The sequence below is a fragment of the Vibrio sp. E150_011 genome (assembly GCF_053544015.1).
Window position 1 is genome coordinate 345,805 of record NZ_JBHFOL010000001.1, and the last position, 431,101, is coordinate 776,905.

Here is a 431,101-nt window from a genome sequence, read left to right on the forward strand (position 1 = left end):
TGGGTTTTCGTTTATCTTAACGGCCATTGCGTTTGGTATTCTCGCGTTTGCCGTTAAGAATGTGGGAGACAGTGTCATCATTCGTCCTGAAGTGTTCTTGGTTATTCATTTCTTCCAAGCGTTTGCAGAGGTCATTGTTGGCTCATTAGTGGTGGCATTCATTTTATCGGTGGCACCAAAGCACATCGAAAACTTCTCAGTGAGCTTGTTTTCGGTCGCTATTGCCTTGTCTGGTATCGTAGGCGCGGTTTTCTCTACCTCGATTGCGGCAGAAAAAGGACAAGAAATCACACAAGAATTTGTGCAGAAAGTATATGGTGACTACTTCTCTATGTTGACAATCCTTGCGGTTGTCATGGTTGGCATCGCATTTGTTGCTTCTGCTGCCATTCGCAAGATGCTTGCTGCCGCAAACCAGCAACAAGCTAAAAATGACATTGAACTAACCAACGCCGAAGGCTAGCGTTGATTCTTGAACCCCACTTGAAGTGGGGTTCTTTGTATCGTCCGTAACATCATTTGAGCCATGCTAAGGCTAACCATCGCAATAAAACTACCCGCAACAAATACGATAGCGCTCATCGCATACACAATCGAACCACACGCAAAAATGATAGACATAAGGTTGTGAAATATCGCGTAGAGACTATGCTTACTGGCTTTTACGGAGCTCATCGTCGCACCTCATCACCGCAACCGCAGAATTTTGTGGCGTATGTACCGTTGGATTTAAAAGTAATGCCATTGTAAATGGGTGATCTGGCTCGATTAAAAGTATCGCCCGGCGACAGCGACGTAACATTGCTATCTTGGGGAAAAAAATCCGCCCTTCCATGAGGGAAGCCACGGTGAACGTAATACATATTGGTTCCTGTCAACTAACTATTATTTAAGAGGTATTGATATTAACGCATTAGCAATCAAGAATTATCATAGAGCACTATGCGTTGGATAAAAATTAAATAAACCATTTTTTTCATATAGTTGCAGGCTATTCTTATAAAAAAATTATCATTACGTTTCGTCGCGATGGCCACCTGACCTCATCCATCGCCAAAGAATATCGTATCAAATTAGCTTGCGTTACCTTTCTCTGGCGTTGACCAACCCAGAAACAACAACCGCCATGTAAAATACCCCTGTAATCGCTTGAAGATAAACGACGACCTCCGCCAAAGGGCTGTTTGGACTGTAATCTCCATAACCCAAAGTGGTTAGCGTGACAAAACTAAAATAGGTCATCTCAGAGAAGTTATTGCCCCAAGAACTAGCCGGTTCTACGCCCAAAATAGCGTTGGGGTTGACTTCGAGTATGAGTAGGTAGAGTGCAGCCCAGCCCAGACCCATGACCAGAAAAAGTGCGATAGAACCGATGAGCTTATTGTTGTCGATACGATCCGAAAGTAAAATATGATGGGCAGTAGAATGGAAGACGCCATAAAAAAATGCCAACATAAGAATTAGCATAGAGGTATTCGCGAGCTCTGATCCTGAAAACGTGTGAATGATAATTACCCCAGTCATCAATACACTGATTGTGACAAGGTAAATGTACCACTTCTGACTAAACTTCATACTCATTAAGCAAATCACGAAACTATTTAGCAGCACAGGCTTCAATAGAAACTCTAACTCTGCTCCTGCGATTTCCTTCACAACCGCCCCTATCACCAAAATGAGAATAAGTGAAAGCGTAAAGTAAATAAAATTGTTTTGATCACTGATTCTCACCACTTGATTCACCCTCTACAATGTTGGATCTAACACTCTGTTTATTCGTCATAATTGCAATGTTGTTGTCTATTTTCTTAGGCAACGACTAATCTTATATTTAGATGACTATAAGATTAGTCTAATTATGATGGGAAAGACCTCGCAATGCAGAAGATAGCCATTATCGTTATATCTTTGATTCTTATCGGGTGCTCGAGTAGCCCCCATACAGAATCACTACGAGTAGATGAATCTAATTATTTAAAAGCGCAAATCGGTCCCCTTGAACACGTCGTCGATTTGGAAAACGAGCCTTATCGCTTTTGGGGTGACGAAGTCCCCTCAAATCTAAAAACGTTCCCCAAACAAGGGATTGATCAGAAAACGATCGAAACGTTGAAAAACTCACCGAGCACTCCCAAGGTAATAGGGAGCCAATTTAATGTTCTCGTTCTCTCTGGAGGGGGTCCCCGAGGTGCCTTTGGCGCAGGCGTGATAAATGGTTTGCGTGATCAAGGTGAGTTACCTGAATTCTCTCTAATAACAGGCGTCAGTGCGGGTGCGCTGATTGCGCCGTTCGTGTATGTCGGTGGAGACAAATATCACGAATTAAGAGACGTCATGCTCGGCCTTGACGACAGTATGATGCTGGGAGGCACAAGTATCCTTCAAGTACTATTTGGTGATGCTTTTTCTGAAGGAAACAGTTTCTACCAAATGGTTCAAAAAACCTATGATGATGATTTTATAGACCAAATAGCCAAGCAACACATGACCGGAAAAAGGATGCTGATCGGCACTACTCACTTTGATTCAGGTAGACAGATGATATGGAACATAGGTCGTATAGCTAACAGTGATTTGCCGAACAAAAATGAGCTCATCCGTCAAATATTCGCTGCCAGCTCTTCGATACCCGGTGTTTTCCCGCCTCAATTTGTCCCTGTTACCGTAAACGGGAAAGCACTTGAAGAAATGCACGTCGATGGGGGGTTGTCCAGTCAGCTATTCTTTGACCCAGTGGGCTTTGACTTCACAAAATTGGTCCACGCGTTAGGGTATGACGAACCGCCACAGGTCTATATTATTCGAAATGGACGTTTAAAAGCAGAGTTTGAGTTTGTTTCCGATGATACCGTCAGCTTAGCCACCAGAAGTATTGATAATCTAGTGTTAGAACAAACTCGCGGAGATATCTTTAGAGAGATGTATGTGACAAAAAAAATTGGGGCAACATTATTCCTGACCTATGTTAATGATGACTTTACGGTTAAGCCTCAAGCCAGTAAGTTCTTTGATCCTGAGTATTTGAAAGCACTTTACCATTATGGTTACGAAAAGGCACAAAGCGAAAAAACCTGGGTAAGTGAGCTCCCATTATTGAGGTCACCGAGACCCGCAGAAACAACGCCTTGATATCAAAATAGACGTTACATTAAATGACTAACGCCACTCTCTTATTGGTATGAGAGTGGCGTCATTGTCTGGTTACACGCTTATGGTTGACAACGCTAGAGTGCCATTCCATAAAATCACGAATCCCTTTGCACAAAACCAAATATATTTAATCCTATCGCTATCCTAAAAAACTGGTAAGCAATAACAATTACAAGCAGTTACTTTGCTTATGTTTTATTGTGATTACGTTTATGCAATTCAGTATGCGCTGTCTTATGGTGGTGATGTGATGGCTTATGCGTGTTATGACCGCCGTGTAAGTGTCGATGTTCTTCACTGTCTTTCATTTGAAACTCTAGGTGGTCCTTGTTATGTTTATGCTCGTGTTCATCCCCGTATTCACGAACCATTTTTTCATGAGTTGCCATTTTAGTATGTTGTTTTGACATGATTAAATCTCTCTAATTGTATTCTATTATTTATATTCAACGACACGTGCAACGTAATCAGTCAGCTCAATATCACCGATACCGTGTTGAGATAACGACACTGAGAAGAAAGCCGGTTCATCTGCATTAATTTTTTCTTCAACCTGTTTAATCAATCCATCAAAGTTCGCGGTGCTGTTAACCGTGAATTCCTTCACTACTTCTAGACCGTTTGCCTTAGCTTCGTCTTTTGTAATGTAAGTATTATTAAAGCTAGCTGATAAGGTCTCAATACGATCCGTCACATTGAAGTTTTCATTGGAATCAGTCGTAATATAAGTATCGTCCGAAAGGTTAACCTCTTGCATGTCATTCATCGCTTGTTCCATTTTTTGATCGTTGTGGTCAACCGATGACATGTGTTGTAAAGATTCAGCATAAACGCCTGATGAAAAAACAAATAATACTGGTAGTAGATATTTAAACATAATTTTTCTCTTTTATTCATAAAATGCGATGGAGCTAATGTCTCATACACGGTTGGGTTAATAAATTGAACAAATCTAAAATGACTATTAACTAATCTTTAATGATGCCACTTAAAAGTAATGTCTTAGTGCTAGCGTAAACGCAATATCTGTTGAATTATCCATGTTAAATAGGTTCTCAGTTCCTGATAGTTCAAGGACAGTATCTGAGAAATAATAACGATACCCCAACGTCGCTTCATTGACGTTTTCTGAGAAAGCCGTTTGATTTAATGTTCCTTGATAAACATGGTACTCCGCCAATATTTCGTGATTTGACAAAAATCGATATCCGTATCCAACTGCGCCCTCTACAGTGAACTTTTTAAAATATAAGTCTTCATCTATATTTTTACTGGCATGATGCACCACACCTAGTGTTGAGTGGAACGAATGCCCCCCTTTAGCATAAGACCAGTTTACTTGTAAATTTTGGTCAAAACCTGCAGATGAAAATTCATAATCACTTTGGTTGTTATAGTACAGCGACGCACCGACTGACAAGGCTTGGTACTTTGTCTCATAGAGTGAATATTGCGCATATAAAGACAACGCACTTTCTAACGAATCACCTTCAAAATCATTGTTGTGGACATCATAGGTATTACTATCGATGTTAAAACTATCGTTCTCGACATCATCTCGACCGTCCAATTTGAGTCCTGCCGCATTGTGGAACGACTTAACCAAACCATCAAGGTGGTTGTTTTTGGCCCATGCGTACTGATACTTCAGTTCTAGGTTCCATTTCTCAGCAGGAGACCATTGAATACCTGTTGTCATCTTATTTTGATAGTAATCTAGGTTAAAATCATCCCCAGTCACCCACACACTGCCAATGTTATAACTGGCGAACACTTCTGTTTCATCATTTGAAAAGCCACTTCTCAATTGGGTTGATAAACCTAAAGACTGAATTGGGGCCTGTGCATCACCTCTTAGTGGCGAAGACTTAATGTCACTTCCATGAGCAAGGCTTACGCCCAGACACATCCATATTGCTAGACTTATAGCAACGTTTTTCATGTTTTTTCCTCTGATATACGGTATCGAAAATAATATTTAGACTCAGTATTTAGGCAGTGTGTCTACCTGATAACGCTATATTTATGTTTGTCGTATCTACTGAATCAACTTGGGACCTAGTTTAGGGGGAACAAGAAATAAAGTAATTCGCCGAGTATAAAAAAAACATAAAAAACCCATAGGAATAAAAATTAAACCACTGTTTTTAATGCGTTATTTTTCATTTATCGTCATGTTAGAAAGAAGTAGCTTGAGTTTTAACACCCAAAACTACCCGCCTTTCATCTATATTGGCTGCCTTCGTAATAAAAAAGCCCGTCAACTTATAGAGCTTCTAATCTAAAAACTTAAAACAGCAACTCGAGATAAAAGCACATTGCTCATTTCCATAAACCATCGCCATCAATCCTTGGCTCTAGCGTTTATTTAACTCCCTATAGAGCTCGTTAAACTGCTTACATAATGTAAACCATTTATAGTCTTCATCGGCTACGGTGTTAAATTTATCACTCATCATATTTTTCAATTCGGCATTGCTAATGAAACTAGAAAAGTCATTATCTATAGAAGTAATCAATAACGCCTGTTCATCTGCCGTCACACTTTCAGTATCTAAAATTTTCAATAGTGCTTTCACATAAAGTAGCTTCTTGATTGTCTTACTATCCGAATCTTCAATAAGATACGAATATGCCGTCAAAATTAGATTATTTACATTAAATGTACTTAGTACCGTTGTATCTTTTGTTCTGAGTTTTTTCGTCAATAAGCGTAATCGATCTCTAATAACGACAGCCGTTTTTCTTGGCGGTACTATTTCATATACCGCCCAAAGAACGATTAATGCAGTCATATTCGCCACAACCGTATTTAAAAACTGCTCGAAATCATACGTTGGTGCACTTGTAGTAGGCACTAGATTTGTCCAAGAAAACAACGACACCATACACACTATTTTAAATATGGATTTACTTTGCCAGAACCAGTAGGCCATCAAATACACACCGATGAAACTCGCAACAAAAACAAGTAAGGGAGAACCAATTGGCATCACTCCAAAAGTAACAATGAAACCAAACGTACCTGCAATAAACTGTGCATAAAAATTAGCGTTCATTGCGCGTTCCGCTCCTGGGTTCGCTGCGTATGCAGAGATCATCATGCCCGCCATGATCATTGCGGTCATGCCGCTTTCCCATTGCAGCTCGATCCATACAAATGACAATGTGAATAACGCCAATGATGCTCGGACCATGTTATTTATTACTACATAGCCATCAGTGAAATTTCCAATCTCATCAACATGAAGGTTAGAACCGTATTCAAATACACTGTGATGTTGATCAAACTCGGCTAAACGCTGAGAGAATAATCTGACCTGTTCCGTAAACAAGGTAATGAGCTGGGGCTGCTTTAAATTCCATTGACTTATCAGCGCATCATCAATCTTTGTTTCAAAAGAATCTGTCTCTAAAATGCTCCATAGTGTTGGTGTCACACCGATGGCATTACCCAACTTCTTTAACTCAATCGCTTGAATGCCAATATTGATGCAATCATAGAATGTCGCTCGACTCTGTAGCTTCTCTTGCTTTGCTTGATCACTCCCATAAATTTCATCATCGACCACCAGCCATTTCTTACCAACGAAGCTTAAGAACGCAGACGTTATCTTTGTTGTCGCTGCTGACTCCGATTGGAAAACATTACGCAAGAATGATGTTGTGTATTGCTTGACCGAAAATAGCTCTGTTTTATTATCAGAGTAAGGGATCACCATACTAGCGATCATCGACATTAAAATACCGAACGTGATTCCAAGACATCGAACCTGAACAAGATCAAATAAGTTTGTCATGTCCGCTTCAGCGGCAACAGGAAAGCCAACCAGCGATAGCGTAATCCCAACGACCGCGAACATGTAAGAAACTCGACGATGAAAATACGAGGCGATGCCTAAGCTAACAACAATTCCAACGATTAAGAATGAGTTGTATAACCAAGAATCTATCAAAGTCACACTAGCAATAAAGAGGACATAAATCCCGCCAACTAACGTCCCTAAAACCCTAGCTGCTGATTTTTTTACGCTTGCCCCGCGACTGCCGGTTATTTGTATGATGGCAGCAGTGGCCATCGCAGTACCTGTTGTGTCCGAGTCCATCAATAGCGATAAGCCCCAGGCCATAAACACTGCAAAACAGAAACGAAAGGCAAACATCATTGAATCGACGTTTGACCACTGTCGTGCCCAATTCATCAACATTATCTAATATCCACTGAAACTGTCGTACCCGCAATGAGTCTTTCATTCTCAACAACGTGTTTCGGAATGCTAATACGCACTGGGACACGCTGTGCTAGCCTTACCCAGGGTACGGTCGGATTTACATTAGTAATCAAACCTGAATTATCAGCACTTTGGTCGATAATGGCTCGTCCAACGCTTTCAATTTTCCCTTCAAACGAATGATCAGATGAGAATGGTTGAACAACCGCCGTTGCGCCTTCTTTCAATCCTTTAATTTTTGTTTCGGTAAAGTATGCCAAAATGTAATAGGTATCGCTTTCAACCAACGCAACAAACGGTTCTCCCGTATTAATAAAGTTACCCTCTCGTTGATTAAGGTTTGTCACATAACCATCTTGTGGCGCTACGATTTGAGTACGGCTTAAATCTAATTCAGCTTTCGCTAACCCACTTTTTGCCTGGTCATACTCTGCTTTGTCTACAGCAACTTGAAGCCTTTCCGAGATAACCTGTTCTTCAGCAATCAGTTTTCGTTTCAGTAGTTTTGAATCTCTGCGGTAAACATTTTTAGACTTTTCCAGTTCAGCTTTTGCTTTCAACATTGCAAATTTTGCTTGTGTAACACTATTGGTATAATCAGCATCATCAATACTAAACAACAACTCACCCGCTTTTACATATTGATTATCGCTCACCCAAATTGACACAATTTCACCTGATACTTGAGGTGATATCTCGGCAATCTCAACGTGTACTTTTGCATCTCTTGTCCATAATGACTCCGTATACGCAGACCAAGACGAGTAACAAGTCACTCCGGCAGCCGCAACTAATGCCACTGGTAATAAAATTCTAAACGCTTTCACTTAACCCACCTTTATCATTAAAAGTTGCCCAGTAATAATAATCACTAAACATAGTTCACTTAAAGATGGATTAAATATTTTACCTTTTCTAAGCAAACCACCCACCGTATATTTGATCACAAACAATATTGCTAAAGCAACTATAACAAGCACCATAAAACCAGGTATGTATATATAGTCAAAGAGAATATGGTCACTCATCATGCTACCTTTCATTATTCATTGTCGTATTAACTTAAATTCAATATTAAGGCAGTAGTACTACCTGATAGCAACATTATTTATTTCGTCGCACTTACTGAATCAACTTGGGAGCTAGTTTAGGTTGATTAAGAAATAAAGTAATTTATAGCGCATAAAAAAAACATAAAAACCCTATAGCAAATAAAATTAAACAATTGTTTTTTAAGTATTATTTTTCATTTATCGTCATATTACAAAGAAAAAACTAGCGTTTAACAACCAAAAACTCACTTATCATTCTGGCTACTTCCTTCTTCCTTAGTAATGAAAGCCCCCCCTTTTTCCATCTAACCTCCAATTTAAACAAGTTGATAGTATAAATCGAGATAGAAACTTACCGTTTACTGTCGGTAACTAATCATCATTAGTTATCATACACAAAAAATAATGCACTTATTTATCACCATTATTCGGGTTTTATCTATTCATTAGAAGTTAATTATTCAACGATTATTATATGGTTATGGTTTTATTTTCAACATACGTAATAATTCATCTCGACTTCTACGACACAGTTCTAGAAAACAGACAGAACTTACTTGTTATAATATATAGACCGGAGAAACACACTAATGACTAAAAACAACACGTTTTCAATCGATGATGTATTTGCTGACAAATTACTAGATTCCTCTTTAGATCAATATAAGTTTCCTAGTGATGAATCAAACCCAGAGGCCGCTTATCAACTTGTTCATGATGAACTCATTCTAGACGGCAATTCTAGACAGAACCTAGCAACTTTTTGCCAAACCTGGGTAGATGACAATATTCATAAAATTATGGATGAATGCATCGATAAAAACATGATTGATAAAGACGAGTACCCGCAAACGGCTGAAATCGAGAATCGCTGTGTACATATGCTAGCGGATCTTTGGAACTCTCCGGATCCAGAAAACACAATGGGTTGCTCAACCACAGGTTCAAGTGAAGCAGCAATGCTTGGTGGTATGGCGATGAAATGGCGCTGGCGCGAAAAACGTCGCCAAGAAGGCAAGCCAACCGACAAACCAAACTTAATCTGTGGCCCTGTACAAGTTTGCTGGCACAAATTCGCAAAATACTGGGACATTGAACTACGCGAAATTCCTATGGAAGGTGACCGTTTGTTGATGAACGCTGAAGAAGTACTTGCGCGCTGTGACGAAAATACGATTGGCGTAGTGCCAACACTCGGTGTCACGTTTACTTGTCAGTACGAACCGGTTCAAGAAATCGCAGATGCTTTAGATCAACTACAAGAAGACACGGGTCTCGATATTCCAATTCACGTTGACGGTGCGAGCGGCGCATTCATTGCCCCATTCTGTGACCCTGAGCTTGAATGGGATTTCCGTATTCCACGAGTGAAATCAATCAATGCCTCTGGTCATAAATATGGTCTAGCACCACTGGGTGTGGGCTGGGTAGTCTTCCGCGAAGCGTCTGATCTCCCAGAAGATCTTATTTTTAGAGTGAACTACTTAGGTGGTGATATGCCTACCTTTGCGCTTAACTTCTCTCGCCCTGGCGGTCAGATTGTTGCGCAATACTACAATTTTTTACGTTTAGGCAAAGACGGTTACAAGCGCATTCATGATGCTTGTTACCACTCAGCACAATACCTATCAGACGAAGTCGCTAAGCTCGGTTTATTTGACATTATCTATGATGGCCGTGGTGGTATTCCAGCAATGAGTTTTAGCTTGAAAAAAGATGCTGACGCAAACTTTAACCTATTCGACTTAAGCGATTCTATTCGTGCTCGTGGTTGGCAGATTGCCGCCTACTCTATGCCATCTAATCGTGAAGATCTCGTGATCATGCGCATTCTAATCCGTCACGGTGTCAGCCGTGACATGGTTGACCTGCTCGTTAAAGACCTGAAACGAACTATCGAAAAATTCGACAAGTTCCCGGTAGTTAACTCTGTCGATGAGGAATCAGCAAGCTCTTTCAACCACTCATAAGTGATAAACGCGATGAGGCTTGCTTAGGCCGCCTCATCGTATTGACAAAAACAGAATAAAACCTATTGAGCGTGTCGGGACCGTTGTCAGGTTATCACTTACCTGACAACGGGTACCCATGATTCGCCGTCCAACATTCAATTAATCAGAGATAACATTGGCACTTACTATGACGCTATATCCTACTAAATTCATTAAGCACCTCTTTCTAAGCTTGCTAGCCATCTTCATGCTAGCAGGTAACCTTACCATTGATGCTAACCAAGGCTTACCCGAGATTGGTATGTTCAGCCCTGCGCAAGCGCAAGAGCAGGCTACGGACCCTTCGACTTCGATTACCCAACAAAAAGCATCAACCGCCGACGTACACGCGACAGCTGACGCAACCACTGAGCCGATGTGGATTGTACAAGTACTGCAAGCACATCCAACACTTGCCATCTTTCTCACTCTGGGGATCGGCTATTGGATTGGCGCAATCAAGTTTGGGCATTTCAGCCTAGGTGCCGTTACGGGGACATTAATTGTTGGTGTACTGATTGGTCAACTTGATATCACAATTTCTTCCCAAGTTAAGTCCATATTCTTTACCATGTTCCTATTTGCCGTAGGCTATGGCGTCGGTCCTCAGTTTGTTCGTGGCGTGGCCAAAAACGGGGCACCTCAAGCTATTTTCGCCGTCGTCATTTGTGCATTATGTTTTGCAGTAACGTATGCAGGCGCAAAACTCGCGGGGTTCGATGTCGGCCTGGCCGCTGGTATGTGGGCGGGTGCTCAAACGATTTCAGCGTCGATTGGTCTTGCAACTGACGCGATCAACTCTTCAGGCCTGAGCAATGCTAAAGAAATGCTTGACCAAATTCCGGTGGCGTACGCAATCTGCTACTTATTCGGTACCATCGGTACTGGCATGATCTTGGCTTACCTCGGTCCTTGGTTAATTGGTACCGATCTTAAGCAGGCTTGTAAAGATTACGAAAAAGAAATGTCAGAAGGCACGCCAGAACAAGGTATTCAACACATCTGGCACCGCACAGAGTCTCGTACTTATATCGCGTCACACGAGCTTGATGGTATTGCAATTGGTGATTTTGAAACGGCACATCAAAAAGAGCGTTTGTTTATTGAGAAACTAAAACGAGCAGGACAATTGATTGATTTCGATGCGAAGACTCAGCTAAAAAGCGATGATCTTATGGCGATATCAGGACACGTTGATGCGTTAATCCACGCCGAACAATATCTGACTGAAGTCAGTGACGCAGAAATTGAGAACCTTCCACTAGAAACGGTTGATCTAGTGGTAACCAACAAAAAGTTTGCTAACCGTACCTTAGTCGACCTAGCTGGAGAAGATTACACTCGCGGTGTATTCTTGAATAAAATCACTCGTGGCGCAGCAAGCCAAGAAGTACCGTTGCTTGCGCAAACTGATATCCATAGAGGCGATGTTCTTAGTATTACCGGTACAAAAACTCACACAAGTCGTCTAGAGAAAGAAGTAGGACATGTCGATAGAACCACCACAGAAACCGACATGGTTTGGGTTGGCTTGTTCATCGTTATCTTTGGCTTAATTGGCGCATTAACCGTAAATATCTCAGGCGCACCTGTGACACTCTCTGTCTCTGGTGGCGTACTGATTGGTGGTCTCGTGCTTGGTTGGTTACGTTCTGTTCACCCAACGTTTGCTCGATTACCTGAACCAACACAATGGTTTATGAACTCTGTCGGCCTAAATATCTTTATTGCTATTGTTGGAATTTCAGCGGGCCCTGGCTTTATCTCAGGACTGAAAAGCGCAGGTCCAGAATTATTCTTGCTTGGTGCAGCGGCTACGGCAATTCCTATGTTGCTTGCACCATTAATCGGTAAATACATCTTTAAGTTCCACCCTGCTCTTAATCTAGGTGTGTGTGGCGGAGCTCGAACCAGTACCGCGTCAGTTGCCATGGTCGCTGACAAAGCCGACAGCAATATCCCAATGCTTGGATACACCGTTCCATACGCGGTATCTAACACGTTGTTAACGCTCATCGGTATGATTATGGTGCTGGTTTACTAATCATCACCATCACCATTTTTTATTCAAAAGTCTCTTACCTCGGTAAGAGACTTTTTCGTTTTTGACGCTTCCCCCTCTCCCCAAACGTATTACTCCCGGCACAAAAATAGCCGTTATTCCCTTAAAGCCGAATTTGACCAAGCACTCTGTGGATTGATGTAACGTGGCTCATCGGCAGCTTTCAATTAACTGCATACCTGCTGCGCTCCATATTTTCACGATATATGAAACCTCCTTTCTTCAGGGGGTATTTAAATAGGTCCATGCGGTATGAAAGTCTATGGCTATCGCTATCGATGTGGCGAAACACTCATAGCAAGTATATGAACGAACGTGTCGTCAACTTACTCACAACCATGCGCCTCTGAGAGCCTAACAGAAGTAGATTCAAGCTGTTACTGCTGGCTAAACAAGCGTCTTGTAAAGTGATGATGAATATAAGGAGTACGTCTCATTATTTCGAATGGTTCTATCAAGCATGAATCCAAGACATTGGCCTCGTTGCGCCCAAAAAGTCACTCTATTTCTGCCCATCAAAAAATGATGTAAGGCTGTCGCAGTAGCGTGACAACAACCCAACGTCCATTCTGTTGTCGTAAAACAAGCAAAACCAAACGTTTCAACTATTGATTGGATAAGACAACATCCAGCCAACGATATGACGACCACCAGCAATATCATTCACTTGATCATCGCAGGGTTTGATATTGATACCTTCGACTTTTTTACAACGTATACTAGGTGTGTAAATACAATAAAAGACAGGGTTCTCTAGTCAACAAGAGACGGAAAGTACACGCGCTTCCTGGTTATTTTTCATCTCACGCAAAGGGATAATGATCTCCCTAAATTCATAGCCTACAGGGCGACGAATTTTCCGACGTTAAGAAAATCTCACGCCATTGTGTCTTAAAGATAGTTAAAGCACGCTGAATCCCGGTGCTTTGATACTGTCTTATTTTTATAATCGATTGTATTAACGTAATGAAGCTGCCTGGAAGGTGGATAATGCGGACGTTGAGGCTTTAGATCAAAAAGCAAAGCGGGAAGATTTCATTTTTTCCATAGGTTAGACGGCCATTAAGCCCCATTCAAAAAACTAGGATTGCCACAAAAATATACTGACGTTTTACTCATGTTTCGACAATGGCACTAACGGCGATGCCATCGTTGTTACGCTATGTCAGGTATTGAAGAAGATACGTATTCGCATATGAAATGATAGCACTTTATGATCGCCACTTATAAAAACGCCCCCTTACAGACTCACTGTAAGGGGGCGTTTATGACCAAATATTTCGATGTAATTAAAGTATGTCCGTTAGCAAGATACCAACACCAATGCGTTTTGTGTTGTAATTGTAATCAATCAAACTTTCACCATAGCCTTGATAGTACTGAACGTAACCTCGAACTCGACCAAATAGTGGGAAGCTCATCCCCGCTTCTACTCCACCATACCCTGTACTAAAGTTATACCGTGCGACACCGGTAAACTCTACGCTTTCATATTTATATGCCGACGTCAGTTCAAAGTGCCCCATATAATCTTCGATATCTGGATTATCATCATCATTGTCTGGGATACGATACCAAGGTTCGACGTACAGCATAAAATCATCTTCAGCGTAGCCAATTCCTGTATAAACACGGTTCCAGCTACGGCTTAAATCTTGCGTACGTCCATTTGATTCATGTTCAAAGCCTACACGGGAGAACCAAGTACCATTGGTACTTTCAATCGGTAAAGGGGTTTCGTAAAAAATTTCTGGTCGATAGTTCGTTTCACGAAACGGTGCCGATATCTCCGAAGAGTATGCCTGCCAAAATGATTTTACCGTAAAACCAAAGTAGACGCGGTCCTGGTCATTAAAAACACCATCTTCGATCAATGGAATTTTAAAGCTAAGTTGAAACTTAATTTCTTCATTTTTCAAATCATCGGCTTTACCATCAAAGATGTCCGATGAATAAGGCGCCGTGTTAACCTGGCTCATTTCTGTCATAGGTAAAATATAGTTTTGTCTGTAAGGCGTGATAACAAAAGGGTTGTTTTCACTGCTCTCTTCCAACAAACGCCTCGACGGTACAACATGAGAGCTTTCAGATTGACATTGCGCTTTAATTTCTTCTAAATCATCCTGCTCAACACTCATATGAACTTTTTGCAGTATGCAATTATCCATTTCCGTCGTGTAATAATTATCGCTTCCTGCAGCGAAAGCCGAGGTTGGAAGTGATGCTAGCATCACTAACCATAGTGTTGAGTGTTGAGTAGATAATTTCATGAGACCGCCTTACATATACAACGTGTGCAAAATGAAGCTGACACCTTGCTCGGTGATCTTATTCACGTCTGACTCAAGGATTTTACCGGTAATCATTGAATCTTCATTTTCTAGAACGCCATTGTTATTGACAACAAATACTCGCCTTGCAAGAAGGTGCCCATCCGATTTATCTTTAACATCAATATCAACAACTATTCTTACTGAACGGTCACGAGTCCCTGCTGCATATTTAGCTAGACTGATCACGCCACCAATTGGAATGATTTCTCTGAATTTAACATCTTCACCAATGTCTTCAATTTCAATAATATTAACGTCTACCGTCGCTTGGTGGTCGGCCGTTTTGTCATTTGGAAACAACTTTTCTGATTTAGCCGACAGCGATGACTTGATATTTTCCTCAAACGAATCCAAATCAACAACTTTGATCTTGTTTTTAATACCATTACTTAGATTTACATTCACGTCTTCGACTATAATGTTCTGATATTGCGTATTGCCTAGTTCCGCCGAACGCCAAAACAACCCTTTCTCGTCTTTACTGTAATCCATTTCTTTATATGTATAACCACCATGTAAAGATGTCATCTCCTGTTCTTTAGGCAGTGAGCTCGCACAACCAGATAAGACTGATATGATTGTTAGCATTAGTATTTTGGTTTTCATTCTATGTTCTCTCTCAAGTATTAATAATAGACAGTGTTTTTGAAGGAGTGAATTATGCACAACATTTTAATAATGAAAATAACTTAAAAAACATACTTAGCTAAAATAATAATCCACAATAGAAACATTATAGGAGCAGATATTAAATGTCTTATCAATTAAAAATCAAGCTATTGATATAAAAGCAATAATTCCGACACAACACAAGCAAACACCATAAGAATAAACAATATTAAATATAAAAAAAACACTAACACCATTAATATTTGCGATTAAATTTAATATCAATACCACTATCAAATAAAAATAAAACGCCAATTTAAATAAGTATTATACACTCATTATTTATATAACATCCAATCATGTAAAATAACCACGAGTAGGCATTACATCATACGCCACTTAGAATTTAAAAAATTAACCAAGCCTTAATAAGGCTCACTATAAAAAGGTATTTACCAATGTTAAAATATGTACTCCCTTTCTGTCTTCTTGCAACAACCTCTGTTATGGCAAACACTAATAGCCAAGAAGAAAACCAAACAAAAATAGATAATGCAATGGCAGCACTGCAAACAAAAACACTTAGAGATGTTGATTTTACTTATATTTCTGTTAATGAAGATAGCATCATAGCAACTTACCATGATTACTTATCTCTTCATTTTCGCGAATCGTACATTACAGAGTCAACAGCCAATAAATTGGATCTAACACCAGGTTTTACTTTCAATGCTTATGATTTTAACTCAGTTGATGATTTGGAGAAAAAAATAGCTTCTCGTATTAACAAAGATAAACCAAAATATTTTAGTGTTGACTTCTATCAATATGCTTTAAATCAATCTGAACGTATGGGATATACAGCAAAAGTAACCTTTTATTAATTTATCACATTTAAAAAGCCCAGCTTAACTTTAAGCTGGGCTTTTTTTTGCTTACTAATGAGCGTCACTCCTCATCTGTTATATCCCTCGCCTATGGCTAACTTCTCTTGCTCGATGATTGCGATTTTCTCAAGCTATTTCACTGCTCCTTCTACACCGTATGAATAAAAAAAGAAACTGTACCCCGTAACCCCAACACGTTTTTGTTTCACTAGGCACTCGTTCACAATGGATCCTACTTCCTTTCCAGGACCATTCAACCAATATCAAAGTACCGTGAACACGTCGACTCAGCTTATTCTTATAGCGGGCTTTACAACGTTACCTCTTTAAACACAGCATTGCTCAATCGCTAGTCATCAGCATGTGGAAGCACCTTTTGGAAACATAATGAATATGACTTCATTATGTTTCCGTTTGATCATTGAACAGCCTATCAACATAAATACCCATAACTACCCAGGGAAACGGCGATAGAAGTAAGGTAAAAAACTCAAGGTGGCAATAAGTAACCCGTTGATTAAATAAGATAAAAACAAGACTCACCTGCTAAAATAATCTATTAGAAGAAAGATAAAGGAGAGACTTAAAAGACTAATGAATGCTTCGTTCTCAGCAATCATCGAGTAATCATCTTTGTTGAGGCGGATATGGCTGACGTTCTCAGAACATACTTAACAGGAATTGAGCATTGATAAGCGGAAGTGATCATAGATAGATAATAGACGGGAATGAAAATAGATAGTTGATAAACGGCAGTAATAGCCGTAAATATCTCAATGGTGCTTTCAGAAGTGCTGCATGTCATCGAAAAACGGAAAGAAAGATAGGGAGGCCATGGTCATGAATAGCCGTGACAAAAAAAGCACCCTCCTTGGTGCTTTGTATTGAGTTACTTTGGTGTGGTTTTTTGCTCCATTACCCTTCAGTTTTTCCACTGTGATCATCGGCAAGGAACGTGTATACCGTCGGTACAACAAACAAGGTAAACAATGTGCCTATCGTCATGCCAACTGTAATCACAAGACCAATTGAGAAACGACTTTCTGCACCAGCGCCAGCCGCGGTTAGCAGTGGTACGACGCCTATTACCATCGCCGCCGTTGTCATTAACACAGGACGAAGACGCTCTGCTGCTGCTTTTTTCACTGCTGCAACCTTATCGCCATTAAACTCAGCTTGTAATTGGTTGGCGAAGTCACAAATCAATATACCGTGTTTACTAATGAGACCAATCAAGGTTACCAGCCCTACTTCAGTGTATATATTTAAGGTATCAAGTCCTAAATAAAGCGGAATCATCGCACCAAAGATAGAAAGTGGCACACTGGTTAACACAATCAACGGATCTTTAAAGCTTTCAAACTGAGCAGCTAGTACTAAGTAAATAATGACTAAAGCCAGCATGAAGGTTGCAACAAGTGATGACCCTTCTTGCACGAACTGACGTAGCTGTCCTGATGAATCGGTAGAATAAGAACTTGGTAAGATCTCTTTAGCCCCTTGCTGCATCACTTTATACGCTTCGCCAATACTCACACCTGGCATCATCTTCGCTTCTATCATTGCACTATTCAGTTGTTGGAACTGGTCAACCGCTGAAGGCTGTACGCTTTGCTTAATATCAATCAATGACGATAAAGCAACCATGGTGCCGTTGTTTGAACGTACATAGTACTGGTCAATATCATTCCAAGAACTACGATCACCGCGTTCAACTTGTGTAATTACTTGATAGCTGCGTTCATCTAGAGCGAAATAGTTGACGAAACCTTCACTCACATAACGTGTCAGCACATTACCTATCTCTTGGGCATTGACGTCCATTAACGCGGCTTTATCACGGTTAATAGTAAGTTCTACCTGTGGTTTCGTAAATTCTAAGTCATTCTGAACGTAGATAAATTTGCCACTATTTACTGCATATTCTTTTAACTTTTCTGCGTACTGATATAACTCTTGGTACGTACCAGTTGGTGTTTTCAATAGCATCTGGAAAGGCAATCCTTGTGAGGTACCAGGCAGATCGGGAGGTGAGATGGTAAACACCTGTAACCCCGGAAAATCAACCGTATCTTTTTGGAAACGCGTCATGATGTCTTTAGCAGAAGCATCACGTGAGCCCCAGTCTTTTAACACGCCTAAACCAAAGAACTTAGAGTCTTTTTGGTAACCATTAACCATTAACGACATTTCTGTTTCTGGATATTGACGAATCGTTTCGTCAAGCGGTTGAGTAAATTGTGCTAAGTAATCCGTATTCGCTTGCGATGGACCTTGCCCCATAACAAGTACAACGCCTTGGTCTTCTTGTGGCGCGAGTTCACTCGATGTATGCGTGAACATAAAGACTAGCGATACTAAGAATGTCAGCACTAAAGGCCAAACTAACAAACGATTTTTAAGTACAACAGTAAGGATATTCTCATAATGACGTGTCAGACCAGCAATCACACCATTAATTTTCTTAACCATTTTTCCGTCAAGGGTTTTTTGGCTAAGTAATTTAGACGTCATCATTGGCGTCAGAGTCAATGCGATAAAGCCTGAAATCAGTACTGAGCCAGCCAACGTGAAGGCAAATTCAGTAAATAATTTACCGGTTAACCCACCCATGAAACCAATAGGCGCATATACTGCAGCAAGAGTAAGCGTCATCGATACGACTGGGCCTGCGATCTCTTTAGCACTTTTTAAAGCCGCTTCCATTGGCGTTGTACCATCTTCCAAATGACGGAACGTATTTTCTACAACAACAATCGCATCATCGACCACAAGTGAAATCGCGAGTACCATCGCTAACAACGTCAACAAGTTGATACTAAACCCAAGCGTCATCATCAAAAATAATGAGCCAATCAATGACAACGGAATCGTCACAAGCGGAATGATCATTGCTCGCATTGAGCCCAAGAATGCAAAGATAACGATGACAACAATCAACGCTGCTTCTATAAGGGTTTTCGTCACTTCATCAATTGAGCTATTAATAAATTTCGTTGAATCATAAACAACCTGTGCGTGCATACCTGGTGGAAGACTGTCTGTAATTCCAGGAAGAACGTCATACAAGCCGGTCACTACGGTCAAAGGGTTCGACGTTGATGTATTACTAATTGCCGTAGTGATAGAACCAGTGCCATTAAACAAAACTTGTGAATTATAAGTGTTAGCACCTAGCTCAACTCTTGCTACATCTTCGATATGAATGAGTTGCCCATTCGCCGATTTAACAACAATCTGTTTAAATTCTTCAATTGAAGAAGCATCTGTATGTGCATTAATATCAATTTCGATGAAATCTGTTTTCAGCTTACCTGCAGCACTAACAGAGTTACTTGCTTTAATCGCATTTTGAACATCACTTGCCGTTACACCTAGCGCCGCCATTTTAGTTGGATTCAACCAGATACGCATTGCAAAGTCACTTTGTCCCAGCAAATCAACCTTAGCAACACCGTCTACGGTAGAGAACGTCGGTTTTACTACTCGGCTGACATAATCTGAGATCTGCTGAGGTTCCAACGAGTCACTAGAGAAAGCGACATACAGTATTGGAGATTGAGACGTCGATTTCAGAATACTTGGGTCTTGTGTACCTGCCGGAAGACGATACTTAACCTGTTGAACCAGCGACAAGATCTCGGTCAATGCTTTATCTGTCGGATAATCCAGCTTTAGGTTTACCGTAATAAGAGATTTACCGAGACTACTTTCCGATGTCATGTAATCAATGCCTTCAGCTTGCGCCACCTGCGCCTGAAGCGGTTGTGTAACATAACCTTGTACACTGGTTGAACTGGCACCTGGATACGTCGTCGTAATCGTGATAACGCCAGTTTCAATCACAGGATATTGACGTACTTGCAATGCTGAAAAGGCTTTAAGACCAAGTACTAATAGCACTAAGCTCAACACGGTCGCTAAAACAGGACGTTTTATAAATATATCGGTAAAACTCATAATATTGCCTACCTATTACTTGCTAACTGCTGGGAAAGAAACAGCGTCATTAATCTTCACTAATGTGCCTTTTTTCAACTGCTGCTGGTTCGATGTCACGACAACTTCGCCTTGTTCAAGCCCTGAAAGAATGCCGACTTGGTTATCCCTTTGTGGACCAATTTTTACGAGTTTTTGGTCAACTACTTGTTGGCCTTTCTCGGTTTTTACAACAAAAACGGTGTCACCATACAAGGAATAAGCGATCGCCACTTTTGGCACGGGTACGACAGCCGTCTCGTTACTTAACGTTATTTCTGCGTTGATATACATGCCACTCACAAGTTGGTTACCATTGCCTTCCACTTTTGCTCTTACACTAACGTTGTGCGACTGACTATCTGATGACGGCTGGATAGCAGTCACCACCGCAGTAAATGTTTGGTTTGGGTATGCATCATTATGAAACGCGACTTGTTGACCAACCGCGATTTGTGGCTGAACGTCTTCCGATACGGACAAGTCAATGTAGTTGTCATTAATACTTTCTAATTCAACAATAAGTGAACCAGGGTTAATGAAATCACCTAAATCGACAGTTCGAATACCTAATGCGCCAGAGAATGGTGCTTTAATGCTCATAAAGTTGATTTGAGATTTAATGTAAGCAAGGTTCGCTGATTCTGCATCATATTGAGCTTGAGCCTTATCCACTGAACTTTTTGCCGTACTATTAGTTTTTAACAATTTTGCTTGACGGGCTAACTCGATTTTTGCCAATTTTTTCTTAGCCAGCTGGCTACTATATTTAGCTTGTAGAAGTGAATCATCTAATTCAACAATTACTTCGCCTTTATTGACTTTCTGACCAGAAACAAAATTAACTGCTTTAACTTGCCCTGATATTTGGCTAGTAACTGCGGTTGATTGCTTAGACGTTACATGCCCTACTGATTTAACTGTTTGAACCCAGCTATCGCTTTTTGTAGTAATCGTAGTAATAGCAACAGGTGGCTTTTTATATTCACCTATTTTCTTCTCAACCATATGGTTCTTGAAGCTATTAAATCCAAAAACGAATAGTAGTATTAACAACACTATTGCTGTAACTATTGATATTGCTTTCTTAGACATGACCTTCTCTTAATGTTGGACGTTGCGAATGACACATAATCTAAACGTTTTCTAAGATTTAATTATCATCGTTGCATAATCAATAAATAACTTGAGATAATTAAAATATAAACATTAAAAAACAACAAGTTAGAAAAATATAAATCAAATATAAACAATAAAAAAATGATGCCAATTTCATGTTTTACATTCTGAATAGACGTAAAGTAATGACCATCAATCAGAAGAACAACAGGTCAATATATGCAACATACAAAACATACGACATCACAAAAAATGGCACGCATTTACGGAGAAGATATCGAACACAAACATAATAAAGATCACTTAGAGTATGAAGATAAAGTTAAATCTCATCCTCACCAGAAGCATGGTGGAAAAAATGAAGGTCACAAACATTTAATTAACCATCACTCAGATGGTCATCATGACAAACACCACCAAGACAAAAAGAACAGTCATAATAAATCGTCTCGATTACATCATAAAACAAGTAATCAATAAATTTATATATCGAACACAGTAAATATCGCCTTAATCATTTAATTAAACATAAAAATTGGAAATAAAAATGAACCGTACTGAAGAAAAGAAACTAGAGACACTGAGCCCTTTTGAAGTTAAAAACACGCTCATTGAACTTGCTCAAAATAATAATAGCAACGCTATGATTAATGCGGGGCGTGGTAATCCAAACTGGATTGCCACCGTACCACGTGAAGCATTCTTCCAGCTGGGTATGTTCGCATTACAAGAGTCAAAGGCAACGTTTTCAAAGTACCCAGGTTTTGGTGGCATGAGCGACAAAAACTATATCTCAACTCGTTTCCTAAGTTTTTGTGAAGACAATGAACAAAATGAAGGTGTTCGATTTCTACTTAATGCATTCAGCTATTTAACGACTGAGCAAGGGCTTGATGCTGATGAACTAATCTATGAATGGGTTGAAGGTATTCTAGGTGACAACTATCCAGTTCCTGACCGTATGCTAAAACACTCAGAGTTCATTGCAAAAAAATTCATTGAACAAGAAATGGGACATCAAGCTCATTTGCCAGAGTCTAACTTCGACTTATTTGCTGTTGAAGGCGGAACGGCGGCAATGGTTTACATCTTCAACACGCTAAAAACAAACCGACTGCTTAACAAAGGTGACAACATCGCCATTGGCGCGCCAGTGTTTACACCTTATTTAGAAATGCCTGAACTAGAAGACTATAGCCTAAACAAAGTCGAGATTATGGCGACCGAAGAGTCATTCTGGCAGATTCCAGACAGCGAGTTAGAGAAGCTACGCGATCCTCAAATCAAAGCTTTTTTCTTAGTCAACCCAAGTAATCCTGCATCGGTTAAGCTAAGCGATGAAACGCTACAAAAGATTGCTGACATTGCAAATGAAAGACCGGACCTCATCATTCTAACCGATGATGTATATGGCACGTTTACCGATAACTTTACGTCACTTGCCATGCTAGCACCGAAAAATACGATTCTCGTGTATTCGTATTCTAAGTATTTTGGTGCTACAGGTTGGCGACTTGGTGTCATTGCTATCGATAAAGACAGCCATCTGGATAAAATGATTGCCGATTTACCTGAAGATACACGCAACGATCTTACCAAACGTTACGGTGGAATCAGCTTAGATCCAGCGAACATCAAGTTTATCGACCGCCTTGTCGCCGATAGCCGAGCGGTTGCTTTGAACCATACTGCTGGGCTTTCAACACCACAGCAAATTCAAATGTCACTATTTTCATTGTTGGCATTGCTGAAAGGCGGTAAAGAATACCAACAAAATGCTAAAAAGATTGTACGTGAGCGCTATCGTACCTTAATGGAAAACAGCCCCACTGAGCCTACGATCACCGAAGACAACACCAATGGCGCTTTTTACTATGTTGAAATCAACATCCAAGACATGGCGACATCCGTATACGGCGAGAACTTTTTCGATTGGATGGAAGAGAAATACGAACCGTTAGATTTCCTGGTACGTTTGGCTCAAGATAACAGCATCGTAGTCATGCCTGGAGGCGGTTTTGATGCTCCTGATTGGTCACTTCGTGTGTCACTAGCGAACTTGCCGGATTCAGACTATGCCATCATATCGGACTCCATCAACGCAATGTTAAAGCGCTATTACGACCTTTATAAAAGCTGCTAATTCGTCATAACATGACTTAAGCCTCGATATGTAAAATATCGAGGCTTTTCTTTTTGTATTTTTGATAATCCTATCCGATACTTCTTTATTAGATACAGTAAGTTATGAATGGCCTATGAAAAATCAAAAAATCAAGTACCAAATGGATGAGTGGGTTTTTGTTCCTTACGAAGACAAATTCATTTTACATGGCGAAGATATCATTATTGATAATCGGCTATCTAAGCTCTTTCACTTTTTATGTGATAACCCAGAGACCGTCTTCTCCCGTGATGAACTGATTAATGAGGTTTGGAATGGCTCCATCCTCACAGACCAAGTCATCACTCAAGCCATCTTTGAATTAAGAAAAATCCTTAAACAGCATGGTAATCATCCCTATGGTTATATAGTGACGGTTCCCAAACGAGGCTATAAACTCGACGCGAAAGTACAGCAAATCGTCGAAGCCTTGTCCTCTACGCTAGAGGTCATATCGGATGAATCTCGCACTGTCATAGAGGACGAGGAATTACCGAGTTCTGCTATTACTGACCCAACTAAAGCGTTACACAATACCTCAGCAGCCGTCAGTACAGCACCAATAGAGCACACTACACCGATTACGGATCCCTCGCCCACAAGCGATGAACCGAGTTTAACAAAAGACCAAGATGTTTCTAAATCGCCATCAATACAAAAAGTAGCCAAAAAAACTGGCGACCCCGTTCACCGCAGCGCTGAATCTAAAACTGCAGATAAAACAAGGTTCAAAAAGCGTTGGTTTGTTGTTCCAGCTTTGATTGTTTTAGGTATATCGGTTGCTTATAGCTATATGCATGTTAGCAGCAACCAAGAAAAAATGAAGGTTGCCGAAGCCGAAGTTACCCAGAGTTATATCTCATTAGAACCGCGTTATATTCATGTCGTCATGGACTCAAATGTTCTCAATGACGACCTAAAGGTCGGCTTTACTAAAAAGCTATTAGAGTATTTAAAAACCTATAAAGATTTCCGTCTGATCTATGATGGACCTGCAGCTTCTGTTGCCGCAAATGAGCTTAGATTCAACACTCACACTAAAGACGGTCAAGATTACCTAGAAATTGAATATGTGAACCGTATTTCAGGGCACAAGCATCTCGATAGAAATTACCGATTGACACCTTCATCCTTAAAACCGGCAATGAAAAAGTCACTCGATGATTTATTGGACTCCTTTAATATCGAAATTGACAAGGCACTGATCGCTAATCTAGTGGATGAATTACCTGAAAGCAATGTATCCACTGCGGCGGCATTAACATCACTAGGCGCCTCTTACCACAATTATACCCACATAAAAGCACTTAATCAGATAAACAAGGCGCAAGAAGAATCGCCCAACAATCCTTACGTAGTCGCGACCAACTACATATTTCAAGTCTCGCATATGTACCTAAATCCAACACAAAATACGACTGAAGATATGTCACAGCTGAATCTAAGCACATTAGCTAAGTTTGACGAGTTTTCTTCAATGGGGAAAGTGACACCTAGGATATTAGAAGCGAAGGCCATGATGGCTCTGTCTAACGACAAGCCACTTGAAGCCAAATCCTTATTGCAATCCATACCTCATGAAAGGCGATCGATTTTTTTCTATGTTCTCAATGCAAAAGCGTCGGAATTGATTGGAAATCGTGATGCAGCCGAAGAATTCTACTATCACGCAGTGTTGGAGACTTCCGATATTCAAATACTGAATTTATCCGAGGTACTCTTTTTTAACAGCGATCTTTCTGATATCAAAGAAAAGTTAAGAACGAACTACTCAAATTAACACTATACAAAAAGAGCGTGGTTTATTGTCTAAACCACGCTCTTTTTATTAGGTATTTTAGTTACCAACGATAAGTCAGCATTGCCATAACACTCTTTCTTCCTTGCCCTAGACTTGCTTCTGCCGCTACTCCATAGTGCCGCGCAAGATTCCAATTCAAACCAAGAACGCCTGACCAGTCATTTTCATTATGCTGATCGATACTATAGCCAAGTCCTTCAATACCCAGAGCATTCGTTTCACTCGTCGTGCCATTGGTATGCAAATAAGACACGCCGATATATGGGCTAATGAGCCCCCAATTTTCAATATGATAAGAACGTCCAATCCTAGGGCTAACCGCTAATGTTTGACTGGAAGTACGTCCGTCGTCTGTGTGAGACCAAGTATAACTGACAGGAACAACCGCAAAGTATTCACCAAATCCAGCGACAAGGTTAGTACTCAGTCCGTAATTCCACCCCTGATATTCAGGAGAAAAAGACAACGTTGGTATCTGGCCTAAGGTCTCTGAAAGCCTATCACCACACATATCATTAAATCGATTACACGTTACGTTAGAACCTGCTAAATGGTCTGAGACACCGCCAGGAAAAACGGAGCCTGGTATGTTTACATTTAAATCCGTGTTTCCTTGAAATCGACCTACATGAGCGCCAACTTGCATGAATGGAAACAACCAAGCGCCAGCCCTAAGCTGCAGCGTGGCCGTTTTAACATCGGGGTTACCAAAGTCTATCTGACCGAGATTGACACTGTCTCCAAGTGATTTGTCTCCAACCTTCACATCAAGATTGTTAAACCCAATCGTTTGTTGAGTGTAGGTCGGAATAATTGAAAACGAAAAAGGCAGCGGTAAATCAAAGCCTAGATCAATGGCATTTTGTGCATAAAAAGGTAACGCATGTTGCCATTTTTTATCCAGTTTTTGATTGTTAGAGAGTTCTTTCGTTGCTATTACATCCCCCGTCTTAGTGGCATTTCTTGCTTCTCGTCTCGCTTCCTTAAGTTCAAGTTTGGCTTCTGAATAGCTATCCTCTTTAACTTTGTCTGCATTCTCCGCAATAACACTTGAGGAGATTAAGCATAGAAGCAAAGACGGTACCATTAATTTTTTCATTATATTTACTCTGATATATTTACTCTGATATAGTTACGTAACGTGTTTTTTATATAAAGAAGTCCAAATAATTAAACTAGAAGTCTACGGATTAAATTAATTCAGAATTGTATAACCTCTTTCTGTCATACAGTTTCTCATTACCAATTCTTTTTGGTTTTGATAGTTGTTCTGTACTTGCTGCTTTTCTGATGAATGTCCAAATACACCGGTAACCAAACCAATACCTGCGCCTATTTCTGCTCCTTTTGTTCCTGATCCGCCACCAATAGCCGCAGCGCCTGCACCTAACGCCGCTGTTCTTCCTACATGTTTGAATGTCGTTCTTCCAGCACCTTCTATATTCTGCTCTTGAACCTGATCACTAAGTTGCTCACATTGATACATGTCTGCGCTATACTTCTCTTGATCTATACCTTTCGTATCAATAATTAAGTTTTGTGCAAAAACTTGTGAAGACGCAGTAATACTAATTAATAACGCTAGTGTTAGTTTTTTCATGATTATTCTTACCTTTGTTTAAGTTGGAGTAACTGTAACCAAAGATGAAACTAGTTAAATAATCACGAAATAAAAGTTAAATAATAGATAAGTTCACACCTAAAACGAATCTAATGAACCGATAAAACCCATCATAATGACAGTATAAAAAAAAGATAAATCAAAACCTAACCAATTGATATTAATCAATAAAATTTATAGTATCAGATTCTAATGCATTCATTATTTTTCTCACTTTTATTTGTCTTAGAATTTTCACCACCTAATACATACCGAAATTAATTTGGAGACAAAGTGTCAGCATCAGCCTTAACAAACAATAATAAAGACAACCTATCATTCTACCTTGTTAAAATAGGCAAGTACCCAATACTTACAGAATCAAAAGAGAAAGAGTTAGCCTACAAAGCATTTCATAATAATGACGCTAATGCCGTAAATGAATTAGCATTGCCTCACTTACGATTCGTTGCACATATTGCAAAAAACTTTTCTGGGTATGGTATGCAGATGCTCGATATTATTCAAGCAGGTAACATCGGTCTAATAAAAGCTATAAAGCGATTTAATCCATCTCGTGGTATTAGATTAGTTTCATTTGCTATCCATTGGATAAAATCAGAGATACATGAATTTGTTATTAGAAATTGGAGTTTAGTTAAAATTGCCACTACTAAAGAGCAAAGAAAGTTATTTTTCAATTTAAGAAAACACAAAACCGACTCTAGTTGGGTCAGTGAAGAACAAGCTAATTATATTGCAAAAAAGCTCAATGTTAGTGTTAAAGATGTATTTATTATGGACGGACGATTATCTGGAAAAGATAAACAGCTTGATGGTTATCAATATGGTGAAGATCATGACAATTCAAGTTATATAGAAGATAACGATGTTCACGAGCTTGACGATGATATCTCAACTCGTCATGAAAATGATAATTGGAGAAATCATGTTTCCTCTGAACTACGTACCGCCCTTTCAAAGCTAGATGATAGAAGCCGTGATGTTGTATTCCACCGCTGGCTAACCAGTGAAAAAGTAACGCTGTCAGATCTTGCAACTAAACACAATTTATCTGCCGAGCGTGTTCGTCAACTTGAAGTAGCGGCGTTAGCAAAACTGAAGAACATGCTGGGTCATATTCCAATGGCGGCTGCAGCGTAATTAATATCGTGTAAAGCGATGACATTTTAACACTAAACGTATAACCAACACGGTATTTATATGAAGCATATCTTAACATTCGCCCCACTACTTTTAACGGCAATAAGCTACACTGCCGATGCAGACTCGCTCACTGAGATCTACGATTTAGCTAAAACCAATGATCCTATGCTTCTCAAAGCGGCTGCGCAAAAAGAGAGCGCATTTGAAGCAATCAATTCGAGTAGAAGCTTGTTATTACCGCAAATTGATTTAACCGCAGGTTACGCGTATCAAGACAGTGATCGACACACTATGGATGGCAGTTCATCCAACGTAAGTCTCGGATTATCTCAATCCATCTACGATCGTAGTAGCTGGATCGCATTAACGATATCGGAAAAAAATGCCCGCGCGTCTGATGCTCGCTATGCTGCTATTCAGCAAGCGACCATCTATAAAGTAACCAAAGCATACTTTGACGTGCTGAAAGCTGAAGATAACCTGATGTTTGTACAAGCAGAAAAAGAGGCCGTCGCAAAGCAATTAGCACAGACCGAACAACGCTTTAGTGTTGGCGTCGCGCCTATAACCGACGTCCATGATGCAAGAGCTCAGTTTGATAGTGTTATCGCCCAAGAAATCCAAGCCAAGAACTCCGTTGAGAACGAGTACGAAGAACTACGAGCCATCACAGGACATCCGGCCTCTCATCTCTCAACACTCGACACAGAGCGTTTCTCTACCGCATTACCCGTCACAACGGCTGACGAACTCGTCTATAAAGCCTCAAATGACAATCTTAGACTTCTCGCGAGTCGGATCGAAAAAGATATTGCAAAGGAACAAATATCGTTGGCGCAATCCGGTCACTTACCGACCATCGCCTTGACAACAGACTACCGTTATTCGAAAAACTACAATGAACCAAGTAACCCCATCACTGGCGCAGCGCTCGATAACGACCAAAATCAATTCAATCTTGGCGTATCCATTGACTTACCGGTTTACTCTGGCGGCAGAGTCACGTCCGAAGCCAAGCAAGCTGAATATCAATACGTAGCCGCGAGTCAAGATTTAGAATCAAACTTTCGCGATGTTCAAAAAGAGGTTCGAGCGCTCAACAACAATATTCGTTCATCAATAGGCTCCATTACGGCTTATACACAATCTGTCGTCTCTGCAAAATCAGCGCTTACCGCGACTCAAGAAGGGTTCAATGTAGGTACTCGAACCATTGTTGATGTATTAGAAAGTACGCAAAACGTGTACCAAGCCAATAGAAACCTCGCCGACGCTCGCTATCAATACATATTATCACAAGTTAAATTAAAACAAGCAGTTGGAAGCCTAAATGAACAGGACGTTTTGGATATAAGCGCAGGTTTAACAAGTAAGAAATAAGGGATAAGAAAATAATTATCCCCACATTGCAGTTGTAACTGACTTAGGGAATCAAACCTCCCTATCATCTAACTAATGCGCTCAATTAAATCAAATTTCGTTACGAGTACCTATGTATATCACGACACAAAACATCCCGACTTCGTTAGAAAGTAAGTCGATTATCCAGGCAGAAAATGCACAACTAAATCGTCACTATCCCGACATATTATCATCAAAATGTCACGTGGCTTTTCACACAGGGTTCGAGGATTTCGAAGTCGAGTTAACAGTACATCTTGATAATCAGTCGATATTTATCATTCGTACTGACCGCGACGCGAATGCTGCTATCGAAGAAGCCTTTCAAGCACTCAAACATAAACTCACTCAATATGGCAATAGACAAAAAGCAAAACGGTACCTAATGAAGAATTTTCGGGCGTTATTTCAGAGAGTTGGGTTGGCATAGGTGCCGTCACCGATGAAGAGTACGCGATATTGGTGACGAAAAGGAGCGTCATTTTATCCTTATTTTTTGGCTAGACGTTTCCAAACAGAACGCTTGTCACAACCTATTGGCTTGATATAAGACTCAAGGTCATTGGCGCTAAGTAAATAGCGCCTCTGGTTTTTGTGGCTGACTAAACACATACCCTTGCCCATATTCACAACCGCGCTGATTTAAATAATCAGCTTGTTGCCAGCTTTCTACGCCCTCGGCCACCACTTTTAATGATAATGCCTGCCCCATCGCAATGATGGCGTTCACGATCGCGTTGCTGTCTCCATTTTCAGGGACATCTTTAACAAAAGATTGGTCAATCTTGAGTTTATTTATAGGCAATCCTTTCAAATAGGATAATGAGGAATACCCTGTACCAAAATCATCCAATGAAATCTCTATGCCCAGTAAACTCAACTGCTCTAGAGCGGCAATGGCTTTTTCAGGGTCAAACAACAAAAAACTCTCGGTTATTTCAATATCTAATCGCTCAGGAGGAAATCCCGTCTCTTTTAAGATCTGTTTAAGTACTGAAAAGAAGCTTAAATTCTGCAACTGTAGCGCTGATACATTAACCGCTATTCGACCAAACTCTTTACCTTCTGCTAGCCAGCGAGTGCCTTGTATACAAGATTCACGTAATACCCAAGTGCCAATCTTTTGGATTAATCCCGTTTTTTCGGCGATGGGAATAAAGTTCAATGGTGATATCAAGCCAAGCTCGGGATGCTGCCAGCGTAATAACGCTTCGACACCGACGACTGAATGATCAACCAATGAGTATTGAGGTTGATAAGCCAAATAAAATTGGTTTTTTTCTAATGCGTCGTGTAAAGCAGACTGGATCCGAACATGCAATACAGAGCGGTAAGTCAGATCAGGAGAATAAAATGCGTATCCATTGCGGCCATTCTTCTTAGCCAAGTACATCGCTGTATCTGCATTTTTTAATAAGACCTCACTGCTGGTGCCATCCTTAGGATACAACGCAACGCCAATACTGGCCGATACCCGCAATGAATCCTCGGCTTCTAACATAAATGGCGGATTGAAAACGCCCATAATGCTATCAATATTGTCCAGCAACTCGTCTTCAGATTCAAAGTCAGACAGAACTATAACGAACTCATCCCCTCCTATTCGACCAATATGGGCTTTAAGCTCAAGCACCTGACTAAGTCTATCGGCGACTTGCTCTAACAGCCGGTCACCATACAAATGCCCTTTGCTGTCGTTAATATGCTTAAAATGGTCCAGATCTAGGAACAAGGTTGCAAATTGCTTTTGATGCTTACGACCCAACTCTATATGTTGCACCAACAAACTTCCAATATGCGAGCGATTGGGAAGATTTGTTAACGGATCATAAAATGCCATTTTTCGTAGGTTTTCTTCATCCGCTTTTTGAGCGGATATATCCTCAAAAACGCAAATGTGATGCATTAAGGCATTTTCTTCATCCGTAATCGTATTGATTGTTGTCATCTGTGGATAAAGAGAGCCATCCTTTTTACGATTGATAATCTCGCCTTTCCACTGTCCCGAAGAAACAAGATTACGCCACATGTTTTGATAAAAAGTAAGATTATGATGCCCAGACTGAAGGAAACGTGGGTTTTTACCGAGAACGTCGGATAATGTATAGCCAGTAATCCGAACAAACGCGCTATTCACATCGAGAATATTGCCAGTACTGTCCGTAATCATCATGCCCTCTTGGAAATTATCAAAAATTTCCCCACTCACAGACAACCAGGTCTCAACGACTTTTCGACGTGTTACGTTGCGAGTCATCCCCAACACACCAACCAGTTCACCTGAATCGTTTCGGATTGGAGACTTGATCGTTTCTAGCCAGATCTTCTCTTGGTTCTCGTCTAGGACGGGGCACTCTTCAATCACAACTTGTTCGTTTTTATCAATAACGGTTTGGTCCGCAGCGGTATACATTTGCGCACGTTTCTCATCAAACAGCTCTAAATCGGTTTTACCATAGACATGCGCCTTGGTGTAATTCCATGCTGTCATTACGCTGTCATTAATCATGACATAGTGGCCATCGACATTCTTAATCCAAGTGTGATCGTCTAACGCATCAATAAACTCTTGTAAGGTCGGGACCCGTGCAGGTTCGATTGCAACCTTGTCTTTATTTGTCGCTAAAGCCCAATCAGGTTTCGGCCGCTGCGCACTTCCTAGCTGCATACAGACATCAAAGCTAATTCGCCCTGCCGTTGATTCTATAGAACGTAAATCATCCTCTCGAAATATTGATCGGGAGGACATAACAAGGACTGCAAACAAATTCTGATCCTCGCCCCAAATGGGCGCAAAACAAAAGAATGTTTGTTCAGCTGCAACAGACACGGCATTAAGATGAGGGAAGGCAAATGATGACATTACTTCTGGCAAAGCAACGTCAAACGATTCATTTTGAACAAATGACTTAAATTCACATAAGCATTTATTAGAGGGCTCTACCCGTTTAAGCAACCCGTTTGATTGAGTCACTTGGCTGAGTGATTCGATGGAGGATTGCCACTTGGCGTTAAGTTCTAAGGAAGGCGCACTGCTGTAAGTCATGATAAACCACGAAACGGGCCCTAAGTCTGCCCTTTAATAATTGAGGATCCGGGCTATCGTACCGAATCCTCAATCATTTCCAAAGCAATGCGAACAATTTATTGGGCAAATTGTCGCATACGTGCTCTTTACGCCGTTAATCAACAAACCAAACCATGGTACGCAACTTGTTTTGACACCTGCTTAACTAGTTGACGTTAACGTTCTGGTCACGCTCATCATACATATCTGGTGTCGTGTGTAACCCCCCCGTATAACCCGCTTTCTCTAAGGTCTCACGCACTTGCTTGACCTGTTCGGCAGTAACGGCTGACTCGCGCGCTCCCAAATGTAAGCGAACAAATGAGATGAGTTCTGATAACGCTGTATCCGATAACACATCATCAAAGCTCACCATTGGCATAAAGTTTCTTTCTTCATCTAAATAGGTTGGCTGCAGTCCTCTTAAGGTTACCGCGATTGTATTGAATGGATCACTATGCATAATAATGCCGTTATTTAGCAATGTAGGTGCTATAGGATCGCGTCCCTTACCATCCTCGCCATGGCAAGCGCCACAGGTTTGATTGTAAGTAGCGTAAATCTCATCAGCGTACGCGGCTTCCGTAAAACCAGTAGGCTTCAAGGTAACCGACCCACTTTCGATGACATTATTTTTGTCTCCCATCAACAAATAATAAGACATTGAATCGATGTCTTCTCGCGTCATCAGACTCAAGCTATTTTTCACAACGTCAGCCATCCCAGCGAAAGCAGAGCCCTTATCAGAATGTCCTGTATGTAAAAAATCAGATAGTGTTGATTCATCCCAACCATCAACAAACAATTCATTAGCACTGATGTTGGGGGCATTCCAGCCATCAATTAGGTTACCTTGAAAAATCCTATCCGTATCAAGTGCCTGTGCGATATTTCTCGGCGTGTGACATTCAGAACAATGTCCCAATCCTGCCACCCAGTACTTTCCCTTTTTCCATTTATCAATATCGTCGATGTTGCTTTCGAGCTCAGCAGGAGGTGTGTAATCCAACTCGGCTGTGTCCATAAAGACTATGTTCCAACCCAATAATCCCAGTCGAATGTTCGAAGGGAACATCATCTGGTTTTGATCGTTTTGCCTCGAAACCGCATCGATTGATTGCATGTACTCCCATAAATCATGCATGTCTTGATCATTAACATACTGATAAGAAGTATATGGCATAGCCGGATACAAATAACCGTGTTGTCCTTTACCATCCACTAGCGCCGCTTCAAAATCTTCAAATGAATAGAGACCAATCCCTTCCGTTGTATGTGGGGTAATGTTCGTTGAATAAATTGTACCAAATGGGGTAACAAATGGCAGGCCACCAGCAAAGGGTTCTCCCCCTTCTGCGCTGTGACAGGCGACACAATCACCTGCGTGGGCAAGGTATTCGCCTCGCTCCACTGACTCAGGATCCAAACTCGCTAGTTTCGCGTCTTCGTCCAATCTGGACTTAGTCATGTAGGCCCCGAGTGCCAAAATTTCATTCGATGTAAGCTGTTGTCCAAACGCCGGCATCACGTTATTAAGTCCGTTTCTAATCGTGTGCTGAATCTCCCCTATGCTGCCTCCATGAAGCCAAATACTATCGGAAAGATCAGGGACGCCAAGCTGTGCATTGGCAACGGAACCGTCACCATGACACGATGAACAGTATTGAATAAACAGTTCTTTGCCTAATGTCACTTTTACTGCAGGAACGTCTGTATGCCTTTGATTCAATGACGCCAAGTAATAAGACATTTTGGCAATATCATCGGGTTTGATTGCATCGACCCAACCCGGCATCGCCCCGTTTCGTCCTTGTGTAATAGAATGAATAATGGCTTCATCATCGCCGCCATATAACCATTCATTGTCAATCAAGTTAGGGAAGTGCTTCGCCCCTTGCGCATTGTTGCGGTGGCAGGCTGCACAATGCGTTTGGAATAAAATTCGCCCCGAATCAACCACCACATCGTTTAGTGCTAATTCCGTTAATTTTTTCTCCGGTATTTGCGCCATTTGTTCATCAAGATTGGTGCTCACACTACTGAGTTTGTCATCGCTTTGTTTCCAATCGACGAGTCCTTGCCAGTTCCCCATGCCTGGGTACAGGATTAGGTACCCAACAGAAATTGAAAACGCGATAAAGTAAGACACAAACAGAATCTTAGGCGGAGGGGCGTCATTTTCATCAATACCATCAAAGGTACCTATGGTTTTATTTTCATTCGCACTGTGGTTATTTCGCCAATATTTGATCACGACCACAACCATCAGCACGAAGAATACACAGGTTCCTATGACGGCCCAAAGATTCCAAAATACACTCATTTCATTGCTGTCCATCACAACGCCCCCTCTGAGGTATCAACGCCTAGGCTTTGCAGATAGTGAATCAATGCTTCGCCCTTCGTTTTGCCACGAACTTGCAATCGAGCATCGGCAATATCATCATCAGTATAAGGAACGCCCAGCGTGCGAAGCGTTTCCATCTTCCCAGTAATATCATCACCAGACAATTTCTGTTCAAACAGCCATGGATATGACGGCATGATAGAGGTAGGAACCACTTGACGAGGATTGATCAAATGAATGGTGTGCCATTGGTCAGAATATTTGCGACCCATATTGGTTAAATCTGGTCCAGTACGCTTCGAACCCCAAAGATTCGGGAACTCGTAGATATCATCAGATTCTTTGTTAGCGCGACCATTTCGCTTGGTTTCAGGATCAAGAGGACGAACCATTTGCGTGTGGCAAACATGACAACCTTCGCTAATGTAAATATCTCGCCCCGCTACTTGAATCGCCGTTAATGGTAATGCCATGCTACCTTTTGCAATCTCCGGTCCTCTCACAATATTTGGTACAACCCAAACGAGCAGCGAGAAAGAGGCCACCACAACAGTGGTTACAATGAGAATGCCAACAGACTTAGTAAAATCAGCCGTCATCTTATGCCTCCTTTGCTACAGGCACCGCTGCAGAGCGGACTGTTTTATATAAGTTAAATGCCATCAACAATAAGCCGAGTACAAACAAGGCCCCACCGAAGAAGCGTAAGAATAACCATGGTGCTTTGAAGTCCATAGCCTCAACAAAGCTGTACAATAACGCGCCATTCTCGCTTTGTGCTAGCCACATGTAGCCTTCTCCAATTCCAGCTACCCACAATGCAATGGCATAAATCGCCACCCCTGCATGTGCGAGCCAGAAATGCCATTTGATCAAACGCCTCGACCACAATGCTTCTTTCCCCCACAGTCTTGGTATGAAGTAATAGAAAACAGCGATGCCCGACATTCCAACCCAACCTAATGCGCCAGAATGAACATGCCCAATGATCCATTCCGTATTATGAGCGACCATATTGAACCAACGAATGGCGAGCAACGGCCCTTCAAATGTCGCTAAACAGTAGTAAAGAATGGCAGAAAAGAAGAAAAGCATGATGTAGTCAGTTTTGAGCTTTTCCTTATTTTGTAGCAATGTCATGGCGCTGTTGAATGCCCCCCCCCAAGAAGGCAGCCATAAAATCAATGACATGACGATACCAATATTTTGAACCCAGATGGGTACGGAAGAATAGATAAGATGATGTGTCCCAGCCCAGGTGTAGAAACCTACTAATCCCCAGAAGTGGATGATAGACAGTCGATAAGAATAAATAGGTCTTTCTGATATTTTCGGTATGAAATAGTAGTTCATACCAATCACGCCCGCCGTCAGCAAGAACCCAACGGCGTTGTGGCCCCACCACCATTGAACAATGGCATCTTGAGCACCCGCAAACACCGAATAAGACTTCATAAATGAAGCGGGCATAGCCAGGTTATTAACAACAAAAATCATCGCTACGACAATAATGAAGGCAGCAAAAAACCAGTTTGCTACGAAGATGTGTTGCACTTTTCTTTGCCCGATTGTGCCAAAAAATAACACCGCGTACAGCACCCAAACCAACACTATCAATAAATCAATTGGCCACTCTAATTCAGCGTATTCTTTTGAAGTGGTGTAACCCATCGGCAGCGTCAACACCGCCAACAACAGAACTAACTGCCAGCCCCAAAATACCATCCAAGCCAAACTTTTATTGTATAGACCACATTGCCCAGTTCGTTGGGCGATATAGAGTGAGGTACCCATAAGAATATTGACGACAAAACCATAAATCACACCTGAAGTGTGCAATGGGCGCAAGCGGCCAAACTGAATGTATTCAGAGTCGAAATTCAACACCGGCCAGTATAATTGAGCAGCAAGCACTACCCCAATAAACATGCCAACAATTGCCCATACCACAGAGGCAACAACAAAATATTTGACGACTTTTACGTTAAACTGCGTTGACGCATCTTCCATGTCAGAGCTCCCTGTAAACACTGTTCTTATTTAACTGTGTCGGCCTTGCTATTAGTAGACTCGTGTACTTTAGAACCGAGCATGGAGTAGTAATAGGCAATATCTGAAATATCGCTGTCCGACAGTGCATCGGCTTGTTGCTGCATTAAAACCGCAAGGCCAGCAGAGCGCTCTCTGGATTGATAACTTTTCAAAGAGGTGATGAGGTAAGCCATTTTCTGACCTCTCAGATTTGGGTAGGATTCGATACTGGAAATACCGCCTTCACCATGGCACGTCATGCATACTTTGGCTTTTTGTTCACCAAGATCAAATTTTTCGTCGGCAAAAACGTAGGGCGAAATAAAAAAAGTAACTAAAATAGATATTCGGGTTAAACGATGAAGCGTGCTTCTTACCATGACACAATTCCTTATATGGCACGTTGTGTTACTTGCGCTACCACGCGTAATTTTCCTTTGATCGAGTCGTGTAAAATTAAACATAATTAAAATCAAAGTGTTGCTATCATCAGTGCAGTAAAAACTGCACGCTTCGACTCATCCTAAGCCTGTTGTACGTATGAATACTTAGAATAGAACAATAGAGAGTACTGTTTAAAAACATAGAAGCGAGAAGAGGGATTGGCAAATCAATCTAGGTCAAAGGCGCAGATAATATATAAATGAGTCAAACAACGTGCTTATTCAAAGTCGGTTTTCACCAGCCATTTCAGTTTCCAGCGTTATTTGCGCTTTATTTTCGAACTTAGCATGACATTTCACCGTCAATTAAGGTATAACGATGCGATGAAAATACCTAAACGAATACAGCCTCTGGTTGACGATGGTCTCGTCGACGAGGTGAAGAGCCAGTTAATGAGTGGCAAAGAAGCATCGGTGTACATTGTGCGGTGTGGCGACACGATCCGCTGCGCTAAAGTGTATAAAGAAGCTAGCCAGCGAAGCTTTAAGAAGGCCTCCGCCTACAGAGAAGGCCGCAAGGTCCGTAACAGTCGGCGCGCACGTGCGATGGAAAAAGGCTCTGGGTTTGGACGCGAGCAGCAAGAAAAAGTTTGGCAAAGTGCCGAAGTTGATGCGTTGTACAAGCTTGCTGAAGCAGGCGTACGTGTACCCGTTCCTTACGGTTGTTTTGACGGCGTGTTATTGATGGAATTGGTCACCGATGACGAGGGTTACGTTGCCCCACGACTCAACGATGTTGTGATGCCCGCTGAGCAAGCCATTGAAGACCATGATGTTATGATGAATTATGTGGTTAAAATGCTGTGTGTCGGCCTTATCCACGGTGATTTGTCAGAGTTCAACGTTTTGGTCGATGAATATGGTCCCGTTATAATTGATTTACCTCAGGCTGTCGACGCGTCTGCGAATAACAATGCAGAATGGATGTTGACGCGTGATGTCAACAACATCCGCGACTATTACAGCCAATTTGCCCCAGAATTAAGCACGACTGAATATGCCAAAGAAATGTGGGCATTGTACGAAAAAGGCGAACTGACACCAGAAACGGAATTAACCGGAAAAGTTCAAGAGAATAATGTTGAAGCAGATCTTGCCGCGATCATGCAGGAAATTGATGCTGCTCGCAGTGAAGAAAACTTCAGACAAGAGCGCTTAAAAGAAGCAAAAGACGGCGTAGACGAGAGTAAGTTCAACTGGGCGGATAATTAACCCGTCACCGGTCTACTAGACGGATCATTCTTTAAGTAAGCCTTGCCTTACCTCATTGATAAATAAAATAATAAAAATCGACTAACTGTAATCAGCGAGTCGATTTTTTACGTTCAAACATACTCAAGCGATGCTATTTAGATCAAATACTAATAAACGTCAACGCCACCTAGTTTCAAAACCATCCAGCTTCAAGACCAATATGCTTCAAGGATAGTAGGCTTCAAGGCTATGTCGTCTCAAAGCGACTTGATGTCGATTGCTAAGCCGGCACGGCGCCGTATGCGAGCCGCTATTCCTGGCTTTCTGCCTCGGTAAACCGCTGCGAAAATTCGCTATAGCGGTTTCTGTTGAGTCCTTTATCACTGTAGCCTGTACGTGATTGAGAACGATACTGCAGCGTATTGCTTTCAGTATCAAAATAGAGTTCAAGGTCGTCGTGAAATTTCATAGTAGGGGTGGTAAAAATCACGTGCATATAGTCACCTGAATCGACCACAACCTCATTGTTACCCATTTTATCCAATACCATTGCGACACTATTTTTTGCATGACTCTTATCTGAAAAAATAAGGGGCTCAACTTTTTTTTCTACATCACTGGTTTGAGTCGAGACCGCATTAGGCGTCGTTGGCATAGGTGCAAACTGTCCATCATTAACCCCTAAGTAAGACGGCGTTGTATTATTTTTGTAAACCATATAGGCAATCAGCGCCACAAGTGCAGTAAGAATTACTTTAGCTATCATCGATCAATCCTTTGTTAATGAGATGGTTAGAGTACAGTGCCCTGTCCTTCAATGATAATCAACCTCAATAGTATGAAATATTATCAGCCTAAAAGCACTGCTTCCCCTACCGTGAAAAACACACATGTCCTGCGGTCAATGATAAATTAAGGGAGTCAATACTTACACGCTAGGCTTATAAGCAGTGCAGTACAACGTAATCACGTATTTATATCGGCAGGCAAAAAAGCAGGCTATTACGCATGCACACTAATAACGCGCACTAATATGGTGGAGGCCATCATTTGCCAAAAGTAGATGCTTACATTCAGGTTCTGGGTGAAAATCAATAATGCCCTCTCGACCAACTTCCATGTTGCAATAATCGATCAAGATATCTTTTAGCTTCACACGGCCCCGTTGTATGCGACTTTTCGTTGCAGATAAGGATAGCTCGAGCTGGTCGGCAACTTGCTGCTGAGAAAGTCCTTCAAGCTCAGATAACACCATTGGTATGCGATATTTTTCTGGCAAGCACTCAAGTATTGGACGCAAACACTGGCCGACTTCCTGGAGGTTAGTTTGTACAACAGTGAGTTCTTCCTCCGCATGTTCATCATTCAGTTCATCATGTATTTGCTGGGACCGATAGAAGTCCATGATCGCGTTGTGAGTAATACGAAACAACCAGCTTTTCAAATGATCTTGGGACTTAAGTTGATGTTGTTTTTGGCTGGCTTTAAGGTAAACATCTTGCAAGATATCATCGGCGACATCGGGGCTTTTCATCTGCTTTACAATATAGCCTCGTAGTTGATCATGATGCTCCAACCATTGCGTTAACATATCTTATTGCCCGCTTATTTAATCATTCAAAAATTATATTTCTATAATACCAGAATTGTAATTGACTACCATCATCACTCGATGAATGTAACGCCTAACCCGCTAGAATATTGGTCAGGCGTTAAGCATGTTTTATTTAGTGTTCGTTTTCAAACTGCCCACCCTTTTCTAACCATTGTGCAAAACCGCCAGCCAGATTCATCACAGGGCTGAGTCCCATCTCTTGCGCCAACCGCGCGGCATAAAGAGAGCGTAGCCCATGAGCACAATAAAATACGTAGGTTTTATCTTGATTAAAAACCTCGTTGTGTGCACGGCATGCAGGGTCAATCAAAAACTCCAACATTCCTCGAGGACAAGTAAATGCCCCAGGAATCAAGCCTAACTTTTTTCTCTCCAAGGCTTCTCGTACATCAACGAAGACATAACGCTCGTCGTTAAATAGGGTTTTAGCGTCATCAATCGACAGATCAATGACAGAGCGTCGTGCTTCTTCGGTGAGCGAGGCGATCCCCCTGGTAATACTCTGTGCCATTGGTGTTCTACTCTTCAGTTTTTAACGTCGGTGATAATTGTGTTGTCGCACCGGGCCCAAGGCGATTGATGGCGGACTCTAAAAGCGCTAGAGACGCTTGAATTTGATCTAAGGGAGAAGCAAAATTCATCCGATAGAAGTTCTCATCAGGCTCACCAAACCAAGCCCCCGGAGTAAGGGCTAGCTTTGCTTCCTTCGTCAATAATGCCTTTAGTGATTGTGAGTCTAATCGTAAATCAGAAAAATCAAACCAGATCTGGTTGGTTCCCTCAGGCACAAACACCTTGACGAGGGGCAGCTGGTTAGACATAAAGGATACAATCCAATTGCGAGTATTTTGCGTATAGACCAAAAACGCATCAAACCAAGCCTTACCATGCTGGTAAGCCGCAACCGTTGCATACGTGGTAAAGACATTACCGTGATCAAGAGACATAGAGGCTACGGTTGCTTTAATCTTATCTCGCAGCAACTCATTGTCGCTGTATATGTAACCGTTTGATAAGCTATTTAAGCCAAAGTTTTTCGCTGGTGAACCAATGATGGTTAAACTCTTGTCATAGCCTAATGTTGTCATGCTGGTAAACGTTGCTCCATCAAACACGATGTCCCCGTGCACCTCGTCGCTAATAATAATAACCTGATATTTTTTCGCGATTGAGGTCAAGCGCACTAACTCGTCTTTTGTCCATACACGACCGACTGGATTATGAGGATTGCAAAGCAGTACCATTTTCACTTTTCCGCTTTGCAATTTCGTTTCGAAGTCCTCAAAATCAATCACATAACGACCATCTTCCACCTTCAATGTGTTATTCACTGCTTGGCGACCAGCAGACTCTATGAGTCGACGAAACTGATGATAAACCGGAGTTTGGATTAGCACCCCGTCACCTTCGTTAGTGAAATCACGGATCAATAATGCGATTGCACTCAGCACACCTGGAACTTGGACAAAATGGTCGGAGTTAAGCGTGATGCCATGACGATCTTTATTCCATGCAGAAATCGCTTGGAATACCGTTTTAGAGTCAAATTCATACGAGTAGGTTTCACGACTTACCAATTGTTGCATCGCTTGTGTTATAGGCGGTGCAATCGGAAAATCCATATCGGCAATCCAATAAGGCACAACCTCTTGACTGCCATAAATTTGACTAAGCATGTTTTCATCATGCTTGATAAATTTATCGGCAATATCAGTGCGGCTCGGCGTGACGTTGAACGCCGTCAATGAATCTGGTAAAGCGTTAGGTTTTGAGTAAGGCAAGGGGTTTCTCCAGTCTAAGTCGTTTTATACTAATAAGACGAAATAAAGAGAAAAAAGACGCAAAACGATCGTATGTAATTAAGGGAAATATAGAGACATGATTTAACTTATTGATATTAAACCAATGAGAATGAACAATAAGAGACTCGTAGGCTAAGTGAAGATGAGCATCGAGCCGTCATCGTCATAAGAAGTGATGTCATCAATATCTTGACCACATCACTGCAGACTCATTTTACGACTTTAGAGATATAGGGAACATTTCTCAGCTTGTCGTTCCAAGGAAGACCGTAACCAACCAAAAGGTCATCGTTTGTCATTTCGTAAGCAAAATACTGAGTGGCATCAATAAAGACTCGACTCGGCTTAACAAACAGTGTGGCAATTGACAGCGACTTAACCTCATAATTATCCGCTAAGTGCTGAATCAGCCGCTTCATTGTACCGCCAGATTCAATCGCATCATCAACCACAATGACATGTCGATCTGTCAGATCAATATTATTGTGATAAACGATATCCGATGTGTTGTTTCTGTCTCCAGGCGTATGAGGACATGAGATATAATCAAGACTAACCTCAAACGTTAGTTTTCTGACCAAGTCGGCAGTATAAATAATCCCACCAGGCACAACGCTAATGACAACAGCATTAGTAAATTGTTTGTTTAGCTTTGTGGCTACAATCTCAACGCCCTCCTCGATTTGTTGAGTGCTTAGGACAAGCTCACCTAAGTGCGGGTGATCCCATTGGTCTTGTTGTTTCTCTAGTTGTGATTTATTCAATTTATTTATCCACCTTTCTATTCTTAATCTAGTCTTATGCGGTGACGGTCACCAATTCAGGATTTGTCGTTCTCGCTACCATTCCGACGACGTCGTTGATGAACACCGCTCTTGGCAATGACTTCTCTTCACTAATCGCTCACTCATCACAAACATTGTGATGCTCAACGCCAATAAAATACCCGGAAAATACGTAAACGAGAATGTCGCGACGACAGCACCAATAACTGGCGGTACAACGGTGGTGCCAACGTACGCTGTTGCCATCGTTAAGCTAATAATGGCTTGTGAGGCGCGTTTACCAAATCGTTTTGGCGTCAGATGTATGGTGTTTGGGTAGATAGGAGCACAGCCAACGCCAATAACGATTAAACTCATTGGCGTCATCACGTCTGGAATCGGAACGATAAGTCCTACTACCCCAACCATTATCATTATTAAGCCACCACGAATCAGCGACTCTTCTTTAACATGGTCTGCGAGCATGCCACACACAAAGCGCCCCGCGGTAATCCCTAAGTAATACATTGCCGTCCAAAATGCGGCGTCCGCTGGAGACATTCCTTTATCAATGGCTAGGTAACTGGCCGCCCACAATCCCGTCCCCGCTTCTAAGGCGCAATAACAAAAAAACAGCAACAATTGAAGCTTGACGCCATCAATATTCACGGCTTGACGGTTAGTTATCAGCGAATGGTCGTCCAAACTTTCACTCGACTCTGCTCGATTCAGCTGCGTCATACTCATGGCTTTTTTCCACAAGGGTAGCGTCGAGAACAAAACAATCACTAGCACAAATTGAATCATAGCAATGGTGGTATAACCTTCGCGCCACCCATTATTCAAACTCAAGTATGTGGCCATAATAAGCGGACCAGCCGTCGCCCCTACACCCCAAAAAGAATGAAGATAATTCATGTGCTTAGATTTGTAGTGCAAGGCGACAAAGTTATTTAACGCTGCATCCACCGCGCCCGCTCCAATACCTAATGGCACCGCCAATATCACTAACGCGAGGGCATGATGAACAAACGTAAAGCCAAGCAAGGCACAAGCCGTCATCAACACGCTGAATGCCACGACTTTACCAGTACCAAAACGATGAATAAGCCGGGTTGCCATCAAGCTCGAACACACAGTGCCGGCGCTGATGATGAGGGAGATAATGCCCGCAAATTCCAAGGTTGAATTGAGGTCCTGACTCATCACTGGCCATGATGAGCCTAAAACAGCATCGGGAAGACCGAGACTAATAAACGCTAAATAAATAATCGCAAGAAGAAGCAACATAGAGTTTTCACTAAACAGAACAAGTCACACAAAAATCAATATTTGATAAAATACTCTCAAATATTGGTTAACTCTATACTTATGCTACTATAAATTATAATTATCCTACCAAATTCATCATCATGCAGATCTATAATATTGAAACAAATAAAGAAGGTCGAGAGTTAACGATTCATGGCTCCGATGACTTTCCTTGCGCTTTCTACGACGAACGTTTCTCTGAGTTTATCAATGGTGAAGTCCCATGGCACTGGCATGATGAAATTGAGGTTGTGTTAGTATTAGAAGGAAGTACCACTCTCGAATATATTGGCGCCAGCACCATTGTCAATACAGGTGAGATGGTGCTGATTAATGCGGGGATGTTACATAAATTGACTAACCACGGTGACACAGATTGCCACATTCTAAATGTCCTGTTTAAGCCACAAATATTGGGCGGTGTGGATTTTGGTCGCGTGTATAAGAAGTACGTCTACCCCGTTATCAACAACCCTGAATTTTTTTGCTATGTATTCGACGACAGCCACCATTGGCACTCCAAAATTATCCAGGAAATGCGGCAGGCATTCCAAGCCTGGCAACAAAACATTATGGGTTATGAAATCATAATGACCGCCGCACTCATGAAGACTTGGCAACAGCTTTGTCATCATGAACCTACCATTTTGTCTAAACACGGCGTATCGTCAATTGGTGAACAACGTATTCACTCTTTACTGAGTTATATTCACTGCAATTACGATGGCAACCTGTCGGTAGGTAGCATCAGTAAAGCGGCCGCCATTAGTGAAAGTGAATGTTATAGGCTATTCAAGAAAACGCTTAAGTGTACCCCCAATCAATATTTACTCCACTACCGACTGCGGAAGGCAACCACCCTGCTACTGAATAGCACTCAATCGATTACCGATATTTCAAACCAATGCGGTTTTAACTGCTCAGCTTATTTTGCTAAACAATTCCGCTTGGCTTATAACAAAACACCAAAACAATTTAGGAAAGAAGAAAATCAATTAACTTCAATTATTTCATGCAAACATAATTTTTTGTAACCACTACGTGAGCTACCTTCCTAGAACAATGAAGCCATACGACACGTTTCAACTGTGATATTCCTCTATTACCCGCGATTGAACTATCGACCACTAACGTTTTTATCGGGTGCGTATCTACTGATAACGTCAGAAATAAGTAGGGCGTACTCTTAGTATGATGAACAACATTTAGCCAGAAGATGGCTCCAAGTTCATCAATACTATTTGATAAATAAAATCTGATAATTAATTGAAATGGACTAATCTCTAATTATGGATGTCGCATTGACGCTACGACCAACGTAAAAACATTACGATTCATAATTAGGGATATTTATGGTGCAAGAAACTAGGGTAATTAAGGCCTTTATGTTTGCGGCTTTATTTTGGGGCATTGCTGCAATGCTCATCGGTGTTTCTCTCGCAGCGCAGCTTTACTGGCCTCAGCTCAACTTTAGTTCTGAATTTATTCAGTTTGGGCGTCTAAGACCGCTACATACTAACGGCGTCATTTTCGGGCTCATCTGCAATATCTTAATGGGTGTATCTCTCTATGTCGTTTGCACCACATCTGAAACAAAACTAGTCTCAAAAAAACTCGCTTGGATTCTATTTTATGGTTGGCAGGTTTTATTAGTTTTAGGTTATATCACGCTTCCTTTAGGGTTTACGTCAACAAAAGAGTATGCCGAGCTAGAGTGGCCACTCGATATCTTAATGGCCGCAATGTGGCTGCTATACGCTTATATATTTTTTGCCACCTTAGCAACCAAAAAAACCAAACACATTTTTGTCTCTAATTGGTTTTTCGGCTCAGTAATTATTATTATTACCATGATCTTCGTGGTCAACAACGCCGTACTGCCCGTCACTCTAACAAAATCATACTCCATTTTTTCCGGCGCAAGTGACGCACTGGTTCAATGGTGGTGGGGACATAACGCTGTTGGTTTCTTATTAACCGCTTCGATCATTGGTATTAATTACTACATCATTCCCAAAGTCACTGGACAGCCCATATACTCCTACCGTCTTTCAATGATTAATTTCTGGGGGCTGATTGGGTTCTATACGTGGGCAGGAACTCACCACATGGTTTATTCCTCTATTCCCGATTGGATTCAAAATATTGGAATCGTGATGTCCTTGTTACTTTGGTTACCTTCTTGGGCTGGTGCGTACAATATGTACCGGACGATAACAGCCGATAAAATACGTCTAAAAGAAAATTATATCCTTTGGTTTTTCCTATCGTCGATCATCTACTACGCGCTATCAACCGCAGAAGGACCGCTACTGGCAATTCGCTGGTTTAACATGATTGCTCACAATACTAACTGGATCATCGGCCACGTTCACTCCGGTGCACTGGGTTGGGTTGGCATGAGCTGTATTGGCGTCTTCTATTACTTCATACCAAAGCTGTTTGGAAAATCTGAGCTCTGGTCAATGAAATTGGTCAAAATGCATTTCTATTTCGCCAGTATTGGGATACTTCTCTACATTGTCGCACTATGGATTGCAGGTATTGCTCAGGGCGTAATGTGGCAGGCTCAGGAAGACACTGGAGCTCTCACCTATAGCTTTGTAGATACGCTTAGATTTATCTCACCTTATATGTTTATTCGCTTTCTAGGGGGGGCGTTCTATGTCTCTGGCATGTTCATTATGGCCTACAACCTCTACAAAACCGTAACCGCCTATTCTGTCTCAACTAAAACAGTGGAGGGATAAACGATGAGTTTTAATATGACTAAATCTGTCGTCGCTTTTATTGTTATTTCCTTTGGTGTTGCTGCGTTCTCTTTCGTTGTCTAGGTCTTGCCCGGTTTTTTTATAACGCCCGATTTAGCAAAGATCACCGATGCCAAACCATACTCCCCTCTCCAGCTAGAGGGACGTGATGTCTATATGTCTCAAGGGTGTCATGTTTGCCATACTCAAATGGTCAGAAACCTAGAAGCTGAGCGTTTGCGTTACGGACGAGCGAACAAAATGGAAGATGACATTTACGAGCATACTTTCCTATGGGGCTCCTCTCGTATCGGTCCCGACCTAACGAATATCGGTTTGAAATACACAGAAGATTGGCAGATCCAACATTTAAAAGATCCACAAAGTTTAGTTCCTGAATCAATTATGCCGCCATTTATCTGGCTATTTGATCAACCTGTAGACAGCTCCATTACCGCTAAAAAGATGCAAGCATTGCGTGAGCTGGGTGTGCCATATAGTGATGAAGAGATAGCCAATGCCGAGCAAGCCGTGAATGGTAAAACTAAGGGCGATGCACTGGTCGCCTATTTAATGAGTTTGGGTGTTGATACACATAAGAATAAGAAGGACTTACAATGAGTAACTTCTGGTTAGGTTGGGCAAGCTTTTTTACTATTCTATTCCTTCTTATCATGATTGCTGTCGTGGTGTCTCCCTATCGACGAAATAAACAGGCAGACAAAAACAAAACCCTAATGACTTTTGACGGTGTTAAAGAAAACGATGCGCCTATCCCTGGTATCGTATTTTTTGGCTACCTCACTTTTTTTATCGGGGCATTTGTTTATTTACTACTATTCCCTGGTATTGCATCTTGGAAAGGCGTACTCAACTGGACTGGTGAAAACGATTCCGTCAATGGTCATATCAAAAACCCTGATCACGAGATTGCTCAACTACTGGCAACACCCACGAACACCCCTCTGACGGTACTTGCAAAAAATAGAGATCTTACTAATGCGGGTGAATCACTATTTAAAGATAACTGTGCAGCCTGTCATACTGAATCCGCAGAAGGGCAATATAACTATCCTAACTTGATCGATGAGGATTGGCTGTATGGCGGGAATGACCAACACATTATCAGCTCAATTACTCATGGTCGCCACGGAATGATGCCCGCTTGGTCGCCCCAGCTTACCGACCCTCAGATATCCGAACTCACCGACTATGTAATGAATATCAATAATGCAAAAGAGCCCAATGCTCTATTCGTTGATAATTGTAGCGCTTGTCATGGTCCGGACGGTAAAGGGAATCAAGCGATAGGCGCTGCGAACTTGACCGATGATGTCTGGCTACATGGTGGGACAAAAGAAGAGATACATCATTCTATTGCTACCGGCTTCAACAATCAGATGCCTGCTTTTGATGCCCGTTTTAGCGATAATCAAATCTTACTCGTTGGCGCTTACCTGCGAAGCATTCAAACGGATTACAAGGTTGAACCGTCAGCGCCATTAAGCCAAACAACAGATACAAGCAGTCTTAGCAAGATACCAGCGGCTGCAGAAAGTTGTATTGCCTGTCACGGTAAGAATGGAGAGGGCCAAGGGGACGTTGCACCTAAGCTCGCAGGGCTCTCAGCACACTACATTCAAAACCAACTGCATAATTTTCAAAGTGGCCTAAGACAAAATGCCACGATGAAATCTATGGTTGTCAGGTTAGATAAAAAGTCCATTGAAGACGTATCGCAATACTATGCCAAACAAACATCACCTCTTAGCAAAATCTCTCCACGAGGAGCTCAGGTTATCTACGACGATCCTGCTGCCCGTCTTGTCAATCAAGGCGACTGGCAACGACAAATCCCTTCATGTGTTACCTGCCATGGTACCGACACTCTAGGGGTGGATAACTTTCCACGCCTCGCTGGACAAAACGCAGCATACCTAGAGAATCAATTACTTGACTGGCAACAAAATAAACGTACTGGTGACCACGACAATATGATGAAAAATATTGCTGTCAAACTCTCCAGCGACGAGATAAAAGCCGTTGCTAATTACCTTTCAAAAATGAAATAGGAGCTAAAAATGAAGCCGATACTGACATTATTTACGCTGCTGTTTCCATTACTAACTTACGCGGATCACTCTGATTTAATAGAAAAACAACCCGATCTGCCGTCGGTGGCTAAGGTCGAAGGGAGTGAGAACCACGTACCTTATGAGTTATCAACAATCCCTGACACACCTTTCGGTGAAAAGGTTAAACGGGGATATCAATTTATGACGAACTCGCAAAGGATGCGTGACAAATATGTTTTCAATGAACAGAACTGCACTAACTGCCACTTGTCATCAGGTCGATTGCCCAATGCCGCACCAATGGGCGCTTCCTTTTTTGCTTACCCTGCTTACCGTTCAAAAAACAAGCATGTAAACTCTTATCAAGAACGAGTCCAAGGTTGCTTTATTTATTCAATGAATGGCGTCATGCCAGCGACTGATAGCGATGTACTTGTCGACTTTTCCGCGTACGCCTATTGGCTGGGCGTTACAACGCTATACAACATGAATGGATTAAAAGGGCTGCCCGTGCCAGAGGTTTCTGATAAGCAGCTCCTAACAGGCGGAAAAGTCGATGATTTCCCGTTTCATCCGGAATTGCAAAAAGCACTAGATAAAGCAGGCAGTACCGTAGATACGAGGGCTAAAATGCCTGGTCGTGGTTTTCCTCAATTGGCAAAGCCAGAGCTAACACCCGACTATAAACGTGGCGAACTGGTATTTCAGAAGCATTGTGCCGCTTGCCATGGTGCAGATGGACAAGGTAAAGAAGTCGCCGGTATAAAATCGTTACCGCCACTTTGGGGAGACAATAGCTATAATTGGGGTGCAGGCATGCACAAATTCTCCACGTCTGCCGCGTTTATCTATGAAAATATGCCCCTGGGGAAAAGTATACAGCTCACGACACAACAAGCTTGGGATGTTGCAATTTTTATGAACTCTCACGAAAGACCACAAGACCCTAGATATAAGAACTCAACGGCTGAAACTAAGAAAACGTATCACAGTAAAAATAGTGCCTATGGAGAGACCATCAACGGTGTCACGCTAGGCAGTTCTCCACTTGAAGAACACCATGCGACCAACAAACACTAATGCTCGATTTTTCCTAGATCTTCACCACCATCAAGCTAAAAATAATGCCAGTGGCTCATCAGTCACTGGCATTATTTTCTATTTCGACAGGGGTTTACTGCTCTGAGATGTCTTATTCTGAATCGAGTTAAAAAGAGACCTTTTTCTAGACTCCTCTACCAACTCGCCGCGTTAGAAAGCCCATAAGATTAATCGTATTTACTGGCTTATTGCAGACAAGATAGCCACCTATTCGTGACTATTCAAAAAGATAACACCTGATCAAGCTACGCAATTAAAATCTCTTGCAGTTGCTGCAGTGAACTGACTTCATAATGTGGCTCGATACCATGAGGTTTTTCTTGCCCTTTGGTATTCAACCAACACGTCTCAATGCCAAAGTTTAACCCACCTAAGACATCTGAGTGCGGGTTATCCCCGACCATTAACACGCGTGTTTTACATGGGTTACCCATGAGCGTCATTGCGTGAGAAAAAATGCCTAAATCAGGTTTAGCGATGCCTACTTCTTCTGAAATAACAACGTGTTCGAAATAGTGGGTCATATCCATGCGCGCTAAGCGAATTGCTTGTAACTCGGTAAACCCATTGGTAACAATGCCCAGTTTTGCATGACCAGACAACGCATCCATTAGCTCACGAGCGCCGGGTAATAGCGTGCAAATATCCACCATCGCCTCTAAAAACGCACTGTTTAATGCCAAGGGCGTGGTATCAAGTTTTGCAGCCCAGCCTTCAAAGCGAATGTGCTTTAGTTGGTCGGCCGTAATTTTCCCATCTTGATAATCAACCCAAAGAGGCTGATTAATGAGTTGATAGTCCGCATAGTCATCACGAGTGAAATCAACGCCCATCCTTTCAAACATAAGCTGCATCCCAGAGAAGGAATCAAAGTTGAAAATGGTTTCGTCAGCGTCAAAAAGAATCCAGTCGTATTTCATTAATCGAGTTCCTTGAGTAATAACCAGAGCAATAAGTAGCAAGGATTTTGCTACACGCTCAGGATTTGTCAACCAGCTAGAACAATTCTCAGTCAAAAACGAAGAGAACTAAGAGAACGGATTTACGGCGAGCGGCAAACTACAACCTAGAACCTGACCCTCGTTCAAGGATTAAAATCAGCTTACATCGGCATCATATTATAAGCATCACTCACGCAATAACTTAGCTAAAACTTTGTCTTAAATAGGTCATTCTCTGCGGACCTTACCTATTCCTTAATGACAAATTGTCGAACGCAAGTTATCATCGCAAAATAATACCAATGATAATAATTTTCATTACTCATTTTACAACTATTCTATCACTAGCAGTACCTTTAATGACTATCTCCCATAAAGACTATTACAAAATTGCACTTCCCTTTGTTATTTCAACAGTGACACAACCGTTACTCGGCGCTGTTGACACCGCTGTGATTGGACAACTCGGTATGGCTGAGCTTATTGGTGGCGTGGCCATCGGTACCGTCGTCATGAATACCATATATTGGCTGTTTGGATTCTTTCGCGTCAGTACCACTGGACAAAGCGCTATGGCTTTGGGGAATGGTGATCGAAGACTATTAGCAACCAGCTTAATGCGTCCATTTATTCTGTCTGCCATCATCGGATTATGCTTTATTGTACTACAACCGCTAATTTGGCACGCTGCTCTGTGGGCCGTAGAACCTGAAGCTGTGGTTGCGGAACAAGCGTATGTGTATTTCAGTATTTTAATTTTTGGTGCGCCCTTCGTCTTACTCAATTACACCATTATTGGCTGGTTGATGGGACAAGCGAAAGCAAAAGAAACCTTGTATACCCAAGTTTTTGGTAACGTGCTAAATATCATCCTCAACCTTCTTTTTGTACTTTCTTTCGACCTAGGGGTTGCTGGTGTTGCCTACGCGAGCTTGATTGCTCAAATCACGACCTTCGTCATCGGGATTACCTTAGTGATGAGAGTCAATACGATACCCATGGCTGAATTAGTAAAATCAACGAAGATGACAAAGCAAGACTTTGCCACCATTGTCTCTTCAAATTCCGATTTATTACTACGGACCGTATGTATATTGATTTTCTTTAATATGATGGCAAGGATGGGTTCTCAGTTGGGTACAGATGTACTCGCAACCAACGCTATTCTTATGCAGCTGACCTTTATCATCAGCTATATGTTTGATGGCATTGCTAATGCCTCCAGCGTATTTGCAGGTAAGGCAGTTGGCCAAAAAAGTCCCGCTATGCTCGAGCAAGTGCTCAAGCTCAATACGCAATGGACGGCTGGCTTTATTGTGGTTCTCACCGCAATAACATTCCTATTTCAAACGCGGTTTGTTTATCTCTTTACTGATTTATCTAACATCATTCATCTTTATCAGGAAATGACACCTTGGTTAATTTTATTCCCGCTTGCCGCTGGGTTCGGTTTAACCGTGTATGGTATTTTCACGGGTACGGGTACGACAAAACCAGTAAGAGACTCCAGTGTTCTAGCCTTGTGCCTGTTCCTTATCGTACAAACTATTGCTGTGGATGAATGGGGAAATCATGGATTATGGTTTGCTTTTACCTTGTTCTACTGCGGTCGTATTGCCTTCCTCTATCCTTTTATCAATCAGATAAGAAAAAAGTGTGTCGCATAGCGCTCAGCATATGAGTATTTGGGGTACTGACTAAAATAGTGCCTAAGTACGCAGTGACCAAAATACTCATTTTCATAAATAAAGCGCTGAAGAATAGCGCTTTATTTGCCTTTGCGTCGCCCATTTTGTTATTTCGATAAAGCTCAATCACTTATAGCTAAAGACTTTTCAACGCTAAAATGAAATGATATAATTTGTTACGTTATAACATTCCACATTTGAGTAATTTCAGTGACATCTCCACTTCTTTCAGTCAAACAACTTTCCATAGAAAACTCGGAGAGAGTACTATTCCAAGATGTTCACTTCGATGTGTACCCTGGAGAGATGCTAGCCGTAATGGGCCCTTCAGGCATTGGTAAGTCGATGTTAACTAAAGCGATCGCTGGCTTTACACCCGACTCTCTTTTAGTGTCTGGAGACATTAAACTGGCTGATAGCAATGTCTGTAACCTGCCTTTACTCAAACGGACAGCAAACCAAAGACCCGCTTTTATTTTCCAGGATGCACTGCAGGCGCTGAATCCCCTGGTTTCTGTACAGAGCCAATTGTGCCTCGCGTTAACCTCATGTCGCACCAAACCAACGGAAAAAAACAAGAGTACTATTCGCCAATTGTTGACTCAGTTGGGGTTCCATCAACCCGAGCAAATCCTCTCCTTATTCCCTAGCCAACTGTCTGGTGGTCAGCGACAACGCATTTGTATTGCCATGGGATTATTGAGTGATGCAAAAGTCGTGATTGCTGATGAACCTACCAGTGCATTAGACCCGGTGACAGAGCAGGAAATATTGCTGCTCATCCATCAAAACGTAAAACACCATAATATGGCTGGAGTTTTGATTACTCACGATCTTCACAGCGCGTTGCAATGTGATAAGTTGCTCGTGCTCGACGAGGGACGAGCGATTGCTTATGGGCAACCAAAAGAAGTAATACAGAGCAGTACCCATGAGTTTTGTCGTTCATTACAGGCACTGATTCAATGAGGGTATTAGCTCAAACGAATACAATAGGCAACATTAACAACAAGTTTGCCTGCGTGCGATTTGACAACGTCAGTGTCCATCACTATTCAATCCCGAGCTGGCTAGGTGGGACACCTTTTCAAGCGCTCAACAACATTTCGTTGGTTATTGATAATCAGAACCTCGCTATTGTTGGGCCCTCTGGTGCCGGAAAATCGACGCTCATTGAGTTGCTTTTTGGCTTGAAAGCGCCTTCGAAAGGACGAGTGGAAGTGTCTGGAATCTCGCTGCCGATTCGCTCTCAACATGACCGCATCAGAGTCTGCCGCGACATACAAATGATGCCTCAAGAACCACACACGAGCTTAAACCCGTACTATACGGTGAGTCAGATTTTAACCGAACCACTCGTGAACTTGAATATTGTCGGCGACCATCGAGCACTGGCTCAGCAAGCATTAGATGATGTGGGTTTATCCACCCAGATACTGGCACTTAAGCCAAACCAATTATCCACAGGTCAGGCTCAGCGGGTGGCATTGGCTCGAGCACTGATCGTAGAACCGTCAATATTGGTTGCCGATGAACCAACTAGCAGCCTTGACCCCGTTAATCGACAACGAGTGCTTGACCTACTCAATTCACTCAAGAAAAAACGAAAACTGATCTTGATTTTGGTGACGCATGACCTTCAGGCAGCACACGCCTTGTGTGATGAATTGCTTGTGCTTGACCATGGTAACGTTGTTGAACATGGTGACTGTAACCACATCATGAATCATCCCAACCATTCCGTTACGCGATCACTCATTGCGGCACAAACCGCACTGACGACCAACCGCTTACACAACATATAATCTTAGAGAAGAATAAAATGCGTTTTAACTCCATTAAACTGGCTTGTGCGTTGGCCTTTGCCCTACCACTCACCGGTTGTTTTGATTCAAAAACAGAAACAAACGAACCGATTGCCAAATCTGAACTTCGAGTGGCAATGATGCAACCTCCACGGACTAGGCTATCTCCCCTATCCGATGATGCTTTCAAACTCTCACGTTGGAGCACTGCTGAAACCTTAGTCAACTTATCTCCGACGTCAGAAGCGGAACCGATGCTTGCCACTGAATGGCAACAAATCGATCCACTCACTTGGCAGTTCACGATTCGCCAAGGTGTGACATTCCATGATGGCTCCAGTCTTGATGCAAATGCAGTGGTCAACTCGCTGCAAAAGGCATTATTGGCAGCGCCGAAGCCACGAATTCTAGATGGTATTAACCTTGAAGTAACCGCGCTAGATCCAAGCCATGTTGAGATTAAAACCAGCTTCAACGATCCACTACTCCCAAGCCGATTATCGAGCCCACAGCTCGCTATCCTAGCAAACCGTGCATATCAGGAAGATGGGCGTGTCACACCCATGGGTATGGGAACCGGTCCATTTGAAATTATTGAAATTAATGGGACAACCAGTGCTAAGCTAACGCGCTTCGATAACTACTGGGGCGAGAAAGCAAATATCGAGTCTGTCATTGCAGAATACGTTCCTAATGGATTTGCGCGCGCGGCTGCACTTCGCACAGGGACAGCCGATGTCGTCGAAGCCGTACCGGTTTCTCAAATCGCAACGATTGATGCCACGTTACTGCATGAAGTAGCAATGCCACGTACCAACACGCTGTATTTAAATAACCAATCGGGTGTCTTCAGCCAATTGAAAATGCGTCAAGTTGCAACTTCAGCCATAGACCGAGAGCAGATTATTCGTACCGTTTACGAAAATCACGCCGATATGGCCGAGGGGTTACTGGGGCCTGCGCTGGCATGGGCTGCACCTGTGCGTTCTGAGGTTAAATCAGAGATCGCAACGATCAATAACGATAATAACAAAGCGAACGGTGAAAAAATTGTAATTGGCACCTTCACCGACCGAGCTGAATTGCCAGAGGTGGCTGCACTGTTACAGCAACAACTTGAAGCGGCTGGATTCAACGTCGAGCTCGATATTCGAGAGTACGCTCAGATTGAAAACGATGCCCTAGCGGGCAAATTTGATGCCTTTATCCTCTCCCGGGCGACGGTTCTCGATTCTGGTGATCCTGTTGCTTATATGATGAGTGATTTTGGCTGTAAAGGGTCGTTCAACTTAGGGCAGTTTTGCTCCGAAGACGTAGATAACGCGTTAACCTACGCTGACTTACAACCCTTAGGGCCAAAACGTCAACAAGCGATTATTGCCGCGGAACAAAAGATTCTTAATCACTATGCAGCAATCCCTCTGCTTCATGAGCGCGTGATTCAAGGTGAAAGTGCAAGAGTCACCAACGTCATTCGAGACCCAAGTGAACGTCGCCTTATCGATGCAACAACGAAGGTAGACTAACTCGATGTTGTCTGTTGATCCCCCCGAACGAATTGTCACGGCCATAATGCCTTGGCTATCGAGAATTGCCGCACTGATTGTCGTCGTAATTCTCGTTGGCCTAATGCCAGATATTGCCGGCATTGACCCAAGCCAATCCATTCTTAGAGCGCGTTCTGGTCAGCAACATATGCTCACACCAGAAGCTTTGGCTTCAATACGAATGGATCTACAACTCGACCGCTCTGCCACCGAACGACTTATGGACTGGTTACACGGTATGTTACAGGGCGATCTAGGTCGTTCGTGGATCGATGGTGCTCCCGTTATTGAAGGTATTCAACAGACACTCTCCACCTCTTTGCTATTAATGTCGATAGCATTGGGTTTAACTTTTCTGTTGTGCCTTATCGGTTTACTACAGACGTTACATCGTTGGAAACATGGCCAGTTGGCACAAACGCACAACAGCTTAAGTACCGCTCTGATCTCTCTTCCAGAATATGTCGTGGCATCCATTTTGATTCTCATTTTTTCAATTTGGTTAGGGTGGCTCCCCCCTTATGGGTGGCAAGGATGGCAAGATGTATGGCTGCCAAGTTTGGCGCTAGCGCTCCCTGCAAGCGGTTTATTTAGTCGCTTGCTGCGCGATAGCTTACAACGTGTGCTCAACGAACCTTGGGTTGTCACTTGGTTAAGTGCCAATGTCAGCGCCAATCAGATCCTTCGATTCGCAATCAAGCGAGCGATAAGCAGTTTAATTCCACAGATTGCTATGATCATGATTGGTTTAACCGGAGGAGCGGTCGCGGTTGAACAGATTTTCTCCATTCCAGGTATCGGTAGGCTCATCCTTGGCGCAGCAAAAGCGCAGGACTTACCCATGCTGCAAGGGGGTCTACTGATTTTATTGCTGATCTCTATTTCTATTAGCAGTATTAGCCTATTCGTTCAGAAGTGGTTACTTGGGCACAGTTTGAAAAGTGGCAAATTGATTAGCAGTCATTCATCGCTGACGTTCACATCAAGCACACGAAAACGCATGGTGGCTATCTCAATATTCACATTGTTATTGGTCATCATCATCTGGTCTGCCGTTCGTGACCCCTATACCAGCCAATTTGTTAGACTCGCCTCGCCAAGCTTTGACGCGCCGCTCGGGGCTGATGGGATTGGTCGGGACTTATTGGCACGCATTGGTGCGGGAATGTTATCGACATTCCAAGCTGGAATTATCGCGACAATGTTAAGCTTGCTGACTGGACTTATTCTTGGCTTCAACACTCGCTTTAGCCAAGGGCTGATCGAGGTCACCAAAGGTATTCCCTATATCATCGCCGGCTTGCTAGTCGCGGGGCTCACCAGCATGAGTCCGAATAGTGCGATGATTGCGATCGTATTCGTCTCTTGGGCCCCACTTGCTGCGCATTGCTCAAGCCTTATTGTAGAAGCAAAAGCTCAACCATATACACACTTAGCCCCTATCTGGGGAACCAGCCGGTTAAGGCTCCTCAGATACTACCTATTACCATACGTATTACCGCCGTTATTAAAACACGCACTGATGCGACTGCCAGTGATCACTCTCAGCCTGACCTCACTTAGCTTTATTGGATTAGGTGCCAAACCACCGTCTCCAGAGTGGGGGTTAATGATCGCTGAAAACCTACCCTATATTGAAAGAGCCCCTCTCGCGGTTATGGGACCGATTTTGGGTCTCGTGTTAATGGGAGTAGCCATTAATTTATTGTTTGATGATTAAAGTCGATGATTGGAATGCATGCTATTTAACGAGGTGCATGAATGTCGCTCACTAATCACTAATCACTAATCACTAATCACTAATCACTAAATGAAAGACCATACCGCCGTAGTCTATGCATAAAACGCATAGACTACTTCACATAATATCATTTGAGTCCCTCTCAACCTCTCATTACACTGCGCGCTCTTTTTTATCATCATTGAAATTTACTATTGAGCGCTATGTTTTCACAATCCGTTTTGGCTCAGCTGCTAAGGATGGTCGTATTACTGACTATTACCTTAGTTACCGTACATCATTCCCCTGCATTATTGGAGCTTCTTGCTAAGCAAGCCATTAACTCCGGCTGCCATCAGCAAAATCCAACGGGTGAACCTCATCATTCACACCAATCAACCCACCACCATCATTAGAGCCTAATTGTTATGAGTATTTTTCGATTTCCTATTTTAGTTTGGCTTGGGATTGGCATTTTAATTACTAGCCTAGGTATCCGTCAGTCATTTGGTATTTTTATGATGCCCATTTCTGACCACTTCCAAACTGGACGTGAATTCTTTAGCTTTGCTATTGCGTTGCAAAACCTAATGTTTGGTGTGTTTCAGCCTTTTGTTGGCATGGCTGCCGATAAGTGGGGTTCGAAGCGCATTATCTTAATGGGGGCTGTCGCGTACGCTGCCGGCTTATATCTGACGTCCGTTGCCACCATTCCTTCGCAACTCTACTTTTCGTTAGGCGCGTTAGTCGGACTTGGGTTAAGCGCCACCAGCTACGTTATTGTACTTGGTGCAGTAGCGAAGGTCGTGCCTGCACAGCATGCTGCCAAAGCCTTCGGGCTCACAACAGCAGCCGGTTCATTTGGTATGTTTGCCATGATCCCCGGTGCACAAATGATGCTAGAAACCATCGGCTGGCAAGGTGCTCTGCAAGTTTTTGCTATGCTTTGTGCTCTAATGATTGCGTTTGCTTTGTTTATGAAATCCAATAAATCGAGCCATGTTGTCTCGGCAAATCAAGCTGAAGAGCCAGAGCAAACACTCAAGCAAGCATTAAGCGAAGCGTTTGCCAACAAGAGCTATTGGTTAATTCATGCTGGCTTTTTTGTGTGCGGCTTCCACGTGATGTTTATTGCCACGCATCTTCCAAGCTATCTGGCTGATAAAAATTTACCCGCGAGTAGCGCAGCGTTAGCGCTCGCTTACGTCGGTATTTTTAATATCTTTGGTTCTTATTTTTGGGGTGTGATGGGGGATCGTTTCAGTAAGCGACATGTCATGTCAGCACTGTATTTGGTTCGCACTGTCGTTATTGCATGCTTTGTAACACTACCCGTGACTGAAAGTACCGCGGCTATTTTTGGTGGGGCCATTGGTTTTTGTTGGTTAGGAACCGTGCCACTCACATCCGGTCTTGTTCGTCAGATCTTTGGCGCACGTTACCTCTCTACTTTATATGGGCTTGTATTTTTCACTCATCAAGTTGGCAGCTTTCTCGGCGCATGGGCCGGAGGGCGTATCTACGACTATTACGGATCGTATGAACCCATTTGGTGGTCGACTGTGGTATTGGCTTTTATAGCCGCGCTCATTCATTTCCCAATTAATGATAAACCGCTCAGAGCACCGACTGCCCTTGCCGTCACCTAGGTATTCCTTCGCTCTGCCTTCAAAAAAGGTGGGGCGAACTTTACTCACTCGGCTGCTGCCAATGAATATGTTAATTAACGATTCAAAACCAATTAAGTCCTGACGCCAATCACCATTCAAACCATCAAGTGAATAGCCGTTCTCGTCTCCTCAACCTGTCGTGTCGAGTTGTGAATATAACCATTCGGAGAACACCCTAAACTTAGCTCGATGCTGCATCCCTTGTGGGCAAACTAGGTCATACCCTTTCCCCGACTCCACTCGGTCAAAGGGCGCAATCAATTTACCCTGTTCTATTAGTGGCCTAACAAACTCGTAGCGCCCTAACGCCACTCCCATTGAACAGCACGCCGCATCAATCGCAAGTCGGTTATCGCTATATAAGTCATAAGCCCGCATGCAATCAATAGCCAAATGACTTTTCTGCAACCAATAAACCCAAGCGCCATTATCACCACTATGAATAAAACGAACGTCTTCGAGCCGCTCTACTACACCAACAAGCCCTAATTCACGAGCGTAACTCGGCGAACACACTGGTGTGCGAACCCCATCAAGAAAACGTTCACTATGATGATTTGGGTATTGTCCTTCACTATAAAATATTGCCACATCATAAGGATCGAATTGAAACTCTGCCTGATTTTGCTTTGTTTGCAATTTGATACTCAACTGAGGATACAGATCTCGAAACGAATGGAGCCGAGGCATAAGCCACGCTGAAGCAAAATAGGGGGATGTGGCAATGTAAATTTCTCCGGTTAGTTCTCCATGTTGAATATCACTCAGCTCATTAAAAATCAGCTCGAACGACGTGTTCAGCATCGCTAATACTCGCTCTCCTTCTGGCGTGAGGGTCAACTTGCGTGTTTGACGCACAAATAGCGAAAAGTTGAGCTGCTTTTCTAACTTTTTTATTCGGTGGCTAATTCCACCCTGCGTGAGAAATAGCTCATCGGCGGCACGCGTAAAACTGAGATGCTTAGCCGCAATACTGAAAGTATGCAGTAATGATAGCTGCTGCTGACGATTTGAAATTGACATTACACATTAACTCCAGTAATCCATTGGGTGTAGTTATGAGTTTGTAGAGTATATTCGATTGCATTTAGATTAAAGCAAGTAATCCAACCCGTCTAGTGAGCACCAGAGCAAAACAAATTCTAAAAAGTGATAGGCGGGAAAAGCCGAACACATCCAACAGTGTTCACCTTTTTCATGTGTTAAAAAAACACACAGGTAGATAAATACAATGAAGCTTATTCTCAATGCCGACGATTTTGGTTTAACGGAAACCGTCAACAACGCCATCGTTGATTGTTTTAGGTCTGGGATCGTCAGATCTACTACGATCATGATGAATCAACCCGGTACGCAACATGCCGTGGATTTATATCATCAGGGGTTGATTCGCGAAGTGGGGTTACATTTCACTGTTACAGCAGGAAAACCAATTTTAGACGCGAAACAGGTATCAACATTGGTTGATGAGCAAGGGGATTTCCTAGAACGGCGTGAGTTATATCGTAAGACCGACATCTGCTCAGAACAAGTCTACAAAGAGATTCAAGCGCAATACCAAGCAGCACTCAATGCGGGTTTGGCTATCAACCACCTCGATACTCATCACTTCGGCGGTATCTTTCCTCGCTTAAAAGCAGCGTTTACGCGCTTTGCAAACGACGTTAATTTGCCGGTAAGACGTACTGACAGCATCATTGCGGGACAAGACGTATTGAAGGTCACTACAACCGATGCGTTTGATGTTGGTTTTTATAACGATGGAGCAAACCTTGAACACCTCAAAGCAATGCTTATCAGCTATCAACATAAAGTGCCTAACGGTATTGTGGAGTTCATGTGCCATCCAGCAAAGGAAGTCACAACTGAACTCAAGCGGCTGTCCGGTTACACGGATAAACGCGTTGCCGAATTCAACATCTTGACTTCTATCGAATTAAACGATTGGCTAGCCGCTAACAATATCGAATGTATTGGGTTTGATATGCTGTCTTCCCGTTAAGCAGATTCAACTAAAGCAAGTCGTATCCGCTCAGTAATAGCAATAAACTCTTTTGTCATAACAATAAGCTCTTTTGTAACAGCAATAAGCCTCTCATGAAAAGGGGCATATTACGCTTTAGTATTTAACCTAATAGTTCTAAACAAAAGCATGCCCGTGCCCTTTGCCGTTATAGAGGTCACCGCCACCATACAATAATTGAGTTCTTTGCCCCCATGCTATCGGGTAACCATTTAACAGACCAATATGAGCATCTTCCCTATCCAGCATGGTTTGGCTTTGTAAACGTGCAGAATAATCATTCTGAGCATAACCCAAGCACGCCCCTACTATAGAGGCACTTCAATACCCTACACCCACTTTTTGCCAGTGCCTTGTCGTCTGATCTTTGTCTTCTGCTAGATATATCAAAGCGATCAGTAAACCTGCCGATCAACCCCAATTGACCCACTGCATTCATACAGACAAAAAAAAGCCCCTCATCAAGAGGGGCAAAAGTTCCATCGCTTATAGTTATAGTGATTATATTTACCAGTTTTCTGTCCTAGCTGCTCTGCACATCTCGAGCAAAACTAAGTAAAGCTCAACTCCATACTTAGCCAAAGTCACCGTTTACGTAACCTTGAGTACGATCGTCGCTTGGATTCGAGAAAATCACCTTAGTGTCGTTGTGCTCAACCAGCTCACCCATCAAGAAAAACGCCGTGCGATCTGAGATACGACGAGCTTGTTGCATGGAGTGCGTCACGATAACAATGGTGTAATCTTTTTTAAGTTCTTCCATTAATTCTTCGATTTTGTGTGTCGCGATTGGATCCAGTGCCGATGTAGGTTCATCCATCAAGATGACATCCGGCTCCATCGCAATGGTGCGTGCGATACACAAACGTTGTTGTTGGCCACCAGAAAGACCAAAGGCGTGAGATTTAAGACGATCTTTTACTTCATCCCAAAGCGCTGCGCTACGTAAAGAACGTTCAACAACCATGTCGATGTGCTTCTTGTCTTTAATACCTTGTGCGCGTAGGCCAAATGCCACATTTTCGTAAATGCTCATTGGGAACGGGTTTGGCTTTTGAAATACCATCCCTACTCGAATACGCAGGTCAGAGACATCGATGTTGCCATAAATGTCTGTGCCATCCATCTCAAGTAAGCCGTTTATTTTTACGCCTTCAATCAGGTCGTTCATGCGGTTTAGACAACGCAGCAGTGTTGATTTACCACAACCCGATGGGCCAATTAACGCCGTGACTTGACGAGTTGGGATTGGCAGGTTGATCGATTTAAGCGCTTGGTTCTCACCATAAAATAGGTTTAGGTTTTCAATATTAAATTTGTTCATTATCTATAATCTCTAAATTCTTAATGTCGTTTACTTGCAGCGTACGCTCTTTGTATTCTGGCGACGCTGCGATACGTAGCCACTCATCGCTCACGAGAGTGTATTAGTAAGTCGCCGTATTAAAACGACTGGCAATAATCTTAGTCACCATGTTGATCAACAACACCAATACGATGAGAACTGTCGCCGTACCGTACGCTTGGTTCCATTCTTCAATGGTAAACAGCTCGGTCGTTAGTTTGTATAAGTGAACCGTTAAGGTACGTCCCGAATCCAACAGCGAGTCAGGGATACGTGCCACCATACCTGCTGTTAAGAATACCGGCGCCGATTCGCCAATGACACGACCAATACTAAGAATGACCGACGTTAAGATACCTGGCATTGCACTTGGTAAAATCAAGCGCCAGATAGTATAGATTTTTGAAGCGCCCAAACCATAAGAACCCTCACGGTAAGTTTGAGGTACCGACATCAATGCTTCTTCTGTGGTACGAATAATAACTGGCAGAATCAAGATACTCAGCGTTAGTGCACCTGAAAGAATCGAGAACCCAAGACCTAATATAGCAACGAAGAAGGTCATACCGAACAAACCGAAGATAATCGATGGAATACCCGCCAATGATTCGGTACAGAAACGGATAACCTTAACGAGTTTGCTGCCTACCTGTGCGTATTCCGTCAAGTAGATGGCCGTCATGATCCCCAGTGGTGCCGCCACAGAAATAGAGGCGATAACCATGTAGATCGTCGAGATGATCATCGGGAAAATACCGTGTTCATCACCAGTACGAGTGTAATCGTCGGTAATAAAGCTCCAGCTCACATGTTGAAGACCATTAGATAAAATGTACCAAATAATCCAAAACAAAAATCCAACAGTCAGGGCTGCAGACGCCCAAACAAATACACTCAGCAACGTATCTTTATTTTTACGTGCTTGTTTTAGTTTTACAGTATCCATAATCGTTACTTCGCTTTTTCACGGTTCAAGTAGAGTAGTGCAGCATTGAGCATCATAATGAAGACCAATAACACCACGCCTGTAGCGTACAATGCGTTTGCGTGAATGCCACTTGCATAGGACATTTCAATCGCGATGTTCGCTGTTAGCGTACGAGCAGAATCTAAAATACCTTCCGGCATCGCTGGCGCGTTACCCATAACCATGATGATAGCCATGGTCTCACCGAGTGCACGACCAATACCAAGAATGACACCGGTCATAATGCCTGAACGCGCGGCAGGTAGAAGTAACTTAAAGATCGTAAAAATTTTCGAAGCGCCTAATGCCAACGAGCCTTCTTTATAAGCACGCGGTACGGCACGAATCGATGTTTCAGAAACCGTGATAACCGTAGGCAAAATCATGATACCCAAAACAATGATACCCGCCAGAATAGTGTTGCCTGCCGGTACCTCGAAGATTTGTTGGATAAGAGGAACGATGATCACTAATCCAAAAAATCCGTAGACCACTGACGGAATACCCGCAAGTAGCTCAACGGCTGGACGAATAATATTGGCGACACGCTTAGGGGCAATCTCTGCAATGAAGATGGCAGTTAACACACCAATCGGTACACCAACCACTACCGCACCAAGGGTTGATACGACAGAAGCAACAATCATGGTTGCAACACCGTATAGTGCAGGTGGTAGCCAGTTTTGGCCTAGAACAATTCCAGAAACACCCACTGCTTGAAATGCAGGGATACTTTCTCGAACAATAAAATATGCGATAACGGCAAGAGAAAGGATGCCGATGACTGCACTCGATAAAAATAAGCCGTGGAAAATACGTTCTTTCCAATCAACTTTCTTTTTGGCCTTCAGGCTACGAGATGCAGCTTGAGCCGCTTGGTCGCTCATAAGCTTCTCACTATTTGTTGCGATGGTCATAATTAAACTTCTATTTGTCGATAATTCGAAAGATAGAGAAAAGGCCCAGCCCCAAAATGTGGGCTGAGCAATATTTATTCTTTACTTACAGATTAGTTTACTGAGATGTAACCTTTCTGTTCAACAAGTGCTTGTGCGTCGTCAGCAAGCATCCAGTCTAGGAACTTTTGAGTTTCAGCAGAAGGTTGACCTTCTTTGTAAAGTACAAGGAAAGGACGAGCTACTTTATAAGAGCCATTTTTCACATTGTCTACAGATGCAGGAGTACCATCAATTTCTAGCGCGTGTACCGATTGGTCAACCGTACCTAGAGAGATGTAGCCAATTGCGTATGGGTTGCTTGCTACCATTGTTTTTAGTGCGCCGTTACCATTAGCAACTTGAGCACGTTGAGAGATAGCTGTTACTTTCATACCACTGATAGTTTGTTTAAGGCTCATGATATCTTCAAATGCACCACGAGTACCTGACGCTGTATCACGAGTGATAGCAACGATTGGCTTGTCAGCACCGCCAACATCTTTCCAGTTTGTTACGTCACCTTTATAGATAGCCGTTACTTGCTCAGCTGTTAGGCCTTTAAGGTCATTAGCTGGGTTAACCACTACCGCGATGCCGTCACGAGCAACAACTTCTTCAACTAGCGTTGACTCTTTTTCTTCTGCTTTAAGGTCGCGAGAAGACATGCCTAGGTCAGCTGAACCGTTTTTCGCTGCTTTAACGCCTGCTGAAGAACCAGGTCCTTGGACTTCGATGAAAACGTTTGAATGTTGCTTCATGTATGTTTCTGAGAAAACTTCCATCAGTGGCGTTACGCTGCTAGAACCTACCGCAGAGATAGTTTCTTTAGCTGAAGCTGGAGTCACTGCGAGTGCGCCTAGTAGTGCGATAGCACCGATAACTGTCTTTTTCATCACAATTTCCTTTAATGGCTTGATTGCCTGTTTCATTTGAACGAGGTCAAGATTAGAGGCTAAATATGACAGTTGTGTTTCACTAAGTTGAAAGGTGTATGACAGCGACATTTTTTTTACGCTCGTCAAGAAACAACCATATCCATTAAATTCATATAGTTAGTTGATTTATTGATGTTTCTATCGTCAAAATCGCCCGTAATTATCCTATGACAGTGTCATATTTCTTTTGTGACACCCTACCTGATTGCTCGTTTTTTCATCATTCATACCATTGCGAGACCATTTCATCGTATGCAATATGCTTTACCTTTACCTTTACCTTTACCTTTACCTTTACCTTTACCTTTACCTTTACCTTTACCTTTACCTTTACCTTTAGAGCAATCTCGGATTTACAACAGAGCCGAACTTTGACGGAAATCAATAATCGCTGCAATTTATTCTGTTGGCGGCTTTTGAATAGACCTGAATAAAATTCCCACTTATTTGTCGGAAAGGACAGGATACATTTGCAACCAGACAGGTGAGTACTTGCCACATGAATATTGATGCAAAAATAATTGACTCCTATTCCTACAAATTTTCATTCATATTTTTGGTCGATAAGTATCTACTGCATTATGTGAACAAGGACTGAGTTAATTTTATTGACTACTCATAGAATAACCCTATAAACATTTCTTACTTAAGTAAGACTGCTTTCTATAAATTATATTATTGGTTTCAACGTGGTAATTGAATTAACTTAATATATTCGACTGGTATTCAACTTGGTGGTCATCAAGTTGAATAAGGAGAAAGCTATGACTACACAAACAATGCCCGACAAGTCAAAAAAACAAGGGTTCTTTTCTAATTTTAAATTTCCATCTGCCTATACGATTCTTTTTATTTTAATTGCACTTGTTGCAATGATGACTTGGATTATTCCAGCTGGGCAATACGACCGAGTAATGAATGATGACTTAGGTCGTGAAGTGCCTGTAACCGGTACATACCAATCGGTAGAAAGTAACCCTCAAGGTGTGGTAGACGTTTTACTCGCCCCTATTGATGGCTTCTACGACCACAATACCTATGAAGCTGCTGCCATTGATGTCTCACTATTTATATTAGTTATTGGTGGATTCCTTGGCCTAGTGACCAAAACAGGTGCTATTGATGCGGGTATCGAACGCGTCACTGCAAGGCTTCACGGCCGCGAAGAGTTAATGATACCGATACTTATGGCATTATTTGCCGCCGGCGGTACCGTATATGGCATGGCCGAAGAGTCTCTTCCTTTCTATACGCTACTGGTCCCGGTCATGATGGCAGCTCGCTTTGACCCACTCGTCGCAGCGGCAACGGTATTACTCGGAGCAGGCATCGGTGTATTAGGATCGACCATTAACCCATTCGCCACGGTTATCGCTGCAAACGCGTCTGGTATTCCGTTTACCGACGGCATTATGCTGCGCGTATTCATGCTTGTTGCTGGTTGGGGCATTTGTGTGGCTTATGTGATGCGCTATGCTCGCATGGTAAAAAAAGACCAAACCAAATCCATTGTTTATGATAAATACGAAGAAAACAAAGCACATTTCCTAGGCAATCAAAATGGTGAAAAACTCGAATTCACCATGACGCGTAAAGTCATTTTAGCCATATTTGGCGGTTCATTTGCCGTGATGATCTACGGAGTATCCGTTGCAGGCTGGTGGATGGCAGAGATTTCCGCCATGTTCTTAGCTGCCACTATTCTTGTAGGGCTTGTGGCAAGAATGAGCGAGGAAGACTTCACGAACAGCTTCATTGATGGCGCACGAGATTTACTTGGCGTAGCACTTATCATAGGTATTGCGCGTGGTATCGTCGTCGTGATGGACCGAGGTATGATCACTGATACCATTCTAAACTCTGCGGAGCATATGGTGACAGGCCTGTCTTCCGTTGTTTTCATTAATGTGATGTTCTTTTTGGAAATATTGCTGTCATTCTTAGTCCCTTCTACCTCTGGTTTAGCCGTACTCACCATGCCAATTATGGCACCACTTGCCGACTTTGCTGGCGTAGGACGTGAGCTTGTCATCACTGCGTACCAATCTGCATCCGGGTTAGTGAACCTCATTACACCAACATCCGCGGTGGTGATGGGAGGCCTTGCTATAGCCAAAGTACCTTATGTTCGATGGGTAAAATGGGTCGCACCACTATTAGGTATCTTGACCGTATTCTGTGTTGTTGTACTCAGCGTAGGCGCACTGATCGCTTAAGCATATAAAGAAAATCGCGAGATATAATCGTTAACACCAAGAGCATCGCTTACGAGCGGTGCTCTCTTTTAAGTAATAACGCCCCCTTAAAACCTTCCCTGGTGTGAGCCTGACACATTCAAATCCGTATTGGATACTTCCAACCATTCATGAACCACAGCCCGATCTAAAGCTCACTCTCATGTCTTGTGTTTCCTTCTGTTATTACTCTTCGCTGATTGGTTACGGTGATCGGCTGCGGTGAATGCACGATGCTATCGGATGAATGCTATCAACTCAGCACCCACTAACCTTGTCGCTTCATCCCTCAGGCCATTAATAATGAAGTTTTGGCTTATCTCCATCTGACCCAAACGTGCTCATTTCTCACTCTCACTCTCACTCTCACTAAGAGGTACCATTTTGGGCAAAATTTAGGCGGAACATCGTTAGGAATTAGCGGTTCTGATTCAATCCATGCTCTTTCGCATTATCTCGCCTTGCTTCCACACTTCAAAACCACCCTAATAAAGCCATTGTTATTTAGATAGATTACTTTATATATTGGTAGTTAATTAGATTTAATAATGCTAGAGTATATTTTACTCAGCGATTAGACTGTAATAACTGTGATGGTGATAACAAGTTTGTGATACTAATTTGTTATCACATGATTAATTTCCCTTCAAAACGGTATAGATAGCATCACTGAGTGCATAATTACTCTATTCGTTAATAATCCACGCCTTTGACTCTTGCATTAAATTCTCTACACCACCAGATAAACCAACTCTCCACTAATTAATAGTGAATAATATTCCTACTTATTAGCCAATAAATTTTGGCAAGCATTAAATCGTCATGAATACCTATTGTTAATTACTCCTCGCCATCAACCACAAACGAATAAAATATATTTGTGAGCCTCATCAAATAAATACCCGCGGTGAAGAGTAATATTAATTTCACCACGAGAAAGCTAATAATAAAACCATACCCTAATAATGATGACTCTGTGAGATTCGAGTCGATCATATAAGAAGAGAGATAACATCATGAATACACTTTATGTCGGTTCAGAAGTTGGTCAACTACGTCGCGTTCTTATCCATCGCCCAAGACGCGCTCTTACTCACTTAACGCCTTCGAATTGTCACGACCTATTATTTGACGATGTATTGTCTGTCGAACGAGCGGGTGAAGAGCATGATGTGTTTGCCCAGACATTACGAGATCAAGGTGTTGAGGTTCTATTGCTAACTAACTTATTGGCAGAAACCTTATCCGTTCCAGAGGCGAAAGAATGGCTGCTGAATACGCAAATCTCAAACTATCGATACGGCCCAACATTTGCTAATGATGTTCGCTGCTACCTTGGTGACATACCAAACCTAGAGCTGGCAAAAATACTCACAGGTGGTCTGTCATTTGGTGAAATGCAAATGCAATCCTCTTCAATATTGCAGTCCATGCACAAACCTACTGATTTTATTATCGATCCATTGCCTAATCATTTATTCACTCGCGATACTTCTTGCTGGGTTTACGGTGGGGTTTCAATCAACCCAATGGCTAAAGTAGCCCGTCAGAGAGAAACAAACCATGTAAGAGCCATTTACCGTTGGCACCCTACCTTTGCCGGTCAAGATTTTGTGAAATACTTCGGGGATGAAGAGAAGTCATACGACCGCTCTACCATTGAAGGTGGTGATGTTCTCGTCATCGGAAAAGGGGCGGTATTAATCGGTATGTCTGAAAGAACCACACCGCAAGGGGTTGAGCAACTTGCATCGGGATTATTCAAACATGGTCAAGCGAAACAAATCATCGCCCTTGAACTACCAAAAGATCGGTCATGCATGCATTTAGATACGGTGATGACTCATATGCGTGAAGATACGTTCTCCGTTTATCCAAATGTGATTCCTGACGATGTGAAATGTTGGAGCCTAACCGGCGACGAATCTGGCTTTGTCAAAGCGAAGCAGCAAGACTCGTATATCCATACGATAGAGAAAGCCTTACACGTAGACAAACTCAACCTGATCACGACAGGTGGTGACAACTTCGAAGCAGAGCGCGAACAATGGAATGACGCAAACAACGTATTGACCGTTAAGCCAGGTGTCGTCATCGGTTACGAACGTAACACTTATACCAATGAAAAATATGACAAAGCCGGCATTACTGTCTTACCTATTCCAGGCGACGAGTTAGGACGTGGACGTGGCGGTGCTCGCTGCATGAGTTGCCCGATAGAGCGAGATGGCATCTAACTCAGCCGTTGATTGATGGCCACCATAATTGATAAGCACACCGGCATTTATAGTGGCGACATCAGTCACCGACTCGCATTAATATTGAACGGGCAAAGCACCGCTTTGCCCCTGTAATAGGAAAACAAATCATGACAAAACAAACCATCGTCGTTGCTCTTGGTGGAAATGCATTGCTTCGCCGAGGCGAGCCTTTAGAAGCCGATGTTCAACGTCATAATATTGAAATCGCAGTGGCGACTATTTCTAAAATTGCTCAAGAATATAATGTTGTCTTAGTCCATGGTAACGGTCCACAAGTCGGTTTATTAGCGCTGCAGGGGCTGGAGTACAAAAAAGTTAACCCCTATCCACTTGACGTTTTAGGCAGTGAAACACAAGGCATGATCGGCTACATGCTGATGCAAGAATTCAAAAATCAAATGCCATCCGTCAATGTGACTTGTATGTTGACACAAATGACCGTTGATCCTAACGATCCGGCATTTGCTAATCCAACCAAACCCATCGGGCCGATTTACAGTAAAGAAGAAGCCTGCGAATTAGCAGAGAAGTTTCATTGGACGGTCAAACCTGATGGCGATTTTTATCGACGTGTTGTTCCTAGTCCTCAACCAACGGGCATCATCGAACACGACGCAATTACCAAACTTGTTGATGAAGGTCATTTGGTCATTTGTACTGGCGGCGGCGGTATTCCGGTCAAAAAAGAAAACGGCAAACTAATCGGCGTTGAAGCAGTGATTGATAAAGACATGTCTGCGGCGTATCTAGCAAAACAGCTCAATGCCGATGCCTTACTTATTCTTACCGATGCCGACGCCGTGTATCTAGATTGGGGAAAACCCACTCAACATGCCCTGCGCTCAACAACCATTAGTGAACTGGCTAAACACCAATTTGACGAAGGTTCTATGGGTCCAAAAATCGACGCTTCTTGTGAATTCATTAAACAAGGTGGGAAAGTGGTCGGCATTGGGTCTCTTGAGCAAGGTATTAAGATACTGGAAGGGACCGCTGGCACCAATATCGTCAAAGGCTAAATACGTATATTCGCAAAAAAATACTCGATAGCGTTCAACTTACTCAATGCGTAACTGAACTCGATCAACACATAGATATTATCGGTCGCCTGCCATCACGACTTCGCTTGATTCGGTCATTGGCATCGCGACAACTCAAAAAGGAAATCATCATGGCTTTTAATCTTCGTAATCGTAACTTCCTTAAACTATTAGACTTTACTCCACGTGAAATTCAGCATTTTCTTGATCTTTCCGCCGAGCTCAAAAAAGCCAAATACAATGGCTACGAACAGCCTCGCCTCAAAGGGAAAAACATCGCGCTTATCTTTGAGAAAAGCTCAACTCGCACCCGCTGTGCCTTTGAGGTTGCCGCCTTTGATCAAGGAGCGCGAGTGTCTTACTTAGGCCCATCAGGCTCTCAGATTGGCCACAAAGAGTCCATGAAAGATACCGCCCGTGTATTGGGAAGAATGTACGATGGCATCGAATATCGTGGTTTCGGGCAAGACATCGTCGAAGATCTTGGTGCCTACGCGGGTGTGCCAGTCTGGAATGGACTCACTGACGAATTCCACCCAACGCAAATTCTGGCCGATTTCTTGACCATGATGGAACACGGCCGCGGTAAGCAATTGCATGAAATCAAATTTGCATACCTAGGTGATGCACGCAATAACATGGGCAACTCACTGATGGTTGGTGCAGCGAAAATGGGCATGGACATTCGCTTGGTCGCACCTAAACAATTCTGGCCAGAAGAGACGCTGGTTGCACAATGCCAGGACATCGCAACGAAAACCGGCGCAAAAATCACCCTAACAGATGATGTCAACGAAGGTGTTCAAGGCTGCGACTTCCTTTACACCGACGTCTGGGTATCAATGGGAGAAGCAAAAGAAGCATGGGCAGAGCGCATCAATTTAATGCTTCCTTATCAGGTCAACATGGCAATGCTTAAAGCAACTGGCAACCCACATGTGAAATTTATGCATTGCCTACCTGCTTTCCATGGTGAAGATACGGCAGTAGGGAAATCGCTTGCTGAGGAATACCCAATCCTTGCTCAAGGCTGCGAAGTGACCGACGAGGTGGTGGAATCTGAGCATTCCATTGTCTTTGATGAAGCTGAAAACCGAATGCACACCATCAAAGCAGTCATGGTGGCAACATTAGGTGACTAACCTAAACAGCAACTGACGCCGTTGTCACAAAAGTACCGAGCCTTATTGATACTAGTTTATGAATAAGGCTCGCATAATATTTCAATAATAACCCTGAACATTGAGATTATTATTTAAGCTACAAAAGGTATCACTGGCGTTAATTCCTTCTCCAATTAATCTTACAACAATGGATAATTATCCATTTTCTGGATAGTTTTTCAGAACTATTGATTGGAGATAAATTAGCATTATAATTTGTCTCCAATGACTAAGGAGAAAACATGGCTTACCCGTTCAACATCCAACACCACTCTCGATTAATTAATCAAATAGGCCGTTGTTTTTCTTTTTATTACCGCCCTTAAGCCTCCTATTTTATGGAGGCTTTTTTGTATCTAACGAGTAACGAGTGTTTGGCTCGTTGTTTTTGGGTGTAACTCGTCACTTATACAAAACAAACTATTTCTACTTATCGATTACTTGCACTTAACTGACCACTAGAGAGCATCGCATTATGTCGCATTCACTGTTCAACAAGCACATCATTTCTATCCCTGAGCTGAGCCGCACTGAGCTAGAACTCATCGTCAACACGGCGACTCGATTAAAAGCAGAACCTAACCCTGAGTTATTGAAAAACAAAGTGGTCGCGAGTTGCTTTTTCGAACCGTCGACTCGTACTCGCTTATCTTTTGAAACGGCAGTGCAGCGACTTGGCGGCACCGTTATTGGTTTCGATAATGGTGGCAATACCTCACTCGCAAAAAAAGGGGAAACACTGGCAGATTCAGTCCAGGTCATTGCGTCGTACGTGGACGCCTTTGTTATGCGTCACCCTCAAGAAGGCGCAGCCCGTTTGGCGTCAGAGTTTTCGAATAATACCCCTGTCATCAATGGCGGTGACGGTGCGAACCAGCATCCAACACAAACCTTGTTGGATCTTTTTTCTATCTATGAAACACAGGGCACACTCGATAACCTCAATGTCGCCTTTGTCGGCGATCTCAAATACGGCCGAACGGTTCATTCATTGACGCAAGCCCTTGCTAAATTTAACAATATTCGTTTTTTCTTCATTGCACCCGACGCCCTCTCAATGCCCGATTATATTTGCGAAGAGCTATCGAGCGCCGACATCGCCTACAGCCTTCATGCCAGTATTGACGAGGTTGTCCCAGAGCTTGATGTGCTCTATATGACTCGAGTACAAAAAGAGCGCTTTGATGAATCTGAATACGCACACATTAAATCGGCCTTTGTTCTTAATGCCGATATGTTGACACAAGCACGCCCGAACCTGCGAGTCCTTCACCCTCTCCCTCGAGTAGACGAGATCACTACCGACGTCGACAAAACGCCTCATGCTTACTACTTTGAGCAAGCTGAAAATGGCGTTTATGCACGTGAAGCCTTGCTTGCACTCGTGCTCTCTGAGTCGGTTTAACATCGCCTGTTTAAGGTCAATATTGATAACAATTTAAGAGGAAGGCAACATGAACAAGCAAACCAAACTTCAAGTAGAAGCGATTAAAAATGGTTCCGTCATCGATCATATCCCAGCCAATATCGGTATAAAAATTCTAAAGCTATTCAAAATGCATAAGAGCGAACAGCGTGTCACGATCGGGTTAAACCTCCCCTCCTCTGCACTCGGCGCAAAAGATATCATCAAAATAGAAAACATTTACCTCACCGAAGACCAAGCCAATCAGCTCGCGCTTTATGCACCGCAGGCAACCGTTAATCAGATTGAAGAGTACAAAGTGATCAATAAATTATCACTTGAATTGCCAAAATCAATTATTTCTATCTTCCAATGCCCTAATAGTAACTGCATATCGCATGGCGAGCCTGTAGAGAGTAATTTCCACGTTATTAATAAGAAAAGTAGTATCCAGTTAAAATGCCATTATTGTGCAAAAGTATTCTCACGAAATATCGTAACTGAAATTAAATAATAGGCGACACGTTATAAACAAAGAATATCACGACAGAAATATTTGGATATTTATTCTTCTCACTGAATAAATATCCATTCACTACTGACTAAAATAGAATATCAATAGTGTTAACTCACCGTCACTTATTAATAACCATTAAGTGGTAGAATATGGCTCTATTCTCACTCCAAGGGTTCGGAGTGTGTCGCGACAAGGAAGGTATCGTTCATTCCATCATGAAAGGAGTAGTCATGAACGAGACTCTTGAATTATCAATCATCGAAGCCGATGACAAAACACTCACAGCAGCATGCAAGAAACTGCTCCAGCAACAGAGCTTTACGACACAAAACAAATTGCGAGAAGCCTTAGTCAATATCGGATTTTCGGGAATAAGCCAATCTACGGTGTCTCGATTACTGTCGCAGCTTGGTGTTATCAAGGTGCAAAATGCTTGTGGGAAGAAAGCGTACTGTTTGACGGTAGAAAATGCACCAGTGCGGGTTGAGTCATCGATCTCTTCTCAAATTGAATTTATAACGCATAACCAAGCTGTTGTTGTCGTCAAAACTCACCCTGGAAGCGCACAACTTATCGCACGGCTCGTGGATATTGATCCACACAGTGAGATATTAGGTACGGTAGGAGGGAATGATACGGTGTTGGTTATCCCTAAAAGCATCGCTGAAATCGACAAATGCGAGCGCATCGTTCGAATTCGATTAGGGGTACTCTAAATCGACATAAAAAAAAGCCTCTAACGAGGCTTTTTTTTATTATTCGGTTTCAGCGGTTGGCTTAGGCTTTTTCTTCGGGATAAAGACCGTATCACCCACTGCGACATTCTGGTAGAACGCCTTATCACGCTTAACTGGCTTCTTAGTGCCCGTTTGTTTCTTCTTCTTCTGAGCAGGTTTTGCTGCGGTATTCTTAGCAAACGCAGGCTTACGAGGTTTCAAGCCTTTAAATTTGCCTTTAAGGCCATCTAACTCAGAGAAAGTAATATCTTGTTGTAGGAACGACTCAACGCGCTTTAGGCTGTCCCAGTCTTTTGGACCGACAAGCGAAATAGCGTCACCTTTGTTGCCCGCACGACCGGTACGTCCGACACGGTGAACATATTCTTCAGTATGCTTTGGCATATCAAAGTTAATCACGTGCGTGACCGTATTGATATCAATACCACGAGATGCGACATCGGTCGTCACGAGGATCTTAAAGACATGACGTTCAAACTGACTCATGATGTTATTACGCTGGGTTTGATTCAAACTGCCACTCAGCGCCACTACTTTTAATTTTTTCTCATTAAGCCAAGCGGCTAAACGCTCGGTATCAGCACGCGTCGCCGTGAAGATCATGACTTGTGTGTAATCGGCTTCTTGCAATACACGCTCAAGAATCGCTTCTTTATGATCTAAGTGATCGCACAAGTAGAATTTTTGAGTAATGTCTTTATGCTCTTCATTCGATACGCCAACAGAAATGCGTTTCGGCTCATTGAGCAATTCATTCGCTACGTCATTCATTTCAGTGTGATCAAGTGTCGCCGAAAACATGAGAGTCTGACGACGACGGTGTTTCGCTGCACGATGAATTCGCATCAATTCAGGAGCAAAACCCAGATCTAACATACGGTCAGCTTCATCCAAAATAAGCGTTTCTAGGCCATCAAGGAACAAAGAGCGATGCTCTAAGTGATCCGCTAGACGTCCTGGCGTTGCCACGATGAACTTAGGGTAGCGGCTGAGTGCTTTTACTTGATCGTTAAAGTTCTCACCACCTAGGATAAGCGTCGCATCGTACGTCAAACCACCAAGCATTGCTCTAAGCTCACTATAGACTTGCTTCGCCAACTCACGCGTTGGCGCCAAAATGACGGCACGTGGGTCTTTAGCAGAGAAAGATTTACTTTTTAGTGATTTGTGAAGCATAGGCAGTACAAATGCCAGAGTCTTACCTGAACCCGTTTTCGAAGAGGCAATCAGATCCTTACCCGCAATGGCGACTGGGATCGCTTGCTTCTGGATATCTGTCGCTTTTTTGAAGTCGTAGTGCTTCAAATTCTTCAATAAACGGTTATCAAGACCAAGATCTTTAAATTGCAATGGTTGTACTCCTAACGAGGTGGAACGAACTAAAAAATAAGGGGCGCATAATACATGATATTTGTCATCGTCACCAGCATAGTGCATAGCAACTAAAAAACCTAAATTTCGACGGATGTTGTAGTCTAATTCTTATGCAAAGATGCGAACATAAGCTTTTTTTTCAGAAAAGCTAATGAAACAATAAGTTAACGCGACACCTGTTATATATCGTGATTTAGATCACATTAACACGGTGCTAATTAATCTCATAATTAAGACAGCCAAAATTTAACGATAAAATCGCGTAATTTTTTGGTTTTTCTGACTTTTAAATAGTTTGCGTTCTTAAAATAAGGCACTAAACTGAAAATTAGCCTTATTGCCTAGATGTAGCAGGGCTGTTTGAAATAATAATATCCTCAAGGAGCTTTATAATGAATAAAATGATAATTGCAGCAACAGCAGCGTCGGTTCTACTACTAGCAGGTTGTGCATCTGGTCCAGATGAAGCAGAAATGGCTAAAATGGATGATCTAAACAACCAAGTAAGCCAACTAAGCACTGATGTACAAGCGCTTAAAGACGAAGTACAAATGGGTAACAAAAACGCAATGGCTGCACAAGAAGAAGCAGCACGCGCGAATGAGCGTATTGATAACATCGCTCAGTCTTACACTAAGTAAGCAGCACAAGATAAATGAAAAAACACCCGCTAAGCGGGTGTTTTTTTATGGATGCTGATACGCGTTATTCTAGCGTTTCCATCGGCGGTATTACTTCTACAGGTACACCGTTTTGTGCTAACACAACGGCCTTAGCCACTCGGTCAGAGACACCATACTCTTCGATCCACCATTCAAGCTCCTGCGGTATCGTCATCGCCTTTTTTGTGCCATCACTGCGAGTTAACGGCTCGTGAGCCTCAATGAATACACTTCTGTCAGGCTCCAACGCGACTTTAATCGGCTCGTCAATCACGCGCACTTGTAACCCAACCTTGGCCTGATGAAACAACCAATCGATATCTTTAGGGTCCATGCGAATACAGCCTGCGCTCACCCGTAAGCCAATACCAAAGTCTTTGTTGGTACCATGGATAAGATACGTCCCGGTACCATAAGCTAAACGCATCGCATAGTCCCCCAGCGGGTTTTCAGGACCTGCAGGTACGACTTTAGGTAACTCGACACCTTTTTCTAAATAATCTTTCCTGATTGAATTTGGCGGCGTCCAAGTTGGATTCTCTCTAAGCTGACTGATCTTGGTCGTCATTTCTGGTGTATCTTGTCCAATACGCCCGATACCAACCGGAAAAATATGCACAATATTCTTCTCAGGTTCAAAGTAATACAACCTTAACTCTGCAAGGTTAATGACGATGCCTTTGTGCTCAACCTGAGGCAATATGGTTTGACTTGGAATGGTCAACACATAGTCTTGTGGCGGCAAAAACGGGTCGACCCCCTTGTTGGCTGCCATTAAAGACAAAAAACCGACATCGTAGTGCTTCGCGATGTCTGACATTGTCTCACCTTCAACGACACTATGATAATTGATGGTCCCGACAAGGTTACTACCATCTTCCGGTAGCTCATATGTCGCCGCATTTACCCACTGCGAGAAGCCTAGGCAAGCCGCTAAAATCGTCCTACGATACATCAATGTTGATCCTTTGCTTCTTTATATACGCTTAAGGTTATCTCTCTTTGTGTCTTGTGATCAACTATAGGTTCCGGATAATCTAAACTTTGAAACGATGCCCACTTCCAAGGTTGATGGATATAACGATTGGGCACGTCCGATAATTCAGGGATCCATTGACGAACAAATTCACCATGGGCATCAAAGCGCTCTCCTTGACTAATCGGGTTGAAAATTCGGAAATAGGGCTGACCATCGCACCCTGTTGACGCGCACCATTGCCAACCGCCATTGTTGGAAGCCAAATCGCCATCAATAAGCTTTGACATAAAGTAAGCCTCTCCTTGGCGCCAGTCGATGTGAAGATCTTTCACTAAAAAACTGGCGACAACCATTCGCAATCGATTATGCATCCAGCCCGTGGCATTGAGCTGTCGCATCGCAGCGTCAACAATCGGGTAACCGGTTTGGCCAGTCGACCAGCAAGAGAAGTAATCCTGACTTCCTTGCCAAACGAGGTTTTTTTCCCAGGGCAGATACCCCTCGTGCCGACTGAGCTTGGGCTCAAAGTGGAGTAAATGTTGATAAAACTCTCGCCAGATAAGCTCACTTAGCCAGATCTCAGCCCCCGCGGAAAGCGCCTCGCCTTTCGCATCGTAATAAAGACGTGCGACACACTGTCTAACGGATAAAGCCCCAATCGCGAGATAAGGACTCAACTGACTGGTCCCGTCTATTGAAGGAAAATCCCTGTCGTTATGATAGTCAGCGACCCTATCGTGGCAATATTCTCTTAGTCTTTGAATGATGTCATCCGTCTCTATAGGCCAATCCTGGCTGCTGACACGTGGGTAACTAAACGGACGAGTTGGTGCAAACTGATGTGGCAACGGGATATCGACAGCCACTGATATCGCCGGTTTTTGAATTAGAGGTAGCGTAAACTGCGATTTCCAAGCGTTTTTAAATGGGGTAAACACTTTGAAGTTCTTCCCCTGTTTATTTAAAACCGTACCTGGACGCAAAACACATTTGTCATCAAATGTTATTAATTTTTTACTTATGCTTTTTAAACGAGCGGCCAAATCTAAGGTTCTTTGTATCTCGTTGACTTCATGATCTAAATTCATGAATACACTGTCGATATCCAACTCTTTGACCGTATTGATTATCCAATCATTGGCAGTATCGAAATCTTCGCACTCGTGATAAAGCAGAGGAATATTCAAAGCGTCGAGCTCCCTGCTCAACACCGTTAAGCGGCGATACACTAGATCGGCTTGAATGGGCGCGAGATCATGTTGCTGCCACTGTTGAGGCGTCGCAATATACAAACCGACAACCGGGGTTTCCCCATCGATGGCGTTGATAAGTGCCGTGTTATCTACGGTTCTCAGATCACGATTAAACAGCACGAGTTTCTTCATCTTAGTTTCTCTTAATTTGGCTTAAAGGTGATCAGATTAAAAGGTCAATGACTGGCGACACATGGATCTGGGTATCGCGATATTCACGTTGTTCTCGTATCACGGCCAGATGCTTTTCCGACAACGATTTCTCAGCAAACACGTGAACGTGCTGGAAGTTCATCATTATCTCGTCATTGAATAAAGCAGCGATCTCATCCACGCCATCTAAAAATGTCACCGCAATACCCTGTTCAACTAAATTGGCGTAATAAAACCATGCAAACACATTCCCAACGCTGTCCATGTTGATGAGCAAGCATTTGCTTGTTAACGATTTCTTCGATTCAGCTTGAATCATCAACATTAATCGGTTTATCAACGTTGTCCGAAATAGAGCAAGCTGCAAAGAACGCAGCCCTGCTTTAACAAAATCGATCGCGGACAGTACGGGCAACACAAATTGTGTTTCTACAACCGCTAACGGGTATTCTTTCAAAACATAACTAATGATTCGGTCTGTTTTACTGCCATCTAAAAGACTCAACGCTTCGAGTACATGCTCCACTTCGTCAAGTTGAACCGATGTGGTTTGCTCCGTCAGTAACGTATTGGAATCGATCAGTGATTTCACCTTGCCAATGGAAACCCCTTTCGCCAACCAACCTTGTACGCATTTTATCTTTTCGATATCACTTTGCGTGTAGAGTCGGTGACCTTTATCCGTACGCTCTGGCTGGATTAAGTTGTAACGCCTTTGCCAAGCTCTTAGCGTCACTGGTTTTATGCCAGTAATATCAGCCACTTCCCGAATCGCATAGCATGTTTCTTTAGAGGCCATAACGTAACCGCATTTCTTCTGGGTGCGGCTGTAGAAAGCGCTGTTGCGCTAGGTAATCATCTGGGTAGGCCCTGAGGTAATGCTTGATCAATGTGAGCGGCGAAAGTAACGGTAAGACACCAGTGCGATAGTCATCAATCACTTGTGATAGCTCACGCTTCTCATCTGCGTTCAAAGACCGTTTAAAATACCCTTGAATATGCATCAGCACATTGGTCACATTCTTTCTACTTGCCCTGTGTTTCAAGCCGTCCATCAACCCCTGACGGTATTGCTGATAAAAATCACTGGGCTCAAGTTCATTTTGGTGCGCGACTAAACGCCCTAATGATTTATAGGCACTCGGGTTATGCGCCATAAGTGTTAACTTGTAACGAGAATGGAAATCAACAATTTTCCCTGGTGTGGGTGCGCCCTGCATGGATTGATAAAAATCATTTAATCCAAAGACGCGAGAAATAAAGTTCTCCTTCAACACCGGATCATTGAGTCTTCCATCTTCCTCAACAGGTAACCAAGGCATTTTCTTCATCAAGTGCTCTGTGTATAGACCCACGCCATTTGTTTTGGCGTGACCGACGGTATACACCTTTACCCTTTCCATGCCACAACTTGGAGATTTAGCGCAAACGATGTAGCCACACATTTCAGTGTCTTCTAACTCTGCCACCTTTTGATGAGTATAAGTCAGCATTCCGTCGGTATAGTCTTTCGTAGCGTCCTTAGTTTCAACCAAGCTGATGCGCTCTTCATTAGACATAAGACGTATGGTTGGCCTTGGTACAGGTAACCCCATCCCAACTTCTGGACACACCGATACAAATGAAAAATAGTCCCTTAGTTCCTTATTCACATAGGTACTTTGTTTATGCCCCGAATCGTATCGTACTTTTTCTCCCAATAAACAAGAACTGATACCCAGCGTGATTGGTTGCTCATCCATTTGCGGTTCCTCGTTGTACAAAAAATGGTTATGTATAAGGAATAGCACAACCTGATAAGTGATACAAAAAAATAATCTGTACAATATTACGAGCGACTCAGCCACAAGTTCACTCTTCAGAAAAATTATTGATGTGTGCAAACCATTCTGCAGTAAATCGATTGCTTAATAACTTTCAACACATTTAGTTATCATTGTGTGGCTATCTGGTATTTTCACGAAAAAATGTGATTTAAATCGCATGTAAGCCTTTAAAAGGCGGGTAGTATTCGTTTTAACAAAGAACGAAGCGTTCAACAGAATTAGTTAAAATATTAGGAGCAATACGATGGCTACCCCTCATATCAACGCAAACCCGGGTGATTTTGCTGAAACAGTCCTGATGCCAGGTGATCCACTTCGCGCTCAATATATCGCTGATACGTTTTTAGACAACGTAGAAAAAGTGTGCGATGTTCGTAACATGTTCGGTTACACCGGTACCTACAAAGGACAACGCGTTTCTGTGATGGGTCACGGTATGGGTATTCCGTCTTGCTGCATCTACGTCCATGAACTTATCAAAGATTTTGGCGTTAAAAATGTAATTCGAGTAGGGAGTTGTGGTGCAGTACGCGATGACGTCAACTTAATGGACGTCGTTATCGGTATGGGAGCTTCTACAGACTCTAAGGTTAACCGTATCCGTTTTAACGATCATGACTTCGCTGCGATTGCTGATTTTGGTTTATTAGAAGAAGCCGTCAAGCAAGCTCGCGGACAAAATGTTCCGGTTAAAGTCGGTAATATTTTCTCAGCAGACCTTTTCTATACGCCAGAAGCCGATATTTTCGACAAGATGAAACATCTAGGTATTTTGGGGGTTGATATGGAAGCGGCCGGTATCTACGGCGTAGCGGCTGATTTAGGCGCGAAAGCGTTGACGATTCTGACCGTGTCAGATCACATCATCCGTGGCGAGAAACTGAGCTCAGAAGACCGTCAAAAATCGTTCAACGATATGATGACTGTCGCGCTAGAAACCGCGATCAATATTTAAGTTTACGAAGCCAGTTCAATGCCTGAAGTTGAACTGGCTTTTTAACAAACCATAGGGGGTGAACGTGTCAGAAGGCAAGTTGCCGCAGGCCGCAAATGGGTTACAGCTCAATTTTTGTAAAACATTGGCGTGTGATAATTTTGGACAAAGTGATGCAAGTTTGTATATTTTGCAGCACAGTAATCCCAAGCGACCTGCGATGGTGTGCCGTGAATGTGGTGCGTTTCCCCCCCTACTTAACAACCAAGAGGTCCTCTCCGAGCTAAAGCGATTGCAATTGGCTCATGATGATGGACTCCCTTGCTGCAAGGATGCGCAATGTGAGCACTTTGGCATGTCCGTTTATACCCATAAGGAGCGTTATCATGCCTTTGGGTTTAGTGGCGATCGTCAGCGTTATCGATGTAAGCAATGCCAAGGCACATTTGTCGATAAATGGTCGGGCACGAATAAAAAGACCTTGATACAAGAAGCATTACTCGCACTTTTATTTACTGGTTATTCCGTCAGAGAGATTTGCCGAAAGCTCGACATTAACCCCAAAACGTTTTACGACAATATCGACCAAATTGCGAGTCGATGTCGTAGGAAACTTGCCAACATTGATGCTCGCTGGCTGAACCATGCCAGTCATTATGAGCTTGCCTCAAACTATCAAAGTCTCCAAAAGAGCAGTAACAACGGGGTATTTTGGTTTGTCACTTGTGAAGCCAATTCGGGCTATGTGCTATGCCAACACACCAATTACACCGCGCAAACCAAATCCAGTAGTAATCTTGATCATGATGCTTATCAGCCGAATTCACAGTTCTTGCCGAGTAGCTATCAGGCTGAAAATTATTCGGAGAACAAAAGCTTTACTGGGAATGACACAACAAAAGAACACAGCGGTTTCAGCCTCAAAGAGCGAATCGATATTAATTATCAAAATATTCTCGCCAGAAGTAATGTCGAAGACCCCCTTGGTAATTTCTCTACCTTTAACTATCCAAATACTGGGACATTAATTCGAGCGCCGTACACCTCTTACGCACATTATCTACTCATCTCTGAGATGATTGGTGACCAAAAGCCACTCACTATTTATATGCCCCAAGATCCCCTTTTGCGCTCGGCAGCCCTAACCGTCTACCTTGAACGTATCCATCAAAACAATATCGACCTAATGTATGTGTTGCAAGACCCTCACTGGGACAACAGCGGTCAATCAAAAACGACGGATATAGCACTAATGGGTTGGTGGCGGGACCGATGGACCATTGCTCATCAAGACAATGGAGCCAGCAAGGGACTCTGTTACCTATCGGGGAATGATTCTTTCGCTAGTAACGCCGACGTTTTCAGTCATGATAGCCATAACGATAGCTGGTTAAAGACGGCATCTATTCAAAGTGCATTATTTTATCAAAATCGATTCCAATTACTGTTTGAAAGCTTTATTAACGAGCCAAGGCGAAAATTACGCCCCAACGGCATTATGCCTTTACTCGACATATTCCGAGCTTGGCATAACCTATGTTATCAAGATAAACAGGGGCTCACCGCGGCTCAACGATTAAACATTTGCCAAACCCCAATGACGCTAAAACAGCTACTTGAGTAATAATAAAATTCTGACGTCATCGACTATAGAAAAAATAAAGAAATCCCTAATAGGGCGAATAACGTACCTATCACACTTCGGCGGCTAACCCGCTCTCCCCTTACTGCATAAATAATAAGTATAAATAGTGGACTGGTTGCGATAAGTGTCTGCGCCACTGCTGGGTTGGCGTGTTTTAACGCAATTTGCTGCAACCACAATGCCAGAAATGTTCCGACAAATATTGCCCCAAGCAGCCACGTCCATTGTCGTCGAGACATCGTTTTGCTGCAGGCTAGGATACTAGAAAAAGGTTTTTTCTCTATAAAAGGGATAAATATCACAACAGCCAGCACCCCAATAGTCAGTCGAATAAACGCCCCAAGCAGTGGGGGTAAATCACCTTGTACTAACGCGTAATGGGAAATCACGACCCCAGATGCTTGGCATATACTTGCCACCAGCCCAAAACCAATACCCGCCATATCATTTGCACGGTCTGCCTGAGTGGGTTGAAATACGACGAAAGCAACAGCAACGGTTGTAATCACTACCCCAAGCCAACTTTGTAGTTGCAATGTCACTCCTAAAAAAAGCAGCATTAGCACACCAGAAAGTGGCGGTGCAAGTGACTCTAATAATAAGGTTTTATTCGCGCCAATCCGTTTTAACGCCGCAAAATACGCACTGTCGCCAATCGCAATACCAACGACACCAGAAATCCCCAGCACCCATAAATATTGAGGCTCGATACTCAATGTTGGTGCAGGCATAAGTGGCAAGACCATTGCCATCATTAGCGACGCGATCACACCTTTGATAATATTTAGCTGCAAAGCAGAAAAGTGGTGACTGAACTGACTATAAATCCACGTCGCCAATGCCCAGACTATTGCGGCTCCAATCGCCGATAACTCCCCCACAAACATTAACTACATCCTTAATTTATTATCACAAACCTATTGATTAACTTACTCATATAACAAATACTTAACCTAACACTGTGCGCCATTCTGGCTAACATCACCTTCAAACAAGGATGAATTATGTTTCTTGATTACTTTGCATTAGGGCTACTGGTTTTTGTAGCACTTGTGATCTTTTACGGAATAATTGTTATTCACGACATCCCTTATGAAATATCAAAAGAGCGAGATCATCCACATCAGGATGCCATACATGTCGCGGGTTGGGTAAGTTTATTCACACTTCATACCATTTGGCCATTTTTATGGATTTGGGCAACATTGTGGCGCAAAGAACGCGGCTGGGGCTTTCATAAGCTCGAAGAAGAGCAGCATGACCTTCATCACCGTTTAGAAAAGCTGGTCGATCAAGTAACGAATATGGAACAAGAAATTAAGTACCTTAAGGGTAAACAAGTCGTGCAACACGCTCAATCTGTGGAAGAGGAGAAGTAATTCATGGATTTATTACTCATATTAACGTACGCCGCACTATGTATTGCCGTATTCAAAATCTTTAAGATTCCATTGAATAAATGGACCGTCCCTACTGCCGTGCTCGGCGGTGTCGTCCTTATTGGTACACTCATTTTATTAATGAACTATAACCACCCTTTTACTCAAGTCGGTGGTCAGTTCTATAGCACAACACCCATTGTTTCTAGCGTTCGAGGTAAGGTCGTTGAAGTCGATGTGGTAGCAAATCAGCAGATGAAAAAGGGAGACGTCATGTTTAAAATTGACTCAATTCCTTACGAAGCTGCGGTGATTAAAGCGAAAGCAGCACTGGCTGACGCGAACCAAGACGTTCTGCAGCTAGAAAGTAATTACAAAGCGGCGCAATCCGATACCATCAAAGCAGTCGCAGAACGCGATAAAGCTCTACGTGAATTTGAACGTTATCAAACGGGCTTTAAGAAAGGTGCCTTTACCGAGCAACAAGTGGATACTCGTCGTCAAACTTACAAAGCAAACCAAGCCTCACTTGAGGCATTTGAGGCCAAAGAAGAAAGCGCAAGACTCGCCTTTGAATCGCAAATTTTTGGAGAGAACACCACCGTAGCTCAGCTAAAAGCAGACCTTATTCAAGCCGAGTTTAACCTTCGCGAGACCGTGGTACTTGCTCCCACTGACGGCTATGTCACTCAGTTGGCATTAAGACCCGGAATGATGGCGGTACCATTACCACTCGTGCCTTTAATGACGTTTGTCCATACCGAAGAGAATTTTTTCGTTGGCGCCTTTAGACAAAATTCACTGCAAAGGCTTAAGCCAGGTTTTGAAGCCGAATTTTTGTTCAGAGCATTACCAGGTAAAGTGTTTAAAGGTAAAATAGTCGAGGTACTCCCAACCATCGCGGAAGGACAAATCAGTGCCAGTGGTACATTAAGAAATTCGCAGACCTTCAACACATCTGGTCGAGCGATGGTCAAAGTGGTCATCGATGATGATATGAGCCAATATATTCTGCCTACTGGTGCCAACGCTGAGATTGCGATTTATTCAGATAGCTTCAAACATGTATCTATCATGCGTAAAGTGCTGATCAGAATGAAGAGTTGGCAAAACTATCTTTATTTAGATCACTAACACATAACCATCTCTCACTCAGTAAGCAAAATGGCAACCTTTCGGGTTGCCATTTTTAATCATTTGGTTGGACTTGCATGTGCAATATCGGCAACGTACCCCTCACACCTTTTAAAACTCCCTCCTAAAGTCAAAGTCAAAGTCAAAGTCAAATAAATATGACAACGATCCTATTGTATTCAATTTTTATAAAAAGGCTTTTTAAAAATAGTGAACAGTGTTAAGTTACATGAATATAACAATCGTAAGCAAAGGAATATCAATGGATAAATCCACACAACCTGAAGCGGTATCTTCAGTGTTAAAAGTGTTCAATATATTAGAGTCTCTCGGTGACCAAAAAGAGATTGGTGTATCTGATTTATCTCAGCGATTGATGATGTCTAAAGCCACAACTTATCGTTTTTTGCAGACCATGAAAGGCTTAGGTTATGTCTCACAACAAGGCGAAGCTGATAGGTATTCATTAACATTAAAAATGTTTGAATTAGGGTCTAAGTCTCTGGAGTGGGTTGATTTAGTTGAACTTGCAGAAAAGGAAATGCGAGTCATTTCTGAAGAAACTAACGAGACAATCCACCTTGGCGCTTTAGATCATGGCTCCATCATTTACATCCATAAAATTGATTCCAGCCATGCGCTACGAATGCATTCAAGAGTCGGTCGCCGTAACCCTTTACACACTACGGCAATCGGGAAAGTCCTGCTTGCTGAACGTGATAACGAATCCATACGTGATGCCCTTGCCGATGTAGAGTTTGTTAAAAGTACGCCCAATACGTTAGAAAATATTGAGCAGTTGATCGATGAGCTAGCGCTTGTTAAACAACAGCACTTTGGCGAAGACAATGAAGAGCAAGAACCAGGGCTTCGCTGCATCGCCGCACCTGTGTATGACCGATTTGGTACCGTGGTGGCTGGGGTGTCAATCTCCTTCCCCACGATTCGCTTCGACGAAGATAAGAAAGAACGTTATGTGCACTTATTGCACGTAGCAGGAAAAAACATCTCCGAACACCTCGGTTTCAAAAATTACCCAATGACACTTTAATCGACACCTATGAACTTTAACCGACACCTGATAACGGTAGCCTTGGTTAGAGCTTGAAGATAAAGACATAGTCGCCAAGTTACGCCATCTTCGCTGATGGATAACCTCAGTAAAAGCAGCCGAATTTCTATGGTTTCTTTTACTGAGGGCTGCTTATCAATGACCAATAGTGCACGAATTTATTGGTACAGCCTGTTAGCTAGACATAAAAAAAGAGACACCATTTATCAATGGTATCTCTCTAGCGGGCTCAAATAAGTGTTAAAAACTAGTCGAGAATTGCACGCACGAAGGCTTCAATATCTTTATCTTGGCAATGTTCAAAAAAGCACTGCTGGAATCGCGCGCCACTCACTGCCGTTTTAACAAGTTCAGGATCAATCGCTTTCAATGTATCCAAATAGTTTTCTTTGATAACCGCAGCTTTAACATCGTTCAATAGGCTTGCATTTCGCTGTTGTGGTTCCGCACGTTCAAGTGGGTAACCCATACCACGCTCACCGGTTGTGAAGGCTTTTTCAAAGATATAGCGAACGTTAAGCTCCGCGCCCCAACCGTAACCTTTAGCAAAAGCTAAAGCCAACGCGTTGCCATTATTGATTTGATTGAATAGGAAAGCGTCAGAAGGATCTAAACAGTACCCGCATACAACGCCAGGATGGATATTTAGCGACATCATCGCGCCTTGACCAGTTCCACAACCCGTCACGACAAAATCGACGGCTTTAGAATTGATCAAAACACTCGCCATAATGCCTAAATGAATATACGTTAAGTGGTGGTCATTCTCATCACACATACCCACATTAAAGACCTGATCATCTTGCGTACGCGCAACACTCTCGAGTTCATTAAGAACAACGGCATTCTTACCTGCTTGGCTGTTTTCCATCATTAGCGCGATTTTCATTGGTTTCTCCAAAATTGTCTTGCCACAGAAATTAGTAGTATCACTGAAAGATTAATAAACGTTCTAAAGCTATAAGAAGATGAAAGCCATAGACGTTATAAAAATGGTAAAAGCTATCAGAGGATTAACTAGCGAGCTAGCCATCCTCCATCAACCGCTATGGTATAGCCGTTGACATAATCGGATGCTTTAGAAGCAAGAAAAACACATGGGCCTGCGATGTCTTCTGGCGTTCCCCACCGTTCGGCTGGTATACGAGCAAGAATATCCTGATTTCGTTTTTCATCAGCTTGCAAAGCAGCGGTGTTGTTCGTCGCCATATACCCAGGGGCGATAGCATTAACGTTAATACCGTGCTTTGCCCATTCATTGGCCATCAAACGCGTAATCCCCGTCACGCCACTTTTCGATGCCGTATAAGAAGGCACACGAATACCGCCCTGAAAGGACAACATAGAAGCGATATTAATGATCTTGCCACCTTCTCCTTGGCTTATAAACTGCTTAGCCACGGCTTGAGAAAGAAAGAACACGGTCTTGACGTTTACATCCATAACGTCATCCCAATCTTGTTCAGTAAAATCGAGGGCGTCGTTGCGACGAATAATGCCAGCATTGTTGACTAGAATATCGATACGACCGAACCGATTCACGGCTTGCTCCACGATAGAGGACAACTCATCATTCTTCATGAGATTCGCACGAACATCGAGATAATACTGTCCGGTCGCTTCCACTTTTTCTTGAGTTTCAGCAGCATCACTCCGATTAACGCCAACAACATGACAGCCTGCGCTGGCAAGCGCGACGGCCATTCCTTGTCCGAGCCCTGTATTGCAACCCGTCACAATGGCAACCTTGCCCTTTAAACTAAATGAATCGAGAATCATATTGTCGGTCTTCCACACATCGATAAAGTATTAATGTATTACTATTTAAGTTATTCATAGCACCTTAACGTGACAATGAGAGAAAATCAATTAAGTGAAATGATGTTTTAAAATTATTTTGACCAAGTTCAAAGATAAATGCGGCCCTTTGAATCCTAATCACTAGTTCAGTCATCTCAACAGGCTATGTTTTACCATCTACCGTTGGGTGATAACGTGTCGATAAACACGTCTATAAGCGGGTTACTCGGACAAGCTGGTTACTGAGCGAACAAGCGTGGCAGGAAAACAGTAGCGAACTGGTTTAATTCATCTTTATAAAAAAAATGGCAACCACTGGCTGCCATTGACATATTCATTTTTCAAACCGAGTATCTTAACTCCATTTCAACATTCGTACTTCATTTCCCTCTGTCGGGTTTCGTGGAATGTTCAATGACAACACGAGCGATACCAACGCCATCGCGGCGCCAATATAGAAAACACTGGAGGGAGAAACCAACCAAATCACACCAAACGTGACGGGGATAACCACCGCTGCAATATGATTGATCGTAAATGACACGCCAGCCGTCGAAGCCATATCAGCAGGGTCAGCAATTTTTTGGAAATACGTTTTGATTGCCAGCGCCAACGCAAAAAATAGATGGTCGACAACATACAATGCCGCGGCCCATTCTGCAGTTTGTACCAAGCCATAACCCACAAAGACAAAGATCAAGCCAACGTATTCGAACATGAGAGCCTTACGCTCACCAACAATGCCAATAAATCGACCTATTTTTTTAGCAAACAAGAAGTTAAACAGATAGTTAATGAGAAATAGTAACGTGATATCAGCGACACTGTAACCAAACTTTTCAACCATCAAAAAGCCCGCGAATACCGTAAAAATCTGGCGTCGTGCACCACTCATAAAGGTCAATGCGTAATAAAGCCAATATCGTTTACGCAACACCAATTTTTTGTTTTGCTGGGTTTCGGTTTTAAATTGTGGAAATGCAAAGGCGATGACAAGGACCAACACAAAGCCTATACCACCAGAAATTCCGTACACCCAAATATAATCAAGTTTAAATATCTCCAGCATGACCCACAATGAAGCGTAAGTTAGGAGTGACGCGAGCGCACCTATCGAGATAAGCTTACCCAGCATTTCAGGCGCTTCTTCTTTGCTTAACCATTGCAGCGATAACGACTGTTTTAACGTCTCAAAATAATGAAATCCCGTCGACATAATGAATGTGGTAATGAGCAATCCTGCCACCGACGGAAACAAGCCAGTAATCGCCGTGCCTAATGTCAGCATAAGCAAAGACAACACCATAAACTTCTGTTCACGGATAAACAGCAACACAAAGACGACAGTAAACGCGAGAAAGCCAGGGATCTCTCGCACGCTTTGCAACAGCCCGATATCCGCACCATCAAAATTGGCTTTTTCTATCACAAAGTTATTAAGTAACGCCATCCAGCTAGAGAATGCGATAGGAACAATAATAGAAATGATAATGAGGAAATTTTGAGGCGTTCGCCAATCATTTTCTTTATGGCTAGATAACATGATTTTTTTCCTGAAGTGCTGATACTATTGGTCTGAGGTGTTAACTATCTAGGGTGCTATAGGACTAAGGTGCTATAGATCTAAGATACTATTATTTTAAATTGGCTCGTTTTGTTATGGTGATTTTTGTTACGAGCCTGTGTGGAGTCTAATACGTTGCAAAATATAAATACAATAAAACTCGCGACTTTTAACCTGTGTAATTTCGCAGAACCGCCCTTTGCGTATTATGAAATGGATAATATTTACACAACGCAACATTGGGCTCAAAAAACAAAGTGGCTGAAAAAAACGCTCAGCTTACTCAATGCAGACATCATCGCATTTCAGGAAGTGTTTTCAACCGACGCTTTGCGAGCGCTAATGAATGAACTTGGCTATCAGTATTTTTACTTCAACCAGGATAGTCACCTTGAGGCGGGTTATATCTATTCTGAACCTTCCGTTGCTTTCGCTTCTCGCCTACCATTAACACCACAACCCAACCCATGTTTCGCCGAAGGTTGGCCTGGAGAGTTCAGCCGCCCTCCATTGCATGTCACACTTAGTATCAACGAAAAACAAAAAATTGATCTGTATAACGTGCACTTAAAATCCCAACGACCAGCATCATCTATCCTAGATCCGATGCTTGAATCACCAGTGGAACAATGGCTCAATGAACTGCATGCCTCAACCGCATCAACCCAATTACGACAAATGGAAGTGCTTAGCCTCCACAACACGATTGTCACACACAAACAAGCCACCAAGAATCCCGCGATACTACTTGGGGATTTTAACAACAACCTTGATGCCGCCGAATTCCATCCCCTTCACTCACAAAGTTTAAGACGCCAGCCGCAATCGGCCAATGCCATATTGCCTTATACGCTGCTAGACAGCTGGACGTTATTTCAACAGCGACAAACCCAACCCGCTAACGTATCGCCTGTTACCCACTATTATGGATCTCAAGGCAATAGACTCGACCACATCTTATTGTCTCCTGAGTTTGACATCAGCTATACACATGCGCAGTTTGAGCTTCTCGACTATCACGTAGAGAACAAGCACATTATTGACCCACGATTTGGTGTAGACGACATCAGTTCTGATCATGCCGTTGTCTCCGTCACCATCAAACTGCGGAACTAAACGCGAATGCCAACCCTGACACGACGATAATCCCCCGAATATTCAGCAAGGTAACACTTGCATCATCGCTTTAATTCAATTAGTTATAGAGGCATAACTTCCAGATTTAGGACGCGAGCATGAACATACTTATCCGGCCATCAGAACAAGCAGATGCAGAAGGCTTGACTCAGTTGTACTCTCAACCGAAAGCACAACGCGAGACCCTTCAGCTGCCCTTCCCATCTCTCTCATTGTGGGAAGAGCGCCTGGCAAACATACCGGTTGGAACATACAGTTTTGTTGCGGAATTAGATGGGAAAATTGTCGGTAATATTGGCCTTCAACACTCTCAGCGACCTCGCACTGCACACTGCGCCAGTTTTGGCATCGGAGTCCATGACGATTTTCACGGCATGGGCATCGGCAGTCGCTTGCTCGAAACCGTGTTAGAGCTCACCGATAACTGGCTAAATGTTCAGCGTGTCCAAATCGAAGTGAATGCCGATAACAAGGCTGCCATCGCCCTCTATACCAAATATGGGTTTGAGATCGAGGGCGAAGCACTCTGCTCGGTGCTTCGCGATGGTGAGTTCATTTCGACCTATTACATGGCACGGCTAAAGGACCAGCTTTGACCGTTAATGTACAGCTGTCGGGGGGACAATATAGCTTGATCGGAAATGTGCCTTTTCAACCCATCCCTATTATGCCGCCATCCTCGTGCCGACGAGGATCGCCAAAAGCGTGTGACTCTCTTAAATAGAAATGAATGACAGCAGAATAGGCTCACAACGCGCTTATGAAGATCCCCCTTTTTCAAGGGGATGACGGTTAGTTTTTATTTGTGGGAGCAGTAGCATGCCAGACGTCATTGTGCGCTAACGAAGACTGAGCTTATTCGATTCTGGACAAACGCCACCCTTTATCAGCAACCAGAACATCCAACAATTCGTCATTCCGTTGAAGAAAGCAATCTACCGACAACGCTTACTGAACAACAACATTATCATATGTTGGCTAGCTTAGTTTTGCCCCTTTATGCGTTTGAGTGTAGTCTCATTCTCTGTTCGTGTAACACATTTTGGTTAACTAAAACTAATAGCACTATACCGATGTTAGTATGGCAAGCAGTGGCGGATAGTTGGAATAATGGATCCTATATTGTTCGCTAACACTTCATTGAAACAAGGGAAATTATGTCTTACGATAAACTATTTAAAATGCCGAAACCAGTAAGTATTACAGGACGTTCGTCGAGCATAACTAATTCTTTTATTAACGGGATTATTCCAACAGTAAAACCCTCTGCAACTGAAGTACAAGAAGCGTTAGCGACACTGGGAATGACAGATAAAACAATCTGTTGCTCGTATTGCGGAGATAAATTCACTGAGTGGGATCACTTGAGACCATTAGTAATGGACAAAAAGCCTACGGGTTATATTTCTGAGATTCACAATTTAGTTCCAGCTTGCGGAAAATGTAATCAATCAAAGGGAAATAAATCTTGGGATACATGGATGCTTAGCGATGCGCCTTTGTCCCCAAAAACTCGTGATGTTATCGACATATCGGAAAGAATGTCAGCTTTGGCTCGTTATGAAAGTTGGCATGAACCAACAAACATGGATTTTGAAGAAATTGTTGGAACTGATATTTGGAATAAACACTGGGATAATTGGGCGAAAGTTCAGAGAATCATGAAAGAATCTCAAGTGTTAGCGTCTGAGATAAACGAAAAAGTAGCAGATGCATACAATGCGTCATAATTGGGCTGGTTTACTGGTTTACTGGTTTTGCCTCATTGTGAGTTTCGACAGGTAGATCACTAATGTAACCCAAAAGATAATTGACTTGGTTTTTCTCAAGCATGTAACCTGTCTGTGCACTTGTAAAATTAAGCACTTAGGAGTGGTCATGACAGCGCATAAAGGAATCTTTGAACTGACTTCTACCAAGATGATTTCATGGCTTTTCGGGGTGGTAATCTTCTTAGCTACTATTTTGATTTCAGTTTCAGCTATTTCTAATTACTCGCTTTGTCTAACTCCTGATGGGTTCGAGAATTTTATTCAACTCTACAATGTACCAATTAAGTTAGCAGCAGCTTATGGAGCTATTCTGGGCTTAATCTCATTAAATCACAGGTCAATACAAACAAAAGAGCAACTTGATAGAACAAGTACACAGATAGAGCTGATTCAAGCTCAGAACCTTTTTACAAATTACTATAAACATCGAGAAGAATTCGTGAAGTACAGTGACAAAATCGCTGGAGCCTTAGAGTGCAAACCTATCGATACAGCAGCATTCGTACATAACAATTTATTCCCCAATGCTAAAGATGGTGATTATGCTCCTTATGACATTGCTAACACTGATCTTTTCGACCGTTTAGCTAAGATAATAAAAGAGTGTCAAACCTGTATTGATGAAGGGAAGTTCAATATAGTGAATGACTCTTTGTTCCAACTTTCACTAAGTAGAAGTTTTAACGACCTTGAAATACTCACTGGTACAAGAAGAAGTAAAAACTGGAAGTTTAACGACACAATCTCTTCATTCAATTTCGAAAACAGCGTTCACTCGATGGCATCTATTTTCTTCTTACTACTAAGTGACTATTGGGTAATGACAAGGTTCGAAAAGGACATTCAAACTAACGAGACACGTGAGGTAGTGTGGGCTTTGGGTGACTTTAAAGATAACTTCGAGTGTAATGATGATTCAGATGTTAGTACGCAAATAAAGCCTTATCTAGAAAATATAACAAGAGCTATTTCCAGACTAAAAACTTAGCCTAAGACCTCAATGCAGAGATAAGTCCTGCCGTGGGTGTGCAAGCTTTGCAATACTCTAAATAATTCGTAGAAAACTAATTTAGCAAAATCACTAACTCATATATGTCCAGAAATGTGCCCGTTCGGTTTTCATGAACGCAGAATAGGTTCTGGCATGTTACTGCACCCACAAATAAAACTAACCGTCATCCCCTTGAATAAGGGGATCTCATTCAGCGCGTAGCGAACTCGATGTACTTAACTTAATCGAATTTTTCAATTGTCTACGCGCTTTGTGAGATCCTCACTTTCGTGAGGATGACGAATGTTGTTAGTTGGAGGAAAAAGGGAACTAAATTGTTTATGTCCAAAAACGTGCCAGTTCGGTTTTCATCAGCGCAGAATAAATTCCGGCATATGACTACCTTCACAAATAAAAACTAACCGTCATCCCCTTGAAAAAGGGGATCTTCATCAGCGCGTTGTGAACCTATTCTGGTGTCATTCATTTCGATCTAAGTAAGTCACACGCTGATGAAGATCCTCGTCTGCACGTGGATGACGGCCTAAGGTACTTGCGGGTAAGTAACGGTGGCTTCTGGAGACAATGCGACCGCTAGAGACGTTATGCTTGCCTCTTATGGCATCATTGTCTAAACGTATTATTCATGCCGTGATTAACAACCTCCTAGCAAAACACTGCACCTTATCTTCGCTTCAATTTTTGGATAAGCTTCACAACACAATACTCACCTTGTGGCATATTTGTATAATTCACATACCCTCTCGCCAGTAGAAAGCAAAACCATCGTATAAATTTATTAGTATCTAGATTTTCAATTAGTTGCTATACCGTTAAAAGAACACAATCAACATAGATTGAACTCGATAACAAGTAAGGACAGGTGATGAAAAATAATACAACGAGAGCGCTAATCGGCTTAGGTGCCATGGTCATCGCACATGCATCATTCGCCTCCGATTGGGGGTATCACGGAGATCATGGGGTTGAGTCATGGGGAGCGCTCAGCGCAACATGTTCGGAAGGGAAAAATCAAAGCCCAATCGACATCAATGACACCGTCTTGGTCGATGCGCAATTACCAAATCTCGCGATCAAGTATTCAGGGCATGTGTCTGAGGTCATCAACAATGGCCACACCATCCAAGCTAACGTGACAGGTGACAACACGCTACAAATAGATGGTGACACGTTTACCCTTAAACAATTTCACTTCCATACCCCGTCCGAAAACACATTGAATGGTAAAACCTCTCCGTTGGAAGCACACTTTGTTCATGCTAATAGTCACGACGAATTAGCCGTCATCAGTGTTTTTTATCAAGCTGGCCTCAGAGAGGAAAGCGCGTTGCAACACGTATTATCAGACCTTCCTAGTAACGGTGAAGCGGTTCAACCAGATACACAAATTTCACTGAATTCACTGTTGCCGCGCCTTCGTTCGTACTACCGGTTTAGTGGTTCTCTAACAACACCTCCCTGCAGCGAAGGTGTTCGATGGTTTGTTCTAAAAGATAAACAAACCGTCGGTCAGCAAGAACTTGAGGTTTTGCAAGGTGCGATGGGCAATAACGCTCGACCAACCCAACCTGCTCATGCGCGCAAAGTACTTCAATAACGCGATACCACGTTCTTCAACAAAACGATGCCGCGCTATTCACTAAATTTACACATGGTTCATCAACCCCGATGATGAGCCATGTTACAGAGAATAACGAGGCTCTGCCGCGACTTTGCAACCAGCACGTGGTTACCGATGAAGACTCTAGCGCCGATAAAGTCTTTCAATTCAATGCGTTCCGCCCGTGATATAAACTCATCCGCTAACCCTTATTATTTTCTAAATTCTCACTAAAAGCCATCACAATACCCTTACTTTATTTGAGGTGTATTCCAAAAACGTTATTTGTATGATATTTGTTCAAGGCGTTTTGAAGCAATTCAAAGTTTACCGTACGAATAACGTGTAATCTATTCGTTAACAAGAATGAAATTATGTTACGACATTGATAATCAAGCCATGATCGACCTTATAGAGTATTTATCAGTACGACTGGCTTTAACGTTAAGGAAGACAAGAATGACACGCGAAGGGAAAGGGTGAGCCATGAGGCAATGTGAGATTAATGTGTACGATATGCGAGATGAGCGGCAAGCGATAGTACTGAATATTCGCTTTTCTGATACGACTAAAGCAGACTTTTTGTGGAGTAATATGCCTACCTCAAACAGCCATCATTACATCTCCCATTTGGTGGTATCTGGGAACGTAGTCGCAAAGAAATACATTACTGAGGACGATTTAAGTGAAATGAATCGCACAACCCATTGTCAAACCGCGATGACGTCCTAAGTAGCAATGCTAATTGCGTCCCTACTTAGGACTGTATCTTCATGGCGTTAATGCACGACATAACTTATGTATTGCACGAATTAGGTATTGTACGACTTATGTAAAAGGCGAGTAATGCACTATACGAGTACAGTCACTAGGCTTTCTTTTACCCCTTCAACAACGTCTTTCGCTATCAGAAGCTTACCTTTTTCATTGTCGCTGGCTGCCGACGTTACCATTAAGTCTTTCATCGTTTCACCACCAAAACCTACCATTGTTGGATTCTCTGATGGCACGCTAACGACCTGTTTAACCTCACCCTCTGGTGAAATTTGAACGACCGATTGACCCGCGTACATAGCGACCCAGTAGTTACCACTAACATCGACACTCGCGCCATCAGGACGGCCTTCATAACCGTCAAGATCACAATGCAATGCTTGCTCACCGTATTCGCCTGTTTCCGGATTGTAACGGTGTTTGTAAACCTTGCTGGAACCCGTATCAGCCCAATATAACCACTGACCATCCGGCGAGAACGCAAGACCATTACAGGTCCATGCAAACATCGGTAACGCTTCAATGGTGCCATCTAAATTTAGCTGATGAAATTGACCTTGATCGCCGACTTTGGCTCCGTTACGCGTACCCGCAACAAAGCGACCACCGGGTGCACCGCGACCATCGTTGTATCGCATACGTGGGAATTCAGACACCAATGGCGCTAACGATTTTTTTTCACTGCCCCAAGCTTCAACGAGGTACATCCCCGACTTTAAGGCAACAGTGAAGCCTTGCTCTCCATGCAATGCAAAACAACCTATCGGTTCTTCGAACTCTAGCTTTTCATTTTGACCATCTTTGTTTCGCCATAACTCACCATCGCAGATATTCACCCACATCCAAGAGTGAGTACGCCAGTCCCAACGAGGGCACTCGGCAAGATCAAAATCTAGGTCTACAAATTTTTCGAATTGAATACTTGGTTGCACGCCAGTGTCCTTTGTTTTGATGTTTATTTAAAGATTCAACGAATGTTGTACGAATCATTTTTATCTGCTCTTTTTAACAAAAAGTCTCGAACTGAGCTAGCGTCATTTGAACTATTCGATAAAAACTCTTCAATTCCATCGCATGGCACCCAATAATATCTCGTCTTAATTATTGCTGCAGAGAATCACATTACGTCACGCTATCGTTTATTCGTTTAAACGGCGTCATCGCATGCGCTAGGTTATCAGGATGGAGGTAGGTGGTATTAGATGGTAACGCAAACTTGGCACCATGCTCGAGAATAACGGTGTTGATATCCATTAACAGCTTCTGTTGAATATTGAGGAATGTTTCCCGATCAGATGTATCAATATGCGCGAAGACTTCGATATCCATACTGTAGTCGCTAAACGCTGAAAAATGAACACGTAAAGGTGTGCTCAGCACGGAGTCATTTCCCGCCAAACACTCTTTTATTCCTCTCGTGATCTGCACCATATCTTCCATTGGTGTCTCATATCGTAAGCCTAGTGTCACTAAAAATGGATACCTATCGCGGCGGCTAAAGTTGATGATCTCCATTTTAGCCAAGTCCCCATTTGCCATGGTAATTTGAGTGCGATCCTTCGCTCTGATACGTGTCGATCGCACCCCAATCTGCTCAACAACCCCAGAAACCTTGCCTACCGCGCAAAAATCGCCAACAGACAAGGAGCGGTCCATAAATAAAATGACACCCCCAATCAGATTTTCCATGGTGGGACGAATCGCTAACGCAATCGCCATCCCTCCAAGGCTCAAGCCTGTCACAATGCCATAAACAGGGACACCTAAACGATGTAATCCAAACCCCAACACCGCTACTGCACACAAACTACCAATTATTGTTCCAGAGATTTGCGCCAAGCTTCTTCGTAACCCATTATGACTTTTATCCCGTCCAATCAACCATTGGCATATCGAGGCACCAAGCATGTAAGCAACTTGTGCAACTAACGGCCAAAGTAGTAATTCACCCGTGATATTAAGCAAACTCATCACACTACCAGTAAGATTTAGCTGATCATCAGCAAGCCAGATATAAGTAAATAATCCCGCTGCCATCAATACAGGTTTGACGATCGCCCGTCTTAGTCGCCGGTACACAAGAAACGCGTATCCGGCGAGCAATATCGTCAACACAGTAATGGCTAACCACTGCCATAGCGCTTGATCACCAAATTCAGACATGAATACCTTAGGTAACCCCTCAATATGATGAAACCATGCTGGCGGTATCAACCGACCCGCGCTAAGTGAATAATACTCATAATAATCTAATGCCGTTGCATCGTTAGCTGGAAGGTGCTTCACAAGTGAATAATAATCAAACAAACGATCAACCGTCACTTTGGAAAATAAAAACTGTCCCGTCTCTGAACGAACAATCTCAATACTTGAGTTAGGAATACGCCAGCTAGTCAAGTTGTGGTCGTCTGGTATCGCGTCGACGTCAAACGGAGGAAGACGGTCTAATACCTCTTTAAGTAACATCACTGATTCAATACCAATTCTTTGATGATAAGAAGCTGGAATATCCGATAAATCAAAGGCTTGAGTGGCTTTATTAAACAATCCATAAACTCGCTGCTTTTCTTCAGTCGTGACCCCTGTCTCATCCGCAAGTGCATGACTCAACGCAGAATTAGCCTGAGCGACAATGGTTGTAAAACTCTCGTATGTCGCCCGAGGGGAGTGAGTGTCAGGTGGCGATAGTGGAAATGAATCTAACGCCTTCGCTTGAAACGTGGAAAGCGCAATAATAAATAGAAACAACCATCGGCATTGCTTCATCTGAGAACCCTTCGTTATCTATATTTCAGTCAAACTAGTAGAAATTCCTCATATTTCTGTTTATTTTCCTCGTTCAACACTCACTGCCAGTGAAACTAAGTAGGGGTTTGCGACCCCGTCAGCTTCACACATCAAATGCACAGCACCTAGCTAGAATGCGATCGCTTTCTAGCTTTAGCTTTCTAACGTTAGGCGTTATATAGTGACGCCAGACCTTTATTACTTGCGAGCATTACTTTATGTCTATCAAAACATTGAACTCAACCATTGTTTATCAAAACTCGTGGATGACGGTAAGAGAAGATCAAATCGAACGAGAAAGTGGCGCCACCGGCATTTATGGGGTCGTTGATAAACCTGACTGCGCTGTCATTATTGCCATCGACGGCGCTCGAATCCACTTGGTCCAGCAATACCGCTATTCCGTAGGTTGTCGTTACTGGGAACTGCCGCAAGGTGCTTGGGAATCCAACCCTGAAGCCGACCCATTAGAACTGGCAAAAGGAGAGCTGCAAGAAGAAACGGGATTGATCGCTGGTAATATGACTTATGTGGGTCAACAGCTTATTGCTTATGGTTTTCTCAATCAAACCTGTCATATCTACCTTGCCACGGAGCTTAGCCAATCCGCTCGTAACCTTGATGTCGAAGAAGAAGACTTAATCACCAAATCCTTTTCCATTGAGGAATTTGAAACAATGATCATCGAGGGTGAGATTCAGGATATTGTGACAACAGGGGCTTGGGGATTAGCAAAACTGAAGGGCTTAATACACCACGTTACAAATAAGTAGATCAAAGCCATCCACAAGACCAAAGACTCATGAATCAATCATGCAATAAAATGAATTTTTATTCAGTTAATGTGATATATATCGAATTGTTGTTCTTTTTTTTACCCGTTGCCCAATAATGAACGACACTTATCCTCAACACCGCTCACCGCTAAACAGGTGACTTTATTAAGGATATTCCGAACATGGATCAGTTAACGCTTCAAGAACACCTTATCGATACGCTAAAACTATTAGAAAAATATCGACATCGCATCTGTCGAACCGAAGATGCTTACGACTTAGAGGTCAGCGTACGAAAGCTCACTGACCAGCTAATGAGTTTACAACAGTTGAAGACCCCTAAAGGCTCAAACTCAGACTTAACAAGCGCGCTTGATCGATTAAATAAAATCAAAGGTCATGCCAATGAATCATTAGACTTGGGGTTTGAACTTGAGGGTGCGACACGACTGGTTCATCACTCTAACCTAGCCTATTTAGCTCTAACCAAGGTCACACTAGGTGAAATCAGCCTTCGTTAACCATTTATTTTGTAATAACAAACTATCGTGGACTAACTCGCGGCTGCGGACTAACTCTCTAGTAAGGAATAACGATCTATTGCGGTCTAATAATCCAGTTTATTAAGGCTTAAATTTACAATGTAAAACCTTTACGCTCTGTGCTTTTGATAAACAAATGTTTATCAAAAGCCATTTTTATTTAGCAACCGTCGCAATCCTTTTTTCTTGGGTGATAATCCATCAAGTTACCATTCGCGTCGAATGACAACTGACAGCACTGTTCTAAGACGTTACGCAGGTCAACGCGTCCTCTTTGAATTCGGGATTTTAGTGTCGAGTAACTGATCCCCATCTCTTTTGCCATCTCTTTTTGAGATTTCCCTTCCAAGTCAACCGATGTCAATAAGGCTGCGGAAGTACTCGGCAAGGAGCGGATCAATGGTTCCATGCATTGCGCCAACTGCTCTTTTGCACTTTCTTCATCTTGATCAAACCATAACGTCTCCCCTTCCAAGATTGCGCTTCGACCATTGCGTCGATACAAATCAATCACAGAGCGATTTGCTATCTGAAATAGCCATGCTTTAATGCTTTCGGGGTTTTCGAGCTTATCAAGATTTTGGTGCGTCTTTATTAATACCTCTTGCAGTACATCATCAACATCATCAGGGTCTGATAACTTACTCAGCAAGAATCGCTGTAAACCGGCCTGATACTCGGCCCATATCTTTTCAATCATGATTATCACTCAACTAGAATCAGTTAGTTTATTCCTAAACCTTGAGAGCGCGCTCTACGCACACCATCGATCGCCAAAATCACCAATGCGGCCATTACTAATAAGTAGGTAGGTAAATCGGCCGTGGCCACTCGCTCGCCCAACATCAGCCCGACCAAAAACACGAGCGCGGGCTCTACGTAACCTAATAATCCGAAGACAGACATAGACAATGATTGCGAGGCATACAAAAACAACAGCATGGGTACAGAGCCTGTTATTGCTAAGCCAATGTAATAACCTATTATCGATAAGTCTAGCTCACGGAGCGCCTCGAAAGGCTGCAAGTAAAACATAGCACCGATAGCAAACGGCAACAAAAAGACATTATCAAGCGTGAATCCTACGTCACTTTGGATATTCAGTGTGCGTCTATGAACAAAGTAGACTGGGTACCCCAATGCGATCAATAAAACAATCCACGACAATCCATCAGCCATTGCATATGCATACGCGACACCCGCTGTTGCCACTAGGCATGCGAGCGTTTGCAGAGGTGACAATTGGTCGCCATAAACAAATCGCCCTACTAGGACCAAAACTAAAGGTAGAGAAAAATACCCAAGAGCAACCGAGAGTGTCTCTCCATTCAGTGGCGCCCAAACAAAAATCCAATATTGAGGCCCCACCAGCAGCGCTGACAGTAGATAACGATGCCATCGATGAGCCTGTTTAAATGCTTGCCAAAACAATCGAATCCTACCACTCATCATTAAGACAAGTATCATCAGAAGAGCACTCCAGATGACTCGTTGAATCGCAATCCAATGCCCCTCGCCACCGGTTATCGACCAATTATCCAATTGAGGTTGAAACTGAACGTAAACAGGCATCAAAGCAAATAAGCAGGAAGCAAAAACAGAAGCAACAACGCCTTTTGTCGATTCAGACAGGCTTAAAAAACGGGTTATCATCGCAGTACTTACTATAAGATGTTAAGAACTTCGGACATTAACGTATTTCATACTGCTTGGACATGGTTTTACCCACATTTTTTGATTTTTTCCTCTTTAATTCTGGCGCTTTCGCCACTAAATAAACAGAAGCAGAGGCGAGGCAGAATCCAAGAAGACCAAATTGGTCGAAAGACTCTCCGAACAGAAGCCACGCCTGCAGTGCTGCAACCGGTGGAACTAGGTAAAATACAGAAGCGACTTTGGAGGATTCTCCATGCTCCACCATATACAACAGCAACAGTACAGCGATGCCCGACAGCACGACCACTAACCACACCATGGTCAAGGAAAATTCCCACGTCCAATCCACCTGCCTCGTTTCTGTCATCAAAGCAACAGGAATGAAAAGAGTCGCCGCAGCCACGTATTGCGCCATCGCACCGCCAAGTAAATCGACGCCCCGACAAAATCGTTTTTGGTACAACGTACCTAAGGTAATACCGAAAAGCGCGGCAAACACAAAAATAAACGCCGCCAGCTTTTCACTCCCCTCTTGCCAATGGATATTACCGACCAGTACACAGCCAATACCAATAAAACCAATGATCAAGCCCAGCCATTGTGAACTTTTCAATACTTGTTGTGAAAAAATCGTCACCAATAGCGCCGTCAATAATGGTTGAGTTCCAACCAATAGTGCACTTAATCCCGCAGGCATACCGTATTGAATGGCTTCATACGTACCACCAAGATAGAGCCCATGAATCAATATCCCTACGACGCAAGAGTGGAGTAACGCCTTGCCCGTTGGTATCGACCGTTTCAGGACGAACATCAGTATTAAAAATAACACGACGTTCCCCAACATACGGATCGTCAATAGCGTTGCTGGCTCGGCATAAACCAAGCCAATTTTTGCGCCAACAAAACCCGATGCCCAGAGAAGAACAAATATAAAAGGAATGCATCGTTTCAACATGATATTACCTAGCCAATCTTTCCATGATGATGCTAAATTATCAGGGTACAAAAATTACCGAAAGATACAGATTATTGTTATTTAATGGGTACAGATAACCTGAGCTTTAAAACGATCAACGGAGTGAGCATGCCGGCCATCAATACTAAAAAAATATCTCGATTTAGAGCCGTTGAGGAATACATTGAAAAATTGGTACAAAACGGTGCGTTAAGCTCAGGTGATAAACTCCCTTCTATTCGAGCAACCAGTATCAAGTTAGGGGTGGCTAAGAATACGGTCATCCGGGCGTATCAAGAGCTAGAAGCCACAGGAAGAGTGGCGGCGCAGGATCGTTCTGGTTTTATCGTGCAACCTGCTTTTATTCGTCACTGCACTCCATTAGTCACGCCAATGCCCACCGAGACTGTTCCAACGACGGTGGACCTCCTTTCAATGACAAAAGAGATTCTCGGTCAAGCTAGAGAATCTCTATCAATGCCCGCTGGCTCTGCGCATCCCAACATTGAAGGACCAGCGATCAGCAGTTTATACGCCGAAATCGGACGCCACAGCCGTGCCCAATCGCATATACCGAGCCATTATCAACTGCCTCCAGGCAACAAGAAACTTCTCAAGCAGATTGCTAACATTTCCATCGACCAAGGCATCGATCCGAGCGGCGAATCCATCTTCGTCACCAATGGCTCCCAGCAAGCTATCAGCCAAGCACTGCGCGCAGTCACTGTGCCTGGCGACACGGTTGCGGTCGAGTCACCGTGTTATTTTGGTATCTTATTGATGTTGGAGTCTTTGGGGTTAAAAGCCTTAGAAATCCCAAGTTCAGTGGAATCGGGCATGCACATTCCGTCATTGCAGTCCGCACTACAGCAATGGCCTGTCGCCGCGATTGTCGTTACCCCAAATTTCACCAATCCAACCGGTGCATTTATGCCATTGGAGGCCCGTCAACAATTGCTTCAAAGCAGTGAGAATATACCTATCATAGAAGATGACGTGTTTGGCGCATTATGCCATGACAACTCGGTCCCTTCGCTTAAACAATTGGATACCCAACACCGCGTGATTTATTGCACGTCGCTATCAAAAACGCTCGATTCCCGTATCCGAATCGGTTGGCTCATCGCTGGGCAATACAGCCAACAGATTGAACGCTCACTCATTAGTGACAATATGGGGAGTCAAAATCTCATTCAGTCTGCTGTCGGTGAGTTCCTATCTACTGGAAAATACAAGCAACACGTCAGACGAATGAACCGCCATTATCAAGATAATCTAACAAAATTCATTGCCCTACTCCGAGAACAACTAAACAACCACTTTAATGGTGAATATTCAATTGCGACCCCATCAGGTTCATTTTTGTGCTGGTTGACACTGCCCTCTCATTTAGATTGTGACCGTATTTATCAGCAATGTTTGGCGCAAGGCATATCCGTTTTACCAGGCAGCTTATTTGGTTCGAAAGGACAATTTAATCACTGCTTACGTTTTAGCGTGGCGAATTTTAACGACAATAACGCATGGAAAACAGGGATCACAACATTGGTAGAAATCATTGAGTGTTGCCGAAAATCACCAGATGATTAAACCTACCTAATATCAAGTTAGAAGCCATTCACTATTCGAATACCCAATAGTTGAACATTAATACTATTTAGCAATAATAGACCCAACACTGACTTTTGGACGAGAAGTCACGGTTTATAATGCTTAATAAGTGCAAGGAGTGCTGTCCCTCTTCAACTATAGAAATCGCTATCAATGAAAATTTCAAATACTTTATCGGTCACTTCGTTATTGGTCGTCTCCGCTTGTACGACCTCAATCACAAACGCAAGCATGATGGATTCGTTTATTGACCCAGAGGACGGACGCCTTGACGCTAGCCAATTCATTCTCGATAACGCCGCCGGTTTCCTACCAGTGCCACTCACGATTACCGACCCTGCGGTAGGGTTTGGTGGCGGGGCTGCATTGTTATTTTTCCATGAATCAGAAGAGCGCAAAGAGAAACGTCTATCAGGGGAACATGTGGGTGATATCCCAGCGAGTGTTTCCGGTGTCATGGCCTTAGGTACCACTAACGGCACCAATATGTACGGCGGGTTTCATTCTGGCAATTGGCTCAACGATAAAGTGAGATATCTCGGTGGTTTATTTGGCGCAAAGTTCAACCTAAAGTATTACGCCCCAGAAATGGCACCGATGGATCTGAGTATCCAAGGCACCTATTTCTTCCAAGATCTTGATGTCCGATTGGGTGACACTGACTTCTTTGTTGGTGGTAGCTATAGCTATATGTCTTCTGATATTACCTTGGCGAACAACAGTGATCTCTCCGACAGCAGTACAGACGGACGACTCGGATGGCGAATCTCTTATGACAGCCGCAATAACCAGTTTGCGCCTCGTGAGGGTACCAAGGCTCAGTTTCAGGTTGATCATCACCGCAAAGCATTTGGCGGAAGTTCGAATTACGAGAAATATCATGCTTACGTGCACAACTACCGTCGACTATCTCAGAAATGGGGGCTAGGTTTAAGAGCAGATGCTAAGTCTGTTTCCGAAGGACTGGGCGTTCCGGAGTCTATTTACGCTAAACCGTTTGTGGACATGCGTGGTATCGCAGCGATGCGCTATCAAGCCGACAACACGGCATTAGGCGAGGTTGAACTGAGTTACGATGTTGATGAACGATGGACGGTTTTGGCATTCGCTGGTGCCGGTACCGCCTTTGACCATGATCAGAGTATCCGTGATGCTAAGGTACACTATACTCGTGGCGGCGGATTCCGTTACTTGCTTGCCCGACAACTGGGTTTACGCATGGGTATTGATGTTGCTAAAGGCCCAGAAGAGTGGACCACGTACATCCAATTTGGCGGCGCTTGGTAGAGTGCATCGTGCCCTAGACTGAGCCACAGTGCTAGGGCACAGCCATTCAACGCTTATCGTATTCTTCATTCCTATTTTTGGTTACTGCAGGTCTACTCATCCAGTATACCGACACAATCACGAGCACCATGCCGACGCCATGGAAAATTGTAAATTGCTCGCCAAGAACCATCACCGCTGCGACAGCGGTAATAACGGGTCCAATATTAGCCGTGAGACTGAATTCGGTTGCACTCAATCTCGCCATTGCCCCTGCCATTAGGTAAGACGGAATCACGGTGCAGAACAAGCCTAAGGCGATACCTAAAGCCACCAGCTCAGGACTCCATTGCGTGGTATCCGCTTGAGATAATTGCAAGTGAATCAATATGGCCACTCCTGCACTACCCATCCCGATACTAGTAAAAGCGTTGCTTCCTAATGTCGTAATCACCGGCTTGCTCAAAATTAGATAACAAGCAAACGTTATTGCCGAGCACACCGCGAGTGCACTGCCTACCCATACCTCATTACCGAATGAAGATACATCATGAGCCACAATTAACACGATTCCGCTGTATCCAATCACGACGGCGGTGACGATATTTTTAGACGGTTTTTTCTTTAAAAACACCCAAGAGATAAGCACCACAAAGCTTGGAAATAAAAACAATAGCAAACGCTCTAACTGAGCGGAGATAGTGTTCAACGCTTCAATATCCAGATAACTGGCACAATAGTATCCCAACACACCTAAGGCAGCGGCTTTCCAACCTTCTTTTTTCACTCGCGCTCTTTGATCATTCGAGCGACACAATAAAATCAATATCAACAGATAAAACGGCAAGGAACTAATGGCACGTAACGACATGATAGAAGTCGTATCGCCGCCATATTGAAAGGCAATTTTAATGAGGATTGGTTTAAGCGAAAATAATGTCGCACCCAGCAGCGCAAGAAAAATTCCAGTTAATATACGAGATCTGGATTTAGCCGGAACCATGGCCTTAGAGCGGCTGATCGCACCTGAACTAGTATGTGCAGTTGAGTTGATGCCAGTGCTTGAGCGATGGCTACCGTCAATCGGCTTGCTGGTTATCGTCATTCTCGTCTCCCTTTTACTTTTATTGGGCTACGAGAAATTAATAAGGTTGGCTTGCCTCACTACGTTACTCGTAGCCAGGCACAGTGTTACCTACCGGGCTACAGGTATAAGCAGAATGAGCCAGAGGTAAGTCACACGAATTATCATTTGATTCTCCATAAATGAACATTACCTACACTACGGGCAAAAGCGGGATTATGCAACGGTGTTTATTTCCGATTGTCCCATGCCTAATCCAATATTACGCCTCACTATCCTTGTCGTTCTCCGTTGCCCTGCAATTTTCTATCAACCCTCTTAGGTAGTTGCATAACCATTGAATCGCATGATCATTGATACTGGCCTTGTTCCACACCAAACTGTATCCCAACTTTCCATACTCAAACGGCGCAGGTTTCACGACCAGTCCTTTGGCTTGCATCGCAACATCTGCCCATCGCTTAGAGCAAGTAAATAGCAGCTCCGATTGTCGACACAAAATCGCCGCAGACCCAAAATCTGGTAGCATCACTTTCACATCACGAGCGCGGTGCGTTTGACGAAGCGCTTGCTCAAAATAAGGGCGATTCAGCTCAGAGTCGGTAATGCCAACATGTTGGCTATTCAAGTAGGCTTCAATTGTCAACGGCTGATCAGCCAAAGGATGGTCTGGGGACATTAGACAAACAAAGTCATCTTCAAGGATGGGTTCCCACACCAAATCCTTCATATTCGTTGGGGGCTGACTCACATCATGAGGCAGAATAATAAAATCTACTTGCCCACTCATTAATGCATCAAAGCCATATTTGGCTTTGGTTAAAATATTCAGCTTGGCGTTAGGGATGCAGTCATTCGTCAAGTGAGCGAGGGGCTGGGCAAACAGCTCAAAGGTACTTTCACGCATTGACAACGAAAAACGCCCTTCAAACCGTTGCGGCTCGAAATTCGTTTTATTCAGCAAACCGTTCATACTGGCCAACATTGAATGCACCAATGGGGCAATCTTTAATGCGTACCTGGTCGGGGTAAGCTGAGTGCCATCGCGATAGAACAGCTCATCACTCAAAATCTCGCGCAATTGAGCAATGGTTTTGCTCACGCTTGATGGAGTTACCAATAAAACATCGGCAGATTTCGTCACACTGTTGGTATCTAACATCACGTGCAGCGCTGTCAAATGTTTAAAGCTAATTCGAGAGAGTCTTTCAAAATCCATGTTCTAGCCTGCCAAATTTTCAGTCAATCGATCACAAAGCCGTTTAAGCTCGAGAGCATCATCCAAGGATAATTTAGCTTTGCACCCAATAGCCGAAGGCACAGCTAAGGCTTGATCTTTGAGGGCCCAGCCTTGATCGGTAAGGGAGATAAGTCTCGCACGCTCATCGATTTCACTTCGTTTACGCAATATTAAACCCTTGTGCTCTAAACGTTTCAGCAACGGGGTCAACGTACCAGAGTCGATTCGCAAGTCCTGACTGATATTTTTGACATTCATCGGCGATTTTTTCCACAACACCAACATCGACATGTACTGTAAATACGTCAAGTCCAACGCATCAAGTATCGGGCGATAGGCTCTGATTAATGCATTGCTCGCACTGTAAAGAGCAAAGCATACCTGCTTGTCTAGATCCAAATTATCTGGGTTATTGTTATCCATTATCGTGAGCCAATGAAAATTAAGTTGTGCACAATATACTTGCATTCATATTGATTTGGCAATATAGTTTGTGCACAACCTAGTTGATGACAATCCAAATAAGAACAGCGACACTTGATACGACGTCACTAGATTCAAAATAAAAATTCAATCGAACTCCGATAAGAACAAAGGGAAACATCTTTATGAGCGCTTTATATACGACTTCTGCAACCGCACTAGCAGGCCGAAACGGACAAGTAAAAACGGACGATGGCATGCTGGATCTCGCTTTGTCTTACCCAAAACAATTAGGCGGAACGGGTGAAGCAACTAACCCAGAACAGCTATTTGCCGCAGGTTATTCCGCTTGTTTTTCAAATGCTATTTTGCACATTGCTCAACAGCAAAAAATCGCATTGCATGAAGCTCCAACTAAAGCGACCGTCGCACTGAAAGCAAACGACCAAGGCGGGTTTGTATTAGATGTGGCACTGGAAGTGACATTGGATATGGAAACATCGGCTGCTGTAGAGTTAGTACGAGTTGCCCATCAAGTTTGCCCATACTCCAACGCGTTACGCGGTAATGTCGATGTAAAAGTGACCGCTAACGAGCAGTTACTATAGGTTACTTATCGACGAACAAAGCAACGCAATATAGCTAGACCACTACTCTCTATAAAAAAGCGCATCCACTCAATTGGATGCGCTTATTGCTTGTAGGTGTCGCTATATATTTTCAACTGCGAGAGACATACCAACGGTTAACCGTATTAACGTTCTCTAGCGGTATCGCGATTTATTTCGGCATTAAAACAGTATCAATAACATGAATAACGCCGTTACTGGCTTCAACATCTGTTGCCACAACCTGCGCGTTATTGACCATGACTTTCCCGTCTACCACGCTTATCGCTACCGCTTCTCCTTGTACGGTGTCTGCACTCGTCAGCGCTACCACATCTGATGCCATGACTTTACCAGGGACAACATGATAGGTGAGAATCGCGACAAGCTTGTCTTTGTTTTCCGGCTTGAGCAGCATATCAATAGTGCCGTCAGGGAGTTTGGCAAACGCGGCATCCGTAGGAGCAAAGACCGTGAAAGGCCCCTTTCCTTTCAGCGTTTCCACCAGACCCGCCGCTTTAACTGCCGCCACCAAGGTAGTAAATGAGCCATTTTCTGCCGCCACATCAACGATGTCTTTCTTCATCCCGTGATGGTTTGCATGCGCCCCACTCATAAATGCAAAAGAGGCCATCATTAGAGTAAAAAGTGCTGTCATTCGCTTAAACATGTTGTCTTCCTTTTCTATCGTGTTGTTGAGTTTTCATTGCATGCTTACGCGAGATAAAAACAAGTCGATCAGAGTCGTTGATAATTTATCCTCACCGTCGGGATGACTAATTACCCCAAACTCACTCAGTACAACACACTACAGGCATTTCACAGGACAAAACGTTGCATTCGAATTGTTGACGAGTAACCACAACATCAGTAACCGTTATCCTGATACACCTTTCTTCTTAAGCGGTTGCACTTTATTTACTGTCAAAAATTAGCAGACAAATACACGCTATAACGTTACCAACCAATAAGAATTTCGTCACATTAGCGATCTTGATCAAGAAAAAACACAAAATTCACTGAAAAGTAATAGCCGACTCGAAAAACTTATTTTATAATGCGAATTAATGTTTCAGCACACACAAAATTTTCTATTAGGGGAAGACCATGAGACTTATTCCATTACAAAAAGCAGATCAAGTAGGTAAATGGGCAGCACGTCATATCGCTGAGCGCATTAACGCTTTCAAACCAACAGCAGACAAGCCATTTGTTCTTGGTTTACCTACTGGTGGCACGCCTCTATCAACTTATAAAGCATTGATTGCGCTTTATAATGCTGGCGAAGTGAGCTTCAAACACGTTGTGACCTTCAACATGGATGAGTACGTAGGAATCGATCCTAATCACCCAGAGTCATACCGTTCTTTCATGTACAACAACTTCTTCAACCACGTTGATGTACAAGAAGAAAACATTAACCTTCTTAACGGTCAAGCTGACGATATCGATGCGCACTGTGCGGCTTACGAAGAAAAAATGCGTTCATATGGTAAAATCAACCTATTCATGGGTGGCGTTGGCATCGATGGGCATATCGCGTTCAATGAACCAGGTTCTTCACTTGCTTCACGTACTCGTATCAAAACACTGACTGAAGATACTCGTATCGCAAACTCTCGTTTCTTCGACAACGATATCAGCCAGGTACCTAAGTACGCATTGACAATCGGCGTAGCGACTCTGCTTGATGCCGAAGAAGTGATGATCCTAACGCTTGGTCATAACAAAGCGGTTGCTCTGCAAATGGCAGTTGAAGGCTCTGTAAACCACATGTGGACAGTAACGGCACTTCAAATGCACCGTAAAGCCATCATCGTTGCAGATGAAGCGGCGCAACAAGAATTGAAAGTGAAGACAGTGAAATACTTCAACGAACTTGAAGTAGAAAACATCAAAGGTCTTTAATCACTTTTTGATACGGAGCTGAGGAACTTTTCCATCACTCCGTGTCTAAAAAAGTGCCACGTATTTAAAGGCGTGGTATGCGATGGAAACGCTCTGTATTCCAAAGCTCCGTAAATGTCGGGCTTACATGCCAAGCTAAGCCCGACACTCTTCCCGCTGTTACCCCCTCAACGACATAACCTCTTTTACTACTTTATCGACACTGAATCATCATGTTAACGCGAGTCATCGCAAACAAACTTTCACAGCGCTTGAAAACCGCGCGCCAGATTGCGAAACTTAACGTATCAACCTATTCCAATTGCCGACCATGACCCCAAAACAATTACTCAAATCCCTATTTGGTTATGATGATTTTCGTCATCAACAAGAAGCGATCATCGATGCATTAGTCTCAGGGCAAGATGTCATGACACTGATGCCAACCGGTGGCGGTAAATCGCTGTGTTATCAAATTCCGGCTATCCTTCGTGACGGTGTGGGGGTCGTCGTATCTCCGCTGATCGCACTGATGCAAGATCAAGTCGAGGCACTGCATCAGATTGGTGTGAAGGCAGCATACTTAAATTCATCCCTTAGCCCCTACGATCAACAAGCGGTTGAACAACAGGTGCGGATGGGTGAGATACAAATTTTATACGTCGCGCCAGAAAGATTACTTTTAGAGCGAACACTATCGCTTTTAGAACAAACTCATATTTCGTTGTTTGCCATCGATGAGGCGCACTGTGTCAGTCAATGGGGGCATGATTTCAGACCCGAGTATCAAAAGCTTAGTGTTCTAAAGGCACGTTTCCCAGCGGTTCCGCGAATCGCACTCACGGCAACAGCAGACCACCGCACTCGTGACGAGATCATTGAGCAGCTTGCCCTGCAAGATGCCCGCCTATTTGTACACAGTTTCGATAGACCAAACATCCAATACCAAGTCTCTGATTTGAGTAATGCCAAGCAAGAACTGTGGTCTTTAATTGAAACACATCATGCTAATGATGCTGGGGTCATCTATTGCCTCTCACGTAAAAAAGTGGAGGAAACAGCAAAATGGTTGAGTGATTTAGGCAAACAAGCGCTGCCTTATCACGCCGGCATGTCTAATGAACAACGAGCGCTTAATCAGCAACGCTTTTTGCGGGAAGATGGCATTATTATTGTCGCCACCATCGCATTCGGCATGGGGATAGATAAACCTGACGTTCGTTTTGTTGCTCACTTAAGCCTACCCAAAAGTATTGAAGCTTATTATCAAGAAACTGGACGTGCTGGGCGTGATGGTCTGCCAGCCAATGCCTGGATGGCGTTTGGTATGCAAGATATGGTGTTACAGCGCCAAATGGTACAAAACTCTGACGCATCAGAACAATTTAAATTTACCTCTATCCAAAAGCTCAACTCACTACTGGGCTACTGTGATCTCGCCACTTGTCGTCGACAATCCCTACTCGCCTATTTTGGCGAAACCCTAGAAGAGCCTTGTGGAAATTGTGACAACTGCCTGTCGCCACCAGACACTTGGGATGGCTTACAGGCAACACAAAAGGCGCTTTCTACAGTATTTAGAACCGAGCAACGCTTTGGCGCAAGTTATCTTATCAATATTCTTCTGGGCAAAAGTGATCAAAGAATTGAACAAAATCAACACAACACCTTGTCAACATTTGGTATTGGCACAGAGCTAAATGCGAAGCAATGGCAAGGTGTCTTTAGGCAGCTACTCGCGATGAATTTACTTGAGGTGCACGGTCAGCATGGCAGCCTACGGTTAACCGAAACCTGCCGTCCTTTTCTAAAAGGCCAGCAACCCATTCAGCTAAGAACGCTGCGAAGCGCATCTGCAAGTAAAAAGACGGCAAAAAAACACACGCGTTCAGGTTTATCACTTGCTGACACTAAGCAATTTAACGCCCTAAAAGAGGTGCGAGCAATGCTGGCATCCGAGCAACAAATCCCTGCGTATATGATTTGTCACGATGCGACATTAGAAGCCTTAGCGACGGAACGCCCTCTCGCATTGAGTGAGCTCACTCATATTTCAGGTTTTGGCGAGACAAAAATCAACAAGTACGGTCAACAGTTTATCTCTGTTATCACGCCTAAAACTGATGATGAGCCAGCACTTAGCGACACTGAGTTAGTGACATTAACAATGCTCAAGGAAGGCTCAAGTGCTGACGACATTGCTCAAACGCGTAATATTAAAATTGCGACGGTACTCGCCCATTTGGCCGTCGCGATTGAAACAGGTGCATGTAAACTCGAGCAGGTTATCGAATTACCCGATTCAGAGATGAACGCCATCAAAGAGCAAGCAATCACACTCAACACGCTTACAGAAAGAAAACTGAAGCCGCTCCATGAGCACTTCGAACAAAAGTATGACTACGCGGTATTAAAATGTGTATTAGCCCAAATGATTGCTGAATCACCAACGGCAAAGCCAGTCACGACGAATTAATAGTAACTGCGAAATAATCCATAGCAGTGAAATATCTTAACGCAGTGAAAGAACCTAGCGTGGCAAAATAAAGAGTACGCACCTATCAATACTAAGGCCGGTCACGCGGCCTTAGTATTGCGAAAGCCACTCAACAACACTTCCCCTGCATTATCGTCTAAGAAAACCCGCTTCCTTTCTCTATCTAGTCCACCTTTGGTGATAAACTTTGGAAAACTTTAGAGGATTTGTTTGTGTGGGCTGATAACTTACGTGTGTTTTCTGTATTCGCTGTTGTTTTATTGCACGTCGCTTCAGGCTTTGTCAGTGATATAGACATCATGAACCCGCTATATGGAAGCGGCAGTTGGTGGGCTGGCAACCTTTACGCGTCAATCACTATGTGGTGCATTCCCTTATTTGTGATGATTAGCGGATATTTTTTACTCAATAAAACTGAATCCAATGTCGTTTTTTTCAAAAAAAGAATCCGTAAAATTCTCATTCCGCTCGTGTTTTGGTCTTTATTTTATTCTCTTTGGGTACTAATAAAGTTCTACATGCGAGGCGATATGTCCATCGCGTATTTTACCGTTGCAAAAGGGTGGGCGCTCGGAGAGCCGTATTACCATCTTTGGTATCTTTTCATGATTCCATTCTTGTACCTGGTAACGCCACTCCTAAGAGTGATTATAAATTCGATCACAAGAAAAGAGTTCTTTCTTTTTATCAGCGTCAGCTTTGCTTTAGCCATGCTGTCTTCGCTTGCAAACATTGTTCTATTGTATTTTGATTTGAGTGCCAAAGTGAGCCTTTTCACCAATGACTTCTTAAATTACATAGGCTACTTTTGCTTAGGTGGATACATCGCAAAATATGACGTAAAGCCTAATAAAAATAGATGCTTAGCAATTTTTATTGCTGGCTTATTTTTAACGGCACTTGGTAGCTACTTTGTCACACATCTTTATTTCTATTCATATTTGAGTATCAATGTCGTTGCGGTATCTATTGCGTGTTTCTTCTTAGTTAAAGAGCATTTCAACTATGACCTGAAATTGAGTCAACTCACTCAATTGAGCTTTGGCATCTATCTGATTCATCCACTGTTTATTAAACTAATATCTTCTCAAGGCGAGGGATGGCTACTCGACAAAATGGACGTATCTGTTTACATACCTTTAGTGGCACTGTTGGCTTTTTTTCTCTCGTATCTATGCGCATTTCTGTTCAGTAAAGTCCGTTATTTGCGTCGGTGCATCTAGGCTCGGTCACAAGTAGACTACACCAAAAAAGCCGGTGGTCTGACAATCTCGTTCCTTATTCTCTAAGACGTTTAAAGCTGCATACTCTATGGTCATCTTGTTTAACCTGACACTCATTAATCAGCTTTTCTTTCAATTCAAAACGCGCACGGCGCAAGCGAGCCTTGGCAGCAGGAAGACTCAAACCATTCTTTTCAGCATATTCTCTTTGCGTGAGGCCATTTAAGTCACACGCCTCAATAATGTGTCTATCTGGTGGTGTTAGCTCAGGCAGAAGGCGCGGTAGGCAAGTTTGCAGCTGAGTCATGACAGGTAACACCGTATCGGGAGCCGCAAGATCCCCAATATCTTCATTATTAATTTTACGACGAAAACGATCAATAAGGTGATTTTTGGTTACCCTAAACAACCACGATTGACTGTCTTCCAGAGTACAAAAACGCTCACTATTGGACATTGCCTTTAAGAAAACATCTTGCATGATGTCTTCAGTATCATACTGACTTTGAGTCTGTTTCATTAACCAGCCATAAAGCATTGGCTCTGTTTCTTGCCATGCCTTCATTAAACATTTCATCGGCCCCCCCCCTTAGTAAGACACCGCCCTACCATTTAGCTAGGCAGTACGATGCTTACTCTGAATAAATAAATCAGCATTAATAACCATTGCGATTAGATTGTTTTAAGCCAGTATTTCTCGCACTTTTTCAACACTAGGCACTGAACCCGTATGCCTTACGACACCATCGATACCAATCCCAGGTGTACTCACAATACCGGCCTCCATAATCGCCTGTAAACTCGTCACTTTTTGCACGTCAACCTGCTGACCAAGATCATTAGCGACTTGCGCAATACGCTGCGCGGTTATTGTGCAATTTTTACAACCAGAACCATAAACTTGTACAATTTTCATTATAACCTCCGTTAAACTCATTTAGTAATAGGCATTGAACAGCCATCCTGTGATAGAAATAGCGATAAACAGGTACCCCACGATCACCACGAGTAATCGATATTGCATGACCTGCTTTAGCATAATAAATTCAGGCACACTTACGGCTACGGCCCCCATACAAAAAGCCAATGTGGTACCCAGCGGCATGCCTTTATCAATCAATGACGCCATAATAGGAACAACGCCCGATGCGTTGGTGTAGATAGGAATGGCACTTAATGTCGCTAGGGGCACTGTCCACCATTGACCATTGGCGAGGTTTTGTTCAAACCATTGCGCGGGCACAAATCCATGTATAAATGCACCTAAACCAACGCCAATAATCACCCACTTCCAGATACGCTTCACAATGCTGCTCGTTTCATTTACTGCAAAGTCGTGGCGAGTCTTATAAGTCATCACTGCGACGTCAAGCTCAGGCGATGTGGTCTCTCCCGGATGCTCATCTTGTTGATACGCTTTCGCCAGAAACGGTTGTAGCCATCGATGGGCTCGACACATATCCAACACGTAACCCGCCAACACCCCTAATACCATACCGATCGCGACGTACATTAGCGTAAATTTAATGCCGAGGATGCTGCCAAGCATGATAACGACGACTTCATTGATAAGCGGTGACGTAATAAGAAACGCAATAGTGACACCAATCGGGATACGCGCTGAAACAAACCCCATAAACAGAGGAATGGAGCTACAAGAACAAAATGGGGTGACGGCGCCAAAAAACGAACCAAGTAAATACCCAACACCACGATGCTGCCCTTTTAAATAGTCACGTACTTTTTCTACACTTAGACTCGCACGTAGATAGGAGATGACATAGATAAGGCATACCAAAAGCACCAGTATTTTGCTGGTATCTTCAATAAAAAAATGGACTCCGGCCCAGAGAGGGACATCAGGTTTTAGTCCGAAAAGAGTGTACGTAAACCAATCCGCTAATTTGGTGAACACTTCAAACATCGTTTTGCCTTCAAAATAGTCATCACTACAGACAACACGTTTGAATCTCCCAAAGGATACATTATTTCTAAGTTTTTCTTGGTGGGTTACGATCAGGGATATTACGACAGGAGATCGGTCGATTTATCGGGAGAAGGAAACATAGAATGTAGAACCGTCAGAATATGACAAGACCAATCACCGTATTTACAATCATCCTCACTTAGCAAACTATCATTGCCTTTGAAAAAACATTGCCGTATAGTCGCCACGTCAATAATGTAAGAGGATGTTAACAACCGTGTCAATTACGCCGCCTTAACCGCTCCATCCCCCATAGCTCTCATTGCTAATCTAAGCACAATACTAATCTCTAGTATCTTGCTCACTCTTTGCGCTTGTTAATTATTTGCCTTTTTTAGGCTACTTTTCCGCGCCAAAATTTTATCAAAAGAAGCACAAGATGCACTCCAGATCTTCCTCTGGTGCGTTTTCCTGTGCAAAAATTGAGAATTCAATGTTAAAAAACTTCAAACTTGATTGGATGTCTAACGTCCGTGGCGACTTACTCGCAGGCATCGTTGTTGCCCTAGCGTTAATCCCAGAAGCCATCGCTTTTTCCATTATTGCTGGTGTTGACCCTAAAATTGGGCTTTATGCTTCCTTTAGTATTTCCGTTGTTATCGCCTTTACTGGCGCGCGCTCTGGAATGATATCCGCAGCGACAGGGGCAATGGCCCTATTAATGGTGACGCTAGTCAAAGAACATGGCCTAGAGTACTTGCTTGCTGTCACTGTATTGACTGGCGTGCTGCAGATCGTGGCGGGTTACTTAAAACTCGGTAGCTTAATGCGCTTCGTCTCCCGCTCCGTGGTCACCGGTTTCGTGAATGCCTTGGCCATTTTGATTTTCATGGCTCAATTACCTGAGCTAACTCACGTCACCTGGCATGTCTACGCGATGACGACCGCAGGTCTTGGTATTATTTACCTTTTCCCTTACGTGCCTATCATTGGCAAAGTCATTCCATCCCCGTTAATCTGTATTATCACTTTAACGGTGGTCACCATCGCTTTTGGTATTGATGTACGTACTGTCGGTGACATGGGCAACTTACCTGACACCTTGCCTATCTTCCTTTGGCCAGATGTCCCTCTAAATCTAGAAACATTATTGATTATCTTCCCATATGCGATCGCACTTTCTGTGGTCGGTTTGTTGGAATCAATGATGACTGCCACTATTGTCGATGATCTCACTGATACGAGCAGCGACAAGAACCAAGAATGTAAAGGCCAAGGCATTGCTAATATTTTTACTGGTTTCCTAGGCGGGATGGCCGGATGTGCCATGATTGGTCAATCCATGATCAACATAAAATCAGGAGGACGCGGACGGTTATCGACCCTATCAGCCGGTGTATTTTTATTAATCATGGTCGTTTTCCTCGGCCCATGGCTAAAACAAATCCCAATGGCAGCGCTTGTCGCCGTCATGATCATGGTCGCTATTGGCACCTTCTCATGGCGCTCAGTTACCGATCTAAAAAAACACCCTCTATCAACCAATATTGTTATGTTGTCGACAGTTTGTATTGTCGTTGCAACACATAATCTAGCCATTGGTGTTCTTGTCGGCGTATTACTCGCATCCTTGTTTTTTGCCAATAAAATCAGCCGAATGATGGTAATAAAAAATCATAAGACTGAAGATACAGTTCGAGAATATAAGGTTATTGGGCAAATATTTTTTGCTTCTTCCGATAAGTTTATTGAGTCCTTTGACTTTAAGGAAGTGATACAAACCGTCACCATCGATCTATCAGCCGCTCACTTTTGGGATGTCACCTCAGTATCGGCATTAGATAAGGTTGTCGTGAAGTTTCGCCGTGAAGGAACTCACGTCAATCTCATTGGTATGAATCAAGCCACCACGACTATCGTCGACAAATTTGGTGTGCACGATAAACCAGAAGAAGTTGAAAAATTACTGGCTGGACATTAGAGGAGACAAAAATGAAAAACGTAATTGCTTGTATTAATGGAATTAGTCCTACTCTCTCGACCTGCAAAGCCAGCGCTTGGGTCGCGAAAACCATTGATGCACCACTAATTCTGTTTAACGCCATTGATAAAACGACACGCCCCGTTCCCAGCGAACTATCGGGGCAAATAGGCTTAGGCAGCCAAGAGGAACTGCTCGCAGAACTGGCGGAACTTGACGAAGCTCGCAGCAAGATAATGCTTAGACATAGCAATAAATTACTTGAAGATGCGACAGCATGGGCGTCCAATGAAGGTGTGGTTAATGTCAGTAAACTACAACGTCACGGCAGTCTCTTAGACAATCTCTTGGATCTAGAAGACGAGCTTCGAGTCCTTGTCATTGCTAAATCTGAGCAAGAGAATGAGAATGTTAGCGCCATCGGCTCTCAGCTCGAAAGCGTGATTCGCTCAATCAAAGCTCATATCTTAGTGGTCAGCAACAAATTTCAACGTCCAGATTCGTACCTTATTGCTTTTGACGGCAGTCCAATTAGTGAAAAGATCATTGCAAAAGCCATCAGTACACCCTTGCTCAAAGGGCTAGATTGTCATTTAGTCATGGTTGATGATTCAGGCAAAAAAAGCGCGGCGTTTGAACAAGCGCTCAGCGAACTGCAACGAGTCGGGATTAACGTACAAGAAGCGATACTCGAAGGCCCCATAGACCAAGCACTCCTCGATTATCAGCAACAACACCAGGTCGGTATGATGGTGATGGGTGCTTACGGGCACACTAAACTCAGGCAGTTTTTTGTTGGGAGCAATACAACGCAAGTACTGGCAAACAGTCGGGTGCCTTTGCTGTTAATTCGTTAGTTCATCGATGAGTTCAAGGGTTGGTTATGATGACGGTGATAGTTTTATGCTTCCCCGTCAGCATAACAACAACAGTTCGGTGACAAATACACAGACTCTTATCAATATAAACAAGCTAATCGAATATACCGCTATCTATGAGCTATATGTATAAACAGCTAACACCACCAAAGATGAAAACTTAGTTTGTAACTTTGACGCGACGTATACCCCTTTAGTCGAGTTCTCCCCATTACGGGAAATCGCTATGATCTCAGCGTTACTATCAAGTACCCAAATCCTAAAAAACAACCAGAAACTCAGCCCTCTGGTTTTGATTACTATCTTTGTATTTCGCAGCGCTCTCCCGCTGCGTTTTTTTTATCACTCTTGTCGATCACTAGATACTGTTCTGTTCTCGTTACCCTCTAGGTATGCACTCTTCTTACATCGTACTACTCATTTAGGTAACACGGAGAATCTTAAACGACTCACAACCATTAAAATTCGCAAACTGTTGCAGCTCTGCTTCTAATGCCGACATGAATTTATCCATTTTTCGTAATTTAGCTTCAACGAATAAATGACGAACTTCTAGCGTCATCGTGGTTCGATTGGCCTTACAATCCATCCTCGCCACCAGCTCACCATTCCACAACACGGGTAAACAAAAATAACCAAACTGTCTTTTTGCTTCTGGCACATAGCACTCGAGTAGATAATCAAAATCAAACAACGCTTTCGTTCGCTTTCGTTGAATTAATGCATTATCAAATGGCGACAGTATCGCCGCTTTCGAGCGTGAAAGTGGGTATTTTAGCCGCTCTAACGCCTCAGGAAACATCACGTACTGATCACCTTTGATGTTTACGCTGACCAACCTTCTGTCTTCAAGCATCTCGTTGATGACCACATTTACGACTGGCTTTATTCCTTTCAACAGGTATGTCATTTCCGATAACCGCCCAATGCCATTCGCCGTTAGGTATTGGGTGAGTAAGAACTGGGCATACTCTCGGTCAGTCGGTACTCGAGTATCAATAGCTGAAGGAAGCACGCGCTCGGTAAGGTCATACACCTTATGAAAATTACGGCGCTCCGTAATCATTAAATCCCCCTGCATAAACAAGCATTCCAGTGCCCGCTTTGCCGGTTTAGTGCCCCAGCCTTTATTTTTATAACCACTGCCTTCAAAATCTTTTGCTAGCAATGGCCCCTCAGTTTTGATTCTGCTGTGAACTTGATCCATTAACGCTACGTCACTTTGGTACCAATGACGTTGACTGCCATTCTTAAATGCCCGCTTACGAAATAGAGTGAATCGATAATCTTTCATTGGTAAGTATGCGGCCGCATGAGCCCAATACTCGAAGATTTTTCGCTCGTGGGTAAGCTGGTCTAGATGAGTAGGTTGATAGCCTCTATTTCGGGACCACAACGTATGATGGTGCGCACGTTGTACTACAGAGATCGTATCGATCTGAATATACCCGAGCTGCTCGATCACCGTCAGTGTGGCTTCACTTGCTTTGTTTTCTTTACGTGCTTTACTTCGCTGCGATTTTGCTGGTAATAACTGGGACAGGAGTACGAGTTTTTTTGCCTCTGACGGTGACAGTGTTTGTAAATTGGTCAATTGAGCTCCTCATACTGCTTTAGCTGGCGATGCATTACTCTTCGGCTAAACATCGCCCAGTCGTTAAGAAATGGACCCAATCATCTCTGTGTCGAGCACTGGCTGCTTTTGCCGCCTCACCAACATCATAGGGTACTTTATAAAATTCGGGCTGCCACGAGCCATCAAAGCTTTGAGCCACTACTGTATATGACGCCATCGCAGAATACGTTTCCATTCGATGTGGCAAAGGCGCATCGTCTTCATAAGCTGGCAGGCCCACACTTCCTGGATTAATAACCATCTGCCCTGTTGAAAGTTGTACACTCCGAGGTATATGAGTATGACCGCACAACACAATAGGTGCGCTCACATGACCTAATAATTCAATAATATTTTTATCTTCTCTAACCTTGGCACACCCAGAACTGACCTCTTCAAGAAGATAGACCAAATCATCAGAAGGGGTACCATGGCAAGCATAAATATCATCATTAATGTGGCAGTCGAAAGGAAGTTGGCGCATCCACTCTAAGGGCTCTTCCCCCAGTTCTTGCAAAATAAACTGCATGGTTGGGTTGGACTCTATTTCAGCGTGAGTAGCTTGGTAGATTTGTCTATCTTGATTACCGCAGATCGTGACGGCATTCAACGATTGCAAAAAGTCATAGGTGGCTCTTGGCGCGATGGGACCATATAGAATATCCCCCAAGTTGATAAAATCGCTCACGCCTTTTGATTTAGCATGAGCGACTACCGCCTTAAGAGCGTGTACATTACTATGGATATCCGACATGACGGCGATTTTTTTCAACACGTGATCCTTGTGTTATTAAACAATGGTTAATAGACAATGTTAAAGGCAAGAGTTGTCGTTCGCTTAGCCTTCATCTGAATGACTAAATAGACGGCTCACTTTATGCCCACACGCAAAACTGACCACCGCAATGGTCACAAATGTCATCGCAGCATAAGCATATCCAACAAACGTTGAGACACCAAATCCCCACACAAAACTAAACACAAGTCCATGAAAAGCTTCAGGGATCCACTGATAGATAGAGAACTTCGAACCTTCTACAATAAATAAGACACTCAAAAATAAAGCAATCAAGGCAAAAAGCGCACCAACAATATTATGACGATTCATAGTCACATGACACCCATTAAAATCTATGTTTAGGCACACAGTCTACTCTCACAAAACCTATTGCTCAAAAACAACTTAACACGCGCAATAAATATTCTAGCAACGGCTTTGCCGTCAATCTGAACATCAATTGATGACAAAATACAATTAGCGCCATTAATCTCTTGGTTTGCACTCGTGAACCTGAGACAATCCCACTTGGAATTCCAATATCAACGGTTCATTATGAAACTTTTAGTTCGCAACCTCGCGCGCACAACCACTGAACATGAAATCCGTGTTCTATTTTCAGCTCATGGCTCGGTCGGTGAATGTACACTCGTACTTGACCAAGAAACGGGCCAATCGAAGGGCTTTGCATTTGTTGACATGCCGAATGACGACGAGGCGAAAGTAGCCATTTCTACTTTGAACCTGACTGACGTTGCTAAGAGCAAGATTCGAGTTAAGCGCGCTGAAGGTTAATTTTCACGCACGGTAAGCAAGTCTCGAAATACGCACCTCAAAGCACGTTAAAAAAGCCAGTCATTCACATGAACTGGCTTTTTTAATCGCCCATGGCCATTAAAATGAGGCATTTATGACGACAGTGTTTTCGTCATAAAGTAGCGCTCGCTAGTGGATATAGGGTGTTGACGTAAGGTCATTTCTACCTGATACCCATGACGCTCATAAAACGGCCTTGCTTGAAAACTAAATGTATCGAGAAGACTGGAGTGACAGTTATGCTCTAATGCAAACTGCTCAGCTTGGCGAAGTAACTCGCTACCAATACCCTGTCCTTTAGATTGGCTATCTACCCACAGGAACTTAATACTCAGCCACTGCCCTAAGATCTCGCCAGTGAGTCCACCTGACTTTGTGCCGTCAGCGTAATAAGTGAAGCAAGCAAAATCGGTAAAAAACACCTCTCCTAGCTTTGATAAATTGTGTTGTATCACCCCGTCACGGATATCTTCCACATCTTGCGCGGATGGGTTAGTCGTGATCGTAATATCCATAAGTATTCCTTCTGCAACCAACTTAGCTGCCGCTTTAAAAACGTGAATCTCACTATACTGCACGTTTTTCTATGAACAAACTCAGGCACTATTATTTCAGAGAATTGTTTGGCGACCTATTCGGTGTTCGAAAGTGATATGCGATAAAAGATTCGTTAAAAACATACATCCTCTACCATGGCTGCAAACCAAGCTGCAAACAAAGCTCGTAATTAATGATTTACTTATTTTTTATCTGCACACACTAGGATTTGCTTCGTCTTAGCATCCATCAAGCAATCGGTTGAGTTGCCAGACTTATCTGTCCGTTGAATTTCTACCATGGCGCCTGCACTTGTTACTAAGTGACGTGCCTCCAGAGGGGTATCTTTATGCTTAATGCTCGATGTTTTTAGAGTAGAAAGGGGCTTATTCACAGGCGAACTTGCTGCATACACGTCAATAAATGGTGTACTCACTATCAATACCGTCAGCATCCACACACTGTACTTTGATCGCCGACGCACGAATAAGCCGTTTTTCATGACGTGATAGCAGAAGGCGTTACCTAATGATATAAGTAAATAACATCTCGATAAGTGAGATACTCGCAATAGAGGGGCTGGGCTGTGCGGAGCCCGATAACGTTCAAAGGTGTCAGACATAATTTCGCTCTGGGTTGCCGTTTGAAGTCCTTTAATCGTTTGTCTCCGTGACCAAACAGACCGTAACATTCTCTACCAATAAAGCAAAAACACGAACTATCGATAAATAGCATACGTTCCCGTCATAAAGGCTTGACGATTTATTCAGAAACCCTACGGTGGACACCTTTGTGCTAACTAAAAAGACGGTCAACATTGGATTGATTTTGGTAATCAGCACACTCCATTATGATTCTCACAGGCAGCACGGTATTCATCAAAATTCCACATGCGATATTTAACTGACACTGCGTCTTAAGGTGTTGAAAAAACTATCCTTATACAGGCTCAAACAAACGTCGTGATGATGGTAGAAGCTCATCAACCTTTATTCGCTCAGCATCGATAAGTAGGTAGCCTTTACCTCCAGCCGCATTTTCTATACGTGTGATAACGACTTGCCCTTTAAACCCAATACTCACCAAGCGAGCAATAAGTTGCTCAGGGGCTTGTTCAAATACCACACTCAGAAAAGGTAAGTGCTCATCAGACACGGTCCCTGTCTGATTAAAAATATCCATCGCCTTCGCTAGGTGTTCACTATCAGTAAATTCGATAATTTCGACAATCTGTTCAAACAACATTCGCTTTCAATTCCATTTTATTCAAATAGTTACGTTATAGTCATAGATGGTAACCCATTATGCACATAAGGTTAAATGCATTACGGAAATATACTCGAGCGACACTTACAAACCCTACGCTCGTTATAAAACACTCCGCCTCACAACACCTTCACTCTACTACCACCATTATCAATATTTTCTAAAAACTGATTCATTAATAGTGATTATTATCAATTTTTTGTCCTTTGCTACACTGCGCTGGTCAACTCAACATCTAGCTTAGGAACACTTATGCATTACGAAGGTAAAATTTATCGTCCTTGGATCGAAGCAGAGAGTATTCTCATCCAAACCACACTCGGATGTAGCAATAACCAATGCACCTTCTGCACGATGTTTGACGATAAAAGGTTTAAAGTTCGCGATATTAAGGACATTTTTCTTGATATTGAAGAAGCCAGAACCCTCTACCCATACGTTGAATCCATCTTTCTGATCGACGGGAACGTCATGGCGATCAGAACCGAAATGCTGATTGCTATCCTTGATAAGATCAAAACAACGTTTCCAGAGATTAAAAACATTTCGTTATATTCAGGATTTAACGACTTTCGCCGCAAAAGTTTATCGGAATTAAAAGAAATTCATTCTGCTGGCATAACAATGGCTTACTCAGGGCTCGAATCTGGAGACCCAACCGTATTGAAGCGCATCAAAAAGAAGATGACGCGTGAACATGCAATTGAAGGTATGGCGCTGGCCAGAGACGCTAACATCAAAGTACTTGCTTCATTTATCTTTGGATTAGGCGGTAAAGAACGCTCAGTAGAACACGCTGTAAATACGACAAGCTTGCTGAATATTATGCAGCCAGATGCCATCGCTCCCATGGCCTTAGCCATACAACCTGGATCTGAGCTTGAAAGAGAAGTCGCGCGTGGTGAGTTTACTTTACCGACGCCTTTACAAATTCTAGAAGAAGAAAAATATCTACTAGAAAACATGAATGGGTTTGATTGTTATTATTGGGGTGACCACGGCAACAATATCTCCCCCATGCGTGGCATGTTGCCGGCGGCACGTGATACCTTTCTAGGTCGCATCAATCAGAATATTGCGATGAATCCTATCACCAAAGAAAATGTCATTCAGACCTTTGCCTGGTAGCGGATGGTCACATTAGCAGTCCACCTGCCAGATAACCGATACCACTCATAATCGATATCATTAGCCTATCGATTATGAGTAACAATAAAAGCCCCGAGCAAATCAATGAGCGGGGCTAGATTTTTCTTTTATTTCTTACCGTTAGTGCTTAGTTGCTCAACCGCACTTTCCACATCACTATTTATACCAATAACCAGACAAATCGGCATTTGAGGGCGTTATATACAAGACATCCCCTTGTTGATTTAATGTATGACCTTCCACCATACTCATTGTCGCTTTAGCAAAGCACGCGCCAGCTTGAAATTGGATCTCGGTTCCACTCATTACACTGGCTTCTTGCGTGCAGTGGCCTAATTCCAAATGAATAACTTCTGCATTACGGCTCAGTGTCATCACTGAGCCTAAACGGTTCTCAAAATGGCCATCCAAATCAGCGATGGGCAGTACATTGGGGTCCAACGCACGCCCCGTAAACACTGAGAGTAAGGCAAATTGTTTTCTAATTTTAAATGACATAGTACTCCTTCACTACGCCACCTAAAATAATCGTTAAATATGACAGAAACATGAACTTCTGTAAGCAATTATGACACTTCGAAGCGCCCTACAAGCTGGTCGAGTCTTGAGATCGCATTTTGCATTAATGCGGTACGGCGTGCCAATTGTTGTGATTGTCCTTGAAGTGAGTCTGTCGAGTGAGCGGCTTTTTCAGCGGTTGTCGCATTGCTCGCACTCATGCTGGCCAGATCAGTAATCACTTCAAAGAGTGAGTTCACAGAGCTCTGAAGGTGATCATTTTTTGGGGAAGCGTCAACAATTTGGGAGCGACTCTCTACATTCGATATGCCTTGTCGCATCGTTCCTACGGCTTTTTCTGACTGCTGACGTAACTTATCCATCAACTGCCCAATATCTTGTGCCGCATGGGCGGTTCTGTTCGCTAACACTCGAACCTCATCCGCCACAACAGAAAACCCTCGACCATGCTCTCCCGCTCGCGCTGCTTCAATCGCCGCATTTAACGCCAGTAAATTGGTTTGTGCCGTAATATCCGTAATAAGGGTGACGATATCGCCAATCTTTTCCATTTCAGTATTCACATCGTTCACACTAATCGCCGACGATTGGACTATCGATTTAATGGACTCGGCGTTGTCTCTGGCTTTCTCATATTCATTTTGCGCATGTTCAACCGAGTCTTGCATCAGACCGTGCATTTCGTGCGCATTATCATTAGCAGATTGTATTTCATGCCCTTGCTTACCCGATAAATCGAGTAGTTGAGCAATAGAATGTGCCGTTTCATCACTTGAATTCGACAATCGCTGACTGCAACGAAACATCGACTCGGAGACCTTATTCACCTCGCGACTGGCATAAACGAGCTCCGATACCACGGTCTCAAGGTTATCAATGAAACTGTTGGTCCAACGCCCTAGATCTCCGGTCTCATCCGATTTAAATTTTGTCGCATCAAGCCGCTGCGTTAAGTTACCATCCCCTTCCGCCAATACCTTCATCACACCGGTCATCTGCTCTAAGCTTCTTGCCAATGGTTTGGCGGTCAACTGTTGAAACAATACTGTCATCAACATTGCAAACACCAAAGAAACACCAGCACTCAGTGCTGCAGACCAAGACAAGAAGTGTTGAAGTATTAAAGGCAGCGAAGTGATAAGAAGTGCAGACATAAAGAACCGAGACGTTAATCGTCTGGAAAGCGAACGATGTCGATGCACTTCTTCTAAATCAGACTCACACATCATTCCCCACCTATCGGGAGAGCCCGCTAGCGTAAACGTCACGCCTTTTCCTATCACCGGGATATGTCGGTAATCGGAATACCCCGGATACGCCACATACACATTACTACCATGCCGAATCGTTTCTCTCACTCCAGGATGAAGCTGGTTGGTTGCGGGGTCATTAAACATAACTTCGAATTCAGTATGGTGCTTGATTTTCACCGTGCCCCATTCCGTCGAAATGCCTTGTTTCAGGTTCTCTCCGTGGGAAAAGGTATTATCTTCAAATCGTGAACGAGAAAGTGCCGTACCCTGAGGAATAGAGGCATCGAATTTGGCATCAACCATAAAAAGATAATTATCACCCGATTCACTGTAAATATGCCCAGCTTCACGTTGGATTATGTCGCCAAGCACATCGTTCGGTACTCGGCCACATAATATACGTTGTTCACCATCATTGGTCAGTAAAGGCTGGTAGAACATGAGCGTAACCGCATCATGAAACTTAGACGATGAGGGACCTATTTTCAGTGTTAAGGCGTCCACATATGGACCATGTAAAAAGTTTTTTTGTCGACCTAATTCCAGCGCTTTTCTTTCGGTAACGCGGGTATTTATATGTGCTCGATACGTTGAGTGACTAACACTATCTGCCGCATCAACAATAAAAAGCTCGGAAAAGTCTCGACCACGTTCCAGCAATAACCCCAACGCTTCTGAATATTCATTGTCTGGTTTGGAAGACAGATAAAAAGCCGCATCCTCTAGAAAACGCCATTGATTCTTCGCCCACGTAGTAAGAAGCTTTACCCGCGTCTCGGCAATACTTTCAAACGTCTTTTCTAATTCAACAATTCGATTCCGGTTCGCAAAACACGATGCCTTCATTGCTATTTTTCCGGCTTGTCCAAACCACGGCAACCAATGCTTTTCTGAATGAGTCAGATCCATCTCAAATCCTTTTGATTCTATTTTATTGATTACATAGCAATTTTTATACCTGTTCATAAAAATAGAGAATAACTAGAAAAGAGAGGTGGTCTAAGTCATTAACGGCATAACGACGGTTACACGGAGGAAAATTGCACCAAAGTAGTTCATATAGGGCACCATTCTGTCATTGTCGATGATACCACTCGTTATGGCATATACTTACTTATCTATAAGAAGAATGGAGTTCTTTGATTTTCTCAAATAAAGAGCCAAGGCTATTTTTGATAATATAAGACATTGTGGTTTCTTCTATGTCTCACTTCTCGTAACAACCAACTAGCTACCATGTAAAAAACCCACATCTATTAATCTTAATTAATTAGAAGACTCGGCAACAAAACAAAGGAAATCGCAATAAGCAATATATTATTTTAATTATTTTTCACTCACGAGATATACGACACAAAATCGCACAAAACCGTATAAAATCATGCATATGACACGCATCAATCATAGATATTTAATATGTAGTTATTTATAGTTTTGCCGCAAGTCTGGCTTATATAAACACTTGCTTACAATTATAATTAATGAAAAACAGGATGTTAAACATGACCAATATCTGGTTGTCTAAAAAAACATTGCTGGCAACAGCAATTTCTACAGTGGTACTAAGTGGATGTGGTGGGGATTCTTCCGAGACTTCATCATTGCCTAACAGTGGTTCGTTTACCGTCACCGCAATTGACGGTTATTTACAAAATGCGATTGTCAGTGTGGACACTAATAATAATGGTATTTGTGATTTAGTACTGATAAATCAAACTGACTTAAACGGTCAATTAAACATAGACAGCAAATACCAAGAAAATCAAATTTGTGTCAGCGCTGTGATGAACCAGACTATTGATTCATCTCGTGGCCCTGTTGCTAAGGCATTTGATTTAAAGGCTCCGCAAGGTTCGACTGTAATTACGCCTTTAACTGACCTCGTGGTTCAAAAAGTACAAGCGGGTACACCCCTTGACGAGGCAAAACTGCAAGTTGTCGCAAGCCTCACGGATGCAGGCTTGGTTGTTTCAGCTGAAGATGTCTTCGGTGACTATGTGAAACAAAGTAACAAACACCTTGAAGTTATCGGCGAAACTCTCGTTGATCACGCGCAAGGTGATAATGGCTTAGATATAGCGAAAGAAGTCGCTGGTTCCATCAAAGATAAAACATCCGATGAGCTTACTGATTACCAACCGAATATCGATTCTGACGGTCAAGGTAGCATTATTGTTACCCCGAACCATCGACCAAATAACCTTAAAGAACAATCGAATGTGGCTATTGAACTCGGTCAAATGACCAATTCAATTGATCTCACGACTTGGTTCAATGATAAAGATGGCGATCAAATTACCTATAGTATTCAATCCAATGATCAGGGCCCTGTATTAAGCATCATCGGAGATGGTAGTAGTATCATATCCACGGAAGCGACGGTCGCCGGTACCTTTACGTACTATGTATTTGCAACAGATGTTAATGGCGCTAAATCGCGCCCAGCTAAACTAATAGTAACAGTGACGTCTCCTGATCTTCCACCAACAGTAAACGATGATGCTCAATTGGCATTGCAGAAGGTATTCGATACTAATGAATTGATGCAGGGTATTGAATTTGATACGAGCTACACCGTTGACACCTTATTTAACGATGATGGCGAAAGTGACGTTACCCTATCAGCAAGAACCAATGCACCAGGGCTTATTGTCACCGCTCATCCCGGAGAGCAACGAATTACGCTGGCTGGGACACCAAGTAAAGCAGGCGCATACACCGTATCAATATCTGCAAAAGATGCCATAAACGCCGATATAGCAGAAGCAGTGTTCAATATCATCGTCGCCGAATCTAATATTGAAGTCCCCCATATATTAGAAGGACAAGTACTATACAAAATTGAAACTGATGAGTTCTATAAAGAGGTTTACTGTCAATCCATTAAACTAGAAGACGGTAAAATATGGTTTATTGACGACAGTGAAGCCACTCAACCTATCGACCCATTAAGCGCCTGTGCCGAACCTAGCATTGAAATTGGTCAATACACGACCGATGGTGAGACAATTTCCGGCACTTATATTAACGATGACAGCGCCACCTCAACACTAAGCATCAAAGCCGATCTAGTCGATGAGCAATCGGACGATAGTTCGTTATCATCCCGTTATGTTGTCAGTGTCAGCGATACTTCTGCTACCATTACCGAGCGTTCAAATGATATCTGGTATACGTCTAAATCAGACGCAGAGAAACACTTGGACTCAAAAGGCAATAATCAAGATTTCGTTTATTACTACCCAATGAAGAATGGTGGGTACAACATTGGGAAGGTGGGGATAGAGCTACAATCTGATGATGCTGACTTATATTTCGAAAGTGGTACCGTTAATTGGACGTGTAATGACGTATTAAGCACCTTTAAAACCTTTGCTTTATACAATGGCAATAAAGAGTTAGTTGCCAAATCAACGGAATGCTACGACATCAACTCAACACCATACCCAACAGAAAAAGCGGGCGATCTAGGTATTGATTTTGATTTTAACACCCCCCTCAACAAGGATGAACGTTACACTATTGCGGCGGTCCGTACAGACAGCACCTCAACGATTAGCTTCGGGGCTTCAATGCTATACACTGACAATTCCCTCAGTGCATGTTCGACAGGCGATAGCGGTTGGAATGACAATTTAGACCAGCCTGAATCCCTCCATACAGAAAACAGTTACATAAATGCTCTCGAAAGCTGTGGGCAAAGCGCTAATAGTTTAAGTATTGCTGATTTGTTCTCGGAGCAAAACCGCACCGTTAAGCTGCGTCGTATCGACCAAAACCCTAAAGAAACGGAATATATGCAGCTGTACCAAGAAGCCTATCAAGGTGACAATATGTACCTAGCGCTAGATGATGGAACCATTCGTACAAGTTGGTCACATAATGCCTCTTACGGTACGCTAGAATACTCGGTAGTCGAAGATACATTTAAGTTTGACGAAAGGTTAGCGATTACTGCCTATGACCCAGTTACAGGACTTGTTGCACTTAAAGGCTTCACTAAAATGACCGACTGGGACGACCTTGGCTTAGGTACGAAAGCTCAAGGTTACGGTAGTGTGTTCTCTGGTGTTTATGAAGTGACATTTAACAACCATTAAACCGGTTATTGGTTAATTAGTTAATTAGTTAATTACGGCAGAAAAGAATATTGTTCCTCTGTTCTGCCGTATTTCCCCGCCAAACATTATCGACGGTAGCTACAACAAAAAGTACTCACACAGTCTCTCTTCAATCCCAAAGAAACCAACCACGATGACAAAAAGGATCGCCAGTACCGAGACTAGAGTGTAAAGAACCTTATCATTGGGAACGCTATTAAGGGCTCGATATGTCAACCACGTCATGTTAGTCACTTCATTTGAAATTCATCGTGACCAAATAATACCAGCGGTATATGACAATGTGGTTGATGGTTACTGTTGATGTTTATTTTTGGAAAGCAGCTATCATTACGTGGCATTTCTTTCTGCCACCAACTGTGAGGTGGCTCTCATCCAAATCAAGCAACCTAGATTTCATCCGTCCAATCCAAAGGAATCCAAGCCATGCTCAATCTATTCAGTCATCATTCTTAATCGAGCTTGATTAACTCTTTCCCGAGTTGTTGTGTTTGCTTTAAGTGCTGCTGCAATAACATAAAACATTGGTCTCTGAACCATCGATGCTCAGGGTCGCTTTGATATTTGCTGTGCCAGAGTAAATAGTAGTGATGTTTTGGTTGCGGTAATGGCAACGGTTTAACGACGATGGAATGAGATTGAGCAAGCGAGCCCGCAATATGAAGTGGCGCAGTAACAAAGGCTTGTGATTGCACCACCAATTCACACGCTGATAAGAACGATGGTGTTTTGGCGAGCACGCGTCGCTCTTGCTCATGCAGATCAAACTGCTCACTCACGTATTGCCTCATTTCTTTCATCCCATGAACCAATACATGCTTTGCCAAAAAGTAGATGTCTTGTGTGAGATCAGCATGAGCCAACGGGTGGTCCTTCGACATGATGACCACATAATCATCCTCAATCAATTTCTTACCATGCACGTTATCAGGAAACTGATCGAGCGTGGTCGCCAATATATCAACGTCACCTTCATGCAACATGGTCAGATTTTGAGTTTGCCATAACTCACTATGAAAACTCGCTTCAGGGGCACTATCCATGATCGTACTGCAGATAAGGGGGACAATCGATTCAGAGAAAAATCCCGTGTAAGCCAGCGAAAACCTTCGTGAGCAATCACTTGGGACAAACTCAGAAGGATGATAAAGATCATCAATACTATTAAGCAGCATTGGCAGTTGCTCGAGTAATCGCTCACCTTTGGCACTAATAACAAACTGCTTACCTTCACGAATCAATATCGGGTCGTTAAAAGCCGTACGAATCTGAGATAACGTTCGGCTCATTGCCGATTGTGTCACGTTTAATCGGCTTGCCGCCAACGTGAGGCTTCGCGTTTCCAGTAAGACCAATAAAGGCCGCAACAACTTATAGTTATTCATTATCTCTCCCGCGTGGCAGACTCGCGCCTTACAATGACTTTAACATCCATACATCACAGCCATTGTGGAGCGTGCCTTCTAACGGTTGGGGTAAATGTTCAAAACCCAAATTCTCATACAGTCGAACGGCAGACGTCATGTTTGATAAGGTATCTAAATAGCAACGCTTAAAACCCGCCTGTTGTGCATACTCTAAACACGCATTCGCTAAACGTTTTCCTAATCCTAAACCGCGGGTTTCTTTTAACAAGAACAACTTCTTTAACTCACATGTATTATCATCGACGCCAAATGGAGCAAGGCCGCATCCCCCCACCACTTTTCCGTCCAACAATGCGACCAAATACAGGCTGCGATTGTGCTGAGTGTAATGTTGACTCATACATTCAACCTCGGGGTCAGAGGGACCAAATCCTTCCCCTACCGCGCCATATTCCAATCCAACCGATTTAATCACATCACATAACTTCGCGTCATATTGCGCTTCTACTTTCACAATGCTCATCTTCATCTTGCGTCTCCTTTAAGTGCCTCATCTATCTTACTTATGAAAAATAGCCTAGCGATGAAGGGCAACCTTAACCACAAGCGCGAACGGTCAACGACATCGACGACTCTTGGTTCTTCATTGTGTTTATTTACGTATTCTTCATCGCGTTGGAGACACTATAACGTCCTCAAGCGTTGATTAAAAATCACGTTAAGTGATAGCTTGCATGATTTTTTATCATTTTGGTTTGGATGTTGTCATGTTTAGCCACTGCCATGCTTAGGGTGCTCCTCTTCAGGTTGGTAGTTCAGATATTGTACGCACAAATCATAAAATGCTTGAGCTTGAGGAGAAATCGTCCGGTCAGCCAAACGAAAAATGCCAATTTGACGCTTAAGCGGCGGGTCAATCAATGGAATCCAGATCAATCGAGTTTCGTTGGTGGGAAAGGCCAATTTCGGTAACGTTGTGACCCCAATCCCCAACTCTAAGACAGAAAACAAAGAGGTGATATTTTCAACGGAATACAGCGCTTGTTCACTCAGCGCTCTTGCAGGCGTGGCATCTAACAACGTACACGTCCCATTGCGGATGAAAGGTTGTTCTAGCAGTGTCTGCCATTCAATACCCTCTGGGTTAGCGGCGAGAGGATTGTCTTTTAGACAGACGACCCCTATTTGGTCTGAAATCAAAGGGGTAAAATCAATCGACTCTTGCTCTAGATTCGAAGCGTTGCCAAGGGCGAGATCGACTTCACCGGATAATAATCTCGCCTCCACGCCCGCCGCGTTATCATCAATTAAACTGACTTCGACGTGAGGATACTGCTCGCAAAATGCCCCCAGCACACTAGGGATTAACTTAGCAGCCACCGATGGGACGCTGGCAATTCTTACTCTTCCTTGCTGACCAGCGGCGGCGGCGCGGAGATCATTGTCCAACGCACTATAGACATTAAGAAATTTACGTATCTTAGGTAAGCAGATTTCACCGAATGGCGTTAGGGTCGATTTATTACCGGATTCAAACAAAGGCTGCCCTAAAATTTTCTCCAATTCTTTAACCGATGTCGACAGCCCAGCTTGCGAACGATTCGCTCGATGAGAAGCGGCTCTAAACCCGCCTTCTTCGACCACCATCACAAAATGACTCAATTGTTGGAGCTTAATACGCATGGGGTCAGTTCCTCATCAGCCCTTTATTCACCTTGCTCAGCGCATGGTGATAAGTTTTTATTATCAAATGCACGATATTTACCGTTAGATTTATCATATATCAAAGGGCAGTATTTAACCATCTTGAAACATAGCCGTTACAAAGTAGGATTTATACGTGGACATTCAAACAAAGAAACAGCCTGTAAAAACTGCACTTTTTGCCTCGAAAGCCCCCCTAGAATGGGCAGTAGTCAACAACGGCACTCTCTATACTGCTCAGATCCCAATTGATGCAACAGGCGCGGTTGTCGAAGGTGGTATCGAAGCACAAACTCGCCAAACCTTTGCCAATCTCGCACATACTTTAGAGTGCGCAGGCGAATCCTTAGATTCTGTTTTGCAGGTACTTATTTATGTTACTGACCGCGACTACCTAAAAACGGTTAATGCTGTCTATGCAGAGCAATTTACCGCGCCATACCCGAACCGAGCCGCCATTGTTGTGGCTGGGCTAGCACGAGAAGAAATGCTGGTTGAGTTTGTGGTTTACGCCGCTGTCTCTGAAGGCTAGCACTCGAGCCCTTTATGGTTCGAATTCTTTTAAGACACTATTTATAAGGTAAGTCGCACTCCACTCTTGATGTTTATGGCGGCTTTTCTTCATTACTTTCAACATTAACGATCGTTGCCAGACTCATAGGCAACCAACTCGTGATAAGGACTCAATGATGACTCAACATACACTTCCTACAGAAAACGCGCTCTACATTGCCGGAGAATGGCAGTCAGGGATCAGCACCGTCGCCAATATTAACCCATCGGATATTACTGAAAACTTGGGGCAGTTTGCTCAAGCCAGCGAAGCACAGGTTGAGCAAGCCATTTCTGCGGCAAAACAAGCGCAACCAGAATGGGAAAAAACACCTATTGAACGTAAGCAAGCCGTATTGCAAGCGATTGGCGACGAGTTAATTGCTCGTTGCGATGAGCTCGGTACGCTACTTTCAAAAGAAGAAGGTAAGCCCTTCATGGAAGGTCGTGGCGAGATCTATCGTGCGGGCCAATTCTTTCAATATTTTGCAGCCGAAGTGCTCAGACAAATTGGCGACAGCGCCGATTCAGTCCGCCCGGGCGTTTCTGTCGAAGTCACGCGTGAAGCCGTCGGCGTTATCGCAATTATTTCACCTTGGAACTTCCCTACTGCGACGGCGGCTTGGAAGATTGCACCAGCCCTTGCCTTTGGTAACAGTATCATTTGGAAACCAGCGAACCTCACCCCTGCGAGCGCAGTAGCGTTGACAGAGATCATCCACCGCCAAGGTATCCCTGCGGGCACCTTTAACCTGGTTTTGGGCAATGGCTCTCAAGTCGGTAATACCCTCATTAACTCACCACATATCAACGGCGTGAGTTTCACTGGCTCAGTCGATACCGGTCGCAAGGTAGCGGCGGCTACCGCGCCAAACTTTGTCCGTTGTCAACTAGAGATGGGCAGTAAGAATGCACTCGTCATTGCTGACGATGCCGATATTCAGATTGCAGTAGAAGCCACCATCGCAGGGTCATTCTCTGGTGCAGGTCAAAAATGTACGGCCTCATCACGCTTAGTGGTCATGGATGGTATCCACGACGCCTATGTCGAAGCGCTCATTAAACGAATGGGCGAACTCAAAGTCGGCCACGCCCTTCAAGAAGGCATATTCATGGGACCCGTCGTAGACGGCAACCAATTAGACGCTAACTTCTCTTGGATTGACAAAGCACGTGACTGCGGCGCTGAACTGGCCTTTGGCGGGGAGCGTTTAAATCTAGAACATGAAGGGCACTACATGTCTCCCACCTTGTTCTTAAACACTAAAAATAGCTGGGAAGTCAACCAAGAAGAGGTCTTCGCCCCAATGGCAAGTGTGATAAGAGTAGCCGATCTCGATGAAGCCATTGCGACGACAAATGATACTCGCTTCGGCCTTACTGGCGGCATTATTACACAAAGCCTACGCAGCAGTGCATTGTTCAAGCAACAAGCTCAAACCGGCTGTGTCATGGTGAACTTGCCAACCGCAGGTACCGATTATCACGTCCCATTTGGTGGTCGAAAAGAATCCAGTTTTGGGCCGCGTGAACAAGGCCAATACGCCAAAGAGTTCTATACCGTCGTCAAAACCGCCTATCAACGCCCTTACTAAGAACCGATATACAGAGCCTTGTTAGGCAAGGCTCTTAACGCTCAGTAATAAAAACTTGCGCTAAGAAACTATTAGAAAAACGAGCGCTAAGAAAAAACCACGACAAAAAATCGACGATGAATCAGTGAGAGTGAGGAATGGCTATGTACCAACAAAGGATTGTTATTGATGGATTGCAGTACTGCAATTGGGATCGTGAGTATTTTCAAACGCTGCAAAGCAGTGGTATCACAGCGGTTCACGCCACCATGGTCTATCACGAAAATGCCCGTGAAACATTGACTCGCTTTGCTGAATGGAATTTACGATTTGAGCAAAATGCGGATCTCATCATGCCCGTGCATTCGATGGCCGATATTGAGTTGGCAAAAGCACAAGGAAAAGTGGGCATCTTCTTCGGTGCACAAAATTGCTCCCCAATTGAAGATGAAATCGGCCTAATCGAAGTCATGCGTCAGCAAGGCTTACTTATTATGCAGCTGACTTACAACAACCAAAGCCTATTGGCGACGGGCTGCTATGAGAGTCACGACAGTGGTGTGACACGCTTTGGTAAACAAGCTATCGAAGAAATGAATCGTGTCGGCATGATCGTTGATATGTCGCATAGCGCCGAGCGTTCAACACTAGAAGCCATTGACCTCTCTTCTCGACCAATTTGTATTAGCCATGCTAACCCAACTTTTGCTTTCGATGCGCTTCGCAACAAATCCAACGATGTCATCAAAGCACTCACCGCTCGTGGCGGTTTGATTGGGTTCAGTTTATACCCTTTTCATCTGCCTAATGGCAGCCAATGTTCACTGGATGATTTCTGCCACATGGTGGCCTCTACGGCCGACATGGTCGGAATCGAGCATCTAGGAATAGGCAGTGACCTGTGCTTAAACCAACCCCAAGAAGTCTTAGAGTGGATGCGAAACGGGCGTTGGTCCAAAGCCATGGACTATGGCGAAGGGTCTGCGAGTAACTCAGGATGGCCTGACGCCCTGCCTTGGTTTTGTGGCAGCGCAGGCATGGAAAACATTTACAACGGATTAATACGCCATGGATTCAATGAGTCTGAGGCAGGAAAAATACTGGGTGAGAATTGGTTCAACTTCTTACAACAAGGATTAGAGCCTATTTCGTAAAGCCGTAGCCCAAACATGGAACAGCCCGCTCAATACAAAAACAATAGAGCTGGTGTTAAATACAACTCTTGTCGTGAGCCATTTCGGTCATAACAAAGAAACCTCTGGAGTCAGAGTATGTCAAATCTAACCAACAACGTGAAAGCTTCAACGATCAAAGCTTCAAAGTTGCAGCCCGCAGAAATGTCTTCTGCCAGTGCGTCAGGCGGTCCATCAAAGACCGATAGCAGCATAGGAAGCACATACGAAAACCTCGGGTTAAGCAATCCAGCGTTTTGGTACAGCGGTGGATTCATCGGGCTATTTGTCGCACTGGCCTTGTACGATGCAGAGCTGCTATCGACAATGGTTAACACCGGATTCTCGTGGTCCGTTAATGTCTTTGGCCCTTACTGGCAACTCTTGCTACTTCTGACTTTTCTTATTGGTCTTGCGCTTGCCGCAGGGCGAACAGGCAAAGTCATTCTTGGCGGGGTCACCACACCTGAGATGGACACCTTTCGCTGGGTCGCCATCATATTCTGTACCTTACTCGCCGGGGGCGGCGTATTTTGGGCGGCGGCAGAACCTATCGCCCACTATGTCAGCCCTCCTCCTTTATATGGCGCGCAAGAAAGTACTTACCAAGGTGCGGTGAATGCACTATCGCAGTCCTTTATGCACTGGGGATTCTTAGCTTGGGCAATCGTGGGTAGCTTAACCTCAATTGTTGTGATGCACCTTCATTACGATAAAGGTTTGCCTCTTAAGCCTCGCATTCTGTTGTATCCAGTTTTAGGTGAGCGCGCGCTAAAGGGCCACACCGGTGCGCTGATTGATGCCTGTTGCATCATCGCAGTCGCGGCAGGAACGATTGGTCCCATCGGTTTCTTAGGCTTGCAGATCAGTTACGCACTCAATGCTTTGTTTGATATCCCCGACGGCTTCACTACCCAGCTCATTATTGTTAGTTTTGCCATTGTTTTGTACACCTTGTCAGCGTTAAGTGGTCTGAATCGCGGCATGCAGATGCTCAGTCGCTATAACGTGATTCTCGCCGTTGCCCTGATGATCTACATTCTGATTTTCGGACCTACGGATTTCATCATTAACGGTTACATTCAAGGTGTGGGCAGCATGCTCGACAACTTCTTACCAATGGCAACCTATCGTGGTGATGAAGGATGGCTAAGTTGGTGGACCGTGTTCTTCTGGGGTTGGTTCCTAGGGTATGGCCCTATGATGGCGATCTTCATTGCACGTATCTCTCGAGGTCGAAGCATTCGCCAGCTAGTCTCTATCATCAGTATCGTCGCACCGCTTGTCACCTGTTTTTGGTTCACCATCGTAGGTGGCTCTGGATTGGCATTTGAGATTGCCGCCCCAGGTAGCGTCAGTAAAGCGTTTGAAGGATTCAACTTACCTGGGGCGCTCCTTGCCATGACGCAGCAGCTGCCGTTTCCGATGCTGACATCTATCTTATTTTTGATTCTCACTACGATCTTTATTGTGACGACCGGTGACTCGATGACCTACACCATCAGCGTGGTGATCAGTGGTGAAACCGAACCTAATGCCGTCATACGAACATTTTGGGGTGTGATGATGGGGGTGACAGCGTTAATTCTGATTTCCCTTGGTTCCGGCGGCATCTCCGCGTTGCAATCATTCATTGTTATCACAGCGGTCCCCGTTTCATTAATTCTGTTGCCGTCCCTATGGAATGCGCCACAGATTGCGATGAAGCTCGCCAAGGAACAAGGCTTGTAACACCAGCACGCAAAAAAGCAAACCGTCAAACAAATGAATATACATTTGAGACGCGAAACATGCGCTTGAAACACGCACTTGAAACATAGGTAGGGCGAGGTCACTCGCCCTAACACGAACATCAACCAATACTATAATTAAAATGGTGGTGAGCAAAATGGATGCACATCCTTCAACTTACACGACTACCCTACACACCGCTCGCTCGGCTAACATCGTCATGGCGCCAGAAAGATTGGGTGCAATGCACCAAAATCGAATCAGCTTCGTTCGCACTATGATTCGAAAAATGGCTCAGCAACAATGGAAAGTATCCAAACACGATTGGCAACTTTCGCCTCAAGGCTTTGGTCACGTCATCTATAAACTGACAACGCCTAATCATTGCTATCACTTGGTCGTTTTTTGCGATGAGATTGCCGATGAAGATCGCAACGATCGCGTCATTGCCGAACGCTGGGATGTGACTTTTGCACTTATTTCAGGTGACGTTGACGTTCACTTACTTGAGCAGCTTCGCGCAAATGTCCCTTTACAAGAAGCCGGTCGAAATCCCAACAACGTTCTGGTATTGGCTCGTGCTAACAAAAGTGTTCGCGTGTTCGATCACATCGTGAGTCATTTGGCTCAAGGGAATCAGCCTTGCCCGCAAGAATTAGCAGAAGTAGGTTATATTCTTAGGACTACCGCAGTATATGGCAACGGTAAATTTGGTATTGCCGATTTTAAATTGCTTGAACAAAACGCGGATTTTAGTCAATCGTTCAGTGCTCAAATGTGTGCGGTGTACCTGCTTCGTGAATTTAGTTTGGACTGGGTTAATTACCTCGCTAACCAGCTGGGTGGACCCCGATCTGCTACCTTGCATCGAGAGCTGCAACGCTACCTAGGCGTCGGTAATGCAACAGGTCTCGGGATGGCCCCCTACTTGATAAACCACCCAACCATTGTTGACCGTTGGATGACCACTCGTGAACAGGCCTTGGCTGAGGTTTTACAAAGCCTAACCAGTAAAGAAAAGCTAGCTAGGTTACAACCGCTAATAGCCAAAGCAACATTGCACCTACAGCAAGTAGTGACCATCAATGACACACAGCGCCAATACAATAGTGAAGCTATTGAACACCTCAAACAATTTGATCGTCACCTCAATACGTGGGTTGACCATCAAACGACATGGGCACAGCTGCTCAAACAGGCACCGCAAATAGCACTAGAGGCGGAAGAAGTGGTTTTGTCATGTTTGATGGAGATATACCCTGATCTTGTCGATGTCTATCAAGATAAAATGAATAGCGACGAAACCTTGTTTCTGCCAAGCGGAAAAAAGATACAGGATCTATTAGCGGTACTCAATACCTCCTATCAATGGGCCATTAACGTTGATTTCAGTCAGCCAGAAAATCAATACTGGTTTTGGTATCGTTCACAAGACAAAGAAGAGCCAAGGTTAGGCATTCGTGGCGTAGAAAATGGGGAAGAGAAGGAGCTCCCTCTCGATATTGCCCGTCAGGTTAATCGCCTTTATCACGCCTTATGTGACCATCAACCAGACCTGTCCTTAGCGGAGTTTCTGGTGCTTCACCCCCAACACAGAGCCATTGCACGACGCGTTTGGACATTGGGTCATAAACAGATGGGTGATATTCAAATGAATGTCTTACATCGAGATGCACTTCCCATGCACCTGCTACGCTGCAAGCTTGCCGTGTTTGGTGCAACTAAATTTGATCCTCGCTCAGACCGCTGGGTGCGCGTGACCTTTTTCCAAGGCGCGCCATTGCTCGACGAAATTCACAATCAAACGTATCAAGATGACTGGATATTCCCGTTACTGCCAAGCCATGAGCAACTGCAAAACAACGGATCGATACAAGGAGGAAATGCGCTATGATCGTCTCTCACAATGAACTTGTCGCCGCCGTCAACAAGGCGTTTCTCGGTATGCGCCGCTCATGTGGAGAGGCTGACGTCATCGCTAACATGGTCGCAGATTTACAAATGGTGGGATTACATGGTGTCCGCCACTTCAATAATGCGAGCGCCTATATTGATCATGACCAAGATTGCCCCGCGGATATCACGCAGACCGCACAAGGGCTCATCACCGCAGACTTGCACCGCTGCAGCGTAGCCTGCCACCTTCCCGTCATCATAGACTACGCGATTGAGAAAATGATTGGCTCGAAAACGATGAAAATAGAGCTAACGCACTGCCACAACCGCTGGCTGGCCTACAGCGAACTAGTCAAACTAGCCGCAAAAGGGATCGCGTGTTCGGCCAAGTGGACCAATGGCAGCAGTCCTAAACATACCATGTACATCCTCAATCGAGGGTGTGTTGCCCCAGAATTGTTTTTATCCGATGTATTAGCCACCGATCTGCTCGATTGTCACAGCATGACCATCGAATTATCAGTGCAAGATTTTGATGTGCAGGCGTTATCAGACGGGTACAGCGTTCATATCGACGCCAACGAACTGTCTCAAGCGCAACACAATGCCTGGCACAACGGCATAACGGTAGACGATCAGGAGTGGCTGCAGTTAAAACAAACGGCCACGGCAATATTGGTGGAAAACAGTGAGCAATCGATAAAGGGCGCGGGTGAAGTCGCGTGATCTTAATAGTTCACAAGGTTACACATTTCGAACTTTCTAAACAGAAGCCTTAATCTTATGGCTTATGGCTTATGGCTTATGGCTTAGCTTTAAGCATTCCCCAGTTATATTACCCGTCAAAAACACGTAATTAACTGGGGACATAGCTATATAGACAAAGATTACCTAGTCACTTGCAAAGCCAAACGCATCTAACTCACTTTTTGTTAAGTAATGCATCCCATTTGGCGGCGCTGCCTCTAGTGTAAAAAAGTAAAACCCTGCAGGGTCAGGTAATCCCATCTCTTTGTAATAAGTAATATATGGCGTATGTTCTCGATCCGTTTTAGATAGCTCACCACCTGACACACCCTCATCATCGGCCCATGAATGCACACCAATTTTAGCACCTACCTCGATGCGTCGCTTAACCCCAGATAAGAATAAATCCGTCCCACCCGATGCGATGTGACCATTGGAGCCAATGGACGTATTTAAACCGAGCTTGCGTATCAAATACGCGAGCTTTAAATTGGTTTCATCATCAATGGAACCTGGTAAATCGACGAAATCTAGAGTGTTAATCTGTTGGTTATATTTAATAAACTGCTCAAAGGCACCTAATGAACCATCACAAATTACGCCATTAAGCTGTGCGACATCACCATAAGCAGAAAAGGTTAGCGGTCGGTCACCCTCTAAGGACTCCGAGCAGACTGAGACCACATTGTTATGACGATTCGCTTGATAGGATTCGAACACTTTATTGCAATCACTGTCAGTCATCAGTAGTGAGCACTGGACCAAAGCATCATTGTCATCATCACTAATGAATAATGTCTTGTCCTTGTAGACATATTCCACCCCTTCATATTCAAAATGCTTATCAGCGGCACACGCGGTAACAACACTCGAAAGTACTGCAACCAGTAGTATTTTTTTCATTTGAAACCCTTTCTTCCTTTCATCTGCCATGACAAAAAACCCATACACACGATTTTATGACTGTCCCTAGTAAAGCGTTGTATTCATCGCTTCAAGAACCGTTTATATCGAGAAATACATTATCAAGGTAATAGAGCTACATCTGTAAGGGTTTGTCTTTATTATTTATTCTTAAGTACGGATAAGATCATTAGCCAGAATGGCACAGTCCATTATTATGATTCACGCTATATAGGTTATAGGTTATAGGTTATAGGCAATTCAAAGCACTCATTTAAGTATTAAAATTTGTCACAGGATGGCAACCGAAAAACGAGGTGGCGACAGGCGTAATAAATATAGGTATTGCTAGGGGATTGTTGGCGCTAACGACCGGTGGTTACTTGCTTGATTCCTTGATTAATTACCAACCCTAGAGGCTTACCAAGGCTGGTATTCATCGATATTTTTACGAACATGAACCACAACAACCAGTAGGTGTATCATGCTTAATTTTTTTCTCTATACTGTTGTTTTCTTTTGATTCTTCACTCGATTTAACTTGCTTAGGTTCAGTCGATTTCGTTTCTTTATTTTGAAAATTTTTTTTAATTGATAGCGTCATGTTTCATTCCAAATTGGTATTGATAATGGGCTCACAATACCAGAGTAAAATAGTCAAGTATTGATCTTGCACATGTTTTCCGTGCTATTTCTTTTCTCTTATGAGCTCCCTACTCACGAACTGTCTACAGATTCAAACGTTTACTCATGTAAGCGTTTGAATCTAATGATGGTTTCAATAAATCGCTCTTCTTTCCTTTTTCTGACCTCCTCCTATTTGCGTTTCCCAATGCTTGTCAGCCGGCAAGCCTTGAATAGAAATCAGCGATGAGTATACGTCGCTCATCCCCCTATTCACTGGGCGTTATTTCTAAGCATTATTGATTAATAGTGGTGCAACGTAATAACAAGGCGAAAAGAATATCGCTTTATATCCTCTCACACACGAACACCCTCATTTTCAATTTCTTTTTAACGCCATCACTCACCACACGTTTACTCTTGCACACATGCAATTATGAAGTGGAATTCAAGATATTTATCGAAAACAAGGTCATGAATATACTCTCCCTCATCAACACGGCACTGCGCCCAACTTTAATTTAAAAGAGAGAAACACAATTGAGCATTCTGTGGCTTGATGAGAATAACCTCGTTGAACGCTACGTTGTCGATTATCCGCCATGACCAAACCAGCGAGTCAGGTTCGGTGTTCACTCGAATTACACCTTATGTACAATTGTCTGAAACACCAGCTTATTGTCAAACCGGTCCATCAGTCATGGGCGCCCATGACCCAATCATGACAACATGGAGCGAAGAGCCTACAGGAAACGGCGCAATCACTCACCGTCCATCAGAAGTGGTTAACCGAGGCTTGTTTGGTTTCATCCCTGGTTATGGTCACGAAGACATCATGCTACGCTAAGCAAACCGCCTTCATCGCTCAGTAAACCATCTTTATCGCTCAACAAATTACGTTCAGCATTTAGACAGGTGAGTTTCGTTCCTCACAATACAAAACGAAACCATCATGAGTAACCCAAAAGGCGAGATAAAAATAGAAGCTTATTTTTATCTCGCCTCGATACTATTCGACTATTTGGTTAAGTATACGGGAAAACGTTAGGCATAAACTCACTGAAATACTAATAAGGTCTGAAATTAACTTCATCTAGTAAACTCTTACTATTCTACATCCTTGACTTAACCACATCGTCACCAGCCTAAAAGATCAATTGGTATTTTTACAATCGCTTTCTTTACTTGCATCGGCTGCTCACTTGCACATAATGGACGATGGACTTGGTTAGGGTAAAACAAAGCAAAATCCCCATTTTGTAACGATACAAATTGTTCTTGTTCGACCGTATCAAAAAACATCACATCACTTTCCAACTCCATAATACCTTTATATTTAGTCTCTAAATGGTTGCTAAACCCAATTATTTCATTGCCTTCCAAAACAATCTGTATATCAGCGTAGCATTTATGAATCTCTGCTTTGCGCGCACTTTTTTCCTGTGTTTCAGCTTCTGCCAAGACAACAAACACGCCTTCTGTTCCTAATTCATACCTGCCTAAAGGATTGTGCTTAGAGACTTCTATTGCGCTTGTTATCAAAGTTTTAATCTCAGGTTTGACATACGGAAGTAGGTCAAGATTGTTTACATTACCGAATAACATATTTTATCTCGAATAAAAATAGGGGTTCGAAAGAACCCCTCTATTTGACTGACTCTTATAATTTAATGACTCTAAAAGTTTTGATGGAAAGCAACATTATTCTTCAAGTTAATAATTTGCTTCAACACTACATCTTCTGGTGCATCACGTTTATATTTTGTTGAATCTTTTGTATCCATGAACAGGCTAAACACCTCATAACCATGATTTTTAGCTGCTTGGTAAAAATACTCCAAATCACTATTCTTGGAAAAAGAGTTAGTAACGGCAATATTATCGACATTATCTCTCATCAGCTGTAACACTGATTCCCTACAATATTCATCAGCATGAATCTTTAACTTTTCATCATATTTATTTTTGCCATAGCTCGCATAGTAATCCCAGCACGAAACGACGTTATTACTAATCGTGTTGGCAAATTCCGTTTTACCAGTACCGAATGGGCCACGAACAATATATAAAAATTTCATTGATTATTACTCCGGAAAATTATCTTACGCTACTACAGGCTCTTTTTCTTGTTCTGCTATTTTTTTTGGTGAACTAAGAGTAAACATCGCTAATACCGTCGCTGCGGCTGCAAATACTCCAAAATAGATATAACTCATTGGGAAACCATATGTATCATACATTGTGCCCATTACTGGTGCCGCAATCGCTGTCATTAAGTTATTAATAACTTGAAATCCGAACATGTAAGTAAAAGAGTTGACTTTTTTATCAAACTGTTCAGCAATATAAGCAAAAACAGACACAATAAGTAATGGGTTAACGATACCAAATAATAGTTTAGCTATCACAGCAAGGTATAGATTCTTTTCGCCAAGACCAGCAAAACCTATCATCAACAAGAACGATGTGATACCAACAGCAGTAAGAAGCAAGCTTCCTTTCGCTCCAATCTTCTTAATAATGAATGGCACGCTAGCACTGACAGCGAACAAGAAAATAGCGGTAATCCCGTCCATATTTGAACTGAACGTAATACCTTCTTCTTGCGTTGGAAAGAAGCTAATAAAATAGCGAGTAAACTGTGTCATCGACGTCCAAAAAACAACCGAAATGGTGCCAGCGTAAGTCATAAACGCCCACATCTTCTTATTTTTCAGTAATTTAATGACATCTTCTTTTCTGATTTTTTCAGCTGACAATACTTCATTATCCACTTCATCCAAGTGACTGACTCGCAATGAGAAAGCAAAGAACAACATAAGCAATGCGGCAATACTGCACGCAACAAAGATAAGATCTGGATTAATGTTATAAAGATAACCAGCAAGAATAGCGGATGCACCCCAAGCTGCAATACCAAAACCATTCACTAAGCCAAAGTCATTATTATGGCAACGGGCAAATCGGTCTGAATAAGAAGCTATGACACCACTACCTGCTTGGAATAACATGCCTAAATAGATTGAACCCACAATGATCCCTGGCACAAACGTGGCTTCATTACTTAATAGTGGCCCGTAAACATAGATATAGAACGGACCAATCAACACACTTAGAACAGCAATAAAATAAAGTAAGTGTTTCTTAAGACCTAATTTATCCATGATGTAACCCATGGCAGGCTTAAATAAAACCGCAATACCGGTTTGCAACCCAAACAGCACACCAATTTGCGAGCCATCAATGCCAACGCTATCGTTCAGCCACACTGCAAATAGTGAACCTGAGCTCAAAGACCAAAAAAAGTTATAAAAAAAGTACATAAGGCAGACTTTGCCCATAGCCACTCTATTCGAATCGGTTTTCATATTTACTCCGTTATATACCTAAACAGTCATTACTTTGACATGCCTAAAAATTTCTAATAGTGATATTACAGCGTGATAGATGAGCAGACAGTGACAGGTGTAACACTTTGCAATATTGGATGACATTTATATCAAATCTGGTCAACCAAAGACAAGAATATAAGAATTCTATTTATAAAAAAAGATGTAGAACCAAGGAAAGTAAAGGATGGAGGCAATTGCAATAGGGTATTAACCAATATATTAAGACAGAGTAAATAAGTGCCAATAGATATAATTAGTTTCAAACAAAAAAAGGCGAGCAATGATCATCAAAGCTCGCCTTGTCGCAAATAATAACGAATTCTAGCTAGTCAGAAACTCGTATACCCCCCCTGCGACAGGAATTCCTTTCTCTAAGCAATCTGATTTGTAATCCATTTGAGGATCATTTGGCGCAAGCACTTTGTCCACACCTGGCGCAGGTGTTACTTCTCTTAGTTCACATACCATTGTCGCCATAGAGCGAGCAAACAACGGTGTACCCAACCTTTCAGGGTTTATTACAATTACCAGACTTGCTAACTCGCGCATTTTGTCGTAATCGCTGTACATTCCAATGATGTTGTTACCGTAATTGGCTCCCATCAAAATTCCAGTCAGCGCATCGATCGCCAATGCAATACCGGAACCCTTATGACCACCAAAAGGCAGTAAATTCTCCACTTTATGTGGATCGGTCGTTTCGTTGCCATCGGCATCGATGGCAACGCCTAGCGGAATTTGATCGCCCGTTTCTTTTGCATGTAGCAACTTACCAAACGCTGTCGCACTGGTCGCCATATCGATAATCATTGGATGGCTTCCCTCGACAGGAAACCCAAACGCGATTGGGTTTGTTCCCAAGAACCGTCCGACTCCACCATGGGGAGCCATGCAAGCATCGGTTTGAGTCATACCTATGCCGATCATCCCAGATTCAGTTGCCATGTTCATAAAATAAGAAAGTGCACCACAGTGAGACGCTTTCTTAATACTGACAAATCCAAGTCCAGTATCACTTGCCATTTCAATAGCATGTTTCGTTGCCGCGACAAGAGCAGGATGCCCCAAACCATCATCAGCATCTAATATTCCAACAGAAGGTGATATGGGCTCGAAACGATGTTCAGTAGCAGCATTAAGGCCGCCAGCCAACACTCGCTGACAGTAATGTTCGACTCGCATAACACCGTGAGAATGAACACCCGTTAGGTCAGCGTATATCAATACATCAGCCACACACTCCGCATCGAGTACTGAAAACCCTGCTTCGACAAGCTTTTGAGTCGCCATGTTTCTCAGCACTTCTTCCTTCACCCTAACTGTTGTCATATATGCCTCTTAAAACCGTGTATTAAATCGTGTTATTCACTAACAAGCCGTGTTTATCATCATATCAACAGTGCAAATGACACCATGGTTAACCAATGAGCGTTATTTATAATTGATAGTTTGATGAATTTCAGTGATCACAATCACATGGCTCACCAAATCACTATAATTGGACAACCAGTTGATCGATTTTTGTTCGTGATATGTCTGTTATTGTACTTATTTGCGCTCTTATTATTGTAATTGAAGTGGCTTATAATCATTATGCATGCCGAAAAATCAGGCTAACAACAACCAACATACCAATAAAGGCGGACTATCGTGACGATTATTGTCCGTTAGTGAAAATTACGTGCGCCTTGTCACGCTACTTGTCTCTCTTACTTACTACATATTGCACCAAACTTAAAATTGGTTTACCTTTGCCGCAGATTCAATATTATTCTCAGAGGTAGATATGGACAATTCAGGGAAAAAACTCAGCCTCGCTAGTCGTCGCGCGATCGAGTTGGGTTATGATAAAAAAGGCCCGGAGTGGATGGTTGAGTTCGATGTCATCGATCTCAAAGGCGATTTCGAGTTCGAAGACGGTGTCATTAGAAGAGATCCAACAGCGGTCATTCAAGTCGACAATACCTACCATTGTTGGTACACGAAAGGGGAAGGTGAAACACTCGGGTTTACCGGGGATATCAACGCTAAAGTGTTCCCCTGGGATCTTACCGAGGTATGGCATGCCAGCTCAGAAGATGGCATCACCTGGAAGGAAGAAGGACCCGCGATTCAAGCCGGCTCACCCGGCGAATATGATGATCGTGCCGTCTTTACACCGGAAGTCCTTGCCCATGAAGGCCGGTACTACCTTGTTTACCAAACGGTTAGATCGCCTTACACCAACCGCCAATATGAAGAAATCGCAATGGCATGGGCAGACAGCCCATTTGGACCTTGGACCAAAACCGAGGCACCTATTTTAAGCCCTTCGAAAGACGGCGAGTGGAGTGGTGAAGAAGACAATCGATTTATCGTGAAATCAAAAGGCAGCTTTGATAGCCATAAGGTCCACGATCCATGTTTAATGTTCTTCGACAATAAGTTCTACCTTTACTACAAGGGTGAAACAATGGGCGAAGAAATGAACATGGGGGGTCGTGAGATCAAGCATGGTGTAGCCATTGCTGACCATATCTTAGGTCCATACATCAAATCTGAGTACAATCCGATATCCAATAGTGGTCATGAAGTGGCGGTGTGGCACTACAACGGAGGTATCGCATCTTTAATCACAACAGATGGCCCTGAAAAGAATACCATTCAATGGGCAAAAGATGGCATAAACTTCGAAATCATGTCCTATATAAAAGGGGCACCCGAAGCATTGGGTATCTTCCGCTCTGAAGAGTCAGGCTCGACGCTCGAACCGGGTTTAGAGTGGGGACTGTGCCATAAGTATGACCCATCTTGGAACTGGAACTTCATCTGTCGATACCGTATCAAGCGACAAGTACTGGACATCGGCACCTTCCAAAACAGCAACTAATTGGACGTGAACTCACCACGTATCATCTCTGCACGTTAGAGATGATACGTCGCCCTATTTTAATCAACACAAAGTCTCATCACGTAAACGGTTAGTTTAACGAGAATAACGATACGACATAAGGCTTTTAGAATGCCAAGAAATGACGTTTTATTTAATGATAAATGGCAGTTCCTATTGAAGGACACGCCCGATTTCTTTGCAGATGATTGGCAACCCATACAGCTCCCTCACGATTGGAGTATTACCTTTCCTTTTTCACCAGACTTAGAAGGTGCCACGGCTTATCTTCCCGGCGGCATTGGTTGGTATAAAAAACAATTTTCGAACCCAACAATTCATCTGCACCAAAAAGCTTTTCTGATGTTTGATGGTATCTATAACCATTCACAAATATGGTTAAACGGTACTCACCTCCATACTCAGCGCTACGGATACGCTCCATTTATCATCGACATCACCCGACATCTTGAAAAAGACAACGAGTTGTTAATCAAGGTCGACCGAACACGACACGTCGATAGCCGTTGGTATACCGGTTCCGGGATTTACCGTGACGTACACCTTGTCATAACCGATCAGTCTCACGTCGGTTTATGGCAAAACAAACTTAGTACACCCAACGTACAACCCAACCACGCAGAGATTCATCAAGATATCACCCTCGATTTTTCTACACGGCATCAATCAAAAGCCATGACGTTGGTTTCTAAAGTGCTCGCGTCAAACAAAGGGCCGTCTATCTCAACCTCTCGACATGATGCTAAAATCGACAGCAAAAACGAAAAATTCCACCTAGTTTTACCCATTAACAACCCAAGGCTTTGGGACACAGAAGACCCGTTTTATTATACGGTCGTGACCGAACTCTTCATTGACGGTACCTTAGTTGATATTACCGAAGAGCGCTGCGGCATCAAAAGCATCCACTTTGATGCCGATAGCGGCTTTTCTCTCAATCATCGACCAATGAAAATCCAAGGTGTTTGTCTACATCACGATGGGGGCATTGTCGGAGCCGCGGTGCCTAGGGAAGTGTGGCACAGAAGGTTAACCACCCTAAAGTGTGGTGGTGTTAACGCCATTAGGATTGCTCACAATCCAGCTTCAACAGTTCTTTTGGATCTCTGTGACGAACTTGGAATTTTGGTACAAGATGAATTTTTCGACGAATGGGATTACCCCAAAGACAAACGTCAAAATATGGGCGAACAGCACGCGGATTTTGTTTCTCGAGGTTCTTACGAGTATTTTCAAGAAGATGCTGAAAAAGACCTTCGGAATACATTACTTTGCCATCATAATCACCCATCGATATTTATGTGGAGCATTGGCAACGAAATAGAATGGACGTATCCAAGAAATGTCCAAGCCACGGGTTTTTTTGATGCGAAATGGGATGGTAATTATTTTTGGAACCTTCCCCCAAACTCCCCATCTAAAATTGCACAACAACTGAAAACGCTACCAAAACCTCAGTATGATATTGGTGAAACCGCTCAAAAACTTGCTCAATGGGTAAAAGCGCTTGACCCACATCGCCCAGTAACAGCCAACTGCATCTTGCCGTCAGCCAGCTATCTTTCTGGTTATGCTGATGCACTTGATGTGATTGGATACAGTTATCGACGCATCATTTATGATTATGGTCATGAACATTACCCTCACCTTCCCATTATCGGTAATGAAAATCTACCACAATGGCACGAATGGAAAGCCGTCATTGAACGTCCGTTTATCTCCGGGGTTTTTCTGTGGACAGGCATCAATTACCTGGGAGAATCACACAACCAGTGGCCAACAAAAACAACCAACAGCGGATTACTCGATACAGCGGGTTTTAAAAAACCGAATTACTTCTTATTCCAGTCTCTGTGGACAGAAACCCCAATAACAAAAATCTATACCTATCGTGCTAAAGGCAATCACTTAAGTATCGACAAAACAAATTACTTAGCCTTTGAAGATGATCCCCGAGCATGGGAGCAACGCTTATGGTCTTGGCACGACGTCGAGCATCATTGGAATTACGAAGAAGACGAATGGGTCATTGTTGAGGTTATTTCTAATTGTCCTAGTGTGGAGCTTTGGATTAACGACATCTCGTATGGTGTTCGTTATTTAAAAGACCAGAATGATCGATTAATGCGCTGGGCGGTGCCTTTTTCCACTGGATTAATTGAAGCGAGAGGTCAAAGAAATAATCACGGTGAATGCAATGATGTCATTGCAACAGCGCAACAAGCGCATGCATTAATAATTTCACAAGACCTGACTTCCGACTGCGCTAATGTGAAACATTTTGTCGTGTCAATAGTCGACGAAAATAATGCACCTATCACACACCAAGATACAAGTTTTACACTTGACCAGATGATAAACCTAGATTGGTTAGGCAGTGACAACGGTAATGTGGCTCATTCTGCTAGTTTTAGCCAGAAACAATGTCGTACCTATCAAGGGAAAAGTTTGTTGATGGTGCGGGTTAAAAACCCAAACGCGAATTACTCACTATCCATTCGACATCCACATCTTGGGCGTTTTACTTATCATTGTTAACACATCAACAAAAGCCACTCATTAAATGGTATGCGGAAAAGTTGACACCTCACATGCTTAAACATCAATACTCATCCACCAACTTTTCCGTACCTCATCAACACTCTGAATTCATGCACAATTATTAATGCACGTACGGCTGCCGTCCGTCGATATCACAGCCGTATTGGCTGAAAATGGTTCTCCTGTTTTAGTGACAGTTGAATAAATCGGATTGACTTGTCTACATCACCATTGGTATTGGCGCATCAATATCAAGACATAAAGCGTTATTAATCAACAACTTGATATATTCCTTTTTTGAACAATACTCTTACTACAATAAAAATGTTTCGCAGTGGCCTTAAAGACTCAGATAAATTGTTGATCAACATAACCTGAATTTTTCGTGGTTCACCCACGAACCTTTTGGGCAATGGGTCAAAAATAGAAAAGGAGTGACACAATGAGACTAGCATGGATACTTGCTATTTTGATTCTAAGCGGATGTTCAACGTCTCCCGATATGGCAGCTAATGGGGATACGTGGAAACAGTATGGATACGATCAATCTATTGTCGGACTCTATCCGATTCCCAATGAACAAATCGAGGCGTTGTCAAACGCAAACCGAGAAGCTTATAAAGAAGGCTACAATTTAGGACGCACAGACTACTGCAACTACGCCCCTGTGATAAGAAGAAAATATATGGATGACAGTTACGGGAGGATCTGCTCAAAGTATCAAAAGCTATGATGAATACAACTAAACAGGTGTCATTCGTAATAAGTAACAACTAACCTTAGATAGCGGTTGCTTATACACCACCAACTAATGATTGTTAGCTGGTACCTATTTATTAGTCCTGATCTAACACGAGTTAATGCTCAGAAACCATAAAAAAAACCACCCTATGAGACTATCAAATCAAAGGGCGGTTTTTATCTAATATGTTTACTCTGTCTAGCTTGTTAAGAACGCATACACGCCTTTCGCTACAGGAATACCTTCCACTTCACATTTTGCTTTATATGCCACTTGTGGATCGTTAGGAGCCAATACTTTCTCAGTGCCAGGAACTGGCGCTACTGAACGTAATTCTGACACCATCGCCGCCATCGTCACGGCAAATAAAGCATTGCCTAATTTTTCAGGGTTAATCACAATAACCAAACTCGCCAATTTACGCATCTTGTCGTAATCACCATACATACGAACAACGTGGTTGCTGAAGTTTCCACCCATCAATACACCAGTCAACGCGTCAATTGCTAACGCAATACCAGAGCCTTTGTGACCACCGAACGTCAATAAGTTCTCAACCTTATGAGGATCGGTCGTGATGTTACCCTCAACATCGATTGCCAAGCCTTCATCAATTGACTGGTTGGTCTCTTTAGCATGCAGTAATTTACCAAACGCTGTTGCACTGGTCGCCATGTCTACGATCATCGGTGTACCACCTTCAACAGGAAAACCGAACGCAATCGGGTTAGTCCCTAAAAAGCGTTCAGCACCACCATGAGGTGCAACACAGGTGTCCGTTTGCGTCATTGCGATCGCAATCATTCCTTGACTCGTTGCTTGCTCCATAAAGTAAGAAAGTGCACCACAGTGTGACGTGTTTTTCACGCTTACAAAACCAAGGCCGGTTTCTTTCGCAAGTTCAATACCGTGATTCGTTGCGGCAATCAGCCCCGAATGACCCATACCGTCATCTGAATCTAAAATTGCTACAGATGGTGATACCTGTTCGATGGTAAAGTTCGCGTTAGGATTTAGACCACCAGCCTCAAGTCGTTGACAATAATGCTCGACACGCATCACACCATGCGAATGAACACCGGTAATATCAGCATGGACCAACACATCGGTTACTTCTTTTGCTGTTTTATCATCCAATCCTGCGCCTAGTAGTTTATTAAGAGCAAGCGATTTGAGTTCTTCTGAATTTACATTAACCGTTGACATACCACTTCCTCTTAAAAATTGATCACACCTTTGACTAACTCTTTATTTTCTACGACATCCTGTTTGTAACTATTGCCAAAGGTGTAGAAGTCATAATCTTGGTTTTTCATAATATCTTGAGAAATCGCACCCGAAGCCATTAATTCAATGACACGCTCAAAATCGATACGAGTTGCATTTCGGCTACTCAATAGTGTGGTTTCTTTTTTGTGGAATGTTGGATCATCTAAAACCAAGTCACCGATATAAAGGCCGATGAAAACAATTTTTCCGCCATGACGAATCAAATCAACACTGCGAGACATAGAACCTTTATTACCAGTCGCATCCATCAATACACACGCAAGTTCTCCGCCAAACGCTTTCTTTAGATTACTAACGTAATCATCAAGCAATGGGTTTAGAGCTTGAACACCGAGCTTTGTAGCAACTTGTTCACGTCGTCCCGCATCAACATCAACCACGACCACGTTAGCCCCTTCCGCTTTTGCAATCGCGGCTGCCGCCAAACCAATTGGACCAGCGCCAACGACGACAACATTATTGCGAGCGTTGATATCTGCACGACGTACCGCATGGGCACTGATCGCAAAACACTCAACAAGGGCACCTTCGGAGTTACTGACATTCTCTGGTAACTCAACTAAGTTATCTTCATAAACTGCCAAGTATTCAGAAAAACCACCGTCGCGATGAACGCCGTAAAGTGACACGTTCTCACAGCAATTTGTTTTATTCTCATGACATGCAGAGCACGTTCCACAAGGAACACAAGGGATCACTGAATATCGCTTACCTGTCATAGCAGACTGACAGGCTTCACCTGTTTTTTCAGCGGTTCCACAAATTTCATGCCCCAATACTCGTGGGTATGAGAAAAAAGGCTGTCTACCCGCATAAGCATGGATATCCGTTCCACAAATACCGACAGAATTAATTTTAAGCAGTACTTGGTTATCTAGAATTGATGGAATATCACGTTCAATATATTCAATGCTGTTTGGCTCATGGCAAATGAGTGTTTTCATAGTTGGTTTCCTTAATTCTTGGCAATAGAATCAATGACGGCACTGATTCCTTTAGATTCGATAGACGTAAACGCCGCAATCACTTGATTGTAAAATTCTGGGTTATCTAACTTATGTGTACCGAAGATTTTTTCAATTGAAAGCAATGCATTAGCCTTTTCTACAGAAGTGACATCGGCTAAAGCGATCTCTTTATAGATGGGCTCAAGTGGGTCAAAAATTGTGTCACCGTTGGCCACTTGGTTGAGGGTGTAATGCATCCACCCAGCGATAGCAACCGGTAAACAAACACTCTCGACACCGCGACGCTGCAGTGTCATAAATGGGTCAATTGAGCGCTGAGGTAGCTTTTGAGAACCATCCATCGCGATTTGACCCGTTTTGTGTTTTATATTGGTATTACTAAAACGATGAATCAGAAGGTTCGCGTAATTTTCAAGGTTGACTTCAAGCCCTTCCTGTAGCGATTTAGCTTGCTCTTGAGTCATCAAACGAAGCGTCGCTTTTTTCAACGCCACATCTTGCATACATTGATAAATATACTCATGTCCAACTAAGCTACCGTTATAGGCAAGGAATGAGTGGCTGCCGTTTAGCATTCGAAGCTTCATCTCTTCATAAGGCAAAACATCACCAACAAACATGGCACCAGCAAGGTCCCAGTCAGGACGACCAGCGACAAAGTTATCTTCAACGACCCACTGCCTGAAATCTTCACACACAATGCCACATGGATCTCTATAACCGGTTTCCTGTTCAATGACATCAAATTGATCTTCAGTCATCGCTGGCACAATTCGGTCAACCATTGTGCTAGGGAAAGTCACATGCTCTTCGATCCAGTGAGCGAGCAAAGGATCCAGAGCTTTTGCAAACGACAGCACCGCATCTTTTGTCAGTAAGCCATTCTCTGGAATGTTGTCACACGACAGCACACTGAATGGTGTTAATCCGAGGTTACGACGCTGACGTAATGCTTCGGTAATACAACCAATTGCAGATATCGGTGAGCGTGGATTGGCTAAGTCATGCTGAATCAATTCGTTGCTCAAATCCAAGCGGCCAGATTGAGGATCGGTGCAGTACCCTTTTTCTGTTATCGTCAAAGACACGATTTTGATCTGAGCTTCAGTCATTTTTGCTATCGCTCGTTCAATACCATCAACAGGAGTATGAATTGACTCCGAGATCGTTCTAATCAACCGGCTATGGGTATCGCTTGCAGACTTCTCAATAACCGTAAACTGCCCATTTTGCTGTTGAAGATTGCGAATTAGGTCCTCTGGACCAAATAGGTTAATTTCACAAATCCCCCACAACTTACCTGTTGCCTGGTTTGTAAGGTCGTTATAAACCGCCTGATGACCTCGATGGAATGCTCCAAAACCAAGGTGCACAATATCCGTGTGTAGTGCTGCTCTATCATAATCTGTTTGTGACGAGTATTTAGCGTCCAAAATTCTGTCTGTTGATGTCATATTCCAAGCCCGATTGATTGACCATTATATTGAAAATCGGCTTAATCCTGCCGTGTTGAGCCAATTATAGACACAAACACAAAACCAATACAAGACATTGGATAACCAATTTAGCCAGCAACAAGTGATTAGGTTAACAGTTTTAAGTTATAAAACAGTAGAAATAAACAACCAAAGCCTTATAAAACAAAGCCAAAAGCTAATTGACATACAAATAACAAAAGTGTGATCTTTGACTTTAAAACACCTCATCAATTGGTTGACCACAAAAGCATCGACCTTTAATATACATGCAAGTTCAACCAATTTTAGTGGATATGGGTATTTTACCTTTTATCTTCAACCTAAAATCAATTTACGAGTATTAAAATGCAAGATATTAGTCCAAAATATCCAGAAATCTTAAGCTTTGGTGAACCAATGTTTGAGTTTAGCCAACTAAAAGACGCGAAGAGCGGAGAAGGTGATTTTTTAAGTGGCTTTGGTGGTGATGCCTCTAATTTCGCCATTGCGGCCGCAAGGCAAGGTGCAAACGTCGGAATGTTGACTCATCTCGGGGATGATGAGTTTGGCAAACGTTTTTTAGATTTGTGGGAGCAGGAACAAGTCTGCTACAGCCAAGTTAAATCTAACGCCGATGCTCATACCGGCGTCTACTTTATTACCCATGATAAAAATGGGCATCACTTCTCTTTTATGAGAAAAAACTCTGCCGCTTCACTAATTACACCAGCACGTTTACCAATTGATGCAATTCGTCATGCAAAGTTACTGCACACAACAGCCATCACTCAAGCAATCAGTGCGACTAGCTGTGATGCGGTATTTCATGCTATCGACACTGCTAATGCTAATGATACGTTAGTGTCTTTTGACACCAACTTGCGTCTAAAGCTTTGGTCTCTAAAACGAGCGAAAGCCATTATTGAAGAAACGATTTCAAACGTCGATATCTGCTTTCCCAGCGTAGACGAAGCTCAACTGCTTACGGGGCTAGAGCAACCCAACGACATCATAGACCACTACCTTAAGCTTGGCGCTAAAGTCGTAGTACTTAAGCAAGGTGGTGACGGCGCCACCGTTGCAAATGAACATACTCGCCATCATATCAAGCCACATAAAGTAATACCGGTCGACGCGACTGCAGCCGGCGACTCTTTTGCCGGTTCATTTTGCACCCACTACGTTAACGGACTTAGTCTAAAAGATTGCCTAGCTCACGCGAATGCCACTGCCTCAATTACCATCACTGGTTATGGCGCAGTTGCTCCACTACCAACCCTTGCGCAAGTAAAATCTCGCATGGTAGGCAATTAATCTTAAGGAATTATTATGTCACTATTGAATAATCAATTAGCGCTTTATAAAGTCATTCCCGTTATCGCTATTGATCGTGCAGAAGATATTTTGCCTCTGGGTGAACAGCTTGTCGCTAATGGCTTACCTGTTGCAGAAATTACCTTCCGATCAGATGCTGCAGAAGAGGCTGTCCGACTACTTCGCCATGCTTACCCAGACATGTTGATTGGTGCAGGCACCATCCTGAACGAAAATCAAATAATTGCGGCAAAAAAAGCAGGCGCTGATTTTATCGTTTCACCAGGATTGAATCCAAATACGGTCAATGCTTGTTTAAGACACGATATAGATATCATTCCTGGAGTGAACAACCCATCTTTGGTTGAACAAGCAATAGAGTTAGGCGTCACAACCTTGAAGTTTTTTCCAGCAGAAGCATCCGGTGGATTGAACATGCTCAAATCTTTACTTGGTCCTTATCAACAGATTAAAGTGATGCCTACGGGGGGTATTAACCCAAATAATGTTCATGATTACCTTGCGTTGCCAGCCGTACTTGCTTGCGGTGGTACTTGGATGGTTGACAAAAAACTGATTAACGAAGGCAACTGGGCTGAAATTGGCCGATTGATTCGCGAAGTTGTTAAGTCTGTCGCTTAGGCGAAAATATGAGATTGAGATCATTATGAATACCACAATTAAGAATATTGAAACAAAGTTATTTAAGATCCCTTTAGCAGAGATTCTCTCTGATGCCAAACATGGCGATCATGACCACTTTGAATTGATCACGACGACCGTGACACTTGAAGATGGTAGTCAGGGGACCGGTTACACCTATACTGGGGGCAAAGGTGGATTCTCTATCAAAGCCATGTTGGAACACGATATCCAACCCGCAATATTAGGTAAAGACGCATCAAAAATTGATGAAATCTACGATTTTATGGAATGGCACATTCACTATGTGGGTCGCGGTGGTATCTCAAGTTTTGCGATGTCATGTGTGGATATTGCCCTTTGGGATTTGAAAGGTAAACGTGAAAACCAACCTCTTTGGAAAATGGCTGGCGGCAAAAATAATACTTGCTTAGCTTATTGTGGTGGTATCGATCTTCAGTTCCCACTAGAAAAACTGCTAAACAATATTAAAGGCTACCTTGAAAATGGCTTTAACGCCGTCAAGATAAAGATTGGCCGTGAGAACATGCAAGAAGATATCGACCGTATCAAGGCCGTTCGTGAATTTATCGGCCCAGACGTGACATTCATGATTGACGCCAATTATTCGTTATCCGTAGAGCAAGCGATAAAGCTATCTAAAGCCGTTGAGCAATACGACATCACGTGGTTCGAAGAACCGACCATTCCTGATAACTATCTTGGTTATGCAGAAATTGCTAATAACACATCCATTCCACTCGCTATGGGTGAAAACCTTCACACCATTCATGAGTTCGGTTATGCAATGGATCAAGCGCAACTTGGTTTTGTTCAACCTGATGCGTCTAATTGTGGCGGAATCACGGGTTGGCTTCAAGCTGCTAATTTGGCGACAAAACATGGTATTCCAGTATGTACTCATGGCATGCAAGAGCTTCACGTCAGCTTAGTCTCAGCCTTTGATAGCGGATGGTTAGAAGTACACAGTTTCCCTATTGATGAATATACCAAACGTCCACTAGTCGTTGACAACCACCGCGCTGTTGCATCTGATGCTCCAGGTATCGGTGTCGAGTTCGACTGGGAAAAGTTTGCGCAATATCAAGTTTAATTCCTTTTAGAGTATAGGTTGTTCACTAGCCTTTAGAGCCTTTGCCCCTCACTCTATCGAGGGGCTTTTTTATCAATAACATTATTTCTTCGTAACGTTATTTCTTCGGTTTCCCTTTTTAGCTGACATACACCCTGCCTGAAATGACATCAACAAATTAAACCTTAAACGCACCAAATTCCGTTCTCATATTGCTACGTATTACACGATATCGTGAAGTGCAGCAGATTCCATTGATGACAGGTTGTGGGCCAATCCGTGAAGCGATGAAGAAACGAAAAAAGTGGCGCGAAGCGCCACTTAATGAAAGGAACATGATCAATCCACAATATTACACATTAAAGCGACCAATATTACTGGTTAGGTTGTGGTTCACACCTTGAAGCTCTACCACTTTGATGTTTACATCTGCCGCACTGCCCGACAAAGACGAAGACAATTGATTCAAATCGTCAATATTGATTGCAATAGTTTTCGTCACTTCGCTTTGTTGCTTGGTCGCTACCGCCACTTCGGAGTTCATGCTATTGATTGCCTCGATGTCCGCCGATATTTTCTGTAAATTCGTTGACAACGTCATCGCCGCAGCCGTCACCTCGTGTGATGATACTAGGCTGACACTCATGGATTCCGCCGCACGCTTGGCGTTAGACTGCAAGCTCGATACGATGGTTTCGATCTCTGTGGTTGAGTTCTGGGTTTTCTGCGCCAATGCTCTCACTTCGTCGGCCACGACCGCAAAACCACGCCCTTGGTCGCCCGCTCTCGCAGCTTCAATCGCCGCGTTCAACGCTAATAAGTTGGTTTGCTCTGCAATACTTAAGATTACTTCGACCACCGAGCCAATATCAGACGAAGACTGAATCAAAGCATCAATTCGTTGTGACGTTTCACTGATCTGGTCTGAAAGGCTTGTCGCGAGTGTTCCGTTCTGATCCACTAAGCGCCCGCCCTCTTCAACACAGTCAATAGCCTCTTGTGTCTTCGCTAGGGTCGCTTCAGCGTTACGATACACATCTTCTGCCGTGACACTCACTTCTTCAAGTGATGTCGCCGCCGTCTGCATTGATGTTTGCTGTGCTTGAGCGTCATCTTGTGACTGCTTGGCCACAGCTGTCAGCGAGTTCGAAATATTACCAATATGCATGCTAATGTTCGCCACTCCCCCTATCATATCCATCAGATTGTCCATCAGGTGGTTGAAGTTTTTTGTCAATCGACCAATTTCATTATCACTCTTAATAGCAATACGCTGCGACAAGTCAGCATCCCCAGTCGATAGACGATAGAGTGACGTCGTGACATCGTCGATCGGTCGAATGATCAGGGAACGCATGAAAAAATACACGCTGATAATGACCAACACAAGCACCAACACAATACCAAACATCATCAAGAACATTTCATTTTTCATGTTGGTACCAATAACGGCTGGATCAAACTGAAAAGTAATGGTCCCAATTGTCGTATCACCACGAACAACCGCATGTTCAGTATAGGCGAGGCTATTTAGTGGTGTTCCGGAGTTTGCTATCGCTTTGCCTCTTTGATCTACCACCACCACAGAACGTAAAATTTCGGAATTAATCAATGCCTCTGTAATGGTTTGAGCTTGTTCAAAATCATATGCAAAAATCGCTTCTACCAATGCAGCATCAGCTAAACCAATGGTTGATTCTAGATCCTGAGCGTACGCTGTCTCTAGCCGGTCTTTCACTGTAAAATAACTGGCACCGCCACCAATTAATATCCCAATCAAGCCAACCACAATAAGGAAAATTGAGAGCGTTTTACTTAAACTATTATTCATTTTCTCGACCTTACTTTAATGGTTAATATCTAGCCAGAGTTCTTTTCTATTAATAGGCGCATCTTTCGGTAAGTATGGGTTATCTATATTAATTACTGTACGCTCTGTGATACCACTAGATTTAAACGTATTTTTAATTAACTCTGAATTATAAAAAACCTCATCAAAGCTTCCGTCTTTTATTGCTATTTCCAATCCATCATTAAGTTTATTATATAGTTCGTCATTCTGTTTAGATACATAAAAGTACATCGCAGATGGGTAAACCAGAAGAATATTCTTTTCAACTGTTAGCTCTAGTTCATACTGGTCACGAACAACACCATGTGATTCATGAACACCAAGAGGCAGGTAATCAAAGCGAGCTCCTTCAACCATATGGAAAAGACTTTCCGCCTTAACTGGTTTAATAACCTCTATATTTGCATCCTCAAGAATCTTAGTATCTGACCAGAATCGTCCTAACCCAGCTTTCATTCTTCTTAAGTCATTTAAGTTATTCACATCTGAAAATTTATACTGACTATTTTTTTCAATCACAAAGGTTCGATACCCTGCAAGGCCCTTAAAGATAGGTATTTTAATGGCTTGCAACTGATTTTGTAAATCTTGAGAAGCACCGGCCCATATTAAGTCGATATTTCCATTACGCACCTCTTCGACCAGTCTTGCATCCGATAAATATTCCGTTGCATGGCTAATATTTTGTGATGCAGAGTTTTTTTGTAATGCGAGTTCGACTAGCTCCAAAATAAGAGTATCTCTCCCAGGAAAGACCATCGGTGTTTTTATTTCCGCATATAAATTGAATGGGAATAAAATAATGATTAGCACTATCACTAATCTATTTTTATAGTAATTTACGTTCATGTAACGCACCGCTTATTTTTATTACTTCTGAAAAAATGCGATTTAAGATGCCAATGCTAGATTGACTTGTGAACTATCGTGCGAAGGGGAGACAGTCGAATGACTGTCTCCGTATTACTTATTTTCTGCGGCGCAATAATGCTAGAGCAGACACAATCAGTAAACCAAAGCTACCAAAGCTTCCTCCTTCACCGATAATCTCTGGGTAATCAGGATCAGGATTGCCTGGATTCGGTGGTATTGTCCCGTCTTCAAGTTCAGCGACACGAATATTATCAAAGTAAATTGACACCTCACTTGCCGGAGCATCAGTCAACATTAATTGGATACCACCAACAGCGGCCTTAGTAAAATCAGGCCCTGCCGAATCGCTATTCAAATCAATATCGATGGTTTGAATATCTGTGCCAGTAGCGAGCGTACCATAGCCATAAAGGTTATAGCTTTCTGTCCAGTCGGTGTCTTTTGAAATCAATTTAACGGTAACATTAAGCGCTTGATCAGACGTATTAATCGCATCGACTTTAAAAGTATCTTGGTCACTCCAACTCCAATCCCCCCAAAGCGTTGTGCCTTGTAACGCATCATCAAAAACTATGTGCCAAGACTGGCCATCTCCATCCGTTGAATAATCACCAGAAACTAGGTTACTCGGAGACGGCGCACCACTATCTACGATGTCGCCAATCGTGTATTCGGCAAAAGATTCAACGACGACTTCTTCAGGTGCCGGTTCAACAGGCTCGTCTTTACCGTCATCAACTCGAATATTGTCAAAATAAACATCAACAGTACTTCCTGGGTCCGTACCTAACATAACTTGGATGCCACCAACGCCAGTTTTAGAGAAATTCTCCCCTGCAGTCGCTGAATTAAGATCGATCTCGACAGTTTGCGCTTGATCACTCGACGCTAACGTTGCCCCCCCATATAAGTTATAGCTATCAGTCCAATCCGTATTCATCGCAATCAGCTTGATCGTGACCTGTTGCTCTGAACCTGTATCGTTTAGGACGTCGATTTTAAACGTTTCTTCGTTACTCCAATCCCATTCACCCCAAATGGTGTTACCTTGATACGATGAAGTGAAACTAATTTGCCATGAACGGTCATCGCCATCGCTTGAATAGCTATCAGACACAATATTAGTAACGACTGAATCACTGTCGACGGTAGCACCGACTACCATGTTTTCACCTGAAAATGATTCCACGATTGTTTCAGCAGCAAACGCACTGCTCGATAGCCCAATTAGAGAAGCTAGCAGACTAACCTTAAATATGTTCATTGTTATCATCCTTTATAAAAAGGGTCGATGACTTATCCACCACCGACCTAATTGCACGTTACTTCCCGAATCTCTTGTTATAAAGATCCGCATTGAACTGCTTCGCTGCGTCGATAAGCTCAACATAGGGCTCATCGGCAATCGTCACAAAACCAACGTTGTAATTTTCGCCATCCCAAGCCCGACCGCTTGCTGGGGAGTCTAAGTACTGGAACCAATGTGCACCAACAAAATACGGGTCATTTACTATGCTATCCATGTACTTAGTGTACATTTCAGCCCGCTCTTTTTGATTAGAAACCGACACGATGCCACCGTGGAACAAACCAGTATCAGTTGCACCAAAGTGGAACTCACCAATCACACTTGGTTTGTCTAACTCTGGAAGCAATTTTTTCCAGTGTGCTTTTTTGCCGTCATTTAAATCATTGGCGTACAAGTTATAACTCATCACATCCACGTACTTTGCAGCACCACGAGCTATCTCTGGCGTCACGCCCCAATCAGCAAAGCGAGCGCCGAGGTAGAGGTGATTAGGTAATACACGCTTGACTTCACTACGAACGACCGAAAAGTATTGCTCAGATAACATTTGCAGCATGTCTGAATAATCAGCTTTCATTCCTGCAGTCAACGCTGAACGATGGTCAAAAGACTGGTCAAAGGCATCCCAAGAGGCAACATTACTACCCCATGCTGAATTGAGCTTTGCGATGGTTTTGTACTTTGCTTTTAAATGATCTGCGAATGCTTTTTTCGCTGGACTTTCTTTTGTATCGTAAGCCAACGCATTAACAATCAAACCGTAATGGTTTGCTTCGTTCATGACATTACCCCAGCTAATTTCGTTATCAACAAAGACACCGACTAGCCATTGATCATCATTTTTTACTCGAGAGGCGACCTCATTAGCCATGTCTCGGGCACTATTTTTAAACTCAGGGTCAAATGGGTCATGAATCGGTCCCCAGTAATCGTTACCTGTACTGATTCGTTTATGGTCGCCAAAGATCCAACCGTGCGCTTCATACGCCACTCGCTCTGACCCAAAGTACATTGGGTCAATCCAGTTGCCCAATGTGGTGAAGCCCCAATCGACCATGCGATCAAGCGTTACATCTTTCCAGATCTTCATCGCTTGTTCCTGGTCGGTATCATACTTACGCATCAAGTTCGCACGATAGAAGCTGAACACTTCCCCTTTTTTTAGAGCGCCAGAGTGTACATATCCCGCATAATCATAGTTAACAGCAAGTGGATCGTTATCCTCTGGTAACCATTCAAACATCGAGTTTCTTAGCTCAGAAGTCACTTCACGACCTTCTTTCGTTTTGATGTCTGCGTAGTCGACACCAGTAATGGTCACCGTGTCATCCATTCGAACGTTATCAAGTCCGGTCATGAAGAACATACAGCCCTCCGGATCAACCATCGTCCATTTCCCATCCACTTTTTCAGTACGGAAAAATCCTGTTGCTTCCAAGCGAGGACCATCTTTCCAGCCACCAAATTTACAGCGATCAGCCATTGGTTCAACGTTACCCAGTTGGGCTAGAGCTTCTTGACCAGCCTTTTTTAGTTCTTCATCTGAGTGGATTTTTTCTTCCCAATCATCGCCGGTAAACTGACCGTACTGGTCAACAATATTTGTATAGCGCGACGTATCCGCATCTAGATTTGGCACCAATCGAATTGAATCGACAACGATTTTCGCATCCTTTGTGGGGTTTTGAAGGTACAGCTGAACATTATCGATATTAGATACGTCTAGACCTGTTTCTCCCCACCCGTAACTGATGGCTTGTGCATCATAAGATAGCTTTGGTGGTTCACTTCGCATACCAGAAACCATACTGCCTTCTAGTTCTCGAAGCGTCATATAATACGTCGATTTCTTACCCGGTAGGACCGTCATATAGCTTGACATACTGTCAGTTACACCATCTGCTGTACCACCCCAGTTTGCGTTTTCCGCCTGGTCGACACGCACAAACATTTGAACCGGCTCATCTGTTGGGTTTTCAATATCAAATGCTAGATTGAAATCACCTTTATCAGACCAATCCCAAGGCGTTGCTGGCATAAATGTAACATTTGGATAGGCGTTGCTGGCGGAGAATTTGACCTCGAGCCCCTTACCGTCTGCCGTATCAATAATACGAGTCTGAGTCGCACTACTGCGCTCTGCGCTGACAAATGTCTCTTCACCGTCTTCAAAACTAGTAATCGCCGCGACCGTTGGTACAGGACCTGCTTCCACCACTTTTTCTTCAGCTGCAACAAAATCACCGGTTGCATTCACTAGCTCAAGATTATCCAAAATAATACTCTGAGCATCAGCTGGACCTTGCACAAAAACTTGAAGTTCAGCGAGCTTTCTTAGATTGAGGTTATCACCATTCCAATATCCCTCTAGCTTACGGACGCCACCGTTAAACAGCATTTCAATCGTTCGAGTTTCACCCGGGGCGATATTAACCGCATAATTCAGCTGATTCGTTTCAGCCCCCATTTGACCGACATTATCAACCAGCTTAAAAATCACATTAGCTGGAGTATCTAGCGGATTCGTAACATCTACTTTTAAACTGCCTTTTGAATTCCAGTTCCACTCACCAGATGAAGGGAAAAACTTAACATTGGGCCAGTATTTATACTTGTTCGCATCCGATACCGCATCAAAGTCAATGTGTAACGCCTTGCTGCCAGCCGTCACGCCGGCTTCGTTGGAAACGTTCGTTTTTGCATGTTCTGCTTTAACAGAATTGAAGAAACTATCCGACTCAAAATCAGGGAAGGCAGCTACGACTGCTGCACTATTGTCACCGTTGCTGACATCAGACGTTGGCGTTGACTTACAACCGTATCCAGCAATTAAAACCGTTGATAGCAACACCGCTATTTTCGTTTTATTTGTATTCATCGTTAAAATCCTAAAAAGAAAGAGGTGATGGCAACCTAAAACGGTTGCCACTCAGGAGAATTACCACCAGGTTTCAAACATCAGACCAAAAGTTGTCGCATTCTTCTTACCTAATTCGGTAATGTACGGGTTGTAACCAGCTTGCCAGTCGCTGTAACCATTGTCATAGCTTTGAAATGCCAAAGTATTTGTATCAAGCTGACCGTAAGTTACAAATAAACGAATTGTTGGACGGTCCCAGTAACCGCTGCCTAAATGAATATCCTGGGCGAGCGTCACTTTTGCAGAAGAGTTGCTACCATCCGTACCGCTAAGGCTGCCCAATGAATTCACTTCAAAGTCCATTTGGTCGTAAGCCATTTCTAGTTTGGTAGAAAACTTGTTATTCCATTTGTAAGTACCTCGAACCACGGCTTGATTCCACGTAGTTTTGTCGTAAGGTAGATCCCAGTTAATCGCAAGATCTTGGACATCATCCCCATAAGACGCCGTCTCATGAGAAACCAAGTACTCTAAACGAATCGAATCAGTAATCTCTTGCATACCATCAAAGAAGCCACCCACTTGGTAACTAGGTCGATGTAGCCAAGATTGCGTCATTGAAGTACTTGTTTTGCTACTGTAACGAACAAGAAGTCGATTAAAATCAGCCCACTCTCCTTGTTTAACCGAGAAACCCACTTGGTATGAATCAGGATTATCTTCACGCGCTGAGCGAGAATACTCTCCACCTGAAATATGAGACTTCATATCAGAATCAGAACCAAAGTAGCGGCCGTAGTTCACAAACACATCACTTTTCACGTTGTCAGTAATTGGCATACTGTGCAATTTCGCATGAAATGAAACGTTTCCACCGCTGTAACCTTGGACTGAATCAGACTTACATTGACCTGCCGTGTCTTTTTCACAAAACTCGTGTGTGGTGCCACCGAAGCCATCTTTTACAGCCCCGAGGTCCAACATACCGAAACCGACATCATAGTTGTCGACACCACCTCCGATGCCATCTTGGTTAACATGTTGGTATGTGTTCAGTGACGCTTCGTAACGTCCATAGTAACGTTTACCCATCCAAACCGCGGCATTAGGGTTAGAGTCAAAAATACCTGTACCATGGACCCACCACTCATCAAGATATACATAATTTGATGGCGGCTTTGAAGGGTCATTGTAATCACTTGCACCGGTAAACAAATTGACATGTGTGACCCAATTCATGTCGTTTTGGCTCACCCCATAATCTAGATGAAGCTCAGCTTGACTGCCTTGATTGCCCAGTTTGCCTGTCGGTTTATATGGATTACCCGCAGTTTGGATAATATTGACGCCATTATGTGCACGCTCTGCCTCTTTACTAACAAGTTGATCTTCTGTCACACCTACAACGGCTCGGCCGTAGCCTGAAAATTTAAAACCATCTAAATGAGTGGCATCAGCCGCCACTGCAGGTGCACAAACACTACTTACCGCCGCAGCAACAAGAGAAAGTGAAAGAAATTTCCTTTTCATTTTTATTTACCCGTGAAGTCGTTAATTAATCGGTTTACTTTTAAAGAAACTAATAAAATTTATGGTTAAACAGCCCCCGACTCTGCTTAACCAATACTCAATTCATGTTGATGAGTTTAAATATTGGTAACCCAATTTAACGTGATAGAAGTAGCATTTCGCTTTTAGAGTTTATTTTTGATGTGAAAATTTGATCACAAACGTCTTTTTGTCACTCTAACTTGCACAAAATGCACCACAAGTCACAAAACTATCAATAAAAATAAATGTGCGAAATTGTGTAATTAACTGAAATAAAAAGAATTTAATAATAATTTCATTACAAAACACGAACAATAGCCACATTAGTTCCAGCTACACTCAAAAGGTGTAACAAAACATGTAACTCAATAGACCAAAAAGAAATAGTCTACCGGATGGATGGTAAATGAATGGATAATTGAACAAAGAGACAAACTAGAGACAAAAAAAGCCAGCCATTGATTAAACAACGGTACTGGCTTTACACGGTTGATTTTTAAAATATTAGTTAAAGTTTACATAAAACGTTTTCTTCTCCAAATATTGTTCAAAACCATATTTACCATCCTCACCACCAGTACCGCTTAATTTGTACCCATTGTGGAAGCCTTGGTGTTGCTCACCATGACCACGGTTGATATAAATCTCACCAGATTCTAACTCAGACAACAACTGGTTGACATATTTCATGTTATTTGTACAAATCATCGCGGCAAGACCATAATCACTGTCGTTCGCGTAACCAATAACTTCTTCGAACGTGTCAAATTGAATAACCGGCAAGATTGGACCAAACGCTTCTTCATGCACAATCGTCATCGCTTGCGTCACATCGGTAAGTACTGTTGGCTGGAACCAAAAACCTTTTTCAAAGTCGGTACCTTGAACTCTGTGTCCTCCGAACGCTAGCGTGGCGCCCTCAGCGATTGCTTGCGTAACGAGTTCTTCCATGTGCGCTAATTCGCGCGCATTTACTTTAGGCCCCATATCACTCAACGGGTCCATTGGATCACCAACTTTTATTGCCGCCACTTTTTCCATAAATATACGCATGAACTCATCATAAACCCCACTATGTACGTACATACGCTCATTACAGGTACATACTTGTCCACAGTTATCAAAACGTGAATGCAACGCAGCAGCAGCAGCTTGTTCAAGATCAGCGTCTTCCATTACGATAAAAGGAGCTTTCCCCCCAAGTTCGAGCTGAACATGTGCCATATTATTCGCAGACGCTTTAATAATGGATTGTCCAGCAGGAGTGCTGCCTGTCATCGAGACCATATTGGTTAGTCGATGTCCAACAAGGGCATTGCCTAACGTTCTTCCCCCCCCTGTCACAATGTTGAGTACTCCAGCGGGAATGCCAGCTTGCTCTGCCAGGTAACCCAACTCGAGTGTCGCCAATGGCGTTTCAGACGTTGGCTTAACCACTATCGTATTACCTGCGATAAGTGCAGGCCCAATTTTCCGCCCAGCCAATGCCAGCGGAAAGTTCCAAGCCGTAATCGCAACGACCACACCACGAGGCACCTTGTGGATCATAATTTGTTCATTTTCATTGTCGGATTGGACAATATCCCCGTCCATTTGTCTGGCCCAGTCACAAGCGTACTCGATAAAGGTACTGGTAACTTCAACCTCTCCCAATGCTACACGATGGAGCTTTCCTTGTTCTTTAACTAAAAGCTCAGCTAAGTTTTCTTTGTTCTCTCTAATCAATTGAGCAAACTTGCGCATGGTGTCAGCTCTTTGTTTAGCGGGAATCTTTGCCCATGACTTCTGCGCTTGTTTCGCCACCTCGAGTATACGATCCGCATCGCTCTCATCCGCATTTTGGATTTCAGCTATCACAGCTTCCGTCGACGGATTAATCACTTGCTCAACCTGGTTATTTTTTGCACTAACCCACTCACCACCCACATACATTTGATAACGCTTCATCGCAATCTCACTTTTTAATTAAATACAAAAAATTGGTTGAACAAAAGATAACAGTCTAAATGCCAACTCTAAATAACCTACGTCACATTCCCAAGAAACAATCGATAAAACCACAACATCTTAACGAAATAGATGTTAAAAAACAAAATAGGTTGATCTATTTCAACTATTGGAAAATTTAAATACACATTTGGCAAACCAAAAGATCGTGATCACAGACCAGTTTAAAAAAAAGAATTACTTTACGCAGCGAAACCTCTTTGACAATTAAAGGAAAACAAATGTCATTAACCAAAATAGGCTATAGCTTCTTAGCATTGGCTATAGCAACCGCTGTAGGGTGCAAAAGTAGCTCAAACGACAGTGAAGTCCCGCCCGGGGGCCAAAATCCTTCCGTTTCATTGCCCGCCACAACTGAAGTAGGCAAAGATATTAACGTCGCTCTCGACATCACATCGCCTGACTCACTTCAAGCATTTGATTTAAATGTGACGATAGATTCAGCCTACGCCTCTATCTCCGTGCTTCAAGGCAGCCACATTCTTTTAGATCAGGTTGATATCCCAAGCTCTGGCGAGCACTCTTTACGCTTGATTACTCAACTCAATGATGTAGCGACTCAAAATGATGATGGTACAGTATTTACAATAGCCGTCAGAACAGGGGCTGTGAGAGTCAACTCAATGACAGCTTCTCCACTTGGCGACGTGACTCTGCCTCAATTTACAGACGCATCAGAAGAGGTGGGATTAGAAACAGAAGTCACGTACAAATATGGCGGACCGTCAATTGGGGATATTGCCGGCAACGGATTCTATGATGCTATTCTCAACAACCATAACTACATCGCACCACAAGTGGTGACTAACTTTTCTGGAGCCACTGTCGATGTAGACCCTATTTTCCCATACGCCCAAGACTACCACGGTACTGCGTTGGGGGATTTCACGAACGACGGTAATCTTGACTTAATGCTGGCAATGGGGGGAGCAAACGGCACGAGCCCTTCTTCTTACATTCTATTTAAAAATGAAGGCGGCAAGTTTGTTGAGGTAGAAAATAATGGCGGTATTAACACCCCCGCACGTGGGCGCTCACCGCGCTGGGTCGATCTCAATAACAACGGTCTATTAGATCTCGTTCTGGTTAATGCTACAACCCCAAATTACGATGGCCCTGTTCAACTGTTCTATCGCAATAATGGCGATGGGACTTTCGAACAAGTTCGCATTCCAAGCATCGAGATGACACAGTCTGAACGAGTGCTCGTTCTTGATTTTGACAACGACGGCAAACAAGACCTGTTACTGTTTTCACCGCTATCATTGTGGAAGAATAATGGTGATTTCACATTCACTAACGTTTCCAGCGAGCGATTACCAGAAAGTGCTCAAAACCTGTTTCAAATTCAGGCTGCCGCAGAGGTCGATTTAAATAACGATGGATTATTTGATATCTACTTATCCCGTGGCCTCCCTGAATATCAAATGTCTCGTAAATCTTATGATTTCAACCCGACAACGACAAAGTTCGACGTGCGTGATGACGGGGAAAAAGGAACAACACTGATTGATATTACAACAGATGACGGCGCAACACTGACGCTCAAGGATCTCGACCTGGTTTATCGTCAGTATGATGATGGTTATCCCATTTACCTCGGTGACTCGAAAGAGAAAAAGTGGGTTTTCGCCACAGGCTTCCAGGATAGTCAACTTCACCCAGACATGAAAGACGCTCCTCATCATCTCGATATAAAGCCTGAAGATGCCAACGGTTTCCCGGATGTCCGCGACCAAAATGGTATTTATATCGGGCACACAGGTAACGGAAAATGGAAAGCCGAATGGGTACGAAATCAAGATGTTTATTGGAACGTCTCGTTCTCGCTTGAAAATGTCACCGGCATTGAGACAGAATGGCAGCCGACCAATCGTAACGTTAGCGACGTACTACTTATTAACCAAGGCGATAAATTTGTCGACGCATCGCAAGAGTGGAATGTACCGATTGGCGGTAATCACTGGGGAGTCACTTTCGGAGACTTCAACAATAGTGGCTGGAATGATATTTTCATTCACCGCTACGGTTTCTTAAAAGAGCGCATTTCTGACTTACTGCTGGTCAACAATGGTAAAGGACAGTTTGAAACCACGACCATTCACGGCGCGCATGATGTTAATGATCCTGGTCATGGTGATATGGGACAAGCATTTGATTTTAATCGTAACGGTCAAATCGATTTGCTTAATGGTAGTAATGAAGAAGGCAAATGGTACTTGTACAAAAACACTACCGCCAATGAAGGTAACTACCTTAATGTTGACGTCGGTTACAGTCCATTTGCAAATATTGACCCGTTAGGTGCTCGTATTGTCTTAGAAACTGCATCTGGCACCACACCGTCTCATCGAGTGGGCTCTCGTGGTGAAGCCTTTTCTCAAGGTGTAATGAACCTAACGCATTTTGGCCTAGGCATTAGCGAACAAGTGGATAAAGCCACTATTATTTGGCGAAATGGTGAAACGGTAACCTTTATTGACCCAACCCTAAATGACACACTGGAATCCGATAACGGTATTGCCCCAGTGCCAACAGCCATTTCACTAGAGCGCACGGAGAAAAAATTACGCGTTGATGAAGTGTATTCTTTGGAGCCTGAATTCACACCGTTGAACGCAGAGTCAGCAGTGACGTATTCCAGTAGCAATAGCGTTGTTGCTAGTGTTGACAACAACGGAATCATTACCGCACATGCAAATGGAGATGCAACGATTACGGTAACTTCGTCAACGGCAGAAGGAGTAAGTGAGAGCATTCTTATTTTGGTTGGTGCATTTGATCCTGTTTACGTCACGGATATCACGCTAGAACATGACGGCAGTCAACTGTATGTTGGTCAAAGCATCCAACTGAACACGACACTAGAGTCTAGCGACGCAACAGAAAAGCCTGATGACGAATCTGTAACTTGGACCACGTCTAACTCCGCAGTCGCTACGGTTTCAGAACTAGGCGAAGTATCAGGAACAGGCACAGGTAGCGTGACAGTTACTGCGACAGCAAATGGCAGTGAAACTCCAAACACCATTCAAGATTCTGTGACTATGGATGTTGAAGACTATGTCGCGATTGCCATTAAATTGGACAACGATTGGAAATACAAAACTCGCGCCAACCCAATCAACAAACCAATGGAAGTGACATTTGACTATAACGCTGGCTCTAATAATGTCACACCCGACGGTGTGAAAATTTATCTACGCCGTCTTCAGCAACCAAGCTGGGCTCTTATTACCGACTACGCAGGCAAAGGAACAGGCGTGCAATACGATATCGTGCCAGACACCATTGGAGGGGAAAAAGGCACTGTAACCTACTCACTGGATCTACCGTCTTATCAACTTGATGGGCTAGTCCCAACTAAAGATCTGCCTACTAATGAGTTCTACTACTTATTTTTAGAGTTTAGTAATGATCAAGGAGAGAGGAAGGATTGGGGAACTCAGCCAGTCTGTATTACCTCAGCTGGTGATGAAAACCCTTGCTAAAGAACCGTCAAACTAATAACACTACGCCCCTCATTTGAGGGGCTTTTTTATGTATTCATTTTCTTTATCGAATTGGTGACAGAATATCCCTTAGCACCACTGTAAACTTATAAAAAATCGCCTTTCATAACCATCAAACGAAAAAAAACCCGCTATCAGCGGGTCTTTGTAACATCGATTAGCCTCAGCTGTTTTCAATGTCCAAATCGAGAGCAAAGAAAAGATCATCAAGCTCTTCATCAACGCCTTCTGATGAAGCAATTTTTAAGAGCTCAACCTTACTGTTCTCAATATGCTGCCAGACTGCTTGCTTCGCTTCTTCTGCCGAACGCTTTTGCAGCGCCATCAGGATACGCTTATGATCGTTGATCCACTGCGTCTGCAGTCGCTCTTCATGTAAATATTTATGGTTCAGCTCTCGCCATAATGGGTTTTTAATACGAACTGTATTCCACATTTCGGCGGCTTGGCGAATAAGTACGCGGTTTTGTGTCGACTCTGAAATCAAGTGGTGAAACTGTTCATCAAGCTGTTCAAACTTTTCACTGTTCCCGTTGATTTCACTTTCTTGCTGATTAAGTACTTTTTTTAGCTCTCTCAATTCATTGAATTTTATCTGCGTTGCTGCAAAACCAGCTATGCTACTTTCAATAATCTGCCTTGCTTGTAGGAGCTCGAACGGACCAATATCGCTCTTCGGAATAAAGGCACTATTAGAAGCTTTATCAGGAGAATCAATAAAATAGATACCAGCCCCTTGCCGAACAATCACTAAGCCTTTCAACTCAAGCATGATAATCGCTTCGCGGATAGTCGCTCTACTTGTTTCAAAGCGATCACTTAATTCACGTTCGGAGGGCAAACGCTCACCAGCCTTGAAAACTCCAGAGTGAAGCAATTCTTCAATTTGCAGCCCGATATCATAGTACCGTCTTTTAGTATTACTTGATTCAATCATTATTTTTCCGGGGTTGTCAGGTTGATTCGGTCAACCTATTTTAAGTTAATGTAACCAATTTTACCACTAGTTGCACACGTTTGTATTATGCCACTGTCACGAATCTACTGATAGTGTCATTTACCCCCTGTATTGATATAATATTTGTGATAAGTGCCCAACAAAACATCACTCCTTCATAAACAATCGAAAAATACGTTAACCAAATCACATATACGTTAACCAATAAAATCATTTGGTTTTCCACTATGTAGATTTAAGTTATATTAATCATATATTATTTGAATTCGCCTAGGGTCCTTATGTCTACTTTATACAGCAATCTATACATCGATGGTCAGTGGTTACAGGCCTCTGACTCAGAAACCATTCAGGTCATTAACCCAAGTAACGAAGACATCGTGGGTTACGCACCAAAAGCAACGCGAGAAGATGCGCAGAAAGCGCTGATATCTAGTGAGAGAGCTTCTAAAGCTTGGGCGAAACTTCCTGCTCAAACACGTGCACAATATGTCTCTAAATTGGCAGATAAGTTAGAACAAAACTCAGAATCATTTGCCATTTTGTTAACCACAGAGCAAGGCAAAACGTTGTCTGATGCTCGCGGCGAAGTTGCAGGTTCTGTCGGCTTTCTTCGCTATGCGGCAGAATCAGCTCGACGTATCGAAGGTGAAATATTTACCAGCGAAAATCAAGACGAACAAATTTGGATTCAGCGTGTACCATTTGGGGTGACCGTAGGATTACTCGCGTGGAACTACCCACTCGCTCTCGCCGCAAGAAAGCTTGGTAATGCGCTTGTCACTGGCAATACCATGGTTGTAATGCCCCCAGCAGATACACCCCTTGCAGTATTGGAGTTTTCTAAGCTCATCGCAGAATGTGATTTTCCAAAAGGTGTCGTCAATATTATTTCTGGTGAAGGTGGCATCGTCGGTGACGAGTTGGTTCGCAATCCGATCACCAAACTGGTCACATTAACAGGTAGTTCTGAAGTAGGTTCCATTCTATATCGTTCTGCATCAGAAAACATTACAGCCCTTAATCTGGAACTCGGTGGCAAAGCACCCTTCATTGTCCTCGACGACGTTGATGTTGATCATGTCGTTGAAATTGCCGTTAAGTCCGGATTTGGTAACTGTGGGCAAATTTGTACATCAAACGAGCGAATGTATATCCATGAGGCTATTTACGATGAGTTTATGGCTAAATTCATTGCTAAAACCAAAGAACTCATCGTGGGTAATCCCCTCGAAAGCACAACCGATATAGGTCCCAAAGTCAACTCAAGAGAAATCGAAAACCTCACTCGCATGGTCAAGCGCGCTCAAGAACAAGGTGCTGTAATCGAGTTAGGCGGCGGTAAACCAGAAGGTTCCGAATTCGATAAAGGTTTCTGGTTCGCACCCACTATTATTACGAATGTAACTAATGATATGGATATCATGAAACAAGAGACTTTTGGTCCAATCGTATCTGCTATGCCCGTGAGTAGTTTCGAGCAAGCTTTAGAGTATGCGAATGATATCGACCTCGGTCTTTCAGGTTATGTTTACACGAACGATATGCGTAAAATCATGCAGGCAGTGCATGAACTTGAAGTGGGTGAAATCTATGTTAATCGTCCTAACGGCGAGCTGTTTAATGGATTCCACACAGGTTTCAAACGCTCTGGTATTGGTGGAGAGGATGGTAAGCACGGTCTAGAAGGGTATCTGCAAAAGAAAACCGTGTATGTCAATTATCAATAATTTGATAAATGGTAATTAAGATAAACCGTAGAAAAAGCATCGCTATAGCGATGCTTTTTCTACTTAAGGCCTGATGCAAATACCACCGTCTTGACCCGCAAACAGTCCAAATAGATACGGGCTGCTGCTCAATGACCAGTACACTCATTATTTTCGTTGCGCTATTCGCTTAGGATGATGTTGCTAACCCACTTCTATTCATTCCGACTAAAAGTAAATTGAGATTATGCGTGGGGTCCTGCGATTCTTAGGTAGGTACTCGTTAATCCAACGCAACGGCTCCTAGCGGCCGTACTCGCATCCCTTCCGTTGTTGTCTGTATTTTGCACTATCCCAGCCAATCGTATTAGATATGACCACCAGTGTCGTGAAATGAGCGCATTCTTTAACTAAGAAAACAGCCGCAATGGTGTTTTTTTGGTCAAACTTGAATTGGTTGATAAAAACATATAAAAATACATAATTGATCGACCAATTGTGATCAATTTAGCAGATTTTGGATTACCTTTGCCTCACTATTGGTTTAACTTTCTTTAGTGGGTAATACGCAATGAACCAACATACTAAAAATGCCATTCGATACGCGATGATTGTCGCTCTGGGTGGGTTTGTCTTCGGCCTTGATGCCGCGATCATATCGGGAACCATTCGCTATATTAGTATGGAGTTTGGGTTGTCAAATTTACAGGTTGGTACGGTGGTAAGTGCACCGAGCCTTGGCGCAATCATCGCCTTATGTTTTGCCGGCAAAATAGCCGACACTTGGGGAAGAAAAAACACCCTTATCCTGATAGCAGGACTCTATATTTTTTCCGCAATAGGTTCCGCATTATCAACGAGTTATGAGATGCTTGTCGCCGCTCGTTTTATTGGTGGTCTTGCCTTCAGTTCTCTATCTTTGGCCTCCATGTACATTGGTGAAGTCGCCCCTTCTCGATTACGAGGTAAATTGGTGTCATGTAACCAATTCAATATCGTCATTGGTTTATCCATGGCTTATTTTATTAACTACTACCTTGTCATCAATCTTAATGAGAACATCTACTTACTTTCATCAGAGGGTATTTGGAGAACCATGCTAGCGTCAGAACTGGTTCCTGCAATCCTATGGTTTGGGTTATTGTTTACCGTCCCAGAATCACCTCGTTGGTTAATCACCAGAGGTAAAGTTAAGGAAGCAAAAGAGGTACTGAGCAAGCAGTATGCACCTGAAGAATTAATGGATACAGTAAAAGAGGTCAACGCTACGATGCAAGAAGATAAGCAGCCAGCCTTTAGTCATCAACTTAAAAATCTCATTACATCGAAGTATCGCACCGCATTGGTGATTGGCGTGACGATCGCTATCGTTCAAGGCATCACAGGCATGAATGCCATCCTATTCTATGCACCGACAGTTTTCGAACAGGTAGGATTTGGTGGTAACGCGGCATTCCAACAAGCGATATATATTGGTTTAACGAGCGTCATTTTTACCATCTTTGCGATTATGTTCATAGACAAATTGGGACGCCGTCCACTATTACTTATCGGCCTGACTTGCGCTGTTCTTAGCCATCTTACATGCTGGTATGGCTTTAACAGTGCCAAGTTTGAGCTCACAGATACCAACATTGAACAACTGTCTGAAACCATCGACGTTGCGCCACTTGAGTCATTCAAAGGATTAGTTTTTAATAGTGATGTCGAATTTAAAGATGCTTTGTCAACGGTCTACTCTCCAATTGAATTGGTGAAATATGAAGCGAGTATTATTGAGAAAGCGATCATCGTTAATTCCTATTTAGTCTTATTTGGCATTCTTGGTTTTATTGCCGCGTTTCATATCTCAATTGGTCCAATTATGTGGGTGCTCTTTTCTGAGATATTCCCTAATTCGGTTCGCAGCGCTGCCATACCGATCTCAGCCATCGTCACTAGTATTGCTAGTTACTTGATTCAGCAGTTCTTCCCTTGGCAACTGGCTAATTTAGGGGCTGCTAACACATTCTTAATGTACGCCATATTTAGCGGTATCGGTTTAGCACTGATCACCAAGCTATTGCCAGAAACAAAGGACAAATCCATTGAACAAATTGAAGTTCTATTGTCAGCCAATTCAAATCCCAAAAGAGCATATAAAGAAAATCTAACATCCTAGAGTATTAAGGCTGTTCCAATTGGTTCAGCCGTTACTTTATCTGCACAAATCACCAAGTAGGTCACAATAATGGCGAGAATAGCATTTCATATTGGGTTGCCAGTTGAATACAATTGGTTGATCACAAAACTCATTGGTTGAAATGTGTAAGCTTATCCAAAGTATAAAGACATACATTAAAGGGATTGGAAACAATGAAACGTACTTTTTTACTAACAGTAATTACGACTGCGCTTGTCGGTTGTGGCGGAGGCTCAAGCGATGGTCCGACAAATCCAGGTGGGCAAAATGGTGTCGCACCTCCTCAGTCTGGACCTGATAGCTCAACGATAGTAACGGATGTTTCTAGACTCGGTTATGCTTCTGTTAGCCAAGAACCATCTGACGTCCATAATCTAGCGGTGCCTGCAGATGCAGGCATCAACCAGACATGGCAAGAGCAGACGGATATGTCCGATGATTTCCAGTACCAATTTGATGCCACATCAGAGCGAAAAGATTTCGGAGATGGCCGTTGGTACAATTTTTATCATTCTAGCTGGGACGGTCCAGGCTCAACCTATTGGCAGCACGATCACGTTACGGTAAAAAATGGTAAAGCCGAGTTTCACGTATCTCGAAGCGACAGAACAGATAAACAAGATAAACCGGGTGTGAACGCGGCGTGTATTTCGTCAAACCAACAAGTTCAATTTCCCGTTTTTGTAGAAGCGAGTGTCAGTATGTCCGATATTTCTCTGGCTGCTGCAGTGTGGTTATTAAGCCCAGATGATACCCAAGAAATCGATATTCTTGAATCGTATGCAGGCGGCGGAAACGGGAATACCTACTTTTCGAAATTTATTCATCTAAGCCATCACTCTTTCATTCGAGAGCCTTTCACTGATTATCAACCTCGCGATAAAAATAGCTGGTGGCAAGGTTCAAACGACGACCATCATATGGGAGGGCATGAGACTTGGGGAGAATATACTTGGAACAATGGTAACCGCCAATACGTACAAATCGGCGTGAATTGGATCAACCCTTATCATTTCGAGTACTACATTAATGGTGAATTGGTTCGAGTGCTTTATAACAATGCATTTGCCACTAAGATGTACTCCGGTAGCGCGTCAACATGGTATTACAGTTATCCAAAAGTCGATAGTAACAACGACCTAATGAGTGACAATACAGGTTACCAAGCGGTCGAAATTTATGAACAAAATAGTGATGATTTTAATTTCAGCTACCTTAAAAAAGCCAGCGAGCGTTCTCCAGCATCTGTTATTGACCCTTATGACTATCAAAATGGAAAAGGGTTCTTCAAACCAATGGATATCATCATAAACAATGAATTCCAAAGTTGGTGGGAGCATGATCCAACAGATGCTGAACTGGCAGATAATTCAGGTAAGAATGTCATGCTTGTCGATTGGGTACGTGTCTTCAAACCCGTTGCGCAATAACACCCAAATTCTCTACATTGCCAAAGCTTAGTTAACTCATTAGCAAGCTTTGGCATTTTTTTATGATTGATACTAGGGATTCAATTTCAATGAAAAAAAACACCCTCATTATTACGTCGATCGCAATAGGTTTAGCCGGTTGTGCATCAACAAGCACCAAACCTACATTAACGGGTTATGAGCGCGTCATTTCAGCCCAACCCGGCCCAGACAGTACAACCGAACTAACGGCCGCGTCGAAAGGCGGCTACAAGGCAATCGGGCTCGACCCAACTGCAGTTGATTACTTGTTACTTGATGTTCCTGCATCAGCGGGAGAGCAACAACAATGGCAAGCACAAACTCATATCTCAGATGACTTCAAGTACACATTTGAACCTACGACTGAGCGCGCTGATTTTGGCGAAGGTAAATGGTACAACTTTTATCATAATGCGTGGGACGGCCCTGGCGCCACCTACTGGAAACACGATCACATTGGTGTCCAAGACGGCAATCTAGAATTCTACCTATCACGGAATCCGAGCACGGAAAAACAAGGAAAGCCAGGAGTCAATGCTGGTTGTATCACCTCTAATACTCAGGTCGAGTATCCTGTCTTTGTTGAAGCCAGTGTGAGTCTTGCTGATATTTCACTCGCAACGGCAGTATGGTTACTCAGCCCTGATGACACGCAAGAGATTGATATTCTCGAAGCGTATCCCGGCAAAGACAACAATAATGGCCATTTCTCGCAGTATATTCATCTTAGCCACCACTCATTCATCCGTGACCCATTTACAGATTATCAACCTCGAGACACAAACAGTTGGTGGCTTGGCGATCGTGAAGGGCACGCAAGTTGGGGGGATTACACTTGGAACAATGGCGATCGCCAATACATTCAAATTGGTGTGAACTGGGTTAACCCTTTCCACTTTGAATATTATATTAATGGCGAACTCGTTCGTGTTGTCTACAACAATGCCTTTGCTACAAAAATGTTCAATCGTGGCGAGTGGACGTGGACTTACAGCTACCCGAAAGTTAACGGCAACAAGAAACTATCTGACGATGGTAAAGGCTATCAAGCAGTTGATATTTATAAAAAAGAGCAAGGCGAGTTTAACTTTTCTTATTTAAAGCAAGCAAGTGAACGCTCACCAACATCTGTTATTGATCCCTACAATTATCAAGATGGTAAAGGGTTCAATAAGCCAATGGATATCATTATTAATAATGAGCTGCAAAGTTGGTGGACGTCAAACCCGACTGACAAAGAGCTGGCTGACACTTCTGGCCGCAACACCATGTTAGTCGACTGGATACGCGTTTTTAAACCCGTCAAAAAATAGTCACAACGTACTATCTGCAGGTTCCTGATTAGTGACCTGCAGATAAGAGCGACGAAATGCAATCGGCGTCACTCCTGATTTTGATAACTTAAACTGTCGATGAAAGAACGACATATTCTGATAACCACACTGATCAGCAATTTGTTCTACCGTTAGACGAGTCGATATCAATAGGCTGCACGCCTGACTTATCCGATATTCATTGAGAAATTGAGTAAACGTTTTTTCAAAGGTTCGCGTAAAGAACTTACTAAAAGAAACGGGCGTCATATTGGTCAATGTTGCCATATTCTGTGCCGTTATTTTTTGTGCGTAATGTTGGCTGACATAATCCAAAATGGCAATGATTCGTTTGTCCGCAGCCATGGAGGGTGTCATCATCATGCCTTCCCCTAATGGCATGATGTCTGTTTGCATACTTAGATCATGTAATAAATCAATGAACCCTAACATACGTTTGAATGGACTTTTTAATTGCAAACCAATCATACGCTCACCAAAGACGTCAGAATGGCGAAACGATAACCCAGCTTTACACCCTTCAAACATAGACTTGATACTTGTGAATTCTGGCTTTTCGAGCCAATTATCACCAAGAAAACGATTATCCCACTGAACAAATATCGACTTTACACCACTCTTTGTACCAATATTACTCTTCCAGCAGTGAGGAACGTTTGGCGCAACCAGCGCCAGTTCGTTGGCAACGAAATGACGAATGGTGTTACCTGTGTATGCCGACCCCGTCCCCTCAATAATATAATTAAGCTCCCACTGTGGATGGTAATGCCAAGGAAAGGTAAAGCTCGTCTTTTCGTAACGATTAAAATACAAAAACTGCTGTTCAGTGTTCGGCACATGTTCAAGTATCGGTCTCATTATAATCCTTGGAAATATGGTCAGGTTCTTATTTTCCAACTAAAATCTTGCTAAAACAATACAGCGTACAAAATAGTACATACACTACGCCATGTTGCGCATAATTTAAGCGACAACCCCTAAAACGGTCTCCACTCTCGTTTATAATACTTGGTTTAAGCTGTAAAAAGACCAACATGTGTAACAAATAGGTAAGAGTAATAAATAAAGCCCGACCTTGAAATCAAGGTCGGGCTTTTCGCCTAACACTTCTGATAGTTTAAGACGATGTCTGTATCAACAGGCTTTGTGATTCACAATTATCATGTTTATTCCGCCACAAAGTTAAGCGGATAAATCTCATGGTTATGCATAGTGCCATCACTCGCGGTAAATGTCGCTCGAAGCGAGTAAAAGTGTCCTTCTAGCAACTCATTGGTCGGAACAACACCCTCAAGAGGAATAGTAAAACTGGCGTTCCCAGACTCGGTATCAATCGCCTCGGCTTCCACTAAGACAATGTCACGTTGAGGTAACCATTTACGTTGGAAATGACGCAGCCAAATTCGCAGCCCTCCTTCATCAGCCGAAATAACTTTATTGTCAGTGCCCGCATGGTAATTAACCTTAACCGTCATATTTTCCTTAATCACAATAGGCTGCCGAGCGTATGCGTCACTGCTTATAATACTCACAAAGCCCTCTATATTTGGCTCAACTGTCAGTTTTATCACACTGCCAATGGTGTCACTCACCTTAGATTGTACGGTAATGGTAACGTCACCCGCGCTGAGGGCATTGACGAGGCCATCATCCGTCACTGTCGCAATCGCTTCATCACTACTCGACCAATTCAATGTCCCATCATCAGGCTGAGTCGGATGAATCGCAACGTCAAGCATCATGGTTTCCCCAGCGACCATCGATGCTTGGTCTGTTGATAGCTCCACTAATTGTAGTGGGTTAGGGTACCAATCCACTAATTCAAACGTGCGCTTAGCACTGAGTTCCGCCACCTTACTTGAGGCTGAGACCGTCGCAGATTGACCAACTTGCCCAACGGCAGAGACCACACCCGCCTGATTGACAACCAGGACATCATTATTACTGCTTGACCATACTACAGATGCATCAGACTTTGACGGCAACGAACTTAATCCAAGCGCAATTTCTGTGTTCTCACGAATGTGTTCAAACTCGGATTCAATCACTAGTGACTCAGGATCTAATTTGTCGGTGTAGTACTGTTGATTCACCGCTTTGTTACGAAACGCTACAGACTCGCCGTTTCTCCAAGTCACCACAATAGACTCAATTTCTTCAGCATCACCGACCCCAAAATGCACGATATTCAACAAACTTTGAGAGAAAATTTCGCCGGCAGACCCAACTCGCTTGCGCCACTCTCCATCAGCGGTTTTCACAGTGACCGTCGCAGCAATGGGATCAATGTTATCTTTTGGTGAGTAGCCAACTCTAACCGAAGCATAATTGCCAATGCCTTCTGTTTGGTTACTGTAGAGATACCACTCACCAAACTCGCTGCCACTTAAAATGTCAGTTCGACCATTCATATCAAAGTCAAATGCTTGTCCCATATCGCCATAACCAGGACCGCCAACATCAGACGCACCATGCATAGTGACGGCTTCAAATCGACCATTATTGTTGAGCAACATTAGGTCTGAAATACGATGGTTAACATTACCCCAACGATAAACGAGAAGGTCTTGTTGGCCGTTGTTATTAAAATCACCTGTGGTCACTCCTTGCGCATTGCCACCACGAGGGATCTGCCATTCTTCCGACACATCAACGAATTTATCGCCATCATTTCTAATCAAAAAATCTCTACGATTTCGATTTTCTGGCGTAAAATCTAAATTGTAAGATGTGACTCCTGTAAGATTAAATTTGTACGCCCAAAATATGTCCCCTTTGCGAACTAGCGCTGCTTTCCATTGCCCGTTTCCTATATGTCCGAAATAGACGCCACTCTTATTTATGTCATCAGGCCAGCCCTGTGCATCGTCGGCAGAAAATTCAAACTCGCCACCTGAAGGGACTGCCGTCGCGTTTTTATCTTTACCTAAGAATATCGGATAGTCTTTATGACGAAACCCATTTTGTCCTAGGAAATAATAGTTATCCAATTTTAATGTTCCATCAGCGGTAAATTGCCACTGCTCTTTTCCAAAATACGGGCGTGGTTTAATGGAGAACTGTTTAGTTTCTGGATCAAAATCAACCGAAGGCGATTCTCCTCGACCATGCTCAAACTCATTACCGCGGGCAAAATACAAATCTGTTCTACCGTTGTTATCAATGTCTAAATCAACCACCGCTGAAATTTGTTTCGCATCGCGAAGGGCTTTAGGAAACTGAGAGGTAATATTCGTAAAAGTAAAATCCCCATTTCCTAACCACACTGACATGGTATCCCGGTGACCATAGAGAATGATGTCATCAATACCGTCGTTATTTAAGTCCGTAATCAATGCGCGCTCTGGCGTTTCATTTTCAATACCTTCAACCGAACGCAGTTTAAACTTACCATCTCCCATATTTTCATAAAAATGATGTTGTGGTGTTTCTTTGTACAACCCTCTCTCATTAATCATGACAAAGTCTAGCTTGCCGTCTTTGTTAAAGTCTCCCCACTTAGAGCCTCGGCCTCGAGCACCACGTTCAATACCGACATCACCCGTGTAAAGCACAAATTCACCATTATTATTATGATAAAAGTTATTTCTCGATGGGTTTCTACCGTTACCGCCACCTTGTGCCAAAATTAGATCTAAATCACCATCATTATCGTAATCTGCGAATGACGTTCCGTGTAAATCATGCATATACCAACGAGAAAGATCCGTATGATGTTTTGTTACAGTTCCATCACCATTGTTCCAATACAGTTTGCTGCTTTCTTCATTATGATTATTAACGACAAAGTCGTAGTAACCATTATTATTAATATCTGCAACGGACGGCCCTCCATATTTAAGCGAATTAACTTTATCAAGCCCAGCCTTCACTGATATATCCTCATAACGAGGAATAATTAAATCATCAACTTTTTCTAGAGTTAAATTATGAACCACCAATGATGATGTTAACGATTTTACGGTTAACGCTACTCGATCTAAATCAGAAAACTTCACTAATGCAGATAGCGTTTGTTTGCCTTTTGATGGCACATTCATATTATCAACAATCAAATAACCATTAGCGTAAACGCTGACGGTTGCATAATCTCCTAGATTATCCAGTTCTAATACAAGGCGTTTAACGGTACTATCTATCGTTTCTTTAAATACAACCGGAACCGCTGGTTTAACGACAACTGGTGTACTGCTTGCTAACGATGTTGTAGACAATGTGCAAAAACAACCAATTAAAGATAACGCTAGTAAATCCTTTTTGTATCCTTTCATCGTTCTTCCCTAATGCTAATAATTATTTCACATCATTTACCCTATATGTCATAAAATACAGGCTATGAATTTACATTGATACTTCTGGCCAAAATACAATTATCATTAATGATTATAAACAGCGTCACGGTGAACATCGTGAACAACAAAAAATACAATCAACTCAAGTATTTGGTAATTAACGTGAGTGATTGATATATCTTTTATAACCGGAAAATAATTAATAATAAAATCATACTGCTAACGTTAAAAAACATATAAGACGCATACTATCAGCCAATCAATATAAAACTTATCACGGAGATATAGTGAGTTATATAATACGATAATAAACTAAACATCAATCATCATTGCCAAGTCACGTATTATTGACAACGTAATACCACCAAAATAATCATTGACTAACTGTACGTTTCACTCAATATCTTATCTAATTTTGACCGCTGTTTAGTTGTACCATTAATCGTCGCCAAACCTTCAGATTTCACCCACTGCCAACTAAATCGTCCCTGCGCTAACCCCCATAATATGTCCATTTCTGTGATTAACATCGGCAATGTACGCTCCGGGTTGTATTCAATAATTGTAGACGTACTCGTCACATCAATGGTCGACATGTGACCGTCGATAGGCTGTCGAAAATGAAAAATGGCTGGTTCGGCGGACTTTTTATGTAATGAGTTCAAAAACAAGTACATGGCCATACTGTCATTACTTGGTTCTTCAATCTTTCCTTGAGTGCGTCCGACTTTAATATAATGGCCAACGGTATAAGACAATTCTTCAGTGAGGTTGTCAGTGGCAAGATCATGAAATGCACAGGCAAACAATGACGGTGAAAGCATTGTATTGATTAATAAAAAAACGACAATTTTTCTATAAAATGCCATGGGCTCTCTCCGAGTTAAGGGCTGATAAATGAATATCAGCCCTTGTGATTACCTGAAACAATCTTTATTTTTGATAACGACGCTTATACATCTGGCTATGCAGTCTTTGGGCAGCTTCAACCATTGGCTCATAAGGAACATCCGCAGTAGACACGAAACCAACGTTGTAGTTCTCGCCGTCAAACGAACGGCCCGCAATAGGAGAGTCGATATATTGGAACCAATGTGCCCCAACGAAATATGGATTATCGATAACGGTATGCATATAACTCTCATACATCTCGCTACGTTCTTGTTGGTTTGCCGCGCAGACTAACCCCGGATGATAAAAACCGACATCTTTTGAGCCGATATGATATTCACCAATGATGCTTGGCATATCAATCTCTGGCAAGAATTTCCATGGTTCAGGATGCAGTCCTTCTTTGTAATAGTTATAACTAATAACGTCACAATGTTTCGCTGCTGCACGCACCACGTCTGGTGTCATTCCCCAGTCTGCGAATCGCACACCAAGATACAAATGATTTGGCAATTGTGCTTTTAATTCTTCATTTACAACGCGGAAATACTCGGAAGCAAACACTTCAAGCAACATACCGTAGTCTTCTAGTTGCGCTTCGTTATGCTCTAGCCCTTTAACGCCTGATCCCAGCGTGTCCCATGAAGCAATACTGGTGCCCCAACGGGCATTTAATTCGTCTATCGTGGTGTATTTTGCTCTCAGTGTGTCAACAAATACTAACTTGGTTGGGCAGTCCGCCATATCACGGCCTAAGGTATGAATTGCAATACCGTGGTGACCCTCGATGGTACCCATTCGGCCCCAACTTTTTTCATTGTCTATAAAGATGCCAACACACCATGGCGTCTCTTTGATCTCTTCACGTACTTGCGTCACTGTAGCGCGAGCACGCTCTCTAAAGACCGGATCAAATGGATCAGGCAGTGCGGCCCAGAAGTCATCACCGCTACTTACGGTTTTAAAGTCACCAATAATCCAACCATTCGCAAAAAAGGGTATTTTCTCGTTGCTGTAGAACTCTGGATTAGTCCAGTTGCCCAGAGACGTAAAGCCCCAGTTCAACATTCGATCGAGCGTGACTTCACGCCATTTCTCTAAATAGTCTAGACCATACTTACGCTGTAAGTTTGCCGCATAAAAGCTGAACGTTTCGCCACGTTCGACAGGCCCTTCAAACAACTCACGCATGTAAGCATAATGTTCACCAAGTGGTTCTTCATAACTTGGCAACCATTGAAATATGTCACGCCTTGCTTTGTTGGCAACATGCGCACTTTCTTTAGCGGCAAATGGTACGGTGACTTTCTCTTTCGAATCTTCTGGTGTGACATCATCGGAGGTACGAGATTCCACTTTATTATGGTCGTAATCAACACCTGTAATAGTGTAAGCATTAGCTAAGCGAATGATATCAATGCCCGTTGCGAAATAGGGGTAACCTTCCGGATCAACGAGCGACCATTTACCATCTATTTTCTCAGTTCTAAAAAATCCGGTCGCTTCCTGACGTTTACCACCGATGTATCCACCGAATTTACCTCTATCCGGCATCGCGCCTTCTTTAAGCTGTTGCAATTCACGACTCGTACGCGCAAGTAAATCTTCATCAGACGTTACTTTTTCAGAATAAGACGCATCACGGTTTTGACCATATTGGTCTATCACACCTTCTAAAAAGGTTGGGTTTGGCTCTGGGTTTAACATCAAGCGAAAATTGTCGAAGACTAGATCGTGATCAATCAAAGTGCCATGGATGCTCAGTTCAATTTTTACGATGCTCGTCAAATCCACATTCATTAATCCCCACATCCATGTGGCGTAAGTAAACGGAGTATCAAACGATGCCGGATTAGAACGTAAGCCAGAATCAAAGTTAGTTTTTCCTCTTAGAAACTCCCCTTTTAATTCAACTAAGTAGGTATCATTTGTTTGAGATGGAATTGTGGCACAACGGCTATGCATCTGCCCTTTATGATCAAACAAATTGATAAAAAGCTGTGTTGAACGTTGACCGATATTGGTAGCATCAAAAGCAAAACTAAACGCTGGCAACAAACTCCAGTCCCACACTTCGCCGTCGCTTGGCTCAAGGACAATCGACGTATAAAAGTTCTCTTTACTGTGGGTATGAATTTTTAACGCATAGTTTCCAGCAGTAATGCCTTCACCGCTTGATACAATATGCGCCTCAATGTTTTCAAACGAAAATTGGCTTGGAATATTTGCTTCAGTGAAGTCAAATAGCGAAATTGACGTATCATGTTCAGAAAACGTCACGGCGTCCTTTGCTAATACTGACATATTGATAATTACCTCAAAACTGGCAGCACCAAAACAAGCACACTGCACTCAATAAATTTGTCAACCAATCTAACCTAACATAACAAACCAATCCTTGATCCGCATCGCAAAAGCCATTTAATTTCTAAATAATCAAAACAACTGAGCCTACGCATGGTATCAACGCGACCAAAATGTAATGAAAAAACACGTAAACATGGCGTTTTTTTGGACTAGATCAAATATCCACCTCAAACTTTACTGCTTTCAGTCGTGGCAGTCACAATTCAACGAGCAAAAAAGGTTTACCTGTAGATCTTTTGGTTGAACTTTAATTCAATGTCAGAAGACCAATATTGAATATTCAATAACATACTGGACCAAGGAGTCCCTCTTGAAACTTCAAAGATCTGCTCTATCTATTTTGATTGCTAGTACACTAGTTGGCGGCTTAGTTCATACGCCCCATGTGGAAGCACAAGCAACCCAGACCATCCAAAACACCTTAAACACGGCGGAAGAACTTGATCTTACGTCCAACGAAATCATGGCAAAGATGCAACCAAGCCATGTCACCTTTGGAAAAAAAGAAAACACTCTCACTGTTGAGTTTGATGCCATAAGCGAAAGCGAAGCCAATTCAAAATGGCCAGGACTAAAGGTTTTCGCTCCAAATGAGACCTGGGACTGGAACACACAAGGCGGGTTCTCAATGGAGGTAGAAAACCCAACCGATACCCCTTTGCACTTCGAAATAAAACTTGCCGACACCGTGGGTATCATGGGCGCGGCCGATCATCAACTTGACCTTGCTGTCGATTTAAAACCCAATGAGAAGCGTACCGTCGAGTTTTATTTCAGTGGTTCAGCCATGAAGATGCCTGGTTATCGAGGGGGAGAAGAGCTCAACTTACGTCAATTGTATGAGATGACCCTCTACACAGTGGGACCTGCGGAAAAACAAACGTTGCTAATTCACAACGTCGATTTTCTTGAAGGAACCGGGGATTTGGTACAATCAGAAGTTCGAGAAACAAAAGTGATCGATGCACCCATTGATATTATCGCACCAGTCATTTCATTCAGTGATACTAATCTAGACATGATCGAGCGTCATACAGGCTCTGACATTCGTATTGTAGATCACAATGGCAAGCAATCACTGGAAATTCATTATGGTACGGATGAAGATTACCCAACCGTCAAGATAGCTCAAGATAAACCCTGGGACTGGAGTCAATACGAAGACATCACTCTAGGCTTCGATCTCAAATATACCGGTGATACCCCCATCCAGCTCTATGTGCGGGTGGATGATGAAGTCGATGTCAAGCTGGGTGGTAAAGCAGACGGCGTCAAACACAGTCGTACAGGGTACGTACAACTATCACCCAATGATGAAGGGACATATTATTTTACCCTGAAAAATTTAGACCAAACGTTTGATGCGGGTATGAGAGGGTTGCCTCCAAGAAAAGCGTATCAGGCACAGCAAATGGGGTTTGGGTGGGGTGTGGATGAGTTAGACACCAGTAACATTGTCAGTATTCAACTGTTTCAAATGAACCCACAAAACGAAGCAACGCTAGAAATATCGGCGGTGTCTTTACTGCCTAATCTCGCCGCTGACTCCACTCGTTTTGAAAACCTGATTGACCAATATGGCCAATACAAAGAAGAAAATTGGCATGAAAAAGTCACCGATGACAAGCAACTTGCACAACAAGCAAAGAAAGACATCAACCTCGTAAAAAGTGCCAGCTTAATGCCAGACAGATCAAAATTTGGCGGTTGGAAGGAAGGTCCAAAACTCAATGCGACGGGTTACTTTCGCACTGAAAAAGTGAAAGGTAAATGGGCACTTGTTGATCCTGAAGGCTACCTTTATTTTGCAACAGGTCTCGACAACATTAGGTTAGATGATACGTATACGACAACGGGCGTTGGCTTTACCAAAATTGACAAACCAGATACGGCTAACTACCGGCCAAGTGAGATTTCTGGTGTTCCGTATCTAGACCAAAAAGGTGAGAAGACTGAGCTTTCTGATTTGCGACGCAATATGTTCAGTTGGCTACCCGACTACAATGATTCCTTAGCCCAGTCTTATCAATACAGCAAAATGATCCATGATGGCCCTCTTGATCACGGCGAAGTTTTCTCATTCTACGGTGCAAACTTACAACGTAAATTCGCCCCTGAATCCTTTAATGAAGCACTGGCGAGTTGGCGAGAGGTTGTATTATCTCGAATGATGGATTGGGGCTTTACTTCATTAGGAAACTGGTCTGATACCGGATACTACAGCAATACGAAAGTCCCCTACACTGCCCATGGTTGGATCGTAGGCAATCACCAAACAATAAAAACGGGTAACGACTACTGGGGGGCCATGCACGACCCATTTGATCCAGAGTTTAGAAACTCAGTAAAAACAATGGCGAAAGGTGTGGCTCAAGATGTCGTTGATTCCCCTTGGTGTATTGGTATTTTTGTTGATAATGAGCTCACATGGGGCAACATGCAACTTGATGCTAATCACTACTCTCTTGCCATCGGAGCCTTGCGTTTAGACGCAAAAAATAGCTTCGCAAAATCCGCCTATGTCGACGCGTTGAAAAGTGAATATGGTGACATTAGTGCTCTCAATACTGCGTGGGGTGAGCAACTCGCATCATGGGATGAACTCTCAGACGGGTACCAATTCTCTGGTGAATACACGGATGCGCTCAAAGCTGATTTTTCCATGTTCTTAACGTTACACGCCAACGAGTTCTTCAAGATTGTTAGTGAAGAAGTAAAGCAAGAATTACCCAATCATCTTTACCTTGGCTCTCGCTTTGCGGATTGGGGCGTAACACCAGAAGCAACAAAAGCAGCAGCACCGTATGTAGATGTAATGTCTTATAACCTATATGCCTATGATCTTCAGTCAAAAGGAGACTGGAGTCGACTAGAAGAACTGGATAAACCAAGCTTTATTGGTGAATTTGCCTTTGGAGCGATGGATAGTGGCATGTTCCATCCAGGACCAATCAGTGGCGAATCCCAAAAATGGCGCGGTGATATGTTCAAGCATTACATGCAAAGTGTTGTCGATAACCCCTATTTTGTTGGAGCGCACTGGTTCCAATACTTGGACTCCCCTGTCACTGGACGTGCTTGGGATGGCGAAAACTACAATAACGGTTTTGTGACGGTCACTGATACGCCATACCAAGACTTGGTTGACGCCGCTAAAGTGTTTCATGCTTCGCTGTATGAAAGTCGTTATGGAGACTTAAAATAGAAAAATAGTTCTGACGTTAACCTTTATAACAACAGCAATATGTTCCACTGCTGTTAACTAAAACATGGCTGCGGTTAGGGTGAATAACAAACTTAACCGCACGCTTGTGCATTATATAAGCCGTGCATATCCCCCCCCCTCCTTTTTGGGCGGCTTCGTGACATTTTATGGTGTCCAATTCAACAAGCCCTACTGATTTTTTCGGCAATTCAAAATACCCATTCTTAAAATAACGGCCCCAATCAATTCATTTGAATTGATACAAAGTTTCGCCCCACATTAACTGCATCGTTGATATAAACCTCTCATCATGTAAATGAGCTTTATGGATAAAAGAAGAATGTGCAAATCAAAAACGGGACTTGTAGCGATTTAAAAACCATGATCAAGTTCTAAATTTCCGAAATCAAAACCAATAAAACACCATAACGGGAAAAATAGTACACACCAAATCAAATTGAGTATTTAGCCCATCACATAAATAACTCGTAGTCTGATACCAATAACAAACACTCTTATTAATGGAGCAATCAAATGACATTTGATGTTTTGGTTTCAGGTTTAAATGTTATCGACCTGCTTGTGACACTGCCTGAGCAGTATACCCAAGGAAACAAGCACGAAGTCGACAACATCATAATTCAAGGGGGAGCACCTGCTGGCAACGGTGCATGTGGTATGGCTACTTTAGGGCTAAGTACTGCCTTTTTAGGTTACCTTGGCGAAAATGCACAAAGTAACATTGCTCGTAATGAACTAAAGCGATGCGGCGTTGATACCAGCTTGATGCTGTCTGAACCATCAATGGTACCCGCGACAGCGCTAGTTCAAGTCGATGCCAAATCTGGTGAAAGAACGGTTTTCTATACCACAAATGGATACCGTGCTCTTAGTAAAGCAGATATCGACCCTTTATGGCTTGATAACACAAAGCTGTTGTATGTCGATGGTTATGACGTCGATGGCAACATCGCCTTGTTGGAGTTAGCTAAACTTAAAGGTATTCCCTCTGTTATCGATATGGAAGCAGGTAACCTTACCCAGCTAAAAACGATGCTCAAGCTTGGCAGCCACGTCATTCTGCCACTGGAAGCTGCTCAGTTCATATCCAAAGAACAAGACCCAGAAAACTGCCTACGAACCCTGAGTAAACTCACCGATGCACTTCTAATAGTCACTGATGGCGCTAATGGTAGCTGGGGTCTACAACAGGGCGAAATCCACTACCAACCATGTTTTGAGGTGGCCGTGGTTGATACCACTGGTTGCGGTGACGCCTATCATGCCGCTTATGCGTACAGCCTACTTCAAGGCGACGCCTTACCGGAAAGAATGATCTTCGCTTCAGCATTTGCCGCTATCGTCGCGACCTATTTTGGTGGAAGAACCTATTTCCCATCCCCTTCAGACGTTAAATCGTTTATCAAAAACTATTAATCACAGGTGAACTCCATGACCATTAATTTTCCGCTCCGTTCTGGAATACTTGAACAAGAAATGAAATCACTTATTACCCCTAAAGCGACCTGCAGCGATATACCTGTTGGGTTTATCGGTATTGGTTTCGAGCTACATTTTGACTGGGCGAAAGCCAAAGAATCTTATAAACAAGCAGTATCGGACGTTACTGGCGTCTTTTCGCAGCATAACTCAATGCTTGCAGAAGAGGAGCCAATTCAAACTAAAGAGCAGATGTTAGCTCTGTTAGAAAATTATTACGCTCGAGGCATGAAGGCGCTTATCGTCTATCAAGCATCATACATACAAGGTGACTTGGCTTTGGCATTGGCACTCTGGCTTGCTGATCACAATGTACCGATCTTGAGTTGGTCCCATACAGAAACAACTGGTGGAAGTCTAACCGCTAACCGTTTATGCGGACAAAATTTTTTACTTAATAACCTCTCGTCAATGCAAATTCCATATTCATGGATATTTGAAGAGCCTGGTGCTGAAAGTTTAAACGAATCACTAGGCCGCTTTATTCGTACCACGTCAGCAAAAGCTCGCCTTAAACATGCCAAATTATTGATGGTAGGCGGGATGAGGGTGCCCGGTTTCTATGACTGTGAACTCAACGAAATGTCGATTGCCAAGCACTTTGGTTTATCGATAGAACGAATCGACATGCACACCATTTGGCTCCATGGAGAGGCCAAATATAGTGATGACGTATTGATCCCATTAGTCGATCAGCTAGTAAGCTCGCAAGTCGTTGCAAAGTGCGATGTAAAGCGCGATGAGATGAAAAAGTCAATTAGGCTCGCCCTGGCTATCGCTGACTATGCGAACAAAGAAGGCTACATTGGTGTGGCATTGAAAAACTGGCCGGAACTCTTTGATAATTATGGCATATCTGGCGATGGTGCCGGCTCTTTGGTGCAAGACCTTGGCATCCCAGTAGCGGATGAATCGGACATGGGCGCGTTGCTTACCATGACGGTTTTAAATGAAATCACTATGGGCCAAGGACTACCGACATTAATGGATTTCTCCTTCGTTAATCATGCTGAGAATAAAATTGGTATGTGGCACTGCGGTGGTACATCAACCAAATTGATGCGTGAAGGTTGTCAGCTTGAAATACGTAACCACAGCATATTGGATAATTACGATCCAGAAACATCTTACGGAATGCTGTTCGAATTCCTACAAGAAACAGGGCCTGTCACCATTGCCAAATATCAATATCCTCATGCATCAACCATTTTCTCATTTGAGGGAAACCTTGTCGATTCACCAATGCGCTATAGAGGCTGTTACGGCGAAATCACTCCAACAGAACTTAACTCTAAATCTGTAGCAAGTTCCATCATGAACCACGGTATGGACCATCACTGGATTGTCGCTCGTGGACACCTACTTGAAGACCTCAGAGAGTTCAATTACTGGACTGGCATCAGTGAGTTAGAACCAACAGCGGCAACAACGACAGGCCGAGGTCTGCCAAAGAAACTTGATTATTAATTGCACCAACTAAATTGGAAATGAATTATGTCTACAAACTTAACAGCGCTACTCAACCAATACCGTAAAGAAGCACGATGCCTTGCTGGGTTTAATATCAATGATATCTATGACCTTCATGCCGTTGCACTAGCTGCAAACGAACTCAATCTGCCATTTATGGCGATGACGTACCCTCCTGTTGCAGAGCTAAATGGCACTTACTTGTGCCGTAAAATGGTGGATGGCTTTGAACGAATTGCTAATCAAAAAATCTACTTACATTTAGACCATAGTACTTCTGTTGATCTATGTAAGCGCGCTATTGATGATGGCTACGATTCGGTAATGATCGATGGCTCTCATAGTGATCTTAGAACCAATATCAAAATGACAAGAGAAGTCGTAGATTACGCTCGTAGCGCGGGAGTGTCCGTTGAAGCTGAGATTGGGAAAATCATGGGCCGAGATGTAGTCATTAAGAGTGAGGATGACTACCTCGCTTCCGTCGCTGATGTGGTTGCTCTGTGCGAAGAAGCGGGACCGGATAGCGTTGCAATTGGTATCGGTACCGCTCATGGCTTTACGCCCACCACGCCAAAAATCCATTTTGACCGCTTACAACAGATCGCTAATGCCGTATCTAATCCACTGGTATTACATGGTGGGACAGGTATCGCCGATGAAGATATTCAAAGAGCGATTACCATGGGTATTGCCAAGATTAACATCGGCACGATTGTCCACACCACTTATATGCGAGAAGCCCATGCAAAGATTTCTCAAGATGTCGCTTCCGCTTACCCACCAGCGATCATGAAAGAGGTTATCCCTCACGTTCAAGCTGTCGTTTTAGATCGTCTTAAAGCCGTCAACTCCATCGTATAAAAGCGATTGATTCAGTCCAACAAAACTGTCGATGTCACACAGTTTTGACAACGCGCTTCAATTTCTAAATTCAACCCGCACCACGCAGTGATGTATTGGTGCGGGAAACCTCAATTTTATGATGAATCAAGGAAAAAATTACTATGCACATTCCAAATAAAGCTAAGGTTGCTGTCCTAAAGGACATTAAAACTATCCAATTTATGGAATACCCACTTCCAAGTATTAAAGATGATGAAATTCTAATTCGAATAGAAGGGTGTGGTGTTTGTGGTACCGATGTTCATGAATATCGCAATGACCCATTTGGCATTATGCCTATCGTCCTTGGCCATGAAGGAACCGGCGAAATCGTTCAAATAGGTAGCAAAATCACTAAAGATACAGTAGGTAACGTTGTCGGACTCGGTTCGAAAATTATTACAAGTATCATTCCATGTGGTGAGTGTGAGCCTTGCGTTAGCACACCTGGCCGAACCAATCTCTGCGAAAATATGGGTTGTTATGGGCTTATGGGTGATCAGCCTGAAAACCGATTTAATGGTTGGTTTGGGGAGTATCTCGTACTTAAGTCAGGTTCGACTTTCTTTAACGTGTCAGATTTTGACCTAAAAGAACGTATCCTAATAGAACCTGTTGCTGTAGCGGTTCATGCCGTTGAACGCGCCAAAACAACGCAATTAATTAACTTTGCTTCTACGGTACTTATTCAAGGTGCTGGTCCTATCGGACTCTCCGTGATCGCAGTACTAAAAACTCTCGGAGTGCAAAATATAATTGCGATCGATGGTCAAGAATCCCGCCTGAAATTAGCCAAAGAGTTAGGGGCAACTGAGACGATTAACTTTATGGACTATGACGGTACAGAGGGCATTGTTGAAAAAGTTAAATCACTGACTAATGGTCGTGGAGCAAAATTTGCGTTCCAATGTACCGGTGTTCCTTCAGCTGCCTCTACTGTTCTTAAATTAATTGAACGCGGGGGCGGCCTATGTGAAGTGGGTTTCTTTGTTGATAACGGCGAAACAACCATGAATCCGCACCTGGACATCTGTAACAAAGAGATCACCCTAGTGGGCTCTTGGGCTTATAGTCCCGAAGATTATCCGAACGCAATAGAGTGCATGAAAGGCATCAAGCGTATTGGGCTCCCAATTAAGAAACTTGTCACACACGAATACCCACTATCTGAACTCACAGAAGCAATCGAAACCAATATTCGTATGGAAGGCATCAAGGTGATCACAGTTAACTAAGTGAACAACAAATACCCCCCCAGCTTTTGAGAAAAGAATCAAGCTGCTAGAAATTTAAAAATAATATAGAGAGCTCATTATGATAGTTCCAATTACCTTTGTCCTACTGACCTCCATGGTTGCCATTGGCTCATGGTTAAAAGTTAAAAAAAACACAGAAAAAGAAGATGCGAATTCTTACTTTTTGGCGGGAAGAGGCTTGAGTGGCATAATCATCGCGTCTTCACTTATCTTAACCAATCTTTCTACCGAACAACTAATAGGGCTTAATGCCCAAAGCTATACAGCAAACATGACGCCGATGGCATGGGAAGTCTGTGCTGCTTTAACGCTAGTCTTAGTTGCGCTCTACTTGTTACCTCGATATCTAAGTGGCGGGTTCAGCACCATTCCTGACTTTATCGAAGATCGATATGGGAAAAGTACGATGTACTTATGTACTTTCCTATTCTTGTTTGGCTATATTTTCAATCTGTTACCTCCAATTCTATACACGGGCTCTGTTGCTTTAAGTGGTATTTTTAATGTACCTGAAGTACTCGAAATTTCATATTGGGGTAGTTTATGGGTAATGGTTTTTGCACTAGGCTTTATTGGGGTTTCCTATGCTGTATTTGGTGGCCTAAAAGCGATTACGTATGCCGATACATTTAACGGAGTTGGGCTACTTATTGGTGGTGTAATTCTTATTCCTTTCTTCGGTTTAGCCGCGCTTGGCCACGGGAGCGCCTTGGATGGATTCCAAGTATTGATGACAGAGCACCCAGAAAAACTTAATGCGATTGGTGGAGATGATGACCCAGTACCTATCTCAACCTTTTTTACGGGTATGCTTATCCTCAACCTTTTTTATTGGGGAACAAATCAATCGATCATTCAACGTGCACTAGGGGCAAGAAATTTAGCAGAAGGTCAAAAAGGCGTTCTTTGGGCTGGACTTGTTAAACTTGCAGGCCCATTTTATTTACTACTGCCGGGTGTTATTGCCTTTGCCTTATTTGGTGATTCATTGCAATCTGGAGAAGCTGCATATCCTGCACTGGTTCGCGAAGTACTACCCGCACCAATGCTTGGGTTCTTTGCAGCAGTATTGTTTGGCGCGGTGCTGAGCTCGTTCAATAATGTGCTTCACAGTACTTCTACCTTGTTTACTTTAAACGTCTATAAGCCACTGATTAACCCTGAGGCGAGTGATACAAAATTAGTTAAGGTAGGTCGTAGGTTCAGTGGGATCATAGGCTTCGGCTCAATTTTTGTTGCCCCATTTATCTATTATGCCCCACAAGGTTTCTTCCAATACTTTCAGACAATTAACAGTTTTTATATGGCACCAATGTGTACCATTATTGTTGTCGGTTTTATTACACGAAGAGTCCCAACAATGGCTGCAAATATCGGAGTTGCGTTCTTTATGATCAGCTATATTCTATCGATGTTTGTGTTTAAATTTGATATCCATTTTCTACATTTGACTGGTGTGCTATTTGTCGCGACAGCTATTCTGATGCTGATTATTGGGGCTCTCTTTCCTAGTGCATCTGAATATCAACCAAAACTGGCGAATGTCGTTCAATTAGAGCATTGGAAGTTTGCAAAACCGATGGCCGCAATTATCTGTGTTGGTGTAGTTATTTTGTACGTCGTCTTTTCACCGCTAGGGATTGCTAAGTAATCCACTGAGCTAACCGTAGAATGAAAAATTGGCATATTCCGATTATTAATGGATATGCCAATTTCAACTTAGATCAGAATGTATCCAGAACATAGACTCAATCACATTCGATAATGCCACTTTAAGCAAGTCGATCCCCCGCTCAGCGTAGCAACAAATTAAACTTCAGCGCGGTCTTCACCGATTTTATGCAAACTAAACTATATTGACAGTCGAACACTATTTCCCATATTGGTTAAAATCAAGGTAGATAGCGCCTTAAGATTTAGCTCTTGAGGCAGGCTTAATTCAAAATTATCAAGTCATCTTCACATCGATAACCACGTGCACAATCACTTATATTACCTTACAATCGCACATCATCACTTACCAAAATAAGCAATAATAAGCGAATGACACAAGACGAACGATTGTTAGAAATTCAAGTATTGCTAGAGAAAAAACGAAAGATCACATTAAATGATCTGTGCCAGCACTTTGAAATTTCAAGAGATTCAGCAAGGCGTGACCTCGTCAAATTAACCCAGTCACCTGGTATTCAAAGGATTCGCGGCGGTGCAATTTCTGCACCAGTCACCCCTCATGCCACCGCTTACCTACAAAAAACCATGAGCCAAGAAAAACGGGATATTGGCCAAGCGGCCGCCAATTTTGTTGATCCTAACGATTTCATTTTAATGGACACAGGCACCACATTATCGGCGATGGCAAGTTACCTACGTGCGCCACTCACCGTGGTCACTAATTCCGTCGATGGTTTGTCAGCGCTGACCAAAGATTCAGACGCCAACATCGGCGTCCACGTATTAGGCGGTGAGTTTAATCCTTTTCATCGAGCAATATTGGGAACGTATGCTATTCAACAGCTTACAAAATATAGAATTAATAAAGCATTTATTGGTGTGTGTGCATTATCGGTACATGGCGTATCGACAACCAGTGATTTGGAAGCCTCGATGAAGCAAGCCATGATCGCTCAAGCGGAGATGACCATACTCGTCTGCGACAGTAACAAGTTTGACCAGCAACACTTTTTTCATGTGTGTGGCTTTGAACAGGTTGATGTCATCATTTGTGATAAAACACCACCTGCCGCCATTGCCAATATCATGTCTGCCAATGATATTGAACTGATCCTCACCACGCCTTCAATCAAGAGCCAGCGAGCATAACCATGACCCCAATTAAAACGGCCATCATTGGCTACGGATTTTCAGCAAAAACGTTTCATATTCCTTTTATTGCTAGCATGCCAGAATTTGAGCTGAGTGCGATCAGCTCCAGCCAAACCGACTCAGTCAACAAGGATTGGCCCGATGTCGCTCACTATCAAAATGCTGATGAGCTTCTGACCCAATCAGATGCTGAACTGGTCATTATTACTGCGCCCAATGATGTGCATTTTAATTTAGCAAAAAAAACATTAGAGAACGGCAAACACGTCATCTTGGAAAAGCCATTTGTCACTCAGGTATCAGACGGTGAAGCATTAATTGAGTTGGCGGTAAAGCAGCAACGTGTCCTAAGTGTCTACCACAACCGTCGCTGGGACGGCGATTTCCTCACGGTTAAAAAACTAATCGAAGAGCAGCGCCTCGGTGACGTTAAGTATATAGAATCACACTTTGACCGTTTTCGTCCTGAGGTCCGACAGCGCTGGCGCGAACAAACCACAAATGGTGGCGGTATTCTCTTCGATCTCGGCTCTCACCTTATTGACCAAGCGTTGGTTCTGTTCGGCCTACCGGATGCAGTAACCGCTCAATGCTTAATGTTGCGTGAAGGCTCATCCAACGTCGACTACTTTAACGTTGTCTTACATTACCCAAACCACATTACGAGCTTACATGGTGATCTTTTTAGTGCCGGACCCAACCCAAGATTTAGTGTAAAAGGAACACAAGGAAGCTATGAAAAAACGGGGTTAGACCCTCAAGAAGCACGTTTGATCGCCGGAGTTTCGCCGCTCAACGAAAATTGGACAGAAGAAGACCCTGAACATTACGGGCATTTGTATCGTGACGATTCTGTCGAAGTCATCACTACCGAACCGGGCCACTATCAAGGGTATTTTGCTGAAATAGCAAACGCTATTCGGAACGGTTCATGCCCACCCGTCAGTGCCAAAGATGCACTTTGGAACATCAAGCTCATTGAGTTGGCGATGGAAAGTAGCCGCCTAGGTAAAACCCTGCCGTTAGACAAAACATCTTTATTAGATGTATTAGACAAATAGACGTTAACGCGGAAATCTAGTGCTCGTTAAATCGTACTAACGATACAAGTTATCGGCCTTAGCTGATTCAACGTGCGCCTTAACGGTGTTTTTCGATCCAATACCTTGGGTCACAAGCACGCTGGTAGCATTCATCCATGCCGTGACACGTTTCTTTTCAGGCTGTTAGCGTCTTTCCTGTACAAATTTCATTCGATCATTCAAAATTAGTCACGACCAACGCCGATTATTCCTCTATAATCAGCGACCGTATTTTTGGTCAGCCGCTGTTTTCTCTTTCTCAAATGAAAGCCATATAAAACCGCCATCTGCTTGTAGGAACAAAGAATGTCATTTTTATCACAAGGTTTTTCACCGGATATTGTGCGCGCACTAACTGAGTGTGGTTACGAAAAACTCACGCCCGTTCAACAACAAGCTATCCCACACGCTCGTCGTGGTCAGGATATCCTTGCACACGCACAAACTGGTACCGGTAAAACCGCTGCATTTTCTTTGCCTATCATTCAGCAGATCGTTGAGCAGCCGAAGCCACGTGGCCGTGCAAAAGTACGTGCGTTAATTCTAGCGCCAACACGTGAGCTTGTTGACCAGATCGCAGCGAACATCGAGAGCTACACAAAATACGTCGACATCTCGGTTGCCGCTGTGTTTGGTGGCGCGAAAATGTCCTCTCAAGAGCGCAAGCTTAGTGCTGGTGTTGATATTCTTGTTGCAACACCAGGCCGCCTAATTGAACACCTTGAGCTAGGCAACGTCAGTTTCGCCCACTTAGAATTTTTAGTCTTTGATGAAGCCGACCGTATGCTGGATATGGGTTTTATCAGTGCGATTCGTACCATCATGAATGGGGTAAGCCGCCATCCGCAAACAATGCTGTTTTCTGCGACCTCATCACCACAAATGAACGCATTAGCACAAGACCTTTTAAAGAAACCGAAACGCATCATCGTGAGTGCTGAAAACTCAACAGCCGACACCGTCGCGCATGTTGTTTATCCAGTAGATGAAACTCGCAAGCGCGAGTTATTGTCCGAGCTCATCGGTAGAAAGAACTGGCAACAAGTGCTGGTTTTTGTGAACTACAAAGAAACCGCTAATGAAGTGGTTAAAGAGCTAAAACTGGATGGCATTAACGCCGTGCTCTGTCATGGTGATAAAGCACAAAGTGCCCGCCGCCGTGCATTAGACGAGTTCAAAACAGGTAAAGCACGCGTAATGGTTGCAACCGAAGTGGCCGCACGTGGATTAGACATTCAAGGTCTACCTCACGTTGTTAACTACGACATGCCTTTCCTAGCTGAAGATTACGTGCATCGTATTGGTCGTACCGGCCGAGCAGGACAACAAGGTCACGCTGTTTCTTTTGTAAGCCGCGAAGAAGAACTAACGCTAGTACAAATTGAAAAGCTGATTCAACAAAGAATCAAGCGTATTCAACTTGCTGGTTATGAACCGGCTAGCCGCGATGCATTGCTAGACAAAATGCACAACAAACCAGCTTATAAAGACCGTCAAAGCCGCAGCAACAACTCAGATGAACAAAGCTCTGCAGAGCGCCGCCTGCGTTTCGCACGTGCAATAAAGAACAAATCAAATAAAACAACGCGTCTTAAATAACTGAAATTATTAATATTGAGTAGCTTAGTCTTGAGTTAATGACTAAGCTATTTGGTATTGAGAATTTCGATTTATATGGCTAAAGATGTTCAGATACCCATTTCAGAGTCAAACTAAGCTACCACTAAAAAATCGGTGATTATATTCTGATGCCAAATAAAATTAACATCAGCCAGACCAATAATCTTATTCCCTTTATTGCTTATTTTGAACAGCATGGCATTGCGTGGCGTGATATCGCAAGTCAACACCACATTCCTCAAGATCTTACGAGTAAATCCGCTTGGGTTCCGACACAACATGCCATGAACTTTCTGATGGCCATGGTCGCATCCACCCAAAAGAAAATTGGCTTGGAAGTTGGCCGTTTAATCTCTATTCAACAAATTTCACCCGAACTTGACCGTTCGCTCTCAAATTATGACGATTTAGCCAGTGCCATTCATCATATAATAGAGGTCATGCCCGAGTTCAGTAGCCATATTGTCCTTTGGGTTGAATGTATTAATGGGCAGTGGTTTCTTTGCCATCGCGGCGCATACCGGCCAACAATGCCCGGCTACGATCAAGCAGAATGGTTTCGCAGTTTTGCTTTACTATCATTTTGCCGTAAATTTAATGGTGCCAGTTGGAAGCCGAATCAAGTGCTCATGAGCTCTCCTGCTCATTTAAACAAAAACCTTCCCAAGAGTTTCGCCCCTGTTAAATTTAGTTTTGGTGAGCCTTATGGTGCCCTGTCAATCGACTTACCTGCCGACTTTATCCCCTTCAATACCCTGTCTACAGGTAAAAATTGGTTAAATAACATCAAAAATCTCATCGATACCTACGCGACGCTTCCTTGGTTCAATATCACTTGGTTTGTCAAACAGATAGACATGTCAGCTCGTTCGTTTCAACGACGATTAACAGAGAACAATACCAGCTTTAGAGCGCTCAGGGACCAGTCTCGCTGCAAAGCAGCCAAATCAATGCTTAACGAGGAGGGGTTGTCACCTAGCGAAACAGCATGGCGTTGTGGATATAATGACCCTTCTAACTTTAATCGTGCTTTTATTGGCTGGACTGGTCAAACACCTGCTAGGTATCAAGCGCTAAACTCCAAATAATTAAGCCATTCTTCTCGTCAGGTATCGTAAACATCCCACGAATCACTCAGTCTAAAAACAGTAGAGAGTGTCAACTCTCTACTTAAAATGACACAAACAGGCCTATTAACTAAATGGTGTGCCTAGCCTGCTCTCAACTACGTGACGTTTTAGATTCATGGTTTGTCCGACGGATCGGTTGCCCCGCCATTGAGTTGAGATCCATTTCTTCATTTTCAATGATCAGTTGACCGTTCACAACAACATGTTTCATACCTGTCGACAATTTAGCCGGTTGAGTGAAGGTCGACTGGTCTTTAAATTCTTGGAAATCAAACACCACGATATCTGCATCTTTACCTACCTGAATCCGGCCTTTGTTACGCATTTGAGGGACAGCATCTTCAATAATTCTACACGCGTTCAGGCTCGTTCGTTCCATAGCATCAAGTAAGGTAATAGCCTTGTAGTCTTTAACGTATTGCTGAACAAAGCGTCCAAAACATCCGACTGACCGCGGGTGAGCAAATGCATCGTTTGGCAATGGCCAAATATCCCCCTCAATGAGTTGCCCTGTGCTGTCCATCCAAGGCATGGCGTCTGAAGCAATCGCGGCACCGGGAAATAAGACCGAGCGCTTCATTTTACGTAAGTCTTCTTTGTTGTCGTCTGGTTTTAAAAAGTGAATCACAACCACTGCGCCTGGATCATTTTTTTGTAGGTCGTCGATTTTTGTCTGCGTTAACGGTTGTCCATTCAGTTCCATATAACTGGCATCGGGCACACCAAATCGACTCTTCCATGTATCCCCGCGAAACATTTCAGCCCCGACGGCACTTGATCCAGCGCCATAAGGGTATGCCTCTGTCGTAATAGCTAAGCCATTATCAATTGCAGATTGAACCAAATCCGCGCAATCATCAATATCTTGAACCGACGTGCTATTTAAATGACAGATATGCATATGCGCGCCCGTACTAGCAGATAGACTGATCAGTTCCTGATAGGCCTCAAAACTGGACTTTGGTTCAACACTATTTACATAACGGACATGGGTATAAGTAGGAACCTCGTATTGCTTCGCAAGCTTAGCCACTTCGTAATATTCTTTATGACCATAACCAGGCGCATAACCCGCATTGACACCAATACCAAGACCACCTTCTTGCAGTCCTTGTTCAACATGTGCAAGGATCTGCTTGAGTTCATCATCTGTCGCTAGGGAGTTTTGCCAGTTCTTTTTAGCAAATGCTTTTTGAAACCAAGTGATCGTCGCGTCAGGTGCTGGCATGTCTTGTTCTTTCGCCATCACCCTTGCGTAAGTCCAGGCCGCCGATGCTCCGTAGTTAATCGGTCTGCCTTCTTGTGCCGTCATTTCGTAAAAACGACCAATGGGAAGAAGCCCAGACTCCATTTCTAATGCTGTCGTCACTCCGTCAAAGGCCTGAGCACGAGCAGCCGGGAGCTGTTGGCCATGTGCATGTAAATCAATAAACCCAGGAGCGACGACTAAACCTCCCGCATCAATCACTTTATTTCCATTGAGCTTGCTCTTGGAAATAGCCGCTATTCGGTGGCCCTTTACACCGATGCTACGTACGGCATCTAACCCAGTTTCAGGGTCTAATACTCGGCCATTTTCGATAACAAGATCAAATGGACCTTGTTCATTTGGTAGCAGTTGGGGCTGTTCTATCAATTGATTACCATCAGCGTATACAACAGATGCGAACGGAATCGCCGCCGCGCCGACAGCCAAGGTCTTCAATGTTCTTCGTTTGTTGTGATCGAGCTCGGTATCTAACATGGATTCATTTCTTAGTTTCGACATTGTCATTGGCCTTCTATTTGTCTTTGGTCGTAACGAACACTCATAAATAAGTTCGCATGCATTCCAGCAGCATCAAACCACCAACGACTCTAGCTTTCTTTGCATTTCATCCATATCTAGCCCCCCTTTAGGGCCGATAAACACCAACCGAGTTACCTTGCTTTCTTGCTCTAACCAAGGATCTCCTACGGTAACTGTTGCGCGTTGCCCCGTGCACTGGAAGATACAGCGATGGTCAGGTCGGTCGGCTAAATTCAATATGCCCTTCATCCTATAGGCATCAATCGAGAACCGTTGCAGTACCGGATACAGTGTTTGTAAAGACAAAGGAAGCTCAGTTTCGAAGCTGAATGTTTCAAAATTGTGCTTGATATGCTGACAGTCAGACCCACACTTTTCATGATGGTGGTCATCCTCCACTGTCATTGGAGATAGGTCTCTTCCCCTGTCAGGAACCTCAAATAAAATCGGCAAATCAACCTGACCAAATTCGATGTCAATCAACTTGGCAAACGGCGCTTGGGAGCGACACCAATCTTTAACTTTTTCTAGCTGTGAGTCATCCACGAGATCCACTTTGTTCACTAAAACAATATCAGCCACTTGAATTTGCTGTTCGGCAAGCGAAGCCATCGATCCTTCTAGTGCCAATACATTTTCAGCATCGATTGTAGTGATGATGGCATTAAGTGGTGAATGTTGCTGGAGTTCAGGATCCTCGAATTGATGAGCGACCTCTTTCGGCTCAGCAATCCCTGACGTTTCAACAATAATATGATCCGGTCGTTGCTCTAACGCGAGCAACCTCATGACAGAAACCACTAACCCCTCAGCAAGATTGCAACAGATACAGCCGTTCTCCAGTGCAATTATGTTGTCATCTTCTGATTTAACAAGCTCTGCATCAACATTAATCGAACCGAAATCGTTAACGATAACCGCGAGGCGCATACCATTAGCATTGGTCAATATATGATTCAGTAGCGTGGTTTTACCCGCTCCTAAAAAGCCAGCAAGGAGGGTCACTGGAATGGGTTTCTTCGTCATGCGTCGTCTCATATGTTATGTGTTCATGAGGCTTACTATAAGAGTTACAAACACCTTATCCTAGGTCATATTGCGCCATTCGACTTTCAGAATTTCATGGCTATATCATCCCTATCATCACGTCGGCGGGTGGGGCTTAGTGGCGTAAAATGACCTTGATGAATTTCACGATTTTGTCTAATTTCGGACACCAATATTCGATTATGTAATAGGCAAAAGTGATGAAAGAAAACGCTGATCTTGAACAAACACAACCGGCTCTCACTAACGAGTCCAGACGCCACATGCTCAAGCAATTAGCAGTAGGTGCCGCAACGTTACCATTTACGTCTGTGCTACATGCTGAGGCTGCCGATTTTTCTAATCAACCAATTACCATATTGCCCAATGAAAATGGTCCTTTTGACCTGGTCATCGAAAATGGTCGCGTGCTTGATCCAGAAACACGCTTAGATGCGATTCGTCATATTGGCATCACGGGCAACCGCATCGCTGCGATCTCTACAGAGCCCTTACAAGGAACGAGCATTATTGATGCACAGGGGTTAGTCGTTGCCCCTGGTTTTATTGATATGCACGCCCACGGACAACAACTGCCCGCGGCACGTGCTCAGGCTTATGATGGAGTAACAACTGCACTAGAAATGGAATCGGGCTTACTGCCAATCGGCAAGTTTTATGACAATGTCGCCCAAGAAGGTCGTCCTATTAACTATGGGGCTTCTGTTGCGTGGACTTACGCTCGTGTCACAGCTAAAGAGCAGGATATGCCTCCTTTTGACGGCACTATCGCATGGTTCCAAAAAGCGTTTTCGAAAAGTAATTGGCAAAATTCGCTTGCCACATCGCAGGAGCTCGATCAGATCCTAACGCTTGTTGAACAAGGGCTGAAAGAAGGAGGGCTGGGGATTGGAGTCAACGCAGGTTATGCACCAGGCTATGGCCACAAAGAATATTATGAGTTAGCAAAACTAGCCAAACGTTATGATGTCCCAACGTTTACGCATGTTCGCTATTTGAACAACTCAGAACCAAAATCAAGCTTTGAAGCTTATCAAGAGCTCATCAGCTTAGCGGCAACAACCGGCGCGCATATGCACATCTGTCATCTAAATAGTACCTCTGTTGGCGACATTGAAGATTGTGCCGACCTCATTCAATCATCGATTGATCGTGGTATACACGTCACCACAGAGGCTTACCCATACGGGGCCGGCTCTTCGGTGGTCGGCGCTGAAGTGTTTCGAGGTGATGACTGGTTAGAACGCTGGGGAGTCCCAAGTGCAAGCTACATGGAAATGAATGGTAAAACGCTAACACAAGACAAAATCACTGATCTTCAAAACAGCGCTCCAGGATCTATTGTCGTCATGCACTTCCTGAAACCTGATGAGAACCCAGACGACCGTAAAAAAATGGACCGTTCTGTATTATTTCCTGGTGCAGCAATCGCTTCCGACGCCATGCCTTGGGCTGACGATCAAGGCAAAGTTATTGAGGGTCACGTATGGCCTCTTCCGGACAATGCTTTTGCCCACCCAAGATCAACGGGTTGCTTCGCTCGCTTCGTCAGTAAATATGTTAATGATTATCAAGCTATTTCACTTATCGAAGCCATGGAAAAAACGAGCTTAAATGCTTGTAGAATTCTAGAAAATTCCATTCCTCAGATGAAAAATAAAGGCCGCGTACAAGTAGGGAAAGATGCTGATTTAGTCATTTTTGATTCTACAGCGTTGCGTGATACGGCGACCTACACCAAGCCAACATCCCTTTCCACCGGCATGGAGTATGTCCTTGTAAACGGCAAACCTATTATCGAGAAAGGTGAAATGCGGTTAGATGTGATGGCGGGTCGACCAATTAGACGAGAGGCCTCTCTGTCACTAATCGATAAAAACGATTAAGCACCAATGTTAGCGACGGTTATGAGAAGGCTAATCAACACTCATAACGTGTCGCGCATTACAGAGCTCAATACTGGCTCTAACACCATTTTAATTCGAGATATTCCATTCATTGGTAATGAGATAAAACTTAACGTTCCGTTTTCAAACAAGTGATTCCATAATGGCAACAACCAATACTCACGACGTCATTCAACCAATCCTAGAATTCGCTGATCACCTGCATCAATCAGGGTGCGCCCCCTATTCAGTGTCAAAATACACCGAGCAATACGCATTAAAGCATGGGGTTGAGGCTACAATTGATGTCACTCCAAGTAAGATTATGGCTATCATTGAGAAGCCGAATCAGAGCGTCGTTATACAGAACAAGACCCCGCCCTCTGTTAACCTAAGACAATTGGTAAGTACATTACGTTCGCTAAAGAACCACTCGCCAATAACGGTGGTGGGTCGTTACTCTTTTTACACTCTTGGCATTGCCAACATCTTACTTCCACCCTGTTATTTAATGCTCGTTGGGAGTACCTATTGTGCGGTGTTATTGTCGGTATTTTTAGGACTAATAGCTTGGGTGATACAATGCCAATTGAGTCATAAAAGCGCTATATTGACCGAGTTCATTGTCGCCCTCATCGCAAGTATTGTTGTCGGTATTGCGTCTGGCTACGCGCCTGATTTACCCGTTTTGGCGCTTTGTATATCATCTGTGGTGCTATTTATCCCTGGTCTCACTATTACCAATGCGCTCGCAAGCTTTTCTGTTAACGATTACCGTTCGGGCATTGAACTTCTTGCACAAAGTGGGTTTGTCATCATGAAGCTTTTTATTGGTATTGTTTTGGGACTTACGATCTCTAGATTGTTTATTTCAACGCCTAATGTCACCAATTATATCAACGAGATCCCTCCAATTACGCAGTTCGTTGCTCTGGTTGGTATTTCTACTGGTATTGGCGTGATTTTTAACGCTGATGCAAAGGATATTGCGATAAGCTTACCTGCAGCAATCATTGGAATGTGGGGACCTCATTGGATTACCCCTGACTGGATCGTTGGAACTTGGATAAGCTCGATGCTCATTACTCTTTACGGGCTACTCGTCGGGAAAATGAGAGGGACTCCGCCCATTGTCTATATTGTTCAAGGCATCATAATTCTAGTGCCTGGCAGCCGAATTATGGTCGGCGCCAGTGAGTCGTTCTTTGAAACATCGGTGCTAGCGACACCCAATATCGGGCTTTCCGCGCTATTGATGTTTTGTTCTATTATGGCGGGTCAGTTGGTTATTTACTCTTTTATGAGTAAATCCTTTTTCCTCAACGTTGATTAGCTACCCTTGATATCGCGCTGGTTATAAATAAGCTAATTACACCCTTTTCAGCAAGCGTGCATATGTAACGCATTGGCACTAATAATAAACGCAATCACCTTATTCCTGTGATCAGGAGGTGATTGCAAATCATGCTAAAGAGTGAATTCTTTAAGTGTACTCAATATGGTGTTCAATGTAGTCTTCATCACTGAACCACGTAACCGTCCCAACATACTGACTCTCAGAAAGCCGAGTATCGATCAATGCGGCATACCGAGCCGTCATCTTAATCCACCCATCTTGATTTTCTAACCCATCGAGCAGTTCATCGGCAAATTGTTGTGCTTGCGCGTCTAATTGCAAACTCATGTAGTGCATTTTTTAATACCTATTTAATGGCATACGTCATCGCAGCTCCAATAAGGCGATGTCGAATGTTGCCAGGCTTGTCGAAGTGACGACAACTAAACGCGCATTATGAGGGGAAAATGTCGAAATGGTTAGTCATTTCATCACTGAATCAGGTTGTTTATTCATTTCTGGTTCGTTGTTGTCTGTAGCGCTGTTCTTCATGCCTATGTTCGCCGACGAACGATTCTCTTTGCCTAGCTATTCGCTTCACCTAACCATGCCACCAGCAATGACAAGCCGCTCGATTGGCGATTTTTAGGCTGAATAAGATGATAACCACTGCCAGAAAATACGGTTTCTTCGCTCACTCTTACCACTCGAGCAAGCTCGAGATCCTGAGCGGCGAGTGTAACGTCCCCAATCGCGATACCAAACCCCTGCAGCGCGGCGTTCATCGCTTGATCAAGTGTAGCAAAATGTTGATTTGACGAATTACTAAGCTGCCTTTTTTGTATATGGCTAAGCCACAACTTCCAATCACTTTGCTCAGTGTTGGCATGAAGCCAGGTATAATGGTGCAGCTTATCCGGCATAATCACATTGCTACTGTTCTCTATTTTGTCTTCTTGCCTAATTTTATCCGCTCGACAAATCGGTGCCAGCTGTTCTTCAAACAATAACTGGCTCATTAACGTCGTTTGTTTGGGGGATTTTCCGTAGGCGATCACAGCGTCAAATGAGTCAAAGTCTGGCTCAAAGACATGTTTAATCGTTGAGGTAAGCTCAACGTCTATATCAGGGTACGCTTGTTGAAAAGTCATGAGCCGTGGTAACAACCACGACGTAATACAACTTGGTGCATTCAACCGAACCTTAGATGGCGAGTCAGATACCTGCGCCAACGCAGATTGCAAATGATGAATAGCGTCTTCTATCAACGGCACGAGTCGCTGACCTTTTGGCGTCAGGCTCAGACCTCTTGCGTGCCGAAAAAACAGTTCACTACCAATATGCGTCTCCAGCGACTGAATCTGCCGACTGATCGCCCCTTGCGTCAAATTCAACTCGTTGGCGGCATGCGTGAAGTTAAGGTGTGTTGCCGTCGCTAGAAAAGACTGCAATGTTTTGGTTGATGGTAGTGGTTTCTTCATACTCGCCTGACACCTTAGACATGAATTATTATCATGACTAGTATGTGTTTATTTCGATTCTTATTTCAACTACATTTTGGTTAACTAATAGACACTAAGGGATATTTACGAATAATCATTCTAAATAATGACCAAAAAATAAATTATTACCCATTATAAATGATTGAATATTTAAAAAAAGGAAAGGACATTGACCGATCTCGTAGCAAGCCTAGTACCTGAGGCGGTAAAAAAACTGATACCATACCAGTCAGCAAGACGCATTGGTGGCAATGGTCGAATCTGGTTAAATGCCAATGAATTGGAGCACTCTCTGCATACTGAACAGCCTAATGAAAGCTACAACCGCTACCCTGATTTTTTGCCTCAAGATATCGCCAGCGCTTATCAAGGCTACGCTAATACTCAAGCTGCGACACTGGCCGTACGCGGCGCAGATGAAGCCATTGATTTATTGATTCGTACATTTTGCCAACCGGGACATGATCAGATTTTAATCTGCTCACCGACCTATGCCATGTATGAATTTTGTGCTGATGCGCTCGCCATCAAAACACTTGATGTACCATTACTTCCTGATTTTAATCTCGATGTTGACAAGATTATCCGCCAGTCACAACACACCAATATTGTGTTTTTATGCTCTCCCAACAACCCAACCGGTAACCTTATCCCAAAAGAGGACATCGTTGCGGTACTGGAGGGGACTCAACAATCGTCATTAGTCGTTGTCGACGAGGCTTATATAGAATTTGAGCTTCAATCTTCTATTGTTGACTTAATCGAATCGTACCCACACCTTGTGGTTATTCGAACCTTATCAAAGGCCTTTGGTTTGGCAGCCGTGCGCTGTGGGTTTATCTTAGCCAGTGACGCAGTCATGACATACGTCGCCAAATTGATTCCCCCTTACCCAATGCCAGACTGTTCAGCCAGCATCGTGCTCGATGCGCTATCACCTAAGGGGCTCAAGACCGTATCGGACGCAACGCAATCACTCATTGAAACTCGTGAATGGTTTCGCCATGCCTTATTGTCATTTGACTTCATCGAACAAATTTTTCCATCCGCGACCAACTTTGTGTTGCTAAAGGTAGAAGAAAACATCGACTTATTTGCCGTTCTTTTAGAAAACGGCATCGTGACAAGAAACCAAAGCCACGAACCCGCTTTATCACAGTGTGTACGAATTACGATCGGCAGCAAAGAAAGCATGATCGAAGTTATTGAAACACTCACTCATTATTCTAAAAGCCGCACAGTACAGGCTCAATAAAAGGACGTTACCATGAAAAAAATCGCACTAAGTTTTGCCTGCATTACCGCTCTCTTATGCACGGCGGTACAAGCTAAGGAAATCAGACTCGCGTCAGATTTTACTTACCCTCCATTCAACTATAAGAACAATGAAGGGACACCTGTTGGTTTTGATATTGAAATTGCAGACGCGCTATGCGAGGAAGCAAAACTCGACTGTACGTGGGTTTCTCAAAGCTGGGACGCGCTCATTCCTAGTCTATTAGCTCGAAAATCAGACGTCATCATGGCCTCAATGAGAATCACTGAAGAGCGAAAGAGCAAAGTACTTTTTACCAATAAGTACTACCAAACACCCGCCCGCTTTGTGGCAGCAAAGAGCGCTGATTTCACCATAGATAAAGCTGGTTTAACCGGTAAGACGATTGGGGTTCAGCAAGGGACAATTCATGATCGCTACGTCACCGACCACTTTGCCGACGTCGCTGATATTAAACGATATTCAGGACAAGATGAGGTGTACCTAGACCTTCAAAATGGGCGTCTTGACACCACATTTGGCAACTCCGATCAACTCGCTTTGGCATTGCTAGAAAAACCGGAAGGTGCATCATTTGAATTCAAAGGCAAAGCCGTCACCGACAAGGCCTACATTGGAGAAGGCACGGCGCTAGCACTCCGATTACAAGACAAAGCGCTTGCTGAGAAATTTAACCAAGCGATTGATACCATTCGTGCCAACGGTACCTACGATAAAATCGCAGCCAAGTACTTCACATTTGATATATACGGTGCTGAGTTATAACGCACGCCACCTATTTAACAGGAAAGTGGAGAGCATGATGCTCTCCACTTTTTATCCAACTATGTCACTGGACTGGCTTAACAAACAAAACCTCTTAAATACCATCGGCAGGAAATTGTACCCCCGTTTGTCGCCTCACTTCTGTTAGCACCTCTGCGGTGATGAGCGACCTTTCGATTGCCGACTTATCCGCGTTCCCTTCTGTTACTTGTTGATGGAAGTGAAGCGCTTCATAGACCATTGTATTCTCATGCTGATCTAACGTTAGGTCTTGGCTGGACCCATCGTTTAATGCCAAAGTGACGGCTTTTCCTTCGGGGAAGTTTTCCAATATCAGGCTTCCCGCCGCTCCTTGAATCTCGCTAGGCAGCTTGGAGTTTGAGGTTTTCGAATGCTGTACAGTCGCGATAAAATCGCCATAATCTAAGCTCACGTGACCGGCACCATCGACGCCCGAGTCAAGCAGTACTGCACGCGCCGACACATGGCGAGGTCGTCCAAACAGGCTCACCATCGCGGCAATGCAATAATACCCAATATCCATGATTGAACCATTTGAGAATGCAGGGTTAAACGTATTCGGTTGTTCCCCATCTAAATAGCGTTGATACCGTGAGGAATATTGGCAATAGTTGAAAAAGGCATGCGTCATTGGCCCTACCCACCCCAAAGCATTGCGAACCACCGCGAAGTTGGGAAGATATTCAGTCTTAAAGGCTTCAAACAAAATCACATTATTTTCTTCGGCGAGACGATATAGCTCTCGTACTTCTTGCACGTTTGACGCCAGTGGTTTCTCACATATAACGTGCTTACCACTTTTCAGCATCATTTTTGATTGCTCAAAATGCAGAGAGTTAGGACTGGCAATATATACCGCATCAATACGCTCGTCTCGAGCTAAATTATTTAAATTATCGTAAGCATGAGGAGCAAGATACTTATCGGCCAGCAGCTGTGCCTTTTCTATATCTCGAGAATACACCCCTACTAATTGGTACACGCCCGATGCTAACGCGGCCTCGACAAAACACTCCGTGATCCAGTTTGACCCTATTGTGGCTAAATTCAACACGCTATCGACTCCTAATCTCGTAAACGATTGATGTTTTTTAATGCCTACTGTACCGCGAGTGCGTGGTTTTAACTGAGGGTGACGTCAACTTCGCCATAACTTTTCGTACGATCAACTAATGATAATTAGCCTATTAACCAAAATCATTACGCTATGGTTGTAATCTCAATTAAGAACGGTAAGGATCATAATACTCAGTAGGTAAACCTCGTTTTTCAACAAAAGGATATTGGTCATGGCCTTATTAATCATTGGATTAATCCTGTTCCTTGGAATCCACTCCATTTCAATCTTTGCACAAGACTCGCGTGATCGGCTTGCCGCCAAAAACACGCTAATGTGGAAAGGCTTCTATTCAATCGTATCCATTGTCGGTATTATCTTAATCGCCAAAGGATATGCGGCCCTTCGTTTTGACCCTGTGATTTTATACTCTTCCCCTTATGGGCTGCGTCATATTACCTACTTGGGAATGCTATTTGCTATGGTGCTATTTGTTGCCCCTTACTTCCCTGGAAGAATTGGTCGCATTACCAAGCATCCTCAGCTTCTTGCCGTAAAAATTTGGGCTATCTGTCACCTGCTTGTGAACGGAACGCTCGCCGATGTCATTCTCTTCAGTTCTTTTTTGATCTGGGCAGTACTTGATATCATCTCAATGAAGAAAAGAGAAAAGAGGGCGATTCCAAGCTTACCGGAGTCTGGATTTAACGATGTCATTGCGATCATTATTGGTATCGCGCTTACTGTCAGCTTTGTGATGTTTTTACATGGGAAATTGATTGGTATGCCGTTGATCGGCTAGCGGGTTTTATCTAAAAATATCGCTTTTATTACTGTTAAAATGAGAGCCAAAGTGACATGTTGGCTCTCATTAGGCAATGACGACTCACAAAGAATCCCGCTTAAAACGGTTACTTATCTTTTACTGCAGCCTTCACTGTACTCTTCAGGTTTTGCATAAACGTCTTAAAGTGCGGCATAAAGTCAGCGAACAAAGGATGCTTGCGATTCATCATCATTACCGGCCCTAATAGGCGTAATGCGACACCCATTTTGGTGGCGGTGGCGTCATCAAGTCCACTACCCTGCTTTAGTTTATCAACCACATTAAATACGTCTTCTCTATCTTCAAATTCAAACTGCAGTGTTTTTCCAACCTCTTGATCGGCAGTCACTTCTTCAATAGTTACGCGGTAGCATGTCTCTTTTTTTGTTTTAATCATCATATTCATTACCTTCTGTTTCTTACATTATTTATACATACTCGTTATTTGGAGGCTAGCCACGCGCTAGCTCTTCAAAAATCGTTCAAGTTTCGGCTTCACCGTGATTGATATCACCGTCATTAGTACCAGTGCGACAGGCAATGCTGCCACTAATCCATTAAACCAAGCCGATAAAAACGCCGAGGGATCTGAAAAACCAATATTGTTAAGTGCGGTGGTAAATGCCATTAAGGATTCCATGACAACCGCCATGCTCATACCAATAGCAAGATTCCTCTTTTTCTCATTAGAATCCGGCATTAGGCGCTCGAATAGCTTAGTCATGACCCCCATAAGGAACATTCCGGCCGGCATTACCGTTACTGCAACGGTAAGAAATGAGCGAAGCCAATCGGAAACGAAAGCATCCGAGTAACCGACGTTGACGTAGGTCATGACTCCTGTCAGTGACCCTCCCATCAACATCATCATCCCTATTACCACAACAACCTTATAACCGAGCGGCGTTTTCGCTGGGCTCAACATTGAAATATCTGAGTGAACAACTGTATTCGTATTCATTATTTCCCTCCAAGGGATGAACAATAAGGTTGATAAAGGCAACCATATTGCAAATGGTTGATACTGTCAACCATATTATTATCAATAGCACATCACTTTAATCAAAGAGGGATTGAGTACGGTTGCGAGTAAAAGAAGAGAAACTGAGCACAAAGGCAGATACAAGACAGGAGGAAGTCACCGCCCACGCGATTCGTTCAAATAGAAATTGGAGGGTTTGCGAAGGCAATTTGGCCAGTCAAGAGCAGCGAATCACTCAAAACTGGCCTAGGAAATCAATGTTCGATGAAGCTACCGCGCGATGGGATAATCGGTATAACCGATATCGTTACCACCAAACAACGTCGCGCCATCTAATTGAGCGAGCTCATTTTTATTTTTCAGGCGCAACACTAAATCTGGGTTAGCGACGAATGGGCGACCAAACGCCACCAAATCGGCATACCCTTTATTTAATACGTCTTCCGCACTTGAGGTGGTGTAACCCCCAGCAACAATAATCGCATTGCTAAACCGTTCACGTAGTTCAACTCGAAATTGCTCAGGGATAACGGGTGCATCATCCCAATCGGCTTCCGACAAATGCAGATAGGCAATATCTCGGTTTTGCAGCTGTGTTGAAGCCTCAAGAATTGTCGGGACAATATCAGGGCAATCCATATCTTTGAATGTAATGAATGGCGCAAGACGAACACCAACCTTGTCGGCACCAATGGCATCAATAACAGCATCAACAACTTCAATAAGAAACCTTACGCGATTCATACGAGAACCACCGTAGTTGTCGGTTCGCTTGTTAGAATTGGTTCGCAAAAATTGGTCGATTAAATAACCATTGCCACCGTGTATTTCCACTCCATCAAAACCCGCTTCAACCGCTCTTTTTGCCGCATTAGCAAAATCACCAATCACGCGATCAATATCAGCCTGCGTCATCTCTCGCGGTGACACACAATCCACCATATCGCCGTTGCCGTGCTCGTCAGAAATCCAAACTTGGGTATCCACAGGCGCAAGCGCTGAAGGCGCAATAGGCAACTGGCCTTTTTGGAAAACCGGATGAGACACTCGGCCCACATGCCAGAGCTGACAAAACATAGCCGCCCCCGCGTCATGGACCGATTTCGTCACCATTTGCCAACCTTTAACCTGTTGATCCGTATAAACACCAGGCGTAAATGAATAGCCCTGCGAATCATCTGAAATCTGAGTTGCTTCAGAGATAATAAGACCAGCCGAGGCTCGTTGTGTGTAATAAGTGGCCATCATTTCGTTTGGAATATTACCGGGTTGACTAGATCGAGCGCGAGTCATTGGTGCCATAACAACACGGTTGTTTAGGTCTAACGTTTTTAATTCTGTTTTTTCAAATAATTTACTCATCATAATCCTCGAACGGCACATAGTTCATCGATGTTTTAAGCCACGTTTTAATCACACTGATGGCTAGAGGGTTCAGTATATTTGTTTTGTTTCAATTGATAATGACTTAAAAACAAAATTGATTATTCAGTAATTCTGAATAATCAAAGCACCACCGACGTTAAGATTATCAAGCCAATAGAATCGCTAACCATTCTGGAAGAACCGCCATTTCCATCAACCCCTCAATTTTTATGAAAACAAATTTAATAAGACATAATAAGGTGTGATGAGTTAACAAATATTCAACATTTGTATTATTTGAATGCAAATATGTGACATAAGCAACCTCACTATCAAAATGACATATGCTACGCTAATTTTAGTATTTATCTGAACCCTATGATACGTACGATAGAAAAATTCATATTTGCTAGTAAGTTACATTCAAGTTTTACCAGGAAATTATTATTTTATTCTGGGTTTGTGTAGTTAAAATGTAATCGATTAGCTTTGAAACGCCAATGTCTATAACAAAAACCAGGAAGGTTTTGTATGATTTTTAAGCTGCATAAATTAACGCCATCACTGCTACTTACTGCTTTAGTATCCACAGGATCCACCGCCGCTCCTTTGCTCATCGAAAGCGCTTCTGATTGGGGCGGCGCTCATAATAGTTATCCGGCATCGAACGCGATCGATGGCAGCACTGATTGGTCGTCACGATGGGCGGCAGAAGGTGTCGTCAACCTCGTGTTGGATCTGGGATCGGTGCAAAAAGTAGAAGATCTCGATATCGCATGGGGCAAGGGTGACACCCAGTCTTATCGATTCGAAATCCGAACACTTGCAGACGAGAGTTCAAGCACTTGGGACAAAGTTTTTTCGGGTAGTAGCAGTGGTACTTCAACTTACTACGAAAACTACGATATTACGGATATTTCTGCCCGCTGGGTTCGTATTAAAATATTCGAGAACACCGCAGGTAGCACTTGGACCAATATTAAAGAAGTGGCAATATTTGGTAACTCGAGCTCAGAGAATACCAACCTAGACCCTAACGTCGCACCTTCTGAAAATTTTGACCTGCTTGACTGGTATTTAAGCATCCCTATCGATGAGGGTGACGGCTACGCGACATCCGTAAAAGAAAATGCGCTCGATGACCGCTATGAAGATGAGTTCTTTTATACTGGTAGCGATGGCGGCATGGTGTTTTATACCCCAGTGAAAGGCGTGACGACATCAAGTGGTACTAAATACGTCCGTACGGAGTTGCGCGAGATGCTTCGCCGTGGTGACACATCAAAATCAACGTCAGGCAAAGAAAACAATTGGGCATTTTCATCTATCCCAACAAGTGACCAAAATGGATGGGGAGGCATTGATGGCCAAATGAATGCCACACTTGCCATCAACCATGTGACAACAACGTCATCAAATGAAGAGCAGGTCGGTCGTATTGTGGTGGGACAAATCCACGCAGAGAAAAACGAACCTATCCGCTTGTATTATCACAAGCTTCCGGGTAACTCCAACGGAGCCGTCTATTTTGCTCATGAGACTTCTAAGGCAAGTGGCGGGGATGAAACTTGGTACAACCTACTCGGTAATATGGTCGATAGCAGTGGTAATTTAGATAGCACCTCTAACCCAAGTTCAGGGATTGCATTGGATGAAACGTTCAGTTATTCCATTACGGTTGAGGGCGATAAGTTGATTGTGGTATTGAGTAAAAACGGCGCTGAAATCGCGGCAAAAGAAGTTAACATGGCTAACAGTGGTTATGACGACGCTGACAACTACATGTACTTTAAAGCCGGTATTTATCTACAAGATAATTCAAGTAGCGATGACGATTATGCCAAGGTGACATTTTATAAACTAGACAACAGTCACGACTAACCGCCTTCTCTAATTCAAAGCCTAGCTATGAAGTGACCCCGTAAAGTTGGACATTTCTGCTAAGCGGCTTTTAAGGCCTGAGTTCGATATTCTATCGGAGTCAGGCCTTTTAGTTTCACTTTTATACGTTTGGTATTGTAGTACTCGATGTACTCTTTGATTTGCTCTATCACAGCATCGGCATCTTCAAAGCTTTGGTTGTGATACATCTCGGTTTTGAGTAAAGCAAAAAAGTTTTCAGCAACAGCATTATCCAAGCAGCTACCTTTTCTCAACATACTTTGCGTTAACCCACTCTCCGCTACCTTTTTTGATAGTGTCGATAGCGATATTGTTTTATGCATAGATGATAGGAAAATTCATTGTTAGAATTATTTTTCACACATTAACGTTCGGTCGTTCTTGATGCTTCATGCTGCTCAACAATGAACGCGATTTCTTCATCATTTAAACAAGATTTACTGACATATTGACGCTGTTTTCCAATATGAAGAATAAACCCTAAATCGCTTTGTTGAAGTTGGTCGATTTCACTCCACGCGATGCTTCGAGTATTTTTACCGCTCTTATAACTCACACCCTTAGAATCAGCCTGAAATACCACCTTACCACCAGAGCTCATACTAAGTGTTTGTCGCCATAACCACCAAGTTCTTTTAAAATAAACACTGAGCGCCTCAATAACACTCAAAACAATAAAAAACCACCCAACGTAACCGCTGGGTAATAACTCAAATGTTAACAAAACTACGCCAAATAGAAGAAAAAGCATGCCTTTTACATAAGCTTTTGGAAATTTAACTGGACGGCTAGTTTGATCATAACACTCGGCAAAAAAGGCTTTGTCGAGGGTGTATTCTGTGGTGAAACCATAATCTTTAGACATAGGTGGCTACTTTAAGGTTTGCTGTGAATGGGTATCCCATGTTGCGATGTCGCAACTCGAGTATTGTAACGCTTCTCAGGACTTTCTTTAACTATTGTGCCCACTCTTGATAAATCAAGAACACTGACAAGATTGACTATCATCATAGCCAATCTGCTATCTAAATGGGTAGCAAATGATGTATATAAATGTAAGCTGAACCCAAAAAATATCAGGCGCACTACCGTGCCATTGACTATTAATAACACGCTGCTGAAGATCCCCTTTTCAAGGGGATGACGGTTATTTTTGTTTGTCATACGAAGTAACACGCCAAAGTCCGCTGTGTGCATACAAGTCCGATTTTTAACAACTCTTAGCTAGTCAACTAACTCGAAGATGAGGAATGTCGGATTTAAGTCATGCTTCTTACCGCCTGACCTGCAAAAATAGAGACACATTCTTGCTTTATATTGTTCAGCAAGAAGATAATTAACTATGCCACTACAAACTAACCTAATAACCACCTGTCCTTAATTGAACATCCACTTTATTCAGGAGTTAGAATCATCATGTGGAAAAAAAGCTTAGCCTTGGTCATCTCATCCATGCTCTACAGCGGGGCATTTGCACAGAGCTTCGAAGCCATTACTCTTGGAAGTAAAGGAGGTATCCAAGATGGTAACCTCACATCTTTCATGTTCAAAAGTGAACATGACAGCAATTACGTTTTGCTAGATGCAGGCACTATTGTCAACGGCCTCATTGTAGCGAATGAGAAAGGAACGTTTGATAATATCGTTGTTCCTGAGAAGTCACCTTACACCAAGGTAGGATACTTACTACGTGAAAAGGTGAAAGGATATTTTGTGAGTCACGCTCACTTGGACCATGTAGCGGGCTTAATTATCTCATCACCTGATGATTCAAATAAACCAATTTATGGGCTTGAAGCAACAAACCAAGCCTTGATGGACAATTACTTTAATTGGTCAGCATGGCCAAACTTTGGTAATGATGGTAGAGGCTACAAACTCAACAAATACAGCTACATCAACCTACCTGAACAACAATGGCTCCCCGTTGCCGATACGTCATTGCAAGTTAAAGCACTTCCATTAAAACATTCTGGCGGACGCTCCACCGCTTTCTTGTTGAAAAATCCACAAGGCGAAGCATTTATCTACTTTGGTGACACTGGACCTGACTTAGTTGAGAAAGGATCCGCCTTAGATAATGTTTGGCAGACAATCGCCCCATACGTAAAAGAAGGTAAATTGAAAGGCATGGTAATCGAAGTGTCGTTTACTAACAGCACTCCTGACAAATCACTATTTGGCCACTTAACTCCAAACTGGCTAATGAAAGAACTTAGCAGACTAGAAGACCTCAGTGGAGAGGGTAGCCTTGAGGGGCTCAATATTGTAGTTAGCCATATAAAATACAGCTTAAGAAAAGGTGAAGACCCAAAAACAATCATCCAAACTCAGTTGGATGAAGTTAACAACTTAGGCGTAAATTTCATCTTCCCTACACAAGGTGAAAAAATGCGCTTTTAGTTGAAAACAGCCTTAACAATGAAGGCTACAACTAATTATTCAGAATAAATTCAGTTTGGCTCTCTGGAATATTCCAAAGAGCCGTTTCGTGGCCCGAAAAGTTTTCGAGAATTTCTGAATTAGCTCGAGTTATCTACGCCAAACCTTTGGACCGGGACCTCTTAGCCCGTCACTCTTTAACTCGTCCCAATTAGGGCGTCATCCTTGTGCAGCCAAGGATCGTTCAACGCGTGTAACTCACTTAAATAGAAATGAATGGCACTAGAACAGGTTCACAACGCGCTGATGAAGATCCCCTTTTTCAAGGGGATGACGGTTAGGTTTTATTTGTGGGAGTAGTAAAATGACAGAGTCCATTCTTTACTGATGTCTTTACTAAGCTGGCACGTTTTAAGACAAAAGCTTGTTGGTTATTCCAAACCCTTCTCTCACAATATATTCGTCATCCTCACAAAAGTGAGGATCTCCTACCACGTGTAGATAACTGAAAACCTTCGACTAAGTCACGTATCTTAACTTTGCAACGCGCTGAATGAGATTCCCTTTTCCAAGGGAATGACGGTCTAATTGGGATGATTTGAAGAGCGATAACCGAAGAGCTTTGGTCCAAAAAAGTGTTTCAGTGTACGGAGAATGGCTGTACTCACCACGCAATTTTGTAACGGGGTGAGTAGATTCCTGCCTGCGCAGGAATGATGAATTGCAATGAACACCTATTGGTCGCCATAAATCACAAAGCTCAGAACGGAGTATTTTAAAAAAAACACGCTCAATTATTTACAGGGTCCTGAGTACACGTGAAAACATATAACCCATCAAGCCCTTCATAAAGACCTGGGTTTTTAAATTTTTGTTTTATTACCCTCGAAACCTCACTAACAGCTATCTGGCAACGAACTGCTGAAGAAGACGTCACGATATTAAGGTCTCCGTCTACACCCTGAACCAGATCCACAAAAACGTTTACATTTATAGCACCATGATTCTCTATGTGATCTTGCAGCTGCCCAAGTGACGGCCTTACATCAACTTTACTCACTTTCGTAGCAGTTACAGTATGTAAAGAAAAAAGATACTGCCCACTGACAGACTCACCTGGCCTAAGTTGATACGGCGAAACTTCAACTACCTGCTGCCCAGATTCACCCGAACTCCTAATAATCTTATCGTTCCACTCGTATCGATATTTGGTTCCATTGAGTACGATATCTAACCAAATTTGCGCAACATGTACAGTATTAATTTCTGATGCATTATGCGTCAACACCACGACTGATAGAGACCTTATCTTATGACTCCTATCCGGTTTTGTACCGACCAATGAAGCTCCCATGTCATCCCGCGTTGTTGTATTACCGCCAACTAGCGTATAAACCGACACCCTATCTGGTAACATCATTACCCTAAGCGTCTCACCCTCACCAATAGACCGTATGTAAGGCACCATCGGAAGCAAAAGAGACACTAATGAGATACAAAGAGCCAACAAGGCAATTGGCTCTAACTCTTTCTTAATCTTAAAACCAAAGATCTCCATCACATTCTCAGTCATTCAAACAATTACACTCCGGCAAAAGTGACAAAGAAGTGCATTTGGGCGGCAAGTTGTCACACTCAGGGAGTGACGTAAGCTTTCTACCAGTTCCGTCCCCTCCTCTTTTGACCCCATCTCCACCACCAGTAACCACTATTATTGGCGTTATACCCGTACGCTCGTTTTCACCTGGGCTAACGTGACCATTCAAAACCGAATCTGAAAATGTCCCATTTGAGAGATCGAATGATCGTAAGTAGTCGACAGATGGGGAGAACTCGTGTACCCCATCAATTCGAAGTTCACCATAACCACTCGATACAAAACTAGCAAACCCACCACGGGACTGATTGCGTGAGCGCCCGTACTCCATCAACGGAGACACTCCCTCAAACTCAACAGCAATTGACCCTCCATCAAAGCCCCGAGGCATCATCGCCACTTCTTCACTCGCAGCCGCAACACCAACACCAACCACCATAAACAAAACTAACCCTAACCACCTCCCTAACATTCTGCTCACCTTGTGTTGTTCGGAATATGAAACTAAACATAGTAGACGGACGGTTGTTTTAAAAGCACACCAATAAGGACGACGACAATGAAACGGATAGTCATTTGCTCTGATGGGACATGGAACAAACCTGAGCGAGAACTCAAGAAAGACACACCTCCCAACGTACTCAAATTAGCGAGAGCGGTAAGGCCGATGGATGATAACGGAATCGTACAAACCGTGTTTTATGATTGGGGCGTCGGCTCTTACTACGATCCTGTCGGGGGTGGCGTCACCGGCTCTGGACTGCTGAAGAACATTGAAGATTGCTATCGATTTATCGTCCACAACTACGAACCGGGTGACCAACTGTTTTTCTTTGGCTTTAGTCGCGGCGCTTACACCGTGCGTGCCCTGTCTGGACTTATCAATAATTGTGGTATTCTCAAAAAACAGTACGCCAACCTTATTATTCAGGCCATTAAGCACTACAAAAACACCACAGCTCGCTTTAAACCTTCCAGCCCACTTTCACAGCAATTTAGGCGCGACCACGCTCACGACTCAAGAGAAGTTGCCTTTATTGGTGTTTGGGACACGGTTGGGGCGATGGGCATTCCATTATCCATCGCAGAGCTCTTTAGCACCAAAGAAGGCTTTCACGACAGAATGATTGGCAAGAACGCGATCAAAGCAAGGCACGCACTTGGTATAGATGAGATCCGCGCCGATTTCGAACCGACCATTTGGAAGCCCAATGGACACACCGATTTAGAGCAAGTGTGGTTTTGCGGCGTTCATTCTGATATCGGTGGCGGGTATTTGCTCGACGACAACGGGGAACTGACAGCCTTATTTCCATTAGGCTGGATAGCAGATGAAGCCGCATTATCAGGCCTAGCACTTGAAAACCACTGGATTATTCGACAAGCGAATACCGCACTTCCCCCAATAAACAAATCGTACAAAGCACAATATCGCCTCAGAGGAAAACACTTCAGATCCATCCACCACAACTGCGGTGACACCATTTTGCACGGCTCTGTCGTACAAAGATGGCAACATGACCAGTCCTACCGACCAAAGAACCTAGTCGAATACGCCAACACTCACGTTTGGCCATAAAACAAAAAGGCGAGTTTTCACTCGCCTTTTTCATAAGAATTCAACTATTCTCCTACATCAAGGTAGGATCCAACCGCGGGAAGCTTGTTGTCACTAATAACTTGAGTATGAGAAGTTGAAAGCGTACCTCCACGCCAAGACGTACCCGACGTTCGACTTATACGTACAAACAGATCGCCATCATCCTTCAGCAGATACAGCGCCCTCACCGAAGTACCACCGTCTGGTGCCATAATCACTTAGAAGTGAATAATTCTTTGATGAGGGGAATTTGCTTAATTGTTGTAGTGCAAATTCACATTAACAAGATATAACTGAGTATGTACTCTGAATGATTTTTGGGCAAAAATGCGCTAGAGAAAACAGCAAAAAGGCAGCGAGATCTAGTCTTCGCTGCCTTTCTAGTATGATACTTTATTCCTTAGTATGAGATTTTATTACTCTAGTACAGTATCATTCAAACGTTCGCAGTCAATTATTCAACCGTTACCGCTTTCGCAAGGTTACGAGGTTGGTCGACATCGGTCCCTTTAATCAGTGCTACGTGATAAGACAGCAGCTGCATTGGTACGGTGTAATAGATAGGGGCAATGATGTCGTCAACATGAGGCATCTTGATGATCTTCATGTTTTCGTCGCCTTCAAAACCCGCTTTTTCATCAGCGAAGACATACAATAAACCGCCACGCGCACGCACTTCTTCGATGTTCGATTTCAGTTTCTCTAGAAGCTCATTCGTTGGGGCAACGACAACTACAGGCATATCCGCATCAATCAATGCCAATGGGCCGTGTTTTAGCTCGCCTGCCGCATACGCTTCAGCGTGAATGTATGAGATCTCTTTGAGTTTTAGAGACGCTTCCATCGCGATTGGGTAGAACTCACCGCGACCAAGGAATAAGGTGTGGTGTTTGTCTGCAAAATCAGGCGCCAGTGCTTCAATTTCTTTATCAAACGCGAGCGCTTTTTCAATGTGAGCAGGAAGCGAATGCAGTGACTTCACGATTTCTTCTTCACGCTCTGCACTCATGCGACCTTGTAGGCGACCGATAGACACGACCATCATTAACATCGCAGCCAATTGAGTGGTGAATGCTTTTGTTGATGCTACACCAATCTCCGTTCCTGCACGCGTCATGAAGGCGAAATCAGATTCGCGCACTAGCGACGATCCAGCGACGTTACAGATGGTCATAGCGCCCATGTAACCTTTTTCTTTCGCAAGGCGCAGCGCGGCAAGCGTATCTGCGGTTTCACCTGATTGAGATAGGGTCACCAACAAACTATTTGGACGAACCACGAAGTCACGATAACGGAACTCAGAAGCAATCTCCACGTCACAGCTCACGCCTGCGATAGACTCAAACCAATAGCGAGCCGCCATGCCAGAGTTGTACGAAGTGCCACATGCGATGATTTGAACATGTTCAACTTTCTTCAGAATATCAACGGCATTGATACCAATGCTTTCCGTGACGACCGCTTTGTCAGTCAGGCGACCTTCCATTGTAGAGATAAGCGCTGAAGGCTGTTCAAAGATCTCTTTTTGCATGAAGTGGCGATATTTACCTTTATCACCAGCGTCATGTTCGGCATTGGATTCTGTAATTTCACGTTCGACAGGGTGACCATTTACATCGATAACGGTCACATCACGACGTGTAATCTCGGCAACATCACCTTCTTCTAGGTACATAAAGCGACGAGTCACACTCAATAACGCAAGTTGGTCAGAGGCAAGGAAGTTTTCACCGACACCAAAACCAATCACAATTGGACTACCAGAACGTGCCGCTACGATGCGGCTTGGGTCTTTGCGGTCAACAACGACAGTACCGTAAGCACCGTCTAGTTGAGCGGCTGTTTTTTGCAACGCTTCAACCAATGTTTCTGAGGTGCGACGTTCCCATTCAACCAGGTGAGCGATAACCTCAGTGTCAGTCTGAGAATGAAATACATAACCGCGCTCTTGCAAAACAACTCGTAGCTCTTCGTGGTTTTCGATAATACCGTTATGGACCACAGCAATGTCGCCAGAAACATGTGGGTGCGCGTTCACTTCTGATGGCTCGCCATGTGTAGCCCAACGAGTATGTGCGATACCCGTACCGCCAATAACGTCTTGAGCGTTTACTGCGTCTGCAAGCTCTTGTACTTTACCTAAACGACGTACACGCGTTAGTTCTGAATTTTCGTTCACAACCGCCACACCCGCTGAATCATATCCGCGATACTCAAGTCGGCGTAAGCCTTCAACCAAAATTTCCGCTACGTCGCGCTGTGCTACCGCACCTACGATTCCACACATATTATGTCTCCATCTCTAGTTTTGTTTCCCCTTTGAACGCAAGCAAATCATTAACAAGGGGATAATTTGGGTTAGGCGCAAATAACCTTTACGCCATTAGATTCTATTTGTTGTTTTTGCAAAGCAGTCAAGCCACGATCTGTCACCAGGACATCGATGGCATCCCATGCAAGTTCTAAATTCGGTATCTTTCGACCAATTTTCTCAGATTCAATCATAACAATGACTTCACGTGCGACTTCTGCCATCACGTTACTCAGTCCAATGAGTTCATTAAATGTGGTGGTACCTCGGCTCAAATCAACGCCGTCAGCGCCTATAAACAACTGGTCAAAATCATAAGAGCGTAAAACAGACTCAGCCACTTTGCCTTGGAACGAGTCTGAATGGCTATCCCATGTTCCACCCGTCATTAACAATGTGACTTCGTTTTCGAGTTCGTTGACAGCGTTCGCTAGCGCAAGAGAATTAGTCATGATCACTAAACCCTTTTTGCTGCCCAACCGAGACACGAGTTCACCCGTGGTGCTGCCACAATCAATCACAATCCGATTGTGATCTCGGATAAGATCAACGGCCGCTTTAGCGATGCCTTTTTTATCCGCAACGTCGGCATCAGAGTGATTCATTACCTCATCAACAGCCTCTTGAGGTAATGCGACGGCACCGCCATATCGCCTCAGTAACTGACCGTTATTCTCTAACGAAGTGAGATCCTTTCGAATCGTCACTTCTGAGGTGTCGAACAACTCAGACAGCTCTTCTACACTCACCTGCCCTTTCTCTTGAACAAGCTGAGCAATAGAATGACGTCGAACTTGGGTGTTTCGCTTTCGCATTAGTTTCACTTCAAAACTTATTAACTGCGCAAATTATTTCACAACGAAAGATATTTTTCAAACCACAAACCCAAATAAATCCAATAGAACCTAATTTTGTCGCAATTAGTAGACATAAATAGAGACAGAATCTTTCAATCATTAATTACGAAACGAAACATAATGAGTTTTAGCAAAAAGAAGAGTGGTAGCTGAGTAAGATGAGTAAGATGAGTAAGATGAGTAAGATGAGTAAGATGAGTAAGATGAAACATGAGAAGGCGGCGGGAAACAAGATCAAGGGAGGAAGTAATGGAAAATAACTGACCTCAAAGAATGTCTGGAGATCAGACATTCTTTGAGGTCAGTTATTTTTTGGGGGGGGAAGAACGAAAGAAACAGTGCCCGTTCTCGGCATAGAGCAACCACGATTAAAGTAGCGGGTTATCTCGACAAAGGGTGCTGACCATTTCAGTTACCGCGAGTATCAGAGTTGACTTCACACGCTGGTAATGACGTTCAAGATACATTTTCAACATCACCGCATCCAAGCCTTCCGCCATCTTAGCGTCATACTCTATCGGCATCATCTTCTGTATTGCTGACACTTTGTTCAGCTCGAAAATGACGTCCACCTCGGTAAAACTGACATTGTTTTCTTGATGTTTGGTCCATTCACGAAGCGTCACAAAGATATCAATATCGTCATACACTTGTTTGGAAATCACGCCAAGACCTAGTAACAGTTTCGCGCGAACCAAAATGTCACCGAGCGGGCCATCGCTAGTGAGTAGCGGATCCACCACGTACTTTACTGCATAGTCATCTTTGTGAAAGATGCTATTAATCAGCGCATCGAGCGTATCATCAATCGCGTCGTAAGCAGCCATTAGGCACTCACTCGCGTCTTTCGCTTCAGACAGCGCTTCAAGAAGTTCGGTTTCGTTTGGTGGATGCAGCGGCATAAGTTCTCTTAAAACAAACGGTGCCACCGAAGTGACACCCGTTACTTGAATCATTTAAGCGCTAGATACGCTTGGTGCGCAAGTGTAACAACTTCTGCGTCAACATTCAGCCCAGAATAATGCGCTAATGTTTTTTCGAAGCCTTGTTCTGCAAACATGGCCTGCAATTCTACCGCTTGCGGGTCATCATCATTTGTATAAAGGAACGCGGCGGCGATGCCTTTCAGAAGGTGGCTGTTAGGTAGGCTATATTCTAACGTACCGTTCAGAGGCTTAATCAAGCGGTCTTGAGGGCTCAGTTTACGGATTGGTTGGCGACCAACACGGTCTACTTCATCACGCAAAAACGGATTAGCAAAACGACCAATGATTTTTTGAATATAAGCCGCATGCGCCTCTTTATCGAAACCATAGCGACGAATCAGAACCTCGCCACTTTCTTGCATTGCAGCAGTGACATCAGCGCGAATAGCGTCATCTTCGATAGCATCTTTGATAGTCTCATGACCGGCAAGCACGCCAAGATATGCGGTAATCAAGTGGCCAGTATTGAGTGTAAAGAGCTTACGCTCAACAAATGCCATCAAGTTATCAGTGCATTCCATCCCTTTAATGTTTGGGATTTCTCCAACAAATTGCGTTTGATCCACAATCCACTCACTAAAGGTTTCAACGGTAACAGCAAGTGGATCCGTTTCGCCCGCTTCAGCTGGCGGCACAATACGGTCAACCGCTGAATCCACAAATCCAATGTGCTCAGATGCAAATACTTGTGCATCGGCTGAAAGGTGTTCAAACACCATGTCTTTTAATTGGCTCGTTCCGCGAACCATATTTTCACATGCGATGATATTGAGGGGAGATGTATTGCCTTGTGCAATGCGCTTTTCAATGCCTTGGGCAACAGACTTCGAGATAATTTTTAGCACGGTCGGACCGACTGCCGTGGTCACGATATCGACATTTGCGATTGCATCGATAACATCAGAGCTAGTTGAGTTAATCGCGGTAACGTTAGTAACCGTTTCAACAACGCAATCTTCGCCAACAATTTTTACAGGGAAAGATTGACGCTCAATTAAGCCATTAACAACCGTTTCATTCACATCCGCAAATGTGACATGAATACCCGCATCCGATAGTAATTTACCAATAAAACCACGACCGATATTGCCTGCGCCAAAATGGAGAGCTTTCATAAGACGTTTTCCTAAATAAACACGAAAAAAAGAAAAAGATAAAATCAAAATGAGACCAATGCGGGGGCACTGGTCTCTTTCACTTAGGAGCGATAAATCGGATTATTTACCGTTCAAGATGCGTAGCACGTCAGCGACATCAGTGGTCGATTTCAGCAATTCAACGGCTTCATCATCATCTAGTGAGTTAGTAATGGCGGTAATCACTTGGATATGTTCATCACCTTGCGCAGCGATACCGATAACCATCTTCGCGACGTCATCTTCATCTTCACCCCATTGAACACCGGCAGGGAATTGGCAGAATACGATACCCGTTTGCTTCACAAACTGTTTCGCTTCAATCGTGCCGTGAGGAACCGCAATAGACTCACCTAAATATGTAGATACTAGCTCTTCACGTGCCATCATACCGGCGACGTATTGAGGCTCTACATAGCCAAGTTTGACGAGCTGCTCACCAGCAAACTTGATAACGTCTTCTTTGGACTTCATGTCCATACCCAAGAAGATATTGTCATTTGATAACTTTAGCGTTCCATTATCGCTAGAGCTTGTGTTCGCTGGCGCTTCAGGCTTTTTTGCTGTTTGCGCATCGGCTAGTTCACTAACAAGACCATCGTATAACGCACTGTCTAGGAAGTTATTTAGTGAAATATGATGAGCTGAACCTGCATGCTTACGAGCACGGTCTGTCAGATCTTTATGCGTGATGACAATGTCGACATCTTGCGGCAAGTTGTTAATAGCTAAATTCGTTACTGAGATATCGAGGTTAGCAGCGTCCACCTTCTTGCGAAGTAGACTGGCGCCCATTGCGCTTGAACCCATACCAGCATCACATGCAACAATGATTTTACGAACCGCAGCTAGGTCTAGCTCTGCACCAGCTTGGCCTTTTGAAGACGCTTTCATGTCTTTCATTTGGCTTGCCGCTTTCTCTAGAGAGTCATCTTCGTCATCAGTTTGTGTTTGAGTCTTCATCAGAAGCGCTGCAACAGCAAATGATACGGCTGCAGAAGCGATTACAGAAAGAATCACACCGATAAATGAAGCTTTTGGTGTCATTAGAAGAACAGCAAAGATTGAACCTGGCGATGCTGGAGATACCAGACCTGCATTAAAGACTGTCAGTGTAAATACGCCAGTCATACCACCTGCGATAACCGCAAGAATAAGACGAGGGTTCATTAGAACGTAAGGGAAGTAAATCTCGTGGATACCACCAAAAAAGTGAATGATAGCGGCACCAGGTGCAGACTGCTTCGCATTGCCTTTACCAAAGAACATGTAGGCAAGCAGAAGGCCAAGACCAGGACCAGGGTTTGCTTCAATAAGGAAGAAGATAGATTGACCCATATCTTCTGCTTGTTGAATACCCAGCGGAGAGAAAATACCGTGGTTAATTGCATTATTCAGGAATAGGATTTTCGCAGGTTCAACGAAAATTGAAGTCAGTGGCAGTAGGCCCGCGTTTACAAGGAAGTTTACGCCGCCCGCTAGACCTGTTGACAGCATTTTTACTGCTGGACCAATAACGATAAAAGCAATGATGGCACAAATCATACCAATGATGCCCGCAGAGAAGTTGTTCACCAACATCTCAAAACCGCTCTTAACTTTACCGTCTACCGCAGCGTCAAATTTCTTGATTGCGATGCCGCCTAAAGGACCAACAATCATCGCTCCCATAAACATTGGTATATCAGTACCAACGATCACACCCATTGTGGTAATCGCACCTACCACAGCACCACGGTCGCCTGCCACCATTTTACCACCGGTATAACCGATCAGCAGTGGTAGCATGTAAGTAATCATCGGACCCACCATTGAGCTCAATGTCTCATTTGGGATCCAACCGGTAGGAATGAATAGTGCCGTAATCAATCCCCAAGCAATGAATGCGCCAATGTTTGGCATCACCATGTTGGAGAGGAAACGACCAAAGTTCTGCACTTTGATTTTCGCTTCAGGAGATAACATATAGGGTGTCCTCGTTATTGTAATATTCGCTGATATAATGTGTTCGTTGACAAAAAGTGTTTTTCAAAAGTCCATATAAAAGTAACACAAGATTTCTAAAATGCCTCAATGGGCAGCATTTTGTGATATAGATCACTATACTTATTCCATGATATTTAATTTTTAGTGATGAAGATCACAACATATCGCCGTTTATAAATTACAACTCGTTTTTAATGATAATGATTATCAATAAACAGTGACGAAAATCACTTTTGCCTCATGCATTAACCACTTTTAGTTAGTGATGGGGTTCACACTATTTATAAATAGCATCAATAATCTCGATAAGCACCGATACCTCACCCGTTAAAATCGCACACCAATTAAGCTAAACCACCCCGACATGTAATTTAATTACAGAATTGAATTTGATTTTTCAGCCCATTTATTGCTTAAATTGATCGTCGATTACTGTGTACCTCCTGCGTGAGGCTGTGAGCATTTTGATAATGAGACAAGGATGAGAGATGATTAAGGCGCTATTGTTTGATATGGATGGTTTGATTTTTGACACTGAAGTTTTGTACAAAGTCAGCTGGCAACATGCTGCGAGACAACAAGGTCTTGAGTTAAATGATGATCTCTACCGCACTTTTATTGGTGTGCAAGATTCTGAATGTGAACGGATACTAAGTGAGCATTTTACTCACCTCCTTGATTTAGGAGCTTTCCGTACAGTACGCGATCAACATTTTCATCGCGCACGTTCGCAAGGTGTGACGTTCAAACCTGGGTTTCATGCCGTATTTCAAATGGCCAAACATCAAGGCTTAACCATAGCGTTAGTGACGTCCTCACACCGTCAGGAGGTAGAACGTAACTTTTGTCAGTCCGATTATCTAAAGCAATTCGATCTCATTATTACCGCTGAGGATGTACTTAACGGTAAACCTCAGCCCGATTGCTACCTTATGGCTTGCACACAACTGGGGATCAAGCCATCTCAATGTCTGGTGCTAGAAGATTCAAATAATGGCATGCGAGCGGGGAAAAGCGCTGGATGTATAGCGGCCATGATTCCTGACATGTTGCTTCCTGATAGCGATGTCAAAGCCGAAGCCGACTATTTATTTGAGAGTTTGTACGATGTCTTACCGTTACTATCTTAAGCATCGGTTATCTTAAGCGCTGACTATCTCAAGTACTGACTATCTCAAGTACTGGCTCTCTCAAACATTGATTATCAGAACGCTTTTTGCTTGGATCACTCGTAGTGCCAATCACTCACGGCAGCCCCAACATTACGTCATTACGACATCGCAATATCACATCTGTAGTAACGATTAAAAAAGCCCCCTCGGACTCGAATCGAGGGGGCTTTGCTTTATCACGATGATATCAATTAAGTATACGGCTCACATCATCGTTTGCTCCAAAGACGTAATTGCTATTTGGCAACGTCTTGAATTATTGCTTCTAGCTTATCTAAACCTTCAGCCAGAATTTCAGGTTCTATCGTTAGCGGTGGTAAGAGGCGAATGACATTCGCTTTTACACCACATGATAATAAAATCAGGCCATTTTCTTGCGCCTTCCCAATGACCGCTTTCGTTATATCTTGACCAGGTAAGCCCGTGTTAGGGTCAGTAAATTCAATGGCCATCATCGCGCCAATCGTACGGACTTCGCCAATTGCCGGCACGGTTTCTTTTAGTTTATTGATACGAGAATTTACAATTTCACCGATCCCTTGCGCTTTTACGCATAACTGCTCTTCTTCGATGATCTTAAGCACTTCAAGACCCGCAACACATCCAAGAGGTGAACCTGCATAAGTGCCACCTAAACCACCTGGCAACGCAGAGTCCATGACATGTGCCTTACCGACTAATGCAGAGATTGGAAAACCACCAGCAATCCCTTTGGCTAGCGTCATCATATCCGGTTCAATTCCCAAGTATTCAGTCGCGAACATTTTACCCGTACGAGCGAACCCTGTTTGAATTTCATCAGCAATCAATAAAATACCGTGATCATCACACAGCTTACGCAGCGCTTGTGCGAAGGCTGGCGGTGCTTGATAAAAGCCGCCTTCGCCTTGTACTGGTTCAAAAATGATCGCAGCGACTCGGCTAGGTTCAATATCACAGGCAAACAAATCTTGTAGAGCTTGAAGGCTTTGCTCAATCGACACACCGTGGTACTCATTCGGATACGGTGCGTGATAAATTTCATTGGGGAACGGTCCAAAGCCTGCCTTATAAGGTGCAACCTTGCCCGTTAAACCCATCGTCATATTGGTACGACCGTGGAAGCCACCTTTAAAGGCAATGACTCCACTGCGGCCCGTATGAGCACGAGCAACCTTGACAGCATTCTCTACCGCTTCAGCACCTGTTGTTAAGAAAATCGCTTTTTTCTGAGTATCACCCGGGACAATATCGGTTAGTTTTTCGGCCAACTCCACGAATGACTCATACGGCGTCACCATCGCACAAGTATGCGAGAAATTATCAATCTGTGCCTTCACTGCCTCAGAGATGCGCTTATTCGAGTGGCCAGTATTGGTGACAGCAATGCCCGCAGCAAAGTCAATATACTTGTTACCATCGACATCCCAGACCAAAGCATTATCCGCTTTCGTTACGTAAAGTGGGTACAGCGCACCCATGCCTTGGGCAATGACTTGATTTCTTCTTTGGTGTAATTGTTGATTGTTCATTTTAATTGTCCTTCTTAGTTGCCACCAAAACACAGGTATTTAACGTCCATATATTCGTCGATACCCTGTTTTGCGCCTTCACGCCCAATGCCCGATTGTTTCACGCCACCAAATGGTGCTAACTCTGTAGAGATGATGCCTTCGTTAATTCCCACCATGCCGTACTCGAGCGCTTCCGCGACCTTCCAAACACGATGGATGTTTTGACTATAAAAGTAAGATGCTAGGCCATAGATGGTATCATTCGCCATCTCAATCAGCTCTTCATCCGTCTCAAAACGCACAACCGGTGCAACCGGACCAAAGATCTCTTCTTGGATGATGTCCATACGATGGGTCACATCTTTAAGTACGACAGGTTGCATGAACAAACCATCCAGCTTTTGCAACTCTGACGTAGGGGTCGCACCCTGCTCAATGGCACGGTCAATAAGCGCTTGAATCCCTTGTTTAGCCGATTCACTAATGACAGGGCCCACATTCACGCCTTCATCCAGACCATTTCCTACTTTTAGTTGCTGAACCGCCGCATCAAATTTGGTAACGAATTCATCGTACACCTTGCTATGCACATAAAATCGGTTGGCACACACACATGTCTGTCCTGCGTTACGGAATTTAGAGGCCATCGCCCCTTGGATAGCCGCATCGATGTCTGCATCCTCAAAAACGATGAACGGTGCGTTGCCGCCAAGTTCCATTGACGTGCGTTTGATGTCCTTCGCACTTTGCGCCATCAATACGCTGCCGACTTGCGTTGACCCCGTAAAAGACAGTTTTCGAATGAGCGGGTGCGATGTGAAAATTGCACCGATTTTGCGAGAACTTTCCCCTAATACCACCTGTAATACATCGCGAGGAATACCCGCTTGATACGCTAATTCTACCGTGGCAAATGCCGACAGCGGCGTCGAATCAGACGGCTTTACAATAAAGCTACAACCCGCAGCGAGCGCTGGACCAGCCTTACGGGTGATCATAGCGATAGGGAAGTTCCACGGCGTGATCGCACACGCCACCCCAATCGGTTGCTTGATTGTTACCAATCGCTTATCTGCCGTTGGGCCTGGAATAGTGTCGCCATAGGTGCGTTTAGCTTCTTCAGAAAACCATTCAATAAAGCTGGCGCCATAAAGCACTTCACCTGCGGCTTCGGCCAGAGGCTTGCCTTGCTCAAGCGTCATAATTCTTGCGAGGTCGTCTTTGTTCTCTAGCATCAACTGATACCAGCGATTCAGCATACCAGCACGTGTTTTTGCCGGTAACTTCGCCCATTCTTTTTGGGCGATATGGGACCGCTCAATGGCGTCCATTAAGGTTTGTTCATTAGACACTGGCGCGTGGCCAACAATGTCTCCAGTGGCGGGGTTAGTTACCGCAATAGCCTGCTCTGCTGCAGAAGTCATAAAAGAGAGTAAGCTTTTATTTTGTATTTGCTGCATATTGAATTACCTTCCTTCTGTCTTCCTTAGGCCACATGCTTTTATCGGAAAACACCTATTTATTAAGCAGGGATCTGCTGTGTTATACAGTGAATGTTGCCACCGCCCAGTAGAACTTCTCTGGTAGGTATACCCACAATATGAAAATTTGGTAACGCTTTTTTTAGTATCTCAATCGCGATGCTGTCAAACTGCTCATCAAGCAATGGCAGAAACACATGTTCATTTACCATCAAAAAGTTAGCGTATGATGCGCTTAGTCGCTCCCCTTCTTGTCGAACCATGCCATCACTGGAATCAATCCCTTCGGCTTCTTCTTGGGTGTAATACAAGGGACCAGGAACTGGTATTTTAATCACCTCAATGTCACGACCTTTTGCATCTTTTTGACTGCGCAGTGCCGTATAAGCCTCTCGAGATAGCTTAAATTGTGGATCGAAGGGATCATCCGTCCAACTCAGTATCACTTTTGCCGGACCAATTACGTGAATAAGGTTATCAACATGACCATCCGTTTCATCGTTATAAAGGCCTTTAGGTAACCAGACTATTTTCTCAACGCCCAAGTATTCGCATAAGGTTTTTTCGATATCGGTTTGTTGTAACTCTGGATTTCGTCCGGGGCTCAACAAACACTCTTCGGTTGTGTATAACGTCCCTTCACCATCGGTGTGAATAGAACCACCCTCTAGCACGATTGGCGCTTGGTAGTGATCCATTCCGGCGACTTCACATACTGACTCCGCCACTTGGTCGTCGGCGCTCCAGTCATCATACAAGCCATTATACTCGCCGCCCCAAGCATTAAATTTCCAGCTTACTCCTCGGCGTTCTCCGCGTGCATTCACGACCACTGTTGGTCCAATATCTCGCATCCATGAGTCGTTGTATGCCATCTCTACGAGCTTTATTGAACTATGCAGTTGAGTACGAGCTCGTTCATATTGGGTAGACGTCACTGCGACAGTGACCTGAACCACGTCGGCAATGGCATTAGCCACATTAGCAAAGGTTTGTTGCGCCGGTTTAGCATCGTTGCGCCAGTTATCTTTGCGCTCGGGCCAAGCCAACCATACTTCTCTTACCGGCTCAAACTCAGCCGGAAAAGAGAAACCATCTTGTTTTGGAGTCGTAGTGAGTCTCATCATGACCTCGCTATAGAGCCATACTCATGACATCTTGATATAAATCAGGACGACGGTCTCGGAATAAACCCCAAGCATGGCGTGCTTTGGTGGTCGCTTGAAGGTCAATCTCAGCGTAGATAATGGTCTCACCTTCGCGTGGCGCTTCTGCCAGTTTTCCACCGGTATGGTCGGTAATAAACGATGAACCATAGAAGGTCGTTTCAATGCCGTCATCAACTTCAACCCCCACACGGTTGGACGCAACGACGGGCACTAGATTGGCGGCAGAGTGACCTTGCATTGTACGTTGCCAATGATCGCGCGAATCTAATGTCAAATCTTGAGGCTCAGACCCAATCGCTGTTGGGTAGAAAATAGCCTCTGCACCGTTCAACGCCAAGCTGCGAGCAAGCTCAGGGAACCATTGGTCCCAACAAATACCGGCGCCAAAGGTACCGAATTTTGTTTTCCAGACTTTAAACCCTGTGTCACCCGGGCTGAAGTAGTATTTCTCGCTATAACCTGGGCCATCTGGGATGTGTGATTTACGGTAGTTTTCTAAGATGGTGCCATCGGCATCAATCATGACGAGTGAATTAAAAAAGGTATTGCCTGCTTTCTCGAAATAGCTCACAGGGATCACGACATTAAGCTCTTTAGCAAGTTCACTCATGGTTTTAATCAGTGGGCTGGTCGCGAATTCTTCGGCCAACTCAAAATACTTCGATTCTTGCTTCTTACAAAAGTAAGGGGCTGCAAACAGCTCTTGTGGAACAACAACATTGGCACCATTAGCAGCGGCCTCACGAATGGCACCTTTGATTTTCGCCATATTGGCGTCTAGGTCCCACGTTTTGGACAGCTGAAGTGCGGCGAATTTTACTACTCTACTCATGGGATCTTCCTTTATCGATTCGTTGATCTTGGCTGATGAGCGCCCGTCATAGCAGGCGCTTCTTTTGTGTGTTTCACGTTATTGAATGAGTCTTAAGGTACACGCCGCCTAGATGGCAAGCTTGTCACGCAAGTTATAATACGCCGCGCCCATTGCCGTCATTGGAATGGCAAAATGGCGACCTCCTGGGAAGGCAATATGAGTGAGCTGTGCAAAGGCATCAAAGCGTTCAGCATGACCCGCTAAGGCCTCGGCAAGCAACTTACCCGCAAGGTGAGTACAGGTGACACCATGGCCACTGTATCCCTGCAAGTAGTAGATATTGTCAGAAAATGAACCAAACTGTGGCATGCGTGAGTACGTCAACAAGAAGTTACCTGTCCATTTGTAATCAATCCCAATGCCCTTAAGTTGTGGAAAGATTTTTTCCATTTTAGGACGAAGCAAAGATTCAATGTTTTCAGGGTCACGAGCGCCATACACAACACCACCACCAAACAACAAGCGCTTGTCAGCACTAAGACGGAAGTAATCCAGCAGGTAATTGCAATCCTCAACACAGTAATCTGACGGCAAAATTTGTTGCAGTTGCGCTTCTGATAAAGGCTCTGTCGCAACAACTTGAGTACCACAAGGGATCGCTTTATTACTGATATTCGGCGCTAAACCACCCAGGTATGCATTACCCGCCAGCACCATATATTTTGCTTTCACACTACCATGCTCAGTATGAGCAACAGGATTCGCTCCTTTATCAATTCGGGTCACGCCTGACTGTTCGAAAATGCGTCCGCCCAGCGCGATCACGGCTGCCGCTTCACCTAATGCCAATTTCAATGGGTGTATATGCCCACCGCTCATATCAAGCAAGGCACCTTGGTAAGCGCTTGTCCCAACAGCAGATTCCACTTCTTTCGCATCTAATAAGCTCAACTGGTCATTGCCGTAACGTTCCCAGTGTTTTTTGTGTTCTTCTAAGCCTTTCATCTGCTTTGAATTCAACGCAGTGAACATCCCACCTTGTTTGAAATCACAATCAATATTGTGCTTATCAATCAAGCCGCGAATGATGCTGCCGCCTTCAAAAATCATGTCACACAATGCTTTCGCTTGTTTTTCGCCATAACGGCTTTCAATCACATCCACATCACGGCTGTAGCTATTGACAATCTGACCGCCATTACGCCCTGAAGCACCAAAACCAACCTTAGCGTTTTCTAGAATAACTACCTTAAAGCCCTTCTCTGCCAGGTGCAGAGCAGAAGATAGGCCGGAGAAACCAGCCCCAACAACACATACGTCACACTCAATATTATCGCGTAGTTGTGGGTACTCACTTACATTTAAAATTGAGTCAGCGTAGTATGAATCAGTATGTTTATTCATTGTTCAATTCCTTTTTTATTGCTGCTATAGCCTTAAACTTCGTTTATTTACGTTTGATAAACTTAAGTGCTACAGGTCTAAGGTTGGAGACGAATCCACGTCGTTTTGGTTTCTGTAAATTTTTCAATGGCGTGGATCGATTTATCTCGTCCATTTCCGCTCATTTTAAATCCACCAAATGGGACGGTCATATCGCCTTCGTTGTAGTTGTTGACCCAAACTGAACCGGCTTCTAGCTTTTTGGCGACACGATGCACTCGGTTTAGGTTATCGCTCCACAGCGCTGCGCCCAGACCGTATTTAGAGTCATTTGCGATATCGATAGCTTCTTGCTCTGTTTGAAATGAAATGACGCATAACAACGGACCAAAAATTTCTTCTTGAGCAACACGCATTTTATTGTCGACTTGATCAATCACGATAGGCTCGACAAATGCGCCAACACCCTTAACGTCACCGCCGCAGCGAACCACCGCGCCTGCGTCTTGCGCTAACTTCAAATAGCCTAAGACCTTTTCTTTGTGCTCACGGTCAATCAATGCCCCCATCGCCGAGGTTGGATCCATTGGATCTTTTGGCATAAAACGTTGCGCCGCCGTGATCACTTTGTCGATAAACACCTCTTTGATGCTCTCATGAACCAAAAGACGGGTTGCGGCTACACACACTTCACCTTGGTTGTAAAAACAACCCGCCGCGGTTTCTTCTGCTGCGCGATCAAGGTTTTCATAATCTTCAAATACGATATTGGCATTTTTGCCGCCCGCTTCAGCCCAAACACGCTTTAGATTGGTTTCACCCGAACTAATCATTAGGTGCCCCGCAACACGCGTTGAGCCGGTAAACGCGATGCAATCCACATCATTATGTCGAGCAAGAGCTTCGCCCGCTTCATGCCCAAATCCGGTCACGACTTGAAACACGCCATGTGGGATACCCGCTTCATTGGCAAGCTTGCCAAGAAAAATCGCGGTGAGTGAGGATTTTTCTGAGGGTTTGAGGATAACGCTATTACCCGCTGCAAGCGCTGGACCTAGTTTCCAACTGCCCAACCATAGAGGGAAATTCCATGGTACGACGGCAGCGACAACGCCAATGGCTTGATGGGATACGAACGCGTGGACATCTTTTTCTGTAGGCGCCACTTCGCCGTACACTTTATCGATGGCTTCGGCATACCAACGAATGGATTTTGCCGAACCAGGTATATCGGTAGACACACTGTGCGAGATTGGTTTACCCGTATCCATGGTTTCCAACATCGCTAATTCTTCGGTGTTTTCATCAATGAGCGCAGCAAACTTCATCAACACTTCTTTACGATGTGAAGGAGCACTTTGACTCCACTCTCCATCAATAAAAGCCTGCCTAGCGTACTTAACCGCAAGATCCACATCGTCAGACTGACAGCGAGGGATGTTCGCTATGATGTCGTCTGTCGCTGGATTGACGACTTCTAGCGTCTCACCTTGTGCTGCATTGCAATACTCACCGTTGAGGAAAGCTCGCTGTTCGATCGCTAATGCGTCTCTATATTCAATCCATTGTTCTTGCGTTTTCATACTCGCTCCTTGCTGACCTCAAGGTGCTAGAATGCTTTAGGCGTATGGGCACTAATCATTCTGCATGCCTTATCGGAGTGGTTGGTAAATTTATGAGGAATCGTGGTGTCGATAACATAAGACTCACCTGTTTTCACAAGATAAGTCTCGCCGTCGTATTCCAGTTCAATCTCACCGTCTAACACGGTGCCGACTTCCTCACCTTCATGTTTAATATTGGCTGACCCTGTGGTGCTATTCGGGGCATATTCCTCAATTAGAAAGCCAATTTCCTGTTTGTTGCTGCCATTGCTGACCAGCTTCATTGAGACCAACTTACTGCCTATTTCAATGAGCTCTTCTTGCTTAACCAATACCTTGATTACTTTCTCGTTCTGTTGCTCCAGCGTGAAAAACTCTGAGAGCGACAATGAAAATTCGTTCACTATTTTTTGCAACGAACTCACTGACGGACTAACTTTTCCATTCTCTATCGAAGAGATCGCACTATGTGTAATGCCGGCTCTCTCTGCTAATTCTCTTTGTGACCATCCACGCTCTTTTCTAAGTTGAGCAATATTTTTACCAATTTGGTGGTTGTCCATTTATTCGGTCCTTAAATCAATCTGAGGCGGACATAATAAATTCTTTAAATAAAATTTGTGAGAAATGATTGTGTTTGGCTTCCCATTCTGGGTGCCACTGCACGCCAACAAAGTATTTTTGCCCTGGCAAGCTAAATGCTTCAACCAATCCATCGGGTGCTTTCGCTTCCACTCGTAATGCACTTGCTAGCGTTTTAATCCCTTGGTTATGAAGGGTGTTTACCTCAAATGACTGAGTATTGTTCCATTGGGCTTGTGTTAACCATTGAGATACAACACCACCCGGTTCTACGAATACAGGATGAGCTGGTGCATACTTCTCTTCAAAGTTTTCTATTGGATTTTCACGATGATCATCATACCCAGACTCATGAACCGCAGGGTCAAGCGACCCGCCAAGCGCGACGTTCATCTCTTGGAAGCCACGACAAATGCCCAGACACGGGATATTTTTGTCTAACGCGTAACGAATGAGTGTTAGTGCCAATTCATCACGATCTTCATCTTTTTTGGCTTCTTCATGCGTACCATCATAACGGTGAGGTGCGACATTTGAATGGCTGCCAGGAAACACTAATCCATCACAAATTCCAACGATACGGTCAAACTCTGACGCTTCTATAGATGAAGGCAAAATGATTGCCGTCCCGCCAAAATCCTTAATTGCCTGAAGATAGAACTCATTTAATGACTGAATCTGGTAGCCACCTAATGACTTCCTGCAACTTACGAGTCCAATAATCGGTTTTCTAGTTTCAGACATCATTACATCCATGTTCGATTTATTTAACAAAAACCCTACAATCAGCGTGCAAAATTATCAACACCATTGTTCGAAATAGATTCCAAAATGTGACTAGCATCCCCATTTTGGTTAAAAAAAAGACTAATTTCGTTCGATATATTGAGCAAAAGAGCATCAACTGTTACAAATTAGTTAACCGATAACAAGTTAAAAACAACCAGAAATAACTAAAAACAATTTTAAATCAATAAGTTAAATTGAATTTTAATCAATAACCCTAACTTTGCCGTGGATTTTGTAGTGAAATTGTTAAGTCAGCATGGTGTAAATAACGTTACGTTGGGTAATTAGGAGTAATAAAGATGGAAGCATATCTACAGGAAGTTAAAAATTTTCGCCAAAAATGGCCAACAATCGAATACGTTGACCTTATATTCACCGACCTCAATGGCACACCACGAGGCAAGCGAATCCCAGTCAATGCGCTCGATAAACTGGCCAAAGGTGTCGCGCTTCCTCTATCAACGATTACACTCGATACAAAAGGTGCCGTCGTTGAGTCAGCTGGACTGGGGGAGGATCTAGGTGAACCTGACAATCTGTGTTTCCCTGTACTAGGTAGCTTACTGCCAACGGCTAAATCTCAAACCGGCCAGGTTTTACTGAGTATGATGGAAGATGATGGTAAAACGCCTCACCATCTCTTTATCCGTAACATTATTGAACGTATGCTTGGCCAGCTTCACAGCAACAATCAATTTCCAGTGGTTGCGCTAGAGCTTGAATTTTATTTGATTGATAAAGTACGCGGTGAAAATGGCGAACTACAAACGGCGATTAACCCAACAAAAAACCGTCGAGAACGCGACACAGAAGTCTATGATGTCGACGGGCTCGATGATTACGCTGATTTTCTAGCGGACTTAAACAACGCGGCATCTGAGCAAGGCTTAAATACTGCAGGTGCGCTATCTGAATCGGCACCGGGCCAGTTTGAGATTAACTTCAACCATTCTCAAGATGTACTCCGCGTGTGTGATGAAATCATCTTTTCTAAGCGTCTTATCAAGCAAGTCGCGCACAAACATGGCTTTGATGCGACCTTTATGGCCAAGCCATTCCTTGAAGAAGCAGGCAATGGCCAGCACATGCACTTAAGTCTCGTTGATAGCAACGGTGACAACCTCTTCACCCAATCTGATGACTCTGCGAGTCCGCTCTTTTATCAAACCCTAACGGCAATGCTATCGCACATTTCTGATGCCATGGCGCTGCTATGTCCCAACGTTAACTCCTACCGTCGCTTTGTCCCTGGTGCGTACGTACCGACCAAAGCTGACTGGGGCGAAAACCATCGCGGTGTTGCCCTTCGAATTCCCATTAGTGACGGTAAAAACCGTCGTATAGAGCACCGAATTGCAGGTGCCGATGTGAACCCATACATTCTCGCTGCCGTAGTACTTTCAGCCGTATTAGCGAGTAATAATTATAACCAAGATCAATGTCCTCCGGCTCTGAGCGATAATGCTGTTGACTTACCTACCCGTATGTCTGACGCCCTAACTCAATTAGAAAGCAGTGAGTTAGGTGAATATTTCTCGAAGGACTTCATTGACCTCTATCTTGCTTGCAAACGAAGTGAACTCGTTGAGTTTGAGCGCATTATCACGCCGCTAGAAATCGACTGGATGTTACACTCGGCATAACAGAAGGAATTTGTTTTTATGACTACGCAAACCAAGGCGCTGGACGCGCCATTCAAGTTAAGCAGTAAACATGTCGCGGTAAGCTTATCGATTGTGTTTCTGTTCATTACTTTTACTACGATCGGCCTAAATCACGTCCCCGGTGAGAGCTATGGGTGGATGAGCCTATTACCCACCAGTTTAGTGCTTGTCTTCGCTCTGACTACGCACCGTACCGTTGAAGCTCTATTTAGTGGCACAATTGCAGGCGTTCTACTGATTAATCCTTCAGAGGCCGTTCAACAGATTGTTGGCATTTCTATGGATGTCATGATGAACGAAACCATTGCATGGATTATTCTCGTGTGCGGTTTGATGGGGGGACTCATCGCTGTTCTTGAAAAAGGCGGTAGCATTCTCAGTTTCAGTGACATGCTCGTCAATAAAGTAAAAAGCCGTAATCAATCGCTTTTAATGACCTTTTTCCTCGGTATTTTGATCTTTATTGATGACTACTTAAATGCGATTGCTATCTCTTCATCGATGAAAAAAATCACCGACAGCTACCAAGTTTCTCGTGAGAAACTGGCGTATATGGTGGATTCAACGGCCGCCCCAATCTGTATATTAGTGCCGATCTCCACTTGGGCCATCTTCTTTAGCTCGTTATTAGAAGCGAATGGCGTCGCCGAACCGGGTCAAGGGATAGCCGCTTATATACAAGCCATTCCTTACATGGCTTACGGCTGGGTTACCCTCATCATTGTATTCTTAGTCGCAATGGGCAAAATGCCAGATCTCGGCGCAATGAAAACGGCAGAAGCGAGAGCAAAAGCGGGTCAAGTGAAGCCAGATGGCGCCACCGATATTGATTTTGGCGCTGACATTAAAGCGCATTCAAATCCAACCATGGGTTTGATCAACTTCATGCTGCCAATGATTGTTCTTGTCGGTGCGAGTTGGTATTTTGGTATTGACCTATTAGCAGGCGTATTCGTCGCCATTGTCTTTACCATCTGTTTCTATGGCATCCAAAAACTCGTCACAATGAACGAGCTATTTGATGCAGTCTATGACGGTATCAAGGTGATGTTGTTACCTCTAGCAACCGTGATCGGCGGCTTTATGCTAAAGAGCGTCAACGACTCACTGGGGCTTACTCAGTTTGTTATCGAAACGGCAAGTCCGTACTTGTCAGCGCAATATTTTCCAGCACTGATCTTCTTGATTACGGGTGGCTTGGTGTTTGCGTCAGCATCATCATGGGGAACATTTGCGGTAGCAATGCCAATTATTTTACCACTAGCTAACCAAATTGGTGTTCCATTGCACCTTACCATTGCAGCGATGCTTTCGGCGTCTGCGGCAGGGAGTCACTCATGCTTCTTTAGTGACTCTACCGTGCTGTCCGCACAGGGCTCTGGCTGTACATCAATGCAACACGCCACCACCCAGTTTCCATACGCATTGATCGGTATTGTTGCTACTACCCTATTCTTTATCGTGGTTGCCTAAGTTAAGAGATAGGCTCCAAAGGTAAGACTAAAAAGGGATGCCACTCAGCCGGCATCCCTTTTCTTTATTTCTCTATTTGCTTGCTTTAGCTTTGAGCTTTTAGCCGAAATGAAGCGACATAAATCTTTCTATTTTAAAGCTTTAGCGACATACCAACAGTCGGCTTCAATGTCATAACGCTGCTCTCGCGCCCAGCTCAACCCTTCTTCTACCAACTGTTTAGCTACACCTTGACCGCGAAAGGCATCCGGAACGAACGTATGAGTAAAGTTAACCGTATTGCCCGTCAGTTTGTAATCTAATACGCCTTCCTGACCCTCTTTACTGTACACAAATCGCTTCCTATCCATCTGGTGTTCAATCATGATATTTCTCTGCTTAACTGCGCTAAATAATATTGCATACATTCGACTCGGTTTTGTGCTTCAGCATGACCTGCCGAGGTATTCATTGTGTCTGAAATCGAAAACAACTTGGTATAAAAATGATCCAGCGTAAACTGACTATCGTCGGGGGTTCTCTCACGGCAAAATGGGTCGTCATTTGAATACAGGGTTCGCTGTAAACTCGCCGATACTTGAATACAACGTGTTATCCCAATCGCCCCCAACGCATCAAGCCGATCGGCATCTTGCACGATCATGGCTTCACGCGTAGTCGGTGCCACATTTGCAGAATAACTGTGTGCAACGATGGCGTGATGAATAGCGTTTAAATACTGATTTGGGTAATGAATACTCGATAAAAATTCGCAGGCTTTATCCGCGGCGATAAAAGCGCTGTGTTTTCTGTCAGGATGGTCTTTGGGGTAAGTGAAGCAATCGTGCAGATATGCCGCTGGCAGCACGACACATAAATCGCCACCTTCTGTCTCAGAAAGGCGGGTCGCAGTATTGACCACTCTAGCAACATGTTGAATATCATGTGCCGCATCCGTCACCATTTCCTGTTGAATAAATCTCAGTAATGCGGGCTTCCAAGTCTCGTTAAATGCGGCCTCACTAAGCTGAGTTTCATTCAATGGGCTTTCATTGAATATAGTTTTATCAAGCACTGTATTATCAGACACTGATTTCACCACGGATCAACGTGACGGCCTGACCGGTCAACTCAATTCTATCTTCTTTCAGCATCATCGCGACATAGCCACCACGCTCTGAGGCTTGGTAACCGACAAGTGAGCATTTATTTAGTTGCTTAGCCCAGTAAGGCGCCAATGCGCAATACGCGGAACCGGTCACTGGGTCTTCATCAACACCAACCCATGGAGCAAAATAACGGGCAATAAAATCAATGTCGGTACGGTTCGATTGTGCGGTAAGCACCATCGCGCGACCTTCGCATGCCACGAGCTGGTGATAATTTGGTGTAACCTGACGCAAATGCTCTTCATGCTTCAATACGACAAAATCTTTCCCTCCCTCAAATTCTCCCCAGAACACCACATCATCTTGTTTTAGGCCTAACGCTTCACATTTATGTTGTGTGCTTTTTGAGGTTTCTTCTGCACGATATAAAGGAAAGTCGAGCGAGATACGTTCACCTGTTTTCTGCGCATGAAGATCACCCGATAAGGTGTGGAAGGTAACCTTACCATCTGCGTCAAGTAAGCCTTTTTCGTCCATGACTTTGACTGTGGCTAATGTTCCATGACCACATAACGCCACTTCAACCTTGGGCGTAAACCAACGGAGTCGATTATCAGAAAGTGACAAAAACGCAGTTTCTGATATAGCCATTTCCTTGGCAATAGACAACATCAATGATGCCGGTAATGGTGACTCTGTAATACAAACACCAGCGGGGTTCCCCTTAAAGGGTTCGCTAGTAAATGCATTTACCTGATATATCGATAACTGCATGAATACTCCTTATAAACAGTCCTTAATGTCAATGATAGATAAATACAGACAACAGCGTGCAGTTTATCTTGGATAATTGTCGTTTATGTCAAAATGATTCCATAATTTGATAAACCCGACTTTATTACTTCCAATCCAATCCAAATATTGTCTTCATCCTCAATTTACAATAATTAGCATCAATAAATAAAAGAATAAAACAGGGTAAACACCAAGCTTTTGAATCAAAAATGAGGTCCATTTTCAAAAACTGAGTAATCAAAAGTGACAAATTAAAGAACTCATTAGATAATCACAACCTAGAGCAGCGCATTGTCAATCTGTACTTGTCACATTCAAACAATTCGCAAATGGAAAAATGTGTTAGGGACTAGTAAGAAACCATGAAAAAAAACGATTTCCAAAAATCAGCCGCGAATCTGAAAAAAGCAGTACCACTGATGGTTAAACACCATGTGCCTGCGACGCCTGCCAATTATGCTTTGTGGTACACCTACGTTGAACAAACGATTCCAGAGCTAAACCATGAAGTAGACTCTCTTCTTACCGAGCATAATGTGCTGCCTCCCGTTCGTTCCGTCGAGTTATATCGAGAACACATATCCGGCAAAGCGACAGTAGATCTAACTCACTTGAAAACAAACTTGGAAGCATTGGTCACTGAAGTCTCCAGCTCAATGACCGACGCCATTTCAGACACCTCTGACTTTTCGAAGATCTTAAGCAAAAGCTTTGATGACATTAGTTCCAGCATCGATGCTAACAATAATCCAACACTGGATGAAGTCATGCCGCTGATACAGGATCTTGTCGACGATGCGAATGATATTCGGCACTCAACTGACTTTATTCACAATCAACTTAAAAATGCCAGCGACGAAATCAGCCGCCTTAAAACACAGCTAGCAAAAGTACAATGCAATGCCATGTTTGATAGTTTGACGTCCATTTATAACCGTGGGGCCTTTGACACCGATCTGACGATGTTTTGCGATGCCAAACAGCCAATGAGCCTAATTTTTCTTGATATTGACCACTTTAAGAAGTTCAACGATGATCTTGGGCATCTATTTGGAGACACCATCTTAAAAGGCATTGCTCAGCGCCTTAAACAAGCCTGCAAGGGAGGCATCAGTGCTTACCGCTTTGGTGGTGAGGAGTTTGCCCTGATCGTGCCAAACAAATCGTTGCGTGTAGCTCGCCAAATGGCAGAAGCGGTTCGGTTATCGATAGAAAAAATGGCCATTACCGATCGAAAAACAGGCAATAAAATGGGCAATGTGACGGCTTCTTTTGGGGTCGCTGAGTTTGCAGAGGGAGATACCTACGAAGACCTAGTCGGCAGAGCAGACAAGCAACTTTACGATGCAAAACGCTCTGGCCGCAATCGTGTCATGCCGTTCTAACAAACATACACCATCGTACGGTATTGTTTTTATTAATAATATTGTACTTTAGGTGATGCTATTTCTCGAGATGACATTGTTCCGAGATAATATAGTTTTTCGTTTTTCTAAATTAATTAGCTTACCCGCAGTAATACAGTTTTGGTCCACAATTTAACCAAAGCTGCATCAGCGTTTTATAAAAATACCATTACTTACAAATCGATCTATTGCCAGCACATGCATTGAGCATGCGCTCAATCTAATTCCCCCAATTACCACGTGCAATAACCTTGCGGACATTTATAAATAATCCGCAATATTGACGTCATCAATTTGACTGGCTTTTAAGAATTTTTCAGCAAAGACTAAGTAAACACCGGACTCTAAAAACAACGTAAATAACGATTGATCTAAGTGATTGTCTTTTACCATGAAAGACATAATACGCAGAGATTCTGAAAGTGTTTTCGGAGTCTTGTACGGCCTATCCGCACTGGTTAATGCCTCAAAAACATCGGCAAGTGCCATAATCCGTGCAGTTACCGGCATATCTTCACCATTGAGCCCAAGTGGGTATCCTGTTCCATCTATTTTTTCATGATGTCCGCCAGCAATACTCGGCACATTACTCATTGATTTAGGAAACGGTAAGCTCTCTAGCATCTTTATGGTTTCTACAATATGATTGTTAATGATATAGCGTTCTTCATCATTCAACGTCCCTCTCTTAATGGATAAATTATAGACCTCACCCAATCTGTTTTGATAATCTGGCTTCTTCAAATTAAAGCGCTTGTCAGAAACCAACTGCCGCTTCCATGGCACATTGTGTGCACTCGCATCGACCAGCACAGACTCACTTGCTCCAGGTTCAAACGCTTCGTCACCGTATCGGCTACGCTCTTCCCAAGAAAGCCCTAAGCGTTCATCTATTGTTTTTTTCCACTGCTTTTGAGCAACAACGTGCAAACGAGCAATCGCGTCGTCGTCAAGGAACTCGCCACCAAGATTGATTTGAGCAATAAAAGAAAAATCGTCGTCCAACTGCCGCCACTCTTTCTCTAGGCTCTGCTTATAGTGCCCCTCTAATGGCCTACCCAACGCATTCGACAGCGTTGCAATATGAGCATCGCGCTTTAATACTTCAAAACGAGTGCGAACCTCATGGATTCGGTTATAAATTGTTTCTAGCTTCGTTGCTTTATCTACAACATGTTCCGGCGTCGTGACCTTTCCACAATCATGTAACCATGCCGCTAAATGCAACTCCTGCCATTGATCTTCGCTGAGTGTAAAATCATTAAAAGCCTCAGACTGAGAATTGACTGCCGCTTGTGTCAACATTTCCGTCAACACGGGCACTCGTTGGCAATGATTTCCGGTATATGGTGACTTGGTATCCACCGCCCCAGCCATCACCTCGATAAATGACTGCATGAGCGCTTTCTGGTCTTCGAGTATCTGCTTCGTTTCAATCGCTACCGACGCATACTCTGCTAAAGCATCAATGTACGGCCCTTTGCGTTTGAGAAGGTCATCAATCGCTGCTGAATCCACCAACAACCCAAAACCACCTAATAAGTGCTCGCGTCTATCAAATAACGGAATAAAAAGAAATGACTCATCTTTCAACATGCCATCTACTAGTGCTTGGGCGGCGTGGTATTCATAAACAATCGGCTGTTTATTGGTGAGAACACGATATTTAAATGCTTCTAATTCTGAATCATTTATGTCAATAGTCTTCAACGACTCGACATCGAGGACATCACCGCTTTTCGTTAACACGCAATGTGGCTTCAAATTCGTACTGGCGTCGCAAAGATAAAGATAACTGACGGTCGCGCCTGTCGATTGCAATGCTTCGCTACTCAGTAATTCCAGTAACCTTTCAAGATCTTGAACCTTGGCGATATTTTTAGTGAGCGTTAAGAAACTGGCAATGGTTTGCTGCATTGCATACAACGACAGCGAAAGTTCGTGTATTTCCTTTATATAAGAGCCTTTCACTCCACCAAGATTAAAATCAAATCGTTCTATGCGTCGTGCTCGCTCTGTGGCGATTTTTATCGGATTGGATATGCGTTGAGCAATGGCATAAACAAAAGGTAATGACACACATAAAACAATCAATGAGGCATAAATGGACGTTTTTGCGATAGCTTGTGATTTCCCAAGCAGTTCATCCGATTTCACTACCATCAATAAATACAGGTTGTGTCCGGAATGACTGGGGGATTGTTCTATACGGCCAATCCAGGTCTCACCTAAGGCCTCAAATTGAACGGAGCGGTTTACCACTAAACCTATTTTGGAAACGGCTTCTTTCACGACGGGATTCGCAATATCATCAAGGTGTAAATAACCACTTTTCCGTACTTCCTCTTCGACATCAATGAGTGTTGGATTGCTGTAAGCATATAATCGGTAACTTCCATCAAATAGCACTCGAAAAGAAGATTTTCTTGTGACCGATTCAGCCAAGACACTCGATATTTGTTCAAGAGTAAGGTCCGCTGCAACCACAGCGCCATTGGCCGCTCGTTTAGAAAATGTCGTTCCTATTTTATCAATCAACGGGAAATAATAAGGATCTGAAAGTAACAATTCATCCCTAATTGCATCCTTGTACCATTGTTGGTCTTGTGGAATAAAATGCAACTTAGTCCTTAATTCTGTCTTAACCACTTGATACGTATTATCGAACTCGTAACTCATCAACCGGTTATCAGCGTTCGAGTAGTTAAATACAATAAACTTCGTTTCAGGCTTAACCTTTAATGCCGCTCGCATCATTGGGTTATAGGGTTGGTAAGCAATGAGAAAATCGCCACTAGGAAAGACCATAGAATAAGATAATACATAGGGGCTTGATGAGAGAAGGCTGATCATCTCAGGCATAGCACCGAGTCGCTCATTAGCATCTTGATGCCGAGATAATTCTCCTTGAGACAAGGCTTCCACGATAGCTAATGCCGGCTGATAATGAATGGCTAAATTGGATTGTGTCTCTTTAGCAATACGATCAAACAGATGTTCATTCGCATCTAATAAGACCTGACTCAATCCATTTTGAGTTAACCAAATTTGTACCCCACTAACCGTGAGAATAATGGCTAAGAACAGGCTAGTAATGTGAACGTGTAGTGGATACCTTAACCTAGACCAACTCCACCACTTATTTCCCTCAGCCATTAAGCCTTCCCTGCTTATTATTATGATAATAAGAAGAATAGGTTAGCTTTCTCTATTTCACACTTTCTTCGTCGATAAATAGGGTTGTACATCCTTGACGTCTATCTGTTCAAGTTTGATATGCACTTGCGCGTAATCTAAATAGACGTTAGATGTCAGGAACAACTCAAAAAGGGCACCATCTAAATGCCCATCATTCACCATCACCCTCATAATCGCCAAGGTTTCTGACAACTTTTTAGGTTGCTTGTAAGGCCGGTCTTGACTCGTCAATGCCTCAAAGACATCGGCAATCGCCATTGCCCTGGCGGCGACAGGAAGCTCGCTTGCAACTAACCCTAGTGGATACCCTTTTCCATCAATCCTTTCGTGGTGACTGCCTGCCAATAACGGAACATTGGTCATGTGCTTAGGAAAGGGCAAACGTTCCAGCATTCTTAATGTCGCAATCATGTGACTATTGATGATATAACGCTCTTCTTCGTTTAACGTGCCTTTGCGCACCGATAAGTTATAGAGCTCACCCAAGTTATTTTGATGCTCGCCAGGCTTAATAACAAACCTAGGCTCTCTTTCTGGATCTTTTTCCCACGCCACCAGATGCTGCACACCATCGCTTAATATCGGTTCTTTGTTGCCTACTATCGATACTGACGTGTCATACCGGGATAACTCTTCCCACGATAACCCTAAGCGAGAATCAATCGTTGCTGTCCATGTTTGTTTTGCGATGGCATTGATTCGCTCTAGAGCCTCGATGGTGAGGTACTCATCACCGGTATTCGCTTTCGCGATGATGGCGAAATCGTCATCTATTTGTTGTTTCTTCGCCTCCAACTCCTGCCATTGCTCTGACGTTAAATTGGTGGAATAGCGTTTGTACATGCTCAACTCAGCGTCTCGCTTAAGTATTTCAAACCGCATCCGCACCTCATGAATACGGTTATAAATCGTTTCCAGTTTGGTCGCTTTATCAATGACATGTTCTGGTGTAGTCACTTTTCCGCAGTCATGCAACCAAGCGGCGACATGCAGCTCTTCCCATTGTTCTTTGGTCATTGAAAAGGCCTCAAACGGCCCTTTTTCCTGCTGTTGCGCAGCCATTGTTAACATCTCAGTGAGCACAGGGACACGCTGGCAGTGGTTGCCGGTATAAGGTGATTTGGTATCAATCGCTTCCGCCATGACTTGAATAAACGAATCCAATAGCGCTTTCTGACTTGCCAGCATCGCCTGTGTCTCGATAGTCACCGAGGCATAAGCAGCAAGCGTTTCAATATATTCAAGGTTTTCCATCAACACAAAATCTTCATGTGCTTTATCAAAACCGAGCCCTAACGCCCCTATCACTTTTTGTTGTCGGTCAATAAGAGGGATGAACAAAACACTGTCTGTTTCACTATCTCTTTTTACGAGTTCACTGACTTCATCATGCGGTACGTAAACCGATTTTTTTTGTCTGAAAAGCCGCTCTAAATCACCTTGCAGTAGCGGATCATCCAGTCGCAAAGACGGAACGGTTGCAAGCTCAACATCATCGTGGCTTTTTAACTTGATGAAACGAAGTTCCAGCAACGTTTCCTCATTATTTAGAAGGTAAATATAGGTACTGTTCGCATGAGTTGCTTCAGCGGTTTCACTGCAAACTAGTGCAAGCAATCGCTCTAGGTCATATTCTTTTGCCATTGAATTGGTGAGGGACAGAAAACGTCGAATCGTGGATTGCATTGCTGAGAACGAGTCAGACATTTCTTTTATTTCAGCTACTTGGGATGTGTTTTGAGAACCATCATTGAATCTAAAATGTTGAATTGATTTTGCTTTCTCACTGGCCTGGCGTATAGGTTTTGCCAACCACTGAGACATGTAATAGATGCACGGTAACGCGAACAGCAACGCAATAAACGAACCCACTAAAGAATACCGAGCGACACTATTCGCATCTTTCAGTAACTGTTCCGCTTTTACCGCCATCGCTAGGTTAAAATTTTGTTGGTCTGTCCCTTCAAATCGGTCAACTTTCACCACCCATCTCTCGCCCTTGTATTGGACCTCCCTCGCGGGTTCACCGAATTTTCTATGTCGCAAGGTTTTATTGATCAGCGGGTGGGCAATATCATCAACAGTGAGTGTGCTCGTGCTTCGAATAGCATCCCTGACATCAAACAACTCGGGCTGACTAAAGCCATACACATGCCCTTCATCGTCATACAATAAGCGAAGCGCATCTCTTGCCTCTGTCGCATCTTGAAGTACTTTCGACACCTGACTCAGGGTTAGATCGGCACCAAATACGGCTCCGTTTGTTGCACGTCGAAAAATAGAGATACCGCTTTGTCCTATAATGGGCATGAAATACGGTTCAGATACTTGAGTTTTCGTTGTCGCCGCATTTCGATACCAAACAGAACGCCTAATATCGATACTGTTGTAAGGTATTGTCACGCTTGATAAGTGCACCTGCTGTGCATTATAGGATCTTCTTTCTATGAGGTTGCTTTTGGCATCAAAACTTAACGCTGCAAATTCTGCACTTGGACTAAGTTGCATCAGGTGACGCAAACGTTCATTAGTAATTCGGACCACAGTAAACCAATCACCATTGGGGTAACCAACCACGAATAATGTGAGGAATCGGTTGGTATGCAATTGTGAAATAAGCTCAGACGCAAATGAAAATCTGGCTTGTGCATCATTTGCTCTTACTAGCGCGGTGGACGAATAGGTATCCACCGTCGTAAAAACTGGCGAAAATTGGTAATTTAAGTCCGTTCTTGCCTCACTGGCAATTCTCTCAAATAGGTTTTCATTGGCGTTGAGTAAGACCTTGTTCAAACTTGCCTGCGTAATCCAAATTTGCACACCACAGATGACAATGACCAACGCAACAAACATCAAGGTGATGTGTACATGAAGTGGCAAGGGACGCTTAAGATTGGTAACAAAACGCTTTAACATAATGGCTAACTAATTGTGTTTTAGGTATATAGGGCGCAAGAACACTGCGGAACGGACACGTAACTGATGCTCCGTAAGATTAGTCGACTTGCGGGTATGTGAAAAGCTTTGATTGGTGAAAATAAAAAAGCCCCCCTGTAGCAGGGAGGCAAATATACTATCCATCTTGATTGTTTAGTCATTTATTACTGTACCAATTACGTATTGCTCGCCGCTCTTAGTATTACGCAATAAAAAACTCAACTATCAATGGATAAGTAACTTGCTACGAGTGTGGTGTATTAAAATACGATTTGATAACTCAACGTATAATCATCACCATTTTTCGCCGTATATTCTTTGACCTCACTGCATGCTCTTGGCTTACCCTTTCCATCACCTTGAACCAAACTTACCCAATGTCGAATACCCGATGTCAATGAGCGCTCACTATGGCTAAATGTAGTACAAGTCTCGAGCTGTACGTCATCAATACTCACCAACTCAAGGTATCCCGTCCCCTTACGAAATCCCATCGCAACTTCGACATGAGTACCACTTTCATCACGAAATAATATGGATTGCGGAGCGCATTTGTCACCGGTATAAGCGATAAAATGTTTGGCATGTTTGAGGCCACTGTGCTGACCATTTTTGAAATAGGCTTGAACGTGTCGATAGTCTATCTCGTAACTCACCACATCTTCGTGCGATCCGCTATCTAATGGGAACAACGTGTCTAACAGTTGCTTTGCCTTTTCTTGTTTTTTTGATTGCTCATCAGACTTGACCATTTCCACGGCAAACACGGCTTCGGCGATAAATGTTATAGGGTTATTTTGTTTTGTCTTATCGAATGTCAGCATGTTCATAGTCTCTTCCTTCTACGGCAAATTCATCCCTACTAAGCAAAGGTTCCAACAACGGTGTCTACTGTCGTTCGTTGTCGTTTTGCTTACCACCTAGACTACACACTTTTTTAAAACAATTTCACAACAAAAATTTCACGGTGTTAATTTTACAAAATCACGCCAAAAATTGACTTAAAATTCAAATAAAATGCATATTAATCGGGCAAGTCACACGGTATTTTTTAACCTATCAAGACGTTGATTAGACAGCCTACTCTAACATCACCCACATTTAGCGGCCTCCACAACAAAAAGGCCTCCCCAAAACAGGAAGGCCATTTATTGATAATCGGCAGTATTCAATCAAAAAGTACAATATTGGCTGTCACATTGCGTGTTGTACGTCAGTACCCTTAGGACGCAAAACTAAAATTCAAAGTATAATCGTCGCCATTTTTAGCGGTGTATTCTTTATCTTCGCTACTTGCCCTTGGACGGCCCTGTTCATCACCTTGAACCAAACTCACCCAATGTCGAATTCCAGAGGCATGGGCATGCTCTGTTCGACTGAATGTCGTGCACGTTTCAAGTTGTACGTCATTTATCTCTACAAGCTCTAAGGAACCGGTACCTCTGCGACTACCGATCATGACTTCAACATGAGTGCCACTTTCATCACGAAACAATATTGATTCCGGTGAACATTTATCGCCCAAAAACGCGATAAAATGCTTGGCACGTTTTAGCCCACTGTGTTCACCGTTTTTGAAATACGCAAGAACATGTCGATAATCAATCTCGTAACTTACTACATCCTCATGTGAGCCGCTTTCAAGTGGAAACAAAGTATCAAGCAGTTGTTTTGCCATTTTTTGTTTTTCTAACTGCTCATCGGCTTTAACCATTTCCACAGCGAACACAGCTTCTGCGATAAACGTTGAGTGGTTTCTGTGTAATTCTGTCTTATCGAATGTCAGCATGTTCATAATTATCGTCCTTTTGTCGCCGCCAAATCAAAATAGAGCAAATGCACTAAACGGATGTTTAAATTTATATTCGTTTTGTGATCTTGCTTACTATGTAGACTAGCGCTTTTTTAGCTACAATTTCACAACAAAAATTTTACAGTGTGAATTTTACAAAATGCCGTTATCAAAAAGCTTAATTCGACAGTCCCATTTTTTGGGTACCAAGATTAGAAACCTTAGAAAACGTAACCATTTAACGATGGAAGATTTGTCAACACGCTGCATTCGAGTCAACCCGGAGTGCGCCCCATCGGTTTCGTACCTATCAATGATAGAGCGAGGCAAGCGTGTACCTAGTATTGATATGCTAGAGGTCATTGCTGAGGTGTTTCAGAAAAATCCCGCATGGTTTCTTGATAGTGAACCTGAGCAAGAAGAGATCACACCAGTCAGAGGCAACCGAGGTGGCATCAGCGGCATGGCACTCGAACCTAGTTTTCTATTCTCCAACGACATTTTACAAATTGCGATTCCAGAGATGCTGTCACAAACGGGAATCACAGGACGTCAATTTGCCCATCTTCTAATCCGAGCACATCAGGAAAGTTTGCAAAACCATTTTCCAGACTTGGAGCGTGCAGCGGAAGAAGTTGGGCGAAAACGTCTTAATCTTTCCGTTGAAGATCTCATCGATATTGCGAGGGATCTTGGTTTACGTGTTCAATGGGTCAATCGCACACCAAAAGATGTCGTCGATGAGCTTGGTATTAACGCCAAACAACTCGTCACCTCTTTCTTCGAGCCACCGGGGACGATTTATCTCAATGAGATTTTAAAGGCTTATCCCACTCGCTTAAAATATGATCTTGCGGTTTATATCGGCCATCGAGTGCTGCACAGTGAAGATGGCTTAAAGAGCGTACTGAGTGTGGGTCATCATAATAGCTGGGAAGATGCTAGCGGATCCCCCTCGACATCGGCATTAAATTCACAGGATATCTTACAAGCTTGGCGAGATTTTGAGTCCAGCTTCTTTGCTGGTGCGCTACTGTGCCCTAAAGTACCCTTCCGGCAACTTTTAGATCGTTGTGGTTATGAAATTGATGCTCACAAACATGCAGGGGTTTCTCCTTCGGTTGCTATGCGTCGCATGACCGTCGTGTCACCTTATCCGCATTGGCATTATTTCGATGCTTATGGACCCGGAAAACTAAAAGCGGTATACCGCGGAAACGGAATTCCGCTTCCGTGGGGTAACATGAGAATGGTGAACGACCCTTGTCAACACTGGGCTGTGTTTAGACGCCTGTCTGAGCCTCGTCATGGTTCGTCTGCTCAGTTATCCATTCTCAACGTAGGCGATGAGCCAAGAATTTATTGTTGTGAGTCGGTCAACATGACCGACCCCGCAGGTAACAATCGTGTCCTTTGCGCAGGCATTGACCTTAACCCTGCTATTGACGCACAAGGCGGTAACGCATTAGACATTGCAAATGAACTGAAGAATCTATGTGTCAACAGCGGTGGCAGTGCGATTATTCCTAAGAGTATTAAAAAAGACCTGACTACGATTTCGAAAATACTCAACATTAATTGGATAGAGCGAGGCATTGATAGCGAGGCACGACTCATTTGTTCACGCGGTGCTGGTTGCCCACGTAAACCAAGTTGTTATGATAAATGTGCTGAAGAACAAACTATAACGTTGGAATAAGTGACGAAGCTAAAAGAAAAAAAGCCAGCCACAAAGTAAGGTGGCTGGCTATATACATTTGTGAACAAGAGGTGTTCACTAACAACGTCAGTTGGCTAGGTGACCCTCGGCTTAAAAAGGGTCACAATTATATATGCATGTAGCGTGCCAACTTTTAAATCGTGCTAATTAGCCTCTAAACCGCGATTAATCACGACAAAAAACAACCTGCGCTCATATAGCCTTTGCATTTTGCATTTCATTTTGCAAAATGCAAAATACATCTATAGCAATATGCTAAAACATATCGTTCTGCAAAAATAAATATGCAACCTATCACTAAGATTAGCCAATTAATTTCCATCGCCTAACACCTTAGTTTATAAACTGACAATTGTTTAACAAAACGCCACTTTATCTATGAATCATTCCGTGGTTGTTAGCGACATATTCTCGAGTTTTAACAAGGCTTTCTTGCGTTCCACTCCACCCGCATAGCCCGTTAACTGACCGCTTTTCCCTATGACACGATGACACGGAACAATCACTGAAATGGGATTTTTTCCATTTGCAGAGCCAACGGCCCTGACGGCTTTTGGATTTCCGATTCGTTCCGCTAACTCTTGATAGCTGATGGCCTGCCCAAAAGGTACGTCACACAACGCTTTCCAGACTTGGTTTTGAAAAGGCGTACCTATAGCGGCGAGCGGCACATCAAAGGTTTTTCTATCTCCGGAAAAATATTCACCTAATTGTTGCTTCGTTAAAAGCAATACAGGGTGAGTTGCTCGTTCTTCTCCGAGCTCATTCGGTTGTGTTGTCTGTTCCTCAAACCAAAGGCCAGTGAGTCCTTGATCCGTTGCTTGGATAGTAACTTGACCTAGAGGGCTATTAACTATCGTATAAAATATCATGATGCTTGGCTCCAGCAATGTAGGGTCGCATAGCTCCCCCAGGGTGATACTCGACTGTCTTCACACAAAGGGTGATTATCTGTGTATTTTTTAACAACCAAATCTGTTTTCAACAATAAATCAGGCTGTGACTGACCACGTAATTTTGCATAATTGACGGTCCATGGCCCGATACCTTTCAATGTCAACCATTTGTCGGGGTCCAGCGTATCATCTGCAATCAATGAAGCGGCTAGACGCGACAATGTGTCTTTGCGACTTTGAGGCATTCGCAAAAAGCTGAGATCGCTATCGACTACGCAACGGGGGGTCGGAAATACGAGTTGTCCTGAAACGGTTCGACTCAAGGTTTGGTTTAGCAAATTTACTTGCCCAATAGCTGCTTTAACCGATACTTGTTGCCCAATGACCGCTCTCACTCCCGCTTCCCATGTTGACCAAATACCCGGAATACGAATACCACTGTTTTTAACAAGGTTCGGGTCGGCGTTGAGCAAGTGTGCCTCTATAACCGATAAATCAGTATTAAGGTCAAAGACTCGCCTAATATTACTCACCATTGAATACAGTTGAGTGACATCTTCAATATCAAACTCTACTTGTACTGTTTGTTTGTTTTCAAAATCTGCAACGACTTTAAACCAACCCAACGCTCCGTTTAATTCCACGTATCGCTCATAAGCTTGGTCGGTGACCAACTCAACGCCGCTAATCGCGCGTCGTTGATAAAATGCCAATAAACCTTGCCAATCATAGGCACCTCGGTAGGCAAGCGATAGCTGATTGTGCGGGCTCTTCAACGTGCGCGCCCGCCTTAAATCAGACGGGTTTAGCTTCAATAATTTTTGAAAAGCATCATTAAAACGACGCGTACTATTGAAGCCACAAGCAAACCCAATATCTGTAACACTCATTGAGCTGCTATGTAGTAGTTGTTTTGCAAACATCAATTGCTGATATTGCGCATATTTCTTAGGCGGCATTCCAAGATGCTGTTCAAAAACCTGCCTAAGATAACGGCTACTGATCCCCAACCTTGCGGCCAAGTGTTCAACCCCATTATGTTGTAACGCACCTTGTTCAATAAGCCCTAATGCCCGCTTAAAAGTCGTCTCGATACCTTGCCACGCCCAAGAGCTTGGCGCACTATCGGGTCGACAACGAAGACACGGGCGGTAGCCTGCCTGCAATGCCATCGGTGCATTTGAAAAGTAGTCCACATTTTCTTCTTTAGGGGGGGTAGCTGGACAAATCGGACGACAAAATATCCCGGTTGTCTTCACTGCCACAAAAAACTGACCGTCAAACCGGCGATCCCTAGAGAGTCGAGCGGCGCGATATTGCTCTCGAATTTTCGCTTCCATTGCTTGGCTCCTTCAAATCGATATACCAGTGAAAATGTTGAGTATCCCATGGTCGTGAATAAGACAAGTGTAACGCACATCACCCACAAAACTCGCCATTTTCGGAAGTGTACCTGTCTTCCTAGGTAATCTGAAAATTCATCGCAATGTCATATTTTTTTAAAGAGAAAAATGAAAAGTAATGGTTCGCCAAGGTGTTATGGATTGTTCATTGTATTGAGGCAAAAATTGCAGGTTAAAAAACCTGCAAATTCTTCGGCGCTTTCTATACTAGGGCAGTGTCAAACGGTTAACATGATTACACGAGGTTATTATGTCTGATATGGATTTTCGTCTTGGCAAGAGGCCATTTTACGACAACAAAAAGTTTCGACGCGGGTTTGCAAAATCTGGCGACTTTACGTTAGCGGAAGAGGAGATCTTGATTCGTTATGGCGACACTATGAATCAATTAGAATGCGGTGATATTGCTCCTGAAACGGACCTTGAGCGTCATTTTTTGCTTGTCACTTGTGACGAAAAAAAAGCCGAGACAAAACTCGAAAAAGCTTGGATAAAATACATTCATCTTGCCCGTGATAGACGAAGGTTTCACACATTAAATGGGAAAAAACTATCCGCGACGGAAAGCGACTCTCAGAATGACGACGACTACCAAGCGGATGATACACTCGACGAACCACTTGCTAGAACAGAAATGCATGATGATGAACCTTAAATTGTTTCGATATGCCGATCGTTTCGTGTCGTACTTTTAGAAGACGAGAGCACCAAACAGGTCGACCTCCCATGATGTCGGCCATTGGCATTCAACACCAAGGCCTATCTTTAATCTTTAATCTTTAATCTTTAATCTTTAATTATCATCTCATCCTACCAGTGATATTTCAGCTATGATTAATAATCAAATCAATATCATGCTATAGGGATAAGTATGATTACTCAACCAGATCAGCTGTATGAGGTATTGTCTTGCCTACCTGACCCAGCATTTGTATTGAGCGAAAATGGCGTTTATGTCGATGTGCTCGGAGGGACAGATACCCAGTCTTATCATGACGGTAAAGCCTTGATTGGACGCTCACTTTTTGACGTTCTTCCTACGGATAAAGCGAAATGGTTTGTCAGTGAAATAATAGCCTCACTCGACCAAAATAAAGTCCGCACGGTTGAATACGATTTATCGGCTGACGACGTAAATGGTCTCAACGAAAAACCTTTGCCACTCGGCTTGCTTCGCTTTGAAGGGAAAATTTGTCCATTAAGCTTTACTTATCATGGGCATAGGGTCGTACTTTGGTTGGTTCGAAATATCTCGGAACATTACCATCTAGAAACACAACTGCGAGAGCAGAGTGAAACAGACAGTCTTACTGGTATTGCCAATCGTCGCTTTTTTTTCCACACCCTCAATTCACTCATCCATACCAAAAGAACCGATGATCACCTGTCACACCTGGCACTCATTGACATCGATTTTTTCAAAAGAGTAAACGATACTTTTGGGCATCAAGCGGGTGATTTCATATTAATTTCTTTTGTAAAACTCATGCAACAATTGATTCGGAAATCAGACGTTTTGGCACGGGTAGGCGGTGAAGAGTTTGCATTACTCTTGCCAAACACCGATGCTTCGAAAGCAAAAAAGATCGCACAGCGAATCAAACAAGCAACGGCCGCACAATGCTTTAATTACGACAATCACTCCATTTCAATGACCATCAGTATGGGAATCACCTCAATCGTACTGCCCACTACGGATAAAGACGTTTTCTCTCAGGCGGATATCGCTCTTTACCGCGCCAAAGCCGAAGGGCGAAATCAAGTTATCGTGTACACGCCCGAATCGACAAGTCATTGTCCGTAATAAGACGATAGACTCGATCACTATGCGGCGTGTACATGTGGCATATCAAGTTATTGGTGTTGTTCTCATTTTCGAGTAAATCGGTCAATGATGAAGACGAACGCGATAACAAAGACGCAGACTCCTGCATATATCGCACTCATATTTTCAGAATGTAATGTACCGTCATAAAATGGATTCATTGATGTGTCCTCTGTTCCTTAGAGTAGAAAAAGCGATGTCCCTAGATCAACAACTGTCTGATAACCACCCAACCTTTGATACACATGAAACTATGCTTCTATCCAATACTGAAACGGGCGAACGACCGTTTCAGATACCACGATTTTTAATTATGAGCCGCCTAGATGTCGATATTATTGCAATAATAATGGAAGGTGATGGATTGCAACACAATGCAACAAGATGAGTACAACGATAAATCAGAATATTAAACCAGCTTCATGGTGCTTCATCCATAAAAAATGCCCACCGGATGTCGGTGGGCATTGTTGTCGAATCGAACTTAGTACGGTGAACTGGCTTATCTAGCAATGCCAAATTTCACTTGGTACCAATCACACAGTGTTTATTTAGTCGCGTTCTCTATAACGTAATCTGGACCCGCAGTTTCTGCTGTCACAACCGTCAATTGCTCAACGTCTGCGCCAGCGTTTTCATACTGATTGAGACCATTAACCATTGTTTTCTCTGGTAACGTCATCGAGTATTCACCTACCTGCTCTTGTTCTACAACATTTCCTGCATAAAACTCATTGCTGTACGTTGCCCCCACCAGCGGTAGCTCTTTTGCAGCGCGAACGCTCACGAACTCAGGGTGTTCAGAGTTGTCGACAACATTGCCTGAAAAATTCACGTCTACACCCGCGTAAATATTCTCAACCTCAGAGTTGTTAAATAGGCTGACACGGTGTGTTTGGTTGCCATACACGATACCCCACTCTGTATCCACTAGAGTGTTATTGGCAATATCAATGTTCTTTGGCGTCCATTGTTTATTGAGTTCTTTACCCTTAACTGATTGATCCAACTGCTCGTCATTTTTCACATCAATAATGCCAGTATTAATGACAATACCGCCACGCAAATCAGCGTTGCCTTCAATCAATCCATCACGTCCGCGTGTGTTGGCAATGTAGTTATTACGAATCACATGGTCTTCGTCATAAATACGCATACCACCCGTTAAGCGTTTTTCGTTACCTAGGATTACGTTATTCTCGACCGTGTTACCTTTACCGTGACGCAAAGAAATCAACGATGTGCTCTCGAAAATTGTATTGCCTGAGATGGTGTTATCGCCTGACTTTATAGAAATAAGCTCTCGCTCACCGTCCATATCAATCATCAGATTATTAACAAATTTTGAGCTAGAATCCCATTGTGATGACTTAGAATCACCAATACGGATCGCTTCCCAGCTATTCCCGTTATAACGAATGGCTTCTTTGATATCAAATTCATTAAATTGATTTGGCTTTTGGTCTAAGAAGATATTGTTAGCGATCAAATGATTGTCTGGCGTATCGTCTTTTTGTACGCCAATCAAAGTACCGCGCTTCTGCTTCCCTTCAAAACGGTTATTAATCACTTTCCCATCTTTACCCCATAGTGATACCCAGAGGTATTTAGGGTATTCAGAACGACGCTCATCAGGCTCATACGCGTAGTCATGATTGAAGTAATAAAAGGTCGAATTTTGCAACGTAATACTGTTACCCATCATTCGAATGGCACCAAATCGCTCGCTTGGACCACCCTCAGTAAACACCAAACCATCAACCGTAATTCCATTACCTTTTAGTTCAAGCTGTACCAATCCGGTAAGCCATACCGAACCAGGGTTTTCTGCAACGAGTGTTAGGTTATTGGCTGTTACAACGGTTTGACCCAAACCTGAATACTTGCCATTTGGAATGATAATGGTTGCGCCATCTTGCGCATTTTCTATTTGCTGTTTTAATTCCGCTACCGTTTGCTCGGAGACCACATCAATTTGCGCACCATCAACAATATTTAGACGTTCGGTTTGTAACAAGTAGTCACGAGTAATCTGGTTAAAAGGCACCATTTGAGTGACATTATCTTGCACTGAAGTCTTTTCATTTGATTCTTGAGAGTTGTTAGTGCCACAACCAACTAATGCGGTCGTTGCAAAGACTGCCGTTAATGTCAGAGCGAGTACATTTTTTTTCATAAGATTCTCTTTTAGAGGGATTTTTTAATGAATAACGTAAATTGAAAAATAGAATAGACGAGTTGTTTTTATAATTAGAAAAGCGGCTGCGAACAGCCGCTTTGGGTAGGCAATGTTTACGAAGTAAATTAGCCTTCTGTTACGGTTTTATCTTGTGCTGCATCCTCAACGGAATCGTCAACTGCTTTAACCAGTAGCAAGCCTACCGAGAAGACAATCACACCACACAATACGAAGACCATACGTCCCCACATCGGGTTAGGCAGTACAAACATCGTCATAACACCAACACCTGCAACTGCAATCAGTGAACCAAGCATGCGACGCTGTTTATTATCTAGTTTCTTCTGCTCTGTGCTTTCAGCAACTAATGGCGTAGCAAGGTTGTTGAAGAATTTATCAACGTCTTTTTCACGATGTTCAGCTAAAGGCTTATAGAACATTGTCGATAGGATGAAGAAGCCGCCGGTAAACACCATATGTCCGATAAGGCCAATTGCCACTTTCAAGTCAGACCATTCACGACCTGTCAGTTCGTTCAAACCAAACCAGTTTTGAATCATATCCGCTGTGATAACAAACCCAACGAAGTAAGACACAGCACCACCGACAACAAGCGTACCCCAACCTGCCCAATCCGGAGTCTTACGAATGAAGAAACCTAGGAAAGCTGGAATTGTCATTGGGAAACCAATCAAGGCACCGACGTACATCATGGTGTCGAACAAGCTCAAACCTTTCAAAGAGTTAATGAAAAGCGCAACCAAAATGATTGAAATACCGAAGAACGTGGACGTAAGCTTAGATACAACCACTAACTCTTTCTCTGTCGCGTGAGGACGTAGGATTGGTTCGTAGAAGTTCTTAACAAAAATACCTGAGTTACGGTTTAGACCCGAGTCCATTGACGACATAGTTGCAGCAAACATCGCAGCAATTAGCAGTCCAACCATACCGACAGGCATGTATTCTTGTACAAAGTATAGGTATGCAAAGTCAGCGGCTTTCGAGCCTGCTTCTGGGTACTGTGTCGCTAAATCAACGCCTTGACCAGCAATAAACCAAGAAGGCATGAACCAAATGATTGGACCGATTGTCATCAGAATACACGCGAGAAGCGCCGCTTTACGCGCATTGTTTGAATCTTTTGCCGCGAGGTAACGGTAAGAGTTCAACATATTATTCGTAATACTGAACTGTTTAAGGAAGATAAACACAGCCCAAATACTGAAAATGCTCAAGTAGTTAAGGTTGTCACCGGTAATGAACGAGTCCGTAGGGAAGTCATTCACTATTTGTGTCACACCACCACCATGGTAAACCGCCACAACAGCACACGTTACGGTTACTGCCATGATGATAACCATCTGCATGAAATCTGACGCGATAACCGCCCAAGATCCACCGGTAACAGACATGACTAATACCACCAAGCCTGTCAGGATGATCGTGGTTGTCATATCAAACCCAAAAATACCTGAAGCAATAATGGCAAGACCATTTAGCCAAATACCCGCAGAAATAACACTGTTTGGCATACCAGACCAAGTAAATACTTGTTCGTTCACTTTACCAAAACGCATACGAATCGCTTCAATAACCGTCACAACACGTAGTTGACGGAATTTAGGAGCGAAGTACAAGTAGTTCATCAAATAGCCGAATGCGTTGGCAATAAAAATGATTGCAACGGCAAAACCGTCGGTAAAGGCTTTACCAGCCGCACCCGTAAATGTCCATGCGCTGAACTGAGTCATAAAGGCAGTGGCACCCACCATCCACCAAAGCATGCTACCGCCTCCACGGAAGTAGTCACTGGTCGTGCTTGTAAACGTTCTAAACATCCATCCTATCGCAATCAAGAACAGAAAATAGATGCCAACAATAAGGGTATTGAGATCCATCTTGGGAAACCTTCTAAGTGTTATTTAAGTTAGCCTCACCATACCTTTTTCATGACCAATTTGTACTACAATATAATAAATGCGTGATGCGGATCAGCAATAGTAAGCCTGTTATTGTATTACTTATGATCAGGCTCATATTTCCCGACCATTCGTAACTCTAGTCACTAAAAATAGCCTTATTGATTGGTTTATGCACAAAACCAACCTTATGAAGCAAATAATCAATAAGTTAGGACGAAACATCAGCACGACTAACTACTTTGAACAACAATAGAATAGTAACAGAGAGATAAAAAGGTAAGCTTATTGTCAGACATATTTAATTGTCAGTGCTTTGTTCGAGGACTAGCGGAGGGTTGATTTTGATTAAACAAGATAAAGTTAGGTCGAATTGAGTAAAAAAAAACCCTTGCATCACCTGTAATAATGCAAGGGTAAAACGACACGGAGATCCATAACAATAGCCGATTACTATCCACTACCACTATCACTTCGGGGGTGAGTTGAGCAAATCACAATGTCATTGCTCTAATTATTATCAAGGTAGATGTCATCCAAATACTCTTTCCTTTCCGGTTGGGGGTCCAAAAGGAAGAAGTTGCTTCGATAAAGCAAGCTCGAATACATCTACAATTCTGTTTTGGAAAAGTGATGACGACCTCGAATCACAATTTCCACAGCCAACAAACTCAACATCTGCCAGCTTTTAAAGCGCTTTGCCGCATGAACGTTCCACTCGAATGTTCGCGCTGCAATTCGAGTGCTCTGCACGTCGAAGTGGTATTAATATTAATGTATTACAAATAAGAAAAATGCGACACAGATCATACTTCTATCAAGAACACGATCAACACATTAACGACAAAAATGTAGATACCACTTAAATCATTGAAATATATGACATTACACACAAGTTTACGTTTTAAAAATAATGTTAATTTCTTTCGACTTTAGAGTTATGAGTCATGTCACAGCAAGAAAACCAATAATAACCTACTCTATTTGTACTACAACAACATAAAAGACCTTTACATGAAAAAGAACCTTGCGGAAGTATGGGCACCGCGTGATACCGAGCTTCTTTAACCACAAAACTAAAAATAATTCAGTTATTGGGCCTCAATGTTGAGGCCTATTTCGACCAGAATAATGGATGTACATGGAGTCTATTCTGCAATGAATACTACACGAGCACTTAAAAAGACACTTGGCTTTAAAGCCAAGCTCATCTTAGCGTTAACGTTAACCACCACACTGTCACTCGTCGTCACCAGCTTGTTTTCGCATAACATGCTGCAAGGCCAAGTTAATCAACGGATTCAGACTGAGATAGACAGTTCACTCTCACACGAAGTCATGGAACTTGAAACCACCGTGCAACGCACTATCGATACCGTCTCAGCGTTGGCCACACAGTACCAAAACAACAACGGCGCAATTGCCAATGAAACGCTCATGTTGCTAGCATCTGAGCTTGGTGGTATCGACAAAGTCGTCATGGGATTTGATGATGGCTCATCATTTACCTCAAAACCCTCAGAGTCATTTCCAAACGGTGTCGGTATCAAGAGTAAATACGACCCAACCACGCGACCTTGGTACAACGATGCCAAACAAGTACGTGGCCTGTCACTTAGTGATGTCTTTTTTACCAAAAGTGACCAAACACCGATGATTGGGGTAATGTATTCACTCAGTAACAGCGTCATTATGGCCGATATTCGTTTCAACGATGTGCAACGCAAGCTAGAAGAGCTGAACTACATCAGCGAAGCGACCGCTTTTATTATCGATGACAAAGGCTTGGTTATCGCATCAACCATGCCAGATATTACCCAACAAACTCGTGTACAAGATTCTGCGTTATCAGCTGAGATCGCGGCCGTTATTCGCCAACCCGCTGTTTTTTCTGATACCAATATCGCTGGTATCGATTCCCTACTCATCTCCAAACCCATTCAACTCGGTAACCAAACCACTTGGCAGATGGTCGTTGCACTCAACAAGTCCATTGCATTGACTGACTTGGCTAGCGCAAGCCAGAAATCCACGCTAATTATTGTTGCAGCAGTGCTTATCGCGCTAGTTGCTGTCATCTTAATTTTAAACAAACTGTATCAACCCATTGTTTCACTTAAAGCCATTGTTCACGACCTCGCCAAAGGTAATGGTGACTTAACTCAACGACTTGAGGTCAAGACTAATGATGACTTGGGTCATATTGCACTGAGTATTAACCAATTCATTGATGGGCTACAGGCCATGCTTCAAGACGTGCAATCGGCAACGACTGCACTCACAACCAAGACGCAAAGTATCGAAGCAAGTTGCCAACACACACATAGCACACTCGAGACCCATACCCTAGAAACGACTCAAATCGTGACCGCTATTGACGAGCTATCAAACGCATCTGTTGTCGTCGAGCAACATTCTAGTGCCGCAGCTAATGCCGCACACAAAGCGTCCGATTACAGTGATGAAACGAAGCAAATTAACAGTACTACTCAACAACATATTATCGACCTTGAACTTCAGATCACCAACACCTCCAGTGATATTGCCGACATGGCGAACGAAACTCAAAGCATTCAATCTATCGTTAACATGATCGGCAGTATCGCCGAACAAACTAACTTGTTAGCACTGAATGCATCCATTGAAGCGGCGCGCGCAGGCGAACACGGCCGAGGTTTTGCGGTCGTTGCCGATGAGGTTCGCGCCCTAGCTAATCGCACCCAAATCAGCACCTCTGAAATTGGCAAGGCATTGGCGACATTACAAGATAAATCAGACAGTCTTGTCACTTCCATTGAACATACGAAGGAAAATTGCGCCGAGACCCGCCAACAAGTCGACCATGCAGTAGCAATGCTTGGCACTCTCGATCAACAGATTGAGACGATTAGCAGCTACAATGCTGAAATTTCAACATCATCGAGTGAACAAAACACCGTGATTCAAAGTGTGAATGAAAACATTCATAAGATTAACGATCTCGTCAATGCCCTAAATACACTGAGCCACAGCCAAGTAGAAGAGTCCGCCAATATTCTGGTATTAAATCAGCAAGTGGAGACCTTAATCAGCCGATTCAAGGTCTAACGCTCCCCCCGCTTTTGCACTCACTAATACTCCTTACCCAAGCAGGGTTAGGAGTATTAGGTTCAAATTTAGATTGTGGTACCACACGTAAAGAATCTATCCGATAGAAAAGTGATGAACTTAGGAGGCGACGGAACGGTTTGCGAGACCTGTAAACATGGGTTCAAACCCTAAGGTGCAAAAAACATCAAACGACAGCACTAAAATTTAATCATTTAAATCATAATCTTAAAATAAAAACAAAAAATATCATTCGATTTTTTCCAACATGAACGAATTATGAATATTATTTTAAAGCCGCATTAATATCCCCTCGTGCATAGTAGCACCATCAAGAACGTACCCAGTCTACTTAGAGGCATTTATGAAAAACGTAATTATCGCAACAACACTTATTTTATCTTCTAGTCTTGCTGCGGCAAATACGCTCCCAGCCAAAGACGGTTTCAACGGCCCTAGTTTAGGTGTGCAAACTACCGTGGAAGAGGCACTGGATAGCCGTGACGATGCACGGGTCGAACTCACGGGGAAAATCACCCATTCTTTAGGAGATGAGGAATATCAATTCACCGACGGAAAAAATACCATTGTCATTGAAATTGACGACAATAAATGGGCTGGATTACATGTCACACCAAACGACAGCATTACCATCACGGGCAGCATAGATAAAGACAGCTGGGAAGAGGCGAGTATCGATGTAGACCGTGTTGTTATCGCTGGCCAATCCTGATTTTAATACGCAAAAAGGCTCACATTGGTTGAGCCTTTTTGCGTTAGCGTTAGCGTTAGTAACTTAAAATAATCACGTTATGTCTACGACAAAAAATGCGTAACACAAATTTTATTACCCTGTGGGTCAAGCAGATACGCCATGTATAAACGGCGAGAGCCGGTACCTCTCTCCCCTGGTGGCTCCTCTATTTCAGTGCCGCCGTTAGCAAGTCCAACCTTATGCCATTCATCCACGACTTCTGGGCTATTGGCTAAAAAACCGATAGTCATCCCATTACCATGGCTGGCACCACTACCATTGATTGGGTTCGTTAATCCCAATACTCCGGTGGGGCTGATGTACATACAACGACCTTTTTCATCAATAACACCCTCATCAAAACCCAATACGTGCATCACTGCGTCGTAAAATGTCTTTGCTTGTTTGATATCATCGGTGCCGATCATGACATGACTGAACATTTGATTATCCTTTCTCGTTAAATGACAATGTGAGGCGACTCGCTCACTCTAGATTCCTGACTCTTAGCCTAATGGGTTCGCTCTTAATCGTTGACAGAAAAGCGCGCCTCGGAACGCGGCGTTACGTCTATCATGACCGCTTTACCACCATAGCCATGTACATTGCACCTTGCTCGGACCACAACGGTCGTCACCTCTTTAGGGATCGATATACCACACAGGCCACGCGTGAACGGTTGTTCGTTATCGTGGGGATGAACGAGGTGACGGTAGCCAAGCTGATTGCCCGCCAAATCGAGGACTTCCCAACCATCGGCATAATGCCCCCATCCTTCATCATTGTGTCTTACCGTTGTGTCAAAACACCAGTTACCATCGCGACTTTGGGTTGCAACCACGCTGGTGACTTGCGCATAGTCCAGAGAGGTTGAAAAGTCGGCAACATTGGATGCTGATGCATACCCATTCAATGAAGATAAAACCAAGGCAGCAGTCATAACACCTCGGATGTTTATTACCATTTTAAATTCCCCTAACCATTAACCATTAGCTGTTAACCGTCAACGGCAAGTTAATACACAAACCGTGCTCATACTGTGTAGTATTTAACCCATATAATGTAGCAGCCGTGACAAAAATCGCATAAACACGGCCGCCATGGGAACGGATAGGTCGCCAAGTAAACCTTCCTCGCCAAATTAGTTTATATTTCATCTAGAAATAAAATGGTCTAGAAGCACAGCAATCTTAAGGTGTTGAAAAATATGTATTCATTGGTCTTCGTGTTGAAACCGTCTTTCTAACCGCGCTGTGCATCCCGCTTGAGCTTTATTGTTGCTGAGGCTAAAAGACCACCCATAGCTCGTACATAGTCGCCGAACAATCAGTAACCCCAGTCCATGCTCCGTTTCATTGTTCACTCCCACACCGCAACCTGAATCTTGCACCGTGATTAATTGCTCCGACACTTCAACACAAATCTCACCGCTTTCAGTAAAGCGCACTGCGTTATCTACGAGGTTTTTTAATAACATATTCAACACTGTCGGTGGGAAGTTTAAACGTGTGTTGTCCATTATTTTCAGTGTAAATTGAACACCCGAATGCCGCTTACTGAGCGATTGATGAAGGTCGATATCTGCGGATGAAAACTCACTCAGTGTATTTTTATGCTCCGTATTTTCTTGCTTAACAATGTTGAGCAGTACCTCCACCGTCGCCTGCATATCTTCCGCTGCATTGATAATGCGACGTCGCTGTTTGATCTGAAAATCCTGGTCATCTTTCATTGCCTGTAGGTTCGCTGCGCCAAGGATAATGGCGATGGGCGTTTTCAGCTCATGACTTGCATATTTAGCAAACATCAGCTCCTGCTTTACCACTCGATCTTTCATCTGCGTATAACGGTTAAGGTGTTTGGTTAGTTGCTTAACTTCATCAATGGCATGAGAGGAAACGGCAAAGCTCTTCGTTTTTGTTGCTTTAAGTTGCAGGCCTAAGTCAGAAATAGGCGACATCAACCCTTCAAATACCCTGAGTAAAGCAAAGCGTAAAAAGGCAATCAGAAAAAACATTAGCCCCATCGAAATCAGTATCAACACGCTCCCGTTATCATCACCAAATTCCATCGCTCTAGCATTGATACTTAAATACAAAGGACGCACCACCCCAGAATTATCGACAAACTGAGTGTGATAAACCATAAAGCCATCTTCACTAAAGCTTTTATACCTTGTCACTATCCCTATTGGATAAGGGCGTTGAGCTTTGAGAGTATCGCTTAATGCCTGATCACTATAGTAGGCCACGATGTGAGGACTAATGTGAGCTATCTCTTTAGCCTCCAGCGAGTAGTGTTGAACAGCGGTTCGTTCAAATGACACTAAATGACGCTCTATTTGGCTATCTTCGTTGAAGGCTAAATACAGTGAAAATGCCAAAAAAACCAAAAAAGCGGAGGATAATGCAATCACCGAGAAGATAATGATTAAACGTGCCCGAACATCTCGAACCGAGTTTGTTTTACGGGTTTTAAAACAGCGCTTTAATGCCATCATACCGCAACCAACTTAAAACCAAACTTAGGTACTGTCACCAGCATGGGGACAGAGAAGGGTTTGTCTAATACGTTTCTCAGCAAATAGATGTGGCTACGCAGTACATCTTTTTCAGGGACGTCCTCGCCCCATAACTGGTGAATCAGCGCCTCTCTCGACACCACCTCTCCCTTTGCTTTGGTGAGCGTGAGCAAGATTTGATAGGTCGCGTGGGTCAAGGTAATCGGCTGCGTATCACGGCTCACTTGATGTGTTTTTTGGTCAATGGTCAGGCTACCAAAACGCAGCAAAGACTGTGCAACCTCCCCTCGAAAGCGTTTAATTAACGCAGTTAAACGCACTTCCAATTCAGGAAATTGAAACGGTTTACTTATAAAATCATCGATGCCGTTGTCGAAGCCAGCCAACAAGTCATCCTGTCCGTTTAACGCCGTTAGCATAAGCACAGGCGTCGTATTTCCGCTTTCTCTTAACTCTCGAACCACTTGCATGCCGTCTTTTTTAGGCATCATGACATCAAGAATAATCACATCAAACTCGTGCTCTAGCGCGAGCCTCAGCCCCATCTCGCCATTATTGGCAAAATCAACCTCTGCCCCTTTTACCTCAAGAAAGTCAGCCAGTATGCCTTGAAGTTCTTCGTTGTCTTCCACGACTAATATCCGTCTTCCCGTCAGCATGTATCCGTCCCGTCCCTTATTCAATCGTTCTCTTTATTATAAGCAGAATATGTCGAATTAATGTCGAAAGAGCAGCATATTGAATATCAAATGATTGGCAATTTTTTCACATAAAATCGACATGACCCACGCCACACTGATAAAAAATCACTCGTGGAGATCACAATGAAAACTTTTTTGCTTATTACGACTGTTGGTATTCAGGCCTTTTCAATCCCAACGCACGCGGTTGAATTGATTGGTAAAACAACCAGTACGCACTCTATCTATGTCGTCTCTGAAGTCAGTGGTATTGTCGAAACTGCACACTGGCAGGTAGGTGACCTTGTCGCTCCCAACTCTCCGCTTGCCACCATCAAAGCCCAAGATTTCAAACTTGAAGTCATGAAACAGAAAGCCAATGTCACGTTGGTTGAAGCGGATTTGAACATCAATAAATCGACATATTCACGTTATCAAGAGCTTCGAGCTAAAAATAGCTTATCGCAAAACGAATTAGACGTTGCTAAAGCCGACTACGCCGCTTCGAAGGCCAATGTCACTCTCGCCAACATTGAGCTCGAAAAAGCACAATTGGATCTTAAAAACACCGCCATTTATTCCAGCATCGATGGCTACATCGTCTCTCGTCATGTAGAGAAAGGCGCCTGGGTTAATCAAGGTGACCAGCTCTATCAATTGACTAATATCGACCGACTCAATGTGCGCTTGCTGGCTAGCGAGTTTGACTTGAATGCATTGACTGTAGGCCAACCTATTCAGCTATGGTCTGAGGCTAATCCTACCAACAAAGTCATCGCAACAATTAATCGCATAGGGGTCGAGCTCGACCCCTCGACGTTTGCTTACCCGATAGAAGTAGATATCGACAACGGTAATCATGATTTCAAACCGGGTATGTCGATGCACGCCACCACTTATTTTTAGATGGTCCTTACTTTAGACAAACCAAATTTTATCGTCTCGAACTCCCCGCTCTATTAACAGACTCAAACTAAAAAGAAGGTTTAGAAATGAACGCTTTTCTTGCTTATTTCGCGCAGCGCAGTTTTCTCGCACGTATCATCACGATTATGGTCTTACTCATTGGCACAGGTGCTGTAAGCATTCTCAAACTTCAAGAGCTCCCCGATGTCGCGTTTGCAGAAGTGGAAATCACTACCCATTACCCTGGTGCTTCTGCACAAGACATTGAATTGAATATCACCAACAAAATTGAAAAAGAACTCAAACAGGTTCAAGGGCTTTCCACCTATTGGTCCCAATCTTTTGATGGGCAGTCTTACATCAATATTGAACTTGATGAGGGTTATGACACCGACAAAACCGTGCGTGATATTCAACAAGCTGTTGACCGTGTACAAGGGCTACCCAAAGATATTTCAAATCCACCAACGGTCGAACAAAAGGACACGTCATCATTTGATGTGATGACCTTTGGTGTTGTCGCGAATGCCACGAAAGGGACCCAAAGCGCAACGAGCGATCAAGAAAAAAATAGCCAACTCCAAAACTACGCCCGTAATCTAGAGAAGCAATTACGCTCTATTCCCGGCGTGGGCAGCGTTCACTTAGATGGCTACACGGAGCGCGAATTTTGGATTGAAGTAGACCCGACCAAAGTACTGCGCTATCAGCTCACTTTTGATGATGTCATTGCGGCAATTAATACGCGCAACTTATCGCTTTCTGGTGGTTTGGTCGAATCTTGGGACAGCGAGCAACGTATCGTCACTCTGACGCAGGTCCATTCTACCCAAGAACTTGCCGACACTATTATTGACGTACTGCCGACTGGAGAAATGATCCGTTTAGAGGATATTGCTCATGTTTCAGACGCCTTTGAAAAAGCGACGGAGCTTGGGATGGTCGACGGCAAAAACGCCATCGTTTTCTCGATCAGTAAAAGTGCCAACGCCGATATCATTGCAACGACTGATCGAATAAAAGCGCTGCTAAATGAGGAATCCGATCGCCTAAACCATCAATTTAGCTTCCCTATTTCACTTAATCTAGCCGACGATATGAGCGACAAGTTTTCAATCGTTACGACTAACGGCGGTGTTGGGTTGATATTGGTGCTGATTGTTCTCAGCATGATACTCAGGAGAAAAGTTGCTTTTTGGGTATCCGTGTCTATTCCATTTTGTGTGTTGGGCGTTATGGCGGTGTTACCCGCACTAGGCATGAATCTCGATAGTATTACCCTTGCGGCTTTACTGTTAGTTATCGGCATCATTGTCGACGACTCTGTTATTGTTGCAGAGAGTATTTATCAAGAAAAAGAGCGTGGGAAGTCCGCTATTGACGCCGCGATATCTGGCGTGCAAAAAGTCATTCGTCCTATCATTGCGAGTTTAACAACGACGGCTCTCGTCTTTATACCCATGTTTTTTATCCCAGGAGCAATGGGTAAAGCGATCATTGTCATTCCCATTACTGTCATTGCTGCGTTGTTGTTCTCGCTGGCAGAGTGCACGTTTACTTTGCCTGCGCATCTTGCCAAATCACTTGATGCTGACGCTAATCGCGCTCCCAAAAATGAACGTTTTAATGCCATTATCCAACGCTATCAACGCTTACTGAGCGACTGCTTAACGCATAAAAAACGTGTACTTGCCATCGCACTGACCTTGTTGGTTGGTAGCTCAGCATTACTCACGACTCTCAAATTAGATATCTTTCCTAGTGAAACGGCAAAATACATCAAGATATACAGTGAAATCACACCTGGAACACCTTTAGACAAGGTTCGTCAGTCGCACCATGAGCTTGAAAAAGCCATCGCAGCGTTGCCTGACAATGAACTTGCTGCTTATCAAATGACGTATTCGAGTCCCACTAGCAACGGGCAAATTACATTAACAAATTTTGAGCAGCGTGAACGCAGCGCCGATGACATCGCAAAAGCCCTAAATGATCAACTTAATGCCTCTTCAGGTATCGACTTCGTTAAGTTTACCGTAGACGCCGGTGGCCCACCACCAGGGGAACCCGTTGAGATCCGAGTGATCAGCAATAATGCAGAAGAACGCCTGCATGCGCTGGCACTTGTTATGGATTGGATGAAGCAACATAAAGGGCTTGATAAGATCACTCATAATGAATTGTTAACGGACCCTCAGTTACAAATTATTCCTCAATATGAATGGCTGGCTCGCTACAATCTGACGGTTCAAGATCTTGCCAGTACTTTACGCATTGCCTTTGATGGTGACAGCGTCACATCAACTTGGATCGGTGATGAAGAAATCAATCTTCGAGTACTGCTGAATGAAAAATATCGTAGCCTTGAGCAATTAAGTACGACTAAAATCGCTACGCCGACAGGGTTGCAAGTCCCCCTTAGCCGCTTAGCTAAAGTGCAAGAAGTACAGGCGCCCCGTGAGCTGCTCCATTACAACGGCGAGCGTCAAGTCTTGGTGAGCGCGCAAATTACTGATGAAGCATTAGGTTCTGGGGCATTAAGTGAGCAACTCACTCAAGCATTAGCTCAAAAAGTCGGTCCCCATGTTCGCTTAGATGTCGGTGGCGAAGCGGAGAATACTGACGAGACAATGTCTGGCTTCTTGGTCGCTTTCCCTGCCGCAATGATTGGCATCTATTTTGTACTAGCCGTTATGTTTAGTTCATTGCTCCAACCCTTGATGATCATGGCTGTTATTCCTTTTGCCATCGCCGCCGCATTAATGGCGCTATTCATCCATAATCAGCCAATATCTTTGTTCGCGCTCATAGGGATACTTGGAATGGCAGGCGTTGTGGTCAATAACGCTCTGGTTCTAATTAATCGAATTAATGAACTAAAAAGTGAAGGACTCCCTACAAATCAAGCCATCATTGACGCGGCATCAAGCCGACTACGACCGATTGTTCTCACGTCGTTAACGACGGTCGCAGGCTTGCTTCCACTTGCTTACGGCATCGGTGGTACCGATGTCTACATGGGGCCAATGTCATTAACTTTGGGCTATGGACTTTTATTTTCTCTGCCAATCGTACTGATTGTAATCCCTTGCCTATATCGATTGTGTTCACGACATCCACAGACTTCGAAACGTACCTCATAGCTCGCACACGTTTAATCCTATCCGTTGCCACTAGTCGATTATCATGAATGCCCCCTCTCCTTTTCGTCACATCGAAAGGGGGTATTCATTTGAGATCGATTCACGGCACCTTTCGCTCGACTGGTGAATCAACTGTTCGTTAATTTATTCCTTATGACGATTATTCTACGCGATAACTTGCCTCATCAAACCCCTCAACGATAAAGGTAAAATTTGGAGGAATGACGTTAGTTCTCAGGTGTTTAATACTTTGATATTCCTCGGAGTACCAAAATGCCTTTAGCTTGTCCATGAATTCGAACTTGAATAACGTAAACTTGGCACTCGAATTAGGCCACTCCCCTTCCACTTGCTCTAGGTTTTGCTCAAGAGATCCAGCTATCAGTAACTCTGCTCCTGACTTTTCAAGCAATGGATGAACAGCATCAAAATAAGGAAGCAAAGACGCGTGGTCATCTTCAAATATAGAACTGCATATTAGGTAAGCTGGTGTATGTGTCGACATGGTATTTTATCCTATTGCTCGCAAATGTTGTGCTAGGATAAAAGTTAAAGGTAACTTTAAGTCAATTGATTATTTAGTGAGATTAACATATGAAGAAAACCCGTTTTTTTACGATAGGTGAAGCGGCAAAACGTAGTGGTGTTGCGGCTTCTGCTCTTCGGTTTTATGAGTCAAAAGGGTTAATTCATTCCATTCGCACCGATGGTAATCAACGACGCTACCATGCCGCAACCCTACGTACGATCTCCGTTATTCGAGCCGCGCAACAAGTGGGGGTTTCTCTTGAAGAGATCCGTTCCGCACTCTCCTCGCTACCCGATGCGAGACAACCTAACAAAAGAGATTGGGAACGCCTGTCCAAGCGCTGGGCATCGACCCTGGATCAAAAAATACTCGAGATGCAAAGACTGCGGAATAATCTAGATACCTGCATCGGGTGCGGTTGCTTGTCACTTAAAAGCTGCGGCCTGTTTAATCCTAATGATGAGGTGTCATCTCATGGTGACGGCGCAAGATTTCTAATTGAAGGCTTAGAGGACGAAAACCCGTAACTGCTCCACAATCCCATGCCCCCTCACCAGAATAGTAAATTAGGTTTATCAAAGCTGGACGCCATTCTATTAGCAGCTTACAAGGCAACAACCTCGCAGTAATGCGGCTGAAATTTACCTTCCTCACCATTCGAACTCCGCTTTCGGCATTTAACCCCTATAACTCAAACCCCGTGCTGGTCATTATCGACACGAGAAGTGTCATATTGCTTTCCTGCTAATAAAATACTTTGCTCTCGAAGGCACACACTATCAGGTAAAAAGCTAACCACACGTTACCCGTTAGGCTAAGCACATCACCCAACACTTTATAAAAGTGAGCGTACCCACATAACAAAAAATCATTGAAATTTGAGTGGGTATTCATGATTTAAATCAATCACCGAAGTACCACTTAAGGAGTATTTTTAAGAGAAGTTACCAAATGACACAATTATTAATAAATCATCATGAATATAAAAAAAAGACATGTACTACTCATCACCCTCGTGGGGATTCTCATCGGTTGGTTAACCTTTGGTGGCAGTGCTGCCATCATGCACAAAACCTCAAGCACCGAGTTTTGTATCTCTTGCCACACCATGCAAATCCCCTATGAGGAGTATCAAGGATCCGTTCATTTCACCAATGCCAAAGGCATTCGCGCGGAATGCTCAGACTGTCATATTCCGTCTGATCCAATCGATTATGTGATCACTAAGATCCGCGCCTCAAAAGACATTTACCACGAGTTTGTCACTGGCAAAATTGATACGGAAGACAAGTATGAAGAACATCGGATGGCAATGGCTGAAACCGTCTGGGCTCAACTAAGAGCTAACGATTCGGCTACCTGTCGTTCATGTCACTCATTCGATGCAATGGACAGCTATGAACAGTCAGAAGACGCAGCAAAAATGCACGAATACGGTATCGCCAATAATCAAACGTGTATTGATTGCCACAAAGGTGTCGCACACTTTGCACCAGAGCCCGAGCTCGACAGCGAAGCCTACAACCGAGTCGTCGCTAAAGCAGAGCAAACGACCGTTGATGCAAAGGAAGTGTACTCTGTCGCTAAGATCTCATTAGGCGATCTCGGCTCTATTAATCCTGCGGTCAAAATGGCGGTTGTCGATACAAAGGACGACGTCAGAACCATCCAATTGTCAGGTTACCAGATGAAAGGAGCTGAGCAGGTGCTCTACATGGCTGAGGGTAAGCGAAGCATCATCGCCATGCTGTCTGACGAAGGACAAAATACGCTCAAAATTGGCGACTACGCCGCTGACGAATATGGTAATGAATGGCGCAGTGCTGTACTCACCGCCCAAATCGATGCCCCTGTTCTTAGCAGCCCAGATCCTTTGTGGGCTTACGCTGAGGAGCTCGATAATGTCTACTGCTCAACCTGTCATGCCAAGATCCCTTCGAATCATTTCACGGTCAACGCCTGGGGCCCTGTAGCAAAAGGCATGGGTGAGCGTACCGATATCTCAGCCCTTGATCTCGAGATCTTAACTAAATTCTTCCAAAACCACGCAAAAGACGTGGTTGGTCACTAAAACAACAAGGACATTACTATGACTGATATCACACGTCGCGGATTCCTAAAAGGGACGTCAATGGCAGCAGGTGCTGCCGCCTTTACTTCCCTAACGCCTCTGTCCGCTGCCGCCGCCTCAAAACGAGGATCGGGTGTATTGACCGCTGGTCGCATGGGCCCAATGCTATGCGAAGTAAAAGACGGGAAGCTGGTTGCTACCAAGAATGCATTAGCGCAAACCGTTCCCAATAGTTTGCAGTCTACTGGCCCTGATCAGGTGTACACAAAAGCACGTATCGAACACCCAATGGTCCGTAAAGGCTATTTAGACAATCCTACCGCCCCTAAAGGCACGCGTGGTAAAGATGAGTACGTTCAAGTGTCATGGGACGATGCGTACAAGCTCATCCACGAACAACACATGCGGATTCGTAAAGAGAACGGTCCTGAATCTATATTTGCCGGCTCATACGGCTGGCGCTCTTCAGGGGTTCTCCACAAAGCACAAACGTTGTTGCAACGTTATATGAGCTTGGCAGGTGGCTATTCTGGACATTTAGGCGATTACTCAACGGGGGCTGCGCAAGTCATCATGCCGCATGTTATGGGGTCGATTGAAGTCTATGAACAGCAAACCAGTCACCCTGTCGTATTGGAAAGCAGCGATGTCGTCGTCCTTTGGGGCATGAATCCTATCAATACACTCAAGATTGCATGGAGCTCAACGGACTGCTCTGGCTTAGAGTTTTTCCATCAGCTAAAAAAATCGGGAAAAACCATTATAGCCATTGACCCAATGCGCTCTGAGACTATCGATTTCTTCGGTGATAATATCCAATGGATTGCCCCTCGCCCAATGACTGATGTGGCCATGCTGCTCGGCATCGCACACTCACTGGTCAGCAAAGGAAAACACGATAAAGCCTTCCTTGATAAATACACCACGGGTTACGACAAATTCGAGGCCTATTTACTAGGCAAAGAAGACGGTGTTGAAAAAACACCAGAATGGGCAGCGGACATCACTGGGGTGCCGGCAAAGCAGCTTGAACTGCTGGCGGATATCTTCAGCTCAAATCGCACCATGTTGATGGCAGGTTGGGGAATCCAACGCCAACAATACGGAGAACAACGTCACTGGATGATCGCGACTCTTGCCGCCATGCTAGGCCAAATAGGTCTTCCAGGGGGTGGCTTTGGCTTCTCCTACCATTATTCGAATGGTGGGAACCCAACACGTGATGCAGGCGTGCTGCCAGCGATTTCATCTTCTATTGGTGGCGGATCTTCGGCAGGTAACGACTGGGCAGTCTCGGGCGCCGTCAATGCATTCCCTGTTGCACGCATCGTCGAGGCACTAGAAAACCCTGGCGCCAATTATCAACACAACGGACATGAATTAACCTTCCCTGATATCAAGATGATTTGGTGGGCGGGTGGCGCTAACTTTACTCATCACCAAGACACTAACCGCCTGATCAAGGCATGGCAAAAACCGGAACTCATTGTCATATCAGAGATCTATTGGACCGCCGCGGCTAAGCATGCCGATATTGTGTTGCCTATTACGACATCCTTTGAGCGTAATGACTTAACCATGACCGGTGACTACAGTAACCAACACCTTGTTCCAATGAAAAAAGTGGTTGAGCCACAAGGTGAAGCACGAAGTGATTTTGCTGTTTTTGCTGATATGTCAGAGCAAATAAGAACAGGCGGGCATGACGTCTATACTGAAGGCAAAACCGAGATGGATTGGCTTAAAGGGTTCTATGAGGCGGCGCAAAAAGGAGGGCGTGCTGCCAGGGTTCGTATGCCAAACTTTGGGAAGTTCTGGGACGACAATCAGCTGATTGAAATGAAGATGAATAAGAAGGCCGCGGCTTACGTTCAACATGCTGAGTTTAGAAAAGACCCGGTTTTGAATCCACTAGGTACACCAAGTGGTCGTATCGAGATTTACTCGAAAACCATTGAAGGCTATGGCTATAAAGATTGCCCAGCTCATCCAACTTGGCTGCCACCCACTGAATTTAGTGGCACGGCCAAAGAAGATGAATTGCAACTAATGACGGCGCATGCCGCCCATCGTTTACACAGCCAATTCAACTATGCCAAGCTTCGCGACGAGTATGCGATTGCAAACCGAGAACCAATTACCATCAATACGGCCGATGCAAAAGCGCGCGGTATTCAATCGGGCGATTTGGTTCGTGCTTATAACGATCGCGGTGAGGTGTTGGTTGGCGCGCTCGTGAGCGATGGCATTAAACAAGGCTCAGTATGTATCCATGAAGGGGGCTGGCCCGACTTCGACCCAGAAACGGGGATCTGTCGCAATGGTGGAGCGAACGTGTTAACCAGTGATATTCCCACCTCTCGACTTGCTAACGGATGTGCGGCGAACTCGTCATTGGTTCGTATCGAAAAATACACTGGCAAAGTCCTTGATATGATGGCGTTTACGCCACCTAAAGGGGCATAGCGGCTCGGTATTGTTCAACCCGAAGACACTAACCGGACGGTAGATACCCCGTCCACTAAAAAGCCCAAGCAGTGCTTGGGCTTATTCATTCAAGAAGACAGAGACAAGTTTCGATTACATCCTTGTATCTTGTAACATCTAACATCTAACATCTAACATCTAACATCTAACATCTAGCATGTTGGCCTTAGAACCTAAATCCAACGAGAAAGCTCACATTCGTGGCATCTATCCCTGTAGATTCTTGCTGACCATCCACCGTAATCGTTTCTAATCCACCAAAACTCGCGTGGACATTTAACGTCAAACGTTCAGCAATTGGATAACCAACGCCGATAAACGGTAGGAGTTTAGATTCGTTGATTTTATATAACTCTTCAGATGCAGCGTCACCATTCTCAGTCCCATACACATCCGCACTCATTGTGAGCCTCATTTGTGTTACGCCTACCTTAATAGCCAAACCTTCAACAGCAGACTTAGTGAACCGATAGCCAGTGTATAAAGTGTAGTATTGTGCTGAACGTTTCTGAGTATAAGTAGCATCGCTGATCGTAGAATGCGAATAGGGTCCAGAGTTATAACTATCGGTAGAATCTAAGTTCGCTTGAGCCCCGATGATATAGTTGTCATAGATTGTCCCTTCGATACCACCAGCAAAAGACTTACCAGTGTCGACCCCCACCAAAAACTGAAAGCTATCTGCGCTTGACGTAGCACTGGTCAATAAAAGTGATAGCCCAAGACCAAATTTAAGAAGTTTCACTCATGTTCTCCATTCTATAAAGTGAATAAACCTAGGTTGAAGGTCGTCTTACTGAAATATAACATATTCAATTCATATCATTATATTCAACATTGCCCCTTCTCTTCATTGATCACACTAATCACTTAGCGTTGCGTGGTTGAATACTACGCCGAGATCCGCTCACGAGTACCCCTTCCTCCGTTAAGCGAGACAGAATCGCGTTGGCTTTGCTTCTAAATAGGTCACGCAACAACCGTACTGTTGGCGTAATCGACTGACGACTTGGACACACTAGCCACAACTCGGTGGGCGTCGGCGTATAATCTGGCATTAAACTCACCACCCGACCCGCCAATAAGTCGTTCGACATATCGATGCATGATTTATAAGCAATACCCTTTCCCTCAACACACCAGCGCCGGACAAAGTCGCTGTCATTGGAGGCTCGGTTCCCTTTCAATTTCATTTTATATGATTGTTTTTCATCATAAAACGTCCATTCATCTTGTAAAATGTCATGCAATTGATAGAACAGAGCATTGTGATTCAGTAAGTCAGTGGGCGCGGTAGGCGCGTCATGATCACTGAGATACTCAGGACTAGCACACAATACCCGAGGAACATCGCAAATTTTGAATCCATATAAATTCGCGTCGGTTTGAGGCCCATAACGCAGCGCCATATCCACTGAGTCTCGATAAAAATCAATATTACTGTCACTAACACTGGTACGAAGTGACACGTTAGGGTGTTCAACTAAAAACTCATCGAGCCAAGGCACAACGATATTTCGACCAAAGTCAGAAGATACCGCGATTCTGATCTCCCCATCAATAATACCCAACTCTTCTCGCATATTAAGCTTGGCTTGTTCCAGCAATTTCAACGCCTGCTCACATTGTGGGAGATAGCGTTCTCCTGCCGAAGACAGGCGCAAATGGCGAGTTGTTCTGATGAATATTTCCGCGCCCAAGGATGCTTCGACTCGCTTTACGGCAGCACTGGCGGTCGCAGTTCGCATATCAAGGTTGGTCGCCGCGGCAGTGATACTGCGAAACTCAGCAACCTTTAATATGACCTGTAAGTCTTCTAAAAGCATTATTTCTACCCATATAAGGTTAGTATCGTAAGACCATTATCAAATATAATTTGATAATAATTCAAATTATAGCCTGTTTTTAATTATTAATTATACGACTATGATTTGTTGATACCGACGACAAGTCGAAATTGAACGTCAAAACAACACTAAGCTCGGCCAATCGAATCTTTCGACCATGAAATGCCGGCATAAACAAATGAGATTACCCATGACCAAACTAACCATCATCGCCAACATCGTAGCAAACGAAGATAAAATTGAATTTGTGAAAGCTGAGTTACTCAAGCTTATCGACGCCACTCGTGCGGAAGAAGGTTGCATTAACTACGATCTTCATCAAAACAATGAGAACCCAGCTCATTTCACTTTCTATGAGAACTGGACCTCACGTGAGCTTTTGCAAACTCACTTGGCGAGCAGTCATATTGCAGACTACATGGCAGCAACAGAAGGCTGTGTGGCAAGCTTCGTTATAAATGAAATGACACACATCGCTTAGTTGATTAAAAACGCTGTTAGCAGCCCCTGTTTATGACGGAGAAAACCATGACGCATCCAATTATTTCTGATTTAGAGCAACGTTATACGGCAAAACGTTACGATGAAACTAAACGTATCCCGCAAGAAGAACTTGAAGTCATCTATGACGCGATTCGCCTATCGGCATCATCAATTAATTCACAACCTTGGAAGTTCATTGTCATTGAGAGCGACGAAGCAAAGCAGCGCATGCATGACACATTTGCTAATAAATACCAATTTAACCAGCCACATATCAAAGCAGCGTCACACATTGTTCTATTTGCTTATAACCCACACTACACCCGCGATGATTACGCGAAAGTAGTGGATAAGGGTATCGAGGATGGACGCACTGCACCGGAGAAGCGTGAACAAGCATTCGGGGGTTTTGCCTTTGCAGAGCAAAATACCGATGAATCGGGTGATACTTCTGCTTGGACGAAGGCACAAACTTACCTTGCACTAGGCAATACGCTGCATGTCCTCGCTCGTCTTGGCATTGACTCAACAACAATGGAAGGGGTTGATCCAGATCTGATTGGTGAGATTTTCGCTGAAGAGCTTGATGGGTATCAATGTGATGTCGCTTTAGCCATGGGCTACCATCACCAAGACGAAGACTATAACGCGACGCTACCGAAATCACGACTTGCACGTGAGTCAATTTTAAAGATTTTGTAATATCGAAGTAAACGGCAATAGTCTGTGAACTATTGCCGTTTACAGACTATTGCCGTTTGTCGCATGTAACATCTAATAGAAATCAATCGAAACTAATAATCCCAAGCACTGCTGACCTTAGGCTATCAGGTAATCTACTGATTTTTTGAACGCTCTTGTTGTTCTATCCACACTTTGACTAATTCTAATAAATCAGGATTAGCTTTGAGTGCCGATGTTGCAGCGCTAAACTGTGTGATGGTATCTCCAGTATACAAGGCCATATTCTCCTCCACATAAAATTTCATCAGCGATGCTCTTTTTAGGTTTTTTCCGTAGCTTACATTGAACTGTTCGAGATGCTGTTCAAACTCAGCCAAAAACGAACTAGTAAACTTCAATGTAACAGGAACGATTCTCTCTTCTTTCATCTACTCGCACTCGACAACATAGGATTCCCAAAGAATATACAATAGGAACCCTAAAGTTAAGTTGTATCTATGTTCTTTCTTCATACTTTTGGGGCAGTACTTTCTTTATCTGCTATGCATTGCGGTATGCAGTACTTGTTTCAGTTTATCTAACGCGGATTTAACCGGGGACAATAAGCGCTTTACCAACTGACTTAAATTGTCCTTCCCCATTACAACACCAGCCAGCAACAATATGACTTCCGGAGCTCCAGCGACCATGATGGTAATAGCGGTAGCTTTTGCTGCCGTCGATAATGGGCTCATGGAAATTAATGGCACAGAAATAAAAGGCAATACTGCAGCAATTCCTACCAATACAACGCCTACATACAATCTAGATTTGTTCATACTCACCTCTAATTATATTTTGGGTGCACACCATTGAGCACCCAGTCATTTGCAGACATTGTCTTATTTAACTGCCGTAACAGCAGCTAATGCATGCATTGAAGTCAAATCGACTTGGCCTTTCACTTGTGTCACATCAGTCCCCTCTTCCAATGCTTTTTTCGTTCTTGGGCTATACACATACTCTTCTGCTAAACCGCTCCCCTCCACAATGCCTTTACGTCGTAATGAAATACCCGTTAGCACTTCACGAACAATTCTATTGGCAATGAGCTTTGAGCTTCCATCATGGTCAAGCAATGGGTTCCATTCCACAATATCCATCCCAACGACCTCATTTTGCATCGCTATCTTGCGAAGCGCTGGTAGTACTTGTTGTGTGGTTAATCCACCCACTTCCGGAGAGGCACACGCATTTGCCACAGAAACATCAAGTGCGTCCATATCAAAAGAAATAAAGATCTTCTCTACACCGTTTGATTTTGCTTCCTTAATGGCTCTTTCCATTACGACATCGAACCCATCGACTTCGATTTCAGACATGAAGTGATATGGCATATTGTGTTTACGCATCCAGTGAAGCAGTTCATTACTGAACAAATAGCCACGCATACCAATTTGCACAAAGTTTTCTCCCTTAACATGTCCCTCATCTATCAAGCGACGAACAGGAGACCCGTGGGTTAAATAGTGGCCAAACCCATGGCATTCCCCATCAACATGAGCATCAAAATGAATCACGCCCACCTTACCTTTACCGTGAACATCAGTGACGGCAGTGAGATCCATGTACATCAGTGAGTGATCGCCACCAATGATGACCGGGATGGCATTGGCTTCGCAAATCTCTGTCACCATTTTTCTCACTGGTGCAATACTGCGTTCCATAGAGAAAGGGTCAATCGGGGCATCGCCATAATCCACCATGTTGAGCTCTTTGTTAAAGTCCACCCCTGAACCATTTTGGTCCATATCAAAGGTTTCACCCCATGGCGTCAGAATATCGGAAGTGCGGAATGCTTGTGGCCCCCACGCCCCACCTCTACGACTGATGGCCATATCAATGCCGGCGCCCATAAATGCTACATCAACATTGCCAACTTTCAGGTCTTCTGGAGTAAAGGCTAGTGGGGCTCGCATCATCGTTGGAATGCCCTGGTGTGCCATTCCACCTGCTGTTCTTTGTACATTTATCGGCCCAGCTTCACGCTTAGGGTCATTCGACATATCACGCAGAATTTCTGTACAAAACCCTTCAGATGCGTCACCTGTGTGGATGATAATTTCACCATTCTCGCCAACAAGCTCTGTACCTATAATTGCTTTACCATTTGCTAATGTATTCATATCGGTCGCCTTAATTTGAGTTAAAGTTGTTACCTAATTCCGTATCAGCGTTGCTCCGTTGGAATACAATATAACCCCAAAGGAACCCCAATGGGAACCCCTAAATAATTAAGCCCCATCCGATCTTTAAATGCATAACACCCAGAACTCATCGATATTCGAATGAATGATGACAGTTTTTCTCAAGGCACGAGAAAAAGCGATGCCAACATAAAAATAAGATATTGATTTTATTTATAATTTTTAATTAAGAACTGAATAAGGCAATAGATAATATAAGTAACCCGACAATGACCGATTCATAAAAGGTACTACTTGTGTGTAACAGAGAGACAAAAGAAAGGAAAAAGAATGACTAAATGGAGACGGCCTCTTGAATAGAAGTCTCTTCGCGATCAACTCAGTTGGACATATCAACGATAGAGCTTCTAATCACTAAAGATCCAGAGAGAGAGGGAATATCAGAATGACTATGGTCACCCAATATATACAAGATTGCCGCCTGAATCATACTTTCTAATGGGACACTCACCGAGCTCAAGCTAGGCGATAGATATTCACCTATATTACTGTTATCAAAACCAGCGATAGACATATCTTTTGGTAACGTCAGGCCGGCGTTAGTAAGTGCTTTCATCGCACCCACGGCCATATCATCATTACAAGCTAAAATGGCAGTGGGGGTTTTGATGCCTTGTAGCAAAGCCTCCGCAGCACTATAACCACCCGCTAACATCCAATTACCCTGTTGCTCAAATTCGGGGCGTAAAGGCAATCCATATTTTGTCAGCGTATCTCGGTAGGCCTGATAGCGCTGTAAGTCGGTGAGGGAATTAGGGTTGCCTCGAATAATAGCGATATCGGTGTGCCCCTTTTCCACGATATGCTCAACCATCATACACGCACTGCGATAATGGTCGGTCGTAATGGCGTTGTTAGGATACTCAGAGACATTCCGATTTAGCACCATAATTGGCGTATCGGTACTGCTGATGAGGTCTCCAAGTTCTTTCTCATTTAAATATTTGGCGTACACAATAATACCCGCACACTTCATATCCAGAAGAAAGTTAATCGCGGCTCTTTCTTCTGCCTTACTATGCTTACCGTCTGTCATGACTAACTGATGCTGAGTCTCTTCGCAAAAAGAGGCGGCATGATTCATCAAGGTAGAAAAATACGGCCCGTCAAATAAGACATTACTCATGACAAACCCAATAAAGTTGGTTTTTCTCATTGCCAGATTTTGCGCCAAAATATTCGGTCGATAGCCGGTTTCTTGAATCGCATCAAAGACACGTTTAACCACATCCGGTCTAACGATATTTTTCCGATTCAGCACGCGAGAAACGGTCGATTTAGAGACCCTAGCTTTATTGGCAACATCCAGCATCGTCACTTTCATGGACTGCTCACTCTTACATTAGCAATGCCGCTCCCCACCATAATACGAATGGCAGGAAGCGCGTATTATTTAATATTTGAAAACTTATAAAGTACTGCCGTTAGATGCAATAACCCGCTGATACCAGTTAAATGACTTTTTCTTGGTACGAGCCAAAGTCCCGCTGCCGTCGTTATGTTTATCCACATAGATAAAGCCATAACGCTTTTTCATTTCACCGGTTGTAAACGACACTAAATCAATACAGCCCCACGGGGTATAACCCATTAAATCGACCCCATCAATATCCACCGCTTTTTTCATTTCTGCGATATGTTGACTTAAATACGCGATCCGGCTGTCGTCATTAATGCTGCCATCTTGTTCAACCTTATCAACCATACCAAAGCCATTTTCAACGATAAACAACGGCACTTCATAGCGCTCGTACAGTGAGGCAAGACAGAACCTTAGTCCCGTTGGATCAATCGGCCAGCCCCAATCACTCGATTCAATGAAAGGGTTGTCTACCGAATTCTCATGGCCGCCATCCATACTCTCCTCCGTTGATTGATGAGAAGTAGAATCCAATGTGTTCGACATGTAATAACTAAAGCCGAGGTAATCGGCTTTGCCTTGCTTCAGTAGCTGTTCATCCCCTGGATGCATAACAATGTCATAGCCTTTCATCGCCCAATCACGCTTGGCATACGTTGGATAATGGCCTCTCACCATCACATCTGAGAATAGATAGCGATCACGCATGGCTTGTTGCGCCAGCATGACATCCTCAGGTTTAGAAGAGCGAGGATAAAATGGCACCATGGCGCACATTGCACCAATCTTCATTTCTGGATTGATATCGTGACCTATTTTTACCACTAACGCGCTGGCCACAAATTGATGGTGTACCGCTTGATACATCGCTTCTTGAGGGCGCTCAAATTCTGAAAATTTCACTCCAGAACACATCCAACCAAAAATGTCCGCAGACACATTCACTTGATTATTAATCTCATTGAACGTCATCCAATATTTGACCTTGTGTTGATATCGCTCCATCACTACGGTCGAATAGCGAACAAAGAAATCAATCACCTTTCGGTTCATCCAGCCGCCATATTCTTTGGCAAGATGGTAAGGCATTTCAAAGTGGCTTAGGGTAACGACAGGCTCAATACCATACTTAAGAAGCTCATCAAACAAGTCATCGTAATAGGCAAGGCCCGCTTCACAAGGTTCTAGTTCATCACCTTTAGGGAAAATACGGGTCCAAGCGATGCTTGTGCGGAAACATTTAAAGCCCATTTCTGCGAACAGTTTGATGTCATTTTTATAATGATGATAAAAATCGACGGCTTGTTGATTGGGGTAAACTTCGTTGTCTAACACGCCGTCGGTTATACGGCGTTGAACACCATGCTCACCAGCAGTCAGAACATCAACCACGCTTACGCCCTTACCATTGGCGTCCCAACCACCTTCCAACTGATGAGCCGCTACCGCGCCGCCCCATAAGAAATCACTAGGAAAACCTGTCTTCATACTCATACTCACTGAACCTATGTCATTTGAAGGTGATGGCATCGTAATTTGAGCCAGACACCGCAACCAATCTGTCATCTTTGACGACGTTTCCGATAGCTTAATACGTTATTTCTGAAACCGGTTTCAACAATTACCAAACGAGGTAAATGTGACAGGCGTCACGATAAAATCACATTTAAGGTGACAGAAAGTACCAGCAGATACCTCGATTTCAACGTGAGTATTCACATGAACATTATCGCTGCTAGTTGTTCATTGTTTTGATAAAAACATCAACGATGAACAACACAATACGATTCTATTGGCATTCCTCAATTTTGCGATCCAGATTCTGCATTGGATATATACTCAATATACAACAGGTTTATGGAGAGCGACGATGTTGCGCACGTTACGCCAGCCCAGCATGTTCAAAAGCATTCAATCACTGTCATCTAAGCGTCTGATATGGCGGGTATTATTCATTGCACTATTCAGTGCGGCGCTCAACGCCGTCCAATTTTACTTTTTCTATGCACAAACCCTCGATGTGTTAGCTGAGCGTTTATCTTTTCAATTGTTACCCGAAGAGTTAAATGCGGTCGCACAGTCTCTCCCCTCAATGTACGATGCGATGAGTAATTGGTTGGTCTTACTCGTTTTATTGCAATTAGTCTTAGCAACATGGGCAGGATGGTGGTTGAGTTATCGCTTATACGGACCCGTAGAGCGGATTCGCAATGCACTGATCGATATTTCCATGGGTAAGTTATCAACGACAATAGAAACCCGTGACGGCGATGAGCTCAATGACATTGCGGAAGACGTCAATGACAGTTCAGCTCGAATCCAAGTGATGGTCATGAGCATAAAAGAGAATCTGGCCATGATTGACGCCTGCAATTTGCCGGCAGAAACGACGTTGCATCTTGAGACCATTCGAGACAATCTCGAGTATTTTGAAACTATCGACCTGAGCTGTTCAGCAGAAGGTGATAATGATAAAGCGCGGTAAGACGATAAAGGCACCGCGAGTATTTATTTCTCTTTTGATATCAATGCTCAGTTTGTTTAGCACTATTGCTCTAGCACGGGCACAAACAAACTCAGATCCGATTGGAGAAGGCATCCAGTTCATACAACAAGGCCAATTGCGCGCTGCTAAAGCTCAATTAGCCACGGCCCACCCACCCTATCAGGGTGAAGCCCTATTTCTTTCCGCTCGTATTGCCGAGTTTGAACACAATTGGGCTCAGGCCATGTCTGATTATCGTGCATACCTAAGTCAAAACCCCTTTAGTGTGCACCGATTAGAGGCGCGTGCGGCATTTGCGCTGTTGCGTGTCTATAAAGACGACCCGCTCCTTGGCGACTATGTCAACCTGCTTCAACTTCGTGATAAAAATGCGGTATCACAAATGCAGCAGTTTAGTGCTCGCCTTTATGCCAGTAAACCAAATCAACCGCTGGCGATTCGTGGGCAACTCCTTACCGCGCATAGTTTATTAGAACTCAATCAGCAGCCGAAGCAAGCGTTGACGCTTTATCGCTCGATTGCCAAAGCCACCATAGACATGGAAGCAGACTGGCATATCCAAGCCCTATTTGGTGCGATGTTTTCAGCACTAAGAAATAACCAAATTGGCATAGCGTTAGAGCTATCCACACAACTCCAAGCCAAGCTGGATTCAAATTGGGGAAACCGAAACAGCTTACTGGCACGCAGCTGGCAACAACGCCTTGATGCCATGAGGTTTATGTTTGAACTACAAAAAAAGAAACTCGAACCGTCAAAGCTACCCTTCCTATGGGGGATAGGGGCTCGCTTACTGCTTGATCAACCAGTAGGCAGTGGCAAAAATTTCTCTCCTATTTGGAACACATTGTCAGCACATGATCTTGAGGTCCGCAGTGTCACGCTGTGGATCACTCAAAATAATGACTGGCATTGGATCCGGGCCGATCTTCTCCGTGGCGCTCATGCCAACGGTTACATCCCTATGATCAACTACTGGTTTTTTGGCGATCAAATCAGCCCAGAGTACGTGCAAGCTAACCGAGAGCGATATTTAGACGAGGTGAAAACGAAGTTAATTCCTCTTCTGCGTGAATTGCCTCAAGCATACTTGGTTCTGGAGCCTGAATTTAACAAGCATGGCATTGAGAATTGGGAAGGATGGGATCCGTTAATGCTCGAGGTCATTGCTCTTATTCGTCAACAAGCTCCGCAAATAAAAATTGGTCTTGGTCTGGGTGACTGGGATCAACCAGGCAGCGAGCCAAGCTTTAACAGTGCTCAGCAAAGTATTGAGGCCAGTGACTTTGTTGCCAGTATGCTGATGCTTTCCAGTTATACCGAACGAGCACATACCGCCCCCGATTGGTCGCCATGGGTACGTGCGCTTCGTCTTGGTGAGCGCCTTCAAAAACGCTTCAATAAGCCATGGATGCTGGCATACTTATCCATCGCCTCACAACCAGATTGGGAGGTGCAACAAGCCAATGAACTACAAAAACTCAAATTTTATCTCCCCATGCTTCAAACCCTAGACTTATTCGCTCTAAATTGGTTTTCGCTAACCGATGAACCTGAGCAACAAGGTTGGTTTTCAGACGCAGAGAAGAGCTTTGGGTTGCTCGATGCCCACTATCACCCCAAACAAGCACTCGCGACCTATATACAACTCACTACTCCCCATGCCACAGCACTACGTCCACCTGAAGTGACATTGTTTTCAGTCGCCGACATAACGGATACGGCCTTCGCTGCGATGCAAATAAAAGCTGAATTTACCCACTGGAGTCGCTGGGAGGTCATGATATCTCATGACGATAATGTTTGGGTTTCACGTGGAGCGGGAGATGCGCTATCTCTGGACTGGTATGGGCAAATGTTACCATTATGGGCGAGTTCCGGGCCCCTAGCAGTGACCCTTAAGCTCGACGGATATGTCGTAAAGGAAATAGAAACGTCATGGAAAGGCCTGCAAGACGCAAGAGTGAATATTAATGAAGCGATCACATTAGACACCTGGCATACTTGGCAATATCCGCTAGTCAATCAAATTGATGCTGCACAATTTGGGCAACCCAAATCAGGGGCGATCGAGATTGTCACCTCTGGAATAACACCAGACCAACTCGATAGTTTATACATAGGCGTTATCGACAGTCATGGGTATTATCAAACACTTTCAGCCGCTGGATACGCCTATTCAAATGATACGACAACCGCTATCTATCTTCCGCTGTCAGATTTAAGGCAAAATTGGGTGAAGTATGAAAACGGAACGCCACGATGGCGCAATACTTCGACTGGAGATATTGCCGTTGTTTTACAAAATAATAGCCCATTCTCACTATCGTTTAGAGTGGACTCCTTACAACTTTTAGCAAAACAATACAGCGCGCCTTAGGCGCAGTGTCATTAACAATTCAGCGACACTCGCGCTCTATCATTCCACTTGGTATCGCAACAAAACTTCATTATCAAGCACCACATTCGTTGACCAAATAAAGCTTGCACCTGCACCACTAAACTTTTCAACAAAATTCATGTATGCCTTTTTATTATTTACACCAATTTCATCTTCGCTGTATAACGAAGCCTGCGGCCAAGGTTCAGAATCAAAATCGACCTCCATCCAATCTTTTGGTATTTGCCAATGAATGGCATAGGCACTCTCACCGTCATTCGTCCCTTCTGTCGTGCAATCACTAGACAGTCGAGCGCCGTTTTTTTCTTGCAAGCAGGTGAGATCATAAATCGGAGCCGTATAGAACGTTTGGGCTCGCCAGTTAGCATTTGTTACCGTTCCATCGCTGAAACTGGCAATAAATCCACCGTCTCCAGGGTGATATTGTTTTCCGCGGTTATTTTCGGTACCTAAGCCAAGGTTTTCTTCCCAATCAATCACTTTTACTGCAATCGTATACGGCTTACTGACCTTAAACTTCACTATGCTTGAATTGAAAGGGGTAAATGGCACCGTGTCCACAGCCACCAAGCTTCCGTTGATATAAAGTTCAAAATAATTGTCGGCAAAAATATAACCTGTCACGACCTCTCCCTCAGGGTCAATAACGACAATCTCTGCTTCGTCTTGATTTACATCATCAATACTTGCCGGGGTTATCCCTGCACATTCTTCATAAAGATCCATTGCCTTGGGTCCGGAAGAAAAATGGTTGTCTGCTGGCATAATCCAATTCGTACCGTTAACGTCCGTGATACTCCCTATCCCTGCGACTCGAGCTCGCCCCTTTTGGCAAGTAAAGATATTTGATTCGGTTGTCTTTGCTCTACCCTGAGTCAAGCTTCCTGATCCCTTATATTCAGAAAGTTCGCTAGCGAAGGCTGAATGAGTAAGAAGCAAAGCAAATAATGCCCCCATAGTCGAAGTAACAACTTGCCTAAAAACAATCATAACTAACATGTCCGAGCGTGAGTTGGATTACTTCTGAGACTAGTCATACGACCTTCAAATATCAATTTATCACCATAAAAAGTGTTGAATATAGGTGCTAAAAAATATCGATTACTCAGTGTGATGGCATAAGAAAAAGAGAAGGAGGAGTAGACACATCGTTTGCTATCACGTTTAAGTATAAATAAAGTCCCCCCAGTAATGTGCTGGTCGCGCATTACTGGGGGGACGCATAGGCCGTCAGCCACAAGCTTTAATCAAACAACTGATATCAAGCAACCTTCGAGCGAGAAAGTGCCGGGCTTTGCTTGGAAACAAACTCATCATGCAGCGCACAGATAGCCTCTCCATACTGATTGTCATCAACAACAAACTGAACGTTAACATTACGCATAGATGAGTGAAGGGCAACGGGTATCACGCCTTGATGCATGAGGGCTAACACGCCTTGAGCCAGTGCTTTATTCGTGTCAATTTTAGAACCAATAACCGAAATAAGCGCGACCATACGTCTCTTAATCTCAGAATGAGGATAGCGTTTTTCAGCCTTATAGAGCACCTTATTGAGGCTTTCTTTGTTGCCACCGAGGTAATAGGTAATTGAATTCGCATTCATTTCTTTACCAATCAAGCTTACATGCGCATCAGCGATAATTTCCATGAGTTCACAACTCACGTTATCAACCTGCCCGACCATGGCTTGATCAAAAAGATGCAATGCAAAGACTTGCTGTTTCCCCGCAATGATCTCGATTTTATTATCAGTGGGGCGATGCTCGCTTGAGATTAATGTGCCCGGATGGCTCGGCTCAAATGTGTTTTTAATCTGCAACTCGATATTACTTTCACGCAACCCAGCCGCTGCATTGGGATGAATCGCCTCCATTCCCAAGTTAGCCAACTGATCTGCCACGTCATAATTGGTATGCCCAAGAGGAAAGACTTTATCTTCCCCAACCACTCGCGGGTCTGCAGAGCTCAAATGATATTCTTTATGGATAATGGCGAGATCCGCTTGAGTTATCGACGCAATCCGGCTAAACGTCATCTCACTGTAGCCACGATCATAGGTCGACATCAGTCCATCAGTACACGAGGCATACCCTGTCACAATAGGTAATTCTGTACTGACATCGATACTGGCAAAAGCATCACGGATATTATCATCAAGGCTTTTCGGCTTATCTGAACACCAACCGCATAAATCGACGAACTTGGCATTGATGCCCAAGCTTTTCAACTTAAGCGCCGTATTAAATGCGCTATGGGCCTCACCAATTGACGATAGAAATTCGCGCACTTGTGGCAGATAGTGACGTAATGAAAACTGGCCGAACTGGCAGGTTTCAAGAATATTCGAGATACAATTTTTGGCTTCGGTAATACGAGTACAAATAAATTTGTCGGCTCGCAGGCGATTCATTGGATCGGCAAAAATATGGCCATTGGTCAGCAACATTCGTTGTTCTACATAATCAAGCGCGTCTTGCCACGCATCATCACGCTTGGCGACAAGCTGATAGACACCCGGTTTACTGGTCTTTTTGCACTCTAGTAATGCGTCTGTCATGCCGCTGTACGCGGACACCACAAAAACTCGGTTATAGCGATTTTCTGGTGCGGGTTTTAAGAAGATATTTTCGAGCACAGCGTCAAACGCTGTCATTGAAGTACCGCCGATTTTCTCTACGGTATAAGTCATATAAAGCCTTAGATTCAAATTTTAGGTCAAGGGTAAGGTGGTGAATTGAAGGGAACACAACCCGTGTAACAGAGCCAGTTGATGCTGACTCTGTTACCATCTAATGGGTTAGAACTTAGTCAAACAGTGGGTAAACACCGTTTTCGTCGTGCACTTCTTTTCCCGTAATCGGCGGGTTAAATACACAAGCCATAACCATTTCTTTTCCTTGATAGGCACGTAGAAAATGCTCATCATTTTGATCTAAGATATACAATGTTCCTGGCATGATGGGGTAGGTCTCCCCGCCCACGACTTCAATTTCACCCTCACCACTCATGCAATAAACCGACTCTAAGTGGTTTTGGTAGTGAATGTGCGTCTCAGTATTTTCGTAGATAGTCGTTATATGAAAAGAAAAACCCATATTGTCATCTTTCAGAAGCATACGGACACTTTCCCATGTTTCCGATACAACTCTTCGCTCACTATCACGACACTCATTCAGCGTTCTTACAATCATCTTTTAATCCTTTATTAAGATGCTTTTTTAAAATGTTTCGCAACCACCAGCTCAACCGATTTTTCAAAGATCTCAAGCCCTTGACTCAATTCCGACTCGGTAATGGTTAATGGACAGAAAAATTTAACGACTTCATCTTGTGGACCAGCAGTCTCGATGACCAAGCCGTTGGCAAAGCAATGCTTGGCAATGTCTCCAGCAAAGTCACCACTGTGGCATTCGATACCGATCATCAAACCTCGGCCTTTTTCTTGCACAAACAGTGCGGGATGACGCTTGAGACAACGCTGCAATGTGTCCGATACCTGCGCAGAACGCTGAGAAATGTGCGCTTCGAATTGACGGTCAGACCAATAATGTTCAATCGCTTTTGTCGCCGTGACAAACGCATGGTTGTTGCCACGGAACGTACCGTTATGCTCACCTGGCTTCCAGATATCTAACTCTGGACTCAACAGTACCACCGCCATTGGCAACCCATAGCCCCCGATGGATTTAGATAAAGTCACCATGTCAGGCTTTATTCCTGATGGCTCAAAGCTAAAGAAGGTGCCCGTACGACCACAACCCGCTTGGATGTCATCAACAATCAATAATATCTCATGTTGCTTACAGATTTGGCTTAGGCGTTGTAGCCATTCATTGGATGCGACGTTCAGGCCACCTTCTCCCTGCACCGTTTCTAGTAATACCGCCGCAGGCTTATCCATGCCGGCTGAATTGTCGCCAAGCATCGTTTCAAATAGCGTAAGACCATCAATATCAGCGTAGCCTTCAAATGGCATGCGAGTAACGTTGTGCAAACTCGTCCCTGCACCTTGACGGTGATGTTGATTCCCTGTCGCGGCGAGCGCCCCTGCCGTGCACCCATGAAAACCATTCGTGAAAGCGACAATTGAACTTCGCCCCGTCACCTTACGTGCGAGCTTCAGCGTCGCTTCTACTGCATTCGTACCAGTAGGGCCTGTAAATTGTACTTTATAGTCCAAGCCTCTAGGTGCCAAAATATCGCGCTGCAGCGCCGTTAAGAAACAAGCCTTAGCATCTGAATGCATATCCAGCCCGTGAGTGATCCCATCTTGTTCAATGTACTCAAGCAATGCTTGCTTAAAGACAGGGTGATTGTGGCCATAATTCAGTGATCCTGCACCAGCAAGAAAATCTAAGTATCGATCGCCTTGTTCCGTTTCAAGCCAGCACCCTTTTGCTTTGGTAAAAACAACAGGGAAACTGTTTGAATAAGAGCGTACTTTTGATTCTTGCTTGTTAAAAATATCCATGATGAGACCGTTTTTATTCCTATTTTTGAGTTGCGTTTTGCTGCGTTACGTTAAGCGGGATCCGATACAAAAGCTCTGTATCATGCTCGCCCTTAAAGTGTATTTTTTCGTCCAAAAAGGTACTAACTCGACCACGCTGGCCGTGTTGCTTATCAATTTTTTTGAATAATGCCCAAGAGGCGTCATTATTTTCAGTAATCGTCGTTTCTATCGCCGACACTCCTGCGAGTTCATTTCGATTAAGTAGCGCGTCAATCATGCTAAACGCCAAACCTCTGCCTCGGTAGTTTGGAGAAACCGCGACCTGCCAAATAAACAAGGTGTTGAGATCGTCAGGTTTTCGATACCCTGAAATAAACCCAGCAATCTCGCCCTCGGCCCTCGCAAGAATACACGTTCGGCTAAAATGAGTGGATTGGAGAAAATTGCAATATGACGAGTTCACATCAAGAGGCGGGCAAGCCGCGATGAGGCGGAAAATGTCATTTCCATCCTGACCCGTAGGCTCTGAAAATGTCCATTTCTTATGAGGTTTCTCACTAATTTCGGGATACATTACCCAAGGTGCTGCGGTAATCATGTGCAGATACATTTCCTTCGTTCTCTAAACAAAATCCGCACGTATTAGCCCACAATGAACCATTCAAATCAAAAATAGATGGATTGAAAGCCCAAAAGTGCGACACAAAGCACATTAAAGGAATAAATAACGGCGAAATAATATAATTAGAACTCTAACCTTTTTTATGCAGTGGGTATTATTTCCTGTCTATTTGCGCTGATTGACAAGGTCAAATACAGCCCAACGATGGGGTTCAGTGACGCGCTAGCATGTTATTTTTTTCTGAATCTATTATTCCCAATAACATTGAAAAAAAAGAAGTGAGGAGTGGGAAAAGTAACGTTAAAAATAGAGGATTTAACACACGGACAGAATGCGAATTTACGCCGATATTTCGATCGCAATAGCTTGTTAGATGATTGAAAAGAACGTCAATCTGGGTGGTGAACAAACAAGTCACACACGGAAAAGTGGAGGCTGAATAGCATAGAGAAAACCGGCTTTCTCTATGCTATTACTTAGCAGGCCGCTTGCATTTGGTTAATCTTATGTTTCACATTTAACGGATGCGCAACCACGCAATAGAAACTACTGTTACTAGCACGTTCACCACACACTAAGCGAGCCGTCGATGAAAGTACTCATTCAATACACACAAACAGGAAAATACAAAGATCAGGCATGGGATTCTCTGTCCGTCAAAGCAAAAGGGGAAATTCAAGCGGTAACGCCATCGTACGCCGCTCAGCTTATTGAACAAAATAGAGCCAACCTACTGACAACGAACAGTGAAGAAATAGTGAAGAGACCGTGAGCCTAGCGTAACTTTGTGCGCTGACGTTCTTGGTCAACATACGGACGCTTAATCGTCTGCTTTTCTGAAACAGATCAAATACGCTACGCCTTATCATTTCAGGCTGGTATCTATCTTATAAACACGATATTCAACAATCGAAGGGCATCAATGAGCCAGACTTAAACGCTGACTCATTGTCACTAGGCGGAGCGACCACTTATAGGCGGGCGAGTTGCACTTTTCTTTCTTTATTCACAACACAAAAGTTTCCACGTTTTGTTCGACATTTAGAGCATCGCTCACACTCCACTGGTGAGTGATCCCCCTGCCGCCACCGCTTAATCAAATGCGGTTCAGAGAGTAAAGGACGCGAAAGAGCAAAATATTGGATAGTCGTGTTATCAGCAATGGCTTCAATCGCATGAATATCCGTCAGTCCACCCACCGTAATAACGGGTACGGCCACCTCTTGACTAATGACCGCACCGTATTCATGAAAATACCCTTCTTCTTGAATGGTATACCCGTCGTGGGCTTCACCAATCATAGTATTTGCTTTGCCATGGATATTACCTGAGATGATGAGCGCATCGACACCCACAGAGGCGAGCTTTTGACATACGAGTCGCGTTTCATCAAAGGTGACTCCCCCATCAAAGAACTCGCTTGCAGTGAGCTTCACTAAGATCGGATAATCGTCACCGACTAACTTTCTAGTTTCTGCATAAATCTCAAGGAGGAATCTCATGCGATTTTCTAGGCTACCACCGTATTCATCGTCACGTTGATTGTAATACGGGCTTAGAAATTGATTAATTAAATACGTATGAGCCGCATGAATCTCAACACCATCAAATCCAGAGCGCTGTGCCCTTTGACAGGCTGTCGCAAAAGCGCGGACGATGTAATCTATTTCATCCTTTGTCATTGCTTTACCCAATGTCTGCGTCCCTTTTTCACACACCGCACTCGGCGCATAAATGGTGCGTTCTCCAACATTGTACGTTGTCTTTGTACCGCCGTAGGCCAATTGCATCGCGATTTTAGAACCATACTGATGTACTAACTCGGTGAGTTTTTGGTACTCTGCAATGAACGAATCATCGTACATCCCCATCATGCCTGCATTAGGTTTTTCTTCTGCGACAATGTTGGCATACCCAGTAACAATAAGGCCAACGTCACCTTGAGCAAGTTCTTCGTAGATGGCGTAGAGCTTGTCCGTCATATGACCATCTTCTGTTGCCATATTTTCCCACGTCGCACTTCGAATAAATCGATTTTTTAATGTCATACTACCAATGCGACTTTCTGTGAACAGACTACTCATGGTCATCCTCTCAAATTTCAGTTCTGTACGATTTTTTATGCCAGCGAAAGCCAAAAAAGAATCGCTGCATTCACTGCGTAGCGATTCTTTTTTGGCTCTTTGCACAATTCTGTTTTGGCTTTTGCGCAAATGTGCTCATGTTCGATACTCACATCTGCCGCCGATAGTACCGATAAATGAAAACCAAAACTTATTCTAGATTAAAGTCCTGTGCGAAAAACCTAACGATGCTGTTGGAAGGCATTGAGCAGATAGTCTATGAACACCTTTTTACGTTTTGGCATTAGTTTCCGGTCGGCATACACCAAGCTTACTGAGACTTCGGGCATGGTATAACTGGGGAGCAAGCGGATAAGTTTACCGGTTCGAAAATGTTCAAGACAAATAAACTCAGGGAGCACCGCCACGCCCAAACCATCGATGCATGCCGTCAAACATGCCGTCAAGGTGTTCACTCTTAACTGACAAGGAAGATCAATTTGAACCAATTCTCCCCCTTCCGGTTGTAAGTGCCACTTAGGCAAGCGCGCCGCTTTGTTAAACACCTCCACCATTTTATGTGGCGGAATAAGATCTTGATGGGTGTGCACCTCCCCAAACTCCTGTAGGTATTGCGCACTGGCGACTAAAACTCGCTTGGAAGCCGTTAGGTGTCGCGATACAAGGCTAGAATCGACCAACTCCCCAATCTGGGCGTAGAGATCGATCCCCTCTCCAATCATGTCCACTTCTCGATTGGTCAGCTCTAGGTTCATGGTAACGTTGGGGTACTCGTGCAAAAAATCATGAATATATGATGCCAATACCTGATGCCCCAATTCAACAGGCAGTACGACATGGAGCGGCCCTCGAACGAGGTCTTGATTAACCGATACTTCAAGCTCAGCCTGATTCATAATCTCCAGCATTTGCAAACTCGATTGATAGAAATGCTCTCCTTCTGGTGTCAGAATCAAGCTACGAGTCGAACGTGTGACCAATCTCACACCAAGATGTTCTTCTAGCTCAGCGAGTTTGCGGCTGACCGTTGATTTGGTCATGTTTAATGCCTCTGCCGCATGCGTAAAACTGCCACAATCAACAACTTGCGTAAAAACGCTCACTGCATTTAAATCCATCGATTTTCTCCAAGCTGCCTATTATTTATCAAGGTGTTACGATCTTTGACCAAACCATGATCTTTAGCTGCTCATACATGGTTGTCACTTCAATAACTTGTTGCTTAAATCACTCGTTACTCATTATTTTGGTGTCATTGGTCATATTTTTGCAACAGTGTTTTCTCTTTTTCCTATCTTATCAACCAATGCAAATCATTTACAATTCGTTACATCTATAACAAGCCACACCATGAGCCTATTAATGACTAATACCACCACATCCTTGCCTGCAGCCACTCGTAAAAAACGTAACAAAGCCCCATTGATTGCGACTGCGATTATGTTGTCATTAGGCCTCGTGGGGGGCACGTATTGGTTTAGCTACGGCCAGTACTTTGAATCAACCGATAATGCCTATCTGCAAGGTGACATCACAAATATTAGCCCGAAGGTGTCTGGTTACATCGTTAAATCCTACGTCAGTGATAACCAAATAGTGAAACAAGGCGATTTACTGGTACAAATTGATGACCGTGATTTCCAAGCCGCGCTTCATCAAGCGAATGCACACCTCAAGGTAATTCAATCAAGCGTTCATAATTTAATGGCCCAACAAACGTTACAACGCAGTCAAATAAGCCAAGCAGAAAGCCGTGTTGATTCGGCTAACGCTGAATACGAACGCGCCGTTCAACAAGCCGCTCGTGCCCGTAGTCTTTTAAAACGAAACTACTCTTCGCAAGATGAAGTCGACAGTAAAGTGTCCCAACAAAAGGTCACACTTGCCGCATTAGAAGAAGCGAAGTCCAATTTGATCGCCAGCCATGATCAATTAACCGTTATCGCCAGTGAAATTGAACAAGCCAACGCCTCGGTAACAGAGGCGTTAGCGCAGCAAGAGCAAGCTCAACTCAACCTCGCTTATACCAAAGTCTACGCGCCTGTAGATGGCGTGATTGGTAAACGCAGCGTTCGCGAAGGCCTCCTCATTCAAGCGGGTGCGCCACTGATGAGCCTAGTCCCAAATAGCGACGTGTGGATAGAAGCCAACTTCAAAGAAACCCAACTTAGTGGTATTCATAAAGGGCAAACGGTTGAAGTCGAACTCGACGCATTTCCGGGTCAACCACTTGAGGGGGTCGTCGATAGTTTCTCTCCTGCCACTGGTGCGAAATTTGCCTTACTCCCACCGGAGAATGCCACTGGCAACTTCACAAAAATTGTCCAACGCGTGCCGGTGAAAATCACCATCACCGACCCAAAAACATTGCAAGGCCGCTTGTTGCCCGGCTTATCGGTTGTTGCGACCATCGATAAACGAGGCTAAACGATGAGTAATGCGACCGTCGCCATTCCTAATGGATCAGAGCAAGACGTTTCAACTCGCCACTGGATTGCCTTATTTGGTGGGCTAATTGGTGCGTTCATGGCGATTTTGGACATCCAAATCACCAACTCTTCCTTGAAGGATATTCAAGGTGCCTTATCGGCTACTCTTGATGAAAGCTCATGGATATCGACTTCTTACTTGGTTGCTGAGATGATCGCGATACCACTGAGTGGTTGGTTATCAAGGGCGCTAGGGAAGCGCCGCTATATCATGTGGACGACCACTGTTTTTACCTTATCATCGCTACTTTGTTCGTTCTCATGGAACATGACCTCCATGATCACGTTTCGAGCGTTACAAGGATTCAGTGGTGGCGCATTAATCCCACTGGCTTTCTCTTTGGTGATCCAGTTATTACCGCTTAACAAGCGGGCGGTTGGCATGGCGCTATTTGGTGTCACAGCCACATTCGCACCATCGATTGGCCCAACACTCGGAGGCTGGTTAACCGAAAACTATTCGTGGCATTACATCTTCTACATCAATATCCCACCAGCACTGCTAGTTATCTCCATGATTCGGTATGGTTTAGATGATGAAAAACTTGATTTAGGATCACTGAAAAAAGCCGACTGGTTTGGTATTTCAACAATGGCGCTCGGTTTAGGGTGTTTAGAGGTGGTGTTAGAAGAAGGAAACCGAGAAGAATGGTTCAGCTCACGCTTCATTATTAGTTTAAGTATTATCTCGATAGTGAGTTTGGTGTATTTTGTGATCAACGAACTGCAGCATAAAAAACCGCTCGTTAACCTAAGGCTACTTCGGGATGGTCAATTTGCTATGTCATGCCTCGCCTACTTAATTTTGGGGATGGCGCTACTGGGTTCGATTTATGTACTGCCTTTGTATCTGACTCAGATTCAACAATACAATGCCATGGAGATTGGTGAGGTACTCATGTGGATGGGTTTCCCCCAGCTACTCATTTTTCCGTTGGTTCCTAAACTCACTCAAATCATTAAACCTAAATACTTAGTGACGTTTGGTTTTGCAATGTTTGGTGTGAGTTGTTACGTCAATACGCACATGACGGTTGATTTTGGCGGCCAACAGTTGATTCTTTCAATGGTGCTTCGTGCTATTGGTAGTCCGTTTATCATGGTGCCGCTCTCATTGGTGGCAATGAAAAATATCAATAAAATAGATACACCAGATGCTTCAACCTTGACTAATGTCATGCGTAATCTTGGTGGCGCGTTCAGCATCGCGGTTATTGCGACACTGCTGGATAATAAAACTCGGGAACATCTCGCCCATATTAAAGAATCACTGCCCTCTGTCAGTCAAAACGGATGGAACGCCTTACATGAACAACAGGCTTTCTTTATTCAGTCAGGCAGCGATGCCGCGACCGCGATGCTGCAAGCACAAGCCAGCTTATTGGCCACCATGCAGCGCGACGCCGCGATTATGGCGTACAACGACGTATTCTTGATGATGACGGCTTTTCTCGCCTTTGCGGCAGTGATCATTTTTAATATGAAAGACTAGCGATGCCCATCACCTGCTAACGCCATGTAACCGAGCGGCAATGGATGGATAGGTACCCGCAACCGACTAATGAAACCGGTCGTCGAGTAAATAAAAACGCTGCCAGCAGGCAGCGTTTTTACTTACTCGATACACCCAAATGAGTTACTTAGGTAGGTGATCTAACTCATTAGCCATCGCGATTAAACGGTTAAGGATGTTCTCACCATCAACGCCAATTCCGTTATGTTCATACTCATTGGTAATCCATGCTTTAGACAAACCCAGTCCCGCTAGTGTTTCACGGGTATAATCTAGCTCAACAAACATATCATCAGCGTACGCTGCGCAAGCCACTGGCACGGTGTTCTGACTGAGCACGCTCGCATCATACACGTTGCCCCAATCCTCTTTTCTTGCCAACAAATTCGCCGCTTCACGTAGCGGTTTTAATGTCTCAAGTTGGTCGAACATCCATGGATACACCATTTCGCCAGTAAACCAGAAAGGCTGCCCAGATTGATAGTTGTATTGAGGGTAGTCTTCTCTAACGCGATGCGCTGACCAATTAGATGCAAAGCCTTGACAGTAAATAGATTCGTGTAAAATCGCATAGATCGGGTTGGTCAAGTAACCTTGTTCTTGTTGCATATGATTCAAGAAACTGTAGCTAAGCTGCTTACTGCCATTCACCTCAATAAAGGCACTCTCTAGCGTATAATACAACGGAAGGTTTGCACCGCCGCGCCCTAGATTTATCCCAATAAGCTGAAACTGTTCAACGGTAAATTGCTGACCGTTTGGCAGTGTTACCTCGTTTTCTAACAAGTACTGCGCAATCTCTACACACATGGCTTGCGCCTGAGGGAATTGCGCAAAGAACGCATTATTCTTATCAGTTACGCGCTGATAGGTCGCTTGATAGACATCATCAGCATGACGAATAATCGAAGGAATTCCGCCTGTAACGTAACAACGCAATAAGCTTTCAGGAAACAAAGACAGATAGGTTAGCGTACAAAAACCACCAAAGCTTTGTCCCAATGTTGCCCACTGTTTAATGCCAAATTGTTTTCGAATTTCTTCGGCATCGCGTACGATATTATCGGCTCTAAAGTGGCATAAATAGTCGGCTTGCTCACTTGGCGTTAGGTGCGCTAACGACTCTTGATTGACCGCAGAACTATTACCGGTTCCGCGCTGATCAAGCAAGAGCACGCGATAGTCTTGCAGAGCACGCTTTAACCAACCCGACTCACCGCTCGCTCGAGGCGATGGAAAACCTGGCCCGCCTTGAAAATAAACCAACCATGGAAGGTCTTGATTATCTTTGGAGACATCCACTAATTCACGGGCGAATACACGAATGTGCTCACCGTCAGTATGCTGGTAGTTAAGAGGTAAGGTAAAATTATGCTGACGATACAGCGTGGTTCCATCAATAAAGCTCGTTTGCACGCGACTTCCTTTTTAATAAAATATCTGACTGAGATAAGGACCAAGATAAAATGGTAATAATGACAAAACACCTTTCCATCTCATTCAAAATACTATCATTAATCACGCACCAAAACGTATCGAAATAGAGCCAGACAACACTGTAACCAATAGCATTTACGATACTGTGGATAAACAAGATGATGATATGTTGCGGGAACTCGTTAATACCTATCTGGCGAACGTTGACTTGAAGTGCTATCTCAGTAGGTTTAAGAATATTTGAGTGGGATAAAATCGCCTCTAGAAGGACACTTTACCTATCAGAACCTCAATCAAGGTTCTGATAGTGTGGCTATTCTATTTTTTACACTCTGCGCTTTTTAAACGTATGCCAGCCAGCGCTTAGTATGGTTTTAACCACCACACCCAGTGCGCTTAGGTTAGGATTGACTTCTTTACCTGCCGCAATACGCCACATTTGGTGTTCATACCATACCAAACCAACCATCGCCATTTTATCCAGCGCTGGCTTACCTGTTGTTGGCACCGTGAGCGGCATGCCATAGTTTGGGTTTTCTATGAGTTTATTTGGGAAGTCTGGATCAACGGCCATGGTTCGTGCAATGCCAATAAAGTCAGTGGCGGAGGTATTCAATGCTTCATTCATCGCCTGACCGGTTCTAAAACCGCCCGTGACCACCAGTGGTGTGCTTACCAACTCTCTAGCCTTTACCATATAATCCATAAAGTAAGCCTCACGTTTTAGTGTGCTTTCTTTGACTGGTTCACTTTTGTTTTTGTCCCCCATCATCGAAGGGCTTTCGTAAGTACCACCCGATATTTCGATTAAATCGATGCCGTTTGCACTGAGGGCTTGGACAACTTTCATCGACTCCTCTTCCGTGAAACCACCTTTCATAAAATCGGCACTATTAAGTTTGATCCCAATAGGGAAATCATCGCCCACCTCTTTACGGATTGCACGGTAGACTTCCAGGACAAATCGAAGTCGGTTTTCTAGCGAACCTCCCCATTGATCGTCTCGCTGATTATGTCTCGATGATAAAAACTGACTCACAAGATAACCATGCGCACCATGAATCTGCACCCCGCTAAAGCCCGCTTGTTTCGCAAGTTTGGCACTGGTGACAAATTGACGAATAATATTATGGATTTCATTCTCATTCAGTGCTCGCGGAGTATTAAAGCCTTTTTCTAAACCACGCTCTAACGAGATCGCAGAAGGAGCAACCGGCTCGTCGCATAAGAATTTAGGGATTTGTTTTCCAGGGTGGTTAAGCTGCATCCATATCTGTGAACCATTTTGCTTTCCAGCGTTAGCCCACTCACGAAATATCGCTAAATCGCTTTGCTCATCTAAAACAACATTTTTCGGTTCACCAAGTGCCGCTCTATCGACCATCACGTTCCCCGTCATGGCCAACCCAATTCCGCCTTTCGCCCATCGTTGGTATAAGGTGACTAAACCGGGCATTGGGTTATGTTGCTTGTCACCAAGTTGTTCACTCATCGCCGATTTGAACAAGCGATTCTTAATAACCTGACCATTAGCGAGTGAAAAAGGTTCATTGAGATCAATAGAATTCATGCGGGCTCTTACTGTTGTATTACTTTAAGTGAACCTGAGAACAGTGATGTCGACAGGTAAGCGGGCTATGCCAACACAAAGGCGGCATAGCGATCGTCAAACGTTATGAATAACGAACCTCAACCTCATCAGCTTTGTTAAATGCATCGTGCGTAGCAAGTTGCTTTGCATACTTTTCAAGGTTAGAAAAGTTCGCTATCGCACCGTTATTGACTAAGTTTTCCACAATGAAAGACATCATAATATCGGCACCCGACAATTGCTCGTCAACGAGGTATGTTTTACCCGCTAAGCTTTGGTCAAAGTAACTCAGTACCTTGGCGGTTTCCGCGTCAGCATAATCGGCTAGGAAGTTAGTTTTACAGCCATCTTTAGTGACAAAAAGTTTTAGCAATAACGGCAGTATTGCCGAGCTTTCTGCAAAATGTAACCACTGAGAATACTCCGTGTATTCACGAGTACCGCGCGCTGGTGCTAGCGATCCTTTTCCATACTTGTCGATAAGATATTCAGTAATCGCCCCAGACTCGGTAACAATTAGCCCATCATCTTCTAGTACTGGTGATTTACCAAGTGGGTGAATACTCTTTAACTCTGGCGGTGCAAGAAATGTCACGCTGTCTCTTTGATAAGGCTTAATTTGATAGTCGACACCCAGTTCTTCAAGCAACCAAATGATGCGCTTTGAGCGCGACTTGTTTAAGTGGTGAAGCGTGATCATAATATTTCCCTTTACTTGATGTCGTGCCTCGACTTTGACAGCGCAAAGCCGAGGCGTTGTTTTTGGCCTTAGACCTATAGAGTTATAGAGTTATAGAGTTATAGGTTGAGAAGCCTGCAAATCGATTAGCCATTAACTATCGAATTCTTTCGCCTAATCAGCTTATTTAGGTTGGTTAACCTGAATGACTAACTTACCGAAGTTTTTACCTTCTAGCAGACCCATAAACGCCTCTGGTGCTTGTTCAAGGCCATCAACAAGATGCTCACGATATTGCATTTTGCCTTCCGCCAACCAAGCTGTCATATCTTGGGCAAATTCATTGTAGCGATCTGCGTAGTCATCAAAGATAATAAAGCCCTGCATCTTAATGCGCTTAACTAATAGAGTACCCATCAGCGCTGACATACGGTCAGGACCATCTGGTAGCGACGTGGCATTGTATTGAGAAACCAGCCCACAAAGTGGCACACGTGCCGCGGTATTTAATAGTGGTAAAACCGCATCAAACACTTTACCGCCAACATTTTCGAAATAGACATCGATGCCTTTATCACACACGGCGGCAAGCTGCTCTGCAAAGTCATCCGCTTTATGGTCAATACACTCATCAAAGCCCAACACATCTTTCGCATAACGGCATTTTTCTTCACCACCCGCTACGCCAATCACACGGCAACCCTTTAGCTTACCAATTTGACCAACCGTTGCGCCTACAGGGCCGGTAGCCGCAGCCACCACTAACGTTTCACCTGCTTTAGGCGCACCAATATCAAGCAAGCCCATGTAAGCGGTAAAACCAGGCATACCCATGATACCTAATGCAAATGACGGGTGAGTTGGGTGTTGGCCTAACTTGATTAAACCTTCACCGTTTGATACGCCATAATCCTGCCAACCGGTATAAGCGAGTACCCACTCACCCACTGGGAAATCAGCGTTATTGGATTGCTCAACCTGACACACTGTCGCCCCAACCATTACGTCATCAATCTCAACCGGGTCAGCGTAAGATTTTGCTGCGCTCATGCGGCCACGCATGTACGGGTCAAGCGACAAATAGATACTACGAAGTAGCATTTCGTTATCACCGATGCTTGGGATGTCCGCATTCTCAATTCTAAAATCGTTTTGGGTCGGTGCGCCAACTGGGCGAGAAGCCAATACAACACGGCGGTTAGTCATTTGAGTCATTATGTTATTCCTTTATCTCAGGTTAAACCGATCTGAGTCACAAAATTAGACCAGTCGTCTAGTGTTCATTTCTAAAAATCCCGCCTGATTACTGCCCCTCCATCATGTGGAGAACACAGCCCGTTAGGCGGGGAATGTATAGGGGTTAAACCAAAAGTTGTTTGGTTGTAATAAACGCTTGCTCTAACCCTAGTTGATCTTGAGTAAGTTTGCTCATTAAGCTTGCGCCAAGCCAAAGTTGATAGATAACCTGTGCGGTATTTTTGCTATCCGCCACGTTAATCGAGCCATCTTCAGTACCTTCTTGTAAGCACTTAGCAATCGCTGCCACGACACGGTTAGCGCCAGACAATAACGCCTCTCGCATGGGTGTTGAGAGATCGGACACCTCTGCGCTGAGTTTTACCACTAAGCACTTGTGGGCATTACAGCTGCCACCTTCTACACTTAGCCAGCGGCCAAAGTAATCTAAAACGCGATCAAGCCCGCTGCCTTGCCCCAATTCTAGAATGCTGTTGATACGTTCTAAATACTGCTGGAAGTAGTCTTCAATTAACGCCTCGCCAAATTGTTCCTTCGATTTGAAGTAGTGATAAAACGAACCTTTCGGCACATCAGCGGTTTTGAGTAGTTCAGACAAGCCAACACTGGTAAAGCCTTTCGTTACCACTAACTGGTAACCGACATCCAAAATGTGTTGGCGTGTATCATTGGTTTTTGTATTCATTGGAATAGCCTATTATAAATTAGACCAGTCGTCTAGTTTATAATACTGCGTGTGCGGTACTTTATCTATACGTTAATCATGTTTATCTTAAATACAAGTTAAACTCAAAATAAAAAATGTCTCGCGTTTGGAAAGTGAAGGACATAAAAAAGGTAAGGCTAGGTGCCTTACCTTAATCAAAAAAATACGGTTATTACTTTGTTAAGTCAGCCCAGCCTTGGTAAATTTCAATCGCAAATGCTTCATCAAAAAAGTTAAGCGAAAAGGACTGAAAATTCACATCATAGCCCACAAGCATATGTTGATTTTCAATCGATTTAAACATCACCATATCGGTATCATCACCTAATTGAGTCAGCTCAATGACCACAGCACCTTCACCGTTTATTTCATAAGATACCGTTCCAATCACCTCGTCAAAAGCGTCACCAGTGAACCCTGTAAGGGTAGCCTCATCTATGCCGTACTCAATCTTAACCATCATCGGATCAGGTGACTGGTTATTGGACTCATCAACTAGGAAATAATGTGTCTTGTTGACCAGTTCACCGTCACTAAATTGACCATTTTTAACCAATGGCACTTGCGCAGTCACACCTAAATCACGCTCACCTAAGGGCACACCCAACGCAATATCATTAGAGACGTAAATGTACTGATCAATCGCACTACCCTCTTCGCTTCTTACTTCCAATTTATCGCCTGATATTGTGTATGACCCAGTAAATTCATGGACACCGTTGTCATCTTCTTGTTTTACGACTCCTTCTTCATACCAATACGTTTGTACACGCTCTTCAGCGAAATATGCTGGATTCAAGCTAGCCCCATATACAGGTGCTACTTCGCCATTCACTCGATGCTCTAAAAAGTCCTCTAGTGAACTCACTCGCGGAACGTCTTCAGCGACCACGTTGCCATCCTCGTGCTTGATATTGACTGTCACACCACTGAAATCAATATTTGGGTCTTCCCCCTCAAGCGTCTCAACTAACTCTTTTGTCGCTTGAGCGACACTAAGTAGTCGTTCACTCTGATCCTCGTCATCCTTGTACAATAGTTGACTAGCAAGCGTACGCGCGTACAGGTGCACTTTCGCATCACTGCCGCCTACATAATCTTTAGTTAAATCTTCTACTTCAACGCCGAGCTTAGCAGCAATATCCGCTAGAGAGTTAGCGTCACTCATCGCCGATATTGTTGAGAATGGCGTGATATTTTTTTCGCCTTCAGCGGCACTCATGGAGTAACTTCTTGGACTAACCCCCACCGTATCACTGTCTGACGACACGCCGCCGACAACATGTGCGGTGACTAAGTAACTTTGATACTTTTCAGGTAATGTAAATACCCCATTTGAATTTGTCGTCGTTGAAAAATCACATGGTGTGTCAGCTGTTTCTTTTGCGCAAATGATCGCATTGTTAATATAGCCATCAATAACTGTATATTGAACACCATCAACAATGATATCCGATGAATCCGAGTCACTTCCACACCCTGCTAGTAATAGTGAAGAAATTGACAATGCCAAGTAAGATATTTTATTCATTTATAAGCCTTAATTAATACTTTGTAAATTTAGCGTCAATATATTGCAAGAAATAAAACAAATATAAAAACAACAAACAATAATAATTACAATGCGTTACAAATTAACCACTAAAATATATCACCCAAATAAAGGCAAAATCAAAATGATATTAGCCAGTATAAATATCATTAGATGCGGTATATTATACAGAAACCAATACCAGCAAAATAATATAAGACATACAGTTATATTATTGGCATTTTATTAATGGAAAAATTAACAACCTTGTCATAACAGATTAATAAATACTTATTTACTTGGCGAGTTAAGTCATCACAACCGCAATCTTGTTAATCAACCACATTGAAAGTGGTTCCACTGGTTCAAACATCAACACTTGTCTAATTCTCGATCATGACCATAACGTGTCCTTTGAAGATGACGGAGTAGCAACCCCTATCATCATTGATTAAAATTCACAGAAAAACAAAAAAAGACTGTACAAAAAACAAACAATCTATACTATAGCGCTCAGTTGTTCAGAGAGTTATTAAATGCAGCATCGAGTACAAGTAAAACTTCCACTACTAAAACCATGTTTTTGTAGCTAGGCGTTTCCCTTTTATTTTAGCGTAACATGATATAATTCAAGCAATTAACAAACTGATAGTTATAACAGTTTGTTAACATTGAACTTTTCTTAAATCAAATGAATAAGGGGCATCACATGTCTAATACAACAACTGGTACAGTAAAATGGTTCAACGAAACTAAAGGTTTCGGTTTCTTAACTCAAGATAACGGTGGCGATGATGTATTCGTACATTTCCGTGCTATCGCATCTGAAGGTTTCAAGACTCTTAACGAAGGCCAAAAAGTGTCTTTCGAAGTAGAGCAAGGCCAAAAAGGTCTTCAAGCTAACAACGTTGTTGCTATCTAATTAGCCATTACTACGTAAGCTTTTACGAATAAACGAAAGGTCGCCATTGGCGGCCTTTTTTGTGTCTGTTAACGACATACTGCCAACCTCAACAGCCAAAATAAGTGCCGATCGTCTTCACCAGAACGACACTTTAACGTGACACTCAGTTACCGCCTAGTGACTGGCTTGTTCATGGTGTTCGGTCAACTGCTTATAAAGGATATCTTTGAGCTCCATACGCTTAAGCTTGAGCGCGTGCATACTGTCGTCATCGATCGGACTGCCTGAGATCTCTAACTGGCGAATATCATAATCAAGTTGATGGTATTGCTGAAGATTGGCTTTGAAGGTTGGATCGTCGTGATTGAGTTGCACTATATCTAATTTAAGATCAGGAAAATCTAAAATAAAGGCATGGTTTTCGTTGAGCATCGGCATTCCCTCTTCCATCGAATTATCTTCAGTATAGAAGTAATTCGACGAGAGAAATGTGGCTTGAAACGCAAAGTAAGTCGATGACGAACAAATGTAATACGTGTTAGCCGAGATAGAAATGGGCGCGATACTCTGTACGAATATAAATTCGTCCCGCTATCAGATTATTTTTCACTAGCCTCACTAAGTGCGTACTGGATTTCTTCCGAAGAGAACCCTTTACGGCTCAACATACCGTATGCCTTACTGCGTTCATTTCTATTACTGACATCGTACGATTTCTTTTCTAACTGTTCTAAACACTGTTGGAAAAAATCAATCTGCTCAGATTCCATTAATCGATTAAGTACTGCGTCTAAGTCTGAAATATCAATTTTGCGCTGGCGCAACTCCTGACGAATAACAATCAAGCCTTTGCCTTTTCGAACCAACTTCAGTACTTCCTTTTCGAGATCGGCCTTTTCCGCTTTGATCTCTAGCTTCGATTGTAACTGTCCTACACTCACGTGTTGATTCACCGCTTCTCGCACTTGCGCATAACTGAATCCACGATTTTGCAGCGTCGAGTATAGCTTTTCTTTACTCATCGTAAACGATTGATAGTAATGATTAACTCGGTCGATCAAAATGGTTTGCTCATCAATATTCTTGTCATTTTTGACCTTATCGATGCATTCCAATATCAGTGCTTCTGAGATCCCTTTTTGCTTTAGCTTTTTAAGGATATAACTCGAACCGTACTCTCCCATAAATGCGCGCTCACTAAATTGCTCAGCGAACACTTGATCAGACTTTAGGTAACCAAAGTCCTTGAGTTTATTGATTGTGTCAGTAATCCATTCTTCGTTATCTGTCTTTACTCTAAGCTTACTCAGCACTTCACTTTCAGTCATATCCTGGCGGCCTAAATGCCAAAGTGCTGAATTCATAACACTTTCAATACGCGTCGCTTTTTTTATCGGATTTCGGTCAGTATTCAAATCATCGTTCCTGATTAATGAAGTGGTTAAATCAAGCGCGCACGGTTTATCGAACGCTCAAGTCACCTACTACGTTAACGCAAGACTGATTATATTCAACATCTATTGCAGTAAGATCTTTACTACTAATGTTCAGAAGGAAAAGATTGATGAGTATGAATGTTCTGCCACACGCCATTTTTCTTTTTTAAGACGAGGGTTATCGCATAAGGTCCAGACTCTAAAGGTTGCCCATTTGCGTCATACTGGGTGTAGCTCATATCGGCAACATATAATGCAACCGAATCCGACAGCAGCGTCACTTGCTCTTTGTCAGTATCAATAGTTTGCACTGATACTTTTTCAAACGCCGCCTCATACAACTCTAGAGCTTGAGCTTTCGACCATAACGGAAACCCAGCCATAACATAAGTATGATCGTCAGGTGCAGTCTCAAACATCCCCCCGACATTGGCAGAGCAAGCGTCATCCCACATTTGATGAACACTGGCTAAGACTTCTTTTTTTGTCTCCTCAGATAATGAGGCGTTCTCAAGTTTCAATTCTGATTGAGTGTTTTCTGCCAATACCGTAGAGGGAGCGATAAGCGCCCAGATGATCAACAGTAGCGGACTCGCAGTTCGACGTAGTTTCATGTGTTCTCTTCCTATAAGCCTCTCTTATCAAGGGCTACAAAATGGCCAATCAACGTTGATCGTGACTATTTCCAAACGTGTTTTTGATACTGGTGGTGCGTTGGACCGATTCCAGTTTGTGCTCCACCATTTTGGTATCAATGGACTCGACATCAATGCTACCGGTGTCCAGTCATCAATCTTTCGTCAACAATAACCTTTGATATTAAGTCCACGACATTGGGGACATACCTATTATCAACATCTCAATGACCAACGAGTAATCACATTAAGCACCCTTAGGGTGTCTATAGTGGAAAATAAAAGAATACAAACAGAAAAAGGCAGCCATAAGGCTGCCTTTAAAGAATAGACGTGTACGTAATTATGCTTTTTTAAGGTCTCTTGCTGGGTAAGTCAGCGTCGCGCCATCCACTTTAACGTGGACGTAGTGACCGCCTGCGCTTGTGCCAACAACGACCATTTGACCCAAATCCACACCTTTCGTTGCTACTACTAGATCATCAATTGCGAACATGTAAACACCTTAGAAATTAAAGAATGACTATCATTGATGCGCGCATTAAAACAGACCTAAGAGGTGACGACTAATCTGATTTTTTGTCGTGATGATTAAGCTTGCTTATACACAAACCTCTCTTTTTTCATCCTTACTTTGGCTATCAACGCCCTAGTCGTCGCATCATCAGTTCTTTATTAGTTATAAAAATAAGAAAACAGGTGCCAACCGTGACAAAAGTGTGTGTTTTTGTTTCAAACCTCATAAGAGAAAAACTTAATAGATTGATTTAAAACAATTTAAAATTTCAGACATGAGCTTTAACTCTGACTTAACGAACCATTAAGTCATATTGGTTTATCTCATTTGGTCTGAGAACTAGACTCCGTGCCTCATGACTGCCTGGCGTTGTCACACTACCCAAAGCGGTATAGTTAAACCGATGACAATGGCCTCTTTCGCAGTTTTTTATCGCTCTATTTCTACAAGGTAAATAATGAAAACCACCACCAAAATTGCATTTTTAATGGCGACTGTTTTTTCACTCAGCGGCTGCGTTGGTAGCAACGCCGTCACAGAAAAACTAATGGGATTTAACGTAAAAGTTGTCGATAACCGATACGCTCGTGCCGGCGTCAACTTCCTCTTGTCCCCAGTCTATGGTTTTACGCTCGTGGCCGATCTGTTTGTGGTCAACTCCATTGAATTTTGGTCAGGTCACAACCCAATCAACGGTAAGCCCCATATTTTTGATACCAAAACAGAAACCTACTTAGAGGTAAATGATAAGGTAGATTCAAGCCTACACGACGCGCCTATCGACCCCCTCACTATGACAACCCCTAACGCAGGCACCATCCGTTACATCGATGAAAATACCATCGAGATGGAAGTGGTACTCAATGACGGCAATACCTCGACTGTCGTAGGTATCAAACAAGGTAACCATATCCGTTACTACATTGACGATATTCTGGTATCAGAAACCACAATCGATGCATTACAAAGCGAATTTTCATAACAAATCACATAACTAAGCGCCAATCTGATATTAATAATGTTTGTCACTATTAATTATCTATAGTTAGTAAAGATACTGCTGTTAACGCATAACACGTTAATTACAGCGTATCACTAATAGAAATACCAAGGATGGTTGCTAACCTAGCAATCGCGCTAGTTGGATTGTGGTTCTCTTTATGGCTTTACACCCAAATATCGATCTTAATCTGTTTCGAGTTTTTCTGGTCGTTTTTAAATATTGCTCAATTAGTCGGGCTGCAGAAGAACTGCAAGTCACACCAGCATCGGTCAGTCAGTCAATAAAAAAACTGTCTGCAGATCTGCATACTCCACTATTTTTACGTCAAGGTAGAGGCATCGTCCCTACATTACAGGCTCAGCAACTATTAGAGCGTCTTACCCCCGTGATGGGTCAGTTCGATACCGTGATTGAAGATTGTCTGTACAGTGAATCTGGAACGTCACCGAGAAGCTTCGTCATACAAGCGCCTGAGACCATCATCTTCGAGCACATTAAAAACACAGAGCGTATACACAGTGAACAAAGCCGTTATCGAATAGAGTGGGTCGACCTTCTTCACCGCCACAGCGATAGCTATCAGACACTCAATTTCAAACACGCTGATGCCATCATCGACATCTTCCAACTCTCTGAACCGAATATGTGCAATGATTTTTTATTTGAAGATGAAGTGGTCGTGGTTGCCTCTGCGCATCATCCTAGGATCAACCACGACATCACACTGGAACAGTTTGTAAATGAGTTGCATGTCATATTGAATTATCAGTTAGGCGAATCACCGTTGTTTGACATGTTGTACAACTCAAACCCACCCAAAAGGCAAATCTTAGCCACGCTCACGTCCCTGTCATCGATGCTTACCATCACGGCGCAAAGCGAAACTCTTTGCTTGTGCCCGAAACGATTTGCTCAACATCATGCGAAACACCTACCGCTTCAAATACTCACCTTCCCAGGCCCCATTGAAGCCGCGCGTTATTGGCTCATTTACCCATTTGAAGAAGCGGAGAATATTGCAATACAGTGGCTAAAAACCACGCTAATGACATGGATGGTAGAACAACCAGAATAAATCTTCTTTTTATTCAAACTGACCCAACCAATGCTTGAGCAATTGATTCATATTTTTTTTCTGTGGTTTAGACAATGACTGAACAAGCTCTCGTTGAACGTCGACATGTTCTTCTATCATTTTGTCGATCAGTACCAACCCACCACTGGTGAGCTTAACTCTGACACTACGACGATCTTCTTCACTGTGAGTTCTTGAAATATAGCCTTTTGACTCCAGTTTATCTAAACGGTTGGTCATTGCGCCAGATGTCAGCATCATAGAGTCAATCAATTCGGAAGGCGTTAACTGGTAAGGCGTACCGCTGCGCCGTAATGTCGCCAATACATCAAACTCACCCATCTTAAGATCATATTTTTTATGAACTTCCGCTACCTGGTTTTCCATATACTTTGCAAGACGCATCATACGCCCCATCAGCGCCATCGGCTCAGTTTCTAGATCTGGCTTTTCCTTCGCCCATTGCGCTACTACGCGATCAACTGCATCCATTTTGTGTCAATCTCCATCATGACAGTCTTCATTAAAACTATTTTAACATAAAGATACTTTACAGGCAGCGGCTTCATCCGTACATTAGAGAATAATATCTTAACGTAAAGATAAAAAATGAATATATTACTCGCAATGATACCGGCTTTCTATTGGGGGACCACCTACGCGGTCACTAAGTTCTCCTTACCTGATTGGCCGCCGATTTTACTCGGCGCGCTTAGAGCACTGCCTGCTGGACTCCTGCTGATCGCGTGTAAACCAACATTACCCCAAAAGGGTGACTGGCCAATATTGTTCAGTCTTGGCTTGGTTAACATCGCGGTCTTCTTTGGGCTTATCTTTGTCATGGCACAAACGCTGCCATCAGCGATCTCTGGTGTTGGAATGGTCTCGGTGCCGGTATTTGCCATGCTTTACCATTGGTTAATTGGTAAACGTAAACCTAGTTGGATTCAAGCTATCAGCGGGCTACTGTTAGTAATCATCGCCTATTTCTTATTCTCTCCGGGCTCGATGGTCTTGAACCCAGTTGGTCTTGGTGCAATGTTGGCCGCCATCATGTGTATTGTGGTCGGTAGCAGTGTAACGAAATCTCTTGGCAACAGAATGCACTGGTGGACGGTACTCACATGGCAGCTGATTTTAGGCGGCACTATGCTGGCGATCGCGGCAGGCATTCATGCCACTATGACTCCGTCGCTGTACCTTAATGTTTACCAAAACCTTGATAGCAGAAATATTATGGGGTTATTGTGGGTTATTGGTCTCAATACTGCACTTGGTTATGGTATGTACGTTTGGTTGTTACAACGTATGACCGTTGTCGATTTTACTTTTGGCGGCATCGCAAACCCTATTGCCGGTATTGTTTGTGGGATGGTGTTACTGGGTGAATCGTTTACCACACCGCAATATGTCCTTATGGCGGGCATGATTGTCACATCACTATTACCACAAGTGATTCTCGCAATTAGGCAGAAAAAACAATAGACATGACGAACTCATAATTTCTGCACTTTCATCGCAGCGTATACTCAATTACGACAATAAAAAACGCCAGCTGAGCTGGCGTTTTTTGTACTGCATTGGTTTTTTCGAAAAACCACCACTGAAAAAAGAATCAATACCGGTTTAATAATGACGGATAGTAACCTCATCAAAGCTCACCGAGAAAAACTTATTATTGTACTTTTCTTCCGGTTTAAATTGAGGATAAATCCCAGCCTTGAAATAATAAGCGACGTCATCGTTCGTCCATTGTTCACTCATCACAATATTGCCGTTATTGGTATCAGAATAAACCTCTCCCCACTTCAAGAAACGGGTCACTTTGTTGTTTGAATCCGCGCCATTTAAATCTGAATTCTGCGTCTCAAGTCGTATCCCTTGCTCGTTTACTTCAATCACATACTGCCAATCGGTATACGCAGGATAGGTGCCCATATCAACACTGAACGACCAGTTATCACAATGGTTAATAGGGTTATCACTATCGCAGGAAACATTGCCCTTAAAAAAGTCTTGATTGAGGATAACGCGCACTGGCTTATTGCTTCCCTCCCACAGCACTTTGACAAGGGCTTGCTTGATTTCCCAACCATGAACTTGACCAACAATAACTTTAGGCAGACTGATGTTATCTGGGTAGTCGTCAACCCTAACCGTCGACGTAAGACGATGGGTGGCTGTGCCCGTTGCCGAATCATTAATGAACCAACTCGTATTACTGCTACTCGTACTGCAACTGCCGACCTTTTGCGCATTAAAGAGCTCTCTTAACTCTGAACGTATATAGCTAGAATTCGTCGTCGTGGTGCCGTAGCCCATATTCGCTCGAAAATGCATACGTCCGTCGCTAACATCAAAAAAGGACACATCCGCATCTGAATACCATAGCTCCGAGTCGTTACTCAATACCCCTTTATTAGACTGGCAATGTGCCGGTTCAAGCTCAGCAGCACTCGTACCGCCACTGCCATACCAATCATTCTTACTCGCTGGAATCGTTATCTTCCACTGGTCAATATCCCAATTATTCTCCGCTGAATAGTCACTGACCGCTGCCGTTAAAAGAGGGTACTGGACCTCAGCTTCTCCATGTTCAAATTGGTTGTAAACACCCGCTTTAAAGTAACTGAGCAATGGAGCCCAGTATGATATGTCACGAGTCGCGATGACCTGTGAATCCACCTCAATCACCAACTCACTCTCTCGGATCAAGAGCCGCATATCCGTCTCACCACTCAGGTTAGCTTTTCCTAAGTTGATGCGTTCATAGGCGTTATTACAATCACTGAGATGCTCATCTGCACTTCCTGCGCTGCAGTCTAGCGCATTGATTTTTAAGACGGCCCAATAATGCCCCTCAAAGCCATCGCGCTCAGCTTCATAGACCACCCGCAATAATGGATGAGGAATGGCCCCCGTTCCTTGCTCGTCTACACCGATATTGTGAATTTGTAGATACGTGACTTCATCATTATCGGAATTGCTATTCGAAAGAGACGCCTCAACGTCAATAGGTTGCAGACGTGCGTGAAGCTCTCGCTGCTTACCTTGTTCTGATGTATCAAAATTGTCTATCAGCCGTAATTCTGAGCGTAGCTTGTAACCCGACATCTTAAAAGTCAGATGTTCAGTGCTCGCATCGGAATAAAAATGGTCACTGTAGTAGTCGACAAATTCGCCGTTTCGCACCACCGTGGTGTGATTGCCCTCCATACCCTCGGGGTCAGAAACTTGAAGGTTAGATTGAGCAAGGATCGCTTGATAACGGGGTTGTGTATACGGGGCAACCGGGTCGGTGCCTGTATTCGGTGATGATGGCGAGCTTCCATCTTCGCCGCCACACCCGGAAAGCATCAGTGCGCTAGAAATTAAAGAGCACATAATAAGAGCATTTGATTTCATAGATAACATCTTAAACAATACAAAGTTAAAAAAGCCCCGCTCATCCACACATTAACCATGTGATACCGAACGGAGCTCCAGCTAAGCCAAACTTCAATGACGTTGTCTCATTGACTATTGGTTCTCGATACTAAAAGCGATATTTATAACCAAACTCTATCGCGTTATCACGCTTACCCGCCCAGTCGTAAGGTTGGCTATCACTGGTTTCATGGCTAGGTTTGGAAAGTTTCTGCTTGAGCTTAAACTTACCATAAAAAGCATGCGCTCGTGCTTTTGGTAAACGATATTCTGCACTGAATTCATTTTCCATGGCCAACCGCTCGTTATTGTCGTAAATATGCTGCTCAACACCACTATTATTTTCAAATGATGAAATTTTCTGTAAAACAATGGCATCCCAAACAAACGTCCAGTCATTCCATTTATACGTCAACCACAGGTCATATCGCATTTCTTTATTGAAATCATCACGGTCACTACCTGGTTTAAAGTTGCCGTTGCTATCGTAGCTATCTAAACGAATACGGTCTATATTTTGCGAATAACGGGCACGCACTTTTGCATCAAAGTTACGAGTAAAACGATACCCATAAAATGCCCCAACTCGAACATTTTTAGTGGTGTCTTTTAATTGATAATCTAATACTGGTCCCGCTTGGTGTTCATTTTTATCCCCCCAACGGAATCGATAATCCGTTTTAAAGGTTAATTCATACTGCTCTGGTGCAAAACCAGATTCATATTTATCTTCGCTACGGTCATATTGCCAAACTTGCTCGAAGCCAAACTTAAATCCATTATCCATACGATGACCGAATTCAAATTTAGGTCGGTCGGTACGGCCTTCTAATAGTTTATGTTCCCACTTTACTGTCATTGTACTGCTACCGAAGGCGGCACCACTGAACATTGCGAATACGCTCGCGGCTAATATTGTTTTTTTCATTCTGAAATCTCTTTATTTAGGCACTAGAAATACCCAGCATGCGCGTTACACGCATGCTTGAAATAATTCATTTATTATTGGAAGGTGTTGGTATTCTCTACATCATTTTGCATAGCTTCATTGCGAGCAAAGACTGCTGCTACTCTTGGGTTGTCGCTGCTACTGCCAACGGATTCAGTGACATTAACCGAATAGCCAGTAAATACATTGTTTTCAATAGTCACTAAGCAGCTATTATTATTAGTATTATCTTGAATAGCACCACTGCTTGAATTACCAAACTTAATAGCAGCCACTTCACTATTGCCAGCATCATTAATGGTAAAGTTATTGCCTTGAATAACACTACCCATTCTGGTTTCTGATTTATGACATGGAGTATAAACCGCATTGTTCTGAATATTGGATTGCAGATTGATAAATGTACTATTCAGTAATTCGAAGTAACCACTGGAATAAACAAGGCTCGCCTTATTCTCAAGCATGTCATTAGTAATATCTTGCGCGTCGATATGTAAGTTCGTTAATAAAACAGGTTTATTTTCTTCCCCTACTTGCATGATGGTGATTGAACCAGAACGTCCTTGGCTACTTTCACCGCTCGCACATGATGTTATGGCATTATTTTTAAAGCTAAGATTCTTCACCTCGGCTCCTGCCGCGCTAATATTAATGCATGCACTACCTGTGATCGTCGCAAGATTCTCACCATCCAAAACCACTTCTTTGCTTAATTCGATGATGCCCTCTGAGTAATCTTTATCCGCACCGAGTGAAATGACCTGCCCAACACTCGCCGCCTGAATCATCTCATTCAATGCATCTACATCGTTGTCTGGGTCCGTCGGTGGCGGTGTACTGCCTTCTCCAAAGTCATTACCTTCAATCTTGTTTCCACCAGTCGTGTCACCATCTACAATGGCCGCGAAAGTATCGGCATCGGTAGAAACATCGTTTTCAAAGCCAGTAAATGTGTTGCCTGTGACAACTGCGCCACATGCTTTTCCATCAAACTGCCCAGCAACGATGCCGTTAAGCGCAGCAGAGTTGCCAGTCAACTCAACCGTGTTATTGGTAAATACTGGGCTTGAGTTTCGCGCGCTGCCACCATTAATCTTGTTGCTGCCACAGTTTAGATACAAGATTCCTGTTGTCGTGTTATCAACCTGCTTGTTTAAAAACTCGCTATCTTGAATATCAACCAGACCTCGGGAATATACCCAGGCGGTAGGACTAGAAGTAGACTCAGTAAAATTCATGCCATTAAACATCAGTTTTTCTAAAACAACCGGCGTATCGCCATCGCCAACTTTACCCACATTGATAATGGAGCGAGAGGTATCCTCGGAACCACAGGTATCTAACGTGACATTGTCAAAGCTTAGGTTGCTCAACCTAATACCTGTTGTGCCTTTTAAGATAGAATCTGCCGTTGATGGGACATCAATACATGTCACACCAGTGATGACCGCCTGATCGACACCGTCATCACTCAAGTTACCATCCGCATCAACCGACGTTAGCGTGACTGGTTTTGTCAGAATCAACGTACCTATTGACGCAAAATCACCGCCGGCTTTTAGGCCAATCACCGCGCCGTGTTCTGCACTTTGAATTGCAGCAGCAAGTTCAGACACAGATTCAACAATAGTATCTACATCTTCAATAGGTGGCGGCGTTGTTGGCTCCTCAGGTACTTCCCCACCCGGAGGCTCGTCATAAAAATTACAGCCTGTTAAAGTTCCAGCAGTCATCGCCACTGCAATCAGCGTAGATAAAGTTTTGAGTTTCATATTGTTTTCGCTCTTTCGATTTGAGGGAGGCTCATTACTGAGCCTCTACATTCTGATAGTGGTAGGTCTTATTTTTTGATTCGGTAGGTCGCGCCAGTTTCATTCATTGTTAACACGGTGAGGTCCCTTGCGCCGCCGTCAAAATTTGATGCTTCTAGCAAGCCATTTTCGGCCGAGACAAATTTAGGGTCGCGGTACAATACGCCTTCCCATGGCAGCTCTGTTCCAGCGACGGAACCATAGTAGATATCGTTTTCGTAGACAGGATTAACGAGCGCGGCTACCGAGTCATTTCCCTTCAATGCCAGACTGTTCGACACACCTGCATAAGAAATATTATTCCTAAACGTGATGTCTGTACCGGCATATACTGACGTCACCTGAGAGTTGTCATATAGGCTGACACGGTGCTTTTTGTCGGAGTATAAAAAATTCTGACGAGAATCGATGACTGAATTGTTTTCAATTAAGACCTTGTAAGGCGTCGCTTGCTTGCTGAGTTCTTTACCTTTGACATCCTGGTCAAGTGTTTCACCCGCTAGCACATCGGTAATACCAGTATTGATGGCAATACCACCGCGCACGTTACCGGTACCCATCACGCGCTCAATATAGTTGTTACGAATCACGTGGCCTTCATCGTACAAACGAATACCACCGCTAAAGCGCTTGCTGTTGCCCAAGATGACGTTATTTTCAACTGTGTTATTGACACCATGACGAAGTGAAATCATTGAGGCGTTATCAATAAATGTGTTGCCACGGATGGCATTCCCAGCCGATTTTAGCGAAACCAGTTCTGTCTCACCGTCACTTTGCAAGAAGAGGTTACCCTCTATGGTCGTTTTCGATGGATAGATAGAGCTTTTTGAGTCACCTACGCGTATGGCTTCCCAGCTGTTAGAGTTATAACGTTTCGCATCAGCAATATCGAACTCGTTAAACTGGTTGTGTTTTTGGTTATAGAAAAGGTTGCCCTTAATCATATGGTGATCGGCGGTCTCATCACCGCTGGCCTTCTGAATACCAATTAATGTGCCGCGTTTATGCTTACCTTCGAATGTATTGTCGATAAGCTGGTTGTTTTTGCCATACATTGCAATCCATAAGTACTTAGGGTACTCAGAGCGTCGGTCATCGGGTTCGTAGGTGTACTTATCGTTGAAATAATAGAAAGTCGAGTTAACGAGCTGATTATCATTACCACGGAAAATAATGCCGCCCATTCGCTCAGCAGGCCCACCTTCTGTGAAGACCACGCCATCAAGGGTAATGTTGTTGCCACGTAAATTAATCTGAACCAACCCAGTGAACCATGCCGTCCCAGCTTGCTCTGCCTTGATTGTCACATTGTTCGCGGTTATATCAAATTGACCCAGATCTGAGTACTTTCCTTTTGGAATAACCAGCTCATCGCCGTCTTTTAGGTTAAGCAATTGCTCTTTTAGGGCTTGCGTATCTCCCTCACCAATCTCGCTTCCAGTGACGAAAGGTTTCGTGTTATTGGCCAGCAAAGTTTCCGTGTTAAGCCCTCGCTCAGACGCGGCCATAACGGTGTCCCCAGCGCCCTCTCCGGTAGACATGCACCCAGTAACAACTATCGTTGCGATCATCATCGCGATAAGGTTTTTGTTCATCTAAAATTTCCTCAATTTGTATGATTATATTTTTTATCATTTATTGAGGAACATCTGTGATGTAGGACTTGTTATTGATCAGGAAACATTTGGTTACAGGCTAACTGTCGGTATAAAATGACAGAGATGTAAATTTAAATTATTGATAAATATGACTTTTATTTTATAAATATAATTTTCCATATTTGCAATGAACTTTCTATAAAATTGAAATCGATCACATTTAAAAGCATATCGAGTTAGGAAATAGCAGGGTAAAATGATATTGTCAGACAATTAATGTTGACCTTTCGTTAATAACACTCGCAGAAAAATGTTAACAACAATGATGAGCATTGAGCATCTCGCAAATAAACAACCGAGATCGCCCCCGTCATGTGGTCGTTCTATCTAGCCTACTAGTGAGAAACACGATGACAAATCACCCACCTCTACTATGAAAAAGGCGCGCTTAAGACTTTAAACCTTTGCAGAAGTTCCACAACCCACCCATTTGTATTATAAAACATAGTAAAAGAACGGTAACGTGGCTCACAAAACCCACCCAATATCCGTGCTAGATAAAACCATCTTCCAAATTAAAAACAATCAATAAAAACAGCAGTTTAACTAAGACCATTTATAATTTATTTATATAAAAAACCCTAAAACCTCCTTTTTCGGTAGATCCAAATCACAGAAAAAAGTCATTTATAACCGTATTATATTTGTCATACATTAAAACAAACTAAAGTATTGAAGGGTTATAAATGAGTACTTTTAATAAGGTTACAGTAGCATTGGTATCAGTAATGGCAGCGGCTTCGGTAAGTGCTGCATCTGTCGATTTCCGTCAAGAATACAAAAATGAGTCCGGCGATTACGCAAGCCGTGTAAAGATTGGCTCTAGTGTTGGTAACCACTACTTTGGTGTGGAAGCAAAACAAAAAGGTAAGCCTTTCTCTGACCTAGAAGCGGGCGACAATGAATTTGAATATGGTTACAACTTTCAATTAGACGACCACTGGCGCGTACAAACTTCTATGCCTATTACCTTTGGTAATGGACAAACCACTTATAAGCCGCAAGTTCGTGTTCACTATAAATTTGACAGTGGTCTAACCGCTAAAATGCGTTATCGTCATGAGTTCAGAAACTATGCCGGAGATAACACAGCAACAGGTCGTGACGATGAGCAACACGGTTCCCTGAGCCGCAGCAAATTAACCGCTAACCTTGATTACAACTGGAATGCGTGGCAACTAGGTGCAGAAGCCAACTATGCAAACGACCTACTCAACAAAGAATGGAAGATGGGCACTAACGAAGAATACGAATGGGATTACAACTTCAAAATTGGCTATAAAGAAGCAGATTGGGATTGGAGACCATACGTAGAAATGGGTAACGTACAATACAGCAATGGCGACGAAAAAGGCCGTCAACTGCGTGCTCGTGTTGGTATTACTTACAGCTTCTAATTGAGAAGTTAACAGCACATTCAATAAAAGAGGCGCTCCTAGGAGCGCCTCTTTTGATTTGATACATTAAATTAATCGCATCACGAGCTATTCGTACTTTATTACTCAGTCAACAAGACGCTTAGCCCGGCACACCTACTGGCTGAGTCGGAACAACTTACCAATGCATGGGTATTGTTTGTGAAACAGGCGAGTACTTTGTGCAAGAAACAATTCCGCCGTCGCTATCGCATCAATGAGTGCATCGTGGCCATTATATTCGGGAAGCCCATATCTAGCGCGTGTTTCGGACAAGCGAACGTCTGTTTCAGTGTCTTTACTCACCGCATTCGCCATTGCCTTCTCAATCGCAAGGGTATCAAGCCACATGATGGGCAAGTTCTGCACACCGTAGTGGGTACTTAGATATTTTTCGACAAACGCCGCCTCTATCATCGACCCATGAGCAATGAGAATCCTATCTTTTGATGCACTGAAGAGCTGAGACATCGCATTATCCAAGGACACGCCATTTTGGAGCATTTCCGGGACGATATGATTAATGATAGCGGTTTCGGCCATGATACCTTCAGGCGACTCCACATAAATGTGCCTCGCACTATCAAGCTCAATAGTGTAATTATTAATGGCGACCCAGCCAAGGCTCAGTACAGAGTGTTGATCCGCATCCATACCTGTCGTTTCAAAATCCACCACGAGGTAATCGTGCATCGTGACAAGATCATCTATCTCAGGAGGGGCTGTTGTCAGGAACTCCGCAATATTGTCTGGCAATGCCGTCTGTGCCACATACTTCTGCCTTTGCTTTAAAAAATGCTGATAGACGTGAAACTGATTCAATACCGACTTTAACATGCTAGGCATACGTTATAGCCTCCCGCCAAATCGAACCTTCGCGGCTTCTTGCAAGTTCGCAATAATGCGGAATGCATCTTTTAAGTTACCGCGCTCAAAGCTACCAAAGCTGTCTGGGTTGATATGATTATCCGGTATCTCACCTTTCTTCAGTGCCTCGAGCTGATGATGCTGCCTAAACATCAAAATAAATTGATAAGCATTAATGATATTCTTCAGCGCATCGTCGCTTAACATACCGTGCTCATTTGCTCGAGTAAATCGCTCGTCGGTAGAGGACGAATCACACTCGACAGCCAATCCATAGATGCGAGCTAAATCAATGATTAAGTTAATGGCGTATTTCTTGATATTGAGTGTTTTCCGATTTTCACCCGTTTTTTGCAGTACCAGCTTGTTAAACACACCCAATGGTGGCTGCGTATTGATCGCATCCCGTACCAAGATACCCAAGAACTCACGGTTACTACGAATATTTGCGTGCAGTTCATCACGCAATACATCGGCATAATGAGCCTCACCAAAGACACAGCGAATCTCCAAAAACACGCTGATATTGAGAAGGCGCTCGTATTCAGGGTTCGCTACCCATTTCTTATAATAGTGCTTCCAAGTACTCAGTGGTTGACACCATTTAGGTGTCGCAGCCATATATTTGCCAGGGCATAACGGGTAGCTACAGGCATCTAGCCCATTGACTACATACTGAGAGAGGTGACGGAAATACACTTTATCGTTATCGGTCGCATCATCACTAAGCACGAGCGCATTATCTTGATCCGACAACATATGGACCTCATTTCGAGCATGCGAACCAGCAACAATCCATGCAAATTTACAAGGTGGTGGGCCAAGCTTATCAATCGCAATTTGAATCAAGCGACGGTTATAGGCATCCATGATCATGGACAACACTCGCCCAATAATCTCCGGTGCAACCTTGCCTTCAACCAGTGCTTCAAAAATAGCTTGTCGCTCAGCAGTAAAGCTCGATAGCGTTCGAACACTCGTGGCATATTTGATTTTTTCAATCAAGAAGATGGCTTGCATACGGTGGTTTTGGACTAAATGCGTCGTTGTTAACAGACCAACGACTTCGCCGTTTGAGACGACAGGCAGCCCTCTAACATTGTATTGCATCATGAGGGAAGCCGCATGTAAGACAAGGTCATCTGGACTAACGACTAAAGGATTTTGAGTCATTACTTCTCGAATGGGAGCATTAATATCGTGCTCTTCGGCAATAACGCGCTTTGTCATGTCTCGGTCGGTCATCAAACCAACGAGCTTGCCATTTTCTCGAACTACGGCAGTAGAGCAGCGCTTTGTCACTCGCATTTCGTGCGCGACTTTTTTGATTGGTGTATCCGCATCAACAACCGCAATCACACCACTTGCTACTTCCGAAACTTTCTTGACGAACAGGCCTTTTTCTTTGTTTGACCATACCACATCTAAAGCCGACTTAAGACGCACTTGAGCTTGCGACGCAAAATGTTCCGCATACTCTGGGTGTTGTTTAAAAATACCCTCCAATACATTATGTGGTATCAGGTAGAGTAATGTATTTTCAATAGCGACGGCTTGGTAACCCGTTTCCGATGTCACATCATCATCTAAGAACGTAAAACCAAACAAGTCTTCGGCCCCTAAGCGGGCACGAAGCACGCCGTCGGTCTTGCGCTGTTCCATTGAGCCCGTGCGAATGACATACAAGTACTTACGCTTTTTATCGCCGCACTCTTCTTGGTCTCCTTTGCTGTGGGTGTCAACCAAACCGCTGCAAGGATCAATCACATCACCTTTACCCAGATAGATGATTTTTATTTCCGCTGCAATTTGTCTCAGCAACGGATCAGAAAGCTTATCAAACGGGTCAATATGGCTCAAAAATTGGGTGATATTGGGTAACAAAGCGTGTGACATTGATGATCTCCTACGTTCTTTATGTCTTATTATATCAGTAGATAAACACTTTGGTCGTGACTGAGATAAGAATATCAAGATAAAAAAAGGGCAGCGAAAGTCGCTGCCCTTGATAAAAACTGTAAATGAATTAGCTTGCGAGTGGTAAGCGGTGATTTTCTTCTTTCAAATGACTCGCTGATGCCTCACGAGCTTTCTCACTATCACCAGCCATGATAGCTTCATAAATAGCACGGTGCTCATTGATACATGTCGAGCCGCCTTCGGATGAATGCGCAATGAAGTTAACGAACATTGTCGTTAAAATATTGCCAAACGGCAGGAAGAAGTCATTCGCGGTTGCGTTAAAAATCAAACTATGAAAACGCATGTCCACGTCCAACCACTTATCTTGGTCGAAGTTTTCTTCTTTAGAAACCTCAACCATTTCTTGGAATGTTGCGGAAAGTTCAATGCGTTGATCGGCATCTGCAAATTTAGCCGCCAATGCGCAAGCCTCTGGCTCGATGGCACGGCGAAGGCCGAGGAATTGCGCACAAAATTGTTCTACGTCGTTTAAGCCATCCATCCACTCAATTAATTGTGGATCAAGGAAATTCCAGTAAGCGCGGTCAACAACCTTGGTACCAATTTTCGGGCGTGACTCTAACAGGCCTTTCGAGGTCAATAGTTTTACCGCTTCCCTAAGTGCTGTGCGGCTGATACCGAATTGCTCACACAAGGCCATCTCGCCAGGGATAATTGAACCTTCAGGTAACCGACCAGAAAGAACACCACGAGCAATCTCTCGTGCAACCTGCACATGGATGCTTCGCTTGGAGCCTGAAATTGAATTAAACTTACTGCCTGACATATGTACTTCGCTTAGTGAAAGGTTTATGTATTATTTTAGCAGGTATTGTATCATCTAGCGTGCTTACCTCCTTGCGAAAATACCCATTTATTCGACATTCCTCTCTTTTTGTTCCACATTTTTAATACCGACATCACAGTAAACACCGCTTATTTTGAGACTTCCTTCACAACATTTCACCATTTACACAAATTATGTGACCGTAATTGTCTTTTTAAGCTAACAAACATTGACGCAATTAAGTGATATTGTATGATTAATACATATTGTAAAAATAGGTAATGCTGACATGTTCAATGATCTTAAGAACAAACGTGTTCTAATTACTGGCTCTACCGCTGGTATGGGTCTGGCAACCGCGCGCGTATTTGCGAAATATGGTGCCAAAATTGGCATCAATAGTCGTCGCGCAGGGCCTCATGTTGAAGCAGCGATAACGGAATTAACCGAGCTCGGTGCTGACGTTGCCTATTTTCAAGCAAATTTAATGGATACGAATGAATGTGAAAAACTGATCGGTGAATTCACTGACCACTTTGGTGGCCTTGATGTACTGATCAACAATGCGGGTGGCCTTGGTGGGCGTGAAAACCTTGAAAGTATTGACGACGAGTTTTATGAACGGGTAATGAACCTAAACGCGCGCTCGGCCTTGATGACAACCAAGTTTTCCATTCCTCATCTACGCCAGTCGGCGCTTGAATCAGGCCAAACATCCTGTGTTATAAGTACCGGCTCGATTGCAGGGCGCGAAGGTGGCGGTGTTGGTGCGGGGATTTATGCAGCTTCCAAAGCGTGGTTGCACGACATTCATCGCAACTGGGTAAAAGAATTTACCAAGGACAATATCCGTTTCAATATCGTGTCTCCCGGTACTATTGATACTGCGTTTCACGACGGTAAGACTCACGAACTTAAAGAAGCCATTGCAAATGGGATCCCAATGGGCCGATTTGGCAATATTGATGAAGTGGCGCCATCATTTGCGTTTTTTGCCTCACACGCTTGTAGCGGTTACATCACAGGTCAGATCCTTGACGTCAACGGCGGCCAATTAGCACCGTAGCAAATTCACGTTTCGCTTAGTGGTTAAGGGGAACGTTTTCTATTTATAAGGTCCATTTTATGGCTACTTTTCATGCAGTTGCAAGTTCAAGTCGACGAATTCACGTCCAGATAGCAAAAGAACTGGCAAGCAAAATATTAACCGGTGAGCTCAAAGAGGGAGAAAAACTCCCGAGCGAACTTGAATTATGTGAACAGTTTGGTATCAGCCGAACCGCGTTACGTGAGTCGACAAAGCTACTTTCTGCTAAAGGGTTGATTGAATCAAAACCTAAAGTTGGTACCAACATCATGCCACGTCAGTCATGGCACTTTCTTGATCCTCAGTTTTTGGATTGGGTTAAAGATACGAACAACGTACAGCGATTTCTAACGCAGTTTTTAGGACTTCGTAAGGCTATCGAACCAGAAGCATGTGCGATGGCAGCAAAAAACGCGTCCATTGAACATCGCAAAGCACTATCTGTCAGTTTTCAGAATATGACACATGCGGCCGAAAATCATGACTATACTTCATGGACACTCAACGATCACGAGTTCCATAAGACGATATTCTTGGCGACTGCAAACCCGTTTTATATCCCTTTTTCTAATATTCTGGACGCCATTTTCAAAACCTTTATCGACGAAGCCGCTGTTGGCGGTCGATTCTGCCTTGAAGAACACCAAGATATCTATGAAGCCATTATGGCGGGCGACGCTCCACTCGCCCGCTCGGCTTCTCAACTACTACTCAACGACCATAATCAACGACTGTCGTCGTTAGATGTGGCTTGATAAACAAAGACACGAGGTTAGCAATGTTTGTATATAACAAAGATGTAGAATTAGAAGACTGTGGCGGCGGTTTACGTCGTAAAGTGATGGCGTACTGTGAAGACATGATGATGGTTGAAGTACACTTCGAAGACGGTACGGTTGCAGCGCTACATAGCCACCCACACGAGCAGATCACTTACGTTATCTCTGGTGAATTTGAATTCACTATTGGCGATGTAACTAAAATCGTTAAAGCTGGCGACGTAATGTACAAAGAACCAAACATTATTCACGGCGCAAAATGCATCAAAGCTGGTGTATTACTAGATAACTTCACGCCGATGCGTAAAGACTTTCTATAAAACGTAAATATTCACGATTATATAAAACGGCTAATCACTTGATTAGCCGTTTTTTTATGCAACCACTCAGGATTCTCTTACATATCGATACAAAAAAACACCCTTGCTCACACTATCAAATAAATGTAATTATAATAAGACAATATGCTTGATATTATATTCTTAATACCACATTGGAATATTTACGCATGGAAAGCAACTACATAAAAATATCTTACAGTATCGCAAGAAATATTATTACTGGCGCTTACAAAGAGAATGCACTTCCGACAGAGGTCGACTTATCCAAGCAGTATTCCGTTAGCCGGAGTAGCATAAGAGAAGCATTAAAACTTTTATCAGCGAAAGGGCTGCTTGCATCTAAACAAAAATCGGGTACTCGTATTACACCGCGCTACCAATGGAATTTCGTGGACCCACAATTGTTAGAATGGTCTTTTGACTTACCTGAAATGAAATGTGTTATCGATCGATTTGTTCGTGTTCAGGAGTTATTTGCCCCTGAAGTCTGCGCCGAGGCAGCAAATAACGCAACTATTGAGCAAAGAATTGAATTATCTAAAACGATTCAAGCTATGGAGACACATAAATCCAATTATGATATTTGGATAAAGCTATGTCATAAATTTCATTGCCTATTATTTTCCTCTTCGAACAATGAAGTATTCACTCCATACTCAAAAATATTTAACATTATTTATAGTAACGATAATGCGTCATCAATAAATATGTCACAAAGTAAAATGTCGCTCTATTTAGATGTCTACAATTCGATTATGGTTGCTGACCACACCAAAGCCAGAAAATGTGGGGCATTACTGTTTTCAAAAATTTAGCGCTTACCTGCTCATCAGTTAGAATGCCTATTGCCATTATTGGCAGTTAGGCGCTGACTATCCACACTATAACCGTATGTATTAGTACTGCTACTATCCATATTCAATGTATCTCAATCGCTAATATCCCTAACCTCTTCCATTAATATTGCAGTATTCGAATCGCAACGCTTGTCCTTACTATACGCATGGCCTATCACTATTCTTAACAGCTAATCACTATTCTTAACGGCGAATCCCAATAATACCTCTGGTTATTATTGGGTCATCCTCTACTTTTACTCATTACTTCACAGCATTGACGTAATAACAGATACGCTCTAAACAAGAAAACAGCGGACCCTGCTTACTTCCCACTCCGCACATAAAACCTGTGACATAGCATTGAACTCAATACAAAACTGATTAAGCCAAGTGAACATCACTTTATTTAGCCGGTGTCAGTCCTTACATTTTCATCCACTTTAATCTCCAAGTGACGGCTTTATCACCAACGAAAGTAACCAGGCGAGAAAATTAAAGCAAAAAAATGCGACACCCAAAGGCGTCGCATTTTCTGTCATTTATTTTCTATCAGACTTAGCTTTCTGTCGCTGCCTCTGCCTGTTTACCGCTATCGTCTACGGCTTTCACAAGCAGCACACCGACACCACCAACAATCAGACCACAGAGGATGAACACCAAACGTCCCCACATTGGGTTGCTTAGCAAGGCCATAAACATAATACCAATACCCGCTACTGCAATCAGTTTGCCTAGCATTTGACGTTGTTTGTTATCAAGTGCTTTTTGCTCTGCTGATTCAGAAACCAGAGGAGTAGATAGGTTGCCAAAGAACTTATCAACATCCGCTTGACGCTTTTCAGTAAGAGGCTTGTAGAACAGTGTTGACAGCATGAAGAAGCCGCCTGTCAAAGTAATATGTCCCATTAGGCCAATTGCTACTTTAACATCAGACCATTCACGTTTCGTTAGCTCTTCTAGGCCGAATACTGACGATACCATCTCTGCATTGATAACAAAGCCGACATAGTAAGAGACAAATGCACCTACGATTAGCGTACCCCAACCAGCCCAGTCCGGAGTCTTTTTGATGAAGAAACCTAGGAATGCAGGAATAGTCATTGGGAAGCCGATTAGCGCACCAACATACATCATTGTATCAAATAAGCTCAGGCCTTTAAGTGAGTTGATAAACTGTGCAATAAGGATGATTGCAATACCAAACACGGTAGACGTAATCTTAGAGACAGTAACCAGTTCTTTCTCAGAAGCTTGTCCTTTACGAACAACAGTTTCATAGAAGTTCTTAACAAAGATACCTGAGTTACGGTTTAAGCCTGAATCCATTGAAGACATAGTCGCGGCAAACATCGCTGCCACTAGAAGACCCACCATACCTGCTGGCATGTATTCTTGAACAAAGTAAAGGTAAGCGAAGTCACCAGCTTTAGAACCTGCATCAGGGTACGCTGCCGCTAGGTCAACACCTTGACCAGCAATGAACCAAGAAGGCATAAACCAGATAAACACGCCGCAAAGCATAAGGATACAAGCTAGCAGTGCCGCTTTTTTCGCGTTCTTAGAATCTTTTGCCGCAAGATAACGGTAAGAGTTAAGCATGTTGTTCGTAATAGAGAACTGCTTAACAAAGATAAAGAATGCCCAAATGCTGAAGATGCTGAGGTAGTTAAGGTTATTACCAGCGACAAATGAACCGCTGTCGCCTACTGGGAAGTTGTTAACAATTTCACCAATACCGCCACCTTGAACAACCGCGACAACCGCACATGTTACGGTCACGGCCATGATGATAACCATCTGCATAAAGTCAGAGGCGATTACCGCCCATGAACCACCTGTTACCGACATCGCCAGAACAACAAGACCAGTAACCCAAATGGTCATCGTCATATCAAAGCCAAAAATGCCTGATGCAATGATAGCTAGTGCATTTAGCCAAACACCTGCCGATACCACACTGTTTGGCATTGAAGACCAAGTAAATACTTGTTCGTTCGTTGCACCAAAACGCATGCGAATGGCTTCAATTACCGTGACAACTCGTAGTTGACGGAATTTCGGCGCAAAATACGCAAAGTTCATGAAATAACCAAACGCATTCGCTAGAAAAATAATAGCGACTGCGAAACCGTCGTTGTACGCTTTACCTGCTGCACCTGTGAACGTCCATGCTGAGAACTGGGTCATGAACGCAGTCGCACCAACCATCCACCACAACATGTTACCGCCCCCACGGAAGTAATCACTTGTTGTGCTGGTAAAAGTCCTAAACATCCATCCGATTGCCATCAGGAATAAAAAATAGACTCCAACAATGAGTGTATTCAGATCCATAACTCTATAATCCTTTTTTATATATTTATTTGCTGTTACAAATCAATATATCTCGTTACGCCCTTTAATTGTAATACAATATACCTCAACGTGATCAGGTTATCGTTTTTCGACCAGATTGAAAGCCAGTTAGTTAACTGGGTCAAGTTTTGCTCAGCCAGGCTTGATGAATCATCGATTTATGTTCTCTGTTCTACTTTTTCAAACCAGAAAGCAACACAAGTCACTGATATTATTTCTAAAAATACATTATTAACATTAATATCGATTACATTTTAACCATTCATAATCAATAGGTTATAGATAAAACTCACCGACTATCTTTTTTCAGCTCAATGCACATGCCCACACAAGTGATGGGGTATAAAATTCTGAAACTATCTGTAATAAAGTGTGATCAAGCCCCACCTATCGACAAAAACTCATTCCATCAATAGTAAATGTTGATGCATTTCACAGAATAATCCTGATATTCGAATATCATTTGTCATACATTAATTCAATACAACATGTTCGTGTTACACACCACAGAAATGAGCGACGGTTAATAGCTGTTTAACATTTCAACAATGTTAACTGTAATCGCGAACTTAATAGATATAAACGCACATAAAATGTAGCGAATTTGTATCGATAGTTAAGAAGCAAAAATAATAATCTAGCAATAATATACTTTATATAAGGGAAATATCAGTATGAAACTTAAGCAATCCGCAGTGGGTGTGGCACTCGTTTTATTGGCTGGTTCAGCGGCTGCAACGAACTTAGATTACCGTGCGGAATATAAGCACACTGATGAAAAATATGCGCACCGTATTAAAATTAGCGACTCTACTGAAGTTTTTGGTGGCAAGCTTGGGTTAGGTGTTGAGCAAAAATTCCAAAGTGAAGATCAAACTGACTTTTGGAACAACGTATCACGTGGTGATTCAGAATTTAGCTGGGACTGGACTAAGAAGTTTGATGATAGCAACTGGTATATACAGCCAGGTATGCCAGTTACATTTGGCTCAAATAAAACAACATGGAAACCTCAGTTCCGTGTTGGTTATAGAGCAGATTTTGGTTTGACAACCGCTCTACGTTATCGTCATGAGTTCCAAGTTTACGATTCAACAGCAGGCACTAAAACTACAACCGATGGTAGCAAACTTACTGTGGCGGATAGCACCGTTCAACAAGGTAAATGGACGCTAACAGGTGCCTACAAATTTAGTCAAGAATCTTTGAAGAACCTTAAGTTAAGCTACGAAGCAAACTTAAACAAAAACTATGATAATGTCCGCCTTGCGAACGGTAAAGACTGGGAGTGGGATTTAGGTCTTAAGATTGGTTACAAATTTGACGCTTTCACTCCTTACATGGAATTCTGGACAGTTGACGAAGGTTCATCAGCAGAAGACAACCGCCAGCTAAGAACTCGTCTTGGTGTGAAGTACAGCTTCTAATCATTAATATTTAATTATGCACTGGTGAATAAATACATTCCTGCCTTAGTATTTATTCACCTTTATTCCCCCCTCAGTAAAATTAAAGTGATTCAAATATAGCAAGGAAGCTATATTGCTCCACTATCTATAATGCGCTTCCTTCTAATTTTTTAATTTTATATTTTAAGCACTTCAATTTCGCTAGCGAGACAAGGAAAAGTTATGTCTGGTGTTCAGTTGAATAATATCGTTAAAGCGTACGGTGATATTAGTGTCGTACATGGTATTAATTTAGAAGTAAAATCAAAAGAATTTATTGTTCTCGTCGGGCCGTCAGGTTGTGGTAAGTCAACAACGCTACGCATGTTAGCTGGCCTAGAAGAAATTACCGAAGGTGATATTCATATCAATGATCGTCGCGTCAATGATATCGCCCCTAAAGACCGTGACGTTGCGATGGTTTTCCAAAACTATGCCCTTTATCCTCACCTCAGTGTTGCGGAAAATATCGCCTTTGGACTACGTATCCGTAAAGTACCCAAGGACCAAATTACCCAATCAGTTAACGATGTAGCAAAAATTCTTGGCCTTACGAATTTGCTTGAACGTCGTCCATCTGATCTTTCGGGTGGTCAACGTCAACGCGTGGCGATGGGACGAGCCATTGTTCGTCACCCAAAAGTGTTCTTATTTGACGAGCCGTTATCAAACCTCGATGCCAAACTTCGTACCCAAATGCGAGCTGAAATTAAACGCCTGCATCACCAACTCGGTGTCACCAGTGTTTATGTCACTCACGATCAAGTAGAGGCAATGACGCTCGCTGATCGTATTGTTGTCATGAGCGACGGAAAGATTGAACAGATTGGCACACCAATGGAATTATTCAATAACCCAGTCAATACGTTCGTTGCCACCTTCATTGGCTCACCACCAATGAACCTCATTGAGGCGACCGCTGAGCTCACACCCGACGGTTGGGTTGCCCGTTTTGGCGATTCGCGTTGCATACTTCCCCACGTCAAAGGCGTGGAACACAATCAGCCTATCTTGCTGGGTATACGACCTGAATACACCGATATTACCTCTGTTCCGGACGCCTCCGCTATCTCTACTCACATTGATTTGGTTGAAACGCTAGGTTCCGAAGCGCTGCTTCATTGCCAGTTTGGAGGTAAGCCTTTTGTGGTTAAGACGGAAACACATGGGAAAGTCGACCACTTAGGGGGGATCGACACGCTCTATTTCCGTACCGATGCGATTACTGTGTTCGATAAAAACACAGGGCAAGCATTACCACGCGAAACGATTAACTAACGGAGGTGTCACATGGACAATCTACAAGGCACTTCACAGCAAGGCACCTCGCAACAAATCATGCCACATGCTTCATGGCTTAGTGAACTCAAGGTTAAAGGTCGATGGCTACAGCGCCATTTAGCCAAGGAATGGCAAATCTATGTGCTGCTCGCCCCAATGGTTATTTGGTTCTTGGTTTTTTTATATAAACCTATGTATGGCTTGCAAATAGCCTTCAAGGATTACAGCGTTTTTAAAGGTATTTCGGCGAGCCCATGGGTTGGCTTTGAGCATTTCTTTACCTTGTTTGAGAACGATCAGTTCTTACGAGCGATTAAGAACACGGTCATGATTAGTGGTGCTAGCCTAATATTCGGGTTTCCCGTCCCCATCATTCTTGCGCTCATGTTTAACGAGATCCTCAACGCAAAATTTAAGCGTACAGCACAGACCATTGTTTATCTTCCCCACTTTATCTCTGCTGTCATTATTGCCGGTATTGTCATCACCGCCTTTTCCCCCTCGACTGGCGTCGTGAATTTAATGCTTAACGCACTAGGTTACGATTCGGTTTACTTTCTAACGAAACCAGAATGGTTCCGAACCATTTTTGTGGGTACAGGTATTTGGCAAGAAGCGGGCTTTAGTTCCATTGTATTTTTAGCCGCCATCGCCGGGGTTAACCCATCGTTGTATGAGTCAGCGGTTGTCGATGGTGCCTCTCGATGGCAAATGATGTGGCGCATAACCCTACCCTGCATTCTACCGACCATTCTTATCATGCTGATTATTCGCATCGGTAACATATTAGAAGTTGGGTTCGAGATGATCATCATGTTGTATCAACCCGCAACATATGAAACCGCAGACGTCATTAGCACGTTTATTTACCGACAAGGTATCCAAGCTGCCCAATATGATTTAGCCGCCGCCGCTGGATTATTTAATGCCGGCATCGCTTTCATCTTAGTGATGGTTGCGAATAGTATCAGCCGTCGCGTTTCACAAACGTCATTGTGGTAATAGGAGCCAGTTATGAGTCAAACAATGAACATGAACCTATACTCTCGCGGCGATAAAACATTTGTTTATATCAATATGTTACTGGTGGCGCTATTTACTATCAGTACGCTGTATCCCTTTATCTATGTCGCCTCCATGTCCATCAGTGCCGGGGATGCGGTTACGGCAGGAGATGTCGTCTTAACCCCGGTGGACATTACCTTCGCTGCTTATGAAAAAGTCCTCTCAGACCCCGCGTTTTGGGGATCATATAAGAACACGTTTATCTATACGTTTTTCGGTACATTAACAAGTTTGCTGATCATTATTCCCGGTGCGTATGCGCTCTCGCGTCCTCAGTTATTAGGGCGTAAGTACTGGAATATTCTTATCGCTTTCACCATGTGGTTCAACGCGGGTATGATCCCGTTCTTCCTCAACATGCGTGACTTAGGGCTGTTAAATAGTTACTTCGGTATTATTGTTGGCTTCGCTTGTAACGCCTTCAACATCATCTTATTGCGTAACTTTTTTGAAGCGATACCGAAATCATTTGAAGAAGCCGCTCGCATGGATGGCGCGAACGATTTTCAGGTGCTTTGGAAGGTCTTCATTCCTCTGGCAAAGCCCGCGCTCGCCACTGTCGCTCTGTTTTGTATTGTTGCTCGCTGGAACGGATTTTTCTGGGCAATGGTCCTGTTGCGGGACGAAAGTAAGGTCCCTCTACAAGTCTATCTAAGGCAAGTCATTACCCAGCTAACCGACGATGATACGTTCGCCAGCTCACTGATCAATGCCGCCTACTCATTTGAAACGGTTAGTGCAGCCATCATGGTCTGTTCAATCATTCCTGTACTTCTTCTCTATCCGTTTCTTCAAAAATACTTCAACAAAGGGATCATGCTTGGCGGCGTTAAAGAATAACGCCCTAGCAATGAAATAAAGCAATAACAAAAACAAGGAAAAAAGGATGAATGTTAAAGTAACTACGACCCTATCTGCACTGATCGCAGCCGTCATTGCCTCCCCTGTTATGGCGCAAGATGGCGACTATAAAGTCTCGGATTCTCCACTCAAGTTGGATATCCACTTGCACCAAAAGAAGTTTGTCTACAACAACGATTGGCCGGTTGAAAAAGAGGCCGCGAGACTGACCAATGTGCACCTCAACAACGTTGCCTCAATGGCGACGACTAAAAGCGAAGAGGCGTTTAACCTCCTTATTGCTTCTGGGGAGTTACCCGACATTGTCGGCGGTTCCAGCATGAAGAATAACGTCAACACCTATGGTCCCGAAGGCGCGTTTGTGCCACTCAATGAGTTGATAGAAAAGCATGCACCAAACATAAAAGCATTTTTTGACGCCAACCCAGACATCGCCTCGTCAATCAAGGCATCAGACGGCAATATCTACTACATCCCATACTTGCCTGATGGAAAATACGGTCGTGGGTATTTTGTGCGCTATGACTGGCTGCAAAAGCTTGGGTTAAAGCCGCCAACGACTGTAGACGAGATGTACACCGTCCTTAAGGCGTTCCGAGACAACGATCCAAACGGTAATGGTAAAAAAGATGAAGTTCCCTTCTTTGCCCGTCATTGGCAAGAAATGGTTCGCTTGGTAACACTGTGGGATGGCAGAACCTCAGGTTCAGATGTCTTCCATGATTTTCATGTCGTTGATGGCGAGATTCGTCATGGTTACGCCGGTGAAGGCTATAAGGAAGGCATCAAAAACCTCGCCCAATGGTATGAAGAAGGCTTGATCGATGCAGAGGTTTTCACGCGAGGCAGTCGCTCACGCGAATATTTATTGTCGAACGATCTTGGCGGCATGACCCATGATTGGTTTGCCTCAACCTCTGGCTATAACGATTCACTTGACGATAAAGTCGCCGGATTTGAGTTCAAGGCCTTTGCGCCACCAGCGTCCATTTCAGGTCAACGAGTAGAAGAGCACCGACGTGCAAAAGTGAAACCAGACGGCTGGGCGATTTCTTACACCAATGAACACCCGGTTGAAACCGTCAAGTATTTTGATTTCTGGTTTACACAGCAAGGTAAGCGACTCGCTAACTTCGGTATTGAGGGTGAACACTACGACGTTGTAGACGGTAAGCCCACTTTCAAGAAGGCGATCTTAGAATCAGACACCCCTGTCAACGCACAAATGTGGGCCATTGGCGCACAAATCCAGCGTGGTTTCCCAATGGATTACGCCAATGAAGAACAGTGGTCAAACAAACATGCACTGGAAGGCATTGCACTGTATGACCAGGGCGATTACTTACTTGAACCTTTCATGGGGGTCTCGCTCAATGCTAAGGAAAAAGATACGTACGATAAGCACTGGATCACCATTCGTGATTTTATGGTCGAAAAGCAACAAGCGTGGATTTTAGGTTCCCGTGATATTGAAAAAGATTGGCCAGAGTACATGGAGAGTATTGAAAGAATGGGTTATAGCAAAGTTGTTGCGGTCATGCAGTCTGCCTATGACCGAGCGTACGCCAGTAAATAAAGAAAACTGGGAGTAAATAGCCGACGCAAAACACTCAGCCTGGCAAGGCTCACTAAAGGCTGAGTGTAATTGCGGGTAACCGGCACTTTTTACGACCTTTCGTACCGGAAGATTAAGTATCAAAAAATGCCCAAACACCTTTTTGATGGTTCACACTGGCATGAGATTACCTTCTCGATAGGTCTCGCGCAAGAATCAACGCCAATCCAAAAACCTGCAAAAACAAAGCAATATCTTTATAAAACGCCATTTTCTTCGTGATGAATTGCATCTCTTCAGCCAGCGACAGGTTATCGAGATACAGCTCATCAATGATGTCCCTTTGTGATTGCTGAGATTGATTAATAACTTGCATCAGATCAGGGAGGTTATTCATGGTAATGGCTGGAACAGGCTCTACTACCCATGCCGACAGTTGATGACGAAGGGCCTCTTGTAGCACTGACTCCGATTGGTACAAACTGGCTTTTGGGGTATCCAAATGCAACATGACCCCTTCACGCTTACGCTCCAGCGTCTCTACTTGGTTCCAAGCCAATTGAATGGAATAGAGGTTGGCTTCTTTTCTGTCTTCCAAGAGCGTCAATTCAGCCGTCATTTTATCCAATACCTGACTCGACATGACAATCGCCATAACGTTGAGGATTAACCCGATAGAAACCGTCACCCACGTTGGGGGAAATCGAAGCCTCATCGTTAAAATAATTGCTCAAAAGGCAAATACACAAGATTTGACACAATCAATGCAACCATCACCAATAGAGTCAATTGCATACCCAAGACTCGACCTTTGAACCATTGCGTTAGAATGCCTTTTGCATGAAGTATTCGGCCAAGTAGAAAGGCTATCCCCATTGCGTGAACCCAAAGCAAAGGTGCACCATTGTACTCAACAAAAGCCATTAAAATAATCGTGATGGGGATGTAGTCAACGGCATTGCCGTGTGCGCTACGTGCGATTTGTAGTCCTTCCACTCCCCCGTCGGCATAAGCAACTTGATTGCTTCTTCGTTGTTTAATGACTTGTATCGATAACCAAATCATCAGTATTGCGAGTAATGACGCGTACAAAGCGGTAACCATTAATAATCCTTATTTTTTGATGTTACTTTACGTTAAGTGCTGATTTTAAACATACAAGCACCTAGAGTATAGCGATTGCAGCATAGAGATTTGAGTGTAGAACATCCCGTTATTTTCTCCAGATATAACGAAGCCCAGCAAACGCTGGGCTTAATTATCATCGAACGGTATCCGTTTTTCATCCATTGACGTGAATTCCGACAATGGTGCGTCACCGGATAGCCCTCTTGTTGTTAGCCTTTATACTTGTAAAACACGGTCGATAACGGTGGTAGGCGCAACGCAATAGATTGAGGTTGCGACTCACTTTCCACCGCTTCCGTACGAGCCTCTGCAACCACTTCAAAGCCACTGCCTGAGTATTTTACGTCATCCGTATTCAGCAATAACTCATAGCTTCCTGCCAATGGCATTCCCAAACGGAAGGCTTCATGAGGGACTGGCGTAAAGTTAGACACGACTAAAATACGTTGTCCATCTTCACTGATACGCTCATGGGCAAGAATACTCGCCTCTGCCGCATCTTGAAGACGCCATTCAAACCCTTTCGGTTCAGAGTCTAGTTCGAACAGTGGTTTCTCAGCTTTATACAGTGCATTCAGATCGCGAGTGACCGCTTGGACGCCCTGATGACGTTCAAACTCCAGTAAGAACCACTGTAATTGATCATCGTGGTTCCACTCTCCCGTTTGACCAAATTCAGCGCCCATGAAGTTAAGCTTTTTACCCGGTTGAGCATACATGTAACCCAAGTATGCTCTTAGGTTAGCCGTTTGCTGCCACTCATCACCTGGCATTTTGTTGTGAATAGAGTGCTTACCGTAGACCACCTCATCGTGCGAAAGCGACAGTACATAGTTTTCACTGTGTGCATACACTAATGGGAACGTGATCGTATCGTGGTGATACTTGCGGTTAATAGGGTCTTCTTGGATATAAGACAAGCTGTCATGCATCCAACCCATATTCCACTTAAACCCAAAGCCGAGCCCACCCATAAAGGTCGGTGCCGACACGCCAGGGAACGCGGTTGACTCTTCCGCGATGGTCATCGCGTTAGGGAAGTGTTTGTAGACCTCTTCATTCATCCACTTTAGTGTCGCGATCGCATCGTAGTTTTCGCGTCCACCATCTGCATTGGGGATCCATTGATCATGACTACGCGAATAATCAAGGTAAAGCATCGATGCCACAGCGTCGACTCGAATACCATCAATATGGAACTGCTCAAACCAATACAGGGCATTAGAAACCAAGAATCGACGAACGTGTTCACGACCTAAGTCGTAAATGAATGAACTCCAATCTTGATGCCAACCACGGCGCGGATCGGGATCATGGTACAACGGCGTCCCATCAAAGTTTGCCAGCCCGTGATCATCTGACGGGAAATGCGCAGGCACCCAATCGAGCACCACGCCAAGCCCAGCTAAATGACACTGCTCAACAAAGTACTTGAAATCATCTGGTGAGCCGAAACGACTCGTCGGCGCAAATAAACCTACCGGTTGATAACCCCAAGACCCATAGAACGGATGCTCAGAAACAGGCATAAGCTCAACGTGTGTGTAACCCATATCCGTTAAATAAGGGATCAGCTCACTGGCAAGCTCTCGATAGTTAAGAAACTCACCTTGTTCATTTCGTCTCCACGAACCAACATGTAATTCGTAAAATGACAGTGCCTCGTTGCGCTTTTCGGTCACAGGACGAGTCTGCCATTGGTCATCTTGCCACTGATAGCGGCTATGATCATAGGTAACAGAAGAGAAAGAAGGGTGTTGCTCTGAGTAGAATCCCCACGGATCCGCTTTATGCGGTAAGCCTTCTCCGTTAGGACCTTTCATTTCAAATTTGTATTGTGCCCCTTCCTCTAGATCGGGAATAAATAATCCCCAAATGCCGTAATCTAGTCGCTGCATTGGACTACGACGTCCATCCCATGCGTTAAAATTACCGACTAAGCTCACCGCCGTCGCATGCGGCGCATATACAAGAAAGCGCGTGCCCGCGACCTGCTTGCCTTCACGCTCTAACGAAATAAATTGTGCGCCCATATGATGATACATTGCTTTTGGGGTATGCAATTCTTCATATTCTGCGTACAACGCATGATATTGATATGGGTCATCAATAATCTGCTCGGTACCATTCCAGTCAGCAGCCAACTGATAGTGGGTATATCTCAAATCGAGGTCTGATTCTAAGACAAAGCCGGATTCCGCTTCTCGTTTAAGCGGTAGACGTTCTCCCGACTCCAAAACGACAGCGACGCTATCTGCACCGGGGATCCATGTGCGCAGAGCAATACCATCATTTTGTAGATAAGGACCTAAGAACGAAAATGGGTCTGCGAATGATGCATTCGACAGTCGTTCATACGCCTGATCTTGTCTTTTAAGCCTTGTTTTATTCAACGTTCATCTCCCTCGACCAAATCTGTCTCCTAATTGTAATAATGTAAGCATTAGAGACATCATAAAAAAAGCCCGCGCAAGGCGGGCTACCAGCATTTTCATTGTACTTAAATCCAGTTATACAGGAAGTGATTCATTCGATATTTTTGTGTGCAAAATGTTATATCGCATCGGATTTACACTATAAACTGGACCGCAGCGTCAACGGCTCGAGTTCACCTCCAGCACATCTCTTTTTTTGAACACAAAAAAGCACAGCCATCCAACTCGCTCAGCGCGATATCTGGATAGTACTGTGCTTTTTATTACTCAATTAATGCAAGAATAACCCAAAGGGATTAAACGTTATTCGCCGGCTTTCGAGCGCGCTTTAGACAGGCTCTTAGCAATACGATTGACGCTTTCTTTTGCAAAAACTTCGTCCAAATTCATAGACAGTTTACGACGCCAGTTAGGGTATTCATCGACGGTGCCTGGAATATTGACGGGTTTATCCATCTCTAACCAGTCTTCAAGTTGAACACTGAGCAGCGTTGATGACCCAGCGCCCAAATGCAGCTGCAGTGCCTCACTTAGGTGCGTATCCATAGGGACTAAACTTGCATCTCGACCCACACCTTCTGGTAGGTAACCGTGCCAAGCCACGCTATCTAAGATGCCTTGCTTACATTCTAGGCGGTCATTAAATAATTCTTTCAGCTGTGCTTCATCTGGATATAAACCAATGTCTTGACCCATTTTCAGATCATCACAATGCCAGAAGCCTCGTAGTGTTGGCATATCATGGGTACACAAGGCTGACATCGACTGTTCTGCATAGTGCTTCGGTGAAATAAAACCACCATCTTCAGCGGTTTCGAAGAAGAACACCTTGTAAGAATGCACACCCGCATCACGCAAGATATCAACAATTTCATCAGGAACCGTACCCAAGTCCTCACCAATAACACTGCATTGATGACGATGCGATTCTAATGCCAGAATGGCCAGCATATCTTCCACAGGGTAGTAGACATAAGCGCCCTTCGTCGCGTTCTCGCCTTTCGGGATCCACCATAAACGTAACAACCCTAACACATGGTCAATACGCAATGATCCACAATGCTTCATGTTGGCGCGCAACAGTTCAATGTATGGGTCATACGATGTGTCGCGTAACGTTTGTGGATTCAACGGAGGTAGCCCCCAGTTTTGCCCCAGTGGCCCCAAAATATCAGGTGGCGCACCAATACTGGCATCCATAGCCAAATTACCGTTGTCTGCCCATGTTTCTGAGCCAGAATCCGCAACCCCTACCGCAAGATCACGATAAAGACCAACCGCCATGCCTTTCTCTTCAGCGAGTGCTTGCGCTTCATTTATTTGCGTATCAGCGACCCACTGCAGGTACATGTATAAATGAACTTTGTCCTGATTATCAGCGATGTATTTCTGTGTCGCCGCATTTTCAAAACGGCGATATTTTTCAGGGAATACTGGCCATCCCCACACGCTCGAATCTTCCGCGTGAAGGTCGGCATGGATGGCATCAAATGCCGCCTGATGAACGAGGCTTTCTCCGCCTTGTTCCACAAAATCTAGGAACAGGCTGCCGCGCTCAGACTGCTTGTCTAGATGACGCAATTTGAACTGAGAAAACAGCAGCGGCAGAACACTCATTTTCAAAGCCGCAACTTCTGTGTAATTGACCCAATGAGAATCACGTGCTTTTTGCAAACGAAGTTGGAACTCAGAACTGCCCACTTGTTGTTGAGCATCAGCGCTCAATGCAAATTCAGGCACAGAGCTCACGTCGATATACAGAATATTTAACCAACGACGTGACGATGGGCTGTATGGACTCGCGCCCTCAGGGTTCGCAGGGAACAACGAGTGAATTGGGTTCAAACCAACAAAATCACCACCACGTGCGGCAATGTCGCTCACTAACTGCTTTAAGTCTCCGAAATCACCGATACCCCAGTTATGCTGAGTTCGCAACGTATACAATTGAACACTCGGTCCCCAAAGCTTTTTACCTTGATCAATCTGAGGTTGTTTGAAACAGGCTTTCGGTGTACAAATCAACGTCATCTCATAAGGTGTTTTACGACGCTTACGTTCCAAGTACAATTTGTGGTAACCCCAAGGGAGGTCACTTGGCAACGAAAATACTAAAGGGCCACCCTCGGCGCGCTCATCACGAACGATCTGAGATTGAAGATAGCCTTCAAGTACTTCTCCCTGCTCTGTTTCTAGGCGCCAACTAAAGTCACTCTCACGAGCACTCACACCAAGGTTAAGTTCTACTTCGATAGCATCGCCATCTTTCACTACTAGGACTGGCTCTAGAACTTCTTTCTTGTGTTTTCGTTCTGCTGACTTCAGCAGAGTCTCATCATTAGTCGTGTCATAGCCTAAAGACGCAAGCAAACGAAGAATAATATCGTCTTCTACTTTCGCTTCACTGCCCCACGCACTCACGTAGCTGTCGGCTATTCTTGCCATGTCAGCAACTTGCTTTAATGCTGTTTGTTCTTTCATCGCTCTCTCCGAAGGACATCATTACCTTCAAAACGGTAGGGTTATTAATAGATATAAGGAGTAAAAGCCAAGGCTCGAGGCCTTGGCTTAGGTTGCTTAACGAGTTACTGCTTCAAGCTTCCAAATATTGTTGACGTAGTCGCGTATTGAACGGTCTGACGTAAACTTGCCCACCAAGGCAGTATTTAGAATGGCTTTCTTCGCCCAACCCGCTTGATCTTGATACTGCTTGCCCATGTCTTCATGTGCTTGCACGTAAGAGGCAAAATCAGCCAAACATAGATAAGGGTCACCACCATCTAGCAAGCTATCGTAGGTTGCACGAAGTAAACCTGGTTTACCTGGCGTAAATTCTTCGCCTAGCAGTAAATCCAAAGATGCTTTTAGTAGCGGGTCCGCGTTGTAGTAGTCGTAAGGGTTGTAGCCCTGAGCTTTCACTTCTTGAACGCCATCAACATCTAGGCCAAAGATGTAGATATTTTCGTCACCTACTTCTTCACGAATCTCAACGTTTGCACCGTCCATCGTACCGATAGTCAACGCGCCGTTAAGCGCCATTTTCATGTTACCCGTACCTGATGCTTCTTTACCTGCTAGCGAGATTTGCTGAGATACGTCCGCCGCAGGGATGATGATCTCAGCCATGCTCACGCGGTAATCAGGAATGAAGACCACTTTCAGCTTGTTGCCGATACGAGGGTCGTTGTTGATCTTCTCTGCAATCTTGTTCACTGCGAAGATGATCTCTTTCGCTAGGTGGTAGCCCGGCGCCGCTTTTGCTGCAAAGAAACAAACACGTGGCTCACACTCAAAACCAGGTTCGTTAAGAATACGGTGGTAGAGAGAGAGAATGTGTAGCAAGTCTAAGTGCTGACGCTTGTATTCGTGTAGACGTTTAATTTGAACGTCAAAGATCGCGTTAGTATCCAGCTCGATTCCCATGTTCTCTTGAACCCAATCAGCGAGACGCTGTTTGTTTTCTTTCTTAACCGCCATGAACTCTTTTTGGAATTTTGCATCGGTTGCAAACTGAGCAATACCTTCTAGCTGCTCTAGTTTCGCCGGCCACTCTGCACCGATCTTGTCAGTAATGAGTTTCGATAGACCAGGGTTACAGAACTTCAACCAACGACGTGGCGTGATGCCGTTTGTAACGTTAGTCAGTTTACCTGGGAAGATTTCGTTGAACTCTGGGAACAAGTCTTTCTTAACCAGTTGAGAGTGAAGTGCGGCTACACCGTTCACTTTGTAAGAACCAATCACACATAGGTTTGCCATGCGAACCATACGGTGGAAACCTTCTTGAATGATAGAAAGCTTCGCTTGCTTCTCACCATCACCCGGCCACATCTTGCGAACTTCTTGCATGAAGCGGTGGTTAATTTCAAAGATGATTTCCATGTGACGAGGAAGCAGACGGCTGATAAGAGATTCAGACCATGTCTCCAATGCTTCTGGAAGTAGTGTGTGGTTCGTGTATGCGAATGTGTGGGCACTGATTTCCCACGCTTGGTCCCAAGTTAGGCCTTTCTCATCAATTAGGATGCGCATTAATTCAGGAATGGCGATCGTTGGGTGCGTATCGTTAAGCTGAATCGTTTCCTGCTTAGGAAGATCCGCTAGTGCAAAACCAGCCGCTTCATGACGACGTAGAATATCGCGAACCGACGCCGCTGAGTGGAAATACTGCTGCATTAGACGCAGAGTCTTACCTTTTTCGTGGTTGTCGTTCGGGTATAGAACCTTCGTGATGTTACCAGCATCGATTAGCGAGTGCTGTGCTTCGAAGTAATCGCCGTTGTTGAAGCTTGCTAGTGAGAAAGGTGCAATGGCCTGACATTCCCAAAGGCGCAGCGGGTAAACGGTGCTTGACTCGTAACCGACAATTGGTAGATCCCACGGCATTGCTTTTACTTCCATGCCTGGAACCCAAGTACGTACTTCTTTACCGTCAACGTATTCAACATCTACATGGCCGTAAAAACCAATCTGTTGTGCCAGTTCTGGACGTGCTACTTCCCACGGATAACCTTCAACACCGCGCCATGCGTCAGGTGCTTCTTTTTGACGACCATCTTGGAAAGATTGCTTAAAGAGACCGTATTCGTAGTGAAGACCGTAGCCTACTGTTGGGTATTCTTGAGCGGCACAAGAATCCATGAAACAAGCCGCAAGACGACCAAGGCCACCGTTACCCAATGAAGGATCACGTTCTTCTTCAAGCAGATCCGTTAGGTTGTGACCTAACTCTTTCATAGCTTGAGTGATTTGTTCATACAGGCCCATGCTGATCAAGTTGTTACCTGTCAGGCGGCCAATTAGGAATTCAAGAGATAGGTAGTTAACGCTTTTCGCGTTCTTGATGCGGTCGTCCGCTTCCGTTGCAAGTAAGTCAAAAGTGGTAAGCTCTGCCAGCGCGCGCCCCATTGCCAAATACCATTGGCGCTCGGTCGCGGTTTCTACTGTCGTCGCATAAGTCGCAGAAAGATGCTTTTTAACACTGTCTTGGAAAGAAGCTTTGTTGAATTTTTTCTGTTGCGCAGGTTTCATTAAGAAATCTCACTTTAAGTTTTATCCATCTGTCACATATCGTGCATGGTGACGTCTCCATAAACATCCTCCTACTTCCGACTCCTTGGAGGATGAGTGACGAGGGCGTAGAGGGCGTACTCCCCTTCAGAGAGTGATCAATATCCCATTTCAATTGGGCTTTGGCTTTTATCCGGTGATAACGATCACGCCAGCGTCACAATCACTGTAATCGCTAACTAAGACTGTACGGTTAAATAGGTGCATATCGAATTCGAAATTTGAGTCTGAGATCACAATTGAATTAAAAAATTCACCTAATCGGACGGTTTTTTTGTATACATGACGCCCAAGCAGTACGACCAGCACACAACTATTCGTGATAATGATCACAAATTCGTGGCGTAGTTGGCGTGTTGTTTGTTTTTAAAGCAAAATCTAGCCGTTGATCAAACACTGTAGAGCTAGACCTCGCCTAACATCAAAAAGGCAACTTTAAAGTCGTAGAATTCGTGTCTTTTTCCTCATCGAGGCCGCTCAGTATTAGCGAAGACACTAACTATAAAAATGATAGGAAATATCTATGTGGATTCCTTCAAAATTAACTCGCCCAGGACGCTTGCATAACGCTATCGTCCGTCCACGAGTTTTGGACCTACTTTCACAGGCCCCTTTTTACAAGCTTGTACTTTTTCGCTCCCCTGCTGGATATGGTAAAACCACCATGGCCGCACAATGGTTGTCTGACAAACCTCACGTCGGCTGGTACAGCGTCGATGAAAGTGATAACGACTCATTCCGCTTCGTCAACTATCTCTTACAGGCGATTAATAAAGCTACGCACAATAGCTGTCCTAATGCTCAGAAACTCGCAGAACGCCGTCAATTCTCCTCTCTTCATTCTCTACTCGGAGAAGTATTCTCAGAACTGACGAGCTACCACCACGAATGCTACGTCGTACTCGATGATTACCACCTCATCACCGATGAAGACATCCATGAGGCCATGCGTTTTTTCCTTAAGCACATGCCCGATAACATTACATTGGTCGTGACAAGTCGTGGTAATCCGCCACTAGGGACTGCAAACCTGCGTGTGCGCGATTTAATGATTGAAATCGGCAATGAATTACTCGCGTTTGATACCGAGGAAACCACACGTTTCTTTAATCTGCGTCTCGCGGATGATATCGATGATGAGACCGCTGACTCTTTGCGAACTTACGTCGAAGGCTGGCCTTCTGCTTTGCAGCTGTTTGCCCTACAAGCTCAACATCAAAAGCGAACGTTAGCACAATCCGTCGAAACCATATCTCAGTTTAATCACGCTCACCTTTGGGACTACTTGATCGAAGAAGTGTTTGATTTACTAGATAAAGATACGCGTAATTTCTTAATGCAATGTTCCGTTTTAGATCACTTCAATGACGATCTGGTCACGGCATTAACCAAACGAAATGACGCGCTCAGCATGATTGAATCTTTAAATCGTTTTGGTCTATTTATCTATCCGCTTGAAGGCGAAAACAATTGGTTTCGCTTCCATAACTTGTTTGCTGAGTTCTTGTCGCATGAACGTAAAGCCAGAATTCCGCAGCAAGAATTGGATCTTCACCTCGCCGCGGCAAAAGCTTGGTTAGAACAAAGCGTTCCCCATCAAGCGCTCAGGCATGCAAGATTAGCCGCGAATAGCGAACTCACCGTGACCATCCTCAACGAGTTTGGTTGGAAAATGTTTAACCAAGGAGAGCTTGCTACGCTGGAGGAGGCCATTCAAATCCTAACGGATGATCAACTCTACAGTCATCCGAGGTTGTGTATGCTGCAAGCATGGTTAGCACAAAGCCAGCATCGCTATAACGAAGTCGGTGAGCTGATTGCTAAATCCGATAGCGAGATGGCATTACGCAAGGTAGAGCGTTCTCAAAAAGAAGATGGGGAATTCAACGCGCTGCGTGCTCAGGTTGCCATTAATCAAAACTCACCAGAAAAAGCACTTGAGCTGGCTGAACTGGCGTTAGGTGAACTGGATCATTCGGTCTATCGCAGCCGTATTGTCGCCACCTCGGTCGTTGGTGAAGTCAACCACGTCACGGGCCAACTCAGTCGCGCACTGCCAATGATGCAGCAAACCGAAAAGCTAGCGCGTCAGTATCATGTTTACCACCAAGCGCTATGGGCACAGCTTCAGCAAAGTGAAATTTTAATTGCTCAAGGCTATGTTCAAGCGGCTTATGAGGTGCAAGAAAGTGCGTTTAGACTGATCGAAGAACAACAACTGCACCAAGTCCCAATGCACGAGTTCTTGCTTCGTGTCCGAGCGCAAATCTTATGGTGTTGGAACCGCTTAGATGAAGCGGAAGAGTGTGCGTACAAAGGGCTAGATATCCTAGGTAAGCATGAGCCAAGTAAGCATTTACACAGCTACTCAATGATCGCTCGCATTGCCATTGGTCGGGGTGAATTAGACAAGGCTTCAAAGACCATTGAGCAGATTCAACACCTGATGAAACAGTCAACCTACCACGTAGACTGGACAGCCAACGCATCGCTTTCTTTGCTACTGTATTGGCAAGCAAGGGGCGACCAAGACGCGATTGAACAATGGCTAGAGACGGCGATCAGACCCGACAGCGCATGCAACCATTTCTTACAACTGCAATGGCGTAATATTGCTCGCGCTCAGATTTGCTTAAAGCAATTTGATGAAGCAAAAACCACGCTACAGTTTTTGGCGAAAGAAGCGGCGACCTATAACCTAGTCACTGACACGAATCGAAATCTCATTGTAGAAGCGATCTTATGGGTGCAACTTGGCGACGACGAAAGTGCCAAAGTACGCTTAAAAGAAGCACTTGTACTGACGAACCAAACTGGCATGATTGGTAACTTTTTGGTGGATGGTGCAACTATTGGTCATTTGCTTGAAAAACTCGCCTCACGCTCTGAACTTGGCGACCTTGAACGTCATCGCGCCCAGCTTCTGATGAAAGACATCAACACGACGCAACGCAGTCGTTCGGTGCATTTCAACGAGGAGTTTGTCGAGAAGCTCGTCAATCACCCCAACATACCGGAGTTAGTACGTACTAGCCCGCTAACCCAACGTGAATGGCAAGTTCTTGGATTAATCTACTCAGGATTCAGCAATGAACAGATTGCTCAAGAGCTGGATGTCGCTGGCACCACAATTAAGACGCATATCCGGAATTTGTACCAAAAACTCAATATTGCCAATCGCAAAGAAGCGATCAGTACCGCAGAAAATCTGCTGCAACTGATGGGGTATTAACACACCCCTCACATGCCTCGGGTGGTTCACTCGCTATTAAGCGGGATAGCCAATACAGCCCAAGCACGAGATTCGCTTTTTCATAAAAAAACGCCCAGCGGCTTACACCGTTTGGGCGTTTTTATTTATTCATATTTTACCTTTTTCGTACACCGTCTTCGCGGTGTAACCGGTTGCATTACAACAGAAAGTCATGATTTATCGCTCGATGAGAAATGCGATTGCTTTTCTTGGCGGTTAGACGTACATATGAGCAGATTTCATCATTGAGCGCTTAACGTGCGACAACAGCTTGAACCACTCTTCTTCATCATGACTCTCATCACGGTATTGCTGTTTAGCCATATCGTCGATGTCATTGGTTCGAAGCAAACAGCGCCCCATACCGTGGCAATAAGCCAACAAGGGACGCCGGATTTCACAATCGATACCTTGATATTACGTCACTCTAATTCTCGGGTTTTATCACAAAACGCTCAACCACCAGCCAAAGCTCGGCCTTCATGGTCATCGTTCATATTGACGCTTTCAGCGCTTCACGACCATGATCGTTTCACTCATTACGCCCCCTCTCGCTCCTTGACACTCAAAAACAACCGAATCGCTGGTTGGCAAGACAGCAACCTGCTATTTCGCTTTATTCACTCTCGCTGAACGCTTTCCATTCCCCACTAAGAACCCCCACCGTAATATTTACCGTTGGTATATGGAACCGCTATGTTTGAAACGATACAAGACGTCGTGATTGCCCTTTGGCATCAGGATTTTAATACGCTGCTGGCGCCAGAAAGCGCGATATTTATCTATATTTTGGTCACTTTTCTAATTGCCTTAGAAAGCAGCTTTTTACCCGCGGCGCCACTCCCCTGTGATAGCGTCGTTGTTCTCGTGGGCACCTTATCCGCTGTCGGAGTCCTCCACCCTTTTCTTGCCTTTCCGCTACTAATCATTGCCGCTGCAACAGGCAGCTGGTTAGCGTATTTACAAGGAAAGTGGCTTAATCGACTTCCTTGGGTTCGAGGTTGGCTCGCAAAAGTCCCCGAACGCAACATGCATACCGTTGACGCTCTACTTGGTCGCCATGGCTTAGTTGCATTGTTCAGTGCTCGCTTCATTCCGTGCGTGCGCTCTGTTGTCCCCATGATGATGGGGATGCGAACTCATGAAACGTCACGCTTTCATTACTTTTCTTGGCTTAGCGCTACCTTGTGGATTGCCCTGCTCGCGGGTTTCGGTTATTTACTGCCTTCGTTGCCAGAACCCATCAGCCGTTTCACAACCATGGGGCTAATGGCTGCACCTCTCATTACGCTAAGTGTCGCCGTTCTCAGTGTCATTACATGGCGGGTTCGTAAGGCCATCAGTGCAATAAAACGCGTCAAAAAAGAGCCTATTTCATGAATGGTCACTTCATGACATGTCTACTTGGTCATTAACAACGTCTCTGTACAAGGAGGAGATTTGACGATCTCTTTATCAAAGTATTCCATGCCAAAATACCTCGTCCCACAGATCGACAAGCCTATTTTGCTATCGATACTGTTACTTATGCTATTCAGCTCAATAACCATATGGAGTGCCAGTGGGTTTAGTGAATCAGTGATTAAAAATCATCTGATGCGCTGCGTCATCTCTGTGTTTTGTCTCGTTGTGATGTCAGCAATACCTGCGAAATTTTATCGTCGCGGTTCGCCCTACCTATACGTGCTGGCGGTGACGCTACTCATTGCCGTGATCTTAGTCGGCGATAGTACCAATGGCTCACAGCGATGGCTTGAAATTGGGGCATTTCGCTTCCAGCCATCAGAATTGATTAAGCTCGCAATTCCTATGATGATCGCTTGGTTAGTCCAAAAAGATGGCGAGCGTCCGACTATCACTAGAATATTTTACGCACTCGTACTAACGGCAATCCCTGCCGGGCTTATCTTCATTCAGCCTGATTTAGATGGCGCCATTTTCGGCGTTATTTATATGTTGTTCGTGTTGTACTTTGCGGGAATGAGTTGGACGATCATCGGCGGATTTGTTGGCCTCATAACCCTGCTAGTTCCGATGCTGTGGTTTTTTGTTATCGAGGCTTACCAAAAAAAACGTATCTTGCAGTTTCTTAATCCAGAGAGTGATCCGTTAGGTTCGGGCTATCAAATTATTCAATCCCATATTGCGATTGGATCGGGTGGCATGACAGGAAAAGGATGGGCCAATGCCACACAAAGTGCACTGGGGTTCATTCCCGAAAGTCACACCGATTTTATTTTCTCGTCTTATGCCGAAGAATGGGGATTCGCTGGATGCGTGGTCCTTTTGTCTCTGTATCTGTTTGTCACGCTACGCACGTTGTGGCTGTCATGTGCGAGCCACCATATCTACAGTCGGCTAGTATGTGGTTCATTCGCCTTAAGTTTTTTTCTCTATGCTTTTATCAATACTGGCATGGTGAGTGGACTGTTACCTGTCATGGGCAGCCCGCTTCCATTCTTTAGTTACGGGGGGACCGCGATGATTACTCAGGGAATTTGCTTTGGCATCATCATGTCGTTGTGCCGATCACCCTCGAGATATGCATAAGTCAGTAGGTTAACTTGGCTCAAGCATATGCTTATGCTTATGCTTATGCTTATGCTTATGGCCATTATCTATTTACGAAATAGATAATGGCCACGCTACTCTCTTAATCTGGGAGGACAACCAGCCCTAGCGGCTCAAGCAACTGCTCTTGCTGCCATGAACAAATCTTAACCCCGCTGAGATCCACTCTTCTAGGATCGAGCCCCTCCAAATCAACATGGCATAGGTTCGCGTCTTGGAAACGAAATTGAGACCACGAATCCGCAGAAAACACACCACGGCTGAGATCAGAGCCTTTGAAAGATGAGCCTTGAAGGTTTGCCCCTATCCATCGGTTCTCAAATAGGTCACATTTTTCAATGACCGCACGCTCAAGATTGGTGTACGACAGATTACAGTCCGTGATATATGCTGAGCAGAAATACATCTTGTGGCTGACTTGGTTTGCAAATCGAGCGCGTGAAAAATTGGCTCCCTTCAAGTCACACTCTCTCAACTCAATCCCGAAACAATCAGCCCCCTCAAAGTTGCACATTGCCATTTGACACTGTTTAAAGCTGGCATCTTTCAAGTTGGCATAATCAAAGTGACAACCTGCGAGATCTCTGGTTTCAACAAACTTACAGTTGAGAAAAGCACTGTCTCTTAGATCTGAGCGCGAAAAGTCGCAGCGCAAAAATTGGCAACGTTCGAAGTGATGATCGGACAAATCTTGATTAGAAAAATCATGGTGATCAAATATTTTGTTCTTAAAAATCATGTGAATGCTCCTGACTATGACAGAAGACTACCACCCACCCTCATGACTTACCATTATTTTAATATCAATAAAATCAGTACATTAGGAGGTCGCCAAATCGCCATTTTAAGGCACTAAAGACGCCTGTTAAGGCGTCTTATTTTTATTGAGCGCACGCGGTTAAGAAAAAAATAGTTTGAACCAGTAGCGGCGCACTCAAGGTGTTTTCTTTGTTCAACACAAAAGCGCTGTTCTGGCTAAAAAACGTCTTTCTCTGACTAGCCTTGAGTGTCGAACAACTGTTGAACGTCAACCCAACGGTCATTTTTCCTAATTAAATCAATGATCAATTGGTACTGACACCCATCTTTAAAGGTTTGATAAGGTGCCACTGAAACGCCACTAATATCTTTTACAAATTCGCTCGCTAAATGAGTCCAGCTTCGTTGGGTCTCACATTCGATATCCGGCAATTGCGCTCGAATGTCAGCCGGCAACGCCATTTCCTGCCACTGCCCATCTTGCCACAAGTATAACGGCCCATCGCCGTAGTGACCCTTAATATAGATGGACCCTTTTGTGCCATGAAACACAATGTGATCCTCATTAAAACGAGGCGTTAGACCACCGTGCTTGAACAAGACTGAAACCGGTAGCGCCGCAGGTGTGCGACTTTCGATCTGCGCCAATACGGTATAAGACCATTCCACATCACAATCTCGCCACTCCAACGCTGGGTCGTTAATATCTTTAGGGATAAAGTTACGACGCTCTGTGAAATTATGGACACCTTCGACAACGGGAGCTTTTGGCATATCGTTGCGCACTTCTCCGCTGATGGCTAAGATATTATCGCCCACCACGGACGTAACAATAGACAATAAATGCGTAAAGTTATTGTTTAAACGTCCCCCACCCGCTTCAGTGCGGTGAGACCATCCAAATGGGATATGACGGTCAAGATTGAAATGAGAAATGCACTCAACCTCGGTCGGCTCACCAATGGCACCTGCCGCCACCAACTGCTTTGCATGTATGATTTCAGGAATGTATCGAAAGCTTGATGCAAAAGCGGTTTTTACGCCTTTCTCTTCCGCCAGACGATACAATTCAAGCGCCGTTTCACCACTTTCGGTTAAAGGTTTATCACAGAACACATGGCAACCGAACTGAATCGCTTCTTTGATGGCATCAACATGCGCCCCACCGGGCGTCGCGATTGATACAATATCAGGCTTACACAACTCGAGTGCTAAAGCCCAGTTTGTCCCTGAGTATGGGATCGCCATTTCCTCTGCGACACTTGTCACGATATGCTCAGTACGGCCTACGATACCGACAACTTCAGCACCGGCATCACGAAATGCCTTGGCATGGCCTTGACCCGCAAATCCCGTACCAAAAACTAACACTGTTTTCTTCATTACTTACCCTTAATTCAATGCTTACAACAAATACTCTTTCATCGAAAGAAAGTGACCACCCTCGATGTGAGCAAAATAGTGCTGAAGAAGGTCAACTTGCTCTCACGTACACTTCATTGAAGTGCTGCATTCGTTCGCTTTAACGATCTGCGACGTGAATGACCCGTTCCATGCTATTTTAACAATTGCTAGATCCTACCAATGCCACAACGTGCCATCTTCCAAACGGCTAACGGGTAAATACGAGCGCTTGTATGGGTATTGCTGTGCCGCAGTTTCATCAAACTCCACCCCTAAACCTGGAGCATCGCTCACTAGAATCATACCGTTTTCAAGTTTCATATCGTGGCTAAAAATGGACTGACATTCTTCGTTGCCAAAACCAACAAATTCTTGAATACCAAAGTTATGCGTCGAAATATTCAAATGCATATGAGCTGCGAAACAAATCGGTGATAAGTCTGGCGCGCCATGAGGGGCGGTACGGACATTGTAAACCGCAGCAAAGTCTGAGATTTTTTTCATTCCGGTGATTCCACCAGCATGCGTAGCAGCAGTGCGAATATAATCAATCCATTGATTTTGAATCAGGTCTTTACAGTCCCAGATCGTATTGTACGTTTCACCCAGTGCGAGAGGCGTGGTGGTATGGTGGCGAATTAACTTATAGTTCTCTTGGTTCTCTGCAATGGAAGCATCTTCCAAAAACAAAAGATTATAAGGTTCCAGCATTTTGCCTAATTTGGCTGACTCAATCGGTGTTAAGCGACTGTGTGTATCGTGAAGAAACTCAGCTTGGTCACCAAATCGCTCTTGTGCTTGTGCAAATAGCTCAGGAACCAATTTAAAGTATTTACTCGTTGACCATTCTTGCTCTGGTGGCAGTGGGCGATTGCCTTGCAACTCAAAGTAGTCTTTCTTATCACCAAGAACACCATACGTTTCAGATAAACCAGGAATAGCAGCCTGAAGACGCACAGCTTTAAAACCTTGCTCAATACATTGCTCTGCTTTATCAAGCGTATCTTCTATAGACTCACCGTTTGCATGAGCATAAAGTTTTACCCCTTCCCGGCATTTCCCGCCAAGAAGTTGATACACAGGAAGACCGGCCACCTTGCCTTTTATATCCCAAAGCGCCATATCAATGGCCGCGATGGCCGCCATTGTAATTGGACCACGTCGCCAGTACACACCCATGTATAAATATTGCCAGATGTCTTCAATTGAATGAGCATCTCGCCCAATCAAACAAGGCTTAACATGCTCTTCCAAGTACGTAGCCACAGCCATCTCACGGCCATTGACTGTCGCATCACCTAGCCCATAAACGCCTTCATCAGTCATCACTTTTACCGTGACAAAGTTACGGCCAGGACTGGTAACAAATACCTTCACATCTTCAATTTTCATTTCAATCTCTCTAATCTACAAAACAAGTAAATCGATTTAGTAAACCGGTTTACTTGATATCATCTAGATCCATCGATAGAATGTCAACGTTCTGATTTTGAGCCAGTTAACAGTTTTAAGAAGCCAGTATGAAGAAAGTGCGAATTATCGATGTTGCCACACATGCAAGCGTGTCCAAAAGTACCGTTTCTCAGTATTTAAATGGTCGTTTTGGGCATATGTCTGCCGGGACAAAACAGAAGATCAAGTCCTCGATCGAAGAATTAAACTATGTACCGAACCCGATCGCACGTAGCTTAAAAGTTGAAAAAACGAAGACCATTGGTGTGGTCGTTCGTGATATTGCCGGTTACAACACCAGCCGAGTATTGCGAGGGATTGACGATTTCTGTAAGAGCAACGGCTATAACGTGCTCATTTATAATAGTGATTTTGATGGGGAGGCTGAAAAACGAGCTTTGCTCTCTCTAAAGCAGATGTGTGTCGATGCCATTATCATCACCTCATCAGGTTTAAATTCTGAGTTGATCAATCAATTTATAGGCGGTGGCATGCCCGTGGTTCAATTTCAGCTAGAGCACCCTGATTGTCAGAGTCATATCGTATTATCGAATTACCGAGAAGCCGCATTCAACGCCACGGAACACCTACTACTGTTGGGGCACAAGCGTATCTGTTTTATGACCCAAGAGTTTGAAAGTAGTTTGTCACGTAACGCCCGCTTTCAAGGCTACAGTAACGCATTGGCAAAACACGGCATTGAACCAGATAACGAGCTCATACAGTTTTGGGATAGAGAAACTGGCTTTAGGCACTCCCCAGTATCGTTAATTCAGGGGCCCGATGCCCCTAGCGCTATCTTCACTCAACATTTGGCCATCACAGCAGACTTACTACAATCTTTAAATAGTGCGGGTATCCACATACCACAACAGGTCTCGATCATTGGCTTTGATGAGATTCCAATGGTGGAATTATTCAAGGTGCCCATCACCGTCATTAAACAAGATGCTTATCTCATTGGAAAAGAAACGGCCAAGCTTGCCGTTGAGTCTAGCGAAGGAAAACATAAAGAATTTCAAAGGACTGTCGTCGCATGTAGCATAGTGACACGTGATTCATGCCGTGCAGTTTAACTTTTAACTTTTAACTTTTAACTTTTAACTAAAAATAGCACGTTGAAAGATGGGGACAAATTGAACGTAAAAGTTGAGCTGGCACTCAAATAATAACATCTGTATTTGCAAGGTTATTGCCATGGTCTATTTCTTAAGGGAAATACACAAACCAAGGGCTAATGATGGAAAAATGCAGAAACGGTTGCGCGCATTTTAATCGGGAAACACAGGGATGCGATCTGATTTCTGGTATGCCACCAGAGGTGATTGAAGATTTGATGGACAGCGATGCAGAGACACTTTCTCGTTTTCTTTTTCAAAATGAGTGCCACGGCGATTTTCAAAGCATGCTAAAAAAAGGGACAACCAAAACACCGAGCTTATAGCATCACTCCCGAAAGGAATAATGATATGAATCTGCTTTTTCAAATCGGACTGCAAAAATAAAGGTTGGCGCTTACCAACCTTTTTTATTCACATTCATAACGAGAGCCTGTTTGTCCATGAATGCCCCGCGGTAAACATTACACAGTACCATCGACTTCTGAGATCAATTCCAGCAACACTTGCTTATACGTATCTTGTGGGTGCGCCCCCGTCAACGCACTGGTGCGGTTAAAGACGACTGTTGGCACACTTGACACGCCCATCTGATGCCACTGTGATTCTTGTTGACGAACCTTGTCCTTTAGGTGGCGTTCAGAAAGTTGCTGTTCAACTTCCAGCTTGGGTAATCCAACGGCCACGGCTTCTTCTATTAGCACCGTACGGTCCGAGACATCTTTCTGTTCAGTGAAGAAGGCGCTGAATAAACGAAGCTTGAGTTCGGTTTGCTTGCCTACGGTGTGCGCGTACTCCAATAGGACATGAGCATCGAGTGTATTAACGATTTTCATGCCATCAAAGTAACGGAACTCGAAGCCATACTTTGCTCCCGCTTGAGAGATTTGTTCACGAGCTCGGTCACTTTCTTCTTTGCTTGACCCATATTTTCTCGCAACATGTTCCCGCAACTCCTCACCTTCTGGTGGCATATCTGGGTTTAACTCAAAGGGTTGCCATTCAATTTCAATACGGTTTTGTAGCCCTAGTTCGTCAATGGCTGCTTGTAGATGTTGGTACCCAACAATGCACCACGGACAAACCACATCAGAAATAATATCTAGCTTAATTTTGTCAGTCATTGTTCACTTTCTCTCTAAATTCTTACCGATAGTCGGGAGTCTATGGCTACCGACTAGGTATTATTTATCGTGTTCATCAATCCAAATCATGCAAGGTTGCAATGACTCGGGTTGGTTCAACTCCCCAAGGGTCAAGAATCGCCAGCGAGTTTCGCTTTACCCAAACGGCCTTTAATCCTGAGGATATTGCGCCAATCACATCAAACGAGTTACTTGAAACAAGCCAGGTTTGCTCAGGGACGGTGCTGGTCTTATCGAGCAAATATTGATAGACCGACGGATCTGGTTTATAACTTTCAATCGCCTCGCAGCTGACCACATCATCAAAACAATCCATAATCTCGGCGTGTTGTAATAGGGATTCTACCGCACTGCGTTCGCCATTTGAGAAGGCAACCATCTTATAGCCACGCTGTTTTAGGGCTTCAAGTGCAGGTCGAACCTCAGGAAATGCTGGCAGCCTACGATAGCTTTCTAAAAGTTGTACTCGCTGCTCCAAACTTAACGTCACTTGATGAAACTCACACGCATAATCCAGTGCTTCACGAGTACAGACGGTAAAGGGTTGATATTGTTTCATTAAGCCAATTCTAAAAGAATACTCTAGCTGTTTATTACGCCAGGTTTGGCTGAACACCGATGCGTTATCGCCGATCCATTCTTGCAACAGCGTCGTCACGCTGTGTGTATCAATCAACGTCCCATAAACATCAAAGGCTAACGTTTTTGTCATCGTAATACTCCTTAATCATGGTCTTAATCTACGAGGAATGATTAGACAGGGTTGAATAGCGATCCAATATCGCATATTACAAGGGCAGGCCTTGAAACCAGCATACCCACCAAAGGTGGGTATGCTGGTTTCCGTTATTCATAATCAAGCGCTACCTATCATTCATACTCATTATAGATAGTGCAGATTCAAGGTTATTTCCAAGCAAACTGCTCGAACATGGGATCAACTGGGGTTTGTGCGACATGATTGACGTAATTACTGATCACTTTTTGAGATAATCCAAGAATCACTTCAAGAACTTGTTGCTGACCGTAACCCGCAGCGTAAAAGGCTTCGAGTTGTGACGGTGATACATTACCTCGCTCACGAACCATACTGAGAGTAAAATCATGCAAGGCTTGAAGCTTCTCTGTTGGCATGGCTTCGCGGTTTCGTAATGCCTCCGTCAAGACAGGATCAACCTTCATCGCATGCGCTATACCCGTATGTGCCGGTACGCAATAGTGGCACTCATGCTCTACGTTGATCGTTTGCCAAACGACAGTAAGTTCTTCGGCATCAAAAGACGTGTCGGTAAATGCTTGGTGCAGTTGTTTGTAAGCTTTTAAGGTGCTTGGTGATTCCGCCATCACCCCATATAAACCAGGAATTCTTCCCATCTGCTTTTTTGCATCGACAAGAATCGCTTTGCTTTCTTCTGGTGCTGTTTCTTCAGTATGTCGTTTGAATTCGCTCATCTCAATATCCTTTCATACGGATTAATAATGTCATCGGGAGTGACAGTTTTCCTGTCGATGTAGAGACTATAATTTAATCTGAACGACTGTTCAAGCAATTTATGAACGACCGTTCAAGTTAATGAGTGACCCTTACGTTAACCCGCAACCATGCCATCCAGAATGGCTCCAGCCCGCTGGTGGGTAGTGATACGCGGACAAGAGGTCATTGGTAATAAAAAAGAGCAAGCCACCGATAAAGGGGACTTGCTCTGAATAAAGGATAACAATGAAATTAAAGGTTAGTGAGCTTTGGGGTCAAGTCATTTTCGATCAAACAATTTTAGGATCAAACAATGGGACATTCTCACCAATAATGTATTTATGACGAAGCACACTAGACACCTTATCCATGACCATGACAATGACCACTAGCACCAAAGTAATAAACGTCACTACATCCCAGTTCCACAGGCGCATATTTTCTGCGTACACCAAACCAATCCCCCCGGCTCCTACAAAACCTAAAACAGCCGCCGAGCGCGTATTCGATTCCAATTGATACAGACTTAATGCCAAAAACGTCGGGAACGATTGAGTAAAAATGGCAAAGCGATGCTTTTGGATCTGATTGGCACCCAATGATGTTAGGCCTAGGGTTGGTTTTCGATCAGCCGCCTCATGACTTTCGGCAAATAGCTTCCCGAATAAGCCTAAATCTTGAACGAATACCGCCATGACACCAGCAAGTGGGCCTAACCCTACCGCACGGACAAAGATCATTCCCCAGATGGCCATGTCGACCCCACGTAACACATCAAAGATTCGCCTCATCATGATAGCAATCACTCCGAATGGTCCAGTCATCACGTTACGTGCCGCCAGAAAAGAAAGAGGAAGTGCGACAACGGACGCCGTCAACGTACCACCAAATACAATCGCTAACGTAATACCGATCTGTGAGAAGTAATAAGCAAATGGCCAGTTCCAAAAATCTCGCCAAACAAACATATGCATAAAATAACTGCTGATCTTGCTATTGCCCATAATGAGCTGTTGCTCACTAATGCCAAAAAATGAAAAAAACGTAAGATAATAGACCAAGACGGCGATGGCACTAAGAACGACCAAACGCAAATACCGCTTCTGGGTCGAGAATATTTCTTGGTGCTCCTGCTTTATTTGTTGCAATGCTTGCGTGCTCATTTCATGTCTCCACTGATCACTCGCTTTCTAAGCGATCCAGATAGCATATCAATTATCGCCACCACGAGGATGATGAGTAATAGCGTCATACTCACTTGATCATGACGCCCTAAACTAATATTGGTCATCAATTCTTGCCCAATACCGCCCGCTCCGACTAGACCCAAGATGGTCGATGAGCGGAAGTTAATCTCAAATCGAAGGAAAATATAAGATAAAACAATTGGCTTAACTTGCGGCCAAAGTGCAAATCTAACACGTTGCAATGGGCTCGCCCCGACGGCAGTAAGCCCTCTCGTTGGCTTGTTAGATACCGTTTCAATCGACTCATAGAATAGCTTCGTGAGACTGCCGACTGTATGCAGCGCCAAGGCAACAAAACCCGGAAAGGTTCCAACCCCATAAGCCATGACAAACATCACCGCCCAGGCCAATTCAGGCATCGTCCTTAGAAAAGCTACCGACGCTCGTACCGCCATACGAACAGACGCAGGTGCATAGCCGTTATTCGCGGCTAAAAAGGCTAAGATAATAGCAATACAAGAAGAAACTAAAGTAGCGGCAATGGCGACATTGATGGTCTCCCAAAGCAAGGGCAATTGAATCGGTAGTCGATATCCCCAGTAAATAAGCGATCCCGGCACAGCATGGCCCGAGTCATCACGGCTCGCGAAGAGGACATCCCAAGAAAGATTCGGAATCGTATCCAAGATGTAATCGAAGAAAGCGGGCGCATTAATGACGATCTGGCGAAGACTAAATTCAGCAAAGTGCCCAGAAATGAGGTACAAAACCATAAACATGGCAGACCACATGAAAGCGTCCATTTTTTGTTTACGTCGAACCTGTTGATAGTATTGTTCAAACGGCATGATGTTAAACCAAAAAGTGAGATAGCGAGTTCAAAACCCATTCGGTCCTGCCCTCGCCATAGATAGACAAGCAAGTAATAGACAAGCAAGTGATTGCTAAGTCAGTATCACCTCTTTGAGTCTATACAGATCTGATAAATAGATTAGCCATTCCTAAGAAAGGCAACTATCTCTGAGCAAACTTGGTGGCTTTAACCAAGTCAATGATTGACTGATACTCATCAACACTGGTATCGGCCAAATGTAACTGCCCACCTGCGGCTTTACTAAAACACTCATTTTCTTCTTTATCGAGTTTCTTGACCGCAGCAACTAAATCTTCTTTAAACGCCGGGTCAAGCTTGTTGCTGACAATCGTCGGGCCGTTTGCAATCAATGGGGATTCCCAAATAATTCGAATTTTGTCCATCAATTCTGGGTCATGATTCATGTAGCGCAGTAACGCTCCGGCGGTGTAACCCTGCTTCGCATCGCCCACCATTGATGACCATGTTACAGCAGCATCAAACTGACCATTCAGAACGCCAACAATATCCTGCTCATGGCCACCAGAAAAGCTCACCGACTTAAAGAAATTATTGAAGCTGTTATCCATGTTACCGCCTAGATTGGTCTCTAATTGGTTGTTTGGAATCAGGAACCCAGACGTTGAATTAGGATCGGCAAACGAAAAAGCCGTGCCTTTTAAATCCTCAATAGATTGGTATGGGCTATCTTCTTTCACCAAGATAACCGAATGGTAACCACGAGAATTATCGGTGTTATCAACGGTGATACCTACCAAATCAACGGCATTGGGATCATTTAGGTAGATCTCAGCATAAGATTTAGGTGACATGTTCATCACTAGATCAATCTTGTTGCCCAATAACCCTTGAATGACCGCATTGTAATCCGTGGAGTTGCGAATATTGGTCTTAACGCCTAATTCCTTGTGTAGAAATTCCGCCACACACTGGTTATCACCAATTTGATCCGAAGCATTTTGCCCCCCTAAAATCCCGAGATTGATCTCACTTGGTGCTGCCGCTTGCGTGTGAAAAGAAAGTGCCGCTGCAATAATGCCGCTTACTGATAATAGTTTTTTCATTATGTCTTCCTTGTTCATTCTGACCACTGGTGACAGGATTGCCTACCAGTGAGATTGTTAGGGGTTTAATCAACCAACCTGATCAAATTCATCACCATATAACTGGTGCAAAACCTCATCATTCAGCCCGGACGGGTGTCCGTCATAAATCACTCGCCCTTTTGCAAGACCAATGACTCGCGTGCAATATTGCTGCACCAATTCAATCGAGTGGAGGTTCACCATCACTGCAATATCATCAGTACTGATTTTTTGTAGCGCTTCCATAATTCTTACTGTGTTTTTAGGATCGAGAGATGCAACTGGCTCATCCGCCAGCAAAATTTTGGGGTTCTGCATCATCGCTCGGCAAATGGCCACACGTTGCTGTTGACCACCCGATAAATTTTCGGAGCGTTGCAGTGCATAAGGCAACATGTTTAACCACTTCAACAACCGGATTGCCTCTACTCGGTCTTCATCACTAAAGACTTTGAAGAGAGATTTTATTGTTGAGGTGTGGCTCAGACGGCCAAGCAACACGTTTGAAATGACATCAAGGCGAGGAACAAGACAAAAATCTTGGAAAATCATGCCGCAGTGAGTGCGCCATTCACGTAGTTCTTTACGTGTCATCGACAAAATATTATCCGTCGACTGGTCTTTGTGGACATTAAGGATCTCACCACTGCTTGCCGAAATGGTGCCATTTAACGTATGTAATAAGGTGGATTTTCCTGCGCCGGATCGGCCAACAATTGCAACAAATTCACCAGCATGCAAATCAAGGTCAATACCATCGAGAACTACTTTGTCCTGTTGATAGGACTTGGTAAGCGCTCGAGTTTGAAGTACTTTTCGCCCTAGTTTGGGTTGTACTATGTCACTCGTCTCACTGACAATGGTCAGTTCCGGCGCAATCATCGCCATAACTCTTCTCCGAATCACCTTTGATTTATTTAACTGGTATTTCATCGTAACTGTTTGACGATTTTTCGATGATTTTGTGACCATATTGTGAACATTGTTACTAGACGAATCCGTCACAAACAATTAGTTGACTCGATCAACCAAAATCAAGATAATAGTTGACTTACACAACCAAACATCAGAGATCGCTATGACGACCTATCGGGAAATAAACCATACCCTGCGTGAAATTCGCATGAAGACTCGTGGAAAAATGGTGGCTGAAGTCACTCGCCAAAAAGTCGAATTCTCTCCGCTCGAACACAAAGCCATGAGTGATATTCGAGAATTTGAGGGCGCCTCTCAACAGATGTTGGTCGAGTCGATGAATCGTGATAAAGCACAAATCGCGCGTATCGTGGCACGCCTGCATCGACAGGATTTGATCATCAAACAGGCAAGTGTCAGCGATAAGCGCTCTGTTGAGCTCACTCTGAGTGAGAAAGGTACGACGCTGCTTGAGCGATTAGACGACGTAGAAATGGGAATGATCAACGAGATGCTCACTGGCTTCTCTGACGATGAATCAGAAACGCTGCGCGTACTGCTCAAACGAGTGAACAATAACTTGGCTTACTAGCTCGTGACATCATCGACGATGTCGTTACATCTCCCCTTACGATAAAGCCAATAAAGAATCATTAGGAGTCACCACTTGAAACAAACACAACCTATATTGGGTAAAACCGGTATGTTATTTTTCCTCGTCATCATCAGTGCTTTTCCGCCTCTGACTATTGACTTGTACCTACCTGCGCTGCCGCAGATGGTCAGCATATTTAATACCGACCAAGCGATGGTAAACCTCACTTTAAGTAGCTATTTCGTTACCTACGCTGTCGGCTTACTCTTTTGGGGCCCGTTAAGCGAAAAATTTGGTCGTAAGCCTGTGTTATTAACGGGAATAGGCGGCTATATGATCGCCAGTATTTTTTGCGCCATGGCTGGTAATATTGAACAACTCATTGGCGCTCGAGTCTTTCAAGCCTTTGCTGGTAGTGCCATTACCGTCGTCGCCACAGCTATTGTAAAAGATCTTTATGAGGGGCGTGAGCGTGAAAAAATAATGGCAACTATTATGTCGTTAGTCATTATCGCACCGATGGTCGCTCCGGTTATTGGTGCCTTCTTATTGCAAGTCGCATCATGGCGGATGATGTTTGTCACGTTAGCGGTGTTTGGTGCTTTCGCTTCTGTACTGGCATTTTGCTACAAAGAGACATTAGAGACTAAATACGACGGTTCAATGCTCCGTTCATGGGGAAGATTGGGGGTTGTACTAAAAAATCGAAGATTTATTGTATTGCTTACCATTTTTTCCGTTACACCAATGGCACTCATGGCGTTCCTTGCGGCAGGATCATACATTTATATCAATGGGTTTGGGCTAAGCGAGCAAGAGTTTAGTTATGCCTTCGCGTTTAACGCGTTATGCGCCTCTTTTGGCCCTGCAATTTATATGAAGGTTTCTCGTCGTATCTCGGTCCAAAAAATCATTACAATGTGTTTCTTATTGCTTGCGGTTGCCGGTGTTCTCACGATTACAATTGGAACTACATCACCATGGGTATTCGCGGGTATCGCTGCACCAGCAACCTTGATGGTCATTACAATGCGAGTACCAGGAACCAACCTGATGCTTGACCAACAAGACCATGATACGGGCTCAGCTGTTGCCTTGATTCAATTTTTTGCGATGATTTGTGGTTCTTTAGGGATGATGCTTGTCTCCATTCGACCGGAAGCTTTAATTGAAAGTCTCGGACTCATACAGCTCGGGGTTGGCCTTACTGGTGGGATCTTATGGGTGCTAGTCAGGCACCGTCCGTTCGTTACGGAGAATCTCGTAGTAAACAAAGAACCTTAATCACACCAATAACGTAATCGAAACGTCTGTGCAGTGACAATGATCACTCGCTCTAAAACAATGAAAGAATCAACGCTGTAGGCGTTGGTTCTTTCATTATTGAAACGGTTAATTTTTACGATATTTATGCAGAATGTTTTGAGGGATATGACAGTAATCGTTAGGTCGCAACGTAAGCCTATCTTGATGCTCATCATCACTTTTTACATAATTGGTCAACGGTAAGACTTCTATCGCGATCTTATCCGCATCTTCTCTCGCTTGCAGATAAGCGGTGACCTTTAGCAAATGTTCCGCGTGAAGGCTATAAATGCCCGTTCGATATTTTATCCCTACATCCTCACCTTGTTTATTGATGCTGTACGGATCAATAATCTCGAAAAAGTAATCCATGAGAGTTTCTACCGACACTATTTTTGGGTCGAATTGAGTCTTTACACACTCCGCATAACCGTCATAGTTCGCGCATGTCGTATCAGAACTCCCATTAGCACGCCCTGCTTGCGTTGCAATCACGCCAGGTAAGTGACGCATAAACTCCTGTACGCCCCATAAGCAACCTCCAGCAAAATAGATATCTTCCACTTGTTACTTCCTTCAATAATCAATATTTTCCCGACAAACTTTAGCCAATATCTTCTCACACCTTAACGACAAGTGCCTCATTACTGTGGTTACCCCATGTTCGTTCTTCCACCGCCTCCCCTAGACAACCCTGCAAGACAACGCTAATTTAATATTGACCTGTCTATTACTTCATAGTTTACAGTCCATTTTGTACATCAATGATGTGGAGTTCTAACGTGTATCGAATCTCAGAACTAGCAGCCAAAGTTGGCTTATCGCGCACAGCGCTTCTGTATTATGAAAAACAACACCTAATTGAAGGACATCGGCTCGAAAACGGCTATCGTGTCTACCAAGATAGCGATGTGCAGCGAGTGCGATTAATTCAGCGGCTACAAGCCGGCGGGCTAACCCTTAGTGAATGCAAGGCTTGTCTACAAGCCAAAGTTGACCGAAGTCTGCTGCAGAAACGGCTTTCTGCGTTAGATGAAGAGATCGCAAAAAAACAAGCGTCTCGTCAGTTACTCGCGGCCATGTTAGGAGAGGGAGACATTCGAGCGTGGCATGAACAAACCGATAAGCTCGCCCCCGATGCACATTTAGATTGGTTAATTAAGCAGGGCTTTAATGAAAAAGAAGCGTTGCGATTAAAATGGTTATCAAAGAATATGAATGAACACGAACAATACATGGCCGACTTTATGGCTGTTTTTGAGACACTTGAACGCTGGGGTCCAGGCAGTGAAAACGAAACCCTAAAAGCGCTCAATCAATTGCCAAGCCGTCCTAGCAATATCTTAGAGATTGGCTGCGGCAAAGGTTTATCAACCACGATACTCGCCGAGAACAGTACCGCAAAGATTACGGCGGTTGATAACGAACCTGCAGCGCTTTCACGACTCGAGCTTCGCTTGCAATCAACCCCATTTTCATCCCGTATCACACCGGTGTGTGCAAGCATGACCGAGCTTCCTTTTGAAAAGAAGCAATTCGACCTCATTTGGTCTGAAGGCAGTGCGTATATTATGGGCGTGACGAAAGCGCTCTCACAATGGAAGCCATTACTGGAAGAGGATGGCCTATTGGTAATAAGCGATATGGTGTGGCTAACCGACGCTCCAACGCAAGAGGCTAAATCGTTTTTTCAAAATGAATACCCCGATATTCAAACGATTGAGACGCGCTTAACGCAAATGACAGCGGCGGGTTATGAGGTGGTGAATCACTTTACGTTAAGCCGCGAAGCATGGCTAAACTACTACCAACCTCTACAACATCGTATTGAAAGCTTATCAGAAGACAAACAAGCCTCTGATGCAGTCTGTGATATTGCAAAAGAAATTGAAGTGTTTCACCAATGTATTGGGGAGTACGGTTACGAAATGTTCATACTACGTAAAAACAAGTAATCACCATTCGCAACGCAGGGCATTGATATCATTCTAATATCGATGCCCTGCGCTCATTTACGTAGCAAGAACTGGTTTCTTGATGTGTATTCGGTAGTAACCCACAACGCTACTCAAAATAAACAGAACATCCAGTAAAACGGCGACCGGCGAACCCACTATTACGTCGTGAATCCCCCAGACAACCGTTCCTATCACCATAAGCCAACGCATGATTTTATCATTATGACTAAACGACGCTTTAGTATGGAATAGCGAACCAATACAACTCAGTATGCTGGTTAAGCCACTAAAAGTGACGGCCGTTCCCAACAGCGTCGCCGAATAAAACAACCACTTCATTCTAGGGTCTGAGGTGAAGATCCCTGCTAGGTATCGACACGCACCAACAATGAGTAAACAAGCCGCTGTCCATTCTTCTAACAATGCAAAGTGCGCGGCAATGAACAACGCAGAGATAAACAACGTAAGTAGCAGCTTGTGACGGCTTTTAAACTGAAATGAAATGACATCGCAGAGTGCTGCGATCCCGACCAATATTTGCGAAGCAATAAAAAATGACACAATTTCCTCCAAGAGGAGACAGTATTAATATGAGATACGTAATGGTATTCAACGACTTGTACACTGTAGGCTAACGGAGTGAAATATGAACAGCTCATATCTATAATCTATAAACCAAACATCACTCGCCATGACAGGCCGACTGATTTCTTTTAAGTGAAATCAATGACGTCGTAAGCTAAGTGTTAGGCGCTTGGTTAGATGAATGCTGTTTATTTCACGACACGATAAAAAGCCAGTGTATCGCGTGAACAAATAACAAATTTAGTCACAGGGGAGGTAAACGGAGAAGGCTCGGCAAGTACGATCAATACTGTGTAAGCAAGGTAACAATGAGCGTGATAAATAATACATGACTTTGTTCCTCCAGCAGATGTAATTGAGGTTGATAATCTGGGTAGTCTATCTTTTTATCATAAAAAAACATACCACTATTACCTCTCGTTACAATTTGTCTGATTGTTAACTTCCACTTAATGATTTTCACAATGTATATATTTAAGAATAAACTCATATTATTGCAAAGAATTTTTCAGACAAGGAAGAATGGAATATAATAGTAAACTTTAACTTTAACTTTAACTTTAACTTTAACTTTAATCACTTTAATCACTTTAATTACTTTAATTACTTTAATTACTTTAAAATGACAAGGTAAAAATAATATTAGGTAACCCGTTGATTTGTATTTTTGACTTAAAAAACCAAGCCATATCCCTTTGGCTTGTCTGTAAATAAAAGTAATAAATTAATACTACTCACTAAAAAATTAACTCCTATATGATTAATAGTAGACTGTGCTTCTTAGAAATAGTATGAAAACTGTGCAGATACAGATGTATCAGCATCGTTGATCTTCGTTTCACCTTGAGACATAACGCGGAAACCCACTGAAATATCATCATTGACCATGTAACCCCCACCAATTTCTAATTGAGGAATCGTTTCCCTTGCTTCATGGACATAATGAGCTCGAGGGTTAGCATAGAGCCAATGTCCCTCATCAAACGCATACAATGCATAAAGTCCGCCATTCAGTACCGTTGAATCTTTAAATGATGAGATTGACCCATCTTTAGACCCAATCGCATGTTTTGAGGTCATGGCACCGCCGTATAGCATTGGGAACAAACTGAAATGATCACTAATTTCAAATTTGTAAACGCCACCTGCCATGACGGTATTAATGTTATCATCGCCAAGTGTTTCTATAGACCAACCCGCGTTTCCAGCTTCATTTAAACGAAAGTATCGGAACCGATAGTCAACCGTATTATCTTTATCAATACCTAAGTCACCAAAAAATAAGTTTTGACCACCACCTATAGTGACATTTGCTTGGGCACTATTTTCCGAGAAACTACCACCAAGCATTGTATATATGGTGGTAGGATCACCATAGTTCTGCTGCTCTGCTTCATTATTATCAGCAGAAAATACATTCATTGAAATAGCAGCAAGTGTTATTGCTAATATCGACTTTTTCATTTTTATTTCCTTAATACTAAACATATTAGTGTATTAACATTGAGATTGGTTTAATAAACGCGCTTTACTATCACTTATCGAAACAGACCTTTGTGAAATCTTGTAAGGTAGATAACCACGTTGTGCCATAAGAGCAGCCTTCATTTAAGTCATGTATAACGGTGTTAACGCTAACAAAATCATTTCCCTCATAAGGGGCTTTCATAAATGGTTTTTGCTTGAATGTGTCTTTCAATGCCGTCACGTCTTTACTAGGCGCGAATTTGCCCACCAGCTGCGCTGCCTCTTGTCGCCATAAGGTGGTTTTCACTGCAGAATCAAACGCAGCTGCGTTGCCATTGGCATATCGGTCAACTAAATTATCTTCTAGCCCAATAGGGTGATTGGTATGCGTTACGAAACCGTTTCGCGATCCGTCGTGGACGACATCAGCCCCTTTTTGAACCTCTACGGATACTGCTCCGCCATGTTTATCTGTATAAGTCAGTGCCAACGCCGCATTCATTTTGGTTTCACTTAAGGTTTTGGCCGCATCGTGTGCACTATCGTGTGTCGCTGCAATACCCAATGCGACACCACTCGAAGGCAGCCCATACTCCATCCAAGCCTCGTTGAATGTGTCAACCGTGTTGACGTTAGAGGTGATATCTTGCCCCATTGCCATCGCGGTAAAAAGTGGTTCAGCAGCATGCACAATCACTTCTTCTGATTTCCATATCGCGCCCCATCCCCCCATTGCTATTGGCATATCCTGATTCTGGCCTGCAACACCATTATCAAATGCAATCACTGAGCACCCGCGCTGTTGATCGGTAATTTCTTTAAGCTTATCTGGATTAGTCGCGTCTTTAAGAGCAGGCAGTGCCACTTTCACGAGCTCCTGAATATTAATCGCAAACATGCCATCGTTTGCCCACGCGGCTAGATAAACCTCAGACAGTGAATGTCCAGTTTCACTTGCGACACCGCGATAAAAGCTCATGACGTTAGGAAAATTGGCTTGAAACTCTTCCATTGTCAGAAGAATCGACTCTATCCGCTCTTCATCTAAGCGTTCATCTAGCTCAGATAGCTTCGCTTTTATAGTCAACCCCATAATATCTTCGCCAAAGGTCTGTTTATATTGCTGGACTATTTGAGAACCGCCTCGTTCATTTAATCCATCAAACTCAAATACCGGAGTCGTTTCTTGAAGCATTTGAGACTCATTAGGTTCATAAAACGTGCCTGTTAATTCAATACTGACACCGTTGTAACCACTCACTGATGTGTCTTCATTTGCGGCGTATGCCGTCGTTGCTAAACTCGTGATGAGTAATGCGATAACTGATTTATTCATAATGAACTCCTTAGGAAAAAGGCTGCTTGTTTAAAGTCCGTTCATTATCTATATTATTTTCAATAGGTGATAATAGGTTTCCTATGGTAAAACCATAGGATTGCGATACGAGGAACCATTTCTCATGATTAAACCCGATCTACTGAAGTGTTTTATTGCAGCTGCTGATACCGGCTCTTTCAGCGCCGCGGGGCGTTTGCTGGGCAAACACCTTGCAACAATCAGCGGCAATATAGCTAGGTTAGAAGATGAGTTAGGTGTGCTCCTTTTTGATAGGAACGGGAAGTACCCACAACTGACAGAAGCCGGACTGCATTTATACGATGGTGCAAAAGCTGCAGTAGATAGTATCGAGAGGTTTGATCGTAATGCTCAGCACCTAGCTGCAGGTCTTCCTGCATCTTTTACGATTGCGATTGATGAAGATATAGGTTTAGCGCCCTTTGCCGCCGTATTTGGTGCCTTACAACAACAATGGCCAGCACTAAATTTAACCATTCAGACATTAGGGGTCCAAAAAATTTTGAATCTTGTGCGAGAGCATAAAATCGACCTTGCGTTAACCCCTACTACTGAAGCTAACTCTCAATTTTATGAGTTCAGAGCCATTGGCCATTGCCCAATAGACATCATATGCAGTGAGGTACACCCTTTAGCAAAAAAGCGCAACATCACTAGTGATGACTTGATTGTTCATCCGCAAATTATTAGCTCTTCAGCACAAGAAAATGATTTCCTTAGACATAGTTTTAAGATGTCGCCAGCCACCTGCGAATGCAATGGACAGGCGAATGTGGTTGCTTTAATTCAGGCGGGTCTTGGCTGGGGATTAATTCATCGACTCACTCAAATGCCCCCTCGAGTTGTTATCTTAATGCCAGATTTTGTTCAAACGAATATCCTGATGCAATACGATGTTATTTGGCCCAAAAACCAATCAGCCACCGATATCCACCATTTCTTACTTGACCAAATTCGTCGAGTTTTCCCAGTCTCTACTAGTCATAAAGAATAGAGCGAGTCTCTTTGGATAGCTGATGAGGCTCTTTATGAACAGCTTCAAAATACCTTTACTGCACATCTCTTTACACAGCGTTAATACTATCTTGACTCTTCACCAGACAATGACACAGAATTAATTCACCGCTGATTTATGTGTCCCTTTTTTCCTTACTATACCGCTCATACCAAACCATAATAAGGAAATAACATGACAATAAAAGCAGTGGCGCTAGCAGTGACCGGGGTGTTTTTACTCTCAGCATGCAAAGAAGAAGCACCAACTCATGCAACCATAACGCTGGTCGAAGCCGTCACTCAATCTATCAAAACACCGCATCAAGTTTGTAATGATGTGGTGGTAACAAAGCAAGCTGACATCAAAGATGAGGGGAAGGTGCTTGGGACGTTAGGAGGCGCAGCCGCGGGTGCGGCGCTGGGTAACCAAGTAGGTGGCGGTTCCGGAAAAACCGTCGCGACCGCCGTTGGTACGGTTGCGGGTGCCATGACGGGAAGAAAGATTCAGGACAATGCTCAGAAAAACGATACGGTAAGCTCCACAGAAAAGCGCTGCACCACCGAATACACAACCTCCACTCAGGTCGCGGGATACGATGTCACTTATGATGTTGCGGGCACTTCAACAACCGTACACATGGATAAAAAACCGCAAACCGACACTTTTCCGATTGTTTCTGGCCAAGTCATAATCCCTCAATAGCTGAGCCAATCCCTCCTATCTAACCGCTTAAAACGTCAATGTGTGTAGCCTATTTACGCAGGTGATTAACTAATAGGTTACGCACATTCTGGTCGTCAGTGTTGTCAGTTCTGTGGCACACTAACTAATAACAAATTATTGTCATCCTAAGAATATTTAATGATTTGTTTCTTTCCATATACTCTCCTCATTGAAACAATTTTCTCTGAACAAGCTGTTCTAGAGGTATTGAAAACGCAGTAAAACGGTCAACTTGAAAAGTGTTCTATTAAGTTGAGCACTTTTTAAGTATATCAATGAGTAATATTGTCGCGGTATGCCTCCCTTCTTTTTGTCTTTCAACTCGCTCAAATACCGCAACTCACAGATAGTGTGGTTTGACATCACCATTTTGCACAAAAAATAACAGGTATGTCCCATTCTAAACAAACGTTAACCCTCATCTATGCCATGTCCGATAAATATGCCCCCGCCTTTAACTCCCTGACTTTTATATAGGTTATCTTCCTTTGAGACAAAAACCACTGAGTTAATGTTATAAAACTGTAACTATTAAGGGGTTTATTCATCAAGAATATGATTCTAACTATCGACAACATCCCGAAAATCGAATAGGTATCAATTAGAAATATCATTAGTTCAAAAATAATATGGCCCCCTCCCTTACCCATACCAGAGGTCCTCATGCGCCACTCCAAAACGCTCATTGCTTGCCTGATTCCGTTGATGTTAGCGGCTTGTCACTCTCAGCCTGAAAGCGTCACAGACGTCACGCCTTCGGTTGATGTCCTGACCGTTGACACTCAGCCTTATTACCACCAAGAACAGTTTATTGGGAAAACCGCAGCCATCCACAAAGTGGATATTGTTCCTCGTGTATCGGGGTACCTAAAGTCTCGTCACTTTACTGAGGGGGAGCATGTAACAAAAGGAGACTTGTTGTTTGAAATTGATCCTGCGATGTTCGAGATTGAAATTCAGCGCCTTGATGCGGCATTAAAAGAAATCGAGGCTGAATTTAATATCATAGACAAAAAGCATCGAAAAGCCGTTGCCTTGGTGGCCAAACAAGCACTTTCTTCTTTGGAGCTCGATCAACTCACCGCAGAACGGACCTCTTCTCTGGCGAAAATTGAAGCTGCAAAATCTGAGCTATCCCGAGCTAAGTTGGAGCTTTCTTATACACAAATCACCGCCCCTTTTGACGGTATTATCGGCGCGAGTGACTACAGTCAAGGTGCACTAGTTGGCCCCGATACTGGCCCATTGATTCAAATCATCAGTTTTGACTCTGTCTATGTGAATATCCAACTAGACGAAAAGCAGCACGTCAACAACCTTCAAAAGCAACTCCTTGAAGGCGATGATATTACCCCCCCAGACTTCTCACTTAAGCTCGCTAATGGCGCAGAATATGATCACTTAGGTGAATCCAATTTTATTGATAACCATATGGACAGTTTAAATGGGTCAATTCGTTTCAGAGTTAAGTTCCCTAACCCTGATAATCTATTGATTCCCGGACAATTTGTTACGGTAACCAGTATTGATAAATCCCCAACATCCTCCATTTTCATCCCACAACACGCCGTTCAAGAAAATCAACAAGGCCGCTATGTACTTGTCGTCAACGATAACAACATTATTGAAGCCAAATATCTTGAAGTCGGTGAACGCGTTAATGATCAATGGTTAGTCGAGTCAGGCTTATCCGTTGGTGAACAAATAGTAGTAAAAGGATTACAAGCTATTCGGTTAGGTACGGAAGTCGAAGTCAATCAGCGAGGGTAACAACATGGCTGAATTTTTTATTAACCGCCCTAAGTTTGCGATAGTATTATCCATCGTGATGACCATTGCCGGTCTTCTCACCTTAGCAAAAATGCCGGTTTCTCAATTCCCTAATATAGTCCCCCCTTCAATTGAGATTTTCGCGGTCTATCCTGGCGCTGATCACAACACCATTCGTGACACTGTCGCCACCGTCGTTGAACAAGAAATTAATGGCGTCGAGGGCATGATTTACCTTGAATCCAAATCCAATAATGACAACACCTATTTAGCTTATGTTACGTTTGATATTGGCACCGACCCCGATAAAGCTCAGGTCCTAGTGCAAAACAGGGTAAATAAGGCAATGGCAAAGCTGCCTGAAGAGGTTAAGCGTCAAGGCGTCACCGTAGAGAAGGTGGCCAACTCAATCTTGATGACCGTCAGCCCCTATTCTCCCGAAGAAAAATTCGACAACCTTTATCTTTCTAACTACGCCTCACTCAATATTAAAGACGCGCTACTTCGTGTCGAAGGCGTAGGTAAGGTACAAGTCATTGGAGAGCAAAACTACTCCATGAGGGTATGGCTCAATCCAGAGAAGATGGCCGCTAGACATGTGACAGCGTCACAAATAGCCAATGCCATCGCTGCACAAAATACGACCGTTGCAGCGGGTAAAATTGGAGAAAGACCGACCGCAGGCAATCAAGTATTCCAATACACGATTCAAACCAAAGGACGATTACTCGACGCCGAGGAATTTGAAAATATCATCTTGGCTTCAAATAATGACGGTAGCTTTGTTCACCTTAAAGACGTTGCGCGCGTTGAACTCGGAGCAGAAACTTACGCTGCAATAGCCACATTTTCTGGTAAAGACAGTCCTATCCTTGCGATTTATCAAGCGCCGGGTGCCAACGCGGTGCAGGTTGCCGAAGATGTACGAAGCACGATGGAAAACCTAAGCAAACGCTTTCCACAAGGCATGGCATATGAGGTGTCTTATGACTCCACGACCTTTATTAAGGTCTCAATGGACGAGGTATTTGAGACCCTATATATCGCGGTCTTCCTTGTTATCGCGGTTACTTATTTATTCTTACAAAGCTGGCGCGCAACCCTTATCCCAGCCATCGCAATTCCAGTCTCTTTGATTGGCACATTCGTGGTGATGGCGGCAATGGGTATTGATATCAACACCATCTCGATGTTTGGGCTTATCTTAGCCATAGGTGTGGTCGTGGATGCCGCTATTGTCGTCATCGAGAACGTCGAACGTTTGATGGAAGAAGAGCATCTCGATGCTAAATCGGCGACCTCAAAGGCAATGAAAGAAGTGACAGCGCCACTCGTGGCCTCCGCATTGGTTCTGCTTGCGGTATTTGGTCCTGTCTCCATTGCACCAGGCATGGTCGGCCAAATGTATCAGCAGTTTGGTGTGACCATTTCCGTTTCAACCATCATTTCAACCATTGTGGCATTGACCCTTACTCCGGCATTGTGTGCCGTGATGCTCAAGCATGAGGAAAAGAAAAAACGTGGCATACTTGCTGCCTTCAACAAGTTGGTCACCACTGTCACCGGTGGCTATGTTAGCTCGGTTAGTTTCCTAGGTCGTCGATTAGTCCTGTCTACTTGTCTTTTTGCCGCTATTTTAGGCGGGATTTATACCTTAGTCGTCACGACGCCAACGGACTTCATTCCGGCCGAAGACCAAGGTTCCTTCATTATTGACGTCAATCTTCCTGAGGCTTCCGCACTCGACCGAACTGACCTGATGGTTGACCAGATGGTTAATGAACTTTCCTCACTTGATGGCATAAAGCACGTTATTGCCGCCAAGGGATATTCATTACTCAAAGGCGCATCATCCCCCAACTCAGGCATGATGATTGTGGTACTTGATGATTGGAGTGAGCGCCCAAATGCGGAGCAAAGTGAATTCGCACTGGTCGCACAGGCCCAAGCCATCATCGATAAAAATAGTGATGTTTCAGGGATGGCTTTCTCTATGCCTGCGATACCGGGACTAGGGAATGCTGGCGGCTTAACACTGCAGATTGAAGACCTAAATGGGCGCTCAGTCGAAGCAATGGCACCCGCGTTAGATAGCTATCTTAATGCACTCAACCAATCAGAAAAGATTGCGATGGCGTTTACTACCTATAGCGCCAACGTACCACAACTTTATCTGGATATTGATCGCGCTAAGGCGCTAGCATTGGGTGTTGACCTGCAAGACGTCAACCTGACACTCTCCGCCATGATGGGTAATTTGTACGTCAATGACTTCACAAAATACGGCAAAAACTATCAGGTCAACCTGCTTGCTGAGCAAGAGTTTCGAAACAATGAAAGAGACCTAAGCCGACTTTATGTGCAATCAGAGAGCGGGAAAATGGTGGCCATTTCGACCTTTGCTCGCTATGAACCTCTTGTAGGGTCAGACAACACGGCGCGCTATAACCTTTACAATACCGCACAAATACTGGCTATCCCTGCACAAGGCTTCAGTTCTGGTGAAGCCATCGCAGAAATGGAACGGCTCGCCGATTCTGTCCTTCCATCCGGTTACGCGTATGAATGGACGGGCATGACTTATCAGGAATTGGCGGCGGGCGATGCAGCGCCTTACCTGTTTGCATTGGCGCTTTTGTTTACCTACTTGTTCCTAGTCGCGCAATACGAAAGTTGGTTAATTCCGATGGCTATTATTCTGTGTGTACCCACTGGTTTAATTGGCGCGCTGGGGTTTGTGTTCGCTGCAGGTGGCACAATTAACCTGTATACCCAAGTTGGCCTAGTCCTCCTTATTGGTATGGCAAGTCGAAACGCAATATTAATCGTTGAGTTTGCTAAAGTACTGAGAGAAGAATCTAAACTATCGATTATGGAGTCAGCCAAGCAAGCTATCGCCTTACGTATTCGCGCCGTCATGATGACTGCCTTCTCATTCATTCTTGGCGTATTACCGCTCGTTATCGCCAGCGGTGCTGGTTCTGCAAGTCGCAATGCGTTGGGGCTTGCAAGCTTTGGTGGCATGCTAGCAGCAACCGTGATTGGGTGTGTGCTGGTCCCGGTATTCTTTATCGCACTGCAAAGGTTGCGTGAGTATTGCAATCAAAAACGTTCGATGAAGAATGATGCGACAGCGATAGAGTAACACCGTCACCTATCGTGACTTAAATGGCGTCCTATACTCGCGGCTCAATCGCTAAAATCGGTCGTAGTAATGCTCAGCCAAGTCTTATTCATATAAGGCTTGGCTTTTTTGTGAGTGACAATATCCTCCCCAACGTTCATTTAATATCTCGATTGCAAGCTTTCTTCTGCCCCACCTATTCAAACAATTAATAGCTCATATTTTCTCATTCCTTTCAATGCTAGGTAAAGTAGCTCCACGTCAAAGGAGGGACCGTTAATACCATCTAATCATTTGTTTTAAAGGTAATTTCAATGAAAAAATCCATCCTACTCATGACACTTATCGCGACTGGCGCTCAGGCTTATCATCCTTGCGAGGCAGGCAACGAAATCACTGACGCTGTAGAAGGTGCGGTTGTTGGTGGTGTCGTTGGTGCCGTCGCAGGTAATGCCACCGCAGGCGCTGCAATTGGTGCAACCGCTGGCGTCATATCAGGTGCCTATGATGACGTTGATTGCGAGAACTACCTCGCAGACGAAATGGTGTCCGGAGCCATTGAAGACGACATTGAAGATGAAATTATTGCCGACGCAATGTGGGATTAAATACGTGCAGGTCATTTATACGGTCACGATGAATGACCTGCCGTTCGCCAGTCTTGACGAAAATCTTATTGAAGGTTTTCAAAGTGCGCCAAAAACTCACCACAATCTCGTTGAAAAATAGGTAATGCTAACGCAATTTTTTCTTCGCTCCAGTGCCACCAGCCCAGCTTATCTAGCCGATCAGCGTAGCTGTTATCCTCAAATCTTGGACGTAGAACACGCGCAGGATTACCCACGACAATGGTGTAAGCGGGCACATCTTTGGTCACCACACTTCCTGCACCAATAATGGCACCGTTACCTACCGTCACGCCAGGTAAGACAATCGCGCCATGACCGATCCAAACGTCATGACCAATCATAACTTTATCCTCTTCACGCCAAGAAAATACCTCGTCATCGAGTGTCGCTGGGTTTTCTCCTAGTCCATATTTTCCCGGACGATAGGTAAAATGGTGCAATGTGGGCCGCCACCAAGGGTGGTTACTTGGGTTAACCCGTACATTGGAGGCAATGGAAGTAAACTTACCAACGGAAGTAAACATGAGATTACAGTCATTTTGAATGTAACTGTAATCCCCCAAAGAGACGTTATTAAGCACACAACGGTCCGACACTTCGGTCCAATGACCTAATTCCGTTTGGTGCAGTTTCACACAAGCAGAAACACTCGGTTCAGCTGATAATGGGGTAGAAAGTGGTTGGCTCATAGCGTGATCTCCTGACCGTCGTAAAGTAGTTGAATTGAATGAGGAAGAGTATGACCATGGCGGCTCAGCCAATTGACAGTATCGTGGCTGACATGTACCAAGCCTAAGTTATCTGGCTGGCAATCTGCGACCATCTGAACAACTTGATTCACATCATTATGGTTTTGTCGTAACCGCGTTGCTTCACACTCTATCGGGGCATAATTACAATCAGTAATTATCCATTGAACGGAGCGAGCGGCTAGCCACTCTTTGGTTTGATCAGGCAGCCCGTTGGTGTCGGTCAAGTACACAAGACATTGGCCATTCCATTCGAATGCATAACCAAGACAAAGTCTGGAGTGATTCAATGGCAGTGGCGTGATCGTCACGTCTTGCCAACTAAACGCTTGAAACGGATAGGCACGAGTCGAAAAATCAAGCAAACCGGCATGCTTGTAGAGATCATCACAGCCGATGGGATCATCGGGGGAGATCACGGGAATGGGCTTCCCTACGCCCCAGCGAAGATCAAACAAACTGTGTACATGATCCATGTGATAGTGCGTCACTAATATCGAATCCATGCTTCCGGCAGGGAAGCGCTGGAGAAGATCGGGCGCATTGGCATCAATCAACAACTTGCGTCCATTGTGCTCAATGTAAGCCGAGGTTTTTTCACGTTTCAACTCAGGATGAACAAGCGCCTGTAAACACGCCTCACATTGACAACCATATACAGGCAACATCGCGCTATTTCCTGTCCCTAGCATCACAAGTTTCATTGTATTCCCACTGACTGTACTTCTATCGAGTCGACTTTTACCGATTGCTCTTTTGCCGACTGAACCTCATTGTCGTTAAGCACTCGACGTTCGTGTAATAAGGTGAATTGCACGATGCTCTCTTCAACAGTGCCACTATTATTGATTATCCAGGCACCCTCCCCTTCCGGGGCATAAGCCTGCGCACGTTGCAGTCTTTGTTCTATCTGCTGGGGCGTCTCTCTGCCTCTACTCATTAGGCGATCCCTTAATACCGATGTATCCACCGCAACAAGCACAGGCAGCAACTGATCGCCAAAGACAACCTTAGCTTGTTCAAGTTCGGCACGAGATCCATTAACAACCACAGATAGACCTTGCGATAGCCACGCTTTCACCTCCATCCCTACACCATAATACAGGCCATGAGCTTGCCAACTCAGAGAAAACAGCCCCTGTTGTTGGCGGCTGTTAAACTCGCTTGTCGTCAGCGCGACATGGTTCTCGCCTCCCGCATCTGCCGCTCGAGTGATGTAGCGATGCGCGACAATAATCTCACCGATAAATGCCGCCCTTATCGCATCAATAAGCGTATCTTTTCCTGCTCCAGACGGACCAATTACATAATAAAGTTGGGGGTGGTGACGACTCGGTTCGAACGAGTTTTCTTGTGTCATCGAGTGGTATTGCATGGATTAGAATACCTTCTTACCTTGTCGCCACACTCGTGCCACCAGCGGATGGCCATCGACTTGTCTAGCCAAGACTAAATCGGCACGTTTTCCCTCCGCAATCACACCACGGTCGTGAAGATTTAATGCCTGCGCGGGGTTTATTGTGGCCAGTTGCACCGCTTGCGGCAGCGTGAGTGTATTGCGCTCATCCGCCGCTAAGGTATAAACCGCTTCCAGTATGCTCATAGGGTAATAATCGGATGATAAGATATCCAAGACACCCAATGACGCCAATTCGTGCGCCGCCACGTTGCCAGAGTGGGACCCGCCACGGACAACGTTTGGTGCCCCCATTAAGACCTTAAGGCCCAGCTCATGGGATTTTTTTGCAGCCTCGACGGTGGTAGGAAATTCCGCAATCGCCATGCCCAACGCTTTGGACTCTAAAACATGTTCCGTTGTCGCATCATCGTGGCTCGCCATTGGGGTATTATGCTCGCGACATTGGCGGCAAATTTCGTCTCGATTTTGTTTTGACCAACGTTGCGATAGCTCAACCTGCACTTTTTCAAATGCCGCCATCTCCGTATCACTCATGTTGTACTTGCCTTGGTAGTAAGTTCGGTACTTCTCTACATTCACAAACTGACGCTGACCAGGTGCATGGTCCATCAATGACACTAGCTGCACTTCTGGTAGATCAATAAAACGCTCAAACATGCCCACTGTCGTTTCGTGAGGGACTTCGCAGCGAAGGTGCAAGCGGTGTTCTGCACGTGTTAAACCCCGTTTTTGGCTGTCGATAACCGTGTTAATGAACAAGTCTAAATTGGCTTGTCTTTTTTCTTCACGAAAGTCCCCTAGTGCAACGGCATCTAACACCGTCGTAATGCCTGAACCAATAAGCTGAGTATCATGTGCACTCATGGCAGAAAACGGCGGCCAATCAACCTTGGGGCGAGGGGTAAAGTACTTCTCGAGGTTATCGGTATGTAGCTCAATAAAACCAGGCATTAGGTAGCCATTTTCACCATCATAAGCACCCGCAACCTGGCTGTGAGAATCCGACATACTGACAATATTGCCATCTCTGAGCTCGACAGAGCCTTTGACCACTTCATTATCTAAAACGAGATTTACGTTAGTAATAATCATGCTATGTTCTCCGTTACACACACGCTGAGATGGATGATGTCGTTAGATTGGATTCAACACTTGAGCAAGGCTGAACGAGCTTCTGTTCCGATTGACTAGGTTGACCATTGTTTGTTAAAGGTGCCGCCCCCTTTTTCACATCATAAAGACGGTCAGCGACCTGATCACGCGTCAGTTCATCATGGAATATCCCTACGATGGCAGCCCCTCTTGCTTTGGCTTCTTTGATGAGATTGACCACAACGGCACTGTTTGTCGCATCCAACGACGCCGTCGGCTCATCAAGTAATAAGATGGGGTAATCGACAATAAAGCCACGAGCAATATTAACGCGCTGTTGTTCACCGCCAGAAAATGTCGCAGGAGCTATATTCCACAAGTGCTCTGGCACGTTCAGTCGTGTTAATAATGACTGTGCTTTGGCTTTGGCTTGCTCGCGGCATCCCCCCATCTCAATCATGGGCTGCATAACCACATCTAAGGCACTAATCCGCGGAATCACACGTAGAAACTGGCTCACCCAACCAATAGTGTGCTTGCGAACATTCAGTATTTCACGAGGCTGTGCCATGGCTAGGTTTATCCAACGCCCTTGATGGTTCACGTTAATGTCACCACTATCGACCAAGTAATTGGCGTACAGTGCGCGCAATAGCGTTGACTTGCCTGAACCTGAGCGACCGTTTAACACCACACACTCTCCCTCAGAAACAGAAAAGTTGGCATTGGACAATACCGATAGTTCAGCGCTTTCTTGATTGTGTAAAACAAACGTCTTGCTGACATTCGCTACATGCAATCGGGCATTGTGTAAATGAGCATTCATTGAAGCGTTCCTTAGTTCTGCAATACAGAAGAGACAAGAAGTTGAGTGTAAGGGTGCTGTGGGTCATCGAGGACTTGATCCGTTAATCCGCTCTCCACGACTTCACTGCGGCGCATCACCATGAGTCGGTGTGCGAGCAAACGAGCAACCGCAAGATCATGAGTCACGATCACGACAGCAAGATCAAGCTCTGTCACTAAGCGGCGCAATAGATCCAACAACTTAGCTTGCACTGATACATCCAGCCCTCCCGTTGGTTCATCCATAAAGATCAACTTAGGATGCGTCACCAGATTACGTGCGATCTGCAATCTTTGCTGCATACCCCCAGAGAAGGTTGTTGGCATGTCATCAATGCGATCGAGAGGGATCTCGACATCCGTCAGCCATTTACTTGACGCTTCACGGATGTTGCCATAATGGCGTTCGCCTACTGCCATGAGACGCTCACCAATGTTGCCACCCGCAGAGACGCGAGCCCGTAACCCATCCATTGGGTGCTGGTGCACCACCCCCCACTCCGTGCGAAGCAGTTGACGTCTTTGGCTTTCCGCCATTTCATACAGGTCTTCCAGCTGAGTCATTTGCTCGCTCCCTTTACCTCGGACATACAGCACCGATCCACTATCTGGCACTTGTCGTCCAGACAATGAAGTCAGTAAGGTACTCTTACCGGAACCAGACTCTCCGACGATGCCCAAGACTTCACCAGGGTAGATATCAAAAGACACGTTGCTAAAGCCCTTACCCGGCGCATAAAGCTTAGTGAGGTTGCGTACCGACAATAGTGGTTGTTCTGTACTGGCTCGCTGATCGGAACTTGCTGGCCGTTCCGTCTCTACCGACGACGTAAAAGCGGCGGCTTGTTTAGGGGCATCATTTAACTGCATGTTCATGCCACACCTTCCTGTGATTGCATCGGGTCATTCTCTGCCACTCGGTCGCGACAGTAATCAGTATCGGAGCAAACAAACATATGATTGCCTTTATCATCCATCACCACCTCATCTAAGAAGGTGTCCGTCGAGCCACAGATCGTACATGGGTCTTCCCACTGCTGGATCTCAAACGGATGGTCTTCAAAGTCGAGGCTTTGCACCTTAGTAAACGGTGGAATCGCGTAGATACGCTTTTCACGACCGGCACCAAATAGTTGCAACGCGGCCATGTTGTCCATTTTGGGGTTATCGAACTTAGGAATCGGCGACGGGTCCATAATGTAACGGTCATTAACACGCACCGGATAAGCATACGCCGTAGCAATATGGCCAAAACGAGCAATATCCTCATACAGTTTGACGTGCATAATCCCGTACTCTTGCAGGGCGTGCATTTTTCGTGTTTCGGTTTCGCGAGGCTCGATAAAACGCAGTGGCTCAGGAATCGGCACTTGATACACTAAAATTTGGTCTTTCTCTAACGTGACTTCCGGGATGCGGTGACGGGTTTGGATGATCGACGCCTCACGCGTTCTTTCTGTTGTTTGCGCGTCGGCGACCGATTTAAAGAACTCACGAATGGAAACGGCATTGGTCGTGTCGTCAGCGCCTTGGTCAATCACCTTTAACGTATCCACCGAGCCAATAATTGCAGCGGTAATTTGCACACCGCCTGTGCCCCAACCATAAGGCATCGGCATTTCTCGTCCACCAAACGGTACCTGATAACCTGGGACTGCGACGGCTTTAAGTAATGCTCGACGAATCATGCGCTTGGTTTGTTCATCCAGGTAGCCGTAGTTGTAACCCGTATCGGTATACGACGGTTCGTTATCAGTGACAGCGCTCGAGGCAGTATTGTGACCACCTTTCACGTCTTGCAGGTGTGTATGCGTGTTGTCGTGGTTCATGACTGTTTCTCCTGCGTCACGGCATCATGTTCAGCGTGCATCTTACGAAGCAGCTCAAGTTCTGCTTGGAAATCCACATAGTGTGGAAGCTTTAGGTGTGACACAAAACCAGCGGCCTCTACGTTATCGGAATGCGACAGTACAAACTCTTCATCTTGTGCGGGTCCATCCACCGCTTCACCGTACTCTGGTGCTTGCAATGAACGGTCCACCAGCGCCATCGACATCGCCTTGCGCTCGGTCGCACCAAACGTCAGGCCATAGCCACGAGTCAGGGCAGCCTTTTCTGTCTTACTACCAACAAAGCCATTGATCATCTGACACTCGGTAAGTTCTATCTCACCAATATCAATGGAGAAACCCAGCTCTTCGGGTGTCAGTGACAGGGTGGTCATTCCGGTGCGAATCTCTCCGGCAAACGGGTGATTTCGACCGTAACCGCGCTGCGTTGAATAACTCAATGCGAGTAAGAACCCCTCATCACCTCGAACAAGGTTTTGCAACCGAGCCGAGCGGTCACACGGATAATTCACAGGTGCCATGGTGATATCTTCTGGCACTTGCTCATTGTCTTGTTCCACTTTCATCAATTCGAGACGCTCTAAGATACCGAGCACCTGCGGACAAGGTTCCATTTCAGCGTTGACTTCCTGCTCCAAATTCGATTCTGTGCATGGTGGCTCACCTTCTGCCAACAAGCTAAAATCCAGCAATCGATGCGTATAGTCATAGGTTGCACCCAATATCTGTCCGCCGGGTAAATCTTTGTAGGTTGCCGAAATTCGGCGCTCAATGCGCATATCGCTGGTATTCACTGGGTTAGACGTGGCGAGGCGTGGCAACGTCGTACGGTAAGCGCGCAATAAAAAAATAGCCTCGACTAAGTCACCATTGGCTTGCTTGATCGCCAGTGCTGCCAACTCTGGGTCGTAAATACCACCTTCGGTCATGACTCTGTCCACCGAACCGGCGAGCTGCTGGCTAATTTGCGCCACACTTAATTCTGGTAACGCCTTGTTGCCACGACGTTTTTTAGCTTGAAGTTTATGGGCTTGTTGAATCGCTTTTTCACCACCCTTCACGGCTACATACATGGAGAAACCTCAACGTTAGTGGTACGGGGTAAACACAGTATTTGTTCTTCATGAACCAACACCAAATCGATGCCAAGAGGAAAATCAACGCGCTCCTGGCGAGACTCGAGAAATGACAAAAAGCCGTCTGGCGCATCACCAACGAATGCCTCGTCAGTTGTTTCAATGCCAGGACCTGATAGCAATAATCGTTGACCGGACGTCAGCGAATCTAGCTCAATAATCACGGTTGTCGCAGCATCGGGATACTCTTCACATCCAGATTTGAAGTCGAGGAGTTGTTGACTAATCTGAGCGATATCTGACTTGGCGATCACAGCAAAATCGGCATCTGCTTGTTCAAATACAATCGGAGCGCCGCAGTGAAAGCGCACGTTCTCCAATACAGCCTTATCGTTTTGCAAAGTGGGCGACAACCAAATATTGGTGGCGTTATCCGCCAAACTCAGCAAGGTTTGTGCCGCGGCGGCATGCATGATGCCAAATCCTTGGCTTCTATCTAATGTCACCAACTGTCCGGGTTCAGACATGGCTTTTAACAGTTGTCTGAAACAGTATTGGCTATCGTGTACCGCATCTTGAAAGGCGGGTGTAATGGTTGTCATAGTGGTTACCTGTTGGGTTGGCACCTTGGCCACGCCGTTATCATATTGTTGATGTAAAATAATGAAGCTTTACACAGCACTCACTCGAAAATGGACGGCTGCAGACTCGCGTTCTCGACGCACATATCTTCTCTGCAAACTGTTTTTCCCGTGGGCTAATCTTCTTCGCGGATGACACTTCCACGTGGATGCGTCTTTCCCACAAATTCATCTTTCCCGCTGATTAGTCTTCCCCGCGAACTAAAGTAAAAAAGTCCACTTTCGTCGCGGCAACTTCAGCGGCTTTTAATTGATCTCGCTCTTGCTTTATTGCCGCCAACGGTTCAATGATGCGAGTCAGCAACGATGTTTGATTCGATGATATTTGTAATAACCCATCCAGCACGGCAGCCAGTTCAGCATGTGCCTTATTGCGTCCGCGAATGTAGCTGTAACCCAACTCACCACTTGGCAGTTTTATCACTGCTCTGGTGATAGTGGCGTCACCCATATTGAACTCACGCCCAGTACCGCCCATCCTTGCTCGAATTTGTGTCAGCCCGATTTCAGGTTGGCGTACCATTTGATAGTCCGTATCAATACTGACGTCTTTCCAATGCTGCTGTAGCTCTTCAAATTGACTTTGTGCTAATACAGACATCCACTTTGATCTTTCGGTCACCGCCGTCATTTAATGCTCCATTATTATTTCTGTGGCATCAGAACGGCTGTTCGAGCTTGAAAACTCGGCAACAATGTTCGTGCCTTTAATGACATTTTTCGTTTTAATTTTTAGGATTGGCGTCGTACTTGGAATCTGTAATAAACGACAATCTTCATTGGTCGGTGCTCGTGCACCCACACTGGTTTCTTTTCGTGTCAGCTCAACACCCAAGCCACGTTTTATGAACTCGTGTAATGAACCACTTTTGAAGTTTTTTAACACCGTCCACCACTCTCGATTGGCGAGGTAATGGTCAATCACCGTGCGTGGCATGTTTTCCGTTTTTCGCAGGGTTCGAATGTGCACAATGCGCTGCCCCTCTTCTATGCCTAGGCTTGCCGCAATCTTTAATGGTGCGGACATCACTCGCGATACCATGACCTCACATCGAGGCTGTGCCCCTTGCTCTATGAGGTTTTTGGTAAAATGGGCCCCAGAGTGAATGCGGTATTCATTTGGCTGCCTAACCACCATATTGCCTTTGCCTTGATGGCGTTGAATCATGCCGGTGTTCACCAATTCATCGACAGCGCGACGCAAGGTATGGCGATTAACATCAAATCGCTGCGCCAGCCTTGATTCCGGGGGCAGGTAATCACCAGGGGCAAAATTGGCCTTCACTTCCTTTTCAAGCACTGAGGCAATATCCAAATACACAGGCATGTTTTCCCTTATTACTTATCTAGACATGTTTAGGTAAATAGACTGACGAGCGGTCTAGATGAATTTTTTACGAATAATCTGAGAAACAAAATCGATGATGCTGACCGTGACAATCACAATAGACATGATGGCGGCCGTCTGTTGCAGCTGAAACCCTGAGATAGATTGCCAAAGCAAGACTCCAATCCCCCCCGCACCGACCATCCCAACAACAGTGGCAGAACGAATATTGGACTCCAAACGGTACAAGGAGTAAGAGATCCAAAGTGGCAATACTTGGGGAATGACGCCATAGAGAATCACTTCAAATTGGTTGGCACCCGTCGCTTTCACACCTTCCATCGGGCCGGGCTCTATTGCCTCAATCGCCTCAGCAAAAAGCTTGGCAAGGACACCCGTCGTATGGATAAATAACGCCATCACACCAGCAAAAGGACCCAACCCCACAACGACGACAAACAACATGGCAAATACCATTTCGTTAATTGCACGTAGGCAGTCCATCAGGCGACGAATGGGAAAGCTGATCCAACTCGGCATTAAGTTTTCAGCGCTCAGGATGCCGAATGGAATGGCCAACAGTACCGACAGTACCGTTCCCCAAATGCCCACTTGAATCGTGACAATCATTTCATTGAGATAGAGGTGACTTTCACTAAAATCAGCAGGAAAAAAGTCATTAAGAAGTTGAACCATGTTTTCTGGGTGTTCAAAAAAAAGCGCAGGGGCCATTTCAGCGCCGTTCCATGCCCATACCAGAACAAGCAACATCACAACGCCAATGATGCTGTTCTTGATTGATAGTTTATTTTCTGGGTTATAACCGGTTGTCATTGTGTTCATTTTATTTGCTCTGAGAGAGCGCTGCCCAAGGACAGCGCGGTGCTGTCCATTAGCCTTTAAGGGCATCCATTTGCTGCTGCAACGTCTCTATTTCTGCGGTCAGCTTCTTCACTCGTTTATTTTTTTCTTCCGTATCTAGGCGAGTATTGTTCTTTGCCTCTACTAGCTCTTTATAGGCCTCAAGTTGACGGATTGGCAGCAATTGATTGTTGTCCGTTTCCGCAAAACCAGACCATGACAGCTTATGTAAATTATTGATCTCTTCTTTATTGCCGTCTTTGCCATAGTTGATAAAAAACGCTTTAGCTTTCGCTTTCATCTCTGCCGGTAAGGCTTTACGGTAGGTCACGACGTCGGATGGAATGAGCACTGATTGCCATACCACTTTGATCTTGGCATAGCTGTCTGGGCTGTTTTGCTGTAAACGAAGTAAGTTCATGCTGTTGTTCGTGGCAACATCCACTCGCTTGTTAGCCACCGCCATTAGGTTTGCGCCATGACTTGCGGCAACCGAACGTTTAAAGTCATTCGACGACACGTTGTTCTGTGCAAAAGCATAATAGTTAGGCACTAAAAAGCCGGAGGTAGAGTTAGGATCACCATTACCTAGATTCAGCTCCGAGCGCTGCTCAATCACATCTTCAAGGGTATTAATGTCACTATTGTCTTTGTTCGTGACCAGTAAACTGTAATAGCCTTCTTGGCCTTCTAAATCGATATAGCGAGCAAATATTTCCGCATCCGCACGATCAACAGCTTCAATCGCAGACTTATTGCCGTAGTAAGCAAAATCCACTTTTCCGAATCGTTGCCCTTGAATAATGCCCGCGTAGTCTGGCGCAAAATAGGCTTTCACTGGTACGCCAAGCTCTTCGCTGAGATCTTGCAGCAAAGGCTCCCAACGCTGGCTTAGGTTTTGCTGAGCGTCGGTGGCGATGATGCCAAAGTTAATCTGTTTGGGCATATCCTGCGCAAAGGTGGCCGAGGACGCCATAGCCAAGGCGAAGGCTGACAACGTAAGTGATTTTTTAAATCCTGATTGCATCGAACGAAACATGTTCATTTTCCCAATGATAATAAATGACAAAAATTAAAACGAAGGAGCCAGTAGGCTTGAGGGACACGGCGATGGTTCTTCCGTCGTTGATCTTGCACGATAAAGCCCCTCTATTTGTGATGAGCTGAGGCTTGAACTTGCCCCTTGATAGAAGACCTCGCCGTCCTTCAGCGCGACAATTTCCGAGCAATACTTGAGCGCATGATCCACTTGATGAAGCGTCACAATGATTGGAATGCCTTCCTTTTGATTGATATCTTGTAGCAACTCCATGACGATACGGGACGACTCCGGATCCAGTGATGCTATCGGCTCATCCGCAAAAATAATCTCCGCTCGTTGCATCAACGCTCGGGCAATAGCCACACGCTGCTGCTGACCACCAGATAAATGGCTAACACGCTGCGATGCAAATGACGCCATACCAACACGGTCTAACGCATCTAAGGCTTGTTGTTTTTGCTCTTGAGTAAACATTCCCGTTAATGTGCGCCACTTCGGTGTCGCACTCATGGCACCAATCAATACATTGGTCATGACAGATAGACGATTCACGAGGTTAAATTGTTGGAAGATGTAACCCGCTTTCGCACGACATGCGCGAACGGATTTGTCGGCCTTGCCTTGTGACTGAACAGTGCGCCCTTGCACCTGAATCTTTGATTGAGCGTTATTGTCACCAATAATAAGCCCACTTAGATGTCGAAGCAGTGTCGACTTCCCAGAGCCAGATGGCCCTAATAATGCCGTCATGTTTGGGTTCGTGATGGTTAAGTTAATATCTTTTAGCGCTTTATTGTCGCCAAAGGTCTTATTCACCTGCTTCACTTCAATGATGTTGTTCATCTCAATCGTCCCTATTCGGTTTAGGAACACTTTGACGACCTAATATGAACATTGCGTGTCGGCAATATGTCAAAACCGTCACAAACCAGGACCAAGCACCACTTGTCTAGACAAGATTAACAATCTGATATAAAAGCGTTTTTATTGCCATAAAGACAGATTTACCACGACCTATCTAGCCGGAAGATTCACAATTGTTTGACGTACCTAATGATATTAAATTTCGATCACTCTCTAGGTGCATACAAACACGCATCCATATATACTTTGCGACAACTTTTCCAACCTAAAAGATAATATGAACTATTTGACGACCTTTCTAAAAGGAATGGCAATGGGCGCGGCTGACGTGGTCCCTGGCGTTTCAGGCGGCACCGTTGCCTTTATTACTGGTATTTATGACATGCTGTTAGAAAGCATTCGACGGGTGAATCCAAGCCTATTTGGCATCTGGCGACGTGACGGCTTTAAAGCCGCGTTTAATCATATCAATGGGTTCTTTTTAATTGCTTTGTTTGGCGGTATTTTGACGTCAATCCTAACGCTAGCGAAATTCATTTCTTGGGCACTAGAAACGCACCCTGTTCCAGTGTGGTCGTTCTTCTTCGGTCTAATTTTAGTGTCGGTTTATCACATGCTAAAACAAGTCGAACAAAGAACGTTATCCCGTTTCTTGTGTCTTGTACTTGGTGTTGTTTTTGCTTATACCATTACGGTTTTACAGCCATTACAGATGGATCCAACACACTTAAATATTTTCCTTGCAGGCATGATTGCAATCTGTGCGATGATTCTTCCTGGTATCTCTGGCAGCTTTATTCTTCTGATTCTAGGCATGTACGGCCCAGTACTTGGTGCAGTAAAGGGGCTACAACTTGATATTATGGCGTTGTTTGCTTTCGGTTGTCTGATTGGGCTGCTGAGCTTCTCACACGTGCTCTCTTGGCTACTAAAACGTTTCCGCGACTTCGCATTGGTTTTCTTAACCGGTTTAATGCTAGGCACACTACCGAAACTTTGGCCTTGGAAAGAAACCATTTCTTGGAGAACGAACTCTTCAGGCGAGCAGGTTCCACTTATTCAAGAAAACCTATCACCCTTCAACTTTGAGTTAGTGACGGGTCACCCTTCTCAGCTGGCGATTGCTGTCGTAATGATGCTGATAGGCATTGGCTTGGTATTGGGACTAGAAAAAGTTGGCGAGCGTGGTGAGAAGTAACCTTACGTAGCGCTAGAATTACGAAAGCCCCGACAGTGTCGGGGCTTTTTTATGTAACTCATTAAAATACTGATCTGAAGGTGCTTAATTTAGAAAACAAAATTGACCATGACGGTATAAAGATTCGCATCAGTATCAGTTAACGTATCGAGAGGACTAACAATAAAAGGCCCATCTTGTCCTCCAAAACTCTCAAAACGTTGCCACTCAGCATTAACCGAGACATTGTACAAGAGATCGTACCTCAGACCGACAGTCCAACTATCGCCTGTCTTGCCTTCATAAGGATTGCCATTACCGGATTCTCTGTATGTTTGTCCGTAAACCAAATACGGTGTTAATTTCTTAACTCGATATGAAGCACTACCATACCAAGAAGATCCTGTGTCATTTTTCTGACCTTCTGCGGTTAACTTGACACTACCAAAATCATACTCCCCACCCAAAGAATAAAGTTTGATGTTCTCATCTTCTTGAGTTGCTCCTGTATAACCAAAGGCTGTAAAAGTTTGATCGTAGGTCGAATCCAAGTATGCAAAATTGATACGATAGTTATCTCCGACCAATAATGCATTCAATCCGTACATATTGCTGGTTTCAAATTCTGCCTGTACATCAGGATTAAAATCTACTTCGTTTGTATCTTTGAAGCCAACAAATGGCGTAAGTGACAGTTGTAATTCATCAGCAATATCGTAGTTCCATGTAACACTTGCGCCATTATATGCTGTCACACCAAGTATACTATTGTACACTTCCTGCGGCGGACGGGCTGTAGTGTAGGCGTGTCCTACGTAATAGTATTCAGACGCTAGAAAAAGAGGTAGTCGTAACCGCCCGCCACGTACTTCAAAATCACCAATAGAATAACCGAGGTAAGCCCACTCTAATTGTGGTTCACTCCAGTGGTCTTGCGGACGCTTGACTACTTGAACTGAGGCTTTAAATGCCTCTCTATAATAATCAAGTTGAATACCAAACGTCGTATCGCAGTCAAAGCAGCTTTCATCAGTGATATTTCGATTCACCATTACAGGCGTTTCATTATCAGATTTAGTCCAAGAAGTAGAACCAAAACCACTGATCGAAAAATTATCCGTAATATCGATGGCTGCAAATGATGGGACACTCATCGCAGATAGTGTCAATACAAGAAGTTTATTATTCATGGTTATTTCTCCTTACTAACGACGTATAGAATTTTGGCTTCTTGAGGCAAAGCATCAAGGGGGGCATACCCAATTCTATTCGGCTTTTCTTGTAACCAATGAATAAGAGCATTGACGGAAGCGTCTCCAATTTCTTTCGGTGGTCTGGCTTTTCCTGAAAATGACAAACTTGCCCAGTAGGCATTCATTTGCGCGACATCCTTTCCTAGTAAATACTGATAGAACTCAGAACGTTCCGATGAGCTTTCCGGCCAATCAGAGATTTCTATACGTTGTCCTTGTAAGGATTTAGCTTTCCCTCTGTACACCATTCTTGCTTTACTTCGCGTCAATACTTCGAAGTCAGCATCAAGTGTAAACACCGCATATTCATTCGCGGCAAACGCTCGGCTATCGGAAGACAAAAATATCATCAAAGTTAGCCCGACGGCTGTTAACCCACTCAGCAGCTGCTGTTTAATATTTCCATACTTATTATCAACTTGTTCCATTTCATTACACTCTTACGGATTCCTATCCTAGACTACTCATAGATTAGTTCAGAGCCTTTGATGTTCAAGAATATTATCAAGGATTAGTGATATGGCTTTATTAAATAAGACGTCGATCAAAAGTAGAATAATTATCCTAGCGATTTTACCGCTGATCGTCATTTTAGTATTGTCATCATGGGAAGCACTTAGAGCGAAACGTGATTTGCAACAAATGTCGATTTTATCCGCGGAAGTGAAGGCATTAAGTTACATCTCAAACTACAGCGCGATTGTTCACAGCTCACGGCTAGAAAAACTACAACATACCTTTGAAGACAACAAAACCATCATCTATGGCAAGCTAAATGAATGTTTAGACAAGCTACAGGGCGTTTTATCAACGGCTTACTATCTTGATGATACATCCACGGTTGAAAACGCATTAAACGAGTTACGTGAAGCGCAAGGTGAACTTGGCGCGATGTCGACCATCGAGGAGGTGGAAGATTGGAATATTTGGACGGTAGATCTGATTCAACAGCTTTTATCCCAATTGGAAAGCGTCAAGGTAGATACTGGGTCTATCATCCTCGAATCCCACCTCAATGCGTTATTCACATTGGAATGGATTCGGCTGTGGGCGACAGAAGAAAACTGGATCATCCATACTGACATCTACTTAGGTCACGACGACCATCATGACGAAGAACATTCAGCATCGGTGCAGCTGACCTCCTTGTTTGAGCGCCAGCAATACCTCATTGACCGCTTTCTCAATATCAACGCTGATGCCTCACAAGTCAGCTTGCTTCTAAGAACCTTCTCGGACGAATCATTTGTCGATAGCATTCTATTTCGAGATCGAGTCCTTGATGAATCCAGAGAAGCGCTAACCGTACAAGAGATCACTTCCGGTGTAGCGGCACTGGATAAACGACTCACACTTATTCAGCAAGCCACCACAGAAATTAATGCACAGTTGTCCAACGACATGGAGCAAAGCATCCTACAACTTGAGCAACGGATGTGGACAACCATTCTTGTCGCAGTGCTGATCATGGCCGTGCTTTTTATATTAAGTATTAATATCACAAGAAGAATTATATTCTTTTTGAACAACACGTTAGAGACATTTGAGAATATAGACAAACACGATACACCAGATATTAAGGCGTCGACAGAAGGCCACGATGAGTTTAGTCACTTTGGTGAGAAAATGAATAAGCTTATTGCAGAGCGACGTGAGAATGAACAACGAATGATCGCAGCTAAAAACGAAGCAGAACGGGCCAATGTGGCCAAAAGCTCCTTTCTCGCCAACATGTCACACGAAATAAGAACGCCTTTAAATGGCATAATCGGTATGTCTGGTATCTTGTCAGATTCCACGCTAAACCCCATTCAACGTGACTACTTAAACACCATCGAGACGTCTTCTCAAACCTTACTTATTTTGATCAATGATATCTTGGATATTTCTAAGATCGAATCTGGCAACTTGTTGATCTCTTTACACAGTTCGAATCTAAGAGAGATCGTTTACGATACCGTCGCAATCGTACTTTCGAAAGCACAAGAAAAATCATTGGATCTCCATGTTGAATTTTCATCCAACTTTCCACATTTGTTGCTTATTGACGATCATCGGTTACGTCAAATTTTAATGAATCTCATGTCCAATGCGGTCAAGTTTACTCAAACCGGATTTGTTAAAATTAAGGTCAGTATTGAGCAAATTGACGAGGAACAATGCCAGATTCTATTTGCCATACAAGATACCGGAATCGGTATTGATAAAGATAAACAAGACGCCATCTTTAAGCCATTCACACAAGAAGACAGCTCCGTGACGCGACAGTTCGGTGGTACAGGCTTAGGGTTAGCGATTTCGTCTCAGCTTGTTGAATTGATGGGCGGAAAAATCGCTATTGAGTCAGAAAAAGGGGCCGGCAGCACTTTTCATTTTGAGATAAACGCCACCATCGTAAAATCAAATCCCCCGATACTCAGCTCATTGATGACACGTCGCTTTTGCATTATTGATAATGGACAGGCGATTGCTGATCAGCTCACTGATGAGATGGGGCATTATTCCTTACCACTGTCCCATCGATTTGCCTCTACGGAAAACATGATGCAACATGCCATAGGCGAAACGACGATTCTGTATTGTGTATCCGCCTCAATCGATGGTTCAAACGAACTAGCAAACATTGCAAAAACACATCCCCAGTGCCCACTGATATTAGTTCAGCGACAATCCATTCCAGTTGGTGACTATGAAGCCGTATTGTCTGGCCTTGTCACTTTCCCACTACTTGGTGCACGCTTAATTGATACATTAATGAATGCCGCGATGCAGCATGTCAGTTTAAAAAATAAGACTGCGCTGCACGATGCTTTGCCGCCAACTGACCAAAACCTCGCAATGAAGGTCATGCATCACAACCGCGACAAAACGATGTCAACGGATGAAAGCCAATCATGCGAGCTCACCGGTGATAGCGGTGCACTCTCCATACTATTAGTAGAAGATAATGCAGTGAATCAGAAGGTAGCGTCGCTGCTGCTCAAAAAATCCGGATATCACGTTGATATCGCCAATAATGGGCAAGAAGCACTTGATTATCTTTGTGATTCAAAAAACCGTTATCACACTGTTCTTATGGACTGTATGATGCCCGTTAAGGATGGTTTTACCGCTTCAAAAGAGTTTAGGGCTTACGAACAGCAGTACAACCAAGGCCGGCCCCCTATCATTGCACTAACTGCAAGCGTCCTTGACGAAGACATTCGACGTTGCAGCGAAAGTGGCATGGACGACTATGTCTCTAAGCCATTTAATAAGTCCGTGCTCCTTGAGAAAATAAAAAACATTAGAGAATTATCAGGGTCGGATACCCTTCATTCATTATAATCTTGCTTGAAAGGCAAGAAGTTACTTCTTATCCTCGCTTTTTTTTCCTAAAATCCCTATTCCTATTCCCCATTCATCGATAGTAGTAAAACTATGAACAAAAGCATGATCACCAACCTTATCGCTATAGGGTTATTGGGTGCAGGCTACCAACTTAACAACGATATTCTTCTCTACGCGGGTTTATTTGCCTTTTCAGGCGCGGTCACAAACTGGCTAGCCATTCACATGTTATTTGAAAAAATACCAGGTATTTATGGCTCAGGTGTCATTCCAGCACGCTTTGAAGACTTCAAAGTGGCGATTAAGAATTTAATGATGGAGCAATTTTTTACCGACAATAATATTGATAAATTTCTTAAACAAGAAGTCGGGACAGGTCTTACACTTGACCTTGAGCCTGTGATTGAAAAAGTGGACTTCAACCCAACGTTTGATTCGCTGGTGGACGTCATAGAAAACTCACAGTTTGGCGGTATGCTGGCGATGTTTGGTGGCACAGAAGCATTACAACCACTTAAAGCACCCTTTGTCGAAAAAATGAAAGCAGAAATGGCATCGATTGCACAAAGCGATTCCGTAAAACAAGCCCTCGTTGAGCAGTTCGAATCCCCTTCGATGATGGATGAAGTAAAAGGCAATATCGACTCCATCATTGAACAGCGCCTGAATGAGCTAACACCTCAAATGGTCAAAGAAATCATACAAAATCTAATTAAACAACACCTAGGCTGGCTTGTTGTCTGGGGGGGTATTTTTGGTGGCTTGATTGGGATCATTTCATCGCTAGTGATGTAACGGCATGCTCGCACTAAGCGCTTAAAAAAAGCCAACCACAACAAAAGCGTGATTGGCTTATAATAGTGTGAACAATAGTCATTCACTAACAACGTCAGTTGGCTAGGTGACTCTCGGCTTAAGAGAGTCGCTTTCATTCTATGCGCATAACAAGAGCCGCCGCAAGCACGCCATTACATTTGCCATGGTTATATATTCAACTATTGGAACCGTGTCACATTCCTCAAATTTCCACGAAATCATATAATTACATCTTCGCCACATCACACTTATAAAATACTCAACCTCTTTTAGCCATATGCTGTAAGGCTAATACGTTACGAATCATCAGATAATTCCGACACTCGAATTGTTTATTAAACGATAACCCAGCCGACATTAAATCATAAGTCTCGCGAATGCTTGATGCCAGTAATCACCAGCCAACACGCTATTACTTGAAACAAATGTCAGCCCAACGAGCTAAACCAGCCGTTACGGAACCAAAGTAGTTGCCTGCAACAAGTGGTGTACCAGGGAGTATGTCATTGACCGCTTGGCGCAAAACAGATGAACGGGCTGAACCTCCCGTCATAAAGACAACATCCGGTTGTATTCCAGCTTGATTGACCGCTTCCTTCACCAGTTCTTTTATTTTTTGTTTCGGGTTATCAATCGCACTTTCCATTTCGTCTCGAGAGATAGTTACACCGACTTGCTCTGAAATAAGCTGGATAAGCGCCTGATATTGATTAGCGTCGCCCAGTGCTATTTTTGCTTTCTCTGCCTCTCGTATTACCGCATAACCTAACGTGTCTTGATGCAGTTTAACCAAGCGAGTCACTTTATCTGGTTCTCTCGCTTCTTTAGCCAACATCTTCAGCTCTTTCAGATTATCGTGCGCGTAAAACTTCCTTTGTGCTTGTACGTCATTAATCGCAATTGGATTCCAAAATTGGGTCACTGGGATATCTAACCCAGAATGGCGCTTGGTTCCCATGCCAAATTCATTCATGAGGCGACGAAATGCAATATAGATATCAAGATCGTTGCCACCGACTCGTTGGCCGGTATGCGCTATCAATGAATCGCTTCTGTCCGCTTTTCCCGCCCACGTTGGTCCCATCTTAATAAATGAGCAATCGGTTGTACCACCGCCAATATCCACCACCAATACGTGTTTGTCTTCGAGTAATGTCGCTTCATAATCCAATCCAGCCGCGACAGGCTCTAGCTGAAACTCCACATCTTTGAACCCAGCTCGATTTGCTGCACGACGTAGTATTCCCTCGGCTTGGCGATTTGAGGCATCACCACCTCTTCCAAGAAAGTTAACAGGACGTCCGATGACGGTTTGGGTGGTTTCACGTCCTAGATGAAGCTCTGCTTTATGTTTCACGTTTGCCATCATCGCACACACAAGGTCTTCGAAAAAAGACAGCTGCATGTCGCGTAGCCCGATGGTGCCGAGAAATGACTTAGGTGATTTAATGTAATAAACATCCTTTGGATCTTCTAAATATAAATCAAGGGCTTGATGGCCAAATAACACATCTGAAGATGTGACTTCAATGCCTTCTTCACGATTAAGTTTAAGGGCGCGACGAAGCACCATCTCCCCAATGTCATTAGAAGGGCGAATATTTAAAGTGCGAAATAGGTGCTCTGATACTGACTCTGCTGTCGGCGCACAAAGTGTTGAGGGGATATAGTATTCATCTCCCACTAAAGGTATCTGATTTACCGAACCATTGACAATGTGTGCAACGGAACAGTTCGCAGTTCCATAGTCAAAACCGATAGCCATAAATATTTACCTCTAAATTATCAAATAGGAAATAACACGATATATGTCGTTTTTACACGAGGGGAAGTGTCGATATGAAAATAGGTCGGCAAGGATACCAACCTTGACCTGAACTTCAATAGAATAAAGTCGATAGCGATAAACGGGTCAAGGCGTATTTAGGGTTCGTCTGTCATTAGGGGGCAAGACGGAAAAATCAGGCTCGTTTACACTGTAAACCTAAGAAAATTCGCCTAGGCGATTCCCTGTCTCGTGCAACAAATTAATCAAATATCGCGATGCTTTGACGACTAATCGCAACCAGTTGCCCAACATTATTCCATACATTCGCCTCAGCGTGAGCATAACCTTGTGCGGCTTGGCGAGTATGCGATTGATAGGCAAACCAGTCTTCGACGCCAACAGGCTCATGAGGATGTATAAATTCTAGGTTCCACATCATGGTGCTCGCCGGAGCGGGCTGTGACATCATTTGTAGGACACCCGGAGGCCATGCGTCCACCAAACATATGAGGTGTGCGTCGGTAATAACGGATGGAGCCTGCTTAAAGCGCATCCAGCCATAGGAATGTGAATCTTTACTTGCAGTAAACGGTAAGTGCCCACGAGCCAATGCGAGATCAATATGAGCGGTGTAGTTTGGTGCGCCTTTCGCTACGTCGGGAAAACGTGGTAATTCATCAGGGCTAGGCATGATGTGATTGTTGGAGTTTTCAACTCGGATCTTTGAATCTCTCTCAAACCCGAAACACGCTTGCTGAAACACAACAACTTGATCGTTCTGGATCAGGCGTGCGCTGAGTTGAGACACGCTTTTTCCTTCTCTTAATACCTCCACTTGAAAGTGAAAGGGTACATCAACCAACAAAGGCCCAACAAAATTGGTATTGAGTGTTCGAAGCTCTCGCTCAGTGTTCAATTTAGACTGCATTGCGGTATATAGCAGCGCGGCGGACACCCCACCAAACACAGTACGTCCCTGTCCCCATGAAGAAGGAATCGACATATCTCCCTCTTCTTGGAAACGCTGTCTTGCTATTTTTAGCAACTCGTCAAAATGCATACCATCACCACATGTTAATACCTTGTTATACAAAACAATAACTGGTCTGACTAGGTTACGCAAATGTTACAATCGCGATATGTTAGCAAGTTCAAAGTCTCACGACTTCACCGCTTTGTTTTTAGGAATCGATGATGCCGGAAGGATAACCGATTCACAAATAGCCTCTTCTTTTAAGTATCATCGTTTTCTAGGTGGGAGCATGTCCGTCATTGTTCCCTCGACCAATTCAGCAGCAAATGCGAAGGTTTCAGATAACGTGGGATGAGCATGAACAGCCTGAGCGATATCGCAAGCTTTTGTCCCCATCGTTAAACCTATCACGGCCTCATGAATAAGCTCTCCTGCGTTTTCCCCGCAAATACTTGCGCCAAGTAACGCACCATCTTGTTTATCAAATAAGGCCTTGGTGACACCATTTGTCGCATTGACGCTTTGCGCACGGCCACTCACTAACCAAGGGATCTTTCCAACGGTATACTCAACACCTTGTGCTTTTGCCGCCTTTTCAGTCAATCCAACCCATGCTAATTCTGGTGAGGTATAAGCGACCGACGGTATTGCTACCACCTTTTGCGACACGCTGAGTCCAGCAGCAGACTCTGCAGCAATTTTACCTTCATGCGTTGCCTTGTGTGCGAGCATTGGGCCCGCGACAACATCCCCTATTGCGTATACCCCTGACGAAGATGTTTCCATATGGCTATCAACTGGGATGCATTGGTGCGAATCAAGTGTTATGCCAAGCCTCTCCAGACCAATATTTGCTGTATTAGGTTGACGACCAACAGCGACAAGAACAGAGTCAAACACCACTGGCTCCATGACCTTTTTTCCTTCCATGGTGACGCTTACCCCCTCCTCAATAATCGATACATCAACCACTTTAGTTTTAGTTAAAATTTGGTAGCGCTTTTTGATATTTTTCAACAATGGTTGGAGAATGTCTTTGTCTGCCGCTGGAATGAGTTGTTCTGATGCTTCAACTATCGTGATGTTTGAACCGAGCGCTGCGTATACTTGCGCCATCTCTAGTCCAATAATACCGCCGCCAATAATCAAGAGTTTGTCAGGGATTGTTTTTAGGTCAAGTGCTGCACTCGAGTCCCAAATACATGCATGCTCGGGCATCTTTGGCAACTTAACTGGAGAAGAACCGGTAGCTACAATGGCTTTTCCAAAACTTACGGTAACCGTCGAGTTAGCGCCAACCACCTCCAGACGATGCGCCGCTTTGAATGTGCCCTTTCCTTGTAACCGTTTGATTCCGCGAGCGTCTGCGAGATTAGCAATTCCTGTCGTGAGCGTTTTAACCGTTTTAACTTTGTGATTTCTCAACGTTTCGATATCGACCTGAATCTGACCAAAGGAAATCCCCATCTCTTGCGCATGATTGGCGTCCGTTATCAACGAGGTCGCATGAAGCAGTGTTTTTGACGGGATGCAGCCTTCATTGACACAAACGCCACCAAGCGTAGCAGCGCTTTCAATTAAACCGACCGAAAGCCCTAGGTCAGCCGCTCTAAAAGCCGCAGTGTAGCCCCCAGGACCGCCACCAATTACGGCAATATCTACATGGATGGTGTCTTTGGTATCAATGGCTTCTGTTCCTTGGCAATTTTCTGACATCAACTATCTCCTACTCATTCAGTAAAGCAATCACTAAGATACAACCAATAGAATCCGAGTGGTCACTCATTGCGTTATCAGCAGTATAAGCGTTCTAAATGTCTGAGTAGTGTCAATTTTTCTTAGATAGTGACCTCAGGTTGGTTCAATATATTATTTATGTAACTGAGCTGATAGTATCCTTGTCCATTCTCTGCCACCACCGTGAACAGTACTTTTACTATGGTCAAAAGACTCTCCTTAGCGTTGATGACATTATCGCTCTCTGCTTGTTCGTCACATCAAATGAGCCAACTAGGTTTACGCTCTTCCCCTGTTGATACCTACCCAAACAATATGAACTCGGTCGAGCTTTGTGAAGTTGCCAATGGATACCGATTGTCGAACCAAACAAGCGTATCTGTTGACTCTGAAGTGTGGCGCAGAGGACTGTCCAACGAACAATGCGATAGCATCGTCAAAGAATTGTACTTAAGCCGATTTGTACGCTCGCTTTCTAATACTAAAGAAACCACGCAACCAAACGACACAACGCCGCCAACACCGACCCCGCTGCCTGCAGAGCCAGTTACTCAATAGCTGATTGATATATAGATAAAAATATACGGTGCCAATAGGTAGGAAGTTTACGTGCAGAAAAGCGATGAATGAACCGTTAATAAAGACTAATTAACCAACGAGTTGTCGATTAAAATACGAACCACTCAGTCCGAGTGGTTGATAGGCAGGCTTAGTATCCCTTTGGTACCAAGCCTGAGCGAGTAGCATCACACAGCAACATCTTCTTCTTTTAACTTGGGGACAAAACTCAACACATTGTTTTTCAGTTGGAAAACCGCTGGCCCATGAGTATTTTTGGTTGTGACTTTCTCCCCTCCAATTGACACGGTCACTCGAGTATGTGTTTGTACCAGAGATTCAACCGTACTGGTTTCTAATTTAGCAAACAGCTCTTCTTCAATTGCCGCTTTCTTTTCATTTAGCTTATCAATCGACTCTGTATTGGTACTATTAAGTGCGTCTAGTTCCTGATTTTCATCATCGCTTCGCGCAGACTTAGGGATTTTCTTAAGTTCAATCTCCCTTCTAATCGCCATCATTTTATGTTCTTGCAACGCCGTATAGTCATCCTGCAGTTGCTCTAATTTAGAGATATATTTTTTATGGTTAGAAAACGCGTTAATGTAGGTGGCGGTATCACCCTCAACGCCAAGGTGGTTACATACGACTTTACCGCCAACATCAGCCAAGCCACCGCTCAACGTCCCTTGCTTTCTATTTGCACTCTGGACGATGAGGTCGCCAGCACATCGCATATCATTGTTTAAGCTATGAACCGCTAACTTGATGTCTTCATCTGCTGTAAGATTGGCAAACTGAGCATAATTCGCCACGATATCGCCACCGGACTGGATTAGACACGTTTTACTTTCGCCATCATCGACATTGTGACCAATAATGCCTTTAGCAATAATGACATCTCCTTTTGCGTCTAACTTAGCAGATTCAACAAACCCACCCACCGTAATGGAACCCGTAGCGGAAATTTCCATTTGCGCCTCGACATTACCAGACACAACGACACTGCCCTCAAAGCGAATATGCCCAGTTGAGATATCGACCTTTGCTAAGCATAGCGCTTCATCGACATCAATCCCGCTTGTTTTAATGATTGGCATCCCAGAAATATCAGAAATTAAAATATTTGGATCTTCAGCAGAGAGCTTCGTCCCTTTCCCTGGTTTTAAAGGGGTATCGTTTACGGCTTTGGGCGGAATAATGGCACCAGTAACGGTATAGCCATTCTGGCCACTAATAGCAGGGATACGCTTCATTATCTTCTCACCAACCCCTACTGTAACCATCTGCCCAAGATCTCGCATATCAACCTTGTCAGACTCGCCTCGGGTTTGTGGTTTGAGGACTCGCGCTTTAGGATCGTCAATAAGAGCGATGAACTCACTGTTTCGACCTTCTATCGGACGCTTGCCAACGGCAACAGGCTGGACGTAACTTTTACCTGGCTCTAATTGGCGGCTCAACAGCAGAACCTTTTTAAGCGCTAATTTATTAATACCTTTTATAACTTGGGAGTCAGCTAACGTTTTGATTACCTCAGCACCCGTTAATGGCAATCCCCCATAAGCACCTTCTACTGTCATTCGTGCGATCATATCTTGCTCGCAGAGTGACACGCTCACTGACGCGTCTTTCGTGTACGCTATTTTGATACCCTGAAAGGCTTCTTTCTTAGCAAGCTGTGCACAGCTAATAAATTGATTAACGGCAGAATCATCAAGGAATAAATGCTTCGCTTCCATATCCGAGAGTGCATTCTCAAGAAGAAGCTTCTCAAGGCTGAGTCCCTGCTCGTATTCTTGTGGCAACATCGCCACAACAGAGTTTTTATCGCTAGTTTGTTGGAGAACACTTTTCCACATGATTGGTGTAACGTCCTTATTTACTGCTCACGCTTTTAAAACAAAGTGTGATCGCGCTTCAACGAATATATATTTATCTTAGTGTAGTCTCAATCTTGAGACTATAGAGAATTCATAAAACTAGGTCTGCGGTCACGTTGTTGTACTTGATTTATTTGATGTCAAAGGGTTGATTCAAAATCCATCATACGGAAATGGTTTGTTGCCGTGATGAACGGATGTCCATGAGGAGAGTAATTTACACTGTAAACAATAAAAGAGTAGATTCAATTTACAGTGTAAAAACGTACTTTAGCTTTTTACACTGTAAATCAGACATTCTTCACAAAGGCAATTTACACTGTAAACGTTGGATATAAGATAGTAGGTCTTTCCTGAATGCTGCTTCAGCCTGTTTCTTGCCAGCAAAACCCGCGTTCGCACAGCAATCTTTCCACGTCCAATGTAGTAGTGCTACACCAATCACAACCTTACTATCAACCATGATGCCATTTTCAACCAAACGCTGTAGAAAAGGCAATAAACCCCATCGGCAGGATTCTAACGCATTTCCACCTTTAGCGTACAACTCAAGCAACGGCGTAGTTGGAAGCGCCACTGACGACGAATAGGTTTGACTAAAAAGAGCCCACGCCAATGAAGGTTCGAGACTGCGATTGGATGAAATGAACTGGACAGGCAAACTTAACGATAAGTTATCACGACCTAGTTGCGTCCATGACGATGCACACTGACGGATCGGCTTTACCAAACCAAGACTATACGTACCACTAGACTTATCTTTCGATGCGCCTAAGCGAACAGGAGCGTAATTATTTTCAGCCCAAAACCGCAACAGTGGTTTTGTAAGACCGAAAGAAGTGGCAAGGTAATCAACCGACTCCGGCAAGAACTGCGTCAAACGCGCTAACATCTCGCTTCCTACCCCCTGCGATTGAAGCATAGGATGAACAGCAATCCTCATAATACGAGCGCAACGCTGGAGGCCTGGCTCAATTAGTCCAAGATGATTACTCAAATCACAAGGGATAAGATGCCCTTTAGGTCGAGCGCGCCCCAACATAATGTCATCGACCAGTTCCTTAGAGAGTCCGCCTTCACTATGGAGCAACACGCTACCAACGACGTTTTCATTTAGCACCATGACATACAGGCTAACGCTTTCATCATTAAGTAGCAGCATTAAGTCATTAGGAGAGGTTTGATAATGCGCGTTAACAAGCAACGAAAACGCTTGTTTCAAATGCGGACTATTACGTAACGCGTGTTTATCTTTGAAGGTATGAAACTGCCACACTGATGAAGACACGGATTCTATCGTTATATCGGGTGTTATTGATGCCATTTCACAATCGAGCAAAAATGTGTCCGCACACCAAGCCTCAAGCGGATCGCGTACAACCCAACGAATAGGTTGCTTCATCTGATATTGCTTCATACCAGGGCGATACTCTTGCAGCCAAGGAATAAACTTCAAGCTGAAGCCCCTACCACACCCCTCGTAACCATGCTCAGTGCTAGCAAAAACAACACGGTGATAGTGTTCAATAATCAATTTAAGCATTGGAACCGGTATGGCGGCGGCTTCATCAACCAAAAGCAAATCACAATCAGGCAACTGTTCCAATAGGTCATCAGGAGAAATGAAGGCCAATACAGAATGGTTATCTGCGCAAATGGTCCCGTTCCCGACATTAGCATCACCCTGAATTGTTGAAGATTGGGCGTGTTCGAAAATAGGTAACACCGCATTTTTACTTGGCGCGGTAACTAAAATGCGCTTGTTGGGCTCACATAATATTTTTTTAGCCGCTAAACCGAGAGCGCTACTCTTCCCACGCCCGCGATCTGCAGTCAACACTAATGGACGCTTTCTATGCCCGGTCAACACTTTCTCAACCAATAAGATTGCCGAATGTTGCTCAACAAAACGCGTGTTTGCATCTTCAAAGGTCAAGGCTTCATAGCGGCGATGCCAATCAGCATCGTTGATAAAACTAGCGTCAGACTGCTTCAGCAAAGGTAACTTCAAGATGTGATTTTTGATCCAGGGTTGCAGTTGATTGAGGTCGCTGCAGATAAACACCAAAACCCCTCCACCGATGACACTTCCAACTGCGGCATTGAAACTATTGGCGTCAAAGTTATCGTTAAGGTCCACAACCAAGAGGTGATTTTCACGCCCAAGAAGCTGACGTCCTTGGTGACTAGAATAATAGTTTGTTCCACTTAGGGGAACGCCGCCCAACTGACAACGAGCATCAATGGCAACACTCGCCATCAATTGATTAAGCTGGGTTTGAGCCCAAGAGGTAGAACCCTCAAATACAACAACACCACGAGCGAAACGTTGTTTCGCGGCGTTAATAAGTGAACAGAGAGATTGAGAAAGACTTGATTCAATGTGAGACATAGTTATGTAATTCAAATGAGGCTATGTCTATACTAGCAAAAAAATACCCCGCTTGAGCGGGGTATTTTATCAATGCAATTTTGACTTAATAAACGCCAATATTTCATCCATCGTTTGGTCATCGATTTTTTTAAGATTAAGCGCCAAATTTGGACCCTTACGGCTATAAGATGCTCTTCCCTTCACCAAATCAGTTTTGCTAACTTTCGCTCGTTTTGGCGGGACCAGTTCATGCATCCAGTGCTCTAATGTTTCAGACACATCTTTCGTTATTCGCGCGACGCCATGTGCTGAACTTTGTTGCCATACATAACCGTCTGACCCTCGACAGCGTCCAATCAAGGTCAATTGATTTTCATCACCCAGCTCATTAAATTGCTTGTGCAGTTTCACAATGGTTGGTCGACCAAGGTCACTAACGTTCGGGTAAGCTTGAAGTAATTCAAGAGGTAAATCAGCCGCCTTTAATGCACCACTGACAAGTGCTTCGCTGCACTGAAACATTTTTGCCAGTGCTTTTTGGTCGTCTGCTTCACCGTTATCCAGCTTCGCTTGCATCTCCTTGCCCTTCTCGTAAAGAGACAAAGGCTTATGTGCGTTCGCGACGTCAGAAAGAAACTTAGCGTGATTACCATTGATATTATTAGCGACATAAATCAGGAACTCTTGATTAGCAATGATGCACGACATTCGACGTCGGCTGCCATCAAGCACTTCGATACTTCCGTCTTCTTGACGGCGACCTACCGCTGGGTACTGTTGCCCTTTATCGCGTAACGTAGCAAGCACGTCTGACAAGGCATGTTCATTAAGAAACGACTGCTCACGTGCATTTTCTTGAAAAACAAAAGTAGAAGATTCAATCTTATCGGCTGGAATTCGAATAAGTTCGAATGAAACAAGATCTTCTCCGGCAACCGCAAGTTCAATGACTTGCGCTTGTTCTTTTGCGGCAGTCTGAGCTTCCTGAGGTGTTGAGGCTCGGCGTTTATTTGCCTTACCAAATAATTTTGCATTCAGATCAGAAGTTTTAATCGCCATGTTCTATTACCCTTGATTCAGTGAAGCCCAGTTACTATGTAATACTCTTTCTAATTCTAGTGCACTTTTTTGCACGGCATCTTGAGCGGTTGCCAAGGTTTTCTTCCCTCCCTCAAAATCAGAGGCGGTCAAGTCAAACACGGTACTGTAAGTGTCTGCACAGGTTTCAAAGGCTCGACTTCTTGGAATTGTCGCCATCATGACCTGATCGCCCAACAAATAATTCATCTCTGTGAGAACCGATACTTGTTTTTTATTGTCATCTTCAAAAATGGTCGGCATTAATCGAACGAACTCTAAGCCCTTCCAATCTTCAGGAAACATCTCATAAACCGTTGGCAAATGTTGAAAGAAGTTAACCGTAGATGCCCAGTCTAAACGTTTCGCCGCACATGGAATAAGCAGCGCATTAGACGCGTACATTGCGTTCCATACCAACGGATCGACGTGCGGACCGGTATCGATCATAATGACATCAAAGTCATCAGCAATTTTATCAATTAACTGCTCTTTAAGAAGCTTCACAATATCAAGAGATTGATTTTGTGATAGGTCTTGCCACGCTTCAGCATTAAACATGGCATCTTCGGGGAATGCCGAAATGGTTTTTAAATTTGGATACTGGGTTGGCAGCAGAACATTTTTACGTAAAAAATCGATATCGATATCGGTATCTTCAGGTACATTTTCCAGCATGATATCGACGGCAGAATAAATATTGTCATGCTCAGAGGAGCTAATTTGAGGATTTAAGAAAAGCCTAAGCGACCCCTGTGGATCCAAATCAATAAGACAAATACGATAACGCTTTTCTAAATTCAATGCTAAGCAGGCAGCCAGATGCACTGCGCTCATCGATTTTCCTGTACCACCCTTTTGATTCTGAACATTAATAACCCAAGGCTTATTTTCTTGGCTATTTTTTCGTTCATGGAATTTAGGGACGGCAGCCGCATCCATTAACATATGGGCTTCTTGCAACGAAATCGAATAATGGTTGGCATTATTCTTAGTAAATTGATGGCCACTTGCCTCCAGTTTACCAATCGCATCATCGAGTTTTCGACGGGTCAAACCAGAACGAGTTTCCATCATCGCTTTAGACATTGGAGGAAAATGTTCGTCGCTGCGCTCTTCTAACACAAGTTCGATACGGTCTGCCTGCACTTGTTGAGTCAGTTCAGCCAGTCGGTAAAGATTATTTATCGTTTGCTCTCTTTTCATACCTAAGTCCGGTCAAGTAATCCAAATTAAATTACGTACAGCAATATCCTACATTTTCACAAAAAAGCTGTCCATACATTTAATGTCATTCCTTACACTTATTTAGGCTATACATTGTCAAGTTGTGATATTAGGCAATTCCTTGAACGAAAACTCGGATTAAACCGACCACCCCTTTCTTCGACAGCAGCATAGGTAATCATTTTGTTGAGTGGCTTATTGGCAGCTAATAATACCGGCACTTGAGCGGACATTGGGGAATTGACGACGCAGAGATAGAACACGGACAAATATGGTAAATCAAGAATGAAATCATTCATTCCATTTTTACCATTCGAGCAGTTAATGGTACCTAATTACATAAATTACGAAGCAGCAGGTAGAGTCCACACCAAGCCAACGGGAAGAATCCTGGAGGTAATTTTAGACTATGGATGGCCGCGAATTTAACAATATACAGGCGATTAACAAATGAATAAATCTACTCTAGCAATGACACTTTTCGCAACGATTACAAGTGCCGCGGCTATGGCAAGCAACCAAGGTGTTGACCATCAAGCCCGCAGCGTAGCAGACCGTGCCCACGAACGCATCAACGATGTTGAAGATGAGCTAAAGGTAATCGACGAAGACCTACATAATGGTGAGCGCCGCATTAAGGAGCTGGAAAAAACTAATACCGGCTCACGGGAAACTGAACGCCGCTCACACCGCAATACTACAGACATACAAAAAATCAAAGCTGATAACGCTCAAGCCGAAAAAGAGTACAAAGAAGAAGCAGAAAAAAATGATCGCCAAGCGCGAGACGTAATCGGTGGCATAAACGATGCTGGTAAAAACTTAGAGTCTGACGTTAAAAGTGAATTCGGCAAAACGTATTCTAAAATAGATAACAACGCACACAACATTAGCCAAAACAGCGCCAAAATCGACCAAAACAGCGAGCGTATTGATGGCCTAGAGCAAAGCATCAAAGCACAGGGAGAAGAAATGCGCGAGCGCTATGATGGAGTGAAGGCAACAATGCATGCTGTAACCAACGCACGACCAGTAGCATACGATGTAGGTTCTTTTGCGGTCGGTGCCGGGATAGGTGCGGCAGGTAGCAAGCAAGCGGTAGCTCTCGGCGGTGCATATCGATTTGATGAAAACTGGTCAGGCTCATTCACTGTATCTCACGAAACGGCAGGCAAGCAGACAAAAGCTGACACCTCAGCAGGTGTAGGCGCACAGTACAACTTCTAATTTTGTTGCCTCGAAAAGGTCACTAGACCACCCGCATATAAGCCTCCAGTTTGGGAGACTTATATGCGGGTGATTACATCTATGGCACTAGTTGTCTTAAATTGTCCTGTTCTACAAAGACAGTGACAGGACGAAAAGAGATTCCTCACGGCCCTAACGGCCTAAATGAAACCGTTGTAATTGCCGTCCATGATCAAGAATTATAATTTGCAAACGTACTAGTACAACCATGCCGCTGGCAATGCCCACAACCCTAATGGTGGTTGACGTTGAAAGATACAGTGCTTATCAGCACATCATACTCACTGACAACCAATTCCTAGCCACACTTCCGGTTCAAATACCTACCCAATATAACCACCGACGATGAGTTCGATCTATTTGGAGGTAACCCAATTAGGGTGACTTTATCTAGCTATCGACAAAAAATGGACGCGCAGTAATTTCTTGATACTTTCAACTCTGAATTATTGGCCTAATTAGGTTATCAACTCACCAGCAAGCAAACACGTGTAATAATCAGTTTACCTAACGGGTAGTTGCGCGGTCAGTGAATCTTGAGCACTACATTGTCGACGGGTACGGATTTATAGTTGAAAAGAAGGATACCACCGCAAAATTTTTACGACACATTACAGCACTTAGTTAAATAACGACCGAGAATCGATCCAGAACGCCGCTAATCCGAACAACTCATGGTCATGCCATTGGATTACAACAAGCTACGCCCCTAGAAATGCCCACGAACCGAAAAATATTCAGATAACTCCTGAAAACGTAAATTTCATTGTGGGCGTAAGTCAAAAACAACAAAAGCACAAAAGTGTTACGGCGTCACTAATTTACAATGTAAACATACATTATATCGGAACGATTACAAAAGAGCGCTAAACTACGGCGAGTGATATTTGGAAAATAACCAATATGAATCCATAGACTAATCCACGCCACAAGATAACGAATAGAGAATTTAAGGACTTTTACCCGAGGACTTTCATTAGCCAGTAACTAATCTAAATAACAGCAAGGAAGACTATGTGGGAAATATGATCAAGGTAAGCCGCAACATAGAAGTATGAAAGTCGTCACTTCAGACGCATGATCAAGGAAAAAAAACGGGCCTCTCAGTAAAACCAGAGTATTAGATTATGATCTAAACATTGGAAGAATGATCAAGTGATATTCTTGACCGGAAGCATGTTAACATTCAACTAAACTACGGTAGATGCTCGGTTGAATAAGGGCTTTGAGTGAACATTGCTCATGCAGAACGGCAATTGAAATACATTAGTCGCACTTTTACAAGCATGATCATCGTTCCGTTACATTACTGGCAAGACGGTCCCCCATCACTTTCTCGTCCAAATGAATGTCATAAACTGAATTGCATTGTAAAATGATTAAAAAACCACCAAAGATGCTATCTTTATTTGATAAGCCTCATCATCTTGATCATGCTTCCATGTGTTTTTTACGATATCTATAGGGCAAAGAACCGTATTTCAAATAAAGATCTCAACAAGTTGTGGATAACTTCATTTTCCCTCTTGATCATGCCTCCCGGTTGTAATGATCATGCTTTCCTTTTTATCATGATCATAGATTCACTTTGTAATGATCATGCTTTCAAATAATAATGATCATCGTTTCGGTGGACTCCTGATCATGCTTCCATCTAGGCTAAAATATAAACCTACAATAACAAGAACTTACAAGCAAAAGTGCCGCCAGATCATTAGATCACTTAATCATATTAGATCAGTATTATCAGATAGATCATAATAATAAAAACCTAAAAATAATCCTTTCTTTATGATCTGTTTTTCTTTATTCTTTGGAACAATATCGGAATTACGGATAGTGTGATATAGATCTAATCATGAGTGACCATAAAAAAGTTTTGATCAAGCTACCAAGAGATCACAAAGGGGGCCACCTCTTTGAAATTACCGAAGCGTCCGTTGATTGGATCGAGCAATACCAACATTTCAAAGGTGTTACCAAAAGCATTCTTGAATTACTTAATTTGATTTCATTGCGTGGATTTAGTTCTAAAGACGGTTATGTGTCTACAACTGAATTGATCAATGCTACAGATGGTAAACTGACTCGCGCGGCAATACAGCAAAGGCTACGTGCTGCTGTGGGTATAGGTCTTTTTACCCAACTTCCCGTTAAATTTGAGGAAGGCCTTGCTGGTAAAACCATGCTCCATCGATTTATTAACCCTAATCAACTCGTGTCCGTTTTGGGTGCCACAAGCTTGATTACAGAGTCGGTGAAGCAATCTGAAAAGCAAAAGAAATCGAAGGCACTTGCACAAACTCAAGTCAATAAGCGATTGCTTAATGAACATGGTCTTTACACACCACCAGCAATGCGTGACGAAGCGGACCAGTTTATTGTTTCACCAACAAACTGGGCAGGGATCATTGATCAAGCGTTAGCACCACCGAGAACGCGAAAAAGCTATCAAAAATCGATGGTTTCAATCTCTGGAACTCGTGCTGTTATTGAAACAAGATCATCTAAAAATATCATGACTGTTGATGATCTCATGACGTTATTTGCATTATTTACTTTGACGGTTCAGTACCATGATCATCATCATGAAGAGTATCAACTTGATGCGAAACATGTACCCAATAAAACACCCCTTTACATTACCGACATACTGGCATTAAGAGGTAAAAAAGATAGTGGCCCGGCACGTGATTCTATTCGTGATAGCATCGATAGAATTGAATTTACAGACTTTCAGCTACATGAACTTACGGGTCGCTGGTTAAGTGAGAACATGCCAGAAGGTTTTAAAAGTGACCGTTTTCGGTTTATTGCTCGAACGATAACTGCCTCTGAAGAAGCACCACGTGAAGGGGCTGATGGCGAGATTAAAATCAAACCAAATTTGTACATTTTGGTTTGGGAGCCTTCGTTCTATGAAGAGCTCCTCACTCGAGATTACTTCTTCTTGTTCCCTCCAGAAATTTTGAAGCAACATACGTTGGTGTTCCAGCTTTACTCCTACTTTCGTAGCCGTATGGCTCGACGTCATACCGACTGTCTGCTGCTATCCGAATTAAATCAAAAACTAAGCCGTAACATTGAGTGGCGGCGTTTTTCGATGGATCTTCTTCGAGAACTGAGACGATTAGGTGAAGATCAACAAACGGAAATAGAGTTTGATGTAAATCTATGGGGTTATCACCTGACGTTAACGTGTCTTGATCCTTCTGCTAAGCTCCCAGACTATCAAGTCGACATACGTTGCGATGTTGAGGAAGTACTTCGCTATTCACGAGCGAGAACGACGAATGCCGGTAAGCGGAATATGGCTCCAACCCTACCTAACCCACTTCGTCATGAATTAGTCAGTCGCAAACAATTGGACGAGTTGTCGTCGATCATCGATGGTGAGTTTGAACCCATTCAGCGTAAATCACCATCTCCGAAAGGTAATTTGGGTCGCAGAGTGAAGCAGCGTAAACACCTTGTTGAAATTAACGCGGATGAAATTACGATAGTCCTATCCAAATATACTTCACCAGAGGCTCTAGAACGCAGTATAACGGCTTTGTCGGCTATGACTGGACATCCACTAGCGTCAATCAAACAAGAGTGTTCTGAATTGATGGAGAAGCTTGATTGGTTGCGTGTCGACGGTAATGTGATCCCATACGAAACATTGAGTGAAGTGGTCGAGTCGTATAACTCACGACAAGAGAATAAACACTTGTCTATTGAAAGGCTGATTTCTGCATTAGCGGTACGTAAGAAAATTTGCAAGAGTGTGTATCAGGGTAAGGTTGATGAGACGGTATTTCGTGTGTTGGACGAAGTCTCTATCTAGTTATTGTACTCGAGACAATGATTTGTCTAGAAGCGCACAGAACGCTGACAGAGCATTGACAAAAGAAGGCAAGGTACTGGCTATTATTTATCCCGAATAGACAACCTTTTGTCCTCTCTAATGAAACATGTAGATTGGCTCATATTGTTACATTCATTCTGATATATTTTTGGCGAGTTCGTTTGAACTCGCTATTTTTTTATCTGTAGAAAATGTGTGTTGATTCGATGAGAGGTTTGGTACCAGTAGGCCATAGAGGCTAAGGAAAAAGGCTAGAAAAAGAGGGATCTAGATCACGTCGAATTTTGACAGCGTAATCCCCAGAATGTACTGCGCAATTTAGTCAAATTCAAAACTTATATTCCCCATTTTTTAACTTCTATTCAGAACTATTGAGTAAGTCACAATCTTGGCTTATTTCCCTTAACAACCCTATTTTCCTTTGCTACAGATTAGGTGTCCTAGACATGGTTTATCTGGAGGAAACAATGTCCATTAATTCTATCGACCATGATGATATGACGTCCATCACGACTAAATGGGATCACTCAGAAGAGTACACGGAAGAACCACGTCTTGCTAAGCCTGCCAAATCAGTGGAAGCAAGACGACGCATAGAAGCGTTGAGAGAAATTAAAGAAAGCGGGTTAACACTCGAGGAAGCTCGGGAGCTTGGTTTAATCCATTGATGGAACGAACGTCAAAGAGGGTGGCAATTGCCACCCTTTCGTATTTTTGATGACTTGATTTGAGTTCAACACTTCATCGGTGTTATATTCGCAGACCACCTGAACTAACCAATGAATCACTATGTCTCACAACTTATCTTTACTGCCTGCCGCAGAAAAAAACAAAGTTGAGCTGGATAAGCAGGCGTCCTATATCGTCTGGCAGCTTAAAGAGGCCAAAGCAGGTCCTGAGGCACTCAGAACTCAGCTTGAAAATATTCGTGATGACGCTGAAAAGGCGTGGTTTGAACAATGTGTAGTCAAATACAAGAAGATGATGGGTGTGTTGTGATTGTTTACATGACTTATCACAATTGATTTGCTTCCGTGATTTGATAAAATCCCCGCATTACACTGAATAAGAGAGAACATCCCGATGGGAAGAAGTTTTGAAGTGCGCAAAGCCTCTATGGCGAAAACTGCAGGCGCAAAAATTAAAGTTTATTCCAAATACGGTAAAGAAATTTACGTTAGTGCTAAAAATGGCGGTAGCGACCCAGATATGAACTTATCGCTGAAGCACCTCATTGCCAAAGCGAAAAAAGACCAAGTTCCAGCACACGTTATCGACAAAGCGTTGGACAAAGCTAACGGTGGGGGTGGTGAAGACTACCATGCTGCTCGTTACGAAGGGTTTGGCCCAGGTGGCGTTAGCGTTATCGTTGATTGTTTGACTGACAATGGCAACCGTACGTTCCAAGATGTTCGTCAGTGCTTTGTGAAAACAGGCGCTAAAATAGGCGGCCCTGGTACTGTTGCGCACATGTTTGAGCACCAAGCTGTATTCCAGTTTCAAGGTGATGACGAAGAAGCCGTATTAGAAGCACTGATGATGGCTGATGTCGATGTGGCGGATATTGAGCTAGAAGAAGGCGTTATCACTGTCTTCGCACCGAATACTGAGTTCTTTAAAGCAAAAACTGCACTCGCAGCTGAATACCCTGACCTGGTACTCGATGTAGAAGAAATCACATTTGTACCGCAAGTTCATACTACGGTTGCAGAAGAAGATGATGAGAAATTCCAAAAATTCCTCGATCTTCTTGATGACTGTGATGATGTTCAACAGGTTTATCATAACGCTGAAGCGTAATGAACGACAAGTAATATGCCGAGAAGAGCCAGTGTTTACTGGCTCTTTTTTTGTTTATATAAACAATATAATCGTCTAATTTTCGACTATTCGTCTCCTACCAAATGTGCGCTTGTTAACATTCCTCAGCACGATGGCTCCATCCTAAGTCAAAAGTTTTTTACTGTGTTTGTTATCACTCGATATGAGCAGCATGATAATGAATGTAAATCAGCATGATACATACTTAACTCCCTCGACCGTAGGGGTAATTTTGCCTATGTTGAGTGGCTTTTATATGGGAGAAATCACGAGTACATTGAGATTCCATGCTCAACGATTAGGCGTCAATCTTGTCTTTTATCGAGTGGGTCATAGACGGGATTTTGATAGCTCGTTTGCTTTTGAGCATATTGATGCGTTGCTCGTTGTGTTGCATGCTGCCGCCTATCCGTTGATTGAAAGGGCTTTGGATAAGGACATTCCCGTGCTGTCAGTTGGAGCAAGCTATGCGCCGCTTATGGTGGAACAATTGTCGAGTGATCAGGCCAGTGGGATCGCCGCTTTATACCGCCACTTAGTCGAGCTAGGTCATTCAAAGATAGGGTTTTGCGGTGACCTATCGGTTAACGACGTGCGCATGCGCTTCAAGTCGTTCCAGAGCCAGGTTAAAACGTTTCAACACGAATTTACACTAAACCAACTCTTCAATGTACGTGATGCTTCTTTGCATGGTGGAAGAATCGCGGCTAAACAGTTCTGTGAACGTAACGCTCCCTGCAGCGCTATCATTTGTGCCACTGATCATTGCGCTATCGGCTTAATGGAAATGCTGGCATTAGCCGGGGTTGAAGTTCCAAAAGAGGTCGCCGTTGTTGGAGTGGACAACATCTTTTTAGGAGAGCGATGTCATCCGACGTTAACCACTGTTGACCAAGGATTAGAACAATTGGCGCAAATGGCCATAAGAAGGCTCCTAGAGCGTGTGAATGGTGCACCGTACCAATCTGAAGTTAGCTTGCTTGCGCAGTCTTTAGTCGTGCGTGAGTCATCTGGTGAAGTCGACACCACGAGTTCTGCTCGCACAGAAGGACAACGACCCACCGATCGTCAATCGAACTCAATGTCATCACGGTCGATAAGAGCACAACTACTCTGCCATTCTGATCACTCCCCTGCTGAATTGCACGAGACGTTATACTCTCAAGGTCAGGCCGGGTTCTCTTCAATCGCTAATGCTAATTGTCTCTTTGACATGAATATAGCATGGGCAATCGACGGTTCACGTGCTAAGGGAGAATCTTTTGTTTATTCAGATAATTACATTTTGGATCGAACACCCGCCTCGAGCTTAGCCCAGCGTATTTCCCTTGAAGCTTACCCCTCCAACGATGCAACATGTTTTCCTCATCACTTCGTCATGACATTGCTGTGTGTCGCAATACCAGAAGAAAACCGTGAGCATATTCTAGCGGTGTTGGAGGATATATCTGGTTCGCCAAATCTAAGTAAATTAGCCAGCTATCACCACTACCTTGATATGTTGGCGTTGTTCCTTGAGCGTGATGCATTATTGGAAAGTGCAAAGTCTAAAGCTAAGTACTCCAGTGATCTTGCTAATCAGCTGCAGATCGTGAATAACTCTTCAAATGACGCTATCTGGGATTGGGATTTAACCTCAGATCAACTCCATTGGAACAGTCGATTATTGGATATACTGGATTTTCCGAAAGTTGAAGAATATCAAGTGTTTCCAAGCCAAGAATTTTTTAAAAGAGTTCATGCAGATGACCTTGCAGAGTTAGAAGAAAAGTTGACGAGTCATTTAGATACAAACAATACGTTTAAGGCGCAGTTTCGGTTGCAACACAGCGATGGCCGCTACTTATGGGTGTCGGCAAGCGGTCATGCGATTAGGGATGCCTATGGTCGCCCTGAACGTTTGCTTGGAGCAATGACGGATATCACCGAGCAAAAACGATCCGCAGAAAAAATACAAAGACTTGCCTATTTCGATCCTTTAACTGGTGTCGCTAACCGTCGCCGCATGACCGATACCTTGACCACACATATTAATGAGAATCAGGGGCAACCCAAAGCAATCATGCTGATGGATCTTAATCGCTTTAAGGTTGTTAATGATACCTATGGGCATGGTGTCGGTGATGCTTTGTTATGCTATGTCGCGAGTGTGCTGCAAAAAGCGGTAAGGAAAAATGACCTCATAGCGCGCTTTGGAGGTGATGAGTTCTTATTTATGTGCGATGTTGAAACCACCGCGCAAGCTTTGGAGTTGGCAGGGCGACTGCTTAGAGCCGTGGAAACACCGTTTGTTCATGATGGCATTGAGCTGCGTACTCAAGGAAGTATAGGTATTGCTTTTTATCCTCATGATGCCCTTCAGGCCGATGATTTGATAAAAAAAGCCGACATGGCAATGTATCGTGCGAAAGAATCAAAGAGTAGAAAAGCCGTACATTACAATGCGTCGATGGCAACGGAGAGCTTACGACTTATCTCTATAGAGGTACAACTTAAATCAGCGATTAAGAACGAAGTAATAGAGGTGTGGTATCAACCTATTTTAGGGGTTAATGATCAACCAACAAAGCGAGTCGAGGCTTTATCTCGCTGGAAGAATGATCAAGGTGTAGAGATCTCACCCGATGTTTTTATTAAGATCGCTGAAGAATCCGGTCAGATCAAACAACTCAGTGACTATGTACTTATGGTTGTGTGCCAAGATATGGTAAGCCGAAGTATCCCATCAGACTACATTGTGTCGATAAACCTGAGTGCTAGTCAGTTAACCCGAGCTCATTTTGCTACGCAATTTATTCAATGCATCCTGTCACATGAATTAAACCCCGAACGCTTTATCATTGATATTACGGAAACGGTAGCGATTACCGATTTAGATCAGAGTATTATCTCGTTGGGTGAGTTACGAGGAGCGGGTATTAAGGTTGCTCTTGATGATTTTGGAACCGGCTTTTCTTCGCTTTCTTTGCTTAAAAAGCTGCCGCTCGACGAGGTAAAGATTGATAAAACGTTTATACACGATCTGGACGGCAACTCAGCCAATCAAGTAATGCTAAAATCCTTAGTATTGATGTCGCATGCGTTTGGTTATCATGTTGTCGCAGAGGGCGTCGAAACAAAAGATCAGCTGCAAATTATTCAATCACTGGGTTGTGATTATGTCCAAGGCTATCTCTTTGACAAACCGATGTCGATCGAGAATTTGTCTAGTCACCTAATTGATCGATACCACGATATGTTCGTTGATTAGTCCTTGATCATGCTTCTTTGAGCGCCCGCGGATCGTCTTCTCTGATGTTGTCAGCATTGCATGTAAGTGATAGCTGCCTGTAACAATGTATACTATTTCTTATTTGCTCAAAGAAGCAATGAAACAATGCGTTAGTGATTCCTCGAAGGTTTTCGTGTAAAAACAACACTTGCTGACGGTAATTTGAGTTTTGGTATCGTGATTTTCTGTTCGTAACACATCATCACAATGCAACGTACCTATTAGCAATAACCTACCTATTAGAAATAAGGAAGAGACAATGAAGGTGAGTTTTATTGGCCTTGGCGTTATGGGTTACCCAATGGCAGGGCACTTAGCAACATCAGGTTTTGAGGTGACGGTTTATAATCGAACAACAGAAAAAGCACAACGTTGGACGAGTGAATACAACGGGAATTATGCAGAAACGGTCGCAGAGTGCGTAAAAGACGCTGATGTCGTGGCGGTATGCGTGGGGAATGATGACGATGTACGTCAAATGACCATTGCCGAAAACGGCGCACTAGCTGCCATGAAGCCGGGTGCAATTCTTATCGATCACACAACCACATCGGCACAACTTGCCGAAGAGTTAGGGGCTGCTGCCGCAGCATCTAGTATTCAGTTTATGGATGCTCCTGTATCTGGTGGACAAGCTGGCGCAGAAAATGGTGTATTGACGATTATGTGCGGTGGTAGTGACGCTATTTTCTCTAAGCTGCAACCAGTATTTAACGCTTATGGTAAATCCTCCGTTCTTATGGGGGCGATTGGGCAAGGCCAACGAGCAAAAATGGTCAATCAAGTTTGTATTGCAGGCGTGTTGACTGGGTTATCTGAAGGTCTGCTTTTGGCTCAAAAGAGTGGTCTCGATATACCATCGTTAGTCGATTGCTTAAAGAACGGTGCTGCTGGATCTTGGCAAATGGAAAATCGTGCTAACACAATGGCACAAGATAAATTTGACTTTGGTTTTGCTATTGATTGGATGATTAAAGATTTAGGTTTTTGTCTTGATGAAGCATCCCGTCAAGGAATCACCTTACCTTTGACTCAGCAATCTATCGAGCGCTATCGTGACCTATCAGAGCAAGGTGAAGGCCGTTCAGATACCTCTGTACTGTTTAAAGCGGTGAAAAAACAAGCGACATCATAATTTTACACTGTAAACTTACACTGTAAAATTATGATGTAAAAACAAAACAAGAAACAGAGGTACGAGTGGATATCACTTTCGTACCTTTGTCTATTTGGACGACTACCATGGCTATGATTCTTCTTCGGTAGGCTCCTCTATTTGCAGAACATAACGCCAGTTCTCATCAATCTGCATAAAGGTCTGTACGCATACTTCTTTTCTTTCATCTCGGTAATCTTGTTCTACCTCATCGAGAAGCGTTGGGTATTGTTCAGGGTTGCTGCCGTATACAAGGCACAGCGCGCTAAAATACCTTTGTAAGTCAAAGCTATGTTCGCCGATATATTCAGAAATATCATAGTACTCAGGACGACTTTCTGATTCGAATGAAAACATGTCAGCAGCGCTGATAACGGCATCAGCCCCACCTTCCACATAATTAATCATTAACACCGCGGCAAAGTTATCGACGGCATCTTCTTCTTTACCGAGAATTGGAATGCGTTGGTCAGCAATGTAAGCATGACCAATTTCATGGAGGAGGGTGTGTAACATGACATCCACCGCCCCTTGAGAAGCGGGTTTGCCAAACTTCTTTTCGTACTTGTGTTTTAGAAAGTAGTTGAGCGAATCGATATAAAATTGGTAAGGGATGAGGATTTGATGCTGTTGTGGGTCATAGAGTGGTCCGTCGTCTGCGCCATAAGTAATCGTGAGTGCTTGGTCAAATTTGAAATACGATTGAGATAATTCAGAGACGAGATCATCCAACTCACTCTCTTGCAACGCTTGTTGCGCTTGTTTATCTGTCGTGCTAGTTGCTGGATTGTATTCAAAATTGATTGCAGAGAATCCATTGCTGGAAAAAGCAAGTGTGAGTAATCCGATTACGAGAGTTGACTTCATTTTCATTCATTCCTTCCTTGTCCTGAATTGTCGACCATTAGGATTAAAGTATGTCGTGTGCTATAATCCTTCGCCTAAAACTCACGTTGTGTAGTGATTTTTTGCCTATTTTGTCTCGCTCAGTATAGACGGTTTTTTGATTAACTCGATGTTTATCAGACCAAAAGTCATCTTATATGTCAGTATCTTGAGTTCAAATCGCACCCTAAATTTACAAACTGGATTGACCCTAACAAGGTTGTTTGGTGATGTTGTTATTGTCGCTATTTATCCTAAATTGTTACTACACGTACATAAATTAGCCTAACCTCATTAAGGAAGATGAGCGATAAGTATACAAAGAGGTTATATGAACAACACTATCTCTGTTGGAACATTAGAATCCTTCTTGATCGCAATCAGCGTTCTTTTTCTCGGACACCTGATCAACAGTAAATTACCCGCCTTAAAAAAATACAACATCCCAGAGCCGATTGTCGGCGGTCTGATTGTTGCTTTTATCATCACCATTATGCATTTTAATGGCATCAATTTAGAGTTTTCATTACCGTTACAAAAAACGTTTATGCTGATGTTTTTTAGTACGGTCGGGCTCGCTGCGAACTACACTCAGTTGCTAAAAGGTGGGGCAAAAGTATTCTTGTTCTTGGCGGTCGCCTCAGCTTACATCATTGTCCAAAACGCTGTTGGTGTGGGTATGGCGAGTGCACTTGGCTTAGAACCTATTATGGGGTTAATCGCCGGTTCTATTACGTTATCCGGTGGTCACGGTACCGGGGCCGCTTGGGCGCAAACCTTCACCGACACCTTTGGAATTGAGAATACCCTTGAGATTGCCATGGCATCGGCCACATTTGGTTTAATTATTGGCGGTATTATCGGTAGTCCAGTGGCACAACGACTTATCGACAAGAACAACTTTGAGTCGGAATACGGCCGCGGCAACGATACACATGAACGTTTCCCTGAGCTTGTGACTTATAATGAATACGAAAAAGACCGAGTTACAGCTAAAAAAGTCATTGAGATGCTGTTTATTTTATTACTCTGTGTCACTGGTGCTAAGTATTTGCATGAATGGGTTAATAGCTTTGAAGTCTCGTGGTTGATGATCCCAGACTTTGTTTATGCCTTGTTCATTGGGGTATTTATTACCAATGTGTGCGAAGTCTCGAAATCGTATAAAGTCGATGCGGAAACCATCGATATTCTTGGGACGGTATCATTGTCGTTGTTTCTTGCAATGGCGTTAATGAGCCTGCAACTATGGAATATTTTCGATTTGGCGATCCCGTTTTTGATTATTCTTGCTGTTCAATCTGTTATTTTGGGGTGCTTTGCTTATTACGTGACATTCCGAGTGATGGGTAAAAATTATGACGGAGCCGTGATTGCCGGTGGACACTGTGGTTTTGGTTTAGGCGCGACACCAACGGCGGTCATGAATATGGGGTCAATTGTTAATCGTTTTGGACCATCACCACAAGCGTTTATGGTGGTTCCTATTGTAGGGGCGTTCTTTATTGATATCGTTAACCTCATCATCATTCAGGGTTTCATTACCGTAATAGGTTGAATACTGAAACTGCTTAAAAAAAGTCTCGCAATTGCGAGACTTTTTTCGTTTTTGAGACAATACAAAAAAACATGGAAGAATAGTTTCAATTAGATGAATGCTCTGGTATCTAAATGTAATGCAAATGTAGGTTTTTTGGTTCACCTGCAGTTAAAAACATTATATATAGAGTTAGCTAGGTCTGAATACGACGTTATTTCCGAAAGCAGGGAAGTAACACAAGGAGTAAGTCATGAGTGTATTGTCTCTAATTGGATTGGTGCAAGTTTCTGGTACGTTGGTGCTTGATAGCGCGGGTAAGCTAGCGTTGCTACCTGAAGGGGTCGCTCCTAGAGTCGGTGATGTAATCATTGATGTATTAGAAAATGCTGAGATTGAGAATGAATTATCAGTTCAATTGATCCAAGAAGATGGTTCTGGTCAAAATATTGTTGCACCAGAGTTGGATGCAGAGCAAATTATCGCCCAAATTGAAGCGGGTGATGACCCTTCCGAGAATCAAGAACAAGCTCCTGCTGCTGGTGAGCTGCAAGGATCAAGTCTCATCGCTTCAGGCAGCCTTCTTCGTGAAAACGCTCAGACAATTGCACAGACCCAATTTGATACAACAGGCCTTGAAGCACAAGGGCTTAACCGGACCCAATCCCTCGTGTTGCTTCAATTTCTAAGCAACTCTGCACCTGTTACCTTTAATCAGTTCAGAAATTTCGACGAAGAGTCGCAAGACAACTTGTTGTCTTTGGCACTACCAACGGATGCGAACAATGACCAATTGACAATCAGGGTCACCTCACTTCCGTTGCTTGGCGCGATTACGCTGGGGGACGGCTCTGAAGTTTCTGTCGGTGATGAGCTAACACTAAACGAGCTCGCTAACCTTCAGTATGACGCACCGTCAGATTATCAAGACGGCGAAGAGGTAGGTAGCCTTGATTATACTGTTGATGATGGACGAGATGCACCCAACTCAGTTCAGTCTGGTGGTGTCGAGATAACACTCAATGAGGTTAACGACGCTCCTGTCGCCTATGACGATGGTGTTAATACGGACGAAGATTCTGTTTTAAATGGTGTGCTTCCTGAGGCAACGGACGTTGACGGCACTGTTAACGCTTATGCTTTGCTTAATGATATTCCTGAGGATAAAGGTGATTTAACCTTTAATGCTGATGGTACGTATTCCTTCAATCCTGGTAATGACTTTCAACAACTGACCGATGGTCAAACTGAAGACGTGACCTTTACTTACGTTGCGATTGATAACGAAGGGCTCTCAAGTGAGCCACAAACCATCACCATCACGGTGACGGGTACCAATGACAAACCGGTGGCGGTGCCAGCGGATGAAATGACCAACGAAGACACGTCGATCACCCGTGATGTACCGCAAGGCTCTGATGTCGATGGCACTGTGGCGTCGTACGCCTTGGCGACGGATGTTCCAGATGGAAAAGGCAGCCTAAGTTTCAACAATGGCACCTATACCTTTGATCCAGGTGAGGACTTCCAAGACCTGACTAATGGTCAAACTGAAGATGTGACCTTTACCTACGTTGCCATTGATAACGAAGGGCTCTCAAGTGAGCCACAAACCATCACCATCACGGTGACGGGTACGAACGACAAACCGGTGGCGTTGCCAGCGGATGAAATGACCAACGAAGACACCTCGATCACTCGTGATGTACCGGAAGCCTCTGATGTGGATGGCACTGTCGCGTCTTACGCTTTAGCGACCGATGTTCCAGACGGAAAAGGCAGCCTGAGCTTCAACAATGGCACCTATACCTTTGAGCCAGGTGAGGACTTCCAAGGCCTGACCGATGGTCAAACTGAAGACGTGACCTTTACTTACGTTGCGATTGATAACGAAGGGCTCTCAAGTGCGCCACAAACCATCACCATCACGGTGACGGGTACCAATGACAAACCGGTGGCGTTGCCAGCGGATGAAATGACCAACGAAGACACGTCGATAACCCGTGACGTACCGGAAGGCTCTGACGTCGATGGCACTGTCGCGTCTTACGCCTTGGCGACCGATGTTCCAGATGGAAAAGGGTCATTGAGCTTCAACAATGGCACCTATACGTTCAACCCTGGCAACGACTTCCAGGGTCTGACTGACGGTCAATCTGAAAACGTGACCTTCACCTACGTTGCCATTGATAACGAAGGTTTGGCGAGCGAGCCACAAACCATCACCATCACGGTGACGGGTACCAATGACAAACCGGTGGCGCTGCCAGCGGATGAAATGACCGATGAAGACACGTCGATAACCCGTGACGTACCGG

At 43.7% G+C, this 431,101-nt stretch carries 357 protein-coding genes and 2 pseudogenes (1 of these 359 cut by a window edge); 156 read left to right on the plus strand and 203 right to left on the minus strand.

Going from position 1 to position 431,101, the window contains the following annotated elements; genetic code table 11:
• Positions 1-463, plus strand: the final stretch of a protein-coding gene (locus ACE1OE_RS01410) for a peptide MFS transporter (protein WP_449209838.1). It extends 1,022 nt beyond the left edge of the window; the window shows 463 of its 1,485 coding nt (coding positions 1,023-1,485); the start codon falls outside the window, past its left edge; the stop codon is at positions 461-463.
• Here the strand turns inward: ACE1OE_RS01410 and ACE1OE_RS01415 are convergent.
• Together ACE1OE_RS01415 and ACE1OE_RS01420 are read right to left on the minus strand one after the other, a co-directional pair.
• Complete coding sequence (locus ACE1OE_RS01415) at positions 460-675, minus strand: hypothetical protein (RefSeq protein ID WP_449209839.1); 216 nt, start codon at positions 673-675, stop codon at positions 460-462. The two genes, ACE1OE_RS01410 and ACE1OE_RS01415, sit on opposite strands and share 4 nt — an antisense overlap.
• 408 nt (positions 676-1,083) lie before the next feature.
• On the minus strand, positions 1,084-1,734 hold the full coding sequence (locus ACE1OE_RS01420) for a potassium channel family protein (protein WP_449209840.1): 651 nt from the start codon (positions 1,732-1,734) through the stop codon (positions 1,084-1,086).
• Positions 1,735-1,878: 144 nt separating this feature from the next.
• On the opposite strand from ACE1OE_RS01420, the gene ACE1OE_RS01425 reads away from it, so the two are divergent.
• Entirely contained in the window at positions 1,879-3,129 is a 1,251-nt protein-coding gene (locus ACE1OE_RS01425; protein WP_449209841.1) for a patatin-like phospholipase family protein, read from the plus strand.
• Between the two features lie 209 nt (positions 3,130-3,338).
• Here the strand turns inward: ACE1OE_RS01425 and ACE1OE_RS01430 are convergent, their stop codons facing one another.
• The 6 genes from ACE1OE_RS01430 to ACE1OE_RS01455 form a co-directional block, all read right to left on the minus strand.
• Positions 3,339-3,560 carry a hypothetical protein gene (locus tag ACE1OE_RS01430; protein ID WP_449209842.1) on the minus strand — a complete coding sequence of 74 codons (222 nt, stop codon included), beginning with the start codon at positions 3,558-3,560 and terminating at the stop codon, positions 3,339-3,341.
• A 26-nt stretch (positions 3,561-3,586) separates the two neighbouring features.
• Positions 3,587-4,027, minus strand: a complete 441-nt coding sequence (locus tag ACE1OE_RS01435) for a hypothetical protein (RefSeq protein ID WP_372060058.1) — start codon at positions 4,025-4,027, stop codon at positions 3,587-3,589.
• A gap of 111 nt (positions 4,028-4,138) precedes the next feature.
• A complete protein-coding gene (locus tag ACE1OE_RS01440; RefSeq protein ID WP_449209843.1) occupies positions 4,139-5,092 on the minus strand; it encodes a DUF3187 family protein in 954 nt (317 codons plus the stop codon).
• A gap of 415 nt (positions 5,093-5,507) precedes the next feature.
• Entirely contained in the window at positions 5,508-7,358 is a 1,851-nt protein-coding gene (locus ACE1OE_RS01445) for an FUSC family protein (RefSeq protein ID WP_449209844.1), read from the minus strand.
• Positions 7,358-8,209, minus strand: coding sequence for an efflux RND transporter periplasmic adaptor subunit (locus ACE1OE_RS01450; protein ID WP_449209845.1), 852 nt, complete (start codon positions 8,207-8,209; stop codon positions 7,358-7,360). Before ACE1OE_RS01450 ends, ACE1OE_RS01445 begins: the two co-directional genes overlap by 1 nt.
• A complete protein-coding gene (locus ACE1OE_RS01455) occupies positions 8,210-8,425 on the minus strand; it encodes a hypothetical protein (RefSeq protein WP_449209846.1) in 216 nt (71 codons plus the stop codon).
• A 599-nt stretch (positions 8,426-9,024) separates the two neighbouring features.
• Between ACE1OE_RS01455 and ACE1OE_RS01460 the strand changes: the two genes are divergently transcribed.
• Entirely contained in the window at positions 9,025-10,404 is a 1,380-nt protein-coding gene (locus ACE1OE_RS01460) for a glutamate decarboxylase (RefSeq protein WP_372060063.1), read from the plus strand.
• Positions 10,405-10,573: 169 nt separating this feature from the next.
• Positions 10,574-12,469 (plus strand): aspartate-alanine antiporter, encoded by a 1,896-nt coding sequence (gene aspT / locus ACE1OE_RS01465; RefSeq protein WP_449209847.1) that lies wholly within the window; start codon positions 10,574-10,576, stop codon positions 12,467-12,469.
• Between the two features lie 1,307 nt (positions 12,470-13,776).
• Here the strand turns inward: aspT and ACE1OE_RS01470 are convergent.
• Positions 13,777-14,757 carry a phospholipase A gene (locus tag ACE1OE_RS01470; protein ID WP_372060065.1) on the minus strand — a complete coding sequence of 327 codons (981 nt, stop codon included), beginning with the start codon at positions 14,755-14,757 and terminating at the stop codon, positions 13,777-13,779.
• Between the two features lie 9 nt (positions 14,758-14,766).
• A complete protein-coding gene (locus ACE1OE_RS01475) occupies positions 14,767-15,426 on the minus strand; it encodes a DUF3313 family protein (protein ID WP_449209848.1) in 660 nt (219 codons plus the stop codon).
• Positions 15,427-15,887: 461 nt separating this feature from the next.
• Here ACE1OE_RS01475 and ACE1OE_RS01480 point away from each other — a divergent pair, with 461 nt between their 5' ends.
• On the plus strand, positions 15,888-16,313 hold the full coding sequence (locus tag ACE1OE_RS01480) for a hypothetical protein (protein WP_372060067.1): 426 nt from the start codon (positions 15,888-15,890) through the stop codon (positions 16,311-16,313).
• 918 nt (positions 16,314-17,231) lie between these two features.
• Here the strand turns inward: ACE1OE_RS01480 and ACE1OE_RS01485 are convergent.
• Positions 17,232-20,276 (minus strand): efflux RND transporter permease subunit, encoded by a 3,045-nt coding sequence (locus tag ACE1OE_RS01485; protein WP_449209849.1) that lies wholly within the window; start codon positions 20,274-20,276, stop codon positions 17,232-17,234.
• Between the two features lie 15 nt (positions 20,277-20,291).
• Entirely contained in the window at positions 20,292-21,389 is a 1,098-nt protein-coding gene (locus ACE1OE_RS01490; protein WP_449209850.1) for an efflux RND transporter periplasmic adaptor subunit, read from the minus strand.
• Between the two features lie 243 nt (positions 21,390-21,632).
• Between ACE1OE_RS01490 and ACE1OE_RS01495 the strand changes: the two genes are divergently transcribed.
• From ACE1OE_RS01495 to ACE1OE_RS01505, 3 genes are all read left to right on the plus strand, one after another.
• Positions 21,633-21,893, plus strand: coding sequence for a hypothetical protein (locus ACE1OE_RS01495; RefSeq protein ID WP_449209851.1), 261 nt, complete (start codon positions 21,633-21,635; stop codon positions 21,891-21,893).
• Between the two features lie 67 nt (positions 21,894-21,960).
• Positions 21,961-23,556, plus strand: a complete 1,596-nt coding sequence (locus ACE1OE_RS01500) for a bifunctional aspartate transaminase/aspartate 4-decarboxylase (RefSeq protein ID WP_449209852.1) — start codon at positions 21,961-21,963, stop codon at positions 23,554-23,556.
• 115 nt (positions 23,557-23,671) lie between these two features.
• The gene (locus ACE1OE_RS01505; protein ID WP_449209853.1) at positions 23,672-25,357 is read left to right on the plus strand and encodes a winged helix-turn-helix domain-containing protein; all 1,686 of its coding nucleotides are present in this window, start codon (positions 23,672-23,674) and stop codon (positions 25,355-25,357) included.
• A 61-nt stretch (positions 25,358-25,418) separates the two neighbouring features.
• On the opposite strand, the gene ACE1OE_RS01510 is transcribed toward ACE1OE_RS01505, so the two are convergent.
• Both ACE1OE_RS01510 and ACE1OE_RS01515 read right to left on the minus strand, forming a co-directional pair.
• Positions 25,419-26,477, minus strand: a complete 1,059-nt coding sequence (locus ACE1OE_RS01510) for a hypothetical protein (protein ID WP_449209854.1) — start codon at positions 26,475-26,477, stop codon at positions 25,419-25,421.
• A gap of 96 nt (positions 26,478-26,573) precedes the next feature.
• Positions 26,574-26,978, minus strand: coding sequence for a glycine zipper family protein (locus tag ACE1OE_RS01515; RefSeq protein WP_449209855.1), 405 nt, complete (start codon positions 26,976-26,978; stop codon positions 26,574-26,576).
• A 294-nt stretch (positions 26,979-27,272) separates the two neighbouring features.
• Here ACE1OE_RS01515 and rpoH point away from each other — a divergent pair, with 294 nt between their 5' ends.
• The 3 genes from rpoH (at position 27,273) to ACE1OE_RS01530 (ending at position 29,976) form a co-directional block, all read left to right on the plus strand.
• The gene (gene rpoH / locus ACE1OE_RS01520) at positions 27,273-28,142 is read left to right on the plus strand and encodes an RNA polymerase sigma factor RpoH (RefSeq protein ID WP_449209856.1); all 870 of its coding nucleotides are present in this window, start codon (positions 27,273-27,275) and stop codon (positions 28,140-28,142) included.
• 60 nt (positions 28,143-28,202) lie between these two features.
• On the plus strand, positions 28,203-29,525 hold the full coding sequence (gene tolC, locus ACE1OE_RS01525; RefSeq protein WP_449209857.1) for an outer membrane channel protein TolC: 1,323 nt from the start codon (positions 28,203-28,205) through the stop codon (positions 29,523-29,525).
• A gap of 112 nt (positions 29,526-29,637) precedes the next feature.
• Entirely contained in the window at positions 29,638-29,976 is a 339-nt protein-coding gene (locus ACE1OE_RS01530; protein WP_449209858.1) for an HPF/RaiA family ribosome-associated protein, read from the plus strand.
• 138 nt (positions 29,977-30,114) lie between these two features.
• Here the strand turns inward: ACE1OE_RS01530 and ACE1OE_RS01535 are convergent, their stop codons facing one another.
• From ACE1OE_RS01535 to ACE1OE_RS01555, 5 genes are all read right to left on the minus strand, one after another.
• A complete protein-coding gene (locus tag ACE1OE_RS01535; RefSeq protein ID WP_449209859.1) occupies positions 30,115-32,592 on the minus strand; it encodes a sensor domain-containing protein in 2,478 nt (825 codons plus the stop codon).
• Positions 32,593-32,779: 187 nt separating this feature from the next.
• A complete protein-coding gene (locus ACE1OE_RS01540) occupies positions 32,780-34,936 on the minus strand; it encodes a c-type cytochrome (protein WP_449210099.1) in 2,157 nt (718 codons plus the stop codon).
• 14 nt (positions 34,937-34,950) lie between these two features.
• The gene (locus ACE1OE_RS01545; protein WP_372060079.1) at positions 34,951-35,559 is read right to left on the minus strand and encodes a cbb3-type cytochrome c oxidase subunit II; all 609 of its coding nucleotides are present in this window, start codon (positions 35,557-35,559) and stop codon (positions 34,951-34,953) included.
• A gap of 1 nt (position 35,560) precedes the next feature.
• Complete coding sequence (ccoN, locus tag ACE1OE_RS01550; RefSeq protein ID WP_449209860.1) at positions 35,561-36,970, minus strand: cytochrome-c oxidase, cbb3-type subunit I; 1,410 nt, start codon at positions 36,968-36,970, stop codon at positions 35,561-35,563.
• A gap of 26 nt (positions 36,971-36,996) precedes the next feature.
• Positions 36,997-37,371, minus strand: a complete 375-nt coding sequence (locus ACE1OE_RS01555; RefSeq protein ID WP_449209861.1) for a c-type cytochrome — start codon at positions 37,369-37,371, stop codon at positions 36,997-36,999.
• Between the two features lie 387 nt (positions 37,372-37,758).
• On the opposite strand from ACE1OE_RS01555, the gene ACE1OE_RS01560 reads away from it, so the two are divergent.
• Positions 37,759-38,646: a PA4780 family RIO1-like protein kinase gene (locus ACE1OE_RS01560; RefSeq protein WP_372060081.1), complete on the plus strand. Its 888-nt coding sequence runs from the start codon at positions 37,759-37,761 to the stop codon at positions 38,644-38,646.
• 292 nt (positions 38,647-38,938) lie between these two features.
• On the opposite strand, the gene ACE1OE_RS01565 is transcribed toward ACE1OE_RS01560, so the two are convergent.
• From ACE1OE_RS01565 to ACE1OE_RS01590, 6 genes are all read right to left on the minus strand, one after another.
• The gene (locus ACE1OE_RS01565) at positions 38,939-39,394 is read right to left on the minus strand and encodes a DUF1499 domain-containing protein (RefSeq protein ID WP_449209862.1); all 456 of its coding nucleotides are present in this window, start codon (positions 39,392-39,394) and stop codon (positions 38,939-38,941) included.
• Positions 39,395-39,643: 249 nt separating this feature from the next.
• Entirely contained in the window at positions 39,644-40,219 is a 576-nt protein-coding gene (sigZ, locus tag ACE1OE_RS01570) for an RNA polymerase sigma factor SigZ (protein ID WP_449209863.1), read from the minus strand.
• A gap of 136 nt (positions 40,220-40,355) precedes the next feature.
• Positions 40,356-40,754 carry a rhodanese-like domain-containing protein gene (locus ACE1OE_RS01575; protein WP_449209864.1) on the minus strand — a complete coding sequence of 133 codons (399 nt, stop codon included), beginning with the start codon at positions 40,752-40,754 and terminating at the stop codon, positions 40,356-40,358.
• A gap of 7 nt (positions 40,755-40,761) precedes the next feature.
• Complete coding sequence (locus ACE1OE_RS01580; protein ID WP_449210100.1) at positions 40,762-41,988, minus strand: MalY/PatB family protein; 1,227 nt, start codon at positions 41,986-41,988, stop codon at positions 40,762-40,764.
• Between the two features lie 266 nt (positions 41,989-42,254).
• Positions 42,255-42,809 carry a phosphoribosyltransferase gene (locus tag ACE1OE_RS01585; RefSeq protein WP_449209865.1) on the minus strand — a complete coding sequence of 185 codons (555 nt, stop codon included), beginning with the start codon at positions 42,807-42,809 and terminating at the stop codon, positions 42,255-42,257.
• 75 nt (positions 42,810-42,884) lie between these two features.
• A complete protein-coding gene (locus ACE1OE_RS01590; protein WP_449209866.1) occupies positions 42,885-44,099 on the minus strand; it encodes an MFS transporter in 1,215 nt (404 codons plus the stop codon).
• Positions 44,100-44,221: 122 nt separating this feature from the next.
• Here ACE1OE_RS01590 and ACE1OE_RS01595 point away from each other — a divergent pair, with 122 nt between their 5' ends.
• From ACE1OE_RS01595 to ACE1OE_RS01615, 5 genes and pseudogenes are all read left to right on the plus strand, one after another.
• On the plus strand, positions 44,222-45,154 hold the full coding sequence (locus tag ACE1OE_RS01595; protein ID WP_449209867.1) for an AraC family transcriptional regulator: 933 nt from the start codon (positions 44,222-44,224) through the stop codon (positions 45,152-45,154).
• A gap of 318 nt (positions 45,155-45,472) precedes the next feature.
• Complete coding sequence (locus ACE1OE_RS01600; protein WP_449209868.1) at positions 45,473-46,870, plus strand: cbb3-type cytochrome c oxidase subunit I; 1,398 nt, start codon at positions 45,473-45,475, stop codon at positions 46,868-46,870.
• Between the two features lie 3 nt (positions 46,871-46,873).
• A pseudogene (locus ACE1OE_RS01605) lies at positions 46,874-47,491 on the plus strand (cbb3-type cytochrome c oxidase subunit II).
• Positions 47,488-48,942: a cytochrome-c oxidase, cbb3-type subunit III gene (gene ccoP, locus ACE1OE_RS01610; protein WP_449209869.1), complete on the plus strand. Its 1,455-nt coding sequence runs from the start codon at positions 47,488-47,490 to the stop codon at positions 48,940-48,942. The pseudogene ACE1OE_RS01605 and the gene ccoP overlap by 4 nt, the downstream one beginning before the upstream one ends.
• Positions 48,943-48,951: 9 nt before the next feature.
• The gene (locus ACE1OE_RS01615; RefSeq protein ID WP_449209870.1) at positions 48,952-50,025 is read left to right on the plus strand and encodes a c-type cytochrome; all 1,074 of its coding nucleotides are present in this window, start codon (positions 48,952-48,954) and stop codon (positions 50,023-50,025) included.
• A gap of 266 nt (positions 50,026-50,291) precedes the next feature.
• On the opposite strand, the gene yjjG is transcribed toward ACE1OE_RS01615, so the two are convergent.
• Positions 50,292-50,966: a pyrimidine 5'-nucleotidase gene (yjjG, locus tag ACE1OE_RS01620; RefSeq protein ID WP_372060090.1), complete on the minus strand. Its 675-nt coding sequence runs from the start codon at positions 50,964-50,966 to the stop codon at positions 50,292-50,294.
• 380 nt (positions 50,967-51,346) lie between these two features.
• Here yjjG and ACE1OE_RS01625 point away from each other — a divergent pair, with 380 nt between their 5' ends.
• From ACE1OE_RS01625 to ACE1OE_RS01655, 7 genes are all read left to right on the plus strand, one after another.
• Positions 51,347-52,654: an MATE family efflux transporter gene (locus tag ACE1OE_RS01625; protein ID WP_449209871.1), complete on the plus strand. Its 1,308-nt coding sequence runs from the start codon at positions 51,347-51,349 to the stop codon at positions 52,652-52,654.
• A 231-nt stretch (positions 52,655-52,885) separates the two neighbouring features.
• A complete protein-coding gene (locus ACE1OE_RS01630; protein ID WP_449209872.1) occupies positions 52,886-53,644 on the plus strand; it encodes an ATP-binding cassette domain-containing protein in 759 nt (252 codons plus the stop codon).
• Positions 53,641-54,480: an ABC transporter ATP-binding protein gene (locus ACE1OE_RS01635; RefSeq protein WP_449209873.1), complete on the plus strand. Its 840-nt coding sequence runs from the start codon at positions 53,641-53,643 to the stop codon at positions 54,478-54,480. Before ACE1OE_RS01630 ends, ACE1OE_RS01635 begins: the two co-directional genes overlap by 4 nt.
• A 17-nt stretch (positions 54,481-54,497) precedes the next feature.
• Positions 54,498-56,006: an ABC transporter substrate-binding protein gene (locus tag ACE1OE_RS01640; RefSeq protein ID WP_449209874.1), complete on the plus strand. Its 1,509-nt coding sequence runs from the start codon at positions 54,498-54,500 to the stop codon at positions 56,004-56,006.
• Between the two features lie 4 nt (positions 56,007-56,010).
• Positions 56,011-57,747, plus strand: coding sequence for an ABC transporter permease subunit (locus ACE1OE_RS01645; RefSeq protein WP_449209875.1), 1,737 nt, complete (start codon positions 56,011-56,013; stop codon positions 57,745-57,747).
• Between the two features lie 224 nt (positions 57,748-57,971).
• Positions 57,972-58,163, plus strand: a complete 192-nt coding sequence (locus ACE1OE_RS01650) for a hypothetical protein (RefSeq protein ID WP_449209876.1) — start codon at positions 57,972-57,974, stop codon at positions 58,161-58,163.
• Between the two features lie 12 nt (positions 58,164-58,175).
• Positions 58,176-59,396, plus strand: coding sequence for an MFS transporter (locus ACE1OE_RS01655; protein ID WP_449209877.1), 1,221 nt, complete (start codon positions 58,176-58,178; stop codon positions 59,394-59,396).
• A 150-nt stretch (positions 59,397-59,546) separates the two neighbouring features.
• Here ACE1OE_RS01655 and ACE1OE_RS01660 read toward each other — a convergent pair whose 3' ends face one another.
• On the minus strand, positions 59,547-60,440 hold the full coding sequence (locus ACE1OE_RS01660; RefSeq protein WP_449209878.1) for a LysR substrate-binding domain-containing protein: 894 nt from the start codon (positions 60,438-60,440) through the stop codon (positions 59,547-59,549).
• Between the two features lie 208 nt (positions 60,441-60,648).
• Between ACE1OE_RS01660 and ACE1OE_RS01665 the strand changes: the two genes are divergently transcribed.
• On the plus strand, positions 60,649-61,419 hold the full coding sequence (locus ACE1OE_RS01665; RefSeq protein ID WP_449209879.1) for a carbohydrate deacetylase: 771 nt from the start codon (positions 60,649-60,651) through the stop codon (positions 61,417-61,419).
• A 138-nt stretch (positions 61,420-61,557) separates the two neighbouring features.
• Here the strand turns inward: ACE1OE_RS01665 and ACE1OE_RS01670 are convergent, their stop codons facing one another.
• The 5 genes from ACE1OE_RS01670 to ACE1OE_RS01690 form a co-directional block, all read right to left on the minus strand.
• The gene (locus ACE1OE_RS01670) at positions 61,558-61,737 is read right to left on the minus strand and encodes a hypothetical protein (protein ID WP_449209880.1); all 180 of its coding nucleotides are present in this window, start codon (positions 61,735-61,737) and stop codon (positions 61,558-61,560) included.
• 277 nt (positions 61,738-62,014) lie between these two features.
• On the minus strand, positions 62,015-62,764 hold the full coding sequence (pstB, locus tag ACE1OE_RS01675) for a phosphate ABC transporter ATP-binding protein PstB (RefSeq protein WP_102469563.1): 750 nt from the start codon (positions 62,762-62,764) through the stop codon (positions 62,015-62,017).
• Between the two features lie 103 nt (positions 62,765-62,867).
• A complete protein-coding gene (gene pstA, locus ACE1OE_RS01680) occupies positions 62,868-63,731 on the minus strand; it encodes a phosphate ABC transporter permease PstA (RefSeq protein WP_449209881.1) in 864 nt (287 codons plus the stop codon).
• 5 nt (positions 63,732-63,736) lie between these two features.
• Positions 63,737-64,669, minus strand: a complete 933-nt coding sequence (gene pstC / locus ACE1OE_RS01685) for a phosphate ABC transporter permease subunit PstC (protein WP_102469565.1) — start codon at positions 64,667-64,669, stop codon at positions 63,737-63,739.
• Between the two features lie 92 nt (positions 64,670-64,761).
• Positions 64,762-65,583 carry a phosphate ABC transporter substrate-binding protein gene (locus ACE1OE_RS01690; protein WP_449209882.1) on the minus strand — a complete coding sequence of 274 codons (822 nt, stop codon included), beginning with the start codon at positions 65,581-65,583 and terminating at the stop codon, positions 64,762-64,764.
• Positions 65,584-66,389: 806 nt separating this feature from the next.
• On the opposite strand from ACE1OE_RS01690, the gene ACE1OE_RS01695 reads away from it, so the two are divergent.
• The 7 genes from ACE1OE_RS01695 (at position 66,390) to ACE1OE_RS01725 (ending at position 74,961) form a co-directional block, all read left to right on the plus strand.
• A complete protein-coding gene (locus tag ACE1OE_RS01695; protein WP_372060105.1) occupies positions 66,390-67,841 on the plus strand; it encodes a YfcC family protein in 1,452 nt (483 codons plus the stop codon).
• A gap of 1,034 nt (positions 67,842-68,875) precedes the next feature.
• Positions 68,876-70,096: an arginine deiminase gene (gene arcA / locus ACE1OE_RS01700; RefSeq protein WP_372060106.1), complete on the plus strand. Its 1,221-nt coding sequence runs from the start codon at positions 68,876-68,878 to the stop codon at positions 70,094-70,096.
• Between the two features lie 131 nt (positions 70,097-70,227).
• On the plus strand, positions 70,228-71,139 hold the full coding sequence (arcC, locus tag ACE1OE_RS01705; RefSeq protein WP_449209883.1) for a carbamate kinase: 912 nt from the start codon (positions 70,228-70,230) through the stop codon (positions 71,137-71,139).
• 152 nt (positions 71,140-71,291) lie between these two features.
• On the plus strand, positions 71,292-72,302 hold the full coding sequence (locus ACE1OE_RS01710; protein ID WP_449209884.1) for an ornithine carbamoyltransferase: 1,011 nt from the start codon (positions 71,292-71,294) through the stop codon (positions 72,300-72,302).
• Positions 72,303-72,798: 496 nt separating this feature from the next.
• Positions 72,799-73,728: an aspartate carbamoyltransferase gene (pyrB, locus tag ACE1OE_RS01715; protein ID WP_372060108.1), complete on the plus strand. Its 930-nt coding sequence runs from the start codon at positions 72,799-72,801 to the stop codon at positions 73,726-73,728.
• Between the two features lie 49 nt (positions 73,729-73,777).
• Positions 73,778-74,242 carry an aspartate carbamoyltransferase regulatory subunit gene (gene pyrI, locus ACE1OE_RS01720; protein WP_449209885.1) on the plus strand — a complete coding sequence of 155 codons (465 nt, stop codon included), beginning with the start codon at positions 73,778-73,780 and terminating at the stop codon, positions 74,240-74,242.
• A 233-nt stretch (positions 74,243-74,475) separates the two neighbouring features.
• Positions 74,476-74,961 (plus strand): arginine repressor, encoded by a 486-nt coding sequence (locus ACE1OE_RS01725; RefSeq protein ID WP_102469572.1) that lies wholly within the window; start codon positions 74,476-74,478, stop codon positions 74,959-74,961.
• A 39-nt stretch (positions 74,962-75,000) separates the two neighbouring features.
• On the opposite strand, the gene ACE1OE_RS01730 is transcribed toward ACE1OE_RS01725, so the two are convergent.
• The gene (locus ACE1OE_RS01730) at positions 75,001-76,332 is read right to left on the minus strand and encodes a DEAD/DEAH box helicase (RefSeq protein ID WP_241903084.1); all 1,332 of its coding nucleotides are present in this window, start codon (positions 76,330-76,332) and stop codon (positions 75,001-75,003) included.
• A gap of 416 nt (positions 76,333-76,748) precedes the next feature.
• Here ACE1OE_RS01730 and ACE1OE_RS01735 point away from each other — a divergent pair, with 416 nt between their 5' ends.
• Positions 76,749-76,997, plus strand: a complete 249-nt coding sequence (locus tag ACE1OE_RS01735; protein WP_102469574.1) for an Lpp/OprI family alanine-zipper lipoprotein — start codon at positions 76,749-76,751, stop codon at positions 76,995-76,997.
• A 64-nt stretch (positions 76,998-77,061) separates the two neighbouring features.
• Here ACE1OE_RS01735 and ACE1OE_RS01740 read toward each other — a convergent pair whose 3' ends face one another.
• Genes ACE1OE_RS01740 through ACE1OE_RS01755 form a run of 4 tightly spaced genes read right to left on the minus strand, consistent with a single transcriptional unit; the run spans position 77,062 to position 81,145 of the window.
• Positions 77,062-77,973, minus strand: coding sequence for a L,D-transpeptidase family protein (locus tag ACE1OE_RS01740; protein WP_372060161.1), 912 nt, complete (start codon positions 77,971-77,973; stop codon positions 77,062-77,064).
• Positions 77,973-79,382, minus strand: coding sequence for a deoxyribodipyrimidine photo-lyase (gene phrB, locus ACE1OE_RS01745; RefSeq protein ID WP_449209886.1), 1,410 nt, complete (start codon positions 79,380-79,382; stop codon positions 77,973-77,975). Before phrB ends, ACE1OE_RS01740 begins: the two co-directional genes overlap by 1 nt.
• 31 nt (positions 79,383-79,413) lie before the next feature.
• Positions 79,414-80,202: a MerR family transcriptional regulator gene (locus ACE1OE_RS01750; RefSeq protein ID WP_372060163.1), complete on the minus strand. Its 789-nt coding sequence runs from the start codon at positions 80,200-80,202 to the stop codon at positions 79,414-79,416.
• Complete coding sequence (locus tag ACE1OE_RS01755) at positions 80,192-81,145, minus strand: YbgA family protein (protein WP_102469578.1); 954 nt, start codon at positions 81,143-81,145, stop codon at positions 80,192-80,194. The genes ACE1OE_RS01750 and ACE1OE_RS01755 overlap by 11 nt, the downstream gene beginning before the upstream one ends.
• A 328-nt stretch (positions 81,146-81,473) precedes the next feature.
• On the opposite strand from ACE1OE_RS01755, the gene deoD reads away from it, so the two are divergent.
• The gene (gene deoD, locus ACE1OE_RS01760) at positions 81,474-82,184 is read left to right on the plus strand and encodes a purine-nucleoside phosphorylase (RefSeq protein ID WP_102469579.1); all 711 of its coding nucleotides are present in this window, start codon (positions 81,474-81,476) and stop codon (positions 82,182-82,184) included.
• Between the two features lie 64 nt (positions 82,185-82,248).
• A complete protein-coding gene (locus ACE1OE_RS01765; protein WP_449209887.1) occupies positions 82,249-83,787 on the plus strand; it encodes a transposase in 1,539 nt (512 codons plus the stop codon).
• Positions 83,788-83,810: 23 nt separating this feature from the next.
• Here ACE1OE_RS01765 and ACE1OE_RS01770 read toward each other — a convergent pair whose 3' ends face one another.
• Positions 83,811-84,695 (minus strand): DMT family transporter, encoded by an 885-nt coding sequence (locus tag ACE1OE_RS01770; protein WP_449209888.1) that lies wholly within the window; start codon positions 84,693-84,695, stop codon positions 83,811-83,813.
• A gap of 117 nt (positions 84,696-84,812) precedes the next feature.
• Between ACE1OE_RS01770 and ACE1OE_RS01775 the strand changes: the two genes are divergently transcribed.
• The 3 genes from ACE1OE_RS01775 to kdgR all read left to right on the plus strand — a co-directional run bounded on the left by ACE1OE_RS01775 (position 84,813) and on the right by kdgR (position 87,372).
• Positions 84,813-85,187 carry a DUF3302 domain-containing protein gene (locus ACE1OE_RS01775; protein WP_102469582.1) on the plus strand — a complete coding sequence of 125 codons (375 nt, stop codon included), beginning with the start codon at positions 84,813-84,815 and terminating at the stop codon, positions 85,185-85,187.
• Between the two features lie 3 nt (positions 85,188-85,190).
• The gene (locus ACE1OE_RS01780; RefSeq protein ID WP_449209889.1) at positions 85,191-86,321 is read left to right on the plus strand and encodes an HlyD family secretion protein; all 1,131 of its coding nucleotides are present in this window, start codon (positions 85,191-85,193) and stop codon (positions 86,319-86,321) included.
• 262 nt (positions 86,322-86,583) lie between these two features.
• The gene (gene kdgR, locus ACE1OE_RS01785; protein WP_372060166.1) at positions 86,584-87,372 is read left to right on the plus strand and encodes a DNA-binding transcriptional regulator KdgR; all 789 of its coding nucleotides are present in this window, start codon (positions 86,584-86,586) and stop codon (positions 87,370-87,372) included.
• 268 nt (positions 87,373-87,640) lie between these two features.
• On the opposite strand, the gene ACE1OE_RS01790 is transcribed toward kdgR, so the two are convergent.
• From ACE1OE_RS01790 to ACE1OE_RS01800, 3 genes are all read right to left on the minus strand, one after another.
• A complete protein-coding gene (locus tag ACE1OE_RS01790) occupies positions 87,641-88,282 on the minus strand; it encodes an RpiB/LacA/LacB family sugar-phosphate isomerase (RefSeq protein ID WP_449209890.1) in 642 nt (213 codons plus the stop codon).
• A 128-nt stretch (positions 88,283-88,410) separates the two neighbouring features.
• The gene (gene kduD, locus ACE1OE_RS01795) at positions 88,411-89,172 is read right to left on the minus strand and encodes a 2-dehydro-3-deoxy-D-gluconate 5-dehydrogenase KduD (protein WP_102469586.1); all 762 of its coding nucleotides are present in this window, start codon (positions 89,170-89,172) and stop codon (positions 88,411-88,413) included.
• Between the two features lie 376 nt (positions 89,173-89,548).
• A complete protein-coding gene (locus ACE1OE_RS01800) occupies positions 89,549-90,736 on the minus strand; it encodes an MFS transporter (protein ID WP_102469587.1) in 1,188 nt (395 codons plus the stop codon).
• 141 nt (positions 90,737-90,877) lie between these two features.
• Between ACE1OE_RS01800 and ACE1OE_RS01805 the strand changes: the two genes are divergently transcribed.
• From ACE1OE_RS01805 to ACE1OE_RS01830, 6 genes are all read left to right on the plus strand, one after another.
• Positions 90,878-91,873, plus strand: coding sequence for an endonuclease/exonuclease/phosphatase family protein (locus tag ACE1OE_RS01805; RefSeq protein ID WP_449209891.1), 996 nt, complete (start codon positions 90,878-90,880; stop codon positions 91,871-91,873).
• Positions 91,874-91,992: 119 nt separating this feature from the next.
• Positions 91,993-92,490: a GNAT family N-acetyltransferase gene (locus ACE1OE_RS01810; RefSeq protein WP_449209892.1), complete on the plus strand. Its 498-nt coding sequence runs from the start codon at positions 91,993-91,995 to the stop codon at positions 92,488-92,490.
• A gap of 561 nt (positions 92,491-93,051) precedes the next feature.
• Complete coding sequence (locus ACE1OE_RS01815; RefSeq protein WP_449209893.1) at positions 93,052-93,624, plus strand: HNH endonuclease; 573 nt, start codon at positions 93,052-93,054, stop codon at positions 93,622-93,624.
• A gap of 148 nt (positions 93,625-93,772) precedes the next feature.
• On the plus strand, positions 93,773-94,654 hold the full coding sequence (locus ACE1OE_RS01820) for a hypothetical protein (RefSeq protein WP_449209894.1): 882 nt from the start codon (positions 93,773-93,775) through the stop codon (positions 94,652-94,654).
• Between the two features lie 931 nt (positions 94,655-95,585).
• Positions 95,586-96,275 carry a carbonic anhydrase gene (locus tag ACE1OE_RS01825; RefSeq protein ID WP_449210101.1) on the plus strand — a complete coding sequence of 230 codons (690 nt, stop codon included), beginning with the start codon at positions 95,586-95,588 and terminating at the stop codon, positions 96,273-96,275.
• 489 nt (positions 96,276-96,764) lie between these two features.
• Entirely contained in the window at positions 96,765-97,010 is a 246-nt protein-coding gene (locus ACE1OE_RS01830; protein ID WP_102470445.1) for a hypothetical protein, read from the plus strand.
• Positions 97,011-97,129: 119 nt separating this feature from the next.
• On the opposite strand, the gene ACE1OE_RS01835 is transcribed toward ACE1OE_RS01830, so the two are convergent.
• Positions 97,130-97,984, minus strand: coding sequence for an SMP-30/gluconolactonase/LRE family protein (locus ACE1OE_RS01835; protein ID WP_449209895.1), 855 nt, complete (start codon positions 97,982-97,984; stop codon positions 97,130-97,132).
• 190 nt (positions 97,985-98,174) lie between these two features.
• On the minus strand, positions 98,175-99,818 hold the full coding sequence (locus ACE1OE_RS01840) for a mechanosensitive ion channel family protein (RefSeq protein WP_449209896.1): 1,644 nt from the start codon (positions 99,816-99,818) through the stop codon (positions 98,175-98,177).
• 239 nt (positions 99,819-100,057) lie between these two features.
• On the opposite strand from ACE1OE_RS01840, the gene ACE1OE_RS01845 reads away from it, so the two are divergent.
• Positions 100,058-100,612, plus strand: coding sequence for an NUDIX domain-containing protein (locus ACE1OE_RS01845; protein ID WP_102470442.1), 555 nt, complete (start codon positions 100,058-100,060; stop codon positions 100,610-100,612).
• 185 nt (positions 100,613-100,797) lie between these two features.
• Positions 100,798-101,136, plus strand: a complete 339-nt coding sequence (locus ACE1OE_RS01850) for a hypothetical protein (protein WP_102470441.1) — start codon at positions 100,798-100,800, stop codon at positions 101,134-101,136.
• A 181-nt stretch (positions 101,137-101,317) separates the two neighbouring features.
• Here the strand turns inward: ACE1OE_RS01850 and sigZ (ACE1OE_RS01855) are convergent, their stop codons facing one another.
• The 3 genes from sigZ (ACE1OE_RS01855) to ACE1OE_RS01865 are packed head-to-tail and all read right to left on the minus strand — an operon-like array spanning position 101,318 to position 103,771.
• Complete coding sequence (sigZ, locus tag ACE1OE_RS01855) at positions 101,318-101,857, minus strand: RNA polymerase sigma factor SigZ (protein WP_449209897.1); 540 nt, start codon at positions 101,855-101,857, stop codon at positions 101,318-101,320.
• A 23-nt stretch (positions 101,858-101,880) separates the two neighbouring features.
• On the minus strand, positions 101,881-102,810 hold the full coding sequence (gene rarD, locus ACE1OE_RS01860; protein WP_449209898.1) for an EamA family transporter RarD: 930 nt from the start codon (positions 102,808-102,810) through the stop codon (positions 101,881-101,883).
• 37 nt (positions 102,811-102,847) lie between these two features.
• Complete coding sequence (locus tag ACE1OE_RS01865; protein WP_449209899.1) at positions 102,848-103,771, minus strand: DMT family transporter; 924 nt, start codon at positions 103,769-103,771, stop codon at positions 102,848-102,850.
• Positions 103,772-103,900: 129 nt separating this feature from the next.
• On the opposite strand from ACE1OE_RS01865, the gene ACE1OE_RS01870 reads away from it, so the two are divergent.
• Together ACE1OE_RS01870 and ACE1OE_RS01875 are read left to right on the plus strand one after the other, a co-directional pair.
• Complete coding sequence (locus ACE1OE_RS01870; RefSeq protein ID WP_449209900.1) at positions 103,901-105,361, plus strand: aminotransferase-like domain-containing protein; 1,461 nt, start codon at positions 103,901-103,903, stop codon at positions 105,359-105,361.
• A 174-nt stretch (positions 105,362-105,535) separates the two neighbouring features.
• Complete coding sequence (locus ACE1OE_RS01875; RefSeq protein WP_449209901.1) at positions 105,536-106,669, plus strand: BamA/TamA family outer membrane protein; 1,134 nt, start codon at positions 105,536-105,538, stop codon at positions 106,667-106,669.
• Between the two features lie 46 nt (positions 106,670-106,715).
• On the opposite strand, the gene ACE1OE_RS01880 is transcribed toward ACE1OE_RS01875, so the two are convergent.
• The 3 genes from ACE1OE_RS01880 to ACE1OE_RS01890 all read right to left on the minus strand — a co-directional run bounded on the left by ACE1OE_RS01880 (position 106,716) and on the right by ACE1OE_RS01890 (position 109,395).
• Positions 106,716-107,651, minus strand: coding sequence for a DMT family transporter (locus ACE1OE_RS01880; protein WP_372060203.1), 936 nt, complete (start codon positions 107,649-107,651; stop codon positions 106,716-106,718).
• A 343-nt stretch (positions 107,652-107,994) separates the two neighbouring features.
• On the minus strand, positions 107,995-108,951 hold the full coding sequence (locus ACE1OE_RS01885) for a LysR family transcriptional regulator (protein ID WP_449209902.1): 957 nt from the start codon (positions 108,949-108,951) through the stop codon (positions 107,995-107,997).
• Positions 108,952-108,954: 3 nt separating this feature from the next.
• Positions 108,955-109,395, minus strand: coding sequence for a MarR family winged helix-turn-helix transcriptional regulator (locus tag ACE1OE_RS01890; protein WP_449209903.1), 441 nt, complete (start codon positions 109,393-109,395; stop codon positions 108,955-108,957).
• Positions 109,396-109,580: 185 nt separating this feature from the next.
• On the opposite strand from ACE1OE_RS01890, the gene ACE1OE_RS01895 reads away from it, so the two are divergent.
• On the plus strand, positions 109,581-110,003 hold the full coding sequence (locus tag ACE1OE_RS01895; protein WP_449209904.1) for an organic hydroperoxide resistance protein: 423 nt from the start codon (positions 109,581-109,583) through the stop codon (positions 110,001-110,003).
• Positions 110,004-110,175: 172 nt separating this feature from the next.
• Here ACE1OE_RS01895 and ACE1OE_RS01900 read toward each other — a convergent pair whose 3' ends face one another.
• On the minus strand, positions 110,176-110,673 hold the full coding sequence (locus ACE1OE_RS01900) for a fasciclin domain-containing protein (RefSeq protein WP_372060181.1): 498 nt from the start codon (positions 110,671-110,673) through the stop codon (positions 110,176-110,178).
• Between the two features lie 437 nt (positions 110,674-111,110).
• Here ACE1OE_RS01900 and nagB point away from each other — a divergent pair, with 437 nt between their 5' ends.
• The 3 genes from nagB to ACE1OE_RS01915 all read left to right on the plus strand — a co-directional run bounded on the left by nagB (position 111,111) and on the right by ACE1OE_RS01915 (position 115,610).
• Complete coding sequence (gene nagB / locus ACE1OE_RS01905; RefSeq protein ID WP_372060182.1) at positions 111,111-111,911, plus strand: glucosamine-6-phosphate deaminase; 801 nt, start codon at positions 111,111-111,113, stop codon at positions 111,909-111,911.
• Between the two features lie 310 nt (positions 111,912-112,221).
• Positions 112,222-114,366, plus strand: coding sequence for a DNA helicase RecQ (recQ, locus tag ACE1OE_RS01910; RefSeq protein WP_449209905.1), 2,145 nt, complete (start codon positions 112,222-112,224; stop codon positions 114,364-114,366).
• Positions 114,367-114,599: 233 nt separating this feature from the next.
• Positions 114,600-115,610, plus strand: a complete 1,011-nt coding sequence (locus tag ACE1OE_RS01915) for an acyltransferase (protein ID WP_449209906.1) — start codon at positions 114,600-114,602, stop codon at positions 115,608-115,610.
• A gap of 55 nt (positions 115,611-115,665) precedes the next feature.
• Here ACE1OE_RS01915 and ACE1OE_RS01920 read toward each other — a convergent pair whose 3' ends face one another.
• The 3 genes from ACE1OE_RS01920 to ACE1OE_RS01930 form a co-directional block, all read right to left on the minus strand.
• Positions 115,666-116,175, minus strand: coding sequence for an RNA polymerase sigma factor (locus tag ACE1OE_RS01920; protein ID WP_449210102.1), 510 nt, complete (start codon positions 116,173-116,175; stop codon positions 115,666-115,668).
• A gap of 117 nt (positions 116,176-116,292) precedes the next feature.
• Positions 116,293-116,526, minus strand: coding sequence for a thioredoxin family protein (locus ACE1OE_RS01925; protein ID WP_449209907.1), 234 nt, complete (start codon positions 116,524-116,526; stop codon positions 116,293-116,295).
• Positions 116,527-116,547: 21 nt separating this feature from the next.
• Positions 116,548-117,534, minus strand: coding sequence for a permease (locus ACE1OE_RS01930; RefSeq protein WP_449209908.1), 987 nt, complete (start codon positions 117,532-117,534; stop codon positions 116,548-116,550).
• Positions 117,535-118,030: 496 nt separating this feature from the next.
• Between ACE1OE_RS01930 and ACE1OE_RS01935 the strand changes: the two genes are divergently transcribed.
• On the plus strand, positions 118,031-119,518 hold the full coding sequence (locus ACE1OE_RS01935; RefSeq protein ID WP_449209909.1) for a SulP family inorganic anion transporter: 1,488 nt from the start codon (positions 118,031-118,033) through the stop codon (positions 119,516-119,518).
• Positions 119,519-119,529: 11 nt separating this feature from the next.
• Complete coding sequence (locus tag ACE1OE_RS01940) at positions 119,530-120,375, plus strand: universal stress protein (RefSeq protein WP_449209910.1); 846 nt, start codon at positions 119,530-119,532, stop codon at positions 120,373-120,375.
• Between the two features lie 442 nt (positions 120,376-120,817).
• Here ACE1OE_RS01940 and ACE1OE_RS01945 read toward each other — a convergent pair whose 3' ends face one another.
• The 3 genes from ACE1OE_RS01945 to ACE1OE_RS01955 form a co-directional block, all read right to left on the minus strand.
• Complete coding sequence (locus ACE1OE_RS01945; RefSeq protein WP_449209911.1) at positions 120,818-121,990, minus strand: winged helix-turn-helix domain-containing protein; 1,173 nt, start codon at positions 121,988-121,990, stop codon at positions 120,818-120,820.
• Positions 121,991-122,024: 34 nt separating this feature from the next.
• Positions 122,025-122,786, minus strand: a complete 762-nt coding sequence (locus ACE1OE_RS01950; RefSeq protein ID WP_449209912.1) for a metallophosphoesterase family protein — start codon at positions 122,784-122,786, stop codon at positions 122,025-122,027.
• A gap of 63 nt (positions 122,787-122,849) precedes the next feature.
• The gene (locus ACE1OE_RS01955; protein ID WP_449209913.1) at positions 122,850-123,119 is read right to left on the minus strand and encodes a hypothetical protein; all 270 of its coding nucleotides are present in this window, start codon (positions 123,117-123,119) and stop codon (positions 122,850-122,852) included.
• A 225-nt stretch (positions 123,120-123,344) separates the two neighbouring features.
• Here ACE1OE_RS01955 and ACE1OE_RS01960 point away from each other — a divergent pair, with 225 nt between their 5' ends.
• A complete protein-coding gene (locus ACE1OE_RS01960) occupies positions 123,345-123,584 on the plus strand; it encodes an RNA recognition motif domain-containing protein (RefSeq protein ID WP_102470423.1) in 240 nt (79 codons plus the stop codon).
• A gap of 113 nt (positions 123,585-123,697) precedes the next feature.
• Here the strand turns inward: ACE1OE_RS01960 and ACE1OE_RS01965 are convergent, their stop codons facing one another.
• The 3 genes from ACE1OE_RS01965 to ACE1OE_RS01975 form a co-directional block, all read right to left on the minus strand.
• Entirely contained in the window at positions 123,698-124,120 is a 423-nt protein-coding gene (locus ACE1OE_RS01965) for a GNAT family N-acetyltransferase (RefSeq protein WP_449209914.1), read from the minus strand.
• 224 nt (positions 124,121-124,344) lie between these two features.
• On the minus strand, positions 124,345-124,578 hold the full coding sequence (locus tag ACE1OE_RS01970) for a hypothetical protein (protein ID WP_372060193.1): 234 nt from the start codon (positions 124,576-124,578) through the stop codon (positions 124,345-124,347).
• Between the two features lie 503 nt (positions 124,579-125,081).
• Positions 125,082-125,387 (minus strand): hypothetical protein, encoded by a 306-nt coding sequence (locus tag ACE1OE_RS01975; RefSeq protein ID WP_449209915.1) that lies wholly within the window; start codon positions 125,385-125,387, stop codon positions 125,082-125,084.
• 273 nt (positions 125,388-125,660) lie between these two features.
• Between ACE1OE_RS01975 and ACE1OE_RS01980 the strand changes: the two genes are divergently transcribed.
• The gene (locus tag ACE1OE_RS01980) at positions 125,661-126,536 is read left to right on the plus strand and encodes a radical SAM protein (protein WP_449209916.1); all 876 of its coding nucleotides are present in this window, start codon (positions 125,661-125,663) and stop codon (positions 126,534-126,536) included.
• A 177-nt stretch (positions 126,537-126,713) separates the two neighbouring features.
• Here ACE1OE_RS01980 and ACE1OE_RS01985 read toward each other — a convergent pair whose 3' ends face one another.
• Together ACE1OE_RS01985 and ACE1OE_RS01990 are read right to left on the minus strand one after the other, a co-directional pair.
• The gene (locus ACE1OE_RS01985; protein WP_449209917.1) at positions 126,714-127,055 is read right to left on the minus strand and encodes a hypothetical protein; all 342 of its coding nucleotides are present in this window, start codon (positions 127,053-127,055) and stop codon (positions 126,714-126,716) included.
• Between the two features lie 68 nt (positions 127,056-127,123).
• The gene (locus ACE1OE_RS01990; protein ID WP_449209918.1) at positions 127,124-129,238 is read right to left on the minus strand and encodes a methyl-accepting chemotaxis protein; all 2,115 of its coding nucleotides are present in this window, start codon (positions 129,236-129,238) and stop codon (positions 127,124-127,126) included.
• A gap of 593 nt (positions 129,239-129,831) precedes the next feature.
• Here ACE1OE_RS01990 and ACE1OE_RS01995 point away from each other — a divergent pair.
• Complete coding sequence (locus ACE1OE_RS01995) at positions 129,832-132,429, plus strand: hypothetical protein (protein ID WP_449209919.1); 2,598 nt, start codon at positions 129,832-129,834, stop codon at positions 132,427-132,429.
• A 99-nt stretch (positions 132,430-132,528) separates the two neighbouring features.
• Here the strand turns inward: ACE1OE_RS01995 and ACE1OE_RS02000 are convergent, their stop codons facing one another.
• The 4 genes from ACE1OE_RS02000 to ACE1OE_RS02015 form a co-directional block, all read right to left on the minus strand.
• Positions 132,529-132,675, minus strand: a complete 147-nt coding sequence (locus ACE1OE_RS02000; protein WP_157933708.1) for a hypothetical protein — start codon at positions 132,673-132,675, stop codon at positions 132,529-132,531.
• A gap of 227 nt (positions 132,676-132,902) precedes the next feature.
• A complete protein-coding gene (locus ACE1OE_RS02005) occupies positions 132,903-133,835 on the minus strand; it encodes a LysR family transcriptional regulator (RefSeq protein ID WP_449209920.1) in 933 nt (310 codons plus the stop codon).
• A 28-nt stretch (positions 133,836-133,863) separates the two neighbouring features.
• The gene (locus ACE1OE_RS02010) at positions 133,864-134,346 is read right to left on the minus strand and encodes a GNAT family N-acetyltransferase (protein ID WP_102469086.1); all 483 of its coding nucleotides are present in this window, start codon (positions 134,344-134,346) and stop codon (positions 133,864-133,866) included.
• A 242-nt stretch (positions 134,347-134,588) separates the two neighbouring features.
• Positions 134,589-135,500 carry a LysR substrate-binding domain-containing protein gene (locus tag ACE1OE_RS02015; protein ID WP_449209921.1) on the minus strand — a complete coding sequence of 304 codons (912 nt, stop codon included), beginning with the start codon at positions 135,498-135,500 and terminating at the stop codon, positions 134,589-134,591.
• Between the two features lie 157 nt (positions 135,501-135,657).
• On the opposite strand from ACE1OE_RS02015, the gene ACE1OE_RS02020 reads away from it, so the two are divergent.
• From ACE1OE_RS02020 to ACE1OE_RS02045, 6 genes and pseudogenes are all read left to right on the plus strand, one after another.
• Positions 135,658-136,053 (plus strand): RidA family protein, encoded by a 396-nt coding sequence (locus ACE1OE_RS02020; protein WP_102469084.1) that lies wholly within the window; start codon positions 135,658-135,660, stop codon positions 136,051-136,053.
• Positions 136,054-136,207: 154 nt separating this feature from the next.
• Positions 136,208-137,668 (plus strand): aldehyde dehydrogenase family protein, encoded by a 1,461-nt coding sequence (locus ACE1OE_RS02025; protein WP_449209922.1) that lies wholly within the window; start codon positions 136,208-136,210, stop codon positions 137,666-137,668.
• A 143-nt stretch (positions 137,669-137,811) separates the two neighbouring features.
• Positions 137,812-138,801, plus strand: a complete 990-nt coding sequence (locus ACE1OE_RS02030; protein ID WP_449209923.1) for a membrane dipeptidase — start codon at positions 137,812-137,814, stop codon at positions 138,799-138,801.
• Positions 138,802-139,050: 249 nt separating this feature from the next.
• Positions 139,051-140,550, plus strand: a pseudogene (locus ACE1OE_RS02035) (BCCT family transporter); the annotation flags it as partial.
• A gap of 142 nt (positions 140,551-140,692) precedes the next feature.
• Positions 140,693-142,444, plus strand: a complete 1,752-nt coding sequence (locus ACE1OE_RS02040) for a hypothetical protein (protein WP_449209924.1) — start codon at positions 140,693-140,695, stop codon at positions 142,442-142,444.
• Entirely contained in the window at positions 142,441-143,172 is a 732-nt protein-coding gene (locus tag ACE1OE_RS02045; protein ID WP_449209925.1) for a DUF3726 domain-containing protein, read from the plus strand. Before ACE1OE_RS02040 ends, ACE1OE_RS02045 begins: the two co-directional genes overlap by 4 nt.
• A gap of 165 nt (positions 143,173-143,337) precedes the next feature.
• Here the strand turns inward: ACE1OE_RS02045 and ACE1OE_RS02050 are convergent, their stop codons facing one another.
• Together ACE1OE_RS02050 and ACE1OE_RS02055 are read right to left on the minus strand one after the other, a co-directional pair.
• A complete protein-coding gene (locus ACE1OE_RS02050) occupies positions 143,338-144,096 on the minus strand; it encodes an alpha/beta hydrolase (protein WP_449209926.1) in 759 nt (252 codons plus the stop codon).
• Positions 144,097-144,544: 448 nt separating this feature from the next.
• Positions 144,545-144,700, minus strand: a complete 156-nt coding sequence (locus tag ACE1OE_RS02055; RefSeq protein ID WP_449209927.1) for a hypothetical protein — start codon at positions 144,698-144,700, stop codon at positions 144,545-144,547.
• Between the two features lie 579 nt (positions 144,701-145,279).
• On the opposite strand from ACE1OE_RS02055, the gene ACE1OE_RS02060 reads away from it, so the two are divergent.
• Entirely contained in the window at positions 145,280-145,567 is a 288-nt protein-coding gene (locus tag ACE1OE_RS02060) for a hypothetical protein (RefSeq protein WP_449209928.1), read from the plus strand.
• A gap of 290 nt (positions 145,568-145,857) precedes the next feature.
• Here ACE1OE_RS02060 and ACE1OE_RS02065 read toward each other — a convergent pair whose 3' ends face one another.
• From ACE1OE_RS02065 to ACE1OE_RS02080, 4 genes are all read right to left on the minus strand, one after another.
• A complete protein-coding gene (locus ACE1OE_RS02065) occupies positions 145,858-146,325 on the minus strand; it encodes a YhcH/YjgK/YiaL family protein (RefSeq protein ID WP_449209929.1) in 468 nt (155 codons plus the stop codon).
• A 71-nt stretch (positions 146,326-146,396) separates the two neighbouring features.
• Positions 146,397-146,798, minus strand: coding sequence for a hypothetical protein (locus ACE1OE_RS02070; RefSeq protein WP_102469073.1), 402 nt, complete (start codon positions 146,796-146,798; stop codon positions 146,397-146,399).
• A gap of 24 nt (positions 146,799-146,822) precedes the next feature.
• Positions 146,823-148,088: an oligosaccharide MFS transporter gene (locus tag ACE1OE_RS02075; RefSeq protein ID WP_449209930.1), complete on the minus strand. Its 1,266-nt coding sequence runs from the start codon at positions 148,086-148,088 to the stop codon at positions 146,823-146,825.
• A gap of 345 nt (positions 148,089-148,433) precedes the next feature.
• A complete protein-coding gene (locus ACE1OE_RS02080) occupies positions 148,434-149,441 on the minus strand; it encodes an Ldh family oxidoreductase (RefSeq protein WP_449209931.1) in 1,008 nt (335 codons plus the stop codon).
• Positions 149,442-149,898: 457 nt separating this feature from the next.
• On the opposite strand from ACE1OE_RS02080, the gene ACE1OE_RS02085 reads away from it, so the two are divergent.
• The 3 genes from ACE1OE_RS02085 (at position 149,899) to ACE1OE_RS02095 (ending at position 154,276) form a co-directional block, all read left to right on the plus strand.
• Positions 149,899-150,981, plus strand: coding sequence for a glycoside hydrolase family 117 protein (locus ACE1OE_RS02085; protein ID WP_449209932.1), 1,083 nt, complete (start codon positions 149,899-149,901; stop codon positions 150,979-150,981).
• A 132-nt stretch (positions 150,982-151,113) separates the two neighbouring features.
• Positions 151,114-153,540, plus strand: a complete 2,427-nt coding sequence (locus ACE1OE_RS02090; RefSeq protein WP_449209933.1) for a glycoside hydrolase family 2 TIM barrel-domain containing protein — start codon at positions 151,114-151,116, stop codon at positions 153,538-153,540.
• Between the two features lie 445 nt (positions 153,541-153,985).
• Positions 153,986-154,276, plus strand: a complete 291-nt coding sequence (locus ACE1OE_RS02095) for a DUF2799 domain-containing protein (RefSeq protein WP_449209934.1) — start codon at positions 153,986-153,988, stop codon at positions 154,274-154,276.
• A gap of 207 nt (positions 154,277-154,483) precedes the next feature.
• Here the strand turns inward: ACE1OE_RS02095 and ACE1OE_RS02100 are convergent, their stop codons facing one another.
• The 3 genes from ACE1OE_RS02100 to ACE1OE_RS02110 are packed head-to-tail and all read right to left on the minus strand — an operon-like array spanning position 154,484 to position 157,997.
• Entirely contained in the window at positions 154,484-155,491 is a 1,008-nt protein-coding gene (locus ACE1OE_RS02100; protein WP_449209935.1) for an Ldh family oxidoreductase, read from the minus strand.
• A gap of 11 nt (positions 155,492-155,502) precedes the next feature.
• Complete coding sequence (locus ACE1OE_RS02105) at positions 155,503-156,519, minus strand: zinc-binding alcohol dehydrogenase family protein (RefSeq protein WP_449209936.1); 1,017 nt, start codon at positions 156,517-156,519, stop codon at positions 155,503-155,505.
• An 11-nt stretch (positions 156,520-156,530) separates the two neighbouring features.
• The gene (locus ACE1OE_RS02110) at positions 156,531-157,997 is read right to left on the minus strand and encodes a mannitol dehydrogenase family protein (RefSeq protein WP_449209937.1); all 1,467 of its coding nucleotides are present in this window, start codon (positions 157,995-157,997) and stop codon (positions 156,531-156,533) included.
• Between the two features lie 369 nt (positions 157,998-158,366).
• On the opposite strand from ACE1OE_RS02110, the gene ACE1OE_RS02115 reads away from it, so the two are divergent.
• From ACE1OE_RS02115 to ACE1OE_RS02125, 3 genes are read left to right on the plus strand one after another with little or no spacing between them, the layout of a single operon-like run.
• Complete coding sequence (locus tag ACE1OE_RS02115) at positions 158,367-159,314, plus strand: sugar kinase (protein ID WP_449209938.1); 948 nt, start codon at positions 158,367-158,369, stop codon at positions 159,312-159,314.
• Positions 159,315-159,329: 15 nt separating this feature from the next.
• Complete coding sequence (locus ACE1OE_RS02120) at positions 159,330-159,956, plus strand: bifunctional 4-hydroxy-2-oxoglutarate aldolase/2-dehydro-3-deoxy-phosphogluconate aldolase (protein WP_449209939.1); 627 nt, start codon at positions 159,330-159,332, stop codon at positions 159,954-159,956.
• A 25-nt stretch (positions 159,957-159,981) separates the two neighbouring features.
• Entirely contained in the window at positions 159,982-161,070 is a 1,089-nt protein-coding gene (locus ACE1OE_RS02125) for a 3,6-anhydro-alpha-L-galactonate cycloisomerase (protein WP_449209940.1), read from the plus strand.
• 331 nt (positions 161,071-161,401) lie between these two features.
• Here the strand turns inward: ACE1OE_RS02125 and ACE1OE_RS02130 are convergent, their stop codons facing one another.
• The 6 genes from ACE1OE_RS02130 to aldA (ACE1OE_RS02155) all read right to left on the minus strand — a co-directional run bounded on the left by ACE1OE_RS02130 (position 161,402) and on the right by aldA (ACE1OE_RS02155) (position 171,441).
• Complete coding sequence (locus ACE1OE_RS02130; protein WP_449209941.1) at positions 161,402-162,880, minus strand: methyl-accepting chemotaxis protein; 1,479 nt, start codon at positions 162,878-162,880, stop codon at positions 161,402-161,404.
• 15 nt (positions 162,881-162,895) lie between these two features.
• Positions 162,896-163,750, minus strand: coding sequence for a diguanylate cyclase (locus tag ACE1OE_RS02135; protein WP_449209942.1), 855 nt, complete (start codon positions 163,748-163,750; stop codon positions 162,896-162,898).
• Positions 163,751-163,868: 118 nt separating this feature from the next.
• Positions 163,869-165,038: a hypothetical protein gene (locus ACE1OE_RS02140; RefSeq protein WP_449209943.1), complete on the minus strand. Its 1,170-nt coding sequence runs from the start codon at positions 165,036-165,038 to the stop codon at positions 163,869-163,871.
• 58 nt (positions 165,039-165,096) lie between these two features.
• Entirely contained in the window at positions 165,097-167,961 is a 2,865-nt protein-coding gene (locus ACE1OE_RS02145; protein ID WP_449209944.1) for a beta-galactosidase, read from the minus strand.
• Positions 167,962-168,021: 60 nt separating this feature from the next.
• Positions 168,022-169,473: a carbohydrate porin gene (locus ACE1OE_RS02150; protein WP_449209945.1), complete on the minus strand. Its 1,452-nt coding sequence runs from the start codon at positions 169,471-169,473 to the stop codon at positions 168,022-168,024.
• 525 nt (positions 169,474-169,998) lie between these two features.
• Entirely contained in the window at positions 169,999-171,441 is a 1,443-nt protein-coding gene (gene aldA / locus ACE1OE_RS02155) for an aldehyde dehydrogenase (protein WP_449209946.1), read from the minus strand.
• A 281-nt stretch (positions 171,442-171,722) separates the two neighbouring features.
• Between aldA (ACE1OE_RS02155) and ACE1OE_RS02160 the strand changes: the two genes are divergently transcribed.
• Positions 171,723-174,992, plus strand: a complete 3,270-nt coding sequence (locus tag ACE1OE_RS02160) for an FG-GAP-like repeat-containing protein (RefSeq protein ID WP_449209947.1) — start codon at positions 171,723-171,725, stop codon at positions 174,990-174,992.
• Between the two features lie 184 nt (positions 174,993-175,176).
• On the opposite strand, the gene ACE1OE_RS02165 is transcribed toward ACE1OE_RS02160, so the two are convergent.
• Positions 175,177-175,950, minus strand: a complete 774-nt coding sequence (locus ACE1OE_RS02165) for an FCD domain-containing protein (RefSeq protein ID WP_449209948.1) — start codon at positions 175,948-175,950, stop codon at positions 175,177-175,179.
• A 302-nt stretch (positions 175,951-176,252) separates the two neighbouring features.
• Between ACE1OE_RS02165 and aldA (ACE1OE_RS02170) the strand changes: the two genes are divergently transcribed.
• The 4 genes from aldA (ACE1OE_RS02170) (at position 176,253) to ACE1OE_RS02185 (ending at position 182,626) form a co-directional block, all read left to right on the plus strand.
• Positions 176,253-177,701 carry an aldehyde dehydrogenase gene (aldA, locus tag ACE1OE_RS02170; protein WP_449209949.1) on the plus strand — a complete coding sequence of 483 codons (1,449 nt, stop codon included), beginning with the start codon at positions 176,253-176,255 and terminating at the stop codon, positions 177,699-177,701.
• 550 nt (positions 177,702-178,251) lie between these two features.
• Complete coding sequence (locus tag ACE1OE_RS02175) at positions 178,252-179,841, plus strand: sugar porter family MFS transporter (protein WP_449209950.1); 1,590 nt, start codon at positions 178,252-178,254, stop codon at positions 179,839-179,841.
• 194 nt (positions 179,842-180,035) lie between these two features.
• Positions 180,036-181,292 carry a hypothetical protein gene (locus ACE1OE_RS02180; protein WP_449209951.1) on the plus strand — a complete coding sequence of 419 codons (1,257 nt, stop codon included), beginning with the start codon at positions 180,036-180,038 and terminating at the stop codon, positions 181,290-181,292.
• Between the two features lie 89 nt (positions 181,293-181,381).
• Complete coding sequence (locus ACE1OE_RS02185) at positions 181,382-182,626, plus strand: hypothetical protein (protein ID WP_449209952.1); 1,245 nt, start codon at positions 181,382-181,384, stop codon at positions 182,624-182,626.
• Here the strand turns inward: ACE1OE_RS02185 and ACE1OE_RS02190 are convergent, their stop codons facing one another.
• The 4 genes from ACE1OE_RS02190 to ACE1OE_RS02205 all read right to left on the minus strand — a co-directional run bounded on the left by ACE1OE_RS02190 (position 182,627) and on the right by ACE1OE_RS02205 (position 190,134).
• Positions 182,627-183,505 (minus strand): AraC family transcriptional regulator, encoded by an 879-nt coding sequence (locus tag ACE1OE_RS02190; protein WP_449209953.1) that lies wholly within the window; start codon positions 183,503-183,505, stop codon positions 182,627-182,629.
• Positions 183,506-183,813: 308 nt separating this feature from the next.
• Complete coding sequence (locus tag ACE1OE_RS02195) at positions 183,814-186,918, minus strand: FG-GAP-like repeat-containing protein (RefSeq protein ID WP_449209954.1); 3,105 nt, start codon at positions 186,916-186,918, stop codon at positions 183,814-183,816.
• A 401-nt stretch (positions 186,919-187,319) separates the two neighbouring features.
• Positions 187,320-187,808: a hypothetical protein gene (locus ACE1OE_RS02200; RefSeq protein WP_449209955.1), complete on the minus strand. Its 489-nt coding sequence runs from the start codon at positions 187,806-187,808 to the stop codon at positions 187,320-187,322.
• 64 nt (positions 187,809-187,872) lie between these two features.
• Entirely contained in the window at positions 187,873-190,134 is a 2,262-nt protein-coding gene (locus tag ACE1OE_RS02205) for a beta-galactosidase (RefSeq protein ID WP_449209956.1), read from the minus strand.
• A gap of 373 nt (positions 190,135-190,507) precedes the next feature.
• On the opposite strand from ACE1OE_RS02205, the gene ACE1OE_RS02210 reads away from it, so the two are divergent.
• The 10 genes from ACE1OE_RS02210 to ACE1OE_RS02255 all read left to right on the plus strand — a co-directional run bounded on the left by ACE1OE_RS02210 (position 190,508) and on the right by ACE1OE_RS02255 (position 205,129).
• A complete protein-coding gene (locus tag ACE1OE_RS02210) occupies positions 190,508-193,402 on the plus strand; it encodes a beta-galactosidase (RefSeq protein WP_449209957.1) in 2,895 nt (964 codons plus the stop codon).
• Positions 193,403-193,936: 534 nt separating this feature from the next.
• A complete protein-coding gene (locus ACE1OE_RS02215; RefSeq protein WP_102469027.1) occupies positions 193,937-194,839 on the plus strand; it encodes a carbohydrate kinase family protein in 903 nt (300 codons plus the stop codon).
• A gap of 15 nt (positions 194,840-194,854) precedes the next feature.
• Positions 194,855-196,369, plus strand: a complete 1,515-nt coding sequence (locus ACE1OE_RS02220) for an L-fucose/L-arabinose isomerase family protein (protein ID WP_102469026.1) — start codon at positions 194,855-194,857, stop codon at positions 196,367-196,369.
• 27 nt (positions 196,370-196,396) lie between these two features.
• Positions 196,397-197,236, plus strand: a complete 840-nt coding sequence (locus tag ACE1OE_RS02225) for a class II fructose-bisphosphate aldolase (protein WP_102469025.1) — start codon at positions 196,397-196,399, stop codon at positions 197,234-197,236.
• A 143-nt stretch (positions 197,237-197,379) separates the two neighbouring features.
• Positions 197,380-198,492 carry a zinc-dependent alcohol dehydrogenase gene (locus ACE1OE_RS02230; RefSeq protein ID WP_102469024.1) on the plus strand — a complete coding sequence of 371 codons (1,113 nt, stop codon included), beginning with the start codon at positions 197,380-197,382 and terminating at the stop codon, positions 198,490-198,492.
• A gap of 79 nt (positions 198,493-198,571) precedes the next feature.
• Positions 198,572-200,164 (plus strand): solute:sodium symporter family transporter, encoded by a 1,593-nt coding sequence (locus tag ACE1OE_RS02235; RefSeq protein WP_449209958.1) that lies wholly within the window; start codon positions 198,572-198,574, stop codon positions 200,162-200,164.
• Positions 200,165-200,556: 392 nt separating this feature from the next.
• A complete protein-coding gene (locus ACE1OE_RS02240) occupies positions 200,557-201,336 on the plus strand; it encodes a DeoR/GlpR family DNA-binding transcription regulator (protein WP_449209959.1) in 780 nt (259 codons plus the stop codon).
• A 2-nt stretch (positions 201,337-201,338) separates the two neighbouring features.
• Positions 201,339-202,400, plus strand: coding sequence for an oxidoreductase (locus ACE1OE_RS02245; protein WP_449209960.1), 1,062 nt, complete (start codon positions 201,339-201,341; stop codon positions 202,398-202,400).
• 327 nt (positions 202,401-202,727) lie between these two features.
• Positions 202,728-204,020, plus strand: a complete 1,293-nt coding sequence (locus tag ACE1OE_RS02250; RefSeq protein WP_449209961.1) for a DEAD/DEAH box helicase — start codon at positions 202,728-202,730, stop codon at positions 204,018-204,020.
• Between the two features lie 149 nt (positions 204,021-204,169).
• Positions 204,170-205,129 carry a helix-turn-helix domain-containing protein gene (locus ACE1OE_RS02255; protein WP_102469019.1) on the plus strand — a complete coding sequence of 320 codons (960 nt, stop codon included), beginning with the start codon at positions 204,170-204,172 and terminating at the stop codon, positions 205,127-205,129.
• 133 nt (positions 205,130-205,262) lie between these two features.
• Here ACE1OE_RS02255 and ACE1OE_RS02260 read toward each other — a convergent pair whose 3' ends face one another.
• Positions 205,263-206,939 carry an amidohydrolase family protein gene (locus tag ACE1OE_RS02260; protein WP_372062498.1) on the minus strand — a complete coding sequence of 559 codons (1,677 nt, stop codon included), beginning with the start codon at positions 206,937-206,939 and terminating at the stop codon, positions 205,263-205,265.
• A gap of 72 nt (positions 206,940-207,011) precedes the next feature.
• Positions 207,012-207,986 (minus strand): CobW family GTP-binding protein, encoded by a 975-nt coding sequence (locus ACE1OE_RS02265; protein ID WP_449209962.1) that lies wholly within the window; start codon positions 207,984-207,986, stop codon positions 207,012-207,014.
• 221 nt (positions 207,987-208,207) lie between these two features.
• Here ACE1OE_RS02265 and ACE1OE_RS02270 point away from each other — a divergent pair, with 221 nt between their 5' ends.
• Both ACE1OE_RS02270 and ACE1OE_RS02275 read left to right on the plus strand, forming a co-directional pair.
• Positions 208,208-209,893: an amidohydrolase family protein gene (locus tag ACE1OE_RS02270; protein ID WP_449209963.1), complete on the plus strand. Its 1,686-nt coding sequence runs from the start codon at positions 208,208-208,210 to the stop codon at positions 209,891-209,893.
• A gap of 163 nt (positions 209,894-210,056) precedes the next feature.
• Positions 210,057-211,226, plus strand: coding sequence for a threonine/serine exporter family protein (locus tag ACE1OE_RS02275; protein WP_449209964.1), 1,170 nt, complete (start codon positions 210,057-210,059; stop codon positions 211,224-211,226).
• Between the two features lie 150 nt (positions 211,227-211,376).
• On the opposite strand, the gene ACE1OE_RS02280 is transcribed toward ACE1OE_RS02275, so the two are convergent.
• Both ACE1OE_RS02280 and ACE1OE_RS02285 read right to left on the minus strand, forming a co-directional pair.
• Positions 211,377-211,586, minus strand: coding sequence for a hypothetical protein (locus tag ACE1OE_RS02280; protein WP_102469015.1), 210 nt, complete (start codon positions 211,584-211,586; stop codon positions 211,377-211,379).
• Positions 211,587-211,813: 227 nt separating this feature from the next.
• Positions 211,814-212,710 (minus strand): LysR substrate-binding domain-containing protein, encoded by an 897-nt coding sequence (locus ACE1OE_RS02285; RefSeq protein ID WP_449209965.1) that lies wholly within the window; start codon positions 212,708-212,710, stop codon positions 211,814-211,816.
• Between the two features lie 190 nt (positions 212,711-212,900).
• Here ACE1OE_RS02285 and hisC point away from each other — a divergent pair, with 190 nt between their 5' ends.
• Together hisC and ACE1OE_RS02295 are read left to right on the plus strand one after the other, a co-directional pair.
• The gene (gene hisC / locus ACE1OE_RS02290; RefSeq protein WP_449209966.1) at positions 212,901-213,986 is read left to right on the plus strand and encodes a histidinol-phosphate transaminase; all 1,086 of its coding nucleotides are present in this window, start codon (positions 212,901-212,903) and stop codon (positions 213,984-213,986) included.
• Positions 213,987-213,998: 12 nt separating this feature from the next.
• Positions 213,999-214,772: an ABC transporter substrate-binding protein gene (locus ACE1OE_RS02295; RefSeq protein WP_449209967.1), complete on the plus strand. Its 774-nt coding sequence runs from the start codon at positions 213,999-214,001 to the stop codon at positions 214,770-214,772.
• 94 nt (positions 214,773-214,866) lie between these two features.
• Here ACE1OE_RS02295 and ACE1OE_RS02300 read toward each other — a convergent pair whose 3' ends face one another.
• A complete protein-coding gene (locus tag ACE1OE_RS02300; protein WP_449209968.1) occupies positions 214,867-215,847 on the minus strand; it encodes a Gfo/Idh/MocA family protein in 981 nt (326 codons plus the stop codon).
• 235 nt (positions 215,848-216,082) lie between these two features.
• On the opposite strand from ACE1OE_RS02300, the gene ACE1OE_RS02305 reads away from it, so the two are divergent.
• Positions 216,083-216,652, plus strand: coding sequence for an NnrU family protein (locus ACE1OE_RS02305; RefSeq protein ID WP_449209969.1), 570 nt, complete (start codon positions 216,083-216,085; stop codon positions 216,650-216,652).
• Positions 216,653-216,761: 109 nt separating this feature from the next.
• Here ACE1OE_RS02305 and ACE1OE_RS02310 read toward each other — a convergent pair whose 3' ends face one another.
• The 3 genes from ACE1OE_RS02310 to ACE1OE_RS02320 all read right to left on the minus strand — a co-directional run bounded on the left by ACE1OE_RS02310 (position 216,762) and on the right by ACE1OE_RS02320 (position 219,020).
• Positions 216,762-217,076, minus strand: a complete 315-nt coding sequence (locus tag ACE1OE_RS02310) for a DUF3861 domain-containing protein (protein ID WP_372062490.1) — start codon at positions 217,074-217,076, stop codon at positions 216,762-216,764.
• Between the two features lie 63 nt (positions 217,077-217,139).
• Positions 217,140-217,637: a DUF2798 domain-containing protein gene (locus ACE1OE_RS02315; protein WP_372062489.1), complete on the minus strand. Its 498-nt coding sequence runs from the start codon at positions 217,635-217,637 to the stop codon at positions 217,140-217,142.
• 291 nt (positions 217,638-217,928) lie between these two features.
• A complete protein-coding gene (locus ACE1OE_RS02320) occupies positions 217,929-219,020 on the minus strand; it encodes an alkene reductase (RefSeq protein WP_372062521.1) in 1,092 nt (363 codons plus the stop codon).
• 534 nt (positions 219,021-219,554) lie between these two features.
• Between ACE1OE_RS02320 and ACE1OE_RS02325 the strand changes: the two genes are divergently transcribed.
• A complete protein-coding gene (locus ACE1OE_RS02325) occupies positions 219,555-220,904 on the plus strand; it encodes a polysaccharide lyase family 7 protein (protein ID WP_449209970.1) in 1,350 nt (449 codons plus the stop codon).
• Positions 220,905-220,963: 59 nt separating this feature from the next.
• Here ACE1OE_RS02325 and ACE1OE_RS02330 read toward each other — a convergent pair whose 3' ends face one another.
• Positions 220,964-221,248, minus strand: coding sequence for a transposase (locus ACE1OE_RS02330; RefSeq protein ID WP_449209971.1), 285 nt, complete (start codon positions 221,246-221,248; stop codon positions 220,964-220,966).
• 41 nt (positions 221,249-221,289) lie between these two features.
• On the minus strand, positions 221,290-221,790 hold the full coding sequence (locus ACE1OE_RS02335) for a YcxB family protein (RefSeq protein WP_372062486.1): 501 nt from the start codon (positions 221,788-221,790) through the stop codon (positions 221,290-221,292).
• 551 nt (positions 221,791-222,341) lie between these two features.
• On the opposite strand from ACE1OE_RS02335, the gene ACE1OE_RS02340 reads away from it, so the two are divergent.
• The gene (locus ACE1OE_RS02340; RefSeq protein ID WP_449209972.1) at positions 222,342-223,328 is read left to right on the plus strand and encodes an MBL fold metallo-hydrolase; all 987 of its coding nucleotides are present in this window, start codon (positions 222,342-222,344) and stop codon (positions 223,326-223,328) included.
• A 769-nt stretch (positions 223,329-224,097) separates the two neighbouring features.
• Here the strand turns inward: ACE1OE_RS02340 and ACE1OE_RS02345 are convergent.
• Positions 224,098-224,880, minus strand: a complete 783-nt coding sequence (locus ACE1OE_RS02345) for a hypothetical protein (protein WP_449209973.1) — start codon at positions 224,878-224,880, stop codon at positions 224,098-224,100.
• Positions 224,873-225,376 (minus strand): hypothetical protein, encoded by a 504-nt coding sequence (locus ACE1OE_RS02350; RefSeq protein WP_449209974.1) that lies wholly within the window; start codon positions 225,374-225,376, stop codon positions 224,873-224,875. Before ACE1OE_RS02350 ends, ACE1OE_RS02345 begins: the two co-directional genes overlap by 8 nt.
• 87 nt (positions 225,377-225,463) lie before the next feature.
• Here ACE1OE_RS02350 and ACE1OE_RS02355 point away from each other — a divergent pair, with 87 nt between their 5' ends.
• Positions 225,464-226,483, plus strand: coding sequence for a DUF2235 domain-containing protein (locus tag ACE1OE_RS02355; protein ID WP_449209975.1), 1,020 nt, complete (start codon positions 225,464-225,466; stop codon positions 226,481-226,483).
• 44 nt (positions 226,484-226,527) lie between these two features.
• Here ACE1OE_RS02355 and ACE1OE_RS02360 read toward each other — a convergent pair whose 3' ends face one another.
• The 6 genes from ACE1OE_RS02360 to ACE1OE_RS02385 all read right to left on the minus strand — a co-directional run bounded on the left by ACE1OE_RS02360 (position 226,528) and on the right by ACE1OE_RS02385 (position 233,759).
• Entirely contained in the window at positions 226,528-226,716 is a 189-nt protein-coding gene (locus ACE1OE_RS02360; protein WP_449209976.1) for a hypothetical protein, read from the minus strand.
• A 242-nt stretch (positions 226,717-226,958) separates the two neighbouring features.
• The gene (glmS, locus tag ACE1OE_RS02365; RefSeq protein ID WP_449209977.1) at positions 226,959-228,791 is read right to left on the minus strand and encodes a glutamine--fructose-6-phosphate transaminase (isomerizing); all 1,833 of its coding nucleotides are present in this window, start codon (positions 228,789-228,791) and stop codon (positions 226,959-226,961) included.
• Positions 228,792-228,862: 71 nt separating this feature from the next.
• Positions 228,863-229,630 carry a DeoR/GlpR family DNA-binding transcription regulator gene (locus ACE1OE_RS02370; protein ID WP_449209978.1) on the minus strand — a complete coding sequence of 256 codons (768 nt, stop codon included), beginning with the start codon at positions 229,628-229,630 and terminating at the stop codon, positions 228,863-228,865.
• A 410-nt stretch (positions 229,631-230,040) separates the two neighbouring features.
• The gene (locus tag ACE1OE_RS02375) at positions 230,041-230,628 is read right to left on the minus strand and encodes an MltR family transcriptional regulator (RefSeq protein ID WP_449209979.1); all 588 of its coding nucleotides are present in this window, start codon (positions 230,626-230,628) and stop codon (positions 230,041-230,043) included.
• Positions 230,625-231,773, minus strand: a complete 1,149-nt coding sequence (locus ACE1OE_RS02380; RefSeq protein ID WP_449209980.1) for a mannitol-1-phosphate 5-dehydrogenase — start codon at positions 231,771-231,773, stop codon at positions 230,625-230,627. The genes ACE1OE_RS02375 and ACE1OE_RS02380 overlap by 4 nt, the downstream gene beginning before the upstream one ends.
• Before the next feature lie 102 nt (positions 231,774-231,875).
• Complete coding sequence (locus ACE1OE_RS02385; protein ID WP_372062468.1) at positions 231,876-233,759, minus strand: PTS mannitol transporter subunit IICBA; 1,884 nt, start codon at positions 233,757-233,759, stop codon at positions 231,876-231,878.
• A 509-nt stretch (positions 233,760-234,268) separates the two neighbouring features.
• On the opposite strand from ACE1OE_RS02385, the gene ACE1OE_RS02390 reads away from it, so the two are divergent.
• The gene (locus ACE1OE_RS02390) at positions 234,269-234,910 is read left to right on the plus strand and encodes an HAD family hydrolase (RefSeq protein ID WP_449209981.1); all 642 of its coding nucleotides are present in this window, start codon (positions 234,269-234,271) and stop codon (positions 234,908-234,910) included.
• Positions 234,911-235,188: 278 nt separating this feature from the next.
• On the opposite strand, the gene gabT is transcribed toward ACE1OE_RS02390, so the two are convergent.
• From gabT to ACE1OE_RS02430, 8 genes are all read right to left on the minus strand, one after another.
• Complete coding sequence (gabT, locus tag ACE1OE_RS02395) at positions 235,189-236,463, minus strand: 4-aminobutyrate--2-oxoglutarate transaminase (RefSeq protein WP_449209982.1); 1,275 nt, start codon at positions 236,461-236,463, stop codon at positions 235,189-235,191.
• Positions 236,464-236,477: 14 nt separating this feature from the next.
• Positions 236,478-237,905, minus strand: a complete 1,428-nt coding sequence (locus ACE1OE_RS02400) for an NAD-dependent succinate-semialdehyde dehydrogenase (protein ID WP_449209983.1) — start codon at positions 237,903-237,905, stop codon at positions 236,478-236,480.
• A gap of 62 nt (positions 237,906-237,967) precedes the next feature.
• On the minus strand, positions 237,968-239,050 hold the full coding sequence (gene aguA / locus ACE1OE_RS02405) for an agmatine deiminase (RefSeq protein ID WP_449210103.1): 1,083 nt from the start codon (positions 239,048-239,050) through the stop codon (positions 237,968-237,970).
• Positions 239,051-239,060: 10 nt separating this feature from the next.
• The gene (aguB, locus tag ACE1OE_RS02410) at positions 239,061-239,927 is read right to left on the minus strand and encodes an N-carbamoylputrescine amidase (protein WP_372062465.1); all 867 of its coding nucleotides are present in this window, start codon (positions 239,925-239,927) and stop codon (positions 239,061-239,063) included.
• Between the two features lie 108 nt (positions 239,928-240,035).
• Positions 240,036-241,313 (minus strand): NAD(P)/FAD-dependent oxidoreductase, encoded by a 1,278-nt coding sequence (locus ACE1OE_RS02415; protein WP_449209984.1) that lies wholly within the window; start codon positions 241,311-241,313, stop codon positions 240,036-240,038.
• A 77-nt stretch (positions 241,314-241,390) separates the two neighbouring features.
• A complete protein-coding gene (locus tag ACE1OE_RS02420) occupies positions 241,391-242,875 on the minus strand; it encodes an aldehyde dehydrogenase (RefSeq protein ID WP_449209985.1) in 1,485 nt (494 codons plus the stop codon).
• A 26-nt stretch (positions 242,876-242,901) separates the two neighbouring features.
• Positions 242,902-243,459, minus strand: coding sequence for an HTH-type transcriptional regulator PuuR (gene puuR / locus ACE1OE_RS02425; protein WP_102468982.1), 558 nt, complete (start codon positions 243,457-243,459; stop codon positions 242,902-242,904).
• Between the two features lie 16 nt (positions 243,460-243,475).
• Positions 243,476-244,222, minus strand: a complete 747-nt coding sequence (locus ACE1OE_RS02430) for a gamma-glutamyl-gamma-aminobutyrate hydrolase family protein (RefSeq protein ID WP_449209986.1) — start codon at positions 244,220-244,222, stop codon at positions 243,476-243,478.
• Positions 244,223-244,566: 344 nt separating this feature from the next.
• Here ACE1OE_RS02430 and ACE1OE_RS02435 point away from each other — a divergent pair, with 344 nt between their 5' ends.
• Both ACE1OE_RS02435 and ACE1OE_RS02440 read left to right on the plus strand, forming a co-directional pair.
• Positions 244,567-245,910, plus strand: coding sequence for a glutamine synthetase family protein (locus ACE1OE_RS02435; protein ID WP_372062462.1), 1,344 nt, complete (start codon positions 244,567-244,569; stop codon positions 245,908-245,910).
• Positions 245,911-245,928: 18 nt separating this feature from the next.
• Positions 245,929-247,404 (plus strand): Na+/H+ antiporter NhaC family protein, encoded by a 1,476-nt coding sequence (locus tag ACE1OE_RS02440; RefSeq protein ID WP_372062461.1) that lies wholly within the window; start codon positions 245,929-245,931, stop codon positions 247,402-247,404.
• Between the two features lie 128 nt (positions 247,405-247,532).
• Here the strand turns inward: ACE1OE_RS02440 and ACE1OE_RS02445 are convergent, their stop codons facing one another.
• The 3 genes from ACE1OE_RS02445 to ACE1OE_RS02455 form a co-directional block, all read right to left on the minus strand.
• On the minus strand, positions 247,533-247,769 hold the full coding sequence (locus ACE1OE_RS02445; RefSeq protein WP_372062460.1) for a GNAT family N-acetyltransferase: 237 nt from the start codon (positions 247,767-247,769) through the stop codon (positions 247,533-247,535).
• A complete protein-coding gene (locus ACE1OE_RS02450; protein WP_449210104.1) occupies positions 247,766-248,347 on the minus strand; it encodes an HD domain-containing protein in 582 nt (193 codons plus the stop codon). Before ACE1OE_RS02450 ends, ACE1OE_RS02445 begins: the two co-directional genes overlap by 4 nt.
• 118 nt (positions 248,348-248,465) lie before the next feature.
• Positions 248,466-249,266 (minus strand): PhzF family phenazine biosynthesis protein, encoded by an 801-nt coding sequence (locus ACE1OE_RS02455; RefSeq protein ID WP_449209987.1) that lies wholly within the window; start codon positions 249,264-249,266, stop codon positions 248,466-248,468.
• A gap of 383 nt (positions 249,267-249,649) precedes the next feature.
• Here ACE1OE_RS02455 and ACE1OE_RS02460 point away from each other — a divergent pair, with 383 nt between their 5' ends.
• Positions 249,650-250,672, plus strand: a complete 1,023-nt coding sequence (locus tag ACE1OE_RS02460; RefSeq protein ID WP_372062458.1) for a GGDEF domain-containing protein — start codon at positions 249,650-249,652, stop codon at positions 250,670-250,672.
• A gap of 282 nt (positions 250,673-250,954) precedes the next feature.
• Here ACE1OE_RS02460 and ACE1OE_RS02465 read toward each other — a convergent pair whose 3' ends face one another.
• The 4 genes from ACE1OE_RS02465 to ACE1OE_RS02480 form a co-directional block, all read right to left on the minus strand.
• Positions 250,955-253,849: an HD-GYP domain-containing protein gene (locus ACE1OE_RS02465; protein WP_449209988.1), complete on the minus strand. Its 2,895-nt coding sequence runs from the start codon at positions 253,847-253,849 to the stop codon at positions 250,955-250,957.
• Positions 253,850-253,906: 57 nt separating this feature from the next.
• Entirely contained in the window at positions 253,907-256,807 is a 2,901-nt protein-coding gene (locus ACE1OE_RS02470) for an HD-GYP domain-containing protein (RefSeq protein WP_449209989.1), read from the minus strand.
• Positions 256,808-257,088: 281 nt separating this feature from the next.
• Positions 257,089-257,658, minus strand: coding sequence for a hypothetical protein (locus ACE1OE_RS02475; protein WP_449209990.1), 570 nt, complete (start codon positions 257,656-257,658; stop codon positions 257,089-257,091).
• A 392-nt stretch (positions 257,659-258,050) separates the two neighbouring features.
• Complete coding sequence (locus ACE1OE_RS02480) at positions 258,051-258,623, minus strand: hypothetical protein (protein WP_449209991.1); 573 nt, start codon at positions 258,621-258,623, stop codon at positions 258,051-258,053.
• Positions 258,624-258,780: 157 nt separating this feature from the next.
• On the opposite strand from ACE1OE_RS02480, the gene ACE1OE_RS02485 reads away from it, so the two are divergent.
• On the plus strand, positions 258,781-260,319 hold the full coding sequence (locus ACE1OE_RS02485; RefSeq protein ID WP_102468971.1) for a DUF3612 domain-containing protein: 1,539 nt from the start codon (positions 258,781-258,783) through the stop codon (positions 260,317-260,319).
• Positions 260,320-260,723: 404 nt separating this feature from the next.
• On the opposite strand, the gene ACE1OE_RS02490 is transcribed toward ACE1OE_RS02485, so the two are convergent.
• Both ACE1OE_RS02490 and ACE1OE_RS02495 read right to left on the minus strand, forming a co-directional pair.
• Positions 260,724-261,212, minus strand: a complete 489-nt coding sequence (locus tag ACE1OE_RS02490) for a methylated-DNA--[protein]-cysteine S-methyltransferase (protein WP_102468970.1) — start codon at positions 261,210-261,212, stop codon at positions 260,724-260,726.
• Positions 261,209-262,576: an AlkA N-terminal domain-containing protein gene (locus ACE1OE_RS02495; protein WP_449209992.1), complete on the minus strand. Its 1,368-nt coding sequence runs from the start codon at positions 262,574-262,576 to the stop codon at positions 261,209-261,211. The genes ACE1OE_RS02490 and ACE1OE_RS02495 overlap by 4 nt, the downstream gene beginning before the upstream one ends.
• 313 nt (positions 262,577-262,889) lie before the next feature.
• Here ACE1OE_RS02495 and ACE1OE_RS02500 point away from each other — a divergent pair, with 313 nt between their 5' ends.
• The 3 genes from ACE1OE_RS02500 (at position 262,890) to ACE1OE_RS02510 (ending at position 264,852) form a co-directional block, all read left to right on the plus strand.
• The gene (locus ACE1OE_RS02500) at positions 262,890-263,294 is read left to right on the plus strand and encodes a DUF413 domain-containing protein (RefSeq protein WP_449209993.1); all 405 of its coding nucleotides are present in this window, start codon (positions 262,890-262,892) and stop codon (positions 263,292-263,294) included.
• A gap of 216 nt (positions 263,295-263,510) precedes the next feature.
• Positions 263,511-264,443: a diguanylate cyclase domain-containing protein gene (locus ACE1OE_RS02505; protein WP_449209994.1), complete on the plus strand. Its 933-nt coding sequence runs from the start codon at positions 263,511-263,513 to the stop codon at positions 264,441-264,443.
• A gap of 184 nt (positions 264,444-264,627) precedes the next feature.
• Complete coding sequence (locus ACE1OE_RS02510) at positions 264,628-264,852, plus strand: hypothetical protein (RefSeq protein WP_449209995.1); 225 nt, start codon at positions 264,628-264,630, stop codon at positions 264,850-264,852.
• 159 nt (positions 264,853-265,011) lie between these two features.
• Here ACE1OE_RS02510 and ACE1OE_RS02515 read toward each other — a convergent pair whose 3' ends face one another.
• Complete coding sequence (locus tag ACE1OE_RS02515; RefSeq protein WP_449209996.1) at positions 265,012-266,640, minus strand: polysaccharide lyase 6 family protein; 1,629 nt, start codon at positions 266,638-266,640, stop codon at positions 265,012-265,014.
• A gap of 128 nt (positions 266,641-266,768) precedes the next feature.
• Positions 266,769-268,544, minus strand: a complete 1,776-nt coding sequence (locus tag ACE1OE_RS02520; protein ID WP_449209997.1) for a sodium:solute symporter family transporter — start codon at positions 268,542-268,544, stop codon at positions 266,769-266,771.
• A 1,179-nt stretch (positions 268,545-269,723) separates the two neighbouring features.
• Here ACE1OE_RS02520 and ACE1OE_RS02525 point away from each other — a divergent pair.
• Both ACE1OE_RS02525 and ACE1OE_RS02530 read left to right on the plus strand, forming a co-directional pair.
• Positions 269,724-271,652 carry a methyl-accepting chemotaxis protein gene (locus ACE1OE_RS02525; RefSeq protein ID WP_449209998.1) on the plus strand — a complete coding sequence of 643 codons (1,929 nt, stop codon included), beginning with the start codon at positions 269,724-269,726 and terminating at the stop codon, positions 271,650-271,652.
• A 364-nt stretch (positions 271,653-272,016) separates the two neighbouring features.
• On the plus strand, positions 272,017-272,385 hold the full coding sequence (locus ACE1OE_RS02530; RefSeq protein ID WP_449209999.1) for a YgiW/YdeI family stress tolerance OB fold protein: 369 nt from the start codon (positions 272,017-272,019) through the stop codon (positions 272,383-272,385).
• A gap of 83 nt (positions 272,386-272,468) precedes the next feature.
• Here the strand turns inward: ACE1OE_RS02530 and ACE1OE_RS02535 are convergent, their stop codons facing one another.
• From ACE1OE_RS02535 to ACE1OE_RS02550, 4 genes are all read right to left on the minus strand, one after another.
• On the minus strand, positions 272,469-272,849 hold the full coding sequence (locus ACE1OE_RS02535) for a VOC family protein (RefSeq protein ID WP_372062447.1): 381 nt from the start codon (positions 272,847-272,849) through the stop codon (positions 272,469-272,471).
• Between the two features lie 83 nt (positions 272,850-272,932).
• Positions 272,933-273,370 carry a hypothetical protein gene (locus ACE1OE_RS02540; protein WP_449210000.1) on the minus strand — a complete coding sequence of 146 codons (438 nt, stop codon included), beginning with the start codon at positions 273,368-273,370 and terminating at the stop codon, positions 272,933-272,935.
• Between the two features lie 249 nt (positions 273,371-273,619).
• Positions 273,620-274,906 (minus strand): sensor histidine kinase, encoded by a 1,287-nt coding sequence (locus ACE1OE_RS02545; protein WP_449210001.1) that lies wholly within the window; start codon positions 274,904-274,906, stop codon positions 273,620-273,622.
• Positions 274,903-275,586, minus strand: coding sequence for a response regulator transcription factor (locus ACE1OE_RS02550; protein ID WP_449210105.1), 684 nt, complete (start codon positions 275,584-275,586; stop codon positions 274,903-274,905). The genes ACE1OE_RS02545 and ACE1OE_RS02550 overlap by 4 nt, the downstream gene beginning before the upstream one ends.
• Positions 275,587-275,751: 165 nt before the next feature.
• Here ACE1OE_RS02550 and ACE1OE_RS02555 point away from each other — a divergent pair, with 165 nt between their 5' ends.
• A complete protein-coding gene (locus ACE1OE_RS02555; RefSeq protein ID WP_449210002.1) occupies positions 275,752-276,513 on the plus strand; it encodes an efflux RND transporter periplasmic adaptor subunit in 762 nt (253 codons plus the stop codon).
• A gap of 86 nt (positions 276,514-276,599) precedes the next feature.
• Positions 276,600-279,656, plus strand: a complete 3,057-nt coding sequence (locus ACE1OE_RS02560) for an efflux RND transporter permease subunit (RefSeq protein WP_449210003.1) — start codon at positions 276,600-276,602, stop codon at positions 279,654-279,656.
• A 160-nt stretch (positions 279,657-279,816) separates the two neighbouring features.
• On the opposite strand, the gene ACE1OE_RS02565 is transcribed toward ACE1OE_RS02560, so the two are convergent.
• Positions 279,817-280,161, minus strand: coding sequence for a DUF1330 domain-containing protein (locus tag ACE1OE_RS02565; protein WP_449210004.1), 345 nt, complete (start codon positions 280,159-280,161; stop codon positions 279,817-279,819).
• An 89-nt stretch (positions 280,162-280,250) separates the two neighbouring features.
• Here ACE1OE_RS02565 and soxR point away from each other — a divergent pair, with 89 nt between their 5' ends.
• The 3 genes from soxR to ACE1OE_RS02580 all read left to right on the plus strand — a co-directional run bounded on the left by soxR (position 280,251) and on the right by ACE1OE_RS02580 (position 284,722).
• A complete protein-coding gene (gene soxR, locus ACE1OE_RS02570; RefSeq protein ID WP_449210005.1) occupies positions 280,251-280,712 on the plus strand; it encodes a redox-sensitive transcriptional activator SoxR in 462 nt (153 codons plus the stop codon).
• 449 nt (positions 280,713-281,161) lie between these two features.
• Positions 281,162-282,256 carry a NapC/NirT family cytochrome c gene (locus ACE1OE_RS02575; RefSeq protein WP_449210006.1) on the plus strand — a complete coding sequence of 365 codons (1,095 nt, stop codon included), beginning with the start codon at positions 281,162-281,164 and terminating at the stop codon, positions 282,254-282,256.
• 18 nt (positions 282,257-282,274) lie between these two features.
• A complete protein-coding gene (locus ACE1OE_RS02580) occupies positions 282,275-284,722 on the plus strand; it encodes a molybdopterin guanine dinucleotide-containing S/N-oxide reductase (RefSeq protein ID WP_449210007.1) in 2,448 nt (815 codons plus the stop codon).
• Between the two features lie 187 nt (positions 284,723-284,909).
• Here ACE1OE_RS02580 and ACE1OE_RS02585 read toward each other — a convergent pair whose 3' ends face one another.
• Both ACE1OE_RS02585 and ACE1OE_RS02590 read right to left on the minus strand, forming a co-directional pair.
• Positions 284,910-285,488: a hypothetical protein gene (locus tag ACE1OE_RS02585; RefSeq protein WP_449210008.1), complete on the minus strand. Its 579-nt coding sequence runs from the start codon at positions 285,486-285,488 to the stop codon at positions 284,910-284,912.
• Positions 285,489-285,609: 121 nt separating this feature from the next.
• Positions 285,610-286,569, minus strand: coding sequence for a LysR substrate-binding domain-containing protein (locus ACE1OE_RS02590; protein WP_449210009.1), 960 nt, complete (start codon positions 286,567-286,569; stop codon positions 285,610-285,612).
• 211 nt (positions 286,570-286,780) lie between these two features.
• On the opposite strand from ACE1OE_RS02590, the gene ACE1OE_RS02595 reads away from it, so the two are divergent.
• Positions 286,781-287,071, plus strand: a complete 291-nt coding sequence (locus tag ACE1OE_RS02595; protein ID WP_102468956.1) for a putative quinol monooxygenase — start codon at positions 286,781-286,783, stop codon at positions 287,069-287,071.
• A 47-nt stretch (positions 287,072-287,118) separates the two neighbouring features.
• The gene (locus tag ACE1OE_RS02600) at positions 287,119-287,775 is read left to right on the plus strand and encodes an NAD(P)H-dependent oxidoreductase (RefSeq protein ID WP_449210010.1); all 657 of its coding nucleotides are present in this window, start codon (positions 287,119-287,121) and stop codon (positions 287,773-287,775) included.
• Positions 287,776-287,909: 134 nt separating this feature from the next.
• On the opposite strand, the gene ACE1OE_RS02605 is transcribed toward ACE1OE_RS02600, so the two are convergent.
• The 5 genes from ACE1OE_RS02605 to ACE1OE_RS02625 form a co-directional block, all read right to left on the minus strand.
• The gene (locus tag ACE1OE_RS02605; RefSeq protein ID WP_102468954.1) at positions 287,910-288,185 is read right to left on the minus strand and encodes a hypothetical protein; all 276 of its coding nucleotides are present in this window, start codon (positions 288,183-288,185) and stop codon (positions 287,910-287,912) included.
• Positions 288,186-288,290: 105 nt separating this feature from the next.
• Positions 288,291-288,575: a transporter suffix domain-containing protein gene (locus tag ACE1OE_RS02610; RefSeq protein WP_449210011.1), complete on the minus strand. Its 285-nt coding sequence runs from the start codon at positions 288,573-288,575 to the stop codon at positions 288,291-288,293.
• A 63-nt stretch (positions 288,576-288,638) separates the two neighbouring features.
• Complete coding sequence (locus tag ACE1OE_RS02615) at positions 288,639-289,922, minus strand: agmatinase family protein (RefSeq protein WP_102468952.1); 1,284 nt, start codon at positions 289,920-289,922, stop codon at positions 288,639-288,641.
• 400 nt (positions 289,923-290,322) lie between these two features.
• A complete protein-coding gene (locus tag ACE1OE_RS02620; RefSeq protein WP_449210012.1) occupies positions 290,323-291,327 on the minus strand; it encodes a LacI family DNA-binding transcriptional regulator in 1,005 nt (334 codons plus the stop codon).
• Positions 291,328-291,411: 84 nt separating this feature from the next.
• Positions 291,412-292,851 (minus strand): 6-phospho-beta-glucosidase, encoded by a 1,440-nt coding sequence (locus ACE1OE_RS02625; protein ID WP_449210106.1) that lies wholly within the window; start codon positions 292,849-292,851, stop codon positions 291,412-291,414.
• A gap of 382 nt (positions 292,852-293,233) precedes the next feature.
• On the opposite strand from ACE1OE_RS02625, the gene ACE1OE_RS02630 reads away from it, so the two are divergent.
• Positions 293,234-293,848: a HAMP domain-containing protein gene (locus tag ACE1OE_RS02630; protein ID WP_449210013.1), complete on the plus strand. Its 615-nt coding sequence runs from the start codon at positions 293,234-293,236 to the stop codon at positions 293,846-293,848.
• Complete coding sequence (locus ACE1OE_RS02635; protein WP_449210014.1) at positions 293,832-296,249, plus strand: hypothetical protein; 2,418 nt, start codon at positions 293,832-293,834, stop codon at positions 296,247-296,249. The genes ACE1OE_RS02630 and ACE1OE_RS02635 overlap by 17 nt, the downstream gene beginning before the upstream one ends.
• Before the next feature lie 39 nt (positions 296,250-296,288).
• Here the strand turns inward: ACE1OE_RS02635 and ACE1OE_RS02640 are convergent, their stop codons facing one another.
• The 5 genes from ACE1OE_RS02640 to ectA all read right to left on the minus strand — a co-directional run bounded on the left by ACE1OE_RS02640 (position 296,289) and on the right by ectA (position 301,324).
• A complete protein-coding gene (locus ACE1OE_RS02640; protein WP_449210107.1) occupies positions 296,289-297,227 on the minus strand; it encodes a hypothetical protein in 939 nt (312 codons plus the stop codon).
• Between the two features lie 304 nt (positions 297,228-297,531).
• The gene (locus ACE1OE_RS02645; RefSeq protein ID WP_449210015.1) at positions 297,532-298,962 is read right to left on the minus strand and encodes an aspartate kinase; all 1,431 of its coding nucleotides are present in this window, start codon (positions 298,960-298,962) and stop codon (positions 297,532-297,534) included.
• 115 nt (positions 298,963-299,077) lie between these two features.
• Positions 299,078-299,464, minus strand: coding sequence for an ectoine synthase (locus ACE1OE_RS02650; protein ID WP_102468946.1), 387 nt, complete (start codon positions 299,462-299,464; stop codon positions 299,078-299,080).
• Between the two features lie 14 nt (positions 299,465-299,478).
• On the minus strand, positions 299,479-300,744 hold the full coding sequence (gene ectB, locus ACE1OE_RS02655; protein ID WP_102468945.1) for a diaminobutyrate--2-oxoglutarate transaminase: 1,266 nt from the start codon (positions 300,742-300,744) through the stop codon (positions 299,479-299,481).
• A gap of 19 nt (positions 300,745-300,763) precedes the next feature.
• Positions 300,764-301,324, minus strand: coding sequence for a diaminobutyrate acetyltransferase (gene ectA, locus ACE1OE_RS02660; protein WP_449210016.1), 561 nt, complete (start codon positions 301,322-301,324; stop codon positions 300,764-300,766).
• Positions 301,325-301,937: 613 nt separating this feature from the next.
• On the opposite strand from ectA, the gene ACE1OE_RS02665 reads away from it, so the two are divergent.
• Entirely contained in the window at positions 301,938-302,120 is a 183-nt protein-coding gene (locus ACE1OE_RS02665) for a hypothetical protein (protein ID WP_102468943.1), read from the plus strand.
• Positions 302,121-302,319: 199 nt separating this feature from the next.
• Here ACE1OE_RS02665 and ACE1OE_RS02670 read toward each other — a convergent pair whose 3' ends face one another.
• Positions 302,320-303,432 carry an NADH:flavin oxidoreductase gene (locus tag ACE1OE_RS02670; protein ID WP_102469103.1) on the minus strand — a complete coding sequence of 371 codons (1,113 nt, stop codon included), beginning with the start codon at positions 303,430-303,432 and terminating at the stop codon, positions 302,320-302,322.
• Between the two features lie 221 nt (positions 303,433-303,653).
• Positions 303,654-304,550, minus strand: coding sequence for a LysR family transcriptional regulator (locus ACE1OE_RS02675; protein ID WP_102468942.1), 897 nt, complete (start codon positions 304,548-304,550; stop codon positions 303,654-303,656).
• Between the two features lie 244 nt (positions 304,551-304,794).
• On the opposite strand from ACE1OE_RS02675, the gene ACE1OE_RS02680 reads away from it, so the two are divergent.
• Together ACE1OE_RS02680 and ACE1OE_RS02685 are read left to right on the plus strand one after the other, a co-directional pair.
• On the plus strand, positions 304,795-305,859 hold the full coding sequence (locus ACE1OE_RS02680; protein ID WP_449210017.1) for an HlyD family secretion protein: 1,065 nt from the start codon (positions 304,795-304,797) through the stop codon (positions 305,857-305,859).
• A gap of 3 nt (positions 305,860-305,862) precedes the next feature.
• Positions 305,863-307,413: an MDR family MFS transporter gene (locus ACE1OE_RS02685; protein ID WP_449210018.1), complete on the plus strand. Its 1,551-nt coding sequence runs from the start codon at positions 305,863-305,865 to the stop codon at positions 307,411-307,413.
• Between the two features lie 144 nt (positions 307,414-307,557).
• On the opposite strand, the gene ACE1OE_RS02690 is transcribed toward ACE1OE_RS02685, so the two are convergent.
• From ACE1OE_RS02690 to ACE1OE_RS02715, 6 genes are all read right to left on the minus strand, one after another.
• On the minus strand, positions 307,558-308,850 hold the full coding sequence (locus tag ACE1OE_RS02690; RefSeq protein ID WP_449210019.1) for an alpha/beta fold hydrolase: 1,293 nt from the start codon (positions 308,848-308,850) through the stop codon (positions 307,558-307,560).
• Positions 308,851-309,196: 346 nt separating this feature from the next.
• Positions 309,197-310,441 carry an NADH:flavin oxidoreductase/NADH oxidase family protein gene (locus ACE1OE_RS02695; RefSeq protein ID WP_449210020.1) on the minus strand — a complete coding sequence of 415 codons (1,245 nt, stop codon included), beginning with the start codon at positions 310,439-310,441 and terminating at the stop codon, positions 309,197-309,199.
• A 103-nt stretch (positions 310,442-310,544) separates the two neighbouring features.
• Positions 310,545-311,162 carry a glutathione S-transferase family protein gene (locus tag ACE1OE_RS02700; protein WP_449210021.1) on the minus strand — a complete coding sequence of 206 codons (618 nt, stop codon included), beginning with the start codon at positions 311,160-311,162 and terminating at the stop codon, positions 310,545-310,547.
• Between the two features lie 162 nt (positions 311,163-311,324).
• Complete coding sequence (locus ACE1OE_RS02705; RefSeq protein ID WP_449210022.1) at positions 311,325-312,356, minus strand: NADP-dependent oxidoreductase; 1,032 nt, start codon at positions 312,354-312,356, stop codon at positions 311,325-311,327.
• A 145-nt stretch (positions 312,357-312,501) separates the two neighbouring features.
• The gene (locus ACE1OE_RS02710; protein ID WP_449210023.1) at positions 312,502-313,083 is read right to left on the minus strand and encodes a TetR/AcrR family transcriptional regulator; all 582 of its coding nucleotides are present in this window, start codon (positions 313,081-313,083) and stop codon (positions 312,502-312,504) included.
• 193 nt (positions 313,084-313,276) lie between these two features.
• Positions 313,277-314,635 carry a hypothetical protein gene (locus tag ACE1OE_RS02715; protein ID WP_449210024.1) on the minus strand — a complete coding sequence of 453 codons (1,359 nt, stop codon included), beginning with the start codon at positions 314,633-314,635 and terminating at the stop codon, positions 313,277-313,279.
• Positions 314,636-315,344: 709 nt separating this feature from the next.
• On the opposite strand from ACE1OE_RS02715, the gene cspE reads away from it, so the two are divergent.
• Positions 315,345-315,557, plus strand: a complete 213-nt coding sequence (cspE, locus tag ACE1OE_RS02720; RefSeq protein ID WP_102468934.1) for a transcription antiterminator/RNA stability regulator CspE — start codon at positions 315,345-315,347, stop codon at positions 315,555-315,557.
• A 156-nt stretch (positions 315,558-315,713) separates the two neighbouring features.
• Here the strand turns inward: cspE and ACE1OE_RS02725 are convergent, their stop codons facing one another.
• The 3 genes from ACE1OE_RS02725 to ACE1OE_RS02735 all read right to left on the minus strand — a co-directional run bounded on the left by ACE1OE_RS02725 (position 315,714) and on the right by ACE1OE_RS02735 (position 317,589).
• On the minus strand, positions 315,714-315,971 hold the full coding sequence (locus ACE1OE_RS02725; RefSeq protein WP_372062514.1) for a YdcH family protein: 258 nt from the start codon (positions 315,969-315,971) through the stop codon (positions 315,714-315,716).
• Positions 315,972-316,138: 167 nt separating this feature from the next.
• Positions 316,139-316,903, minus strand: a complete 765-nt coding sequence (locus tag ACE1OE_RS02730) for a RecX family transcriptional regulator (RefSeq protein WP_449210025.1) — start codon at positions 316,901-316,903, stop codon at positions 316,139-316,141.
• Positions 316,904-317,079: 176 nt separating this feature from the next.
• Positions 317,080-317,589, minus strand: coding sequence for a nuclear transport factor 2 family protein (locus ACE1OE_RS02735; protein ID WP_449210026.1), 510 nt, complete (start codon positions 317,587-317,589; stop codon positions 317,080-317,082).
• Here ACE1OE_RS02735 and ACE1OE_RS02740 point away from each other — a divergent pair.
• On the plus strand, positions 317,588-317,785 hold the full coding sequence (locus ACE1OE_RS02740) for a hypothetical protein (RefSeq protein ID WP_449210027.1): 198 nt from the start codon (positions 317,588-317,590) through the stop codon (positions 317,783-317,785). The genes ACE1OE_RS02735 and ACE1OE_RS02740 overlap by 2 nt on opposite strands.
• A 168-nt stretch (positions 317,786-317,953) precedes the next feature.
• On the opposite strand, the gene ACE1OE_RS02745 is transcribed toward ACE1OE_RS02740, so the two are convergent.
• Positions 317,954-318,106, minus strand: coding sequence for a hypothetical protein (locus ACE1OE_RS02745; RefSeq protein ID WP_198593084.1), 153 nt, complete (start codon positions 318,104-318,106; stop codon positions 317,954-317,956).
• Between the two features lie 478 nt (positions 318,107-318,584).
• Between ACE1OE_RS02745 and ACE1OE_RS02750 the strand changes: the two genes are divergently transcribed.
• Together ACE1OE_RS02750 and ACE1OE_RS02755 are read left to right on the plus strand one after the other, a co-directional pair.
• Positions 318,585-319,109, plus strand: a complete 525-nt coding sequence (locus ACE1OE_RS02750; protein WP_449210028.1) for a DUF3332 family protein — start codon at positions 318,585-318,587, stop codon at positions 319,107-319,109.
• 178 nt (positions 319,110-319,287) lie between these two features.
• Positions 319,288-320,205, plus strand: coding sequence for a LysR family transcriptional regulator (locus ACE1OE_RS02755; protein WP_449210029.1), 918 nt, complete (start codon positions 319,288-319,290; stop codon positions 320,203-320,205).
• A 9-nt stretch (positions 320,206-320,214) separates the two neighbouring features.
• Here the strand turns inward: ACE1OE_RS02755 and ACE1OE_RS02760 are convergent, their stop codons facing one another.
• A complete protein-coding gene (locus tag ACE1OE_RS02760; RefSeq protein WP_449210030.1) occupies positions 320,215-320,697 on the minus strand; it encodes a MarR family winged helix-turn-helix transcriptional regulator in 483 nt (160 codons plus the stop codon).
• 117 nt (positions 320,698-320,814) lie between these two features.
• Between ACE1OE_RS02760 and ACE1OE_RS02765 the strand changes: the two genes are divergently transcribed.
• Positions 320,815-321,690 (plus strand): DMT family transporter, encoded by an 876-nt coding sequence (locus ACE1OE_RS02765; protein WP_449210031.1) that lies wholly within the window; start codon positions 320,815-320,817, stop codon positions 321,688-321,690.
• A gap of 141 nt (positions 321,691-321,831) precedes the next feature.
• Here ACE1OE_RS02765 and ACE1OE_RS02770 read toward each other — a convergent pair whose 3' ends face one another.
• From ACE1OE_RS02770 to ACE1OE_RS02785, 4 genes are all read right to left on the minus strand, one after another.
• A complete protein-coding gene (locus tag ACE1OE_RS02770; protein WP_449210032.1) occupies positions 321,832-323,610 on the minus strand; it encodes a polysaccharide lyase family 7 protein in 1,779 nt (592 codons plus the stop codon).
• A gap of 130 nt (positions 323,611-323,740) precedes the next feature.
• Positions 323,741-324,559: a hypothetical protein gene (locus tag ACE1OE_RS02775; protein ID WP_449210033.1), complete on the minus strand. Its 819-nt coding sequence runs from the start codon at positions 324,557-324,559 to the stop codon at positions 323,741-323,743.
• Positions 324,560-324,633: 74 nt separating this feature from the next.
• Positions 324,634-326,352, minus strand: coding sequence for a hypothetical protein (locus ACE1OE_RS02780; protein ID WP_449210034.1), 1,719 nt, complete (start codon positions 326,350-326,352; stop codon positions 324,634-324,636).
• Positions 326,353-326,420: 68 nt separating this feature from the next.
• A complete protein-coding gene (locus ACE1OE_RS02785; protein WP_372062406.1) occupies positions 326,421-327,989 on the minus strand; it encodes a polysaccharide lyase 6 family protein in 1,569 nt (522 codons plus the stop codon).
• Positions 327,990-328,738: 749 nt separating this feature from the next.
• On the opposite strand from ACE1OE_RS02785, the gene ACE1OE_RS02790 reads away from it, so the two are divergent.
• Positions 328,739-329,449, plus strand: a complete 711-nt coding sequence (locus ACE1OE_RS02790) for an oligogalacturonate-specific porin KdgM family protein (RefSeq protein WP_372061384.1) — start codon at positions 328,739-328,741, stop codon at positions 329,447-329,449.
• 135 nt (positions 329,450-329,584) lie between these two features.
• Here ACE1OE_RS02790 and ACE1OE_RS02795 read toward each other — a convergent pair whose 3' ends face one another.
• The 3 genes from ACE1OE_RS02795 to ACE1OE_RS02805 all read right to left on the minus strand — a co-directional run bounded on the left by ACE1OE_RS02795 (position 329,585) and on the right by ACE1OE_RS02805 (position 333,083).
• Positions 329,585-330,313 (minus strand): 3'-5' exonuclease, encoded by a 729-nt coding sequence (locus ACE1OE_RS02795; RefSeq protein WP_241903177.1) that lies wholly within the window; start codon positions 330,311-330,313, stop codon positions 329,585-329,587.
• Between the two features lie 3 nt (positions 330,314-330,316).
• The gene (locus ACE1OE_RS02800) at positions 330,317-332,230 is read right to left on the minus strand and encodes a DUF294 nucleotidyltransferase-like domain-containing protein (protein ID WP_102468922.1); all 1,914 of its coding nucleotides are present in this window, start codon (positions 332,228-332,230) and stop codon (positions 330,317-330,319) included.
• A gap of 130 nt (positions 332,231-332,360) precedes the next feature.
• Positions 332,361-333,083 (minus strand): FadR/GntR family transcriptional regulator, encoded by a 723-nt coding sequence (locus ACE1OE_RS02805; protein WP_102468921.1) that lies wholly within the window; start codon positions 333,081-333,083, stop codon positions 332,361-332,363.
• A 289-nt stretch (positions 333,084-333,372) separates the two neighbouring features.
• On the opposite strand from ACE1OE_RS02805, the gene ACE1OE_RS02810 reads away from it, so the two are divergent.
• The 4 genes from ACE1OE_RS02810 to ACE1OE_RS02825 all read left to right on the plus strand — a co-directional run bounded on the left by ACE1OE_RS02810 (position 333,373) and on the right by ACE1OE_RS02825 (position 336,105).
• Complete coding sequence (locus ACE1OE_RS02810) at positions 333,373-334,149, plus strand: SDR family NAD(P)-dependent oxidoreductase (RefSeq protein ID WP_372061388.1); 777 nt, start codon at positions 333,373-333,375, stop codon at positions 334,147-334,149.
• 59 nt (positions 334,150-334,208) lie between these two features.
• Positions 334,209-334,925, plus strand: a complete 717-nt coding sequence (locus ACE1OE_RS02815) for a FadR/GntR family transcriptional regulator (RefSeq protein WP_102468919.1) — start codon at positions 334,209-334,211, stop codon at positions 334,923-334,925.
• Positions 334,926-334,948: 23 nt separating this feature from the next.
• Positions 334,949-335,269, plus strand: a complete 321-nt coding sequence (locus ACE1OE_RS02820; protein WP_102468918.1) for a cupin domain-containing protein — start codon at positions 334,949-334,951, stop codon at positions 335,267-335,269.
• A gap of 188 nt (positions 335,270-335,457) precedes the next feature.
• Positions 335,458-336,105: a FadR/GntR family transcriptional regulator gene (locus ACE1OE_RS02825; RefSeq protein WP_102468917.1), complete on the plus strand. Its 648-nt coding sequence runs from the start codon at positions 335,458-335,460 to the stop codon at positions 336,103-336,105.
• A 579-nt stretch (positions 336,106-336,684) separates the two neighbouring features.
• Here the strand turns inward: ACE1OE_RS02825 and ACE1OE_RS02830 are convergent.
• Positions 336,685-338,463, minus strand: coding sequence for a sodium:solute symporter family transporter (locus tag ACE1OE_RS02830; RefSeq protein ID WP_449210035.1), 1,779 nt, complete (start codon positions 338,461-338,463; stop codon positions 336,685-336,687).
• A gap of 695 nt (positions 338,464-339,158) precedes the next feature.
• On the opposite strand from ACE1OE_RS02830, the gene ACE1OE_RS02835 reads away from it, so the two are divergent.
• The 5 genes from ACE1OE_RS02835 (at position 339,159) to ACE1OE_RS02855 (ending at position 344,715) form a co-directional block, all read left to right on the plus strand.
• Positions 339,159-339,911 carry an oligogalacturonate-specific porin KdgM family protein gene (locus ACE1OE_RS02835; protein WP_449210036.1) on the plus strand — a complete coding sequence of 251 codons (753 nt, stop codon included), beginning with the start codon at positions 339,159-339,161 and terminating at the stop codon, positions 339,909-339,911.
• A 204-nt stretch (positions 339,912-340,115) separates the two neighbouring features.
• On the plus strand, positions 340,116-341,210 hold the full coding sequence (locus ACE1OE_RS02840; RefSeq protein ID WP_449210037.1) for an ABC transporter ATP-binding protein: 1,095 nt from the start codon (positions 340,116-340,118) through the stop codon (positions 341,208-341,210).
• Positions 341,211-341,222: 12 nt separating this feature from the next.
• The gene (locus ACE1OE_RS02845) at positions 341,223-342,215 is read left to right on the plus strand and encodes an ABC transporter permease (protein ID WP_449210038.1); all 993 of its coding nucleotides are present in this window, start codon (positions 341,223-341,225) and stop codon (positions 342,213-342,215) included.
• A gap of 12 nt (positions 342,216-342,227) precedes the next feature.
• Complete coding sequence (locus ACE1OE_RS02850) at positions 342,228-343,118, plus strand: carbohydrate ABC transporter permease (protein WP_449210039.1); 891 nt, start codon at positions 342,228-342,230, stop codon at positions 343,116-343,118.
• A 46-nt stretch (positions 343,119-343,164) separates the two neighbouring features.
• A complete protein-coding gene (locus tag ACE1OE_RS02855; RefSeq protein ID WP_102468912.1) occupies positions 343,165-344,715 on the plus strand; it encodes an extracellular solute-binding protein in 1,551 nt (516 codons plus the stop codon).
• Between the two features lie 166 nt (positions 344,716-344,881).
• Here the strand turns inward: ACE1OE_RS02855 and ACE1OE_RS02860 are convergent, their stop codons facing one another.
• The 5 genes from ACE1OE_RS02860 to ACE1OE_RS02880 form a co-directional block, all read right to left on the minus strand.
• Complete coding sequence (locus ACE1OE_RS02860; protein WP_449210040.1) at positions 344,882-345,409, minus strand: DNA mismatch repair protein; 528 nt, start codon at positions 345,407-345,409, stop codon at positions 344,882-344,884.
• 2 nt (positions 345,410-345,411) lie between these two features.
• The gene (locus ACE1OE_RS02865; protein WP_372061401.1) at positions 345,412-345,798 is read right to left on the minus strand and encodes an MAPEG family protein; all 387 of its coding nucleotides are present in this window, start codon (positions 345,796-345,798) and stop codon (positions 345,412-345,414) included.
• Between the two features lie 233 nt (positions 345,799-346,031).
• On the minus strand, positions 346,032-348,215 hold the full coding sequence (gene glgB, locus ACE1OE_RS02870; protein WP_449210041.1) for a 1,4-alpha-glucan branching protein GlgB: 2,184 nt from the start codon (positions 348,213-348,215) through the stop codon (positions 346,032-346,034).
• Positions 348,216-348,560: 345 nt separating this feature from the next.
• Positions 348,561-350,738, minus strand: coding sequence for a 4-alpha-glucanotransferase (gene malQ / locus ACE1OE_RS02875; protein ID WP_372061403.1), 2,178 nt, complete (start codon positions 350,736-350,738; stop codon positions 348,561-348,563).
• A 96-nt stretch (positions 350,739-350,834) separates the two neighbouring features.
• Positions 350,835-353,288 (minus strand): glycogen/starch/alpha-glucan phosphorylase, encoded by a 2,454-nt coding sequence (locus ACE1OE_RS02880; protein ID WP_449210042.1) that lies wholly within the window; start codon positions 353,286-353,288, stop codon positions 350,835-350,837.
• A 562-nt stretch (positions 353,289-353,850) separates the two neighbouring features.
• Between ACE1OE_RS02880 and malT the strand changes: the two genes are divergently transcribed.
• The 4 genes from malT (at position 353,851) to rodA (ending at position 359,130) form a co-directional block, all read left to right on the plus strand.
• Complete coding sequence (malT, locus tag ACE1OE_RS02885) at positions 353,851-356,559, plus strand: HTH-type transcriptional regulator MalT (RefSeq protein ID WP_102468905.1); 2,709 nt, start codon at positions 353,851-353,853, stop codon at positions 356,557-356,559.
• A 279-nt stretch (positions 356,560-356,838) separates the two neighbouring features.
• Entirely contained in the window at positions 356,839-357,213 is a 375-nt protein-coding gene (locus ACE1OE_RS02890; RefSeq protein ID WP_449210043.1) for a hypothetical protein, read from the plus strand.
• A 63-nt stretch (positions 357,214-357,276) separates the two neighbouring features.
• Complete coding sequence (locus ACE1OE_RS02895; RefSeq protein WP_449210044.1) at positions 357,277-357,960, plus strand: DedA family protein; 684 nt, start codon at positions 357,277-357,279, stop codon at positions 357,958-357,960.
• A gap of 87 nt (positions 357,961-358,047) precedes the next feature.
• Entirely contained in the window at positions 358,048-359,130 is a 1,083-nt protein-coding gene (gene rodA / locus ACE1OE_RS02900) for a rod shape-determining protein RodA (protein ID WP_449210108.1), read from the plus strand.
• 103 nt (positions 359,131-359,233) lie between these two features.
• Here the strand turns inward: rodA and ACE1OE_RS02905 are convergent, their stop codons facing one another.
• The 3 genes from ACE1OE_RS02905 to manD all read right to left on the minus strand — a co-directional run bounded on the left by ACE1OE_RS02905 (position 359,234) and on the right by manD (position 362,706).
• Positions 359,234-359,890: a Qnr family pentapeptide repeat protein gene (locus ACE1OE_RS02905; RefSeq protein ID WP_449210045.1), complete on the minus strand. Its 657-nt coding sequence runs from the start codon at positions 359,888-359,890 to the stop codon at positions 359,234-359,236.
• Between the two features lie 257 nt (positions 359,891-360,147).
• Positions 360,148-361,293: a Gfo/Idh/MocA family protein gene (locus ACE1OE_RS02910; RefSeq protein ID WP_449210046.1), complete on the minus strand. Its 1,146-nt coding sequence runs from the start codon at positions 361,291-361,293 to the stop codon at positions 360,148-360,150.
• Between the two features lie 195 nt (positions 361,294-361,488).
• A complete protein-coding gene (gene manD, locus ACE1OE_RS02915; RefSeq protein ID WP_102468899.1) occupies positions 361,489-362,706 on the minus strand; it encodes a D-mannonate dehydratase ManD in 1,218 nt (405 codons plus the stop codon).
• 128 nt (positions 362,707-362,834) lie between these two features.
• On the opposite strand from manD, the gene ACE1OE_RS02920 reads away from it, so the two are divergent.
• Positions 362,835-363,842 (plus strand): LacI family DNA-binding transcriptional regulator, encoded by a 1,008-nt coding sequence (locus ACE1OE_RS02920; RefSeq protein WP_449210047.1) that lies wholly within the window; start codon positions 362,835-362,837, stop codon positions 363,840-363,842.
• Between the two features lie 506 nt (positions 363,843-364,348).
• Here ACE1OE_RS02920 and ACE1OE_RS02925 read toward each other — a convergent pair.
• From ACE1OE_RS02925 to phnC (ACE1OE_RS02955), 7 genes are all read right to left on the minus strand, one after another.
• On the minus strand, positions 364,349-365,008 hold the full coding sequence (locus ACE1OE_RS02925; RefSeq protein ID WP_449210048.1) for a DsbA family oxidoreductase: 660 nt from the start codon (positions 365,006-365,008) through the stop codon (positions 364,349-364,351).
• A 76-nt stretch (positions 365,009-365,084) separates the two neighbouring features.
• Entirely contained in the window at positions 365,085-365,741 is a 657-nt protein-coding gene (locus ACE1OE_RS02930; protein WP_102468895.1) for a haloacid dehalogenase type II, read from the minus strand.
• A gap of 194 nt (positions 365,742-365,935) precedes the next feature.
• Positions 365,936-366,481 (minus strand): carboxymuconolactone decarboxylase family protein, encoded by a 546-nt coding sequence (locus tag ACE1OE_RS02935; RefSeq protein ID WP_372061416.1) that lies wholly within the window; start codon positions 366,479-366,481, stop codon positions 365,936-365,938.
• A gap of 312 nt (positions 366,482-366,793) precedes the next feature.
• Positions 366,794-367,666 (minus strand): phosphonate ABC transporter, permease protein PhnE, encoded by an 873-nt coding sequence (gene phnE, locus ACE1OE_RS02940; RefSeq protein ID WP_449210049.1) that lies wholly within the window; start codon positions 367,664-367,666, stop codon positions 366,794-366,796.
• Positions 367,663-368,538, minus strand: coding sequence for a phosphonate ABC transporter, permease protein PhnE (gene phnE / locus ACE1OE_RS02945; protein WP_449210050.1), 876 nt, complete (start codon positions 368,536-368,538; stop codon positions 367,663-367,665). The genes phnE (ACE1OE_RS02940) and phnE (ACE1OE_RS02945) overlap by 4 nt, the downstream gene beginning before the upstream one ends.
• 166 nt (positions 368,539-368,704) lie before the next feature.
• Positions 368,705-369,628, minus strand: coding sequence for a phosphonate ABC transporter substrate-binding protein (gene phnD, locus ACE1OE_RS02950; RefSeq protein WP_449210051.1), 924 nt, complete (start codon positions 369,626-369,628; stop codon positions 368,705-368,707).
• 69 nt (positions 369,629-369,697) lie between these two features.
• Positions 369,698-370,537, minus strand: coding sequence for a phosphonate ABC transporter ATP-binding protein (gene phnC / locus ACE1OE_RS02955; RefSeq protein ID WP_449210052.1), 840 nt, complete (start codon positions 370,535-370,537; stop codon positions 369,698-369,700).
• 190 nt (positions 370,538-370,727) lie between these two features.
• Between phnC (ACE1OE_RS02955) and ACE1OE_RS02960 the strand changes: the two genes are divergently transcribed.
• Both ACE1OE_RS02960 and ACE1OE_RS02965 read left to right on the plus strand, forming a co-directional pair.
• On the plus strand, positions 370,728-371,156 hold the full coding sequence (locus ACE1OE_RS02960) for a MarR family winged helix-turn-helix transcriptional regulator (RefSeq protein ID WP_102468889.1): 429 nt from the start codon (positions 370,728-370,730) through the stop codon (positions 371,154-371,156).
• 75 nt (positions 371,157-371,231) lie between these two features.
• Positions 371,232-372,443, plus strand: a complete 1,212-nt coding sequence (locus ACE1OE_RS02965; RefSeq protein ID WP_449210053.1) for a multidrug effflux MFS transporter — start codon at positions 371,232-371,234, stop codon at positions 372,441-372,443.
• A 108-nt stretch (positions 372,444-372,551) separates the two neighbouring features.
• On the opposite strand, the gene ACE1OE_RS02970 is transcribed toward ACE1OE_RS02965, so the two are convergent.
• A complete protein-coding gene (locus ACE1OE_RS02970) occupies positions 372,552-373,028 on the minus strand; it encodes a peptide-methionine (S)-S-oxide reductase (RefSeq protein WP_449210054.1) in 477 nt (158 codons plus the stop codon).
• Positions 373,029-373,246: 218 nt separating this feature from the next.
• Here ACE1OE_RS02970 and ACE1OE_RS02975 point away from each other — a divergent pair, with 218 nt between their 5' ends.
• Positions 373,247-374,419, plus strand: coding sequence for a MerR family transcriptional regulator (locus ACE1OE_RS02975; RefSeq protein ID WP_449210055.1), 1,173 nt, complete (start codon positions 373,247-373,249; stop codon positions 374,417-374,419).
• 57 nt (positions 374,420-374,476) lie between these two features.
• On the opposite strand, the gene ACE1OE_RS02980 is transcribed toward ACE1OE_RS02975, so the two are convergent.
• From ACE1OE_RS02980 to ACE1OE_RS02990, 3 genes are all read right to left on the minus strand, one after another.
• Complete coding sequence (locus ACE1OE_RS02980; RefSeq protein WP_449210056.1) at positions 374,477-374,983, minus strand: YgjV family protein; 507 nt, start codon at positions 374,981-374,983, stop codon at positions 374,477-374,479.
• 804 nt (positions 374,984-375,787) lie between these two features.
• Positions 375,788-376,471: a hypothetical protein gene (locus tag ACE1OE_RS02985; protein ID WP_449210057.1), complete on the minus strand. Its 684-nt coding sequence runs from the start codon at positions 376,469-376,471 to the stop codon at positions 375,788-375,790.
• Between the two features lie 70 nt (positions 376,472-376,541).
• Positions 376,542-377,810: a hypothetical protein gene (locus ACE1OE_RS02990; protein WP_449210058.1), complete on the minus strand. Its 1,269-nt coding sequence runs from the start codon at positions 377,808-377,810 to the stop codon at positions 376,542-376,544.
• 124 nt (positions 377,811-377,934) lie between these two features.
• Between ACE1OE_RS02990 and ACE1OE_RS02995 the strand changes: the two genes are divergently transcribed.
• From ACE1OE_RS02995 to ACE1OE_RS03015, 5 genes are all read left to right on the plus strand, one after another.
• Positions 377,935-378,825 carry a LysR family transcriptional regulator gene (locus ACE1OE_RS02995; RefSeq protein ID WP_449210059.1) on the plus strand — a complete coding sequence of 297 codons (891 nt, stop codon included), beginning with the start codon at positions 377,935-377,937 and terminating at the stop codon, positions 378,823-378,825.
• A 195-nt stretch (positions 378,826-379,020) separates the two neighbouring features.
• Positions 379,021-379,530, plus strand: a complete 510-nt coding sequence (locus ACE1OE_RS03000) for a glycine zipper 2TM domain-containing protein (RefSeq protein ID WP_449210060.1) — start codon at positions 379,021-379,023, stop codon at positions 379,528-379,530.
• Between the two features lie 684 nt (positions 379,531-380,214).
• Complete coding sequence (locus ACE1OE_RS03005) at positions 380,215-381,321, plus strand: efflux RND transporter periplasmic adaptor subunit (RefSeq protein WP_449210061.1); 1,107 nt, start codon at positions 380,215-380,217, stop codon at positions 381,319-381,321.
• A 4-nt stretch (positions 381,322-381,325) separates the two neighbouring features.
• Complete coding sequence (locus tag ACE1OE_RS03010; RefSeq protein ID WP_449210062.1) at positions 381,326-384,466, plus strand: efflux RND transporter permease subunit; 3,141 nt, start codon at positions 381,326-381,328, stop codon at positions 384,464-384,466.
• A gap of 293 nt (positions 384,467-384,759) precedes the next feature.
• A complete protein-coding gene (locus ACE1OE_RS03015; RefSeq protein ID WP_372061435.1) occupies positions 384,760-385,053 on the plus strand; it encodes a hypothetical protein in 294 nt (97 codons plus the stop codon).
• A gap of 65 nt (positions 385,054-385,118) precedes the next feature.
• On the opposite strand, the gene ACE1OE_RS03020 is transcribed toward ACE1OE_RS03015, so the two are convergent.
• The 14 genes from ACE1OE_RS03020 to phnC (ACE1OE_RS03085) all read right to left on the minus strand — a co-directional run bounded on the left by ACE1OE_RS03020 (position 385,119) and on the right by phnC (ACE1OE_RS03085) (position 396,821).
• Positions 385,119-385,763, minus strand: a complete 645-nt coding sequence (locus ACE1OE_RS03020; RefSeq protein ID WP_372061437.1) for a DapH/DapD/GlmU-related protein — start codon at positions 385,761-385,763, stop codon at positions 385,119-385,121.
• Positions 385,760-386,527 (minus strand): phosphonate metabolism protein PhnP, encoded by a 768-nt coding sequence (gene phnP / locus ACE1OE_RS03025; RefSeq protein ID WP_449210063.1) that lies wholly within the window; start codon positions 386,525-386,527, stop codon positions 385,760-385,762. The genes ACE1OE_RS03020 and phnP overlap by 4 nt, the downstream gene beginning before the upstream one ends.
• Positions 386,524-387,198, minus strand: a complete 675-nt coding sequence (phnN, locus tag ACE1OE_RS03030; RefSeq protein WP_449210064.1) for a ribose 1,5-bisphosphokinase — start codon at positions 387,196-387,198, stop codon at positions 386,524-386,526. Before phnN ends, phnP begins: the two co-directional genes overlap by 4 nt.
• A 3-nt stretch (positions 387,199-387,201) precedes the next feature.
• Positions 387,202-388,335, minus strand: a complete 1,134-nt coding sequence (gene phnM / locus ACE1OE_RS03035) for an alpha-D-ribose 1-methylphosphonate 5-triphosphate diphosphatase (protein ID WP_449210065.1) — start codon at positions 388,333-388,335, stop codon at positions 387,202-387,204.
• A gap of 13 nt (positions 388,336-388,348) precedes the next feature.
• Positions 388,349-389,161 (minus strand): phosphonate C-P lyase system protein PhnL, encoded by an 813-nt coding sequence (phnL, locus tag ACE1OE_RS03040; protein WP_449210066.1) that lies wholly within the window; start codon positions 389,159-389,161, stop codon positions 388,349-388,351.
• An 11-nt stretch (positions 389,162-389,172) separates the two neighbouring features.
• Positions 389,173-390,057 carry a phosphonate C-P lyase system protein PhnK gene (gene phnK, locus ACE1OE_RS03045; protein WP_449210067.1) on the minus strand — a complete coding sequence of 295 codons (885 nt, stop codon included), beginning with the start codon at positions 390,055-390,057 and terminating at the stop codon, positions 389,173-389,175.
• Positions 390,054-391,010 carry an alpha-D-ribose 1-methylphosphonate 5-phosphate C-P-lyase PhnJ gene (locus ACE1OE_RS03050; RefSeq protein ID WP_449210068.1) on the minus strand — a complete coding sequence of 319 codons (957 nt, stop codon included), beginning with the start codon at positions 391,008-391,010 and terminating at the stop codon, positions 390,054-390,056. Before ACE1OE_RS03050 ends, phnK begins: the two co-directional genes overlap by 4 nt.
• Positions 391,007-392,104, minus strand: coding sequence for a carbon-phosphorus lyase complex subunit PhnI (locus ACE1OE_RS03055; RefSeq protein ID WP_449210069.1), 1,098 nt, complete (start codon positions 392,102-392,104; stop codon positions 391,007-391,009). Before ACE1OE_RS03055 ends, ACE1OE_RS03050 begins: the two co-directional genes overlap by 4 nt.
• On the minus strand, positions 392,095-392,709 hold the full coding sequence (gene phnH, locus ACE1OE_RS03060) for a phosphonate C-P lyase system protein PhnH (RefSeq protein ID WP_449210070.1): 615 nt from the start codon (positions 392,707-392,709) through the stop codon (positions 392,095-392,097). The genes ACE1OE_RS03055 and phnH overlap by 10 nt, the downstream gene beginning before the upstream one ends.
• Before the next feature lie 223 nt (positions 392,710-392,932).
• The gene (phnG, locus tag ACE1OE_RS03065) at positions 392,933-393,379 is read right to left on the minus strand and encodes a phosphonate C-P lyase system protein PhnG (RefSeq protein ID WP_449210071.1); all 447 of its coding nucleotides are present in this window, start codon (positions 393,377-393,379) and stop codon (positions 392,933-392,935) included.
• On the minus strand, positions 393,380-394,075 hold the full coding sequence (gene phnF / locus ACE1OE_RS03070; protein ID WP_102468871.1) for a phosphonate metabolism transcriptional regulator PhnF: 696 nt from the start codon (positions 394,073-394,075) through the stop codon (positions 393,380-393,382).
• A gap of 54 nt (positions 394,076-394,129) precedes the next feature.
• Entirely contained in the window at positions 394,130-394,909 is a 780-nt protein-coding gene (gene phnE, locus ACE1OE_RS03075; RefSeq protein ID WP_449210109.1) for a phosphonate ABC transporter, permease protein PhnE, read from the minus strand.
• A gap of 58 nt (positions 394,910-394,967) precedes the next feature.
• A complete protein-coding gene (gene phnD, locus ACE1OE_RS03080) occupies positions 394,968-395,975 on the minus strand; it encodes a phosphonate ABC transporter substrate-binding protein (RefSeq protein WP_449210072.1) in 1,008 nt (335 codons plus the stop codon).
• Positions 395,976-396,008: 33 nt separating this feature from the next.
• Positions 396,009-396,821 carry a phosphonate ABC transporter ATP-binding protein gene (gene phnC / locus ACE1OE_RS03085; protein WP_102468869.1) on the minus strand — a complete coding sequence of 271 codons (813 nt, stop codon included), beginning with the start codon at positions 396,819-396,821 and terminating at the stop codon, positions 396,009-396,011.
• A 298-nt stretch (positions 396,822-397,119) separates the two neighbouring features.
• Here phnC (ACE1OE_RS03085) and ACE1OE_RS03090 point away from each other — a divergent pair, with 298 nt between their 5' ends.
• Positions 397,120-398,040, plus strand: coding sequence for a DUF368 domain-containing protein (locus ACE1OE_RS03090; protein ID WP_449210073.1), 921 nt, complete (start codon positions 397,120-397,122; stop codon positions 398,038-398,040).
• An 89-nt stretch (positions 398,041-398,129) separates the two neighbouring features.
• Here ACE1OE_RS03090 and ACE1OE_RS03095 read toward each other — a convergent pair whose 3' ends face one another.
• Both ACE1OE_RS03095 and ACE1OE_RS03100 read right to left on the minus strand, forming a co-directional pair.
• Positions 398,130-399,209 (minus strand): porin, encoded by a 1,080-nt coding sequence (locus ACE1OE_RS03095; RefSeq protein ID WP_449210074.1) that lies wholly within the window; start codon positions 399,207-399,209, stop codon positions 398,130-398,132.
• A gap of 2 nt (positions 399,210-399,211) precedes the next feature.
• On the minus strand, positions 399,212-399,700 hold the full coding sequence (locus tag ACE1OE_RS03100) for a hypothetical protein (RefSeq protein WP_449210075.1): 489 nt from the start codon (positions 399,698-399,700) through the stop codon (positions 399,212-399,214).
• Positions 399,701-399,791: 91 nt separating this feature from the next.
• Between ACE1OE_RS03100 and ACE1OE_RS03105 the strand changes: the two genes are divergently transcribed.
• Together ACE1OE_RS03105 and ACE1OE_RS03110 are read left to right on the plus strand one after the other, a co-directional pair.
• A complete protein-coding gene (locus ACE1OE_RS03105) occupies positions 399,792-402,599 on the plus strand; it encodes an ATP-binding protein (protein ID WP_449210076.1) in 2,808 nt (935 codons plus the stop codon).
• A gap of 93 nt (positions 402,600-402,692) precedes the next feature.
• A complete protein-coding gene (locus tag ACE1OE_RS03110) occupies positions 402,693-403,397 on the plus strand; it encodes a DUF445 domain-containing protein (protein WP_449210077.1) in 705 nt (234 codons plus the stop codon).
• A gap of 433 nt (positions 403,398-403,830) precedes the next feature.
• Here the strand turns inward: ACE1OE_RS03110 and yegD are convergent, their stop codons facing one another.
• The 3 genes from yegD to lpdA all read right to left on the minus strand — a co-directional run bounded on the left by yegD (position 403,831) and on the right by lpdA (position 407,875).
• On the minus strand, positions 403,831-405,183 hold the full coding sequence (gene yegD, locus ACE1OE_RS03115; protein WP_449210078.1) for a molecular chaperone: 1,353 nt from the start codon (positions 405,181-405,183) through the stop codon (positions 403,831-403,833).
• 262 nt (positions 405,184-405,445) lie between these two features.
• On the minus strand, positions 405,446-406,246 hold the full coding sequence (locus tag ACE1OE_RS03120; RefSeq protein WP_449210079.1) for an acyl-CoA thioesterase: 801 nt from the start codon (positions 406,244-406,246) through the stop codon (positions 405,446-405,448).
• A gap of 180 nt (positions 406,247-406,426) precedes the next feature.
• Complete coding sequence (gene lpdA / locus ACE1OE_RS03125; protein WP_449210080.1) at positions 406,427-407,875, minus strand: dihydrolipoyl dehydrogenase; 1,449 nt, start codon at positions 407,873-407,875, stop codon at positions 406,427-406,429.
• A 222-nt stretch (positions 407,876-408,097) separates the two neighbouring features.
• Between lpdA and ACE1OE_RS03130 the strand changes: the two genes are divergently transcribed.
• The gene (locus tag ACE1OE_RS03130) at positions 408,098-408,454 is read left to right on the plus strand and encodes a hypothetical protein (protein WP_372061458.1); all 357 of its coding nucleotides are present in this window, start codon (positions 408,098-408,100) and stop codon (positions 408,452-408,454) included.
• 188 nt (positions 408,455-408,642) lie between these two features.
• Here ACE1OE_RS03130 and ACE1OE_RS03135 read toward each other — a convergent pair whose 3' ends face one another.
• The 4 genes from ACE1OE_RS03135 to ACE1OE_RS03150 form a co-directional block, all read right to left on the minus strand.
• Positions 408,643-410,316 carry a DUF342 domain-containing protein gene (locus ACE1OE_RS03135; RefSeq protein ID WP_449210081.1) on the minus strand — a complete coding sequence of 558 codons (1,674 nt, stop codon included), beginning with the start codon at positions 410,314-410,316 and terminating at the stop codon, positions 408,643-408,645.
• A 322-nt stretch (positions 410,317-410,638) separates the two neighbouring features.
• Positions 410,639-412,729: a GNAT family N-acetyltransferase gene (locus ACE1OE_RS03140; RefSeq protein WP_449210082.1), complete on the minus strand. Its 2,091-nt coding sequence runs from the start codon at positions 412,727-412,729 to the stop codon at positions 410,639-410,641.
• 69 nt (positions 412,730-412,798) lie between these two features.
• Entirely contained in the window at positions 412,799-413,770 is a 972-nt protein-coding gene (locus ACE1OE_RS03145) for a ParB/RepB/Spo0J family partition protein (protein WP_449210083.1), read from the minus strand.
• A 6-nt stretch (positions 413,771-413,776) separates the two neighbouring features.
• Positions 413,777-414,994 carry a ParA family protein gene (locus ACE1OE_RS03150; protein ID WP_449210084.1) on the minus strand — a complete coding sequence of 406 codons (1,218 nt, stop codon included), beginning with the start codon at positions 414,992-414,994 and terminating at the stop codon, positions 413,777-413,779.
• 471 nt (positions 414,995-415,465) lie between these two features.
• On the opposite strand from ACE1OE_RS03150, the gene ACE1OE_RS03155 reads away from it, so the two are divergent.
• The 7 genes from ACE1OE_RS03155 to ACE1OE_RS03185 all read left to right on the plus strand — a co-directional run bounded on the left by ACE1OE_RS03155 (position 415,466) and on the right by ACE1OE_RS03185 (position 426,340).
• Entirely contained in the window at positions 415,466-416,242 is a 777-nt protein-coding gene (locus ACE1OE_RS03155; protein ID WP_449210085.1) for a YadA C-terminal domain-containing protein, read from the plus strand.
• Between the two features lie 1,879 nt (positions 416,243-418,121).
• Positions 418,122-420,092, plus strand: a complete 1,971-nt coding sequence (locus ACE1OE_RS03160; RefSeq protein ID WP_102468855.1) for a replication initiator protein RctB domain-containing protein — start codon at positions 418,122-418,124, stop codon at positions 420,090-420,092.
• A 488-nt stretch (positions 420,093-420,580) separates the two neighbouring features.
• Positions 420,581-420,781: a PA3496 family putative envelope integrity protein gene (locus ACE1OE_RS03165; protein ID WP_102469091.1), complete on the plus strand. Its 201-nt coding sequence runs from the start codon at positions 420,581-420,583 to the stop codon at positions 420,779-420,781.
• 121 nt (positions 420,782-420,902) lie between these two features.
• Positions 420,903-421,112 carry a DUF3283 family protein gene (locus ACE1OE_RS03170; RefSeq protein ID WP_102468854.1) on the plus strand — a complete coding sequence of 70 codons (210 nt, stop codon included), beginning with the start codon at positions 420,903-420,905 and terminating at the stop codon, positions 421,110-421,112.
• A gap of 84 nt (positions 421,113-421,196) precedes the next feature.
• Positions 421,197-421,913, plus strand: a complete 717-nt coding sequence (locus tag ACE1OE_RS03175; RefSeq protein ID WP_102468853.1) for a YebC/PmpR family DNA-binding transcriptional regulator — start codon at positions 421,197-421,199, stop codon at positions 421,911-421,913.
• Between the two features lie 199 nt (positions 421,914-422,112).
• Positions 422,113-425,184, plus strand: coding sequence for an EAL domain-containing protein (locus ACE1OE_RS03180; protein ID WP_449210086.1), 3,072 nt, complete (start codon positions 422,113-422,115; stop codon positions 425,182-425,184).
• Between the two features lie 280 nt (positions 425,185-425,464).
• A complete protein-coding gene (locus ACE1OE_RS03185) occupies positions 425,465-426,340 on the plus strand; it encodes an NAD(P)-dependent oxidoreductase (protein ID WP_449210087.1) in 876 nt (291 codons plus the stop codon).
• 111 nt (positions 426,341-426,451) lie between these two features.
• On the opposite strand, the gene ACE1OE_RS03190 is transcribed toward ACE1OE_RS03185, so the two are convergent.
• Complete coding sequence (locus ACE1OE_RS03190) at positions 426,452-427,234, minus strand: DUF4344 domain-containing metallopeptidase (protein WP_372061468.1); 783 nt, start codon at positions 427,232-427,234, stop codon at positions 426,452-426,454.
• A gap of 343 nt (positions 427,235-427,577) precedes the next feature.
• Between ACE1OE_RS03190 and gltS the strand changes: the two genes are divergently transcribed.
• Positions 427,578-428,804: a sodium/glutamate symporter gene (gene gltS, locus ACE1OE_RS03195; protein WP_102468850.1), complete on the plus strand. Its 1,227-nt coding sequence runs from the start codon at positions 427,578-427,580 to the stop codon at positions 428,802-428,804.
• A 232-nt stretch (positions 428,805-429,036) separates the two neighbouring features.
• A partial coding sequence (locus ACE1OE_RS03200) for a tandem-95 repeat protein (RefSeq protein ID WP_449210088.1) occupies positions 429,037-431,101 on the plus strand: 2,065 nt, incomplete at its 3' end.

Bases quoted from the DNA above. Each gene is read 5' to 3' on its own strand.
- ACE1OE_RS01415 (WP_449209839.1), bottom strand. From the start codon at position 675: ATGAGCTCCGTAAAAGCCAGTAAGCATAGTCTCTACGCGATATTTCAC.
- ACE1OE_RS01425 (WP_449209841.1), top strand. From the start codon at position 1,879: ATGCAGAAGATAGCCATTATCGTTATATCTTTGATTCTTATCGGGTGC.
- ACE1OE_RS01430 (WP_449209842.1), bottom strand. From the start codon at position 3,560: ATGTCAAAACAACATACTAAAATGGCAACTCATGAAAAAATGGTTCGT.
- ACE1OE_RS01435 (WP_372060058.1), bottom strand. From the start codon at position 4,027: ATGTTTAAATATCTACTACCAGTATTATTTGTTTTTTCATCAGGCGTT.
- ACE1OE_RS01440 (WP_449209843.1), bottom strand. From the start codon at position 5,092: ATGAAAAACGTTGCTATAAGTCTAGCAATATGGATGTGTCTGGGCGTA.
- ACE1OE_RS01445 (WP_449209844.1), bottom strand. From the start codon at position 7,358: ATGTTGATGAATTGGGCACGACAGTGGTCAAACGTCGATTCAATGATG.
- ACE1OE_RS01455 (WP_449209846.1), bottom strand. From the start codon at position 8,425: ATGAAAGGTAGCATGATGAGTGACCATATTCTCTTTGACTATATATAC.
- ACE1OE_RS01460 (WP_372060063.1), top strand. From the start codon at position 9,025: ATGACTAAAAACAACACGTTTTCAATCGATGATGTATTTGCTGACAAA.
- aspT (WP_449209847.1), top strand. From the start codon at position 10,574: ATGACGCTATATCCTACTAAATTCATTAAGCACCTCTTTCTAAGCTTG.
- ACE1OE_RS01470 (WP_372060065.1), bottom strand. From the start codon at position 14,757: ATGAAATTATCTACTCAACACTCAACACTATGGTTAGTGATGCTAGCA.
- ACE1OE_RS01475 (WP_449209848.1), bottom strand. From the start codon at position 15,426: ATGAAAACCAAAATACTAATGCTAACAATCATATCAGTCTTATCTGGT.
- ACE1OE_RS01480 (WP_372060067.1), top strand. From the start codon at position 15,888: ATGTTAAAATATGTACTCCCTTTCTGTCTTCTTGCAACAACCTCTGTT.
- ACE1OE_RS01485 (WP_449209849.1), bottom strand. From the start codon at position 20,276: ATGAGTTTTACCGATATATTTATAAAACGTCCTGTTTTAGCGACCGTG.
- ACE1OE_RS01490 (WP_449209850.1), bottom strand. From the start codon at position 21,389: ATGTCTAAGAAAGCAATATCAATAGTTACAGCAATAGTGTTGTTAATA.
- ACE1OE_RS01495 (WP_449209851.1), top strand. From the start codon at position 21,633: ATGCAACATACAAAACATACGACATCACAAAAAATGGCACGCATTTAC.
- ACE1OE_RS01500 (WP_449209852.1), top strand. From the start codon at position 21,961: ATGAACCGTACTGAAGAAAAGAAACTAGAGACACTGAGCCCTTTTGAA.
- ACE1OE_RS01505 (WP_449209853.1), top strand. From the start codon at position 23,672: ATGAAAAATCAAAAAATCAAGTACCAAATGGATGAGTGGGTTTTTGTT.
- ACE1OE_RS01510 (WP_449209854.1), bottom strand. From the start codon at position 26,477: ATGAAAAAATTAATGGTACCGTCTTTGCTTCTATGCTTAATCTCCTCA.
- ACE1OE_RS01515 (WP_449209855.1), bottom strand. From the start codon at position 26,978: ATGAAAAAACTAACACTAGCGTTATTAATTAGTATTACTGCGTCTTCA.
- tolC (WP_449209857.1), top strand. From the start codon at position 28,203: ATGAAGCATATCTTAACATTCGCCCCACTACTTTTAACGGCAATAAGC.
- ACE1OE_RS01530 (WP_449209858.1), top strand. From the start codon at position 29,638: ATGTATATCACGACACAAAACATCCCGACTTCGTTAGAAAGTAAGTCG.
- ACE1OE_RS01535 (WP_449209859.1), bottom strand. From the start codon at position 32,592: ATGACTTACAGCAGTGCGCCTTCCTTAGAACTTAACGCCAAGTGGCAA.
- ACE1OE_RS01540 (WP_449210099.1), bottom strand. From the start codon at position 34,936: ATGAGTGTATTTTGGAATCTTTGGGCCGTCATAGGAACCTGTGTATTC.
- ACE1OE_RS01545 (WP_372060079.1), bottom strand. From the start codon at position 35,559: ATGACGGCTGATTTTACTAAGTCTGTTGGCATTCTCATTGTAACCACT.
- ccoN (WP_449209860.1), bottom strand. From the start codon at position 36,970: ATGGAAGATGCGTCAACGCAGTTTAACGTAAAAGTCGTCAAATATTTT.
- ACE1OE_RS01555 (WP_449209861.1), bottom strand. From the start codon at position 37,371: ATGGTAAGAAGCACGCTTCATCGTTTAACCCGAATATCTATTTTAGTT.
- ACE1OE_RS01560 (WP_372060081.1), top strand. From the start codon at position 37,759: ATGAAAATACCTAAACGAATACAGCCTCTGGTTGACGATGGTCTCGTC.
- ACE1OE_RS01565 (WP_449209862.1), bottom strand. From the start codon at position 39,394: ATGATAGCTAAAGTAATTCTTACTGCACTTGTGGCGCTGATTGCCTAT.
- sigZ (WP_449209863.1), bottom strand. From the start codon at position 40,219: ATGTTAACGCAATGGTTGGAGCATCATGATCAACTACGAGGCTATATT.
- ACE1OE_RS01575 (WP_449209864.1), bottom strand. From the start codon at position 40,754: ATGGCACAGAGTATTACCAGGGGGATCGCCTCGCTCACCGAAGAAGCA.
- ACE1OE_RS01590 (WP_449209866.1), bottom strand. From the start codon at position 44,099: ATGTTGCTTCTTCTTGCGATTATTTATTTAGCGTTTATTAGTCTCGGT.
- ACE1OE_RS01595 (WP_449209867.1), top strand. From the start codon at position 44,222: ATGCAGATCTATAATATTGAAACAAATAAAGAAGGTCGAGAGTTAACG.
- ACE1OE_RS01600 (WP_449209868.1), top strand. From the start codon at position 45,473: ATGGTGCAAGAAACTAGGGTAATTAAGGCCTTTATGTTTGCGGCTTTA.
- ccoP (WP_449209869.1), top strand. From the start codon at position 47,488: ATGAGTAACTTCTGGTTAGGTTGGGCAAGCTTTTTTACTATTCTATTC.
- ACE1OE_RS01615 (WP_449209870.1), top strand. From the start codon at position 48,952: ATGAAGCCGATACTGACATTATTTACGCTGCTGTTTCCATTACTAACT.
- yjjG (WP_372060090.1), bottom strand. From the start codon at position 50,966: ATGAAATACGACTGGATTCTTTTTGACGCTGACGAAACCATTTTCAAC.
- ACE1OE_RS01625 (WP_449209871.1), top strand. From the start codon at position 51,347: ATGACTATCTCCCATAAAGACTATTACAAAATTGCACTTCCCTTTGTT.
- ACE1OE_RS01635 (WP_449209873.1), top strand. From the start codon at position 53,641: ATGAGGGTATTAGCTCAAACGAATACAATAGGCAACATTAACAACAAG.
- ACE1OE_RS01640 (WP_449209874.1), top strand. From the start codon at position 54,498: ATGCGTTTTAACTCCATTAAACTGGCTTGTGCGTTGGCCTTTGCCCTA.
- ACE1OE_RS01645 (WP_449209875.1), top strand. From the start codon at position 56,011: ATGTTGTCTGTTGATCCCCCCGAACGAATTGTCACGGCCATAATGCCT.
- ACE1OE_RS01650 (WP_449209876.1), top strand. From the start codon at position 57,972: ATGTTTTCACAATCCGTTTTGGCTCAGCTGCTAAGGATGGTCGTATTA.
- ACE1OE_RS01655 (WP_449209877.1), top strand. From the start codon at position 58,176: ATGAGTATTTTTCGATTTCCTATTTTAGTTTGGCTTGGGATTGGCATT.
- ACE1OE_RS01660 (WP_449209878.1), bottom strand. From the start codon at position 60,440: ATGTCAATTTCAAATCGTCAGCAGCAGCTATCATTACTGCATACTTTC.
- ACE1OE_RS01665 (WP_449209879.1), top strand. From the start codon at position 60,649: ATGAAGCTTATTCTCAATGCCGACGATTTTGGTTTAACGGAAACCGTC.
- pstB (WP_102469563.1), bottom strand. From the start codon at position 62,764: ATGAACAAATTTAATATTGAAAACCTAAACCTATTTTATGGTGAGAAC.
- pstA (WP_449209881.1), bottom strand. From the start codon at position 63,731: ATGGATACTGTAAAACTAAAACAAGCACGTAAAAATAAAGATACGTTG.
- pstC (WP_102469565.1), bottom strand. From the start codon at position 64,669: ATGACCATCGCAACAAATAGTGAGAAGCTTATGAGCGACCAAGCGGCT.
- ACE1OE_RS01690 (WP_449209882.1), bottom strand. From the start codon at position 65,583: ATGAAAAAGACAGTTATCGGTGCTATCGCACTACTAGGCGCACTCGCA.
- ACE1OE_RS01695 (WP_372060105.1), top strand. From the start codon at position 66,390: ATGACTACACAAACAATGCCCGACAAGTCAAAAAAACAAGGGTTCTTT.
- arcA (WP_372060106.1), top strand. From the start codon at position 68,876: ATGAATACACTTTATGTCGGTTCAGAAGTTGGTCAACTACGTCGCGTT.
- arcC (WP_449209883.1), top strand. From the start codon at position 70,228: ATGACAAAACAAACCATCGTCGTTGCTCTTGGTGGAAATGCATTGCTT.
- ACE1OE_RS01710 (WP_449209884.1), top strand. From the start codon at position 71,292: ATGGCTTTTAATCTTCGTAATCGTAACTTCCTTAAACTATTAGACTTT.
- pyrB (WP_372060108.1), top strand. From the start codon at position 72,799: ATGTCGCATTCACTGTTCAACAAGCACATCATTTCTATCCCTGAGCTG.
- pyrI (WP_449209885.1), top strand. From the start codon at position 73,778: ATGAACAAGCAAACCAAACTTCAAGTAGAAGCGATTAAAAATGGTTCC.
- ACE1OE_RS01725 (WP_102469572.1), top strand. From the start codon at position 74,476: ATGAACGAGACTCTTGAATTATCAATCATCGAAGCCGATGACAAAACA.
- ACE1OE_RS01735 (WP_102469574.1), top strand. From the start codon at position 76,749: ATGAATAAAATGATAATTGCAGCAACAGCAGCGTCGGTTCTACTACTA.
- ACE1OE_RS01740 (WP_372060161.1), bottom strand. From the start codon at position 77,973: ATGTATCGTAGGACGATTTTAGCGGCTTGCCTAGGCTTCTCGCAGTGG.
- phrB (WP_449209886.1), bottom strand. From the start codon at position 79,382: ATGAAGAAACTCGTGCTGTTTAATCGTGATCTGAGAACCGTAGATAAC.
- ACE1OE_RS01750 (WP_372060163.1), bottom strand. From the start codon at position 80,202: ATGGCCTCTAAAGAAACATGCTATGCGATTCGGGAAGTGGCTGATATT.
- ACE1OE_RS01755 (WP_102469578.1), bottom strand. From the start codon at position 81,145: ATGGATGAGCAACCAATCACGCTGGGTATCAGTTCTTGTTTATTGGGA.
- deoD (WP_102469579.1), top strand. From the start codon at position 81,474: ATGGCTACCCCTCATATCAACGCAAACCCGGGTGATTTTGCTGAAACA.
- ACE1OE_RS01770 (WP_449209888.1), bottom strand. From the start codon at position 84,695: ATGTTTGTGGGGGAGTTATCGGCGATTGGAGCCGCAATAGTCTGGGCA.
- ACE1OE_RS01775 (WP_102469582.1), top strand. From the start codon at position 84,813: ATGTTTCTTGATTACTTTGCATTAGGGCTACTGGTTTTTGTAGCACTT.
- ACE1OE_RS01780 (WP_449209889.1), top strand. From the start codon at position 85,191: ATGGATTTATTACTCATATTAACGTACGCCGCACTATGTATTGCCGTA.
- kdgR (WP_372060166.1), top strand. From the start codon at position 86,584: ATGGATAAATCCACACAACCTGAAGCGGTATCTTCAGTGTTAAAAGTG.
- ACE1OE_RS01790 (WP_449209890.1), bottom strand. From the start codon at position 88,282: ATGAAAATCGCGCTAATGATGGAAAACAGCCAAGCAGGTAAGAATGCC.
- kduD (WP_102469586.1), bottom strand. From the start codon at position 89,172: ATGATTCTCGATTCATTTAGTTTAAAGGGCAAGGTTGCCATTGTGACG.
- ACE1OE_RS01800 (WP_102469587.1), bottom strand. From the start codon at position 90,736: ATGTTATCTAGCCATAAAGAAAATGATTGGCGAACGCCTCAAAATTTC.
- ACE1OE_RS01810 (WP_449209892.1), top strand. From the start codon at position 91,993: ATGAACATACTTATCCGGCCATCAGAACAAGCAGATGCAGAAGGCTTG.
- ACE1OE_RS01815 (WP_449209893.1), top strand. From the start codon at position 93,052: ATGTCTTACGATAAACTATTTAAAATGCCGAAACCAGTAAGTATTACA.
- ACE1OE_RS01820 (WP_449209894.1), top strand. From the start codon at position 93,773: ATGACAGCGCATAAAGGAATCTTTGAACTGACTTCTACCAAGATGATT.
- ACE1OE_RS01825 (WP_449210101.1), top strand. From the start codon at position 95,586: ATGGTCATCGCACATGCATCATTCGCCTCCGATTGGGGGTATCACGGA.
- ACE1OE_RS01830 (WP_102470445.1), top strand. From the start codon at position 96,765: ATGAGGCAATGTGAGATTAATGTGTACGATATGCGAGATGAGCGGCAA.
- ACE1OE_RS01840 (WP_449209896.1), bottom strand. From the start codon at position 99,818: ATGAAGCAATGCCGATGGTTGTTTCTATTTATTATTGCGCTTTCCACG.
- ACE1OE_RS01845 (WP_102470442.1), top strand. From the start codon at position 100,058: ATGTCTATCAAAACATTGAACTCAACCATTGTTTATCAAAACTCGTGG.
- ACE1OE_RS01850 (WP_102470441.1), top strand. From the start codon at position 100,798: ATGGATCAGTTAACGCTTCAAGAACACCTTATCGATACGCTAAAACTA.
- sigZ (WP_449209897.1), bottom strand. From the start codon at position 101,857: ATGATTGAAAAGATATGGGCCGAGTATCAGGCCGGTTTACAGCGATTC.
- rarD (WP_449209898.1), bottom strand. From the start codon at position 102,810: ATGATAACCCGTTTTTTAAGCCTGTCTGAATCGACAAAAGGCGTTGTT.
- ACE1OE_RS01865 (WP_449209899.1), bottom strand. From the start codon at position 103,771: ATGTTGAAACGATGCATTCCTTTTATATTTGTTCTTCTCTGGGCATCG.
- ACE1OE_RS01870 (WP_449209900.1), top strand. From the start codon at position 103,901: ATGCCGGCCATCAATACTAAAAAAATATCTCGATTTAGAGCCGTTGAG.
- ACE1OE_RS01875 (WP_449209901.1), top strand. From the start codon at position 105,536: ATGAAAATTTCAAATACTTTATCGGTCACTTCGTTATTGGTCGTCTCC.
- ACE1OE_RS01880 (WP_372060203.1), bottom strand. From the start codon at position 107,651: ATGGTTCCGGCTAAATCCAGATCTCGTATATTAACTGGAATTTTTCTT.
- ACE1OE_RS01885 (WP_449209902.1), bottom strand. From the start codon at position 108,951: ATGGATTTTGAAAGACTCTCTCGAATTAGCTTTAAACATTTGACAGCG.
- ACE1OE_RS01890 (WP_449209903.1), bottom strand. From the start codon at position 109,395: ATGGATAACAATAACCCAGATAATTTGGATCTAGACAAGCAGGTATGC.
- ACE1OE_RS01895 (WP_449209904.1), top strand. From the start codon at position 109,581: ATGAGCGCTTTATATACGACTTCTGCAACCGCACTAGCAGGCCGAAAC.
- ACE1OE_RS01900 (WP_372060181.1), bottom strand. From the start codon at position 110,673: ATGTTTAAGCGAATGACAGCACTTTTTACTCTAATGATGGCCTCTTTT.
- nagB (WP_372060182.1), top strand. From the start codon at position 111,111: ATGAGACTTATTCCATTACAAAAAGCAGATCAAGTAGGTAAATGGGCA.
- recQ (WP_449209905.1), top strand. From the start codon at position 112,222: ATGACCCCAAAACAATTACTCAAATCCCTATTTGGTTATGATGATTTT.
- ACE1OE_RS01920 (WP_449210102.1), bottom strand. From the start codon at position 116,175: ATGAAGGCATGGCAAGAAACAGAGCCAATGCTTTATGGCTGGTTAATG.
- ACE1OE_RS01925 (WP_449209907.1), bottom strand. From the start codon at position 116,526: ATGAAAATTGTACAAGTTTATGGTTCTGGTTGTAAAAATTGCACAATA.
- ACE1OE_RS01930 (WP_449209908.1), bottom strand. From the start codon at position 117,534: ATGTTTGAAGTGTTCACCAAATTAGCGGATTGGTTTACGTACACTCTT.
- ACE1OE_RS01935 (WP_449209909.1), top strand. From the start codon at position 118,031: ATGTTAAAAAACTTCAAACTTGATTGGATGTCTAACGTCCGTGGCGAC.
- ACE1OE_RS01940 (WP_449209910.1), top strand. From the start codon at position 119,530: ATGAAAAACGTAATTGCTTGTATTAATGGAATTAGTCCTACTCTCTCG.
- ACE1OE_RS01955 (WP_449209913.1), bottom strand. From the start codon at position 123,119: ATGAATCGTCATAATATTGTTGGTGCGCTTTTTGCCTTGATTGCTTTA.
- ACE1OE_RS01960 (WP_102470423.1), top strand. From the start codon at position 123,345: ATGAAACTTTTAGTTCGCAACCTCGCGCGCACAACCACTGAACATGAA.
- ACE1OE_RS01965 (WP_449209914.1), bottom strand. From the start codon at position 124,120: ATGGATATTACGATCACGACTAACCCATCCGCGCAAGATGTGGAAGAT.
- ACE1OE_RS01975 (WP_449209915.1), bottom strand. From the start codon at position 125,387: ATGTTGTTTGAACAGATTGTCGAAATTATCGAATTTACTGATAGTGAA.
- ACE1OE_RS01980 (WP_449209916.1), top strand. From the start codon at position 125,661: ATGCATTACGAAGGTAAAATTTATCGTCCTTGGATCGAAGCAGAGAGT.
- ACE1OE_RS01985 (WP_449209917.1), bottom strand. From the start codon at position 127,055: ATGTCATTTAAAATTAGAAAACAATTTGCCTTACTCTCAGTGTTTACG.
- ACE1OE_RS01990 (WP_449209918.1), bottom strand. From the start codon at position 129,238: ATGGATCTGACTCATTCAGAAAAGCATTGGTTGCCGTGGTTTGGACAA.
- ACE1OE_RS01995 (WP_449209919.1), top strand. From the start codon at position 129,832: ATGACCAATATCTGGTTGTCTAAAAAAACATTGCTGGCAACAGCAATT.
- ACE1OE_RS02000 (WP_157933708.1), bottom strand. From the start codon at position 132,675: ATGACGTGGTTGACATATCGAGCCCTTAATAGCGTTCCCAATGATAAG.
- ACE1OE_RS02005 (WP_449209920.1), bottom strand. From the start codon at position 133,835: ATGAATAACTATAAGTTGTTGCGGCCTTTATTGGTCTTACTGGAAACG.
- ACE1OE_RS02010 (WP_102469086.1), bottom strand. From the start codon at position 134,346: ATGAAGATGAGCATTGTGAAAGTAGAAGCGCAATATGACGCGAAGTTA.
- ACE1OE_RS02015 (WP_449209921.1), bottom strand. From the start codon at position 135,500: ATGCGTATTAAGCTCCAACAATTGAGTCATTTTGTGATGGTGGTCGAA.
- ACE1OE_RS02025 (WP_449209922.1), top strand. From the start codon at position 136,208: ATGATGACTCAACATACACTTCCTACAGAAAACGCGCTCTACATTGCC.
- ACE1OE_RS02030 (WP_449209923.1), top strand. From the start codon at position 137,812: ATGTACCAACAAAGGATTGTTATTGATGGATTGCAGTACTGCAATTGG.
- ACE1OE_RS02040 (WP_449209924.1), top strand. From the start codon at position 140,693: ATGGTGGTGAGCAAAATGGATGCACATCCTTCAACTTACACGACTACC.
- ACE1OE_RS02045 (WP_449209925.1), top strand. From the start codon at position 142,441: ATGATCGTCTCTCACAATGAACTTGTCGCCGCCGTCAACAAGGCGTTT.
- ACE1OE_RS02050 (WP_449209926.1), bottom strand. From the start codon at position 144,096: ATGAAAAAAATACTACTGGTTGCAGTACTTTCGAGTGTTGTTACCGCG.
- ACE1OE_RS02055 (WP_449209927.1), bottom strand. From the start codon at position 144,700: ATGACGCTATCAATTAAAAAAAATTTTCAAAATAAAGAAACGAAATCG.
- ACE1OE_RS02060 (WP_449209928.1), top strand. From the start codon at position 145,280: ATGAGAATAACCTCGTTGAACGCTACGTTGTCGATTATCCGCCATGAC.
- ACE1OE_RS02065 (WP_449209929.1), bottom strand. From the start codon at position 146,325: ATGTTATTCGGTAATGTAAACAATCTTGACCTACTTCCGTATGTCAAA.
- ACE1OE_RS02070 (WP_102469073.1), bottom strand. From the start codon at position 146,798: ATGAAATTTTTATATATTGTTCGTGGCCCATTCGGTACTGGTAAAACG.
- ACE1OE_RS02075 (WP_449209930.1), bottom strand. From the start codon at position 148,088: ATGAAAACCGATTCGAATAGAGTGGCTATGGGCAAAGTCTGCCTTATG.
- ACE1OE_RS02080 (WP_449209931.1), bottom strand. From the start codon at position 149,441: ATGACAACAGTTAGGGTGAAGGAAGAAGTGCTGAGAAACATGGCGACT.
- ACE1OE_RS02085 (WP_449209932.1), top strand. From the start codon at position 149,899: ATGGACAATTCAGGGAAAAAACTCAGCCTCGCTAGTCGTCGCGCGATC.
- ACE1OE_RS02090 (WP_449209933.1), top strand. From the start codon at position 151,114: ATGCCAAGAAATGACGTTTTATTTAATGATAAATGGCAGTTCCTATTG.
- ACE1OE_RS02095 (WP_449209934.1), top strand. From the start codon at position 153,986: ATGAGACTAGCATGGATACTTGCTATTTTGATTCTAAGCGGATGTTCA.
- ACE1OE_RS02100 (WP_449209935.1), bottom strand. From the start codon at position 155,491: ATGTCAACGGTTAATGTAAATTCAGAAGAACTCAAATCGCTTGCTCTT.
- ACE1OE_RS02105 (WP_449209936.1), bottom strand. From the start codon at position 156,519: ATGAAAACACTCATTTGCCATGAGCCAAACAGCATTGAATATATTGAA.
- ACE1OE_RS02110 (WP_449209937.1), bottom strand. From the start codon at position 157,997: ATGACATCAACAGACAGAATTTTGGACGCTAAATACTCGTCACAAACA.
- ACE1OE_RS02115 (WP_449209938.1), top strand. From the start codon at position 158,367: ATGCAAGATATTAGTCCAAAATATCCAGAAATCTTAAGCTTTGGTGAA.
- ACE1OE_RS02120 (WP_449209939.1), top strand. From the start codon at position 159,330: ATGTCACTATTGAATAATCAATTAGCGCTTTATAAAGTCATTCCCGTT.
- ACE1OE_RS02125 (WP_449209940.1), top strand. From the start codon at position 159,982: ATGAATACCACAATTAAGAATATTGAAACAAAGTTATTTAAGATCCCT.
- ACE1OE_RS02130 (WP_449209941.1), bottom strand. From the start codon at position 162,880: ATGAATAATAGTTTAAGTAAAACGCTCTCAATTTTCCTTATTGTGGTT.
- ACE1OE_RS02135 (WP_449209942.1), bottom strand. From the start codon at position 163,750: ATGAACGTAAATTACTATAAAAATAGATTAGTGATAGTGCTAATCATT.
- ACE1OE_RS02140 (WP_449209943.1), bottom strand. From the start codon at position 165,038: ATGAACATATTTAAGGTTAGTCTGCTAGCTTCTCTAATTGGGCTATCG.
- ACE1OE_RS02145 (WP_449209944.1), bottom strand. From the start codon at position 167,961: ATGAATACAAATAAAACGAAAATAGCGGTGTTGCTATCAACGGTTTTA.
- ACE1OE_RS02150 (WP_449209945.1), bottom strand. From the start codon at position 169,473: ATGAAAAGGAAATTTCTTTCACTTTCTCTTGTTGCTGCGGCGGTAAGT.
- aldA (WP_449209946.1), bottom strand. From the start codon at position 171,441: ATGAAGCGTTATCAAATGTATGTGGGTGGTGAGTGGGTTAGTGCAAAA.
- ACE1OE_RS02160 (WP_449209947.1), top strand. From the start codon at position 171,723: ATGTCATTAACCAAAATAGGCTATAGCTTCTTAGCATTGGCTATAGCA.
- ACE1OE_RS02165 (WP_449209948.1), bottom strand. From the start codon at position 175,950: ATGATTGAATCAAGTAATACTAAAAGACGGTACTATGATATCGGGCTG.
- aldA (WP_449209949.1), top strand. From the start codon at position 176,253: ATGTCTACTTTATACAGCAATCTATACATCGATGGTCAGTGGTTACAG.
- ACE1OE_RS02175 (WP_449209950.1), top strand. From the start codon at position 178,252: ATGAACCAACATACTAAAAATGCCATTCGATACGCGATGATTGTCGCT.
- ACE1OE_RS02180 (WP_449209951.1), top strand. From the start codon at position 180,036: ATGAAACGTACTTTTTTACTAACAGTAATTACGACTGCGCTTGTCGGT.
- ACE1OE_RS02185 (WP_449209952.1), top strand. From the start codon at position 181,382: ATGAAAAAAAACACCCTCATTATTACGTCGATCGCAATAGGTTTAGCC.
- ACE1OE_RS02190 (WP_449209953.1), bottom strand. From the start codon at position 183,505: ATGAGACCGATACTTGAACATGTGCCGAACACTGAACAGCAGTTTTTG.
- ACE1OE_RS02195 (WP_449209954.1), bottom strand. From the start codon at position 186,918: ATGAAAGGATACAAAAAGGATTTACTAGCGTTATCTTTAATTGGTTGT.
- ACE1OE_RS02200 (WP_449209955.1), bottom strand. From the start codon at position 187,808: ATGGCATTTTATAGAAAAATTGTCGTTTTTTTATTAATCAATACAATG.
- ACE1OE_RS02205 (WP_449209956.1), bottom strand. From the start codon at position 190,134: ATGTCAGTATTAGCAAAGGACGCCGTGACGTTTTCTGAACATGATACG.
- ACE1OE_RS02215 (WP_102469027.1), top strand. From the start codon at position 193,937: ATGACATTTGATGTTTTGGTTTCAGGTTTAAATGTTATCGACCTGCTT.
- ACE1OE_RS02220 (WP_102469026.1), top strand. From the start codon at position 194,855: ATGACCATTAATTTTCCGCTCCGTTCTGGAATACTTGAACAAGAAATG.
- ACE1OE_RS02225 (WP_102469025.1), top strand. From the start codon at position 196,397: ATGTCTACAAACTTAACAGCGCTACTCAACCAATACCGTAAAGAAGCA.
- ACE1OE_RS02230 (WP_102469024.1), top strand. From the start codon at position 197,380: ATGCACATTCCAAATAAAGCTAAGGTTGCTGTCCTAAAGGACATTAAA.
- ACE1OE_RS02235 (WP_449209958.1), top strand. From the start codon at position 198,572: ATGATAGTTCCAATTACCTTTGTCCTACTGACCTCCATGGTTGCCATT.
- ACE1OE_RS02240 (WP_449209959.1), top strand. From the start codon at position 200,557: ATGACACAAGACGAACGATTGTTAGAAATTCAAGTATTGCTAGAGAAA.
- ACE1OE_RS02245 (WP_449209960.1), top strand. From the start codon at position 201,339: ATGACCCCAATTAAAACGGCCATCATTGGCTACGGATTTTCAGCAAAA.
- ACE1OE_RS02250 (WP_449209961.1), top strand. From the start codon at position 202,728: ATGTCATTTTTATCACAAGGTTTTTCACCGGATATTGTGCGCGCACTA.
- ACE1OE_RS02255 (WP_102469019.1), top strand. From the start codon at position 204,170: ATGCCAAATAAAATTAACATCAGCCAGACCAATAATCTTATTCCCTTT.
- ACE1OE_RS02260 (WP_372062498.1), bottom strand. From the start codon at position 206,939: ATGTCGAAACTAAGAAATGAATCCATGTTAGATACCGAGCTCGATCAC.
- ACE1OE_RS02265 (WP_449209962.1), bottom strand. From the start codon at position 207,986: ATGACGAAGAAACCCATTCCAGTGACCCTCCTTGCTGGCTTTTTAGGA.
- ACE1OE_RS02270 (WP_449209963.1), top strand. From the start codon at position 208,208: ATGAAAGAAAACGCTGATCTTGAACAAACACAACCGGCTCTCACTAAC.
- ACE1OE_RS02275 (WP_449209964.1), top strand. From the start codon at position 210,057: ATGGCAACAACCAATACTCACGACGTCATTCAACCAATCCTAGAATTC.
- ACE1OE_RS02280 (WP_102469015.1), bottom strand. From the start codon at position 211,586: ATGCACTACATGAGTTTGCAATTAGACGCGCAAGCACAACAATTTGCC.
- ACE1OE_RS02285 (WP_449209965.1), bottom strand. From the start codon at position 212,710: ATGAAGAAACCACTACCATCAACCAAAACATTGCAGTCTTTTCTAGCG.
- ACE1OE_RS02295 (WP_449209967.1), top strand. From the start codon at position 213,999: ATGAAAAAAATCGCACTAAGTTTTGCCTGCATTACCGCTCTCTTATGC.
- ACE1OE_RS02305 (WP_449209969.1), top strand. From the start codon at position 216,083: ATGGCCTTATTAATCATTGGATTAATCCTGTTCCTTGGAATCCACTCC.
- ACE1OE_RS02310 (WP_372062490.1), bottom strand. From the start codon at position 217,076: ATGATGATTAAAACAAAAAAAGAGACATGCTACCGCGTAACTATTGAA.
- ACE1OE_RS02315 (WP_372062489.1), bottom strand. From the start codon at position 217,637: ATGAATACGAATACAGTTGTTCACTCAGATATTTCAATGTTGAGCCCA.
- ACE1OE_RS02320 (WP_372062521.1), bottom strand. From the start codon at position 219,020: ATGAGTAAATTATTTGAAAAAACAGAATTAAAAACGTTAGACCTAAAC.
- ACE1OE_RS02325 (WP_449209970.1), top strand. From the start codon at position 219,555: ATGATTTTTAAGCTGCATAAATTAACGCCATCACTGCTACTTACTGCT.
- ACE1OE_RS02330 (WP_449209971.1), bottom strand. From the start codon at position 221,248: ATGCATAAAACAATATCGCTATCGACACTATCAAAAAAGGTAGCGGAG.
- ACE1OE_RS02335 (WP_372062486.1), bottom strand. From the start codon at position 221,790: ATGTCTAAAGATTATGGTTTCACCACAGAATACACCCTCGACAAAGCC.
- ACE1OE_RS02340 (WP_449209972.1), top strand. From the start codon at position 222,342: ATGTGGAAAAAAAGCTTAGCCTTGGTCATCTCATCCATGCTCTACAGC.
- ACE1OE_RS02345 (WP_449209973.1), bottom strand. From the start codon at position 224,880: ATGACTGAGAATGTGATGGAGATCTTTGGTTTTAAGATTAAGAAAGAG.
- ACE1OE_RS02350 (WP_449209974.1), bottom strand. From the start codon at position 225,376: ATGTTAGGGAGGTGGTTAGGGTTAGTTTTGTTTATGGTGGTTGGTGTT.
- ACE1OE_RS02355 (WP_449209975.1), top strand. From the start codon at position 225,464: ATGAAACGGATAGTCATTTGCTCTGATGGGACATGGAACAAACCTGAG.
- ACE1OE_RS02360 (WP_449209976.1), bottom strand. From the start codon at position 226,716: ATGGCACCAGACGGTGGTACTTCGGTGAGGGCGCTGTATCTGCTGAAG.
- glmS (WP_449209977.1), bottom strand. From the start codon at position 228,791: ATGTGTGGAATCGTAGGTGCGGTAGCACAGCGCGACGTAGCGGAAATT.
- ACE1OE_RS02370 (WP_449209978.1), bottom strand. From the start codon at position 229,630: ATGCGAAAGCGAAACACCCAAGTTCGACGTCATTCTATTGCTCAGCTT.
- ACE1OE_RS02375 (WP_449209979.1), bottom strand. From the start codon at position 230,628: ATGATTCAAGTAACGGGTGTCACTTCGGTGGCACCGTTTGTTTTAAGA.
- ACE1OE_RS02380 (WP_449209980.1), bottom strand. From the start codon at position 231,773: ATGAAAGCTCTCCATTTTGGCGCAGGCAATATCGGTCGTGGTTTTATT.
- ACE1OE_RS02385 (WP_372062468.1), bottom strand. From the start codon at position 233,759: ATGTTATCTCCTGAAGCGAAAATCAAAGTGCAGAACTTTGGTCGTTTC.
- ACE1OE_RS02390 (WP_449209981.1), top strand. From the start codon at position 234,269: ATGATTAAGGCGCTATTGTTTGATATGGATGGTTTGATTTTTGACACT.
- gabT (WP_449209982.1), bottom strand. From the start codon at position 236,463: ATGAACAATCAACAATTACACCAAAGAAGAAATCAAGTCATTGCCCAA.
- ACE1OE_RS02400 (WP_449209983.1), bottom strand. From the start codon at position 237,905: ATGCAGCAAATACAAAATAAAAGCTTACTCTCTTTTATGACTTCTGCA.
- aguA (WP_449210103.1), bottom strand. From the start codon at position 239,050: ATGAGACTCACTACGACTCCAAAACAAGATGGTTTCTCTTTTCCGGCT.
- aguB (WP_372062465.1), bottom strand. From the start codon at position 239,927: ATGAGTAGAGTAGTAAAATTCGCCGCACTTCAGCTGTCCAAAACGTGG.
- ACE1OE_RS02415 (WP_449209984.1), bottom strand. From the start codon at position 241,313: ATGAATAAACATACTGATTCATACTACGCTGACTCAATTTTAAATGTA.
- ACE1OE_RS02420 (WP_449209985.1), bottom strand. From the start codon at position 242,875: ATGAAAACGCAAGAACAATGGATTGAATATAGAGACGCATTAGCGATC.
- puuR (WP_102468982.1), bottom strand. From the start codon at position 243,459: ATGGACAACCACCAAATTGGTAAAAATATTGCTCAACTTAGAAAAGAG.
- ACE1OE_RS02430 (WP_449209986.1), bottom strand. From the start codon at position 244,222: ATGTCTGAAACTAGAAAACCGATTATTGGACTCGTAAGTTGCAGGAAG.
- ACE1OE_RS02435 (WP_372062462.1), top strand. From the start codon at position 244,567: ATGGAAGCATATCTACAGGAAGTTAAAAATTTTCGCCAAAAATGGCCA.
- ACE1OE_RS02440 (WP_372062461.1), top strand. From the start codon at position 245,929: ATGACTACGCAAACCAAGGCGCTGGACGCGCCATTCAAGTTAAGCAGT.
- ACE1OE_RS02445 (WP_372062460.1), bottom strand. From the start codon at position 247,769: ATGATTGAACACCAGATGGATAGGAAGCGATTTGTGTACAGTAAAGAG.
- ACE1OE_RS02450 (WP_449210104.1), bottom strand. From the start codon at position 248,347: ATGGTGACGGATGCGGCACATGATATTCAACATGTTGCTAGAGTGGTC.
- ACE1OE_RS02455 (WP_449209987.1), bottom strand. From the start codon at position 249,266: ATGCAGTTATCGATATATCAGGTAAATGCATTTACTAGCGAACCCTTT.
- ACE1OE_RS02460 (WP_372062458.1), top strand. From the start codon at position 249,650: ATGAAAAAAAACGATTTCCAAAAATCAGCCGCGAATCTGAAAAAAGCA.
- ACE1OE_RS02465 (WP_449209988.1), bottom strand. From the start codon at position 253,849: ATGGCTGAGGGAAATAAGTGGTGGAGTTGGTCTAGGTTAAGGTATCCA.
- ACE1OE_RS02470 (WP_449209989.1), bottom strand. From the start codon at position 256,807: ATGTTAAAGCGTTTTGTTACCAATCTTAAGCGTCCCTTGCCACTTCAT.
- ACE1OE_RS02475 (WP_449209990.1), bottom strand. From the start codon at position 257,658: ATGAACATGCTGACATTCGATAAGACAAAACAAAATAACCCTATAACA.
- ACE1OE_RS02480 (WP_449209991.1), bottom strand. From the start codon at position 258,623: ATGAACATGCTGACATTCGATAAGACAGAATTACACAGAAACCACTCA.
- ACE1OE_RS02485 (WP_102468971.1), top strand. From the start codon at position 258,781: ATGCCGTTATCAAAAAGCTTAATTCGACAGTCCCATTTTTTGGGTACC.
- ACE1OE_RS02490 (WP_102468970.1), bottom strand. From the start codon at position 261,212: ATGATATTTTATACGATAGTTAATAGCCCTCTAGGTCAAGTTACTATC.
- ACE1OE_RS02495 (WP_449209992.1), bottom strand. From the start codon at position 262,576: ATGGAAGCGAAAATTCGAGAGCAATATCGCGCCGCTCGACTCTCTAGG.
- ACE1OE_RS02500 (WP_449209993.1), top strand. From the start codon at position 262,890: ATGTCTGATATGGATTTTCGTCTTGGCAAGAGGCCATTTTACGACAAC.
- ACE1OE_RS02505 (WP_449209994.1), top strand. From the start codon at position 263,511: ATGATTACTCAACCAGATCAGCTGTATGAGGTATTGTCTTGCCTACCT.
- ACE1OE_RS02510 (WP_449209995.1), top strand. From the start codon at position 264,628: ATGTGTCCTCTGTTCCTTAGAGTAGAAAAAGCGATGTCCCTAGATCAA.
- ACE1OE_RS02515 (WP_449209996.1), bottom strand. From the start codon at position 266,640: ATGAAAAAAAATGTACTCGCTCTGACATTAACGGCAGTCTTTGCAACG.
- ACE1OE_RS02520 (WP_449209997.1), bottom strand. From the start codon at position 268,544: ATGGATCTCAATACCCTTATTGTTGGCATCTATTTTCTGTTCTTGATT.
- ACE1OE_RS02525 (WP_449209998.1), top strand. From the start codon at position 269,724: ATGAATACTACACGAGCACTTAAAAAGACACTTGGCTTTAAAGCCAAG.
- ACE1OE_RS02530 (WP_449209999.1), top strand. From the start codon at position 272,017: ATGAAAAACGTAATTATCGCAACAACACTTATTTTATCTTCTAGTCTT.
- ACE1OE_RS02535 (WP_372062447.1), bottom strand. From the start codon at position 272,849: ATGTTCAGTCATGTCATGATCGGCACCGATGATATCAAACAAGCAAAG.
- ACE1OE_RS02540 (WP_449210000.1), bottom strand. From the start codon at position 273,370: ATGGTAATAAACATCCGAGGTGTTATGACTGCTGCCTTGGTTTTATCT.
- ACE1OE_RS02545 (WP_449210001.1), bottom strand. From the start codon at position 274,906: ATGATGGCATTAAAGCGCTGTTTTAAAACCCGTAAAACAAACTCGGTT.
- ACE1OE_RS02550 (WP_449210105.1), bottom strand. From the start codon at position 275,586: ATGCTGACGGGAAGACGGATATTAGTCGTGGAAGACAACGAAGAACTT.
- ACE1OE_RS02555 (WP_449210002.1), top strand. From the start codon at position 275,752: ATGAAAACTTTTTTGCTTATTACGACTGTTGGTATTCAGGCCTTTTCA.
- ACE1OE_RS02560 (WP_449210003.1), top strand. From the start codon at position 276,600: ATGAACGCTTTTCTTGCTTATTTCGCGCAGCGCAGTTTTCTCGCACGT.
- ACE1OE_RS02565 (WP_449210004.1), bottom strand. From the start codon at position 280,161: ATGTCGACACATACACCAGCTTACCTAATATGCAGTTCTATATTTGAA.
- soxR (WP_449210005.1), top strand. From the start codon at position 280,251: ATGAAGAAAACCCGTTTTTTTACGATAGGTGAAGCGGCAAAACGTAGT.
- ACE1OE_RS02575 (WP_449210006.1), top strand. From the start codon at position 281,162: ATGAATATAAAAAAAAGACATGTACTACTCATCACCCTCGTGGGGATT.
- ACE1OE_RS02580 (WP_449210007.1), top strand. From the start codon at position 282,275: ATGACTGATATCACACGTCGCGGATTCCTAAAAGGGACGTCAATGGCA.
- ACE1OE_RS02590 (WP_449210009.1), bottom strand. From the start codon at position 286,569: ATGCTTTTAGAAGACTTACAGGTCATATTAAAGGTTGCTGAGTTTCGC.
- ACE1OE_RS02595 (WP_102468956.1), top strand. From the start codon at position 286,781: ATGACCAAACTAACCATCATCGCCAACATCGTAGCAAACGAAGATAAA.
- ACE1OE_RS02600 (WP_449210010.1), top strand. From the start codon at position 287,119: ATGACGCATCCAATTATTTCTGATTTAGAGCAACGTTATACGGCAAAA.
- ACE1OE_RS02605 (WP_102468954.1), bottom strand. From the start codon at position 288,185: ATGAAAGAAGAGAGAATCGTTCCTGTTACATTGAAGTTTACTAGTTCG.
- ACE1OE_RS02610 (WP_449210011.1), bottom strand. From the start codon at position 288,575: ATGAACAAATCTAGATTGTATGTAGGCGTTGTATTGGTAGGAATTGCT.
- ACE1OE_RS02615 (WP_102468952.1), bottom strand. From the start codon at position 289,922: ATGAATACATTAGCAAATGGTAAAGCAATTATAGGTACAGAGCTTGTT.
- ACE1OE_RS02620 (WP_449210012.1), bottom strand. From the start codon at position 291,327: ATGAAAGTGACGATGCTGGATGTTGCCAATAAAGCTAGGGTCTCTAAA.
- ACE1OE_RS02625 (WP_449210106.1), bottom strand. From the start codon at position 292,851: ATGAAGACAGGTTTTCCTAGTGATTTCTTATGGGGCGGCGCGGTAGCG.
- ACE1OE_RS02630 (WP_449210013.1), top strand. From the start codon at position 293,234: ATGTTGCGCACGTTACGCCAGCCCAGCATGTTCAAAAGCATTCAATCA.
- ACE1OE_RS02635 (WP_449210014.1), top strand. From the start codon at position 293,832: ATGATAAAGCGCGGTAAGACGATAAAGGCACCGCGAGTATTTATTTCT.
- ACE1OE_RS02640 (WP_449210107.1), bottom strand. From the start codon at position 297,227: ATGGGGGCATTATTTGCTTTGCTTCTTACTCATTCAGCCTTCGCTAGC.
- ACE1OE_RS02645 (WP_449210015.1), bottom strand. From the start codon at position 298,962: ATGACTTATACCGTAGAGAAAATCGGCGGTACTTCAATGACAGCGTTT.
- ACE1OE_RS02650 (WP_102468946.1), bottom strand. From the start codon at position 299,464: ATGATTGTAAGAACGCTGAATGAGTGTCGTGATAGTGAGCGAAGAGTT.
- ectB (WP_102468945.1), bottom strand. From the start codon at position 300,744: ATGGATATTTTTAACAAGCAAGAATCAAAAGTACGCTCTTATTCAAAC.
- ectA (WP_449210016.1), bottom strand. From the start codon at position 301,324: ATGATTACCGCAGCACCTTGGGTAATGTATCCCGAAATTAGTGAGAAA.
- ACE1OE_RS02665 (WP_102468943.1), top strand. From the start codon at position 301,938: ATGAAAGTACTCATTCAATACACACAAACAGGAAAATACAAAGATCAG.
- ACE1OE_RS02670 (WP_102469103.1), bottom strand. From the start codon at position 303,432: ATGAGTAGTCTGTTCACAGAAAGTCGCATTGGTAGTATGACATTAAAA.
- ACE1OE_RS02675 (WP_102468942.1), bottom strand. From the start codon at position 304,550: ATGGATTTAAATGCAGTGAGCGTTTTTACGCAAGTTGTTGATTGTGGC.
- ACE1OE_RS02680 (WP_449210017.1), top strand. From the start codon at position 304,795: ATGACTAATACCACCACATCCTTGCCTGCAGCCACTCGTAAAAAACGT.
- ACE1OE_RS02685 (WP_449210018.1), top strand. From the start codon at position 305,863: ATGAGTAATGCGACCGTCGCCATTCCTAATGGATCAGAGCAAGACGTT.
- ACE1OE_RS02695 (WP_449210020.1), bottom strand. From the start codon at position 310,441: ATGAATTCTATTGATCTCAATGAACCTTTTTCACTCGCTAATGGTCAG.
- ACE1OE_RS02700 (WP_449210021.1), bottom strand. From the start codon at position 311,162: ATGATCACGCTTCACCACTTAAACAAGTCGCGCTCAAAGCGCATCATT.
- ACE1OE_RS02705 (WP_449210022.1), bottom strand. From the start codon at position 312,356: ATGACTCAAATGACTAACCGCCGTGTTGTATTGGCTTCTCGCCCAGTT.
- ACE1OE_RS02710 (WP_449210023.1), bottom strand. From the start codon at position 313,083: ATGAATACAAAAACCAATGATACACGCCAACACATTTTGGATGTCGGT.
- ACE1OE_RS02715 (WP_449210024.1), bottom strand. From the start codon at position 314,635: ATGAATAAAATATCTTACTTGGCATTGTCAATTTCTTCACTATTACTA.
- cspE (WP_102468934.1), top strand. From the start codon at position 315,345: ATGTCTAATACAACAACTGGTACAGTAAAATGGTTCAACGAAACTAAA.
- ACE1OE_RS02725 (WP_372062514.1), bottom strand. From the start codon at position 315,971: ATGCTCAACGAAAACCATGCCTTTATTTTAGATTTTCCTGATCTTAAA.
- ACE1OE_RS02730 (WP_449210025.1), bottom strand. From the start codon at position 316,903: ATGAATTCAGCACTTTGGCATTTAGGCCGCCAGGATATGACTGAAAGT.
- ACE1OE_RS02740 (WP_449210027.1), top strand. From the start codon at position 317,588: ATGTGTTCTCTTCCTATAAGCCTCTCTTATCAAGGGCTACAAAATGGC.
- ACE1OE_RS02735 (WP_449210026.1), bottom strand. From the start codon at position 317,589: ATGAAACTACGTCGAACTGCGAGTCCGCTACTGTTGATCATCTGGGCG.
- ACE1OE_RS02745 (WP_198593084.1), bottom strand. From the start codon at position 318,106: ATGTTCGCAATTGATGATCTAGTAGTAGCAACGAAAGGTGTGGATTTG.
- ACE1OE_RS02750 (WP_449210028.1), top strand. From the start codon at position 318,585: ATGAAAACCACCACCAAAATTGCATTTTTAATGGCGACTGTTTTTTCA.
- ACE1OE_RS02755 (WP_449210029.1), top strand. From the start codon at position 319,288: ATGGCTTTACACCCAAATATCGATCTTAATCTGTTTCGAGTTTTTCTG.
- ACE1OE_RS02760 (WP_449210030.1), bottom strand. From the start codon at position 320,697: ATGGATGCAGTTGATCGCGTAGTAGCGCAATGGGCGAAGGAAAAGCCA.
- ACE1OE_RS02765 (WP_449210031.1), top strand. From the start codon at position 320,815: ATGAATATATTACTCGCAATGATACCGGCTTTCTATTGGGGGACCACC.
- ACE1OE_RS02770 (WP_449210032.1), bottom strand. From the start codon at position 323,610: ATGAAATCAAATGCTCTTATTATGTGCTCTTTAATTTCTAGCGCACTG.
- ACE1OE_RS02775 (WP_449210033.1), bottom strand. From the start codon at position 324,559: ATGAAAAAAACAATATTAGCCGCGAGCGTATTCGCAATGTTCAGTGGT.
- ACE1OE_RS02780 (WP_449210034.1), bottom strand. From the start codon at position 326,352: ATGAAACTCAAAACTTTATCTACGCTGATTGCAGTGGCGATGACTGCT.
- ACE1OE_RS02785 (WP_372062406.1), bottom strand. From the start codon at position 327,989: ATGAACAAAAACCTTATCGCGATGATGATCGCAACGATAGTTGTTACT.
- ACE1OE_RS02790 (WP_372061384.1), top strand. From the start codon at position 328,739: ATGAGTACTTTTAATAAGGTTACAGTAGCATTGGTATCAGTAATGGCA.
- ACE1OE_RS02795 (WP_241903177.1), bottom strand. From the start codon at position 330,313: ATGCCTAGCATGTTAAAGTCGGTATTGAATCAGTTTCACGTCTATCAG.
- ACE1OE_RS02800 (WP_102468922.1), bottom strand. From the start codon at position 332,230: ATGTCACACGCTTTGTTACCCAATATCACCCAATTTTTGAGCCATATT.
- ACE1OE_RS02805 (WP_102468921.1), bottom strand. From the start codon at position 333,083: ATGTCAGGCAGTAAGTTTAATTCAATTTCAGGCTCCAAGCGAAGCATC.
- ACE1OE_RS02810 (WP_372061388.1), top strand. From the start codon at position 333,373: ATGTTCAATGATCTTAAGAACAAACGTGTTCTAATTACTGGCTCTACC.
- ACE1OE_RS02815 (WP_102468919.1), top strand. From the start codon at position 334,209: ATGGCTACTTTTCATGCAGTTGCAAGTTCAAGTCGACGAATTCACGTC.
- ACE1OE_RS02820 (WP_102468918.1), top strand. From the start codon at position 334,949: ATGTTTGTATATAACAAAGATGTAGAATTAGAAGACTGTGGCGGCGGT.
- ACE1OE_RS02825 (WP_102468917.1), top strand. From the start codon at position 335,458: ATGGAAAGCAACTACATAAAAATATCTTACAGTATCGCAAGAAATATT.
- ACE1OE_RS02830 (WP_449210035.1), bottom strand. From the start codon at position 338,463: ATGGATCTGAATACACTCATTGTTGGAGTCTATTTTTTATTCCTGATG.
- ACE1OE_RS02835 (WP_449210036.1), top strand. From the start codon at position 339,159: ATGAAACTTAAGCAATCCGCAGTGGGTGTGGCACTCGTTTTATTGGCT.
- ACE1OE_RS02840 (WP_449210037.1), top strand. From the start codon at position 340,116: ATGTCTGGTGTTCAGTTGAATAATATCGTTAAAGCGTACGGTGATATT.
- ACE1OE_RS02845 (WP_449210038.1), top strand. From the start codon at position 341,223: ATGGACAATCTACAAGGCACTTCACAGCAAGGCACCTCGCAACAAATC.
- ACE1OE_RS02850 (WP_449210039.1), top strand. From the start codon at position 342,228: ATGAGTCAAACAATGAACATGAACCTATACTCTCGCGGCGATAAAACA.
- ACE1OE_RS02855 (WP_102468912.1), top strand. From the start codon at position 343,165: ATGAATGTTAAAGTAACTACGACCCTATCTGCACTGATCGCAGCCGTC.
- ACE1OE_RS02860 (WP_449210040.1), bottom strand. From the start codon at position 345,409: ATGAGGCTTCGATTTCCCCCAACGTGGGTGACGGTTTCTATCGGGTTA.
- ACE1OE_RS02865 (WP_372061401.1), bottom strand. From the start codon at position 345,798: ATGGTTACCGCTTTGTACGCGTCATTACTCGCAATACTGATGATTTGG.
- malQ (WP_372061403.1), bottom strand. From the start codon at position 350,738: ATGAAAGAACAAACAGCATTAAAGCAAGTTGCTGACATGGCAAGAATA.
- ACE1OE_RS02880 (WP_449210042.1), bottom strand. From the start codon at position 353,288: ATGAAACCTGCGCAACAGAAAAAATTCAACAAAGCTTCTTTCCAAGAC.
- malT (WP_102468905.1), top strand. From the start codon at position 353,851: ATGTGGATTCCTTCAAAATTAACTCGCCCAGGACGCTTGCATAACGCT.
- ACE1OE_RS02895 (WP_449210044.1), top strand. From the start codon at position 357,277: ATGTTTGAAACGATACAAGACGTCGTGATTGCCCTTTGGCATCAGGAT.
- rodA (WP_449210108.1), top strand. From the start codon at position 358,048: ATGCCAAAATACCTCGTCCCACAGATCGACAAGCCTATTTTGCTATCG.
- ACE1OE_RS02905 (WP_449210045.1), bottom strand. From the start codon at position 359,890: ATGATTTTTAAGAACAAAATATTTGATCACCATGATTTTTCTAATCAA.
- ACE1OE_RS02910 (WP_449210046.1), bottom strand. From the start codon at position 361,293: ATGAAGAAAACAGTGTTAGTTTTTGGTACGGGATTTGCGGGTCAAGGC.
- manD (WP_102468899.1), bottom strand. From the start codon at position 362,706: ATGAAAATTGAAGATGTGAAGGTATTTGTTACCAGTCCTGGCCGTAAC.
- ACE1OE_RS02920 (WP_449210047.1), top strand. From the start codon at position 362,835: ATGAAGAAAGTGCGAATTATCGATGTTGCCACACATGCAAGCGTGTCC.
- ACE1OE_RS02925 (WP_449210048.1), bottom strand. From the start codon at position 365,008: ATGACTGACAAAATTAAGCTAGATATTATTTCTGATGTGGTTTGTCCG.
- ACE1OE_RS02930 (WP_102468895.1), bottom strand. From the start codon at position 365,741: ATGACAAAAACGTTAGCCTTTGATGTTTATGGGACGTTGATTGATACA.
- ACE1OE_RS02935 (WP_372061416.1), bottom strand. From the start codon at position 366,481: ATGAGCGAATTCAAACGACATACTGAAGAAACAGCACCAGAAGAAAGC.
- phnE (WP_449210049.1), bottom strand. From the start codon at position 367,666: ATGAGCACGCAAGCATTGCAACAAATAAAGCAGGAGCACCAAGAAATA.
- phnE (WP_449210050.1), bottom strand. From the start codon at position 368,538: ATGCCGTTTGAACAATACTATCAACAGGTTCGACGTAAACAAAAAATG.
- phnD (WP_449210051.1), bottom strand. From the start codon at position 369,628: ATGAAAAAACTATTATCAGTAAGCGGCATTATTGCAGCGGCACTTTCT.
- phnC (WP_449210052.1), bottom strand. From the start codon at position 370,537: ATGGCGATGATTGCGCCGGAACTGACCATTGTCAGTGAGACGAGTGAC.
- ACE1OE_RS02960 (WP_102468889.1), top strand. From the start codon at position 370,728: ATGACGACCTATCGGGAAATAAACCATACCCTGCGTGAAATTCGCATG.
- ACE1OE_RS02985 (WP_449210057.1), bottom strand. From the start codon at position 376,471: ATGAAAAAGTCGATATTAGCAATAACACTTGCTGCTATTTCAATGAAT.
- ACE1OE_RS02990 (WP_449210058.1), bottom strand. From the start codon at position 377,810: ATGAATAAATCAGTTATCGCATTACTCATCACGAGTTTAGCAACGACG.
- ACE1OE_RS02995 (WP_449210059.1), top strand. From the start codon at position 377,935: ATGATTAAACCCGATCTACTGAAGTGTTTTATTGCAGCTGCTGATACC.
- ACE1OE_RS03000 (WP_449210060.1), top strand. From the start codon at position 379,021: ATGACAATAAAAGCAGTGGCGCTAGCAGTGACCGGGGTGTTTTTACTC.
- ACE1OE_RS03005 (WP_449210061.1), top strand. From the start codon at position 380,215: ATGCGCCACTCCAAAACGCTCATTGCTTGCCTGATTCCGTTGATGTTA.
- ACE1OE_RS03010 (WP_449210062.1), top strand. From the start codon at position 381,326: ATGGCTGAATTTTTTATTAACCGCCCTAAGTTTGCGATAGTATTATCC.
- ACE1OE_RS03015 (WP_372061435.1), top strand. From the start codon at position 384,760: ATGAAAAAATCCATCCTACTCATGACACTTATCGCGACTGGCGCTCAG.
- ACE1OE_RS03020 (WP_372061437.1), bottom strand. From the start codon at position 385,763: ATGAGCCAACCACTTTCTACCCCATTATCAGCTGAACCGAGTGTTTCT.
- phnP (WP_449210063.1), bottom strand. From the start codon at position 386,527: ATGAAACTTGTGATGCTAGGGACAGGAAATAGCGCGATGTTGCCTGTA.
- phnN (WP_449210064.1), bottom strand. From the start codon at position 387,198: ATGCAATACCACTCGATGACACAAGAAAACTCGTTCGAACCGAGTCGT.
- phnM (WP_449210065.1), bottom strand. From the start codon at position 388,335: ATGATTATTACTAACGTAAATCTCGTTTTAGATAATGAAGTGGTCAAA.
- phnL (WP_449210066.1), bottom strand. From the start codon at position 389,161: ATGAATGCTCATTTACACAATGCCCGATTGCATGTAGCGAATGTCAGC.
- phnK (WP_449210067.1), bottom strand. From the start codon at position 390,057: ATGAACATGCAGTTAAATGATGCCCCTAAACAAGCCGCCGCTTTTACG.
- ACE1OE_RS03050 (WP_449210068.1), bottom strand. From the start codon at position 391,010: ATGAACCACGACAACACGCATACACACCTGCAAGACGTGAAAGGTGGT.
- ACE1OE_RS03055 (WP_449210069.1), bottom strand. From the start codon at position 392,104: ATGTATGTAGCCGTGAAGGGTGGTGAAAAAGCGATTCAACAAGCCCAT.
- phnH (WP_449210070.1), bottom strand. From the start codon at position 392,709: ATGACAACCATTACACCCGCCTTTCAAGATGCGGTACACGATAGCCAA.
- phnG (WP_449210071.1), bottom strand. From the start codon at position 393,379: ATGACGGCGGTGACCGAAAGATCAAAGTGGATGTCTGTATTAGCACAA.
- phnF (WP_102468871.1), bottom strand. From the start codon at position 394,075: ATGCCTGTGTATTTGGATATTGCCTCAGTGCTTGAAAAGGAAGTGAAG.
- phnE (WP_449210109.1), bottom strand. From the start codon at position 394,909: ATGACAACCGGTTATAACCCAGAAAATAAACTATCAATCAAGAACAGC.
- phnD (WP_449210072.1), bottom strand. From the start codon at position 395,975: ATGTTTCGTTCGATGCAATCAGGATTTAAAAAATCACTTACGTTGTCA.
- phnC (WP_102468869.1), bottom strand. From the start codon at position 396,821: ATGAACAACATCATTGAAGTGAAGCAGGTGAATAAGACCTTTGGCGAC.
- ACE1OE_RS03090 (WP_449210073.1), top strand. From the start codon at position 397,120: ATGAACTATTTGACGACCTTTCTAAAAGGAATGGCAATGGGCGCGGCT.
- ACE1OE_RS03095 (WP_449210074.1), bottom strand. From the start codon at position 399,209: ATGAATAATAAACTTCTTGTATTGACACTATCTGCGATGAGTGTCCCA.
- ACE1OE_RS03100 (WP_449210075.1), bottom strand. From the start codon at position 399,700: ATGGAACAAGTTGATAATAAGTATGGAAATATTAAACAGCAGCTGCTG.
- ACE1OE_RS03105 (WP_449210076.1), top strand. From the start codon at position 399,792: ATGGCTTTATTAAATAAGACGTCGATCAAAAGTAGAATAATTATCCTA.
- ACE1OE_RS03110 (WP_449210077.1), top strand. From the start codon at position 402,693: ATGAACAAAAGCATGATCACCAACCTTATCGCTATAGGGTTATTGGGT.
- yegD (WP_449210078.1), bottom strand. From the start codon at position 405,183: ATGGCTATCGGTTTTGACTATGGAACTGCGAACTGTTCCGTTGCACAC.
- ACE1OE_RS03120 (WP_449210079.1), bottom strand. From the start codon at position 406,246: ATGCATTTTGACGAGTTGCTAAAAATAGCAAGACAGCGTTTCCAAGAA.
- lpdA (WP_449210080.1), bottom strand. From the start codon at position 407,875: ATGTCAGAAAATTGCCAAGGAACAGAAGCCATTGATACCAAAGACACC.
- ACE1OE_RS03130 (WP_372061458.1), top strand. From the start codon at position 408,098: ATGGTCAAAAGACTCTCCTTAGCGTTGATGACATTATCGCTCTCTGCT.
- ACE1OE_RS03135 (WP_449210081.1), bottom strand. From the start codon at position 410,316: ATGTGGAAAAGTGTTCTCCAACAAACTAGCGATAAAAACTCTGTTGTG.
- ACE1OE_RS03140 (WP_449210082.1), bottom strand. From the start codon at position 412,729: ATGTCTCACATTGAATCAAGTCTTTCTCAATCTCTCTGTTCACTTATT.
- ACE1OE_RS03145 (WP_449210083.1), bottom strand. From the start codon at position 413,770: ATGGCGATTAAAACTTCTGATCTGAATGCAAAATTATTTGGTAAGGCA.
- ACE1OE_RS03150 (WP_449210084.1), bottom strand. From the start codon at position 414,994: ATGAAAAGAGAGCAAACGATAAATAATCTTTACCGACTGGCTGAACTG.
- ACE1OE_RS03155 (WP_449210085.1), top strand. From the start codon at position 415,466: ATGAATAAATCTACTCTAGCAATGACACTTTTCGCAACGATTACAAGT.
- ACE1OE_RS03160 (WP_102468855.1), top strand. From the start codon at position 418,122: ATGAGTGACCATAAAAAAGTTTTGATCAAGCTACCAAGAGATCACAAA.
- ACE1OE_RS03165 (WP_102469091.1), top strand. From the start codon at position 420,581: ATGTCCATTAATTCTATCGACCATGATGATATGACGTCCATCACGACT.
- ACE1OE_RS03170 (WP_102468854.1), top strand. From the start codon at position 420,903: ATGTCTCACAACTTATCTTTACTGCCTGCCGCAGAAAAAAACAAAGTT.
- ACE1OE_RS03175 (WP_102468853.1), top strand. From the start codon at position 421,197: ATGGGAAGAAGTTTTGAAGTGCGCAAAGCCTCTATGGCGAAAACTGCA.
- ACE1OE_RS03180 (WP_449210086.1), top strand. From the start codon at position 422,113: ATGAATGTAAATCAGCATGATACATACTTAACTCCCTCGACCGTAGGG.
- ACE1OE_RS03185 (WP_449210087.1), top strand. From the start codon at position 425,465: ATGAAGGTGAGTTTTATTGGCCTTGGCGTTATGGGTTACCCAATGGCA.
- ACE1OE_RS03190 (WP_372061468.1), bottom strand. From the start codon at position 427,234: ATGAAAATGAAGTCAACTCTCGTAATCGGATTACTCACACTTGCTTTT.
- gltS (WP_102468850.1), top strand. From the start codon at position 427,578: ATGAACAACACTATCTCTGTTGGAACATTAGAATCCTTCTTGATCGCA.